A 461,373-nucleotide genomic window follows, 5' to 3' on the forward strand; every position below is an offset into this window, starting at 1 on the left:
GCGCAGGCCGAGCACGAAATTGTCGCGATCGATGCCTTCGATCGGCGCTTCGCCCGCGGGATAGACGTCGGCGACGATCACCGTGTCAGCGTCGTTGAAGCAGGTGCAGAATTCCTCGAACAGCGACTGCAGGCGGGTGTAGCGATGCGGCTGCACCACGGCGATGACCTTGCCCACGGTGCTTTCACGCGCGGCGCGCAGCACGGCGGAAATCTCCACGGGATGATGGCCGTAGTCGTCGATAATGGTGACGCCGTTCCACTCGCCGGTCTTGGTGAAGCGGCGCTTGACGCCGCCGAAGCCGGCGATGGCCTTGCGGATCGCCTCATCGGACATGCCGAGTTCATGCGCGACGGCAATCGCCGCCGTGGCATTCAGCGCGTTGTGACGACCGGGCATCGGCAGCAGCAGATTGTCGATCTCGTGCGATGTGCCAGCCTTGCGATCGCGGAACGCGACCTTGAAGCTTGAGCCGCCATTGGCCGGCTTGAGGTCAACCAGCCGTGCATCGGCCTGCGGGTTCTGTCCGTAAGTGATGATGCGGCGATCCTCGATCTTGCCGACGATGCTCTGCACCACGGGGTGATCGATGCACATCACGGCGAAGCCGTAGAACGGCACGTTCTCGACAAAGTGGCGGAACGCGTCCTGCACGGCGTCGAAGGTCTTGAAGTGATCGAGATGTTCGGGATCGACATTGGTGACGATGGCGACATCCGCGGGCAGTTTCAGGAAGGTGCCGTCGCTCTCGTCGGCTTCGACGACCATCCATTCACCGGCGCCGAGCCGCGCATTGGTGCCATAGGCATTGATGATGCCGCCATTGATGACGGTCGGATCGAGCTCGCCGGCATCGAGCAGTGCCGCCACCATCGACGTGGTCGTGGTCTTGCCATGGGTGCCGGCGATCGCGACGCAGGACTTGAGGCGCATCAATTCGGCGAGCATCTCGGCGCGGCGCACCACGGGGATGCGCTGGGCGCGCGCAGCCATCAGTTCCGGGTTGTCGCGCTTGATCGCGGTGGAAACGACGAGCACGTCGGCGCCTGATACGTTATCGGCCTTGTGGCCGACATGAATGGTGATGCCCTTCTCGCGCAGACGATTGACGTTGGCGCTTTCGGAGGCGTCGGAGCCCTGCACGGTGTAGCCGAGATTGCACAGCACCTCGGCGATGCCGCTCATGCCGATGCCGCCGATACCGACAAAGTGAATGGGTCCGATTTCGCGCGGCAGTCTCATGGGGTGTCTCTATCGTTCGTCATGCCCGGCGGCGCGCCGGGCATCCAAGCTCGTTGGAGCAGATGACTCCTTCAAACAGACGTGGATGGCCGGGACAAGCCCGGCCATGACGAAAAAGACGGAAATTTGGCTTGCGGATCAGGCGAATCCGCCTCGAGCACCCTATTCCGCCGGTGCTGGAACCACTGCCGGTGCGCGATCCGCGCGATTGGCAATGAGCGCCACGGCAACCCCGGCCAGCGGCGCGAGCGCCGCAACCCATGGCACCGCGTTCAGACCGCCATGCGCGATCACCGCGCCGCCAAGCCAGGCGCCGATGGCATTGCCGAGATTGAACGCGGCAATGTTGAAGCTCGATGCGAGACTCTGGCCGGCGCCCTGGGCCTGACGCAGCACCGCCATCTGCAAGGGCGATGCGGTGGCGAAGGCCGTGGCACCAAGCAGCGCGATAGCGATGATGACGGCGACCTGATTATGCGCGGCGAAGGTGATCAGCACGAGCGTCACGGCCAAGGCCAACAGGCTGCCGAACACGCTGCCCGCGGGCCAGCGATCGGCAAGACGTCCACCGGCGAGATTGCCGACGATGGCGCCGGCGCCGAACACCAGCAGGATCGGCGACACGGCAGCATCCGAGAAGCCGGAAATCTTCGTTAGGATCGGCGCGACATAGGTGAACAGCGCGAAGATGCCGATCCAGCCCAGAATTGTTGTGAGCAGACCGAGCAGCACCTGGGGCCGCGCCAGCACCGCGAGATCGTCGGACAGCTTGCTGTGTTCTTCCGGCGCCTTGACCGGTGGCACCAGCAGCGCCACTGCGGCCATCGCAACCATTCCTACCAGCGTCACCGCGTAGAAGGTCGCGCGCCAGCCGAAGCCCTGCCCGAGCCACGTCCCGAACGGGACACCGAGAATGGTCGCCACCGTCAGGCCGGCGAACATGATGGAGATCGCCGAGGCCTTCTTGTTCTCGGGCACGAGACTGGTTGCGACCACGGAGCCCACGCCGAAAAATGTGCCATGCGCGAAGGCCGTCAACACGCGGGCCGCCATCAGGCTCCAGTAATCCGGCGCCAGTGCGCAAGCGAGATTGCCGATGGTGAAGATTGCCATCAGCACCAGCAGCACGGTTTTGCGCGGCCAGCGGCTGGTGGCGATGGTCATGATCGGCGCGCCGAGCACGACACCCAGCGCATAGCCTGAGATCAGCAGACCCGCGGCCGGGATCGACACGCCGAGGTCGCCGCCGACCTCGATCAGGAGACCCATGATGACGAATTCGGTGACGCCAATTCCGAAGGCGCCGGCGGTAAGCGCGTAGAGTGCGAGAGGCATAATCGTATCCCGTGCGTGAAACGGGCCAGATGCCCGACAACGGGAGATGTGGACCTCCTGACATTGATGAGATAGACGTGGCATAGGCACAATATTTATGAATTGAATTCATTCAATAGATTGAAACCAGATGTCACGACTGGACGTCAACCGCTCCGGCGAGATGGAAGTGTTCACCCGGGTGGTCGAACTCGGCGGCTTCTCCACGGCCGCGCGCGCCTTCCGGATGACGCCGTCCGCCGTGAGCAAACTGGTGGCGCGGCTGGAAGCGCGGCTCGGCGTGCGGCTGATCAACCGCTCGACGCGCAAGCTGCAACTCACGCCGGAAGGCAGCGCGTTTTATGAGCGCGCCTTACGCATTCTCGACGAGATGGGCGCAGCCGAACGTGAAGCCGCCATCGGCGCAACACCATCAGGCCTGCTGCGCGTCAACACCAGCGTGCCGTTCGGCCTGCGTCTGTTGCTGCCGCTGCTACCGGACTTCGCGAAGCGCTATCCCGACATCAAGGTCGAGGTCGTTCTGACCGATCTCGTGGTGGATCTGCTCGAAGAGCGCGCCGATGTCGCCATTCGCGTCGGCTTGATGCGCGAGTCACGACTGCTGGCGCGCAAACTCGGCGAGAGCCGGATGGTCGTGGTCGCCTCGCCCGGCTATCTCGCCGAGCACGGCACACCAAAGACGCCGGACGATCTCGCTGACCATAATCTGCTGCGCTTCGGCTTCGCCAAGTGGGAGAACGGCTGGCCGTTCAAGATCGGCGGCGAGACAATCGCCGTGATGCCGTCAGGCAATGCCCTCGTCAGCGACGGCGAAGCGATGCAGCACCTCGCCGTGGCCGGCATGGGCGTCGCGCGGCTCGCACGTTTTCATGTCGAAGCCGATATCAAGGCCGGTCGGCTGGTGCCGGTGCTCGAAGCATTCAATCCCGGCGACATCGAACCGATCCACGCGGTGTTTGTCGGCCATGGCGGACAGTTGCCGGCGCGCGTGCGGGCGTTTCTGGATTATCTGGTGGAGACGGTGAAGCTGTAGCGTTTCAGCATCTCGTCATCATGCCTCCGCTGTGCCCATCAACTGAAAGGCGCTAATCGGCGGAGGCAGACCCGGCGGTTTCTCGCCCGTGAAAAATGCAGCGAGATACATCTTTCCAAGCAGATGCCTGGTCTCCAACGCGTCGGGCGCCAGCCGCCCGTCGCGTAAGGCTTGCTGGAATTCCGTAAGTGTAGGAGCCGAGAGATCCGTGTCCGGCACCAAGCGCGACGCGGTTGCTACGGCGCTGAACTGGACGCCCGCATAGAACAGACGGGTAAGCGCGCGCATCAGTTTGAGTCGATCGCGCAAGCTGCGATCAGGCGGGTGACCAAGCCATGCCTGCAAAAGCACCTCTTCGAGTTCAGGTGACGGCGCAAAGTTATCGAGCATGGTCGCCATGTCGACGACCGGGTCGTTGCAATAGGCCGACTCCCAGTCGACCAGCCACAGACGCTCGCCATCGAACAGAAGGTTGCGCGGCAGGATATCGTTGTGGCTGGAAACCGCCTCATCGCTATTCCACGTATAGGCGCCGCGGAGGTCTGCCAGACGCTGCGTGTGGGCATCGAGCACACCAGGCGCAAACAGATTTGTGCGGCAGACATGGGCCCACAGCCGGGCGGTGATATCCGGATAATCGACGAAGCGCCCGAACCTCGGCGTCGCCTGCAGGCGACGCAGCATTCCTCCCAGAGCTTGCGCCAAAGCGTGAGGACCGCCGGGATAGGACTGCAGAGGCTGTTCGACGATGAAGTCCATCACCGCCACGCGGGCGACCTCGTCCACATGATAGAGCCGCGGCGCGATTCCTGCCTCTGCAGCGATGCGCATCGACGTATATTGGTGCGGATTACGCAGCGGACTGGCAAGGCCCTCCATCCGCAACACATAACGGCGGCCGCCGGCATCAACGCGATAGACAAAAGCGCCCGAGACGCCACCCGGAATCGGCCGGATGAAATCGATGGTTGCAGAACCGACGGTCGCCCTGAGCGCAGCCTGCGCGATCTCGCGGTGCGTCATCGGAATATTGGAAAGATACTCTCCGCTCATTGTCCCCCCGGCGAACCGCGTGGGGACAACGTGTAGCAGAACCGATGACCTAAATCTTCGCGACCTTGGCCACGAGGTCCGCCAGCCGTTCCGCTGCATCGAGCCGGCCGACCTTGCGCGCACCAGACGCCATTGCAGTCAGCCGCGCCGGTTCGCCGGCCAGTGCCGAGATTTCCGCTGCCAGACGATCCGGCGTGAAATCGGCCTGCGCAATACGAAGCGCACCGCCCGCATCCGCGAGCACGCCGGCATTGGCGAACTGATCCTGATCCAGCGCGCCGGGCAGCGGCACCAGAATGGAGGGCCGGCCGATGGCACCGAGTTCGGCGACGGTGCCCGCACCGGAGCGCGAGATCACCAGTTGGCTTGAGGCGAGACGCGCAGGGAGATCGCCGAAGAACGGCGCGAGCTCGGCCTTGATCTTAAGCTTGTCGTAGACGGCACGCACGCGGCTCATGTCTTCGTCGCGCACCTGTTGTGTGAGCACGAGGCGATTCCACAGCGCGGGCTCGAGACGCTCGATGGCGCCAGGCACGATATCAGCCATGATGCGCGCGCCCTGGCTGCCACCGACCACGAGCAAGCGGAATGGTCCGGTGAGATCCGGCGCCGCGTAGGGGACGGCAGCAGCGGCGAGGATCGCCGGGCGCATCGGCGTGCCTGTTGTGGTGGTCTTCTTCGACAATTCGGGATCGCGGTCGAGCACGCCGGGCAGCGATGTGGCGATGGCGCTGACCTTGCCGGACAGCATGCGATTGGCGCGCCCCATCACCGCATTGGAATCGTGGATCAGGCTGGGGATGCCGAACAGGCGCGCGGCGAACAACGGCGGCACTGTCGGATAGCCGCCGAAACCGATCACAGCCGCGGGCCTCAATGTGCGCATCAGATTCAGCGCCATCACCGTGCCGGCGGCGAGCATGACGCCGGTGCGCGCCAGCGAGATGGGATTGCGGGAGCGCACCGTCTCGCTCGGCACCACATCGATCATCTCGCGCGAGAACAGCCCGCTATATTTCAGCGCCCGCGCATCGGTGACGAGACGCACGCGCAAGCCCCGCTTCATCAGCGCGACGCCGAGCGCTTCCGCCGGAAACAGATGTCCGCCAGTGCCGCCCGCCGCAAGCAATATGAGAGGCGCGGTACTCATCACGCGTAAGTGCGCGCGACATGGGCGTCGATCGCCTCGACTTCAGTGCGCGGACGCATCCGTGTCAAAGCCAGCAGCATTCCGACGCTGTAGGCCAGCGATATCATCGACGAACCACCATAGGAGATGAAGGGCAGCGTCATGCCCTTGGCGGGGATCAGATGCAGATTCACCGCCATGTTGATTGCGGCCTGTACGCCAAACAGGATGGCGAGGCCCGAGGCCGCGAAGCGCGAGAACAGATCTTCGGTAGCATAGGCGCGCGACATCGCGCGGATCACGATGAAGGCGAACAGGCTGAGCACGGCGAGACACAACAGGATGCCGAATTCCTCGGCGCCGACGGCGAAGACGAAGTCGGTGTGGCTGTCCGGCAGGCTGCGCTTGGCGATGCCCTCGCCCGGCCCAAGGCCGAACCAGCCGCCATTGGAAAACGCTTCCATCGCGGTATCGACCTGGAACGTGTCGCCCGAGGCTGGATCCATGAAGCGTTTGATACGGCCGGCGACGTGCGGCACCAGGAAGTAAGCCATCAATAGCCCGCCCGCCGCGGTGGCGCCGAGGCCGAACACCCAGACCATCCGCATGCCGGCAATGAAGAACAGCGAACCCCAGGCCATCAGGATGAGCATGGTCTGACCGAAGTCAGGCTGCATCACCAACAGCGACACCAGCATCATCAGCAGCACGATCGCCATCGAGGTCGCCGGCATCTCCGGCTTGCGCGCGGATTCCGAGAACAGCCAGGCGGCAATGACCACGAAGGCCGGCTTGGCGGATTCCGAGGCCTGGATGTTGATGCCGAGAATGGTGATCCAGCGCTTGGCGCCTTTCACTTCCGGCCCGATCAGCAAGGTCGCCAGGATCAGCACGATGGAGATCGCGAACACGACAAGGGCCGAGCGGCGGATCTGCCGCGGCGTCATGAAGGACACGCCGATCAGCACGATGACCGACGGCACCAGGAACAGGATGTGGCGATTGAAGAAGTGGAACGGATCGAGCCCGATGCGCGTCGCCACCGGCGGCGACGCCGCCAGCGACAGGATCACCCCGGCCAGCATCAGCGCGATGATCGCCGCCAGCAGCAGGCGGTCCACGGTCCACCACCATTCGCTGAGCGGTGTGCGTTGTTCGCGAGAGATCATAAGCGCGTCCTGCGGGTCGATGAACTCCTATCGATGGGCCATCGTGGTTGCCAGACGGTTAATGGATTGTGAAAATTTGGCCCCATTCAGGGCGGCCAGCGACGGGCTGTGACTGCAGGGTGCGTGAAATCGGAATAGTCGATGACGAGATTCGCGCGGTTTTGCGGGTCATTCTCTTGAAGATACAGACGCTGGCCTTCGATATAGCGCCGGTTGGACGCGGCATCCACATCAGCCGATCCGTATCCGGGGCCGCGACCGGCGCCGCGCGGGATGGTGATGGCGAATGGCGCATCCAGAAAAATCGACAGGTCCCAGACGTCCCCGAGTTCCGGGCGGTGCAGAAAAATGCCATCGAAGACGAGGACAGCATCGGGATCGGCAATCGACCAGCAAGCGGCGACCGGGGCGTTCACGGTGTGATCGAAGATAGCAGGGCAATAGACGCGCGAGCCGCCGGGTCCGAGAGGGTCGAGCAGTACTTTCCGCAACTCAACATAATTGTAGGAGTCCGCGTAAAAGCCATGTGGAGAGGTTTTCCCCTGCCGGTATCGGATCTCGCGCCTGTTGTGAAAGCTGTCCACGGAGGCGCGGATAACGGGCCGTCCGAGCGTGCCGATTACACGCGCGAGCGTGTCCGCGAACACCGTCTTTCCTACACCGTCCACGCCATCGATGCCGACGCGGAGGATCGAGCCCGTCGCATGATGCCGAATAAATTCGGCGATCTCTGCGATCAGCGGCGACGTGTCCTTGCGATCATCCGACGGCTCAATCATCAACGCCCCCTGCACGGTGCGATCAAATGACCTCGACTGTTGGCTCCCAACAGCCGCGTGATATTCCCTCGACTGAGCCAGAACACGTCGGCTGATACTGGATCGTGAAGATCGCGCCTTAAACCGCCCTCACCCCATCCAGCGCCAGCACCAGTTCGCGAAACCGGTCGCCGCGGATCTCGAAATTGCGGAACTGGTCGAACGAGGCGCAGGCCGGCGACAGCAGCACGACCGGCTCAGTCAGCCCGGCGTCCGCGGCATCGCGCGCGGCATTGGCAACCGCGACGTCGAGACTGACGCTGATCTCATAGGGCACCTTGCCGTCCAGCGTCTGCGCGAAATCGTTGGCGGCTTCGCCGATCAGATAGGCGCCACGGATACGCGGGAAGAATTCGGCCAGCGAGGTGATGCCGCCTTCCTTCTGCTTGCCGCCGGCGATCCAGAAAATGTCGTTGAACGACGACAGCGCTTTCGCCGCAGCATCCGCATTGGTGCCCTTGGAGTCGTTGACGAACAGCGTCGTGCCCTGGCGCCCGACCTGCTCCATGCGATGCGCGAGGCCCGGAAAGCTGCGGAGGCCCTTTTGCAGTACGGCAGGACTGACGCCCAGCGCCAGTGCCACAGCCGAAGCACAGGCGGCATTCTGCGCATTGTGCAGTCCGCGCAGCGAGCCGATGCCGGCGATATCGACGAGATCGCTCTGCGCGCCGCCGGCATTGCGCACGATGGTGCTGCCACGGATGGTGAGGCCATCGGCCAGCGGATGTTCGACGGAGACGCGAACGACGCGCTTGCCGGATTGCTCGATGCGGTCGGCGGCCTTGCTGCACCAGTCGTCATCGACGCCAATGATCGCCGTGCCACCCGCCTGCACGCCGGCGACGAGACGCTCCTTCACCGCAGCGTAGTGCGCCAATGTGCCGTGACGATCGATATGATCGGGCGTGACATTGAGCAGGATGCCGACGGACGGATCGAGCGAGGGCGTCAGGTCGATCTGATAGGACGACATCTCGATCACATGAACGCGGCCGGCGCGCGGCGGCTCCAGCGACAGGATCGCGGTGCCGATATTGCCGCCCATCTGCGTATCGAAACCGGCCTCACGCATCAGATGCGCGACGAGCGCCGTCGTCGTCGATTTGCCGTTGGTGCCGGTGATGGCGACGAACGGCGCATCGGGCGCATGCAACTTGCGTTCGCGGCAGAATAGTTCGATGTCGCCGATGACCTCGACGCCTGCTGCTTTCGCAGCGACGACTGTCCAATGCGGCGCCGGATGCGTCAACGGCACGCCGGGCGTCAGGATCAATGCGGCAAAGGCACCCCATGCCACCGTGCGCAAATCGGCGGTAATGAAACCGGCCTGCGTGGCCGCGACCATCCTGTCGATGCTGTCGTCACAGGCGATGACTTCGGCGCCGCCCGCCTGCAGCGCGTGGCAGGACGCGAGGCCGGAGCCGCCGAGGCCGAACACGGCGACTGTCTTGCCGGCGAAGGATGTGACCGGGATCACGATCTCACCGCAGCTTCAGCGTGGAGAGGCCGACCAGCGCCAGCATCACCGAGATGATCCAGAAGCGAATGACGATCTGCGGCTCGGTCCAGCCCTTCTGCTCGAAGTGATGATGGATCGGCGCCATGCGAAATACGCGCTTGCCGGTAAGCTTGAAGGAGGTGACCTGCACGATGACCGAGACGGCTTCGAGCACGAACAGACCACCGATCACGGCAAGCACGATCTCATGCTTCACGGCCACCGCGATGGAGCCGAGCATGCCGCCCAATGCCAGCGAGCCGGTATCGCCCATGAAGATCGAGGCCGGGGGCGCGTTGAACCAGAGGAAGCCGAGGCCTGCGCCGAGCACCGCGCCGCAGAGTACAGCGAGTTCGCCGGTGCCCGCGACATAGTTGATCTGCAGGTAGTCGGAGAACACCGCGTTGCCGGCGAGATAGGCAATCATGCCGAACGAGGCCGATGCGATCATGACCGGCACGATGGCGAGACCGTCGAGACCATCGGTGAGGTTCACAGCATTGCCGGCGCCGACCACGATGAAGGCGCCGAACAGCACGAAGAACCAGCCGAAATTCACGATCACGTCCTTGAGGAACGGGATCACCAGCGAGGAGGACAGCGGATCGCGGCCGAGCTTGACGAAGGCGAAACAGGCGGCGCCCGCAATGATGAATTCGATCAGCAGACGCGTGCGACCGGCAAAGCCCTTGTGGCTCTGCTTGGTCACTTTCAGATAGTCGTCATAGAAACCGACAAAGCCGAAGCCGAGCGTCACGGCCAGCACGATCCAGACATAGGGATTGCGCGGATTGGCCCAGAGCAGCGTGGAGACCACGAGGCCGGAGAGGATCATCAGCCCGCCCATGGTCGGCGTGCCCACCTTGACCAGATGCGACTGCGGCCCGTCGGTGCGGATCGGCTGGCCCTTGCCCTGGCGCAGACGCAGATTGTCGATGATCCAGGGTCCGAACAGGAACACGAACAGCGCGCCGGTCACCACCGCGCCGCCGGTGCGGAAGGTGATGTAGCGGAACACGTTGAACACCGGCACGGTGCCCGCGAAGTCGATCAGCCAGTAGAACATTCAGTCCGCCCTATACCGCGGCGTCGTCGAGCGCGGCGTTGCCGGGAAAGCGCTTTTCGAGCGCGGAGACAATCGGTTTCATCTTCGAGCCGAGCGAACCCTTGACCATGATGGCGTCACCGGCGCGGATCACGGCCAGCACCTGCGATTCGAGCGCCGCCGCATCTCCGGCATAGCCGCCCCGCTTGCCCGTGGAAAGAGTGTCCCAAAGATTGCGCATCAGGGGACCACAGCAAAATACCAGATCGATGCCGTTAGACTGGACCGCATCCAGCAGCCCGGCATGAAGTTTCGCGCCATCGGCGCCGAGCTCGAGCATGTCGCCGAGCACAGCGATACGGCGGCCCTTCGGCCCGATGGCTGCTGCGCCCAATACATTGATGGCCGCCGCCATCGAGGCCGGATTGGCATTGTAGCTCTCGTCGATCAGCGTCGCCTCGCCGCCTGACACTTCGAGCACGTGGCGAACGCCCCGGCCCGCAGCGGGCACGACCTGCGACAGCGTCAGCGCGGCATGCGCCAGATCGGCCCCCATCAGCGACGCTGCCGCCAGCACCGCGAGCGAATTCATCGCCATGTGGCGGCCGGGCATACCGAGCTTGTAGGTCACGTCATGGCCGAGGATATTGGCGTGCACCGCCGAACAGGTCGGATGCAATGAGACATCGAGCAGCCGTGCCTCAGCCTTCTCGTCTGCGCCGAACGAGACGATGCGCGAGACACCGGCCTTCTTGGCGCTCTTCTGCAACCGCGCGAATTGCGCATTGTCGCGATTGAGAATCGCGACGCCATCGGGCTCGAGCCCCGAAAAGATTTCGGCTTTCGCATCCGCGATCGCTTCAACACCGGCGAAGAATTCCAGATGCACCGGCTCGACGGTGGTGATGACGGCGTAATGCGGCCGGACCATCTTCACCAGCGCCTCGATTTCGCCGGCATGGTTCATGCCGATCTCGAAGATCGCGAAACGTACATCGGCGGGACAACGCGCCAGCGTCAGCGGCACGCCCCAGTGATTGTTGAACGACGCGACCGAGGCATGTGTCTTGCCCTGCGCTTCCAGCACGCGGCGCAGCGCTTCCTTGGTCGAGGTCTTGCCGACCGAACCGGTGATCGCAATGATCGGCGCTTTCAGACGTGCACGCGAGGCGATGCCGAGTTCGACGAGCGCTGCGAGCACGTCGTCGACCACCAGCAGGCGCGCATCCGCGGGAAACTTGTCACGCTGCGCGGCTTCGACGACAGCAAGACCAGCACCGGCCTTCAGCGCGGCCTCGACGAAGGCGTGGCCGTCATGCACGTCGCCCTTGATCGCAAAGTAAGCCTCGCCGGGCTTGATGGTGCGCGTATCGATCGAAATGCCGGTGATGCCGTCGGGCAACGCGCCCTGTTTTGTGGCGCGCATCGCATCTGCCATCGCGGCCGATGTCCAAAGAAACTCGCTCATGCAGTCCTCTTGGCAAGCGCCGCTGCGGCGGCCTCGTGATCGCTGAAGGGCAGCGTGCGGTCACCGACGATCTGTCCGGTTTCATGGCCCTTGCCGGCGATCAATAGTGCATCGCCGGGCTGCAGACCTTCGACAGCCACGCGGATGGCCTCGGCGCGGTCGCCGATTTCGGTGGCGCCCTTCGCGGCCGCCATGATGGCCGCGCGGATGCTTGCGGGATTCTCGCTGCGCGGATTGTCGTCGGTGACAATCACGCTGTCGGCATTTTCGCTGGCGATCTCGCCCATCAGCGGCCGCTTGCCGGCGTCGCGATCGCCGCCCGCGCCGAACACCACGACGAGCTTGCGCTTGGCATAGGGACGGAGCGCCTGCAGCGCCTTCGCGAGGGCATCCGGCTTATGGGCGTAATCGACGAAGACCGGCGCGCCGTTGTGCGCACCGACCTGCTCGAGACGCCCCTTGGCGCCCTGGAGATGTTCGAGCGCGGCGAATGTCGCATCGACGTCGCCACCGGTGCCGATGACAAGGCCGGCCGCAACGAGCGCGTTCTCGATCTGGAATTCACCGACCAGTGGCAGCTTGATCTGATGGCTCTTGCCGCGATGCTCAAGTGTGAGTTTCTGCGCGAAGCCTTCGACCGTGGCATCGACAAGGCGAATACCCTCGGCTGCACCGTCGCCCTTGCGGCCGACTTTCATCAGGCGCAAGTGGCGCGACTGTGCAGCATGGATCACCTGCGGCGAATGCTCATGATCCGCCGCGATCACGGCGACGCCACCGTCCACGACCAGATTGAGGAACAGCCGCAGCTTGGCACTGAGGTAGTGCGCGACGTCCGGATGGTAGTCCATATGATCGCGCGACAGATTGGTGAAGCCGGCGGCAGACACACGTACGCCATCAAGCCTGAACTGATCGAGGCCGTGCGACGATGCTTCGAGCGCGAGATGCGTCACGCCCTCGCTGGTGATCTCGTCGATCTGCTGGTGCAGCGAGATCGGATCCGGCGTCGTGAGCGAGCCATAGACGGTGCGCTTCGGCGACACGAGACCGATGGTGCCGATGCTTGCTGAGGCATATCCGAGACGGCCCCAGATTTCGCGCGCAAAGGATGCAACCGATGTCTTGCCCGACGTACCCGTGACGGCGGCGATGACCGCGGGCTGGCGCGGATAGAATTTGGCGGCAGCCAGAGCCAGCGCAAGGCGCGGATTGGGCGTGCGCACGAAGGGCACGGACAAACTGTCGGGCTTGTGGGCACCGGCGACGGCGACGGCACCCGACGCCAGTGCCTGCGCGATGAAACGCGAACCGTCGGTCTTCGCACCTGCCAGTGCGAAGAACAGATCGCCCGGTTTCACTGCGCGGCTGTCCACAGCCAGTCCGGTGACGGTGACATCCCTTGCGGACGGCTCCATCACGGCATCAGGGTTGAACAAATCGCGTAGTTTCATGCTGCTCCGGGCAGGCCAGATCGAGTGACACATCGGGTTCCGCAACGCCACGCAAACCGCATTTTGCACCTGCTGTAAAGCGCAGATGCGGCGTTACTGAGTCACCTTGGATGTCGCAAGAATAAGGCGGTCGGACGGCGCCAGATCGAAGCGCGGCTCGAGCCCCAACAGCGGCGCGATACGGGCGATCACGTTGCCGCCCGTCGGCACCGCATTCCAGCCCGAGGTGATGAAACCATGGGTTTCCGGCAGCGCCTTCGGCTCGTCCAGCATCACCAGCACCTGGAATTGCGGATTATCCATCGGCAGCACGGCGGTAAAGGAATTCAGCACCTGCTTCTTGGAATAGCGGCCGTTGACGACCTTTTCGGCCGTGCCGGTCTTGCCGCCGAGATAGTACCCCTTGGCCCTGGCTTCTGCCTGCCGCGCCGAACCGACCTCGGCATTCAGGCGCATCATGTAGCGCACCTTGTCGCTGGTCTCTTTCTTGATGACGCGCTTGCCGATCTCCCGCGCTTCCTCTTCGGTGCGCTTCAGGAAGGTCGGCGGGATCAGCAACCCGCCATTGATCATCGCATTGACGCCCATCACCGCCTGCAGCGGCGCCACGGCCATGCCGTGACCGAATGCGATGGTGATGGTGTTCAGTTCACCCCAGCGTTTCGGCACGATCGGCATCGCGCTTTCCGGCAGTTCGGTGCGCAGGCGATCGAGCTGGCCGACTTTCTTCAGGAAGGCCTTGTGCGCTTCGACGCCCTGCCCGAGCGCGATCTTCGCAGCACCGACGTTTGACGAGAAAGTGAAGACTTCGGCGAGCGAGATCGGACGCGGCACCGGATGGGTGTCGTGGATCTTGAACTTGCCGTAGCTCAGCGGATAGCGCGCGTCATACATCGTATTCAGATTGGCCTTGCCGCTGTCGAGCGCCATCGCCAGCGTCAGCGTCTTGAAGGTCGAGCCCATTTCATAGACGCCGGTGGTCAGGCGATTGATGCGGTCCGGATCGTGCGCTTCCTTCGGATTGTTCGGATCGAAGTCGGGCAGCGAGACCATGGCGACGATCTCGCCGGTCTTCACGTTCGACACCAGACCCGACGCCGCCTTGGCGCTGTATTTCGCCTTGGCCTTGAGCAGTTCATCGCGCAGCGCGTGTTCGACGCGCAGATCGACGGCGAGCTCGACCGGCTTCTGCAGACGATCCGAAGCAAAGCCCGCGCGATGCAGATCGGCAAGGCCATTGCTGTCGAGCCATTTCTCGATGCCGGCAATGCCCTGGTTGTCGATATTGGTCAGGCCGATCAGATGCGAGACCGCCGCACCGCTCGGATAGACGCGCTTGTTCTCGCGCAGGAAGCCGATGCCCGGAATGCCGAGGCGATGAATGTCGCGCTGCTGCTGCGGCGTGATCTCGCGCTTCAGCCAGGCAAAGCCCTTCTTGCTCATGATCCGCTCGCGCACTTCGGCGCCGTCGAGATCGGGCAATGCGCCAGTGAGCAATTCGACCGCTTCGTCCTTGTCGATGATACGGCGTGGCTCCGAGAACAGCGATGGTGACTTGACGTCGGTCGCAAGGATCGCGCCATTGCGGTCGACGATATCGGGACGCGCGGTGGCGATAGCGTCACGCGTGGCGCGGCGTTCGGCATGGGTATCGCCGTTGACGGCAAACATGATCAGACGCACGGCAATGATGCCGTAGACGCCGCCGAACGCGATCATCGCAAGACCAACGCGCGCGCGTGCCTTCGCCGCACGGTCGACGTTGCGCCCGTAGAGCAGGCTGCGGATCAGACGTTGGCGCCAGGGCTCCGGCGGCCGGGTGATCGGTTTGTTCGCGTCGAGTTGCGGACCTGTCACTGCGGATCCTCCGGCGCCGGCAGCGAGCCGGTCACGATATCCGGATCGATGGTGTGGATCATCGCGCCGATCGGATCGGGCTCACCGGGCTTGGCAAAGTTCGGCGGCCGATCCGGCAGATTCTTCAACGTGTCGAATTGCTGCGCCGTCACCGGCTGCAGCTTGAGATGACGTTCGGCCAGCCCCTGCAGCCGCATCGGCGCATCCAGCTTGGCCCATTCGGCACGCAGCGACGCAATTGCGTCGCGCTGTTCTCGAATATCGGCGTGCAGGCGCAGCACTTTCTCGGTGCGCACGGTGGATTCCATCTTGATGCGATAGACATAGGCGGCGGCGAAGACGAGAACGGCGATCACGAGAAGGTGGATGATCCGCATAGTCAGCCTCCCCTCAACACGGAGGCGAGCGTCGGCCAGCCCGGCAACGGGCCGGCATCCTGCGCCGGCGCATCGGTGCGTTCGGCGCCGCGCAGCTTCGCGGACCGCGCGCGCGGATTGGCCTTGAGTTCTTCGTCGCCAGCGGTAATCGGGCGCTTGTTGACGAGCGAGAAGCGCGGCTTCGATTGCGCGACCTCGGGCAGATGCCGCGATCCGCCGCCGGTCTTGCTGCGCTCGGTGATGAAATTCTTGACGATGCGGTCTTCCAGCGAATGGAACGAGACCACCGACAGTCGACCACCCGGCTTCAGCACGCGCTCGGCAGCGGCGAGCGCGGTATGGAGTTCGTCGAGCTCCGCATTGACGAAGATGCGCAGCGCCTGGAACGTGCGCGTCGCCGGATGGATCTCGCCGGGCTTGGCCCACACGACTTTCTGCACGATATCGACGAGCTGCTTCGTCGTCTCGATCGGCGCTTCCTTGCGCGCCGCAATGATCGCGCGCGCGACGGAGCGGGAGTGCCGCTCCTCGCCGAAGATATAGATGATATTGGCAAGATCGGCTTCGGAGGCTTTCGCCACCACATCGGCCGCGGTCGGCCCGTGCTGGCTCATGCGCATGTCGAGCGGTCCGTCGAAACGGAACGAGAAGCCGCGTTCAGCCTGATCGATCTGCATCGACGAGACGCCGACATCCATCACGACGCCATCGACGAGCGGCTCGCCCTGGGCAGCACACACATCGGCGAGATTGGAGAAGCGATCCTCGACCAGCGTGAGACGGCCGTCAGACGCGTCGACCAGATCGAAACCACCGGCGATGGCCGTCTGGTCGCGATCAATGGCGATGACGCGGGTTCCCTCGGTCGCCAGGATCGCGCGGGAGTAGCCGCCGGCGCCGAATGTGGCATCGACATAAATACCACCGGCGCGCGGGCTCAGCATGTCGACGGCTTCCACGCCGAGAACGGAGATATGTCTTGTATCGGGCGTGCTCATGCGCGCGCCTGCCGGAAGCGCGCAAACAGCGCGTTCCGTTCCTTCGCATCGAGGCGCAAAATCAAACTGGACACGAACAGGCCCATGTCGCCTCAATTGTCGGCGCGGCGCCCGGCTTTTCTGACCAAAAAGCCCGATCGCCGCACGATTGCGGGTTCCATTCGACGCGCCGCCCGCGTTTTGCGCGAGGCAGGCCTGATGTCCGCATGGATTCTTCGGGATTGCCATGGGATCAGAACGCCGGGATCTGAGCGTCAAAATGGAACTTTGGCCGCCCTTTTCAGGTTGGCTCTTCACCACTCAGTAACGGCACTTAGCGTTAAGAAAGCGTTGATGGGTTGGAGAGCAGTCGATCAATTACAAGTGCCGGTTTCATCGTAGTGCTGATGCTTTAAGCCCACAGTGGATAAAAATGGGGCAAAACTGTCATGCAGTCGTTGCATAGCAAGGTGCCGGTCGAGGATAGTACGCGCCTGCGGCGCAACCGATATGTGCTGCTGTTCTCGTGACTGATTTGAGTTTTCTGATGGCTTCACCTTCGTCCGCACCCGCTGGATCCGACTCCAAGCGTCAACGCGCCCTCCCGATGCCCAAGGGCGCCGCGGACATGCCGACCTTTACCCCGGATTCATCCGTCGTTTCCGATGTGATCCCGTCGCCGAATTTCGGTGACCGCAACAAGGGCCTCGTGCCCGACATGATCGTGCTGCACTATACCGGCATGCCCGATCCGGAAGGCGCGATCACGCGCCTGTGCAGCGCGGGCACCGATGTCTCCGCGCATTACATTGTGCTCGAGGATGGCCGCATCGTGCAGACGGTGCCGGAAGCCAAGCGGGCCTGGCACGCCGGCGTCGGTTTCTGGGCCGGCGAAGAGGATATCAATTCCTGCTCGATCGGCATCGAGATCATCAATCGCGGTCATGACTGGGGCTATCCGGATTTTCCAAGCCGGCAGATCGCCGCCGTCACCGCGCTGTGCCGCGGCATCATGCTGCGTCATGACCTGCAGCCGCATCGCGTGCTCGGTCATTCCGACGTCTCGCCCTCGCGCAAGAAGGATCCCGGCGAAAAATTCCCGTGGCACTCGCTGGCCAATTCCGGCGTGGGCCACTGGGTGATGCCGGCGCCGATCGTGCGCGGCGAAACCATGAAACTCGGCGCTGCGGGCGACGACGTACTGGCGCTGCAACATGCAATGGCGCGCTATGGCTACGGCATCGAGACCGATGGCCAGTACAATGCCCCGACCATGGAAGTGGTCACCGCCTTCCAGCGCCATTTCCGTCCCGAGCGCGTCGATGGCCTCGTCGATCATTCGACGCTGACCACGCTGCAGGCCCTGCTCTCCAGCCTGCCCAGCGAAGCGACAGCCTAGATCTCCGGATCGGTCATCTCGTCCAGCTCAGCCAATCGCCGCGCGTAAAGCCGGCGCAGCGGTGCCAGTTGCGTGGCCGCGCTGGCCCGATAATACGCATCGCGGGCAGCATCGCGCCGGCCGAGACGGCGCAACAGGTCGGCGCGCACCGCCGGCAGCAGATCGTAGCCGTCGAGTCCGCCTCGCGCCTGCAATGCGTCGACCAGATTCAAGGCACGCAGCGGACCATCGACCATCGCCACCGCCGCAGCATGGTTGAGTTCGATCACCGGCGATGGCCTGATCCGCAGCAGGACTTCGTAGAGCCCGGCGATCTGCGGCCAGTCGGTGGCTTGATAGCTTGGCGCCCGCGCATGCAGCGCCGCGATCGCGGCCTGCACTACATAGTCATCGGGTCGGCCCGGAGCGTGCAACGCGTCCTCGACCAGCCGCAATCCCTCGGCAATCTGTTGATGATCCCACAGCGACCGATCCTGCGCTTCCAGCAGCACCATATCGCCATCCGCCGTTGCACGACCGGAGCGGCGCGCGTCGTGCAGCAGCATCAGCGCCAGCAGGCCTTTGATCTCGCGTCGCTGCGGCAGCAGCGTATCAAGCAAACGAGCTAGCCGGATTGCTTCCCGCGCCAAGTCCGGCCGCATCAGATCGTCGCCTGACGTGGCAACGTAGCCTTCGGTGAAAACCAGATAGATCACGGCCAACACGCCGCGCAGGCGCTGTTCGAGCGCATCTCGCACAGGCACTTCATAGGGAATTCCGGCGATGCGGATCTTCTGTTTGGCTCGGACCAGACGCTGCGCCATGGCGTCTTCGCCAATCAGAAACGCCCGTGCCACCTGAGCGGTGCTCAATCCACAGACGGTCCGCAGCGTCAGCGCCACCTGCACCTCCGCGGCGAAAGCCGGATGGCAGCACGTGAAAATCAGCCGCAGCATGTCGTCGTCGAGAACGGCGTCATCACAGCGATCGTCATTTGCGCACGCATTCAGCAACAGCTCATGCGTCACCTGTTCCCGCTTGTCGCGAAACGAGACCAGACGCCTGACACGGTCGATCGCCTTGTTGCGGCCGACATTGACAAGCCACGCACGCGGATTTGCCGGCGGCTCGGCGGCTGGCCATTTTTCAAGCGCAACCGCAAAAGCATCCTGCAACGCATCTTCAGCCAAATCGAAATCGCCGACGAGACGGATCAGCGTCGCCAGCGCGCGACCCGCCTCGTTGCGAAAGATCCTGTCGATTTCGGCTGACGTCATGGCGTCAGTTATAGGCCCAGATCGGCCGCACCTCGATCGAACCGATCCGCGCGCTGGGAATCCGCGCCGCAATCGCCAGTGCGGCATCGAGATCTTTCGCATCGACCAGATAGTAACCAGCGAGCTGTTCGCGCGTCTCGGCGAACGGACCATCGGTGGTGAGCATCTTGCCGTCGCGCACCTGCACCGTGGTCGCAGTGGTCGTCGGCTGCAGCCGGTCAGCTGCCTTGAAATTGCCGCTCTGGACGATGGACTGGGTGAACGCGCCATATTCCTCAAGCATCTTCTTGCCTGTGGCGGCGTCCATTTTCGCGTACTCGGCTTCGTTCTGGTAGATCATCAGCAGATACTGCATTGCGTTCTCTCCTCTTGAGCGGCGCCATTCGCCGTGACATGGGCATGATCGGGTCCGAAAACTGGTTTCCATTTTCCGGGATCATGCCGTCAGTCGAACGAACCGGCAGCAGAACGACATCTTCAGGATAATTTATTTTGGCAAAGACTGCGCGCGTTCCTGGCTTGACGCCACGGCCCTGAGCCTCCATGCCTGTGCCGTCAGTCGGCTGGACGGCCGCTCCCGCTACGGTCGAAAGGCTGCGGGAGAGGAAAGTCCGGGCTCCATCGACATACGGTGCCGGATAACGTCCGGCGGGGGTGACCCCAGGGAAAGTGCCACAGAGAACGAACCGCCTCGCCTCCCTCCGCAAGGAGATGGTGCGGTAAGGGTGAAAAGGTGCGGTAAGAGCGCACCGCGTATCCGGCAACGGAAACGGCATGGCAAACCACACCGGGAGCAAAACCGAATAGGGACGGCAAAGCAGTCAGTTCGCTCACCTTGAGCGATAACACTGCGGGGCAATGTCTTGCTCGCTGTCCGGGTAGGTTGCTTGAGGCCATAGGCAACTATGGTCCCAGAGGAATGGCCGTCACGTATTGCCGGTGCAAATCGGCGATGCCCTACAGAACCCGGCTTACAGGCCGGCTGATAACTTTCTGAACAACGAAGGGCCCGGCGCAACACGCCGGGCCCTTCGCCAGTTTTGGCGCCGATGACCGCACCGAAATCTGCTTCAGTCCCGTCCTGCCTGAATGATCGCCTCTGCGAGGCGTGCAGGATTGCTGAAGAACATTTCATGGCTGCCCGGACATTCGACCAGCCGAAACAGACCAAGACGTTCGGATAGTCGCGGATGCCATGGCAGGCTGTGTGGCAGCGCAATGTCCTGCTGACAATTCACGTAGGATTTCCCGACCGCAAGTTCGGCGAGAGGCTTGCTCAGCGAAATCTTGTCGGTGAATGTCTTGTAGGGATGCGGATTGAGTTGCTCATAGGCTGACTTCGCCAGTCCGAAATCGGCATCGTTGATGAAAGCGTCGCGCCAGATTTCGAACGGCAGCATCACCGCGTTGTTGTTGGCGGCAGCGATGGAATCGAACAGGCCAAGGTAATGCGGCGGCACCATGTCGTTGAGCGACTGTCCGTCCAGCGGAACGAAGGCGTTGACATAGACCAGGCGCTTGATGCGTTCTGCCATACGGTCCGCGACGCCCGAAATCACCATGCCGCCATAGCTGTGTCCGACAAGGCGTATGTCCCGCAGATTTTCTTTCTCCATATAATCAGCGATCGAAGCGATAGCCTGCGCAAGCCCAACTGTGCTGCGGTCGTCATTCGCGTTGTTGCCAGCGACCGTCGGGCAATGAACGACATGCCCGCTCGCCCGCAGATGACCGGCGACCGCGTCCATCTCCTTCCCCGTGTGCCAGGCGCCGTGAACCAGGACGTATAGATCTGCCATGCACTCCTCCCGATGTTCCCCGGACATTCATAAACGCCGACATGCCGGGCAGATGGCCGGATTGCGCCAGCCCAATCGACGATTTGCGTCACAGGCTATCGTCGGCGCCTGAACTCGCCGGGGGTCACACCCAGATATTTGCGCCACTGGCGGATAAAATGTGATGGATCTGTCAGGCCGACCTTCTGGCCGATGCCACCGATACTCACACGGTCGAAGCGCGGCTCGGCCAGCATCTTGCGGGCCATTGACATGCGGCAGTCGGCAAGCAGCCCGCTAAAGGTTACGGACGCACTGGCGAGACCGCGATGCAGCGTGCGCTCCGAGATTTGCAGTTGCGCGGCGATCGACGCTGCAGTGAGGCCGGGCTCGGCATAGCGTTCGCTCAGAGCGCGACGAATCCGATCAATCAGCGCGAGCGTGCCAGACGTCTCTGTCGTCGACCGCGTCACATCGCCTTCCAATGTCAGAGCCAGCAGGGCTCCCAATTGATCGACGAGGAGAGACGCCGGCAGCGGACTGCGAACGGCCAGTTCCGGTGACCATTGCCGGACGAAGCCGCTCAGTGCCAGTCCCCAGCCAGACTGTCCATCAATCACCCGGCCGAGATGCTGCTCGGGCGCGGTAAGCCAGCGCTCGACCCATCCCATCGGCAGCTCCAGCGAAATCGTGTCCGACGTCACCGGAAAATGAAATTCATAGGGGCGCCGCGAATCCACCAGAAGAAGATCATGGGGGCGCAACATCGCCGTTCTCTCGCATTGCGTGGCCGACCAGTTCCGGTCGGTCTTGCAAAGCAGATAGTAAAAATTGGACTGGCCGCGCGAGATGGCGCGTCTGGTGCGATAGACATGCTGGGGATCGCCTCGAACTTGATTGACCCCAATCACATCGAGCTGCCCGCGCTGTAGTTCGGACGCAAAGCTCGCGGACGCCAGGCTGGCGATATCCATCTCCAGAAAGCCTTCGCAGACCGCGGAAATCCAGTAATCCAGCCGTCGTTCCGGCTCGACGAGAGCAGTCGACCATGTCTGAATGTCCGGCGAGCAATCCATCGTCGAGCCCCAATACGGTCTATACTGGTCGCAGGATCGACAGAGTGTTGCGCAAAGCAGGAACTGTCAACGACATCCGATTTTGCGACGACGGGCGCCGCCGTGCGGGTGTCGCCACGATCGGCTCGCCCACGGGGGACGAACGCATTAATGCGAACGAGGGCCAACGGCGGCCCCCGTTCCTTCCTGATATCATTCCGCGGCGGCGGTGCGATCGAGATCCAGTACCTGCCGTTCGAACAGGCCGCGATAGATGCCGTTCGGCCGGGCCGTGAGCGTCGCATGGGTGCCCTCTTCCGCGATGTGCCCGTGATCGAACACCAGAATGCGATCGAGGCTGCGCACCGTCGACAGGCGATGCGCGATAACGATCGAGGTGCGACCTTTCATCAGCCGCTCCATCGCCTCCTGGATCAACGCCTCCGACTCTGAATCGAGGCTCGATGTCGCCTCGTCCAGAATCAGCACCGGTGCGTCCGCCAGGAATGCACGCGCCAGCGCGACACGCTGCCGCTCGCCGCCCGACAGTTTCACACCGCGCTCACCGACCAGCGTGCCGTAACCTTTCGGCAGCCGGGTGATGAAGTCATGCGCATTCGCCAGCCGCGCCGCCTGTTCAATCGCCGCCATGCTGGCGCCGGGCCGGCCATAGGCGATGTTGTCGGCGAGCGAGCGGTGAAACAGGATCGGATCCTGCTGCACGATCGCAATCCGGCTACGCAACGATTCCTGCGTGACATCGGCGATGTTCTGACCGTCGATCATGATCTGGCCACCCGACACATCATAGAGCCGCTGGATCAGCTTCACGAAGGTCGTCTTGCCGGAGCCCGAACGCCCGACCAGACCGACGCGCTCGCCGGCGCGGATGTCCACCGACAGCCCGTCATAGAGCGGCGTGGCATGACCTCCATAGTGGAACGTCACGTCATCGAACAAAATGCGCCCGCCGGTGATCGCAATCGGCTGGGCCTCGGGAGCATCGGCGATGCCGAGCGCGACATCATGAATCGCGACAAGCTCCTCCATGTCGTTCACCGAACGCTGCAGGTTGTTGATGTGCATGCCGACATCGCGCAGATAGCCGTGGATCACGACATAGCTCGTCAGCACATAGGTGACATCGCCCGCCGTGGCCTGACCTTGCAGCCACAGCCACAACGCGCCCCCGATCACCGCCGTACGCACGCAGAGCAGCACTGCGAGCTGCACTGTGCTCGTGGTGTTGTAGCGATACCATGTGCGCGCCACGCGCACGCGCCAGCGGCCGACGACCTGCCCCAGCCGACCGTCTTCACGACTTTCCGCACCGAAGGATTTCACCACGGCGTTACAGGTCAGGGCATCCGCCAGCGTACCGCCGACCTTGGTGTCCCATGCATTCGACACGCGCGCAGCCGGCGCGATGTAGCGCGTGGAGAACCACACGGTCATTGCGATATAGGCGACCGCACCGACGGCGATGACGCCGCCCAGCGCAGGCCAGTGCCAGCCAAGCAACAACATCGAGCCGAGCAGCACCACCAGCGACGGCAGCAGCGCCATCAGCAGCGTGTCATTCAGCAGATCGACCGCCCACATGCCACGCGTGACTTTGCGCACCGTGGAGCCCGCAAAACTGTTGGCGTGCCAGTCGGTAGAGAAGCGCTGCACGCGCGCGAAAGCCTCGCGCGACAGATCGGACATCATGCGCAGCGTGAACGGAACGATGGCGTGGATGCCGAGCAGCCGCAGCAGCATCGACGACGCGCCGAGCGCCACGATGGCGCCGAAGGCGACATAGGCCGCATGCCGCGCCGCCGGATCGGCGCCGCCTTTGGTGACGGCATCGACCAACTGGCCGGAAAACAGCGGCATGAACAGGTCAGCCACCGTCGCGCCGAGCAAACCGGCAGCGGTCACCGCGACACGGCCGGGCTGCCGGAACCAATGCCGGATCACGAAAGGGATCACCACGCGGATAGCGGCGGCGCGGTCTTTGGGCTTCAGAGTCATGACTTCATCCGGCAGCGCCCCTGCGCAGACCGGCTCCATGGTTTGACGCGCAACGGGCAGACCGAGCGCGAGCGTCCTAAAAGTACAGAAACGGGAAAGATCAGGATGATCGGGACATCAGGCCCGACCGGCAGAGGCGGAACCGGGGCTCAACGAGCCCGCATAAACCCGCATGCGTGCACCGAACCGAGAATTCCGGAGAGCAGATCAATCGACTTCATGCAGACTCTCCCTCGGGTTCGAGCAATGGATAATGATTTTATAGATGTGCCGCCGACTTTTGGCAACATGATGGCCGGCAGGAAAGCGTCGGCTGGCGATAGAACCGCTCCAGCCGCGCCTAGTGCCCGCCGCCTGCATTGGCGGGATTGCTGGGCTTGTTCAGCAGCATCACCATGAGGCTGAGACCGACATAGAACACCGACAGCGCGAAGAACGCGTCGCCAAAGCTCATCACCACGGCCTGGCGATGCACAATCTGCGACAGCTGCTTCATCGCCATGCGCGACGCGTCACCCATACCCTGGAACTTCTGGGTGAACATATTGAGCATCTCGACCGCCTGCGCATTGCCCCAGGTGACCTTGTCGTGCAAACGCGTGATGTGGAAATCAGTGCGGTGATCGAGCACAGTATTGATCAGCGCGAGGCCGAGCGCGCCGCCGAGATTGCGCGTCAGATTGAACAGGCCGGAGGCGTTCTTCAGCATCTGCGGCGCCAGCGTGCCGAGCGCAATGTTGTTGATCGGCACCATGGCCATCATCATGCCAATGCCGCGCAGGATTTGCGGCAGCAGCAATTCGTAGAAATCGAAATCGCGCGTCACCCATGTCATTTGCCAGGTGCCGGCAGCGAACAGCACCAATCCCGTCATGATGAGATAGCGCATGTCGATCTTCTGCATCAGACGTGCCACCAGCGGCGCCGTCAGGAACATCGCAACGCCCGAGACGAACATGGTCTCGCCGATCATCAGCGCGCTGTAGCCGCGGATCTCCGCGAGATAACGCGGATAGAGATAGGTCAGGCCGTAGAGCCCGATGCCGACGCAGAATGAGAACAGACAGCCGAGCGCGAAATTGCGATCCGTGAAGGCACGGATGTCAACGATGGGCTCCCGCGCAGTCAGCACGCGCCAGAAAAATGCGATGGCCGACAGCAGGCAGATGACCGCGAAGATCGCAATCGACGTGTCCTGGAACCAGTCGTTACGCGGCCCCTCTTCCAGCACATATTCCAGCGAGCCGAGGAAACCCGCCATGAAGCCGAGGCCCCACCAGTCGAAATGATCGAGCAGTTCGAAATGCGGCTCGTCGAAATCCACCAGCGCGAGCACGCCGATGGTGATGCCGATGCCGGGGACCACGTTGATGAAGAACAGCCAGTGCCATGACAGCGCATCGGTGATGTAGCCGCCCACCGTGGGTCCGATGGTCGGCGCCAGCGTCGCGACGAGACCGATGATCGGGCCGACGATGTGGAATTTGGAGCGCGGAAACACCGTATAGGCCGAGGCGAACACCGTCGGGATCATGCCGGCGCCAAGGAAGCCCTGGATCGCGCGCCACAGGATCATCTGCTCGATCGACGAGGTGAAGCCGCACATCAGGCTGGCGAAAGTGAATCCGGCGGCCGAGATCGCAAACAGCAACCGCGTGCCGAGTGCGCGCGACAAAAAGCCGGACAGCGGAATCGCGATCACTTCCGCAATCAGATAGGCCGTCTGCACCCACGAGACTTCGCTGGACGACGCAGACAATCCGGCCTGGATTTCAGACAGCGAGGCCGAGACGATCTGAATGTCCAGGATCGACATGAACATGCCGAACACCATGATCAGAAACGCGATCAGGCGTTTCGGCGCGACATAGTCCGCAGCCGGAGTGGCCGGCGGTGCGCCTGACACGGTGGTGGTCGTGGACATCTGCTTGTCCTGACTTAGCGCGCGGGTTCTGCACCCGGCTTGGTGTTGACGCGGACATAGACCGACATGCCGGCGCGCAGCAGGTTTTCCTTGGCGACATCAGCCGGCACCCTGAGACGCACAGGCACGCGCTGCACGATCTTGGTGAAGTTGCCGGTGGCGTTATCCGGCGGCAACAGCGTGAACACCGAGCCTGCGGCAGGCGCGAGGCTTTCCACCGTGCCTTCGATGGCGCGGCTGCTATCGGCGTCGAGCTCGATCGAGACCGGCTGGCCCGGCTTCAGGCGGCGCAACTGCGTCTCCTTGAAATTGGCATCGATATAGACGTCGTTCAGCGGCACGACATTGCCGAGACGCTGACCCATCGAAACGAAATCACCGGTCGAGATGAGACGGTTGGAGAAGATGCCATCCACCGGCGACTTCACGGTGGTGAAGTCGAGATCACGCACGGCCTTGTCCAGCGCGCTCTGCAATTCGGCGAGCTGTGCGCGGGCTTCGTTCTGCTGTGCCTTCGTCACTTCGACGCTGCTCTTGGCCGCGTCGACGGATGCCTTCGCGGCCTTGACGGCAGCCGAGGTCTGGTCGCGGTTCGACTGCGAGGTCTCGTAGACCGAGCGCGAAGCAAAACCCTGCTTGCTGAGTGTTTCCTGGCGGTCGAATTCAAGCACGGCGCGATTGGCGGCGGCATCGGCCGATGCGAGCTGGGCCTGCGCCTGCTCGACGGCGCTTTCCTGTGCACCGACCTGACGGCCGATCCGTTCGATGGTGGCCTTCTGGGTGTCGATCTTGCGCTTGGCGGCGTCGACAGCGATGCGATAGTCACCGTCATCGATCCTGAAGATCACCTCGCCGGCCTTCACTGCCACGTTGTCGCCCGGCAGGATCTGCGCGATGTGGCCCGAGACGCGCGCTCCCAGCGTGGTGTTGCTGGCGCGGACATAAGCGTCGTCGGTCGAAACGATGAAGCGGCCGACCAGATAGTAGTTGATGCCGTAATAGACGCCTGCGACGGCGAGCAGCGCGCCAACGCCGAGCAGTACTTTTTTCTTCTTGCCGGATTTTGGCGCAGCAGTCTGCGCGGTTGCGGCTGGTGCTTCCGTGGCGGGTTGTTCAGGTGCGGGCGCATCCGCAGGACCGCGGGCCGCGGGTTCATCCGCGGCGGGCGACACGACGCGTACCGGCGCGCTGTCAGCCTCGCCTTCGGGGCGGATGATACGGGCAGCCTGGTCGCGTGGTCCGGCCATTCCGGCCTCCTCAAACGTGAGAATGCGGAGACCATCGGACAGGCCGGGTTCTCCGCTTGCTGCGGCAATATGTAAATTGACCGAACGGTTCGGTCAAGATATAGTTCGGCCAGTTCATCACGATTTTGCGTTATTCCGGTTTCATCGCGGGCGATATCCCGTTGATTCATCGAACAGGCTGAACGAATGGTTGCCTCCCACCCTGCCCCCCTCTCGCCTGTCGGCGAGGAAGACAGCGCCAAGCGCCGCCAAATTCTCGACGGCGCGCGAAAAGTCTTCCTGGATCTGGGCTTCGACGGCGCCAGCATGGGCGAGATCGCGCGTGCCGCCGGTGTCTCCAAGGGGACGCTTTATGTCTATTTCACCGACAAGAGCGCGCTGTTCGAGTCGATCGTCGAGCAGGAGAAGCTCGAACAGGGCAAAGCTGTCTTCAATCTCGATCCGGAACGCGATGCGGTGACCACGCTCGGCGAGTTCGGCCGCGCCTATATTCAGTTGCTGTGTCGGCCCGGCGGCGGCTCGGCGATCCGTACCGTGATGGCGATCGCGGAGCGCATGCCCGATGTTGGCAAACGCTTTTACGAAGCGGTGCTGGCGCATGCGATCCGGCGCGTCGCGGACTATCTGGATGCCCGCGTGGCGGCGAAGGAGCTCCGGATCAAGGACACCGAGTTGGCGGCAGCGCAGTTCATGATGTCCTGCCAGGCGACGCTGTTTCAGCCCTTCATCTTCCAGGCCAAGCCGACTCCGACGCGCGCGGAAATCGACAAGGTCGTCGACAGCGCGGTGCAGATGTTCCTTGCCGCCTACCGCATCTGACGCGCTCGTCTATTCGTTCTCGTAGAAGTCCTCGTCATCGGGCGATTTACGCGTCGACTTCTTGGCCGTGCGGCCGATCGAGCCGGTCACGCCGCCGTAGTCACTGTTGCGGCTGGCATAGGGGTTGCGGCTTTGCGCGCGTGCGGCAATCTCCTCGCCCGACACGGCAGCCGGCTGGCAGATCACCGGGCGCTTGGGCCGGCGCATCAGATCCACGTGAATGTGATCGTAGTGATAGACGTTGGAGCCCGGCGCCAGCACGGTGTTGAAGACTTGGCACGCGCCGCCCTGGATGTCGCGCAGGAAGCCCTGCTCTTCCGGCATCCCCTTCCAGCCTGCCTTCACCGAGACGCTGCGACCATCGGCGAGCACGAAGGCGGAGATATCGAGCGCGTTGCCGAATGCGTGTTCGGAGATGTGTGCGCGCGAATTGCCGTTCATGCCGCGGCACGAATAAGCGGAGATCTGCTTGATCTCGGCGACACGGGTACCAAACCAGCGCATCGCTGCCGGCTGCACGGACTCCGCGAGCCACTTGTCGAGTGCCGAGACGATCGGACAGGCCAGCGTCGCCGTCGGTTTCACGACGACGGGGCCAACCGAGCCCGTGACATTGCCCTGTCCCGGGCCGAGACGCTGCGGGGCATAATCCTGCGGCGGCTGGCTCTGCTGCACACCTGAACTATAGCGGCCGTAAGGCGCGCGCTGCTGCGGCTGCGGTGCCGGCATCGTTTGCGGCGAACCTTCCGGCGGCAGTTCGATTTCGTCTTCATTGTCCGGCGGCACGCCCGGCGCGTTCAGTGAGATCGGCCCGTTATTGGCAGCGCCGCCATAGGACGAACCGCCATAGGACGGCTGCTGCGGCGCGGCTTGCGGATAGGAATTCGGATAGCTGCTGGCGGGGTGCGCCATGGTCTGTGGCTGCTGCTGGACCGGCCAACGCGGCTGGCCTGCACCGCTGATGCCGCCAGGCGGCCGCAAGGTCTCATCGGCAAAACCATAGCTGCTGCTGGCCTCGCCAAGGGCTGCGACCTTCAAGGGAAATTCAGCGCCGCAAACACCAGGCCCGGAAATCGGGTTGATCCGAACGAGATCAGCGCCCTCTTTCACCGTGCCGGATTTGAGACATGCGACTTCTGCCTCGGCACGCCATGGTTCACGTTCCTGGGTCTGAAACAGACCGCGTCCGCAACCCGCAAGCGAAACAAGGACGACGGAGCCGACGAGATACAAACGAACTCTGCGCGTCATTCGCGCAAGGTGGTCGAAATGTTTTAAAGACTCTTCAACGCATTGAATTCACGTTTGATTTACCATGTTGCCGACGCTCATACGGCTACGGCCGCAGTTGGTCGACTTCCTTCTCTTTTCTGCGGGAACGGACTGCCAGCTTTCGCGTTACTCAGCGCGACAACGTCAAAGGGAGGGTTCCCATGACTATGTTCGGCCAACTCAGCGTTGTGGCCGCCTATGCGGCAATCGCCTTCGTCGGCGCTATCGTATTTGGCGTGCTGTAGAGCCCTAATCCCATAAAGCTTTCTCATCCATGGCGTCCGCTCTCCCGAGCGGGCGCTTTTTGCTGCCGTAACCTGCCAATAGCCGATTGACAGTTTGACGCAGGCCGGGGCCTGATACCCCCGTTGCGAGCGCTTGCGCATCAGCCGGGACGATCGCCCGCGCAGTAGACCAGCGCCGAATTCAGAAGTCAGGAAACGCCTATGCGCAAATTCTTTGCCGCAGCCATTGCGGCTGTATCACTCGCCGCTGCACTTGCAGCCCCTGCTGCGGCGCAAACCCCGATCAAGATCATGGTTGGCGGTATCGACAAGCAGATCTATCTGCCGGCGAAACTCGCGGCGCAGCTCGGCTTCTTCAAGGAACAGGGGCTCGACGTCGAGCTGTTCAACTCCACCTCCGGTTCGCAGGCGGCGACCGCCCTGCTCGCGCGCGAAGTGCAAGGCGTGGTCGGCTTCTACGATCACACCATCGACCTGCAGTCCAAGGGCAAGTTCATCACCTCGGTGGTGCAGTTCGCCGTCGCGCCAGGCGAAGTCGTGCTGGTGAAGGCTGCCGACGCCGACAAGCTGAAGGATCCCGCCAACTGGAAGGGCCAGACGCTCGGCGTCACCGGTCTCGGCTCTGCCACCGACTTCCTGACCCGCGCGCTCGCCGCCAAGGCGGGCCTGAAGATGCAGGACTACACGCTGGTGCCGGTCGGCGCCGGCGATACGTTCCTGGCTTCCATGCAGCAGGGCAAGATCGTGTCCGGCATGACCACCGAGCCGACGGTGGCGCGCGCGGTGAAAAACGGCACGGCTAAAGTCGGCATCGATCTGCGCACACCGGAAAGCACCCGCGCTGCACTTGGCGGCGATTATCCGGCCGCGTGTCTCTATATGGACCGCGCCTGGATGGAAGCGAACAGGGAGACGGCACAGAAGGTCGTCAATGCCTTCGTGAAGACGCTGAAGTGGATGAACAGCCACTCGCCGGAGGAAATCGCCGCGCAGATGCCGAAGGACTATTACGCCGGCGAACTCGATCTCTATGTGCAGGGCCTGAAAGAAGGCAAGCCGCAATACTCCGTAGACGGCATGATGCCGGCGGGTGCGCCGGAATCGGTGCTGAGCGTGCTGAACAGCTTCTCGCCCAACCTCAAGGACAAGACCATCGATCTCGCCAAGACCTACACCACGGATTTCGTGGTCAAAGCCAACGCGACGAACTGAGCATGTCAGCAATTGCATCGCCCTCCGCCGTCGCGCTGAAGAACGTCGCGCGCCGCTTCGTCACGCCTTCGGGTGACGTTCTCTCCGCGCTGGAGGATTTCGACCTCAGCATTGCGCCCGGCGAATTCATGGCCGTGGTGGGCCCGACCGGCTGCGGCAAGTCAACGACGCTCGGGCTGATCGCCGGGCTCGCCCGCCCGCAAGGCGGCGAAGTCACATTGTTCGATGCGCCCGTGACCGGCGTCGATCGCCGCGTCGGCTTCGTGTTCCAGCAGGATGCCGTGTTTCCATGGCGCGACGTGCTCGGCAATGTCATGGCCGGGCCGCTGTTTCGCGGCGTCCCGAAAGACAAGGCGGAAGCCACCGCGCGCGACTGGATCATTCGTGTCGGCCTGAAAGGCTTCGAACATCACCATCCGCATCAGCTCTCCGGCGGCATGCGCAAGCGCGTGGCGCTGGCGCAGACCTTCATCAACAATCCGCAGGTCCTTTTGATGGACGAGCCATTCTCCGCGCTCGACGTGCAGACTAGGGAATTGATGCAGGAGGAACTGCTGCAGCTGTGGGCGCAGGCGAAATCCGCGGTGCTGTTCGTCACCCACGATCTCGACGAAGCCATCCTGCTCGCCGATCGCGTCGCCGTGCTGACCACGCGACCGGCGCGGGTAAAGTCCGTCCACACCATCGACCTTCCGCGTCCACGCGATGTCGCGACGCTGCGCTACGATGAACGTTTCATCGCCATTGCGCGCAAGATCTCTGACGACCTGCGCGAGGAAGTACTGCGCGCACGGGGCGCTGACGCGCGGGGACACTGACATGACCGAGACAACAGTGACCGCCCCCCTCGCCACCGACGGCCGCATCGAGACCGCCGTCCAGCGCCTGCGCCGCCATCAACGCCTGGTGCTGGCGCTGCGGCTTGCCGTTCTCGTATTCCTGATCGGCGGCTGGGAATTCGGCGTCCGCCTCGGCGTGATCGATCCGTTCTTCTTCGGCCAGCCATCCGGCATCGTCACCAAGCTGATCGACTGGACCGAAAACGGCACCTCGATCGGGCCGCTGTGGAAACAGATCTGGGTGACGATCTACGAGGCCGGCGCCGGCTTTCTGATCGGCTCGGCCATGGGCATCCTGTGCGGCATCGCGCTAGGACGTAACCAGCTCCTGTCGGACGTATTCTCGATCTACATCAAGGTCGCGAATTCGATCCCGCGCGTCGTGCTCGGCTCGATCTTCATCGTGGCCCTCGGCCTCGGCGCGGCATCGAAGATCGCGCTGGCCGTCGTGATGGTGTTCTTCGTGGTGTTCGCCAACGCCTTCCAGGGCGTGCGCGAGGCCGACAAGAACCTGATCGCCAATGCGCGCATCCTCGGCGCCAGCAACTGGCAGATGACCCGCGCGGTGGTGCTGCCCTCAGCCCTGTCCTGGATTCTCGCGAGCCTTCATGTGTCGTTCGGCTTCGCGCTGGTCGGCGCCATCGTCGGCGAATTCCTCGGCGCCCGCGAAGGCATGGGGCTGCTGATCGCAACCGCACAGGGCTCGTTCGATTCCAACGGCGTGTTCGCCGCGATGATCGTTATCGCGATCGTGGCACTGCTGGCCGAATGGATCCTGACCATGATCGAGAACCGGCTGCTGACCTGGCGCCCGGATACCACCGTTAACGAGTGACCACCGAAGCCCGGCGCGCTTGATTCAAATCGGCGCGCCGACGGTCATTCCCGATGCAACAATGTTGCCCCTATCCCCTGCGACGACACATTTCCCCGCCGCGACGAAACCGTTTTGCAGAATTGACGCAAATCTCCTGAAACGGCCGCTGGGTACATCTCCTGCCAACGAGGCGCCGAACGGGCGCTCATTCACAGGCGCTCAAACGGAGATTCCCATGATCACCCTCGCTTCTTTCGAACGAAAAATTCGCCGTGCTGCCGTCGCCATCGGCGCGCTCCTTGCCGGCGCATTCTCCTTTGCCCACCCGGCAGCCGCAGCGCCGCTGCCGCTGTTTCCGTTCTTCATGGCGCCGCCGGTCCAGAGCGAGCCTGCGCCCTATATGCAGTCGCCGCAGGTGGATGACGAACGCCAGGCCATCGAACAGCCCGCGCGCTTCAGGCGGCAGATCGTCAACTATCCGACCCGCGAGGCCCCCGGCACGATCATTGTCGATACGCCGAACACCTATCTTTATTACGTACTCGGCAATGGCCAGGCGATCCGCTATGGCATCGGCGTCGGCCGCGATGGTTTCACCTGGTCCGGCGTACAAACCGTGACCCGCAAGGCCGAATGGCCGGCATGGACCCCGCCCGCTGAAATGATCGCACGCCAGCCCTATCTGCCGCGCCACATGGCCGGCGGCCCCGGTAACCCGCTCGGCGCCCGCGCCATGTATCTCGGCGGCACCATCTATCGCATCCACGGCACCAATATGCCGGAGACCATCGGCACGCAGGTCTCGTCGGGCTGCATCCGCCTCACCAATCAGGACGTGTCGGATCTGTATTCCCGCGTCACAGTCGGCACCAAGGTCGTCGTGCTGCCGATGGATCGCCGTGCAGACAGCGCAAGCGGCAAGCGTGGCTAAAGTCGGGCACGGTTCATAACTGGCGCGCATCACCACAGCATTGTAATGTCCCCGCGTTTTCGAGCGGGGACATCATGCGTCTGAAACCAATTCTCATCGGCGCGGTGCTGGTCGCCGTCTTTTTCGTGGTCGCACTCAAGGTGATGGACTATGTGGCTCCGCGCGGCACTGGCCCGGCGCCGGTGCTGGTCGCATTGCCGCCACTGCCGCCCTCACCCGCACGCAGTTCAAGCATCATCGCGCCGGTCGCCATTGCACTCACCGCGATCCGCGATGCCGCCGACCGCGGCGCGCCGCGCAGCTTCAGCGGCACGGCCGACAATCCTGTACAGCAATTGCTACAAGATGCCGATATCAAGTGGACCGCCGCACGCGGCCCGATCGCGGCGACCGGCGCGCAGGACACGCTGACCATGTCCGCGCCCCTGACCGGCGCGCTCAATGTCACCGGCGCGATATCGACGAATGTGCGCGATGCGCTGGGCGGCGCGCTCGGCAACCTGCTCGGCGGCAATGTGGCCAAGCAACTTGGCAACATCAACATCAAGAACGTCAATGCCAATGCGGAAATCCGCGGCAATGTGGTGGTCTCGGCGCAGCCACGGCTAACCCCGAACTGGCGGATCGACCCGAACCTGGCCGCTCAGGTGACGCTCGGCGATACCAATGTCGCGGTCGCCGGTGCCCGCATCAATGTGCCCGCGCAGGTCAAGCCGATGATCGACAATGCGGTGAACGAGCAGATCATCGCCCTGCAGCAGCGCCTGCGCAACGATCCCGCCTTCGAGCAGAATGCCCGGCGTGAATGGGCCAAACTCTGCCGGTCGATCCCGCTGCAAGGTGCGAGCGCATTGCAGAACCTGTTCATCGAACTGAAGCCGACGCGTGCCGTCGCCGCCCAGCCGCGCATCGATGCCAGCAATTTGACGCTGACACTCGGCGTCGAGGCCGAAACACGCGTGACCTCAACACAGACGCAGCCGAATTGTCCGTTCCCTGCCACACTCGCCATCGTGCCGCCCGGCCCCGGCAAACTCAGTATCGGTGTGCCCGTGGACATGCCTTTCACTGAACTGAACAAGATCATCGAGGCGCAGCTCGCCGGCAAGACTTTCCCGGAAGACAATTCCGGCGCGGTCGCAGTGACGGTGAAGAAGGCAACTGTTTCCGCATCCGGCGACCGCCTGCTCATCTCATTGCTGGTGAATGCCAAGGAGAAGCAGAGCTGGTTCGGTCTTGGCGGCGAAGCAACCGTCCATATCTGGGGCAAGCCTGCGCTCGATCAGGCGGCACAGACGCTGCGCTTTACCGATCTGGAACTTGCCGTTGAATCAGAAGCGGCCTTCGGCCTGCTCGGCGCGGCAGCTCGTGCAGCTATGCCATTGCTACAGAATACACTGGCCGAACGTGCGACCATCGATCTGAAGCCCTTTGCCTCGAACGCACAAAAGAAGATCGCCGCCGCTATCGCGGATTTCCAGAAGAACGAAAACGGCATCCGCGTCGGCGCCGAGATCAGCAGCCTCCGCCTTGGCGGGATCGCCTTCGACTCCAAAACGCTGCGGGTGATCGCGGAGGCCGACGGCGCCATCAATGTGAATGTGACGGCCTTACCGGGGCTATAGATTTAACGCGATGACGCGGCGAAGAGCGCACCCGCGAAATGGGCGCGCTCTTATCGTTGACTTGCTGCCTATTAACTCACGTTGTCAAAACGTGACGCAAAAACGGCCTACATCGCATACTTGAACTCAGGTATCGCCTTCAGTTGATCCTTGCTGGCACCGCTGAGCACCGCATGGTCAGGGTACCAAGGATTCGCCTTGGCGGGCGTAGCGGCCGCGGGCGTAGCGGCCGCCGGCGTAGCACCCGTGGTGGCTGCACCCGTGGTCATGCCGCTAGGGGGCGAGGTTGGCTTCATGCCCGACGAACCGCCAGTTGAAGACGCCATTGTTGAGACCGGCTCGTTCACGAATTTGATCTTGTCATAAGGCACGGCGATTAGGTGTTCGCCGACGCCAAGAAAACCACCGACGCCGATCACCACCGCCTTGATGTTCCCCTGCTTGTCGGTCAGGAGATCGTTGATCGAACCGAGGCTCTCATTGGCTTCGTTATACACGCTCAGACCGACCACCTTCGATGTACGCCAGTTGCCATTGAACGTCGTATCAGATGCGGTGACCGGCGCAGCCGCCGGAGTTGTGGTTGTCGTTGTTGCGCTCGGGCTCTGCGCGAAAGCTGCAGTCGCCAACAGCGCCGAACCAACGATACCCGCCGTCATATATTTCTTGAACATATGTTCCTCCTGTCGTTGTGGGTGGTACAAAACCAACGCGGAGATACAATGACTGTTCCGGTTCCAGCCAAAATTGGGCGTTAGAATTCGCCCCAATAGGGTGCGACGCCATAGTGGCGATGCAGCGCCTCTTCCTGCGACCTGTCGCCCCAGTCGAACTCGCGTTTCTCGGTGAACGACGGCGCGCTGCGCAATTCCTCTTCGCTGATATCAAGTTGATAGGCGTCGAGCGTGCGATTGAAGGTCAACCGCACCCAAGGCAGTGGCAGTAGGTTCGAACCGAGGCCGAGAAACCCGCCGAAGCTGAGAATGGCGTAGGACACTTTGCCGCTGATCTTGTCGATCATCAGCCGCTCGATATGACCGATGCGTTCGCCGCTCGGACGCCGCACGGCTGTTCCCTCGATCCGGTCGCTCGCAATCAGGCTATGCGGCTTCGTCATGACGTCGGGAGTCATTGTCGCCTCCATAAATCAATTGAAGGGGTAACAATGCCCGGACGTGTTCCTTGTTCCGGCAATAGCGCGAAAGTGACGTACACAAAAGAAACCACCACCCTTCCCTTGCGGGAAAGATGGTGGCGTCTACCTGGTCGTACGCGTCGCGGTCTTCGTATCAGGTCTGGTAGTCGATCAGCAGCGCGGTGAAGGACGCCTTGCTGCTGGATGCCGTCGTGCTGGTCCCGCTCGCGCTATAGGCACTCGAGGACGAGGCCTCCAGCGATTGCTTCAGCGAGTCCAGGAACTGCTTCATGATATCGGAGATACTGGTCGCACTGTCCGTATCATCGGTGCTGTCGGTGCTATCGGCGCTATCCGACGGCGGACGGCCGCCGGGACCACCGGGAGGTGGACCGCCGGCACCGCGAGCGCCGCCAGCTCCCCCCGGGCCATCGGCAGAGGCTGACTGGAACACGCCCTGCAATTCGGTGGCCTGGTCGGAGGTCAGCTTGCCGCTGGACACCTGGGCACTGATGAGATCGTCGATCTTAGATTTCATATCGTCCGGCGACGGCCGGCTGCCGCTGCTCTGGCTCGAACGGTCGGCCTGCAGCGAGGAGTCGATATCGGTTAAAGCAGAGGACAGCGCATCCTGATCGCCGCTGCTGATCTTTCCGGAGGAAAGCTCGGCCTGCAGCTCCTGCTGCAGTTTTTGAAGGGGGGATTGGTAGGAACTGCTGGACGCAGCCGAGATAGAGGTCATGATCTGCTCCAAGGTGCTTGCTTAGTGCTCGCAACTTGCGGTTAACCTTCTTAACGAGGTCTTGTTATCGCCTTGCTGACATGTTGCGGGTTGTTGCGCCCCAGACACCAGCAATAGTCCGAAACAAAAAACTTCTGCAGCCCGCGCCGATCCCGGCCAAAAGAGTTCGCATGGCAAACGTACCGAACATCCTGGTCGTAGAAGACGACCGCGAAACCCGTACGCTGATCGCGAAGTATCTGCGTACCAATTCCTGCAACGTCACCACAGCTGCCGACGGGCGCGAGATGGAAAAGGTGATGGCCGACACCCGTGTCGACCTGCTGATCCTCGACGTGATGCTGCCCGGCGAAGACGGCCTCAGCCTGTGCCGCAAGGTGCGCGCCGAGTCGCAACTGCCGATCATCATGCTGACCGCGCGCGGCGAAGACGTGGACCGCATTCTCGGCCTCGAAATGGGCGCCGACGACTACCTGCCAAAGCCCTTCAATCCGCGCGAATTGCTGGCACGCATCAATGCGGTGCTCCGCCGACAGGCCACGGCGCTCAATGCGAGCGCTACGCCGAACGCCACGGCGCTGTCATTTGCTGGCTGGCAGATCGATCTGCGCCTGCGCGAATTGCGCAATCCCGAAGGCGCCCGCGTCGCCATGACCTCGGCCGAATTCGATCTGCTGCGCGCCTTTGTCGAGCGCTCCGGCCGCGTGCTGTCGCGCGACAGCCTGCTCGATCTCACGCAGGGCCGCAGCGCCGGATCGTTCGAACGCAGCATCGACGTGCTCGTGAGCCGTATCCGCCGCAAGATCGAGATCGACCCGCAGGACGCGCAAATGATCAAGACCGTGCGTTCGGGCGGCTACATGTTCACGCCGACTGTGGAAGCGGTCGCCACGGCGACGACCAACTAGTTTCATCAGGATGTTCAGCGTCCTCAATCTGCGTCGGATCAGCGGCCAGATCACCGCCCTGGTGGTGATGTCGATCGTAGCTATCCACATCGTTCTCTCGCTGCTGTTCACGCTGATGCGGCCGGACCCGAATGATCAGGAGCGGGATCGTGGCCACGGCGAGTTGATCGCGATCGTTCGCTTGCTGAAGGCGACACCGATCGCCGATCGCCCGGAACTTCTGGTCAATCTGAAAAACGCCTTTCCCAAATTCGATATCCGGCCAGTCCCTCGGGATGCAACGATCACGACCGACAATGGCCCCGACTATCCGCGTCACAGCTTACGCCGGCTGCTTGGTTCCGACGCGCGACTGCTGACGATCGGTGACTCGCCGGACCGGATCGGGATCACCCTCCCGGACGGCGACATGTTCTCCTTCAGTAGTCTGCCGGAGCGACGACCAGGCTTCTTTCTGGGCGGTCCCTGGGTTCTGACGTTTCTGTTCGTGGTAATCAGCCTGACCCTGCTGGGCCTGTGGGCGGCCCGCATGCTGTCCGCGCCGCTTTCGGCCTTTGCCAAGGCAGCGGAAGAGTTCAGCCTGAACGGCTCGGCTGAGCCCCTGCCCGAGCGCGGCCCCGAAGAAATTCGCTCGGTGGCACGCGCGCTGAACCGGATGCGCGAACGCATCGGCACATTGATCGACGACCGCACCAAGATGCTCGCCGCCATCAGCCATGATTTGCGTACGCCGATCACCCGTCTGCGGCTGCGCTCGGAATTCATCGAGGACGACGGCCATCGCCGTCACATGCTGCGTGACCTCGATCAGATGCGCTCGATGCTCGAAGCGGTGCTATCGTTCCTGCGCAACGACCGCCGGCTGGAGGAGATGACGCTGACGGATATCGCCACAACCCTGCAGCTGATCGCCGACCAGTTTGCCGACATCGGCCATATGGTGACCTACCAGGGCCCGTCCCATGCCATGGCGATGGCAAGACCTGACGATCTGCATCGCGCAGTGACCAACCTGGTCGAGAACGCCGTGAAGTTCGGATCGGAAGCGAATATCTCTCTGACGATGTCCGAGGGCGGCGCCATCATCGACGTCGCCGATGATGGTCCTGGCATTTCGGACGCACAAAAGAGCGCGATGCTGCAGCCCTTCGTACGCGGCGACGACGCCCGCAACATGGATCATGAAGCTGCCGGCTTCGGTCTCGGCCTGTCGATCGCCCGCGCCGTAACGCTGGCCCATGGCGGCGAATTGACATTGCTGGATCGCCAGCCGCGTGGCCTGATCGTGCGCATCACGCTGCCGGCACGCGATACGGACAGAGCCGCAGCGTAGCGCTCAGTTCGCCTTCACCGCAGGCGCAACGCTGTGGACCGCACCCGGTTTGCGCAGATGAATCGTGGCGATGTCATCGCTATAGATCTTTTCCCAGCCATCGACGCGATCGAGCAGCTTGGTCGCCGCGCTCTGGGTTCGCAGCAAGGTCGCCTCGATGTCGTAGTCCTTCAGCAGCCGGAAAAGATCATCAGGCTCGATCAGACCGCTGGCATTGTTGTGATCGACCATCAGCTTTGTCCCGAACAATTCGGTACGGCCGTCGATGAAGGTCGGTACGCCACGCGCGATCAGATAGCCGCCGAAGTCGTAGTCGTTGAAGACGCGGCTGAGCTTGAGTTTCTGGAGTTCAGTCACGGCCTTTGCAGGCGCAGCCGCCTCGCGCGGCATGTAGCGCTGCATGGACGCCAACACGAATGTGCCTGCGATCAGACAGATCGTAATCCCAGCGAACAACAGGCCGCGCTGCGGCGATACATGATTGGCCTCTGGCCGCTGCGGTCCGCCGATCTGCAAGCCAAGCGGCGTCGCCAGGACCAGCGGCGCCAGCAACGCCAGCACTTCCGCGTTGCGCACATGGCTGAGCGCCATGAACACGAAGCCGATCACGAGCACGATGCGCATCGGCGGCAGCGTGATGCCGCGCCATAGCGCCAGCGCGAACGCCACCAGCACGGTCAGTTCCAGAGGCCCGGCATGATTGAAATTCGCAGGCCGCCACTCGCCGATCAGCGCCAGCGCTTCACCGAGATTGAGAATGCGACGCGACGCCAGCAGCGAGTCCCAGCCGTAAGGAGTCACGCAACTTGCTGCCAGCGCGGCAATGCCGAACAGCGCCCAGCGCAGCAGCAGCGCGCGCTGCATCGTCTTCGGTGCATGCCAGATCGCATCGATCCCGATCGGACCGATCAGCGCCAATCCGAGAATGAAGCCGCCATGCAGGTTGGCCCATAGCGCCATCAGCGGCAGCAGCCAGAACGATGGCACGCTCCTGCGATCCATCGCATTTACGAGGCCGGCGACCCATGCCACCATCACCGGCATCGCCAGCAGATGCGGCCGCGCGACAACGTGCCCTGCCATCAGCGCCAGCGCCGTGGCAACCAGCACTAGCGTTGCTGTGGTCGGCAGCCGTTTGTCGAGAAACCGTGTCAGCATCGCGATGGTCACGGCGACAGCGACAGCGCCAAGCACCACGGGGCCGGTCCAGCCGGCCACACCATAGACCAGCGCATAGAGCACCTGCGCTAGCCACTGCGTGGAGATCCATGGCTGGCCTCGCATCGTGAAGGAATAGATGTCGGTCTGCGGCACCGCGTGGTGATCGAGAATCCACTGCCCCACTGCGATCTGCCAATAGGTGTCGGGATCGTTGAGCAGCGCCTTGCCCGCCGCCAGCAGCAGCGCATAGACCGCAATCCCTGCCCAGAGCGGGAGCAGCCCGTGCATCGTCTTGCGGGTCACGACGGAATGGGTGGCGGACATCGTCATGCTCGGCATGCCCCTGGAAAACCGCAAGAAAAGCGCTGGAATACCGCAGCAAACCACGACAGGGCATAATTTGGGGTAAATATCGGGCCGAACTGGCGAATCTGGCCTACAGAAAGACTCAATTCGAGCCCTCATCTCGGATAATTGAATCGGATGGTTTAGGCCGTCTGAAAGACTGCCTCCGCTACTGGCGGAGAACGAAGTTTTCGAGACCATTCATGAAACGTATTTCTCTGTCCCTGGCGACGATTCTGGTTGTTGCCGCGCTTCCGCAACTGGCATCCGCGCAGCAGCGTGCCGACTACGACGCCATGGTTGCCACCCATGCCCAGGCCAATGGCGTGCCCGAGGCGCTGGTACATCGTGTGATCGTGCGCGAAAGCAAGTATCACCCCAATCTGATCGGCCGCGGCGGCACCATCGGCCTGATGCAGATCAAGCTCGCGACCGCCCGCGGCGTTGGCTACACCGGCACTGCCGAAGGCCTCCGCGATCCCAACACCAATCTCACTTATGCGGTGAAATATCTCGCTGGCGCCTACCGCGCCGCGGACGGGAATCACAACCGCGCGGTGTCCTACTATGCCGGCGGCTACTACTATGCCGCGAAGCGCCAGCGCCGTGACGTTTCCGCGCCGCCGCATCAGCCGATCTTCGCCAAGGATGCCGAGCGCCTGCACCTGCAGAACACGGCCAATGCCAACGCGCAGGCTCCAAAGCCCTAATTGTGCGTGATCAGGTGGAATCCTGGGGAATTCCTGGGGCGCGTTGACACGCCCATCCATAGGTTTACATTAGAGTCGTTCCGAGGGGGGCTCCGACGAGGAGCTGAGATACCGCAAGCTTGCACTTTTCCGGTTCCGGAAGAGACGCGCGAGACCGCGGTGACCCTTTGAACCTGATCCGGGTCATGCCGGCGAAGGGACAGGGATGTTTCAGACTACGCAATCTCCGCGCGGGGACTCTCCCGTGGCGGGTCAATCGATATCAGTCATTGGCGCTGGCATTGCCGGCGCTTGGCAAGCGTTGATGCTGGCCAAGGCGGGCCACGCCGTGACGCTGCATGAGCGCAGCGACCAGGGTATGCGCGACGCCACCAGCCATTGGGCCGGCGGCATGCTGGCGCCCTGGTGCGAAGCCGAGGTCTCCGAGCCCGTCGTCTCCCGCCTGGGCTTGCGCGCACTCGATCTGTGGCGCGAGGAACTCCCCGACACACCGTTCAATGGCTCGCTGGTCGTTGCGCATGCGCGCGACCGCGCCGATTTCGAGCGCTTCGCGAAAATGACCTCCGGCCATACGCGGCTCGATGCGGCAGGCGTCGCCGAGATCGAGCCCTCGCTCGAAGGCCGGTTTCGTGACGGGCTGTTCTATCCCGGCGAAGGCCATGTGGAGCCGCGCCGCGTGCTCCCGCAACTCCATGCGCGGATCACCACCGCCGGCGGCATCATCAAATACAACAGCGAGCAGCAGCCGAAAGATCTCGACGGCCTGGTAATCGACTGCCGCGGGCTTGCGGCACGTGATGATGCCAGCACGCCGAAGCTGCGCGGCGTCAAAGGCGAAATCATCATCGTCGAGACCGACGAGGTGCAGCTCTCGCGCCCCATCCGCCTGATGCATCCGCGCTGGCCGCTTTACGTGATCCCGCGCGCGAACAATCGCTTCATGCTCGGCGCCACCTCGATCGAGGGCGAAGACACCGGCGTCAGCGTTCGCTCCGCGCTCGAACTGCTCGGCGCCGCCTATGCGGTGCATCCGGCCTTTGCCGAAGCGCGCATTCTCGAATTCGGCTCGGGACTTCGTCCGGCCTTTCCCGACAACCTGCCGCGCATTGCGATCGACAAGAACATGATTGCGGTGAACGGCCTCTATCGCCACGGCTTCCTGCTGGCGCCTGCGCTGGCGGAGCTGACGCTCAACTATATCAAGCGTGGCGAGATCGACAATGAGGTGATGCAATGCAAGTGATCGTCAATGGCGAGCACCGCGAGATCGAGGCGTCGCATGTCGGCGCGCTGCTGCAGGAACTGGACTATGAAGGCACGCATTGCGCCATTGCGCTGAATTTCGACGTGGTGCCACGCAGCGCCTGGGCGCAGACGCCACTGAAGGCCGGCGACGAAATCGAGATCATTACGCCACGGCAGGGAGGCTAATTCCTGATGGTGAGTTTTTACGGCAAGGAATTCAAATCCCGCCTGCTGATCGGCAGCGCGCTCTATCCGTCGCCCGCGATCATGCAGGACGCGATCCGCGCCTCCGGCGCCGGCATCGTCACCGTGTCGCTGCGGCGTGAATCCGCCGGCGGCAAGACTGGTGATGCGTTCTGGTCGCTGATTAGAGAGCTCGACGTTACCGTACTGCCGAACACCGCGGGCTGCCGCAGCGTGCGCGAAGCGGTAACGACCGCAAAGCTCGCGCGCGAATTGTTCGGCACGTCCTGGATCAAGCTTGAAGTGATCGCCGACAACGACACGCTGCAGCCAGATGTGGTCGGCCTCGTCGAAGCTGCCGATATCCTGATCAAGGACGGCTTCGAGGTGTTCCCCTATTGCACCGAGGACTTGAGCGTCGCGATGCGTCTGGTGGATGCCGGCTGCAAGGTGGTGATGCCATGGGCGGCGCCGATCGGCTCGGCGCGCGGCATCATCAATGCCGATGCGTTGAAACTGCTGCGCGACCGCCTGCCTGACATCACACTGGTCGTCGATGCGGGCCTGGGCGCGCCGTCGCACGCCGCCGAAGCCCTCGAACTCGGCTACGACGCCGTGCTGCTCAACACCGCCGTCGCCAAGGCGGCCGATCCCATCGCCATGGCCAATGCCTTCCGCCTCGCCGTCGAGGCCGGCCGCACCGGCTTCGAGGCGGGCCTGATGGGCGCGCGCGACTTCGCTTCTCCTTCCACTCCAGTCATCGGGACACCGTTCTGGCATGCCGTATCCTGACCGTTTCTATCCCGTCGTCGACACCATCGCCTGGGTGAAGCGCCTGACCGCGCTCGGCGTCGGCACCGTGCAACTTCGCGCCAAGGATCTCGACGACACCGCAGCCACCACGCTGTTTCGCGAGGGGCTGGCCCTTACGAATGGCACGAAAACGAAGCTTGTGGTCAACGACTACTGGCGCGTCGCGATCGACCTCAAGGCGCAGCATCTGCATCTTGGCCAGGAAGATCTGGCCGACGCCGACGTGGCCGCGATCCGCAAGGCCGGCATCACGCTGGGCCTCTCGACCCATGACGAGGACGAACTTGAAACCGCCTTGCGCGCGAAGCCGGATTATGTCGCGCTGGGGCCGATCTTCTTCACCACGCTGAAATCCATGCGCTTCGCGCCGCAGGGCATTCCAAAAATCTCGGTCTGGAAGAAGCGCATCGGCACCCTGCCGCTGGTCGCGATCGGCGGCATCAAGTTCGAACAGGCCGAGGAGATCTTTGCCGCCGGCGCGGATTCCATCGCCGTCGTCAGCGACGTCACCCAACACGCAGACCCGGACGCCCGCGTCCATCAATGGCTTGGCGCATCCGCCAAAGCCGCCTGACATTTCAAGAACGACAACGGAGGATTAGTCCATGAACATCCGCTCCAATCCCGACACCACCCTGCCCGCCGTCACCACCGGCAACCTGCCCTCGTCGCGCAAGATCTACGCGATCCCGGAGAGCGCGCCCGACCTGCGCGTGCCGCTGCGTGAGATCATCCTCTCCGAAGGAGCCGGCGAGCCGAACCTGCCCGTGTATGACACGTCGGGTCCCTATACCGATCCGGACGTGCTGATCGACGTCAATAACGGCCTGTCCCGCGCGCGCCTCGATTGGGTGAAGGAGCGCGGCGGCGTGGAGGAATATCAGGGCCGCGAGATCAAGCCGGAAGACAACGGCAATGTCGGCGCAGCGCATGCCGCGAAGTCGTTCAAGGCCTATCACAAGCCGCTGCGCGGCGTCGGCGATGCCATGATCACCCAGTATGAATTCGCCCGCGCAGGGATCATCACCAAGGAAATGATCTACGTGGCCGAGCGCGAAAATCTCGGCCGCAAGGTCCAGCTCGAGCGCGCCGAGGCCGCGCGCGCCGATGGCGAGAGCTTCGGCGCCGAAGTGCCGCTGTTCGTCACCCCGGAATTCGTGCGCTCGGAAATCGCGCGCGGCCGCGCGATCATCCCCTGCAACATCAACCACGCCGAACTCGAGCCGATGATCATCGGCCGCAACTTCCTCACCAAGATCAACGCCAATATCGGCAACTCGGCCGTGACGTCGTCAGTGGAAGAAGAAGTCGACAAGATGGTGTGGGCGATCCGCTGGGGCGCCGACACCGTGATGGACCTCTCGACGGGCCGCAACATCCACACCACCCGTGAATGGATTCTGCGCAACGCGCCGATCCCGATCGGCACCGTGCCTATCTATCAGGCGCTGGAGAAGTGCGACGGCGATCCGGTCAAGCTGACCTGGGAGCTCTACAAGGACACGCTGATCGAGCAGTGCGAACAGGGCGTCGACTATTTCACCATCCATGCCGGCGTGCGCCTTGCTTACATCCACCTCACCGCCAACCGCGTCACCGGCATCGTCTCGCGCGGCGGCTCGATCATGGCCAAGTGGTGCCTGGCGCATCACAAGGAGAGCTTCCTCTACACGCATTTCGAAGAGATCTGCGACATCATGCGCAAGTATGACGTGTCGTTCTCGCTCGGCGACGGCCTGCGCCCCGGCTCGATCGCCGACGCCAATGACCGCGCACAATTCGCCGAACTGGAAACCCTCGGCGAACTCACCAAGGTGGCATGGGCGAAGGGCTGCCAGGTGATGATCGAAGGCCCCGGCCATGTGCCGCTGCACAAGATCAAGATCAACATGGACAAGCAGCTCAAGGAATGCGGCGAAGCGCCGTTCTACACCCTGGGACCACTGACCACCGATATCGCGCCGGGCTACGACCACATCACCTCGGGCATCGGCGCTGCCATGATCGGCTGGTTCGGCTGTTCGATGCTGTGCTACGTGACGCCGAAGGAACATCTCGGCCTGCCCAACCGAGACGACGTCAAGGTCGGCGTCATCACCTACAAGATCGCAGCGCATGCCTCGGATCTCGCCAAGGGCCATCCCGCCGCGCAGCTCCGCGACGACGCGCTGTCACGTGCGCGCTTCGACTTCCGCTGGCAGGACCAGTTCAATCTCGGCCTCGATCCGGAAACCGCCGTCGCCTATCACGACGAGACGCTGCCCAAGGACGCCCACAAGGTCGCACATTTCTGCTCGATGTGCGGACCGAAGTTCTGTTCGATGAAGATCACGCAGGATGTGCGCGACTATGCAGCAACCCTCGGCGACAACGAGAAGGCCGCACTGAACCTCGGCGGCACGGCGACAATGGGCATGAGCATGTCGGGCGTGATCGAAGACGGCATGGCCAGCATGAGCCAGAAGTTCAAGGACATGGGCCAGCAGGTCTATGTGCAGGCGCAGGCGGTGAAGGATAGTAACAAGGCGCTGTAGGCCTTCATTGCGATCAACAATCTTTCGTTGTAGACCCCGGCTTGAGCAGTGCCGGGGTCTTTTTTATGTCGAACACTTCGCCTGAAGATCTTTTGCATCGCATGATGACGATGAGCGAACATGACCTATCCGATCTTACATCGGCTGTGAATGCGGCGAATCTCGGCGCCGCCGTGACCATGGCAACAGCGGCCGGAAGCGCAAAGGATATCCTTTGGCAGCAACTTGTGCGAGCCGGCTGGTTAGTAGCAATAACGGACGTCTGCATTGAACGAACGAACCTGTTCAAGGTGCACCAAACCGGCGTCACCCCTCTGAGACGGTTGACATCGGAATTGTACAGCAGGAGGCAGCAGCAGATTTTGACCGAGATCAATGAGAATCTTCAAATGCAGAGCCCGAGAGAACGTCGCTTTAAACTTCTCGTTCCGTCGAACTCCAGTTACTTGGGAATCTCCGGCAAAGTTGGCTCAACTCCCGACACAGGAATTTTGACCGGAAGCCGTCAAGGATGCGCTCGAAATTGTCTTCCGAGATATATCAACGACCTGACCTTCACAGTTGCAAGACCTGAAGGGTCACGCGAGCAGCTACAAAACTTCTATCTTGTTGAGGAAAGCCCAGGATACTTCTTTATTTTATCCTCAATTCTAGCAGATTTTCTTCGCCAGCAATTTGATCCAAGTGACATTCAGATCGCGCCCGTCCAGCTTAGGCACAGCAATGGAGCAGCGGTAGAGGAACGCTATTTCGCTGTAAAGATTCTTAAAACCGTCGACTGCATCGATCCGGAAAATTCGTTCGGAAGACGAATACCGTGGGGCGATGATCGTCTACCATTTACCGAATGCACCGTCTCTTACGACCTAGAGCAAAGCGTCGCCGCTGATTTTGCCAATGTTGGCAAGGAGCAATACGTATCTTACCCGGATTCAACCGAACAAGTTTTCAATGTCCGCTTGCGCGAAAGCAACATCGCACTGGGGGATCGTCTTTTCTACCCAGCACTATGGCCAGGATTCTTGATTGTGGAAGAGTCCTTTGGACAGGCACTGGCACAGCTCTGCTTCGGCGGAACTCCCGGCTATTATTTTTGGATGTTGGATTTGGAGAATGTTTGCGAAGGGCATCGGCAGCTTCGGATCGCTCTTCGTTAGAGAAAGTGTAAAGGTCGGAGCCCGTGAACCCATCATAACTCCACCGCACCAACGCCATGATGGCGGCATAGCGCCATGCGCGGCCAAGTCTGGCTGCGATCGCGTCGCTCCCTTAATCTTCGCCGCTGTCACGAAGCATGCCACCTTAAGGCGTTGGAGGCCTGATCGATGGTTTCCTTTCGCGCATTCGTTGTTGCTGTCGGTGCGGTGCTCACTCTCACCTCAACCGGCATCGACTGCTGACAAGATGATGATGAATGCCATGGCGGCTGGATGGTCGAGCGGCCCCTCCTCGGCTGCTGCGCGACTACAACCAGCTGATCGAAGCCTATAACCGCGGTGCCAATATCTAGCGCGGCCCCTGTGCGCTTATCGAAACGCCGGGTTTCAAGGCGCCGAGGCAGACAAAGCGATTTTTTGTTGCAAAGTTCCGGCGGTACACCCAATGGTACCCACTCATTAACCTTTCGTTAACCAATCGCGCCCAACCTGCCGCAACGCAACGGCTGGGGGCTGTTCGTTCTCGATGTTGTTGCTTCGCGTAACGAAGCAGGCGTTGATCGGGAGATACCCATGATCCAGGAATCCCTTTACGAGTCCCTTGGTCGCCCGCGTGACGATTCGCCGGCTGAAATGGACATGTTTGCGCCCTCGTCAGATCCCAGCGAGGTCGTGACGATGCTGATCGGCGCGACAGTTCATGAGGTGGAACGCGAGCTGATGCTGCAGACGCTGGCGCGTTGCGACGGCAACCGCACCCACGCCGCCCGCGTGCTTGGCGTCTCCGTCCGGACCATGCGCAACAAGATCAGACAGTATTCGGCCGATGGCGCGGCCGTGCCGGCACATGGATAGCTGATGGCGCTATTGCAGGAGCGTGCTGGCATCCAGCACCCATGTGGAGCCCTGCAGCCGGCCTTCGGTCTGCATCTCGACATCGACCAGATGCGCCTTCGGCTCAAAGCCGCGAATTCTGACAGTGAGCGGCCTGGTGAATTGCCATGCCTCGCGCGCCTGCAGCAGGCCATCCTGATACGACGCCAGAGTTTTTGAATCGCCGGCTTTCTTCAGTGCCTGCCATCGCGCCAGCTTCGCGCGATCCTCGAACCAGATCGAATCCGGTTTTACCTGCATGGACGCCCCTAGGCGTAACTCGCCGGCATGCGTTGCGCTCGTGAGGGCCAACAAAGTCAGCAGCGCCAGATATGATTTCATATGTCGTTACCCGTTGCCCTGATGAGAGCGTAAGTCGCCGCGAATCCCGTTCCGGTTCGACAGGGCTCGGCAATTCGCGGGCGCACCTTGCGTAGACCTGCTACGCTGCCTCGTCACACATGAGCGCGAGGCCTGATCATGCCCATCCAGCACTTCCCGCCCCCTCCCCGAATCAAGGCGCCGCCGCTTTCCTATGCGGCGCGGGTCGGCGATCTCCTGTTCGTCTCCGGCATTCCCGGCTTCGACGCTGATGGCCAGTTGCCGGAACAATTCGAGGCGCAGTTCGGATTTGTGGTGCGCACGATCAAACGGGTGCTGAAGGATGCCGGCACCGACATCTCGCACCTCGTCAAAGTCAACGTGCTGCTGACGCGCGCGACCGACGTGGCTCCCATGAATGCTCTGTATGCCGAAGCCTTCGGACCACCGCCCTATCCGGCGCGCACCACTTGCGTGGTTCAGGCGCTGCCCAATCCGGCGATGCTGATCGAGATCGAGTGTGTGGCTTCGCTACCGTGAGGGCGCTCATCGGCCGGCCATCGCATCCTTCACCGTCTCGCTGACGAAATCGGCGGCGCGGCGGAACGCTGTGTCGGTATCGCCTCGGAAGGTGACGGCGCGACGCATCACCAGCTGCTCGCGCTCGACATCGAACAACTGCACCTCGCCCCATTGCACCAGCGTACTCATCTTGCGGATGCCACCATAGACCAGGTAACGCGCGCCGTCGCGCCGCGCTGCGGCGACGAGATCGTCGGGCGCCATGCTGACGGCAGTGCAGGCGGGCTGCGGACAGGCGGGGCGCACCACGCGGTAGTCGCGCTGCGCCAGTCCGTCGCGCAGCAGTGCAGCAAAGATGGTCATGCGGTCGCGATGCTGCGCGGATTGGTCAGCCTCCTCGCCGGACGTGTCGCTATAGTCGAAATCGGCCACCGCGACGGCGAGCTGTCCGGCAGCCGCGGCCGGCGACGGTGCTCCCAGCAGCGCTACCGCGCCGCACAGCAACCGCAGAACCTGCCCTCTCCGCATGTTCTCCTCCCTGATTTTCTGTTCGCCGCCACGCCAAACTGCGCGGGTGCCAGCAGGTCAAGCGACAGCCGATGCTAGTCCGCATGTGGTGAAGCGCAACCGGCAATGTCTGTGGTGCCATGGCAGCAGCGGCGAATTGAAGCCGTCATCCATCCCCTGTTAAAAGCGGCCGGACAGAATCAATACGGAGTGTGAGGCGTGGCAAAAGATACGATCAGCCAAACCGGATTACGCGGCCCCCGCGGCGAACCGGGGCTTCCCGGCCCGCAAGGCCATCCCGGACGGCCGGGGCCGGAAGGCGCGCAGGGCAAGCCGGGCCTGGCCGGCAAAGCCGGCGCCAATGGCAAGCCGGGGCCGCAGGGCAAGCGCGGTGAAGCAGGCCCTCAGGGCAAGGCTGGCGTCAATGGTAAGGCTGGCGCCGACGGCAAGCCCGGTCCGATCGGACCACAGGGCAAGGCCGGGCCGCAGGGACCACGGGGTGAACAGGGCCTTCAGGGCAAACCCGGCGTGCAGGGTGAAGCCGGGCCGCGCGGCGAACAGGGTCCTCCCGGCACGCTGCCAACCCTCGAGCAGATCATGCCGTGGCTGCACATGGTGTTCGATGCCTGGGAAGACCACCGCCAGATGCGCGCACGCGAAGCGCAGGAGCGCGAGGAAGCCCTGCGGCTTGAGCAGCAGCAGGAAGTCGTCGAGCGTGTCGCTGCGCTGATCGAAGCCGACACCACAGCAACCGACGAGCCGGCTGACGACAATGACGGCGAGAAGAAAAAGAAGAAGCGCAAACACAAGAACAAGGACGACTGACGCATCGTCCCCCAAAGCGGCACGGACATGGTCCGTGCCGTCCTGCCCTCGCCTACATGGTCCGCTGCGGCGCGGTCTGCAGCAACTCCTGCAATTGCTGTTTGTAGAATTTCGCACCGCTCGTGGTGAGATGACCACGGGTCTCGGTGCTCGCCGGGATCAGCAGCAGTTTCGCATGTTTGATCCGCTTCAGCGCGGCATCCATCAACCCGGTCTCCGGCGGATTGCGCTCGTCATCGGCAGCGTTGATCGCGAGCACGACGGATGTGATCTTCTCCAGACCTGCTGATGGATTGTAGTCGCGCGACGATTCCCACTGATAGATGAAATCATTTGCATCGGCGACAAACGGCGCCTTGAGCCGGTCATCGACATTCTTGTCGGCGGCCTCGCTGGTCGACGCCAGCATCTGATAGGCCAGCGTGCCGCCAGCTGTTGCGATGCCATACATCACGCTAGCAAATTTTATCATGCCAGGCTGCGATGTGTGGTTACCGCCCTTGTAATCCGGATCGGCACGCACGGTCTCGATCATCATGCGCCGCATCATCCAGTTTCGCGCGCTCATCTCGGTCGGTTGCGACGCCATCGGCACCAGGATGTCCATCACATCAGGATACTTCGTACCCCAGATCCAGGCATGCATGCCGCCCATGGAATTGCCGATCACCATCCGCACATGCTTGATGCCAAGCCCTTCGATCAGCAGCCGGTGTTGGGCATCGACCATGTCGTCGTAATTGTACTTCGGAAATGCTGTCTTCATCCCGTCAGAGGGCTTCGATGATTTGCCGTGGCCGAGCGCATCGGGAATGATGATGTAGTATTTCGTGGCATCGAGCGGCTGGCCCGCGCCGAACATCTCGCCCGCAAAAGCAGGCGTCAACATGTTGAGCGCCGAACCGCCGGTGCCATGCAGCACCAGCACCGGCTGGCCGTTCGGCTCACCTACTGTCGTGTAATGCAGCTTCAACTCGGGCATCACATGGCCGGTATGAAACTTGAAATCCTTCGCGATCCAGTCGCCCTGTTTTGGCGCAGGATAATCGGCGGCGAACGCGGTCACGGCAGCAAGCGAAGCACATGTCACAACAGCAGCAGCGCACAACGCGCGCATAGAACGGCTGGGCATCGTCATCCTCCCCGGCGCAGCCATTTGATCAGGCCGCTTGACACAGATGCTAGCATGGCACCATGACCCAGCAGACCAACAGATCGATACTGCAGCGCAGCGATCCCCAGTTCGTCGCTCCGGGTATAATTTTTGGGCAGGCATCGCCGCCATAGCTCGGGCTTAATCATCGCAAGAATCCGAGTCGTCCCGTGCGGCACCCGGCGTCCGCGCGTGATGCAACACCGATGTGAGGTTCGCATGCGGGGATTGATTCAAGTGGTGCTGCTGGCAGCCCTCACCGTGATGGCGACGACCGCTCACGCCATCGATCGCGGCCAGTTCAACGATGTGCCCGACGATATCCGGAACTGGTTCAAAAGCGTCATCAGCCCTAATGGCGTGCCGTGTTGCGATATCTCCGACGGCCATCGCACCGAATATGACGTCCGCAACGGCGCCTATTGGGTGCCGATCGAAGGCATATGGACGGAGGTGCCGACGCGCGCCGTGATCCGCGATCGCGGCAACCCCGTCGGCGAAGCCGTCGTCTGGTATGTGCGCCATCGCGGCGAGATCATCATCAGCTGTTTCGTTCCAGCTGACGCCGTGTGATAACGATCACGAAACGGTGCCAGGGTGCGGCCTTGCAATCCACAGGCAATCGGGCCCAATTTGAGGCTAATTCTGCGCGCGGCGCGTTAGGTCATTCTGGCCTCGCCGTCACCTCGCCGCGGGCACTACAGGATGAAGAGAGACTGATATGACGGAAGTGACCTATGTGATCGTCGAGCATGATGGCGGTTGGGCCTATAAGGTTGGCGCCGTCTTCTCCGAGCCGTATGCGACGCACGCACTCGCCAGCGCAGCCGCCAAGCGCGCCGCGGCCGAGCAGAGAGTGCCGGGACGCACCGAGGTGATTGCCTATGAGGACGAAAAAGGGCAGTGGCACGAGGAAACTGCCTCGGGCAGTGATCGTCCCAACACCCACATCATCGACAAGGCCTGATCGCGAAGACAGGTGAATGATCCGACTGACGTCAACGCGTCCAATGGCGCCGGCATTCCGTATCTCGCCATGCCGGAGAAGTTGTTGCTCATCACGCCCGCCTGGGCGCCCTTCGCACGCGAACTCATCATCGCCAGCGGCGTCATTGAAATTGCAGCATCGCTTGCACTCGTGACACGCACGCGGTTGCGTTGGTGGGCCGGCGTCATCGATTGGCCCGAGCCACACAAAGACGCCACAGGCCCATAGCGAACGGGCCAAATCAGCAAGCAGCATACGTTAGGGATTCACATGGTGACTCCGGCGTCGGTTGCGGTGCTGTCTGCGCGACTTTTCCGCGAGGCGCCAGCATGCTAGTTTTGCACCATCAAATTGCATCGGGAGAGCAGACGTGACCGACGTCGCAGCAGACGAACTCCGCACCATTTATCCAACGCCGCATCCGCGCGTGATCGCCAAGGCGCGACCGACGCTCGACATGCATTCCAGCAAGTTCATCTCGCTATCCCCGTTCTGCGTGCTGGCCTCGTCGGGCCCGGACGGCACCGTCGACGCCTCACCGCGCGGTGGCGGCGTCGGCTTCGTTCGGATTGCCTCGCCGACCGAGCTGCAGATGCCGGATCGTCCTGGCAACAATCGCATCGATACGTTCCAGAATCTGATGGCCGGCAGCGGCCATGTGCAGCTGATCTTCTTCGTTCCGGGCATCGACGACACCTTGCGTGTCAGTGGCGTCGCCAGGCTGATTAAAGATCCGGAACTGATGGCGTCGATGGAAGAGTTCGGCAAGCTCCCGCGCGCAGTGTTGAGCATCACCGTGACCGAAGCCTATTTTCATTGCGGCAAGGCACTGATGCGTTCGAAGCTGTGGTCGCCTGAGGTGCAGGTGAAGCGCTCGGTGATGCCGAGCATCTCCGAAATGGTTCACGACCAGACGAAACTCGGTGAACCGATGACCCAGGAACAGATCGACGTCGCCTATCGCCAGCAGTTGTAGCTCGTCAGCCTCGTCCGGATCCAAAAGGAGCGCCGGCAGCCGCGGCCATCCACGCACAACCTCTATTTGAAATTATCACCTAAGGTTGTATAATCACGACGCTTGGGGAGAGCGTTGTGCGTGGCGTTGCGTTGATCCAGTTGATGACGGTCGCGGGCCTCATCCTAGGCGGCTGCGTGCGTGATCCATTCGTGACGGAACGGGACGAAACCTATGCCGGCGAATGGTTGATCCCGCACCAGATCGACCGCATTACCGGGGCCGAACTACCGAGCGCCTATGTCTTTGCCGAAGCATCAAACAGCAATGTGGATTTTCCACGCGTCTCGTCATTGCTGCTGACATGCATCGATGGCGCGCCGCTGATCCGCTTCGCCTTTGATTTCAAGATCGGCAGCAACCGCAACACGGTGCTCGGCTATCGCTTCGATGGAAAACCTGGTCACGACGACGTTGGCTCGCGGGTCGTGCGGGGAAACCAGATCATCGTCATCGAAGACAAGGCGGAAATCGCAACCTTCGTCAGCGAGCTTGCCGGCGCGAAGACACTCTATGTCCGGATCAGGTCGATCAACGGCGGCCGGACAGCCGTCGAATATCCGCTGGAGGGATCGACTGCGGCGATCCGTGCGGCATTCGCGAAATGCGATATGCCGAAACCGCCCCTGCCGGAACAGGGGCGGACGACATTGTCCGGCGTCTATTGAGCCGCCACAAACGATCCAGGCTCAGAACTCGCTCTCAAGGCCACCCATGTGCTTCTGGGTGTAGAGATCGATGCCGATCCGCTCGATCAGATCGAGCTGGGTTTCAAGGAAGTCGATGTGACCTTCCTCGTCCTTCATCAGCTTTTCGAACAGATCGCGCGAGACGTAATCCTTGACGCCATGGCAATAGGTGGCGGCTTCTTCATAAAGCGTGCGGGCGCCAATCTCGGCGGCCAGATCGCATTCGATGATTTCCTTGACCGTCTGGCCGATGCGCAACGGATCGAGAACCTGCATGTTCGGGAAGCCGTCCAGGAAGAGAATGCGATCGGTAAAACGATCCGCATGATTCATCTCTTCAATGGATTCCTTGCGCCACATCTTGGCCATGTCGACCAATCCCCAGTGATTCAGGAGCCGGAAGTGCAGCCAATACTGGCTGATCGCTGTGAGCTCACTGCGCAGGCCCTTGTTGAGGAATTCGATGACCTTCGGGTCGCCCTTCATGATGTTCTCCTGTCTGCCGAACCCGTCCGAAACAGGCCCTCATCTAAATTTAGAATCCTTCTAAATCAGATTCAACAACAGGACAACCCTTCTTTGCCCAATTCGGCAAGGGGCGTGAAAAAGCTGGAAAGCTGTAGAATTTATAAGAGCTTAGGCTGCCGCTTCGATCGAGGCAATATCTGCCAGTTCGATATGCGCATGAGTCTCGGTGTGAGACTGCCCATGAGCCGCCGTATGCGGACAGCCGGCACAGCAGGATTTGGCACAAGCGCCCAGCGCTTCGTCCATGATCTTCTTGATCGTCCGTACGCACCGTCCGCACTGGGCGCTGCAGCCGAGGCATCCATAGACCTGCCCCGGCGTACGCGGCGGACGCGCTCCGGCAACGGCACTACGGACATCATGGTCGGAAAAGACGTTGCAGGAACAAACGATCATGAGATGAAGGCGAACTCGCAGGTCAGGACCCCTCTTGGATATGGAAGAGGCCGACCCGATGCAAAAGGAAAACGCCGACTTTGAAGCTATTCCAAACTACTGATCGCATGGAAGAAATTGGAACGAATCTAAAATTCGTCTGAGCGCTCGCAAGCCCGTGATCAGAAGACGGCTAGCCGACAGAATGCCCCTATCCAGCAACCGCCTGCGCCGCGGCATGCCCTTGGGGAGGGTTACGGACCTCCGTCCGGAATGGCTTTAATATCAAGATGTAACCTGGATCGCGCGGTCCCGTTCATTGATCATTCAAGTGAAGTATGAAACTTTTCGCGTCAGGCAGCGCTATGTGTGAGCGAAGCCCGATTGAGAAAGGGAATGCCATGAAGAAAACTCTGATGGCCATTGCCGCCGTTGCCACCCTGGCCGTTTCCGCCATGGCTCCTACATCGGCAAGCGCGCAGCATTGGCGTGGACATGGCGGCGGTGGCGCGGTGGCTGCAGGTCTGATTGGCGGCGCCCTGCTTGGCGGCGCGATCGCTGCCGGCTCGGGATACTATGGTCCCGGCTATTACGGTCCCGGCTACGGCTATTACGGCCGTCCTGCCTATGTGGCCGGCCCGGGCTATTACGGCGACTGTTTCTGGCAACGTCAGCGTTTCTGGGACGGCTATGGCTGGCGCATTCGCCGCGTCCGCGTGTGCGGCTGAGATCGCGGGATCATGTGATCTCTGAGATCACTGTGATCTCCTGTCACGCATCGGAAACCTACGACATTTCCAGTGCGTGATGCTTGCAATGGCCCGAAAAAACCGCTTTTTCGGATCACTGACTGGCTAACGTTTACATCGAATTGACGGTTGGGCGCTTCTAAGTGAGACCGCCAGTTCGAATCGCAGCGTGAGTAGACCTTTAACCGTGCGTCGCTTGCGGCGCCCTTCTGGAGAGACTTGAGATGAAGAAGACGATTTCCGCCTTGCTCGCCGCCGCGACGGTTGCCGGTTCGCTGGTTGCTGTTGCGCCTGCCGCAAAGGCCGACGGTGGCCGCATCGCCGCTGGCGTTGCCGGTGGCCTGATCGGTGGCGCTCTCCTCGGTGGCGCCATTGCAGCCAGCCGTCCGGCTCCGGCCTATGGCTACGGCTACGCCCCCGCTCCGGTGTATGTCGAACCGGAATGCCGTGTCGTCCGCCAGCGCGTCTGGGACGAATATCGTGGCGTCTGGCGTTCGCGCCCGGTCGAAGTTTGCGATTGATCTGACCTGACGACCGCGCATTCGTGCGCACGATCCAAATTCAAAACCCGGCCGTTTACGCGGCCGGGTTTTTCGTTGGGCGATTGAAGGCCCGACTATCTTGCGTTCATCGCGCGCAACACCGTCTCGCTGGGCCAGCAATCGACCTTGAGGCCCGCTGACTTCTGATAGGCGCCGAGCGCGGCGCGCGTCTTCATGCCGGCCTTGCCGTCCATCTTGTCGGCATAGAGACCAAGCTTCGTCAGGTGCCGCTGCATGGCCTCGACATCGGTGCTGCGCAACTGGTTCGAGGCCGACCACGGCGTCGCAAAGGGCTGCGCATTGGCCATCCGGTCGCTGAGATGGCCGACGAACAGAACATAGAGATCGGAGAAATTGTATTCCTTGATGACGAAATAGTTCTTCGTTGTCAGGAAGGCCGGGCCATAGATGCCCTCCGGCTGCAGCAGCGACGCCGGCTGCGCCTGCTCCGCCGCGCTGAGCTTCTCGCCACGGACCGGAATGAAGCCGGCACGAATCCACTCCCCAATCGGCCGGGTGACTTCTGGCACACCCATCGTACAGTCGGCATTGGCCGGCGCACGCACTTCATAGGCCCAGCGCAGACCGCGCTGCCAACCCTTGTTGGTGAGTTGCTGCGCCGCTGATGCCAGCGCATCCGGCACCGACTTCCAGATATCGACATGGCCGTCGCCGTCGAAATCGACGCCGTGCTTATCCAGTTCCGACGGCAGGAATTGCGTGAGCCCCGTCGCGCCGCCCCAGGACACGCGCAGATCCTTGCGCGATACGTCGCCGCGCTCGATCAGCTTCAATGCCGCGATGAACTCGCCGCGATACTGGTCCTTGCGGCGGCCGACATAGGCTTGCGTCGCCAGCACGCGAATGCCGTCATAGGGCAACGCATACCGACCGTAATCCGTCTCGCGCCCCCAGATCGCCAGAATGATTGTCGCCGGCACGCCGAAGCGCTGCTCGATGGCGGTGAGTGTCGCGCGGTGTTTCTGCAACAGCCGCTGCCCCTCGCCCGCCAGCCGGATGACGCTGGCCTCCTTCACATAATCCGCAGGCACCTGCACGAATTCTGCCTGCGACGGCGCACCGGTGGCAGGACGGCCGGGCAGAATGAGATCCGGAAGCTTGTAGTCCGGCTCCAGCCCGCGTGTGGCCTCATCGAAGGTTTTACGCGAGACGCCAGCCTGTTGGGCTTCGGGCCAGAGCGAAGCAATGAAGGTGGTGAAGCCGGCGTCAGGTGCAGCAAACGAATGAACCGGAATGATCACCAGGCACAGGACAACGACGACTGAGAGCGGTCGCAGTGTCGTCCACATGCCCGGCTTCATCTTCAATGCGCGTGGCCTCCATGGCCGTGCTTGCCGTGACCATTCTCTGGCGGATGCGAAGCAACTCCGTTCGAGAGCTTGTCGACATAGGCAATGCCGACGGCCGAGAGAATGAACACTATGTGGATGATGGTCTGCCACATCACGCCGGTCTCTGTGTAGTTCGTCGTGCGCGCGCTGGTGCTGCCCAGATTGCCGGCCTCGATGAAGGTGCGCAGCAGATGGATCGACGAGATGCCGATGATCGCCATCGCCAGCTTGATCTTCAGCACGCTCGCATTGACGTGGCTGAGCCATTCCGGCTCGTCCGGATGGCCGTTCAGATTAAGCCGCGACACGAAGGTCTCGTAACCGCCGACGATCACCATCACCAGCAGGTTGGAAATCATCACAACGTCGATCAGACCCAGCACGACCAGCATGATCTGCTGTTCGCTGAAGTCGAACGAGTGCGCGATGAGATGCCAGAGCTCCTTGAGGAACAACACGACATAGACGCACTGCGCCACGATCAGGCCGATATAGAGCGGCAGCTGCAGCCAGCGCGAGCCAAAAATCAGCGCAGGAATCGGTCGCATCGCCCCGCCTTTTCCTCTGGGTGGCAATGGCGTTTCTGGCGTCATGGACATGGGGGCTCGCTATGGGTCGAATCGGAATGCAATGGAAGCGCCGATCTTATAGCGGCGCGTACTGGACGCGATGATGTCGTGAATGCGCGGCAACTGGCCGCATCAGCTATTTGACAGCGACGATGAAGATCCGCGGAAATTTCAGCAGAACCTTGCCATCCGCCTGCGGCAAATAGCTCGCGGCGATGCGCGCGGTATACTCAGCGATGTAAGCCTTGCGTTCCGGCGGCTCGAGCGGGTCGACGAACGGACGCAAGCCCGTTCCCTTCACCCATTCCACGATGGCGGCGGCATCGGCGAGCGCATGATTGTAGACGGTGTGCCAGATCTCGACGCGTGAACACAGTGGCTGCAGCGCATCGTAATAGGCCCCGGGTTTCGGCAATGAGTCACGCATCTCCGCAGCCTTCGAGAGCTGCGCGCGCCACGGCTCGAGATAGGCGACCTCGCGCATCAGGATATGCGAGGGCTCGTCGAGATTGTCCGGCATTTGTACGGCCAGCACGCCTCCATCAGGCAAGGCACCGACCAGACGCTTCAGCTGCTTGATGTGATCCGGCACCCACTGAAACACGGCATTGGCAAACAAGACATCGGAGCCGGCCGGCGCTACCCAATGGGCGATATTGGCCTCGATGAACGTCTGCGCGGGCAGACGTTCCCGTGCCTGTCGCAGCATATCGGCCGACGTATCGACACCGATGACCGATGCGTCGGGCCAGCGATTGACCAGAAGCTCCGTCGAGTTGCCAGGCCCGCAGCCGATGTCGACGACCTTGCGGGCATCGAGAAGCGGAATCTGCGCGAGCAGATCCCGTGCCGGCCTGGTTCGCTCATCCTCGAACTTCAGATACTGCTGCGCGCTCCAGTCGGCCATTTTAGAGTTCTCCTCAGCGCGTCAGTTTCTTGTATTTCACGCGATGCGGGATGATCGAATCCTGCCCGAGACGACGCATCTTGTCCTTCTCGTAGTCCTGGAAGTTGCCTTCAAACCATTCGACATGGCTGTCGCCTTCGAAAGCGAGCATATGGGTCGCGATACGGTCGAGGAACCAGCGGTCATGGCTGATGATCACGGCGCAACCGGCGAAGTCTTCCAGCGCCTCTTCCAGCGCACGTAGCGTGTCGACGTCGAGGTCGTTGGTCGGTTCGTCGAGCAGTAACACGTTGGCGCCGGACTTCAGCATCTTGGCGAGATGCACGCGGTTGCGTTCACCGCCGGACAATGCGCCGACCTTCTTCTGCTGATCGCCGCCCTTGAAGTTGAACGACGAGCAGTAGCCGCGCGAATTGACTTCCTTCTTGCCGAGCAGGATCAGTTCGTTATTGCCCGAGATTTCTTCCCAGACAGTCTTCTTGCCATCGAGCGCATCGCGCGACTGATCGACATAACCGAGATGAACGGTCTCACCGACGGTGATCGTGCCGCTGTCCGGCTTCTCCTGGCCGGTGATCATCTTGAACAACGTGGTCTTGCCGGCGCCGTTCGCACCGATCACGCCGACGATACCGCCCGGCGGCAGCTTGAAGGTCAGATCGTCGATCAGCACGCGATCACCATAGGCCTTGGTGAGACCTTCGAAGTCGACGACGTTGTCGCCGAGGCGCTCGGCCACCGGAATGGTGATCTGCGCACCCTGGGTCTGCTTCTCGCTGGCCTTCTTGAGCAGCTCGTCATAACGCTGGTAGCGCGCCTTCGACTTGGCCTGACGTGCCTTGGGCGACGAGGCGATCCACTCCTGCTCGCGTTCCAGAGTCTTCTGATGGGCTGCGTCCTCGCGGCCTTCCTGTGCCAGACGCTTCTGCTTCTGCACTAGCCAGGACGAGTAGTTGCCCTCGTAGGGAATGCCGCGGCCGCGATCGAGTTCGAGAATCCAGGACGTCACATTGTCGAGGAAGTAGCGGTCATGGGTCACGATTAGGATCGCACCCGGATAGTTGCGCAGATGGCCTTCGAGCCACGACACGGATTCGGCGTCGAGATGGTTGGTCGGTTCGTCGAGCAGCAGCAGTTCGGGTGCATCGAGCAGTAGCTTGCAGAGCGCGACGCGACGGCGTTCACCACCGGAGAGCTTGGTTACGTCGGCATCGTCAGGCGGACAACGCAACGCGTCCATCGCCTGGTCGACCTTGCTGTCGAGATCCCAAAGGCCCTGGGCCTCGATCTCATCCTGCAGCTTGGTCATCTCGTCAGCGGTCTCTTCCGAGTAGTTCATCGCCAGCTCGTTGTAGCGATCGAGAACAGCCTTCTGCTTGGCGACGCCAAGCATGACGTTCTCGCGGACGTTCAAAGACGCATCGAGCTGCGGTTCCTGTTCGAGATAACCGACGCGGGCGCCCTGCGCGACCCAGGCCTCGCCGGTGTATTCCTTGTCGAGGCCCGCCATGATCTTGAGCAGCGTCGACTTACCGGCGCCGTTGACGCCGAGCACGCCGATCTTGGCGTCCGGGTAAAATGACAAATGGACGTTATCCAGCACCTTGCGGGTCGGATAGGCCTTGGTCAGACCCTGCATGAAGTAGACGAATTGGCGAGCCATCGTGATCCTTGAAAACCGTCGCGGGCGTGAAAAATGGGTTGTGGCTGATGTAGCGGCGTGGCCCCGAAAGGGCAACCGGGGGTCTTAAGGATTTGGTAACTCTGCACTTCTTCGAGGCAGCCATTGTGACAATTAAAACCGCTTTTTAACGACTTCCGCCAAGAGTGCTGGCAGGGCGATCAATCATGCCCCTCGCGACTGAAGTCGCGGGCAGACAGGCGGAGCCTCGTCATGGCAACCATTACATCAGTCCCCTCTCCCGCCGCCGCCGAAACCCGCGCGGCGCGCCCAGGCCTACTCCACGAAATCCGGACGTTCTGGCAGCTGTTCTTCGTCGCGGCCTTCGATCCTTACCGGCCCGAGCAGCATTACATGCGCGGCCCAGGCCCCGCCTGTCGCGCCAAGGACCCGTCCGCGCCTGTCCCGCCCTCACATTAAGCTGATCGCACTGCCGCCGACGATGCAGACGCTTGCGCGCGCCCGCGAGGCGCGCAATGTGTCCATCCCCTGACGGCCTCACCTGCCGTCATCACCACACCGGATGGACGATCCCATGACGCGGCTGCGCTGTGCAATTCTCGACGACTACCAGAACGTGGCTCTGACGCTTGGTGACTGGAGCGCACTCGCCGACCGCATCGAGATCACCGTCTTCGACAAGCCGTTCGCCTCAGCGGACGAAGCGGCTGCAGCGCTGAAGGATTTCGAAATCATCTGCGCCATGCGCGAGCGTACGCCATTTCCGCGCGCGATGTTCGAGGCGCTGCCGAAACTCAAGCTGCTGATCACTTCCGGCATGCGCAATGCCGCGATCGATTTTGAAGCCGCCAAGGTTCATGACGTCACCGTCTGCGGTACCGCGATGGTGGGCAATCCGACGGCCGGCCTGACGATCGGCCTGATGCTGGAACTGACCCGCAAGATCGGCTTTGAAAACGCACGCATGAAGGCGGGCAAGCCCTGGCAGGTGACGGTCGGCGAGGACATCGAAGGCAAGACGCTCGGGATCATCGGCCTCGGCAAGCTCGGCAGTCAGGTCGCTGGCATCGGCCGCGCGTTGGGCATGAAGACCATTGCCTGGAGCACCAATCTGACGCCCGAGGCCTGCGAAAAAGCCGGCGTGACCTACGCGACCAAGGAAGAACTGTTCGCCCAGGCCGACATCATTACGATCCACCTCGTGCTGAGTGATCGCTCGCGCGGATTGGTGTCACGGGCGGATCTCGCACGCATGAAACCAACCGCCTATCTCATCAACACAGCACGCGGCCCGATCGTGGATGAAGTCGCACTGCTCGAGACCTTGCAGGCCGGGAAAATTGCCGGTGCAGGTGTCGACACCTATTCCCATGAACCACTGCCGCTCGACAGCCCGCTGCGCAAGCTCGACAACGTGGTGATCACGCCGCATCTCGGCTACGTCACCGCCGAAAATTACAAGCGAATCTATGCAGAGATGATCGAGGGCATCGGCGGCTGGTTGAACAGCGCCCCCGTCCGCAAGCTCAACTGACGCAAGCGTTCACTGCATAAAAGAAAATGGGCGCCGTGTGATCACACGGCGCCCGTTTTGTTGAAATCAGCTGAAAGAAATCAGCGAATGCTCACCGGAGCCGGTAGCGGCTGAACCGATGTCGGCTGGGTACCGGGCAGTGGCGCTGGAGCAGCGCTGGCGCTCGGGCCGGGCACCGGCTGCGCGGAGGCGGTCGTTGCCGGAGCCTTGCCCGGCATTACCACCACGCGGGTACCGACCTTGACACGCTCGAACAGATCCGAGACGTCGTCGTTGAGCATGCCGAAGCAGCCCGACGACACCGACTTGCCGATGGTCGACGGCTGGTTGGTGCCGTGAATACGATACACGGTGGAGCCGAGATACATCGCGCGGGCACCGAGCGGATTGCCTTCGCCGCCGGCCATAAAGCGCGGGAGATAGGGCTGACGCTCGATCATCTCGGTCGGCGGATGCCAATCCGGCCACTCCGCCTTGCGAGTGATCTTCTGCACACCGTTCCAGGTGAAACCATCGCGACCGACACGGACGCCATAGCGCATCGCGCGGTTGTTGCCGAGCACATAGTACAAATAGAAGTTCGGCGTATCGACGACGATGGTGCCTGCGGGCTCCTTCGTGACGAAATTGACTTCCTGCCGGCGGAACTGCGGCGGCAACTGCGCCGGACCGGTTTCTGGCTGATCTTCCGGAGGCAATGAAGCCACCATCACGGAGCTGCCATTGGCGCCCAGACCCTGCCCCTGAACGGAGCCGGTCACAGGGGCACCCTGCCCGCCCATGCCTTCAGGCGGACGCACTGCGCCATCACCGTTGCCACGGTTCGAATAGACCACCGCCGGCGGCGCCATCGGGCGACCGTAACGCGGGTCGTCGGGCGACATCACCGGGCCCTGCGGCATGGCGCGATCGGAATAAACCGGGGCAGCACCAGCAGGGCGACCGTAGCGCGGATCATCCGGAGACATCACTGGGCTCTGGGGCGCAATTCCGGGCGCGGACAGCCCCGTCATCGGCCGACCACCGCGAGAGGGCGGCGCGTCATCTTCGTCGAGTGCGTCAAAGTCCGGCATGGCGTCCAGCGCGCGATCGGCGCGCGAATTGGCCGGATAGCCGCCCGAGGGGTAGTTGGGGTCGGCCGGGATCGAATAGCCGCTTGGCGTGCCCACAGGATAGCCCTGCGCCACCGCGAGCGAATGACCCGCGACGCTACCGAGAGCCACGGTCGCCAATGTCGTCAAAACACGCTTGATCATCATTGCCCTTGTATAAGCTCAAGCAAAAACCGGAACATGCTGTGAGATCGCGCAGGATAGCGGCGCATTCAAGACAATTCCGGAAAAAAGCTTCCCATTTCGGTCATATTCGCGAGATCACACGCCGGCGTGGCTATCTTGCCTCACCCCCGCTGAAATCATTGCTCAGGAATGCGTCCTCTGTTGTGCATCTCACTTTTTAACAAACGGTTCCTGAGGCCGTGCGTTATCCTCAAATGGTCCTGATTCGCGACGCTTTGGCGGCAGCCGATTCTGCGGAACGGGCCGCTTCCAGTGTTGTCACCGCGTCCCCGTCGTTCGAAAGCCTTCCACGGTCTGTCCGAAGGCGGAACTGCCATTCATGCTTCCGGGTTTCCGATTTCTGTTCGCAGCCGTCCTGCTCACAGTCTCGTTGGTGGTCTTCGGCCTTGGTGCCGCAGCCCTGCTGCGCTCTGCCCATCAGGAATTCGCGACCATTCCGACCAGGCGCGCGGCGCCGACCGTCTTTGCGCAGCCGCCCGGCGAAGCTCCGCCGACATTGGCCATGCTGCGCGTCGAGGCACCAGCCCCCACCCCTGAGACTGTCGCGCCGCCAGCGGTCTCCGTGACATCGGCGGCAGAACAAGTGCCCCCCATCGCGGCTCCCGCTGAGCCGGAAAACATCACCTTGCCCGAGACCGCCGCGCCCCCGGCGACGCCGGCCGTACCGATTGTCGAGATTACTGCCCCGGTGGCGGCGACGCCGAAGCCTGAGGTTGCAGCGAAGTCGGAAGCAACGAAGATCGAAGAGCGGGAACCTCTAACGACGGTTGCCGTCGCACCAGCGACCTCCGTCGAACCAGTTGCTGCCCCTCCTCCCGAGCCTGCCACCGTTCCAGCACCAGCCGCCGCAGCAGAGGTTGTAGCAACGCCAGCGGGGCCACAGCCAACAGCCACGCTGACCGATGACGACGCAAGACTGTCTTCGACGAAAATCGCGATGCTGGGCGGACCGCCCGTCGATACCGAGTCGGTTCCACTGCCGAAAGCGAAGCCTGCTGCAGAGCCCGCCAAGAAGATCGTGAAGAAGCACATCGTCGTCAAAAAGCGGCGTGTGGCCGCCCGGCCTATGGCGGCCGCTGCACCACAGCCAACCGACCCGTTCGGATTGCCGGTCGCGCGCTGACCTCGACCCCGGTTACGCCGGTCCGGTCGCGACGGGCGGACCGTCGGGCTGCCCCCATTCCGACCACGAGCCGTCATAGAGCGCTGAACCGCGCACGCCGAGACGATAGAGCGCCAGCGTCAACACCGCCGCAGATACGCCCGAGCCACATGTGGTGACGATGGGCTTGTCGAGATCGAGCCCCGTGCCGGTGAAGGCTGCGCGCAACTCTTCAAGCGGCTTCATCGTGCCGGTCGCAGCATCGAACAGCAGGTTGTAAGGCAGGTTTCGGCTGGCGGGGATGTGACCGGAGCGAATGCCCGCACGCGGTTCAGGGACACTTCCCTCGAAGCGATTGGCGGCACGCGCATCGATCAATTGCTCTTTGCGCGAATCCAGATTGGCAACGACCTGCGCCTTGCTGCGGATATACGACTTGTCGAGTGTGGCGCTGAAAGTGCCAAGCTTCGGTGACGCCTTTCCGGTTTCCGTCGCGCGACCTTCGGCTTTCCATTTCTTCAACCCGCCATCGAGCACCTTCACATTGGCGTGGCCGTAAGAGAGGAACATCCACCACGCCCGCGGCGCCGCGACCCAGCCACCCGCATCATAGGCGACGACTGTATCACCAGAGGAAATGCCTAGCGCACCGACATCGCGCGCAAACTGGTCGGCATCCGGATACATATGCGGCAGCGACACAGAGTGATCGGAGACTGCATCGACATCGAAGAACACCGCTCCGGGAATGTGTGCCGCCAGATAATCATCGACCGGCAGCGGCAGCACGCCTGGCATCTTGAACGACGCATCGATGACCTTCACCTTGGGATCGCCGAGATGCGCGGCGAGCCATTCGGTCGAGACGAGAGGATCAGTGCTGGATGTCATAGTCTCGTTCCTGCGTTGCCCATTTCAGGTGTCGTTGCCAGACTTGATCCGGCAATCCATCTCTTCGGAAAGAAAGACGGGCACGCGGGTCCAGCCCGCGTGTGAAGACGGCGTTATGATTTGGCCTTCGGCTCGACCTTCTCGACCACGCCGCCCGCATTGCGCCAGGCGGTGAAGCCACCGCCCAGATGCGCCACTGGCTTCAGGCCCATATCGGCCGCCGTCTTCGCTGCCAGCGCTGAGCGCCAGCCGCTGGCGCAATGGAAAATGAACTTCTTGTCTTCCTGGAAGATCGGCTTGCCATAGGGACTTTCCGGATCGATCCAGAATTCCAGCATGCCGCGGGTGCAGGAGAACGAGCCCGGGATCTTGCCTTCGCGTTCGATCTCGCGGGGATCGCGGATATCGACGATAACGACATCCGGGCTTTCCACCGCTTTCATTACATCCTCGACGCTCATGGTCTCGATCTGCGCGTTGGCTTCGTCGAGCAGCGCCTTGTAGCCGCGGGTAATCGTCTGCGTCATGCTTTCCGCACCAGTTCCTTCATTGCGCCTTCGAGACCTTCAATCGTCAGCGGATACATCCGTTCCGAGAACAGCCGCCGAATGATGGTCGTGGACTCCGAGTAGTCCCAGTGCCGCTTGGCGACAGGATTGAGCCACACCGCATTCGGATAGGTCTGCGTGATGCGCTCCAGCCAGACCGAGCCGGACTCTTCGTTCACATGCTCGACCGAACCGCCGGGCACCATGATCTCGTAAGGCGACATCGAGGCATCGCCGACGAACACGATCTTGTAGTCATGGGCATATTTGTGCAGCACGTCCCAAGTCGGCGTGCGGTCCGTGAAGCGACGTTTGTTCTGCTTCCACACGCCTTCATAGAGGCAGTTGTGGAAGTAGAAATACTCCATGTGCTTGAATTCGCTCTTCGCCGCCGAAAACAGTTCCTCGACTTGCTCGATATGCGAATCCATGGATCCGCCGATGTCGAAGAACACCAGCACCTTGACCGCGTTGCGCCGTTCCGGCCGCATATGGACGTCGAGATAACCGTGATTGGCGGTCTCCCGAATCGTGGTGTCGAGATCGAGCTCATCGGGCGCGCCGGTGCGGGCAAACTTGCGCAGACGGCGCAGCGCCACCTTGATGTTGCGGATGCCAAGCTCGACGTTGCCATCGAGATCCTTGAACTCGCGCTTGTCCCAGACCTTCACCGCGCGCCGGTGGCGGCTCTTTTCCTGGCCGATACGGATGCCTTCGGGATTGTAGCCCTCAGCGCCAAACGGTGAGGTCCCGGCCGTGCCGATCCATTTGTTGCCGCCTTGATGACGTTCCTTCTGCTCTTCAAGGCGCTTCCGCAGGGTTTCCATGAGCTTGTCCCAGCCCATGGCCTCGATCTGCTTCTTCTCTTCCTCGGTGAGATATTTCTCGGCGAGCTTCTTCAGCCACTCGGCCGGAATCTCCGCCTTTTCCATGGCATCGAGCAGGCTTTCCAGCCCCTTGAAGACCGTGCCGAACACCCGATCGAACTTGTCGAGATTGCGCTCGTCCTTCACCAGCGCTGCGCGGGACAAATAATAGAAATTCTCTACCGACTGATCTGCGAGGTCGGCGTCGAGCGCCTCCATCAGCGTGAGATATTCGCGCAGGGTCACCGGGACCTGTGCATCGCGCAGCGATGTGAAGAATTGCAAGAACATGATTGACAGATTGCCCGACCACCCGCGTCCGTCAAGGGCCGGATGTGGTAGAAGCCTACACAGCTCCGTGGCTCGCCATCGCGGCGCACATCCGAAATAAGCGAGATTTGTCAGTCAAACCGGGGCGAATTCCGCTCCGCGGCATGGTGAAGCAATCGCTTTTCAGATTGCAGGTATTTGTTTCAACAATTCCCGCGTCAGTAACCACGCAACGCGGTGTCCCGCCATCGGCGGGCATTCTTAGCTATCGTGAAAGCAACGACGGCCATGGTGATGGCCTGTTTTGCAGTCAACATAGAACCGAATGACCGTGCCCACGACACCGATCAGCAGTTCGCCGAGCCGACTCTCCGCGCCAGGTGTGATCGTCACGCTGTTCGTGCTGGCGATGAGTGCGTGCGTGCTCGGGCTTGTCGTCTGGAAGGCGCTCGATGCCCGCCAAGCCGTGCTGGCGCAAAGCGAGACCGACAGTCGAAACCTCGCACATTCGCTGGTCGAACATGCTTCGCGCTCGATACAGGCCATCGATATCGCCGTGAGCGGGATGGCAGATCTGCTGAAGTACCAAAACCCGCAGCCGGATCGCTTCAACACGTTTCTGGCCAATACGGCGAATGCACTGCCACAGCTCCGCGAAATCGGTGTATTCGATACGCTGGGGAACTGGCGTTATTCCTCGTTGCCGGAAACGCCAACGCACAATAATTCCGACCGCGACTATTTCATCTATCATCGCGATCACACCGACTCCAATATCAGGATCAACGCTCCCATCACGTCGCGGCTAACCGGCCGCTCGTCAATCATCCTGTCGAAGCGGATCGACGGGCCCGACGGCACCTTCAAAGGTGTGCTGACGGGCGCAATCGACAACCAGTACTTCAGCGATTTCTACAAAACATTCCAGATCGGCGAGAGCGGCGGCATCAGCCTGATCCGAAGCGACGGCATACTGCTGATTCACTGGCCATCGATGGAAGTTGGGAAGGACCTCTCCGGAACTCAGCTCATTCAGACCCGTCTGAAACAGAGTCTGGCAGGCTTCTACAAGATCGATTCGCCGTTCGACGGCATCACCAAATATTTCAGCTACGAGCAAACCACGCAGTATCCGCTGATCGTCACAGTCGCGATTCCGGAAGATCAGGTGTTGGCGATATGGAAGAGCAATCTGCTCTCCGACGTTATCGTTGCTTCAGTCCTGCTCTGCACCGTGATCCTGCTCGCCGCCCTGCTATCGACCCAGTTTCGCTTCCGGCTCAACATGGAACACGCGCTCCGCGAGCGCGAGTCCCACTATCGCCTGCTTGCCGACAACATCGCTGATGTCATCATTCTGCTCGATCGCTTCGGGAACATCGTCTTCGTCTCCCACTCGGTCGAACTCGTCCTGGGACACAGTCCGAACGAGTTGCTCGGGCGGTCCTGCTTTGAACTGGTGCATCCGGACGATGTCGAAACCGTGAAGGCTGCCAGCGCGCAGCTTACAGATCTCACCGCAAACCGCACGGTGATCTTCAGGACCTATCGCCACGACAAGTCACTGGCGTGGGTAGAAGTAAACTTCAAGCTGGCCATGCGCGCGACGGATCGCGAAAAGGTCGAGATTGTCGGCGTGCTGCGCGACGTCACCTTGCGCAAGAGGATGCAGGACGAGTTGACCGCGCTGAATTCCAAACTCGCCGAACTCGCGACCACCGACGGGCTGACGGGACTGGCAAACCGGCGCACGCTCGACGGCTTTATGCGCCGCGCCTATGAGCAGCATGAGCAGATGTCGGTGCTGCTGATCGATGTCGACAACTTCAAGGGCTACAATGACAGCAACGGCCACCAAGCCGGCGACGAATGCCTGAAACGCGTCGCATCCGTCATCGCCGACGCCACGATCAATACGCCGGCATTGTCCGCACGCTATGGTGGCGAGGAGTTCGCCATCGTTTTGCCGGACGTATCCGAGGCCGATGCGATCACTATCGCGGAAGCCCTGCGCCTTCGGGTCAGGGCATTGGAGATTCCAAATATAGCATCAACCCGTGGCCACCTGTCGATCAGCGTCGGCGTCGCCAGCCGGAACAGCCTGACCTCGAACGAAGCCGTCCTGGTCGGCGAGGCCGATCTGGCGCTTTACGAGGCCAAACGACGTGGTCGAGATTGCGTTGTCGCCAATTCAGCGCTGCAACGCGAATATTTCAGCGCGGGCTTTTCGCACAACGGCTGATCCGCCAATTGCCGCCAGACCGCCCGGCTTTTCCCCGCCATGATATGTTCTTCGTCATCGCAAAGGGTCCCGCGAAGTGCCCGGAATGGTGGCTGGACCTGACCGATAATTCAATTAAACTTCGCCCGGAAACGTGCCGGCTGGCCAAATTGGCCAACGGCTGATGATCACAACAGGAATGGCGCGTCATTTGATGTCGCCCGCGAAGGATTGATCCATGGGAATTCTCGCAGCATTGCTGATCGGTGCCATTGCCGGCTGGTTGGCCGGGTTGATCGTTCGTGGCGCCGGCTTCGGCCTGCTCGGCAATATCGTGATCGGCATCATCGGCGCACTGGTCGCTGGCTGGCTGCTGCCGCGATTGGGCGTCAGCCTTGGCGTCGGGGCGATCCGCGACATCATCAACGCCACCATCGGCGCGGTGATCGTGCTCGTAATCCTGTCGCTGATCCGGCGCTAACGTCGCATCCCCTCACTCTGCGATCGCCTACCGCGATTCCCATCATTTTCGGCGGCGCGCGTCCGCGCGACAAGAAGAACAAGGCAAAGTCTCCATGAAATTTACCGGCACCGAAAACTATGTCGCGACCGATGATCTCAAGGTCGCGGTCAATGCCGCCATCGTGCTCGAACGCCCGCTGCTGGTGAAGGGCGAGCCGGGCACCGGCAAGACCGTACTGGCCGAAGAAGTCGCCAAGGCGCTGGGCGCACCGCTGCTGACCTGGCACATCAAGTCGACCACAAAGGCGCAGCAGGGCCTGTACGAATACGATGCCGTCTCGCGCCTACGCGACAGCCAGCTCGGCGATCCCCGCGTCTCGGATATCGGCAACTACATCAAGCGCGGCAAGCTGTGGGAAGCTTTCACCCATGCAGAGCGACCCGTGCTGCTGATCGACGAAATCGACAAGGCTGACATCGAATTCCCGAACGACCTTCTGCTCGAGCTCGACCGCATGGAATTCCATGTTTACGAGACCGGCGAGACCATCAAGGCGGCAAAGCGCCCGATCGTGATGATCACATCGAACAACGAGAAGGAATTGCCCGACGCGTTTCTGCGCCGTTGCTTTTTCCACTACATCAAGTTCCCCGACATCGACACCATGAACCAGATCGTCGAGGTCCACTTCCCCGGCATCAAGCATCGCCTCGTCGCCGAAGCGATGCGTATTTTCTTCGAGGTGCGCGACGTGCCCGGCCTCAAGAAGAAGCCATCGACGTCGGAACTACTCGATTGGCTGAAGCTGCTGGTCAATGAGGACATGTCACCCGAAATGCTGCGGGAGCGCGACCCGCGCAAGCTGATCCCGCCGCTGCATGGTGCGCTGTTGAAGAACGAGCAGGACGTGCACCTGTTCGAGCGGCTGGCGTTTTTGAACAGACGGGAAGTCTGATCCAACATCGAGGTATACAGCCTTCACGAAAAACCGCCCTTACGGGCGGTTTTTTAATACCTATTCACAGGTTAACCGATTTCAGTATACATAATCGGTTCTCATCCTCACTTTATCGGAGTATCGTCCCCTTCAAATGCCAATCCTGTATACAGACAGGACTCAGGAATTGCGCCACGGAGGAATACGATGCCCGCTTCATTCCCGCTGAACGCCTGGTACGCCGCCGCCTGGGATGCCGACATCAAGCACCAGCTTTTCCCGCGCATGATCTGCGGCAAGCATGTGGTGATCTACCGACGCTCCGATGGCGGCGTCAGCGCGCTGGAGGATGCCTGCTGGCACCGGCTGGTGCCGCTCTCCAAGGGACGTCTCGAAGGCGACACGGTGGTCTGCGGCTATCACGGCCTGAAATACAACGCGCAAGGCCGCTGCACCTTCATGCCCTCGCAGGAGACCATCAATCCCTCCGCTTGCGTGCGCTCCTATCCCGTGGTCGAGCGGCATCGCTTCATCTGGCTGTGGATGGGCGACCCGGCGCTGGCAGATCCGGCACTCGTTCCGGACATGCACTGGAATGACGATCCGGAATGGGCCGGCGACGGCAAGACGATTCACGCGAAGTGCGACTACCGCCTCGTGGTCGACAATCTGATGGATCTCACCCACGAGACCTTCGTGCACGGCTCCAGCATCGGTCAGGACGACGTCGCTGAATCTCCTTTCGATGTCACCCATGGCGACAAAACCGTCACTGTGACGCGCTGGATGAAGGGCATCGAAGCGCCACCATTCTGGGCCGCGCAGTTGCGCAAGCCCGGTCCCGTCGATCGCTGGCAGATCATCCACTTCCAGGCGCCGAGCACGGTGAATATCGACGTCGGCGTCGCACCGGCGGGAACCGGCGCGCCGGAAGGCGATCGCTCGCAGGGCGTCAATGGCTTCGTGCTCAACACCATGACGCCGGAAACCGAGACCACCTGCCACTATTTCTGGGCCTTTGTGCGCAACCACCGCATCACTGAGCAGAAGATCACCACGGAAATCCGCGAAGGCGTCTCTGCAATCTTCCGCGAGGACGAGATCATTCTCGAAGCGCAGCAGAAGGCGATGAACGAGAATCCCGACCGCGTCTTCTACAATCTCAACATCGATGCCGGCGCGATGTGGTGCCGACGCGTGATCGACCGCATGGTGGCGAAGGAAAGCACGCCACCCAAACTCCAGGCGGCAGAGTAAAATCATGAGCGAACGCGATACCGAACGCTCCGTCTCGCAGACCGTCCGCGCGCAGCTCGCACTGCGCGACATGATCCTGTCCGGTACGCTGCGCCCGGGCGAGCGCATCAGCGAATTGCAGGCTGTGGATATCACCGGCGTGTCGCGCACGCCGGTGCGCCTCGCGCTGGTGCGGCTGGAGGATGAAGGCCTGCTGCAGGCGATCCCGTCCGGCGGCTTCATGGTGAAGGCGTTTTCCGAGCGCGACATTCTCGACTCGATTGAGCTGCGCGGCACGCTGGAAGGCCTCGCCGCCCGCTTCGCTGCGGAGCGCGGCGCCAGCGCGCGCAATCTCGAACCACTGAAGGAATGCCTGTCCGATCTGGATCAGTTGGTGCGGCAGGATCCGATCTCGGTCGAGGCCTTTTCAGCCTATGTCACCATGAACGCCCGCTTCCATGCGCTGCTGACCGATCTCTCCGGCAGCGCGCCGGTGATCCGGCAGATAGATCGTGTGTCGGCGATGCCCTTTGCCTCGCCCAGTGCCTTCGTGATGGCGCAGTCGGCGCTGCCGGAAGCGCACAACATCCTGCTGATCGGCCAAGAACATCACCGCATCGTCGTGGATGCCATCGAAAATCGCGAAGGGGCACGCGCTGAGGCGATCATGCGCGAACACGCGCGGCTCGCCGTGCGCAATCTGCGGCTGGCACTGCGCAATCGCAATCATCTCGATCTGCTGCCTGCACTGGCATTGCTGACCTCGACACCGGCGGATTGACGGAGACCTTTCATGCGTTTTGCAGAACACTGGATGGGATGCCGCGTCGAGGCCACGCGCAATGTGGCGCCGAACATTCGCGAGATCACGCTGAAGCCGGATACACCGCTGCCGTCCTACCCTCTCGGCAGCCACATCAATGTCAGCCTCCTGATCGACGGCCAGCCACAGACGCGATCCTATTCGCTGGTGGGAGAACGCAGCAACGAGTTGCTGCGGATCGCTGTGCGGCTGGCACCGGATAGCCGTGGCGGCTCCAAAGCCATGTGGGCATTGCAGGCCGGCGCGCGGCTGGAGATCTCCAGCCCGTCATCGCTCTACGACATCGACTGGAATCGCGGGACATACTGCCTGATCGCTGGCGGCATCGGCATCACGCCGATCACCGGCATTGCCGCAGCGCTCCACAGCAAAGCCATCGATCTGCAGCTGCATTATGCCGTGAAGGCTCGCAACGAAGCCGCCTACCTCGAAGAACTATCGACGCTGCTCGGCGACCGCCTGACGGTGCACGCCAGCCATGAAGGCGCACGACTGGATTTCGCCGCGACCTTTGGCGCCCTGCCTCCCAATGCGATCGTCATCCTCTGTGGCCCGATGCGGATGCTGGAAGCCGCCCGGCGCGAATGGAACGCCGCCGGGCGCGCCCCGGCTGATCTGCGCTATGAAACCTTCGGCTCCAGCGGTCTCCTGCCAACTACGGAATTCCGCGTTCGACTGAAGGGCAGCGGCGCGGAGATCGTGGTCCCGCAGAGTCGCTCGATGCTGGCAGCGCTCAACGACGCCGGCTTCGAGGTGATGTCGGACTGCGAACGCGGCGAATGCGGGGTCTGCGCGATCGATGTTCTCGCCATCGACGGCGAAATCGATCATCGCGACGTGTTCTTCAGCGATCACCAGAAGAGCGGCAACACGAAGATTTGTCCCTGCGTCTCGCGCGTCGTCGGCACGGTGACGGTGGATACGTTGTATCAGCCGGACGCTGTCTGACCGTCAGCATTCACCGCGCAGCGACGCAATCATCGACATGATCGCGAGCAGGATGACCACGGCGCCATAGACATAGGCCACGACGGCCAGTCCGGCATATGGCACAGCCACGCCTGCAGCGAGTGCCGGCAGGCTGAAGGCCAGATAGGACAACACATAGAACGCCGCCAGCAAACCGGCGCGCTGATGCGCCTCGGCGGTCGGAAGCAGCGTGCTCAGCGAGCCGGCGAATGACGCGCCGAAGCCGAAACCTGCTATCACCGAACCAGCAAACAGCATCGCAACGCTGTGCTGCCAGATGCCGAGCAGCGAGACGAGGACGCCCAGCGACAGTGCGGCCGTGCCAATCACCAGCAACCGCTGCGCCGGAAGCTGCCGAAGGGCGGCCACGGTCAGTGCTGCAGCGAGCATCAGGGTCGCGACCACGACGCCGCCGACCCAAGGCGCGGAGACGCCCATCGTTGTTGCGACCACCGTGGGCATCAAGGACAGGCTGAAGCCGCCCAACGCCCATGTGGCGACGGTGGCCGGCGCAACGCGCAGCAGCGCGGCGCGCGATTGCGCGGGCACGCGCACATGCGGCCGCAGCGAGGCCAGCGCGCCGGATTTGCGCGACACGGTCTCGGGCATCACGAACAGCAGCACAATCATCACGGCCGTCAGCGCGAATAGAACCTCATAGACCAGATGCAGCGGATCGGGCGCGAAGGTGACGAGCGCCGCCGCGCCGAGCGCGCCGACCATCAGGCCAAGAAAGGCGGTAACGCTGTTGAGGAGCGGTCCGCGCTTGCGGTCGGTATCGAGGATCGCAGCGCCCAATGCCGTTGTCGCCGTGCCGACGCACAGGCCCTGCACGGCACGCGCGAGGATCAATTGCTCGACGTCACTGGCATAGGAGAACAGCACCATTGCGATAGCATTGAGCAGCAGACCGCCGAGAATGACCGGACGACGTCCGACATAATCGGACAGGCCGCCGACGGTCAGCAACGCCGCCAGCAGGCTGATCGCATAGACCGCAAACACCAGCGTGATCATCAGCGGCGAGAGGTGCATCGACTGTTGGTAGAGCCGGTACAGCGGCGTCACCGCGCTACTGCTGGCCGCGACCAGTGCGGCCCCGGCAAAACTGAATGCCGTCATGGCCGACGGCTTCAACACCCAACCGGCTCTGGCGGGTGATGCTTGAGCATTGGAAACACACGTCTTTTCGGCGCCACCTTGCATAGCTCATTCCTAAAAGCTAAATAGTTGCATTAGGCATCTAGGTCGCCCGAGACCTTAATGCAAATATTTTGCGTTAAGAATCTCATTTTTTACAGATGGCAAGACTGCCGGAGAACAAAGTGACGGCGAAGGAACGAGTCCGGATCGGTGGACGCAGCGCGCGTATTCAGAACGCCGTGCATGATGCTGTCCGCAAATTGGGCGCTCTTTCCACCCGAAACCAGATCACCGTGCCGCAGATCGCTGCCGAGGCTGGCGTGACGCCGTCAACCATCTATCGACGCTGGGGCGACCTCTCCGCGCTGCTTGCCGACGTCGCCGTGGCGCGGCTGCGGCCGATCACGGATCCCGACGACACCGGCGCGGTCGAAAGCGATCTGCGCGCCTTCATCGAGCAGTATGCCGAAGAGATGTCGTCTCCGGTCGGCCAGGCGCTTATGCGGGACGTGCTCTCGGCCCTCAAGGAAGGACTGCCCAGCGCCTGCGCAGGCTTCACCTGCGATCACCTCACCACCCTTAATGCACGCGCCAAAGCGCGCGGCGAGACGCCGTTCGATATCGACGAGGTGATCGACCATGTGGTGGCGCCGATCATCTATCGCGCGCTGTTCAGCGAACAAATACCGACATCCGATTATTGCAATCGCCTGATTGACCGGATTTATCCGCCTGCCCGCAAGCGACGCACCGCCAGCTGATCGTCAGTGCGGCTTCTCGTCCAGCTGATAGGTCAGATGCGCCTTCACCGTCGGCCATTCGCCGGGCAAGATACTATAGACAACCGTGTCGCGCAGCGTGCCATTCGGCGCGATCTGGTGATTGCGCAGGATGCCGTCCTGCTTGGCGCCGAGTCGCTCGATGGCGCGACGGGACTGATGGTTGAAGAAATGCGTTCGGAATTCCACCGCGATGCAATCCAGCTTCTCGAACGCATGCCCGAGCAACAGCAGCTTGCACTGGGTGTTCAGCGCGGTGCGCTGCACCCACTTGCCGTACCAAGTCGAACCGATCTCGACCCTGCGGTTGGCGGCATCGACATTCATGTAGGTCGTCATGCCGGCGATCTTACCGTCGGCATCCTTCACCGTGAATGGCAGCATCGCGCCTGATGCCTCCAGAGCGAGCCGACGGTCAATCTCGGCGCTCATCTTTTCGGGCGTCGGGATCGCCGTGTACCAGATCTTCGAAAGGTCGCCTGACTTGGCGGCCTCAATCAGACCATCGCAGTGATCTTTGGCAAGAGGTTCGAGCCGGGCGTGAGGGCCAGAGAGCGTTACAGGTTCAAGCCACGGCATCGATCGTTCCTTCGTTCTAGACGCGCGATCGGACGCAAAACCGGCTTCCACTTTTGCTGATCGCGCTCAGGCTACTTGTTCAAGAAATTCAACGGCAAGCCACCGCGCGGCCAATCCATTGCGATCAGCTCGCCCTTGCCTGACAGCGTGATATAGGCCGTCTTCAGCTCGGGGCCGCCGAATGCGATATTCGTGGTGACGCGGTCGCCAGTTTGTATCTGTTCCACCAATTTTCCATCCGGCGCAATCACCGAGATGCAGCCGCTGACCAAAGTTGCAACGCAGACATTGCCGCAGGCTTCAACCGCGAGAGAATCGAACATCTGGTAACCGCCAAGGCCCGCAATGGGACGGCCGCGCTCGCCGCGATAGATCACATCAGCCGGCTTCACCTCACCGGGCGCACCGATGTCATAGGCCCACAGGCGCCCGGTCGGCGTCTCGGCGATATACATGGTCTTCTCGTCGGGCGAGAGGCCGATGCCATTGGCCGGCAGCACGCCGATCACCTGCTCGGTGATCTCCGCCATGCCGGGCTTGATGTAATAGGCGCCCCCGACATCCATGTCCCGCGCGCGCCGCTTGCCGAGTTCGCTGAACCACAGCCCGCCCTGCTTATCGAAGACGAGATCGTTCGGGCCTTTGAGGTTGTGCTCACCGCATTTGGTGAACAGGGTCTCGATCTTGCCACTCACGAGATCGACCCGTTGGATCGAGCCGCCGATATATTCATGCGGTTCCGGCGCATGCGGCATCAGCATGCCGCGCGATGGCACCCAGCTGAACCCGCCATTGTTGGTGATGTACATCTTGCCGTCAGGGCCGAGCGCCGCGCCGTTCGGCCCGCCGGGAATTTTCGCGACCACTTCCTTGCGGCCATCGGGCCAGACCCGCGTCAGTTGCTGCGCACGGATTTCGACCAACACGACAGACCCGTCCGGCATCACTACCGGGCCTTCGGGGAATGCGAGATCGGTGGCGAGGACGCGGATGTTGGGGCTGGACATGGAAACTCCCTGACATTTTCTTGGTTTGCTATGGCGCCTTTGGCGAGTGACGCAACGTGACCGAAGTAGAGCAAACATGTCCGGCGCTGCCAAGCCGCGCAAATGCATGGCCACTTGCGTGGAATTTCCATTCGGCTTTAGCTGCGACCAACGAAAACACAAAAGCCCAGGGAAACCCGATGCCGACCGACACAACAGTTGCGCCTGAAACCGATGACGAAGTGCTCTACTCTGTCGCCGACGGCATCGCGGCCGTCACGCTCAATCGCCCGCAACGGTTGAACACGATCTCACGCGAGATGCTGTCGCAGCTCAGCGATCTATTTCTGAAAGCGGACGCTGATCCCGAAGTCCGCGTGGTGATCCTGACGGCCAACGGCCGCGCCTTCTGCGCCGGGCTGGACATGGCCAGCGCCACCAAGGGCACCGGCATCGGCTCCGCCAATGACGCCAACAACAGCCGCACCACGCTCGATCTCAAGACCGCGCCCCCGATCGTGATGTTCAACATGGAGAAGCCGACCATATGCGCCATGAATGGCGCCGCTGCCGGCTATGGCATGGACGTAGCACTCGGCTGTGACATGCGCATCATGGCGGAGAGTGCCAAATTTGCCGCGGCCTTCGTGAAACGTGGCGTGGTGCCTGAATCCGGCGGCACCTGGTTTCTGCCGAGGATGATTGGCTGGGCCAAGGCAGCCGAGCTGATCTTCACAGGCCGCACACTGTCGGCGCGCGAAAGTCTCGAAATGGGCCTTACCAACGAAGTGGTTGATGATGCAGAGTTGATGACGCGCGCCAATGCAGTGGCGGCCGAGATCGCTGCCAATGCGCCGCTCGCAGTGCAGGCTGCCAAACGCATGATGCGCTCAGGTCTGTCCGAGAGCTTTGGCGACCACGTCCATCACGTGTTCCTGCAATTGCTGCCGCTGTTTCGCACAGCGGATTTCCGCGAAGGCATGGCGTCGTTTCTTGAAAAGCGCCCAGCCAAATTCACCGGCAAGTGAGCGCGACGCACAAACATATCGACGCGGTGTTGTGCGCCGCGTCATGCTTTGCTGATTAAGTCAGCTTTCCAACTTCAAGGCTTGGTGCATACTCCCGGCATTCGAGCCGCATCACAAAAACCTGCGTAGACGGGCTGATGCGGTTGATCGAACCACAGGGAGGACACTTGACCATGCAGCATGACTGGAAAGTTCTGCGAGTGACTTTGCTCGCCGGCGTTGTCGTAGCGCTTACGTCCACCGCAAGCCACGCGCAGAAGAAATACGATACTGGCGCCACCGATACCGAGATCAAGATCGGCAACATCATGCCGTATAGCGGCCCGGCGTCCTCCTACGCGACGATCGGAAAAACCGAGGCCGCCTATTTCAAGATGATCAACGAGAAGGGCGGCATCAATGGCCGCAAGATCACTTTCATCAGCTATGACGACGGCTACAGCCCGCCGAAGACGGTGGAGCAAGCGCGCAAGCTGGTCGAGAATGACGAAGTGCTGTTCATCATGAACCCGCTCGGTACGCCGGGAAATACGGCGATCCAGAAATACATGAACACCAAGAAGGTGCCGCAGCTGTTCGTCTCGACGGGCGCCGCGAAATGGGCCGATCCGAAGAACTTCCCATGGACCATGGGCTGGCAGCCGAGCTACCAGGCCGAGGCGCGCATCTACGCGCAATACGTCATGAAAAATCATCCCGGCAAGAAAGTCGGCGTGCTCTATGCCAATGACGACTTCGGCAAGGATTACATCATCGGACTGCACGAGGGGTTCGGCGATAAGGTCAAAGATTACATCGTCTCTGAGGTGCCTTACGAGACGGCGTCACCAACCGTGGATTCACAGATCGTGCAGATCAAGGCAGCCAATCCGGATGTCTTCATCAACATCGCCACGCCGAAATTCGCTGCACAGGCGATCAAGAAGGTCGGCGAAATGGGCTGGAAGCCCGTTCACATCGTCACCAATGTCTCGGCATCTGTCGGCAGCGTGATGAAGCCCGCGGGCTATGCCAACTCGCAGGACGTGCTCAGCGCGGCCTATATGAAGGATCCAAAGGATCCGACATGGAAGAACGATCCCGGCATGCTGGAATGGTCGGCCTTCATGGACAAGTACTATCCCGAAGGCGACAAGGAAGACGGCGCCACCGTGTTCGGCTACGGCGTCTCACAGGGTATCGTCCAGGTACTCAAGCAATGCGGCGATGACCTCACCCGCGAAAACATCATGAAGCAGGCGGCGAGCCTGAACATGGAGATCGGCATCTATCTGCCGGGTACCAAGATCAAGACCAGCGCGACCGACTTCAGCCCGCTGGAGCAGCTTCAGATGCAGCGGTTCAAGGGCGAAAGCTGGGAGCTGTTCGGACCGCTGATGTCGGGCGAGAAGAACTCGTAAGCGATACGCTCCGGCGTCCCCTCTCCTGAGCCAGAGGGGACGCACGCGTGCTGAGTCACGCGCTCTCGTTGCTGGCTCCCTCTCCTCAATCGTGCATACTCGACGCAAGCTGCAGCGATCGACGGTCCATTCAGATAGACCACACTGCGGAAAAATAACGTCAGAGGAAACGATGCACAGGACACTGGCTCGCGGGATGTCTCTCGCGCTTTCCGCACTCATGTTCGGCGCGCTCGCTACGCCATCTCACGCGCAGAAAAAATACGATCCCGGCGCCAGCGATACCGAGATCAAGGTCGGCAATATCATGCCCTATAGCGGGCCGGCATCCTCCTATGCCTCGATCGGAAAATCCGAAGCGGCGTATTTCAGGATGCTGAACGATCAGGGCGGCATCAACGGCCGCAAGATCAATTTCATCAGCTATGACGATGCCTACTCGCCGCCGAAGACGGTGGAACAGGCGCGCAAGCTGGTCGAGAGCGACGAAGTGTTGCTGCTGTTTAATCCATTGGGCACCGCGACGAACTCCGCAATCCAGAAATACATGAACATCAAGAAGGTGCCGCATCTGTTCGTGTCATCGGGCGCCTCGAAATGGGCCGACCCAAAGCACTTCCCGTGGACCATGGGCTGGTCGCCCAGCTACCACAACGAGGGACGTATCTGGGCCGCGTGGATCCTGAAGAACCATCCCGATGCCAGGATCGGCGTGCTGTTCCAGAACGACGACATGGGGAAGGACTATTTCAGCGGCGTACGCGAAGGGCTCGGCGAGAAGGCGGACAAGATGATTACGGTGCAGGCGAGCTTCGAGACCAGCTCACCGACGGTGGATTCGCAGATCGTCCAGATCAGGACCGCCAATCCCGACGTGTTCCTGAACATCGCCTCGCCCAAGTTTGCCGCGCAGGCGATCAAGAAGGTGGCCGAGCTGAACTGGAAGCCGGTGCAGATGCTGGTCAACGTGTCGCAATCGGTCGGCTCGGTCATCAAGCCCGCCGGCTTCGACAATGCGCAGGGCGTGATCAGCGCGGCCTATATGAAGGATCCCACCGACCCGCAGTGGAAGGACGATCCCACCATCAAGGAATGGCTCGCCTTCATGGACAAGTATTATCCGGACGGCGACAAGAACGACATCTACACGCTGTACGGCTTCGGCATCGCGCGCACGCTGGCGCATATCTTGGAGCGATGCGGCGACACGCTCACGCGGGAGAATGTGATGAAGCAGGCCACAAGCCTCGATTATGAGGTCGGCATCTTCCTGCCCGGTACCCGCGTCAAGACCAGCCCAACCGACTACAGCCCACTGCAGCAGTTGCAGATGATGCGTTTCAAGGGCGAACGCTGGGAACTGTTCGGACCCGTGCTGAGCAGCGAGTAGGACGAGAGCGCCCTACTTCGCTGCATCCTTGGCAGGCGCTGGTGCATCCTTGGCCGCCGGCGCGTCTTTCGCGGCAGCTGGAGCTTCCTTCGCAGCTGGCGCCGGCTTCCTTTGCGCCGCCTGCAGCTCCTCCACCGTTTTCTGCAGAGCGACAACGGTGGCCTTCAGCGCCTCGACCTGACGGTTGGCCGCATCAAGGCGCTGTTGCTGATCAAGCCGCAGCTTGCCCAACGTCTGCTGCAGGAAATTGACGTTGCTTTGCAGGCAGCCGGTGCGGCGCTCCATGGTCTTTTCGACCGTGCAGATCTCGATTCCCGGCACATCCTGCGCCTGCGCCTTGGCGGCGCCCAAAATGGTCAGCAATGTCATCGCAAGGATTGTTCGGCCGCGCATCGTTTTCCCCATCATGTCCGTCATGCCGCCAAGACCAAGCGGTGCTGGCGCCCGGCTGTCAACCAGGTGTGATGGGAACGAAGAAGATGTCCGCCCGTTCCTTGGACCGGAGCACCTCATGGCGACGCGTGAACGACGGCTGGCCGAATTCGATGGCCAGGGTGATCCTGAGCCTGATCAGGCGGTGCAAGTGTTGTGCGAGGACCACAGCGGCACCTATCAGCTGCCCTTCCCTTGCCAGTTCATCGATGGCGAATGGCGCAATGCCGAGACGGGCAGCATGGTCGAGGCACGCGTTGTCGGATGGCGGCTGCCACGTACCGCGTGATGGCCGTGTGCCTGCCTTTAGGAGACGGCGGTGCACTGCGCCGAGCGGCGCTTACGCGTACAGATAGCCGACAGGCTTGCCCTCGGTTCGCAGGGGACGGATGTCCTTCTGTGTAATGATCTTGGCCGCCAGGCCGTCGATTTCATCGCGCTGGGTCGGCGTCCAACTGCGCAGCTGCTCCATGCCCTTCAGAAGGCCGAGCCGAAGGACTTGCGTATTTTCGCCCATCCCGATGAGACTGGTCGAATTCTTGCCCGCCGTCACGACATCACCGGCCGCAAGTTCGAACGTCTTCCCAGCACTATCCACGAATTCGGCCGTGCCGCGAATGACGCGATAGATGACAACCTCACCTCTCGCGAAAGAAGCGGCATCCACGGCCGCCGCGGAACTCTTCGGCAAGAGGGACTTGCCATGCGGATCGGTTGCGATGATGTGACCGGTGACAAGATGACCGCTCGGAGCCTCGATGCCAATATCGCGCACATAGACGGGCGCCGCCGACTTGATGGTGTCATCAGCCAGCAGCTTGAAGAGCGCGTCCAGTGCCAGCGGATCCTGAAGCCAGAAGCCTGCATCGTCCGGGCGATCATGCAGCGCATGGGTCCAGGCCATACGTGGCGTCTCGGCTTCGTTGATCTGATCCGGACCCACGATTGTCGGGTTCGGGAAGGTCGTCGGATCGGTTACGAAGGCTTCGAGAAACTTGCCGGAGTAGCCCATGGAGAGGGGATCGGGCACCACCGTCTGCGGCGTCTTCAGGTTCTCCTCGGTAGACAATCCCGACCAAGTGTAGAACAGCTGACGATGCACGATCGCGCTTTGCAGCATCACTGCGCCAGGGCCGACATTGTAGAAGCGCCCATCGTAATCGAAGGTGAACATGCCCGACGTGACCAACACGAGCTGGAAGCCGCCTGGTGGCAGGTGAAGATGGAAGTCGGTAGGGCCGGTGTCTTCGCGATAGATCGGCAGATTGGTCGCGACCTCATGAAGGAGGAAGGTTTCGTTGTTGGCGTGAAAGCCTTCATTCGCGCGGCTATAGAGTGCCTGCGGGCGATAAGTCGCCTCATATGTCGTGTCTTTGTGCCGATCGATCGCTACGAAATCCCCAGGATTCAGGCGCAGAGGATCGCCGTTCGGGTGCTTAAGCCCAGGCCATTTGAGGTCGATCGCGGCATGTACATTCATGAAGATCCTCCATGTGTCTAAAAAACACCCGGGGACCGAACTGTGATTGGCGTCCAATCGATCGGCAGCCAACGCAATGCGGCTCGCGAGAAATTGTTGCTATGCGAAAATCGCGCCAGCTGGCGTCAAAGGCGTTTTGATACCAATCGCGCTCGTTAGCAGGTGATCTGGCGGCCAAACCGCGCAAATCCCCGGGCGAGCGCTACAAATTCTGGATACAAGTTGAGCACGCCCTGCCCGATCCGTAAGCCGGCACGGCGTTGCCGAACTATCAATCAGTACTCAACCTCGAGCTCTTCGATATCGGTAGGCTCCTGCCTGGCCGCGGCAATCCATTCCTGCATTTCGGGCAGGTTCATCACCATGCTGGCATAGGCTGATAGCTGCGGATCGAGCTTGACGTCATAGGTCGCGAAGCGCGTCACCACCGGCGCATACATGGCGTCCGCCATGCTGCGGGTGCCGAACAGGAACGGCCCGCCGGACTTCGACAGACACTCGCGCCAGATCGTGCAGATCCTATCGATATCGGCTTGCGCGCGCGACCAGACCTTGAAGTTCGGAAAATGCCCCTTGATGTTGACCGGCAGCGACGCCCGCAATGTCGTGAAGCCGGAATGGATTTCGCCCGAAATCGAACGGCAATGCGCCCGCAGGATGCGGTCCGCCGGCAATAGCATTGCTTCCGGCATGATCTCGTTGAGATATTCGGCGATTGCCAGCGTATCCCAGACCACCGCCCCTTCATGGCGCAGGCAGGGCACCAGGATCGATGAGGACAACAACAGAATCTCGGCCCTGGCGGAGGCATCGTCCGGCGCCGTAACGACCTCGTCGAACTCAAGGCCTGAGAATTTTGTCAGCAGCCACCCTCGCAATGACCACGACGAGTAATTCTTGCTGCTGATGGTGAGTGTCGCGTTGGCCATGACTTAATCCCCTTACGCCCGAACCCAGACAGCCCGTCAGCCCTCGGGTAACCGGTTCCCCGCTGCCCTTTGCTTGTGCTGCTTTAATTTTGTTCAGCAAACCACGTGCCAGTTTTCCAGACGAATTGACTCTTCTCTGGCTTCAATATTGCATAGCAACGAAGCAGGGATAGCTCCGGATGATGTCAATGATGTATCAGGCCTACCAGAATCACATGGATCTGACAGCACCTTGGCGTACCGGTGCGGCTGCCGCATTGAAGTACCTCAATCTCGTCCCGGCCGGCACGTCCGAGAAGCTGTTCGGCCGCCTCGCGGCAGCACTTGAGCTGATCTCACGCTCCGCCCTCACCTATCATCGGCCCGAATTCGATATCGGCAAGGTGATGGTCGGCAACAGCGAGCATGAGGTAACGGAAGAAGTCACCTTCAAAACGCCATTCGGATCGCTGCTACACTTCAAGAAAGAGAATGCACCGGAGCAGCCACGCATGCTGCTGGTGGCGCCGATGTCCGGCCACTTCGCGACGCTGCTGCGCGGTACCGTGAAGACCCTGCTGCAGGATCATGACGTCTATATCACAGACTGGCATAACCCGCGCGACATACCGCTGGATCAGGGCAAGTTCGGCCTCGACGAATATACCGAGCACCTGATCACATTCATGAATGAGCTCGGCCCGCGTTCGCACATGGTCGCGATTTGCCAACCATCCGTGTCGGCGCTGGCTGCAGCAGCGATCATGTCGGAGGACAATCACCCTGCGCGCCCGGCAAGCCTGACGCTGATGGCGGGCCCGATCGATACGCGCATTCAGCCGACCAAGGTCAACGAGTTCGCCAAGAGCAAATCGTTGAAGTGGTTCGAAGACAACATGATCAATTACGTGCCATTCCAGTGCAAAGGCGCGTTCCGGCAAGTCTATCCCGGCTTCATTCAGTTGACGGCATTCGTCTCGATGAATCTCGAGCGGCACATCAAGTCACATGTCGATCTCGCCGATCATCTGGCCAAGGGCGAGATCGAGAAGGCGGAAGTCATCAAAACGTTCTACGATGAATATTTCGCCGTGATGGATCTGCCAGGAGAGTTCTATATCGACACCATCCGCGACGTGTTCCAGGAGCATTTGTTGCCGCAGGGCAGGCTGACCTACAAGGGCCGGACCGTGAACTGCGCCTCCATCAAGCGCATGGGGCTGATGACGGTCGAGGGCGAGAAGGATGATATCTGCTCGATCGGCCAGACTCTGGCAGCCCAGGATCTCTGCACCGGCGTGCGAGCCTATCGCAAAGTCCATCACATGCAGGCCGGTGTTGGTCATTACGGTGTATTCAGTGGACGCCGCTGGAACAACGAGATCTACCCGCTGCTGCGGGATTTTGTTCACGTGAATTCCTGAAACCCTGCGTTGTATACAAATAGTCGGGCGCTTCACCCAAATTGGTGACGCGGATGTCGCAGGAATAACCTACGTCGATACCGGGAATCGTTTAGCGGCCGCGTCAGTAACATGACAGCGGTTTCCTATTACCGCTTCGGCGGACCGTGTATTGACGACTGCACGATTTTCTCCGGACATACTTACGCATCAAGGCCGGCCATCGTGCCGGCCTTTTTCGTGGATTTTTCAGGCGTCCCGGTCCGGGATCAATTGAACTCGCGGCTGACCCAGAAGCCGAACCAGGTCCACCTGCCGCTCGACGCCGGTTTTCAAGAAGACGGATTTCAGCTGGGTCCGCACGGTGTTCAGGCTGACGCTCTGCATTTTCGAGATGGCGGTGACTGAATTGCCATCGATCAAAAGGCTGGTGATCCGCGCTTCGGCCGGCGTCAAATCGAACAAAGCCTGCAGAAGCTCCGGACCCGGGCTGCGCTGCTGGGTGATCGGCGTCAGGAGCAGGATAGACACCGCGCCCGCAAAAACATCCAGGCCAGCCAGACGGAGCGGCAACACATGTGCGATCAAGGGTGAGCTGTGCTCAGTCCCAGAAATTGGAATTGAACGGCCCGTCTTCGACAGAGACAAGGGCTTGGCCAGCGCCTCGATAAACATGGCCTGAGCGACCTGCGAGACGAACTGCACCTGATCCTGCGCGCCAGTGCCGACAATCGTCGTGCTGGAACTGAACCCAGGATTGGCCGCGATAACGCGCCCCTCCTGACTGACCGCAGCGGCAGGAAGACCGATCATCTGAAGTGTCGCAACCGCCGTGCGGGCGCGCTCGAAGCCCAGCCGACCGGACAGCACCGCTGCACGGGCCAGATGGGGCCGGAGGCCATCCAGTTGATCCGCTACTGCGCGTTCAATCGGCCCTTTGGCGTAAGCCTTCTCCACCGAAATCACGAGCGTATCACCGGAGGGAGACCGTACCGAGGTACCGGCACACCAGCCGAGGCCCGCCGGCCGGAGAATGTCCCGATAGAAGCTCTCATTGTCGAGTTCTTCCATTGTGAACCGGTCCAGGTCCGTCAGAAACCACGGCTCGTTTTCCACGATTAGTCTGGCGCTTCGCGGATTCTTGGTCGCGTACGGACTCTTGGTCCAACGATCGATCCGCTCGCGAATCTTCTCAGATGACGTCCACCGCGGAACACCCGGCGCGGACGCGAAAATCATGGCGCCTTCGGCATCTGCCAACTCCGCCAAGCGATCAAACACCTGCGGCCAACGCTCCGGCAAAACTCCCGCTTCATAAATCTCGTCAACGAGCGTTTCAAAATTCACGGATGTATCCAGCAAAACGATTCCCGCCGGCTCGCGTCTCGGTCATCACAGTCAGAAAGCAGCGCTCTATCACGCAACACCACAGGCGCTAGACTATTCCCGAGACCATTCGGGAATCTGCGATCGCGATGCTGATGTGCGCGAAATGCCACTTTCGCCACCCCCGTTCGGGAGGCGAATGGCATTGTCTCAGTCTAACTAGACCGGTCCCGCGCTGCTCGCCAGTGTAAAGCGAGAAGTTTTACGCCGCAGGTGCTTTTGCTGGTGGCAACTCCCGCGGCAAAATCAATGCGGCGACGATCACCAGCGCCGACAAGGCGGCAAAGGCGTGCAGCATCATGATGAAGCCACCCTGCTCGTACAACCATGCGACAAGCCCGACCGAGGCTCCCGCTGCGGTAAAGCCAACGAAATAACGCACGGCATAAGCGCGCGACCGCCACTCCTCGCTTGTATACTTGCCGACGATCGCCTCATTGACGGTGATCTGCCCGAACAGACCAACGATGATTCCGATCGCGACGACAATCAGTGAGATGTTCGACTGCGACGCTGCGAAATACAGAAACGGCGCGAGCACTAGCGACAACGGAATGCTCACCGCCCTCAGCGAGTGCTTATCGATCAGCTTGCCGATGTTGTACTGGGTGGCCGCGCCGAAGACATAGACGCAGGCGGCAATGATGCCGAGCAATGCCGGGCTGTCCGTCATATCGGACAGACGCTCGGCAAACAGTTTTGGCAGCGCGACGGTGATGGCGTTGAAGACGGTGGAGATCGCGACCACCGTGACCAACAGTGCAAGGATCACACGCCACATGTCGGACTTCGCGACGCGCGCTTGCGCCGAGGCCTGTTTGAATCCCGAGCGATCTTCATGCGCGACCTCGCGCATGAAGACAACGCCGGCCGCAACGGTGACCAGGCCGGGAATGATGAAGGCCCAGCGCCAGCCGAGAAACTGACCGAGTACGCCGGTGATCAGTGCGGAAGATGCCACGCCGAAATTGCCGAACACGCCGTTGATGCCCATCGCACTGCCAAGCTTGTCGGCATAGGAGACGATCATCGCCGTGCCGACCGGATGATAGATCGACGCGAATAGGCCAACCGAGAACAGCGCCGCACCAAGCTGCAAAGGCGTCTGCACCAGGCCGACAGCCATCATCGACAGACCAATGCCGTAGAAGAAGATCACCATCATATGGCGACGGCTCCAGCGGTCCCCGAGCCAACCGGTCACCAACGAGCCGGCCCCAAACGCCATGAAGCCCGGCGTCGCATAGGGCAGCAGCTCGGTATAGGTCATATTCATGGCCGGACCCATCACGAGCACCGCCGCCGCAAAGATCAGCATCGCGTAGTGATCGATGAAATGGGCGACATTAACGAGGGTGATGACCCGGCTGGGGACGTTCATGAATCGATTCCTTGGCAACCTTGGAATGCCGTTATATGAGCTTGCTCTAACGGGATGTTGCCAATGAATGTCGCAGAACCGCCAATCCTGGACTTATCCGAGCGACGGCGCTCTGCGACCGACGGCGTCCACATCCTGGCGACGCGCTACCGCAAGGGCATCCGGCTGGACACCCATGCCCATCGCGAGGCGCAACTCGTGTTCGCCGCTGCGGGCACTATGCAGGTCACGACTCCGAAGGGCCGTTGGCTGGTGCCACCGGACCGCGCGGTCTGGGTTCCGGCCCACCTGCCCCACGCCATCGATGTGCTGGCCGACATCGAGATGCGTTCGCTGTATTTCAACGTCGATTGGCTGGCGCGGGACCGACGCAATGGCGATCTCGCAGCGGAGTTCGTGGTGCGCGTGTCGCGCCTGTTACACGAGTCGATCCTGGCGCTATTCGATGGGCGCGACGACGTCACGCGCAATCGGCTGTTGATCGAGATTGCCATGCTCGAACTGCACCAAGCCGGCGATCCCGCGACCTTCATGCCGCTGCCGCAAGAGCCGCGCTGCCGACGCGCGGCGGAGATCATGCTGGCCCATCCGACGCAGACTTACGAGATCGAAACACTGGCACGCGCCGTCGGCACGTCCGCACGCACTTTGTCGCGACTTTTTGCGGCAGAGACGCAACTGAGCTTCAAGAGCTGGTGTCAACGCGCCCGGATCGCAGAGGCGATCGAACGACTATCGATGAACCGCAACGCGTCGGTCAAGCAGCTCGCTGCCGATCTCGGCTATGCCAGCTTCTCGGCGTTTTCGCACGCGTTCCGGCAAGTAACAGGCAAGAGCCCGACAGAGTTTATCGAGGCTAAGTAGCGCCGCTTAACGCGGCACCACCGCAGTCGCCTCGATCTCGACGCGCGCAGCGAGTTCGACCAGCCGCACGACCTGCACCAGCGCCATGGCCGGATAGTGCGCACCGAAGATCTCGCGATAGGCCTGACCGAGTGCTTTGAGATTGCCGAGATATTCTTCCATATCGACGACATACCAGGTCAGCCGCACGAGATGCTCGGGCTTCGCGCCACCTTCCGCGAGGATGTCGGAAATGTTCTGCAGTGCCTGACGCACCTGCGATACAAAATCAGGCTTCAGCTTCTCCTCGGCGTCCCAGCCAATCACGCCACCGGTCACGACGATGCGGCCATCTGCCGTCATGCCGTTGGCATAGCCTTTGGGCTTCGGCCAGCCACTCGGCTGCAATGCGCGCGAAACGGATGCTGCAACATCGCCCTTTGCGTTTGGCACCACGGTCAATGTCGGGCCCTTTGGTGCATTCACCGGGCAATCCTCCCTGAAAGAAACGTCTTCAAACTTATGCAGCAACGGTCGGTGACGCGCCCGCCGCGGCCTGCTGGCGAAGCGCAAAGCGCTTCAGCTTGCCGGTCTCGGTCTTGGGCAGTTGCGTCACGAATTCGATGGCGCGCGGATATTTGTAAGGCGCGATCTCGCGCTTCACGTGGTTCTGCAACTCGGTCGCCAGCGCGTCGCTCCCCGCTTGACCGGGAGCCAGAACGACATAAGCCTTCACGATCATGCCGCGGTCGGCATCGGGGCAACCGACAACGCCGCAATCGACCACGGCTTCATGGGTGAGCAAAGCCGCTTCGACATCGGGGCCAGCGATATTGTAACCCGCCGACACGATCATGTCGTCCGAGCGCGACTGGTACCAGAAGTAGCCATCCTCATCCATCAGGAAGGTGTCGCCGGTGATGTTCCAGCCGTTCTGGACAAATTTGAGTTGACGCGGATCGGCGAGATATTTGCAGCCCGTCGGGCCCTTCACGGCGAGACGGCCTAGCGTGCCGGGTGCCACTTCGTTGCCTTCGTCGTCGATGATCTTGGCGACATAGCCGGGCACCGGCTTGCCGGTCGAGCCCGGACGGATTTCTTCCTCAATGGCGCAAATGAAGATGTGCAGCATTTCGGTGCCGCCGATGCCATCCATCAGCTTGATGCCAGTTGCCTTCAGCCATGCATCATAGGTGCCCTTCGGCAGCGTCTCGCCGGCGGAGACGCATTTGCGCAGCGTCGAGAGATCGTACTGGTCGATCTTGCCGAGAATGGCGCGATAGGCGGTGGGCGCGGTGAAGCACACCGTCACCTTGTGCTTGGCAACGGCCAGAGGCAGCTCGTCCGGGCCCGCCTTCTCGAGCACCACAAAGGACGCGCCGATATGCAGCGGGAACAGTACGCCGCCGAAACCAAACGTGAAGGCCAGCGGCGCCGAACCGATGAAGCGATCTTCCGGGCTGGCACGCAGCACATTGCGCGCAAAGCCATCGCACACCGCGAGCATGTCGCGATGGAAATGCATGGTGCCCTTCGGGTCGCCCGTCGTGCCCGAAGTGAAGGCGATCAGGCAGATATCATCCGAAGCTGTATCGACGGCGGTGAATTCCGGGCTCGCCTCGGCGATCATCTTGTCGAGTTCGGCTTCGCCAGTGCCCCAATAGACAACGCGCTTGAGTTCGGGCGAAACCGCCTTGGCCTTCTCCATCTCGTCCGACAGCTTGCTGTCGCACAACGCCAGCGAGATCTTCGCCTTCTGCAGCGGATAGGACAGTTCCTTGGCGCGCAGCAGCGGCATGGTCGACACGCAGACGCCGCCGGCCTTGATGATGGCGAGATAGGTCGCAACCATCATCGGATTGTTGGCGGAACGCAGCAGCACGCGGCCACCGGTGACAAGGCCGAGCTTGCCCACCAGCACGTTGCTGATCTTGTTCACGAGTTCATAGAGCTCGCGATAGGTGTAGCTCTCGTTCAGCCCGATCATGCACGGCGCATCGCCGCGCCCTTCTGCGACCCAGCGATCGAGAAACGGCACCACGCAATTGATGCGCGGCGGATAATGAAATTCGGGCCGCGTGAACAGAAACTCCGGTAGCTGTTCCGGCGGGGGCATATTGTCCCGCGCAAACGTATCAACATGCGCCGTATAAGGCTTTGTCAGCTGAGTATCAGCGGCCATTGCAATGCTCCCGTCACGTCAGATGCCCGGCAACGTCATCCAAATATCATTTTAGACTTAAAACAGTTTTCCGCAACTGCGGAGTCTTGCGGCACGCCGAAATTTTCGGCGGAGGATGCGAATTTGCGCAGTTTGTTTAGGCAACCGCGCCTAAAGCGTGGCCAGCGCCTTCAGCCGCAGCACCATGGCGGACTGCGGATCGGCCAGCGGTGCCACGGCGGTAAAATGATTTGCGCCGGGAAGCGCTTCGAAGCGCGCGGGAATATGGACACCCCAGGCGTCGACGATGCTTTGGCTCTGCCGCAAATATTCGACACCCTCGTCGCCACCAACCACCGCATCGAGAGACCCACGCGAAGGCACCGGCCAGAACAACGGACTGACCTCACGGGCGCCGGCATCGTTCAAATGCAATGCATTGTTAATGGACGTCGGCACCAGCGGCGCCAGATCGAACAGCCCAGAGATCGCATAGGCGCCGACAATCAGGTCCTGCGGCAGCGCGGAATCGAGCGCACACCAGTCCGTCGCCAGCATGCAGGCCGCGAGATGACCGCCCGCCGAATGGCCCGACACGACGAGCCGCCGGCCGAGCTTCGCCAGTTCGCGGGTCGCCGCACGCATCTGCACGATGATATCACCGACCGAGACGTTCGGGCACAAATCGTAGCTGGGGATCGCCACGCTGATGCCATGGCTATTCAGCCCCCGCGCCAGATGGCTGAAGTAAGAGCTGTCCAGTGCCTGCCAGTAGCCACCGTGAATGAAGACGACAATCGGACCTTTGTCGCCGGCGGGGAAGTAGTCGATCGTGTGCCGTGCGCCTGAGCCATATGGAATGGCACGCATCAGCACGCCGCTGTCGCGATAGGCTTTGGCGTCTTGTGCCCAGCCGGCAATCAGCGCAGAGCTTTCCGGGACTTTTGCGCGATTGTTGTATTCGGCTTCGAGATCGATCACTGCACTCACCGCGTCGCGTTTACGGCGCCTTGCCGTTCGCTGCCTTTTGCGCCGCCTTCTGCGCGGAAGCCTTGGTCTTGGCGAGCAGCCGCATCAGTTCGCGAACATCCTTCGGCGCCAGATCCGTGAAGATTTCGGCGATCCAGGTCTCGTGTTCTTCGGCCATCTTGCGGAACTCCGCGCGGCCAAGTTTGGTGAGCCGGATCACCTGCACCCGGCGATCGGTGTCGGAGGTGCGGCGATCGACGTGGCCGGATTCGACAAGACGCTCGACCAGGCCGGTCACATTGCCGTTCGACACCATCATCCGCTTCGAGACATCCGACAGGGTCATACCGTCGGGCACTTTGTCGAGCTGGGCCATCAGATCGAAGCGTGGGAGCGTGACATCGAAGCGTTCGCGCAAGCGGCTGCGGACTTCACCCTCGATCAACGTCGTACAGGTCAGGAGCCGGAGCCACAGGCGCAGCTCATCGCCGTGATCATCGGGAAGTTCGACGGCCTTGGTCTCGGAATCGAGAATCATGATGCAATCTTACCTGCTTGAAGCTCCTGCGGCGGCCGAGAGACCGGCAATCCACAATCTCGTACCGCCCCATACCGATCCTTTGACCTTCAAGGAATTTCCGTCCGACCGCAAGCCAAAACGCCGCAGCCTTGACCGCCGTCGATTTTGAATATTTCTTTAAGGTTCAAATAAATTGGCCTACGGTTTGCATAGCGTATTCGGCTGATTTCTGACGCCTGGAAGTCATTTACATTGCTTGCGGGTGCGCCCGTCGTGAGCATAATCTAGGCAAAAGAACAGAATTCTGGGTTGGCACGTTTTTCGGCTGCCTGTCGCGGCCGAGTGGAGGAGAAGTTAATGAAGCAGTCTCTCAAATTGGCCGGTTTGGCCGCCCTGATGATGAGCGTTTCGGCCATCCCGGCCATGGCGCAGGAAAAGATCAAGGTCGGCGTGATCGTGTCGCTGTCGGGCGCCGGTGCTGTGCTCGGCCAGCAGGCGCGCGACGGCTTCAACCTCGCCGTCAAGGATCTCGGCGGCAAGATGGGCGGCAAGGATGTCGAAGTCATCGTCGTCGATGACGAGCTCAAGCCGGACGTCGCCGTCACCAAGGTCAAGGGTCTGCTGGAGCGCGACAAGGTCGACTTCGTGGTCGGCCCGATCTTCTCGAACATCCTGGGCGCGATCCACAAACCGGTCACCGAGAACAAGACCTTCCTGATCTCACCGAATGCCGGTCCGTCGAGCTACGCGGGCAAGGAGTGCAATCCGTACTTCTATGTGACGTCGTATCAGAACGACCAGATCCACCAGATCCTCGGTAACGTGGCCCAGAAGCGCGGCTACAAGAAGATCTACCTGATGACCCCGAACTATCAGGCCGGCAAGGACTTCGTCGCCGGCGTGAAGATGGACTTCAAGGGCGAGATCCTCGAGGAATCCTTCATCCCGCTCGGCACGCTCGACTTCCAGGCCGAGCTCTCCAAGATCGCATCAATGAAGCCTGATGCCGTGCTCACCTTCATGCCGGGCGGCATGGGCGTGAACCTCGTCAAGCAGTACAAGCAGGCCGGCCTGCTCGACCGCATTCCGTTCTTGTCGACCTTCACCGTCGATGAATCGACGCTGCCGGCTCAGCAGGACGCGGCGATCGGCATGTTCGGTGGTTCGAACTGGGCGCCGACCCTCGACACTCCGCAGAACAAGAAGTTCGTGGCAGAGTACGAGAAAGCTTATAACAGCGTGCCGGCGACCTACGCCTTCCAGTCCTATGACGCGGCCATGCTGATCAATAGCGCAGTCACTGCCGTGAAGGGCGACCTCTCGGACAAGGCCAAGGTGGCTGCAGCCATGAAGAAGGCCGACTTCCCGTCGATTCGTGGCGGCTTCAAGTTCAGCAACAACGGCTATCCCGTTCAGGACTTCTTCCTGACCAAGGTTGCCAAGCGCGCTGACGGCAAGTTCCAGACCGAGATCGTCGAGAAGGTGTTCTCGAACTACGGCGATCGCTACGCCAAGGACTGCGCTGCGCAGTAATCGCCCTGGCGATCGCTCATCACCGGGCCGTTGCCGCGAAGGCGGGACGGCCCGGTGTTTTATCGGCCCGTGTTTATCTCAGTATAGAAACCAAGTTATCTGATGACCCTCACGCTTGCCCTCGTCCAGATCCTGAACGGCCTGCAGTTCGGATTGATCCTGTTCCTGATCGCCGCCGGCCTCACGCTGGTGTTTGGCGTCATGGACTTCATCAATCTTGCACATGGCGTGCAATACATGGTCGGCGCCTATCTGGTTGCCGCCTTCACCACCATGACCGGCAGTTTCGTCGCCGGCCTCGCACTGGCGCTACCTGCTGCACTGATTTTCGGGCTTCTGCTGGAGATCCTGATCTTTCGACATTTGTATGATCGCGACCATCTCGATCAGGTGCTCGCGACGTTTGGGGTCATCATCTTCCTCAATCAGGCCGTCAAATACATCTGGGGCGCAGCGCCGCTAAATGTTGCAATTCCTGACGCGCTGTCGGGCGCGGTCGAAATCACCGACGGCATGCTCTATCCGGTCTGGCGTCTCGTCATCATCGCCGTCGGTCTGGCTGTCGGCCTCGCGCTCTATCTCGTCGTCAACAAGACCAAGCTTGGCATGCTCGTGCGTGCCGGCGCCAGCAACGCTGCCATGGTCTCCGCGCTGGGCGTCAATATCCGCCTGCTGTTCACCATCGTGTTCGGCGTCGGCGCCATGCTCGCGGGCTTCGCCGGCGCCATGGTTGCGCCGATCCTCTCGGTAGAGCCCGGCATGGGCGACAACGTGCTCATTCTTGCTTTCGTGGTGATCGTCATCGGCGGCATCGGCTCGATCCGCGGTGCCTTCATCGCGGCGCTGCTGATCGGTCTCGTCGATACGCTCGGACGTTTCTTTGCGCCCACGCTGCTCAAGCTACTGCTCGATCCCTCGGCGGCCAGCCAGACCGGCCGCGCCATTGCGCCGATGCTGATCTATATCCTGATGGCTGCGGTGCTGTTCTTCCGGCCATCCGGCCTGTTCCCGTCCAAGCAGTAAGGGGAGCAGACCATGAACAATCTCGTCGACCTCGACACCCCCGCTTCGCCTGCCCTCGCAACGCCTCCGCGTGCCAGCCGGGCCTATCTGCTGCCGCTGATCGTGCTTGTGATCTTCGCCCTTGTGCCGCTCTCGGCACTATGGGGATCGCAGAGCTTCATCCTCGCGCTGGTCACGCGCATCATGATCCTGGCGCTCGCCGCCATGTCACTCGATCTGCTGATCGGCTACGGCGCCATGATCTCGTTCGGCCATGCCGCCTATGTCGGCCTTGGCGCCTACAGCGTCGCGATCCTTGCCAGCCACGGAATCACCGACGGCTTCATCCAGCTTGCGGTGGCGCTCGGCGTCTCTCTCCTCTTCGCTCTCTTCACGGGCGCGATCTCGCTGCGGACCAAGGGCGTCTATTTCATCATGATCACGCTGGCTTTTGGCCAGATGCTGTTCTTCCTCGGCACTTCGCTGGCTGCCTATGGCGGTGACGACGGGCTGACGCTGGCATCGCGCAGCATGTTCTTCGGCTCGAAGTTCTTGAAGAACGATGTGGCGATGTATTACGTCGCCTTCGGCGTGCTGCTCGGCGCTTATCTGCTGCTCCGCGCTATCGTCGCGTCCCGCTTCGGTCGGGTGCTGCGCGGCATTCGCGAGAATCCCGTACGTATGGAAGCGATCGGCTTTGCGCCGTATCGTTATCAGCTCACTGCCTACGTCATTGCCGGCATGATTGCCGGCGTGTCGGGCTTTCTGCTTGCCAACCAGACCGAATTCGTCAGCCCGGCCTATACGGCCTGGCAGCGCTCCGGCGACCTGATCTTCGTACTGGTGCTCGGCGGCCTCGGCTCGCTGCATGGCGCAATCATCGGCGCCGCCGTGTTCAGCCTGCTGGCAGATATCCTGTCGCATTACACGGAAAACTGGGCACTGATCTTCGGACCCATCCTCATTCTCGTCGTGCTATACGCCCGCGGCGGCATCACCGGATTGTTCGGGAGCAAATCATGAGTAGCGCTCCGCTTCAGTTGCAGAACATCTGCAAGAACTACGGCGCCCTGCGCGTCACCGACGACGTATCGCTGAACATCGAGGCGGGCGAATTGCACGCCATCATCGGCCCCAACGGCGCCGGCAAGACCACGCTGATCCACCAGATTTCCGGACACGCACAATCGGACTCCGGCCGTATCATATTCGACGGCCAAGACGTGTCGCGGTTACCGATGGCAGAGCGTGCGCGGATGGGCCTGGTGCGCTCGTTCCAGATCACCTCGATCCTGCCGCGCTTCTCCGCACTGGAGAATGTCGCCATCGCCGTTCAGGCACGCAGCGGCTCGAGCTTCAGCTTCTTCGGCAATGCGTCGAAGGAATCAGCGCTGAACGACACCGCCATGGCGCTGCTGTCGCGCTTCGGCCTCGCCGCTCGCGCAAGCGTGCCGGCCGGGCAGATGTCGCATGGCGAGAAACGCCAGCTCGAAATCGCCATTGCACTGGCGGCGCAACCAAAACTGCTGCTGCTCGACGAACCGCTCGCCGGCACCAGCCACGATGAATCACAGCGACTGATCGACACGCTGCAGGAGCTGCGCAAGGAACTTCCCGTCGTGCTGATCGAACACGATATGGACGCCGTCTTCGCACTGGCTGACCGCGTCTCGGTCCTGGTTTATGGCCGCATCATCGCGTCCGGCTCGCCGCAGAGCATCCGCGACAATGCAGAGGTGCGCACCGCCTATCTCGGCGAGGAGGCCGCCTGATGCTTTCAGTTTTAAATCTCCAGGCTGCTTACGGCGCCGCCAAAGTTCTGTTCGATATTTCGTTGAATATCGGCACTGGTGAGGTCGTGACCCTGCTCGGTCGCAACGGCATGGGAAAGACGACCACCATCAACGCCATCATGGGGCTGATTCATCCGACTGGCGGCACCGTCACCTTCGACGACAAACCGATGGCCGGGCTGCCGTCCTATCGCATCGCCCAGGCAGGCATCGGTCTGGTGCCCGAAGGCCGCCAGATATTTCCCACACTGACCGTCGAGGAAAACCTGGTCGCCACCGCCGCCGTGCGGCATCCGCCGGCACGCTGGACGCTGGACAAGATCTACGAGCTGTTTCCGCGCCTCAAGGAACGTCGCAGCAATCTCGGCACGCAGTTGTCGGGCGGCGAGCAGCAGATGCTGGCCGTCGGCCGCGCGCTGATGACCAATCCGAAGCTGCTCATTCTCGATGAAGCCACCGAAGGCCTCGCCCCGCTCATTCGCCTTGAGATCTGGAATTGCCTGAAGAAGCTCAAGGCCGAGCGTCAGTCCATTCTGGTCATCGACAAGAATGTCGATGCGCTCGCCGGCTTCGCCGATCGTCATGTGGTGATCGAAAAAGGCCGTGTGGTGTGGACCGGCACGTCCGAACAACTGAAGAGCGACTCCACCGTGAAGGACCGTTTCCTCCACGTTTGATCAACTGTTTTCGAGTACCACCCGACGCGTCGTAATGCGTGACCCAAGGAAGGACCAACCATGAAAACCGAGATCGCCGGCATCACCCGCGCCAATGAAGGCATGCAGGGCATCACCTGGAACATCCTCGGCCAGACCTATGTGCCGAAGAACTGCACCGAAGATTCGTTCTCGTGGCACGCCACCTTCCCGCCCGGCACCTTCGTGCCGCCGCACATCCATCCCGACCAGGATGAGTATCTCTACATCCTCGAAGGCAAGCTCGACTTCTTCCTCGGCGGCTCCGAAACTTCGGCCACGCCGGGCGATCTGGTGCGCCTGCAGCGCGGCATTCCGCACGGCATCTTCAATAAGTCGGACCAGAACGCCAAGGTGTTGTTCTGGGTGTCGCCGAGCCGACGCCTCTATGACCTGTTCTGGGCGATCCACAACATGAAAGAGCAGAAGCCCGAGGACGTGGTGGCGCTCGCCGCCGAATACAACATCCACTTCCTGCCGCCGCCTCCAGGCGCGTAAGCGCGGCTCTTCGTTCAGGCCACATACCATCATCGACGTCATGGCCGGGCTTGTCCCGGCCATCTACGTCTTAAGCGGCGTCCAAAACGTGGATGCCCGGGACAAGCCCGGGCATGACGAAAGCTAAATTCTCGATTTGCAGCGAGCTAGATCAGCCGTTCACCACGGCAAGCCCGGGCTGCGCCGCGAATCCAGCCTTGTGCGCATAGCCCTTCACGATGGCTTCACGCTGCGCGTAGCTCAACACGTTCTCGACATTGTCGAAGCCGTCCGGCGCGATCTGCTCCACGGCGTCAATGACGCCTTCCGGACCGCCGCGGCGGTTGGAGCGCACGATCTCGGCCGTCATTGGCAGGCGCTTGCGCTCATAGGCCATCAACGCCTGGCGCGGATGCTCGGCATGAGCCAGCGAGTCGGCCAGCGCGCGCGCATCGAGGATCGCCTGTGAGGCGCCGTTGGAGCCGACCGGATACATCGGATGCGCGGCGTCGCCGAGCAGCGTCACGCGTCCGCCCGACCAGTACGGCAGGGGATCGCGGTCGCAGCAGGGATATTCCCAGAACTCCGGGGTCGCCGTGATCAGCGCGGGCACGTCGATGTGCGGCACGTTGAAGCGCGCCACATGCGGCATCAATTCGTCGCGCTTGCCTGGGCGTGACCAGTCCTCGCGACGCGGCGGTAGCGTGCCACCCTCGCCGGTTTTCACCAGTACAGCCCAGTTGGTCAGCCGGTTGCCCGCAGTCTCACCTTCGGCAATCGGATAGACCACGACTTTGGCGTGGAGACCGCCAGCGACGATCATCGAGTTGCCGGTGAGGAAAGCCGGCCAGTCGCGCGCACCACGCCACAGCATCAGACCGTTCCAGACCGGATGTCCTTCATTCGGGAACAGCGTGCTCCGAACCTTGGAGTGGATACCGTCGGCGCCGATCAGGATGTCGCCGCGCGCTGTCTCGACATGATTGTTATTGCGATCGAAGAAATAAGCGGTGACGCCACCTTCGTCCTGCGTGAAGTGACCGAGCCGACGACCTGTGTGAATCGCCTCTGCGCCAAGGCGCTCTTCGACAGCGCGATGGATCACGGTCTGCAGACGTCCGCGGTGGATCGAGAATTGCGGCACGTCATGACCAGCGCCGTAGCCGCGCTGCTCGCGCCAGACTTCCTGGCCGTGACGATTGAGATAGTGCAGCTCGTCGGTGCGGATCGCGACCGCATCGAGCCGATCAAGAAGGCCGAGACCGGTGAGTTCGCGGATCGCGTGCGGCAGCGTGTTGATGCCGACGCCGAGTTCGCGGATGGTGTCAGCCTGTTCGTAGAGCTCGCAATTGATGCCCCGCGCCCGCAGCATCAAGGCGGTGGTCAAACCGCCAACGCCGCCGCCCACGATGATTGCTTTCATCAGCCCAACTCCACTTGACGCAACGCCGAGAATTTAGCCGCTAAACTCGCATGCCCAGTCATTCAGCTGCAAGTGGCTTTGCCGCCTCCGCACGCATCTCGGCGCGGGTCTTCGGCTTAGCCTTAATTTTCAGGTCTTCGAAATCCTGCTTGTCCCTGACGCTGTTGCGGAAAATCTGGTCCTTGCCGGGCATATATTGGGGCGGGCAATAGGCGTCTTTTGCACCATACCAAGCGGCCGCCTTGATGGTGAAGGACGGGTCGGTCAGGTGCGGACGGCCAAGTGCGACGAGGTCCGCACGGCCGGCGGCCAGGATCGTGTTGACCTGATCGGCGGACGTGATGTTGCCGACGCACATGGTGGCGACGCGGGCCTCGTTGCGGACCTGATCCGAGAACGGCGTCTGGAACATGCGGCCGTAGATCGGACGCGACTCCTTGACGGTTTGTCCTGTGGAGATATCGGCGAGGTCGACACCGGCTTCGGCGAAGGCGCGTGCGATCTGCACCGCATCGTCACCGGTGTTACCGCCTTCCGCCCAGTCGGTCGCAGAGAAGCGAACCGACATCGGCTTATGAGCGGGCCATGCCGCACGCATGGCCTCGAACACTTCGAGCGGGAAGCGCAGCCGGTTCTCAAGGGAGCCACCATATTCATCGGTGCGCTTGTTGGTCAGCGGCGACAGGAAGCTCGCCAGCAGATAGCCGTGCGCCGTGTGCATCTCGAGCATGTCGAAGCCACAGCGGTCGCCACGGATCGTGGCGGCCACGAACTCTGCCTTGACGCGGTCCATACCAGCGCGATCGATCTCTGCCGGCACCTGACTATCCGGATAATACGGCAGCGGCGATGCCGACGTGATGTCCCAGGCGCCCTCGGACAATGGCCGGTCCATACCGTCCCACATCAGCTTGGTTGCGCCCTTGCGGCCGGCATGGCCGAGCTGCAGACAGATCTTCGCAGCCGACGTCGAGTGCACAAAATCGACGATACGCTTCCACTGCGCTTCCTGCTCGTCGGTCCACAGACCGGCACAGCCGGGCGTGATGCGCGCGTCGCGGCCGACGCAGACCATTTCAGTGAAGACGAGACCGGCACCGCCAATGGCGCGCGAGCCGTAATGCACCAGATGGAAATCGTTCGGCACGCCCTCTTCCGCCGAATACATGCACATCGGCGACACGACGGCGCGATTGGCAAGCACCATGTCCCGCATCTTGAACGGCTGGAACATCGGCACTTCCGGTTTCTCGACATCGACGTCGAAGCCCTGCGCACGCACTTTCTGCGCAAACGACTTGTCGACTTCCTTGACGAAGTCCGGCGCCCGCAACGTCAGGTTATCGTAGGTAATCGCCTTGGCGCGGGTCATGACGCCGAAGGCGAACTGCACGGGGTCGAAGTCCCAAAAGCGGTCCACGTGCTCGAACCAGACCAGCGACACGTCCGCTGAATGCTGGATCTTCTCGACCTCCTCGCGGCGACCGTGTTCGTAGTCGTGCAACCCAGCCTCGACAGTGGGCGCCTTCGCCATTGCATCATGCAGGGCAATGGCGTCTTCCATCGCCAGCTTGGTGCCGGAGCCGATGGAAAAATGTGCCGTCGCCTTCGCGTCGCCGAGCAGCACCATATTGTCCTTGACCCAGCGCTTGTTGCGGATCATCGGGAAGTTACGCCACATCGAACGGTTGATCAGCAGCTTGTGGTCGCCGAGGAACCACTTGAAGATCTCATGCATCCGATCGGCGGATTCCTGCTCGCCGAGGCCTTCCAGGCCGGCGCGCTTGAAAGTTTCTGGATCGGTCTCGAAGATCCAGGTCGACCGGCCTGCTTCATATTGGTAGGCGTGGGCAATGAACGGACCCCACTCGGTCTCCTGGAACAGGAAGGTGAAGGCATCGAGCGGCTTGGTTGAACCCATCCAGGTGAACTTGTTCGAGCGCAAGTCCACTTCGGGCGCGAAGTGCTCGATATATTTGTTACGGAAGTGGCTGTTGATGCCATCAGCCAGCACGATCAGATCGGCATCGGCGAAACGCGCTTCGTCGGTGATATCGACTTCGAACAGCAGATGGACGCCGAGTTCGCGGGCGCGATCCTGCAGGATCATCAGCAGCGTGCGGCGCGAACAGCCGCAGAAGCCGTTACCGCCGACGCGGTGGACAGTGCCGCGGAAGTGCACGGCGATATCGTCCCAGTAGGCGAATTCCTGGGTGATGCGCTGATAGCTCGGAAGATCGTATTTCTCGAAATTGTCTAGGGTGGCGTCGGAGAACACCACGCCGAAGCCGAAGGTGTCATCGGGACGGTTGCGCTCATAGACCGTGATCTCCGCCTGCGGTCGCTGCTTCTTCAGCAGGATCGCAGAATAGAGACCCGCCGGCCCGCCACCGATAATCGCGATCTTCATGACAGCCTCCGCAGTCGTGCCTGGATGGAGATATTTTAAACCTAAAATAATTCCTGGCAAGCCTGACAAACCGGCAATTCGCCAGCTTTGATGCACATCAAATTATCAATTTCCACTCCGTCATGCCCGGCCTTGTGCCGGGCATCCACGTCTAAGCCGCAAATAAGAAAGACATAGATGGCCGGGACAAGCCCGGCCATGACGGCGCACTTATCGCCTTTAATTACCCTCAAACTTCGGCTTCTGCTTGTTCGCGAAGGCGTGGAACGCCCGGGCAAAATCCTCGGTGGTCATGCACAGAGCCTGCGCCACGGCCTCAGCTTCGATCGCCTCTTCCACCGACATGGCCCATTCCATCGACAGCATGCGCTTGGTCATGGTGTTGGCATAAGTCGGCCCCTCGGAAATCTGCTTGGCCAGCATCTGGGCCTGCGCCAGCACCTCCGCCGGCGCAACGATGCGGCTGAAGAAGCCCCAGCGCTCGCCTTCCTCGGCCGTCATGAAACGGCCGGTATAAAGCAGCTCGGACGCCCGGGACTGGCCAATGATGCGCGGCAGGATCGCGCACGCACCCATGTCGCAGCCGGCCAGACCTACCTTGTTGAACAGGAATCCGACCTTGGTGCCGGTCGCCGCGAGCCGCAAGTCGGACGCCATCGCCATGATCGCGCCGGCACCGGCGCAGATGCCTTCCACCGCCGCAACGATCGGCTGCGGAGCGGCGCGCATCGCCTTGACCAGATCGCCGGTCATGCGCGTGAAGGCCGTGAGATCCTTGGTATTCATCTCGATCAAGGGACCGATGATTTCGAACACGTCGCCCCCCGACGAGAAATTGCCGCCGGCACCGGTGACGACCACAACCTTGACGTCGTCATCCATCGCACAGGCGCGGAAGAAATCCGTCAGCTCACGGTAGCTCTGGAAGGTCAGCGGATTCTTGCGCTCGGGCCGGTTCAGCGTCACCGTGGCGATACCATCTGCCACGGCCAGCAGGAAATGCTCAGGCTTGAACTCGGCCAGCGGCAGCGTGACGGGATTGGCGACCTTGTTCTTGACCATGACTGACATATTGGCTCCCAGTAATTTGTTCGGTTCTTGTTGTTGCGGTTCGATCAGACTTCGCCGCCGGCGACGGCGATGCTTTGGCCGGTGATGGAACTGGCGCCGGCGCCGCACAACCACAGGACCGCATCGGCGACTTCCCCAGGCGTCACCAGACGGCCCTGCGGATTGTGCTTCGCCAATTCGGCAACAGCTTGTTCGCGCGTACGGCCAGTCTTGCTCATGATGTTGTCGATGCTGCCTTCGAGCAGGTCGGTTTCGGTAAAGCCGGGGCACACTGCATTCACAGTGACACCGCTTTTCGCGACTTCCAGCGCCACCGAACGTACCAGACCGACAACGGCGTGCTTCGCAGCGCTATAGGCGCTCACATAACCATAGCCCTTGAGGCCAGCCGTCGAAGCCACCGCAACGATGCGGCCGCTCTTGCGCTTGACCATCTCGGGCAGCACGGCCTGCGTCGCATAGACGACGCCCATGAAATTGACGTCCATCATGCGCTGGAACAGCGCTGCATCCGATTTCACGAATGGCGCAGACTCCGCAGCGCCCGCATTCGCCACCAGAATATCGATCGGCTGGCGTTTCGCGGCATCCGCAATCACGGCGTTCAGCGTGGTCTGATCGGACACATCGGCGGCAACAGCATAATGCGCGTCGCCCGCCGCGACGACCTCATTCAGCACGGTGAGATTACGCCCCATGATGGTCACGGTCGCGCCAGCCCGCACGAGTGAGGCTGCGATGGCGCGGCCGATGCCGCGGCCGCCGCCGGTCACCAGAGCGTGGGAGGAGCGAGACAGTCCGGACATGCATCACCTTCCGCAGGCTCGCCATGAGCCTGCCCGGATATTATTTTATACTTCAAGCTTTTGCAAGAAACGGGCAGGCCATGCTGCTAGCGGCTGCGGCGGAGCGTATCCGACGGGGTCTCGCCGTAACGGGCGCGATAGACGCTGGCCATCCGGCTCGGATGGGTAAAGCCAAGATCGAAGGCCATATCAATAACGCGCTCGCCCGGCGCGGCCCGCAGCAGTCGTGCATTCAAATGCGTTAGCCGGATATCGAGCAACGCATCGGAAATCGACATGCCGAAATGCTTCTGAAAGCCGAGCTGCAGCGAACGTATCCCGATGCCAGCTGCGCGCGCGAGCCGATCGAGATCGAGCGGCTCAGTGGCATGAGCCTCAAGATAGTCCCGTGCCTTTCTCAGCACTGACGGCAGCGGACCAAGGCGCGCCAAAGAGCGGTCGATAGTGGCGGTGAGCGTATGTCTCTGACCGGTCAGCAACAGTCCGATCACGGAGTCACGCAGGGTCGCCGCCATCATGGGCGAGATCTGCTGACCGGGTCCACGGTGCTCCGCTAGATGGACGAGGTATTCGATCTGGGACCGGATTGCGAGACCGAACGGCGTATTGAGATCGACCTCCGGATTGAACTCGATGACCGCTCCGGATTTCTCCGCCAGCGCCGCCGCGCGCTCCTCGACGAGCCGTCGTTCGACCAGCAGGATCAGCTTGGCGCAATCGTCCTGCCAAACCATCTTCGTCGGCATGGTCGGCGACAGCAAGGACGCGGAGCGCCCTGCCGACACCTCAATCGTCCGGCCGCCAGTATTTATCCGGGCACCGCCATGCATCGGGATCTGCAGCAGGAAGAAGCGATCGAGACAGCCGGGATCGATCGCCACCGAGCCACCATAGGAGACGTAGTTCACCGAGAAGCCATCGAACGCCGCACAGTTATGGAGCGCATGAAAATCTGGCCGGGAGCTCTGTAACGGGTCCAGCGCATGCGGACAGAAAATACGCCCGATCGAGTCGGCGGCTTCGTCGATATCCCTGGTGAAAACTCGAGAGAATGCCGCAAGCCTTGCGGCGCGGGTCGGCTGAGCATTCCTCGATACGGCTGCGTCCAACACCATGGTCCGATCGCCTGCGTTATTTGAAACCTAGACTATCCATGTCGCATCACGCCGCATAGTCGGCGCCGCGCTGCAAATATTGCCGTGCTGCACAACGAATGCGCAGGCCAGCACGTGCGAGAGAGGCGTGTGCAGCGCAGCGTGGCCGCCCCTTCTCTGCACCGGTAATTATTTCGTCGTTTGGATAGCGGATTCGTTCAGCGGCTAGAGACAGACCGGCAGGTCACGCAGCATCCTTGCAGACGTGAAACCCAAGGGAGCAATACCATGGCGGCACTTGAAAAAGGCATCACCCAGAACGGCACGGGATATGGCGGCACCACGTGGAACATCCTCGGGCAGGTCTATTTCCCGAAGGCGGTGACCGACTCCACCTTTGCCTTCGAGACCAACAGCGATCCCGGCCAGTTCGTACCGGTGCATATCCATCCGACCCAGGAAGAGTTCATCCTGGTGCAGGAGGGTATTCTCGACCTCAAACTCGACGGCCAGTGGGTCCGCGCCCATGCCGGCGATCTGGTCCGCCTGCCCCGCGGCATTCCGCATGGCTATTTCAACAAATCCGACAAACCTGCCCGGGCCCTGTTCTGGGTCTCGCCGACGCAGAAGCTCGAAGCCCTGTTCAAGCAACTGCACAATATGAGCGACATTGAAGCCATCGTGCGGGTCTCCGCTGAGCATGAAGTGAACTTCCTGCCACCGGAAGCCAACGACTAGGCGTCAACAGCCGACCCCAGCTTTAACGCATCGCGGACGTTCCGCGCAGACACCCGTCTGCGCGCGTGAGCCCGCACGTCCGCCATACAGCGCTGCATTCAGACAGGAGACGAGCCATGGTCAAACAGAAGAGTGTTTGCGTCATCGGCGCCGGCATCGCCGGCCTCGCAGCCGCCAAATCCTTCATGGCGCACGGACACAAGGTCACCGTGCTGGAACGCAGCGCCGATCTTGGCGGCGTCTGGGAGCCCGCGCGATCCTATCCGGAGGTGCAGACCCAGAGTCCCAAGGAACTCTATCGCTTCACCGACAAGCCGATGCCGGCGAGCTATCCGGAATGGCCGAAGGGGCCGCAGGTCCATGCCTATCTAACAGACTATGCACGCGACTATAATCTGATCCCACTGATGCGCTTCAACACCACCGTCATCAGCATGAATCGGCGCGGCGATGGCCTCCCCGGCTGGACGCTTGAGACACGCGATGCGGCTGGCAACACCGCGCAGGAAACATTCGATTTCGTCGCGGTCTGCACCGGACAATTCAACGAGCGCAAGGAACTGCATCATCCCGGCGAAGACAAGTTCAAGGCCGCCGGCGGTGTCATCCTGCATTCGGCGGAGCACACGGATTCATCCATCGTCAAAGGCAAAAAGGTCGTCGTGCTCGGCGGCTCGAAATCGGCCACCGACATCGCCGTGCATTCGGTCAATGCCGGCGCCAGCGCCGTTACCTTTGTCTATCGCGAGCCGGTCTGGCGCATTCCCTATTTTCTCGGCGGCCTGGTCAACTTCAAGCGCATCCTCTATATTCGCGCACAGGAGGAGATGTTTCGGGGCTGGGGCCTGAGTGCGCTCTCCCGGCTCAATCACGCCATTGCCAAACCCTTCATCTGGGCCAACTGGCGCGGACTGGAGGCCATGTTGAAGACCCAGCTGAAGCTGAAGAAGTGCGACATGGTACCGGAAGGCCGCATCGAGGACGGTATCAACTGCTCGGTGCCGATCGCCACGCCGAACTTCTTCCCGATGGTTGCCGACGGCCGCATCAAGGCTATCCGCGGCACCTTCGATCACTACGATGGCAAGACCATCGTGATGTCAGGCGGCCAGCGCGTCGAAGCTGACGTTGCTGTGCTGGCTATTGGTTTCACGCTCGGCGTACCGTTCCTGCCGCAGCAATATCGCGACAAGCTGATCCAGTCCGACGGGCAGTATCGGCTGTATCGCGTGATCGCCAATCCGGATCTGCCGGACATGGGATTTGTCGGCTTCAATTCCAGCTTCTGCTCGGTGCTGACAGCGGAAATGGCCGCCAACTGGTTGGTGCGCTATGCCGACGGCAAGCTGGCGAAGCAGCCGACGGCAGCCGAGATGCACCAGAACATGGACGAGATGCTTCATTTCAAACGCGTCGAACGGCCCGCGGCCGGCGTTTATGGCGGACTTTGCGTGGCACCTTATCACTTCAAGCATTTCGACGAATTGCTGGACGACATGGGCGCCACCAGCAAACGGCGCGGCGCGCTGGTGGAGAAATTCACACCGCCGGACGCCGATGCCTATGCGCGTTTTCTCGCCTCGGCGCCGAGCTACAAGGCGGAAGCGACAGCCGCGTGATCATGAGGCGAGCCGTGATCGACTCGCCTCATCAGCTCACTGTGCCTGGGCAGCCTTGATCAGCTCGCGACCGATGATGACCTTCTGGACTTCGGTTGCGCCTTCATAGATGCGTAGCGCGCGGATCTCGCGATAGAGCTCCTCGACTTTGACACCCGACTGCACGCCGAGACCGCCGAAAATCTGCACAGCACGGTCGATCACTGTCTGTGCCGCTTCGGTCGCGAACATCTTGGCCATGGCGGCTTCGCGTGTGATGCGCGCGGCGCCCTGATCCTTGGTCCAGGCGGAGCGATAGACCAGCAGGGCCGATGCATCGATGGACGTGGCCATCTCGGCAAGACCAGCCTGCGTGAGCTGAAGATCGCCGAGCGTATGGCCGAACATCTTTCGCGTGACCGAGCGATGCAGCGCCTCGTCGAGCGCGCGTCGTGCGAGGCCGAGCGCGGCTGCACCGACCGTAGAACGGAACACGTCGAGTGTCGCCATCGCGACCTTGAAGCCTTCACCGTCCTTACCGATGCGGTTCGCCAGAGGCACGCGGCAATCCTCGAATTTCAGCGTCGCCAGCGGATGTGGCGCGATCACGTTGATACGTTCCGAGATGGTGAAGCCGGGTGTATCCGCGTCGACAACGAATGCGCTGATGCCGCGCGCGCCGGATTCGCCAGTACGCAGGAACACCACATACTGGTCGGCAATGCCGCCATTAGAGATCCAGGTCTTGAGGCCATTGATGCGGACATGATCCGAACCATCAGGCACCGCCGTCGTCGTCATCGCAGCGACATCCGACCCTGCATCGGGCTCTGACAATGCGAAAGCCGCAATAGCCTCGCCACTGCCAACGCGCGGCAGATAGCGCGACTTCAAGGCCTCCGAGCCGAACAGGCTGATCGGGCCGGTGCCCAGTCCCTGCATCGCAAACGCAAAGTCTGCGAGACCAGTCTCGTAGGCCAGCGTTTCGCGGATCAGACACAGCGAGCGCACGTCAAAGGTCGGAAACATTCCGCCGTGACTCGCCGGCACTGCCGCACGCAACCAGCCTCCATCACCAAGCGCCTTCACCAGACGCTTGCAGGAGCCGTCGACGTCATGATGATCGACCAGACCGGGCAGCGTCGCCTTGGCCCAGCGCGACAGGCCCGTGGCGAGTTCGCGATGATGGTCTTCGAAAAACGGCCAGGACAAAAATGACTGATCGGACATGGCTTCCTCCCTGGATGCGTCGGCAATCGACATTGTTTAAACCTAAAGAAATTTCGGACAAGGGCGATTGCCGGGCACCACACCATTGCCAAGCCTGCGATGCATTATCCCTCGATTGGAGGCGTGACCGGAGAAACCGGCCGTGCCTCCGGATGAGGCAATCCACAACCCTTTAAGTCTAAAACTATCGCTTTTCATATATCTCGGACATGCTAGGATCACCTTGTCCGACAGCACAGGAGGCCTATGCGTGCCAAATTCTGCAGCCCTGACGACGAAGGACGGCCGCTTCGGTTTTGAAGCCAAAGGCTCCCCCACGGCGACACCGCTGGTGTTTCTGCACGGGATCGGCGGCGCCGGCCGCGGCTGGCGTAACCAGCTCGAGGCGTTCGGCGACCGCTACCATGCCATCGGCTGGGACATGCCGGGCTATGGCGGTTCGAAGCAACTTGAGACCCCCAGCATCCCAGCCTTCGCCGAGGCGCTGAAGGAGTTTCTCGCGCAGATCGGTGCCGTGAAGCCCGTGCTGGTCGGTCATTCCATCGGCGGCATGATCGTGCAGCGACTGATGGTGGACTATCCACACATCCCCGGCGCCATCGTGTTGGCGCAAACCACTTCCGCCTTCGGCAGCTCCGACGGCGAATGGCAGAAGAACTTCATCGACGCGCGGCTTGGCCCGCTCGACCGCGGCGAGACCATGGTGTCGATGGCACCAAAGCTGGTCGCCGGCCTGATTGGTGACGATCCCGATCCCGCCGGCATTGCGCTGGCGCAGGACTGCATGGCCTCGGTCAAACCCGACACCTATCGCGCCTCGATGAAGGCGATGATCGGCTTCGATCTCCGCAAGAACATCGCGGATATCAAAATACCGACTTTAGTCCTATCTGGATCGAAAGACAACAACGCGCCCGCGAAAACCATGGCCAAGATGGCCACACTCGTGCCGGGCGCGACCTATGTCGAACTTGAAGGCGTCGGGCATCTCGCCAGTTTCGAACGCCCGCGCGAATTCAACGAAGTGCTCGCCGACTTCCTCAAAACCAGCCACAACCTTTCGGGGTCATCCTCATGAACAAGCCTGCCAGCAAGCCCGATCTCAACAGCATCGTTCTCGACAAGCCGATGTTCGATCCGAAGGCTTATCGTCTCGACGACGAACAGGCCGGGCTGATCGCCAAGGCGCGCGAGCTGGCGCAGGCTAATTTCGCCGGTCGCGCGGCGAAGTGGGATACCGAAGCCACCTTCCCGCTGGAGAATTACAAGGACCTGCACAAGGCCGGTCTGCTGGGTATCTCGATCCCGAAAGCCAATGGCGGTTCGGGCGCCGGCTATCAGACCTATTCGCTGGCTGCTGCCGAAATCGGCCGCTATTGCGGCGCGACTGCGCTGACCTGGAACATGCATGTCTGCTCGACGCTGTGGTCCGGCCCGCTGGCCGACGACCTCGACATGGATGACCAGATGCGCGCCGAACAGCACCGCCGCCGCGCCATCCACTACAAGCGCATCGTCGAAGACGGCGCGATCTATTCGCAGCCGTTCTCCGAGGGCGGCGCAGCGGCCGCAGGCGGCGTTGCATTCGGCACCGAAGCCAGGCCCGTCAAGGGCGGCTGGATTGTCAACGGCAAGAAGATCTTCGCCTCGCTGTCGGGCTTCGCCGATTACTACGGCGTGCTTTGCACAGAGGTCGCTGAGGGCGAGAAGGCTTCGCGCCGCAACACGCTGTATCTGGCGATCTCCGCCAAGTCCGAAGGCGTCTCCGTCGTCGGCGACTGGGATCCGCTGGGCATGCGCGGCACGGTGTCGCGCACGCTGATCTTCAAGGACGTGTTCGTTCCGGAAGATGCAGCGCTGATGCCGCGCGGCGTCTACTTCCAGGCCGCGATGCGCTGGCCGCACATGTTCCTGACGCTGTCGCCGACTTATGTTGGTCTCGCGCAGGCATCGTACGATTTCACCGTGAAGTATCTCCGCGGCGAAATCCCGGGCATGCCGCCAGTCAAGCGCCGGATGTACCCGACCAAGCAGATCGCCGTGGCGCAGATGCAGATCAAGCTCGAACAGCTCAAGTCGACCTGGTTCCAGGCCGTGACCGAAGCCTGTGCCAATCCGAGCAAGGAGCAGGTGCTGCGTGCCTACGCCGCCCAGTACACCGTGATGGAAGGCGCCAACGAACTCGCCGCACTGGCGATCCGCACCTGCGGCGGTCAGGCCATGCTGAAAACGCTGCCGCTGGAGCGCATCTATCGCGACAGCCGCTGCGGTGCGCTGATGTTGCCCTGGACAGCCGAACTGTGTCTGGATCGTATCGGCCGAGAAGCACTCTACGAGGCCGGTGAGAAAGACGAGTAATCGTGGATCTCTCCAGCCTCATCGCCCGCAATGCCGCATTCACGCCGGACAGGCCCGCGATTCATTTCGAGGGCAAGACGCTCAGCTATGCCGCGTTCAACGCCCGGATCGAGGCAACGGCGAAAGCGTTGAAGGCAGAATGCGGCGTCGGTCGCGGCGATCGCGTCGCGATCCTGAGCATGAACCGGCCCGATTATCTGGTTCTGCTCTATGCCTGCGCCCGCCTCGGCGCGATCATGGTGCCGCTGAACTGGCGCCTCGCGGTCGCCGAACAATTGTTCATCCTCTCTGACGCCTCCGTGAAGGTGCTGGTGCTGGAAGAAGGCTTTGCGGCGATCCTGCCATCGCTTGCGAAGGACTTGCCGGATACCCGCGTGATCGCGCTCGATTTCGCGCCACCCGCACCCGGCCAGACATTCGACGATCTGCTGTCATGCGCATCCGGTGACGGTCGCAATCCGCATACCGACCTCTCCTGCCCCCTGCTGATCGTCTACACGTCGGGCACCACCGGCCGTCCGAAAGGTGCCGTGCTGCGCCAGGAAGCGCTGCTGTGGAATGGCGTGATGAGCCAGCACATGCACGGCATCACCTCCGACGATCACGTGCTGACCGTGCTGCCGTTCTTCCATGTGGGCGGCCTCAACATCCAGACCACCCCGGCGCTGCATCATGGCGCCACCGTGACGATCCATGCGCGCTTCACGCCGGACTCCACATTGGCCGCGATCGTTCAGGATCGGCCGACACTGACCGTCTGGGTCCCCGCGATCATTCAGGCGATGAGCGAGCATCCCAATTGGGCTGCGACCGACGTGTCCTGTCTCAAGGCCGTCTCCACCGGCTCCAGTATCGTGCCGCCGCATCTGATCGAGCGTCTGACGGCACGCGGCATTCCCGTGCTGCAGGTCTATGGCTCCACCGAGACCTGCCCGATTTCGGTCTATACGCGGCTTGGCGGCGACCTGTCGCGCACGGGATCGACGGGTTTGCCTGGCCTGTGCTGCGAGGCCATGATCATCGACGACGACGGCCATGAACTTCCCGCCAATGCCACCGGCGAGATCGCGGTGCGCGGCCCCAACGTGTTCTACGAATATTGGGGCAACGAGGCCGCGACGCGCGAGGCGCTGCATGACGGCTGGTATCGCACCGGTGATATCGGCACGCGCGACGATGACGGCTACTTCTGGGTCCACGACCGCAAGAAGAACATGATCATTTCCGGCGGCGAGAACGTCTATCCCGCCGAAGTCGAACGCGTGCTGCTCGAACATCCCGATGTCGCCGATTGCGGAGTCGTCGGCGTGCCCGATCCCAAATGGCAGGAAGTGCCCGTTGCCTATGTCCTGCTGCGGCCGAATTGCAGCGTGAGCGCCGAGGCGCTGAAGGCCCATGTTCTGACGCAGCTCGCGCGCTACAAGCAGCCGCGCGACATCGTATTCGTCACAGATTTGCCGCGCACTGCGCTCGGCAAGGTGCAGCATTTCAAACTGAAGCAGGACAATCCTTCGTAGGATGGGTAGAGCGTGTTCGCGAAGCCCATCAACGACACGGCACAGAGCGATGGGTTTCGCTTCGCTCTACCCATCCTACGCTAGAACTTAGAGGACGAAGATGAAGATCGCAGTATTGGGTGGCGGCAACGGTTCCTTCGCAGCCGCTGGTGATTTCGCTCTGCAGGGCCATGACGTCCGCCTCTGGCGCCGCGATGCCGAGGCTGTGGCCGAACACAAGAAGGCCGGCTCGCGTATCAAGGTCAAGAATGCGCAGGGCACGCACGATACGCAATTGACGCTGGTAACGACGGACATTGCGGAAGCGATCAAGGACGTCGAACTGATCCTGTGCCCCGCACCCGCCTTTGCGCAGCCCGATATCGCCTGGCGGATCGCCCCGCACCTCAAGGACGGCCAGGTGGTCTATCTGCCGCCCGCGACCTTCGGCTCGATGATCTTCGCCAAGGCTGCGCATGATGCCGGCAACAAGGCCAAGGTCGCCTTCGCCGAAACCGGAACGCTGCCCTGGCTCGCGCGCAAGCACGGGCCGTTCGAAGTCGCTATCACCATCCGCGCCAAGCGTCTGCCGACCGGCGTATTCCCGCTGTCGATGTCCGACTATGCCTGCAAGGTCATCGACAAGGCCTTCCCCGGTGTCATCGAGCCATGCGGCGATGCGCTGTCCGGCGCACTGATGAATGCCGGCCCGATCATCCATCCGCCGCTGATCGTGATGAATGCCGGGCCGCTGGAGCATTTTCCGACCTGGGACATTCACAAGGAAGGCACGCAGCCGGCGATCCGCCGCGTCACTGATCAGCTCGACGGCGAGCGTATCGCGATCCGAGAGGCCTTTGGCTACAACGGCGCGCATTTCCCGCTGGCGGATCACTATGCCAAGGAAGGCGAAGAGTGGATGTATGGCCGCGGCTCGCATGATCGCCTCACCGACAGCGGTGACTGGCGCGAGCACATCGTTCTCACCGAACATCGCTACATGCGTGAGGATCTGCGCACGGGCCTGTCGTTCTTCCTGTCCTGCGCCACGCTTGCCGGCATCGAGACGCCGCTGGTCAAGGCGTTCCTCGCCATCGGCGGCGCGATCTGCGGCGAGAACTTCCTGCAAGGCGGCCGCACGCTTGAAAGCCTCGGCTTCGGCGACCTCGATCAGGCCGCGCTGCTGAAGGTGCTGCGCGAAGGGTTCGCTGCATGAGCCCCCGTCCCGCCATCGCCTGTCTCGGCGCGGGTCGCATGGGCCGCGGCATCGCCGTCGCCTTTGCCTATGCCGGCCACAATGTCGCGATCGTCGACTTCAAGGCGCGCGACACGGACAAGTTCAGGGCGCTCGAAGCCGAGGCGCTCGGCGAGATCCGCAAGACCTTCGCCAGCATGGCGCGCTTCGGCCTGCTGACAGAAGCCGATATCGAAACACTGGTGTCGCGCGTCAGTGTCGTGCCGGAAGCCGGCGCGGGCGCTGCGCTGAGCAATTCGGCGATCATCTTCGAGGGCGTGCCGGAGGTGCTTGAGCAGAAGCGCGAGGCGCTGGCCCGCGCATCGAAGCTCGCGGGTCCAACGCCGATCATCGCGTCGACGACATCGACCATTCTGGTCGATGACATTTCCAGCGCCGTCGAGCATCCCGAGCGTTTTCTCAACGCGCATTGGCTTAATCCCGCCTATCTCGTGCCGCTGGTCGAAGTCTCACCCGGCGCCAAGACCGATCCGGCGATTACCGCGCGCGTCAAGGAACTGCTCGAAGGCATCGGCAAGGTGCCTGTCGTGTGCTCGGCCTCGCCCGGCTATATCGTGCCGCGCATCCAGGCACTGGCGATGAACGAAGCCGCGCGCATGGTCGAGGAAGGCGTCGCCTCGCCGGAAGATCTCGACAAGGCAATCAAATACGGGTTCGGCTTTCGCTTCGCGGTGCTGGGCCTGCTCGAATTCGTCGACTGGGGTGGTGGCGATATTCTGTATTACGCCAGCAAGTACCTCACCGGCGCGCTGAACAACGATCGCTATGCGTCGCCGGAGATCGTCGGCCGCAACATGGCCGAGGGCAAGATCGGCCTGAAGACCGGCGAAGGCTTTCTCAATTACGAGGGGCTCGATATCGATGCCTATCGCGAGGGACGGCTGTCGGCGTTTGTGGATTTGCTGAAGCACTTTCAGCTGCAGAAGCCGCCGGTGCTTTGAAGATTTAGCTCGTCATTCCGGGGACGGACTGACGCCACAGGCGGCAGGACGGAGCCCGGAATCTCGACATGGGATTCTTCGGGAGCCAAGCCATCCCGAGATTCCGGGTTCGCGTCCGGCAAGTGCCGGTCACGCCCCGGAATGACGACCGAGACGGCGCTATACTTCCGGGAAGCCCCTCAGCAGATAGCTGCGCAGCCAGTGCAGCAGGCTGTTCAGGATCAGGCCGAGCATCGAGATCATGATCAGCGGCACGAACATGTCCACGGTCTGGAACGTACGCGCGGCCTGCACCAACATGTGGCCGAGGCCATCGGTCGAGGTGATCATCTCGGCGAGGAACACCACGATGCAGGAGATCACGAGGCCGATGCGGCAACCGGTGAGGATCGACGGCATGGCGGCCGGCAGCACGACCTTGAACAGGATTTGCCAGCGCGGCGTCCCGGCGGCCATCGCGGACCAGATCAGCTTCTGCTCGACCATCGACGCGCCGTAATAGGTCGAGAGCAGAATCGGGAACAGCGCGTCGGCGGTGACCAGCGTGATCTTCGAGGCATGATCGAAGCCGAGGATCAGCAGCAGCGCGGGATAGAGCGCGATCTTCGGGATCGGCGCCAGCACGCGCACCAGCGGCTTGACCACGGCATTGACCGCCGGGCTCACCGCCGCAGCAAGACCGATGAACACACCGACGACCACGGCGATGCCAAAGCCCGCGAACAGCCGGATCAGTGTCGCGGCGATATCGTGCAGGAAGTCGCCGTTGAAGAAGTCCTTCGCGAGCTTTCCGAACACGGCGCCCGGCGGCGGCAACAAGCTCGTCGGCGCGAAGCCGAACGAGATCAGCGACTGCCACAGCGCGATGAACAGCACGATCGGCGTGATGCCCAGCAGAACCGAATTGACGCGTTCCTGGTTCATGCTGCGCTCACGTAAAGCTGAGAGGCATGTCGTCGCGCGGCTGCGACCAGCGCACCAGCGACAGACGGAGTTTCTCAAAGGCCGCATCGAAGATGATGCCCATGGCACCGATGATCAGGATCATCGCAAACACGGTGTCGTACTGCGCCATGTCGAGCGAGTTGAACAGGATATTGCCGGCACCGGACTGACGCGCGATCATCTCGGAGGTGATCATGGTGATCAACGCCAGCACGAGACCGGTGCGGCAACCCGTGAGAATTTCAGGTAGCGCCGCGGGCAATACGATGCGGAGCATGCGCATTGGCGCGGACATGCCCATCGCCGCGCCGGACCACAGCATCTTTTCTTCGACGGCTTTGGAGCCCTGGAAGGCGTGATAGATGATCGGCAGGCTGACGCCGAGGAAGATGACAAGAATCTTGGAGACATCGCCAACGCCTATCCACAGCATGATGATGGGCATCAGCGCTGCTTTTGGCACCGGATAGATGATCATCATCAGCGGATTAAAGAAGGCCGCGACAGCCTTGATGCGCCCCATCAGCAAACCGAGCGGGATCGCAAACATCACTGCGAGCACGAGGCCGATGGTCATACGGCGGATGGAATCGAGAATGTTCAGCAGCGATCCCTTGTCCCCGAGGATCGAGGGAATGGCCTTGATCGACTCCAGCGCCGTCGGAAAGCTCTCGGTATCCAGCCGCAGCGAGGCGATCTGCCAGACACACAGCAACCCGATGCAGGCGAAGACAGGCGAAAGTGTCTTGAGCACCCCGCGCATCGTTATCGCAGATCGGCCCATCACAGATGGTCCTTGCCGTCGTCGATCATCTTCTCGATATCGACGATGTATTTCTGGAAGCGCGCATCAAGCAGCAGATCGGCACGTTTGCGCGGCCGCGGTAGATCGATATCGACGATCTCCTTGATGCTGCCCGGCGAGCGCGACATCACGATCACCTTGTCGGAGAGATAGACGGCCTCTTCGACCGAGTGGGTGACGAACAACACCGTCTTGCGCTGCGTATCCCAGATGTCGAGCAGATCGTTCTGCAGCCGCGTGCGGGTATGCGCATCGAGCGCGCCGAACGGTTCGTCCATCAGCAGCACGGCAGGATCATAGGCCAGCGTGCGCGCGATCGCGACGCGCTGCTTCATGCCGCCGGAGAGTTCTTTCGGATAGAAATTCTCGTAGCCCTTGAGGCCGACCATTTCGAGCAGCTTGCGGCCGCGCGTTTCGGCCTCAGCCTTCTTCATGCCCTGCTGGCGCATGCCATACATGACATTGCCGAGCACGTTCTTCCACGGAAACAGCGCGAATTCCTGAAACACCGGACCGCGGTCCGGACCCGGTCCCGTGATCGCCTTGCCCTTCACCTTGGCAACGCCATCGGTCGGCTGCACGAAGCCACCGACGATATAGAGCAAGGTCGACTTGCCACAGCCTGAAGGTCCGAGGATCGAGACGAAGGCGCCGTCTTCGATGGTGAGGTTGATATCCGATAGCGCCAGATGGCTTTGCTTGCCGGAGGTCTGGAAGCGCTGCGAGACGTGATCGATCTCGATCATCGCTGAAGCGGGTTTGCGGCCGGATAAAGGTTCCGACTCGGCGTGAGCGTCCGAGCGTAGCGACACCACCTGCATTCCCGGTCCTTCATTTGCCATGCACGCATTGCAATCACGACGGCCCGACTGTGTCCATCATGCTGACGGACGCAGCGTAGCCGGAAACTGCAATTACTTTAAGCTTCAAATTTATGCGGGCAACGCCTTTTTGCTAGTCAGCCCCTGCTGCAAACAGGTCAGCGTCCCGCACCGGGCCTTTCGACGCGTTTTCCGCGTTTAGTCGCGGAAATACGGCTCCACAGGGCCCGACAGCTTGATCAGCAGCGGATTGCCGTACCGGTCCTTTGCCGCGCCGGCGGGCACCTTCACCCAGCCTTCGCTGACGCAATATTCCTCGACATTGGTCTTCTCGGCGCCCTTGAAGCGAATGCCGACATCGCGCTGCAGCACTTCGGCATTGTAGAACGGGCTTCGCGGATCGGTGGACAAGCGATCAGGCAGATCGGCTGATGCATTGGTGTTGTCGGTCATAGCAGCGCCTCGATTTTCTCTCGCAGTGATTCAGGTTTGGCGGTCGGCGCAAAACGCTCGACGACCCGTCCGGAACGGTCGATCAGGAATTTGGTAAAATTCCATTTGATTCCCGAACCCAGCAATCCGGACTTTTCAGATTTCAGGTAATTATACAATGGATGCGCGCGAGCGCCATTCACGTCGATCTTCTCAAACAATGGGAAGGTGACGTGGTAATTGGTCTCACAGAAGCTCTCGATCTGCCGGGCATCGCCGGGCTCCTGCGCACCAAACTGATTGCAGGGAAAGCCCAGCACGGAAAATCCGCGCGGCGCAAAATCCTGCTGCAGTTTCTCCAGCCCCGCATATTGCGGCGTGAATCCGCAGGCGCTGGCGGTATTGACGATCAGCAGCACCTTTCCTTCGAACTGCTTCAGCGCGACCGGTTCACCGGACAGCGCATTCGCAGAGAAATCGGAGATGCCGGTCATCGCACTGATCCCTTCTCAGGCCGGAACAGGATCGCAAGGCATCGGCGGGGTGCCACCGGCCTCGATGGCTTCGCCGGCGAGCAGACACAGATCCTCGCGGTAACGGCCAGCCACGACCTGCACGCCGGTCGGAGCACGGCCGACAAGACCCGTGGCCACGCTCAGCGCCGGCAGGCCCATGAAGGGAATGCCGATCTGCGGCATCTGCGCAGCCCAGACCCGATCAAACGATTCCTGACCCTGCATGTCCAGATGATCCGGGAACGGCAGTTCGCCGGACATCGGCATCAGCACCACGCTGTAGGTCTGCAGGAACAGCTCCCAGTCGCGCACGAAGGTGGAGCGGCGTACCAGCGCCCGTGACAGGCCGCCATTCTCGAAGTCCTTGAGCTTGTCCTTCTGTCCGCGCAAACAGACGAGTGCTGCGGGATCGCCCTCGCGTTCGGCCGCATCCAGCATGCCCTGATAGCCGTCGCCGAACCAGAGCTGCGTCTGCAAGGCGGCGGCCTCGCGCAGCGCCGGCGTGTTCTCGACTTCCTCAACGATCCACCCTGCCCGCTCCAGCCGCCTGCCGGCATCGCGCACGGCGGCTTCGACATCGGCGGTGATAGCAAGCCCGTCAGGCCGCAGGCACATGGCGGCGCGCTTCTCGCGCGTCGGGCCTTCGAGCGGCGCCGGCACCCACCAGGGATCACGCGCATCCGGCTGCGACATCGCGGCGAGGCCAAGCCTGATATCGTTGACGGTGCGTGCCAAAGGACCGGATACCGCGGTGATCTGGCCGGAAATGATGCGCTCGGGTAGCGCCTGATTGTAAGCGGCAATGCGGCCGAGCGTGGGACGCAACCCGTGCACACCACAGGCATAGGCGGGATAGCGGATCGAGCCGGCGATATCCGTGCCGTGCGCGATGTGTCCGATACCGGCCGCGACTGCGCTGCCTGCGCCGCCTGACGATCCGCCCGGCGTCAGCGAGGGATCACGCGGGTTTTTGGTATCGCCATAGAGCTGATTGGTGGTGAACCAGCGATAGGAAAATGCCGGGCAATTGGTGCGGCCGATGATGACGGCGCCGGCCTTCAGCAGATTGTCGATCACCGGGCTGTTGGTCGTCGCGACGATCTCGTTCTGGATATTCACGCCGTTCGAGGTGGGATAGGTCGCGTAGTCGATATTCACTTTGACGGTGATCGGCACGCCGCCGAGCGGACCGACATCCTCTCCATCAGCGATGGCCGCATCGACCGCATCCGCCCGTGCCAGCGCCTCATCGGGCCGATGGTCGACGACGGCATTGATGGCAGGGTTCACAGCATCGAGCCGTGCGAGGCCAGCCACCGTGGCCTCCCTGGCGGACACCTTGCGGGTACGAATGAGTGCGGAGAGGTCAGTTGCCGACAGGCGCCAGAGATCGTTCATGCAGTGCTCCATTGCTTGTCGCTTGTTAACGCAGGCGGCCGGAGATTGCCAATCAGGCGCACTTTCGCCATCTCGCGGCGCCGAAGCGTCCGAGTTTTGCGCATTCCTTCCCGCCCGCTTGTGAGAGGGCGTGCGGAACGCCGGGTGCCCGTTGCACCCTTGGGCCTGATGCGAATGCGGTCTTCCGCAAGTAAGAGTGCATCAGGACTTTCGGACGCGCTGGGCGAAGTGCCCGGCGTTCCGCCTGCGGTGTTTTTTCAGCCTGCTTGCGCTTTGCCTTGGCGAACGATCCGATCACCAAAATGATGGTCCCACGGCGGAGGGACAGGGAGCCTCAAGCGAGTAAGCCGGACGCGTTTTGATTTGGTCGTCCGTCACACTGTCCAGGGGTCTTTCCATCCCAAGGCCGGCCGTCTCCTTGCCAGTGGCAGTGCTGGCGCAGATCCGTCCTGCCCGAAGACAGACGTCACCTCCAAACCGCGTAACGCCGCATCTCCGGCGTCCACCGCATCCCACCCCGCGAACGTGACGATCGCGATCGCCCCTCTCGGTGGGGCAGGACGGAAGAGAATATAAACCTTCTAGGTATTCTGTCAATGGAGAGCAGGAAAAAATGTTTAGGCGCTGTATTGTCCCACGCTCGTCATTCCGGGGCGGCTGCGCGCCTTCGCGCAGGCGAACCCGGAATCCCGACATGTTTTGCGCTGAACACTTCGGGATTCCGGGTTCGCGCTCTGCCGGCTTCGCCGGCGACGCCCGCCCCGGAATGACGAGCGTGGATTACGCCGGAATGACCAGGAGTGGCGTATCCGCCGCTCCTGGTCACTTCACCCTTGCGAGGAAATACGCCAGCTCCACGATCTGCGCTTCGGAAATCGACTGCATCACATCGGCCATCGTCGCGTCATAGCCGTGGCGGGAGTTGTCCTTGTATTCGCGCATGGTCTTGGCGAGGTAGTCCTCGCGCTGGTTCGCAATGCGCGGGATGTTGTCGCGGCCGGAGAAATCCGCGTTGTGGCAGCTATCGCAGCGGAATTGCGAGGTCAGCGCCTTGGCGGCCTGCATCCGCGCGGGATCGCCCGCCTCCAGCGCCGCCGGCTTCGGCAGCGTGGCCAGATAATCCGAGAACAGGCGCAGATCGTCGTCGGTGAAATCCTTCACCATGTCGTTCATCGGCTCCGCGACGCGGAGCTTCTCGCGAAACATGTAGATCTGGATCAGGGAATAAGCCGGCTGCTGCGCACCGAGCGACGGCGTGTTGTCGGTTTCGGAAACGCCCTTCTCGCCATGGCACGCAAGGCACGGCGCGGCGCGCTCGGTGATGGGTTCGGCACTCAGTGACGGCGTGACGATAGCGGATAAACAAAGCGCAGACATGGCAAAGACAGCTAGCAGGCGCATCGGGTTCTTTCTTTATGCCTCTCACTCGTCATTCCGGGGCGCGCTGAAGCGACACCGTCGCGTAAGCGCGAACCCGGAATCTCGACATGGATGAACACTTCTGGATTCCGGGTTCACGCGCGAAGATGCGCGTGCCCCGGAATGACAGTTTGCGGCAGTGAGCGGCGGCGCGCGACAATGACGGCGCCGCCACGCCCGCTATTTCGCCCCCGCCACCTTCTGCTTGCCATAGGTGATGCGATAGATCGCGCCGTTCCAGTCGTCGGACACCAGCAGCGAGCCATCCTTCATCTGCAGCACATCCACCGGGCGGCCGACATATTTGTTGTCCTCAATGAAGCCGGTCAGGAACGGCTCGACGGACTTCACCGTGCCGTCCTTGTTGAGCTTCGCGACAACGACGTCACCGCCGAGCTTCTGCGTCTTGTTCCAGGAACCATGGCGCGCGATGAAGATCGCGTCCTTGTAGGCGGCCGGGAACATCTTGCCGGTGTAGAATCGCATGCCCAATGCCGCCGTATGCGACCCGAGCAAGCCGACCGGCGCGGTGTAGTCGGCGCAGGACTTGCCCCAGCCGAATTCCGGATCGAGGATATTGCCCTGCAGGCAGTAGGGCGCGCCGAAATCCTCACCCGCCTTGGTGACACGGTTGAGTTCATCCTCCGGCACCGCTTCCGACATCCAGTCGCGGCCGTTGTCGGTAAAGTACATCTGCTTGGTGGTCGGATTCCAGTCGAAGCCGACGGTGTTGCGGACGCCCTTCACATAGATTTCGGCGCCGGTGCCATCGAGATTCATGCGGCGGATCTGGCCATGGGCCTCGTCATGCAGCACATTGTTGCCAGGCTGGCCGACCGGCACATAGAGCTTGTTGTCGGGGCCGATGCCGATGAACTTCCAGCCATGGGCTTCGTCCTTCGGCAGATTGTCGTAGATCATCACCGGCTTCGGCGGATTTTCGAGATTGTCTTCCACCTTGTCGATCTTCGAGATCTTCGACAGTTCGGCGATGTAGAGCGTGCCGTCCTTGAAGGCGAGACCGTTCGGACGATAGAGGCCGGAGGCCAGCACCTTCACCTGGCGCTTGCCGTCATTGTTGATGACCGCATAGACCTTGTCGACAAGACGGGAGCCAACAAACACCGTGCCCTTGTCGCCTTCGCGCATCGAGCGCGCATTGGCCATGCCGGCCGCATAAACCTCGATATTGAAGCCCGCGGGCACTTTCAGTTTGGCAGTCGGCAGCTTGTCGGCAGCGGACGGAATCGGCGGCGGCGCGACGGGCGCGAGCTTGGCTGCGGCAGCGCCATCGGGACGACCGATCAGCGGCGAGCCGGGCGGCAGCGCCGGTGCAGCGGCAACGGCCGGTGCTGCGGGCGCCGGAGCGGCAGCCTGTGGTGCGGCCGGCGCCGGTGCAGGAGCCGCTGCGGGAGCAGCAGGCGCTGCACTTGGCGCGGCTGCAGGAGCCGGTGTTGCAGGTGATGTATCGGACTGCTGGGCAAAGGCGCCGCTTGCAAAGACGCCGATGAACGCACCGGCAAGCAATGCCCGGCGCGCGGACGTGTAAACACTCATGGATCTCTCCCCTTTTTACGGAAGCCTTCTCTGCTCGCAGCACATGAGATGCGCCGCCCCCGAGGCTTTCCGGATCGCACTGTTGGATATTTTTATGTCGCCGCGCAATCAAAACATGGCGCGCGAGCAAGTCTGCACGGATTCCCGCGATCGACTAGAGCCTTTTCGGTTCTGATAGAATCAGAACCGAGGCTCTGGCTTTTTGTATTGACGCGTTTTCTTGACGCGAACCGGTGCCCACTTCGCTCGAAAACGCTCTAATGCCGCGTTGCGGACTCATCGGTGGCATCGAGCAGTGCTTCGGTGAACGGAAATTCAAGCACGATCTCGCCGTCCTTGTCCGTGACTTCCAGCACCGCTTTGAGCAGATCGCTCGGCGTGCCCTCGGAGCGCAGCAATTGCAGGATCATCGACCGCGCCACATCCCAGGCATGATCGGGATCCCGCAGCTCCTCGCCTTCGGGATCGACCACCAGCTCGTCGTTGATGCGTGTGTTGAAGAAATAAAGCGGCATGGCAATTCTCTTGGCACTGGGCTTGGGCGCGGACGCAGAAGACCTCAGACCACGCGAATATCCCGGAAGATGCGGCGGGCTGAGTACGAATCGATGCCTTTCAACCAAAGGCCCTCGCTATCTATGGAACGTTCTCGCCTTTGCAATGTTGCACCGCAATTCGATTGTGCATTGCACGCATATTGTACCCCCGTCGCTTCACATTGTGATGACGAAGTTGTTGGCGAACCTTTGAGCAGGGAATAGAGTTATGGTTATGCAGTACCTGACTGCAGAGAAGCGGGAGAGAAATATGGCCTGGAAAGCACCTAAGATCGTCGAAGTTGCAGTCGGCATGGAAATCAACATGTACGCCTGCGCGGCGCGCAAGTAAGACTTGAGCTCAAGCTAAGTTTTGGGGGCGCCTTCGTTGACGACAGGCGCCCCGCGTCTTTTTACGAGACGCTAATTGGCATAAATTACAAATAGCCGGATTCAGGGCGATCTCATGTTGCGTGTTGTCGTTCTTGGAGCCGCGGCCGGCGGCGGTGTTCCGCAATGGAATTGCGGATGCCGGATTTGTCGCGCGGCGCGCAATGAGCGGCCAGACCTGCAGAGCGGTCAGGCCTCGATCGCGGTGTCGGCCGACAATGCCAACTGGTTCCTGATTAATGCCTCGCCCGACCTGCGACAACAGGTCACCGATACGCCCCAGCTTCATCCCCATCCCGATCATGTCAGACACTCGCCGATCGCAGGTGTGATCCTCACCAATGGCGAGGTCGATGCGGTGGCCGGGCTCTTGTCGATGCGGGAAGGTTCGCCATTTACAATCTATGCGCACACACGTGTGCTGGCGATCCTGAAAGCCAACAGCATCTTCAACGTGCTCTCGGACAAGAACGTGCGCCGCGAAGCCATCGGCATCGATACGTATTTTGAACCGAAGTTGCAGGATGGCGCGCCATCCGGCCTGGAGGTGCTGCCCTTCACCGTTCCCGGCAAGAGCGCGTGGTATCTCGAAGGCCAGGCGCATCCGGCGGGCGAAGATGGCGACGGCGATACGCTGGGTCTGCGGATCGCCGAGAAGGCCACCGGCAAGCATTTCTATTTCATCGCCGCCTGCGCGCGGGTGACGCCCGAACTGAAGACGCGCATCTCCGGCGCGCCGCTGGTGTTCTTCGACGGCACCGTATGGCGCGACGACGAACTCATCGCGGCGGGATTGGGCCAGAAGACCGGCCAGAGCATGGGGCATCTGTCGATGTCCGGCGCGGATGGCGCCATCAGTGAACTGGCCGATGCCGGCATCGCCAGAAAGTTTTTTCTACACATCAACAATTCGAACCCAGCGCTGCTGCATGATTCCACCGAGCGCGCCGCATTGACCACCGCCGGCTGGCAAATCCCCGGCAATGGCATGGAGATCACGCTGTGAACGCCCCAAGTGCAAGCATGATCGCTGCAAACACGATCGGCGACAACGCCATTTCCGCCTATTCGATTTCGCCAGGTGTGCCGCTGGACAATACCGCGCAACTCGAAGAGACGCTGCGCCATATCGGCGCGACGCGCTATCACAGCCTGCATCCGTTTCATAAGCTGCTGCATGGCGGCAAACTCAACAAGGGCCAGGTGCAGGCCTGGGCGCTGAACCGCTACTATTACCAGAGCACGATCCCCATCAAGGACGCGGTGGTGATCTCGCGCTTCCGCGACCGTGCGACACGCGTGGAATGGCGGCACCGGATCGAGGATCACGACGGTGATACCGGCGCAGAAGGCGGCATCGAGCGCTGGCTGAAGCTGACCGAAGGGCTCGGCCTCGACTCAGCCTATGTGGAATCCACCGAGGGCATTTTACCGGCGACGCGTTTTGCCGTGGAGGCCTATGTGCATTTCGTCCGCGACAGGACGCCGCTGGAGGCCATCGCCTCGTCGCTGACGGAACTGTTCGCACCCAACCTGCATGAGGAGCGCATCTCTGGCATGCTGAAGCATTATGACTTCGTCAATCCGGACATCATGAGCTATTTCAGCCGCCGCCTGACCCAGGCGCCGCGCGATGCCGGCTTCGCGCTGGATTACGTCAAGCAGCATGCCAACACCCCAGCGGAGCGCCGCGCGGTGTGCAATGCACTGATCTTCAAGACCAATGTGTTGTGGGTGCAGCTCGATGCGCTGTATCATGCCTATGTCGATGGCCATGTGCCGCCGGGCGCGTTCGTCCCGGCCAAGTAAGAAGGCAACGATGACGGAGTTGCGCAGCAATCGCCGGATCAGTGTCAGCGAGGCGAGCAAGCCGATCTTGCCGCGCCACGCCCGGCTGAAGTTCGACGAGACGCGCCAGCGCTGGGTGATCCTGGCGCCGGAGCGCGTGCTGGCGCCGGACGATATTGCCGTCGAAATCCTGCAGCTTTGCGATGGCGAACGCAGCGTCGCCGATATCATCGATCTCCTGGTCGCCAAATATGCCGCGCCGCGCGACGATATCGGCACCGATGTCGTGGCCATGCTGCAGGACCTCGCCGACAAGGGCTTTCTCACGCAAGCGCGGGAGAAGACATCATGAGCCCCACCCTCACCGACGCCAGTCCCGTCTTCACCGATCCCGCCGACAGTCTCGCGATCATGGAGCGCACGCGCTCGACTGCGGAGACATTCGGCATTCCCCTCGCCGTGCTGGCCGAACTCACCCATCGCTGCCCGCTGCAATGCCCATATTGCTCCAATCCGGTGGAACTCGATCGCGGCAGCACCGAGCTGACCACCGACGAATGGAAGAAGGTGCTGTCCGAGCTCGCCGAAATCGGCGTGCTGCAGATCCACTTCTCCGGCGGCGAGCCGACCGCGCGCAAGGACATCGTCGAGCTGGTCCAGCACGCGACGGATGTGGGCCTCTATTCCAATCTCATCACCTCGGCGGTGCTGCTGACGCGCGACAAGCTCTCCGCGCTCGCCGATGCCGGGCTATGCCATGTGCAGATCAGCTTCCAGGGCAATGAGCCCGTGGTGGCCGACCGCGTCGGCGGCTATCGCAATGGCCACGCGAAGAAGCTCGAAGTCGCCAAATGGACGCGCGAGCTCGATCTGCCGCTGACGGTGAACGCCGTGATGCACCGGCAGAACCTGCATCAGCTCGCCGACATCATCCAGATGGCGGTCGATCTCGACGCCGACCGGTTGGAGGTCGCGAATGTGCAGTATTACGGCTGGGCGCTGAAGAACCGCGCCGCCCTAATGCCGACCATCGATCAGATCGACGAGACCAGCCGCATTGTCGAGGATGCGCAAGTGCGCCTGAAAGGCATTCTCGATATCGACTATGTCGTCCCGGACTATTACGCGCTGCGCCCGAAGAAGTGCATGGGCGGCTGGGGCCGGCAGTTCTTCAACATCTCTCCGGCCGGCAAGATCCTGCCGTGCCATGCCGCCGAGACCATCACCGGGATGGAATTTGAATCCGTGCGCTCCAATCATTCGATCGCCTGGATCTGGCAGAACTCCGAAGCCTTCAACCGCTATCGCGGCACCGGCTGGATGCCCGAGCCGTGCCAGAGCTGCGCGTTCAAAGAAATCGACTTCGGCGGCTGCCGCTGCCAGGCCTTCGCGCTGACCGGCGATGCCGGCAATACCGACCCCGCCTGCACGTTGTCGCCTGTTCACGCCGAAATCTTCAAAATGGCAGAGACGGAATCCACTGAGGGCCGCGACCGTTTCATCTATCGCAACTTCAAAGGCGGCACGCTGGAGCCGGACGCGGACGACGTCCATGGCCGCTGATGTCCCTGCCCCGGCGAGCGCGGACCTGTTCGCGCCGCTGACCTCGGAACATCTCGATGTCGGCGACGGCCACGCAATCCATGTGGAGAGCGTCGGCCGCAGGGACGGCATTCCCGCGGTCTATCTGCATGGCGGCCCCGGCTCGGGCTGCCAGCCCGATCATCGCCGGCTGTTCGACCCGCAGCGCTTTCACACCGTTCTGTTCGATCAGCGCGGCGCCGGCCGCAGCAAGCCGAAAGGCAAGCGCGAAGCCAACACGCTGCCGCATCTGATTGCGGATATGGAAACGATCCGACAGACATTCGGCTTCGACAAATGGCTCGTGGTCGGCGGCTCCTGGGGGGCGACGCTGGCACTGGCCTATGCGCAGGCCCATCCGGATCGCGTGACCGGCATCGTGCTGCGCGCAACGTTTCTCGGCACGCGGGAAGAATTGCATGATGTCTTCAACGTCATGCTGCCGCGGCACTATCCCGGCCTGCATGGAGATTTTCTGAGCGTCCTTCCCGAAGCCGAGCGCACCGATCCGCTGCCGAACTTCTATCGCCGCATTCTCGATGCTGATCCGACCGTGCATGTCCCGGCGATCCGCGCCTGGGGCGGCACCGAAGCCATCCTGTCGGAAATCGCGCCGAAGCGCGCGCGGCTCGACCGTGCCGAACTCGGCAACACCACGCGGCCGATGCCGGCCACGCCGGCAATGGAAGCGCATTACTTCAAGCACGACTGCTTCATGCGGCCGCAGCAGCTCATGGAAGACGCCGGCAAACTCACCGGCATTCCCGGCGTCATCATTCAGGGCCGTTACGACTTCCTCTGCCCGCCCGCGACATCGCACGCCCTGGCCAGGCGCTGGACGAATGCCGAGGTGCGCATCGTTGAAAGCGCCGGTCACAGCCTGTATGACCCCGGCATGCGCGACGCGGTGATGAAGGCCATCGCCGATGTGGCGTCGAAATTGAAATAGGACTTCTGGAATGCCGATCAAAGGCACGGGAATGCTGATGACGTCGATGGATATCGACGCCAGCCATGAGCAGGAATTCAACGCGTGGTACGACCGCGAGCATCTCGCCGAGCGCGTCGCCATCGAGGGCTTCAATGAGGCGAGGCGCTATGTGGCCGTGAATGCCAGGCCGAAATATCTCGGCCTGTATTCGACCAGGACATTCGACGTCCTGGACAGCGAGGCCTATCGCACGGCGCTGGCGAACCAGACCAAGTGGTCGCTGACCAATATCGGCCGCTTCCAGAACATGCTGCGTTCGGTGGCGCGGATCACCGTCAGTCGCGGTCAGGGCCGCGGCGCGGCGCTCGGGCTGGTGCGCATCCGGCCACCCGCCGAAGGCGCTGACAAACTGCGCAGCGCCATCGAAGCGCAGCTCGATCCGGGCGATATCAACGGCATCATCTCGATGCATCTGATGGAGAGCGATCCCCGCCTCTCGAAGCCGCTCACCGACGATCCCGCCGCGCCCAATCCTGCGGCGCGCGACTGGTATGTGATGATCGACGGCACGGATGTCGAAGCCGTCGCTGCGACCATGAAGGGCCGCTTCACTGCGGCCATTGCAGCGGCAAAGGCAGAGCTGATTTCCGAGGGGACCTACCGGCTGATGTGGGACCTGGCGAAGAGCGATCTTTGATTCACGGTCGACGCGGCCTTTCTGAACCTCGCCCCGCTTGCGGGGAGAGGTCGGAGTCGGCGCGCAGCGACGGCTCCGGGTGAGGGGGAGTTAGAGGTGAAGCTCAGCAAAAGCCCCTCACCCCACCCTCTCCCCGCAAGTGCGGGGCGAGGGAGTGCATCGACCGCGCCCAGCGTCGATTGAACGCATCCCGCTTCTGACGCGACCAAGGTGAACTGGCCCGCACCGGGCCGCCTCACCTTGCGAGACGTCGATGACCATCCGTGCGCTGTCCCTTGTGGTTCTCACTGCCGCTTTGATCATGAGCGGCCCGCTGGCTCGTGCCGAGGACGAGCCGGCCAAGGTCGATGCGGTGAAGGCAGCCGAATTCAACAAGCGCATGTTTGGCGGCCCGCTGGGTCCGAAGCTGACCTATGCCTGCTTCGTCCGGCGTTACGACGCCGAGCATCTGGCACGGCATCCCAAACAGAAGGTCAGCACCATGAAGCTGCTGGTCGTCGCCGGGCATCCGCCTGAAGAAAGCTACACGCCCTACTCGTTTCGGCTCGGATTCAAATATCACCATCGCAAAGGCGACTGGGATTCCAGCGGCTCCTGCGGCCAGATCCAGGACACCGACAAGGGCCAGGAAGTGAAATTCGCATGTAGTGTCGATTGCGATGGCGGCGGCATTGCGATCGGCCTGGCCAAAGACATCGACGCAACGCTGGTCCGCGTCGAGCGCGTACGCATCTGGCAGAACAGCAAGCCCGATGAAGAACCCGGCACCGACGCGCTCACCGGCGGCGAGGACGACAAGATTTTCCGGCTCGACCGCACGGACCTGAAGGAGTGTGAATCGTTGATCACGGACCGCAAGGAACTCGCGGCGATGCGCAGCAAGTGAGCGTGATTGACGCCAAATCGGAGCGAACCATGAATCGACGCAGCCTATTGTGGACCGCCCTGTCGTCGGTCGGCGCGGGACTATTGGCATCGCGAGCGAATGCCGTGACGGCCGACGAGAAGCCGCCCGCCAAGCTCAAGGTGGTCTATCATCTCGCCGATGCCGACCGGGTGAATTTCGCCCTCGGCAATATCCAGAATCATTTCGACGGCGTCGGCGGCCCCGACAACGTTACCATCGCGCTGGTCGTGCTCGGCCCGGCGCTGAAGTCATTTGCCCGGGCTTCCGCCAATCCCGACATTACCGCGCGGATCGGTAAATTCGCCAAGACCGGCCTGCAACTGGCCGCCTGCAGCAACACCATGAAGGCGCAGGATGTGACGCTGGACGGCCTGCTGCCGGGCTTCACCATCGCCGACCGCGGCGGTGTGGTCAAAATCGCAGAGCTGCAGTCGCAGGGCTATCTGTATATCCGGCCTTAGGCATCGCTTCGGACGAGCATGTTGGAAATTAGAACTCGTCATGCCCGGGCTTGACCCGGGCATCCATCTTTATGTCCGCTGGAGGAAGTTGGATGGCCGGGTCAAGCCCGGCCATGACGCGGAGAGGTTCGCGATCCGTATCTCACTGCACCGCAGTCGCCCGCGCGAATACCCCACAAAACCGACGCACAAAATTTACACAATCGTCATTTCACGCACCGTTCTGGCCAAACACGGAATTGCGATCCGGCTCCCACGACCAGAATGGAACCGTTCGGCTTGCCATGCGTATGGGTTTGGGGCGATCATTGGAACCGGGCCGCGGACGTTTCGCGCGGCGATCGGCCTTTTGATAATTGTAAGCAGAACAAGGCATCATGAATCCCGTCAAAGCACTCGAATCCCATGGTCAGGCCGTCTGGCTGGACTTCCTCGCCCGCGGCTTCGTCGCCAAAGGCGACCTCAAGAAGCTGATCGACACCGACGCCGTGAAAGGCGTGACGTCGAACCCGGCGATCTTCGAGAAGGCGATCGGAAGTTCGGACGAATATGATGCCCCGATTGCCGAGGCGCTGAAGTCAGGCGACAAGTCGCCTGCCGACCTGTTCGAGCACATTGCCGTCGAGGATATCCAGCACGCCGCCGATGTGCTGAAGCCGGTCTATGACAAGATGAAGGGCGACGATGGCTTTGTCAGCCTCGAAGTCTCGCCCTATCTCGCCAATGACACCAAGGGCACGGTCACCGAGGCCGAGCGCCTGTGGGCAAGCGTCAAGCGCCCGAACCTGATGGTGAAGGTGCCGGCGACGCCGGAGGGCCTGCCCGCGATCCAGCAACTGATCGGCGAAGGCATCAGCATCAATGTGACGCTGCTGTTCGCGCAGAAGACCTATGTCGAGGTCGCCGAAGCCTATCTGAGCGGTCTCGAAAAGTATGTCGCCGGGGGCGGCGATCCCTCGCATGTGGCGAGCGTCGCCTCGTTCTTTGTCAGCCGTATCGACGCACAGGTCGACAAGCAGCTCGACGACAGGATCGCCAAGGCCAATGATCCCTCGGAGAAGGCGCGGCTCAAGGACCTCAAGGGCAAAGTCGCCATCGCCAATGCGAAACTCGCCTATCAGGAATACCTGAAACTGTTCGCCGGCCCGCGCTGGGGAAAACTCGAGGCCAAAGGCGCCAAACCGCAGCGCCTGCTCTGGGCCTCCACCGGCGTGAAGAGCAAGGACTATCGCGACACGCTCTATGTGGAAGAGCTGATCGGCAAGAACACCGTCAACACCGTGCCACCCGCCACGCTGGACGCCTTCCGCGACCACGGCGAAGTGCGCGACAGCCTCGAAGAGAATGTCGAGGACGCGAAGAAGGTGCTGGCTGATCTCGCCAAGACCGGCATTTCGCTGGACAAGATCACCACCGAACTGGTGATCGACGGCGTCAAGCTGTTCGCCGATGCGGCCGACAAGCTGTATGGCGCGGTGGCGCACAAGCGCGCGACGTCGCTGGGTAACGGGATCGGATCGCAGAAGCTGGCACTCGGCGACGGCATCACCAAGAAGGTCGCAACCTCCACCGAAGAGTGGCGCGGTTCGGCGAAGATCCGCCGGCTCTGGCACAAGGACAAATCGGTCTGGACCGGCGCCGATGAAGACAAGTGGCTGGGCTGGCTGAACAGCGCTTCTGCCGAGAAGGCCAAGCTCGCTGATTATGCCGACTTCGCCACATGGGTGAAGGCGCAGGGATTCACCGACGCCGTGGTGCTCGGCATGGGCGGCTCGAGCCTCGGGCCGGAAGTGCTGGCGCAGACTTTTGCGAAGGTCTCGGGCTTCCCGAAATTGCATGTGCTGGATTCGACCGATCCCGCACAGGTGGCGGCCATGGGCAAAGCCGTGAAGATCGCCTCGACGCTGTTCATCGTCTCCAGCAAGTCCGGCGGCACCACCGAGCCGAATGTGATGAAGAACTATTTCTTCGACGAGGTGACCAAGGCGGTCGGCGCCGACAAGGCCGGTTCGCACTTTGTCGCCGTCACCGATCCCGGCTCGTCGCTGGAGAAGGTCGCGAAGACGCAAAAGTTTGCCCGCATCTTCCATGGCGATCCGACCATCGGCGGCCGCTACTCGGTGCTGTCGCCGTTCGGCCTCGTGCCGGCCGCTGCGGCGGGTGTCGATCTTACCAAACTGCTGGATCTGACGCTGTCGATGGTCCGCTCCTGCGGACCCGACGTGCCGCCCGCTGAAAATCCCGGCGTGCAGCTCGGCCTCGCCATGGGCAATGCCGGGCTCGATGGCCGCGACAAGGTCACCATCCTCTCATCGAAGAAAATCGCCGATTTCGGCGCATGGGCCGAACAGCTCATCGCCGAATCCACCGGCAAGGATGGCAAGGGGTTGATTCCGATCGATGGCGAAACGCTTGGCGAGCCCTCCGTCTATGGCACGGATCGGTTCTTCATCGACCTGCGCACATCGGGCGAGGACGACAAGGTACATGACGACAAGCTCGCGGCGCTGGAGAAAGCCGGTCATCCCGTTGCGCGCATCGTGATGCCGTCCATCGACCATCTCGGCCAGGAATTCTTCCGCTTCGAGATCGCGACGGCCGTTGCCGGCTCCATACTCGGCATCAATCCGTTCAACCAGCCGGATGTGGAAGCCGCCAAGATCAAGACACGCGAGCTGACACAAGCGTTCGAGAAGACCGGTTCGCTGCCGCCGGAGACGCCGGTGGTGTCGTCGAAAGAGGCCGATCTCTATACGGACGACAGCAATGCCGAACTGCTGAAGAAGGCCGGCGCCGATGGCGATCTGACCTCGTGGCTAAAGGCGCATTTCCGCCGCGTGACGCCCGGCGACTACATCGCCCTGCTCGCTTATGTCGAACGCGACGGCGCGCATATCGACACGCTGCAGCAGATGCGGATGGCGGTGCGTGACAAGAAGAAGGTGGCAACCTGCGCCGAATTCGGACCGCGCTTCCTGCATTCCACCGGCCAGGCCTATAAAGGCGGGCCGGATACCGGTGTATTCCTGCAGATCACCGCGGACGATGCCAAGGATCTCGCCATTCCCGATTACCGCGCCTCGTTCGGTGTCATCAAGGCGGCACAGGCGCGTGGTGACTTCGGCGTGCTGACCGATCGCAACCGCCGCGCCTTGCGCGTCCATCTCAAGGGCGATCTCAAGGCCGGACTTGCTGTTCTCGACAAGGCGATTACTGCCGCATTGAACTAAACGACGACCCGCATGGCCCGGACATTGCTTCGGGTCATGCGCAATTAATAAAGGACATCACACAATGCAGCTCGGCATGATCGGTCTCGGCCGAATGGGCGGAAATATTGTCCGCCGCCTGATGAAGAACGGTCACACCGCCGTCGTCTATGACAAGGACGCCAAAGCCGTCAGAGGCCTCGCCTCCGAAGGCGCCACCGGCGGATCGTCGCTGGAAGATTTCGTCAAGAAGCTCGACAAGCCGCGCGCGGTCTGGGTGATGCTGCCCGCCGGCAAGATCACCGAGACCACCATCGATGCGCTGACCAGGCTGCTGGAGCCCGGCGACACCATCATCGATGGCGGCAACACGTTCTGGCAGGACGATGTCCGCCGCGGCCAGGCGCTGAAGGAAAAGGGCCTGTTCTATATCGACGTCGGCACATCCGGCGGCGTCTGGGGCTTTGAGCGCGGCTATTGCATGATGATCGGCGGCGACAAGGAAGTGGTCGACCGTCTCGATCCGATCTTCAAGACACTGGCGCCGGGGATCGGCGACATCCCGCGCACGCCGGGCCGCGATAACAGCGATCCTCGCGTCGAGAACGGTTACATCCATGCGGGCCCGGTCGGCGCCGGGCATTTCGTCAAGATGGTCCATAACGGCATCGAATACGGATTGATGCAGGCCTATGCCGAAGGCTTCGACATCATGAAGAATGCCAATATCGAGGCGCTGCCGGAAGCGCATCGCTTCGATCTCAATTTGCCTGACATCGCCGAAGTCTGGCGCCGCGGCAGCGTGATCCCGTCATGGCTGCTCGACCTCACCTCCATGGCGCTCGCCAAGAACGAGACGCTCGATACCTATTCCGGCTTCGTCGAGGATTCCGGCGAAGGCCGCTGGACGGTGAATGCCGCCATCGACGAGGCTGTCCCCGCCGAGGTTCTGACTGCTGCGCTGTTTGCGCGGTTTCGCTCCCGCAAGGAGCACACATTTGCAGAGAAGATTCTATCCGCGATGCGCGCCGGTTTCGGCGGCCACAAAGAGCCTGATCAGCATCCGGATCCAAAACGGCAGGACGCGCCTGATATCATCAAACCAAAGGCGTAGCCCGCATGACCGAGATACAAGCTCCAGGCCCTGCCAAATCCAAGAAGAAGCCAGATCCTTGCGCATTCGTGATCTTCGGCGTCACCGGCGATCTCGCCCACCGGCTGGTCATCGCGGCGCTGTATAATCTGCAGGCGGCCGATCTTCTGCCGGAGAAGTTCTGCGTCGTCGGCATCGCCCGCAAGGACATGACTGGCGCGGAACTCCGCGACGACCTGATGAAGGGCCTGAAGCAATATGCGACGCGCCCGGTTGATGACGCCATCGCGCAGAAGCTGCTCAATTGCGTCACCTGCATCGAGGCCGATCCAAGCGAGCCGGAATCCTTCGATCGCATGCGCGAACAGCTCGACAAACTCGAGGAAGCGCGCGGCACCGGGGGCAATCGCCTGTTCTATCTAGCAACGCCGCCGTCCGCCTTCGCGCCGATCGCGCGCCAGCTCGGCCGCACCGGCATGCTGAAGGAGAACGGCTCCTGGCGTCGCCTCGTGGTCGAGAAGCCGTTCGGCACGGACCTCGAATCCGCGAAGAAGCTGAACAACGAACTGCTCGGCCTGATGAACGAGCAGCAGATCTACCGGATCGATCACTATCTCGGCAAGGAGACGGTGCAGAACATCCTGGTGCTGCGCTTTGCAAATGGCATGTTCGAGCCGATCTGGAATCGCAACCATATCGATCACGTGCAAATTACCGTGGACGAGAAACTCGGCGTCGGCCATCGCGGCTCGTTCTACGACGCCACAGGTGCGCTGCGCGACATGGTACCGAACCATCTGTTTCAATTGCTATCGCTGGTCGCGATGGAGCCCCCCGCGCGGTTTGAGGCCAATGCGGTTCGCTCCGAGAAGGCGGAAGTGCTCGCCGCCGTCACCACGCAGACCGAGGCCGAAGCACTGCAGAATTCGGTGCGCGCGCAATATGTCGCCGGCCATGTCGGCGATGCCGACATTGGTGATTATCTGAAGACCAAGGACGTCAAGGAGGGTAGCACCACCGAGACTTATGCAGCGATGAAGCTGTCGATCGACAACTGGCGCTGGGCCGGCGTTCCCTTCTATCTGCGTACCGGCAAGGCACTCGGCATCAAGCGCACCGAAGTCGCGATCAAGTTCAAGCAGGCCCCCTTCGCCATGTTCCGCGATATGTCGGTGGAAAGTCTCGCCGAGAACTTCCTCGTCATCGCCGTGGAGCCGAACGAAGGCATCTCACTGAAGTTCAACACCAAGGTGCCCGGTCCGGCCGTGGAGATCGACGGCGTCGAGATGAAGTTCCGCTACAAGGACTACTTCCAGGCTGCACCAGCCACGGGCTACGAGACGCTGATCTATGACTGCATGATCGGCGACAACATCCTGTTCCAGCGCGCCGACAGCGTGGAAGCCGGCTGGCGCGCCGTGCAGCCGTTCCTCGATGCCTGGAAGAAGGCCGGCAAGGATGGGCTGAAGACCTACAACGCCGGCAGCGAAGGTCCCGAGGAAGCCAACGACCTGCTCAAGCGCGACGGTCGTAGCTGGCGCGTGCTGAGCTGACGCCATGACAGCGCCCAATCGCCATATCGTCGTGGTCGAGGATGCAGTGGCCCTCGCCGAGGCCGCGGCCGAACGTCTCGTCGAGCGCATCGAGGCCAATCCCGGCCGCATCGCCATCTGCATGACCGGCGGATCGAGCCCGAAGCGTCTCTATGAACTTCTCGCCACCGAGCCTTACCGCAGCGAAATCCCCTGGGATCGCGTGCACTGGTTCATCGGCGACGACCGCTTCGTACCGTCAGGCGATCCACTCAACAACATGAGCATGGCGCGCACTGCATTTCTGGATGCATGCGCACCACTTGCGAATGTGCACCCGATCAAGACCCACGCGGCCAATCCGGATGAAGCCGCCGCGCTCTATACGCGCGATCTGCAGTCTTTCTACGGCACCGACAAGCTCAATAAAGCCAAACCGCTGTTCGATCTGGTGTTGCTCGGCGTCGGCCCCGACGGCCACGTGGCGTCGCTATTTCCAAGCTATCCCGCCATCGCGGTGACAGATCGCTGGGTGGTCGGCGTGCCCGAAGCGCATGTGAAGCCGTTCGTGCCGCGCGTCAGCCTGACGTTGCCGGCACTGGCCTCAAGCCGCGAGATGCTGTTCCTGATGAGCGGCGAGGACAAGCGCGCGATCCTGACGCGCGTGCTGAAGGGCGAGGATCTGCCAGCCAATCGCGCGCGGTCGGACGGCGAAACCGTGTGGCTGTGCGACAAGGCCGCCCTCCCGGACGACGCGCGTGGCTGACACCGTGCCCAAAACTATAGTACCCAAGGCTCTGGTGGTGATGGGCGTCTCGAGCTCGGGCAAGAGTTCGATCGGAAAGGCCTTGGCGGATCGTCTCGGTTGGCGTTTCGCTGATGGCGATGATTTTCATCCGCCGGCGAATATCGAGAAGCAGCGTGCCGGCCAGCCGCTCACCGACGACGATCGCTGGCCCTGGCTGCAGAGCATTGCCGACGAAATCGACCGCGTCACCACGTCTGGCGAGAAAATCGTGGTTGCCTGTTCTGCGCTCAAGCGCGCCTATCGTGATCTGCTGTTGCACGGCCGCGACGACATCCGCATCGTCTATCTCGACGGCTCCAGGGAGCTGATCGCCAAGCGCATGGCGGCGCGAAAGAATCATTTCATGCCGCCGACGCTGCTCGACAGCCAGTTCAAGACGCTGGAAGTCCCCGGCCGTGTCGAGCGCCCGATCAAGGTGTCCATCGATGACGATGTCGACGGCATCGTCTCCGCCATCATCAAACAACTGCCGGCCTGAAGGATCAGACCATGACCAAGATCGCTCTCGTGGTGTCCGATGTCGACGGTACACTCGTCACCCACGACAAACGCCTCACCGACACGGCCAAGGCGGCCGTGAAGAAACTGGAAGACGCCGGCATCGGCTTCACGATCACGTCGAGCCGCCCGCCCGTCGGCATGCGCTTCCTGGTGAAGCCGCTGGGGATCACGCTGCCGATCGGCCCGTTCAACGGCAGCTCAATGGTGGACGGCGACCTCAATCCCATCGTGCAGCACCTGATCCCAGAGGCCGCCACCAAGCGCGCCATCGAAGTATTGGAAGACCACGGCGTCGATATCTGGATTTTCACCAATGACGAATGGGTGATCAAACGCGACGACGGCAAATATGTGCCGCATGAGCGCGACACCATCCAGCATGAGGCCGTGATGGTGGATGACTTCTCGCCCTATCTCGCCAAGGCCTGCAAGATCGTCGGTGCGAGCGCCGACTTCCCGCTGCTGGAACGCTGCGAGGGCGTCATGCAGAAGGCGCTGGGCGATACGGCTGTCGCCGTGCGCTCGCAGAACTATTATCTCGATATCACGCCACCTGACCAGAACAAGGGCACCTTCGTGCAGGCAATGGCGCAGCGGCTGGGCATCTCCCTTGAAGCCATCGCCACCATCGGCGACATGCGCAACGACCTGCCGATGTTCAAGGTGTCGGGCATGTCGATCGCCATGGGCAATGCGAGCGACGATGTGAAATCGCAGGCGACGGATGTGACGACATCGAATGAGGAGGAAGGTTTTGCGGGAGCGGTGGAGATGATTTTGAAGAGGAATGCGGGGGGATAAATAAAACGCCGCCGTTAATGGCCTCCCTCCCCCAAGCGTAGCGCAGTGGGGTCTGGCGGACGAATTCGTCCGCCATGGGTCGGCCGATAGGCCGGGGTGGGGTCTATCAGCAGGCGACAGAGTTTTATGGACACACCCCACCCGTCTGGCCTTCGGCCAGCCACCCTCCCCACTGCGCCCGGCTACGCCGCGCTTGAGGGAGGGAAAAGAAAGAGCCCTACTTCGCCCGCTCCACCTTCTTTTCCTGCGGGCGCTTGGCGCTCGCCAGATTATGCGCCACGGCGATCAGCGCGATATGGGTCAGCGCCTGCGGGAAGTTACCGGTCTGGCGTTTGACGCCGCTGTCATATTCCTCCGCCAGCAGGCCGACATCATTGGCGATCGCGACGACGCGATTGAAGAGTTCTTCCGCCTTGGCGATCTCGCCCATCTTGATATAGGCCTCGGCCAGCCACAGGCTGCAGGCGAGAAACGCGCCCTCGGCTGGCTGCGCCTCGCCGGTGACCCCGCGCGGATCGTGGCGCAACACGAAACCGTCGCGTATCAGATATTTCTCGACCGCAGCGATCGTGCCCTTCACGCGAGGATCGTCGGCCGGAAGAAAGCCCAGAGCCGGCAGCAACAGAATGGCGCCGTCGAGCACGTCCGAGCCATAGGATTCCACGAAGGTGTTTTCGCGGGGATCGAACCCCTTCTCGCAGACGTCGCGGTGAATCTCCTTGCGCAGCTCCTTCCATTTGTCGACGGGGCCTTTGAGATTAAAGGTCTCGGCGCTCTTGATGGCGCGGTCGAACGCAACCCAGCAGCCGACTTTCGAGAGCACATAGTGCTTGCCGGGGCCGCGGAGCTCCCAGATGCCGTGATCGGGCTTGTTCCAGACCGAGGCGAGATGTTCGAGAATCGCGCATTCGACCGCCCAGGTGTCGCCATCGAGTTCTAGTTTGGCGACGCGGGTCTGATGGAAGGCATCGATCAGTTCGCCATAGACGTCGAGCTGCAATTGCGCATGCGCGGCATTGCCGACGCGCACCGGCAGCGCGCCGCCATAGCCGGGCAACCAGTCGGCCTCCCATTCGAGCAGGCGGCGCTGGCCCATGATGCCGTACATGATCTGCATCTCGGCCGGTGCGCCGGCGACGGCGCGCAGCAGCCAGCGATGCCAGGCGCGCGCCTCATCCGTGTAGCCGCTGTTCATCAGCACCAGCAGCGTGAGGGTCGCATCGCGCAGCCAGCAGAAGCGATAGTCCCAGTTTCTGGAGCCGCCGAGCTTTTCAGGCAGCGACGTGGTCGGCGCCGCGACGATGCCGCCGGACGGCGCATAGATCAGCGCCTTCAGCGTGATCAGCGAGCGCATCACGAGATCGCGGTGCTCGCCTTTGTAGGTGCAGCGGCTGCTCCATTCCTTCCAGAATTCCTCGGTGTCCTTCAGCGCCTCGTAGACATTGATCGGCGCAGGCACTTTGAGATGCGACGGTCCGTAGGTCAGCACGAACGGGATATTGTCGCCCTGTTTGACTTCGAATTTCGCGACGGTCGTGAGGTTCTCGCCATGGGTCTCGACCGGCGTATGCAGCACGGTCATGTCGGGCCCGCAAATCGCCAGCACTCCGCCATCCTTGTCGCGCTTCACCCACGGGATGGCCGCGCCGAATCCGAAGCGGATAATCAGTTCCATGCGGACCGTCACCGTGCCGCGATCGCCGCGGACGATGCGCACAACGTCGGAGGCGGCGCCGCGCGGCGGCATGAAGTCGATCAACGTGATGGCGCCGCCGTCGGTCTCCAGCGTGGTTTCCAGGATGAGGGAGTCGCCGCGATAGCGCCGTTTGCATGCCGTGATCGGAGCGTCGGGCGTGATTTGCCAGCGGCCGTGATCCTTGGTGCCGAGCAGCGCCGTAAAACAGGCGTCGGAATCGAAGGCCGGCCAGCACAGCCAGTCGATCGATCCGTTGCGGTTGACGAGAGCGGCGGTCTCACAATCGCCGATCAGCGCGTAATCTTCGATATTGCTGTACAATGTCTTTCCGCCACCTGACAAAATTTACGTCAATGCGGACAAACTCCTGTCCGCGGTTGCAATGTGCAGCGCGTCACGATCGATCGACGTGGCCATGGTCTCCACCGTGGCCGGCAGCCTCTGCCGCCAGTTCGGATGTTCATTGATGGTGCCAGGAATATTCGGCTGATCAATCACACCCAACAGGTCTTCCAACGCGACGGCCAGCAAACGGGTCCGCGTGCGCGCGAGAAAGTGAGCGACGGCGTAGAAGTCTTCGGTATTGATGCCCTGCGCCCGCAGCGCCTCGCCGAGCTTCTGCAGCGCATAGCGGCGGGCATCGTCGCTCTCGCCGGGATCAATGCCCAGCGAGCGTTTCAGCTGCAGATCGTGCAGGCTGCGCCAGCCGGCATAGGTCGGCAGATCATGGGTGTTGAAGGTCACCAGCGCATTCGGTGCGTAATAATCAACGCCCCTGAACGCATAGCGTTCGTCGCGTTCGAACATCATCACCAGATACGACCAGATACCCCAGGATGCGAGATGATCGCGGAAGCCGTCCGGCACGGTACCGAGGTCCTCACCGATCACCACGCAGCGATTGGCGACGCTCTCCTGCGCCGTCACGGCGAGCAATGCTTCCAGCGGCATCTTTACATAGGCGCCGTTATCAGCGTCGTAGCCGTGCGGCACGACGTAGAGGCGATTGAGACCGAGCACGTGATCGAGCCTGATGGCGCCGGCATAGCGCATCGAGGCACGCAGCATGTCCTTGAACGGCGCGAAGCCCTGCACTTCGAGGCCTGCGGCGTTGAAGCCCGCGAGACCCCAGTTCTGTCCGGCGGGCTGCAGCCCATCAGGCGGCGCACCGACGGAGAGATGACGCGAGATCGCGATCTGCTCGTTCCAGGCATCGAAGCCGCCGGACTGCACGCCGACGGCGACGTCCAGATAGAGGCCGACGGGCATGCCAAGCTTCGTGGTCAGATCGAAACACGCCTTGAGCTGCAGGTCAGCATTCCACTGCACATATTCGATATAAGCGACTTCCTTGCCGTCCGGCCCGGCGCGGAAAGCCTCGCAGGTCGCATCATCGGGCAACAGCCATTCCGACGGCCAGTCCCACCACGCGGTCTGGTGCTGATGGCGCAGTACTTCGAAACAGGCAAAGCGCGTCAGCAGTGGCGCGCGTTCGGCGCGGAAGGCGGCAAAGGCTTTCTGACGCTCGGAAGTCGGATCGGCACAAAATGTCTCAAAGGCGGCAAGCATCGCTGCCGACTTCGTCGCAGCGATATCGACATAATCGACGAACTTGCTGGCGCGCAGATCGGCAAGCCTGTTGCCGCTGTCACCTGCGGCATATTCGGGCAGCGCCTCGACGTCGATATAAAGCGGGTTAAGAAACAGCCGGCTGTTCGGCGAATAAGGGCTGCATTCGGCCGGCCGGTCATCGAATAGCGCATGCAGCGGATTGAGACCGACGCCGCCGGCGCCGATATCGGCGGCCAGTCTGATCAGGTCCTGCAGGTCGGTGAAATCGCCGATGCCCCAGTTGCGCTCGGAGCGCACGCCGTAGAGCTGCACGGCGAGAATCCAGGAGCGTTCGAAGGTGCCGGGAAAGGCCTTCGACGGTGCCACGATGAAGGGCGCTTCATCCGGGAATTTCCTGGCGTCGACCAGCCTGAGCCTGTGCACACCGACCGGCAGATCGCGCGGCCAAGTGATCTCGCGCCCCTCCGTCGTTCCCTCGGCGATAACCTTAACCCCGTCGAGAATTTTCCAGGTCAGGGGAAACGTGGCAGCCTCATTGAGAACCGTGCGGGCGCCCTCGCCGGCCCGGACCACGACCGGGCTCTCGACGAACCGATGCGGCGTGCGCACCGGCATGGCGTCCAGAATGATCTTCAGGGCGGCTTCGCTGGTCGTATGCCACTGGCCCTGACCGTCATGAAAACCGGTCTGGATTCCGAGTTCGGCAGCTTTGGTGAAAAGGTCCATTCGGCACGCTGTTTGCAGAGCAACAATCGAAAGTTGCTGGGAAATTTCTGAATTTGCGGAAGAGGATAGCCGATTTCAACGCGTCGATCTAAGCTGAGTTCCATGGGGAACCAAACCCCTGTCACGGGGCTTTGTATATGATCGCACCGTCTCTTTTTGAAAAATCGAACAGGGACGACACCTCATGATGGCATCACCGTGAACAGAACATCCCAAATCGTGGACACCGCCGGTATCGGCGGGGCTTTCCATATCGAAAACATCTATCCGATCATCGACGCTGGCCGCTTCCCGGTCAAACGCATCGTGGGCGAACCCGTCTCGGTCTATGCCGACCTGTATCGCGATGGTCACGAGATCATCGCCGCGGCCATCGTCTGGCGCCGTGAGCAGGACCGCGAGTGGAATCGGGTCCCGATGACGCTGGAGGTCAACGACCGCTGGGGCGGCTCGTTCATTCCCGATGGCATTGGACGCTATGTGTATGCCATCGAGGCCTGGACCGACGAATTCGCGACCTGGCGCCACGGCTTCGAACTGAAGCTGAAGGCTGGACAGGATGTCACGCTGGATGCGCTGGAAGGCGCCGGCCTGATGACCAAGGCGCAGAATGGCGGCCCAGAGGCTTCGACGCTCATCGTCAAGCAATGCGAGAATTTTCTGCAGACCGGCGACAATGAGCCGCTGCTGTCACCTGAACTGCGCACCGCCATGGCCGAGGCCCAGTTACGCCCGGACCTGACGCGCTCGCCTTTGCTGCCGCTGATGATCGACCGTGAACGTGCCCGCAACGGCGCGTGGTACGAGATGGTGCCGCGCAGCCAGAGCACGGTGCCCGGCCAGCACGGCACGTTCCGCGATTGCATCGCCCGCCTGCCTGACGTGCAGGCCATGGGCTTCGACGTGCTGTATTTCACGCCGATCCACCCCATCGGCAAGACCAACCGCAAGGGCAAGAACAATTCACTGACCTCCGAGCCGGGCGATGTTGGCAGCCCCTATGCCATTGGCGGGGCCGAGGGCGGCCATGACGCATTGCATCCGCAACTCGGCACCATGGAGGATTTCCATGCGCTGATCGCTGCGTGCAAGGAGCACGGTCTGGAAGTCGCGATCGACGTGGCCGTGCAGTGCTCGCCGGATCATCCGTGGGTCAAGGAGCATCCGGACTGGTTCAAGCGCCGGCCGGACGGGTCGATGAAATATGCGGAGAACCCGCCGAAGAAATACGAAGATATCCATAATCCCGACTTCGATTGCGAGGATGCGGGATCGCTGTGGAACGCGCTCCGCGACATGCTGCTGTTCTGGTGCGATCAGGGCGTCAAGATCTTCCGCATCGACAATCCGCACACCAAGCCGCTGCGGTTCTGGGAATGGGCGATCCATGAGGTGCAGATCAGGCATCCGGACGCGCTGTTTCTGGCGGAGGCCTTTACGCGTCCGAAGCTGATGAAGGGCCTCGCCAAGCTCGGCTTCTCGCAGAGCTACAGCTATTTCACCTGGCGCACCGCGAAGTGGGAGATCGAGCAGTATCTCAACGAGCTATGCGGCTATCCCGAGCGCGAATTCTATCGCCCGAACTTCTTCGTCAACACGCCGGACATCCTGCCCTATCACCTGCAATCCGGCGAAGCCTGGATGTTCAAGGCGCGGGTGGCGCTGGCGGCCGCGTTGTCGTCGACCTACGGCATCTATAACGGCTTCGAACTGCTCGAACACGAGCCGATCCCGGGCAAGGAAGAATATCTGAACTCCGAGAAATACGAGATCAGGACTCGCGACTGGAACGCGCCGGGCAATATCAAACCCTACATAACCGCGCTGAACCATGCGCGCCGCGCCAACACGGCGCTGCAGCAGACGTCAAACCTGCGCTTCATGCCGGTCGACAACGACAACATCATCGGCTTCGTGAAGCAGTCGGTCGACGGCACCAATACGGTCGCCGGCGCCATCGCGCTGTCGCGCGATCCCTATGAATTCTGGCTGCCGATCGACACGCAAGTCACGGTCGATGGCGAGAAACGCAACGTCGCCGCCGTCGAAAACATCATCACCGGCGAGCGCCATGGCGTCGAATGGGGCGGCATCCGCCTGCGTCTCGACCCCCAGCGCGATCCCGCCGTCTTCTTCCGTTGCCTCGCCTGAAAGCGTCACCAATGAACGTCATGACCGAAATCGACGCGAAAACGAAACAGCGCGCAGAGGAGATCGACAAGCTCTGGTACAAGGACGCCATCATCTATCAGCTGCATGTGAAGACCTTCGCTGACAGCAACCATGACGGCATCGGCGACTTTATCGGCCTGACCGAGAAGCTGGACTACCTGCAGGACCTCGGCGTCACCACCATTTGGCTGATGCCGTTCTATCCGTCGCCTGGCCGCGACGACGGCTACGACATAGCCGACTATGGTTCGATCCATCCCGACTTCGGCACGATGAAGGACTTCAAGCGCTTCATCCATGAAGCCAAGCGCCGCGGTTTGCGTGTGATTACCGAACTCGTCATCAATCACACCTCGGACCAGCACGACTGGTTCAAACGCGCCCGCCGCAGCCCGGCAGGCTCATCCGCCCGCAACTGGTATGTCTGGAGCGACACCGACCAGAAATATCAAAGCACCCGGATCATCTTCACCGATACCGAAAAGTCGAACTGGACCTGGGATCCGGAGGCCAAGGCCTATTACTGGCACCGCTTCTTCTCGCATCAGCCGGATCTGAATTTCGACAATCCACGCGTCGTCTCCGCCGTGGTACAGGTAATGAAACGCTGGCTGGATGCCGGCGTCGATGGATTCCGTCTGGACGCGATCCCCTATCTTGTCGAGCGCGACGGCACCAATAACGAGAACCTGCCGGAGACGCACAAGGTCATCAAACATCTGCGCGCCGAGCTCGACGCCTATGCGCCGGGCAAGCTGCTGCTCGCGGAGGCCAATCAGTGGCCGGAGGACGTGCAGGAATATTTCGGCAACAGCGACGAATGCCACATGGCATATCACTTCCCGCTGATGCCGCGCATCTATATGGCGCTGGCGCAGGAGGACCGCTTCCCGATCACCGACATCATGCGGCAGACGCCGGACATTCCGGGCGACTGCCAATGGGCGATGTTCCTGCGCAATCACGACGAGCTGACGCTGGAAATGGTCACCGACGTCGAGCGCGACTATCTGTGGTCGACCTATGCCAACGATCCGCGCGCGCGCATCAATGTCGGCATTCGCCGTCGCCTGGCGCCCTTGATGGACAACGACCGCCGCAAGATCGAGCTGCTGGATTCACTGTTGCTGTCGTTCCCCGGCACGCCGATCATCTATTACGGCGACGAGATCGGCATGGGCGACAATATCTATCTCGGCGACCGCAACGGCGTACGCACACCGATGCAATGGGCACCGGACCGCAATGGCGGCTTCTCGCGCGCCGATCCCGCGCGGCTCTATGCACCGCCGATCATGGATCCGATCTACGGCTACGAGTCCGTGAACGTGGAGGCGCAGTCGCGCAGCCTGTCGTCACTGCTGTCGGCGACCAAGCGGCTCATTGCTGTCAGGAAATCGACGCTGGCTTTCGGCCGCGGCACCATGACCTTCATCCGCCCCGACAACCGCTCCGTTCTCGCTTATGTGCGCCAGCTCGGCGACGAAGCGATCCTCTGTGTCGCCAACCTGTCGCGCGCAGCGCAGGCCACCGAACTCGATCTGTCGCCGTGGAAGGAACGCGTGCCACTGGAAATGCTCGGCCGCACCAAATTTCCGCCGATCGGCGATCTGCCTTACATGATTACGCTGGCGCCTTACGGCTTCTACTGGTTCCAGCTGCAGCTCCGCGATGTCTCCGAACATTCGCAGCCGCCGGTGGTGCCAGAATTCGAAACGCTGGTGGTGCCGCTTGGTTCGACCTGGATGACTCTCGCCCGTACGCGCGGCGTGTTCGAGCGCGACGTGCTGCCTTCCTTCCTGGCACGCAGCCGCTGGTATCCGGAGCGACAGCCAAAGGCGATCCAGCCCGTACTCACCGGCGCGATTCCGTTCTGCGAGATCGGCGACAACCGTCCATGGCTGGTGTTTTTTCAGACCACGCAGCGCAATGTGGCGACGCGCTATCTGCTGCCCATGCAGATCGAGTGGACCCGCTTCGACCGCGAACGCTACAATCCGAAAGCCTTTGCCGCGGTTCGTCAGGGCGCGCGCGAAGGTACCCTGCTCGACGTCGCCACCGACCACATCTTCATTGCGCTGCTGCTGCACAATCTGCGCACATCGCTGACGGTCGAGGAAGAAGGCAATCGCCTTGAGTTCCGGCCGACCACGAAGCTTGCCGAAAAGCCTGCTGCCTCGCTCGAGAATATCCGTGCGGTGGAAACCGAGCAGTCCAACAGCACCGCTCTGGTCGATAACGACTATGTGGTGAAGATCTATCGCAAGCTGCAGGCCGGCATCAATCCGGAGATAGAGGTCAGCCGCTTCCTGACCGACATCGCCGGCTTCACCAACACGCCGGCTCTGCTTGGCAGCGTCGAACTGGTCGAGGGTGATCAACGCAGCGCCGTCGCCATCGTGCATGCCTTCGTCCAGAATCAGGGCGATGCCTGGACGGTGACATCGGCCTATCTCGACCGTTTCGCCGATGAGCAGCGCCTGCTGGCGGTGGATGACCACGCCCCGCACAGTGAAGAGCAGGTGCCGTATCTGCTCTATATGTCGCAGACCGGCCGCCGCGTCGCCGAGATGCAGATGGCGCTGGCCAGCCGCGACGACATCCCGGATTTCAAGCCGGAGCCGACGTCGCCTGACGACATCAAACTGTGGATCAGCGAAATCGTCACGCGCGCCGAGCCGGTATTCAGTGCGCTCGCCCAACGTCGCAATGCTGCAAAGGATTCGGATCGCGCACTGATCGACCAGGTGCTGGAACTGCGCCACGGCTTGCGGGGGTGGCTGACCGAGCTGCTGCCGGAGAATATCGATGGACTGAAGATCCGCCATCACGGAGATTTCCATCTCGGCCAGATGCTGATCGTCAAGGATGATATCTTCATCATCGACTTCGAGGGTGAACCGCGCAGGCCGATCGATGAGCGCCGCCGCAAGGCGCCCGCTGCACGTGATATCGCCGGGCTCATTCGCTCGATCGATTATTCCGCAACGGCAGCGCTGGAACGGGCGCTCAAGGTCACTTCGGACGAAACCGGCAAGCTGGCTGCCGCACTGGACGCCTGGCGGGAACGTGCCACCATGGCATTCGTTGACGCCTATCGCGAGACCATGACGGATGTGCGGCTGTGGCCGGCAGACGCGGGGGCCACCAAAGAAATGCTGAACTTCTTCCTTCTGGAGAAGGCGCTTTATGAAATCGAATACGAACTCGCGCATCGGCCAGATTGGCTGCGGGTGCCACTGACTGGCATTCTGCGCATTCTGAACCAGTATTCTGAGGAAGCCGTATGACCAATTTGCCCGCCGAGGCTTACGCAATCGTCGAAGGCCGCCACTCCGATCCATTTCACTATCTCGGCCCCCACAAGGAAGCCGACAAGACGGTCGTGCGTGCTTTCCTGCCGGAAGCTGTGAAGGTCGATGCCATCGATGATCACGGAGCGACGACCGCATTGGAGCGTGTGCATGATGCCGGGCTGTTCGTCGGCGCGCTGGCCAATGGCTCGACTAAATATCAATTGCGTGCGCGCTATGGCGACAGATCCGTCGATCTTGAGGACCCCTATCGTTTTCCGCCGATCCTGACTGAATTCGATCTCTATCTGCTCGGTGAAGGTACCCATCAGCGGCTCTACGACAAGCTCGGCGCCCATCCGATGGTGCTTGAAGGCGTCAGCGGCGTCGGCTTCGTCGTGCTTGCACCCAATGCAAGGCGTGTCAGCGTGGTCGGTGATTTCAATTTCTGGGACGCGCGGCGTCATCCTATGCGCGTGCGCGGCCCCGGCTACTGGGAGCTGTTCATCCCAGGCGCGACGCCCGGCGATCACTACAAGTTCGATATCATCGGCCCGCATGGACAGTTGACGCAGAAATCCGACCCGATGGCCTTCGCCGCCGAACTGCGGCCCTCCACGGCGTCGATCGTGCTCGACGAAACCAGGATCCCGCAACCGCGCCCTGCCCCAGATCACATCAATGCGCTGAACAAGCCGATGTCGATCTATGAGGTGCATCTGGGCTCGTGGCGCCGCAAGGGTGACAATGAATGGCTGACCTATCGCGACCTCGCGGAGACGCTGCCGCGCTATGCTCGCGATCTCGGATTCACCCATGTGGAGTTCCTGCCCGTCAACGAACATCCGTTTGACGGCTCGTGGGGCTATCAGCCGACCGGCATGTATGCGCCGACCAGCCGCTTCGGTACGCCGGCAGAATTCGCGTTGCTGATCGACGCCTGTCATGCTGAGGGGCTCGGCGTGCTGCTCGACTGGGTGCCCGGGCACTTCCCCGACGATCCGCATGGCCTCGGCAATTTCGACGGCACTGCCCTTTATGAACATGCCAACCCGCTGCAGGGCCGGCACATGGACTGGGGCACGCTGATCTACAACTACGGGCGCACGGAGGTGGTGAACTTCCTGGTGTCCAATGCGCTGTTCTGGCTCGAGCGCTACAATGTGGATGGGCTGCGCGTCGATGCCGTGGCCTCGATGCTGTATCTCGATTACAGCCGCGAAGCCGGCGCCTGGATTCCGAACAAATATGGTGGCCGCGAGAATATCGAGGCCGTCAGCTTCCTGCGCCGCTTCAACACCGAAGTCTTCGCCAAATTTCCAAATGCGACCACTGCAGCGGAGGAATCCACTGCATGGCCGCAAGTATCGCGTCCCGTCGAATTCGGCGGACTGGGATTCGGCTACAAGTGGAACATGGGCTGGATGCATGACACGCTGAATTACATCAGCAAGGATCCGATCTATCGCCGCTTCCAGCACGGCGACATTCTGTTCGGGCTGCAATACGCCTTCTCGGAAAATTTCGTGTTGCCGCTATCGCATGACGAAGTCGTGCACGGCAAAAAATCGATCCTTGGCCGCATGCCCGGCGACGACTGGCAACGGTTCGCCAATCTGCGTGCGTATTACGCCTTCATGTTCGGACATCCCGGCAAGAAGCTGATGTTCATGGGCTGCGAATTTGCCCAAGAGCGTGAATGGAATCACGACACGTCGCTGGACTGGCACCTGCTGGGGCAGGACAAGCATGCCGGAATTCATTCGCTGATCCGCGATCTCAACGAGCTGTATCGCAACCAGCCGGCACTGCATGAACTCGATTGCGATCCCGCCGGCTTCGAATGGATGATCACCGACGATGCCGGCAACAACGTCTTCGCCTGGCTGCGCAAGGGCGCTAACCCGCGGACGCAGTGCCTCGTGGTCGTGAACTTCTCACCGAACGTCTATCGTGATTACCGCGTTCGCGTGCCGTTCACCGGCACCTGGCGCGAGGTTCTGAATTCCGACGCCGCGCATTATGGCGGCAGCAATGTCGGCAATTCGGGCGAAGTCATTGCCAAGGGGCTTGTCCCCGAACTCAGTCTGACCCTTCCACCGCTGGCCGCACTCTTTCTCGTACCGGAATTCTAGAGCATGAGACTATCCGCCGGCACGCCCTCCCGCCTCGGCGCAAGCTGGGACGGACGGGGGACCAACTTCGCCTTGTTCTCTGCGAATGCCACCAAGGTCGAACTGTGTCTGTTCGACAGCCAGGGGCGGCGCGAGCTCGAGCGCATCGAACTGCCGGAATATAACGAGCACGTCTTTCACGGCTATCTCAACGATGTCTCGCCGGGGCAGCTCTATGGCTATCGCGTGCACGGCCCCTATGAGCCGGAGCATGGGCATCGCTTCAATGCGCACAAGCTGCTGCTCGACCCCTATGCCAAGAAACTGGCCGGACGTCTCGTCTGGAGCGATGCACATTTCGGCTATCGCACCGGCTCGTCGCGCGAGGACCTCTCCTTCGACCGCCGCGATAATGCGCGCGGCATGCCCAAGGCCGTGGTGGTCGATGAGACCTTCAACTGGGGTCGCAAGGAAGCGCGCCCGAGCGTGCCGTGGGAAGACACCATCATCTATGAGGCCCATGTGAAGGGCCTGACGCAGACCCGCAAGGACGTGCCGCCTGGGCTGCGCGGGACATATCGCGGACTGTCGTCGCCGTCGATGATCGAGCATCTCAAACGGCTTGGCGTCACCACCATCGAGCTGCTGCCGGTGCACAGCTTTGTCGATGACCGCCGGCTGGTGGAAATGAAGCTGGTGAATTACTGGGGTTACAACACCCTCTCCTTCTTCGCCCCGGAAGCGCGCTACGGCACCGACAATCCGCTCGATGCGTTCCGCACGACGGTCGCGCGGCTGCATGACGCGGGCATCGAGGTGATGCTCGACGTGGTCTATAACCACACCGCCGAAGGCAATCATCTCGGCCCGACGCTGTCCTATCGCGGCATCGACAACGCCTCCTATTACTGGCTAATGCCGGACAATCCACGATTCTATGACGACTTCACGGGCTGTGGCAGCTCGATGAACCTTACGCATCCGCGCGTGTTGCAGATGGTGATGGATTCATTGCGCTACTGGGTCGAGGTGTGTCACGTGGATGGCTTTCGTTTCGACCTTGCGACCACGCTGGCGCGCGGACCGAACGGCTTCGATCGCAATAGCGGCTTCCTCACCGCGATCCGGCAGGACCCTGTTCTCGCGAACGTCAAAATGGTCGCCGAGCCCTGGGATCTCGGCATGGGCGGCTACCAGGTCGGCGCGTTCCCGTCGCAATGGTCGGAATGGAACGACAAATATCGCAGCGCCATGCGCCGCTACTGGAGCGGCGAAGGCTCACTGATTGGCGAAGTGTCCAGCCGCATGACCGGCTCGTCTGATGTGTTCAATCATGACGGACGCAAGCAACGCGCCGGGATCAACCATGTCACCGTGCATGACGGTTTCCCGCTGGCCGACCTCTTTGCCTATAACGAGAAGCACAACGAGGCCAATGGCGAGGACAATCGCGATGGCTCCTCGGATAACCTCAGCAACAATTTCGGCGTCGAAGGCCCGACCGACGATCCCGAGCTGCTGGCGCTGCGTCGACAGCTGCGCAAGAACCAGCTTGCCTGTCTGTTTCTCGCGCAGGGCGTGCCGCTGCTGCTGGCTGGCGACGAGGTCGGCAATACGCAGGGCGGCAACAACAATGCCTATTGCCAGGACAACGAGATCGGCTGGGTGACCTGGGACAATCTCGGCGACAAGGACGACGATCTCACCGACTTCATCGGCCATATGGCGCAGCTACGACAGCGCTTTCCGCAGATCACCACGCAACGCTGGCTCGACGGCCGCCGCGCCGACGGCAGCTATGGCGTGCTGTGGCTGACCCCCTCGGCCGACGAGATGACCGAGACCGACTGGGCGTTTCCCGACGGGCGCTTTCTCTCTTATGTACTCAGCGCTTCCGGTGAAAACACCAACCCGATTTTCATCGTGCTGAATGCGGCGCCCGAGGGCATTCCGTTCAAGCTGCCGAAGATGCTGGAATACAAGAACTGGCGGCAGGTGTTGAACACCGCTGACGAAAAGCTCTCCATCGCTATCCTGCCTCCCGGTAGCGACATCGATGCGCCGCCGCGCTCGGTGCTTGCCTTTGCGGGGACGCCGGCATGAGCGCTCATTTGTTCGGACCACGGCTGACTGAGAAAGGCGCGATCTTCCGCCTCTGGGCACCGGCTGCGCAACGCGTCGACGTGGTGCTTGGCGATCAATCCCATCCCTTGAAGCCCGGCGATGACGGCTGGTTCACCGCGGAGGTCGCAGGTGTCGAGACTGGCGACACCTATCGCTTCAGGATTGACGACAAGACCGACGTGCCCGACCCCGGCTCACGCTTCCAGCCGGATGATATCAATGGCCCGTCGCAAGTCATCGATCACGGGACATATGCGTGGCGCGCAGCGGACTGGCGTGGGCGGCCGTGGGAAGAAACCGTGCTGCTAGAAACCCATGTCGGCACCTACACGCCGGAAGGCACCTATCGCACCATGATCGACAGGCTCGATCATCTCGTCGCCACCGGAATCACCGCGCTTGAGCTGATGCCGCTCGCGGATTTCGCCGGCAAGCGCAATTGGGGCTATGACGGCGTATTGTGGTACGCGCCGGATGCGATGTTCGGCCGCCCCGAGGACCTGAAGGCCTTGATCGACGAAGCGCATCTGCGCGGGCTTATGGTGTTTCTCGACGTCGTCTACAATCACTTCGGACCGGAAGGGAATTATCTCGGCCTCTATGCGCCGAATTTCTTCGGCGGTGCCGATACGCCATGGGGCTCGGCGATCGACTATCGTCTGCCGCAGGTCCGCGCTTATGCCATCGAGAACGCCGTGGCATGGCTGCGCGATTATCGCTTCGATGGGCTCAGACTCGACGCCGTTCATGCCATAGTCGAACAGGGCGAGATCCCGATGCTGCATGAGCTGAGCCGCGAAGTCGGCAAGCTCGTCGCCGATACCGGCCGGCACATCCATCTCGTTCTGGAAAACGACGACAACCGTGCCACCCTGCTCGATCCCGCCACCAACCCGCCGTGCGGCCAATATCGCGCACAGTGGAACGACGACTATCATCACGCCTGGCACGTGCTTCTGACCGGCGAAGATAACGGCTATTACAGCGACTACGCGCAAAAGCCGCTCGATCACATCGTGCAAGCGCTGGGCTCCGGATTCGCCTATCAGGGACAACCCTCAGCGCATCGCGCAGGCGCTGAACGCGGCGAACCATCAGGCGAACTCGCACCGGCGGCCTTCGTGAATTTCCTGCAGAACCACGACCAGATTGGCAACCGCGCGCTTGGCGATCGGCTGGAGACTTTGGCCAAACCCGAGGCCATCGAAGCTGCACTGGCCATCACATTGCTGGCGCCGATGGTGCCGATGCTGTTTCAGGGCGAGGAATGGGGCTCGAAAGCGCCGTTCCCGTTTTTCTGCGATTTCGAAGGCGATCTCGCCGATGCCGTGCGCAATGGCCGCAAGAAGGAATTCGCCAGCGCCTACGAAAAGTATGGCGACGAGATCCCCGATCCGCTGGACGAGAGCTCCTTCTGCTCGGCCTTCATCGATTGGGACAATCGCGAAACGACGGCGGGCAAGAGACGGCTGACGCTGGTTCGCGAGCTGCTCGCGCTGCGCAAGCAGCACATCGTGCCACGCCTCGCCGGCGCACGCTTCGGCAAGGCAGAGGCTGATGACAATGGATTGCTGACCGCGTTCTGGAAGATGGGCGACGGCAGCCGGCTGCATCTTGCGGCCAATCTATCCGGCACAGCGGTGACCGCGACACCGCCGACCGGCGGCACGACGATTTGGGGCAACACCAGCACCGGCGTGGGGACGCCGTGGTCCGTCATATGGCGGATCGGAGACACATAATGGCCCCTGCGATTCCCGTCGCGACCTACCGTATTCAACTCACCAAGGATTTCGATTTCGATGCCGCCGCGGGCATCGTGCCCTATCTGAAAGCGCTCGGCATCACCCATCTCTATGCCTCGCCCTTCATGAAATCACGCGCGGGCTCGACTCATGGCTATGACATTGTCGATCACACCAAGCTCAATCCAGAGCTGGGCGGCGACGAAGGTTTCGAGCGCCTGAGTGCCGCGCTGAAGGCCAACGATATCGGCCTGATCCTCGACTTCGTGCCCAATCATGTGGGCGTGCATTTCGCTGACAATCCGTGGTGGCTCGACGTGCTGGAATGGGGACAGACCTCGCCGCACGCCGTCTCCTTCGACATCGATTGGGACACCCTTCCCTATCGCGCACGCGGCGGCTTGCTGCTGCCGATCATCGGCAGCTCATATGGCCAGGCGCTGGACAATGGTGAGATCGAGCTGAAATACGACGCCGAGGAAGGCAGCTTCTCGGCCTGGTATTTTGAACATCGGCTGCCGATCGCACCGGAGCGCTACAGCGAGATGCTGCGCACCATCGTCAAGGAAGCCGATGCCGGCAACACGCCAGCCGGCCGGGCAATGCTGACACTGGCGGCCAAGCACAAGGGCCTCCGCCATCCCAACCGGCGGGAAGCGCCGGCTTTCAAGCAGCAGCTGGTGTCGATCGACGGCGCTGCCGAGGTTATCACGCGCGGCCTCGACGCCTATCGCGCCGGGCCGGATCGGGCCGCCCAGATTCAAGCCATGCACATGTTGCTGGAGCGCCAGCACTACAAGCTCGGTCAGTGGCGCCTGGCATCGAGCGAGATCAACTACCGCCGCTTCTTCGACGTCAATACGCTGGCTGGTCTGCGTATCGAGGACGCCGATACGTTCGAGGCGATCCATTCGCTCGTCAAACAGCTGATTGCCGAAGACAAGCTGCAGGGGTTGCGGCTGGACCACATCGACGGCCTTCACGATCCCTCGCAATATTTCCAACGGCTGCGCCGGCTGATCCGCGAGGCGCATGGCAACGGTACCAAACCATTCTATGTCGTGGTCGAGAAGATTCTCGGCGAGCACGAGAAGCTGGTGCCCTTCGCCGGTGTGCATGGCACCACCGGCTATGAATGGCTCAATGTGATCACGCAGGTGCTGGTCGAAGAAAAAGGCCTGGAACCACTGGGCGAAACCTGGCGACAGGTAAGCAATGTCTCACCGAAATTCGAACCGCAACTGGTGGAAGCCAAGCGCCGCGTGCTCGATACGCTGCTACTCAGCGAATTCACCGTGCTGACGCGTCTGCTGGCACGGATCGCCAACGGACATTATTCGACACGCGACTTCTCCGCCGACACGCTGCGTCAGGCTTTCGAACTCTACGTGCTGCATTTCCCGGTCTATCGCACCTATCTCTCCGCCGCCGGCCCATCGGCCCTCGATCGGCAACTGATCGCCACGACCATCGAGAAGGCTCGCGCCGAGTGGTTCGGCGCCGATGAAGGCTTGTTTGACTTCCTGCGCGACGCTCTGACGCTGGACCTGCTGAAGCCCGGCCGCCCCGCGCATAGCAAGCCGCGGGTACGACGCTTTGCATTGAAGGTGCAGCAGTTCACCGGGCCGACGATGGCGAAGTCGCTCGAAGATACCGCCTTCTATCGCTATCATCGCCTGCTGGCGTTCAACGAAGTTGGCGGCGAACCGGCAGCGGAAGCGATACCTGTCGCCACGTTCCACGAGATAATGATCACACGCGCGCTCGAGCGGCCGCATGGCATGACCTCGACCGCCACCCACGATACCAAGCGCGGCGAGGATGCCCGCGCGCGTTTGCTGGCGCTGGCCGAAATGCCCGGTGAATGGGCCAGTGCGGTCGGTCGCTGGAAGTTGCTGAACGCGCCGCATCTGGTTGTTGACGGCGAGATGCGCGCGCCCTCCGCAGCGTTCGAGTATATGTTGTACCAGGCGCTTATCGGCGCCTGGCCGCTCGGCGGGCGGGACAATTCCTTCCTCGAGCGGATGCAGGCCTATGCGCTGAAGGCGGCGCGCGAGGGCAAGCAGGAAACGAGTTGGCTCAACCCGAACGACGCCTATGAGAAGGGTCTGCGCACGTTTCTGGAGCGCATTCTCGACCCGGCCCAGTCGCCGGAATTTCTTGCAGCGCTTGAGACCTTTGCCAAACGCACATCGCTGATCGGCGCATTGAATTCACTCAGCCAGATCACGCTGAAAGCGACCATTCCCGGCATGCCAGACTTCTATCAGGGCACCGAATTCTGGGATTTCTCGCTGGTCGATCCCGATAACCGCCGCCCGGTGGATTTCGCCGAACGCGCGAAAGTGCTGAAGGCACTGCACCAACCGGATTGGGCAGCGCTGGCGCAACACTGGGATGATGGCCACATCAAGCTCGCCTGGACGCGCGAGCTGTTGAAACACCGCACCGAGATGGCAGCCGTCTTCACCGATGGCGATTACGAACCACTTGAAGTGACCGGACCTCATGCCGCGCACATCATCGCCTTTGCGCGGCGGCATCAGCGCGACGCGGCGATCGTCGTGATCCCGCGCGTCTTTTTCGAAGCGACGCAGGGCGGGCGGCATTGGCCGGAGACGACGGCGTTCGACGCAACCGTGATCGCGCCCGGCTACCTCGTTGAAGGTTCTCCGCCGAAGAATGGCACGAGCGAGCTTTCCGTTGCCAAACTCTTCAGGCAGCTTCCGATGGCGATCGTGAAGGCACATGCTGCGCCGAAACGCATTCGTTCGACGCGTTTGCGATAGCACACACGACAAGGCCGCCCGGGATCGATGGCCGGACGGCCTGGCGGATGTCGTGCCGACTCGAGAAAGGTCGGTTCCCTTCCTCCGCGTGCTCAAAGCTTTTCATCAAATTGTTTGCGAGTAGTTTACGATCAAACTCGCGTGCGCCGCACTATCGCACGGCATTTTTATGCTGCACAGCAGCAGGCATTGAAGATGCGTGAGATTTTCTGCACGCAGCAATCGCCGGTTCAACTCTTTTTCGTGAGCAGCAGGTTTCCGCGCGATTTGATCGCTGCCTGCGCCACCTCGGCGAAACGCTGCAGCAGCCAGGGCAGCACCACTTCGACGGTGACATGATCCTCGGCCACATCGACATGACCGGACGCCGCCTGGCCCAGGGCATGGACGCGGAAGATCATCCGGTCGCCGTCCCAGCGCTCCTCGTCAACTTTCAACATTGGTACATTAGTTGCTGCGCGTGTCAGTCCTGTCTTGAGCCGGCGCGCAGCTTCCTCGCGGCCGAGGCTGTGAGGGATAGAGACGACGAGCGGTGCAGACATCAAGGGATCCTTTGTTAGTTCATATGTAGGCGCGAATTCGTCCAGCGGTAGTCGCAATGAAGGTTTCAACCCTGGAACCTTGCGGGCGCCTGCGCGTTTTTACCGCATGAAGGCAGCCGGCTCGTCCGTCTGCCAGGCTGAGGAGACATTCATGTCCATTGGTACGATTATTCTGATCATCCTGATTATCGCCTTGCTCGGTGGTTTCAGCGGTATCGGCGGCGGTCCGTTCTACGGCACCGGCTATTACGGCGGCGGCGGTCTCGGCCTCATCGTGGTAATTCTGCTGATCCTCCTGTTGCTTGGTAAGCTGTAAGAGCGGATATTGATTTTAAGGCGCGCGATCCGGAAGGATCGCGCGTTTTTCCATGCGCGTACGCTCTCCCCGTCATTACCCGCGAAAACGAGTAATGACGGGGAGAGTCATTTCATTTTTCCGATCGCAGCCTTGATCGACGACGCAGCATCCTCGTAACCCGTCCACGACTTGCTCTTCGCCAGCAGCGCCGGGACGCTGCGCACAGTGAAATTCTTCGGATCCAAATCTTTACGCAGCTGCGCCCATGTCAGCGGCATCGACACCGTGGCCCCCTTTCGCGCCCGCGGCGACAGCACCGAGACCGCGGTCGACATCCGGTCGTTGCGCAGATAATCGAGGAAAATCTTTCCACCACGCAGCTTCTTCGACATGTTGAGCAGATAGCGCTCTGGGTCGTCACTGGCCATCTGCTGGCATACGGCCTGCGCAAACATCTTCGCCGTCTTCCAGTCAACCTTGTCCTTCGCGCCGTGCAGCAGCGGTGCCACCACATGCAGGCCCTTGCCGCCGGTTGTCTTGCAGAAACTCTCCATGCCGAGACCCGAGAGCCGTTCGCGCATCTCGCGTGCCGCATCCATGACGGCAATGAACTCCACATCAGGCGCCGGATCGAGATCGAACACCAGACGCCCCGGTGTATCCGGCGCATCCGGCGCGCAATTCCAGGGATGCAGTTCGAGCCCGCCGATCTGCGCGACGGCCGCGAGACCCTCGACGCGATCGATCTGCAGGTAAGGCTTGCGGTCACCGGAGACTTTCACGAGTTCGAGCAGGTTCGATGTCCCAGGCATTGCGTGGCGCTGGAAGAACTGCTGCCCATCGATGCCGTCGGGTGCGCGCACGATCGAGCACGGACGGCCCTTGAGATAGTCCATCATCCAGCCACCGACGGCTTCAAAATACGCCGCGAGATCGCGTTTGGTGACCGGCTCGCCATCGCCAGCATCCGGCCATAGCTCCTTGTCAGGCTTAGAGATCGCCACACCCATCACGACCATGGAGCCCGCTGCCGCCTTTGCTGGCACGGCTTTCTTTGTGGAGGTTTTCGCTGGCTGCTTCACACCGCGCTTCGGCTTCGGTTCGGCGAGCGCGGTCTTCTTCGGCGTCTCGGCCTCGACCTCATCGGCCGGCTTGTCCTGCCGCAGCCCCTTGAACGACGCCTGACGCACCATGCCGGCGCCGGTGAAGCCAGCAAACTCGATCTCGGCCACGAGTTCGGGCTTGAGCCAGTGCACGTCCCGGCCACCCGGCGGCGTCTCCTTGCCGCCGAACGGGCTGGTCTTTGCCGCCGCTTTCTTCAATGCGGGCATGATGCGCGTGACTTTGTCCTGGCCGAAGCCGGTACCAACGATCCCGACATAAGCGAGATGGTCGCCTCTGTTGACGCCGACCATCAGCGAGCGGAATTTTCCCACATTGCTCTTCCATGCACCGATCACGACCTCATGGCCCGCGCGGCATTTCGCCTTGGTCCAGTTTTGCGAGCGGCCCGACAGATAGGGCTCCGACAATTTCTTGGAGACGATGCCTTCCAGCGACAGTTTGCAGGCCGACTGCAGGATGGCGTCACCACCGCTCTCGAAATGATCGACATAGCGAATCAGATTTTCCTTGCGACGACCGCGGGCTTTGTCGAGTAGCGCCTTCAATCTCTCCTTGCGATCGCCGAGCGGCAGCTTCCGCAGATCTTCACCTTCGGCGAACAGAAGGTCGAACGCGAAAAAAATGAGGGTATCGGTCTCGCCATCCGACAGCGCCGCCTGCAGCGCCGCGAAGTCCGGGGCACCATTGGCATCGAGGCCGACAATTTCGCCATCGATGATCGCGTCCGGCAGGCCGGTGGCTTCTTTGGCGATGGCCTGAAATTTGTCGGTCCAGTCGAGCCCCTTGCGTGTCTTCAGCGTGGCCTCATCGTCTTCGACGCGGAGTTGCACGCGGTAACCGTCGAACTTGATCTCATGCACCCAGCCATTCTCGGAGGGCGGCCGCTCCACGATGGTGCAAAGTTGAGGTGCGACGAAGCCGGGCATCTTTGCGACCTTGACCGGCTTCGCCGATGGTTTGGCCGCTTTCTTTGTCACGACTTTCTTCGCTTCAGTCTTTTGTGCAGCTTGGCCAACATCAGCCTTGGTCTTGCCGACCTTGCTGGCGCGCGCATCGGCAGCACTGCCCTCGCTGGAATCCCAGATAGCATCGGGTTTGATCTTCGCCGTCCTGGCGATCATGAACGGTTTTGGCGCCTTCCCTTTTCCTGACGCGATGACGCTCATGGTCCGGCCGGACGCAACTGACTTGTCGTTGTCGAGGACAGTGTTGGCCTTGCCCTCCTTCACGAACTCATCGCGATGCTTGATCAGCAGCCAGTTGGTCCGCTTGCCGCCATTGCGGTCATGCTTCATGCGCACCAGCACGAAGCCACCATGCAGCTTCTCGCCATCCAGCGTGAATTTCAGATCGCCCTTCTTGAGGCCCTTGTCCGGGTCGTCGCTCTCCCAATAGCCGCGGTCCCAGAGCTGCACGGTGCCGCCGCCATATTGTCCCTTGGGAATTGTGCCTTCGAAATCGCCGTAATCGAGCGGATGGTCCTCGACCTCGACAGCAAGGCGCTTGTCGGCGGGGTCCATCGATGGCCCGCGCGTGACGGCCCAGGACTTGAACACCCCGTCCATCTCCAGCCGCAGATCGTAATGCAGCCGCGTGGCATCGTGTTTCTGGATCACAAAACGGCGACGCTTCGCCGGCGCGACCACGATCTGCCCGGAGGGCTCCTTCGTCTGCGCGAAATCGCGTTTCCGGCGATAAATCGATAGCTGCTTGTCGGCCAAGGCAAACCTCACTCAACGCGTCATAAGCCGCAGGATCCGGCCCGGAACCAAAACCGGGAACTACCGTTGAAGTTCCTGGAAATCCACGCCAGCGCAATGCTTTGCGGCCTGCGTGCTTCATTTTTGTCGATCGAGTTGGAGGACGAGTATGGCCCCGCCCCGCGCCTATTGGAAAGGCTCTCTCAAGCTGTCGCTCGTCACCTGCCCGGTGGTGCTGTATCCGGCCGCGACCACGATCGAGAAAACCAAATTCCACATGATCAACCGTGAGACCGGCAATCGGCTGAAACAGCAGATGGTGGATGCCGAGACCGGCGACGTCGTGGAGAAAGAGCAGAAGGGCCGCGGCTATGAGATCAGCAAGGGCGAATATGTCGAGATCGAGAAGGAAGAGCTCGAAGCCGTGCAGATCGAAAGCAATCACACCATCGATATCGATAATTTCGTGCCGCGCGACGAGATCGACCGGCGCTATCTGAACAACCCCTATTACATCGCACCCGACGGCAAAGCCGGCGCCGATGCATTCGCCGTGATCCGCGATGCCATGAAGGACAAGGACCGCGTGGCGCTGGCGCGCATCGTGCTCACCAATCGGGAGCACATCATCGCCATCGAGCCGCTCGGCAAGGGCCTGCTCGGCACCACGCTGCGCTTCCCCTATGAAGTGCGCGACGAGGAGGACTATTTCGACGATATCAAGTCGCCGAAGATCTCTAAGGACATGATCGACCTTGCGGTGCATATCCTCGACAGCAAGGCTGCGCATTTCGATCCCAGCAAGTTCAAGGATGAATATGAGACCGCGCTGAAGACGCTGGTGAAGCGCAAGGCCGCGGGCAAGCCGGTGAAGGTCGTCGAGAAGGAGGAGAAGCCGGACAACGTCATCAACCTGATGGATGCGCTGAAGGCGAGCCTCAAGGGTGGCAAGGGCAAGTCGACCAAACGCGCTTCGTCGTCACGACCACATGTGGCGCGCAAGCGTCCGGCCAAGAAGGCCGCGCGGTCATCGGCGCGGCACCGCAAGGCAAGCTGAGCGCATGAAGATTTTTGGAATGATCATAGCCATCGCTCTGATGTCGACCGTCGCAGCGCAGGCGCAGCAGCTGCAGACACGGGAATGCAACGCCTCGAATATCGCCTTCGTCGCCGAAGCCATCGCCAAGATGGCCGATGGCAAGCAAAAGAAGACCGCCTCCGACGAGATCGGCCTGGCCAGCGAAGCAATGGCGGAGGGCAAGGACGATGAATGCAAGGACCACCTGCTGAAGGCGACACTGCAGACCAAGTGAGCAGATACAGTCATGGCCAGGCTTTCCCGGCCATCTACGTCTTTTCTCCCGCCAAGACGTGGATGCCCGGGACAAACCCGGGCATGACGAAGATTGGTTCATATTCGTCGATCAACGTACATCGGCGGAGCCTCAGGCCTTCGTCGACTTTCGGGGTTTTTTGGCCGCTTTCTTTTTCCCCGCCGTCTTCTTGCTGGCTTTCTTCACCGTCTTTTTCTTCGGTGCCTTCGGCACTTTCTTGCCCTCGGCGCGAGCCTCGGACAGGCCGATGGCAATCGCCTGCTTCTTGCTGGTCACCTTCTTGCCCGAGCCCCCGCTTCGCAATGTGCCGGCCTTGCGCTTCTCCATGGCCCGCGCGACCTTTGCGGCGGCCTTCTTGGAATATTTCGCCATTCCATGCTCCCTGTGATCGAAACGATCAATCGCCATCGCGAATGATGGTTCCGCGTGGGTGATGTGCGAACGAACGCACTTATGAAATCCCTATAACGCGGCACCGCCGCTCATCTCGTTTTCAAACGGGCGGCCGATCATCTTGCAGCCATTCGCTCAAGCGAATGAACTGGAGACTGCAAGTGATCACCATCGAACCTCCCTCGTGTAGCTCATCCCTCGTTTTTATAGGCAAGAATGGCCGCGGCCAGTGGGTCGCGCAGGAACAAAACGGTCTATTCGGCGGGTTGTTCGTCAGCCGCGCGAATGCCGTGCGTTATGCTCTGTTCGAGAACGGCCATCGCCCCGAAGCTATCATTGAGACGGCGGGCCTCATCGAACTCGATATGAACGCCCTGCCTTTCACGGCAGCAACCTCTGTCGAACGGTTGCAACAACGGCGCGTCGCCTGAGCTTCCCGCCATGTCCACAGTTGCTCTTCGGGCTCATGCCCTCCCGCAAGCTCATGCCTCCCATCGCGCCAACGACTGGCTGCACGGCATCGTCGCTGACGTGCCGACACCGTTTGACACGCATGGCGCGCTTGATCTCGTCACTTTCGCGCGGTTGTGCGAGCGTCAGGTCTGCGCCGGCGCCAGCGCCATCGTCATCGGCGAGAGCGCTGGCGAAGCCAACACGCTCACCTCGAACGAGCGCGCCACGCTGATCCGGACTGCCGCCGGCATCGCCCGCGGGCGCATCCACATCATTGCCGGCGCGGGATCGAACTGCACCAGCCGCGCCATTGAATCGACGCGGCTGGCATGGGCCGCCGGCGCCGATGCCGTCATGTCGGTCGTGCCGTATTACAACCGCCCGACGGCAAGTGGCATCGCAGCGCATTTCCGTGCGATCCTGGAGGCGACATTGCTGCCGGTCATTGTGCATGACGCACCGTCGCGTTGTGCTCGTGCGCTGACCGACGACACGCTCATCGGTCTCGCCGCCTCGCCACGATTGATAGGCCTGCGCGACGACACCGGCGACGCCGGGCGACTGGCGCGATTGCGGTCGCTGCTGCCAGTGGGTTTCCGGATGCTGACGGGACAGGACACCGCAGCCCTGCCTTATCTGCTGCTCGGCGGCGACGGCGTTGTCTCCGCGATGGCCAATGTGGCGCCGCAGCTCTGCCGCGGCATGTATTACGCGGCCCGCCAGGGATGCCCGCGCTATGCGACGACCATCTCCGACATGCTGGCGCCGCTCGCCACAGCCCTGCCGCCGGAGCGGGTCACATCGGCAGTGAAATATGCATTGACCTTGCGGGGCCTGGGGAGTGCCGTCGTGCGCCTGCCGCTGACCGAGCTGACAGATGCCGAGCAGCAGCAGGTACACACGGCGATGGACGCGATCTGGGCACAACCCGACGACGCGCCGCCCCTGCGCCGCGCCCGCTAGGCTTGCGGGCGCTCGTTCTTCTCACGACATTTCGGGCCGGGTCCGCGCATATAATGCGCGGCCGGCCGATAGACAGCAGGTCCAATGACGAAACGCCATAGCCGGGCGAGAATGCCCGGCATGATGGTCGCATAGGAGGCGATACGCGCGAACAGCGCTGCAGAACGGTCTTCCCTCATGGCACGCTCCGGCGATCCGGAAGCACCGGCGTATCGGCGGCGCGCACACGGACGCGCGCCAGTTCACGCCGCGCGCGGCGCATCTTGTCGGCCACCAAAGCCATATGGATGGCGGCGAAGAAGCCCTTGATGTGGTTACGCGTCAGCCTGATGGCTACGCAGAGCCGCTTCCATTGGATATCACTGGAGTGATGGACGATCGGCGGCTGATTGCGGCTGATGAGGTAGCTGCGGTAGGCGCTGTCGGCCGAGAAATCGTGCAGCTGGGTATCGCGATTGTAGAACATCGTCATGGTCGTTGTCCGTCTTCTCAAATCCCTGGCGCATGAGCGCGTCGGGATGCCTGGAAGATGCGGACATCGCCATATGAAATCGAGACGGGCAGCCGCGCCTGTTCATAGGCGCGGCATAAAGATCAGGCTAATGGCCCGAAGCCCGTAGGATGGATAGAGCGAAGCGAAACCCATCAATACAGTACGCGGATAATGATGGGTTTCGCTCCGGCACTACGCGCCTGCGCTCTACCCATCCTACGACCCGGCTCTTGCTACGGCTCAGCTCTTGGCCATGCAGTCTTCGATGTAGAACCAGCGGTCGTCGCCGGCGAGGCCCTTGACCTTGACATCCTTGCGGCAGGCCTTGAGCTTGCCCTTGTTGGCGCTCCACTTCGCTTTCATGTCCTTCAGACTCTGCTTGTTCAGCTTCATCTTTGCGGGCGCAGGAGTTGCCGGCGTCGCAGGCGCCTGCGCCGAAGCAACGCCCATTGAAGTCACAACGAACAGTGCGGCCACGAGGCCCGTAGTGATGCGTGTCATCGTTATCCCCGAATGTGCTTGTTTTGAAGATTGTTCGTCAGATGTGAAACGGGACCGGAAGCTTTCGCTGCCGGTCCCGCGCAGGTTTTACTGGAAGATACGCGCGGCGCTCTGCAGCGTCAGCCAGACGCCCCAGCACAGCGGGACACCGACAAAGGCCCAGAAGGCAATGGCTGCGCCGTCGAAACCGCCCTTGCCAATGCCATAGGAGCCTCCACCGGCCGACGCCGCCTCGGCGCCCTTGGCCTGCAACTTCGCGACTTCCTCCGGCTTCATAAACCAATGCGGCGCCAGCGGCTTCACCAGCATGTTGCAGATCAGGCCGAGCACCAGCATGCCGGCGAGGATGTACATCGTGAAGTCATAGACCTGCGCCCGCGGCACGCCGGCGGCGATCTGGAATTCACGGATGTAGTTCACCACCACCGGACCGACGATGCCCGCAGTCGCCCAGGCCGTCAGCAACCGGCCGTGGATCGCACCCACGAACTGGGTGCCGAAGATATCGGCGAGATAGGCCGGGATGGTCGCGAAGCCGCCGCCATACATCGAGAGGATGATGCCGAAGGCCAGCACGAACAGGACCTTGCTGCCCATTGCCGCGAAGGTCGGCACCAGTGCATAGAGCACGATGCCGAGAATAAAGAACGTGTAGTAGGTGTTCTTGCGGCCGAGCTTGTCCGACAAAGACGCCCAGAAGAAGCGGCCGCCGATGTTGAACAGCGAGATCAGACCCGCGAAGCCGGCTGCGATGCCGGCAATCGCAGTCTTCTGCGCTGCCGAGAGTTGGCTGAAGGAGAGGTCGGGCGCGCCGATCAGCTTGCCGGCGAAGATTTCCTGCAGCATCGGCGATGCCATGCCGATGACGCCGATGCCGGCGGACACATTCAAGCAAAGCACGCCCCAGATCAGCCAGAACTGCTTGGTCTTGTGCGCATTGTCGAGATGCACGTGACCGGTGGTGATCATCGCATTCGCGGTCGCTGGCGGCGTCCAGCCTTCCGGCTTCCAGTTCGGTGGCGTGATGCGATAAGAGAACGCGCCAATGGTCATGAACACGAAGTAGATGACGCCCATGGCCAGGAAGGTTTGCCAGACACCAACATCGGTCGGGGTCTTGAAATAGTTCATCAAGAGGTTGGCGAGCGGCGAGCCGATCATCGCGCCGCCGCCAAAGCCCATGATGGCCATGCCCGTCGCCATGCCGCGACGATCCGGGAACCACTTCACCAACGTCGATACCGGCGAGATGTAGCCAAGGCCGAGACCGATGCCGCCGATCACGCCAGAGCCGATCCACAGCAGCCAGAGCTGATGCGTGTAGACGCCGATCGAACCGAGCACGAGACCGCCGCACCAGCACATCGCCGAGACGAAGCCGGCCTTGCGCGGACCGACCCGCTCGAGCCAGCCCCCCCAGATCGCGGCGGAGACGCCGAGCAGCACGAAGAACAGCGTGTACATCCAGCCGAGGCTGGCGACCTTCCAGTTACAGGTGGTGGTGAAGAGCTCGGTGGCGAGGCTCATGCCGTCGCACACTTCCTTCGACGCGGGTGTCGTGATCGCCTGAGACAGCGGCAGCCAGAACACACTGAAGCCGTAGGCCATGCCGATACAGAGATGAATACAGAGTGCAGCAGGTGGAACCAGCCACCGGTTGAAGCCGGCGGTCGCAATGATGCGTTCGCGTTCCAGCAATCCTGGCTTGGTGCCAGACAGTGTTCCGGCGTTGCCCACACTTGTCATGAAAGTTCTCCCCTGCAGCCAACCCTTCTGAGCCGGTCTGCGATTTGAAAAAGTCGCTTCGTCAATTCCCCTGCAGCGCGCGGACAAAGATTCACGCGCACTCGCACTTTAGAACAGGGCCAGAAGCGACTGCGGGAGTCGATAGTCCAAAGGTATCAGGAGCGAAAATTTCTCAATGATTTCCACTGCATCGCAGCAATTCAATCGCGATTTGCAATCGCAGCATTTCGTTTTTCGATGAAGAAGATCATCACATCGCCGCTGCGTTCAGAGGTCTCGATCTGATCACCGCTCTGCTGGATCAACGCGGGGATGTCGATCACTGCCAGGGGGTCCGTGCAGTGGACTTCGAGCCGGTCGCCGACCGACAGTGCCTTCATCGCCTTGCGCGTCATCAACGCCGGCAACGGGCATTTCAATCCGGTCAGGTCGAGCTTGGTCACAGGCATCGCGCGGTTCCACTTGGTGCAACTGGTTATATCGGGCTGGCGTCAAATGTCATATGCAGCGGTATGGCGATGACGAACACATATCCGGCCACTCTGGGCGTGCTTCTCGCGGGCGGTCTGGCTCGCCGGATGGGCGGCGGCGACAAGCCGATGCGCGAGATTGGCGGCACGACGATCCTGGCCCGCGTGATCGCGCGCGTCGCACCGCAATGCGACGGACTGGTGCTGAACGCCAACGGGGATCCCGCGCGATTTGCGTCCTTCGGACTGCCCGTGATTGCCGACGACGTCGCGGATTTTCCCGGCCCCCTCGCCGGCATCCTTGCGGGTCTGGAATGGACGGCCGCCAACCGGCCGGACGTCACATGGATGCTCAGCGTCGCCGGCGACTGCCCGTTCCTGCCGCGCGATCTTGTTACCCGTTTGCATCACGCCCGCATCGCGGAGAATGCGCAGCTTGCTGTTGCCTCGTCCGCAAGACAGTCGCACCCCGTCATCGGCTTGTGGGACGTCTCCCTGCGCCGTGAGTTACGGCACGCGCTCGTCAATGACGATATCCGCAAGGTCGGACGCTGGACGGCACGCTATCGTCTCGCCACCGTGGAATGGCCAGCCGATCCCGTCGATCCATTCTTCAATGCCAATACGATGGATGACATCGCGGAAGCCGAGCGGCTTGCATTGCTCGACGACCGGGGCTGACCTAAGCTCACTTCCATCACGCGGCCGAAGTGTCGCGACATATGGGAGAAACTTCATGCGCGGTACTTCGCTGTCCGTGATATCTGGTCTTGCCTTCGCTCTCCTCGCATCAACCGCCTCGGCGCAAATCTCCGACGACGTCGTCAAGATCGGCGTGCTCACCGACATGAACGGCCCGGCCTCGACGCCCTCCGGCCAGGGTTCGGTGACGGCCGCACAGATGGCCGTCGATGATTTCGGCGGCACCGTACTCGGCAAGCCGATCAGCATCATCATCGGCGATCATCAGTTGAAGCCCGATGTCGGCGCATCGCTTGCGCGGCGCTGGTACGATGTCGATCAGGTCGATCTCATCGTCGACGTGCCGGTGTCTGCCGTCGGTCTCGCTGTGCAGAACGTCGCCAACGACCGCAAGCGCCTATTCATCACCCATTCGACGGGCGCTGCGGACTTCCACGGCAAGTTCTGCTCGCCCTATACGATGCAATGGGTATTCGACACCCGCGCGCTCGCCGTCGGCACCGCGCAGGAAGTGGTGAAGCGCGGCGGCGACAGCTGGTTCTTCATCACCGACGATTTCGCCTTCGGCCATGCGCTGGAGCGCGATGCATCTGCCGTCGTCACCAAGACCGGCGGAAAGGTGATCGGCTCGGTGCGTCCGCCCTTCGGCGCGTCGGACCTCTCGTCCTTCGTGCTGCAGGCGCAGGCCTCGAAGGCCAAGATCATCGGCATCGCCGGTGGGCCGCCGAACAACATCAACGAGATCAAGACCGCCGGCGAATTCGGCGTGTTCAAGGGCGGCCAGCAGATGGCCGCGCTGCTGGCGCTGATCACCGACATCGACTCGCTGGGGCTACAGACCGCACAGGGCCTGCTGCTGACCACCGCCTTTTACTGGGACATGGACGACAAGACCCGCGCCTGGTCGAAGCGTTTCTTCGAGAAGACCAAGCGCATGCCCACCATGTGGCAGGCCGGTGTCTATTCGTCGACCATGGTCTATCTCAACGCCATCAAGGAGGCCGGCACAGACGAACCGCTGAAGGTCGCCGCCAAGATGCGCGAGAAGCCGATCGAGGATTTCTTCGCGCGCAACGGCAGGCTGCGCGAGGACGGGTTGATGGTGCACGACCTGATGCTGGTGCAGGTCAAGTCACCCGAAGAGTCCAAGTATCCGTGGGACTACTACAAGATCCTCGCAAAGATTTCCGGCGAGGAGGCATTCGGGCCGCCGGACCCGGCTTGTGTGTTGGGGAAGAAGTAGACGACCAACTACTTCGCCACCCCGATCTCCTTGAAATACTTCAGCACACCCGGATGGATCAGCGCCACATCAGGCGCTGACGCCACCGTGTTACTAGCCGTCGTCTCCTTCGCCTGTGCGAGTCGTGCGCCCAGCGTAGCTTCGGCGCCGTGCAGCGTCTTCGCCAGCCGATAGGCGACATCATCCGGCAGCGTTTCGCGCGCCAGGATGTAGCTCCACGAGCCCACCGATGCGATCGGCGCCGGCTGGTTCGGATAGCTGTTCGCTTCGACCAGCATCGGCTTGAGGAAAGCGTGCTTGGCACGAATCTGCGCGATCTCCGCCGCATCGGGCGCAATGAAGCGGGCGCCGCCGGGGCTTTCGCTCATCGCCTTGAAGCCGGGCCAGCCCAGGCCTGCACCCCATAATGCGGCCACGCGGCCGTCCTGCACCATCGCCGGACCGTCGCCCGCGCGGTCGAGATAGACCGCCTGAAAATCCTTGTCCTGATCGAGGCCGAGTCCGTCCAGCACATAGCGCGACAGGAACACGAGGCCGGAGCCTTTCGCACCGAAGGCGATCGGCTTGCCGACAAGATCGCGGATCGTCTTGTAGGGACTGTCGGCACGCACCACGAACATGCCGGGGTTGGAATACAGCGCCGTAATGATCTTCAGCTTCGTCGGCGCCCGGCCGATGCCCTTGAACGCTTCATAAGCAGGTTCACCGGCCACCAGCGCAAGATCGAGCTGGCCGGCTTCGAGCAACGGGATGTTCTCGGTCGACCCTTTGGTGTTGCGCGTCGCCAGCGTCAGCGACGGATCGGCCTTGTTCATGACCTCGGCAAAGGCATCGCCATAGAGCGGGAAACCGCCGCCGGGCGTCGCCGTACCGAGACTCAAGCTGAGAGGGGTGGTGGTCGGCATCGGTTTGGCTCCCTCCAGCGCAATGGCCGTTGTGACAGTCAGGAATGCTGCGCAAACAAGCGGCATCATTTTCATGGGGTACCTCGACGTCGTTCGGCCTGCATCGTTCGACCAAGCTTGTAGGCAAAATCCGAATTCTATGAAAGCATGGCGGTAACGGGCGGCAAGCCCGATCGAACGACGTCGCGCATCAGCGCTGCGATTTCCATGTCTGGGAGGAACTATGATCGCTTTTCTGCGTGCTGCTGCGCTGTGTCTCGTCGGCTTCGCGAGCCTTACCACGACGACCCTCCCCGCCTCTGCCGCCGGCTATCCCGATCGCCCTGTGCGCTGGCTAATCGGCTTCGCTGCCGGCGGCCCTGTCGATATCGTGGCGCGGATCATGGCACAGTGGCTGTCGGATCATTTCGGCCAGCAATTCGTCGTCGAGAACCGCGCAGGCTCCGGTGGCAACCTCGCCGCTGCCGCGGCCGTGACCTCGGCGCCGGATGGCTACACGTTGCTGTTCGTCGCGCCGAACAACGCAATCTCGGCCTCGCTCTACAAGAAGCTGCCCTATGACTTCATCCGCGATACCGTGCCGGTCGCCAGCATCATGCAGCTCACCAATATGCTGGTGGTGTCGAATGGCATGCCCGTAAAAACGGTCCAGGAGTTCATCGACTACTGCAAGGCCAATCCCGGCAAGATCTCCTATGCGTCATCGGGCAATGGCACCTCGGTGCATATGTCAGCCGAATTGTTCAAGGCGATGACCAAATGCGACATGATCCACGTGCCCTATCGCGGCTCGGCGATCGCCTTTCCTGACATCATCTCCAACAAGGTGCAGTTGATCTTCGACAACCTGCCCACGGCGCTCGAACAGTCGCGGGGCGGCACCGTCCGCGCGCTCGGCGTCACCTCGCCGCAACGCTGGCCCATCGTGCCGGACGTCCCGGCCATTGCCGAGACGGTGCCAGGCTTCGAGTCCATCGGCTTCTACGGCATTTCCGCGCCGAAGGGCACGCCGCCCGAGGTGATTGCCACCCTCAACAAGGCTGTGGGCGAAGCGCTGAAGGATCCGAAGCTGATCGCACGGCTCGCCGAGACCGGCGGCGTGCCGAAGCCGATGACGCCTGAGGAATTCGGCAAGCTGGTTGCCGCCGAAACCGAGAAGTGGCGCAAGGTGGTGGAATTCGCCGGCGTGTCAGTCGACTGAGCCAAGGTCGGTTGATCCCGGGGCGACTGAGCTAGACACTCACGGCGACCATGGCGGGCAGCAGCTCCGAGCTGCTGACCGCCCCGGCGACCAGATAGGCGAAGCCCAGCAAAGCCAGGAAGCCGAGGAAGAACAGCGCAAAGAGGATGATCGAGAGCTTCTTGGCGAAAGCCGAGATGTTGGCGAGGCCGAGGCCGCCGGCAATCAGGGAAATGATCAGACAGATGACAGCCCAGCGAAACACCCGCGCCTCCCAACGTTGAAATTGCGCAGACAAACGCCACCGCCCGGCCAAAGTTCCGCCCCCGGGAACGCGGCATTGCCCACAGGCGATGGCCGATATAAGGAATGCCTGCACCGCCGTCCCCGGTTCTCACGCCCGCTGGACGCCGGCGGGGCCTGTAGCTCAATGGTTAGAGCCGACCGCTCATAACGGTCTGGTTGCAGGTTCGAGTCCTGCCGGGCCCACCAATGATTTCAGATAGTTGGTATCGGTTCACGAAGCACTGAATTTCGGCTGCCAACGAATCCGCCAACGAAACAGTGCGTGTTTTGTCTCCGGTATCCCCCACCTTCGTTCTTGGCTAAATCACCCAGCGAGACATCGACCATGTCAACGTCATTCACGCTTCTTCTTGAACGACACCACATGCCCTGGTTCCGGACGTTGCGGCAGCGCGGGCTGTTTAGGCTTCGGCGGATCGTCAGGAAAGAACCGCTTCCAGCGATAGGCCGCGTATCCGTAGAAATAGTCCCACCAAGTTTCAGTAATGCTGGCGTCACCCCACGGCATAGGATCTGGCTCTCCGCCATCGTCATCCTGAGGGATAGCGATCGGGATCGGTCCACTCGTCAACGATGTCGATGAGCTGAACGATGTTGTCGGCAGAGAAGACCCCGACGAGGTCGCGGGTCTCGATTATTCTAACGAGATAGGTTGGCATGCCATCTTACCGGCCCCGGTAAGGTCTCCCGAAACTTCATGATAACATGAGGGATCGCGCGGGTCACCTCGGCGAAGATGGTAGGATGGAGTATGTTAGCAATCATCTACGCCGGAGCTCTTTTGGCAATCCTCCTCTGGTTCTCATTGCTGGCCTACATTGCACAGCCTCCGCACTCACGAATAGCACCACCTCGATCAAGACGAAAAAAACCCGGACTACGCCGGGTTTTCAGTTTGGTCTTCTGGAAACTAGATAAAGCTTAGTAAGCCCAGTTGCCGAGCTTATAGTTCACGCCAACACGAACGATGTGGTCCTTAAACTCCGAGTTCGAGACCTGGCTCAAGCCAGCAGCACCGGCGACCTGAACAAAATTGGAGGTGCCTTGTGTGCCGAGGTCCATATAAAGATACTCGGCCTTGGCCGTCCAATTGTTATTCCAAATACGGGTTTCGATGCCGCCGCCGACCGTCCAACCACCCTTCACGCTTTTAACAGATGATCCAGCGATAAAGGGAACGCCGTTCTCTGGGATGCTGCTGAAGTTGCGCTGTTCGGTTTCACCGTAAGCATAGCCGCCAGTGACGTAGAGAAGCGTGTCAGGCGTCGCGGTCCAACCAAGGCGTCCGCGGACCGTTCCGAACCAATTCAGGCGTGTCTCAGCTGAAATGGTTGCTGCTGGTGGGCCAAAGAAGGCACCGGAAATAACCGAGCTACCTTTTTGATCGGCTGCCTGAATGTCGGCCTCGATGCCAAACAGCCAATTCGGCGCAAACATCTTGTTCCAACCAATCTGGCCGCCGCCGATGACGCCGTCAGCTGTGAGCCTATCCGACGAAGCCAAAACAGATAACGGAGGCGTAAACGGAGCGACGAGCGAGTTGGTCGACGGCGATCGGCTGATGCCATAACCGACGTTGCCGCCAATATAAAATCCTGACCAGTCCCACATCGGAGCCATGGCGGGCGCCTTGGTGTATGGGCGTGCTGCCATATCAGCGGCAGAGGCCGACACCGTGCCAAGTGCGATAAGTGTGGCCGCAGCCAAAATGCTCTTCATAAGTTCACTCCCAAGATAAAAACTAAAAATCCAGTGATGGAACCGTGGAGGAGTCTGGGGATGTTGGCTGTAGCGGGGCAGCAACACACAGCTTGTTGGTCCGCCAATTACGTCAGTGGACCGTCATTTCAGCGTTATTAATTCTCGCGCGGGCTGCAGTCGGCTGAAATTAGGAGCCGAGCAACTTCTGCCGGTCCAGCAGTACAGTCGCGGCGGCTGTTATGCGGCTAGCCCGGACGGTCGTTAATTTCGCGATCCTAGGAGAACGATGACGCTCTCCCCGCCATCGGGTAAAATGGCGGGATGCCGGAACGTTACGATCTGCAAGCCGTTCGTTCATCCATGACGGCAAGGTGCGGCCACAAGGATGTGTCCGATGCCAGCCGATCAAGAAACAGCCGTCGCCCCTCACGAAACTCCACAGACCGATCACACTCCTGCCCCAGCCAAAATGCTGACAATCGGCCTCGTCGTTTGGCTCCTCGTAGGCGGGTTAGCAGTGTTAGGCGCGTATGCCTTCCTCCTTCGAGGTTGATGAAGCCGCACCTGGACCGATGGCCCTACGACCTCAATCCTTAGGTGGCTCACGGAAGCCGACGCAAAGACTATGCGGCTTTGCGTAAAAATACTGCGCCTCCCGGTGATAGCGCCGGCCATCTCGTCGATTGCCTTGCAATGCGCGAGCAGCAATCGAGTGTGGGTTCGGTATCCACCAAGCACTCGGGATTCTCTTTCCAAGAACGGCTCGGCGTTCACTGGCTGCGAAGTCTACATAACGAGGTCATCTTCGGTGGACAGTATGGAGAGGACGAACCCGCTGGCGTTCACAAGAACCAGCGTCTGCGTCTCTCTCCGGAAAAAACTAGCGCGAATAACAGCGGATTCTCGGTGTCTTGCGAAATCGAGTCGTTCTCAAAGCGAAAAACGGGGGTATCGAGTCGTTCTTAAAGTCAAAATCGAGTCGTTTTCAAAATGCGGGATCGTGGAATCTCAACGAGATAGCCGAGTCGTTCTCAAAGTGGCCACACAGACTGTTGGTATCGGTTCACGAAGCGCTGAATTTCGACCGCCAACGAAACGGTGCGTGTTCTGTCCCCGGAATCCCCGCCTGTCCTCGCCGCAATTATGGGGGCTGCTTTCCTTGCTGTTGTGGCCTGGACAGTGCTGCGACGACACAGACTGCCTATCGGCGCGACTGTTCAAGACATGGTCGACGCCCAACGGCGCAAGAAGTCCTGACGCCAGTGGAACCGGCTCGTGGCCCCGCGGTCATGTAATAAGAATGGTTAGACTTTAAGCAGCATGGCTGAACGCATATTGCGGCCGCAGGGCGGGGCTAAGGGGTCTCAGTGCTCGTTGACCGCAGCGCCGAGCTTGATCAGGCTCAGCGAGCGGTTGGCGGTCTCGCGCAGGCGGCAGTAGCTCGCACTGCCCCGGTACATGCCGGGCTCGACTTTGTCGAAGACCGCGCAGAAGCGATCACGCGACGCGGCGAAAGTTTTCTCCGAGTCCTGGACCGCCTTGATCACGTCGGCGAACCCGCCGGCCTGAACCTTCTTTAGCGTCTCATTGGTTTTCTGCGTCCAAATGGCGAGTTCGCGCGCCGCGCAGGCTTTCCATTTGGCGACGTCGTCATTCGCGCCGTCTGCCGCTTTGATGCAGGGGTCGGCGACGAGCCCGACGCACGCGCCGCCGAAACCGCCGGTTTCCTCCGCGGTCTTCAGGCAGGCATCGATCACTTTAACGTCGGCGGGCGCGGTGCCTTGGGCGAAAGCCATCGATGCGAGCGCGAGGCTTGCGGCGAGCATCGCGGCGGCAAGTTTGAGCTTCATTGGAGATCTCCGTTCGCGACTTTGGTCTTCGAAGGCCCAGCGTTGGTTCAGCTGAATGTGAAATATGACGGCGGCCTCGATTAAATCACGCGCCGGCGCGCCGTCGGCAACGCTGGGTTCATGCGACTTAGAAGTTGAACAAAATCCCCTCCAAGACAGACCAAGGTAGCATGAAGCGCTTTCTGATTTTCGCGGCTCTCTTCCCGCCTCTCGGGATGCTTGTTTTCAACGCCCCTGACGTGGTCTCGAAAGGCATTCCATCGAGCGTAGATCTGTTGGCATGGCTGATTGCGTCGTATCCGATTGCGACTATCCCGGCGTTGTTGATGGCGGGGGTGGACCGGGCACTATCGAAAAAGCCTCTCCACGTTTTGAAAACGACGGCCGTGGGAGGTCTGATGTCCGCGTCAGTCCTGATCTTTCTCTGGAGTGGGTTCGCGGAGTTTTGGTCAGTTGTGATGGCCATTCTTTTAGGAGCAGTTCCAGCCGCGGTGTGTTCTTGGCTGTCAGATAAATCAATAAGAAGCGTAAATGCATGAGCGGCCTGGAGTCACGACCAATCCCAGTGACGCTCTATTCAAAGATTGATGAGCGCCCAACCCCATGCAGTTTTTCTTCTATGAAATTGTCGCCCGCGTTGTTGCAGCTTATTTGTGTTTCGATACCTACCGCACACTTCGCCGCGGGCTTACCGACGGGACATTCGTGCCCTTCGAACCCGATGGGGTGAACTGGATTTTAGACTCGTTTAGGGACCGAGCTGCACTGGCCGTTCATCGCGACGCCACTCCAACGCGGTTTTGGGTATCCATCGGCCTGGAAGTGCTGCTTCTCCTCGCCTGTCTCTACGTCGCTATATTTGGCTGGTCGCAGACAGGCGCCTGATGAGCCGCTGCATCTCCGCGCACACGACCAATGAACAATTGCGCAACCACAACGCGTTCCATGCCGTATGACATAGCCTCGATCAAATGCTGAAATTTACAACCAGGGCCTAGCCGATCTATTTTGAGCGGCCGGCGGCATTTCCGCTGGACATCAAGTAACTGCCCCAAGCGATGCCCGCGCTTGGGGCTTTTTCCCGCATCGACTAAAGTGGCCGGCATGAAAGCAGACAGTCGGCTGGCAGTGTTTTGTCTCGTGTGCTTCGCTATCCTGATAGCGGGCATCATGGTGGAGAAATACTGGGATTGCCGCCTCGGGACGAAGCTCTCCCAAAACGCGTGGGGCTGCATGAAATTTAGATACGGACGGTGCACTCATTTATATCACCTGCAAAACATATCGACTTGAGCAGAGCATGGGCCGGGCTAGGCTTGATTTCGCAACGACGCGCTCAGACCCGGACCATCATGCCTAAGAAGCCAATTCCCGCCGACGAGCTGATCTGGCTCTTTCACGAGAAGCTTGCAGGAACGGCCGTGCCAAGCGCCACGATTGCAATTGTCCCCGGTGGTAATAATTGGACGGCGCTGACTAACGCTGCCGACTGTCGGCGTCACCCTGAACTTGCGACCACCGTGGCGCGCATCCAAAAGCAGCTTCGCTCCCGGTACAGCCTGAAATCGGTTTGATCTGCCTTTGTGAGCAGGAACTAAGCTGGCAACTGCCTGTTCTATGGTCTCACCGACCAAGGCGGCATTTTGACCAATACGAACGGGTTTGACCGACAGAGCGCCCAAACGGGCGACGAACGAAGCCTCATCAAAGGCCGTTACTGTCGATCGATCTTGAAGGTCGCCGCGATCAGCACCGACCATGAAGCCCGCATTCTGCTTAACGGCCTGGCCACCGAGCAACCGACGCCGCACGCGTCTGCTGCGATGACCGACGCCGAACGAGCCGCCTTGGCCGCGATCCGCGAGCTTGCCGGTCATCAGCACGCCAGAAGCGCGCCCGAAGGCTCCAGCGAGTGGATGCGTGCCGCGCGAGCAATCCAGTTGTGGCTGAACGTTCAAGATCAATAGACATCGTGCGCGCGTCATGCGGGGAAATGACAGTATGGCCTAATCAAGCGCCAGACCGGTGCTACTTGCGTGCACTGGCGCGATCCCGCCTGCCCTCTCGACAACAATAATATTGAAGGGCAAATTCTCCCTAGGGCGAGGGCCACGATGTCTGCTATTGGGGCAAACTGAGAAAGGACGTTCGGGCGGCCAAGCGGCGCGCGCCTACGGCGCCGCTCAGCTCACGGCGCTTCGCCGACCAAGTCGTTGATCGCGCGAATGTCGGCTCGTTAGGATTTAACGGACATGTACATTGCGCGCTCGTACGGACGCGAATGACTCCATCCGGATATCGCAAGCTTGCGAAGCACAGCCAAGTCTCGCGCTTTGGCCGGACAGAACACGCTTATCGCGACAGTCCGAGTACCGCCCGCGGCAGAATTACACGTCAAAACGCGCTATGATACTTAGCCTGCAACCTGGGAGGCGGCCGACATCAGCTCTCGGGGGGTCGGAGCTCCAAACATGCGACGGCCATCCTCGGGAACTTCGGTAAAGCTCCAGCGCACGATACCCTCCCGATCAAGCAGGAATTGGCCAAAGAGTTGGCCATGGCCAGTTGCCTTCATGTGCTCGTCGGCCTCGGTCATTTCGTAGCCGTCCTTATTGTTAAGGAGATCAGCCGCGGCCATTGGATTCATCGGCTCGGGCAGCTCGCCCGGCATGTCTATCCGCATGGTCATAACAGCGTCCATCCCTATCTTGTGCGGCCACTCGCTTTCACTCTCCGTAAACTCGAGATTGGGCAAGCCAAACGCGCGGTGCGAAACGCGCTCGGGGTCGGACGCGGCGAGCAGATTGGGCAACGGATGATAACGGAAATAGAGCCGCGCACGCTCGATTGGCGTGTTGACCACCACCAGACTCTCGACGCCTTTCTCGCGCAGGGCTGGGTCAAGTTGCGCTTGGGTCGCGAGATGGCGCCGGCAGAACGGGCAATGCAGGCCTCGGAATAAGCCGACCAATACTGGGCTGTGGCCGCGAAAGTCATCAAGCGCGATCTTGCCGTCGCGTGTGATCGCATCCAGCACAATGTTCGGTGCGCGGTCGCCCGGGTGGAGTGGCCCATCGACATGATGTTCGGACATGGTCAACCTCCTTCGGTTTGCTAATCAAGAAATGGCAGTACGATCAGAGCTTCAGGATCAAGCCCGTGGAGGGCGCAAACATCGTGCGCCAAAGCGAAATACCGCTCGGCCTCAGGCATGTCGCCTCGATCGAGGTTCAGCGTTGCAAGACCATCATAACATGGAAAGAGCTGCTGTGGCTCGCCCGTTTCGCGCGCCACCTCAATTGCCTCATTGTAGCAGCGGGCCGCAAGTTCCGGTTGGCCATGGCATTGATGAATTTGTCCGAGCACAATCAATGGAACAGCGAGATGCTCGCGCTGATCGAGTGCACGGTCGAGTTCGATGGCCTTTTCGGCAGCCGGCACGCCTTCGTCGGCACATCTGTCCGTGAAAGTGCAACAGGCGACAGCGAGATTGGCAAGAAGACGCGCCTGAAAGCCGAGATCTCCGATACGGCGCGCGACATCAAGGCCGCGCCGGCATACCTCCATGGCTTGAGCCGGATCGACCATCGTGTAGAGCACACTAAGATTCGTGTAACCGCGACAGGCTGCGCTGAGGAGGCCAGCGGCTTCGGCGACTGCGACGCTACGCTCCACCTCGCGTACGGCCTCCCGGCTTCGGCCCAGCCGCGCCAGTGCACCCCCTTTGGTATTGAGCGCCTCTGCGGTAGCGCGAGCCGCCTCAAGCCCGGCTTGTATATTTACGTCCGGCGGCACGGATTGAGCGTAACGCAGCGCATCGTCTGCCCATCTCGCAGCCGCGGCGTGATCGCCCGTGCGAAACGCGAGGTGGCCGCGCTCTTGCAAGAGATGCGCCCACTCGATCGGCGCATCCGTTCCCTCAAGCAGCGCAGCCGCCTCGGCGTAATGCGCCTCCGCCTTGGTTCGTTTGCCAGCGTCCCACATCAATCGACCAAGCTTGCGAAGTATTCGCGCCGCGGCGGCGCGGTCCCCGGCCGCGCGGTGGGCCCCCAATGCCGTCTGGTAATGTTCGTCGGCCGTGTCACGCCGGCCTGCCGCTCCACACAGGTCGGCAATTCGTTCGTACAGCACAAGCCGTTCCGGTCCTTGATCGCCAGAGGTCAACAAGACGGCGAGTGCCTGCTGATAAAGGCGGATGGCGTCATCGTTGGCGTAGATCGCGCGCGCTCGATCACCTGCTGCGCTCAGGTAATATGCGCCCTTCGGCTTGCTCGCACTGAGGCTGAAATGATGTCCCAGCAGCGTAAGGTCTTCGAGCCGCTCGGGATCATCCCCGCACACCCGCTCCAGGGCAGTGCCGATCCGCCCATGCATCTCAATACGCCGTTGCAGAAGGAGGTTTTGGTAGATTACATCCTGAAGTAGAGTTTGCGTGAAACGATAGGATTGCAGCGAAATCGAGCTCGCCCCCGCGATCTCCTCGACGATCTCGGCGTCGCACAGCAGCTCAAGCCCTGCCTCTACTTTTACCGGGTCGGTTGCCGTGGCACCGAGAAGAGCAGCATCAAAGCGCGGGCCGATGACCGCTGCCTCCTGAGCCAACCGACGCACGTCGTGTGGCAGTCGGTCCACTCGCGCGAGCAACAAGGCCTGAATGCTCGCCGGGATGTCAGCGGCCGCTTCATCGGACTTGATCTGCCAATGCGAGCCGTCACGCGCTAAAACGCCAGCTTCGATAAGACCGCGTATGATTTCTTCAACGAACAGCGGATTACCGCTCGCGCGTTCAAGAATTCGATTGAATAGATTTCCGGAATATCCATTCCAACCGTGACCGAAGAACGCCGCGAGCAGCTTTTTTCCGTCAGCGACGCAAAGGGGTGCCAGCCGGAGCGTTGTATGGCTAATTCGACTTGACTCGAGCGGATCCATTTCAAGCGTCGGTCGGTGTGTGAACAATAGCATCAGCCGCCTGCGCTCCAGCCGATCCATCACGAACCGCAGCACCTCAAGCGACACGGCATCGGCCCAGTGCAGGTCCTCGACAATAATCAGGAGGGGCGATATGGCCAGACGCCGTTCGAAGACTGTGCGGATCGCGAAAAAAATCTGTCGCCGGAGCTGTTCCGGCTCAACATGCTGCAAAGCGGCATCGGGGTCGCCGAGACCAAGAACATAGAAATAGAGGGGCATCAGCCGCTCGATTTCTTCGGTCGCCAGGCCAAGCTCCGACAGCGCTTCGGCCAGCTTGGCCTGCGCCTCTGCCGCCGAAGCCTTGTGCGCGATGCCGTAGGCACTGCGCAGCACCGCGGCGAGGGTACCGTAGGATTGCTCACCCAGGGGCGAGCAAACGGCCCGTCGGATCGCCACGCTCGCGAAGCGGTCATCATCGCGAGCGCGGGTAACGAACTCATTCATCAGGCGCGTTTTTCCGATGCCGGCTTCGCCGATCAGCCGCACCAGTTGAGCAGCTCCGCCACACGCCAGATTAAGGCACCCCATCATACGGGCGATCTCTGCGTCGCGTCCGATCAGCGGCGCGCTAAGGCCCAGTATTTCGAGTCCTCGTGCCGCACGTGGTGTGTCGAGAGGTCCCCTGAGACGATGTACCAGGACGCTGCCAACCTTGCCGCGAAGCGCAACGTCGCCAAGTGATTCATACGAGAATGCATGCCGCGTGAGGCGGTAGGTGAGCGGCCCCACCAGCACTTCGCCCGGGGCTGCCATCGATTGCAATCGCTGAGCGGTATTCACCGTGTCACCGGTCACTGAATAGGATTTGGCAGCGCCCGCGCCAAGTCCCCCCGCAACCACGTGCCCGGTGTTGATACCGATATGGAGCACGAGCGGCGAACCTGCGTATGCCTTCAAACGTTCTCCCAGGTGCGCCGTTCGCTTGATCATGTCGAGGGCCGCGCGGAGCGCCCGCTCAGGGTCGTCTTCGTGCGCGGCCGGCGCACCAAACAGTGCGAGCAGCGCATCGCCGATGAATTTGTCCACGAAGCCGCCAAAATTTTGCACCGCTGCCGTTAATTCCTCAAACAATTCGTTCTGAAGAGTCTGCATGACTTCCGGGTCGAGCCGCTCGCTCATCGTGGTAAAGCCACTGAGATCCGCAAACAGCACGGTAACGGTGCGGCGGTTCGCTTCGGTATCGACCTTGTGGGGTGTTCGCCGAGATGCTCGCTCGATCTCGACAACCGGGCTCGGCGTGAGCGCTGGTCGATCAGGCCCTACCGGAATCGTCGGTGATGACGCCTCCCGTCGGTCGCCGGCATTATAGGCGTCATCGACGTGGGCGCCACATTTCGGGCAATACGTAAAATCGGGTGCGCATACATAGCCGCAACTGGGGCACGAGTTCGGCTGCTTTGCACCGCACTTCGGGCAGAAAGCAAAGCCGCTCTGAACCTCGAAACCGCAACGAGAGCAGGTCATGGATCAAGACCTCTCGGGAGTCGCGATGGCGCGATCTGATCTTGGACCTCACCGAATGGGCCCTAGATCCTTGGTAAGAATGGCCTCACAGCGTCGGAAGAGCAAGCGGGGGTTCTAGTATGGACGACGAGGATCATAGCGCTGAACTTCGGCCGCCAGATCCGCCAATGAAACGGTGCGTGTTCTGACCCGGGGAATCCCCCACCTTCGTTCTTCGCTCAATCACCCAACGAGACATCGACCATGTCGTTATGCATGATCGTCTGAAGGCCGCGATTGTCCCACTTGATGACGACACAGCTCCAGGTGTTCTCAGTAACGGTGCCGGCGTCGCCTACGTCGTTCTTCCAATGGACGCGATCGCCGATTTTCAGTTTTCTCGATTGATCGCCGGTCATGGACACAGCCTTTTCAGTGCATGTTAATCGAGAGAACAGCCGGATATCGGATTGCCCGCCCAGGCAGCGCCAGCCGTGATGGAGATCAAAGCCGGAGCCACAAGATGGCAGTGCCGTGGGGCGACGAGCGGCACCGTCACGTTCAAGATACGTGTCAGTGTGAGAATGGGTCCAGCAAATCGTCAAGCCCGCTTCTTAAACGGCGCCACATGGTCACTTCTCACCCGCTGAGAAGGTGATGTCGAATTGCAACGGCCCTCGCTGTTCCGCTCGCTGGAACCGAGATGCCGCTTCGTTAATCGGGGTCTGTATGTTTTGTTTAGTACGCCGGAGGGGGTTTTAAGTACCAATCGATTTTGGAATGCTCCGGCAGCCGCCGTGCGAAAATGCCGGCGGTTTTTTATTGCGAACGAGATTTTCAAACAGGCTACTGTGAACGCTGAACCGACCGCGCGTTCGGTTCGACGCGGTCCGTCCGCATGCATGAGCAAGATCGTCCAGGCGAAAAAAGCCACCCACTGAGGCGGCCCTATTTTGCGAACACGAGCGTCGCGACTATCGCAACGGGGATTAGCCCCAACACGATGACGAACACACTAAAGATGCGGTCGAATGCAGAGGACGCGCTTAGGCGCGACGCCTTGCGGGCGATCTATCGGCAGCTCTGCAAGGGTGGCGTATTGGTGTGCAACATCCAACGGAATGCAACCTCACCGATCGGGGTGGTCAGTCGTATCCTGAACTGGGCGTATCCAAGAAGCCCCGAAACACCCTGACTTTGGATCAATTTTCGAGAGTGCTGTCGGATCAGGGATTGAGGTAATTGTGAGCACGTATTCCCGGGTTTTCTCGCGGTCGCGAAAGGCGTAGCGCATCTGGCCCGCCCCATTTATGAGTTCCCGCCAAGGAGCGATGTGTCTTCGCAGCTATCGCTGCCCCGCTGACGAGATCCTCACGCTGTAAAGAGGCTGCTCGCTGGCGTCCAACACTTCAAGCCGCCATTCGTCTCCCGGGCGAAAGCCTCCGTTAAAACCCTTCATGAGCTCGCTACAGGTCATGGTAGCTTCCTCCCAAGCAGCTTCATCGCTTTCGAGCTCAAGGCTGATTGCCGCCATCCGTATTCGGTTGGGCTCAATGATGTTGAACGAATACAACGGCATCCGATTCTCCCCGGCCACCCAGTTATATCAGGTTGCACATCGATAAGTCGTAATTACGACATATAAATTTTCAGCACCTTCTGCGACTTGGCGACTTCCTTGTCCATGAATGTCGTAATCCGGACGGAAGACATGGGTTGATCCGTCTAAAGTGACGGAAGCGGAGGCGGTTCTCGGACGCCGGTATGATGACCCCGCGCCTACGGCCCAGACCGACCGGGCGGGATAGCAAGTGTCCAGAAATCCGCTCGACAACAAATTGCTGGCGAGTCTGCCACGTTTGGACTTCGACGCACTGATTCAGCGCTCAGCAGTGATCGAATTATCGCAAGGAACAATCGTCTGTGAAGCAGGCGATGAAGCGTCCGAAATTCTTTTCCCAATTTCTGGCATGATTTCACTAGTCGTGGTCATGAAGAGCGGCAAAGCCATTGAGACCGCAACAGTCGGTAAAGAAGGCGTCGTGTCTGCAATGGCGGGGCTAGGCATCTATGTATCTCAGGTGAGAGCAGTTGTTCAGATCTCCGGGTCCGCCTTGAGAGTGCATGCAGCGCCATTTCGCAAACTTGTCGCAGCGTCGCCGTCGATTGGTGATCTTTGCATTCGCTACAATGAGACACTTTTAGCACAAGCGCGCATCACCACCGCATGCAACGCACTCCATGCTGTTGAAGCGCGCTTTTGTCGCTGGTTGCTTCAGACCGGCGACAGGGCCGGCCCCGAGAAGATCACGCTTACGCAAGAGTTCTTATCGGAGATTCTTGGTGTACGGCGCACTTCAGTTACCGATGTTGCAAGACGGATTTCTGAAGCCGGCATCATAACCTATTCGCGGGGAGTCATTACGGTTCTAGATCGCAAGCGGCTCAAGGAATTGTCGTGCGAATGTTATGAGACGATGCGAGAGCAGGCACCGGCGTAAGGCCGGAGCACCTCCACAAAAATGATGCGCTCAGGATCGGCCTTCTGGAGCTCAACTGGGTGGTGGACTTGGGCTCCGGGCCTGCGTCACCCGAGACCGTCCTTCGGAAGTGGTGCCCCCTGACGCCATACTGGCTGGCGATGCAGGTTTCCTCATGCCGACGTTGATCGAAACCTCCCAATCGACAAACTTCTGGGCGGATGCCAGCGATATGAAAATGCACACAGCAAAGCGCACGCTCAGAGCAGGCAGATCGTTGAGGTTCCTTGCGTCGTGACGCGAATTATCGATGAAAAGCTTGATGCCCGGAAGCATCGCTTTGGCTCGGCGCTAGAGCGACCTACGCGCTGTAGTTTTTGCTACTTTTGTATCAGGGAACTACACTTATCTTTACAACGTTGGATCAGTGCGACCGTAGCTCTGCTGAATGGCGGAGTGGTTAGTGGCGGGTTGAAACCGAGGACGTCGATGGCTCTGACGAAGCCCCAACGAGAAGCGATCGCCACGGCTGCACGATTGAGATCCATGTCTCGAAGGTGCAAAAAATTTGCTAAGTTTGTCGGATATCGGTCAGTATCAGATCGGCTGAATGCGTTGGCGATGAAATACCAGGAACAAGCTTGGGCAGTTGAGGAACGCGCTGGATTGCACTCGAACGGGAGCGATCCTGTCGGGCCTCTGTGATGATAAGTTCCAAGCCCCCTCGCGCTGTTTGATCAGACACGAGATATCTCGCGTGCCGTCCGGGGAGTAGACCGAGGGCTTGGGATATTTCCGTTGCCGATCGGCTAGCCGGCCTGGCGCGCTAGATCCCCACCCAGCGCCGAGCCGTCGATTTAAGTGTGAGCACCGGAAGGGATTCGGATGAAGCGCACCGTCGCTTCCATATAGCCATACGCTAGCGCAACAGCGTTGATCGCCTGGCTCCAGATTTTCTCCTGGCTTTAAAATCGTATCTCGGAGTTGCCAAAGCCCTATCCAAGACGATGATCGCGCGCTTGATCACGGCCTTCAAGGCAGCGTGCAGTTGCTGCGGGGCATGCCGGCACCCATTGCGTATTGCCGGCTCTGTGGCACGATAAAGCGAATTTCAGCGGTCGGTTTGTGTACAAATGATCTTTGAACCAATTCGATTGATGCCAGAGGCGCCCGGGCAAACCCCGGCGAAGAACCGCACGATCTTTTCTCTCCTGGCGGCGGTCAGATGGGTGCAGCGTTACGTTGACAGCGAAGCCAAGACAACGCCGCGGTGGACGAAGCTGATCGCTGTTCTGAATGACGCGACCGTCGGGACAATTGAGCCACCCGACGTTCGAGCCGCGCTCCATGTCGCTTTGATGGCTGAAGGATGGGCGATGCCGGACGAGCTTGAGCAACCAGATATATTCACGTCCGGCCGAGCGGATTCCCCGTAACATCGGCCGGGATCGCAGATCCACGGTGGAGGCGCCACCTTCAAGTGGAGGCTGGTATCTGCCATAGTGCAAGCTTCACTGCTCGGAGAACGCTCATGTTGTTCCCTGTCGGTAGTCGATGGCTCGCAGCGATTCTTGCGCTGACATTTTGCACCAGCCCGAGCGCCGGCGATGTGCTCTTCGAAAATGTTCGCATCTTCGACGGAAGAAACGCCACTCTTTCCGCCCCATCGCATGTGCTGGTCAAGGGCAATGTCATCGAGCGTATTTCTACGGCACCGATAACGGTCGCAGACGCTCGGCGTGTTGCAGGAAACGGGCATACGCTGATGCCCGGCCTGATCGACAATCATTGGCATGCGATGTTGATAAGAGTGACGCCGGCACAGGCTTTCGGTGACGTCGGCTACAACAATCTACTGGCCGGCAACGAAGCGACTGACACTCTGATGCGCGGCTTCACCACAGTTCGTGATGTTGGCGGGCCGGTGTTCGGCCTCAAGCGTGCCATCGACGAGGGCATCGTCAAGGGCCCGCGCATCTATCCGTCCGGCGCCATGATCACTATCACGAGCGGGCATGGGGATTTCCGGCAGCTGACCGATCTGCCACGCACGATCGGCGGCATGCTCACCCGCATGGAGCAGGTCGGTGGCGCTATAGTTGCGGACAGCCCTGACGAGGTGCGCGTGCGCGCGCGCGAACAACTCATGCAGGGCGCCTCCCAGGTCAAGTTGACGGCGGGCGGCGGCGTGTCGTCCCCCTTCAGTCCGGTCGACGTAACCACTTTCACCGAGGCCGAATTACGCGCCGCCGTTGAAGCGGCCGAGAATTGGGGCACATATGTCGCCGCGCACGCCTTTACTCCGGCCGCGATCCAGAGAGCCGTCGCCGCTGGCGTGAAGTGCATCGAACACGGCATGCTGATGGATGAGGCGACCGCCAGGTTGCTGGCCGAGAAGGACATCTGGTTGAGCTTGCAGCCCCTCCCCGAGGATCTGAGGCTTGGCTTTCCGGAGGGGTCAGTCCAGCGGGCCAAGGCGGATGAGGTCTGGCCCGGCATAGCCAGGTCTTACGAGTTTGCCAGGAAGTACAAGATCAAGACGGCGTGGGGCACCGACGTGCTGTTCTCGCGCGCGCTGGCGCAGCAACAGGGCGCAATTCTGGCCTCGCTCACACGCTGGTACACCCCCGCCGAAGCGCTGGTCATGGCGACATCGACAAATGCCGAACTGCTGGCGCTGTCCGGCAAGCGCAATCCCTATCCCGGCAAGCTCGGCGTCGTGGAACAGGGCGCGCTCGCGGATTTACTGCTTGTCGACGGCAATCCGCTGGACAACATCAACCTGATTGCCGATCCCGCGAATAATTTCAAAATCATCATGAAGGACGGCGTCATCTACAAGAATACTTTGAGCAAGTGAGCCTATGCGCAGCCTCCTCTTTCTTGTCGTCATAGTGATCGGCCTCGCATCGCCTGTCCGTGCTGCGGACGATGTCGCGGCGGCGCAGAAGATCATCCGCTCCCAGGCCGATGCGCTGGTGCGCGACGACGCTGTAGCTGCCTATGGGTTCGCAGCGCCCGACATCCAGAGCATTTTCACCGATCCCGACAGTTTCATGGACATGGTGCGCAACGCCTATGCGCCCATCTATCGCCATCGCAGCTTCGAATTCACCGAGAGCAATATGTCCAGTGGCATCATCGAGCAGAAAGTCCATATCGTCGATACCGATGGCGTGCCGTGGGATGCGCTTTATACGGTGGAGCCGCAACCTGATGGCAGCCTGAAGATCAGCGGCTGCATGTTGCTGAAGGTCGGCCAGGCTGTGTGACACCTCACAGCGGCATTCACATTCGCACCTCACATCATCTATAATAGGTCCTGCACGTCTCTCGTCCTACGGTTGCTTCCCGGGTGAATCTGTTGCGGTACCTGTCCCTCAGCACACTGTCTCCCATTGTCCTGGGCAGCCTGTTGGCGTGCGGGGTGTCGACCATCGCGATGGCCGACGTGCGTCGCCTGTCCCTGATGCCCGATCCGCGTGGTGAATTCATCCGGCTCTGTGCGCCCTTCATGGTGTCGCGCTATGCGCATCCCGAGGCGATCTGCGACTGCGTCCGCACCGCGCTGATCAACGAGATCGGCGATCGCGATATTCTCGACGCGATCCTGTACGGGGTCACCGAGCGCGGCGTCCCCACGCTGAACGAGAACTGGCTGCCGCCGGACAAACGAACCTTGATCCCGCGGACCATGACGGCGATTGCCGAGCCGACGCTTGATTGCATGTTCGGTAACGGCCCGGTCAAACGCGCGCTCGAAAACGTACCGATCGATGGACTTCCGGCGATGCCGCCAGTGCAGGATCTGACGCCTTAAGCGACAGACGCGCCCGGCGCGAAAGCCGTGCGGCGACGCGCGCGCAACATCAGCGCCGTGATGATAGTGACGTTGAGCGCATTCCAGGCGAGGCCGTTCATGAACGCTGCCGCGTAGGAGCCCGTGGCGTCGAAGATGACGCCGGACATCCAGCCACCAAGTGACATGCCACCCACCGTACCCAGGATAACGATGCCGACACGCGTAGCCGCCTGCGAGGCCGGCATCGCCTCGCGGATGATAATGGCATAGGCCGGCACCAGACCGCCCTGGAACAGGCCAAACATCGCCGAGATAATGTAGAGCGAAGCCAGACTGTCGAAGAACAGATAGAACAGCAGCGCAAAGCCCTGCAGCAACGAGCCAATCAACAGTGTGCGAATGCCGCCAATACGATCGGCGAGGAAGCCCGAGCCGACACGGCTGACGATGCCGCAGGCCAGCATCAGCGACAGCATCTCGGCGCCGCGTGTCACGCCGTAGCCGAGATCCCCGCAATAAGCGACGATGTGGACCTGCGGCATCGCCATGGCGACACAGCAGCCAATGCCAGCCACGAAGAGAAGCGTCGTCAGCGTGTTGTTGCTGAGCTGGAGATCGACCTTCGGCGGCGGCGCGTTGACGTGACTGCGTCGTGTGGCCGTGCCCATCTGCACACGCAGAACCGCGAGCATCAGCAGCATCAGGACGGTCGTAACGACCCCGACACTGATATGCGTCGAGCGCCAGCCGAAAGTCAGAATGCCCCAGCTGACAATGGGCGGCCAGAGCGTGCCGCCAATATAGCTGCCGGTTGCAGCGACAGTCACCGCGATGCCGCGCCGGCGCTCGAACCAGTGCGACGCCTCCGCCATCAGCGGTCCGAAGGTTGCCGACGACCCTGCCCCTATTACCACGTGAATAAGATTGAACTGCCAGAGCGCCGTGGACTGCGACGCGAAAAGATAGCCGGCGCCCATCAGCACCGTCGCAAGCGCGATCGTGGCCACGATGCCAAACCGGTCCGTGAGCCTGCCGGCGACCACGCCGCCGAGGCCGAAGCCGACCATGGTCAGGGTAAAGGCCAGCGACGCCGCGCCGCGGCTGGCGGCGAAATCGGCCTGGACGGCCGGGAGCGCCACCACCACCGACCACATGCCGACTGACCCGAGCGAGCCGATGATCAAGGCAAGCGACAGCCTGGTCCAGGCCTGACCGGAGTCAGGCAGGAACGGCGCCGAATCTGAAGTGGGGGTCGCGATGGTCACGGCGGCAACATCCTCGGCGTGTGCCCGCAGGTCAAGCGATCTGCCGAAGGATTAGGCATGCAGAAGCAGCGCAACAGACCCGTTCGGCCAAAACTGGCTCCGGGCTGGTGGCAAAGCCGCGCAGTAACGCCTCGTTAACCCTTTGCTAACCATACACACGGCAAAAATTGCCGAGTGGAGTCGCGTCTCGTCAGCCGACCGGGGGAATGCCCGTGGATGCCAGTGCGGTGCCTCACTTGCGGATCGGCGGCCCTTCGGCCGCTGCGCAGACGTTCGGCAGTCGCGAACGACATTCGCGCGGGGAAGCGGCATCGATGACGGATTTGATCGCGGGTCAGGGTCTGGGGGCACCCAAGAGCGGCGGTTTCGACTTCGCCAGCATCAGGACGAACGTCTTGCGCGGCGATATCGGCCTCGCATTTGGCGTTCTGATCATCCTTGTCGTGCTGATCATGCCGCTGCCGGCGATCGTGATGGATCTGTTCCTCGCGATCTCCATCACCATGTCGGTGCTGATCCTGATGACGGCACTGTTCACCCAGACGCCGCTGGAATTCTCGTCGTTCCCGACCGTGCTGCTGATCTCGACCATGTTGCGGCTGTCGCTGAACCTGGCATCGACCCGCCTGATCCTGTCCCATGGTCACGAAGGCACCGCCGCCGCCGGCCACGTCATCGAGGCGTTCGGCAATTTCGTGATGGGTGGCAACTTCGTCATTGGCATCGTCGTGTTCGCGATCCTGGTGATCGTGAACTTCATCGTCATCACCAAGGGTTCGGGCCGTATCGCCGAAGTCGCGGCACGCTTCCAGTTGGACTCGATGCCCGGCAAGCAGATGGCGATCGACGCCGATCTGTCGGCCGGCCTGATCGACGAGGCCACCGCCAAATCGCGCCGCAAGGACCTTGAAGACGAAAGTGGCTTCTTCGGCGCCATGGACGGTGCTTCCAAGTTCGTCCGCGGCGATGCCATTGCCGGCCTGCTTATCACCGCCATCAACGTCATCGGCGGGATCATCATCGGTGTCGCGCAGCAGGGCCTGTCGTTCTCGGAAGCTGGCCGCACCTATACCTTGCTGACCGTCGGCGACGGCCTGGTCACACAGGTTCCGGCGCTGATCGTCTCCACCGCCGCAGGCCTGCTCGTCTCGAAGGCCGGCATTACCGGCGCCGCCGACAAGACGCTGATCAAGCAATTCTCCGGCTATCCGCAGGCGCTGGGTATGTCGGCCGGCGTCATGCTGACGCTGGCGCTGCTGCCGGGCATTCCGATACTGCCGTTCCTCGCACTCGGCGGCGGCGCAGCCTACCTCGCCGTCACCGCCAACAAGCGCAACAAGGTTGCGCGTGCCGAAGTCGCGCATCAGGCCGCAGCGCCCGCCGCCGCCGCAGCAGCGCAAGCCGCCGCCGCGGACGAGCCGATTTCCGCATCGCTGAAGATCGACGATCTCAAGATCGAACTCGGCTACGCGCTGCTGCCGCTGGTCAATGGCCCGGACGGCACCGATCGCCTCACCGAGCAGATCAAGGCACTGCGCAAGTCGCTCGCCGTCGAAATGGGTTTCGTGATGCCGTCGGTCCGAATTCTGGACAACGTGCAGCTCGAAGCCAACACCTACATCATCAAGATCAAGGAAGTGGACGCCGGCACCGGCCGCATCTGGCCGAACCAGTTCATGGTCATGGATCCCGGCGGCAATCAGGTCAATGTCCCGGGCATTCACACCACCGAGCCGACCTTCGGCCTGCCCGCCACCTGGGTCGATGCCGGCCTGAAGGAAGAAGCCTCGCTCAAGGGCTACACCGTGGTCGATGCCGCCACGGTGCTGTCGACGCATCTGACAGAGCTGCTGAAGGGCAACATGTCGGATCTCCTGTCTTACGGCGAAGTGCAGAAGCTGTTGAAGGACCTGCCGAAGGAACAAGGCGAACTGGTCAAGGACATCGTCCCGTCGCTCATCACCGTGTCGGGCATCCAGCGCGTGCTGCAATTGCTGCTCACCGAACGTATTTCGGTGCGCGATCTCTCGACCATCCTCGAAGGCATTGCCGACGCCCTCGCCTTCTCGCGCAACCCGTCGACCATCGTCGAGCATGTACGTGCGCGCCTCGCGCGACAGATCTGCGCGCAGAACACGTCCTACAACGGCTACCTGCCGCTCATCGCACTGTCGGCGCAGTGGGAGCAGGCCTTCGCGGAATCGATCATCGGCACCGGCGAAGAACGCAGTCTCGCGATGCAGCCATCGAAGCTGTCGGAATTCATGACCACCGTGCGCGATCGTTTCGAACAGGCCGCGCGTGAAGGCGAAGCGCCGGTGCTGGTCACCTCGGCCTCGATCCGGCCGTTCGTGCGGTCGCTGGTGGAACGGTTCCGTGCGCAAACCACCGTGCTGTCCCAGGCGGAAATCCACCCCCGCGCGCGCCTGAAGACCGTCGGAAGCGTCTGATTCGGCGCCAAGAGGCTAGCAACCTTGCCCGAAACCGATGTAAATTCGTCACAGACAAGAGATTTGCCAGAATGTCGCAGCCCGAGGCCATTTCGGGGCGACGATGCAAATCATACCCAACACTCTGATAATAAATAATAATCTGTGAATTTCAGGACCAGGCTGGGTGCTTCAATCGCGCCGGATCACGTCTTATCACTGCCTTGTGATCGACTATTTGGAACGGAACGGCCCAACACCACGTTTCCTATGCGTGATGAGTTGAACCTGCCGACGCGGACACGACACAAACGGTCGTAGGCAGAGTAAGACGGCAGGGAGCGTTTCCAATGAACCACTCGATTTACAGCGCGGATCGCATGACCCACCTCAAGGTGGTGATCGTTGCTCTGGTCGCCGGTATCTTCGTGGCAGGCTTCGGAATCTCGGCCCGCATGAATGCTGACGAAGGCTACAGCCAGACCGCCAGCGCTCGCGTGATCAAAGCAGGCCAGCCGGTTGCTGTCACCAATTCGAACGCCAGCATGGTCCGCTAAGGAATTCAGGAATTCGCGTGGCGATGTCCCCCAAGGTCGTCAGGTGAATACATGAAGCTCCACTTCCCCCCGAGTGGACTTCTGAATGGAAAACGCCCGCTCCCCACGGGCGTTTTTCTTTTGTGGGTAGCTTTGTTTGCGACGTCATCTGCACCGCGATCACGGCGTAACGGATCTGTAAAGCGCCTTCGCGAAAGCCACCCTACGACCTCCCTGAATTTGAATGTCAAACAGCCACTGCCCTTCGGACATGCGACATCGCCCCTGTTGTTTGCGGCGCGGGGGCGCCGTCGTGTCTTGCATTCCCACCCCCTGTTGAGAGGGCATGCGGAACGCCGGGTGCCCGTTGCACCCTTGGGCCTGATGCGAATGCGGTCTTCCGCAATTGTGAGTGCATCAGGACTTTCGGAGGCGCCGAGCGAGTGCCCGACGTTCCGCATACGGTGTTTTTTCGGTTGCCTGCACATCTGCCATGGCGAACGGTCCCATCACCAAAATTAGTGTCCCAGGGCGGAGGGACAGGGAGCCTCAAGCGAGTAAGCCGGACGCGTTTCGAGTTGGTCGTCCGTCACACTGTCCAGAGGGTCTTTCCATCCCAAGGCCGGCCGTCTCCTTGCCAGTGGCAGTGCTGGCGCAGATCCGTCCTGCCCGAAGACAGACGTCACCCCCAAACCGCGTAACGCCGCATCTCCGGCGTCCACCGCATCCAGCCCCGCGAACGTGACGATCGCGCTCGCCCCTCTCATCGGGGCTGGACGAACGAGAATATAATCCATATAGGGATGATGTCAACGGGAAATAGGAAAAAATGTTTGATCGCCGTCTCGCCACCCCACACTGTCATTCCGGGGCGCGGGCGCGCCTTCGCGCGCGCGAACCCGGAATCCCAGCATGGGAATCTCCACACAGCGCAAAACACTCTCAGATTCGGGTTCGCATTGCAGCGGCTGCGCCGCTTTCATGCGCCCCGGAATGACGAGTTCCCTCACCGCGCCGGCGGCACGGTCTCGATCAGCTTGCCGGTGAACACGATCGGGCCGGTGGCTGCACCGGTCGGCGAACCGCCTTCCGGCTCGACGGTCACGGCATAGGTAGCCTGATTGACGACGTCGGGATCATAGGCAGCGAGTGCAGCGCGCGATGTGAATTCATTGCTGCCGATCACGCCGAGCGAGCGCGGGCGCTGCAGCTTGTCGGACACAATCCAGAGCTCGTAGCTTTTGCCGGCCTGCGCTTCAGCCCCAACCTTGCGCACTGTAAAGTTTTTGGTCGCCGCATCGACAGTAAGGATGAATGCGGGCGACGCAGCGTCGGTCTGCAGCAACGCGACGTATTGCGACTGAGCCGCTGCTGGCGGCGCGACCGGCGCGGGCGCCTGCGCAACCTGCTGCACTGCCTTCGGGCGTAAACCTGCCGGCAGCAATTCGGGGCGATAGGCCTGCACGGCGATCAGCGCAACAAGCATGGCGGCAATCGCTGTCATGCCGGTGGCAACACCGCGCCAGCGTTTTGCCTGGACCGAGAAATCAATCACGTTCGAACGATCGAGCGTCGCACTATTAAGATTCGAAGGATCGATCGCAGGCTGCTCAGCAACGGCCGCCGCTGCAGCGACAGGCTGCGGCGCTTCCGGATGCACGATCGCTTCTTGCGTACCGGCCAGACCGATCGCAACGCGGATTTTCTCCCAGACTTCAGGACGCGGCTCGACAAGGCCGACCATCTGATTCAAAACGCCAAGCTTGCGCTCCCACGCCTCGACCACAGCGGCAAAATCCTTGTCGACGGACATCATGGTCTCGACCTGCACGCGCTCTTCGGCACTGAGCGTGCCAAGCGCATATTCCGCGGCAAGCGCGATATGGTCTTCGCTATAGGCCATCATGTCAGTCCCAGACACTCCCGGATGTCCATCATACTGCGGCGCAGCCACGTCTTCACTGTATTGACCGGCGCTTCGAACTTCGTCGCGAGTTGTTCGCGGCTCCAGCCATTGTAGTAAGCAAGCAGCACCAGTTTCTGGCGGTCCGGTTCAAGCCGGCCCACGCACTCCAACAAGCGCTTCAATTCTTCGGTCATTTCCTGACGCGCGAGCGGGTCAGGTGTATCGGCTGCCACTTCCATTGCAGCCGGCTCTTCCTCGATAGACGTTTCGCTTCTCTTGCGAACTACATCGATGGCCCGGTTACGAGCGATCGACGCCATCCACGTGATCGGCGAAGCAACACCGGGATTGAATTGCCCGGCGCTGTTCCAGATCTTGACATAGGCCTCCTGGATGACTTCCTCCGCGAGATCCTGTCTGCGCAAGATACGGAGCACGACACCAAAGAGTTTCGCGCGCGTCGCCGCATAGAGTCGCTCGAAGGCGACTTCATCCCCTTTGGCAACTGCGGCAAGAAGCCAGACCAGTTCAGCCGGCGTCAGCATTACGTCTCCCCAACCTCAATATACCTTTCGCCTTACGGAGGTGCCGCCCGGCGGTATTCCCTGTCGTAACATAGATTATAGCAAGCGGGCCATGTCGCTGTTTATGCTGTGGATAGACCACAAACAGCAAACCCGGACCTCGCGGCCCGGGCTTGATGACTTCAATCTTTGAGGCTCGTTGGCTCGCCGCTTCTGCGGATCAGGCCACTGCGCCGATGCGGGCACGCATCAGGCCAATGCTGTCGAGGTCGGCCTGTTCGCGTGCGTTCTCTTCGTCGCGTGCACGGGCCTGGTCGCGCTCGTCGAGCAGTTCGACCTTCTTGAGTTCTTCGAAAGCTTCACTCAGCAATGCCTTCGCGTCTTCGAGCTGCACGCGCAGCTCATCGGCCGACCGTGTCAGGTTCTCGCGACGTTGAATCGCAGCCTTGGCGTAGGTCGGATAGGCAAAGTGAGTGGGATCCTGAATACCGGCGCGATCCTGCTCGGTCTGGATCTCGCGCTCGAGATCGACCGACATGCGCTGGAAATCCGCAATCATGCCTTCGATCTGATTGACCCGTCGGCGCTTCTCATCGACCTGGAACTTTTTCAGGCGGATCAGTGTGTCACGTGACTTCATCGACTCATACTCCCCAGAAGTCCCAGTCTCAACGCGGGACACAACCGGACAACCGCAAGGGGCTGACCGGCCGAAATTCTTCTCTGAGGGTCATGATGGCCTGACAAAGTTAGCGTTCCGTTTCCAAACCACCAACGATTTGTTGCAGTTGCTGATAGCCTTGGGCCAGTCCGCAGACTTCGTCCTTGCGTTGCCGCAGGAATGCCTCAAGCGGCTCATGGAGCCGGATCGCCTCGTCCACTTCCGGACTGGAACCGGCGCGATAGGCGCCGAGCCGGATCAGCTCCTCCATATCGGAATAGGTCGCCATGATCTGCCGGGCCCGCGTGATCGTCGGCAAATAAGCCGGGTCGCAGGACCGCGGCATGGTTCGCGACACCGACTTCAGGATATTGATAGCAGGATAGCGGCCTCGCTCGGCGATACCGCGTTGCATCACGATATGGCCATCGAGAATGCCGCGCACGGCGTCAGCAACGGGTTCGTTGTGATCGTCGCCGTCGACCAGCACCGTGAAGATACCGGTGATCGAGCCTTCGTCGGTGCCCGGCCCTGCCCGCTCCAGCAGCTTCGGCAGTTCGGTGAACACCGTCGGCGTATAGCCTTTTGCAGTCGGCGGCTCGCCGACGGACAGGCCGATCTCGCGCTGCGCCATGGCGAAACGCGTGACCGAGTCCATCATGCACATGACGTCCTTGCCCTCATCGCGGAAGAACTCCGAGATCGACAGCGTCAGATAGGCCGCTTGGCGCCGCATCAGTGCAGGCTCGTCCGAAGTCGCCACGACCACGACGGCGCGTGCGAGACCTTCTTCGCCCAAGTCCTCCTGCAAGAACTCCTGCACTTCACGGCCACGTTCGCCGATCAGACCGATGACCGAGACGTCGGCATCGACATTGCGTGCCAACATGGACAGCAAGACCGACTTGCCGACGCCGGAGCCCGCAAAGATGCCCATGCGCTGGCCGCGGCAGCAGGTCAGGAAGGTATTGAGCGAGCGCACCCCGAGATCGAGCGGCGCGCCGACGCGTTTGCGAGAATGGGCGGGCGGCGGAGACGCGCGATACGGCATTGGTGCCGGCCCCTGCAGCAACGGCCCCTTGCCGTCGATCGGCTCGCCCATCGCATTCACGACGCGGCCGAGCCAGGCGATCGAGGGCCGCACCTGGCTGGCAGCATTGGCGATCACCGCCCGGCAGCCGCGGCGTACGCCTTCCAGTCCGGCGAAGGGCATCACCACGGCGTTGTCGCCACTGAAACCGATCACCTCGGCGGGGATGGAACGGCTTGTGCCGGTCTCGATGGTAATTCGGGCACCGACCGACATCGCATGGATCGGCCCGGCCACCTCAACCATTAACCCACGAACACCGACCACCCGGCCGTAAATATTGACGCCATCGAGGTCAGTAATCTGTTCCGCAAGGGCTTTCATTGCAAAACCCTTAAGTTTCGCTTCATTGCCGGCTCGGCCTTAACCCCGTGTTTACCCGCATCGTTAATCATTACGTCACTGTCTTGGATGACTGAGAGCATTCGCGCCATCAGAATGAAGGGGCGAGTCGATGGAGTCGGTTAAGTCCGGCTCTTAATGTGGAGCTTGAACGGGTACGGGTACAAAAAGAGTCTTTGCTGCAACATCTTATGGCGATTCGACAAAAATTGCACGATTAGAGCTTGCGCTGAAGAATCAGGTTTTGTTAACCATATCCAGTCAGGATCCGAATCAGTTGTTCGTAGGCGTTTTTTGGTGCCGCAAGTATGGCGGCCGACCTGACGCCCGGAGCGGCGACTAAAGGGGACTGGCATGCGCGTTTTGCTAATTGAAGATGATAGCGCCGTTGCGCAGTCGATTGAGCTGATGCTCAAATCCGAGAGTTTCAACGTCTATACGACGGATCTCGGAGAAGAGGGCGTCGATCTCGGCAAGCTCTACGACTACGATATTATCCTGCTCGATCTTAATCTGCCGGACATGTCCGGTTACGATGTGCTCAAGCAGCTGCGGGTGTCCAAGATCAAGACCCCGATCCTCATTCTCTCGGGCCTCGCCGGCATCGAGGACAAGGTCAAGGGTCTCGGCGTTGGCGCCGACGACTACATGACCAAGCCCTTCCACAAGGACGAGCTGGTTGCCCGCATTCATGCGATCGTGCGCCGCTCCAAGGGCCACGCCCAGTCGGTCATCCAGACCGGCGACCTGGTGGTCAATCTCGATACCAAGACGGTGGAAGTCGGCGGTCAGCGCGTCCATCTGACGGGCAAGGAATACCAGATGCTGGAGCTGCTCTCGCTCCGCAAGGGTACGACCCTCACCAAGGAAATGTTCCTCAACCACCTCTATGGTGGCATGGACGAGCCCGAACTGAAGATCATTGACGTTTTCATCTGCAAGCTGCGCAAGAAGCTGGCGAATGCTTCCGAAGGCCGCAACTTCATCGAAACCGTCTGGGGCCGTGGCTATGTGCTCCGCGAGCCGCACGAAGAAGAGATCCGCATCCCGGCTTGAGTTTCAAGCCGGCTTGAGCGTCACTCCCCGAAAGTTCTCACGAAACCCCGCCCTCACCGGCGGGGTTTTTGTTTGCGTGGATGAACTCTCCCATTGCTCGCCGAGACGAATACAATGAGCGGTATCGAGCGATGTCGCTTGAAGCGCATTCGGGGGCGGAATGGTTCTGCAATCTCTGGTCGGGCTGCCGGCCTTCCTGGTCTATTTCTGCACCGGCATCGTCGCCGTGATGCTGTATCTGTTCGTCTATCTGCGCGTGACCGCACATGACGAGTTCGTACTGATCCGCAAGGATTGCGCGCCGGCAGCGATCGCGCTCGGGCTCAGCCTGCTCGGCTTCGTGCTGCCGGTGGCCAGCGCCATCGTCCATTCCGCCAATGTCATCGACTGCCTGATCTGGGCGATCATCGCGCTGATTGTGCAGATCGCCGTCTATTTCATTCTCCGCATTCCGGTGCCGCAATTGTCGGATCGCATCGCCAATGGCGAGATGGCCTCGGCCCTCTGGCTCGGCCTCGCCTCCCTTGCCGCCGGCGTGCTGAACGCCGCCTCCATGGTGTATTCGCCATGACAAGCGAGCCCGCAAAGAACTTCGGCAAGCGCCGTCCCGTGCAGCCGATGCCTGAGGAAGCCCCGTCGCGCAAACGTTCCAACCATGTGGCGCTCCTGCTCATGGGCACGATGGCCCTGGGCGGCGGCGCCTATGCGCTGATGCCGAGTGAACATTGCGACCCGAACCGCGCTGCCATCGCCGGCCAGCAGCAGGAGTGTCAGCAGCGCAGTTCGTCGTCATCCTCCGGCGGCCATGGCTATTCGGGAAGCAGCAGCTCATCCGGACGCAGCAACTTCGCCAGCACCGGATCGTCATCCAGCAGCGGATATGACGGCTCATCATCCAGCAGCAGCCACGTCACCCATGGTGGCTTCGGCTCCTTCGCCTCGCATTTCTCCGGCGGCGGCTAGTTTCTCATGCAACGCATCGCATGTTCCGAGCGCGACGATTGGCAGGCCACCGCGGCCGCGACGGGCTTCGTATTTCATACCGAGGCCGGCGACCGCTATTGGGATGAGCGCGCCTACTACGCTTTCACGCTGGATGAGATCGAGCGTCAGATCGAAGCCCCGACTGCCGAACTCAACGCGATGTGCCGCGAGCTGGTCAGCCGCGCGGTCAAGGATGAGCGCTATCTACGGCTGCTGAAGATTCCGCAGGCTTACTGGACCTTCATCGCCGCAAGCTGGCAGCGCAACGATCCGAGCCTTTACGGCCGTTTCGATTTCCAGTTCGACGGCAAAGGCCCGGCAAAGCTGCTCGAATACAACGCGGATACGCCAACCTCACTGTTCGAGGCCGCGGTGTTTCAATGGACCTGGCTCGAACAGGCGATCGAGCGCCAGATCATCCCGAAGCGGGCGGATCAATACAACTCGCTGCATGAGCGCCTCATCGGAGCCTGGCGCAAGATCGGCACCGACAAAGCCATTCATCTCGCAGCCACCATGGACAATGCCGAGGACCGCGGCACAGTACAGTATCTCGCCGATGTCGCGCAGCAAGGCGGCCTCACACCGGCGCTGATCGACATCAAGGACATCGGTTATGCCGATAGCGGGCACTTCGTCGATCTCGAGGACCAGCCGATCGACCTGATGTTCAAGCTTTATCCGTGGGAATGGATGTTCCGCGAGGCATTCGGCGGCCGTCTGAAAGGCGCATCGACGCGCTGGATCGAGCCACCGTGGAAAGCCATTCTGTCCAACAAGGGCATCCTGCCGCTGCTATGGGCGATGTTTCCGAACCACCCGAACCTGCTGCCGGCCTATTTCGACGATGATGCTGCAGCCGCTGAGCTCGGCACATCCTATGTGCGCAAGCCGCTCTATTCGCGCGAAGGCGCCAATGTCACGCTGGTGAGCGGCGGCAGCGCCATCGATGCGCAGCCCGGTCCCTATGGCGAAGAAGGTTTCATCCGGCAGACGCTAATGCCGCTGCCGAACTTTGCGGATCAGTATCCGGTGCTGGGCAGCTGGCTGGTCGAAGACGTGCCATGCGGGCTCTCGATCCGCGAGGATGAGAATCCGATCACCGGCAACATGTCACGCTTCATTCCGCACGCGATCCTGTGACGGAGCTCAGCGCGCCGGCGCAGCAGCAGCCTTCAGACCCACAGGCGTCATGCTCGGCACGATCGACGGTGCGGCACGGACGACGTTCGGACGGTACAGGCCACGCTTGTCGGCATGCGGCTTGAACGCGTCGGTCAGACCGACAACGGTCTCTGCGGCGCCCAGCGCCAGGAAGCCATCGGGCTCCGTACACTTGGCCAGACGACCAAAGATCTGCGTCTTCATCTCCTGATCGAAATAGATCAGCACGTTGCGGCAGAAGATGATGTCGAACTTGCCCATGCTGGAGAAGTCCTGCAGCAGATTGAGCGGCTTGTACTGGATCATCGACCGGATCTCCGGATTGATCTGCCACATTTCGCCGGTCTGCTTGAAGTATTTCACCAGCAGCTGGATCGGCAATCCGCGCTGGACTTCGAACTGGGTGTAGATGCCCGACTTCGACTTCTCGAGCACCTGCTGCGAGATGTCGGTACCGATAATCTCGATCCGCCATCCGGCGAGCTGGGCGCTCATTTCCTTGATGGTCATCGCAATCGAATACGGCTCCTGACCGGTCGACGCCGCCGCACACCAGATCCGCAGGCTCTTGCGGGCCGCGCGGGCCTGGATCATCTCCGGCAGCACGACATCGCGCAGATGGTCGAACGGGACCTTATCGCGGAAGAAGAAGGTTTCGTTGGTGGTCATCGCTTCGACCACGTCGGACGCGAGCGTGGCTGCGCCGTTCTTGATCTTCTGCACCAGCTCTTCAAGACCCGACAGGTTGGCCTTGCGTGCGAGCGGCATCAACCGGCTTTCGACCAGATACTGCTTGTCAGCAGACAGATCGAGACCCGAACGCTCCTTCAGAAACTTGCGCAGGAAATCATAGTCTGCCGGTGTCATGACCGATCTCCCGAGAAAAGACGAACCACTTTCGAACCGATCTGATTGAGCGGTAGGATAGCCGAGCAGATGCCCGCATTGGCGGCAGCGCCGGGCATACCCCACACCACGCTCGATGCTTCGTCCTGCGCGATGACGTTGCCGCCGGCCGCAACGATATCCTTGCCGCCGCGCATGCCGTCCGAACCCATGCCTGTCAACACAACGGCGAGAATGGCGCCGTGCCAGACGTCGATGGCAGACGTGAACAGCGGATCGACAGCAGGCTTGCAGAAGTTCACCGGCGGACCGTCATCGAGCGCGATGGCGATGTTGGCGCCCTGCTTGACGGCGCGCATATGCTTGCCGCCCGGCGCGAGATAGATCTGACCGGCCTTGACGAGTTCACCATCGACACCTTCGCGAGCCGGACGCTTGCTGGCCCGGGCGAGATGTTCGGCGAGAATGGTCGTGAAGGTCGGCGGCATGTGCTGCGTGATCAGAACAGGCACCTTGTCGATCACGGCGCCGATTTCGGCAACCAGCGTCATCAGGGCCTGCGGACCACCCGTGGACGAACCGATCAGCAGCGCGCGTGGCATCGTGGCACTGAAGGGACGCTTCACGAGCTGCGCCTGCGCGGCGACTGATGACACGGACTTGAAAGACGGCGCAGCCTCGCGGGCCGCGGGAGCCGGCACGATGGACGGCGTCGTCGCTGACTTCAGGCGCCGAACCTTCGCGCCAAGATGACGGATCTTCTGCAGCAGGTCGTGTTTGAAGACGTCGGCTGCGGAAATCTCCCGGGTGCTCTCCGGTTTCGGAATGTAATCGGCGGCGCCGAGCGACATCGCCTTGAAGCTGATCTCCGCGTTCCGGCGGGTCAGCGTCGACGCCATGATGATAATGAGATTCCGCTTCTTCGCCAGCAGCTGCGGCAGCGCCGAAATGCCGTCGAGCTCCGGCATTTCTATATCGAGAATGGCAACGTCGGGATTGATGCGCTCGATCTGGTTGACAGCATCGAGACCGGTGCGAAGTGAGGCCGCGACCGACATATCCGGCTCGGCTTCGATCCAGCGCGAAATCAGGCCGCGAATGACGACAGAGTCGTCCACCACCATGACTCGCAGTGGTTCATACCGCGAATCGACGACAGGAGGACTTATCACATCAACACTCATGAACTCACCGGACGCAACACAACGCGACAAATGCACTGACAAAACAAATGCACAAACAAAAAGGCAGGCGCCGGAAGTGGAATACGCAATTCCGGCGTAAAAGTTAGATCAGGCCGACTTCCTGAAACTTCGCCGACACGATTTCCTTGTCGAACGGTTTCATGATGTATTCGTTCGCGCCGGCATGCAGAGCGCGCGCGATATGGGCCACGTCGTTCTCGGTCGTGCAGAACACGACCTTCGGAACGTCGCCGCCAGGCATGCGGCGCAGGTTACGCAGGAATTCGTAACCATCCATCACCGGCATGTTCCAATCAAGCAGAACAGCGTCCGGCAAGTTCTGCTTGCAGATTTCGAGCGCTTTCTCGCCGTCTTCAGCTTCGGTGATCTCGAAATCGAGACCTTCGAGAATCCGACGGGCGACCTTACGGATGACACTGGAGTCATCGACAACCAGACATGTCTTCATGTGAGCCTCATTTCCACCGCGGACAAAATTGTCCAAGTGCTGGTCTTAGGCGGCCAGCTTGTCGGGCGAGATTTCAAGAATACGATCGACGTCGAGCACAACCATCAACTGGCCATCGAGACGATGGACACCATCGGCCATCTTGGCCATCCGGGGATCCAGATTGACCGGATTCACTTCACGGCTCTCATCGGCGAGCTTCAGGACTTCGCCGATCGAGTCGATCAGCAAGCCGTAAGATTCACCGCGGAGATCAACGCCCACCGCCATCGGCGGCTTGCCGTCTTCGTTCTTCGGCAGGCCGAGACGCGAGCGCATGTCGATCGCGGTCACAATTCGACCGCGCAGATTAAGCACACCGGCGACATCGCTGGAGGACAGCGGCACGCGGGTCAGGCGCTCCGGCATGAACACGTCCTGGACGCGCGAGATCGGCATGCCGAACAGCTGTCCACCGATCATGGTGGTCACGTATTCGGTGATTGCACCGTCGGCGATCGGAGCCTTGGTCGTCGTGGTGGCAGTAGTGGTGGTGGTCATTGCGATTTCCCTCACGCAGCCTGACGAACTTCAGTGGTCTGTTCTTTGAGCGCCGCGATCAGGCCGGGGCGATCGAACTTGGCGACGTAGTCATGGAAGCCTGCGAGGCGACCGCGCTCGATGGCAGCCGGAGAGATCATCGCCGAGAGAGCGATGATCGGTGTGTGGCTGAGTTTCTGATCGGCACGGATGGTCTCGGCGAATTCGAAGCCGTTCATGTCCGGCATTTCGATGTCGGTAAGGATCACGTCGACCTCCTGCCCCGAGCGCAGGAATGACAAGCCTTCCTGGGCGTTGGTGGCGACGCGTACCTTGTAGCCGGCAGCCTTGAGCACGGGCGAAAGCATGTTGCGGAAGAACGCGGAGTCGTCGACCAGCAGCACCGATTGGGCGGTTGCCGAGACGCGCATTTCCTTGCGGCTGAACCAATCGGCGAAAGCCATCGGCAGGAAGTGACCGACGTCGATCACTTCGGTCGCGAGACCCTTGATCACAGCGGAGCCGAGGATACCTTCGCGACCGCTGGCCACTTCGATATGCAGGCGCTCTTCGACGATATCGACGATTTCGTCGACGACGAGACCCATCGAGCGACCGTCGTCCGCGAAAACGAGGATCGGCTGGGTGCCCGACGTACGGACGGTCACGCCTTCCATCTGCACCAGCGGCATCAGCTGATCGCGGTACTGGACCATGTAGCGGCCGTTCGACAATTCGACCTTGTCGACGCCCACTTCTTCCAGACGCGTGACGAGACCGAGCGGCACGGCCTTCGGTTGTGCCGAGCCGGCGCGGAACACGAGCAACGATGTCAGCTGTTCTGCATTCATCGCGCGCATCGCGGCATTCTCGTCGGCGATCTCGTGGGCGTTCGACGCCAGAGCACCAAGCTCCTGCGCGATACCGTTCGGATCGACGATCATGATCACCGCGCCATCGCCAAGGATGGTGTTGCCGGAGAACATTCCGATGTGACGCAGCTTGGTGGACATCGGCTTGACGACGATTTCTTCGGTGTGGAAGACGCCATCGACAACGATGCCGAAGGTCTGGTTGCCCACCTGGGTCACAACGATGAAGCCGTTCTCCGGATCGGCCGATGAGCCGTCATCGATCTGCAGCAGCTTTTTCAGATGCATCAGCGGCAGCAGCTTGTTGCGCAGACGGAGCACCGGGGTGTCCTTGATGCGCTCGATGCGATGTTCGGAATTGGCGCGCGCACGCACCAGTTCGACGACCGCGAGCTGCGGGATCGCGAAGCGATCACCACCGGCTTCGACGATCAGCGCGGACACGATGGCCAGCGTGAGCGGGATCTTGATGGTGACGCTGGAGCCCTCGCCGGCCACTGACTTGATGTCGATGGTGCCGCCGATCTGATCGATATTGGTGCGCACCACGTCCATGCCGACGCCGCGACCGGAGACGCTGGTGACGGCGGCCGCAGTCGAGAAGCCCGGTGCGAAGATGAACTTATGAATCTGCGCTTCCGACATCTTCTCGATATCGGCTTCGGTGGCCAGACCATTCTGGATGGCCTTCGCCTTGATCCGCTCGGTGTTGAGGCCACGGCCGTTGTCGGCGATGCAGATCAGAATGTGGCCGCCTTCATGATAGGCGGACAGACGGATCGTGCCCTGCTCCGGCTTGCCGTCGGCAGCGCGCTCAGCCGGCGTTTCGAGACCATGATCCGCGGAGTTGCGCACCATGTGGGTGAGCGGATCCTTGATCAGGTCCAGCACCTGGCGATCGAGTTCGGTATCGGCGCCGTGCATCTCGAGTTCGATCTGCTTGCCGAGTTCGCCGGCCAGATCGCGCACGATACGCGGCAGCTTCTGCCAGGCATTGCCGATCGGCTGCATACGGGTCTTCATGACGCCGTCCTGCAGTTCGGCCGTCACGGTGGACAGGCGCTGCAGCGGCACCTTGAATTCGGTGTCTTCATGACGACGGCTGATTTCCAGCAGCTGGTTGCGGGTCAGCACCAGCTCGGAGACCATGGTCATCAGATGTTCGAGCGTGTCGACGTTCACGCGGATCGACTGGTTAGCAACCTTGTCGGCTTCCGGCTGGTCGACTTCGACAGCGGTCTTTTTGGCAGCGGGCTTCGGCGCGGCGGCCTTGGGAGCTGCAGGCTTCTCGGCAACCGGAGCCGGCGGGGCAACGGGCGCTGCTGGCGCAGGCGCGGCAGCTGCCGGCGGTGCGACTTCGATGGCGGTTTCCTGGAAGGCGCGCTCAAGCTCTTCGAGCGAGACTTCACCGGGGCGCAGCTCACGCTCGAGGGTCGGAACGATCAGCGGGGCCGACTCGGCCACGACAGGCGCTTCCGGTGCGATCGGAGGTGCGGACTCAGTCATCGATTCCATGCCTTTTTCGACCATGTGATGCAGTTCGCCGATTAGATCTTCGTCGACGCCTTCAGGCTCCACTTCCGTGGCTTCGAGCTGACTGAGAATTTCCTTGATGCGATCGATCGTGGTCAGGATCAGCGTAACCGCTTCTCCGGTGACCGGCATTCCATCGCGGAATTTGCCCATGAGTGTCTCGGCGGCGTGGGCCAGGGCTTCGAGACGGGGCAGTCCGAGAAATCCGCACGTGCCCTTGATGGTGTGAACCAGGCGAAAAATATTATCGAGAATTTTCGCGTTATTCGGATCCTGCTCGAAGCGGACCAGCTGATTGTCAACCGTATCCAGGCTCTCGTTGGTTTCCGTCAAAAACTCGCGGAGAAGATCATCCATGAAAATAGGCCTTCACACTCCAGGCTCGCGACTTTCGCTACGCCTTTCGAAGTCTGGCTACTTTCCCCGCAAAGCGTTTAATATTAGTTGAGCATTCCCAAAAACAATGAATGCGACATTTAGCTATATGCTCGCACGCGTACGAGCCCGCCAAACGGCGGACTCGTAAAGAGTTCATTAAGAGTTGAATGAGTTTGCGATCAGATCGCGGTGACGACGATGGCGTCGCCTTCGGGCACCAAGGTCACCTTGAGGCCGCAAGCCTGCGCCAGCAGCCGCGTGTAGTAAGGCTGCACGGCATGGGCATCGATGCTGCCAACTTGTTCCGAGGCCAGCATATCGACGATGGCCTGCGGCAGGCGTGCGTTGAGGCCTGCAGCGGTGATCTTGAAACCCTGCGGCTCACCTTCGCCGATGCCATCGATCTTGAGTACGCCGCCGCGCGGGATCGTCTGCTGTGCGATGACCAGCATGTTGAGCAGCAGCTTGACCTTGTTCTTCGGCAGCAGAAGCCGCGGCAGATTCCATTCGATCTTGGTCTTGGCGTCTTCAAGATGACCGCGCGACATGGTCTGCGCGTCGCCGAGATCGATCTGCGCGCCGGCCGAACCGGCGGCGCCGAAGGCGAGCCGGCAGAACTGCAGGCGGGCCGATGCGGTCTTGGCGCTCTTGCGGATCAGATCGAGCGCGAATTCCTTGTCTTCCGGCTTGGGATTGTCGTCGAGCACTTCGAGCCCGTTGACGATGGCGCCCACGGGGCTGATCAGGTCGTGGCAGACCCGCGAACAGAGCAATGCCGCGAGTTCGAGGGCATCGGGGGCCGGACCTGGCGTTGGAGTGTCGGACATGAAATGCGCTCCTGGGGCCACACAGAATGAACGGCGAATCAAGCATTTGCTTTACGGTTAGATACACCGCAGATGGTGGCGCGACCACAACAAGGCTGGCACAGTCCACCGGTGCAACGCCCACGCGTAGAAATGAACGGGGATGACATGCAGGGGATGAAGGCTAGTCGATGACGGATGATTCGCGACCTCGCATGGATGCCGCGCGGGCTGCCACCCTGATGGAGCCGCTGACCGAGCTCGCCGCACAGGCCGGCGCCGCCATCCTCAAGGTCAACCGCAATGTCATGACGGTCGACGGCAAGGCCGACGGCTCGCCCGTGACCGAAGCCGATCTCGCAGCCGACCATGTGATCGGCGAAGGACTGGCGCGGCTGTTTCCGGGAATCCCGTCGCTGTCCGAAGAGCGCCTCCACCTCGCCACGCCCCCCTATGCCGGCACCCTGTTCCTGATCGACCCGCTCGACGGCACCAAGGAATTCGTCGCCGGCCGTCAGGAGTTCACCGTCAATATTGCATTGATCGTCGATGGCGCACCATTGCTCGGCATCGTCGGTGCCCCCGCCCTCGGGCTGATCTGGCGCGGGCTGGTCGGCCGCGGTGCCGAACGTGTCGAACTCGCACCAGACCTGTCCATCCGCAAGGTCACACCGATCCAGACCCGCGCTGCGCCTGCTCCGGGCGCAGCATGGACCGCTGCGGTCAGCCGTTCCCATGGCGACCAGCGAACCGAGGCTTTCATCGCCAGCCGCCCCGGTGCTGTCAGACAGGAGTTCGGCTCAGCGCTGAAATTCTGCCGCGTGGCGGAGGGCCAGGCCGACGTCTATCCGCGGCTGGCGCCGACTTGTGAGTGGGATGTGGCCGCCGGCCATGCCGTGGTGGTGGCTGCGGGTGGCAAGGTGACGGACACCTTTGGCAAGGCGGTTCGCTTCGGCGGCAACCGGGAAGACTTCATTGTGCCGGAATTCATCGCCTGGGGTGACCCCACCGCGAGCACGCGCGGCTGAACCCGCATTATTTCGCCAGGATATCCTGCACGCCCGGCCAGCGCTTGCGCGCGCCGGGCAGATATTTGGCCGGTGCCGCAGCAAAGGCGTCGCGGGTTTCCTCCCGGCCGAACAGATAAAGGCGTTCGCCCGTAATGAGCCACAAACGCGGATTGCCGGCGAAGGCGACCCCGCGGGCGACATCGACCGGATCATAGCCACCGAATTGCGGACCGTAGATGTCCGGATGCGCGGCGAAGGAGGCGCGGTTGCCCTCATTGCGGAAGCGCCAGACGGTGCCCTCTTCCGACATTTCGAAATCCGGCTGCCCCAGCGTCGGGCGGCCTTCGGTGAAATAGGCCACCGGATCGAAACCGCTGATTGCGAGACCCGTATACCGGTCAGTGACCACGCGTTCACTGGTCGCAGCCTGCGCGCCCGCCGGGACGAGAGCGGCCGCCAGCAGCAGAATCAAGGCAATTCCACGGCTCCAGCCTGACAATTCCCGCCGTTGTGCCGTCATAGTTGATACCGATAGTATAGGGAGTCGGGGACAATGACTGCAGAGTTAAACCGTGCTTCTCAGCATCCGGTTAAAGCCGCGGTCGCAAATTTGAAATACCAGGGGTTCTTTTCATGACCTTCGCATCACGCCTGGCAGCGGTCGCGCTCGCCACGTTCACGCTCGCCTTCTCGCCGGCTTCTGCGCAGCAACCACCGCGCGGCCAGGCCGCACCGGACACCTATCGGTCCGAAGAACTCATGACGGCCGGCCATCGCTTCTTTGGCAATGTCTCGCGCGGCCTTGCTTCGGTGATCGAAAAGGCCGTCAGCCAGTGGGGCCTGCCGAACGGTTATATTCTGGGCGAGGAAGGCAGCGGCGCAATCGTGGCAGGCCTGCGTTATGGCGAAGGCACGCTCTATACTAAGAATGCCGGCGACCTGCGCGTCTACTGGCAGGGTCCCTCGGTCGGCTTCGACTGGGGCGGCGACGGCGCCCGCACCATGACGCTGGTCTATAACCTGCCCGCCACCCAGGCGATCTATCAGCGCTTCGCCGGTATCGACGGTTCCGCCTACATCATCGGCGGCTTCGGCATGACGGCACTGACTGCCAACAACGTCGTGTTGGTGCCAATCCGTTCGGGTCTCGGCCTGCGGCTCGGCGCCAATATCGGGTATCTCAAATATACCCCCAGCGCGACCTGGAACCCATTCTAGGCCCTCGATCGCGCAGTCCTGCGATCAAGCGCTTCTGAACGGCTGAATAAAGGTTAACGAGGCGTTACGCTGTCTTTGCCGGCGGTGCCATGGCATGGTAACCGCTGCATTTTGAGAGCGTGGGAGCATTCGTCATGGTTGAACCGATCATGTATCTGGCGATCGGTTTTCTGATCTCGATGCTCTGCGGCCTCATGATCATGCCGCTGGTGCATAACCGCGCCGTGCGCCTCACCACCCGCCGGCTCGAAGCCGCGACACCGCTGTCGATGGCGGAAATCCAGGCCGACAAGGACCAGCTGCGCGCGGAATTCGCGATGGCGGCGCGCCGGCTGGAAATGAGCGTCGACCAGCTCAAGAACAAGACCACCAGCCAGCTCGCCGAACTCGGCAAGAAGTCCGACGCCATCAACCGCATGAAGCTTGAGCTCGGCGAAAAGAACGCCACGATCTTCGCGCTGGAAGCCCGTGAAGCCGCCGTGAAGGAAAAGCTCGGCCTCACCGAGGCCGACTTCACCAGCAAGACGGAAGCGTTGCGCGCCGCCGAACAGGCCTTGAGAGACAAGCAGAGCGAACTCGCCAAGCTGAACCACGACCTCTCGGACCGCTCCATGGTGGCCGACACCCGCCAGGTCGAACTCATTGCTGTGCGCGCGCAGGTCGAGGAATTGAAGGGCCGCGTCGGCGATGCCGAAAAGGAATTCGCCAATACGCAGCACCGGCTGGAACTGCAGCGCGGCGAATCCGACACCGCGACGCGCGAACTCACCGAGGCGCGCGCGCGCGTCGAGAATCTCAGCCAGCGCGTGACTGATCTCGATCAGCAGCTCACCATTCAGGTGCGCGAAGCCGAACAGCTCGGCGCCCGTGTCACCGATCTCGAGAGCCAGCTCTCGACCCAGAGCAAAATCCTGGCCGAGCGCGATTTCGAAAACAGCCAGCTCCGCCAGGCCTATGAAGCCGCCGAACAGATCGCGCGCGACCTGCGCGTCGAGCTCGCCGCCATGAACGGCGCCAAGGGATCCCCTGTCCTCGAGAAGCTGCGCGCCGAGAAGGCCGCCGTGGAGACCGAGCTCGCCGCCGCCCGCGAGGAGCGCGCCAAGCTGCAGCGCGACCTCAACGGCGTCCATCAGCAGGCCGAGAGCGCATGGGCCACCGAGCGCATGGAAAACGCCCTGCTGCGCGAGCGCATCAACGACATCGCCGCCGAAGTGGCCAAGATGGCGATGACGCTGGAAGGGCCGAATTCCCCCATCGAGGCGATCCTGGCCGCCGAACCGGCCCCGACAGCCCAGCCGCGCCCGGCCAATGATGCAGGTTTCCCCCCCAACAGCACCCTCGCCGACCGGATCCGGGCGCTGCAGTCCCACGCCTCCCGCGCCACGCAGCCGGGCTAAATCGCGGGCCGGGAACCCGGATCGGCCGCCCGGCCGGACGGGGAGCCCCATTGTGCGGACTTATTGTTAGAACTTGCGGCAGGGTTTGCTTGACACCCCCGCCCCCTATTCCCTAAATCGCGCCACTGACGTCAGTCCCCGCCGGGCCATTACCGCCCGGCCTTTTGGTCTGTACGGCATCCCGGGCGCATAGCTCAGCGGGAGAGCGTTCCCTTCACACGGGAGAGGTCCAAGGTTCGATCCCTTGTGCGCCCACCATTTAAGCCAATGATATTAAACGAATAATCCGACGCCGACTGGCATACCAACGGTCGCGTATCAGCACTAATTGGCAGAACGAAGCATGATTTGGCGTGCAAATCCGTGCAAATCCGTGCAGTGCGTTCTTGGGTCGTTCCCAGCTTCAGTGGCCCGCAAAACCTTCCGCGCCTCACCTGTTTAGGTGACGGCCAAGCAGTCGCCCCCATGACATGGTCGGTTTTTTGATCGGGGTTCGGGTGGCTTATTTTTCGGTATTGGTCTGGGGCGTGCCGTGCGAAGTCGTCACCGATCAGAAGTCGAAAAGCGTCTGGATTGCCAGCGGCACCTACGTCAAAGCGTCCCACACCCTCAAAGCTCGAACTGAAAGTGCTGCCGTGACGCGCTGGACCGAATGGGCAAGCTCCTACAGGGACGAAGGTCACTATTAGCAGTCACGACAGATGCCATCAAAGGCACTCGGTCAGTCCGGCCTATCGACCGGCCGTGCTGTCTTCTTACCCAGTCGTAGGAAGTTCACACCAAGCTGGTCGCCGTTCACCCAAGCCAATTCGCAACGACGAAACGCGAGGCCCGTGGTGGAAAGAAGCATGAAGAACTCTTTTAGGTTCAACCCGCTAATTGGCGATTTGGTTATGAGTTGAGCGCCGATCTCGGAAACATCTTTCAAGATGCACTCCCGTCGCCACGTGCCATCAATCGCCATGATGTGGACGTCGAAGCCGCGCGCAAAAGTAACGCGATGCGCTTTGCGATTTTCTACTTCCACCATGGCTAGCACCAGTCCTCGAATAAAATCGAGAGTTGACCCAGCGCGGTCCGAGGTTCGGTCCAAGTCGGCAAAACGCCGGACGTCGCCATTCGCGGCTCGGTCTAATATCAAAATAAATTCTCATAATCCTGCGGCACGCAGAACGAGCCGCAGCGTCATGTAAATACCACCGCCTCGTTAAAGAACATTGAACTCAGTCCACCCGACGCCAGCACGGGCTTTTTTCTGCTGGCCACACTGCCGGAATTTTCCGGCCAACCAAAAGTCAAACATGAACGACCAAAAATCTGAATGCACCGACGACCTCATTACGCGGTTAAAGGCCTCGGGCCGCTTTCGCCGTGACAAGCACGCCGCCTTCCCTCTCGACTCGAGAAATCTACCTGCCGCAGAGATGCTGGAGAAATTGGCGAGTGAAATGACACTCAGCGATGAAGACTGGGCGCTGCTAGAGCCGCATCATCTGTCAGACGCTTGGCCACGAGCGATCAATCTCGCGGCTCGTCAGGTCAATTTCAGCCGTTAGGTTCGACGGCACGCCTCACACCATCGATCAATAGCTTCAACAGAGCATCTTGTGGAATGGTGACGGCGTTATAGGTCGCGTTCCTCACTGTGCGGAACGTGCCTGTATCTTCGTAGAAATAAATGAGGCCGCAACCCTTGGGGACGTCTTCCTTTTCAATGAGCCCTCTCGGGGTGCAAAAGATTACAGCTCCTGCATACTGTAAGTATTTCTGCCACTTCCCGCTGGTCACATCCGAACGAAAGTCAGCGGCCGAAATCTTGCACTCGTAGGCCGTAGGCAGCGGTCGGCTGTAGCTTTTCAAGATTGTGTAGACGTCAGGACGCGGCGAACCAGATGGCCCAAGCTGCATATCCTCCCAAATCATCCGGTCAGAATTGACGCTCAGATGTTTGGCGAGAGCGGTCATAAGACCGTCGTGGGTTATCGATGGAGGTGTGATTGCATCCATGCACCTTCTTTCTGTTGTTTGGCCTATGCACCGAAGAGATAGGCCGGACGGCAGGTTTCTTATGCTTACCGTCCTGGGCCGATGAGGTGCATGTCACCGGCCTTACCAGGATGCTGAGTCCAGACGTTGTATACGTCAATTAGAAAGTTTCGCCGCCCGCCGCGATGCGGTTAGTTCGACTGCAATTTTATCGAGACCATTCAAAAATACGAACGCGAGGAACATCAGAGGGAGGCCGATGTAATCGTCATATGCGACGCCCAGCCGATGGCCTTGGATGAAGAAGTAAATCTCTTTGAGCGCGAGAAACGCCATCGCACTCACGCCTATCACCGCACCCATTCTATAGGCGAAAACGAGCTGTTGAACGCATAGGTTTTCAGCGAGGGCCATTGCGGACAATTGCTCGGGTCTCCGCAACAGGGCATAGAAATAATGAACTGTACAAAGGGCGGCATATACCGAAGTTGCGACTTGGATGGTCATTTTCCGTGAGAGACTTTGGAACGATTGATGGCCGTGATTAATGCGAAGGCGCCTGCCCCGTAGACGGCCGCGTTCGCTACCCACGCTACAGCGACACCCCAAAGAGATTCCTCTCCCAGGATTTTCCAGAAAACGACCGCTGCGGCCAAGCCTGGGGCTCCCGGGCCAAACCATCCGAGACTACTTGGTGTCACCAGAAGTATAGCCGAGATAATCATCCCGACCGCCGATGCGATGATAAGGGCTTTTCTGTTTGTCATGCCCTTTAGTCATTTCCAGCCTCAAATGGTTCATAAGGCCCCGCCACGCACCCTAAAATCACGTGCGGTATACTCGATTTTGAATCATGCTTGTCCCTACTCCTCACATCAGGGACATCATCATGCTTGAGCGCATCAGCTTTCAGCTTGCGAATAACCGTGGGCGATACACCCACTTCGTCCACGACGACGGCACCGTTGCCAGCCTCTACCCGCTCGAAACTATCTGTGAAGCTCGCGTCGGCCTCATATGCGAGAAGGAGTTTCCCAGCGAGGCGCAGTACGACGCGGCGGAAGAACTTGCCAGCTTCGCGGTTGGCATTGACACAGAACGAGTCGGCCTCTGCCGCGTTGCTGTGACGAAGAGATCACACGCCATCCGATGACTTGACGGATTCCCGCGACGCAGATTCTATCGCCTTCAACGATTGGGGGCGAACATGCGCGATGACCGGCTTTTGCTGGATTACTTCAGCAACACGAATACCAATCCGATTGCGCATCAGGAGAAGTGGTGGGTGACGGGAGCCGTCATTCTTATTGTCGGGCAGCTTGCCTTTTGCGCCGCCGCCATCTGGTTTCCGTAAACCCCTCCGTTTCGGCTGGAGCCCGGCCCCATCTTGCAGTCAGACCGCGCGCGCCTATTTAGGAATCTCTGACGGTCGAGCCTTCCAGGGCTCCCGGCGCGAAAGGCCTTGCTGTCCCCCTCAGCGAGGCCTTTTGCCTGTCCGTCAACGTTCAGACTTTACTAACCATGATTTTAGTCCCCGCGGTTGCAGCGGAACGGAACCATTTGCCTCAAATTGTATTGGCGATTGGGGGACACCAATGACCGATATTAAAAATCTGCGCGATAAGGCCGATAGAGCCGAGCGCCTCGCTCGTACAGTTGGAGACAGCCTGACCATCGACAGGCTGATGAGCCTGTCTGCCGAATATCGGCAAAGGGCAGATCATCTTTCAATCACGCCTGCGACGGCGCTCGCCATCGAGCCGGTTCTCGGCAAAGCCAACTGATTTACTGGACGCCCGTCCGCCTTCGGCGAACCTCCCCACGGCCACCCGCCCAAAGGCGTCAGCAGGCCGCTTGGAGACACTTTGGCATCGTCGAGAGTTGGGAGATTGGATGGGCACCCGTCGCCCAGCCATAAGGCCATTTCGTCGCAGGGCTGAACCTTTCCCGCCACAGGACGTCTACCTAGCGTGGGTGGTCCCCCAAGCGCCCACATCCCCAAGACAGTAGAGAGCCCCGTTTCCCCGGCGGGGCTTTCGTCTTTTCAACTGGCGCGCACCCTGCGCATTCTGGTGCCCCTCAGTGGCCTTTGCCGCCTACTGCGCGCCAGCTATGGCCTTGTATTCTCTCATTGTTCTTCGGAGCTAGTACCTTCGCACGGGAGAGGTCCAAGGTTCGATCTCTTGTGCGCCCACCATTATTCCAGAAAATTCAAATACTTAGCGGCCTTATTCCCTCGAAGTGTGCCCCGGAAAAGCTGGGGCACAGCAGGGGCACACTCGTTTCGGCGCTTGATCATCGTGGATTGGCCGGCGCAGCTCTCTAGCCACCAAGTTAGACTTTCGTGAAATCGGGCTTTCGCTTCTCTGCAAAGGCAGAGAAGGCCTCGCGAGCTTCCGCGCTCTGAAGCCGCTCTTTGAAAAGAGCGCTCTCTTCAGCGATCCTTTCAACCATTTCCTGCTGCTCCCGCATCAAAAGCTTTGTATGGCGAAGTGCGCCTGTCGGACGCTGCGTCAAAGTCAGGGCGGCGGTCGCCGCCCTCGCACGAACATCGCCGATAGGGACAACGGCATTGGCAAGTCCGCATTGAAGTGCGGTTACCGCATCCATCGGCTCTCCCAACGCGAACATGGCATACGCCCTCACGTGCCCGATCCGCGAAGGGAGCAACCAACTCGACGCGGCTTCGGGCACCAGCGCCAGGTTGACGAAAGGCGTGATCAGGCGCGCATTCTCCGCCAGGTAGACCAGATCGCAATGCAGGAGCATCGTGGTTCCGACACCAACGGCGTTTCCCTGGACGGCCGCGACGAGCGGCTTGGTCGCCTTTGCTAAATCGCCGATAAAGCGAAACGCGGGACTGTCAGTGGTTTCGTTTGCCGTGGACTGGGCGGCAAAGTCCGCCAAGTCGTTGCCGGAGGTGAAGCTGTCGCCGTCGCCCTGAAACAGAACGACCTTGACGGCAGGATCCCTTTCGGCGCGTTCGAGGCCTTCCGACATCGCGTCGTACATCGCTCCGGTCAGCGCGTTCTTCTTCTCGGGACGCGAGATCGTGAGCGTCATCACGCCATCGACGACATCCGTCTTCAAATGATCCGTCATGCCATCGTCCTCAGCTTGCGGCGCGCAGGGGTTCGCAGGCAGAGGCGTTAAGAAAACCGGTCAAGCGCTGGCGGATGATGCTTTCGGCGTCCGCCATGATGCGATCGATCAGTTCCTTGACGGTCGGGATGTCGTTGATGAGGCCCGCAACCATGCCGCAGCTCCAGGCACCGGCGTCCATGTCACCGTCGACCATGACTTTCGGATATACGCCTGCCACTTCGTTAATGATGTCGCCGATGACCAATGAGTCGCCCTTAGCGCGTTCGGTTGCGATCAACCGCTCGACGCCGGCGTTGTTGAGAACGCGCTCGGTGTTCCTCAACGAGCGCATCACTAGACGCGTATCGAGTTCCGACGCCTTCACAATCGCATCCTTGACGTTCTGATGGACGGGCGCCTCTTTGGTTGCCACGAACCGGGTGCCCATGTTCATGCCCGCAGCGCCCATCGCGAGCGCCGCAACCAGACTACGCGCGTCGGCCATCCCTCCCGATGCAACGAACGGGATCTTCAGTTCTTCGGCAGCGCGCGGCAGCAGAATCATGTTTGGCATGTCGTCTTCGCCGGGATGGCCGCCGCATTCGAAGCCGTCGACGCTGACGGCGTCGCAACCGATCTTCTCTGCCTTTAACGAATGGCGGACGGATGTGCATTTGTGGATGACTTTGATGTCCGCCTCCTTCAGGGCCGACATGTACTGCTCAGGACTTCGGCCCGCGGTTTCGACGGCCTTGATGCCACCTTCCTTGATCGCGGCGATGTATTCCGGATATGGCGGGGCGTCGAACGTCGGCAGAAACGTGAGGTTCACGCCGAACGGTTTGTCGGTCATGTCGTGACAGCGCGCGATTTCCTTCGCGAGGTTCTCGGGCGTCCGCTGGGTCAATCCAGTGATGATGCCGAGGCCACCGGCGTTCGAGACGGCCGCGGCGAGTTCGGCAAAGCCCACATAGTGCATGCCGCCTTGAATGATGGGATGTTCGATCCCGAACAGGTCTGTGATCGCGGTTCTCATGATCGTCTCCGACTCTCGCTGTTTAGGTTTCTTATTATCAGTGAACGATTTCGAGCAAACCCGCGGCGCCCATCCCGCCACCGACGCACATCGTGACCACCGCGTACTTCGCCTTGCGACGACGCCCCTCGATCAACGCATGACCCGTCAGTCGCGCGCCGGTCATGCCATAGGGGTGACCGACCGCGATGGAACCGCCGTTGACGTTGAGCTTCTCGGGATCAATGCCGAGCTTGTCGCGGCAGTAGATAACCTGGACCGCAAATGCCTCGTTCAATTCCCAAAGGTCAATGTCGTCGATCGTGAGACCATGACGTTTGAGGAGACGCGGAACGGCGAAGATCGGCCCGATGCCCATCTCGTCGGGCTCGCAACCCACCGAGACGAATCCACGGAAGATTCCGAGCGGCTTTAGGCCCTTTTGGGCGGCGAGCTTGTCGCTCATGACCACGGTGGCGCTGGCACCGTCCGATAGCTGGCTCGCGTTGCCGCCGGTGATCGTGTAACCGGGGCCCTTCGCGGGCTTGACCTTGGCCAACCCCTCGGCGGTCGTGTCGGGACGCGGGCCCTCGTCCGCCGAGAGCGTGATCTCGTTGTAGGAGATGGCGCCGGTCTCCTTGTTAGTCACGACCATCGTCGTCTTGATCGGCGCCAGTTCGTCATTGAAGCGGCCGGCCTGCTGCGCGGCCGCGGTGCGGCGCTGACTTTCGAGACTGTATTCGTCCTGCGCGTCCCGAGAGATGTTGTAGCGTTTTGCGACGTTTTCGGCCGTATCTAGCATGGCGATGTAAGCGTCGCCTTTGATCGCCAGAAGCTCCGGATCGACCGCGTGCCACTGGTTCATGTGCTCGTTCTGGACCAGGCTGATGGATTCACCGCCTCCGCCGACCGCGACCTCCACGCCATCGAAGATCACCGACCGAGCGGCAAGCGCGATCGCCTGAAGCCCCGACGCGCACTGTCTGTCGATGGTGGTGCCGGCGACCGTGACGGGAAGACCGGCGCGAAGCAGAGCCTTACGCGCGATGTTCGACCCCGTCGTACCCTGCTGCATGGCGCATCCCATCACGACGTCCTCGACTTCTCCACCGACGATGTTCGCACGTGCGAGCGCAGCCGAAATGGCGTGTCCCATCATGGTCGCACCTTCGGTATTGTTGAGCGCGCCCTTATAGGCCTTTCCGATCGGGGTGCGGGCGGTCGATACGATTACGGCTTCGGTCATTTATTATTTCCTTGGCTGGATGGGACGGGCGTGACCGCGCGTCATGCGGCGCGGGCGAATCGCATCAGATGGAAAGCGGGGTCGCCGAACTGGATGTCGATGGCGCCGATGCGCTTGAAATAATGACCGACCTTGAGCTCGTCGCTCATGCCCATGCCACCGTGCAGTTGGATCGCCTGTTCGCCGATGAAGCGCGCAGCATATCCGACCTTTGTCTTCGCACCGGAGGCGAGCTTCGTGACATGGGCGTCGTTGGACGCCAGCGTCAGGGTCAGATGCTGCATCAACGAGACGGCTTCCTGCAGCGCGATAAACATGTCGACCATTCTGTGCTGCAGCACCTGAAACGATCCGAGGGTCACGCCGAATTGCTTGCGGGTCTTGCTGTAGTCTAGCGTCGCCGCATTCAGCTCGGTCATTGCGCCTATAGCCTCGGCACACAGTCCGCCGATGCCGCGGTCGCGGCAGCTCTCGAGCGCGACGACTCCCTGGCCTTCGCGTCCGAGCAGGTTGACCGCCGGGATGCGAACATCCTTCAGCGTGACCTCGGCGGCGCGCCTGCCGTCGACCGTCCGGTAGCTTTGCATGTGTAGACCGGCCGCCCGGCTGTCGACGATGAACAGGGACACGCCGTCACGATCGCCATCTCGGCCGGACGTTCTCGCGGAGACGATCAGACGGTCGGCCCACGGAGCACCGATCACGGCGGCTTTCGTTCCCGACAGGACGTAGTCATCACCACTTCGGTCCGCAGACACCGATACCTTGTTGAGGTTGTACCGAGATCCCGGTTCGGCCCAGGCCAACGCCCACGTCGCCTCGCCCGCTGCGATCTCGGCGAGCAATTCCCCGCGTTGGTCGTCGGTCCCCAATGCCTCGATTAGCCCTCCTGCCAGCACGACCGTCTCGAAATATGGCTCGACGACGAGGCTGCGGCCGAACTCCTGCATAACGATCATGGTCGTCAGCGGGCCGTTCCCGAGGCCGCCATATTCCTCCGCGAACGGTGCCGCCAGAAGACCGAGGTCGGCGAACTTTGCCCACACCGCGCGACTCCAACCATCTTCGCCCGCGACGATCTTCGCTCGGTCATCGAAGCCGTATTCATCCTTCAGGAAACGTTGCACGCTGTTGCGGAGCAATTCCTGGTCTTCGGTCAGTTCGATGTCCATGGGCGCCTCTCCTGGTGCGGGTCAAAGACCGAGCACGGCTTTCGCGATGATGTTGCGTTGAATCTCGTTGGATCCGCCGTAGATGCTGAGCTTGCGCGAGTTGAGGTATTTTTCCGCCGACGTATGCCCATAGTCAGGCCCGGGCATGAAACGGTTACCGCTGACGGAATGCTCCCGAAGAGCGACGCCGTAGTTGCCCATCGCGCGGTGCGTGAGGTCGGTAATGCGCTGGAATATCTCGGTGCCTCTGATCTTGAAGAGCGATGCGGCCGGGCCGGGATCGATACCGCGCGACATCTGCGCGACGACCCTCAATTCCGTCGCTTCGAGGGCCAGCACATCCAATTCGACACGGGCGATCTCACGGATGAACTCCGCGAAACTCGGATCGTCCTCGGGAATTTCAGCCCTAACGATGTCCTTGAGTCGCCGCAGGTACCGGGTCGAACGACCGATACCCGCCATACTGGTGCGTTCGTTGCCGAGGAGGAATTTTGCGTAGGTCCAGCCCTTGTTCTCCTCGCCGATCAGATTCTCGATCGGCACCCGCACGTCCTCAAGGAAGACGTCGTTGACCTCGTGCGAGCCGTCGATGGTGATGATCGGGCGCACGGTGACGCCGGGCGTCTTCATGTCGATCAACAGGAAGGAGATGCCCGCCTGGGGCTTTGCGGACGGATCGGTGCGGACGAGACAGAAGATCCAGTCCGCGTGCTGCGCGAGAGTAGTCCATGTCTTGTGCCCGTTGACGACGTAGTGATCGCCGTCGCGAACCGCCTTGGTCCTGACGGAAGCTAGATCCGACCCCGAACCCGGCTCCGAGTAACCTTGGCACCACCAGTCCTCGCCCGACAATATGCGCGGCAGGAACCTCGCCTTCTGCGCCTCCGTCCCGAAGGTGTAGATGACCGGGCCGACCATGGTCACGCTGAAGGCGAGCGGCGGAAGCGTTCCCGCACGCGAGGTCTCCTGCTCCCAGATGAAGCGCTGGGTCAGCGACCAACCGGGGCCGCCATATTTCTTCGGCCAGAGCGGCGCGATCCAGCCCTTCTGATGGAGGATCCTGTGCCAAAGGAGCGATTGCTCTTTTGCGAGATCCGTCTCGGGATTCGCGACACGCATTTCCTTCGGGTAGTTTTCCGAGATGAAGGACCGAGCCTCGTTACGGAATGCCGCATCTTCGGCCGAAAGGTTGAGCTCCATGGCGAGCTACCATTTCTCGCCGAATGGACGAATCTCATGCTCGAAGGTCCATGCGTCGCGCGGTTGCTGGTAGAGGGACCAATATGCCTCGGCGACCGCAGCCGGCCGCATGAGCCGGTTCGGATCGAGGTTTTCCATTGCCTGCGGCCCTTCGCGGCTGGTGATCAGCTGCCGCACCCATTCCGTGTCCACGCTGGAGTCGATGATCAGGTGCGCGACATGAATGTTCTTGGGCCCGAGTTCCCGGGCCATCGATTGCGCGACGGCTCGGAGACCGAACTTGGCGCTCGCGAAGGCTGCGAAACCGTTGCCGCCGCGCAGGCTTGCCGTCGCTCCGGTGAAGAAGATGTTCCCCTTGCCGCGTGCCAGCATTGCCCGCGCTGCCTCGCGCCCAGCGAGGAATCCCGAATAGCACGCCATTTCCCAGACCTTGCGGAACACCCGCTCCGTGGTCTCGACGATCGGAAAATTGACGTTGGCGCCGATATTGAAGACGCACACCTCCAAAGGAGCATGAGCGTCGGCATCGGAGATGAATTTCACCATCTCGTCTTCCTTGCGCGCATCGAGAGCCCGTCCGAACACGGTCCCACCGGCAGCCTCAATCTCCTTGATCAGCGGCTCCAGCTTCTCACCCTGGCGCCGGCCTACGAATACCGTGAAGCCTTCGGCAGCGAATTTCTTGGCGATCTCGCCGCCGATGAAGTCACCTGCGCCGACGACAGCCACCGTTGCATTGCGTTTTTTCACCTGAATCTCCTGGATACGAGTATGTCGCGACGAATGCCGCCTCAATCTGCTTGGCTGCGCAGCGATTCCGCCAGCTTGTGCTTGAGAATCTTGCCCGTGGATGTGGCCGGCAGCGCCGGCAGAACGATGATTTCCGATGGGCGCTTGTAGGATGTGAGCTGAGGCCCGACATGCGCCATCAAGTCGGAGGCCGTTGTCCCGGTCCCCTGAAGAAGCTGCACGAAGGCAACGACCTCTTCGTTACCATCCACCTGACGGCCCACCACCGCGCACTGCACGACCGAGGCATGCGTACTCAACACCGCTTCGATCTCGGCGGGGTAGACGTTGAAGCCCGAGCGAATGATCATTTCCTTGGTGCGGCCGACAATGAAGAGACAATCCCCCTCGAAGCGGGCCAGATCGCCGGTGTTGAACCAGCCATCCGGATCGATCGCCTTCGCGGTCAGATCCGGCGCCCGATAATAGCCGCGCATCACATTCCGCCCGCGGACATGGAGCTCGCCGACCTCGCCGGCAGTCTTGTGCGATCCGTCGAGACCCACAATCCTGGCCTCGACACCAGGCAGCAGCGGGCCAACCGCCTGATCGTCGCGCGGCGCATCAATACGCACGCCGGATAATCCGGGTGAGCACTCGGTGATGCCATAGCCGTTCAACAGTGAGAGCCCGAGTTCGCGCTCGACGCGCGACTTCAGGTCCAGGTCGAGCGGCGCACCTGCGACCGCAATAAGACGCAAGGAGCCTCGATCGAGCTTGGTCAAACCGGTAACCGATTTGTATTCCAGCAATCGCTGATAGGTCGCCGGCACGCCATTCAGGATCGTGATGCCTTCGTCCGAGATCGCCTTTGCCAGTGCGGCCGGATCATACTTGCTTGCCAACCGGACGGGCGCACCCGTCATCAAGGTCATCACCAGCAACGAAATGCCGACGATGTGCGAGATCGGGAGAACGATGTACTGCTTGTCGTCTGGCGTCATGCGACGGATGTCGGCCGTGGTCTTGGCGCTGAACAGCAGATTCTCGTGCGTCAGCATCACGCCTTTGGGCGTGCCGGTCGTACCCGACGTATAAATGAGAACGGCCACCTGATCTTTCGGGCTGTCCTCCACTCGCTCGGGTGACGTGCCCTCGTTGAGAGCGGTAACGGCCACCTCCGATAGCGAGCCGATCCGATGCGTTTGGGCTTCATACCGCGCGGCATGGCTCGCAGCTTCCTTGGACACGCCGACCGTCAGAAGCACACGGCGTGCGCCGCTGTGATCCCTGATCTGATCCAGCTCACGAGCGGACAGCCGTGGATTGACGACGATCGCCCAGACATCGAGGCGACTTGCCGCGAGCAGCAGACCTGCGAGCGGAATGCTGTTTTCGCTGACGATCATCAGGCGGTCGCCGGGCCTGATGCCGAGCTTGGTGAGGTCAAAGGCAATATCCGCGACGGCCTTATGCAACTGACCATAGGTCATGCTGTCCCCGTCGTCGATCAACGCTATTCGATCGGGTGTTTCGACAGCATGGCAATCAATGACCTGGTCGATGCGGCGCGGCAACGCGGAAAGTATGCGCGCTGCCTCATCGGTTTCCACCGTCTTCAACATCTTCGTCCTCCCGGAAATGAGCTGCTTCATCGCAGCTTCTAGATCGTATGGTCGGGTAACCTAGGCCGTCCTCGTTTTCAGGACAGAAGCCTGCTCCACGATCGCCTCTTCCACATCCCTGAGACTGTCCTTGCCAAAGAACATCTCGTTGCCGACGAAGAAGGTCGGCGACCCGAACGATCCGCGGGCTACCGCGTCATTCGTGTCCTTGATCAGTTTCTGCTTGACGTCGTCCTGCTGCGCACGCGCGATCAGCCTGTCGATGTCGATGCCCGACTCCTTGAAAGCCGCCACGAATACCGCCGGATCGTCCATCTTCTTCGGCTCTTCCCACATGTGACGATAGGCAGCCCTGAAATACGGATCGAACAGACCTTCGAACTTTGCCGCAACGGCGCCGCGCATGAGCATGAGCGTGTTGACCGGGAAGAACGGATTGTTCTTGAACTTCGTAATGCCGTGCCGCCGGATGAAGCGCTCGGATTCGAGCCTCTGATATTCAGGTTTGTTCTTGATCCCGCGCAACGACTCGGCTGGCGACATGTTGCCGGTGGCTTTGTAGATCCCGCCCAACAACACCGGGATATATTCGAATTTGACGCCGGTGCGCTGCTCGATTCCCGAAAGGGCAGCTTCCGCGAGATATGCGTTCGGGCTGCCGAAATCGAAATGGAATTCCGGCTGTGGTCGATCGGTCAACGGCGCCTCCTCTTTGATCTTGGCGGGCGGGATCAAACTTCCACCGCGACGTGGACGCTAAAGTTCTATTTTAGAACTGTCAACGCAAAAACGGGCTTTGGAAACTGGAATCCCGAGATGCGTATTGTTTTGAGGTACGTACCAAAATAGAATGGGATGAATACCCAGGTCCGGAGACGCTGAATGAAATGGGATGCACTTGAGGAGGAGCCGTGCTCGCTGGCCCGCACCGTCGCGGTGATTGGCGACCGCTGGACCTTGATGATCTTGCGCGAATGCTTCCTGCGCAAGCGCCGGTTTGACGCCTTCCAGACTTCGCTGGGAATTACACGGCACCTTCTGGCCGACAGGCTCAAGAAACTCGTACGCTTTGGCGTGCTCCGGCGTATTCCCTACATGGATGCACCCAAGCGGTACGAATATATCCTGACGCAAAAGGGACTGGACCTCTATCCGATCATCATGTCGGTCGTTCATTGGGGTAATGTGCACATGGTCGACTCCCGCGGCCGGCCGATGCTTCATGAGCACAAGTTGTGCGGCAAGCACTTCGATCCGCTCATGATCTGTTCCGAATGCGGCGAGCCGGTGCTTGCCAAGGAGGTCCACGTCCATCCAGGACCTGGCGCTCGCGAAGCTGTAGCCCCCAAGCCCCACATTTCAAAGGCCCGCACAACCAAAGCCAATACGAGCAAGGCCAGTCGCGCGTAAAGTACCAGGTCCGTGCCGAAGTCGGCGCGGACCTCGTGGCGACCTCATCATTCCGAAGTCGCATCAAGAAGACCGCCGAACTGCTCCCAGGAAGTTCCACTCCAGCGCTGCAACTGAAGCTGGGTATAGGCCATGCTGTTCTGTGGTCCGGTATTGATGGTAATTCCCGGCATCAAGGTCGGCAGGGATAGATCTCGAATATTGCGCGCCTGCTTTACAATATTCTCGCGGGAATAATCGCCAGCGCACTGTTTGAGAATCTGCTCCAATATCTGGCCCTGCTCCGTGCCGTACACATAATTTGCATCACCGATGTCGGCGCCGGGCAGATATTGCGCGAAGTGAGACTTGTACCATTGGATGTCGGCATCATTCTCCCATTTCTTGTCGCTTGGGTCCTTTGCGATGGTCGCCGCGACAATGCCGATTGCCTTTTCGGGCCCCGCCGGCACGATTGTCGAAGCGACCGAGCTCGAAACATAGTTGATCAGGAACAGCGGCTTCCAGCCAATGTCGAACGCTTTCTTGATAGCCTGCGCGGCGAATTTCGGCGTGCCGGCAACAAGGAATGCTCCGGCGCCTGATGCTTTCAGATTCACGACATGCGTATCGACGGTCGGCTCGCTCAGTTCGTAGGCGGACGCCACGACTTTCTTGTCGAAGCTGTCCTTCAAATATCCCTTGAACGCAGCGAGGAAGTCCTTCCCCAAATCGTCATTCTGGTAGAGCAGCGCGATCTTCGCATCCGGCAGCGTCTTCGTGATGTATTTCGCGTAAATCTTCCCCTCGGTGTCGTAGCTCGGCAGGCCGGTCGTCGTCATCGGGAATTCTTTGAAATTCGTGAACTTGTTGACACCGCTCACCACAAACAAATGGGGCACTTTCTTCAAGTTTACGTATTTGATGGTGGCCGCGATTCCCGGAGTGCCCAGCGGACTGAACATGAAGGCAACTTCATCGCTTTCCACCAGCTTACGCGTCTGCTCGACCGTTTTTGGCGGGCTATAGGCGTCATCATAGGTAATGAGATTGATCTTCTTGCCGCCAATGCCACCGCGATCGTTGATCGAGTTGACATAGGCAATGAGCCCCTTGCCGGTATTGCTCAGCGGCGACGCCGGGCCGCTGAACGGAAAGGTGGCACCGATCTTGATTTCGGTATCCGTGACACCGACAGTCTCGGCTCGCGCCTGCAGTCCGAACAGCATCACTGCCATTGCAACGCCAACAAACATTCTTCTCATCATTGTCTGCTCCCTCCTGTACCGCAAGCTTGACTGCCTGCCATTTGAAATTCTCGAATGAGGAGTTCCCCCGGCGCTGCTGCACGAGAAACAGCACTGCTGCGCAGGAATCTGTCGATGACCGCGAGCTGACGTCCCGATCGACGGCCATCTCCGCCGCGCTGTAGCTCGTCAGGGCAGAGACCGGCCAACCCCGGCGCCGCTGCGTCGTTCAAACCGGGCGGCCCTCGAAATGAATTTGGCTGAATCGATCTATCCGATGGGCCGTTGACGCACGATCCCATCGGGACCGATCATCGCGCCACGCCGCGCCGCGCGCGGCATGCGCCGCCATCGGCATCACAGCCGACCTTCGCAGCCTTGCGAGCAATCCAGACCGTCAACGCTGTCGTGATCCGACGCATCATACCCTCCCCTTGCTCACCGCGATTTTAGCGGCGGCATGCAATCATTTGATCGCAATTATTGGTCAGCGACCTTGGTGATCAAGGTCAGTTCTTTTAAAGAACTTGTCAATCGCAAAATGACCGCCGCGCAAGTGGCGAGCTGACGCGACGTGGCCGCTAGGTTTTTCGATCTGCAATCGCATGCCTTGCAAGCTCGATCCAGACTGGCGCTTCCCGCGCATAGAGCTCGCGCGTCGCCTGCATCGACATCGGTCCTTCATCGATTCCAAACGTCTGGAACATCGTCCTGACCTTTTCGGTCTGCGCCGCCCGCATGATGAGATCCGACAGGCGTTCGACAATGGCCGTTGGCGTACCGGTGGGCACCGCGCAGCATTGATAGGTCAGCAGTCCGAACAGCGGCGAATCCGCCCCCTGCTCGGCAAACGTCCTGACTTCCGGAAAGGTCGTGAGCCGCTTGCGCGGCACAGCGACGACTGCACCCGACCCGCTCTGCAGGACCGGCTGCGCGCCGACGATCGTACCGACACCGCCGTCGACCGTCTGTGCCAGCATATCGGTGAACATCGGTGCCTCACCACGGTAGTGGATCGGCTCGATGTTCAGGCCATATTGCTTGTTGAGCGCGAGGATCGTGAGGTGCGGAGGTGAGCCGACCCCGAACGTTCCGAGCGTCATGCGCCCCGTCGCGCGTGCATGACGAACGACGCCGTCGAGGTCGGTGATGCCCAGCTGCTTGCGCATGATGAGCGGCAGTCCACCCGTCGGCATCGCCGAAACCAGCTGAAAATCCTTATCCGTGTCGTAGGCAAGATCTTTGACCAGCACGCGGTTCACGGTCATCGCGCCTGACGTATTGAACAGGATGGTATAGCCGTCCGGCGCTGCCCGCTTGACCTCGGCCCCGGCAATCGAACCGAGCGCGCCGGTCTTGTTCTCGACGATCACCGGCACGCCGGTCTGGCTTCCGATGAACTCGGCATACATCCGCGCATAGACGTCGGTCTGTCCGCCCGGGGCGAAGCCAACTACGATCCTGATCGGTCGCTGCGGCCAGGCGTCCGCCGCCGATCGTGCGATCGACGGGACTGCAACCGTGGACGCCGTTGCGGCCAAGAAAGACCGGCGCGTTATTTTCATCCTTCATCCTCCCTCTGATAGGCGTCGTCATTTTTCGGTCCGCGTCATTGAGGCCTGTTCGGATGCGGATCGTCGTCTTGAGACCGGCGTAATTTCGCTTATGCGCGGCCAGTGTCGCCGGTGTTACGGCTGCAACGCCGCCCGGTCTTGTCGGAGCGATTAGCCCGGCTTGTTGGCCGCCGAGGCATCCCGATAGGCGGGGCGATTCAGCACACGGTCGAGATAGGGCGTCGCGCTGTCGCAGATCGCCACCTGATATTCGATGGCCCAGGTCAGACACGTGGTCAGCAGGATGTCTGCGGTGGTGAACTGTTCGCCCAGGAGATATTCCCGCCCGTCGGACAGCGCGGCATCGACGTGCTTCAACTGCTTCCTGAAATACTCCGCAGCCTGGGCGACAACGCCCGGTGCATCACCATAGATGTGAGACAGTCCCTTGATCTGCCCATGCCGCCTCATGACGTACAGGCTCGTGGAATCCAGCTCGGTGACGATGAAGAAACACCATTCGAGCCACTTCGCGTAAGTCTCGGAGTCTTTCGGAATGAGGGAGGCGGCCTGGTCGGGATAGGTCTTGGCTAGATAGGCGATGATCGCAGCGCTCTCGCCGATGACGAGCGTGTGGTCCTGCAACAGCGGCACCTTTTGCCGGGGATTGAGGGCCGTATATTCCGGCGTTTCGGTCTCCCCCGTCCGCGGCAGGATCGGCTTTCGGGTATAGGGAAGCTTCAATTCATGAAGCGCCCAGTGAGGTCGGATGGTCCGGCTGGTGCCAACGCCCCACAACACGAGTTCCGGGTTCATCACCATTTCTCCGCAGCCGGCCGAAGATCGAGCTCATGCGTCCATCCGTCTCGCTTCTGCGCATGGGCGAACCAATAGGCTTCCGCAATCGACGCCGTTGTGGTGAGGCTGTCGGGCTGACGGGCGGCAGGATCCAGGCCACGGCTCCTCATCCGCTCATGGATCGCCTCACTGTCGACGCCGGCATCGATCAGCAGGTGCACGACGTGGATGTTCTTCGGTCCGAGCTCTCGCGCCATGGCCTGCGCAACGGCCCGCAGACCGAATTTCGCTGCCGAGAAAGCGGCAAAGCCGCTGCCGCCGCGCATGCTGGCCGTCGCGCCGGTGAACAGCATCGTGCCGGCGCCGCGCGGCACCATATGCTTCGCTGCCTCACGTCCCACCAGGAAGCCGGCATAGCAGGCTAGTTCCCAGGCCTTGAAGAACAGCTTCCCGGTCGTTTCGAGCAGTGGCTTCTGCACATTGGATCCGGCATTGAACAGGCACACCGCGATGGAGCCCATCTCATCTTCCACCGTCTGGAACAGCCGCTGCACCTCCTCCTCGTTTCGGGCGTCGATCGATCTGGCGTGGACATCGTGGCCCTGCGCGCGCAGCTCCTCGACCAGGCCCGCAGACTTTTCAGCATCGCGCCGCGCGATACAGATCGCGTATCCCCCCTGTGCAAATCGCCGCGCGACGGCCGCACCAATTGCATCCCCCGCTCCCACCAGGAGCGCCACCTGCTTCTTGTCAGTCATGTCAACGTCCCTCGCCTTCAATTCGGACGACCTTCGACAGGGTCATCTCGGTGATTGCCGCATCGTCGAATCCAAGATCACGCAGAATCTCCCGACTATGCTCGCCAATGCGTGGTGCCGGCCCGCCGATGGCCGCCGGGCGCTCTTCGAACCGGGCCGCCGGTTTCGGCTGACGGACGCGGCCGACGGACGGCTGCTCCAACTCTTGGATGATGCCGCGCGCCACCACCTGCTCGTTGGCGACGATCTCGCTACGGCGCAGCACCGGTGCACATGGCACGTCCGCGGCGTCCAGCCTGGCAAGCCATTCGGCCGTGGTCCGGGTGGCGATGTATTCCTGCATCTTGTTGATGCGCGCGGTGGCATTGACCGAGCGCCCCGCAGGCGTCGCGAACCTCTCGTCCTTGACGAGCTCAGGGTCGTCGGTGGCGCGGCAGAAGCCCTGCCACTCGGAATCCGAGATCGTGCCTGCGGTGATATAGCCGTCCACGGTCTTGAAGATCAGATCGGGGCGATCATTAGGATCCGGCGACGAGGCCTCCGCGCCGACGACGGTGTGTTGCATCATGCCTTCGGGCCACAAGAACGACAGCATGGCGTCCAGCATCGCGACCCGAATGTGATCGCCGCGTCCAGTCTTCTCGCGCGCATAGAGCGCCGAGGACACGGCCTGTGCCGTCAGCACAGCCGTCGTCTTGTCTGCGACGATGGTCCGTATCATCTGAGGTCGGTTGGTGCCGGCCTGCGACTGGATGTCGGCGAAACCCGACAGCCCCTGGACGATCGGATCGTAGACGCGTTTCTTGGCGTATGGCCCGGTTTCACCGACCCCGCTGATCGATACGTAGATGAGGCGCGGAAATTGGGCCCGGAGTTCGTCGGCTCCCAACCCGAGACGCTCCATCGTCCCCGGGCGAAAGTTCTGCACGAGGACATCGGACTGGGCGACGAGCTTCTTGACGATCCGCGCACCGGCTTCGCTTTTAATATCGAGCGAGATCGAGCGCTTGCCGCGGTTGGACGAGATGAACAGCGCCGAGAACTGCCCGGCCTTGTCGATGGCAGCCCGGCTGCGGCGCGTGATGTCACCGCCCAGCGGCTCGATCTTGATGACCTCAGCGCCTTGGTCCGCCAAGAACATGGTTGCAAATGGACCCGACACGACGCTGGTCAGATCGAGTACGCGAACTCCCAAAAGAGGCCCTGGCATGCGTTCCATTCCCACTGCATTCGGCGCACGACGCACCGTTGAGTGGATCTGTTAGAAGAACGCGGGCGACCAGGCTTGCCAGATAGTGCCGGATCTACGTGAAAGCGACATTGCTTTCCCACTTTGCTAATGACGCGCCGCGGCGCGAAAGCTCGACGGACAAAGACCTGTGTGCTGTTTGAATTTCGTCGTGAAATGCTGCGAATGGCTGAAGCCAACCGCAAGGCCAATTTCCGTCAGCGAACACTTCTCACTAATAAGAAGGTGTTTGGCGCGCTCAATGCGCCGACCGATGACATACTGATGCGGGGTATCGCCGGTGCTTTCGGAAAATGCCCTAATGAAATGTCGAGTGCTCAATCCGACCAGCGATGCCATCTCCATCAATCCGATCGACCGACCGAGGTTTTCCTCGACGAACTCGGAGATCCTTTTAAGATTGCACTGGGTGAGACCGCCTCGGTCGCCAAGCGGCGTCTCGGTGCCGCTCATCCGCTTTAGAACAGCGAGTGTCTGGATTGCCCACCCCTCTGCCATCATCGCATAGACATCGTCGTCATGATGCGGCTCGCTGCACAGTTCTTCCAGTCCGAAGGCGATTGCGGGATTATCGAACCCCAGTCTCGGCGCCGCCGCAAAGCTCGGAAGTCGTTCCGATATGAACGTCCGGTCGAAGAACACGACTGTATAATCCGACCTTGCCGATGTGACGGTGAATTCGCCGTCGATCTCCAAGCCAGCCGGATAGACGGCCAAGTTGCCGGCAAGTTGCTGGTCGAACGACTTACCATCCATCTTGCCGCGCAGCTTCCGCGCACCCCTCCTATAGAAGAAGAGCGCTAGTTCTGGCTGCTTGAAATGCCATTGAACCTGCTTCGACACGTCCCTGCGGAAGCTTTCAATCCGGATTACGGGCGTGCGGACGACGGTGTTAGACAGCACGCGACCGCCGACGATCCTGATGAATTCTCCATTCTCGGATACATTGCTCATGCGACTGTCTCCCCTGCGCGTCGATGCACAACTCGCTCGGCAACCGCAACGCCTGGATGGCTCGAGATGAGGATGCTGTTTCCACGCGACCGGGCACAACATCGCTCCGTTGGAAGTCCATCGGACTTCGCGGACAGACCGCGCATCTATTTCCTCCCGACGGTCATTCAGGTGACCGTCTTTGACAATCGGCTCAAGCGGAGACGATCCTGCTTTGCAACCTCTTGCTCGAAGATTATAGTTCTATTTTAGAACTGTCAATTTTCGAACAGTGCGCGACGGGGGGAGACTCTTCATGACGATCTTAACGCCGGTTTCGGTCGAAACGGGAACGGATGAATTGCTTTGTCATATCGACCGTCGGGTCGCCGTGATCACGCTCAATCGCCCGGCGGCCCGCAATGCGCTGTCGGACAAACTCACACCTGCCCTGCGCCGGATGATCGCATACTGCTCGACCGACAATGGCGTACGCGCGGTGCTGATCACTGGCGCCGGCGAGGCTTTCTGCGCGGGTGGCGATGTGAAAGGCATGGGCGACCGCAGCAGCACAGGCGAACTGACCTTTGGTCAGAAAGTAACGCGTCTGATCGAACGTCAACGCACTTTGACCGGCGCGCTGTTCGAGATGCGGAAGCCGACGGTCGCGGCCCTTCCCGGTGCGGCTGCAGGCGCAGGCCTCTCGCTCGCATTGGCCTGCGATATCCGCATCGCAGCGGAGCAAGCATTCGTCAGTACGGCCTACGCTAGAATCGGGCTGAGCGGCGATTACGGCATCGCCTGGCTGCTCACGCGAACCGTGGGAGCCACCCGCGCAAGAGAACTGATGTTGTTGTCCGACAGAGTCGATGCACAGCGCTGCGAAACTATCGGATTATTCAATCGGATCGTAGCGGCCGATAGGCTTGCCGAAGAGGCATTCATGATCGCGTTGAAATTGGCGGATGGACCCACTGAAGCCTACAGTGCCATGAAAGACAACCTGGACGAGGTGCAACACCTCGGCTTCGCCGCATCTTTAGACAAGGAGGCCGAGCGGCTGGTCCGCTCCGCGCAGACCGAGGAGCACCGCGAAGCCGTCAGAGCGTTCGTCGAAAAGCGTCCAGCGGTGTTTCGGTGAGCGCAGATGGCAGACAATACGCGTTGCCTGAGATGCCGTTTCCAGATGTCTTTAGATCGACACTGCAAATACGACGACGGGGTCGAGGTGAGAGTCTACTTATGCAAGATCTGCACGTATATTCACGTCGAGACCGCAAAACTCGACGACCCTCATAACTGGCACGGCGTGCACTATGTCATTTGACGCCGACCACTTTTCGTTCGCCTATTCACCGCTCTTCCACATCTAACTGTACACCACCGCGAGTTCGACACTGATACCGAGGACTTGCGACGATGTAGACCTACACCAGAGCCACGACCGACGTCGCGAGCAATGAAGTATGGGTCCAGCTTACAATCGCCAAGAATTAATCGCACGGCAGGCTATCGCTAGTTGAAACCAACGTGTTGATGCTGTGCGGCTATCCGAGCGGCAACGATGCTACGACGGTGATTTCGTGGGTCAACGATGTCCGCTTTGCGCCAGTACCGGACATTGCTCGCTGTGAATCAGGCAGCCGCCGCGGGTCAGACGCAAGGTGGGAACTTTAGTCCAGTGGCTGAAGGGCCAGATCGGAGCTTCCATCACCTTAACGGCCTAGAAAATCCGAAGGCAAACAAGCATCTTTCCTGACCAACTAGGAGTCGGGGCGTCGGTCGCGCTTTGATGATAGCCGTTGCCATTATCCTTTGGGCGCGAAACGCCCAGATAACATGCACCTTATCCAGATCGCGATTGCTCGCGAAACTGCCGCGGCGTCACGCCGGAAATTCGGCGGAAGGCGCGGCTGAAATGTGCCGGATCCGTGTAGCCGGACGAAAATGCGATATCGATAATCCTGGAATCCGTTTCGCGCAGAAGCTTGCTCGCATTTTCATATCTGACGGTATCAAGCAGATCTGAATAGCTCAGGCCGACATGCGCAAGTTTGCGCTGAAAGCTGCGAGTGCTGACGCCCGCCATTTCAGCGACTTCAGCAAGAGCCGGAATTCCGTCGTCCAGATAGGACGGCAGCATCAGCTTGAGCAGCTCAACGATGTCATAGCCGGACGGGCCGTCCTCGTAAGCTTGCGGCGCAGGGCTCACGTCTTTCCGACGGTTGGTGAGACTGAGATACGAGATCGGCACGTCGATCCACGCGGCATGCTGGCCTGACAGGAACCGCACATTGGGCCACAAGGATTGCGTTGCGGGCCGCGGCGTGTAGCGCGCTTCAAAGGCGATCGTCGCCGGCATCCAGTCCCGCCCTGCGAACTGCCGGACGATGTGTATGGAGAAAATGTTCTGGATCCATTGCAGATGCTCCATATGCAGGAGCCCGTTTGTCCCCGCGAGCGTGGTGCAAATCCGCGCGTGATCGTCATCGTGCTCGATCCACATGCTCAGGATTGTATCCTCCCGCGGCGCCCATGTGCAGGCATGCCGCAGCGCAACGAGCAGTGTCGGAGAGTGAGCGATCAGGGCCCGCGTTTTCTCGCGCATATGGGAGAAATGCAGCCGCTGGCTGGCCAGGAAGCCGAATTCTTCAATGCCCTGGCTTCTCCGGGCGGTTTCCATGAAGCGGATGGCCGGCATCAGTGGGACATAGAGATCGCTCTTGTCGACCAGAGACGACGGAAGCCGAAACTTTGTCAGAAGCGAACTCGTCGGCGCACCGGTCTCATCGAGAATCCCGACGAAGGGCAGAAGAAACTGGCAGCGCGTCAAAGGGATGTTGGCCATTGGGTCTCGTCGCGATCATCAGTCGTCACTCGTCATCAGCCACAATTTCATGGGAATCGCTACTGGCGAGCCCGGAGAATATCACCGTTCCCTTGCCGGCACCTGTCGGTGTCGACTTGCAGTGGCCGTCGCGTCGTGTGCATTGCGACAAGAAGTCACCTGCCAATGACATGACCGATCGCGATTGGCGCGAAGTGGCAAGACGGCCGGCCGTCGTCTGCACGAAATGACCCGGACAGGGTGCACCTGTCGATCGGAAGGCAACCGGGCCGGCCGCAGGCGTCGGCTTCCCCGAAGAGTCCGCCCCACGGAACGTCAGCACTGGCCCGGCTTTGCTTTCACCTTCCCAATGAATCCGACAAGTAAACTGGAACCACCATATTGAGAACGCTGACCTGCGCCGAAACAGCTCAGACGGATTTGCGATCGGAACGTGTGCGAGACGGCATGGTCTTCGTGAGTGCCGGAACGTTCTGGATGGGTTCGGATCGGCACTACCCCGAAGAGAGACCGGCTCACCGCGTCAGTGTCGATGGGTTCTTCATTGACGAGACTCCCGTCACCAATACTCAGTTTGCCGAGTTCGTGGCTGCAACCGGATATCGTACGGTTGCCGAATCCGTGCCCGATCCAAAAGACTATCCCGGCATACTGTCGGAGATGTTGTATGCGGGCTCGCTGGTTTTTCGTGAGCCGACCGGGCGTGTCGGTCTTGATGACTGGTCGCAGTGGTGGTCGTTTCTTGAGGGTGCCAACTGGCGCCGTCCCTATGGTCCGGTTAGCAGCATCGAAGGACGAGATGATCATCCCGTCGTCCACGTCACCCACCAGGACGCGCTGGCGTATGCACGATGGAAGGGCAAGAATCTTCCTACAGAAGCCGAGTGGGAGTTCGCCGCCAGAGGAGGCCTCGAACAGGCCGAATTCGCATGGGGAGCGGAGCTGATCCCCGATGGCCGGCATATGGCCAATACCTGGCAAGGATCGTTTCCGACAGTCAATCTTGAGCAGGACGGATACTCCCGCACGTCGCCCGTGAAAGCCTTTCCGCCTAACGGATACGGCCTCTACGACATGATCGGAAACGTCTGGGAGTGGACGTCCGACTGGTACTCCGCGCAGCACGAAACAGACACGACGAAAGCCTGCTGCGTGCCCAGCAATCCTCGCGGCGGGCATGAGTCTGCCAGCTACGATCCATGTCTTCCCGAAATAAAAATCCCGCGGAAGGTCCTCAAAGGCGGCTCGCATCTGTGCGCTCCGAATTATTGCCGCCGCTATCGGCCTGCAGCCCGCCATCCGGAAGCAATCGATACTTCGACAAGTCATGTCGGGTTCAGATGCGTTGTTCGAAACGGAGAATCGAATGAATAAGCCTCTTAATAACCATCTCAGGGCACGCTGGTTGGGCGTGAGTACGACTCTCCTGCTGTTGGGAACACCTGCTGTCGCCCAGGAATCGTTGCCGTTCCCGCCCACGCCGTCAGGAAGCAAGGCTGGTCCGACGATCGCGCAGTCGACCTACAACCCCGTGCCGGAGAAATCGCGCCTTCCGGCCAATGCACCGAACATCGTCGTGATCATGCTCGACGACGTTGGTCCGGCGCTCCCCAGCACCTATGGTGGCGTGATCAAGACAGACACGTTGAGCCGTGTTGCCGAAGGCGGCGTATCGTACAATCGCTTCCACAATGCCGCGATGTGCTCCCCAACGCGAGCAGCGTTGCTGACCGGACGTAATCATCACCGTGTCGGGTTTGGCCAGATCGCAGAACTGGCAAATGACTGGGATGGCTACTCCGGCCATATCCCGGCTACATCCGCGGCCGCGCCGAAAGTGCTTGGCTATTACGGCTATGCGACGGGCGCTTTCGGAAAGTGGCACAACACGCCGGCTAACGAGACCACAGCCGTCGGTCCCTATACGAACTGGCCAGCAGGGCGGGGAGTCGGTTTCGACTACTTCTACGGTTTCCTTGCCGGGGAATCCTCGCAATGGGAGCCCGCAGTCGTCGAAAATACGGTTCGCCTGGATCCATCCGCGGGCAAGAAAGAATATCACTTCACCGAGGACATGACCGACAAGGCTGTCTCATGGATCAAGCAGGTCCATGCGCTGACGCCGGATCGTCCGTTCTTCATGTACTGGACCCCTGGCGCCTCCCATGGTCCGCATCACATTTTCAAGAACTGGGCGGACAAATATAAGGGCAAGTTCGACGAGGGCTGGGATGTCATGCGCGAGCGCGTCTTCGCCCGTCAGAAAGAACTCGGATGGATTCCGAAAGACACCGAGCTGACGCCGCGGCCGAAAACGCTTGCCGCGTGGGCCGATATCCCCGAGGACGAAAAGCCATTCCAGCGTCGGCTCATGGAAGTGTTCGCCGGATACACGGAGCACGCGGATGCCCAGGCCGGCCGGCTGATCGATACGCTCGACGAACTCGGCATTCGTGACAACACCCTCATCTTCTACGTCTGGGGCGACAATGGCTCGAGCGCCGAAGGTCAGAACGGGACTATCAGCGAACTGCTGGCGCAGAATGGCATTGCTTCCGAGATCAAGGATCATCTCCGCACCCTGAACGAACTGGGCGGCCTGGATGTGCTCGGATCGCCCAAGGTCGACAACATGTACCATGCCGGCTGGGCGTGGGCTGGCTCTACGCCTTATCAGTCCACAAAGCTGATTGCGGCGCATTTCGGCGGGACGCGCACGCCGATGGCAGTTTCCTGGCCGACCAGGATCAAGCCGGACAAGACGCCGCATCCGCAGTTTCATCATGTCAACGATATCGTGCCGACGATTTATGACATCCTGAAAATCACTCCGCCGAAGCTTGTCGATGGCGTCACCCAGGATCCGCTCGACGGCATCAGCATGGTCTATTCCTTCGGGGCGCCAACCGCGCCTGGACAGAAGAAGGAACAGTATTTCGAGGTGATGGGCAGCCGCGCGATCTATAAGGACGAGTGGATTGCGTCCGTGTTCGGACCGCGCATCCCCTGGCAGGCAGGTGTCGATCCAGCGATCGTGAAATGGACGCCTGAGAACGACGTGTGGGAACTCTACGATCTCCGAAAGGACTTTTCGCAGGCGAAGGATATCGCGTCTGCCAATCCCAAAAAAGTCGAGGAGATGAAGAAGACGTTCGATGCGAACGCCAAGGCGAACAAGGTCTATCCCGTCGGCGGCGGCCTGTGGTCCGTTGTCTTCCATCCCGAAGACGCGCCAGCCAATCCGGCCAAGTCGTTCGACTACACGCAGGAAGTCGTTGCCGTTCCGGAGTTCACCGCACCGAAGCTCGGATCACGAAGCAGCCTTGTCAGCATCGACGCAGAACTGAAGCCGGACTCGAAGGGCGTGCTCTACGCACTGGGCGCGATCTCGGGCGGGCTTTCGCTGTGGGTCGAAGACGGCAAGCTCAGCTTTGAGTACAATCTGTACGAGATCGAACGGACGAGGCTCGATACGACCGCTCCGCTCCCGACCGGAAAGGTCAAGATCGAAGTCGAAACACGCGTGGCCAGCAGCGTACACGCTGGTCCTCTCGACATCGTCATCCGCGTGGACGGCAAGGAAGTGGCCAAGGGCCGGGTGCCTCGCTCAACCTCGCTCGGGTTTACTGCCAATGACGCTTTCGACGTCGGCCGTGACAGTTATTCGCCGGTCTCGTTCGCGTATTATGACCGCAAGCCATTCGCGTTCAACGGAAAGATCAACCGTCTACGGGTTGAGTATCTGAACTGAGTGGTTTGATCCCATCAAGTCATCGTCGGCCGGGAGCGGAGATCGAAGGTGTTCGCCGTTCGCGGTCGAGAACGAACGTCACTACCCCTGCAGATAACGCCTGCTGAATCACGAAGGAAAACTCAATGATGAAGAAACTTGCACTTGCGTTGGCGTTTGCGTGCGCAGCACCGCTGGGCTCGGCTCAAGCCCAAACCGAATTGAAGGCCTATGCCGATGCGGATGGTTACATCAACGTGCAGAAGCTGACTTGCGCGCAACTCGCCGGAACGTATCAGGAAGACGCGAACTTTCTCGGCGTCTGGTACAGCGGTTGGTACAATGGCCTCGGAAAGAAGTCGTCCATCAACTTGCCCAGAGTTCGAGAAGGCATTCACGAATTGATCGTCTACTGCAAGGCCAATCAGGGCACGACGATCATCAAGGCCATCGACGTTCTTCTGAAGGCTGAAAAGGTCCGCACTGCCAAATGAATGGTGGTCTCCCCATCATTCCGGCTTGCCGGCCCAGCTAACTCACAAGTAACAGGAATCATCTCTTGAAAAGCCAATCCAGAACGCCCTTGAATGCGGCGCGCCGTTCGATCCGCTCTGTTGCCGCACTCCTGATCGCGTCGGGTTTATCTGCGACATGCATCGGAGCTGGCGCTGCCCACGCGGATGATGCTGCATCCATCCTGCGCGCAATGTCCGACTACATCGCGAATCAAAAGAATGTTTCGATATCGTATGATTCCGATATCGAGATCATGACCCCGGACATGCAGAAGATTCAGTTTGCCAGTTCCGGGCAACTCACCCTCCATCGGCCGGACAAACTCCGCGTGACACGGACCGGCGGCTACGCCGACGTTGAGCTCGTATACGATGGCACCAATTTCACCGTTTCCGATCGTGCCCGCAAAATCTACGGGCAGATGCCAGCCCCCGGCACGATCGACCAGCTCGTCGACCGCATTCGTGACAAATCCGGCATCGAGGCGCCGGGTGCCGATCTTCTTCTCGCCAATTCCTATGCAGCCTTGATGGATGGAGTCTATGACGCCAAGCATATCGGCAGGGGCATCATCGACGGCCATGAGTGTGAACACCTGGCTTTCCGTACGCCGGATGTCGACTGGCAGATCTGGATAGAACCAGGCGCGACGCCGATTCCGCGCAAATACATCATCACCACCAAAACGGTGACAGGCGCGCCTCAGTACACGCTCCGAATTGGCAGCTGGAAAACGAGCCCCGACACCACTGCCGATGCATTCGCTTTCAAGCCGAACGCAGACATGAAGAAGCGCGAGATTCAGAATCTCGGCCATATCGATGAGATTCCCCCAGGAATCAGCCCCAGCGGAGAGAAGAAATGACTGGATTGAAAAGCAAGCTGCTGAAAATCGCTCTCGGAACGAGCGTGGCCATCCTGTGTCTGTCGGTCAGCGAACAGGCATCGTTCACGCGTGGCGGTACCTTCATGACCTCGGCTGAGGCACTCATCGGAGCTCCGCTGACACCCTTGAGTTACGCCGGCGTCGCACGGCGAACGACGCGCCGAGCCATCGTTGGTGGAGCCATCGTGGGCGGAGCAGTCGCGGGTGCGGCCATCGCAGCTGCGCCACCCGCTTGCGTTCAGGCGGTCGATGTCTACGGCCGAATCTATAACCGGTGCTACTGATCGCACGCTGACCGAGGGCTATTTCAGCAGGTTGTTGCTGTCGATCCACGTCGAACAGTGACTGCTGCGGTGTTCTCAACGTTACTGAAATAGCTGGAGCGCGCTTGCATCGGAAAGCGCTCCAGCTTTTTTGACGCATCCTGTCTCAGAGCGAATGCGTTTGCGCTGGAATGGCCCCATTCAAGATCGGGTCCCTTAGCGTGGTGTAGCTTTTCGATGTAAACGCAACACCATGCGAATAATGTAAGTAGCGCGGGGATTCGGTGTGACGAATATCGATTTGCGCGTATGTTGATCCGGTTTTGATTTGTGCTGGTTTGCCACGCGGAGTTTGTTGATGCGCTTCTCTTTGACGATGACGGTCGCTGCCAGCGCCATGCTGTGCTGGTCACACACGCCAGTCATAGCAGCCGAAGGCGGCGTAAGTGTCTTCCTGCTCGGGTCACACGCAACCGGCGCAGGCATTACGCCGCCGCCCGGCGTCTTCTTTCAGAACGACTTCTATTATTACGACGGCAAACTCGGCGGCGGTCGAACTCTGCCGACCGGTGGTCTTCTCGTTGCAGACGTCTCGGCCCAGAGCTGGATCGAATTGCCAACAACACTCTGGGTTACACCTGCCAAGATTCTCGGCGGCAATCTCGCATTCTCATTGACGGTGCCCGTTGGTGAGCCACGCGTGAATGCAAATCTGCTGGTGAACTCGCCTCGCTTCGGGCCGATCGGTGTCGGCGTGACGGACAAGAATGCTAACCTCAGCGACTTCTTTCTCCAGTCATTTGTCGGGTGGCAGTCGGGCAATTTTCACTGGCAGCTCGGCGTCGGCGGTGTGATCCCGTCCGGAACATATGTCGCCGGTCAACTGTCGAACGCCTCGCTGAACAGACCCGCGCTCGACGTCTTCGGCACTTTCACATGGCTAGATTCTGCCATCGGCTGGGATCTCTCCGCCGCGGTGGGCGTCACCTTCAACCAGACCAACACGGCGACCGACTACAAGAGTGGCGATGAATTCCACCTCGAATGGGCAGCAACCAAATACATCACCAAGGAATTCACGCTCGGGCTCGTCGGTTACTATTACCAGCAACTGACGGCGGACTCCGGAACAGGCGCGAGGCTGGGCGCCTTTGAAGGTCGTGTCATCGCACTCGGCGGCTCGATTGGGTACACGTTCGAGGTCGGGAAGCTCCCGATTTCAACGCGCCTGAAAATCTATCGTGAATTCGATGCCGTGAACCGCATGGAAGGCACTGCCGGATATTTTACCGTGTCTGTGCCCGTCGCGTTGGATACCAATGTAATGGCGCTCGCCGATGGGCGCTCGATAAAAACCAAATTCTAGCTCCTTCAACTGGGAAGCCTCCAGGCTTGTTCTTTGTCGATGTTCTGAGGAACGATGGATAGGATTGATGACGGGCATATCAGCCAGGACACACCGGCTCACAAATTTCGAAGAACTCAATGCCGCCGTTTATGGAGCACGCATCAGCGGGACGTAGAGATCGCTAAATGGCTTGACCGGTCACGATTGGCGCGAAGTGGCAAGACGGTTGGCATTCGTCTGCACGAAATGACCGGGTAGGATTCGCCTGTCGATCAGAGGCAATCGGGCCGGACGCAGGCATCGGCGTCCGCGAACAATCCGCTCCACGGAATGTCGGCACCGGCCCGGCTTTGCTTCTGCCTTCTCAAGGAATCCGACAATTAGACTGGAACCACAATCTTTACCGCCTCGGCTTCGATTGCTTTTTCACGGGGCAACTGGTTGTGCCGAAAAGTCAGGTGGCAACCATGTTCAGAGCACTGAACATTGCAGCAACCTACCGTTTTTGATCGGCGGCTCTGACTTACCTTCTAAGGGGCGGCTCGGTCAGATGGCGGGGACCCGCATTCGGGGAAACTCAGTCGCCTGACGATCCCGGCACTCTTGAAATGAATAGGGACTATCCATGACCGCAAACCTGGTTCGATCCGCAGGCGCATCCATCTTCGTGCTGCTTATGATTTGCGGGCAGGCCGTCGCGCAATCGAACGAAGCCCAACCGAAGGTCACCGATCCCCATTTCAAGATAGCGCCCGGTTATCTGAAGCCGGCCGACCTGCCGAACAGCCTGGTCCTGCTCGGTCCGCCCCCCGAGCAGGATTCGGCCGCGCTTGCCAGGGACGAAGAAGCACGCAAGGCAACGCTCCTCCTGCGCGGCACCGACCGCTGGAAGCAGGCCTCCACCGACGCCGATCTCGCCTTCCCGCAGGCCGCCGATAATTTTTCCTGCGCGATGGGCATCAAGATCGACAAGGAACAGACCCCTCGCCTCTATGCCATGATGCAGAAGATGCTGTCCGACTTCGGGCTGTCGACCTATGGCGTGAAGAACAAGTACAACCGCACCCGCCCCTTCGTCGTTCACAACGAAGCCACATGCCGGGCGGATCAGGAAGCGATCCTGCGGACAGACGGCTCCTATCCGTCGGGCCATACCGCTGCCGGCTGGGGATGGGCCCTCGTCTTCGCGCAGATCAATCCCGAACGTTCCAACGAGTTGTTCACCCGCGGCATCGCTTTCGGCCAGAGCCGCGTGATCTGCGATGCGCATTGGCAGAGCGACGTCGATGCGGGCCGCATCATGGGGGCAGCGACCTTTGCGCGCTTGCAGACCAACGCGACCTTCGTTGCCGACCTCAAAGCTGCGAAGGCCGAAGTAGAGGCAGCGAAGACAAAGCATGCTATGCCAGCACAGGTTTGTGCGGCCGAGACAACGGCCTTGTCCACGCAATAAGCGGATCTCAGTTTTGAGCAGCGGGCGTCTTCGACTGATCCATGGATGGCTTCTGGTTTGCGCCCTCGGCTTGGGCGCGACCAATGCTGCCTTCGGCAAAGACGACACCGATCAAGCGGCTGAATTCACCGCGCCAAGCGTCTATCTGGATCTCCGGACCACCTATGCGACAGCCCCCGGCGGCGCGATCGGAATCGGCTTCGGCAACACGTCGCTGTTTTCGGTTCTGGGGGCGATCGCCCTTGCGGCCGGTCACACGCCATCGACCGTGCCGACCCATATCAAATTGCCGACGGTGCACGCGGTCACGGTTGATATCCCGCTGACCGTCGACTTGAACGATCGGGTGTCGGTTTATGGCGGTGTTTCCGTGAACGCCAACACGATGCCGCTCGGCGGCTGGACGGATATCGACATCGCGAGCTGGAACGTCGGCTTCCAGGCCGATCTCTACAAACAAAATGGCGGCGCGCTCCCCAGCGTCACCGTGCAATCGACCATCACGCAATCGCTGCCGGTCGGCCCGTTCGCGACGACGAATTTCAATAACGTCATCGAGTTCGACTATGCATTGGACGAGGATCAAACGAGGGGATTTCTCGTTGGCATCCAGGACACCCGCGTCGTGGTGCAAAGCGCATCAGCGGAGGTCCATCCGAGTATGATCGGATATGCCGGTGGCTACTACCAATGGCCCAGCAACTGGAAAATTTCCGCGCGCGTCGGCGTGCAATCATTCGGCGGCGTCGAGCTCTTGAACAGAACGCTGATCCAGCCCTTTACCCAACCCGTCATCCGCCTTGACCTCGACCGAATGGACGACAACGACAATCGCGTGTTCGGTGTGATGGTGCAGATTCAATGGATCCCGCAGCCGTCCTATCAACTGACGTTCAGGACGCCGCTCTATCTGGCGGGTAACTAGCCAGTGCCGAGACCTCCCGCATGCGGTTCCGGATGTCTATTGGCGCGAAATGGCAAGACAAGTGATCCGAGATGCTCGAAACGCTTCGGAGGAATTTGCCTGCCGATTGTGCGTTGATCGTTTAGATCGCATTTGAGCTTCACCGTGCCGCGCCTGTGGAATGCCCCCTGCGTCGCCAGTCAGATAGAATGAAGGGGTATGTCGATGTTTCGCTCGGTTGGGATCGGTTTCGCATTGGCTTCGGTTGCACTGGCCGGAGGAGCGTTCGCCCAGGCTCCGGACGGCAAACTGCCTGTCACCGTCGATAATTTTGCCCGCGCGGAGACCGACCGCTACCTCGCGGTGAATGCAACGGCCATCGGCGGGCTGGGCAAATTTCAACACTCGCGGGAGCCCGTATCCATCGATAAACAAGCGGTCATCCGAATGAACCGGGATACGCTGTACTCGTTTGCGGTGTTTGATCTTGCTGGCGGGCCCGTAACGCTCTCGCTGCCCGGCACGGGCAAGCGCTATATGTCGATGATGGTGGTCGATCAGGACCACTACCTGCCAATCGTCGCCTATGGCACGAAGCCGGTGACGCTGACGCAGAAATCAGTTGGTACGCGATACGCCTTTGTCGCTGTCCGAACGCTGGTTGATCCCAACGATCCCAAGGATCTCGCCGAGGTCCACAAACTTCAGGATGCCATCAAGGTCAGCCAGAAGAAGACAGGCACGCTGGACCTTCCAAACTGGGATCAGGAGAAGCTAACCGACATCCGCAATGCGCTGCTCGCGCTGGCAAAATATCAGACGTCGTATCACGGTTCCTTTGGAGCCCGTGGCCAGGTCGATCCGATCCAGCACTTGATTGGCACGGCCTCCGGTTGGGGTGGCATTCCGGAAAAGGACGCCATGTACCCGAGTTTCACTCCCGCGAAAAACGACGGCAAAACGGTCTACACCCTCGATGTGCCAAAGACCGTGCCGGTGAAGGCTTTCTGGTCGATCAGCGTCTACAACGCAAAAGGCTTCTTCGAGAAAAACGCCTACAATGCCTATTCGATCAACGACATCACCGCGAAGAAGAATGCGGACGGCTCGGTCAAAGTCCAGTTCGGCGGCTGTGACGGCAAGATCCCAAACTGCTTGCCGATCGTTGAGGGCTGGAACTACACCATACGGCTTTATCGCCCTGAACAGCCCATCGTCAGCGGCAAGTGGAAACTTCCGGAAGCCCAGCCTTTAAACTGAGACTTATCGGGCATGCGGCGACCTCGCGAGGGCGCGCGGACAAAGCGATAGACAAATCCGACTGTAACGGGACAATCGATCCGTCTTAGAGAACTGGTTCGCTACATCCAGACTGACACGGGGCGCCTCGCGCGGCGACTTTTCCCCGCACGCACACCACGCCGTTATGAATTTGAATCGGTTCGGAAGCGTCCGCACCTTGACGGAACGATGTCCGCTTTGCGCCAAAAGCGGTCATTAGCGGCGGACGCGACGAATGGAAGACGATGACTTGCTCATGAACTCAAGCGGAAACCTGGAGCATCAGCCTATTCTATCTGTTCAGCCGGAATTCCTCGGCCGTAACGACGGCATCTCGGGCATCCCGCCACTCTCGATCGGCACGTGGAAGATGCTGGGGCACCAATCGACGTGGTCTATGTCGACAGGATCGTTGACTATCTGACAAAGCACTAGTGACGAACAGCGTAGGACGATATGGGAGACCCCCGTCGGGGCGGTAGGCAAACGCCGCGTCATATGCGCCTAAATCATGGATGCCGAAGCTCCGCGTGAAAAACAACGGCAGAGTAAGCCGAGGTTACAAGCCAGCTTGAGAGGTTCCCGCCCGTCAACTTCTCACCGGGATCCTAGCGCCTTTAGTTTACTTGCATTTCTAGCACCCCTCTTCTTCCACCACACATACAGCCCGGTATAAGCACTAATAGCGAGCACGAGGCCGATCACGGCGACGAAGATGCGAAACGGCAGGCCGAAGACCTTTGCCATATGTAGCGACTGCAGCCATCGGCTCACCGTGTCGCCCGAATATTCGCCGGTGGGAATGCGCGTGCCGAGCAGGGCGCCTGTCCGTGCGTCGATGAACACGCCGGTCTGACCGCGATCGTTCTGCACGTCCCGCGAGGTATTCGCATAGTAGATGAATGCGTCCAAGCCGCGATTGTAGAACATCTGACTACGAAAATTGACGGTGAAGCCTTCCTTCGCCGCGACGTCATCCATGGTCCGGACGGCGATGTCATAGGCCTGTTGCCAACCGAGCAGTAATTTGCTCACATCCGCCTTACGGCGCTCCGGCGCCTTCCTGAATTCGAGGAAGGTGGCCATCACCGGCGTATAGACCTCTTGCCGCAGATTGAGCATCACGCTCGACCAGGCAAACAGGAACAGCACGCCCCATAGCCACAGGCCGGAGGCGCGATGGATGTCGTAATGCAGGCGATAAGTGCTGGCATTGCGCTTGATCAGCCAGGCCGGCTGCCAGCGCCGCCAGAACGGCGAAATCCGCGGAAATGTCGACACGATTCCGACCATGCAATTCACCGTCCACACCAGCGCGACGATGCCGAACAACCATTCGCCGTAAGGCTTCGGCAGCGCCAGCGCATAATGGAGCCGATAGATGAAGCCGATCAGCGTGGTGCGGTCGAACGGTGTCGCGCCGTATTTGCGGATGCCGAGCAGGCGTCCGTCATAGGGATCGAAAAACGCCTGATCTACATCGGCCAGCTTCGGATCGCTGCGCGTGAGGTTGAAGCGGACCGAACGATCGGCCTCGCGCAGAAACGGAAAGCCGAAGATCTGATAGCCCGGCAGCGCCGCGACGGCCTGCGCATGCAGCTCGAACGGACCCAGCATGGCAGCGGGCTGCCCCTGCGCATCGACGCGCGGCTGCACCACATATTGCTCTGGATTGACGAGGGCCTCGAGCTCCTTCTCGAAGGCAAGCAGGCTCCCTGTCACGCCGGCGATGATGAGAAACACCGCCGTGAACAGGCCCGTCCACTTGTGGATGAAGACCGAGAACGAGATCATGCGCGCCATGCCTCAAGCCGCGCGCAGGCCGGGCGTCGAAGTGATCCGGTCATGCATGCGTTCTTCGTCGTGCCTGTCACGTTCCCGGCATGCCTCGCATCAGAAGCGGAACGTGGTCGATGCGAGATAGGTACGCGGTGCGCCGAGATAAATCTGTCTATCCGATGAACTGGTCATCCAGAAGGCGCTGTTGGCGACGTTTTCCACCGCGAAGCGCAGCGTAATCGGCTTACCGTTCCAGGGCGATGCGAATGTGTAGCGTGCGCCAAGATCGAACCGCGTCCAGTTGGGAATCAGGAAGCGGTTAGCGGCATCCGCATAGGCATCGCCGAAATGGATGGCGCGACCTGTGAGAGTCAGGCCGTTCACGAATGGCGTATCCCATTCGGTGCCGAGGCTGACCTGCACATCGGGGATGCCGAGCGCCCGCTTGCCGTCATTGGTGCCGTTCTGGGTTCGCTCCTGACGGGCATCCATGAAGGAGGCGCCGCCGAGCAAACGCCAGCCGGGTGTCAGTTCGCCGAAGGTGTTGATCTCGACGCCGCGATTGCGGTTCAGGCCGTCGATGGAGAAAATCGGCAGCGGCGTGTTCGGGAGCGAAATCTGTGCCGGCTGGGAGATGTCATAGGCAGCCACCGTGGTGGTGAAACGGCCCCAATCCACCTTTACGCCCATTTCGTGCTGCACGGATTTGTAGGGTGGGAACACCTGCCCCGAATTCTGGAACGTGGTGTCCACGATCGTGCCCATTTGCAGGCCTTCGATATAGTTTGCGTAGACCGACACATTCTCCAGTGGCTTGATGATCAGCGTGTAGGCCGGCGACCAGGCGGCCGAATCGTAGCCCGACGCGGCGGCGCCGGTGACCGCACTGAAGGCTTCCGACGCGACCTCCTGCCGACGGATGCCCATGGTGAACTGGATGCGCTTGTTCCATACCGACATGGTGTCGGCTATGCCATAGCTGTTCAGCGAGCTGGTGTTGGCTTTGACCACCGCCGCTAGCGGGATCGCTTGGAAGGGGGAAGGCGTGGGATTATAGATGTTCGACGTTACCGGCGTGCCATTGGTGCGCGAGCCGTCGATCTGGTTGCTCCACATCGTGGTGTTGAAATTGATCTCGTGCAGCACCGGACCTGTCTCCACCGTGGCGCGGAAGCCGGCCTGTTCGGTGTGGTTGTGGCGGTCCTGCCGGTTCACGAAGGGCGATGCCGTGGTGTCGCCGCGGGCATTGATGATGGTTGGATTGGAGATGATCGGCGTGATCGCATTGTCGAAGAAGCCGCCGCCGCCATAGATGGTCAGCCAGTCGGTGACGTCGACTTCCGCCTGGAACAGCGCCGCCGTGTTCTCGCCCTTGATGCCGGTCCAGGACGGATTCCAGAAATTGGTCGGCGAGGGCGCGGCCGGCACGCCGGGCAGCGTGGTCGCCAGCGTGTTGCGCGCGCTCAGCCCGCTGCCCTCGAACTGATTGTAGAGAATGTCGGCGGAAACGCGCACGCGCTCGCCGCGATAGTCCAGCGCCAGTGCGTGGGATTCATCGCGCAGGCTTTGATTGTCCACCTCGGTCTTGCCGTCGCGATAGCTGCCGTTGTAGCGGATGCCGTATTCATTGTGCTCGCCATAGCGCTGGCCGACATCGAGATGCACGCCGCCTTGGCCGCGCGAGGCGAAGGAGGTGGTGAGTTCCGCGATCGGCTCGTTGCGTGCGCGCTTCATCACGAGATTGATGGCGCCGCTGACGGAGTCGTCCGGCGACTGGCCATTGAGCAGGCCATTGAGGCCCTTGATGACCTCGACGCGCTCGACGGCATCGAGGACGTTGAAGTTGTTGTTGCCGATCAGGCCGAAATAACCGTTGAAGCCGACGCTGGAATTGCCGAGCAGAAAGCCGCGGATCACCGGCTGCTCTCGGCCGATATTGCGCGGCAGCGCAGAGCCCACCGCGGGATCGCTGACTAGAACATCGGCCAGCGTGCGCGCCTGCGTATTCTCGACGAACTCCCGCGTATAGGTAGTCTGGTTGAATGGCGTATCGAGGACACCGCGATTTCCGAGCAGGCCGAGCTGACCGCCGCTCGCCACCTGACCGCCTGCATAAGAGGGCGTGAGTGCACCGACAGTGCCGCGTCCAGGCACGATATAAGGCACGGGCGTAGTCGGCTGCAGCGGTGCCGCCGCACGGCGTGGTGCACGGTTAGCCGATGCGCGGCGTGATGGCGTGACGCGGCGCGTGCTTTGACGCGACGGAGAATCAACCGTGACGGCCGGGAGCACGGTGGACTGGGCAAGAGCCGGGCTCGCCAGATCAATCGACAATGCGAGATAACTCACCGCGCCGAGGCAGACGGTCCGAGCCAGATTATTCACGTTCACGTTCAGGCACCCCAAGTCATCGCCAGCTTCTGCGGCGTTTCCAGAGTGCGGTCTAACCTATTGGAACTTTCGTCATAGAAGATGGAAGGTACAAGCAGTCTAAACATCCGATTGGGTTTCCGTTTGTTGCCGCCACGACACGACGAAACCCGCGTGGGTTGCAGCAGGTCGCGTGATCTGATGTGTTTCTCGAACCGTTAAAAAGTTGCGGCACCGATAGTCCTGTTCATTGACCGCCGGTCGACGCGCCCAGGCCTCTCGCTCGCATTGGCCTGCGATATCCGTATCGCAGCGGAGCAGGCATTCGTCAGTACGGCCCATGCCAGAATCGGACTGAGCGGCGACTACGGCATCGCCTGGCTACTCACGCGTACCGTAGGAGCCGCCCGCGCAAGAGAATTGATGTTGTTGTCCGACAGAGTCGACGCACAACGCTGCGAAACGATCGGACTATTCAATCGGATCGTACCGGCCGACAGGCTTGCCGAAGAGGCATTCACGATCGCGCTGAAATTGGCCGATGGCCCCGCTGAAGCCTATAGCGCCATGAAAGATAACCTGGACGAGCTGCAACAGCTCGGCTTCGCCGCATCTTTGGACAAGGAGGCCGAGCGGATGGTCCGCTCTGCGCAGATCGAGGAACACCGCGAAGCCGTCAGGGCGTTCGTCGAAAAGCGTCCACCTGTATTTCTGTGAGCGCAGATGGCAGCTAGCGTGCGCTGCATGAAATGCCGATCCCCGATGATTTTGGATCGGTACTGCAATTACGACGATGGTGTCGTCGTGAGGGTCTACCTGTGCAGCGCCTGCATATACATCCATATCGATGCCGAAAAGCATGACGAACGCTGCAACTGGCACCAAATGCACCACCTCATTTGAAGCCGACCACGTCGTTCATTTTGTTAGTAGCTTCCCTCCGGTCGTCAACTAAAGTTGGCCAAGGCCCCGCAGCCATACGGCAATCCGGTCAAATGCGGAACTGATCACGCTCAGATTGCCGCGACTCATAACCGCTGGTGGTCGGCACCTGCGCCACGACCGCACGGAGGCGCCGATCGGTAGCGTTTCCAGAAACGAAATTGCCCGCCGCCAATCGGCGATCTGCCGCCAGGGGTCGACGTCCTGACGCGGTTCTCCGCCGCTGCGCCCGAAGCCACGGTGGTCATGCAGCAGGACGACGAAGTCCTGCCTCCGCGAATGAGACGGCGAACGGCTCAAGCCCGTGGTGGATCGAGCCGCCAAGACCATGCGCCATTGTCACAGCCGGGAAGAGCCCCTTCCCGTCGGGCACGAACAGCCATCCATGCAGAAATGCCGCTTTCGGCCGGGATCGAGACATCGAGCTTGCTGGTCATGAGACGGCACTCATCCAAGGAGGTTGCGAAATCGAAGTCCGGCGGCTTCGCTGCCCCCGAACTGGCAGAGCTCGGACTACTTCCGAAACTTCGAGATGTTTTCGCTCAGCCAACCGGCGACGGACCGAGGTTCGTGGCCCGTCAATGCCTTAAACGTTGTTGTCGTTTCAGCAATTACCGACTGGTAAAAGAGGCGGTCCAATCCGAGCAGCACGTCAGCGACAAACTCGCTCAGTCCTGAGGCAAGGAGCTTCTCGCGCTGCTCTGCAGGGCTTCGCTGCTGATATGTGACGGTCCGACCAATCAGTTTTGATATTTCTTCGGCGACCTCGGGCATGCTCACGGCCCGCGGACCGGTCAGGTGGTAGACGCGCTGAGAAGTGGGGTGGGCGTCGTCCAGAAGCGCGACGCGCGCGGCATCGGCGACATCGCGTGTATCGATCAGGTTGACCACTCCGGCGCCCGCCGCGCCGCCCCATGCATCATTCGCAATTGGAGTGCCTGCGCGCGCCAGGATGTCGACGAACGTCGACGGCCGCAAAACCGTGTAGCCGATGTCGACGGTCGCAAGATGCGCCTCGATCTGCATGTGCCAATCCATCGGATGCAGCCGCGAGGGCGGACCCATCGTGGACAATTTCACGATTTGACCCACGCCTGCAGCGACCGCCGCATCGATCAGGGCGATCTCGTTGGCAACCTGCCGGGGGGACGTGCCATGAGCCAAAAACAGCCTGTCGGCGCCACGCAGAGCTTCGTCGAGGGTCGATGGCGCATCGAAATCCACTGCCGCGATGGTAGCGCCAGCGGGTAAGCCTTCCGCATTCGGATTTCTCGTTAGCGCCACTAAATCGAGAGGTTCTGACGCCAGGCTTGCGATCAGCGCGGATCCGACGCGACCCGTGGCGCCGGCGACGGCAATGCGGGGGCGGCGGTCGTTGGGCTGAGAGTGCTTGAACATGGGAGCATCCTTATGTATCTTGGAATGATCGGTCCAACATTCTTGGAACGACCATTCCAAGATGTCAAGCGAGTACCTGATGAGCGGAAAGCCCCAGTTCGATGACAGTGCAGTGATCAACTCCGCGATGGAGGTGTTCTGGCGGCACGGCTACGCAGCGTCGTCGATCGACCAACTGACGACGGCGATGGGTCTGTCGCGATCCAGCATGTACAAGCGCTTTCAGGACAAGGACGGACTGTTCCAAGAAGTGCTTTCGAACTACGCGCAGCGCGTCCTAAAGCGCATGAACGCGATTCAAGCCGGCACGAAGCGCCAACAGCTGGAGGCGCTGCTCCACGAATTCTTGCCCACAGCCGGCAAGACGGCCCGCCCAGCCGGCTGCATGCTCGCGCGTTCCTGCTCGGAGATGGCCGATCTTCCGCCGGCGAGCCAGGCGGTGGCGCGGGAGGGACTCACGGGCCAGCGCACCATCCTCAGCGGAATTTTGCGGGAAGCGGTCGCAAACGGAGAATTGGCCCCGGGATCCGACATCGACGGTCTGTCGTGGCACTTCCTCGGTGTCCTGCACGCTTCGATGAACTTCCCGCAGGCTGGCGCCACGCCTGGAGAGCTCCGCCGAGTCGTCGACCTCGCCATGTTGGCATGGCCGTTGATAGAAGACGCCACGATGAACCCACGCCGACGGCGTACTAACAACTAGTCTCCTAGCTATAAAATAGTTTTTATAAGAAATCGGGAACGAGGCCATCAGACCAAAGCTGTGATCAAGTCTTGGCGAGCGACGCATTTTTAATAGCTGAGCAACGGCGCCAACCTTTGGAGATGTCCGCTTTGCGCCATAAGCGGACGTCGCGTATGCAGAACACCCCAACGGGAATCTGAACGAAGTGATGACGATAGACACGCTAGTGTGCGGTCGGCTGTTCTCGATCCGGTTCGACGTCCGAGGAGTTTCGAAGCAATATGGCTCAGGGGCCGGCGACTGACATTTCGTCCTTTGCCAGATGGGGTATGCAGCCCCTGCTCAAATATATCGTTGCTTAAACTGGCTGCTAATTCACTGTTGCCAAGTACAAACTGGAATCAAAATAGTCCGCGGCCCGAATCGCCGTTGTGACGCCAGCTTCCGCCACGAAGAAATCGCTGACTTGCTGCAGCCATTTTGTAACCGTTCCGTCGGCATAAAGCCGTTTCCACTCCCGTGACGAGAACATCTTTTGCGCCTTAAGCGCCTCTGCTATGTCGGCAATCGAGGCGTTCTGATAGTGCCGCTGGTGAAGAGACTCCGCTGCGGCCTTGGGATTCCGCAACATGTGGTCGTTGGCGGTCGCCCAGCCTCGGATGATTCGCTGCAAGACGTCCTTGTTCGCGGCATAATACTCGTGCCGCGCGACCCAGCCGCCGACTACCGCCGACTGCGGATAGAAGGCGGACGCATCCACCAGCTTGATGGCATCCGGCAGCTTGTCGCGGACGCTGAGGTTAAACGGCACCCACAACGCGACGACAGGCACCTCTCCGGCAATGAACGCGCCCACGGCTTGCGACATGCTGCTATTGATCACTTGAACATCGGCGAGGCCAAGCCCGTTGGCGCGCAAGGCGCGGTCGAGAAAGATATGCGCCGTGGTCCTCGTTGTTGTCGCGATGCGCTTGCCGCGGAGGTCGGCGAAGGATTTGACCCCGCGGTCCGGGCGCACCCAGAGCTGCGCGGTCGCGATCTCGATATCGTTGATCAGAAAGCCGCGGCCGGCGCCGAGCGCGAGATAGTTTGAAATCACTCCGCCTGCCGACAGCACGTCCACCTCTCCCCGCGCCATGGCCTCGAACACTTCCGGCCCCGTATTGCGCTCGACGAGCTCAAAATCGATACCCTGCTTGTCGAACGAACCAAGATCGAGGCCGGTGAAGATCTGGCCGTCGACGGCGACGACATGGAGGTATCCCAGCCGAACGCGTGTTCGCGCTTGCGCGACCGCAGGAGCGGCAAAGGCGGCGCCTGCCGCAAACCCACCGGCCAGAACCTGGCGCCTGTTGAAAGGACGGAGCAGGCGCGTCATTGCATCGCCCCGCTCGCAACGCGGCGCGGCGCTTGCAATTCCACGCGAAGCCGTTCCGCATGGTATTGCGCAACGCCGTCGCCGGGATACTGGGCAAGAAAGTCGGTGACCCCCACGAGTGCCACGGCCGGCTGATCCTGCCGGATCGCGGCATAGACGGTTTCCCAGCGCTGGCAGAAGGCATGCTCCGAAGCTCCATCCGCCTCGCAACGTAGTTCAAAGATCCGCACGGCCTCCGCAAAGCCCTTCGGTTTGATCTCGTCGATGCTGCGGAAAGCAAAGCGTCCTTCGACGCGCTCCTTCACGGCGGCGCTGACCAGCACCTGTGTCCCATAATTTTTGTTGAGCCCTTCCAGACGCGCGGCGAGGTTAACGGTCGCGCCGAGCGCAGTGTAATTCATGCGGTCGGAGGAACCGACATTGCCGACGACCGCATCGCCCGCATGCAGACCGAAGCGGGTGCCATAGGTGGGCCACCCGGCGTCGCGGAACTGCTCGTTCAGCTCGTTATTGCGTTTCACACAGGCGAGTACGGCCTCGCAGGCATGGACGACGTGGTGGGGATCATCGTCTGGCGCGTTCCAGAACGCCATCACGGCATCGCCAATGAATTTATCGATCGTGCCGTGATATTTCATGATAACCTCGGACAGCGCCGCGAAATAGCGCGACGTGAAGATCATGACTTCCGACGGATCGGCCCTTTCCGTCTTGGCCGTGAAATCAGCGACATCGGTGAAGAGCACGGTGACTTCCCGCCGCGTTCCCCCGAGCTCGATCGACGCTCCGGACTCGATGAGTTGCCGCACGATCGGCCTCGGCACAAAACTGGCGAAGTTTCGTATCACAGTCCGCGTCGCAAAGACCGAGCGGCCGAGCTCGTTGATCTCGTCGATGACCGAATGCAGGCGCGGGCGATCCGCGAGCATGAAATGCTGGATCTCGTCGGTCTGTTGGGCGAGGCTTCGCAGCGACCGCGCGAGCATGGAGCCAAGCCAGATCGCCAGTGGTAGCATGCCGAGCACAAAACCGAGAGCCAGCGCAAACAGGCCGCGGCGCTCTGAAATGATCTTTGCGAAAAATTCGTCGAGCGGCGCGATCACAGCGAGCTTGATACCGGCATTGCCCCCTGTCTCGATGCCGTGGAAGGCGGCGACATAGGTTCGTCCGGCATCGTCCGCAAAAAACTGCTGAGACACACCGCCCTTTCGCCACGTCTCAACCGCCTGCGAAAGACCGGGCAGCCTGATCGCACTCATTGACGGCAGCTCGTTGCCGCGCTCGGGAATTTCCTCCATCAGCCGGCTCATCTCGGGATGCGCAACGATCCGCGCCGAATCATTGAATAGAAAGGCAACCCCGGAGTGGCCGAGCCTTTGCTCGTCCAGCATCACCTCAAGGCGATTGAGCAGGAGATCGGCGGCCACCACGCCGCGGCGGCCCTCCTTCAGCGCTGTGCGTAAAGTATAGCCGGGCTGGCCGGTCGCAAAGAACACATACGGCCCGGTCAGCAGTGTTTTCTCATCCTTGAAGGCCTCGACGTACCAGGGCCGCTGACGAGGATCATAGGTCGTGGGGCCCTTGGTTTCGGCAACCTGGATCAGGTTATCCGATAGGAAGATAGTGGCGGGCGATGGTGATGCGTTGCCGGTGCGTGAAATGATGACCACGCAGAAGGCGGCATCCTCATCCACGCCGAGGCCTGCACGGAAAGCCGGCTTGGCGCGGTCGATCACATCCATTTCAAGAAATGAGCCATCCTCATAGCCGACATAGAGATTGAAGATCTGTGGATTGTTGCGCAGCATCGAGGCCATCAGACTGTAGAGTCGCGAATTGTCGTCGATCTCCGCCGATTGGATCGACGGAAGGCCGGCGAGAATTTCGAGGCTGTCGCGCACGTTGCGGAATTTCGAATCGATCCGATCGGCGCCGAGCTGCGCCACCTTGTCGATAAAGGTGCTCGCCGCCGTCAGCGTGATCAGCGACACACGGCTGAAGCTGAGATAGACCAGCGTCAATCCGACCAACAGCACCACCGCCACGAACAGCGTGACGATGGATGTGCGAAACCCGATACGAAGTGGGCGCCGCTCTGCTGAACGCTTGATGGTCATCTCAGGACTCAAAACGGATTGACATAGTTCAGGATCGCTATCTGTCTCAACAGCACCTTGCGGATGATATGCGTCGCCTTGACGTGGTCGGTGAAGATCGCGGCCTCCCCGGCGCTTCCCGCCGGCAACTGCGCCGCAATCCCGGCGTCATCGAGCTTCACGCGCGCGACGAACGGCGCGGACTGGATTGCTTTCGGCATCACGGCAACACCCGACGTCTGGGTCTGGCCCGTGGCGACAGCCTGCAGAATACTTTCCACCCGACCCGTATAGATCTTGCCTGGGAGGAACTTGAACGTGACCTCGACCGGCTGGCCGCTTCGCAGATATCGCGCATCGTTCTGCGCGATTTCGACGCCGATAATCGTATCCGACGTATCGATGAAGGCCATCACCGGCGTCAGCGGCAGGTTTGCCACCCGCGCACCCTTGCGCAGCGCGAGATTGGTCACATAGCCATCGGCCGGCGCGCGCACGATGGTCTTGTCCAGATTCCATCGCGCGCTGTCGCGCTGTGCACTCAGCTGATCGACCTCCGATTGCCGCTGCTCAACATCGAAGCCGCGCCCGGCATCGCGCTCAAACAATTGCGTCATCTGGGCGAGGCGCATGTCCGATAATTTCAGTTGCGCTTCGATCCCCCTGACCTGGGCCTCAAAGGGCACCGGATCGATCCTGAACAGCACATCACCTGCCTTGAGCGGGGTGTTCGCGGCGACCGGAACATCGATCACCTCGCCTGCGACGTCCGGGACGATGGAGACCGAGTGGCGGACCACCAAAGCAGGCCCCTGCGGCGCACCCCATCCCATCGGAATGAACAGCAACAGGTTCAAAAGCAGGAGGACAATGAAAGGAGAGCATTTCCAGAAAAGGTTGAAGCGAACCATGCCGGTTCGCACAAGAACGAACAGCAGCACCAGATAAACCGCCATGATTGCGATCATCATGACTGCAACTCCCTCTTGCTGGAGGCAGGCACGTCAACATAGGCCCAGATCAAGGCGACCGGCCAAAGCGCGAAGCCGCAGATCAGCGTGACCCAGCCCGCAACCGTCACTGCCTCCGCCTGCGGATGACCGCGGGCCTTCGCGATGTGTCCGGGCAGCCAGCCGGCGATGCAGAACACACCGATAACGCAGACGGCCAGAATGATTAGAACGATCCAGGCGAAGATGTCGTAGCCGCTCATCCAGGCCTCCTTAATTGACGGCTTGCGCCTCCGGGAATTTCCATTTCCCGCTGAGGATTTCGGCGCGCGGACGATAGAGTCGCACGGTGTAGTTCCAGCCCTTCATGATGGGCAGGCAGTTCGGGATTTTTCCGTCACAGCCGCCGAACTGGATGCTCACCGAACCATCGGCATTCTTTTTTGAGGTAATGTTGTTGAGCGAATAGGCGTTGTACTGGTTCTTCTCGTAGTAGCCGGCGGCATTGTAGAGACTGACGGACCAGAACGCATCGACCGGCACATCCTTGACGTTGAGCTTGTAGATTGTGCTGCCGTCATTCTTCGATGGCGAGAAGCTGAGATAGGTCGCGTCCTTATCGGGATTGCCTCCCCAGCCCGCGGACGTACCGATCAAATGCCTGATAGGGTCGACCTGCCCTTTGGTACCGAAGGCATGCGAGAAGCCGCCTGCATATTTCGCCAGCACCAGAAGCGCGTCGTGGATCTCTTTCCGGGCGGCCTGATCCCAATTCGGCAGGTCGAGCTTCCCTTCACTTTTCTGGCTTGCCTTGATCGCGTCTTGCAGATCGTGAACCTGCTTGAGGTCTTCGGGATTGTTTGGATCGACGAGCGTACGGACGCCAGCCACGGCGTACCGCGTGCCCACATTCTCCTTTGTCAATTTGTGCGATCCGGCACCGTAATAAACGGCCGGAACATAATGGTCCTCGTTAATAATTTGCAGCGACATAAAGCGCTTGCCCGCGTTCGGCATCGTGACGGTCGCAGGCCCCGCGTCGAGGTCAAACACAGCAAAAGAATAGAGCGTATCGCGATTCAGGCGAATGACCGTCTGATTATCTATGCTTGCAGGCTCACGGTTATGCTTGAACTTTCCCAAACTTCCTTCTTTGAGAAGATTATCGATATAGGCGTCGGACTCAGCACGGGAAAAATTATCCAGCGTGACAGGCACGGTGCTACCCGCTGGGGATTGAGCCTGCGCGGCAACGACTTCGGCGCACACCAATCCTGAAACAAAAAAGGTGATAAGTATCTTCATGACAAAAATTCCTTTCGTGTTCAGTTCACAGCCTGCAACAGCGAAGTCGCCTGCAATTACCGCCTTCTCTCACATCACCGCTTCACCAGTGGCGGCGGATAATAGGTGCCGTTCGCCACGCCTTCAGTCGGGCGATAGAACCGGAATGTGAGGCGGTACTTCTGCCCTTTCGGCGTCGGCAGCCAGTTGCCGTCAGGCGCATCGGCAGGCTTCTGATCGGCAAAATAGAGCGTCAGCGAACCGTCCGCGCCGTATTGCAGCTTCGACTGGTTGTTGATCAGAAACCGGTTGATTGGATTCGGCAGCACGCGGAAACGGTGACCGTCCACGGCGATCACCGACCAGAAGAACGTCGCATACTGAGCCGGCAGCCCATCCTTCGGAAAGGTCAGTGTATAGACGTTGTCACCGCTGATCTCGGCTCCGGCCTGATCGAGGCTTCCTCGATAGTAGAGAACTTCCGGCTTGATATTGGCCCAGATGCCGCCGTTGTTGACCAACGTTCGCGCCAGATAATCGAGGCCATATTCTCCAACAACACCGGGACGTGCCCAGCCGTTCTGCACCGTGCCGTGGCCGATGATGGCCCCGGCCTTACCCAAGTCGGCGAATGCACGGGTACGGATCACCTGATCCACGCGCGCGCGTTCGGCAGGGTCCTTGATGGCCTTGGCGATGGCGCGAGCCTTCTGGCCCAACGCTTCCAGCCCGACGCTGAGATCAACCTCGCTGTCGAGTGCAATATCGGCTGCCTCGAAAGCTTCGACGCCCGGCAATGTCTCAAGCTCGAATATCGGCGTCTTGGGAATGTCCGGAAGTTTCGGCGCGCCTGTTGCCTGGAACTTGAACTGATGTTGCAAGGCGATTGCCGCCTCCGGATCGGAGCCAAGCTCGACCCGGGCAAGCACGCGAGAATATTTCACCGGCAGATCGATGCGCGTCGCTCCCGCAGGGATCGCAACGTTCGCGCCCCTGAGGCACATGGCAAACTCCCCGAACGGCCGCTTGGGAAAGAGGCGCTCATTGATGTTGGCTATTGTCTCGCCCCAGCCATTGAGGAAGTGGACCGTGTAGTAGCGTCCCTCGACCTTCGGCACGCTGACGATGGTGCAACTGCTGTCGTCGACAGCGACCCAGGCTTCGGAGTAGGCAACATCAAGATTGGGGTTGGGCCAATCCACGGCGCCGGGCTTGCGATGCACCAGCTCGTTCCATTTAAACCCTTCCTGGAAATCAAGTTGCTGCTGACGCGTGACCAACAGCCGGCCGAGAAGATAGATATACGCGTCACTGATATCCTGATCCGTGATGCGGGCGGGTTGCGGTTGGGCGTTCGCCGCCCATGCCGTCGTCAAAAGCAGAGCGAATGCTGCGCAAACAAATCTGTTCATGACCCACTCTCATCCATGCCTATAAAAACCGTCACGGCTCGAAGGCAAAAACCTTCTTCCAGTCCTGCTTCATGTCCACGACGGTCCAGCCTTTTGCCTTCGCCTCCTCCCATGCCTTGTCGAGTTGTCCGATCTTCGACGGGCGGTCGTAGGCATATTCGCGCGCGGCATCGGTGTGATGCACGATGCCGGCGAACCGCGGACCGCTTCCCGCCATGGTCCATTGCAGCATCTGATGGTCGCCGTCGGAATTGCCGAAGGCGAAGATCGGACGGCGGCCGATTGTCATGTTGATGCCGGCAGGTTTCCCCGGCCCATCGTCGATGAACTGCATCTTCGCCGTCTTCAGCAGCGATGGCCTGCCCGCGGCATCGAGCTGATATTTCGTGACGCCGGTTGAGCCGACCACCTGCTCGGGCGGAATGCCGTAAGCCTTTTCGGCCCATACCCGCATGAACTCGACGCCGCCGCCGGACACGATGAACGTCTTGAAGCCGTTGGCGCGCAGGTAGGCCAGCAATTCGACCATTGGCTGATAGATCAGCTCGTTATACGGCCGGTTGAAACGCGGATGTTTTGCGGTTGCGAGCCAGTCGGCGACGGACTTTGCGAAATCATCCGTGGTCATGCTACTATGCGCCGCGGCCACCAGCGTCAGCAGGCCCTTCTCGCCCTGTTCCGCCAGCGCCTTCCTATCGCCGGCAAGAAACGCCATGAACGGCTGCTGCCGCTTCCATTCGGGATGCTGCGCCGCCATCGCCTTGACGCGGTCGAGCGCAAATGCGGCCTGGAAATAGACCGGCTGCTCGCACCACAGCGTGCCGTCATTGTCGAACACGGCGATGCGCTCGGCGGATTGCACGAAATCCGCGCCGCCCTGCGTGGTCACTTTTGCGACAAAATCGGTGATAGATTTCTTCGCGGCGGCATCGTTCCACGAGGGCAGCGGATCGCTTTGTGAAACAGCGCGCTGGCTCAAGAACACGCAAAGCAAACTGGCGATAAACGAAGCCGAGACGCAGCGGCGAAAGAAAAAATCTATTTTCCCGGTCATCGATAGACCTCACTCGATCGAAAGTTGTCAAAGCAGGGAGCCAGCTGGTACGACACCAACTGGCCCCCACAATTGCTGCATCTACTTCTCGATGCCGCGAGCCTTGAACGATTGGTCGATCGCCTTGTTGACCTCCTTGCGCACCCCCTCAACATTAAAGCTCGCTGGACGTTGGCTCGGCGGGTACTCGGCGAACGTCTGCAGGAAGGCAGCGGCCTTCAGCTGCCCCTTGACCATGAGGTAATCGTTCTTCGCGAGCCAGTCATAGTATTGATCCGATACCACGTCGGCGCGTTCATAAGGATCCATCCGAAGATTGTAGAGCTTTGGCACACGCAAGGTCGCGAAGGGGTTCGCCCAGACTACGAAGCCGCCCGGCATACGCTGCTCGGAGAAAACCACCTTCCAGTCGTCATAACGCATCGCGACGAGATCGCCGTCGTCGTTGAAGTAATAGAACTCGGTACGCGCGCTCTTGGGCGATTTCCCTGTCAGGTAATCGAGCTGGTTGAAGCCATCGAGGTAGTTCTTGAAGGTGGTGGGATTGCTAGCCGGCTGCCATCCCTTGAGCAGCCGGTCCTTGACGTCGGTGTCGCCGGCGGCCGCGAGCAGTGTCGGGAACCAATCCAGACCGGAGACTATCCCGGTGGAAATCTCACCGGCCTTGATTTTCCCAGGCCAGCGAACCATCGCCGGGACGCGGAACGCACCTTCCCAGTTGGTATCTTTTTCGCTGCGAAACGGCGTCGTAGCAGCATCGGGCCACGACCATTGATTAGGGCCATTATCGGTCGTGTAGATGACGATGGTATTGTCGGCGATGCCGAGATCGTCGATGGCCTTCAGGAGTTTTCCGACATCGCCGTCATGTTCGACCATGCCGTCAGCGTACTCATTCCCGACCATTCCGCTCTGTCCACGCATCGAATCGCGCACATGTGTGAAGGCATGCATTCGTGTTGCATTCATCCAGGTGAAGAACGGCTTGTTGGCCTTCACTTGTCGCGTCATGAAATCGACTGCGGCATCCGACGTCTCGTCGTCGATCGTTTCCATCCGCTTCCGGGTCAGCGGCCCTGTATCCTCGATCTTGCCATCGGCATAGCTGCGGATCACGCCGCGTGGATGATATGCCTTGAGGAAAGCCGGATCGTCTTTTGGCCAATAAGGTTGCTCCGGCTCCTCCTCGGCATTGAGATGATACAAGTTGCCGAAGAACTCATCGAAACCGTGATTGGTCGGGAGGTATTCATCGCGGTCGCCGAGGTGATTCTTGCCGAATTGTCCCGTCGCATAACCCAGCGGCTTGAGCGCCTGGGCAATCGTGATATCCCCCTTCTGGAGGCCAACAGGAGCACCGGGTGCGCCGACCTTGGAGAGGCCGGTACGGAGGCAGGATTGCCCCGTGATGAAGGTCGACCGGCCCGCCGTGCAGCTGTTCTCCGCATAGTAATCGGTGAACATCATGCCTTCCCTGGCAAGGCGATCGATATTCGGCGTCTTGTAGCCCACCACTCCGAACGAATAAGCACTGATGTTGGTCTGGCCTACGTCGTCGCCGAAGATGACGAGGATGTTCGGCTTGCGTCCGGACGGCGTGGCGGGTGCTGGCGCCGGTCCTGGTGTCGGCGCAGCCTTTTGCGTCTGGGCCTCTGCGGCCGTCGTCATCGCCGCCATGGCCACCAGCGCCGATGAGCCCAGCAGAATATTCCGGCGGCTGAGAGCGTGATTGTCGGCCTCGTTCGATGGCGCTTCGAGTTGTTCCCGGTCTTTCGCACTGCTCGTCATTGCACTCTCCGTTCTTCCCAAAGAAGTTGAAGGTCATTGCGTAGCGAGTTTCCTTGTCACACAGCGGAATCCGACATGACTGGTCGAGGTGTCGACCGGTTCGGCGTGGCGCGCGGCCGGCCGATAGCGGCGGCAATAATTTGGCGCACACAGATGCGAACCGCCCTTGAGTACCTTGCGGGGAATTCTGATGTTCGGCTGACAGGCGTCGTAACTTTGATCTTCGCGGCCGCCACGCGGATTTTCAGGAATGCAGCACGCCTTCGGCGCGTCGGCTTCGTGTTTCGGTGAGTACCAATCGCTGGTCCATTCCCAGACATTGCCGATCATGTCGTGAACGCCATACCCGTTCGGCGGAAAAGCCGTCACAGGCGAGGTGCGCTCAAAGCCATCCTGACCAAGATTCTCCCGCGGGAATTCGCCCTGCCAGGTATTGGCCATATGCGCACCACCCGGCGCGAACTCGTCGCCCCATGCGAACTCTGCGCCGTCGAGGCCACCACGCGCGGCGAACTCCCATTCTGCTTCGGTCGGCAATTCCTTGCCGGCCCATTTTGCGTAAGCGAGCGCATCCGAATACGAAACGTGCACGACAGGGTGATTGTCGTGCACGTTGATATTGGTCTTGGGTCCGTAAGGATGGCGCCAGTCGGCGCCTTTCATGAAGGACCACCACTCGGCCCAATTGCGCAGATCGACCGGCTGACGCGGCGGGGTAAACACCAGCGAACCTGCATAGAGCATGTGAGGCAGTGCGCCGGGATAGTCCTTCGGATCTGGCGGAACCTCGGCGAGCGTCACATGCCCCGTGGCTTTGATGAACTGCTTGAACTGCCGGTTGGTGACAGGCGTTTGGTCGATCCAGAAGCCATCAACGGTCGCGCGATGACTTGGCGCTTCCTCTGGATAATGATGATCCGATCCGATGCGGAAGGTTCCGCCCGGAATCCACATCATGCCGTCCATTCGCAGATCGTCCGCTGATTGATCGCTTCGCTCGTTATCAGCCCGCAACATCGTCATGCATTCCCAACAACCATCGACTATCGGCAAACATCCCAGAATCCCTGTCTCCCGCTAGGATAGGTGTAGTACCAGCAAATAGCCGGACCCTGGCGGGGACACCGCCCACGCGGCCGCCGTCGCTGCTGTCACGAAACCGATGGCAGCACCTGCCGCGATCGCACCGCCGGGCGGCCACCTGTACCACCCGGGGCGCACCCAGCGACCAGTCCGAACGGCCGGGCGAACGACCGTTGATCGGCGCACAACAGCACCGCCGCGCGGCCCGACGACGGCTCGGCCTCTGTGCACAACCACGACCGGGACAACCACTGACGTGTCGTTGACTTGTAGTTTGTGCAATGCGCCATGACCGGGCATGGCGGCGGTCGCTGGCGCAAGTTGAACCACGACGAAGAGTTCCGCCACGAAGAAAATCGCAGCATTCCGGCGAAGCCTTGAATCGTCGAAGGTCATGGTGTCTGTCCCTTCTTGTTTCAACGCAAAGAAATTTTAGCAAAGAAAACCCTGGCCGCGTCAATGCTGCTCACTTGATGGCCAGCGAGGAGCACACTATGCGCAGGATCTGAAATTGGGATGTGCAGTTTGTGCCAAAGTTCTCGATCGTGCCGTCAAGGATTAAGGGGACACTCGTCACGGCTCGCAATTTTGCTAAAAGTCAGCACGAGTTTTCACGCCAGACTTTGGAGGTTGTTGTTCCGCAGAAATTCCGTTTAGATTGCAATCGGCCATATGCGCGGTCGCACGCAGATTCCTTTGGGCGGAGGTATGATGCGATATAGTTCTCGTATGATTTTTGGCTTCGGTACGATGCTGCTTGTTGCTGCTGCCGCCGAGAATGCAAAAGCGGCAGAAGGCGCGGTCGGTGTCTATCTGCTCGGTGCTCGCGGCCCGATGGCCGGCTTTACACCGCCCCCGGGATTATACTTCCAGGACGACACGTATTTTTATGACGGCAAGATCGGCGGTGGGCGAACGCTCCCGTTCGGAGGCTTGCTGGTTGCGAACGTTAGCGCCACGACCTGGATGAATCTTCCAACCACGATCTGGGTGACGCCCGCGAAAATATTCGGCGGCGATCTGGCTTTCTCCGCCACCGTGCCGACATTTGGCGAACCGCGGGTGAACGCGGGCCTGCTGGTGAATTCACCGCGCCTGGGGCCGATCGGCGCGAACGTTAGTGACTCAGAGCTTAATGTCAGCGACTTCCTCGTAAGCTCTTTTGTCGGATGGCATTCGGGAAATTTCCACTGGCAGCTTGGCGTGAGCGGAATCATCCCTTCCGGAAGCTACGTTGCGGGCCAGTTGTCCAATGCGTCGCTGAATAGGCCCGGGGTAGATATCTACGGCGCGCTGACATGGCTCGACCCGACAATCGGTGTTGATTTATCCATGGCGATGGGCGCCACGTTCAATCAAACCAACCGGGCGACGGACTACAAGACCGGCGACGAGTTCCATCTGGAATGGGCCGCCTCGAAGTACATCACCAAGGAATTCACTGTCGGCCTCGTAGGCTATTACTATCAGCAATTCACCGGTGACAGCGGCAGCGGCGCGAGACTTGGATCGTTCGAGGGCCGTGTCATCGCGCTCGGCGGAACTGTCGGATATACATTTGAAGTTGGGAAGTTGCCGATTTCTACGCGCATCAAAGTCTATCGTGAGTTTGATGCGCAAAATCGCATGGAGGGCACATCGGGTTTTTTCACCGTCTCGCTGCCCCTGGCCGCCGATTCCTCGGTGAAGCCGATGTCATCAGCGATCAAGGCCAAGTTCTAGATGGATCTTGGGTGCTTCACCCCTGTTGGTGTCCTATTGAAAGGGACGACACAATGAGTGAGCTTTCGGTGACAACCGCCCGCGTGAGTGACTTCGAGGGTTTTCGCGAGGCAGTTCACGGCTCCCACGTGGACGTGATGCAACTTGAGCGCGGCAAGCTACGAGGTTCTCTGACCCACGTCGGAATTGGAAATTTCTCTCTCAGCATTGGATCATTCTCAGCCGGAATTCGAACGCAGCGAACGTCGAATGAGCAAAAGCTCATCATCGGAATGCTGCTGGGATCCAGCAATCGTGTAACGCACTGGTCGTACGACATGCAGCCCGGCGACGTTCTGGTTATTCCGCCGAGCATCGACCATGACGGCAGGTTTTTTGGCGCCTCCTCTTACGCCGCCATTCGTCTGGATTTGACGGACGTCGCCAGCATCTTCGGCGGCGCAACAGATTTGGCCGATCCCGCGACATGGAGTGTAAAGAACCACTACACGGCCGATCCACGCATCGGCGCAATTGCGATTTATAGATTGCGCAAGATCGCTTCGCGCCTCGCGGATTCGACTGGCGACTTTCCTGATCAGTCGGCCGATTTCTGGAGACGGTCAATCACGGATGCCATGATGGCAACTGTCCTGCATTCACTGCCGTCGGACACCGCGAGGCTACACACATCCGCCACCGCGCTGGTCCGGAACGTCGAACATTACATCGATACGGCGGGCACGAGGCCAGTCCATATCTCGGAGATTTGCACCGAGTTCGCCGTATCTCGTCGAAGCCTTCATCGAGCATTTGACGAGGTTCTGGGTATGGGACCGGTGACGTTCCTGCGCCACAAGCGCTTGTGCAACATTCATTCCATCCTGCGCGAACGCGATCCGACGCAAACCACAGTGGCCAAAGTCGCAATCGAACATGGATTCATCGAATTGGGGCGTTTCGCCTATTACTACCACACGCTTTTCGGAGAGCATCCGTCGAAGACGCTCGGCGCTCGTCGCACTACGCGATCACTCGCCGTTGCATGATATTACCAGCTTTGATGCGCTCCATAAGTTCGAGAGTTTTCTTCACAACAGTATCGGCAGCGTAGAGCAACCGCGTCCGCGCTCTGAACATGGCGAGACGTCATCGATTCTCCGCTATGACCTTTTGCGTTCCTATCGCAGGCTCCGAAAAACCAGGAATGTTCGCCGCGAGGCTCAAGCTGTTCGCTTATGGGTTAAAGCTCACACCAAGGCCTTGCTGGAGTCTCCATCGCTAGCGATGCCGGCGCGCAATGTCCCAGCCTCCGCTTTGCGCCGAGAGCCGCCCTCAGGTCACCTCTAGTCTTTTAGGCCGTATGACCTGACCCGGCCAATTTGCGGGGCACGGGCTCAAGTCGAAGCCCAAATTTCCCCGCGGGAAGAAATGTGCGGCCGCGCGCCAACTTGGAGGAAGCGCGCGACCGCGGCGCCGCGAGAGCTACGACAGCCTCGTGGCGGACTACTTGCGGCGAACCGCTATCGTGTTTTGGGGCGAAGCCGGATTCGCTACCCAATGATCGCTTTGACCTCCAGATATTCTTCGAAGCCGAAAACCCCGAACTCGCGCCCATTGCCGGACTGCTTGTATCCTCCGAACGGAAGGCTGCGGTCGAATGCAGCGCCGTTGAGGTAAACACGTCCCGCGCGGATGCGATTGGCGACGGTGCGCGCTCGGTTGCGATCACGCGATTGCACGAAGCCCGCTAGTCCGAACGGCGTATCATTGGCAATCTCGATGGCCTCGTCCTCGCTATCATAGCTCATGATGGACAGCACAGGACCGAACACCTCCTCGCGCGCAATTCTCATCGACGTCACGTCGCCGAACACGGTAGGGCGAACGTAGTATCCGCGATTGAGCCCCGCCGGCCGACCCGTTCCGCCCGCTACCAGGGTCGCGCCCTCGTCGATGCCGGACTGGATCAGGTCTTGCACTTTCTGGAATTGTGACTGGCTCACCAAAGGCCCCATGGTGGACGCCGGATCGAGCGGATCGCCGAGGCGGATGCTGCCGACGGCTTCACTTGCCGCGGCGAAGGTTGCGTCGCGCTGTGCGCGCGGAATCAGCATGCGCGTGGGCGACTGGCAGTTCTGGCCAGCATTTGTGTAGCAGGCGTGAACGCCCTGTATCACGGCAGCTTTCAGATCGGCATCCGGAAGGATGATATTGGCGGACTTTCCGCCCAGTTCCTGCGCGACACGCTTGACCGTATCCGCCGCCAGCTTGGCCACCCTGACACCGGCGGCTGTCGATCCGGTGAATGACACCATGTCGATCTCGAGATGGGCGGCGATTGCCTCGCCCACCATCGGACCATCGCCGTTCACCACATTGAACACACCCGCTGGAATGCCGGCGTCGTGCACGATCTCGGCGAACAGCATGGAGCTCAGCGGTGCGATCTCACTCGGCTTGAGAATGACCGTGCAGCCGGCGGCCAGCGCTGGCGCGACCTTCGAAGCCACCTGGTTCAACGGCCAGTTCCACGGCGTGATCAGGCCGCATACACCGATCGGCTCGCGACGAACGACCCCGCCTCCCATCGGTTCTTCGAACCTGTAGTCCGCAAGCACGCGCGCAGCTTCCTCGAAATGAAACAGCGCAACGGTCGCCTGGCGCTCCGTCGCAAAGGTGATCGGCGATCCCATTTCCAGCGTCATCATCCGCGCCAGTTCCGGCAGACGTGCCCTGAATCCCTCGATGATCTTCTGAAGATAGACGAGGCGATCTTTCACGCTCACGTCGGAATATGTCGCGAAGGCGCGGCGGGCGGCCTCCGCGGCCCGGTCCACATCCCGGCGGGAGCCCAGGCTGATCCGCGCGAAGGCCTCCTCCGTCGCAGGATTGAAAACTTCAAGAGTTGACGGTGTGACGGGATCCACCCAGGCGCCGTCGATATAGAACTTCAGCTTGTCCATCTTCTCCATCCGTAGTGCCTACATAGCCATTGTGTTTGGAGCTCGCGGCCCCGCCGTCGCTATCTCGCCGCAACTCCCGCCGCCGAGTGCTTTAGAGGTGCCTGCCCTCGTCCACGGGCACGACGATCCCCGTCGAGCTCGTCAGGCTGACGATGCAGGCCATCACCGCTCTTGCGACATCATCGGGCGTCGTGATGCGGGCAAGCGGGAGTTTTTCGGCGACCCGCTGCAACTGTTCCCGCGTCCGGCCGGCGACGAAATCCGTATCCACGCCGGCCGGCGAAATGGAAAACACCCGGATTTTGGGTGCGAGCACTTTCGCGAGCGCGATCGTCAACGCGTCGACGCCCGCCTTGGCGGAGAGATAAGCGAGGCTGCTTCCCAGCCCGGTGCGGGCGGCAATGGACGAAATGTTCACAATGGCAGCGCCGCTGCCGCGTTCCAGCAACGGACGGAAAGCGCGCACCATGGCGAAAGGCCCCCGCAGGTTGACGGTCACGGTCCGGTCGAAGATCTCGTCGGTCAGTGCGTCAAGATCTTGGGCGGGTACTGGCGTCGTGGCGCCTCCACAATTGACCAGCACATCGAGCCGGCCATACGCCTTCTCAACCCGCGCCGCCGCTTCGGCGATGGAGGATGGATCGTCGATCGCGATGCACAGAGCGAGATGCCCGGTGCCCTGCAGCCCGCTTACGACATCTTCTGCCAGTTCCTTGCGGCTCTTGTAGCCGACCACGACAGCCGATCCGCTGGCCGCGAGGCGTGCCGCTGTCGCCTTGCCGATCCCGCTGCTGCCGCCTGTGACGAGCGCCACTGTGGGAGTCGATAGCGCGGGAACATCGATGTGGATCACGTCAGTCACTTCATCACTCCCGATCGTCAGGCGGCGTGCCTGCACTCAGCGCAAGCAGGACAACGTTACACTGCGCCATGCCTGCCTCGTTCTTGCTACATTGCAATTTTTGCCGCCTCGATCACCGGCCGCCACTTGGCGAGCTCGGCCGCGACGAATGCCTTGAGATCGTCGGGTGATCCGCCGACGCCCAGCAATGCATTCTGCCCGAGAATAGCCTTCCCCTTTTCACTCTGGAGAAAGCTGTTCACGATGCTGTTCAACTTGGTGACGATCTCCGGCGACGTCCCGGTCGGCGCGACCATGGCGTACCACGCTGATGCCTCGAAGCCCTTGAAGCCCGTCTCCTGCACCGTCGGCACGGCCGGCAGTTGCGCGGCCCGCTGGCTGGTCGTGACGGCAAGCGCCTGAACTTTTCCCGAAGTGACCAGCGGCACATAGGTCGGCATGAAGTCGATGACGATGTCGATCTGACCGCCGAGCAAATCCGTCATCAGCGGTGATGTGCCGCGATACGGCACGTTGGTCATCTTGACGCCGACGGACCTCTGCACCAGTTCCGACGTGATGTGCCCGAGTGTGCCGTTGCCGGGATGTCCCACATTGACCTTGTCAGGGTTCTGTTTCGCATAAGTAATCAACTCTTCGAATGTCTTCGCTGGAAAGTCGGCGCGCGCCGTTACAATGAGCGGGGACTTGGCGACGAGAACGACCGGCGTGAAATCCTTTTCGGAATCATAGGCCAGCCCCTTATACATCAGCTTGTTGAGCGCAATCGGCGCAGGCGTGCCGAACAGGAGCGTGTAGCCGTCAGCGCTCGCCTTGGCCACGGCCGCACCGCCAATGCTGCCGCCTGCCCCCGCTCTATTGTCGACGATGAATTGCTTGCCGAGCGCCTCGCTCAGCGCCTGGCCAACGGCGCGCGCGAGCGTGTCGACGGCGGATCCTGCGGGAAACGGCACGATCATGGTGACCATCCGCTCCGGCCATCCTTGCGCGACAGCACTATGGATGGGCGTCAGGGCGAACACGAGACCGCATAGGCCAGCTAACAATGCACGCATGTTTCCTCCGATTTATACAGAGCGGGCTGTGCCCGCTTGTTCGGCGCCGTCTTCCGCAGCGCTTTCCCTGTTCGATGTCCTACAATCAAACCGCTATCGAAGTTGCGGAATGTGCCGCCGTTCCGCTGTACGGCACGGCTTGCTCACGCGCTTGCGTGAACAGCCCCCCCGGCACATCTGCCGGGGGCTCTTGTTTTCACACCGACCCGGTGGTCGATCAGGCTCAGAACGACCGCAGGATCTGAACCGCGCCGTTGTAGAGGTTCTGATCGCGTATGGCGTAAGATGTGCCGGCAGGCTTGCCGACGACGTTGCCGGTGTAGGTGCCACCCAGGCTCTGATCCAGGCGGCTGTAGATGAATTCCGCCGAGAGCGTCAGATTTTGAACGGGCGTCCAGGCTGTTCTCGTGCCGACCTGCGTGGTGGCAAAGTCGAAGTTGTTGGTGGTCCCGGACAGAACGCCGGCGGACGAAGCCGCTGCCGAGGACGAACTGGTGCCGAAGCCCCGCGTGGTCGAGGCGAATGCCCCTGCCAGCAGAGCGTTGCCCGCATCACCGTAGGAGATGTGGCTGTAGTTGGCGAACAGCGAGGTGCGCCACGCCGGGTTCCAGTAATGCTCGAAGAAGCCGCTGACTTCCCAGGCCGAGCTCTGCACGATCTGGCCGCCAGGTGCATAGACGCCATCGAGAACGTAGCCGAAGCCGACCGTGTTGCCATCGAACTTGGCGAACCGGCCGCCGCCCAGCGTATCGACGGTGCCCGCGAAGACGTATTTCGCGGCGCCCTTGGCGTAGGAGGCTTCCAGCTTGAGGCTGTCGCCCGCGCCAGTTGGCAGGTTCTTGAACTCGACAGCGCCGCTTACGGCGAAGCCGTAGGCATCGTCAGGGTGGCCGGAGGGTTCATTGGTGTAGTATTGAGCCGTCGCCTGATGAAGGGCTGCAGCGAAATGCAGCGTGCCCCATGCCTGATCGAGACGCAGATTGCCGACAACGTCCGGCATATGGTTGCCGCCGGCGGCATTACCGAGGAACGTATTGGATGACGAACCGTAGAATGCACCGGTGAACTGCGAGGCACCGGGCGCCACGATGAACGTGTTCACATTCCACAAGCCGGCATTGCGATAGGGCGACGCATTCTCGAGCGAGATGGTGCCGGAGACGCCGTTGCCGAACGACGCCGTATAGGCCAGCTGCGGGATGCCGGTCGCATTGTTGGAGCCCGCGAAGAAGCCGGAGGCAATGGTCGGCTTGGCGAGCGCCCATTGCGGGTCGAACTGCGAGACGGCCTTACCGAAGGTGAAACCTGCGAACTGGATGAACGCGAAATCCACCTCGACGAAGCCGCCGGCGATGCTTTCACGTCCCTGCGCGAAGTCGAAATGAATGTTAGAGAATGTGCGAAGCAGACCATATTCGGTCGCCGTGCGCGTATCCGTGGTCAGCGTCAGGCGCGGCTTGGTGTTGAAGTAATCTTTTGTGTAGAGATTGTTGCCGCCAGCGCCACCGAACCAGTACGGCACGTCATAGTTGCTCGCGGCATTGAACGCGGTATCGATGCGAAGTGCACCGCCGATCTTGATGCAGGTGTCGGTGCCCGGGATGTAATAGAAGCCCGCGCCGTAAAGCGAGCAGATCTTCACATATTCGACCGCCTTGGCCTTCACAGGAAGATCGGCTGCGTGTGCACCGCCGATTGCGAGAATCCCTGCCGCCGAGCCGAGAACAAGAGTCTTGATAGTCGTCGTCATTATAGCCCTCCGAATTGCCTTCGTTCCCTCAGTTAAATCTTACTTCGCCGTGCATCGCCGCTCGCGCTCTTTGTTCGCGAGGGCGTAACACCGTTTTGATGTAAGATATTGATGGGGTGATCAGTCTGTCAACGACGGCAGCGAATTTCGGGCCAATGATGAACGGAGTGTGTCATTCGCGTTGCATTGACGCACAAATGAAGGGCGCCGTTTCGTCATCGCGAACAACTATCAAAACTCATGCGTGCCGCGCGTCGAGAACGATGATCGCTATCCCGCCAAATGGAGTTCGTATCGCCTCGCTGCGACATTGCCGGCGATCGCTTTAGTGAGTCGCTTCGCAAAATGGAGCGGGTGCTGCGGCTCACGCGCGTAGCGATATCATTAGGGGTGCAGGACAGCGCATCCGACATGGTCGGCGTATGAATGTCGTCGTTATTGTCGAGCCTGCGTCATTTGGTCCCGCACCGGATGCGAACTGCTGTTCGACGCCCCCTGTCAGCTCACCCCGCCATCGGCGATGATCGTCCGCCCGGTAAGCCATTTCGCCTCCGGCGATGCCAGAAACAGCGCGACACCGGCAATGTCATCGGTTTGCCCGATGCGCCCGAGCGGCGTCATCGCCGCGATCCCCGCGCCGCGCTCGGCCAGTATCTGCGTCGTCATGTCGGTCTCGATCACACCAGGAGCGATCGTGTTGACTGTGATCCCGCGGGGGCCGAGTTCCTTGGCAAGCGCATGCGACAGCGCGGCCACCGCCGCCTTGGAGGCCGCATAGATCAAGGTGGTCGGGATCGGCCGGGTCGCGAGTGCGGAGGAGAAATTGATGATCCGTCCTCCCGGCGCGGTCAGATGCGGGAGTGCCGCCTGAATAACAGCGATCGTGCCGAGGACATTGGTATCGAAGGTAACGCGAAACAGTTCGGAGTCGATCGCCTCGAACGGTCGATATTCCGCGATGCCGGCGCAATTCACCAGAATGTCGAGATGCCCGAACCGCGCAATGACCTGCGCGACCATCGCCCTCGCATCGTCCGGATTGGAAATGTCACCGGTAACGCCGATGCCTTGCGCTCCCAACGCGGCGATATCACCGAGTACCGCATCCGCCGCCGCGGATTCATTGCGGTAGCCGATCGCCACGCGACTGCCCGCGCTGGCAAAACGCCGTGCGATCGCAGCTCCCATGCCGCGCGAGCCGCCCGTGACCAGTACGACCTTGCCGCTCAACGAATCCCGGTCGGTCCGCCCTTGATTGCTGATGCTCATGACCTGCCTTTTGCGGTGGGAGTGACTGCTGCGGTGCTGGCGTGCGACGCCATGTCTTCGACGGCCTGCTGCAGTCGCTTGCTCCATTGCAGCAGATACACTTCGCGGCCGTCGGCATCGACACGCGGTGCTGCGTAAGCGACGAACGGTTCAAGAGCTGTCATGCCGAGATACTCGATCATCAGGCGCTGCGCTGGCCACAGCACGGTCCGGATGTCGCCATAAGCGTCGCCAGCCGAGAACCGTTGCCGAGTGCCGCCGGTGCTGAGGCACAGCAGCCCGTACTTGTCGGGAAAGAAACCGCTGGCAAAGCGGCGACCATCGGCATAGGCGAAGCCATAAGCGAGAACGCGATCGAACCAGCCTTTCAGAATGGCCGGCATGCCGCCCCACCAGATCGGGTAGAGCCAGACAACGAGATCGGCGTCGCGAAAGCGCTGCTGCTCACGCGCGAGGTCGGTCGCAAAACCGCCCGTGCCGTACGCATGGGCCTGTTCGGTCTGGTAGTGAAACCGCTCCGCATCCGCCACTGCATTGAAATCGTGCCGCCCGGCAACCGGGTCGAATTGCTCGGCATACAGATCAGATACCACCACGGTGTGGCCGGCCTGACGCAGCGCCGCGACACCGGCATCCTTCAGGGCGCCAGTGAACGACGTCGGCTCGGGATGTGCGTAGACCATCAAGACATTCATCGCGATACTCTCACCGGCATTTGCCTCGGATCAGGCGCTCTTCGCCCTGCCGGCGAACAATCCGCTCGGGAAGAACAGGAGGACGATGAGTAGCACTGTCAGCGCCACGATGTTCTTGAAACCGGCGCCGAAGAACACGATGGCGCCGGACTGGATGACACCGAGAAAGATGCCGCCGACCAGCGCCGCCGGCGCGCTCCCGAAGCCACCGATGATCGCCGCGATGAAACCATTGATGCCGAACGGACCGCCGACGCTGTAGGCCGTATATTGCGTCGGCGTGATGAGAATGCCGGCGGCGGCGCCCAGCGCGGCGCTGAGTGCAAAGGAGACAATCAACATGCGCTCGACAGGAATGCCCAGCAGCGCCGCCGCCTCGCGATTCTGCGAACAGGCTCGCAACGCCCGCCCCATCCGCGTGCGGTTGAAGAACTGCGTCAGTGCGAACACCATCAAGGCACCGCATCCGAGCACCCAGAACAGCTGATAGCCGATCGCGATCGGCCCGATCTTTAGCGGCCCGCCGGAGGTGAATTCCGGATAGGTCCGCGGCTGATCGCCCAGAGTGAGAATGACGACCTGTTCGATCAGAAGCTGGATGGCCAGCGTCGCAAGAATGATCGCGAACAACGGCGCCTTGCGACGCCACATCGGATTGATGATGGCGATCTGAACGAGAACGCCGATGCCCGCGACCAGGATCGTGGACAGTACCGCCGAAACATAGATCGGCAGGCCGAATTGCGTCAGCAGCGTATGTGCGAACATGCCGCCGAGCATGACGAACACGCCCTGCGCGAAATTGACGATGCCGCTGGCATTGTAGATGACGCAAAATCCGATCGCGACCAGTCCGTAGATCAGTCCGATACCGACGCCGTTGACGAGGCTCTGGACGAGTTCGACTGCGCTAGGCATGTGCTGCCTCCTCTACGCCGAGATAAGCGGCAATGACTTCGGGATGAACCTTGATTTCGTCCGGCGTGCCTTCGGCAATCTTCCGGCCGAAATCGAGCACAGCGATCCGGTGTGCGATTCGCGTAACCAGACCGACGTCGTGCTCGATCAACAGCACCGTGGTGCCCTGGCGGTTGATCTTCTGGATGATATGCGCGAGCCCATCGGTCTCCTGCGTATTGAGACCGGCGGCCGGCTCGTCGAGCAGCAGAAGTCGCGGCCTGGATGCCAACGCGCGCGCGACCTCGAGCAGACGTTGCTGGCCATAGGGCAGCAACTCGGCATCGAGATCAGCGTGCGCGCCAAGCCCGACGAAATCGAGCAATTCGCGCGCCCGTTCGTGAACCTCGGCTTCCTGCCGGCGAAACCAGGACGGCCGCAGCAGCGCAGCGGCGACGCCGCCCCGGGTGGCGAGGTGGCAACCGACCTCGACATTCTCGGCGACGGACATGCCCTTGAACAGTTGCACGAGCTGAAACGTCCGGATCAGCCCCATGGCGGCGATCTGATCCTGGCGCATGCGCGTGGTGTCGCGGCCATCGAAGGCGATGCTTCCCGAGGTCGAATTGAGGAATCCGGAGATCATGCTGAAGAATGTGGTCTTGCCCGCGCCGTTCGGACCGATGACCGCGAACAGGCTGCCCTGAGGGACTTCGAGATCGATCTCGTTATTGGCGAGCAACCCGCCGAAACGCTTGGTCAGACCTTTGACCTTGAGGAGAGCCATCGTCACGCCTCCCCTTTGTCTTTGCGCTGGCGAAACAGTCCGCCGAGCGCAGAGAGGCCCTTGGGCGCATAGATCAGCATCAGCAGCAGCACCAGCGCATAGGCGATGTCCTGGAAGCGGCCGGTGCTGCGGAAGATTTCCGGCAGGAGGGACGCAACGATGGCGCCGACGACCGGACCGATCAGCGTGCCGACGCCACCGACATAGAGCATCGTGAAGGTCACGATGACCATCTGCGGGCCGAACACTTCGGGACTGATGAAGCCGACCGTATGCGCGAACAGCGATCCGGCCGCCGACGCGTACAGTCCGGCGATGACGAAGGCGATGAGCTTGAAGCGCGAGATGCGAATGCCGAGCGCAGCGGCGCCGTTCTCGCTTCCTGAAATGGCGCGCAGTCCGCGGCCAAAGCGGGAATCGCGCAAACGCTGCGATATCCAGAAGCCGACCAGCAGCAGCCCGCCGAGACAGAGCAGCTTCAGCCTTTCGTCCTCAACGGTCAGGCTGCCGATGCCGAGCGGTGGAATGCCGGCATAGCCCATATAGCCCTGGGTCAGGCTGGTCCACTGGACCGAGATGTCATAGGTGATGAGGCCCAGCGCGAAGGTCGCCATCGCGAGATAGTGGCCACGCAGACGCAGGGTGGGATAGCCGATCACGAGCGCAGCTATTCCCGCAACGCCCATCGAAGCGATGAGGGCGAGCGCAGGCTCCCAATTGTACTGCACGCAGAGAATGGCGCTGCCGTAGCCGCCGATACAGGCAAAGGCGTTCTGGCCGAAGGATGCCTGGCCCGTATAGCCCATGAAGAAATTCAATCCGAGGCAAAAGATGCCGTAGATCATCGCGAGCTGCATCACCGTCAGCAGGTAGCCGCCATAAACGAGGACGGCGACGAACAGCAGCGCTCCGGCCCCGAGCAGGCCAAGGGAGAAACGATCCAGACGTGCAACCGGCTTAGGTGAAGTAATAGCGAGCGAGGTCATGATGCGATTCAATCTCCTGTGTCGGCAACTCGGCCCGAACGCTTCCAGAGGCAAGAATATAAACACGCTGGGCGAGCTTGAGCGCCAGCGGCGCTTTCTGCTCGACCAGCAAGATGCCGAGGCCCTCCTTGTTGAGAGCACCGAGTGTCGACAGAATTTCAGAGGCGACGCGCGGCGCGAGGCCAAGCGACGGCTCGTCGAGAATGAGCAGCTTCGGATCAGCCATCAATGCACGGCCGACGGCCAGCATCTGCTGCTCGCCGCCGGACATGGACGACGCGGTCTGGTCGATGCGTTCGCGCAGCCGCGGAAACAGGGAAAACACCTTCTCCAGCTGCCGCTCGCTGTGGGCCTGCGGTCCGGACAGTTTGTAAGCGCCGAGTTGCAGGTTCTCCCGCACGCTCATGTCGCCGAACAGGCCGCGCCCTTCCTGCACCATGATGATTCCGAGCCCAGCCAGTTCATGGGTGCGCAGATGGGTGACGTCCCGACCGTTGAAGATAATCTGACCGGTGCTGGCGATCAGCCGCGTGATGGCGCGAAGCAAGGTGGTCTTGCCCGCTCCGTTCGGCCCCAGAATGGTGACGAACTCGCCCGGCGCGACATGGAGCGCAGTCGACCGCAGCGCTTCGATATGACCGTAGCGCGCCGTCAGATCGCGCACGGCGATCAGCGGGGTGATGTCCGCTGTCGCCGTCATTTCTTGAGAACCAGAACGCCGTCCTTCACGGACGCGATCACATAGGGATTCCTGGTGATGCCGATGTGGTTCTCGGCGCTGAAGTCGTAGGACGCGCCTGCACCGTCGTAATGGCCGAGTTTCTCGAAGGCATCGCGCACGGCCGTCCCGTCGGTCGAGTTCGCCTTCTTCATGGCGGCGGCCATCATCATGATGGAGTCCCAGGCACGCGAAGCCTGCGCGTTGTCGGACTTGCCGAATTTTGCCTTCATCGCCTTGACGAACGGCTCGGCGGCCGCGCGTGCAGCGGGGTCCGTGATGACGCTGATGTCATCGGCCGCCACCTGGATGAGCGGCGACGGAACCAGATACTGGTCGCCAAGCACCTTGCCGGCCGAGAGCAAGATATCGAGCTCGTTGATGCTGCCCAGCATCAGCATCTTGGTCAGGCCGAGGCTGCGGATGTTGTTGGCGACGGTGACCACCGCATTGCCCTGCCCCAGCATGATAATCGCGCCGGCGCCGGCCGCATTGATGCGCCCGATCTGGACGCTGAAGTCAGCGTCATCCTGCTGGTAGGACTCGTTGGCCACGACAGTCAGTCCGAATTCCTCGGCACCCTTTTCCGCCAGACCGCGCATCAGCAGGCTGTAGGGGCTCGGATCGGAGAGGATTCCGACCTTACGGATATCGGTCTTGTCCTTGAGATACTGGTAGCGCGCATCCACCTCGAATTTGGGCGGCGGCAGAAACTGGAAGGCCCACTTCTGCTCATCGGGCTGGCGCGGCAGAATGGAGCAGAGAAACATCGGCAGCTTGGCTCTGGAGACGAAGCTCGCGGCGGCAAAGTTTCCGGCCGAAATGCAGCCGCTGTCGAAGGCAGCGACCTTGTCGTCTGTCATCATCTTGCGATAGACGACCACCGCCTGCTGCGGCGTCGACTTGTTGTCCTCGATCACCAGTTCAAGCTTCTTGCCGAGGACACCGCCCTGCGCATTGACCGCCTCAATGGCGATCTGCATCCCGTCGCGCCAGTGACCGTCGGTCGCCGAGCCGTATCCCGTCAACCCTAGCGACGATCCGATCTTGATCGTCTGCTGCGCTGACGCTGGCAGTGCCAGCGTGAGCGCGAACAGCGTGGCGCAAATCGACGCCTTGCGTGGTCTCATGTTTCCGTCCCTGTCTGTTTTTCTCAGCTTGAATGCTGATTGCAGATTGATTGGTCTAGCGCGTGCTCATCCAACCTTGTCCCGGACATCGCGCAGGCCGGCGGTCGCCGCCTGGCGCAGGAAGCCCTGGTCCGACGAGAGCACGAAGACGCTGGCGCCAAGCGAATTCAGCCAGGCGGCCTCGCTCGCATTGCCGACATAGACGCTGATCGGCTTATTGGCCTTGCGTGCGGCCTCCGAGATCCGCTCGACCGCGCGCAACACATCGGGCGGGTCCTTCGATTCATCGCCGAAGGCGGCCGTCAGGTCGCCCCGCCCGATAAACAGCGAGTCGACGCCATCGACGGCAGCGATGGCATCGATCTCGTCCAGCGCCACCGGATCCTCGATCTGGGCCACGAACACCATCCGGGCATCCGAATCCGCAATGTGCCGCCACATCGGTATGCCGGAATAGCGACCCGCGCGCGTGCTGGTCGCAAAGCCGCGGCTGCCGCCGCGATAGCGCAACATCGCCGCAACTTCGCGCGCATAGGCCGCGCTCTTGACATGAGGGACCAGGACCCCGGTCGCGCCGCAATCGAGCACCGAGAGAATGGCCTCGGGTCCCGGCACCCGAACCAGCGCCGGCGTGTCGGTTGCCCGTGCAGCCATCAGCGCGGTGTCGCTGCTGGTACGATCGAACGGCCCGTGCTCCTGATCGATCACGACGAAGTCGTAACCGATCTCACCGAGGATTTCGGTGCCATGACCGGTCGGTGTCTTCAAAAACGTGCCGACAAGTTTCTGACCGCCAAGCAGGCGCTGCCGGAATGTGGAAGCAGTTATCATCTTTGATAATCCTGTTGCCGTTGCTGGGTGGGCTGCCGATTACAGCATCGGATATTCGTCGGCGTTCAGGATCCAGCCGGGCTTCTGCGAGAAGTCGAGCCGCGGCGGACAGAAGATGTCGACAAGCTGGTTGAAGTCACTTCCACAGGCCTCAGTGGTGTGAATCGAGGGCGGCGGGATGACGGCGATGGACGGCGTCTTGCACAGTTCGTGATCGTCCTTGCGCCAGTTCTTCTTGTTGATCGTCCAGGGCCAGCGCAGATGGTGAATGAACTCCCCCTCCACCGCGAGCGAGCACTGCTCGAAGTCGTCGTGATGGTGCGGCGACAGTTTGCTGGGATCGCGGGGGCCGTTATAGCCGTCGAGATAGTTCACCATGATGGTCGTACAGCGCCAGATACGACCGAAGCGGCCCGGCTCCGGCGGCACGTCGAGACTGTAGACGCGCAGACGAAAGCCGTCTTTCGGCGCCGGCCACGGCTCCAGCGGTGCGACGTAAGGCTTGGCCGTCGCATAGGAAGCCGCATTGGCGCATTTCGCCGCGAGATCCTCCGACCGCGTGGTGAAGATGCGAACGATCTTGCCGGCTTCGATGATCTTGATGCTGGAGTGTCCAGGCGGCACAAACGCCAAGGACCGCCCATTGACGCGCTGCGTGCCGTCCGCCGTGGTAATCTCCACGACCACCCTGGGATCGGACAACAGGACGGCATATTCGTCCGGCTGCTCCTCGCGCGCCAGCACGCCGCCCGCCTTTCCTTCCGTATGCACGAGCAAGAAGTTCTGACCGCGCCCATACCAACTCTTGCCTGACGGCCCATCTTCCTGCGGCGGCTCGTCATAGAAGCGGAGATATTCCGCCTGGCCGAAAGGCCCCGCAGGCGCTGCGCTTGCAGCTGCGGGCGCAAGCTTGGCCCTCGGATCGGTCGTGTCGTACATATGGGATCTCCCTTGATGTCAATTCTGGGAGCCGGCGTTTCACGATGTGCCGGCCTGAGATTGTGCCTTGTCCGGAAAGCTAACTGGCCCTCGCCGCGGCGACGTCCGCTTCGATACCGAGCGCGCGCGCGGTGTTGCTGGAGACCATCTTGCGGATCTGATCGTCGTCGTAGCCCAGATCCATGCAGAGCCTGATGCCGCGGCGGAAGCCATCGAGCGGACTGAACGTTCCGGTCTGGCCGAGGTCGGAGCACAGCATCGTCTGCTCCACGCCCGCGGCCTCGATCTGGTCGCGCAGACCCTCGGCCTCACGGCTCTTGAACTTGCAGCCGTCGAGGAACATGCAGAGCGAGTGCTCAACGAAGGCCCCCATCGCCGCGATGCCTTTGACGTCATTCAACGACGCATCGACGATATCCTCGGGATGGGTGAACACCAGACGCTTGACGCCCCGGCGCTGCGCCTCTTCGAAGATCACCCAGGTCTCGCTGACATGCAGGTGGCCACTCGCGAGCACCATGTCGTTGCGCGCCACGATGTCGATAATTTCCTTCATGTCGTCGCGCACCGACTTGTCGTCGTTCAATACCGGAATCGCAGTGACCGGTCGCATCCGCTCGGTGGAGGCCGGATGCACCCATTGAGCAGACGCCTGCCATCGCAGATGGTTTGCGGCGGCCAGCGTGGGAAGCCAGACGATCCTGCCGCCCAGCGCGGCGGTGTGTTCAACCGCATAGGGGTTGAGACCGCCCACCACATTGTTGAGCACGATACTGGAATAGATCTTCGTCTTCAGCTCGGGAAAGTGCTGCCGGATCAATTCGGCCGTCATGACGCCGCTGTAGTCGTGATCCTTGGTGACGACGGCGGCGAAACCCGCCTGCGAAGCCTGCTGAAGCAACGTGACGTGGTCGATGCCACGCGGCGCGATAGACGGCCCGCTATGCACATGCGGATCAATCGCACCTTTCAGCAGCGCGTCGATGCGCGCCTCGACCTTGGGGTCAGCTTTCTCTGTCATTCCCTCACCGCATTTTGTCCGACCGCCCGCAAAGACCGTCGATTTCGTTGATGTTCGCGAGAGCAGAACATCGTTTCATTTTAAGATACTGGCCGACGCGACGTCGTGTCAATAGTTTCCGGGACTGCGATCGCGAACCTCCACGCATCAATCACATTGCACTTGCAATCCACTCCGCTACGTTGTTCAGCACTCGGGAACATGAAGTTGAGAAACGATGAGCGATTCAGGATCAAGCGGCGTCCACTCCGTGCAGTTGGCTATCGACGTGCTGGAGGCCGTTGCATTCTCGGACGATGAACTGGGCGTGACGCAGATCGCCGACCGTCTGGGCATGACGAAGGGATCGGTGCATCGGCATCTGCAGACGCTGGTCGACCGCGGCTATCTCGCGCAGAATTCCAGCACCTCGCGTTACAGCATCGGTCCGAAAGGCCGGCTGCTCGCCCGGCATGCGCCGGATGCGGATCTCATCCAGCTCGCGGAAGGACCGATGCGGCAGTTGCGTGATGCCCTCGGTCATTTCGTCGTGCTCTCCGAGATGACGCCGCGCGGCGCGTTGATCCTGCACAAGCTGTCGGGCACGGCGGCGATTGAACTTGGCGTCCGGCCGGGCAGCGAATTGACCTTCCATGCGTCGGCGCAGGGAAAGGTTCTGCTCGCTTTCGCCCCCAGCCCCATGAGAGCACGCGTCCTCGCGCAGCCGCTGCAGCGCTTCACCGACAAGACCATCGTGTCGGTCCGCAAGCTCGAGCAGGAATATCTGGATATCGTGCGTCTTGGATTTGCCTCGGCACCCGAGCAAAGCTTGATCGGAATGAATGCGATAGCCGCACCAATCTTCGACGCGCAGGACGCCTGCATCGCTTCGATCGCCATCGTGGCATCGATCCAGGTCCTGCCGGAGAAGACACGGCCGTCCGACGTCGCCCAGCTCATCGAGGCTGCGCGCCAGATCTCGCACAAGCTCGGCCATGGCCGCGGCGCGCATCAGCCACCGCCCGTCAAGCGCAGCGCGCGGACGGCGCGCCCGCGTTAAAGCTGATCGGCAATGTATTTTCTCCAGTTGTCGGTGCGCAGCGGCATGTCGGCGAAGGTCTTACGCTGGTCTGCCGCCTTGCCGATCAGTTCGGCAGCGGTCATGCCCTTGCCGCGCAAGTAAGCGTCGAGTTCATCCAGCGCGGATGACAGCACGGCAGCGCCGCGCAGCATCACGACCGATGCCATCTCCACCGCGCTGGCGCCGGCGAGCATCATGCGCGCCACATCAAGACCCGTGCGTGCACCGTTGGTCGCGATCAGGGGCTTGTCGCCGCCAAGTTGTTGCCGCGACACGGTCAGCCAGTGACATGTCAGCGGCAGATTCCAGTATCCACCGACGCCCAGCGTCGTTCCCAGAAACGGCTGCATCGTCTCGACATCCGGTATGAAGCCGAGCAGCCGCCCGGCCATGACCACGGTTTCGCCGCCTGCGCGAAATGCGGCATCGGCCAAGTCCGGCACGCGCTCGCTCTGTCCGGTGATCTTGACCCACAGCGGGATGCCGATCGCCTGCTGTACCGCCGACACGATCATGGACACTCGCTCGGGATCGAGCTCGGTGGACACCACGCCTTTGGCCTGGCTGGCATAGGGTGTGCCGATATTGAGCTCGAGAACGCGCACGCCGGCCTGTTCGACCTGCCTGGCCATTTCGACCGTCCGCGCGACATCCGCAACGATCAGGCTCGCGACCGCATAGGCGTCCACTAGTCTGGATTCGCGATCGAGCCGAGCCGTTTGATCGAGCCATGCATCGAAGCTCTGCGGCGTCAGGCCGGAGCGACAGGCGATGAATGCCGTGTCAGGCGCATTCGGCGTCCACGCCATTTCGCGCCACTCGCTGTCGAGCAACATATATTCCGCCCGCTGCAGCTGATCACGACCACGCTCGGATTCGTTGACGGACTTGACCACCACCGCGCCGACACCGGCGCGCAGCGCGCGACGGACACCTTCGGGGTCGATATGGTGCTCGGCTGATCCCGCGATCAGCGGATTCTTGAGGGCCGTACGACCGACGGCCACGTTAAGACGCGTCATCCCGCCAGTCCTCTCAGTGTTCCGCAAGGCGGGTGGGAAGGCCAATGATCTCGCGCGCCTCGCGGGGTGATGCGATCGCTCCGCCGAGCTCCTCGACGATGCGACGGGCCTTCTCCACCATGGCCGCATTCGATGGCGCGAGCTGTCCGCGCGACAAATAGACGGCGTCTTCCAGACCGACACGAACGTGTCCGCCGCACAGATAGGATTGCGCGACATTGTGGAACGACGTCTTGCCGATGCCGATTGCGGTGAACTGGGCATCCGGCGGCAACATGTTGCGGGCGTAGATGACCGTCTCGGGACTTGGCTGAAAACCATAGCGAACACCCATGACAAACGAGCAGAGTACGGGCCCGTCGAGTGTGTTGTCCTTCAACAGATCATGCATCAGTGCGATATCGCCGGAATCGAACAGTTCGATCTCCGGCTTGACCCCGGCTTCGCGGATCACCTTCGCCATCCGCCTGACATTACCGGGCGTATTGATAACGACTTCCCTGCCCGAATTCATGGTGTTGAGATCGAGGGTACAGATATCCGGGCGAAGCGCGGCAATGTGCTCGACGCGTTTTTCAGGCGCGATCAACGTCGTTCCCGGCGCTGCGACGCGCGGCTGGTCCGTGGATGGAACGAAACGGCCGCCGGGCCCCGTAGTGATGTTGAGGATCAACTGGATGTTTTTCGCGCGTATCCGTTCAACGACATCCCGGTAATAAGCGAGCTCCATCGAAGGCTTCCCGGTGGAGGGGTCTCTTACATGGATATGCACGATCGCGGCGCCGGCCTCGGCCGCCCCGAGACAGGCCTCGGCGATCTCCGCCGGCGTGATCGGCAGATGCGGTGTCTGTTTCGGCGTGGTCAGATTGCCGGTGACGGCACAAGTGATGAATATCTTTTGACGCGGCGCCTGCATCGCCCGTGCTCCTGTTCGTTCTGCGACCGTCGACATGACGGCCGATCTCATTTCAATTTATGCGGTGATGCTTTTTGGCAGCGCCGTACCGTTAAGACGGCAGACGCTCCGGCGATCCCATTTCCTCTGCGAGCGCGTTCAACGTCGCGGACAATGCGCGTGGAATAGTGATCCGGCCGCCATCGTTCTGGCGCTTGGTCCAGCTGCGTTCACCCGGCGTACGTGGCGGCACCTGCGCACGCGACCCGCGAATTTTCGCAAGCTCGGCGGACGCTTCATTGCGGAAGCTTTCTGCCGGCCGGAAGTGTTCGATATCGATCGCCAGAAACAGCAGCGAGCACAAAAACGGCTTCGCGAGATCGCCATAGAGCGGCGCAACCTCGTCGCCGCCCGGCCCCTGTGACAGCAGGCTGCACATCAGATTGATCGCCAGCGACAGGCCGAAGCCCTTCGCGCCGCCCGACGGCAACAACATGCCGTCGATCGCGGCCTTGGCATCCGTCGTGGGCTGGCCGTTGCGGTCGACGGCCCATGTCGGCGGAAGCAGCTTCCCTTCGCGCTCATACACGCGGATCTTGCCGAGCGCCGCTTCACTCAGCGCCATGTCCAGCACGAATTCGGGCCCGTCGGACACCGGAAGAGCGATCGAGAGCGGATTGTTGCCGACCAGTTTCTCGAGGCCGCCCGGTGCCGGCATCATCGGCTTTGTGTTGCACATGGCGATGCCGACGCAATCCCGCGCACTTGCCTGGCGTGTGTACCGGGCCGCCGCGCCGAAGTGAAAACTGTTGCGAACCGCTACGACGCCGACACCCGTTTCTTTACTACGCTCTATGGCCATCTGCATGGCCGCGTCACCCGCCAGATGGCCGAACATGCCCTGCGCATCCAGCACAGCCATTGCCACGCGGCTCTCAACCACGATCGGCTTCACAGCGGACGACACGCTCCCGAGGCGAAGCCTACGAATATACATGTCGGCCTGCGACAGACCGTGCGACGGGAGACCTGCGACATCGGCATCGACCAGCGCGCACGCCATCTGACCGGATGCCAGCAATGGGAGACCGGCGCGCTCGAACAGATCCGCGAGAAACTCCTCGGTCGCCGCGACCGACATTGACAGGACATCACTCATCACGTCGTCTTTCGTGCTCTAGTTCGATCGGTCATCCGGCACCACATAGGCAAGCGCCGGATCGACAATCAGCACGACCTTGCCGATCTGCTCATTGGCATCCATCAGCGCATGCGCCTTGGCCATGTCCTCCAGCGGAAATGCGGCGCAGATGTTGAGCCGCATCCGCCGATCCTCGAGCAATGGCCAGACCTCGCGCATCAGGGCCTTGGCAATCCAGCCTTTGTATTCCGGCGGACGCGGCCGGATCGTGGACCCCGTCAGCGTCAGCCGGCGGCGCACGATCTGCCGGACATTGATATCGGCGCGTTCGCCGAGATGACTCGCGATCAGGACAAGACGGCCATCGAAGGCCAGCAGTTCCAGCTCCAGATTGGTGTAAGGACCAGCCTGCGAGTCGAGGATGACGTTGATGCCCTGCCCCTTGGTCGCCTCCACCAGGGGCTTGACCCAATCGCAGCGATAGTCGAGCGCGATCTCCGCGCCGAGATCGCGACAGATCTGACGCTTCGTTTCCGACCCGGCCGTGGCGAAGACACGCGCGGATCGCAGCAGCTTTGCGATCTGGATGGTCGCCATGCCGACACCGCTGGTACCGCCCTGCACGAGGATGCTCTCACCCTCCGCCAGCTTGCCGAGCAGAATGACGTTATTCCAGCAGGTGAACAGCACCTCGGGGAGCACCGCAGCTTGCGCGAAGTCGTATCCCTGAGGGATCGACATGCATTGCACGGCAGGCACGCTGCAATACTCCGCATAACCGCCACCTGTGACCAAAGCGCAGACTGCACTGCCGACCCGCGGCCAATTCACATCCGGCGCTGTCGCGACCACAGTACCGGCGATATCGAGGCCTGGAATCTCCGTTGCACCGGGCGGCGGCGGATAGAGTCCGCGGCGCTGCTGGATGTCCGGCCGGTTCACGCCAGCCGCCACCACACGCACCAGCACTTCGCCGCGCGCCAAAGTCGGCAAAGCCTCTTCGCCAAGCGCCAACACTTCGGGACCGCCAAAGCGGGTGATCCTGACCGCCCGCATGTCCGACGGAAGCGCCGTCATGACACGGCCTGCCGGCGAGCGGCAGCAGCCGCAACAGTGACCTCGCTCTCGCCGTCCGTCTTCGGCAGGACGCGCCATGTCAGCAACATCGCGAACGCGCTGACGGCCAGCAGACCCAGGCTGAGGGCGGGCACCGACATCGCAGCCAGCGCGCTACCTGACAAGCTCGCGACCCACGGCATGAGATTCTGCGCGGCAAAGCCGCCGAGGCTGCCGATCGTGCTGATGGCTGCAATCGCGGCCGCCGCATGCGCCCCCTTGAAGATCTGCGACGGCAAATACCAGAAGCATGGAAACATCAGCGAGACGCACGGCGTGCCGACCGCGAGCGCCACATAACGCATCCAGTTCTCGGTCAGCAGGGTCGAGGTGAAGAACGCTCCCATCCCGCACAGGGCGATCACCGCCATGCCGATCAGGACTGTGCGGTGCTCGCGCAGATGGCGCGGGAGCCAGACGAGAACCGCGGCAGCCACAGCCCAGGGCAGTGCATTCAGCACACCGTTCTGCGTGCCGGTCGTGCCGAATCCTTTGACGACCGTTGGCAACCAATAGATGATTCCGTAAAGCGACAGCGTGATCAGCGTGTAGACGAACGAAAACCACCACACCCTTGCATCGATCAGGACGCGGAGCGGATTGGTATGCATGGTGGTGGCAATTTCATCGCGGCTGAGCGCGTCTGCCAGCCGCGCCTTCTCCTCGGAGGACAGGAAACCGGCCGTCTGCGGATTATCGGGGAGATAGCGCATCACCAGAACGAACAGCAGGGCCGCAGGCGCACCGGTAGCGATAAAGACCCATTGCCAACCGGCGAGACCAAGCATGCCGTCGAAATCCAGCAGGATACCGCCAAACAGCGAGCCGAACATGTTGCCGAGTGGACTGCCGATGGTGAGAAGCGCCACGGCCTGCACGCGGTAACGCTTGGGGAACCAGAGCGTGAGGTAGAAGATGATGCCCGGATACGCCCCCGCCTCGGCCACGCCGACCAGGAAGCGTACCGCCGCAAACATCGAGCCGGTCATGCTGAAACCCAGCAGTACCGTCAGCATGCCCCATGTCAGCAGGATGCGCGCAAACCAGATCCGCGCACCGAACCTGTGCGCGGCCAGCGCGCTCGGGATTTCAAAGAACGAATAGCCGATAAAGAACAGCGAGGACGCCAGCCCGTACACGGTCTCGGACATGCCCAGGCTGCTGGCCATCTGCAGTTTGGCGTAGCCGACATTCGACCGATCGATCACGGCCAGCATCATCATCGCCATCACAAGCGGCATGACCCGCCACATGATGCGATTCATCAGGGCTTCTTCGCTTTCGCGATCCACGTTCATGATTTCCTCGTCGATCTTGTTTGCCGACCTTCGTTGGTCGTTCTTGTCGGTCAGGATTCTATTGAGCGGCGCGCTTCGCCGGCAGATCGAGAAATGCCGCCGCGTTCTCGCTGATCAGTTTCTTGATCGAGGCATGCGGCATCTGCAGATCGAGCAGCATCTGCGTGATACTGCGGAAACCATCCACCGGACGCTGCGAACCGAGCAGGCCGAGATCGGACGACAGAATAGTATGTTCCACGCCGGCGATCTCGATGAGGTGGGCCAGATCGTCCGCGCTGAACTTCTTGGACTTTCCTTCGATGAACATGCAGATGGAATGTTCCATCGTGACGCCGAGCGCGACCAACTGGCGAATATCGCTATCGGCGAAGCCGACCACATAGGTCGGATGATTGACCATCATCTTCTTGACGCCGCGGTGCTTGGCCTCCTCGAACAGGACGTGCTGCTCCGAGACGTGGAGATGGCCGCCCGCCAGGATGATGTTGGCCTCCGCGATCAGGTCGATGACCTTCCTGGTGTCATCGGTGAGCTTGCCATTGGCGTCCAGCGCCGTGAGCGGGATCGGATCCAGCATCTTCTGGGATGTCTTCGGGAAGTTCTTGGCCTGACCGCTGGCCTGAACGTTGATGTGGTTCGCCGCCGAAAGCGTCGGCATCCAGACGATCTTGCCGCCGAGCTTGATCGCATGATCGACCGCGTGCGGATTGATGCCGCCAGACGCATTGTTCAGCGCCACGCCCGAATACAGGTGAACACCGAGCTGCGGAAACAGCTTTTCCAGAATGATGGCGTGCGCCATCCCGGGATAGAAGTGATCCTTGTACAGCACCGCGCGAAACCCAGCGGCGGCAGCGTCCTGCATCTCCTCATAGTGATCGAGTATCCGCGGCATCGCGGCGGGCCCGCTGTGGCAATGCAGATCGATCGCATCGACCAGCAGCTCCTCGACCTCCTTCGGACGCGAGAGCGGCGGGAGCGCGACAGTGTCAGGATATGAAACGGAATTCTCGGCCATGATGGCTGCCCTTCAGTGGATGCTGGTTCTGAGAAAATGGCGATCTGCCGGTGGATGGCGGGGCCGCAACCGACGCCTCATCGCGCGACACGTCCGGGTCGGCCCGCGCACGACAGATCGCGACAACGCCTGACGTTTTCCGGACATGGCAGGTGAACTGACAGCCGCGCGATATTAGTGCGGCGCGACGACGCCATTGGCGCCCTGACCTCTCCGCAAGACACGGCACTTCCTCCCACGACACGGTTGCGCTTCGGTGGCCTGAGCGGACACCGGCGCATTCTGTTGGGCGGATATTGCAACCAGCCGGGCCATTTGCCATATCTATTCGCCACCGTTCCGCAGAGTGGAATCTTGGTATGGCCCCACGTTCGCCGAAAGTTGAAGCAGCAGCACGCACGCTCATCCTGTTGGAGGAGCTGAATCGGCATCGCGTTGCCTCGATCCAGATGCTTCATCTCGCGACAGGTCTGCCGAAATCGACCATCGTGCGGCTGATGAAATCGCTTTGCGCGATGGGCTATGTCGCTAACGACCGCAGACAAGGTGGCTACGCTGTCACCTCACGCGTTAAATCTTTGAGCAACGGCTTTCACGGCGACCCGCTGGTGGTCGAAGCCGCGCGACCGTGGGCACTGTCCTTTACGTCACAGCATCAGTGGCCGTTGGCGATCGGCGTTCTCGACCACACATCCGTGGTCGTGCGCTTCAGCACCATTGCGGACAGTCCGGTGTCGCCGTTCCACGGAACGATCAACATGCATCTCAGCCTGCTGCGCCGCGCATTGGGCCGTGCCTATCTCGCCTTCTGTCCCCCTGCGGAGCGCACGATGTTGCTCGACCTTCTTTCACGATCGACGGATGATGAAGATCAACTCATCGGCGATCGTGCTCAGACATTGTCGATGCTGCGATCAATCCGGAAGCAGGGCTACGCCGAGCGGGATCGCGCCGTCGACCCTCGCTCATCCGGGACGATCGCCATCCCGATCATGAGTGGAGACAAGGTGCTTGCGACCGTTGGCATGACTTATTTCATGTCTGCAATCGATCGACGTGAATTGCTCAAAACCTTCCTGCCCAGCCTTAAGACCTTGGCAGAGAACATCTCTCGAAGCGCTGCTGCCCTCAAGTGAATACGATCAATAACAACCGCGATTTCCACGAAGGTCGCTGGACCCGATGATCGTGACGCCACGTCAAATACGTGTCAGATCAAATAGGTCAAATTTGCATCTCGACGTCAGCTCTGCGCCACAAGCGGACATGGTCGATATGTTAGCCCCACGAGATCATCGCAGCATGTCTCTACGCGCCAAACCGCCCCGCATAAGCCGGCTAACTCAAGGTCTTGAAAGGCACCCTGATCGCATACAGGCCATCGGTCCTTAACAATTAGTGCGCCTTGCTAGCAGGCTTCTTCTCCCACCGCTTTCCTTCCTTGATTGCGACATCTTGCGATAAAGGAATTTCGGAAGAACGGCGCTTATTGCTCCGCAAGAAGACGAACACGGAAGCCAATAGAAACGCGGCTTGCCCGGTGAACATGCAAAGAAGCGTCTTCCAAACAATCTGGCCTTCGACATTAGCTGAGAGTACAATTGCTGAGAAAAGCATCGAGCCTAGTAGCGCAAAAATTGCGATGCCGCTCCGTCCAAGCAGACCGAGCGCAAAGCCAGCCAGCCCGTTGATTATAATCAGCATCATGATGACGCTCATGTCAGCTCTCGCCGCCTAAGCAGAACATTAATGCGTCCCAAGCTAAATTTTGTGAGGCAACTATCGAACTAACGGAACTACACCCAGAGTCCAGAATATTCGATTCCGCGGCGCAAAATCTTGTTAGCATTCGCGGTAGGCGCCCATGTTTTGGACACATGGGGCGAGCGTGCATCTGATGCGCGTGATTTCAAGGAATCAGAAGCGAGCTTCCGCAGCCACCCTGTAGTCGGATACGGTCTGCGGGACCGATCGGATAAGAGTGATAAACTTCAGGAAATCAACAGAGGGCGCGTTCGAGACGTAGATCATATCCCGATCCCGCATGATAAAATCTGAGATGAGAAAGTAACCGGATGGATCTTCGAGGTCTGCCCGATACACTGTCGGGACAAGCGGGCCGGGATGCAGGCTGACGTCTACGCCCATGCGCTCAAGCGCTTGGCGCGACTCAAATCGATAGAGAAATACCGCTGCCGCTTGCGCGCGGTCATCTTGAAGACCGCCGGCCTTGGCGAGAGCATCTCCGAGAGACATACGGTACGAGTCGAACGGGAAGCGACGATCCAGGGGCCCAAGAGTCGTTGTCTGACCAGTCGCACCGAAAGCCAGGAAGTAGCGCGGACGACGGGTAACAGTCACGACGTCACCGGGACGAAGCTGAATATTGTTATCCGGGCGCTCGTTCACAGCAACGAGCAACGCGCTATCGATCTTCCCATCTCTTTGAATCGAGATGATGCTTTCAAACGCCGGTGCCTTTGTGCCGCCCGCCCGGGCAAGCGCTGGCAGCAGCTGGATGCCACCAGGTTCGATCGGAATACGAGCAGGGGTATTCACCTCGCCAAGCACGCTGATGCTGTTGGAGATTCGATCCGCGACCGAAACAAGGACCTGAGGATCAATCGCACGGCCGCTTAGCTTACTCTTGATCTCAAGCTGCACATCCTGCGGCGACCGGCCCGCAGCCTTGATGGCGCCAGCATAAGGCACAGTGATGTTGCCGGCCAGGTCGACCTGCTGACGTGGCAGCTCCACAGCGTTGCCAGGCGCGGCATTGCCTTCGGTCGACGTGAACAAACCGCCCCGCTGGGCCTCATAAATTGTGATGCTGACGACATCGCCGATTCCGAGCGCAACACTCGTCTTTGCGCGTCCCCGCATGTTGCTAAAGAGCCGCCCGCCATCTTCGGAATTCAAATGCGTAACCACCTCGGGGCGGAGGTTAACTACAACATAGCCGACGGTCGAATTGGGGTTACCAACGGTGTCGACCGACTCCTTGAAGACCCTAGCTGACGGAGGACCACTGGACGGAAGCACTCCGCCCGCACAGCCTCCCAACAGTAACGAGACAAATGCCAGCCCTGCCAACACAGGCCGAGGCCGCGCGCAATTCGAGGAAAGCGTGATCCGTAAACCGCCCTTAGAATTGATTGGCGTAGACGTATTCATTAAAGGGGCAGCCTTATTGGCAAGAACGCAAACGCATTTCTGAACAATAGCCTGCAGATGCCGTACCAAGGCAGGTCAGACTCGTCCAACCCCTTTGAACTACCAGTGCTTTTTTATTGGGAATGGAGGATTTCAGGCAACATCGGTTAATCGATGATGACCAAAGACGATTAACGAACGCTTATGGCTGAAAACTAAAAATAACATACTGATATCATTGGGAGTCTTGAGAGCAGAGGTGAGAGACGCCAATGAGCCAGCCAGCGCCGCGGATTCATGCCAATCGAATAAGCACAGTTCACCCGACGAGCTCTCAAATGATACTTTCAGGATGCCGCTTTATTAAGCACAACGCCTAGCATTTTCTCATAGACCATTGGCGCCGTAGACAGGGCACCAATGACTTCGTCGTACGAGGTCTTTCTCCACTCCACAACGAAGACGAATTTTTCGATCAGAGGGCTGATGGCCCTGGCATCCACCGCTTTGGTTAGCGGCGGCAAATCGATGATAATGTAATCGAAGTTCTCCTTGGCCTTCTTCAGCAACAAATCCATCCCGACCGACGAGAGTTTCTCCGCCGTGTGAATCGGTCTTTCCTGCGTTATCGCTGGCAGGAATTTCAATCCCGTTTCACCATCTTGCCAGAAAAATTCATTGGTATCTTCAGGACGTCCGATCGCATCGAGTAATCCGGTTGCCGCCGTTGGAGCCAGCGCACGCGTCAGGCCGGCATCCCTCAGACCGCCGTCTATTAGCAACACATGATTGCCGGCATGCGCCACCAGATGAGCGAGATTAGCAGCAATTGTGGTTGCCCCCTCTTCAGGCATTGCTGAAACAACGCCAATGACCTTCGACTTCCCGATCAATCCGGCGTGATCAGCAGCGACCCTGATCGTGCGAAGAGTTTCAGCAAAGCGCGAGAATGGATCATTAATGACGTAGCGCGCAATTGACTCGCCTGGGTCGAGGTCGCGGGCCGGAGCATCGGTCTTAGGCTCTCCCAAACCTAGTATCTTCGGTCCCGACCTGCGCAATTTCCTCCCCGCTACGAACGGCAACGCTCCGAAACAAGAAACGCGTAGCGTCGACTCGACACTCTCAGTCGAGCGGAACGTCCGATCGAGTGCCTCGCGTCCAAACGCAGCGGCCGCGCCGGCCATCAAGCCAAGCGCGCTTGCGATACCAAGAATGATGCCGCCCTTTGGATTGCTCTTCTTTTCTGGCGGCGTCGCAATCGTGATAACGCGCGCTTCCGTGGAAGGAACCGAAGTTTGCTGATTCGACTGCACATACTTTTGAAGAAACGAGTCAAAAATCGCGCGATAGCTCAGCGCTGTGCTTTCAAGTTGGCGTAGGGTCACCTGCGCCTTGCGCGTCAGCGCTTCGCCTTTGATCAAGGTATTTACGTTTGCAGTGATCGCTTGCTGACGTAGCAGGGCAATTTGGTAATCGCTTTTGTTCGCCTCGGCAACGCGGCTTACTTCGTCGGCCATCGACCGCTCGAGGCCAATCATCACGTTTCGCAGGTTGACGGCGGCTCCGTGTTCGCGCCCGTACTTTCTCGACAGTTGTGCTTCTTGCTGCTGCATATCGAGATATTGTTGGCGCATTCGGTTGATAACTTCACTTTTCAACGTATCCGCGACCGCAGCGTTAGTGACACCTTCGGTCATGACCACGTTCACACGATCCAGTCGTGCCTTGGCCTCCGCAACCTGCCCTTGAACGAGCACCAGTTGCGTGTTCAGTTCGCCTAACTGCTGTTCACTAATGAGGCCCTGCTTGGTATCGACGATATTGTTCTGCGATTTGAAATCCTGCACGGCGCTTTCAGCAACGAACGACTCTTGCCGAAGTTCAGCAATTCGTTCACGCAGCCAGTCGGCAGCTCTCTTCGCCTCGCTATACTTTGCTTCTAATTGACCTGCGATATATGCATCCGAAAACGCATTAGCGATGACGGCAGCCTTCTTCGGATCGCGGGCGCGAAAGCTGATCTCGATGACGTAGGTCAATCCAACCCGAGTGACTGTCAGATTCTCGAGCAGATTATCGACCGCAGCACGCGAAACCCGGCTTTCGCTCGGATCGGACGATTCCGTGAAGAGGCCAACAACAAACCGGATAACAGTCGCCACTGGAGAGCCGCCTGGCGAAGTAAAGTCAGGATCGTTGGCAAGATCCAATTTCTTGGCGACAGCAATCGCAACGCCTTCCGATCGCACCACCTCGACCTGGCTCTCGACGGTCATGGCATCCAGAACCCCGTCGGACGCGCTGGCTTGCTGCGACGACAGGAACTTTGACCTCGTCGCGTCCAGCATCATGCGCGCCTTAGACGTGTATAGCTTGGGAGACGTCATATAGACGGTCGCACCAATGCCCCAGGCGAGGGCGAGGCAGCCTATGACCAACCAACGGTTTCGGCGGAAAATTGCCAGGAAGCCGGACAGGCTCAGACTTCGATCGCCAAAAGGCGGCGCCTGATTGATCTCTTGGTCAACACGAAACGAATTTCGATGCAATTCGAGCACGGCATGCTCCCTTACTCTGACACTACTTCACATACTGCGCGTCGTAGAAAGCATAGAAAGGCAGTTGGACTCGAAATCTTCTGAGCCGAACCAAATAGTAAGCAAGGACGGTGCCAGATATCGGCCACGACCTCACTCAGATATCTCCACCCTCGTTCCTTCTTAGATATCCATGGATTTAAACATACGTTCCGGGATCGCCCGGATAATGAACATGATGCCTCGCCAGACACCCAGTACGTAGAGTACGTCCTTCTTCTTGCGGTGGGCACTGATAATGGAACTGGCAACCTGCTGCGGACTCGCCGTCAGAAGCGCCGGAAGCGCCATTCCCTCAGTCATTCGGGTGGCGACAAATCCAGGCTTGACCGTGAGCACATGAAGTCCGCTCGATCCGAAGCGATTACGCAGACCAGATAAGAAAGCCGTAAAACCAGCCTTGGCGGAACCATATGTATAATTCTTCTTGCGTCCCCGGTCTCCCGCGACCGAGCTAATTCCAATGATGCACGCGCCTGGCCGGTCCGCCATGAGATTGGCGAACGCCCCGAGCAATAGGGACGGAGCAACATAATTTACTTGCATGATGTGGTTAGCAGCAGCCGCACTGCTCCATGCGGCCGCTTCATCGCCGAGAACGCCGGCAACGGAAATGACGGTACCGGGAACCTCCGTTAATTTTCCAAGCAGTGCTTCGCGCTGCCCCTCGTCAAGAATATCAAGCTCCATGAGCTGCGCGTCTGCCTTATATCGATAGAACAGATCCTTCACGTCGGGCTCTAGCCTGCTGACATCTCGCGCGGCGAGAATGAGCGAAGCGCCCGCCTTGGCATACTCCGCCGCAATCGCGCGTCCGATATCGGACGCGGCACCCACGATCAAAACAGGCGAAGCGATCATCATTAGATGCCCAGTCGGTCAGAGAGTAAGGAACGCATTTTGCGATCTGGATCGAACCGTTGCCGTACAGCCGCAAATTCAGCGATCCGCGGATATCCACGCTCCAGCATGCGGGCTCCCATCCTGGCATCCTTCGCCAGATAGATCCGCCCCCCGTGATCATCGACGATGCGATCAAGTTCCAGGAGCATGCTGAAAGTTCTTGCTCTAATGGGATAATCGAGAGTCAGCGTGTAGCCCTCCCGTGGAAACGAGAGTGGACTATTCCGTTGTCTACCACAGAGCTTCAATACGGAGAGAAATGACCCCAGCCCGTAGTCAGAGGCGGTCCGAAGGATCGCGCTTATCCCTTCGAAACTGCTCTCGCGTGGAAATGCCACCTGATACTGAACGAAGCCCGCACGCCCGTAGATCCGATTCCATTCCGCGATACTATCGAGAGGGTAGAAGTAAGGCTGGAAATTGATCAACGAGCGCCCGAATTTGCGCGATCCGACATAGAGTGCATTGAAGGCCGATACGCTAAATCTGTTCAGAGTCATTCCGGGAAGGTCGAATGGTACTTTTCGCCCGTTCGGAAGCTTGGCGGAAAATGGCACAGATGCCCGATCCTTCGGCAATTCCGCCGCCGCCAGATGCTCTCCCGTGAACACAACCGAACGGCCAAGCTTGTCACCCTTTGCCAAGCTATCGATCCATGCGACCGAATACGTTGCCGAAAGCGAGTTCTCCAGGACGTCGAAGGCTTCTCTCAGGTTGTTTGCACGGATCGTTTCTTGAACGATCAGGTCCGTCTCGATGCGCAGCATGCGGAAGGTCGCGCGCAGGATGACGCCGGTCAGTCCCATGCCGCCGATCGTGGCATTGAACAGGTCGGCATTCTCATCATCCGCACAGCGCAACGTCCGTCCATCGCTAACCGCGAGTTCAAGAGACTCGACATACTCGCCAAAACTTCCCGCACCATGATGATTCTTTCCATGGACGTCCGACGCGATCATGCCTCCCACGCTCACGTATTGCGTGCCCGGCGTAACGGGCGGAAACCAGCCCTGCGGCACGAAGACGTTCAGGATGTCGGCGAGAAGCACTCCCGCCTCGCATGTCAGGCGCCCCGTCGCGTCGTCGAAAAAAAGAATGCGGTTGCTGCCCTCCATCAGCAGCGTCATCTGCGAATTCAATGCCGCGTCGCCATAGGCGCGCCCGGCTCCGCGAGCGATCAGGCTTGTTGTTGAAGCCATCAACTTTATGACATCAGCTTCGCCGCGCGCCTTCCGGGCTGTGCATGGCAGCACAGGATATCGTCCCCATCCTGAAAGCATCATACCGCCGCCTCAAAGACAAATCGCCGATCGAGGTGGTACTTGATGACATAGCCGATCGTGAGTCCGATCGTGCCGCCGATCATCAGTCCCGCTGTCGTCGGCACGATGAAGAACGCCACAGCTTCAAATATCCAAAAGATGGCCGTCGTCACTAGTCCCATCGCCGTATACATCGAGAACTTGCGCGCATGAGAGTTAAGGTCGCGGCTGCGGTCCTCGAAGATATAGCGCTTGTCCAGCACGTACTTAATCAGAAGGCCCGCCAGTGTACCGCCGGCGAGTACGACAAGCAGCCGAAGCTGGTCAGCGACTCCCTGCTTTACCAACAGCCAGTTTAATGCGTTCTGCGTCCCGAGGTTGGTCGCCATTGCTATGATGCAAAAGACGACATAAGTCGCGATCAAGCTATGAGTGGATGACTTCATAGGCTGATATACACGACGCCGAGGCATACCGCTCCGACGCCCAGACTGACCCGGTCCCGCGCAGCGAAGACGATGGGATCATCATCCATCTGTCCGCGATGAGCCTTGAGCAACATCCGGCTCGTCCAGAACAGCAACGCCACGCAGATCAGCAGAAGTCGATGCGGCTTGTTATAGAGGTTTACGACGGCCTCGCTGTTCAGGTAGAGCGCCATCACCAACGCCGACAAATAGCCGCTGGCAGCGGCCATGGACTCGATCACCGGCAGATCGTCGAGCCGATACCCTCGTCCGCCCGGATCGCCACGTCCACTTTTAACGCGATCGACTAGTTCACCGGAACGCTTCACGAGGGCGAGGCTGAGGAACAGGAAAATAGAGAACGCTTCCAGCCACTGTGAGATCAGCACGCCGGTCGCCACCGATCCGCCGATCACCCTCGCGGCATACAGGCACGCAAGCGCGATGACGTCCACCAACACTTTGCGCTTGAGCCAAAAGGAATAAAGCGTTGTCAAAACCAGGTAGCCGGCCAGGACAATCGCAAAGACCTTCGGCAAAAACAATGTGAGGGAGAACGCCGCAAGCAGCAGGCTCGGCGCCATCACCGCCCCATGGATGATGGGAACGCGCCCTGAGGCGAACGGACGATGGCGCTTGCGCGGGTGCTGCCGGTCGGCTCGCAGATCGAGCAGATCGTTGAGTATATAGACTGCGGACGCGCACAGACAAAAACTGATGAAGGCGAGGATCGACCCGAACCAGGTCGTCAACAGGACGTGCCCAGCGATAGCGGGAACAAACACGAGCGCATTCTTCAGCCATTGATGCGGGCGCAGCGCCGAGATGTAATCGCGAAGGCCCGGCTGGGACCCGACAATCTCCACCACGCCGGGCTGGCAGCCCGAAATCCCGGAACGCCACGCGCCACGACCGCCCGCGACGATCGCAACGTTGCAGGTGCTCCAGACCTTGAGGTCCGCCCGGCTGTCGCCAACATAGTCGAACTGAGCCTTGCCAAATCGCTCGCACAAGGCATCCGCCTTGGCCGCACCAGACAGGTTGATCGTGCCGTCCGATCCAAGCACACCGTCGAACAGGCCGAGGTGATCGGACAATGCGGATACGAGCTGCGCATCTGCCGCAGACGCGAGATAAATCTTCCGCCCTCGAGCCTTTTCACCGTGAAGGAAGGTGATGACCTCTTCCCGCACGGGCATCAGCGAGATATCGATCTCGGCTTCGCTCGCCAGCCGTGCCTTGAAGGCAGCCTTGCCCTTCCGCAACTCCGCCAGTGCCAGCAGCGCTCTCCATGGCTTGCGTGAAAGCAACGCAAGAAATGTCTCGACGAGCAAATCTGTCTTCAGGAGCGTTCCGTCGACATCGACAATGAGCGGAACCGACATACCGGACAACGACGCTTCTGCTAAGCCCATACGCCCTACTCCAGCTCGCCTCACAGTATTTCAGGTCGTCTCACATCAATTCGTCTGCATCTCGTCTCGCGTTGCGCTAGCCCATCGAGGCCCCACCTGCCGCCGCCTTGGACTTCAGAGCGCATCCCGCAGGCCACACGGAATCGGCTTCTCTGCATTCCCCGCAGGTGCGACCGGAAACATGTTGGCGGCCACATTGTTGAAAAAATCCCGAGCCGGGACTTCAATTAGATTGTACGTATGACGCGACACGAAGATCACGATGACGAGATAGCCAACCGCTACGAGATCCAGAAACCAGGGACCGCCCACCGTGAGAACATCGAACGGCGCTCCGTCATGAACGAACTGCGCGCGCAGCGGCATATGCAATTTTTGCTCCAGCGCCCGCGTCAGCGCATTGAAAACGGTCAGGACAACAAAATGAACCAAGTAAATCGAATACGAAATCTCTCCCATGCTCTGAAGCGGCCGCCACATGAGCCCGCGCGACACGATCCCGCCCCCGCCCGCGAAGACAAAGACAACCGCTCCAAAAAGGATTGGGCTCACGAGCGCCAGCTGACTGCGGGATGACACCGAAACCAGAATGACCATCACGACAACGATTGGGATCTCGAACCACGACACTACACGTATCCCCAACGGCGGCATCATGCGAAAGAGCCGGTAAACGAAAACGCCGACGAAGAATTCGCACATACATCGCGGAACAGCAGTATAGAGCGGCGGCGGCCCGGCACGCTGACCGATCAAGATGTAGAAGACGGCAGCAGCCAGCGCAGCCGCTACCCCCGCAATCACCACCGATGGCCGTCCGAACGCCACGCAAATACTTGCGAATGCTGCATAGACGTAGAATTCAGTACTGATGCTCCAACTCGGCAGGTTCCAGGTGAAGTCCGGGAAGAAGCCAAGACCATGCAGCAAGAATACATTATAGATGAGCGCCTCCACGCTCGTCCGCCCGGCAAATGCAGGCGCGCCCGCACCGAGGCCAGCAAACTTCATCGTCGCGTACTTCAGGACCTCGCTTGCGACCAGAACAAGCGTCGTGACGATATGCAACGGCCACAGCCGGCCGAAGCGACGAATAGCGAAACGAAAAAATTCGTCTTTGTTCGAGAGGCGATTGCCATAAGCGTGAGTAAGAACAAAACCGCTCAGGACAAAGAAGAAATCGACGAATACGTCCGCCTTTCGGACAAAGGGAATATCAAAAAAATGACCTAAAACACTGAGATGGAAAACTGCAACCCCGATGGCTGCTATACCACGCCAGCCGTCTAAAGCTGCGAAACGCAATGGATCCTCCTAAAGGAAAATTCCACTTCGAGTAGGCTATCGAACGCGTACAATTTTCGGCAAGTACATATTATATGCAGGAAACGCCTTCATTTACGACATCTCCAGAAACTACACTTCCGAGTTTGTTCGGATGGAACCGAGACACTTTTCCTGCAAAATTAGCCTTCCGCAGGTTTTTCTTCGGAAGCGCGCGATGTCCTATAGCGCATCGCTCGCACTGCGGACCGCGCCCGCGTCGCGCGCGGTGCCTATGTTCGCGGCGATTTGAGGCGAGCCAATCCACCGAACGATGCCAATACCAGCACAATAACGAACTGGCGCTCCACCGCCTGGGTGACAATCATGGGAGCGAGCAACGCGACGCATGCGATTGCAAATGAGAATGATGAAACTCGAATTCGTTCACTTCGTGCCGCATAAATCAAACCGATGAGTGCCATTAGCTCGAGGCCGTAGAATGCCATCAGGTCGAGCTTTGGGCTGACATTACAGCCATAACGCTGGCCCGGGACACAGCCCTCTCCGCCAATCAGGCCGGTGGCGCGCTGCATCGCCCGGATCGCTACGCCCGCCGGATCGGCGCGGACCTCCTCCATGGCCATTTCCTTGAATATGCGGCGCTTGTTTTCGTCATGGAGCCACTGCTCGTATCTTCCCTGGGGCAACAACATGGGGCGCGGGTATGTCACCTTGTCACCCGCTTTATACCGCCGCTCCATTTCCGCGAAGAGCAGTTCATCCGCCTGCGGTCGCTCATGATTCCGAAGGAACACATTGTTGTTCCGTGCAAGATTTTCCTCGGCCGTGGTCGCGAACAGCACCACGCCGTTATGGATCATCGCCTGCGCAGCAACGTAGGGCCCGGCGATCAGGGCAAATGCCACCACAAAATGGAACCGATACCGGATCCTGAGCAGAGCGAGTATCACAAGATAAATGGCCAGCACCGCAACGAAAGCGTGTGTCAGACAAGCCATCGCGAACAATGCCCCGCAAAGCACATATCGGCTGGGCTGTCCCTGCGTGCCAACGGAGAACAGGCGATACTTCACGATCAGAAATATCGCTGCGCCAAGCAACAGGAGTACCAGGCTTTCAGGACGAATTTGAAAGTAATAATGTGTTCCGACAACGAACAGGGCGACAACGGCGATACCGATATAGCGGCCCCATGGCTGCGCTATCGCGGCGATCAGAAACCCAAAGCCACCATAGGTCAGCAATACATTAATTCCCCGAAGAAACCCCACACCGCAGTTCGTTAGTGCCTGAATGCCGCCCATCAGCATCGGATAGAGCGGTGGCCAGATTCCCCCCGCATAGAATGTGCCGATGGTCTCGAGATTTGCATTTCCGCGGACAATGCTGGCGAACGTCATTGACCGCTTGAAATGGTCATGCTCGTCCGAGAACGTCTCGACAACGCCGAAAATGCCGTTATGCGCAAGCATCGCAAGCGTCAGGACAAAGGCAATGCCAAGCAGGACGAATGAGCCTCCCGGCTTGATATAAAGAGCTGCGGCGCGAGCCATCTCTTTGACGGCGCTTGCGTCATTCGAAGAACTCGTCTCGGCCTGCATGATTGCCTCAATCTGCCCTGTTTACCTTGAACTTGCCCATTCGCCGGCTCCGCCAGGCCAGGTTTCTCACTGCTGCAGGTGTGGACTCCACAAGCGACCGAAGGATCCAACACCGGCCGGAAACAGGAGCCTGTGCACTGGCGGCACGCTGCGAATGGCGACAGCAACACCCACAGCGATTGCAATCGTCAAAGCGAGTGTCACAGCGCCTGTCACCCAAGGTCCCCAACTGGTGACCAGCACCGCCGGCGAGATCGCGCGGATCCCGATATAGATCGGCTGGTGAAGCACAAAGAGCTCGAAGGACATCCTGCCAAGCCCGCCGAACAACCTTTGCACCGGCAATAACCGGCTGACGGCCATGAGGGTAACAAAGGCCCATATCTGGATGAGGTCGAGTGCAATCAATTTCAACGGCGTTGCGATTGAGGGCACAAAGATCATTCCGACATTGAGCGGATGACCACGATTGATCAGCCCCGTCGCGAGCATGAGCGTCAATGCAATCGCGCCAAGGCCGATGAGCATCCACACTGGTATTCGGCGTCGCCCAAGATCAAGGAGCGCAATTACCATTCCCGGAAACAGCAGCAACGCCGCAATCGGCCACCCGAATGGCGTGACGTATTTCAGACTCTCCGGCAACAGACCTACCAGACTGTGTGCAAAAGCCGCGACGGCCAGAACAGGCCATAGTTGCGCGCCTGCGATCGGTGCCACGAGCATCATCGCGAAACGGATACCGATCAGCGCTGGCAAGAACCAGAGCAGCTGAAGGCCCGTCGCGTGATCGAAGCCGCGCGCGCTCATGGCAAGCACGGCTTCGGCGACCAGCATGGGTACTTCGGTCAATGAGCGACCGGAGAATTTTACAAAGATAACTGAGTAGACGAGTGTGAACACCACACATGGCCAGCCGTAGCGGATGATCAGGTCGAGTGGTTTTGCCCGCCCCCACGCCTGCCACGGCCTCAGGAACGGCAAGTACAAGAACATCGCGACGTGAAACAAATACAGAAAAGCCCGGAACTCCGGGCTCGCGTATTCCAGGCTTTTGTTATGTCCGAAGATGATAAGGAAGATGCAGATACCTTTGAACGCATCAGTCGACGCCGATTCCAGCCTTCCAGCACGCGGCTCCTGCTGCGACTTCTGCTCATCAATGACTTCCGGCGTCGGATGAGTTGCGGAATAGGTCATAGGTCCTTTGCTCCGTCGAAATCGGTCGCCGACCCAGGGCATGACGCCCACGACGCAATACATCCGGTGTCAAGCAATCGACATGCCAGAGCTGGCCTCACTATTGCATGAGTAGTTCATCTCGAGCTTGAGAGGTGCGTATGCCGGACCGTAGCTGGGAGAAGGAATCTCGTTCGTCGGGTTGGCGCGAATTCCACTGCGCTGCGTGCGGGAGCCCATCCATCCGAATTCCCAAGCTTCTCCGGGAAGATCAGGAAGTGAGATGTCAGCGCTGCGATTTCGTGGTGTCGACGTGGGGCCGCTTTCGAACGTCGATCGAGAACAATATTAATTGATGCGAGACCGTTACCGACGACGCTGCCTGGCTCCCGTCGGAGCCACGCGGCACTCTTCTTGCAACGCTATCCCCGGGGCGATCCTTCCATTCTCCTTAATCCATCGCATCGCGCTTGAGCCGTGCGACCGACTGCGGATGAGCGAATGTCTATTCGAGACCTCCGCGTTGAAGAGAATGACGAGGCGAAGTTCGCGCAGATATGCGTCATTGGAGCTGGCTTTGCCGGTCTCGTCGCATCACTACGTCTCGCAAAACAGGGCTATTCGGTTGTCCTGCTTGAAAGCGGCTATCAGACGCTCGAACCCGACATCGACGAATTGAATCGCGCAGACACCTCATCGACGTCATATGCTGGCGCCATGACGGGGCGGCTTCGCGGTCTCGGAGGTACATCACGTCGATGGGGTGGGCGCCTTCTTCCTCTAACGCCGCACGACACTGGCCCGCGTCCACACCTGTCGCTGGACGGCTGGCCGTTCCCGATTCATGAGCTCGACATCTATACACCAGAAATCGAAGACCTATTTGGCCTGGACAATAGTGCGTTCGAGGGAGACGTCCTTGATGGGATAGATCCTAACTCTGTCATTCCACGATGCGACCCGGACATTCACATCCGGCTACCGAAATGGCCAAATTTTCGGCGCCGCAATATTGGTCAGCGGCTGCAACGGCAGATCACACGCAGCTCCGCACTTCAGCTTTATCTTGGAGCAACAGTCTGCGGTCTGGGGGTCGATCCAGCAACGGGCCGGCTAACGTCAGTCGAAGCCCGCTCCCTCAGCGGTCGCAAACTCACAGTCAACGCGGATCAGTTCCTCATCTCGGCGGGCACGATCGAGACGACGCGGCTTCTTCTGATTCTAGATCAGCAGTCGCAAAATCGCGCGTTCGAGAGATGCAACGCGTTAGGCCACTATTTTCAAGATCATATCCGGCTCGAAGTTGCCCGGCTTCTGCCGACCGACGATGACCGGGTGACCCGCCTGTTCGGCTATGATTATTGGGGAAGCACCCGTCGGAAGCTCTACTTCCAGCTCAGCGATCAGGCTCAGGATGCGAACGCCGTCGCCAGCGCCTATGCCGAAGTCCGGTTACACATCTCCGACGGCACACCTCTGGATCGGCTGAGAGCACTCGTTCGCGATTTCCAGCGGCACGAGATCCAGCATTCGCTGCGTAAACTCCTTTATCTCTTGGTCGACCGCGATCTGCTTACAAACCTTGGCCTATGGCGCGCATTGACACAGCAGACATTTCTGCCGCCCGCCGCTGAACTGCGTCTGGATGTCCGGATTGAGCAAATCCCCGTCTACGACAATCAAATCACACTATCCCAGAAACGTGACAGGTTCGGCGTTCCGCTTCCCAAATTGGAATGGGCACCCGGTGAGACCGAGCTCCGGACGTTTCTGCGCACAGTGCAATGTCTGAGCAATTTCTGGATTCGTGCGGGAATCGAGCCCCTGTGTCCGGTGATCTGGAATCCGGGTGTTTTAGAGGGAACCCTGTCGCTCTCGGACTCCGTCGACACCTCTCATCCGTCAGGTACGACGCGCATGGGCACGATGCCAGCGGAGTCCGTGGTCAATGCAGATCTACAATGCCATGCAATCCCCAACATCTGGATCGCCAGCGCATCGGCATTCCCAACTTCTGGCAGCGCCAATCCAACTTTCACAATCATACAGCTGGCGCTCCGGGCCGCCGATGGAATCGTAAGGACAATGCTATCGGGAGGCTGACGCTGGCCATCCGCGCCTGCTTACGAAAGGAAGCCGATAGTGCGTTTTCTTGTCAGGGGTATAGCCGGCTTCATCGGCTTTCGCGTTGCACGTGAACTCATCAAGCTGCGTCATACCGTCCACCGGTCCCGCGAATTGGCAGGGATTCTGCATATCAGGCTATGAGGTGCCGTTCGCGCGTCGCTTCAAATATGTTCAATTGCCGGATTTTTCGTTTTCTCGAGTAAAAGAGGTTTGAACGATGGATATTACGGTAGTCGGCGCTGGATATGTCGGACTTGTTTCGGCAGCTTGTTTTGCAGATTTTGGCCACTCGGTAACTTGCGTGGATACCGACGCCACGAAGATTGAGAACCTCAGGGTCGGCACCATTCCAATCTTTGAACCCGGACTGGACGATCTCGTCACCCGCAACGTTGCCGCGGATCGACTGCACTTTACGACGAATCTCAAAGACGCTATCCAAGGAGCAGCCGTCATCTTCATCGCCGTCGGCACGCCATCAAGACGCGGCGACGGCCATGCGGACCTGAGCTATGTCTATCAGGCAGCGCGCGATATCGCGGGAACCGCCAGTCGCTATACGATCGTTGTGCTGAAATCGACGGTACCGGTTGGAACCGGCGATGAAGTCGAGAGCATAATCCGGTCGGCACGTCCGGACCTCAAATTCTCGGTCGTTTCCAATCCCGAATTCCTGCGTGAAGGTGCTGCGATCGGCGACTTCAAGCGGCCGGATCGCATCGTGATCGGCACCGAGGACGAGCGTGCGCGCGACGTCATGAGTGAGGTATATCGCCCTCTTTTTCTCAATCAGTCGCCTATCTTCTTCACGGAGCGACGCACTTCCGAGTTGATCAAATACGCATCAAACGCTTTTCTGGCGGTCAAGATCACATTCATCAACGAGATCGCAGACCTTTGCGAGCTGGCCGACGCCAATGTCCAGGACGTCGCGCGTGGCATGGGCCTGGACAACCGGATCGGCCAGAAATTCCTGCACGCCGGTCCCGGCTATGGCGGATCATGCTTTCCAAAGGATACGGCGGCGCTCGTCAAGACGGCGCAGGACTACGGCGGATCGCTACGTATTGTCGAGACCGCTGCCGCCGTAAACGACCAGCGGAAGCGCGCCATGGCCCGGAAGGTCATCGCCGCCTGTGGCGGCTCCGTCAAAGGCAAGACGATCGGATTGCTGGGACTGACTTTCAAACCCAATACCGACGACATGCGCGATGCTCCATCCATCGCGATCGTTCAAGCGTTGCTCGATGCTGGCGCGACGGTCAATGTTACAGATCCCGTGGGAATGACGCAGGCCCAGGGGGTCATCAGCGGAGTGACGTTCTACCCGGATGCCTACACTTGCGCCGACAACGCCTCCGCCCTTGTTTTGGTGACGGAGTGGGACGCCTATCGTGCACTGGATTTTCCACGCCTTCGCGAGCTTATGCATCTGCCTATTCTGATTGACCTCCGGAATGTCTACCGGGCGGCCGAGATCGAACGCCACGGTTTCATTTACAATAGCGTCGGTCACAAGCCTGCGCGGCCCAAGTCTTTGCTTCGCGCCGTCGGCTAGACAGCACTACGGGCGCCTGGGCTGTCAGTCAGCCTCAGTCGACCGACACAACGGGCAGGCCGACCACGGGCCTGCCCGCCCGGATCTTGATCAGTGAGAATATTCTACGCCGAGCCCAAACCAGATCCTCGCCGAGAATCCGATCCGGCAATAGCGACATCGTCACCGCAAGCACGATGACGAATGCCATTGCCCCCGCGCCATGCGACAGAAGCCAGCCAAACCGAGAGAAGGACCATATCGCCGCGATATCAGCGAATGCGCCGACGCCAGCGATCCCAACGGCGCGCAGGTGCACGAAGGCGATGCTTGCCCAGCTGAGGTCAACAAGACGCCGAGCCTGCAGAACACTCACCACGTAGAATATCCAGATCGCAACAGTAAAGCCGCTTGCGACTCCGACCAGCCCGTGCCGAGATCCGACCAGCAAGCCCACGCTCACAAGCACAAGATAGAGCAATTGACGAAAGGCAACGCTGTTGAAACGCCCCTTACTGAGCGCTAGCGACTCCGAGATTTTGTAGCTGGCGCGGCCTGAAAATGCCAGGAACAACACACTGGTCACGGGGATCGCGGCCACCCATTGAGAACCGAACAGGATACGAATGATCGGCTCGGCATGGATGGCAAGCCCAACGCCAATCGTGACGTAAATAGGCAGCAGCACGGACAGCATGCGTCGAAAGAGCAACGTTACACGCTCGCTATCCTCCTGAACTCCCGACAGACCCGAGAACATGACCCGCTCAACCGTCGTGGAGAACAATTGCGTTGCCATGGAGAATAGACTGCCGGCACGTGAGTAAAGCCCCAGTCCATCCGCCCCGAAAAGTCGTCCGACGATGACATTCGGGCTCGAAAGCGCGCCCCAGTTCAAAAGCCCGCTGGAGACGGAGGCGCGCCAGTCCCTGATGAAATTCCGATCTGTGATGCGCCAAACGAATTTTCGAGGCGGGCCGGCTGCGCGGCCAACCAGGACCAGCTCGGTCAACGCGGCGAGAATGCTCGGGATCACCAAAGCCCAAATCCCGAATCCCAGCGCGGCAAGCAAGATGGCTACGACGGAGTAAGCGAATATGTTCGATAACAGCGCGGCAACCGTGACCTCCCGATAGCGATGATCCCGCATCAGCAACCCGATGGCAGGCGCCGCCATCGCCTTGATCGGAATGATGACAACCGCAGCTAACAGTGGCCATTCAAGCCCTTCTATCCTGAAAAACCCGGCCACCCACGGCGACGCAACGGCTGCCAAAGCACCGAGCACGAGGCCGAATATTGCAGACAGACTGAAAACTGCATTTCTGAGATCAGCATCGACCTGTGTCCTTTGAATGATGGGAGAGACAAACCCGCCCTCGGTCAGCGCATTGCCGAGAAACAGAACGACCGTAATCGCGGCCATCATGCCAAATTCACGCGGTGACATCAGTCGTGCCAGTGCCACTGACGACGCAAGCCCGGAGAATGCCAACCCGAGGCGCCCGATCATCAGCCAGCCAACGCCGGTACCGAGCCTTCGTGTGAGGCTGCCGCCGGAGGATTCCCCACGCACGTCCATCAGCGAAACGTCCCTCCAGTATCAACTGTGTTACGGTTCACGACGCCACCTCGCTAGCCCAGATAGATATCCGCTGGATGCAGTCGCGGCCGGACATTCCCCGAAAATTTAACGCCGAAAAAGAATGAGCCATTTGCACCGTCGATCCGCCGCTGCTCGGGGATAAATCGATCCAGCATGACGAAGGCCAGTCCTGGAGCTGCCAACAAATTGCCTAGCGTCTTTGATCGCGTGACCGCCCTCCAGAACTGACGAACCGCCCAGTAGAGCGAAAGACCGGGCCCACCGAGAGTGCCGCGATCGATTGCCTCGAACTCGCGGAAGAGCAGCCGATGCCCGCTTTCGCTAAAACGCCAGAAATCATAGGCACCCTCGTGAACATGCTGCAGGAATGGTGTTTCCGCATAGACGAACCCGCCGGGCTTCAGCACGCGAACGATCTCGGAGACCACCCGGACAGGATCCACGACATGTTCTAGCACGGCCTGAATGCAAACCAGGTCGACACAGCCCGATATCAATGGGATCGAGTGAGCGTCGGCGACGAAGAGCGTATTGTCGCTCGGATAGATGTCGAATGAGACGACGCGCAATTCGGTGTCACTATAAAGCGCGTCCGCTCCCTCTCCCCTGGTTCCGCCACCAATCACCAGAACGACCGGCTTGGCGACACGCGCCTTGATCTCCGCCGCTACCCGCTTGTAGTTCCGCGCGCTTGTCGCCGTGGACACATAGAGACTTTTCGCGAACCGTCTGAAAAGGGAGTGTCGCTTCCGGTCCAGAAGCGGGCGAAATCCCTCATTGAAGTCTTCCGGGCGCGCCACACTGGTGTTGAAATCAATTAGTATCGGCTGCCCATGAATGCGGCGGACGGCTTCTTCCGTTTGGATCGCGTCGCCGCCACTAGTGCCAATAGCTTCCTTCAGGAACAGCGGCGTCTCCAGAGATTCAGGACGCCTGAGCAAATGAGCGATCTCGGTGAGGCTAGCCAGCACGGTCACGTCCCCTTTTTCTGAGGGTTGAAAGATCACTAGGCTTCATTGACCTGAGATGTCTCGCGAGTGGTCCTTAGTCCGACAGACGCGCCTGGCTCGGACAGGGCACGATAGAGTTCAACGTAGCGCATCGCGACTGACTCAAGATCGAACGTTCTCTCCGCGTGCTGGGACAGCCGCCGCGACCACTCCAGCCAGATTTCCGGGTCGAGTGCGTAGGCCTTGCGAACAGCAACCGCAATGTCGACCTCGCTACCGCTCACCGAAAACAGCGGATAGTTCTCGAACGGAATCACGTCGCGCGCACCGCTCATATCCGTAATGATTGGCACGACGCCGGCCGCGAGCGCCTCCAGCAGCGCGTTAGAGAGGCCTTCAGAGCTTGAGAGCAGCAGCAGAAAATGCGAGCGGTGAAGAAGTCCGCTAACGTCCGTAATGGCACCGAGCAGCCGTACATCTAGCGGATTTCTCGCACTTTTCAATCTGGCTTCGATCGCTCCCTGTAAAGGTCCCTCACCGGCCAGCATCACCGATGTCCCCTTCGGCGCCGGTACGGACTGGAGGCCCGCAATCATCGGCAACACATTCTTCTCGGGAGACAACCGCCCAACGAAGCTGAATACTGCCGCGTCCTTGATACTTTCGGCCCGCGCTGCCTGCGTCTCCTCAATGCGCGCTGCGAAACGAGTGAGATCGACACCGTTCGGGATCGACGCGATTGCAAATGGGGATACGCCATGTGCCTTCAGATCGTCTTCGATCTGCTTACTGATCGCAATAAACCGACTCGCATGCCTAACCACAAAATCGACACCAGCCTTCCCGAACAGATACTTCCTCCGTCCGATCACCACGAGATCGTTTTCTTCTCCGCCAACGCCCAACTTCAAGACCGATGGCAGCTTCAGGAACTTGCTTGCGACCGCGGCAACATAGGCGTTGATCCGGAGCTGGTGCGCGTGAACGACTTTAATGTGCTGGCGATGCCAGAATAGCCAAAACAGTGCCTGAACCGCCCAGAGCAATGACGACAACAAATGGCGACCGGCGAGCTGCGGCGGCGACGGACACCAGAACCGGATCACTCGGATACCGATAGCACCATCATCGAGAGCGACACCAGGTACGCGGCTCGACAAGACGACGACATTCTCTCCACGACCTTCCAGCGCCCGAGATAGGCTCAAGCACTGCTTTTCCGCGCCGCCCATGATCTCCACGAACTGACACGTGAGCATAACAACAAGGGACTGGCGATCGTCCTGCTTATGCCGCAACCACATAATGGAGTACTCCGACTCAAAGCAGTCGTTCAAAAACAAGCATACGCTATGCCAACTAATATCGACGCGAGAGCAAGCAAACCGCCGCACGAAAGACTGCGCAATACTTCATATCCCGCCGCCATGACAGTTAATGGTGGAACTCAAGACGATGCCTGCAGAGCAATCGCAACGTCCACATCTTCGGCGGCGACTGCCGCGAAATCTCGCAAAGCATCCATAGCTTCTTCGTCACAGGTCATGTCATGCCGACGAACCTACGCTTTTGAAAGCAAACACCGCTAAACTTTTAGTCTTGACGTTAAGCGCCTTCACAACCCTGAATAGGGCCGCGATATTTTCTTCCGAACTACCAATTTCTGACTATCAAGAATTACGCTCAGCGACCTCGACTGCAGAACGATACAAAGCGACGCCCCATGCGGGGCTTCCACTTTCTATCTTTTTCAATGCAACGCGTCGGTAGCAACTATGGCATCGGTATCAGAGTTCCACGGGCCACAGCTCCTCTTCAAGCCGAGCTATCGACTTCCGCTATCGTATGAAGCATGGGGCTACGCGCTCGCAATAAGCGACGCCTGCGCCATCGTCCTGACCGGCTGTATCTCCGTACTGACATATGCATACTTCTATTCTCACGCCCAAATTCCAGTTTTCAGCGAATTGAGCGCTCCGCTCGGCGCGAGCTTCATACTTGGCGGTTTGTATCTCGCCTCGGCACAAGCACGAGGGATATATCGCCCGTCATCGTTGCTGCGAAACGGAACCACGCTAACCAAAATACTGACGAACTGGGTCGGCGTCTTTCTCTTTGGCTCTCTGGCGGCGTTTCTGCTGAAAATCGGCGATCAATTCTCGCGAGGCGCTCTTATTCTTTACTTCGTGACCGGCGCCGCAGCGCTCGGAGTCGTAAGGTATTCCGCTGGACGTCTTCTAACGAACGCGCTCCGCCACGGCGGCCTCAAGCGCAAGCGGATCGCCCTCATCCAGGATTCCGACCTCCACGTTCCGCTATCGACAACCAATGATATCATTCACTCTCTGTCGCAGCATGGTTATGAGATTGTTAGAACTTATCCGGCCAATGATCTCGCGGACACCTTGGGCCAGAAAAGCGCGCTAGCCCGCGAAGACCTCCTCGATCTTAACCGCGACGGAAAACTCAACGAGATTGTCATTTGCACCGGCGCTATAAATTCGAAGCAGCTTACAACACTGATGCATCAACTGCGTCGCATCCCCGTTTCCGTGAAATTGATCCCGCATAGTGAGCTACATTCCCTTCTGCAACGGCCATTGGTCGACATTGGAGCCGGTGTTGCTGTCGAGTTGCAGCGCCGACCATGCTCAACGTTCGAACAGACCATAAAGCGCCTGATTGACGTTACTTTGGCCGGAGCCGGGCTACTCGCTCTGTGCCCAATGATGCTGATGATCGCGGCACTGATCCGCCTGGATAGCCCGGGACCCGTATTCTTCGCACAAAGGCGCACTGGCTTTAACGGCTGCGTGTTTCGGATTCTCAAGTTCCGCTCAATGACCACCGCAGATGACGGTAACGTTATCCGTCAAGCATCGCGCGGCGACGCACGCATCACAAGGATGGGTGGCTGGCTCAGATCGACGAGCATCGACGAGTTGCCTCAGCTCATCAACGTTCTCCGCGGGGAGATGTCGATCGTCGGACCTCGCCCGCATGCCGTTGCGCATGACACGATCTACAGCAATTTGCTCGATAACTATGCGCTTCGCTACCGGATGCCGCCGGGCATTACGGGATGGGCGCAAGTCACCGGCTATCGCGGGGAGACGGCCACTACGGACCTTATGGCCAAGCGCGTGGAGCAAGATCTCTGGTACATCGAAAATTGGAGTCTGGCTCTCGATATCAAGATTATCTTTCGAACTATCTACTCGGTTATGAAAATTCGCGATGTCTACTGATCTACGGGGACGTCATTTAGCGTTCCCTGACTCGTTTGCCATTTTACGTTTTCTCTTCCGGAGAAATCGACATGTACAATACGAATCCGCATCATGTTCTTCACATCATCACTCGCCTCGTTGCGGGAGGAGCTGATGAAAATACAGTCCTCAGCTGCAACCATTTTGCTCAACTGGGGCATCCCGTCACAATCATCTATGGTCACGACTTCGATCCGAAGATGATTGCCCGGTTGCATCCGGCGGTGAAAGCCATTCAAGTCAAGTCCCTCACCAGAAGCATCAGCCCGATGCGTGATCTGCGTGCCATGCGCACGATCAGGCGCCTGCTGTGGTGGCTCCGTCCGGACGTCGTACATACGCATACCAGCAAGGCTGGCGTCATCGGACGCATGGCGGCAATGAATATCCCAAGCCTCGCCGTCGTTCACGGAATCCATATCCTCGCTTTCATCAATGTCGGCTGGTTGCAGCGCCAGGTCTATGTTGCTCTGGAGCGTGTCACCGCATCATGCACCCATGCTTTCGTCGATGTGAGCCCCGGCATGATGGAACTAGCGCTCGCGCATGGCGTCGGCACCCCCGATTTGCATTATATCGTGCCCAGCGGCATGGACATTGACGCCTTCCGGAGCCGGCAAGCGCAGCACGTGCGCATCGAAACTCCGACGAGCCGTCCGCGCCGACGAGTTGTCTATCTCGCCAATTACGAACGGCGTAAGGCTCATCGCGAGTTGATCGACGGTGTCAGTGAGCGAAGGGCACAGTTTAGCGACACGACATTCGTGCTGGCCGGTACGGGCGCACTTGAGGCTCCGTTGAAGGAACACGTGTCCAATCTTGGTCTTCAGGAGATCATTGATGTATGCGGATACGTTTCGGATGCACCGGCACTGCTCGAGACGGCAGATCTGTGCATCTATTGCTCCGGTAGAGAGGGCCTGCCGCGGGCCGTCGTTCAGTACTGTGCCAGCGGAAAACCTGCCGTTACTTTCGACCTGCCGGGCATCGAGGTGATTGTGAAGTCGGATTATAACGGCATGGTCTGCAAGCAGGGAGACTTTGATTCAATGCTGTCAGCCGTCCGCAGCCTGCTCGATGACCCGCTTCTTCTTGCCAGCATGAGTTCAAATGCAAAATCCATCGATCTCGAAAAGTGGTCGACTGCCAGTATGGGTGTGTCTCTAGAGACGATTTACCAAACTGCCATCATGCGAGCGCGAGCCATTGTACAATAACTCCTTCAGAGGCCGATTTGAGATTACACCGCGAAGCATCGTCACGGTCGGCATTGTCTGTTCGCTCGGCGCACTTTTCATGGGGCTGGAGCTGCGAACCCCGGTCGGCACGCTGAAACCCATCGACATTGTCACCTTGGGTCTTACTGCACTGTATCTATGCACGACGCATCCACGTCACATCAGAACCAGTGCAGGCATGCTCCTTCTCGTCATGTTTTATCTGGTTTCGACGGTTCCGGCACTCTGGACTGGTGAACTGGTCTACATCAGCAAGCGATTCTTACAGATCACGATTCTCATCTCTCTTGGAATTCTCATCTGCAATATCGACACGTCCGGCCTGCGACGTTGGCACTACCAGCTACTTCTCGGGCTTCTGGCCGCGACGATTGCATTCAACGTCATTTGGCATGTCTCGCATGGCCATATCATCGTTTGGAAGCAGCTGGGCGATCCGAAATCGGCCTTTCTGTTTCTCCCGATGTGCATTGCGATCGGCCTCGTGATCGGGGCACTGCCGACCAACCGCTTCTGGCTCTCGATCTGGGCTCTGCTTTTTGTCTTGATTCTGATGTCGGCCGAGCGAAAGGCGCTGGTGCCGTTTCTGGCCGTCACACTCGCGATTTTCCTCAATGTCCGGAACTTGGGCGCTCTCGTTCTGGCTGCGGCCGCGGGTGCTCTGGCCATGGCCTTTACGGACATTCTGACCGACGGACAGATATCACAGCGTGTCGGCAGTATATTTGTCGAGCAGGACCGAAATGAGATCTGGTACGCGATAGAAGGCGGCTTACCTTCCTCCATTAGCGATACCGCTCGCAAGCTTGGCACCGAAGTCGCGTGGGCGATGTTTTCCCAGAACCCGTTCCTGGGCGCAGGTACTGACGCAACCGGCAATTTCGCACGAACATATTTCGCAAACTACCCCCCGTATTTGCGGGCAGCCGTGCACAATGAATTTCTGCGCATGCTGGCCGAGAACGGGATCCTCGGTACGGGGATCGTACTCGCTGCGCTTGGCCGTTCGATGGTCCTTGGTATTCGTGATGCCGTCTGGATGAGGCGCCGCTTCGGCGACTATGCCTATATTCGAATCCTGTTCATCATCTTCATCCCGGTGCTGACCTACATGTGGTATGAAGGGTCCGGCACCGAGATGTTCGTGATTATCGTCTTGATTACCCTGATGCCGGACTTGCTGCCCAATATTGTCATGCGCGCGCGGGTTTACGCGGAGCAATGCGCCGCAGCCGCCCGCGCGCAGCATACGATCGAACCCGGAAAACAGTATCGGTATATCATGGAGAACGGCGCCACTTGAGTTGGTGGCGACATGCAAGCACGAGGCCTGACGCAGATAATCCGGTTAGAACGTAGTAGTGAGTAGTCGTATGAGTGTTTCCGTTATCGTTACCTGCTTTGACGAGGGACCTTTTCTGCATGCAGCCATTGCCAGCGTGCTCGAGCAAAGTCGCGCTGACCTGATCGACCACATCGTTATCTGCGACGACGGGTCGGACGCAGAGACCCAGGCGATCCTGCAGGAGCTCCCCGCGCGCGATCCCCGCATATTGATCTTGCCGGTCGCCACAGACAAGATCCAGGGCACACGCGGCGTGTCGCTCAACCGCAATCGTGGCGTCGCGGTCACCGATAGCGACTATATCGCCTTCCTGGATGCCGACGATCTCTGGCGATTGGACAAACTCGAACGGCAGCTTTCCATCTTCGACGCCATGCCGGAGACCGCGCTCGTCTATACTGCATTCTCATTATTCTGGTCGGACAATCGCAAGCCGCCCGAAGTCGCTCCGCTCGTTGACCTTACCCTTCAGTCCGATCAGAGCCTGGCATATTTCATGGACGACCCCCCTATCGTCCCGTCTACGGTTCTGATGCGGCGATCATTATGGGACAAGCTTGGCGGCTTTGACGCAGCACTGGAAGTATTCGAGGACACTGAGTTCTTCTTCCGTGCAACGAGGCTGGGTCGGGTTGCAGGGGTGAAGATCCCTCTGGTCGACAAGCGACTTCACGAATCGGCCATGACCTCCAAACGTAACCAGTTGATGAAGCATCACGCTTACGTAGCGTTTCATATCGCCGCTCAGGATCCACGGCTACTTCGCTACGCAGCCAAGCGACTATCCGAACGTGCGCGAAAGCTCGGCAATCTGGAGGCGCTGGACGGCCGCAGCGAGAGCGCCGTGAATCTTCTGACGTCGGCGATCTATTTCAACCCGTTCAATCTGCGAGCCTTGCTCACCCTCGCATTGCACTATTTAGGCGGTGAATCGGCCATGAGAGCCGTAAAATTAACGCTGTCACGCGCGAGCCGATCATGACCGAGCAACGCCGCGTTATCTACTTCATCAATGGCCTCACGCGAGGTGGCGCCGAGATCGGGTTGCGCAGCCTGTTGGAGAACGGCCTTTTCGAAGGTTACGACTTCCGGGTCATCATTCTGCATAGAGGCTCCGCCGAGCTCAGGCGTGAAGTCGGGGCTTTAGCGGGCGAAGACCGAATTATCGAAGCCAGCACGTCGCCGAAGCTGACAATCCGCGGCTGCGTCATCGGAATGTATCTGCTGTTCCGGACCATCGTCACCTTCCGCCCGGACTCCGTCATCTTGTCACTTAAACAGGCAAACATCATCGGCCGGTTCGTTCTATATGCATTTCCCAAGGTCAAATGCATCGCCTTCGAGCACATTGCTGAGCTGGAGCGCGGACGCGCGGTCGCGTTGTATAGCAAGCTTCTGAGATTGACTTCCGGTCGCGTCGACAGCGTTTGGGCAGATTGCACCACGACATTGAATGCAACGCGCGTTTATTTCAAACCGCGACCGCGTGAGGAAAAAGTCGTCCCGCTGTTCCTTGCCAGTGATGAAGCACCGCTGAAGAGCTGCTACGAACTCTCTGGCCCCGCGCGGATCGTAACCGCTGGTCGCCTGGTCAGTCGAAAACGCGTCGATCTCCTGCTCAAGGCAATTCGGATTCTCGCCGATCGTGGTCGTATCGTCGTTCTGACCATCTATGGCGAAGGCCCCATGAAATCCGCATTTCAACAATTGGCGAACGAGCTTGGCATTGGCCAACAGGTCGAGTTCGCCGGTTTCAAGCATAAATGGTACGCCGATGCGGCTGAGCACGATCTCTTTATCCATATGAGCGACGAGGAAGGATTCTGTATCGTCGTCGCCGAAGCCATGATGGTGGGCTTGCCCGTTATCGCAAATGCCGTGGGCGGGATACGCGACTACTCTTGCGACGGGAGGACGGCGGTTCACCTGGCATCGATGGATCCGCGGTATGTGGCCGATATTATTGGGAGACATCTCGACTGCGAGAATCATCGGCAATATTTGGGCAATTGTGCCGCCGGCTGGATCAAATCAACATACCAGCGGGAGCGAGTGAAGGAGCTGTACAGGAGCGTTGAATTCTGAATCTCCTCCCGCGGATTGTTCCTGGGTTGACCGACCACGGTCGATTCATCAATCGGCGGCAGGGCCCAGAGACAACTACGCGGTTCAATCTATTTTCTAATGTTGGATTTTCCAGTTTCTGTTTTTTACGAGGCACGTCTTCTAATGACAGCGGCTCAAGTTTTTGTTCTTGAGATCGACGGCAAGCCGACGCTTGTATTTGACGCACCTGATGCGGATATCGCTGGTGCAATGTGCGCCGACGATCTGCTTAGAACAGATCTCGAGTCGATGACCACCAATGGCGAGGCGATTTGCGCCCCTCATTCCCGCCTCGCATACCGCCCTGCCTCTCCACGGGAGATCTCGGCCTTTGAGCACGCGCATCTTCGTGCTCCCGCGTCTGATGAACCGACTATGGTATTCCTTATCAATGTCGATGGGATCGTCATGATATCCGTCGACCCTTCCGCTTGAGTCCAATGATCACCGATCCGATTTCTCCAACGGGCGTCTACTCATTGGAAATGCCTTTCGCGAACATGGGGGCAACGTGACGGATCCATCGAATAATGCTTGGTCGGTTGAGGACGATCAGAGATTGAGGGAACTCGCTATAGCGGGCCGATCCAATCTCGAGATCGCGCAAGACCTGGACCGCACCCTGGCCGCCGTCAAACGACGGGCCAGTTCTTTGGGTGTTCCGTTGGGCAGGGCCGGACGCGCGCGCCCCGGCATCTCGCGGTTTGGATAAAGCGAGCGCGCTTTAGCTCAAAATCGGGAGAACGCGCGCGGCCGTCAATATGACGCGGCACGAATGCGCATTAATGTTTCAGGGTAGACAGCGACGATAAGTCGATCGATGCGCGACAACATACTGACGCAACGATTGGCCGAGACGACAAATTACGTGCCTCATCACGCCGCTTCAGGATCGCCTGCTGCGCATTTATGGCCATCCTCAAAGTGGCACTGATAACTTCACCCGAGGGCGTCGCGCATTGCCCAACGGGTCGATCAATGTCACGATGACAGCTTTATGGCGGTCTGCGTTTAACGGCCTAGCCGAGAACCGAACTCTTCGTCCAACCCTTGCTTAGGCGCTCCGCGCTTGGTCGTCTTAGGGACAGATGTAACTCATGGGCTTTGATCGTCGTGGCAGCTCGGGTGCGTCCAATTTCTTTCGCTATTTCCTCCGGCGGCATGGTTCCCGCCAAGTGGTGAAGCATTGCAATTTCGTCGGCAGTCCAAGGCCGGTGTAACATGGCCATCTTTACCTCCTAATACTCAACTCAACCCAATGCCTAATACGCTGCAAATTTCATTCCAGACTTCGGAATTGAACCGTAAGCAACCATGCGTAATCATGGTTGATGGGCAAATCTCAGCGGAGATCTGGTGGACTTTTCAAGGTAACAAAATACAGAACATCGCATCCGCCTGATCGGATGTTACTACTCGTCTATGAATTTTAGACGAAATCCGCCTCGCACCGTTGGTACTGTCTCGCCAACGAACATATGGCTGCTCGCGACAGAACTGCCCACTCGCTCGTGTGAGCGCAAATCCAACGCAAGCTGGTATCCTCAGGACAATCGCGACATTTGATCAGAAGCGGCGTCGCCGCTACGAGGCACGTCGCCCATGCTCGCCGATGCGCCCAAGGTCCATAACAATTTTCACGGCACGGTTGGGGAAGCTCAATAAGCTATTTTATCTTGGCACATACCTGACACCCGCGTATCGGCAGATGTTCGCTTTGCAATAGCATCACCCATTCGCTAATCGACGAACCCAGTATCTCTGGCCGCCCCTTCTGCGTTTTCGGACTTTGGGAAATTCCGAGGCGATCTTCGCTGCGCTCGATCACCGTGCGTGCTGCGCCAACCTTGGCCTATCGAATCGTACGCCCAGCGCATCGAGGCGTTCGCGAACTGATCCGCGATATGGACGAACGCTTTCCATGGTGAAAGCTTTCACACCAACCTTCGTCAGTAGCTCTTTGCGGCCCAGCGACATCGTCATCATGGACAACCTGGGACACCACAAATCCGCGGCCACCCGGCAGGCCGTCAACGCCGCCAAATCAAGGCTTTTATTCCCCTCCGCCAGCCGAGCAGCCGACGCACGACCTCATAAGGCCAAATGGCAACCGGGATGCACGTCGGAAAAGTGCGCTGACGCGACTCATTCAAGTCTGGATGGCCGCAATTGCCGTGCGTGTCGCGTTGCAGCTTCATGCTAAAATATCAGCGTGGATTCGCGATGCAGCCTTTCACCTTGCCCCTATGAACGCTTAAGCAGACCAGCTCATGGACCCGCTCGACAGCCCCAATTCCAGGCCAGCGCGTCTGGCAGCGCATTCATCACCGCAAGGAATTGCGGCTGATCTTGTTGCAGTGCTGGTAGCCGTGACCTCGGGCGAGCCTCGTGTTCTAACGATCCAGGATCAGCGCGCCCTGCCCTCCGGGCCTTTCGAACTCGCCCATCGTTCGCTGCAATCGGGACTCCGTGCCTGGGTCGAACGGCAGACACGGTTGCCGCTCGGTTATGTCGAACAGCTCTACACCTTTGCCGATCGCGATCGCGCTGGCGCCATTGGGCAGCATGTCATCTCGATCAGCTATCTTGGCCTGACCCGAGAACAACCGGCATTCGGCGAACACGAGGCCAGATGGCGCGGCTGGTATGATTATTTCCCCTGGGAGGATCATCGTGACGGCCCACCGCCGCTGATGGAGAAAGCTCTGCAGCCAGGGCTCAAAGCCTGGGCTTCTGCAGCATCCGACCGGGCGGCGCAGCGCGCTCGTCGGCAGCGTGCGGCAATGCTCTTCGGTTTCGAAGAGCACAGCTGGAACGAGGAACTGGTTCTGCAGCGATACGAACTATTATACGAGGCGAGACTGATCCCCGAGGCGACACGCGGCAATTCCTCGACATCCACGTCTACCCGTGAGGGTCTATCGAACACGCCGGGTCACCCCATGATCCTGGACCATCGCCGGATTCTGGCCACCGGAATTGCAAGACTCAGGGCCAAGATCAAATACCATCCTGTCGTGTTTGAATTGATGCCGGAGACATTCACGCTGCTGCAATTGCAACGCTGTGTTGAGGCGCTGGCCGGACGGCAAGTGCACAAGCCGAATTTCCGCCGCCTGATAGAGCAGCAGGAACTCGTTGAGGAAACTGGCGAAACCAGCCAGGACACCGGCGGACGTCCTGCAAAACTCTTCCGCTTTCGCCGTGCCGTCCTTGCGGAACGCGCCGTCGCCGGGACCAAACTTCCCGTCTCGGGGGCTTGACAAGACTTATACTCCATTACAGTATAACATATGCTCAACGAGAGTATATGCCATGCTGTCGATACCCGAACTACGTCCTTCGGAACATCTCTATGCGAAAGTGCGCCACGCGATCCCCGCGATCGAATGGTCGATGCTGTCAGAAGATATCGACGCGATCATCGCGTTGAAGCAAAGCCGCAACGCGGTCATCCTTGCCCACAATTATCAGACACCGGACATCTTCTACTGCGTCGCGGACATTGTCGGCGACAGCCTCGCGCTGGCGCGTGAAGCAATGCACGTGGAGGCCGACGTCATCGTTCTCGCCGGCGTTCACTTCATGGCTGAGACGGCCAAATTACTCAATCCGTCGAAGACCGTGCTGATTCCCGATCGCGGTGCCGGCTGCTCGCTTGCCGACTCCATCACGCCCGAGGACGTGAGGCTGCTGCGGCAAAACTATCCCGGCGTCCCGATCGTGACTTACGTGAACACTTCAGCTGCGGTGAAGGCCGAGTCGGATATCTGCTGCACCTCGGGCAATGCCAAGGCGGTGATCGAGTCGCTTGGCGTTGAACGCGTGATCATGCTGCCGGACGAATATCTGGCCAGGAACATCGCTGCCGAGACAGCCGTGAAAGTTATTACCTGGACCGGTCATTGCGAGGTGCACGAGCGCTTCAGCGCCGAAGAGGTGCGCCAATTGCGCGAGAACCACCCTGGTATCGTCGTACTCGCGCACCCCGAATGCCCGCCGGACGTCTTGGCGGAGGCCGATTTCGCCGGCTCGACGGCCGCCATGTCGTCCTACGTCGCAAGCAAACGACCACCGCGGGTCGTGCTTCTGACGGAATGCTCGATGAGCGACAATGTCGCCATCCAGTATCCGGACCTCGAATTCATCCGTCCGTGCAATCTTTGTCCGCACATGAAGACAATCACGCTCGGTAACATCCGTCACGCGTTGGAGACGATGCAGCACAAAGTCACGATCGACGACAGTGTCGCAGCGCGCGCACGCCTCGCGGTCGAACGAATGCTGGCCGTCACATGACAGCGTTGCACGATACGGACGGCGCTCCCCTCATCATCGGCGGCGGCATTGCCGGACTCATGACCGCCCTGGCGCTGGCGCCGCGGCCAGTATTGCTCCTGACCGGCGCACCGCTGGGCTCGGAATCGTCGAGCGCACTCGCACAAGGCGGTATCGCTGCCGGTATCGGGGCGGATGATAGTGCTTCGCTGCATCTGGCAGACACACTCGCCGCCGGTGACGGCTTGTGCGACGAGACCATCGCGGCCTCAATCCTCGCCGCAGCGCCCGCCGCAATCGAACAATTGGCGCGGCTCGGCGTCATTTTCGATCGGGATGCCAGCGGCAAGATAGTCCTCGGCCTCGAGGCCGCGCATTCGCGCCGCCGGATCATCCATGCCGGGGGTGACGCAACAGGCCGGGACGTTATTCGAGCCCTAGTCCGCAAGGTCCGCGAGACGCCTGCGATCACGGTGATCGAGGGGGCTACGGCACAGCGCCTGGTCGTCGAAGACAACGCAGTGGTAGGTCTTCTTGGCCATACCGGTCGAGGACCCGTGCTCTTTGCCACCGATCGTGTCGTCATCGCGACCGGTGGCATCGGAGGTCTGTTTCTGCATGGGACGAATCCGGCTGGATCCTTTGGCCAGGGCCTCGCGCTCGCAGCCCGCGCCGGCGCCGTCATGGCCGATCTTGAATTTATCCAATTCCATCCGACGGCGCTCGACAGCAAGTCCTCTCCACTGAAGCTCATCAGTGAGGCCGTACGCGGAGAAGGCGCGATCCTCATCGATGGGAATGGCGATCGCTTCATGGCCGGTGCCCCCGGTGCCGAGCTTGCGTCCCGCGATATCGTTGCACGTGCGGTCTGGCGGCACATCGCGGCGGGGCATCGGGTTTTTCTCGACGCAAGGGCCGTGAAGGGCCTCGACTTTGCGCGGCGTTTCCCGGCGATTACAGCGCTGTGTCGCGACGCAGGAATCGATCCTGTTACGCAGCCGATCCCAGTCCGTCCCGCTGCGCACTACCACATGGGCGGCATACGGGTTGACCAGAACGGGCGGACCTCCGTCGACGGCCTGTGGGCCTGCGGCGAAGCTGCCTGCACTGGCCTGCATGGTGCAAACCGGCTTGCCAGTAATTCACTCCTCGAGGCGGCCGTGTGTGGCGGCTGGGTTGCCCAGAATATTGCCGCAACGACCTCCACCCGGCGGCGCCAGCCAATGTTGCCCGATGGAGTAACAGACAGCGACCCAAGTTTGGTGCGCCCTATTCTGTCGCGTGCCGCAGGCGTGTTGCGCGATGACGAAGGCCTGCGTGCCGCCGCTCGCGCGCTCTATTCCCTCGCAATCTCGCAGCAAGCTGCAAGCGATCCCGCAATTGTCGGCCTGATGATCGTGATCGCTGCCTTGCGCCGCCAGGAAAGCCGTGGCGCGCATGCACGCACCGACTTCCCGAAGCACACGGGTCTGGCACAGCGTTCGACGCTGCGCCTTGATGACGCGCTTCAAACCGCGCGAGAGGACATCCCGGAACTCGTCGCCTAACCCAAAGGATCGCCATGACGCCCTCGCCGCTCCCCCATGTCATGATCGAGCCATTGGTTCGCATGGCGTTGCTTGAAGATCTCGGACGAGCTGGAGATCTCACGACCGATGCGATCGTGCCAGCCGACAGACGCGCCACGACACTTCTTGTTGCGCGCCAGCCCGGCGTGGTGGCCGGGCTCGACCTGGCTCGACTCGCCTTTCAACTGATCGATCCCGCGATCAAGATGCATATCGAGCGCAACGACGGCGCAGTCCTGGCGCCCGGCGACGTGATCGCCACGATCACCGGCCCCGCGCGAGGTATTCTCACCGCTGAACGGGTTGCATTGAATTTCCTGTGCCGCCTGAGCGGCATTGCGACGGCAACGGCGTCCGTGGTTGCTGCGGTCCGAGACTACCAGACGAAAATTGTCTGCACGCGCAAGACAACGCCCGGGCTGCGCGCCATCGAAAAATATGCGATCCGCGTTGGCGGTGGCAGCAATCACCGGTTCGGCCTCGACGATGCTGTGCTCATCAAGGACAATCACGTCGCCATCGCCGGCAGCGTAACCGAGGCGTTGAAGCGGGCGAACACCGGTGTCGGCCACCTGGTCAAGATCGAACTCGAAGTCGATACGCTCGATCAGCTGCGCGAGGCGCTCGATCACGGTGTAGACGCCGTTCTTCTCGACAATATGGACCCGGCGACGCTCACGAAAGCCGTCGCAATGGTCGCAGGTCGGGCGGTCACCGAAGCCTCTGGCCGCATCACACCCACGACAGCGCCACACATCGCTGCGACCGGCGTCGATCTGATCTCAATCGGCTGGCTCACCCATAGCGTCAGCGTTCTCGACATCGGGCTGGATTTCAAACGAGACGATTTGAAGATGTGAGTGAGGTTATTGATGTTGTTGCGGTCGAACTCAATATCAACAGAAAGCCTCAGCAACTATCCCGATTGCAACTTTGTACCAGTAGCTTCGTCGATCCCGCGCTGCGCGGCCTTCGTCCTCTAGCCCGCTTCTCTCGGGAGATCGAAAGCATCGGGTCTTTTCACTGCTCCGCAGTAAAATGCGCGCCCGATCAGTAAAGGCATCGTCAGGTTCTAACTTCGCGTGGCGACGTTCTTCAACGCCTGAGCATCGAGAAGGACAAGTGTACGATTCTTGACCAGAACCCAGCCGCACTCAGCCCAAGCGGATATGATTTTATTTGCGCGCTCCCGCGAAATGCCCACCATCTCGCTGACGCTCTGTTGCGTCATATTCACCACAAGGGATCCATCCATTTGCACATTCGGCTCCGCAAACTTTATGACGATATGGGCAAGACGAGCCTCCAGGCCGTGAAGGATCACCTCTTCCAGATGCTCGCTCGTCCATCTCAGGCGGGCACATAACAAATCAATGAACTTGGCAGCCAAAGCCGGCTCGGTTCTAACCAGGGGGATCAGATCGCGCCGCGCAATTCCCCAGATTTCACAATCGCTGTTCGCGATTGCATCGGTTGTTCGGTCGAGGCCATCCAGAACGGCAATCTCGCCAAATGTCTGACCGGCACCGATCAGATTTAACACCGCGCTCTTACCGTCAGGAGAGGATGCACACATCCGCACCGAGCCTTCCACAACTCCGAACAGGCATGTCCCAGGGTCTCCGCGTCGAAAAATGTAGTCTCCCCGTTCGAAGGTCTGGAAAGACGCGCGATGAAACAGCTGGGCAACCGTCTCGGGCGCGAGGTCGCTGAACATCGCGTTCATACGTATGGCCGCCTGACGGCCCGCTGATCTCGCTGCCTTCGCTTTCGACACCGCGATGTTCCCTGTGCTCCGCACCGGTCCCAAATCAAGGTCTGTTTGGACGTCCGCACCGATCCAGCCGGCCAGCCCCGATCCGCACAGCCAATGGTGAGCCGGGACCTGGCGCCTTTGTGTCTCCTGTTTTCGCGATGCGCTGTACGTCCGGACGATCGCAAGCAAGCTGCGAGATCATCAATCCCGAGATCAATCGTGTCACCTGCGGAGCCGCGACACTTGTCCCATTCATCGTCACAACGGAACCGCTGCGCGTACCGGCGGCAAGCAGATTCCTGTGTACTGGCGACTCGTCTCCAACTGCCGACACATCGGGGCTTCGAACGGAGGATGCGCCATCTGATGTCGCACGCCCTCCGGCCCCCGAATACTCACTGACGGCCTTGTCACTGCGACGATATGCACCCACGACGATCGCGTGCGTCCCTGTTGCCAATGCGTTGATCGTACTTTCCCTCCGTACCGGGCTGGAGCCCTTGTCATCTTGGTCTGGTCGCCCGGCAAGATCGAAGCGCACGTAATTCTCGTCTTCAAGCCGAGATTGCCGCCCTGACAACGGATAGCCAAATGGCGTGTCGCCGCGCTGAACCCAGACATCGACTGTCGTGGCTACGCCCTTGTTTTTGAGTTCGATCAGCCACGTCCCGGACGGCGCGGTCAGCGGGGGCATTGCGAGATCAGCCGTGGGGGCCACAGCAAGGAATATCTGCGATCGCTCCCCGACTGCAGTATAGTATTTCGCGAAAAATCGGAGCTGGCCTGATATGCGCCACTGCCAGTCCTGGTTAGCCCCAATCCAAGGACTGCGCTGGTTGGTCGGAGTGGTAATCCTGATGGCGATTTCGGGTTGGGACTTCTCTGTTGCCTGTTTGGGCAGCCACAGCTCCATAAAGCTGTTGGCCTTATTGTCGGGCTGCACGCGCCACTGCAAGCGTTTGTGCGACTGGCCAGGGACCGATGCCTGAGGCAGTTCGACCAAGGCATGACATCGCGCCAGATAGTGATTTCCGGCTGGCAGAACGACCCTGAGCGGTGCGGTGCGTGACGCTATCAACTCATCGATCGCAGCTTCGAGCTGCGACGTGCCGTCGTGCGGGCCTGCAATGGTTCCATAACTCAAATTGATGACCACAGGGATTGGCTCCGTTCCTTCGGCCGCCGAAATCTGATCCGCACGACTGAGTACATAGGAGATGGCGGCGTAGACATTCGGAGTCAGGAATGCGCCCGACGTCTCCTCTGTCACCCACTTCGGCAATTGAACGCCGATGATATAGGGAAGCTTGGGATCTTCGGGAACCGCATCCTTCGGATCGAGCCCGCAAGCAATGTCCATGACGTGCGTACCGTGCTTGGCGCGGCGAGCAACCAGCTTCTGGCCGGCCAACCGATAGAACTCCTCCTCATCCAGCAATCCAGCATGCGTGCAGGAAGTCAGCAGCCGATTGATCTCGTTCTCCTGCAGCTCGCGCCCCCAGCCGAAGCCCGTCGGCATGCCTGTATTTGTGTGATCATCCTGGTTCCAGAAGTACTTCACCCGCGATCGGCCATTCCGAAAGCGGAATCTCTCATGCGCGAATGCCAATCCGTCATCGATAATCGCAACAATTGCCCGCCGCGACGGCCTTGTGGCAAGCAACGGCTGCTCGATCGGGTCCGTCTTCTCGAACAGATGTGTCGTCGGCGTTCCAAGCTCGATTCGATTGATCGAGGGCAGCAGGGGCGCAAACCGTTTGGCCTCTCCGCGCGATACGTTGCCGCCAACAATTGCGGAAAGAGCTTCGCGCCTTGCGATCGCCATACAGCATGTTAGATCGGCACCTCTCAGCGAGGGCGGCGCCCCCTGATAGACCGCAGGAATTCGAATGAACTGATCCAGCCCCGAGCGCACGACGGAACGGGCAAGGGCTTCTGCTGGTCCATCAAGCTCCAGCAAGACCCAGAACCACTCACCCGGGAGATAAGCGAACTCCGTCAGCACTGCCCATTCGAGATAAGGTGAAACCCGCTTCCGTTGTTCTGCCATAACGCACACCTCGCGAATGCTATCGCCCTACCGCCATTTCCCAGCAACTACTTCACCTCTGCAAGCGCCGCGTCCCACAGCCACTTCATAATCGGTGATACAGCTGGCGGCGTGGAGGCGAGCAGATCGACATAGGGCGGATCAATCAGGGGGCTCAGCTTTTCCTGTCCGTTTGCTGGATTATAGAAATCATGGAAATTGAAGTCCTGAGTAGCTCCGTATCGCCCGCCGTCAAAACGCCAGGCGTTGAACCTCGGCCCACCTTTCGCCCGCAGAATGAAATAGCGGGCAAGCGACAGTCCAAGCACCTGACCGGCCGCAGTGTCGACCGGGAAATGGACACCGGCCACTGTGCGGTTGACCGCGATGCGTGCTGCCTGTCGCATCAACTGCTCACCTAGTCTCGGTTCGCGCCCGTACAGCTCCCACAGGATGCGCGCAATCATGTGATTTTCGGTTGAATGGCCGCTCGGAAATGTCCCGTGGCCCGGCGTCAGAATGATCGGTTGAACCTGAGACGACAGCTCATACGGTCGCCAGCACGCCAGAGCATGCTTGATGCGCATTTCCACCGCGGTCGCAAACCGAAGCGCAGCATCGAGCAGCTCTATCGTCTTCTTGGTGCGATCCGGATGTAAGTTCACCACCGAACTCCAGAACGCATATTGAGGGCCGAGCTGGGTCACGATTTCCGAAACACGATCCTCGCGAAGATCGGAATATTGATCCAGAAACTCCAGCTGGCCTTTGAAAGTGTCGACGGACGGGCGAATCAAAGTCGCGATCCGGCTCGATTTCGCTTTGGGGGACGGATCTGTCGCTGTGGTTTGAACATGGAACTGCCAGACCGTGACCGACTTCTCGCTCGGTGTCCGGGAGACGTTCTTGCCCTGATGCTTGTAGCTGAATCTCTCTGAGTGAGTTGTAAAATGGAGGTGCGACAGCAGTTCGAAGTCGATGACCGACGCCCGCACCCACGGCTCCCAGAGCGCGAGGTTCTTCTTGTCGTCCAGCGCACGCGGCGACCGATTGACGGTCTGACCGAGCCAGCTTCCGACGATACCGTCGCGGTGCTTGACGAGTGCATCGGCAACCAGCGGCGACCCATAACTGCCGTAGGGCCCGGCTCCAGCACCGCCTGCGCCGCCTGCCCCTCCGGCACCGCCCGCTCCCCCAGCACCACCGGCGCCGCCTGCGCCCCCCGCACCTCCTGCGCCGCCTTCAGGACCCATCGTGCACATGTTTTCGCTCCCGTTTTGCTAATTCGGTACACCAGCTCCCTGCAATGCGCTCGACCAGATGCGGCCGGTTTCATATCCCCCACTGGGGTGACGCTCGCGATATTTCGCGACGGTCAAGCCCGGCTCTAGTTTCATCAGTTCGGTCACCGTCTTCCGCGCCTCTTGCTGAAGGCCGAGCTGCCATTGCGCGATCGCCAGCGCGCGAAACGTGGATGTATGCGTGCGATTTGCGCGCAACGAACGGTTCGCAAGATCGATGGCGCGCTTGTATTGCCCGGCGGAGAGAGCAGCCGTTGCGGCTAGGGAATCGTAGAAGTATCTGTGAGGGTCGAGCGGCGACAGTTTCAGCGCGTGCTCGGTGTGTTCGACGGCCGACTTTCCTGCATCCTTGAAGGCGAGAAGCGTTCCCTTTAGCAGCCACGCCATCCCATCGTTGGGATTGACGCGCAGCGCGAGGTCATATTGCTCCTGCGCGACGTCAAACTGTTTCAGCAGATTGGTATGAGCAAAGCCCATAACCACCAGCGCGAGGGAACAGCGCGGATCGGCACTCAGCGCTCGCCGCCCGCAATCGAGCGCCAGTTGCGTATCCGCACTCCAGTCATCAGTCCATCCCTGCTGGACCCGCAATATGTGCCACTTCGCCATCCATGCCCATGGTACGGCCTGCCGGGGCATACGCTCGGTCAGGACCTGGAGCATCTGACGCGACCTGTGAAAATCCTGCACCGAAAGGCGATGCATGAGCGCGATCGCCCCCATCAACAACGTGTAGCTCTCGACGGTCGGGAGTGATTGCGACTGTGCACGTTCAAGCTCGCGCGCCATGATCGCCAAGCTGACCGCCGTCACAATGCCCGCGACAGCACCGTCCTTTCCGCTGATCAAAGCTGTCGCGCTACAAACGAACGAGTCAGACCAAACGATTGTCAGATTCGACGACGATGCCAGTTCGAGGTTCACCCGCAGCTTACTTCCGGCCTTGCGGTAAGAGCCCGACAGAACGTAGTTCGCCGTCAAATAGCTACTGATCTCCTCGACTGAACTATCCCGCCCGCGAAAAACAGAAGTCGACAGGCGCGAGATGACGTTCAGCTCCGATGAACGCGAAAGCGCGGATATGACTTCGTCGGCGAGCACTTCGCCAATGACCCGATGTTCCGGACCATCATCCAGCCCGGTAAAAGGCACGACCGCGACAGTGGCGCGCAACTTCGGCATTGATACAGCACCTGGCTCGATCACGGGTCGCGGCCCCGGCGGGCCGATACGATACGCTCGAACGGGTTCATGCACATGTTTAAGGTAACAAGCTCCCAAATCCTCGACGTCGGCATCCAATACAGGCACGAGTTGGTCGCGAACATCGGCCGATACAACAATTTCCCCCGGCCCCGCTAAACTTGTGAGTCGGGCTGCAAGGTTAACGTCAGCCCCGTAAACATCGTGCTCGTCAGCAAGAAGATGACCGACGTGAGCTCCTTCACGGACGAGGATATACTGATCTTGCGGAACGCCTTCATTGATAACCGCACACGCATTCTGGACGGCAAAGGCAGCTTTCACTGCGAGGGGAGATTGAGGGAATTCCATCAGGAGCCCATCCCCAAGGCTCTTTACAAGCCGCCCCTCGAACCGCGGCAGGATATCTTCATCTACCGTTTTAACGAGTTTACGCCATCGCTGTACGGTGCTGGCCTCGTTCTCTTCCATCAATCGCACGGACTCGACCACGTCCACGAAGAGCAGTGTGCGCACCACCCATTCCGGATTCTCGAACGCGAGTGAAGCGCTTGATCTAGCCATCAGCCTCGCTGGTCACTGTTCTGATCCGCACTCTTGTGCACTAATGCGCACAAACTCAGTATCACAGGCGGATCGCACTCAATTTTTCTCGCCAAGAACTTGTTAGCTTGAACAACGGCGATTTCAGGACGCCGCATCTGACAACTAGATTGCACTCACGTCGCGACGTGAGTTGACTTCGATACGCCAGCCGTCGTCTTCAATACGTGCCGCCGGACCGAATGGTGCTATCCCGATCATAGACCAGGAGTTCTTCAGCCGGCAACTGCGACCTGCGCGTAGCGATGGCGCCTCCGACCCTGACGACGGATGCTTATCGTTAAAGCCTGAAACGATCTGCTTCACGATGGCGGGGACTGCGGCGGTCTGCCCAACCACGATCGCACACATGAGGACGACGCAAATCACTCCGGCCCTAATCATCAAGCGGTGGTATAATCGACGATAGGATTGCTCCAGTTCATCTTCCAATGCACTCATGATTGCCTCCAGATAAGGCACATAGCCTTACTGCGTCCCGCTGGAGGTGGATGTGACGAGCGTCACATCTCGGGATGATTTTGTCTGATTGCCGATCCTCTTGTCCCGGCCTCGCCGCCCGTTGAACCAAAAGATGGCGTATCAGGCTACGCGTGGCTTCGAGGAAGCGCAGCGTACTCTTGGTCGTAGCTGGCGTAGGATTCCTTGAGCGTCGCCAGATTGAGCAGCATCGTCGCGACCAGCGCGTTTAAGCTGTCGAAGACTTCGGTGCGCACCCACAGGCTCTCGGTGCGCTTGCTGCCGGACATCGCGACGACCTTGCGGTCTAAGCGGTAGTCTTCTCCAACGAACAGCGGACCTAGCCGCAGCCGAATTTCCTGATCGGCGAACAGGCCGACTGCCGGCCCCTTGACCGGTAGCCGATCCTTCTTGCTGCCGTGCTGAAACAACACGCTGAGCATTTCCATCGGAATGATCGCGCGTCCCCATGGCGAGTTGCCTGCGCTCTCGGGCGCGTAATATGGCGACGGCTCGGTGATCACCTTGAGCTTCTGTTCCAGCGAGAATGGATAGAGCTCGCCCATGTTCTGATCGAAATCCATCCGAACCGTCTGCGATGCCGTGGTCATGCCAAGCTTGATGTCGCGCAGGATTACGGCATCACTCAGCGGCTTCAGCTCGGTGAGTCGGATATCCAGGGCGGAGGGCGGCGCGTCACTGCCGATCGATGCACTGCCGCGCAACACCTCGGTGCCATCCCGCTTCACCATCCTGATCGTGCAATAATGCCCGCCATCGATCGGCTTTTCGACAATGGCCTGCACCTCCTCGCCCTCAAAGGCGGCAGCACGATAATGCGCCGAGATACAGCCCGTCTCGAACCAGTCCTTGCCCCACAGTCGTTCGCAGAGCGGTGCAAACTGGCTGAAATGGGTCGGCCCCTCGATGGTGCCGCCCTTGAAGCCGAGCTTCTGCGCGGTGGCATCGTCATGGATGGATGCGTGAGAGTCGTAAGTCTGCGCATGGAGCATCTGTCGGGGTTGTCGCCACGGGCCGATCAGTGCATTTCCGGCATCCTCAATTACCGTATCGAATGCTTTTGATATCATCGGAAACTCCTCCGAGAATGTGAGCCGTCGGTTCGTTGTGGCTACCAGGTATCGACACAGGGGCGCTTGCGACCCTCGCGTTGCGGCGGCTTCGGCACCGAACGCAGGCCGGCCATCACCCAGCGCCGCGTCTCGGCGGGGTCGATGACATTGTCGATCTCGAACACCGAGGCGATTGAGGTCGCCTTGCCGTTGGCATAGAGCTCGGCGACTTTGTTCTTGTAATAGGTCTCGCGCTCCACCGGGTCTGAGATCGCCTCCATCTCCTTGCGGAAACCGAGCCGCACGTAGCCTTCCAGCCCCATGCCGCCGAATTCGCCGGTCGGCCACGCCGCCGTGAAGAACGAGGCGTGGAAACCACCGCCGATCATCGACTGCGCGCCGAGCCCATAGCCCTTGCGCAGCACGATGCCAAACAACGGCACCGTAATGCTCGCGCCGGTGACGAACATGCGCGCGACATGACGTACGATCGCGGTTTTCTCTGCCTCCGGTCCGACCATGAACCCCGGCGTATCGCAAAGCGACACGATCGGAATGTCAAACGCATCACAGAGCTGCAGAAACCGTGCGGCCTTGTCGCCAGCCGCCGCATCGATGGCGCCGCCGAGATGTTTCGGATTATTGGCGATCAGACCGAATGGCTTGCCCTCGATACGAATGAACGCCGTGATCATGCCGACGCCGAAATCGCGCCGGATTTCGAGCACCGAGTCCTCATCAGCGATCAGATCGATCACCGCGCGAATGTCATAGACGCGCAACCGGTTCTCCGGGATCGCACGGCGCAGCAGCCGCTGATCGGGCGCACGCCATTCTGTCACAGCGCCCTGGAAGTAAGACAGATATTTCTGGGCAGCCCGTGTCGCTTCCTCCTCGTCCTCGACCAGAATATCGACGACGCCGTTCGGCGACTGGAACGACACCGGCCCGACTTCGGCCGGATGATAGACGCCAAGGCCCCCGCCTTCGATCATCGCAGGACCGCCCATGCCGATCGAGGCGTTCTTCGTGGCGATGATAACATCACAACAACCGAGCATCGCGGCATTGCCCGCAAAGCAATAGCCAGACACCACGCCTATCACCGGGACGAGACCCGACAGCTTGGCAAACTGCACGAAGGACGGGCCATCGAGGCCCGTCATGCCGAGCCGGTCGGTATCGCCGGGGCGACCGCCGCCGCCTTCGGCGTAGAACACCAGCGGCATCCGCCATTGTTCAACCAGCGACAGCATGCGGTCGATCTTCTTGTGGTTCATATGGCCCTGGGTGCCCGCCAGCACCGTGTAATCATAAGAGATCACCATGCAGCGAGCCTCATGCTCGCCGAATTTGGCGGCATTGACCGTGGCCGTGCCGGCGACCAGGCCATCGGCCGGCGTGTTCTTGATGAGATCGTCGACCGCGCGGCGCCGCCGCTGGCCGGCGATCGCGAGGCTGCCATATTCCATGAAGGAGCCGTCATCGACCAGTTGCGCAATATTCTCGCGCGCGGTGCGCTGATTGGTCTTGCGGCGGCGCTCGACCGAAGAGGGCCGGTTTTCATCGAGCGTGATCCCCTGGCGAGCAATCAGTTCAGCGAGATCCGGCCGGATGTGGTCGAGATCAATCTCCGCTTCCTCGGTCGCCAGATCGCCGGCAACGTCCTGCGGCTCGATGTAAAGTATGGGCTCGCCCTGCATCAGCGTGACGCCATCGGATGCTGCGATCCGGATGATGCGACCGCCCTGCTCCGCAGTCACCAGATGCTCCATCTTCATAGATTCGATGATGGCAAGTTGCTGGCCGGGCCTGACAACATCGCCTTCGGCCACCGGGATGGACACGACCGTGCCCTGCAGCGGCGCCGCAACCGCGACCGATCCTTCCGGCGCGGGCTGCACGACGCCGGAGGGCGTCCGCACATCAGCGGTTGATCCGCTGGCGCCGAAAAGCGGCTTGCTCGCTGTCTGTGCGGCCCCGACCAGCTCGGCAACATTGCGATCGATGAAGCTGGTGCTGATCCGATTGGCCTGGAAGTCGGCATTGGCCAGGATCGCCTGCATCAGCGGGATATTGGTAGCGACGCCCTCGATGCGAAATTCGCGCAGTGCGCGCGTGCCCTTGGCGACCACATCCATCCACTTCAACGGCGAATGGACGATCACCTTGGCAAGCAGCGAGTCGAATGCCGCACTGGTCTTGTAACCGGCATAACCGAACGTATCGACACGCACGCCCGGGCCTGATGGCAGCTCGAAAATCGCGAGCGTGCCGCCGGTCGGCTTGGTGGCGCCGGTGGCATCCATGGTCTCCATATTGATACGAAGCTGCATGGCGAAACCGCGCGGGCTGGGCACCGACGCCTGGTCGAGGCCGAGCGACGCCAGCGTGGCACCACCGGCGACGGCGAGCTGCGACCGCACCAGATCGACCGATAGCACTTCCTCGGTCACGGTGTGTTCGACCTGCAGCCGCGGATTCGCCTCGATGAAGGCAAAGGCGCCATCGCCCTCGCCGGCTTCGCCATCGACCAGAAATTCGAAGGTGCCGAGGCTGTCATACTTGGCTTCGGCGGCAAGCTGTTTGGCTGCCTCGACGATCCGGCTGCGCAGCTTGTCGGACAGCGACGGGCTCGGCGCGACCTCCACCAGCTTCTGATTGCGGCGCTGGATCGTGCATTCACGCTCCCAGAGCTGGCTGATATCGCCATGGCGGTCGCCGATGATCTGCACTTCGATATGACGGGCATCGCGGATCAGGCGCTCGACATAAACGCCATCGCTGCCAAATGCCGCCTTGGCTTCAGACTGACAGCGCGCATAGGCGTCGTCGAGATCTGCGGCGCGTTCGACCACGCGCATGCCGCGCCCGCCGCCGCCGGCCATCGCCTTGATCATCACGGCGGCATTGCTGCCGAGCGACGCGAAGAACGCCTTGACCTCGTCGAGCGTCGACGGGCCTCTGGTGCCCGCGATGATCGGCACACCACAGCGCTTGGCGAGTTGCTTGGCTGCGACCTTGTCGCCGAACAGCTGCAATGCCGCGGGGGACGGGCCGACAAAGGTAATGCCCTCTTCGGCGCAGCGGCGGGCCAGATCGGCGTTCTCGCTGAGAAAGCCGTAGCCTGGGTGCAGCGCATCACAGCCGGTGGCTTTCGCGGCACCAATCACGCCTTCGATGTCGAGATAAGCACGCGCACCACGGCCGGGGATTTCCGTGGACTCGTCGGCAATCCGTACATGCAGCGACAGCGCGTCATCGGCTGGATATATCGCGACGGTGGCAAGGCCGGCATCCGCCGCGGCGCGCGCGATACGGATGGCGATCTCGCCGCGATTGGCGATCAGTAGCTTGCGAAAGGGCATCAAAACTCTCCGTGAACAACAGACGCGATCCGGGGCGGCATCGACCGCGCCCGGGGTCATGTAATTTTCGATCTACTGCGACGCGTTGGCGTCGAGTTCCTGCTTCTTCACCTTGCCGGTGGCGGTCATCGGCAGCGCGTCGATAATGCGGATCTCAGGCACCTTGTAGACGGCCATCCGTTCGGCACACCACGCCTGCAGTTCGGCTGGCGTGATGGTGCCCCTCTCTTCCGGCTTGAGCTGGATGAAGGCGACCGGCACCTGCCCCTTGCTGGCATCTTCGCGGCCGACAACGCCCGATCCGAGAACCTTCGGATGCTGGCCGAGCAGCGCCTCGATCTCCGGCGGGAATACGCTCATGCCCTTGACCTTCAGCATCTCTTTGCGACGACCGAGGAAATGCAGGAAGCCGTCGGTATCGATAGTGCCGATATCACCCGTCCGTAGCCAGCCATCGATCAGCGACTCCGCGGTCGCCTGTGGCTTGTTCCAGTAGCTCTTGAGCAGCGATGGCGTCCGCACGCGAATCTCGCCCTCGCCTCCAAGCGGCACGAGTTCACCTGTCTCGAAATCGGTGATTTTGAATTCGGCGCCCGGGACGGGAAGACCGACAAAGATCGGCTGCGACAGAAGATCGAAATCATCGTCCTGGAAGCCAGCCGTGAGGGTGTTGGATGTATGCGTCTCCGTCATCCCCCACGAAGCCTCCGTAAGGATCGTTCCAGTGAGATCCTTCCAGCGTTTGCGATAGGCTGGATTGAGCTTCTTCACGAACGAGACGACACGCACCTGATTAAGCGACGACAGGTCGAATTCCTTGAAGTGCGGATGATCCATCAGCTCGACGGCGCCATCGACCGGCATCGCAGTGACATTGACCTTGTAGCGATCGATTGCCGACAGCGCCCCGATCGCGTCCCAGCGGGCCAGCAGGACAAGCGTTGCGCCCGTAAACATCGGGAAGATCAGGCCGAAATTCTCACCGGCAATCCAGAACTCAGGGAAAAACGACAGGAAGACACTGTCCTCGTTGGCGACCACCGAGATGCCATGATTGGCCGCCGCCGTGTAGACCATGTCGCCCTGGGTATGCACACAGCCTTTGGGCATGCCGGTGGTGCCGCCGGTGTAGTTCAGCGCGGCCACATCGTCGAGCGCTGCCGGCGGCAGCGGCTTCGGCGCCGGCAGCACAGCCAGTGCCGGCAACAGATCGGTCGCACCGGCGACAGCAATACGTGGCGCGCGGATCGAGTCAGGAACCGGAATGGTCGGCCTGGCCGGGATGACATCGGCGAAGCTAGTGACGATCACCTCGCGCAGTTTGGTCTCGCCACGCACCTGATCAACCACCGGCACCAGCTGGTCGAGCGCCACGATCACTTCGGCATCGGTGTCGTTGAGCTCATAGGAAAGCTCGAATGCGCGCGACAGCGGGCTAACCGGCACATGGATGGCACCGAGCTTGAGAATGCCGAAGAAGACGATGTGGAACTGCGGGCAATTCGGCAGGAACACGGCGACGCGATCACCCTTGCGCACGCCCTTTTCCATCAGCAATGCGGCAAAGCGATCACTCTGCGCGTCGAGATCGGCATAGGTGGTGACGTGGCCGTAGAAGATCACCGCCGGGTGCTCGGGCCGGCGCTTCGCCCAGGCGCGTAAATATTCGGTCAGCGCGATTTCGCCATGCGGATATTGCGGCTTGTTGGGCGTGCCCTTGGGCCAGGCCTTGGCCCACAGCTCGTGCAGCCTGGCGAGATATTCAGTTTCTTTGGCGCTTGCGGTCATCACCGTCTTCCTTGTTTTTGGTCTTGTGTCAGTTGTGTTTCATTGTCGGATCGAGCGCGACGCGCAGCGATTCACCCAGTGTGTTAAAGGCCAGTGCGGTGAATAAGATCGCTAGGCCGGGCGGATACATCTGCTCGGGCGCGATTTCCATGTTCTGGTAGGCGCGCGCCAGCATCGAACCCCAGCTCGGATCCGGCGGCTGGATGCCAAGGCCGAGAAAGCTGAGACTGGCTTCAGCAAGCAATGCCGCTGCGAGCAGCAGCGTAACCTGAACGATCACGGGCTGAATGGCATTCGGCAGCACGTGGCGCCACAGGATGCGCGGCGTCGATCCGCCGAAGCAACGCGCGGCATCGACATAAAGCTCATTGCGCACCACCAGCGTACGCGCCCGGACCAGTCGCGCCAGTTGCGGCGAAAACACGATCCCCACCGAGATCATGCCATTGGTGAGACCGATGCCGAGCGCCCCCGTGACCGCGATCGCCAGCACGATGGCCGGGAACGACAGGAAGCTGTCGATGACACGGCTGATCACCGTGTCGACCCAGCCGCCGAGATAGCCGGCCAGGATGCCGACCGGTACGCCGATCAGGACGGCGATCGTGACCGCGAGAAAACTCGCATAGAGCGATGCCATGCCGCCATAGATCAGGCGACTGAGCGTATCGCGCCCAAGATCGTCGGCGCCGAGCCAGTGTTCTCGCGACATGGTCGCCAACGCCGCGTCGAGATCCTGTGCGGCCGGCGCGTATGGCGAGATCCACGGGCCGAGGACCGAGATCACGAACAGCGCAACGAGGAAGGTGAGGCTGAGCGCGCCGCGCAGGTCGGAAACGAACCAGCGCAAAAAGCCAGACAGACGTCGCGGCCGACGCTCGTGCGCCATCACAGCATCCGTCATGACGAGATCCTCGGATCGAGGACGCTGTAGAGAATGTCCGTGAGCAGATTGAGCGTGACGACGATCAACACCATGGTGAACACCACGCCCTGCACCACCGGGAAATCGCGGTTCATCGCGCCGTTGACGATCAATCCGCCCATGCCGGGAATCGCGAACACCGCCTCGACCACGACGGTCGCCGCAAGCAGGCGGTTCGCGAGCAGGCTGACGACGGTGAGCAGGTTGACGCTGACATTCTTCAAGCCGTGACGCCACAGGATGGACGATGGCGGCAAGCCCTTGGCGTGCAGTGTGCGAACCTGTTGCGACGACAGTATCTCGACGAGTGACGACCGCAACTGCCGCGCCACCTCGGCAATGCCGCCGGACGCAAGCGCCACCGCCGGCAGGATGGCATGACTGAGCGACGCCCACGGATCTTTCATGAGCGATACTGCACCTGTGGCCGGCAGCCAATTGAACTGCAGCGAGAAGAACGCCACCAGCAGCATGCCGAGCCAAAAATTCGGCACGGCGACACCGAGTGAAGCAATCGCCATGACGAAGCCGTCGATCCACGAGCCGGGCTTGGTTGCCGCGGCAATGCCCAGGGGGATACCGACCAACATCGCCATGAACAGCGCGAGGGCGACGATCAACAGCGTATGCGGCAGGCAGCGCTGGATCGAGGTCAGCACCGCTTCGTTGGAGATCAGCGAGCTGGAGAGATCGCCATGCGCCGCCTTCCAGAGCCATGAGCCATATTGCAGCAGGAACGGCTGGTTCAGGCCGTAGAGCTCGCGGATTTCGGCGATCCGCTGCTCTGACGCATTGTCGCCAGCAAGCGTCACCGCAACATCGCCTGGCACCAGCTTGAGCAGGCCGAACACGATGAAGGTCGACAGCACCACCACCGGGATTGCCTGCAGCAGGCGACGACCGATGATGCGGAGACGTCCGGAATTCAACATGCGCAATTCACACCACTTAAGGACGCCGCGATGATCGCGGCGCCGGTTGCTGTGTCGGGCGGATTAGCCGAGTGAGATGTTTTCGAATTTTGGCTTGCCGAGCAGATTGGGCTTGAAGCCCTTCACCTTGGCGGACAGCGCATCGAGCTCGAACTGGAACGCGAGCGGCGCCGACAATGCGTTCTCCACCGTGAACTTCTGGATCTTCGCAAACACTTCCGCGCGCTTGGCGAGATCTTCGCTGACACGGCTTTCCTGGATCAGCTTCGACAGTTCGGGATCAGCAGTGCGCCCGGCATTGTAATAGGCGCCTTTATCGAATCCGAGCGCATAGGTCATGCTCGGATCGGGACGCCCGGTCCAGGCCGATACCAAGAGATCGAACTTCTTCTCCGTGGCGAAGAACTGCGCACTGATTTCAGCGATGGTGCCGCGGGTGAATTTGAGACGGATTCCGGCCTTACCGAGCTGGTCCTGAATCACCTCGCCGCGCCGCACGGAATCCTGATCCGTATAGCCGCCGATGGTCAGTTCGAGGCCATCCTTGTAACCGGCTTCGGCGAGCAACTGCTTCGCCTTCTCCGTGTTGTACGGATACAGGCCGGCGACGTCCTTGTTGAACGCCCAGTGCGAACTCGGCAGCGTCATGCGTGCCGCCTCGCCCAGACCGTTCAGCGCCGCCTTGACAAAGGCATCGCGATCGAGCGCAAAATTAATCGCCTGACGAACCTTGAGATTGTCTAGCGGCGAACGCGCATAGTTCAGATAGAGCTGAATGCAATACAGCGTCGGTGAACTCACTGTCTCCAGATTCTTGGCACGCTCGATCACCGGCTTCAGACGCGCCGGCAACTGGAATGCCATGTCATTCTGGCCCGCGACAACCGAACGCAAGGCGGTAGCGTTTTCCGGAATGATGTTGAACTCAATGCCATCGAGATAAGGCCGGCCCTGGCGCCAGTACTGATCATGGCGCATGACGACGATGATCTCGTTGTCGTTCCAGCGCACGAATTTCCATGGGCCCGCGCCGACCGGCTTGCGGTCAGTTTCGTTGCCAAGCACCTTGATATTGGTCGGCGACACCATCATGCCGGCGCGATCCGACAGGATGGCTGGCAGCGCCGTATCCGAGTTCTTCAGTTTCAGCGTGACCTGCAGCGGGCCGGTGACCTCGACCGCGTCTACGCTGGAGAGATCGGGCTTGATGTTGGAGCGCTGGTCGGAGCGGTTGCGTTCGAGATTGAACTTCACGGCTTCCGCATCCATTGCCGTACCGTCGTGGAATTTGATGCCGGGGGTGATGTCGAGCACCATGGTCTTCGGATCGGGGAACGACCACTTCGCCATGCCGGGCTTCGGCTTCAGCGTCTCGTAGTCCCACTCCACCAGCGTGTCATACATGGTCCACAGGATGCTGTGATCGGAGCCGGCGCCACCTGTGGCGGGATCCAGCGACGACGGATTGGCCGGTGCAGCGACTTTCAGCACGCCACCTTTCTTGGCTTCCTGCGCCCAGGCAGGCAGGCCGAGCGCGCCGGTGACGACGGCGCCACCCATCAGCGCGAGAATGTCACGACGGCGTAGTGTCCGCGTGCCGAGATCGATGGTGGTCATTCGAAAATCCTCCCGTTGATTATGATGCGCGTTGCGCTTTTTGATTGTCTGGCGGTGGACCGTCTGCCGTGGCGAAATGGCAGGCCACGCGGTGTCCAGGCTTGACGTCGCGCCAGGCTGGCACTTCTTTGGCGCAACGCGGCTGCACCGAAGGGCAGCGCGTGCGGAAGCGGCAGCCGGATGGCGGTGCCACAGGGCTTGGAATTTCACCCTCGAGAATGATGCGGCGATCGACGCGCAGATGCGACGGCAAGGGGACGGGCTCGGCCGAGAGCAGTGCGCGCGTATAAGGATGCAGCGGATGTTCGACGACGTCCTCGGCCGGGCCGAGCTCCATCAGTTTGCCGAGATAGGTAACGGCAATGCGATCCGAAATATGCGAGACCACCGAGATATCATGGGTGATGAACACATAGGTCAGGCCGAATTCCCGCTGCAGGTCGGCAAACAGGTTGAGCACGTCGCCGCGAATGGAGACGTCGAGCGCCGCGACCACTTCGTCACAGACGATGACCTTCGGTCGCAGCGTCAGCACGCGCGCGATGTTGACGCGCTGTTTCTGGCCGCCGGACAGCTGGTGCGGATAACGATCGGCCGCCTCGTCTGCGAGGCCGACACGCTCAAGTACCTCGATGCCGCGGCGGCGGCGCGAGGCGTGATCGCCCTCACCCATGATTTCCAGCGGCTCGACCACGCTATCGATGATGGTCATGCGCGGATTGAGCGCGGCATTCGGATCCTGGAAGATGATCTGGTAATCGCGGCGGTGCTTGCGGAACGCGCTTGTGCCGAGGGCAGCTGGATCGGTGCCGTCATGCAGGATCTGACCATGACTCGGCGGCAGCAGCGACACCAGCGCGCGGCCAAGCGTGGTCTTGCCCGAGCCAGACTCACCGATGATGCCGAAGGTCTCGCCAGCGCGGACCTCGAAATCCATACCGTCGATCGCCTTGACAGTGTTGCGGCCATCGCGGGTCGGAAACAGGATCCGCAAGTCACGCACCGCGAGAATCCCGCCGCTGTCGCGATTGTGGTTCCGCATGCCTGACATCAATTCACCGCTCCCGGCAGCACGAGTTCGGGAGCACGCCAGCAGCGCGCGGCACGACCATTCCCGATCTCGACCATCGGCTGGTTCTGCGCGCAACCCGCAACGGCGTGTGTGCAACGTGATCGGAAGCGGCAGCCGGCCGGCATCGCATTGGGCGACGGTACGCGGCCGGGGATCGAGGCCAGCACACCACGGCGCGGGCTGAGGCTAGGTAGCGAGCGCAGCAGTCCGGATGTATAGGGATGACGCGGCCGCATCAGCACGTCGTCCACCGGGGCATCCTCGACGACTTCGCCCGCATACATAGTGATCATGCGGGTGCAAGTCTCGGCGACGACGCCAAGGTCATGGGTAATGAAGATCAATGCCGTGCCGGTGCGCTCGCTCAACGAACGCAAGAGATCGGTGATCTGCGCCTGCACGGTCACATCGAGTGCCGTGGTGGGCTCGTCGGCCACCAGCAGCTTCGGCTTGCAGATCAACGCCATCGCGATCATCACGCGCTGGCGCATGCCGCCCGAGAGTTGATGCGGATATTCGTCGCAGCGCCGCTCCGGTGCGGGGATGCCGACCTCGCGCAGCGCCGCGATCGCGCGCTCCCGCCCTTCTGCACGGCTGACGGGAAAATGGACGCGATAGGCTTCGCTGATCTGGTCGCCAACCGTGAAGACAGGATCGAGCGCGCTCATAGGCTCCTGGAAGATCATCGCGATCTCACGGCCGCGCACGGCGCGCATGCGTCGCGGCGACAGCGTGGCCAGGTTGGTTCCGTTGAACAGGATATCGCCCTGGATTCGCGCGGATTGCGGCGGAAGCAGCCGCAACAATGAGAGCCCCGTGACCGTCTTGCCGCATCCACTCTCACCGACCAAACCAACGCGCTCGCCCGGCGCGATGGTGAAGTTTACATTGCGAGTGATCGGCAGAGCGCCTTTCGCAGTCGCGAAAGACAACGATAGATTCCGCACTTCCAGCAGCGGCTGCGGCGAAACACCCGCATCGGGCATTCCGGCAACGCCTGCTGCCGTGGGAGCGGAGATGTCGATCGCGCCTGTCATCGCGCTTCGCCAGCCGGAGCACGACCCATGACGCCGCGCATCGTCCACTGCTGCAGGGTTTGCCGGTGCTGCACTTGCATACACGGATGAAAGCCGCAGACGCGTGTCTGTTGGGGTGTTGTCAGTCGGACATGCGCCGACGCGAACAGAGCCGCCATGTTCACCTCCCTTGCCATCCCTGTTCTGCAGATCTTGCATCGGGACGTTCCATCGCGATCCGGCTTGAGCCGGTATGTATTGAAGCGACAGTAACCCAATGAAGGGGCATCGACTGTCAATTGTCAACAATTGACTTCTACAGTAGACAGGACCGTATGACGCGGCAAGCGTGCATCGACAGGAGGCGGCCATGGCAGCGACACTTCGCAGGCCATTCAATAACAACCAGCACGACGTCGAACGGAGATTTGCGCCGCGCACGATCCCCGACCAGGTTGCGGAGGAACTCGGTGCCGAGATCGTCTCCGGCCGTCGCAAAGCGGGCGAGCGTCTTGTCGAACTCGACTTGGCACGCGATTTCGGCGTCAGCCGTGGCCCAATCCGTGAAGCGATCCGCATTCTCGAGCGCCGACGCCTGGTCGACATCTTTCCGCGGCGCGGCGCCTATATCAGGCCGCTGTCACTCAAATCGGTGGCTGACCTGTTTAATGTCCGCACCGCACTGTCGATGCTGGCAGTGCGCACCATGGCGACCACGCCGGTCGAAAGCTTCATCGACACATTGGCGCGCCGCTGCGACGAGTTGAGAGTCGCTGTCGAGATCGATGATCCAATGGCTTTCGCACACACCACGACGCGGGCGGTAAAGACCATTGCGCGCGGCTCGGGCAACGAACTGCTCGTCGAACTGCTCACCGATCTTGCCAATCAAACCGTATGGGAAACCATATGGAAGACGCCGCTGGACTATCAGACCCGCGACATCCGCCGACTCAGCGCTGACCTGATGGCATCGACATTGAAGGCGATCCGGCAGCGCAAGCCGAATGCCGCTGTCACACATCTCGGTCAGCTTCTGGAAAGTGATCGCGACCGCGCCTTGTCCACTCTATCGCGCATTCGCGGAGAGACATTCGACCTGAGTGCGTTAACACATAGCGATGGGCACGATATTATGCCGGCCGAGATTGCGCCTGCTCCGCGCGGGTGAAATTCGACGGGTCGGCAGGCTCAGACCGCAGCGACTCGCAATTCACCAAGGCAAAAACGTAAGGTGCACACGGGGCGTCAGTAACGCCCCGTGTGCCATGTCCACCGCTAGACGAAGCGGAAGTCGTCAGCGGTAAGCGACGCCAAGCTGGTATTGGCGAGCGTAACAGCGTGGTTTTCATCCAGCGTCACCACGATGCTGCTGCCGACTTGGGCGGTGTGAGACATCACATCGGCATAGTCGGAGAACAGATCGCTGGAGAACTGGATGAAGTCCTTGGAAGCTCCACTCGCGGCGAAGTCGGTGATCATATCCTTTCCGAACCCGGCGGCGAACACGAACACGTCGGAGCCAGAACCGCCAGTCAGGATATCGTCGCCGGCTCCACCGTCGATGATGTCGTTGCCGGAGCCGGCATTCACCTTGTCCGCACCCGCACCGGCCACGATGATGTCGTCGCCCGAGCCGGCATCGATGATGTCGTTGCCGGAGCCGCCATCGACGCTGTCATCGCCGGACCCGGCCTTCAGCGTATCGTTGCCAATGCCGCCTGACACCACATCGTCACCGGAACCGCCGTCGATCGCGTCGTCACCCACGCCGCCGCTGAGTGCATCGTCACCCGCACCGCCATTGATGGTGTCGTTGCCGGCACCGCCGTCGAAGGTGTCGTCACCGTTGCCGCCGGTGATCTGATCATTCCCCGTACCGAACAGGATCGACTCGATGCCGGTGAAATGATCGGTTCCGATCCCGGCACCCGTCACCGTTCCGGCCGCGTAGTTGACCGTCAACGCTCCGGTCGCATCCGACAGGTCGAGCACATCATAGCCCGCTCCGCCGTCGATCGTGTCGTTGCCGGCACCGCCGCGCAGGACGTCGTCGCCGTCGCCGCCGTTCAGAACGTCGTTGCCCGCGCCACCGATCAGCGTGTTGGCACCGCTGGTTCCGATCAGAAGATCGTCATAGCCGGTCCCGATCGCATTCTCGATATTGCTGAAGTGATCGGCGCCGGCGAGATAGCCGGGATAGTAAGCGAGCCCGGAGGCAAGATCGACCGTCACCTTGAATGTGATCTGGCTGTAGTCGATCGTGTCGGCGCCGTCGCCGCCGTCATAGGTATCCAGGCCGCCGGTGCCGAGGAAAGTATCATTTCCGCTGCCGCCGAACACGAGATCATTGCCGGCAGAACCGGTGATCGCGTCGTCGCCGTTGGTGCCGACCACTAGCTTCCAGGCCCCATCGACAAAATTGAGCTGCTCGACATTACGCAGCGTGTCGATCCCGTCCGGCGCACCATTGCGCAGGTCGGTGACCTTGATGGAGCCGTCCGCGTTCAACGCGTAGCCGTGGTTGTTGAACGTTCCCGTGTAGAAGACGGTATCTTTCCCTTCACCGCCATCGATGCTGTCATTGCCGCCATCACCGTGAATGGTGTCAGCTCCAATGCCGCCGGCGATATCGTCATTGCCGGATCCGCCCTTGATCAGGTCATCGCCGTCATTGCCATAGAGCGTATCGTCGTCAGCTCCACCATCGACCTGATCGTTGCCTGCGCCGGCATAGATGTAGTCGTTGCCGTTTCCGCCGCTGAGGATGTCGGCACCGCCATATGCGTAGTCCATGGCCATCGTATCGCTGCCGTCGCCGCCATCAATCTCGAAGCCGCCAGCCGAGGTGGAGAGAGCGACGTCGTCGCCGGTCCCGAGCAGGATCTTGCCGGTCACCGTCGCACCGACATAGAGGTTCACCTGGTCGTTGCCGGCGCCCATGTCGATCGCCGATCCACCGGTCGCAACGATCGAACCGGAGTTGTTCAGGGTATCCCTGGCTCCGCCCATCGATACGCCGCCGATGATCCGACCCGTGCTGTTGTTGCCGACGAAATCCTCATAGTCACCAACCAGATTGATCGCCTCATTGCCGCGCAGGTCGAAGCGGGCAGCGTCTTCCGCAGAGACGCCTTCCGGACCGTGACCGTCGCCGCGGATCAGGCCATCATTCACAATCGTGGATACACCCAGGGCGTTGCTGTTGCTGGAATTGTCCACCTGGATGGCGCGACCGTAACCGTAGATCTCGCCCGTGGCGCTGTTGACGACAGAGCCTCCACCCATGGCGATGGCCTCGGAGACGTTCGGCTCGCCGTCATGATGCCCTTCGGCACCGAGACCGGAGATACGGCCGTAATTGAGGACCTGCACCAGACCATCGACATCGATGGCGTCGCCATCGGAGTCGGTGAGTTCGGCAGAGCGGCCTTCCATAATGCCGTGATTGGTGATGAAGACCTTCTCGGCCTCGGAGCCGCCATTGTCGATGTTCACCGCCGAGCCGTTGCGACCGATCATCGTGCCTGAGTTGACAACGGTCACGGCATTGTCGCCGGTCACGACATGGCGCGAGCCCTCCATCAGACCACCGGCATAGTTGTTGACCTTGCCGCCGGTATCGCTCTGGAAGTCGATCAGGTCGCCTCCGCCGACGAAGGTCGGATCGGTCGTGATCGTGCCCCAGTTGTTGACAACCCCGTCATTGCCGGGGCGGATCACATCGGTGTCGCTGCCGTACTGGCGGATGATGCCGCCGGCAAGGTTGTTGATGACCGCCGAGGCTCCGGCGCCATCGAAGTTGCGGAAGTCCAGGACACGACCGCCCGCTTCCATGACGCCGGCATTGTTGATGGTGATGGCCGCATCGGCGTGTCCCGCCTGTTGCGGGTTCAGCGCTCCGCGCACGGTGCCGCCCGTTGCGTTGTTGAAGACCAGCGACCCCGTCGCACCGGACGTGGTGTTGAGCACGCGGCTCGATCCTTCGATCAGGCCGGCGTTATCGACCACGGCGGCGCCACCTCCCGACCAGGTGATGGCGGTGCCGGCGATCAGCTTGCCGCCTGCGGCGATCACCAGCGTGTCGGCACCGTTGCGCGTCACGCCGGATTCCAGCGTCGCTCCGTCTTCCACCGTGACATGGTCGTAACTGACCGTGGAGCCCACGGTCCAGGCGCCACCATGGACCAGCAGATTCTCGACATTGATCACCGTCGAGCCATCCAGCGAACCCGTTCCGCCGCCGACCAGCTTCACCGTGTCGTTGCCTGCACCGCCATCGATCGATGCCGGCGCGTAATCGTCGGTCGAGACTTCGATGACGTCGTCGCCGTCGCCGCCGGACGCGATATCGCCGGCTCCGGCAATCAACCGGTCGTTGCCTGCGCCGCCATCCAGCGTATCGTACCCCTCGCCGCCGTCGAGAACGTCGTCACCGGCGCCACCAGAAAGTGTGTCGTCACCTTCGCCGCCTGCGAGAACATCGTTGCCAGCATCGCCGCTGAGGGCGTCGTCACCCTCGCCACCGGCGAGCGTATCATTCCCCGCACCGCCGAGCAGCGTATCGTCGCCTTCGCCGCCGTCGAGGTTATCATCACCGCCAAGACCTGTCAGCGTGTCATCGCCTTCGCCGCCGGAGATCGTATCGTTGCCGAGTGCGCCGGTGAGGATGTTGTCATCGTTGTCGCCGACCAGCACGATCGGCTGCACGGAGAGCACCGTATCCGACCGATAGTCGAGGTTCTGGATCCGTGTGTCATGCGCGCGGTCGGTATCGAGGACATCGTAGGCCGTTTCGGAATAGTGCGCCGCGAGATATTCGGCGAACGCGTCCTGTTCGGTGCCTTCCGCCGCGAAGTTGGCCACCTGACCGGCATCGGGCACGAGATTCGGAGACAGGTTCACAACATTGGCAAAGGCCGAATTAGCCGCAATGAAGCTCGCGAACGGATAGCCGTCGCCGCCCGTGAGCAGGAAGCTCAGCGTCACGACCCGGATCGCCATATTGGCATCGACAACGAGTTCGCCGTTCTCGACCAGAGCAAGAACGGGATTGCCGTTCTCGTCGATCAGCGCTGCCGACTGAATACGGTTGCCGGCCGGGCTATCCTTGTCGAAGGAGTAAGCGATGCCGCCGACCTGTGCGAACTGACCGGGGGTGGCGCCATTCGCAGTCGCGGCCACCGCATGCTCCAGCACTGTCAGCAACTGCGTTGCCGTCACGGTCACCATGGACAGGGCATTGTTGAACCGCAGCGAGTTGGCGATGTCGAGCTGCGAGATGTCGCCCTCTTCCTTGCCGACACCGGGATTGGCCGATGGTGGGTTCTCCTGGGCGACGCCGCCCACTGCGGAGACGCTGCCGATCGAATCGCGGACACCGCCGCCATTCTTGATCGAGACCATCACCGTCGCATCGGCCTTCTGGGCGTACCAGAGATTGGCGTCGGCCGTGAGGTCGCCCAGATTGGTCTCCTCGGTGCGAACCTCGCCGCGACGGCCTTCCAGATAGACATTGGTGCTGCCGAACAGATTGTCGTCCTGAGCGTCGATCACATTGCCGACGCCCTGGGCGATGTCGTTGACGAGATCACCCTTGCTGCCTTCGGCAAACGGATTGGCATCCGCCGCATCGATATCGCCGTCGCCGTCGACATCGATGACATCGTCATAAAGATCGGCGACCTCTTCGTCGGTGGTCGCATAAGCACCGCTGACATTCGGATCGACGCTGCCCGCGATGACATTGCCATTGGCGTCGAAATCGACCACCAGCCGGCCGACATAGGAGTATTCGCCATCGGTATTGACGATCAGCGTGGTGTTGCCGTCGGCATTGTGGGTCACGATCGGGTAAGTGCCATCGGCGGTGTCGCCTGGACGCAGCGTATCCTGCGCATCGGCAAGCAGCGTGTTCGACCCGCCCGAGATGATGATGTCGACGCCGTGCAGCAACGGTGCAAGCGCCTGCTCGAACGCGATCTGCTGGAGATGGCTGACCAGGATGATCTTGTTGATACCCTGGGCGATCAGGCTGTCGATGGTCGGCTGCAGGATCGCAGCAAGTGCGACCATGTCGTCAACATCGTCGCCGATCACTTCGACGCCGCCCGTCGAGGAAATGCTTTCGACGATCTGGGTGGTGGCACCCACCACGCCGATCTTTTCGCCGCCCTCCTCGATGATGGTTGCAGGCGCGATCTTCTTGCCGATGCCGGCGGCCGGCGGGAAGCCGGTATAGTTTTCAGCATTCTGGATGAGACTGGTGTAGAGGCCGGCGAGATTGGGATCGCCCGAGAAATCCAGATTGGCAGATAGAAACGGGAACTGTGCGCCCGGGAAGCCGGCAGTCTGCCGCATGATCGCTGCGAGCGGGTTGGTGCCGGCGTCGAATTCGTGATTGCCGATCGCCGAGGCCTGCACGCCGATGATGTTCAGCATCGAGATGTCGGCGCTGCCGAAGCCGGGCGTGATGTTCAGCGTGCCGCTGGCAAGACCGTAATAGGTCTCGAGGGCGGTCTCATATACTTCCTTCAGCGAAGCGTCGCTGCCAGCACTGAAGAACGGGCTGGGGATGAAGTTGTCGCCCGACGACAGCGTGATCGAATTCGCCTGTGTCTCTTCGAGGTAATCGACGATGGCGGCAAAATTGCCGGCACGATCGACCGCATCGAGACCGGCCTCGAAATCCGACGCATGCAATATCTGCAGCCTGTAGGTCGACGGCGTCTGGTTCTGGTTCAGATCGAGGCCAACGATGACCGGATCGTGGTCGGAAACGCGGACATTCGTATCGGCATCGAAGATCGCCGGATCGCGCGAAAAGTCGGTGTTATAGTCGAGGGCATCGGCCTCATCGGCATTGATGTGCCAGGTAGTCACGCCAGTAACCTGCGACGACAGGCTGTCATTCGCGAAAGCATAGTCTAGGGTGCCGGTCTGACCGTCGAAGACATAAGAATAAGCATCACCCTCGCGATCATGCAGGTTCTCATAGCCTGCATTCTCGATGATGCCCGTTGCCTGCTCCTTGGCGTAGCTGTTGAAATCGCCGAGCATCAGCACGTCGCTGTCGCCGGAACCGGTCGGGTCGCTATTGGCCCAAGCGGTGAGCGCAGTCGCCGCGAGTTCGCGCTGGTTCTGCCAGTTACCCTGACCGTCACCCTGGTCAGCGTCGAGGCCGGTGCCGGTGCCGCTCTTGGATTTGAGGTGGTTAGCGATTGCGGTGAAAGTTTCTCCGGTGGCGATCTGCTCGAACGTCACCGCAAGCGCATTGCGGCTGGTATTCGCGCCGTCGAAGATATGCCCGACGGAGCTCTGGCTCAGCAGGCCAGAAAGCCCGAGTCCAGGCAAATCGGCATCGTTGAGGATCGCGACCGTCGTCCCGTCCGCGATTTTCACATCCGCGGTCTTGTAGATGAAGCCGACAGCGATGGCATCGCCACCAACAAATTGCTGACCGGGATTGACCCAGGCATAGGTGCCGGGACCCGCAGCGGCATTGAGCTGGCCGACCAGATATTCGATCGCATTGCCAGACGAACCCGGCAGAAAATCGTTCTCAAGCTCGGTCAGCGCCAACACGTCGACATCCATTGCAAGAATGGTATCGACGAGCTTGCCAGTCTGGCGGGAGAATTCGACGGCGTCGTTGGCGCCGCGCGGCTCCTGGCCGATGGCGGTGCTGGCGCCATTATCCAGCGTCTTGAAGAAATTCAGGACGTTGAAGCTTGCGACCTGGAGCGTACCGCCGACGTCATCGGGCGCAGCAGTCCGCGGCGCGGCGCCGTCTTCGAACGTATTAATGCCGTTCTCGACCGAGCGGACCCGCCAGGTCGCGCCCGATGCGGCATTGCCAGCCCACTGATAGTCCAGCACGCCAGTCAGCCCGGTGATCGTGTCTCCCATCCGCGGCGCAGTGGCGGTGTTGTAGGTCGAGCCGAAACCATCGAGATTGCTGATGGCCGCGTTCTGCGCGTTCAGGCCGTCATCGTAGGTGATGGTACGCGAGCCGAGTTCGGCCAGATAGGCCTGGTAGGCTGCAGCGTCCGGCGCATTTTCCTGAGTGAACTGGGCCGGGCGATCGCCTGCTACCAGCTTGATTTCATTGAAGCGATCGAGGTTGAACTGCTCGGTGATCACGAGCGTCTCTGGCAGCGTGACCAGCATACCCTCATAGGCTTCGAGGTTCGGCTGATAGTCGCCGTCCTGGCTCAGCGTGGTGTCGGCACTCGGCAGATCGATCACGGTCGCCATCGTGCTGATATCGGCAACTGCCCCCGCTTCAACCACGGAAATGTTGGTCGCGGTGAGTTCGGTGAGACCGAAATACTCGCTGATCGAGCCGGTGACACGGACACGGTCGCCGACGGCCACGTCACCGTTGCCGCCGAATACGAAGATGGCTTCGGAGGTCAGGACATTACCGTCGGAGTCGGTCACCTCTTCCTGAACATAGAAGCCGTTCAGGTTGCGGCTGTTGTCGCCGTCCCCGTTCTGGAAATCGCCGACGACGATGGCTTCGACGGTGACCGTCTGGCCGACCATTCCGCTGGTGGCGCCCGTGCCCTGGATGGCGCTGATCTTGGTGATAGCGACGTCATCATTGACGATGGTGCCGGTGGCTTGTGCGGTACCGATCGTGGTCGCCACGGCGGCGGAATTGGAAGCGCTCTGAAGCGTCAGCGTGAAATTTTCATTCGGCTCGCTGGTGGTGTCACCGGCGACCATGACGGTTACCGTTGCTGAGCCCTGCCCAGCCGGAATCACGCCGCTAAAGCTGCTCGGCACGCTTCCGACGAAGTCCGATGCGTCGGTCTGCGCAGAGGCAATAGTTCCGGAGAATGAGACATCGCCGTCGGTGCCACCACTGCGCTCCACGGTGAATTGATAGACCGTCGAGCCCCTATTGCCCTCGTCATGCGAGACCGACAGCGTGCCTGCAGAAAAGCCGACAGTCTGGCCTGGGACCGGGGTGCTGGCGTTGCTCGTAACGCGGATATCGTCGATCCCGACCCACTCGTCATTGCCACCGGCATTGGCGGTGAGGATCCGGACCTGCAAGTCCGCGTGCCCATTGACTTCGGACGGCAGCAGCAAATTGAAAGGCGTCACTTGAGTAGCGGCATTCGCGGTAGTCACGTCGGCAGCGTAGCCACCCGGCACATTCGTCCAGGTCCCGGTTGAACCGATCCGGTACTGCACCGCAATTGGCTGGGACGCATCGTCTGCGCTGCCGTCGAGATCCCGCGCATTGAAAGTCAGTCGCACATTATCGCGGCCGCTCGCATCGAGATAAAGCACGAGGCTCGGTGCGTCGGCAGTACCCGAGCCGTTCAGCGCAATGGTCGGATTGGCAACAGCGAATTCCGCAACGCCGCCATTGGTAAGAGAATTCGGGGCGGTCTGATTGGCGATCACATCGACAGCGCCGAGCGCAGCGCCGGTCAATGTCCGCGGATCGGTGCCAGTTGGCGAACCAGCGTTGATGTCACCGAGATAGCCGACGATCGATGGAACGGAAGACCAATTGTCATCGGCGCTGATCGCGCCGGCATTGGACCAATCCTGGACGAGATCGCTAACGGCAAGAGCGTGATATGTCGTTGACATGAAATCTGCTTCCATCATTGAGGCGCGCGTCGAACATCGCTCGCTCCGCAAATGCGAAGACGCGCGACCGACCGCCTGTTGGTTAACGAAAAGTTAATGCGACGGATGTAGCCACGTCGATTTAACAGCCGCGTGACTGGTTTCTAACGTCGCAGTGAAGCCCCGCGCCGACAGCCCTTTTTGCTCGACTCTACAAAGGCGACACATAAAATCGCGACATCGTGCCACACCAGCAAAAGTGCAAAGCGTTGCGCGTTGCTCCACCTCGGATTGGTAGCAGCTCGCATCGAAGGACGATGGAACTGATCGAGCGACACTGAATTCGAAATCTCCAACGATCACGCGGCAGACAACGCTCGAAGTTCACGTACACGATGCGCAAGAACAAATGTGTTTGCTGTTGCAGTGTCTTGCCGCGCAACATCGCTCGTAATTCGTGTGGCCGATCGAGCGACTGCATCATTGCACGCGCACGCAGTCCACGCGCTGTCACGTAGTTGACGCTGAAGCCAGATAACGAACTCGATCGGCGCGCATCGCTGTCGCTTACTGGCCCAGGTGAAATATGACCACAGCATTTTCGGCAGACAGAGCAGCCGGATCGAGACACCGAGACCTTCCGGGCGCTGCTCTCGCTTCTTGTCGCAGCGCATTCCTGTCTGTCGGGTTGTTCTCCGCCGTGGTCAACATCCTGATGCTGACCGGATCCATCTACATGCTGCAGGTCTATGACCGCGTCATTCCCTCACGTAGCATTCCTACTCTCGTATCGCTGTCGGTTATCGTAATTGCGATCTACGCCGTGCAGGGCGTATTCGACTGGCTGCGCCAGCGGATCCTCACACGCATCGGAGCTGCACTTGATGGTGCATTGTGGGAGCCAGTGAATTCCGCCATTTTGCGATCACCGTTGAAGTCCAGCCGCGGCGGCGGTGTTCAACTCGCGCATGATCTGGATTCAGTGCGCGGGTTCCTGTCCGGCCTCGGGCCGACAACGCTGTTCGATCTGCCATGGATGCCGCTATATCTCGCCGGGTGCTTCCTACTGCATCCGTATCTTGGATGGACCCTGGTCGGCGGCGCAACCATTCTGTTCGGCATTGCTCTTCTCACGGAAATTCTGACGCGGAAGCCCACGCGAGAAGCATCCCGCAATGCCGCCATACGCAACATCCAGCTGGAGGCCGGACGCCGCAATGCCGAGGTCGTCGCCGCCCTCGGCATGGAGCGACGCGTCATCTCACGCATCGGCGCAGCCAATGCCGATCAGATCGCCGCTCAGCAGAACGGTTCCAACATTGCTGGTGCACTTGGCACGCTGTCGAAGACCCTGCGGTTCATCTTGCAATCGGCATTGCTCGGATTAGGCGCTTGGCTGGTAATCGAAGGACAGGCCAGCAGTGGTGTCATGATTGCCTCCTCGATCATGGGCAGCCGTGCGCTGGCTCCCGTCGAACTGGCGATCTCGGTTTGGCGTCCTTTCGTCGGCGCCCGCCAGGCCTGGCAGCGGCTACGCGAAGCGCTGTCGTCTCAAGACGAGAGCCCTTCTGCCGTTGCGCCGGAACGTGCTCAACACATTCTCACGGTCGATCAGGTTTTCGTCGCCGCGCCGGGTGGCACCAAGGCCATCGTTCAGAATGCCACGTTCCAGCTCAAGGCCGGCCAGGCTGTTGGAATCATCGGACCGTCAGCGTCAGGCAAATCCACGTTGGCGCGTGCGCTGGTCGGGATCTGGCCTGCTGCGCGCGGCGAGATCCGCCTCGATGGCGCAACCCTCGACCAGTGGCCCGCGGAAGTTCGGGGCGGCTTGATGGGCTACTTGCCGCAAGATGTCGAACTGTTCGACGGCACGGTGGCTGAGAACATTGCCCGTTTCGATCCGGAGATGGATGGACCGACTGTCATTGCCGCCGCGAAAGCCGCCGGCGCCTATGACATGATCCTCAACCTGCCAAAGGGCTTCGAAATGCGGATCGGCGAAGCCGGCGCTGCCCTCTCTGGTGGGCAGCGGCAACGGGTAGCGCTTGCACGCGCGCTCTATAGGGACCCGTTCATGGTGGTGCTCGACGAACCGAATGCTAATCTCGACGTCGAAGGCGACGCTGCTTTGACTCAGGCAATCAAGGGCGTACGTGAGCGCGGCGGAATCGCCATCATCGTCGCGCACCGCCCGGCGGCTCTCGCAGGGGTCGATCTCGTGATGACGCTCGCCAATGGCCAGGTCCAGGCATTTGGTCCGAAAGATGAAGTCCTGCGCAAGGCGCTTGCTTCGCAACACCCTGCAAACCAGGTGGCGCCACAGCCGGTGCACGAAGTTCGCATGACCGCTGACGGCCGAAGCTGAGGAAACCTGATGCCAAATTCTGCAGCGTCCAACCCAAGCCGCCCTGATCCCTTCCGCGATATCCAGCGCACTACATATGCGGGGCTGGCTATACTCGCCGTGGCGATCTCCACCGCTGGCGTCTGGGCGGCAACCGCGCCACTCGCGAGCGCGGTGATAGCGCCCGCACAGATCGTCGTCGATAGCAACGTGCGCAGGATTCAGCATCCGACCGGCGGGGTGGTCGCCGAAATTCTTGTCAATGACGGGGACCGCGTGCGCGCAGGCGACGTTCTGGTCCGGCTTGACGAGACCATGACGCGAGCCAACCTGGCGCTGATCGAAAACCAGCTCAACCAGTTCTGGACGCGCCGAGCGCGGCTGCGCGCGGAACAGGATGGCCGCGACGCTTTCGTGATACCGGGCGAGCTTGCGGACCGTATCGAGTTGCCTGCGATCGCCGAGATCGTCGCCGGTGAGACAAGCCTGTTGCTCAGACGACGCGAAGCCGTCAGCGGCCAACAGTCGCAACTGCGCGAGCGCACGTCGCAGATCGGTGAGGAGATCCATGGCCTTGCCGCTCAGATCGAGTCGAAGCGCGAACAGATCCGGCTGATCCAACGCGAACTCGAAGGGGTTCGCCAGCTCTTCGAGAAAAATCTAATTCCCTACGCACGGCTGACCACACTCGAACGCGAGGCTGCGCGATTGATCGGCGAGGAAGGGCAATTGATCGCCGAAACGGCGCGGGCCAAAGGCCGCATCACCGAGACAGAACTACAGACCTTGCAGGTCGTGCAGGATCAGCGACGCGAGATCGCGACCGAGCTACGCGAGGTGGAGATCAAGATAGCCGATCTCTCCGAGCGCCGGATCGCGGCGGTCGATCAACTCGCGCGCGTGATGCTGCGGGCGCCACAGGACGGGATGGTTCACCAGAAGACGATTCATACGGTGGGCGGCGTTATTACCGCGGGCGAGCAGTTGATGCTCATCGTTCCGGAGAAAGATTCTCTCGTGGTCGAGGCGCGGGTCGATCCGCAAATGATTGACCGCCTCCGATTAGGTCAATCCGCGAAGCTGCGTTTCACCGCATTCGATTCCGCTGTCACGCCGGATCTCAACGGAAGACTTACCCGCATAGCGGCCGATCTCACAAAAGACCCGCAGTCCGGTGTGTCCTATTATGTCGCGCGTATTGCCCTCGTCGACGGAGAACTCGCCAAGCTCGGCCAGAAGGCACTTGTCCCGGGTATGCCGGTCGAAGCCTATATTCAGAATGGCTCCCGTACGGCATTCTCCTATCTCCGCAAGCCAATCGAGGACCAACTGGCTCGCTCGTTCCGTCACGACTAAATCGAATCGCATCGGCCTCAACGCGGAAGCATCGAAGAACTGGCGAATGGTTGGCGGACTTGCTCTCGTTTTCATCGTCGCGACCGCATTCCTTCTCATTCGCTGACGCCCGCTTTGGCGAAGACAAGCTGAAGTCGCCGCTTTCGCCGGCGATCGTCGCCGCGGCCAGGTATTTGCGGGGATATCACGAGGGACCGAGGCCGATGCAGATCGAGGAGCTGCGCACTGTCGTCGAAGTGTTCGGCGAGATGCAGTCCGCCCTGCGTCGCAGGCAACTGGTGACGATCAGATCGCCACCGACTGCACAACTGGCAACGACAAGCCAAGAATGATGAAGGCCGCCTGACAGCCTAATCCACCGCTCTTGCTGCTCTACTGAACCCAAGCCGCGCTATCTGCGACTAATCGGCATGCCACATGCCCTGACGCGCGCCTGGACGAGATTGATGGACTGGATCGAAAATGCCGTCCACTTCGTGGACTGGCTGACGGACGACCCATCCCCGACCAACAAATTTCTGGAAGAGCCGCCAATCAAGGAACGAGCCACCCTCGACAAACGCTCGACGCGCTAGCGCGCGATGTCACACGGATTTCAGTTGACCGAGACCGATCGCCGGCCACGGGAGCCGCGCCAGCTTGCTGGCGCATAGGGTAGCGCCGTGTATGACGATAAGCGCCTCACCGCTGCGGCACCACGCGACACGCGGTTCTTCGGCGCAAACATCCATCCGATCAGGCCAAGCGTCGTTTTGCACGCCGCAGGCGCGGACGCTGCCATCGGTGTCGCCTTCAGTCCAAATTGTCTGGGCATTCAAACCTCCATCCCTGGATTCCGATTACGCCAAAAGGGCGTTCCGAATCCCAGCCGAGATTGAATTTATACACCGCGAATCTTGTGGCGCACTTGCGCTGCATCAAGTCACCAATCAGTGCAGAACGGCGTGCACCATCTGGTCATCGGACGGACGTGCGGCCATCTGCGCGCGCAGCTCGGCCAGTTCGGTCTCGAGCTGCTGGTTGACGAGAATGAGCGCAGCAACGGTGCCACGGGTGTCGCCGTGGCAGGCGGCGATGAGATCGTCGACTTCTGCGTCCAGCTTGGTCATTGAAAAAATCTCCTGCCGCGCTTTCGGTTGCCTTCAATAATCGGCTAAGCGTTGCGTCAATATTAAACGATACCGGAGTCCTCGGCGTCATCGCCAACGTGCATGAGTACCGGTTAAGAGCGCCTTTCCGGGCTCAAAGAATCCACAGGCGACTTTCTGCAATCGGTTTCAGCGATCCGCTTCAATCACCGCGCTGCAACCGCGCGTTGATCGCAAAATCACCTGTTTCTGATTAGTCATAGTCCGCCGAAGCGGCTACCGCCGTCAGGCCGATCACGATGCAAATTCAAGGACATGCCAATGATGAACGATGGTCGCCCGTTCGGGCTTTATATCGATGGCCGGTTTCAACCAGCTTCGACCGGCCGCACCATCAGGATCGAGAACCCGAAGGACCGCAGCCATCTGGCCGATGTCGCCGAGGGCCACGAGAAGGATATCGACCTGGCCATCGACGCCGCCGAACGCGCCGGCAAAATCTGGGCGGCGACGCCTGGCGCAGTCCGCGGCGACATCATGCACCGGGCCGGCGAGCTGCTGGCCAAGAAGCTCCCTGAACTGGTGACCATCGAGGTCGACCAGATCGGCCGCGCCCGCCGCGAGATGAGCGCGCAACTTGGCCGGCTGCCGGAATGGTTTCGCTATTTCGGCGCGCTGGCGCGCACCCATGAGGACACCGTCCCGCCCTTCGGCGGCAACTTCCTGAACTATACCCGCCGTGTCCCGCTGGGCGTCGTCGGCCATGTGACGCCATGGAATCATCCGCTCCTGATCCTCACCAAGAAGATCGCGCCGTCGATGGCAGCCGGCAATACGATGGTGGTGAAGCCGAGCGAACTGGCACCGATCACGCCTCTGCTGCTGGGCGACATCTTCAAGGAAGCCGGCGTGCCCGACGGCGTCTATAATGTCGTGCCCGGCTACGGCGCCACCGCCGGCAAGGCGCTGACCACCAGCAAACGCATCAAGAAGATCGACCTCACCGGCGGCACCGAGACCGGCAAGATGGTGGCATCACTGGCCGGCGCCAACCTCACCAAGGTGGCGGCCGAGCTCGGCGGCAAGGCCGCGGTCATCCTGTTCGACGATACGCCCATCGAGCGCGGCGTCGCGGCTGCACTGTTCGCGTCCTTCATCGCAACCGGCCAGACCTGCGTGCAGGGTGCTCGGCTGTTGGTGCAACGCTCCGTGCATGACGCCGTCGTCGCCGAACTGGTGAAGCGCACCAATGCGATCCGGATCGGCGATCCGCAGGACATGGCGACGCAGATGGGCCCCCTCGTCTCGGCCAAACAGCGCGAACTCACCGAGCGCTACGTCAAAATCGGTCTGGAAGAAGGCGCGACGCTTGCCGCCGGCGGCAAGCGCCCGGACGGCAAGCTGTTCGAGAACGGCTACTATCACCAGCCGACCATTTTCACGAATGTGGCGGGCAATATGCGGATCGCACAGGAAGAGATCTTCGGACCGGTGGTCGTAGTGATCCCGTTCGACACCGAAGAGGAAGCGATCGCGCTGTCCAACGGCACCGAATTCGGTTTGGCCACCTCGATCTGGACCCGCGACGTCACCCGCGCCCACCGTGTGGCGCATCAGCTCGAGAGTGGCATCGTCTGGATCAACGACCACCACCGCATCGACCCCTGCTCGCCCTGGGGCGGCTTCAAGATGAGCGGCATCGGCCGCGAGAACGGCATCGTCGCCTATGAGGAATACACCCAGATCCAGAACGTCATCGTCAATCTCTCGGATGAACCATTCGACTGGTACGCCGAGGACGGCAAGGAGAAGCGGTATAGCTAGGGGCTTGGCCTCCTCACTCTAGATCGTCATACGCGGGCTTGACCCGCGTATCCATCTTTGCCCCACGCGCCGAAAGTTAGATCGCCGGGTCAAGCCCGGCAATGACGTGGGGAGAGATCCGTGAAAACCTCTCGTTCCGCAGCTGTCTAACCAAACCCCGCCACCGCATGCGGCACATACGGCGCTTCAAGGGCAGAAATCTCCTCACTCGTCAGCTTCAACGACAGCGCCGCCACCGCATCTGTCAGATGCGCAGGCTTCGATGCGCCGATGATCGGTGACGTGATGCCCTTCTTCTGCAACAGCCAAGCCATCGCGACCTGTGCCTGCGGCACGCCGCGCACCTTGGCGACGCCAGCAACCTGCTCGACGATCTTGCGATCGGAAGCCTCGGACTGCACGTAGAGCGTCTTGCCGAATTCATCACTCTGCTGGCGCTCGCTCACCTCATCCCATGCACGCGTCAGGCGCCCGCGCGCGAGCGGGCTCCACGGCATCACGGCGATCTTTTGATCGGCGCAGAGCGGCAACATCTCGCGCTCTTCCTCGCGGTTCAGCAGATTGACATGATTCTGCATGCTGACGAATTCGGTCCAACCGTTCAGCCGCGACGTATAGAGCGCCTTGGAGAATTGCCACGCATACATGCTGGACGCACCGATATAGCGGACCTTGCCGGCTTTCACGACGTCGTGCAGCGCCTCCAGCGTCTCCTCGATCGGCGTGTTCTTGTCGAGACGGTGGATCTGGTAGAGATCGATATAATCAGTGCCGAGCCGGCGTAAGCTATGATCGATCTCGGTCATGATCGCCTTGCGCGACAGGCCCATGCCATTCGGCCCCGGTCGCATGCGATTGAACACCTTGGTGGCCAGCACCACGTCATCACGCCGTACGAAATCCTTCAGCGCGCGGCCGACGATTTCCTCCGACGTGCCATCCGAATAGACATTCGCCGTGTCGAAGAAATTGATGCCGAGCTCGATGGCCTGCTTGATCAGCGGCCGGCTGTTCTCTTCATCCAGCGTCCACGCATGCGCGCCGCGATCGGAGACGCCATAGGTCATGCACCCCAGACACAGACGCGAGACATCGAGGCCGGTATTTCCAAATTTGACGTAGTCCACGGCGTTTCTCCCTCGTTGTTTTATTTGCGTTTGACGAATTCTGCGAAGGCATCGGCATAATCGGGATGCCAGCGCGACAGCGCCGGGCGATTCTCGACGACGTCCCCAATGGCCCACAACATGCGGCGCTCGTCGAGCGCGCGCGGCACGTCGTTGTCCGGGCACAGGATATAGAAGTCGTCGGCTTCGAGCCGTTGCATCATGAAGTCCACCGTCTGTTCGGCTGTCCACGCCGCATCCGGCTTCTCAGTGCGCCCGCCGGCCGCGAGCGGCGTGAAGACAAAGCCGGGGATCAAAAGATGCGCGGAGACCTGACAGCCATCGGTATTGCGGAGCTCATGCGCCAGCGCCTCGGTATAGGCCTTCACGCCGGCCTTGGAGACATTGTAGGCGGGATTGCCCGGCGGCGTGGTGATCCCCTGCTTCGAGCCGGTATTGATGATCAGGCTCGGCCGCTTGCGCGCAATCATCTCCGCCGCGAAGGCCTGACAGCCATTGACGACGCCCCACAGATTGACGCCGATGAGCCGCTCCCAATTGTCGCGCGGGCCGAGCGCCGAGGTCGGCACCTGGATGCCGGCATTGTTCATCAACACGTCGCAGCCACCGAAGCGCGCCTGAACATCGGCGGCTAGTCTGGTCATCGCGCCGACGTCACTGACATCGACAGCGGCCGTCATCACATCGTCACGCCCGCCGCGCGCCACACCGGCGATCTTGCCAGCCGCATCAACCAGACGATCTTCGCCCAAATCTATGATGCAGATGCGCAGGCCGAGCCGCGCAAACGCAATTGCTGCGGCAAGGCCGATGCCGGAGGCGCCTCCCGTAATGACGGCAACAGAACCGGGGGACAGAGCAGCGTGGGGCATGGTGCACTCCAGCAATTCGGGATTTTAGAAGGCGTCCAATCGATCGGGATCGTGATCGGGACAAATGAGCGTGGCGCTCTCAATATCACGCACGACACTAATCCGCATTCACGACACCGCGAACGAATTCACGATCATGAATTGGTCGCGAAGACCTCCCATGCAAGTCGTTTCGGGTTCCCCGCCTTTACCCGTTTCGCGAAAACGATATATTCCACGCGCTACAACGGCACTTCAAACAAACGTCCGGGAGGATCACATTATGGGCTTGATGCAGCCAATCTCTGCCACCGCGCACCCCTACGCGAACGGCTCCTACAAGCAGATGCTGATCGACGGCAAATGGCAGGACGCCCAATCCGGCAAGAAGTTCGAAACGCATAATCCAGCCACCGGTGAACTGCTGGCCACCGTCGCCGAAGGCGATGCTGGGGATATCGACCTTGCGGTCGCCGCCGCCCGCCGCGCCTTCGAAGGCCCATGGAGCAAGGCCAAACCCTACGAGCGCCAGGCGCTGCTGCTGAAATTCGCCGACCTTGTCGAGAAGCATTTCGATGAACTCGCTCTGCTCGATACGCTCGATATGGGCGCGCCGGTCATGCGCACTTTCGCTGGCAAGCAGCGCATCCTCGGCATGCTCCGCTTCTATGCCGGCCAGGCCACGCTGATCTACGGCGAGACCATCGAAAACTCACTGCCAGGCGAGATCTTCTCCTACACGCTGAAAGAGCCCGTCGGCGTCGTCGGCGCAATCATTCCGTGGAACTCGCCGCTGTCAGCCAGCATCTGGAAGATCGGCCCTGCCATTGCCACCGGCTGCACCATTGTGCTGAAGCCAGCGGAAGAAGCACCGCTGACCTCGCTACGCCTCGGTGAGCTGGCATTGGAAGCCGGCTTCCCGGCCGGCGTCATCAACGTCGTGCCAGGCTATGGCGAAACCGCCGGTGCCGCGCTGGCCTCGCATATGGACGTCAACAAGGTCGCCTTCACCGGTTCCCACTTCACGGGCCAGTCGATCATCCGCGCCTCGGCCGGCAACCTCAAGCGCGTGTCGCTCGAGCTCGGCGGCAAGTCCCCGAACATCGTGTTTTCGGATGCCGACCTCGATGCCGCCGTTCCCGGCGCCGCCATGGCGGTGTTCGCGAATTCCGGCCAGATCTGCAGCGCCGGTACGCGCTTATTCGTCGAAAAGAAGATCTATGACGAATTCGTCGGCCGCGTCGCCGAATTCGCTGGGAAGTTGAAGGTCGGTAATGGTGCCAATCCCGACACTCAGCTCGGGCCATTGGTCTCCAAGGAACAGCTCGATCGCGTCACCGGTTATCTCACCACCGGAAGCGGCGAAGGCGCCAAGGCGCTGTCCGGCGGTGGCCGCCTGATGGACGGCGAACTTTCGAAGGGCTTCTTCGTGCAGCCGACCGTGTTCGCCAACGTCCAGGACACCATGAAGATCGCGCAGGAAGAGATCTTCGGGCCGGTGATTTCGGCGATCTCCTTCACCGACATGGACGAACTGGTGCAGCGCGCCAACAACACGACATTCGGTCTCGGCAGCGGCGTCTGGACGAGGGATGTCAGCAAGGCGCATCGCCTCGCGAAATCCCTGCAGGCAGGCTCGGTCTGGATCAATTGCTATCAGGCGATGGATCCCGCGGTGCCGTTCGGCGGCTACAAGATGAGCGGCTATGGCCGCGAGTCCGGCGTCCATCACATCGACGAATATCTCAACATCAAGGCGGTCTGGATCAACACCTGATCGCCGCTGTCCTCGAAAGAGAAAAGGCGCCGAGCAACGAGTTCGGCGCCTTTTTTGCGCCGTCATTGCAAGGAGCCCTTGCGACGACAATTGGCGATTAAGCAGCCGGCGCGGCACCGTATCGATCGCGCAGCTTGCGCTTGAAGATCTTACCGGTCGACTCGCGCGGCAATGCCGCGTGGAAGTGGATTTCCTTCGGCACCTTGAAGTTGGCAAGCCGCTGCTTGAGATAGGCCTGGATCTCGGACGAGGAGAGCTGCGCATCATCTTCGAGTTCGACGCAGCCGACCAGCCGTTCGCCGAACTCGTCATCCGGCACGCCGAAGACTGCGCAGTCGCGCACGCCGTCCATACCGATCAGCGCATTCTCGATCTCGGCGGGATAAATGTTCACACCGCCAGAGATGACCATGTCGCGCTTGCGATCGCACATGAAAAGATAGCCATCCTCATCGAGATAGCCGACGTCGCCGACGCTAATCAGGCCCTCACGACCGGCTTCCGCCCGCGCGTCGGGGCGGCCCTGATAGTCGAAATCCGGCACCGAGGTCTGCCGCATGAAGATTTCGCCGGGCACGTTGACCGGACATTCCTTGCCATCGGCGTCGAAGATCTTGACCACGCCGCCCTCGATGGTGCGGCCGACCGTGCCCGGCTTCCTCAGAGCTTCTTCCGACGAATGCCAGATCGGCACGCCGGTCTCGGTAGAGCCGAGATATTCGTTGATCACCGGTCCCCACCAGGTGATCATCGCCTGTTTCACATGGATAGGACACGGCGCTGCGCCATGGATGATGAAACGCAACGATGACAGGTCATAGCGCGACTTCACCTCGTCCGGCAGCCGCAGTAGCCGCACGAACATGGTCGGCACCATATGCATATTGGTGATGCGATGCTTTTCCGTGAGCTGCAGCAAATCCTCGGGTTCGAAGCGCGGTTCAAGGACGATCGTGCTGCCGTGGCGGAATGCCATCAATCCGTAGGAGCTCGGCGCCGAATGATACATCGGCCCGTTCATCAGGATGATCTGATCTTCATTCGGCTTCAGCCCATAGGCGATGCCGCCGACGCGCTCGGATGCCGCTGCCTGTTCAGGCGTCATCGGCGCACGCGTCACGCCTTTCGGACGGCCGGTGGTGCCGGATGTGTAGAACATGGTCAGCGCGCGCTTGGGAGCGTTCTCCATCGGCGCCTGCTGCTCGCGCCAGATATCGAAGTCGGTGCAGCCGGCAGGCACTTCGGTCGCGGCCTCGGGAATGCCATAGGCGGCGGAGATTTCCGGCGGCGTGCGCACGACCAGAAGCGGCAACCCCTTTGGCAGGCTTTCCGCGATCTGCGGCAACAGGTCGGCGTGGCAAACCAGCAGCTTCGCGCCGCTGTCAGCAAGAATATAGCTGACCTCTTCACCTTTCAGATGCCAGTTGATCGGCACCACACGTGCGCCGAGGGCGCCAGCGCCGAAAGCCGTCTCGAACAGGGCGAAATCGTTACGCAGCATCATGCCAACCGGCGCATCGGCGCCCGCACCGAGGCTCTTGAATCCGGTCGCCACCCTGGCGATGCGCTGCATGATGTCCGGATAGCCGATCGCCCGGTCGCCGCTGATAATCATAGTCCGCCCTTACTCTGTTCTTCGACGAAGCCATTGCCGGCTTCGATCTCTTTTCTGTCTATGTGATGGCACAGTCGCTCACTGATCGTCGAGCAATTCGCCAAAGCCTTCCCAGTTCTTGCCGTTGAAACGGCGCAGCCGCAGCTGCTGGAACGAAAGATAGTCGTCCTTGTCAGTATTGACTGTGACACCTGACAACAGCAGCGGCAGCTTGACGTTCTTCATTGATGTCGCCTGACGCAGAATGTTCTCCCGGCTGACATCGTCGCCACACGCCTTGAGGATGTGCGTGATAAGGTGCGCGTTCAGGAACCCCGTCGCATAGTTGGTATTGCGCGGGTCAGCCGACGGCAGGCTTTCCTTCATGAAGGCGAAATAGGCCTTCACGTCCTCGTCGTTGGCCCATGAAGCGTCGTTGATGTCTTTCTGATAACTCGACGTGATCAGGCCGGTGGCGTTGTCCAGACCTGCCGGTTCCAGAAAGGTGATCGACGAAGCGGACGTGGGGACGAACATCAGGTCAGGCTTCCAGCCGATCTCGGCGACGCCCTTGATCATCTGCGACGAGAATTTTCCGACGACCGCGCCGAACAGGACATTCGCCCCTGACGACTTGAGCGCCGCGAGCTGCGATGAGATCGTCGGAGCGCTGGTCTCGTAGGTCGCCTCGGACACGATCATATTCGCGGCCTTGTCGCCCAAGGCCCGCTTGAAGCCGGCCACATAGTCTTTTCCGAGATCGTCGTTCTGCGCCAGAATGGCGATCTTCGCATCCGGCTTGGTCTTCAGGATGTGCTTGGCATAGACGACGCCTTCCGATTCATATGCGGCCATGCCCGGCATGGTCCACGGGAATGCCTTCGGGTCGGCCCATTTTGTCGCGCCTGATAGCACGAACAGTTGCGGAATCTTCTTGCTGTTCAGGTAGCGATGCACCGCGTTGTTGGTCGCGGTACCGAGTGTCCCGAACATCATCAGGACCTCGTCCTGCTCGACCAGCTTACGGGTCTGTTCCACGGTCTTCGGCGGCGAATAGGCGTCATCGAGGCTGATGAACTTGATCTTGCGCCCGTTGATGCCCCCGTCGGCATTAAGCTTGGCGAAATAGGCTTCCTGCGCGCGGCCGATCACGCCGAAGCCCGACAGCGGGCCACTATAGGGCAGCGTCTGCCCGATTTTTATTTCTTCCTTGGTGTTGGCGGTCGCCTGCGTCGTTGCATGCAGACCTACGGCAAGAGCAAACAGCCCAAGCGTCTTCAGCATCACTGATGCCATGATTGTCCACTCCCGTTTTGTTTTTATCGGGCCGCGCTTATGCGCGTGCCCGTCTCGCAAAGTCCGAGGTCGCCTCCGCATATTCGTTCTTCAGACGGTCGACGAGTTCAGCCACCGACGGTGCATCGGTAATCTGGCCGATGCCCTGGCCACAGCCCCAGATATCCTTCCAGGCCTTGACCTTCATGTTGCCGCCGGAACCGAAATTCATCTTGGTCTTGTCGGCCACCGGTAGATTATCGGGATCGAGACCGGCGGCTGCGATGGACGGGCCGAGATAGTTGCCGTGAATGCCAGTGAACAGGTTGGTGTAGACCGTGTCATGCGCGGCGAATTCGGTCAGCGCCTTCTTGTAGGCCGGGTCGGCATTGGCTTCTTCGGTCGCAATGAAGCGCGTACCCATATATGCGAGGTCTGCGCCGAGCGCGAGCGCCGATGCAATCCCGTAACCGTCCGAGATTGCACCAGATACCAGCACAGTCCCCTTGAACCACTGCTTCACTTCGCGCACCAGCGCAAAGGGCGACAGCGTGCCGGCATGGCCACCCGCACCGGCGCAGACCAGGATCAGTCCATCGACGCCCTGCTCGGCTGCCTTGCGCGCATGCTTGACGTTGATAACGTCATGAAACACGACGCCGCCATAGGAATGCGCGGCTTCGACGATTTCTGACGGCGGACGCAACGAGGTGATAATGATCGGAACCTTGTGCTTCACACAGGTCTCCATGTCCTTCATCAGCCGATCGTTGGACGCGTGGCAGATCTGGTTCACCGCATAGGGCGCAACCTTCTTGCCGGGATTCTTCGCCTTGTATTCGCCGAGCTCATCCTCGATGCGCGTCAGCCACTGATCGAGCACTTCCACCGGCCGCGCATTCAGCGCTGGAAACGAACCGACGATACCGGCCTTGCATTGCGCAATGACGAGTTCAGGACCGGAGACGATGAACAGCGGGGAACCGAGCACGGGCAGCTCGAGGGTGCCATCGAGAGCTTTGGGGAGCGACATAGGCGTTTCCTTATATTTTTATAATCGAACTATAGGGGTTGACCGCCCGCGCGTGTTGTTCGAACTTGAACAATTAGCCTTCCGGATTTGATCACATGGACTGGGATCTCTGTCGCACCTTCAATGCCGTGGTCGACGCCGGAAGCTATCTCGGCGCGTCCAGGCAGTTGCGCACCAGCCACCCGACCGTCAGCCGCGAGGTCGCGGCGCTGGAGAAGCAACTTGGCACCAAGCTGTTCGTGCGCTCCGACGAAGGGCTGGTGCTGACTGCCCGCGGGCGACGGTTTCACGAGAACACCAAGGCGATGGCCGAGGCCGCGCTGAAGGCGGAAGCCGTGGCCGGCGCGTCGGGCCAGAGCGCACGTGGCGTGGTCAAGGTGTCGATCGGACCGACGCTGGCGAATTTCTGGTTGATGCCGCATATCGGTGCTTTCATCCGCCAGCATCCGCATGTCGAGATCCAGCTGGTGACGCATCCCTTCCCGGTCAGCGTGCGCAAGCGCGAAGCCGACATCGTGCTGCGGCTGTATCAGACTGGTGAAGAAAATCTCACCGGACGGAAAATCGCCAAGCTCGGCGTCGGCTTCTATGCGTCACGTGACTATGCGGCGAGATACCCGCTGCCGGAGCAACGCGGTGCGTGGAAAGATCACACGGTCATCGGCTTCGCGGACAAATCCTCGAACTCGGAACTGGGGCGCTGGAGCGACCACGTCACCAAGGACGCCACTGTCGCCATCCGCTGCTCGTCGCAAGCGGATATGCTCGCAGCGGTCCGCGCAGGAATCGGCATCTGCGTACTGTCATGCATTGTCGGCGACGCCCATGCGGATCTGATCCGCGTGGCGCCGCAGAAGCTGGCCAGCCTGTCCGACATCTGGCTGTTGGCCCATCCGGACCTCGTCGATCAGCCGTCGGTGCGCGCCGTGCTGGAATTCATCACTGCCTGCGCGCGCGACGACCGCGCGCTGTTACGCGGCCGATGATGTCGCGCCCTTGCCGGGAAATGGCGCCGTACGGCTGACATAGCGTCCTTCGCCTTTTCCGCCGATGAGCTTGCCGTCGCGCGTAATGAATTTCCCGCGCAGCATCGTTGCCACCGGCCAGCCCGTAATCTGCAGACCTTCATAAGGTGTGTAATCGGCGCCGTGATGCAGGTTCGCCTGGGTAAGCGTTGCTTGGCGCTTCGGATCCCACAGCGCGATATCGGCATCGTAGCCGATGGCGATGGAGCCCTTGCCGGTGAGGCCATAGGTCTTCGCATGATTGGTCGATGTCAGCGCCACGAACTGGTTGAGCGTGATGCGGCCCTTGCTGACACCTTCCGAGAACAGGATCGGAAGGCGCGTCTCGACACCGGGAATGCCGTTCGGAATCCAGCGGAAGCTGGTACGCGCGTTGGGTGGTTGCTTGCCCTGCACGTCGTCATAGCGAAACGGGCAATGATCCGACGAGAACAGTGTGAATACGCCCTGCTGCAGACCTTCCCAGCACGCCTGCTGGCTGGCGAGATCGCGCGGTGGCGGCGAGCAGACATATTTCGCCCCCTCCATACCCAGATCCTTCAGATCCTCCTCGGTCAGCACGAGATATTGCGGACAGGTCTCGCCATGGATCGTCAACCCGCGCATCTGAGCGCGGCGGATCTCTTCCATGGACTCCCGATTGGAGACATGAACCACCACCATCGACACGTCGACCAGTTCTGCCAGCGAGATGGCCCGGTGCGTGGCTTCGCGCTCAACGACGATAGGCCGCGACTTGGCGTGAAAATACGGGCCGACATTGCCGTCGCGTTCGAGCTTGTCGACCAGAAAACGGATGGCGTCGTAATTCTCCGCATGAACCTGAACTAGTGCACCGGCTTCACGCGCCACGGCCAGTACCTGCAAGATCTGCAGATCGCTCAGCGCGAGGTCTTCATAGGTCATGAAGACCTTGAGCGAGGTGTAGCCGTCGGCGATCAAGGCTGGCAGCTCCTGCCCGAGTACCGCTTCACTGGGATCGGCGATGATCAGGTGAAAGGAATGATCGATATGGCAATTCTGATCGGCAAGCGTGTGATAATTCTTCAACGCCTCTCGGATCGGTTGGCCCTTCGCCTGCAGACAGTAAGGCATCACGAAGGTGTTGCCACCGAAGGCCGCCGCGCGCGTCGCGCTCTCGAAATCATCGGCCATGACAATGCCCGGACCGGACGGCTGCGCAATATGAACGTGGCTGTCGATACCGCCGGGCAGCACCAGCAGACCGGTTGCATCAACCGTCTCGTTCGCCTCGGTCAGCGCTTCGCCGATGGCAACGATGCGGCCGTTCCTGATGCCTACATCGGCTTTGTAGGTTTCGCTCGCGGTTGCAATGGTGCCATGACGAATGACGATATCGAAAGCGGTCATGAGCAAAACCTCATCACTTCAGCAACGCAGGGTGCATACAGACAAGTATTAGACTTTCTGAAACAGCGATCCCCATTGGGTGACGCGTTTGGTATCGACGCCAGCCATCTTCAGGCATTTCCAGACCACGGTGGCGATGGTGTCATAGACCGGAATGCCCGTTTCCCTTTCCAGTTTCGCCGTGGATGGTGCAACTCTCAAATTGGTGCAGATGATCGTGATAGCGTCTGGCTTTTCCTTGGCCACGTCCCGCGTCATATCCTCGAGTTGCACAACGGGCACTTCGGAGAACGAGAAGTTATCCTGCAGGCCGAGATGGCGTTCACCCTGGCACGCAAAGCCCAGCTTTTCATAATTCTCCAGAATCTTGGCCTGAACGTCGTCCAGATATGGCGTCACGTAACCCAGACGCTTCACCTTTTGATGCTCAAGAATCTCATTGAGAGCCAACATCGACGTCGTCGCAGGAATCCCGGTCGCTGAGGTGATCTGCTCACACAGGCGGACATCCGCCTCAAAGCCGAGCCAACCAGAGGATGTTCCATTCCAGCCGATGACATCGACCTTCGCATGAGCCAGCAATTCTGCGGCCCGCAGGATTTCCGAATTGTCGAATTGGGCGAGCGCCTTGTTCGACAGCGCGATCTCCGTGACCTTGAAACGCGAGAAATGCGCCGAGACCTCGGGCAATTCGCCAAGCATGGCAGTCGTGATCGGCTCCAGCGCCGTGTTCGACGAAGGCGTCAGCATTCCGAGAAGCACACGTTTGGTCATGGATGATCCAGAGTTTCGAGGGATGGTTTCGTCCGTTCAGATCGAAGCAGATCGAGAACGTGACGTTTGATTTCGTTGAACTGCGGGCTGGTGATGTCGCGTGGCCGCGGCAGGTCCAACGGGATGATTTCGCGGATACGCCCCGGGCGGGCGCTCATCACGGCAACATGCGTGCCCAGCGTCAGTGCTTCGTCGATGCCGTGCGTTACGAAAACGATCGTGCCCTGGTGTTCCTGCCAGATCCGGACGAGTTCATTCTGCATATCCATCCGGGTCTGCTCATCGAGCGCGCCGAACGGCTCATCCATCAGGATGACCTGCGGATTCATCAGCAATGCACGGGCGATGCCGACACGCTGATTCATGCCGCCTGACAGTTCGGACGGATAATGATTTTCAAATCCCGTGAGCCCGACCATGTCGATATAGCGCTGTGCTGTTTCGCGGCGCACCGCCTTCTGGCCGCCGCGCAGCAGCAGGTGGAAGCCGACATTCTCCCAGACCGGGAGCCACGGCATCAGGTTGGCCTGCTGAAACACCACGCCGCGCTCCGAACCGGGCGCCGTGATCAATTGGCCATCGACGGTGACGGTGCCGGATGACGGCTTCTCGAAGCCTGCGATCATATTGAGAAGCGTGGACTTGCCGCATCCGCTGGGGCCGAGCAGACAGAGAAACTGGTTCTTCTCCACCTTGATATTGATGTCGTCGAGAGCCGTGACATCGGCCTTGCGTTTCGCGTCCTTGAAGACCTTGGAGACACCGGAGATTTCGATCGTCGCCATGACCTAGCTCTCCCCGCTCTGGATCGTCGTGTTGCGCTGCCAGTGCAGGACGCGCGCCATCACGAGACGGATGCCGAAATCGCTGAGAAAACCGAGCAGGCCGATACTGGCCATCGCAGCCAGCACAAGGTCGTAGCGTAGGAAATAATAGGAATCCCACAGCACATAGCCGAGACCGCTTTTCACAGCGACCATCTCCGCCGTCACTGTCAGCATCCAGGCCGAGCCGATGCCGATCCGCAGACCGGCAAAGATGCTGGGTAGTGCGGCCGGCAGCACGATGAAGCGCAGCAATTGCCGATTGCCGCCACCCACCATCGCGCCGGCGCGGATCAGATTGCGATCGCAGGTCTTCACGCCGTGAATCGTATTGAGCAGGATCGGAAAGAACGCACCGAGGAACACCAGGAAAATCGCCGGCTTGTTGGCGATGCCGAACCAGATAATGGCGAGCGGAATCCACGACACCGGCGGGATCGGCCGCAGCGTCTGCAGCGTCGGCTCGAGGATCACCTCGACAGTGCGGGACCATCCGATGGCGACCCCGACCGATACGGCCAGCGCCGTAGCAATGGCGAAACCCGCAAGAACGCGCGACAGGCTGGCGAGCATGTCGAACAACCAGTTGCCGCTATAGGTCTGGGTATTGCCGTCGGTGCCGAATACCCAATCCGCCCAGGCCCACGCCACGGTCGACGGGGCCGGCAGCAGTGCTGCTGGCAGCGCACCCGATCGGGAAAACGCTTCCCAGCCGGCGAGGATCAGAACCGGCACGATGTACCGATCCAGTCGTCTGAACATTACGAGGGCCTGGTACATGACCGGGCTCAGTAGCCGAGTTCGGATTTCGGCTTGCCCGTGGCGGCCTCCAGGAAGCGGTAGTCCATGTTCTTCTCGACAGCCGCCGAAACGTCGGAATTGATGTATTTCAGGTCGCGCATCATCGCCGCGATGGCGAGCGCCGATACGCGGTACATCTTCGGATCCGGATCGAGGTTTTCGACAGCGCCAGTGGCGATAGCCTTGTCGAGGCCGGTGATCTTGGAGATCACTTCGATTAGGGCACCCTTGTCCGCCGCGACGAATTCATCGACTTTCACAACCGCACGCACGGTCTCTTCGAGCTGTTTCGGTTTGTCCTTGACGACATCCGACCGCGTCAGAATCAGGTTGGTGAGCTTTCCCGCCGCTTGATCATAGGGAAGGCCGAACATCTTGGCGGCCTTGGCCTGAAGGATCTGGGTGGCGAAGGGCTCCACGGTGCAGATCAGCTCGATTTCACCGCGACGCAGCGCCTGAAGGTGATCGGAGGGATTGGGAATGTTGACGAACTGCACATCCTTGTTGATGTCGATGCCCTGCTTGGCAAAGGCGCCGCGCATATGAATGTCCTGCGCGTTGCCGCGGGACGCCGCGACGCGGAATGGCTTTCCCGCTGTCTTGTAGTCAGCGATGACTTTCTTGAGCGAAGCCCAGTCATTCGGAACGATCGACAGATCATTACCGACCAACATTGCCGAACCGCCATTGACCTGCCCGGAAATAGCGACCACGTCGAAACCCTTGTCGAGCGCGATCGCATAATGAAGATAGGTCACCTGCGCGACGTCGATGTTCTTCGAGACAAGCGCAGTCAGCGCATCCGTGCCTGTGTTAAATCCAACCGCATCGATCTGAACGCCCTTGGCATATTGCGGGGTGAGTGACATCGGTGTGCAATGCGCACATTTCGCATAGCCGAGCTTGATCACCGACTCGGACTGGGCCACCGAGGCCGGGGCAATCGATGCCAAACAAAGCGCAATCAGAATGCCGAGCAGATTTTTCTTCATCGTCGCAATCTCCGGAGCGGGTGGCGGTGAATTCACGATACGTCCACCACTCAGCAAGCCTCATGCCAATCCGGATACGATATCCAATCGTAAAATTATGTAGTAATATCAAATACTATGAATTATTATTATCTCGACTTCGATGCTGCATTTTTGGGCGAAGGATGTCGTTTGGAGGCAGCCTCGCCACCCGAGAGACTGAACCATGAGTGAGATTGCCCCACGCGCGAAGCTTCGGACGCGCTTCAAGCCGACACGGCTGAAGCTCTCCTCGGATCATTCGAAACGGCCGCTGGACCGTATGTCGCTGCACGATCAACTCGTCGCGAAGGTGCGCGAAATGATTGTCGATGGCGAACTCCAGGCCGGAGCCCCTTTGCCAGAAAAGATGTTGTGCGAAACGTTCGGCGTATCGCGCACACCCTTGCGCGAAGCATTCAAGATACTGGCCTCCGAAGGGCTGATCGAACTGCGCCCTCACCGCACCCCTGTCGTCACCCCGGTCGACAGGGAAGAAATCGCAAACAGCTTTGCAATCATGGTCGCACTGGACGGCGTTGCAGGCGCCGACGCCGCAATGCGCGCGACGGATGAAGATATTGCCCGGCTCAGTGCGATGCACGACCAGCTTGTTACCCTTCATCGCGAAGCATCGCGCCCGGCCTATTTCAGGCTGAACCAGGACATCCATATCGAGATTACCAGGCTCGCCAAAAATCCCGTGCTCCTCAATATCTGGACGACGTTGAACGCGAATATCTATCGGGCACGGGCCACCGCCAATTATGATGCGGCACGGTGGACGGAATCCGTAAGGGAACACGAGGCTTTCATGGCTCTGCTTCGCGCGCGCGACGCGCAAGGATTTGCGGCCTCCCTCAGTGCGCATACGCGCAAGACAGGCGATGCCGTTCTTGCGACATTGAAGATTGCAACCGACGCGAAGACCTAGCAGGCCTCTATCACGACGAATAAAGCCTGAGCCCGTATCGCTGCACACCGCATAATCGCCAAGCGCCTGCAAAACGTGCTTTGGGCATGGAGCGCGATGGTCCAAACAGGGGCGAAGGACCGCCCCGCGGTTCATAGGCTGATCGATGAAGATTCTCGTTTTTGGCGGCACCGGCTTTGTCGGATTGAATATCGCGGAAGCTCTGTTGAAGCGCGGCCATGTGGTGACACTATTCGACCGTTCGGGCCTGCCACCGGCGGCGCAGCCTGCCTTCGCTGACTATGGCGACAGGCTTTCGGTGATCGTCGGCGATGTGCTTGACCGAACGCTGGTCGACCGTGTCATCGCAACCGGCTTCGATGCGATTGTTCTCGGCGCTGCGATCACCGCGGGTACGGAGCGCGATGCCGCCGATCCCGAAAGCATCCTGCAGGTCAATCTGATGGCGCAGACGCCGATCCTGATCACCGCGCGCCGCCATGGCGTCAAGCGCGTGATCAATCTGTCGTCCGCTGGAGCATACGGCACCTCCGCGTTCAAATATCCTGTTCTTGACGAGGAACTGCCCTGCGATCCCGTCTCGCTCTACGCCATCACCAAATTCGCATCCGAGAAGGTCGCGGCCCGCCTCGCCGCGCTCTGGCAAACCGATTTCATCAGCGTGCGGCTCAGCGCCGTGTTCGGACCATGGGAGCGCGCAACGGGCGTGCGCGATACACTCAGCCCGCTGATGCAGATTTTCACGGCGCAGGCGAAGCAGAGCGCCGCCATTCTGGTCCGTTCCGGCGTGCGGGACTGGATCTATGCGCCCGATGTCGCCGATGCCATGACGTTGCTGATCGAGGCGCCGAAAACGCAGTATCGCCTCTACAACATCTCAACCGCCACCCCGTGGTCGGCGCTGGAATGGGGCCAACAATTGGCCGAATCCAATCCGGGCTTTGTTTGCCGCCTGGCGAGCACCGGCGAAACTCCAACCATCGATCTGCACAGTGACAGCGACAGGGCACCGCTATCGGTCGTGCGATTGGAGCAGGAATTCGGGTGGCGCGCCAAATTCGGCTGCGCCGACTCAGCCGCGGATCTGATCGACTGGTCGGCGCGGCACAGCATAGGGTAACGACATGAGGCTTCAGGGACGTACAGCAATCATCACCGGCGGAGGCTCCGGCATCGGTCAGGCCAGTGCCAGGCTGTTCGCGCAGGAAGGCGCGTTCGTCGCGCTGGTGGATCGCGATGAGGCCGCATTGAAAGAAACGCTGGCGACGCTGCCCAATGCAACCGAGGCGTCGATGCATCTCGGCGATGTCGGCGACGGCGATTTTGCGCAGGCCGTGGTCGGGGAGATCGTCGCGCGGCGCGGTCAGCTCGACGTGTTGATGACCTCAGCCGGCTTTTCCTGCGGCGGCACCGTGGTGACCACGGCTCCCGAGGACTGGGACGCCGTGTTTCGCACCAATGTCGGCGGCACCTGGCTGTGGGCGCGTGCAGCCGTCCCGCAAATGCAGAAGCAAGGCAAGGGCTCGATCATTACGCTGGCTTCGCAGCTTGCGATCGCCGGCGGCAAGGGCAACAGCGCCTATATCGCGGCGAAAGGCGCTATTATCAGCCTGACGCGTACCATGGCGGTGGATTTCGCCACGGACGGCATACGCGTCAATGCCATCGCGCCGGGTGCCATCGACACGCCATTGCTGCGCCGCAGCTTTGCGCGCCATGCCGATCCGGAGCCCGTGCGCGACGCTTCGCGCAACCGTCATGCCATGAAGCGCTTTGGGCTCGCCGAGGAAGTCGCGCAAACTGCGCTGCATTTAGCCAGCGACGCATCCTCCTTCACGACCGGCACCGTGCTGCCGGTCGATGGCGGATGGCTCGCGGCATGAATGACGCGCTCAAGGCGCTGGAAGCGCAGGTCCGCGACGATCTCCACAAGATCGCCCATCCGAACATGCCATGGCTGCAGCCGAAATCCGCGCCGGATGGCACGCCCGCGCTGGACGTCCTCATCGTTGGCGCCGGCCAGGGCGGCGTCACGGCGGCCTTCGGCCTGCTGCGGTCGCAGGTCACCAACATACTCGTTGTCGACAAAAGCGCCGAAGGCCGCGAAGGCCCCTGGCTCACCTACGCCCGCATGCCGACGCTGCGCAGCCCCAAGCACTTCACCGGCCCTGATCTGGATATCCCCGCCCTCACCTATCAGTCATGGCACGAAGCCATGTTCGGGAAGGATCACTGGCAGGCGCTCGATCGCATCCCACGCGGACACTGGGCGGACTATCTGCTGTGGTTCAGGCGCATTACCGGCGTGCCTGTACGCAATGGCTGCGAAATCCTGGACATTGGGCCTGCCGCGAACGGCTTGCTTGCAGCGACCGTACAGAGCGCCGACGGTATTGAAGTCATTCATGCGCGCAAGATCGTTCTGGCCACTGGCCAGGAAGGCATGGGCGACTGGATGATTCCGGAGCAGCTCCGGCACCTGCCATCGTCGCTTTGCGTGAATGCATCCGCGGATATCGATTTCGAAGCCCTGCGCGGCAAGACCATTGCCGTGATCGGCGCCGGCGCATCCGCCTTCGACAATGCGGCAACCGCGCTCGAAGCCGGCGCTGAGGTGCACCTGTTGTGCCGTCGCGCGGAAATCCAGATCGTGCAGCCCTACCACTGGCTAACCTTCCGCGGGCTGCTCCGTCACTTTAGCGAGCTCGACGATGTCTGGCGCTGGCGCTTCATGCGCCGGCTGATGGACTTGCGCGAAGGCTTCCCGCAGCCGACCTGGGATCGCTGTGCGCGACATGCAGGCTTTCACCTGCATGAGAACGCGCCCGTTCAGTCGGCACAAAAAATAGGCAACCAAGTTACATTGCAGACGCCACAGGGTACCTTCACGGCGGACTTCGTGATCTGCGGAACCGGCATCGACATGGATTTTGCGACTCGCCAAGAATTGCAGAACTGCGCGGGCAATATCGCGATCTGGTCTGATCGCTTCCAGCCGCCGGACACCGAGCTCAGCCCACGCCTCGGTCGTTTCCCCTATCTCGGCGACGATTACGCGCTGATGGAACGTGTTCCCGGCACCACGCCGTGGATCGCCGACATTCATCTTTTCGCAATTGCGTCCACCATGAGCTTCGGCCCGTCGGGGTCATCGATCAATGCGATGACCACCGCGATTCCGAAACTGGTGCATGGTCTGACGCGCGGCTTGTTCCGCACGGATATCGAGCGATACTGGACCGCGTTCGAGGCCTATGACGTTCCACAAGTGACCATTGCGAGGCAGCCGGAAGCTGCGGCGAAAAGCTAAAGGACCAAATTATCCCGGGCGGGGAAAGTCCTCCGCTTGGCACCTATCGACTGTCATTTGGCGCGTTCCTTGCTTCAGTGGATGGGTCGCTCGGCAGGTCAGGCACTGACGAGTCCGTTCAGAGTTTCCGTCGAATTCAGAGGATAGGGTTATGGGACTGATCTATTCCAAGCAGATGCTCGGCGCCGCCGCAGCGCTGGCATTTTTCACCGCCGCCATTCCTGCCAAGGCGCAAACCCGTGCAGAAACCCTGCGCTACGTGACCGGCGCCGCCGTCAACACGCTCGATCCCAACATTCCCGGCTCGACCCGCGAAGCCTTCGCTGTCAGCCTCTCAACCTATGATCGTCTGGTGTCGTTCGGCCGCAAGCAGCTCAATGGCAAATGGGTGTTCGATCTCGACACCATCCGCGGCGAGCTCGCGGAGTCCTACACCGTCAGCCCGGATGGTCTGAAGATCACCTTCAAGCTGCGCAGCGATGCAAAATTCCAGGACGGCTCGCCGGTCACCGCCGAAGACGTGAAGTGGTCGCTCGACCGCACCGTCACCGCCAAGATCCTAGGCAAGGCGCAGCTGCTCACCGGGTCGCTCACAGATGCCAGCCAGTTCAAGGTGATCGATCCACTGACGTTCGAAGTGACATTGCCGCAGCCGGACAAACTGGCGCTGCCGAACCTCGCCACGGTCTATCCGATCATCATCAATTCGAAACTCGCCAAGGCCCATGCCACCGAGGAAGATCCGTGGGCACAGGCGTGGCTGAAGGAAAACACCGCCGGATCCGGTGCCTATATCGTCGAGACCTTCAAGCCCGGCGAGCAGGTCATTCTCAAGCGCAACGACGCCTGGAATCGTGCCGCCGGCGACAAGCAGGCCTTCTTCAAGCGCCTGATCATCCAGTCGGTGCCGGAGCCCGCAACGCGCGCCAACCTGGTTGAGAAGGGCGATGCCGATATCGTCATCGATCTGCAGGCCAGCGATGCGCAGGCGCTCGAGGCCAAGGGCAAGCTGCAGGTGATCTCGACGCCGCAATACAACGCCATCACCTTCATCTCGATGAACAACCAGATGCCGCCCTTCGACAAGCCGGACGTGCGTCGTGCCGTGGCCTATGCGCTGCCCTATGATGACATGTTCAAGGCGGCACTCTTCGGCCGTGGTGATTTGCTGGCCGGCGCGACCTGGGCCGACGGCAAACCGCCATCAGGCGCATTTCCGATCAAGCAGCCGATCAAGCTCGACCTCGAAAAAGCCAAAGCTTATCTGAAGGCCGCAGGCTATCCGGACGGTTTCTCGACCACGTTCAGCTTCAATGTGGGCCAGTCGGCAACGGCTGAGCCGATGGCTGCGCTGCTGAAGGAATCCCTCGCCAAGATCGGTATCAAGGTCGATATCCAGAAGCTGCCGGATGCGCAGATGTCGACGCAGATCACCGAGAAGAAGCTGCCCTTCTTCACCGAGGGCATCGTTGCCTGGCTGCCGTCGACCGACTACTTCTACCGCAACTTCTACACCGGCAATCAGCGTTGGAACTACTCTTCGATCGACAATGCCGAGCTGACTGCAGTCGCACAGAAAGCGCGTTTCGAGGCCGACAAGGCCAAGTACGAAGCCGACGGCAAGGTGCTGAACGCCATGAACTTCGACCTGATGCCACAGATTCCGCTGTGGCAGCCGAGCCAGGACGCAGTAATGGCGTCGAACATCACGGGCTACACCTATCAGTTCCACCGTCAGGTCGATTACCGCGACCTTAGCCGGAAGTGATCGTCCGAGCACCATGCGAGCAAATCCCGGAGCGCCATTCTGTGGCGCTTCGGATCTACGCAGCTTGCGAACTTAGCCGTAGCGAGCTGCCTATGACTACGAGTAACCGATCATGACGACACTGGGCGCAACAGCCATCCGTGCAGCGCGACGCTTCGCATCCTCCTTGCCCGCGTTGTTCGGCGTGCTGATCTTCACCTTCCTGCTGATGCGCGTGTTGCCCGGCGATCCCGCTGTGTTTTTTGCCTCCGGACCGAACTCCGGCAAGGAGGAGATCGAGACCATCCGCAAGCAGATGGGTCTCGACAAGCCGGTGCCCCAGCAGCTGTTCCTGTATCTCTACGACGTCGGCCGCGGCAATCTTGGCCGTTCGCTGATGACAGGCCAGAACGTCACCAAGGACTTGCGTGAGCGCCTGCCCGCCTCCCTCGAACTGACCTTCTCGGCACTTCTGATCGCACTTGTTCTCGCAATCCCGCTGGGTGTCCTTGCAGCGCTTAAACCAGGATCGCTGGTCGATCACGGCGTGAGGCTATTCTGCGCGCTCGGGGTCTGTGTCCCGACCTTCGTGTCGGGCCTGCTGCTGATCTATATCTTCTATTATCTGTTCGGCGTGGCGCCCGACCCGACCGGGCGCGTCGATATTTTCACTACGTTGCCGCCAGCACATACCGGCTTCCTGTTGATCGACTTTGCGCTCGCCGGCGACTTCGATGGCTGGTGGGCCGCATTCAAGCAATTGATCTTGCCGGCCTGCACCATGGCGCTGTTCGTTATCGCGCCGTTGGCGCGTATCACCCGCGCCTCGATGCTGGCCTCGCTCGGCAGCGACTTCGTCCGCACTGCCCGTTCCGTCGGCCTGTCGTGGTGGCGGATCATCGTCACCTATGCGCTGCGCAACGCCATCCTGCCGGTCATCACCATTGCCGGCATCGTGTTTTCGACCATGCTCGGCGCCAATGTGCTGGTGGAGAAAGTGTTCTCCTGGCCCGGCGTCGCCTCCTACGCGCTCGACGCACTACTGTCGTCGGACTATGCCCCGGTGCAAGGCTTCGTGCTGTTGATGGCCTCGGTTTTCGTTATCGTCAATCTCGTCGTCGATGTGCTCTATGGCATCGCCGATCCCAGGATTTCCATCGGATGAGCAGCGCAACACTTCAACACGCCGCCTTCATCCTGCGCGGCAATCCCATCACCGGCATCGCAGCCGTCGGCGCGTCTCTGCTGATCTTTGTCGGTATCTTCGGCCCGTGGATCGTGCCCTATGATCCCATCGCATCGAACGTTCAGAATGCGCTGATGCCGCCGAGTGCTGCGCATTGGGCTGGCACGGACCAGCTTGGCCGCGATGTGTTCAGCCGCATCATCGTCGCCGCGCAGCTCGATCTTGCCATCGCCGTCTCCGCCGTCGGCATCTCCTTCGCGCTCGGCGCCGTCATCGGTGCCCTCTGCGGCTATTCGGGCGGCAAGCTGGATCGCGCTGTTGGCCGCTTCGTCGATGTGCTGATGGCGTTCCCGCTGTTCGTGCTGGCCATGGCCATGGTCGCCGCCCTCGGCAACCGCGTCGAGAACATCGTCATCGCCACCGCCATCATCAACCTGCCGTTCTACATCCGCTTCGCACGTGCTGAAGTGAACGTCCGCCGCAACCTGGGCTGGGTCGAGGCTGCCCGCGCCTGCGGCGACAGCCATGTCTCCGTGGTGTTGCGCTTCCTGTTGCCGAACGTCCTGCCCGCGATGGTGGTGCAGATGTCGCTCAATCTCGGCTGGGCCATCATCAATGCTGCCGGTCTCTCCTTCATTGGTCTTGGCGTGAAACCGCCGACGCCGGAATGGGGCATCATGGTTGCCGAAGGCGCGCGCTTCATCTCCACCGGCAAATGGTGGCTGGTCGCCTTCCCTGGCCTGGCGCTGATGCTCGCCGTGCTGTGCTTCAATCTGCTCGGCGACGGGTTGCGTGATATTCTTGATCCGAGACAGCGAACGTGATGACGACACCAAAACCGCTGCTCGATATCGAAAACCTTCAGGTCACCTTCTCGACACGCCGCGGCCCGGTCGAGGCCGTGCGCGGAATCTCGCTCTCGCTTGCCGAGGGCGAGACGCTCGGCATCGTCGGCGAGAGCGGCTCTGGTAAATCCGTCACCGGTTTTGCGATGACGCGCCTGCTGGACGCGTCTGGCAAGATCTCCGGCGGCCGTATCTCGTTCCGCGATCGGGACATCACGAAGATGAGCAGCGCCAGCCTGCGCGAGATGCACGGCGCCGCCATGGCGATGATCTTCCAGAATCCGCGCGGCGCGCTCAATCCGATCCGCGCCATCGGCCAGCAGATCGCCGATGCCATTCTGGCGCATCGCAAGATCTCCGCCTCCGAAGCACGCGCGCAATCCCTCGAATTGCTGCGTGCGGTGAAGATCCGCGATCCCGAAAAGCGCATGAACGCCTATCCGCACGAACTCTCTGGCGGCATGTGCCAGCGCGTCATGATCGCCATGGCAATCTCCAGCAATCCGGCGCTGCTGATTGCCGACGAGCCGACCACCGGCCTCGACGTCACCACGCAGAAAGTGGTGATGGATCTCCTCGCCAGCATCGCCGCTGAGCGGGGCATGGCGACGATCCTGATCACCCACGATCTCGGCCTCGCCGCCCGCTATTGTCGCCGCGTCGTCGTGATGGAACAGGGCAGACTGGTCGAGGAGGCCGACGCCTTGACGCTGTTCCGGTCGCCGCAGCATCCCTACACCCAGCGGCTCGTCGCAGCATCGCCGACAGCAACGTCGCGGGTCGAGGATCTCGTGACCGATGACGAGAAGCTGCTGGTACCGGCGGTGCCCGTCCCACTGCCGCCGAAGCCGGTGCATGGCACCCCGCCACTGCTGGAAGTTCTCGATCTCGTGAAGCGTTTCGACGACGGCACCGTCGGCGTTGCGAATTTCTCGATGGCCATCGCGCCCGGCGAAAGCGTGGGCCTTGTCGGCGAATCCGGCTCCGGCAAGAGCACGACCTCGCGCATGATCTGTCGTTTGCTCGATCAGAGCGAAGGCATCATCAATTTCAACGGCCAGTCGATCAGCCATATTCCAGCACGCGACTTTCACCGCGCGCCTCAACGTCGCGAAATCCAGATCGTGTTCCAGGACCCGAACGACAGCCTCAATCCGCGTTTCAACGCCTTCGACTGTATCGCGCATCCGCTGATCCGTCTGCTTGGCATGAGCAACGGCGCGGCGCTCAAGCAGCGTGTCGCTGAATGTGCCCATCGCGTCGGTCTGCCCGCAGACCTACTGGAGCGTTTTCCACATCAGTTGTCGGGCGGCCAGAAAGCCCGTATCGGCATCGCTCGGGCGATTGCCTGCCGGCCGAAGCTTCTGGTGCTAGACGAGCCGACGGCCGCGCTCGACGTCTCCGTTCAGGCCGTGGTGCTGCAGCTTCTCGACCGTTTGCGGCGCGAAGACAACCTCGCCTTCCTGTTCGTCAGCCACGACCTCAACGTCGTGCGCATGATGTGTCAGCGGACCATCGTGCTGCGCAACGGCGCCATCGTCGAAGAAGGCGAGAGCCATCAGTTGTTCGACAGCCCGAAGACCGACTATACCCGCGAGCTCGTTGATGCAGTTCCGCATATCGAGATGATCGCCGCGGAAAAAATGGCCGCCGGCGCCTAGCCGCGGGTGCCAGCGGCTAAACGCCTCAACGGACGGCCTTGTCCGGTTCCATTGGCGTAACCATACCGACTATAGTGTGAGTTGTACCGGCGCCGGATACCTTGCATCCGCGCCTTATCTCGCAGAACATAAGACCAAGCGTCCCCAATGACGCAATAAAATCGGGAGGATTCCGTGCGGATCAAAGCCGTTCACGTTGCCTTGCTTGCCGTCATGGCGAGCTGTTCTGGGGTCACAACCGGCGCGCACGCCCAGTGGCCGCAGAAACAAGTCACCTTCATCGTTCCCTTCGCCGCCGGCGGCGGCACCGACGCCTTTGCGCGGCCACTGGCGGCGCAACTCGACACCCAACTCGGCAAGCGCGTCATCATCGAAAACCGCGCCGGTGCGGGCGGCACGGTCGGCGCCTCGGCAGCGGCCAAGGCGGCGCCCGACGGTTACACCTTCTTCATGGGCGCCGCGCATCACGCGATCGCACCGTCGCTCTATCCCACCCTCGATTACGACATCGAGAAAGACTTCATCCCGGTCGCTTTGATCGCACGGCCACCGCAGGTCATTGTGGTCAATCCCGACAAGGTCGCCGCCAAGACGCTCGGTGAATTCGTCGCCTATGCGAAGGCCAATCCGGACAAGCTCTCCTATGGTTCGGCCGGCGCCGGCACCACGCATCATCTGGCCGGCGAGCTGTTCAAGATCCTGACCCAGACCAAGATCCAGCACGTGCCCTATCGCGGTGCGGGCCCGGCGATGCAGGACCTCATCGCCGGTCATGTGCCGGTGGTGTTCGACGGTCTCGGCTCATCGGCTGCGCCGATCCGCGCGGGACAACTCCGCGCGCTGGCGATTGCCGCCCCGAAGCGCGTAGCGGCATTCCCCGATCTGCCGACCGCGGCGGAAGCCGGCTTGCCGAATTATGAAGTCGCCACCTGGTACGGGCTGTTTGCGCCCAAGGGCACACCGCCCGACGTGGTCGAACGCATGGCCAAGGAGCTGAAGGCTGCGCTGCAAGTCCCTGCGATCAAGGAAGCCTGGGAGCGCAACGGCTCCGATGTGCCGGATGTAGCCGGCGCTGAGTTCGGCAAGATGGTGTCGACCGAAGTCGCGCGTTGGCGCAAGGTCGTGACCGAGGCCAATGTGAAGCTGGACTGAATCGGCAGAATGACGAAGCCCGCCAGGCGTAAAGTCTGGCGGGCTTTTTTATGCGGAAGCGACTTCCGCCTGCCTGGCGCCTGGACCAGCAAACATCGCACGGCCCGGAATGGCATCCAGCAGCGCACGCGTATAGGCATCGCTCGGATTCTGGAAGATCTTCTGCGTTTCACCCTGCTCGACAATCTCGCCGCGCCGCATCACCACGATGCGGTCGGCGATTTCAGCGGCGACGCGCAAGTCATGAGTGATGAAGATCATCGCCAGGTTCATTTCCTCGCGCAGTTCGGCGAGCAGCTGCAGCACCTGCGCCTGCACCGACACGTCGAGCGCCGAGACGGCTTCGTCAGCCACAAGCACCGACGGCTTCAGAGCCAGCGCACGCGCGATACAGATGCGCTGTCGCTGACCGCCGGAGAATTCGTGCGGATAGCGGTTGGCTGCGCTCTCCTGTAGGCCAACGCGGGCCAGCAGGCGCTTGGCATCGGCCATGGCTTCCTTGGAGGGCGTGCCATAGGCAATCGGGCCGCCGGCAATCGCGTCGCCGACCTTCTGCCGCGGATCGAGAGCCGCGAAGGGATCCTGGAACACGATCTGGATCTTGCGGCGCATCTGACGCAGCCGCTCGCCGCGCTGTGATAGCAGATCTTTGCCGTCGAAATGCACTGAGCCGGTATCAGGCTCGATCAGCCGCATGATCAACCGACCCAGCGTGGACTTGCCCGACCCGGACTCGCCGACGATCGCCACGGTCTCGCGCGCCTTCAGACCAAGCGAGATATTCTGCACCGCATCGGTCCGGCGCGGCGGCAGGAACATGCCCTGTTTGGTGATGAAGGTCTTGTTCAGGCCAACTGCATCGAGCAGCGGCTCACCCGTGATCTTGCGATCGGTCCTGGTCAGCGAGCGCGCACCCGGAACGGCGGCGATCAAGCTCTTGGTGTAGTCGTCCTTCGGATTGCGCAGCACCTCATCGACGGTGCCCTGCTCGACGACACGGCCGTTGCGCATGACCACGACGCGATCGGCGACGTCGGCAACGACGCCGAAATCATGGGTGATCAGCAGCACGCCCATACCGCGCTCCGACTGCAGCTTCTTCACCAACGCGAGAATCTGCTTTTGCGTAGTGACGTCGAGCGCCGTGGTCGGTTCGTCGGCCAGGAGCAGCGCTGGATTGTTGGCCATCGCCATCGCGATCATGATGCGCTGACGCTGGCCGCCCGAGAGCTGGAACGGAAAGCTGCGCGCGAGCGCTACCGGATCCGGCAGGCCGACGTCGCGGATCAGTTCCTGCACGCGTGCATCCACCGCCTCCTTGGACGGCATCGGCTTGGTGTGCGTGATGATCGATTCCGCAATCTGCTGGCCGACACGGGCCAGCGGATTGAGCGCGCTGAGTGGCTCCTGAAAAATCATCGAGATGGCGCCGCCACGCAGCTTGCGCATCGTGGGCTCGTCCGCCTTGGCGATGTCATTGCCATTGAAGCTGATGCTGCCCTGCGCAACGCCGGTTCGGTCGGGCAGCAGTCGCAGGATCGCATGCGCAGTCATCGACTTGCCGGAGCCGGACTCACCGACCAGACACACGATCTCGTTGCGGTTGACGGTGAGCGACACGTCTTCGATTGCGAAAGGACGATCAGCGCCCGGCGGCAAGCTGATGGAGACGTTCTCAATGGCAAGCAGTGTTTTGTCGGTCATGAATACTATCGCTTGCGTGAGATACGGGGGTTTAACGTGTCATTGAGACCTTCGCCCACCAGATTGATGGCGAGCACGGTGAGCAGGATGGCGAGACCAGGAAACACGCTCATCCACCAGGCCTGACGGATCACGGTGCGCGCAGCACCGATCATGAAGCCCCACGACATCAGATTGGGATCGCCGAGACCCATGAAGCTCAATGAGCTCTCGATCAGGATGGCGCTGGCGACCGCAAGCGATCCGGTGACGATGATCGGAGAGATCGCATTGGGCAGGATACGGCGCAGCACTACGGTCAGCGGACGCTGGCCCTGGCAGACCGCAGCTTGAACGAATTCGCGCCCGCGCAGCCGCATGAACTCCGCACGCGTCAAGCGTGCCAGCGGCGGCCAGCTGACAATGCCGATGGCGAAGATGATGTTGGAGATCTTCGGCCCGATGGTCGCGACCAGCAAGATGGCGAGAATGAAGCCCGGGATGGTCTGGAACAGCTCGGTGATACGCATCATCACCTCATCGACCTTGCCGCCGAAATAGCCGGCGGTTGCGCCGATGGTGACGCCGATGACCAGCGAGGTTAGCGTCGAGATGACGCCGATGATCAGCGAAATCCGCGCGCCATGCGCGATGCCAGCGGCCACGTCACGGCCGAGCATATCGGAGCCGAGCCAGAGCCCTTCGCTGAACGGCGGCTGGAACGGCGCGCCGACCATGTCCCAGGGGTCGTCAGGAAACAGCCACGGCGCCGATACCGCGAGGAGGACCACCGCGAAGAGGACGAACAGACCAATCATCCCGGTGGGATGGCGGAGAAACGATTTGAGCGTAGACATCATATAATCCCGTTCACGATGCCGCACGCACGGAGACGCGCGGATCGATCACCCGGTAGATCGCATCAGTGAGAAGATTGAGCGCAATCACGATCACCGACATCACCAGGAACACACCCAGCAACACCGGATAATCGCGCTGCAACAGCGCGTCATAGATGAGACGGCCGAGACCCGGCCAGGCGAACACGGTCTCGATCACCACCGCACCACCCACCAGCGCACCAGCCTGCATGCCGGCAACGGTGACGATGGGCAGCATCGCATTGCGCAGGATATGTCGAATGATGATGCGGCCCTGCTTCAGGCCCTTGGCCTTGGCGGTCTTGATGAAATCCTGATGGGTTACGTCCAGCACCGACGAGCGCATCAGGCGGGTGTAGATCGCGAGATAGACGGCCGCGAGTGACACCGCCGGCAGGATCAAATGCCAACCGATGTCGACCATGCGCTGCAGTGCGGTCATCGGCACACCGATGGTCACGTAACCAAACGCCGGCAGCCAATCGAGTTGCACCGAAAACAGCAAAACTAGCATCAGGCCAAGCCAAAACACCGGCGTTGCATAAAGCAGCAACGACACGACAGTCAGCACCGTGTCGGACCACTTGCCGGCGCGGACACCGGCCAGCGTGCCGAGAATGATGCCTGACAGAAGCGCGAGAGTGAAAGCCGTCGCCGTCAGCAGCAGTGTCGCCGGCAGACGTTCCAGAATGAGCGACGCCACGGTCCGCTGCTGGCGATAGGAATAGCCGAGGTCCAGCGTCACGACGCGCTTCAGATAGGTGGCGAGCTGAATCGGATAGGGCTTGTCGAGCCCGTATTCAGCGCGCAGCTGCGCCAGAAGCTTTTCGTCGGATGCGCCGCTCTGGCCGGCGATCACCTGCGCGGGATCGCCGGGTGCGGCGTGCACCAGAATGAAGTTGAAGGTCGCAATGACCAGAACGACCGCGACGAATTTGACAATCCATCCCGCGAGCGCGAGGGCGACCGCGAAAACGCGACCGCCTTTTGCATCGACCGATACCGCCGTCATCCGAAGCTCACGTCGTCGAACGATTCATGCACGCCGATCGCTGTTGTAGTCACGTTCTTGAGGCGCTTGTCGATGAAGGTGGGATAGGCCTGCTCGAACATCCAGACCACCGGCACGTCCTCGACCAGGATCTTCTGCACCTGGCTGTAGAGTTCCTGACGCTTGGCCTCGGATGTAGAGGTTGCGGCTTCCTCGAACAGACGGTCGACTTCCGGATTGGAATAGCCTGCGGTGTTCGAGAACAGGATGCCCTTCTTGATGTTCGACGAAATATAGGTGCGCGATACGCCGAGCGCGGGATCGCCGAACTGATAGACCAGGTTGCCGGTCATCTCGTAGTCCCAGTTGCTGAACTTCTCGGCCCAGCCACCGACATCGGTATTCTCGATCTGCACATCGATGCCGACGCGGCCGAGCGACTGACGAATGAATTCGGCAGCGCGCTGATAGATTTCGCCGTATGGCGGGGTCAAATACTTGATCGTCACCCGCTTGCCGCCGGCACCCGGCTTCAGACCCATCTCGTCGAGCAGCGCCTTCGCCTTATCGAGCGAGTAGTCGTAACGCTTGACGTCCTTCTCGTAGAACCTGGTCGCCGATGACACCGGACCGGTCGCAACCTTGGGCAGACCGAAGTAAACGCGCTGTGCCATCGATTTCAAATCGAGCGCATAGGCAATGGCCTGACGGAAACGCTTGTCGTCCATCGGCTTGATGCGGTTGTTGAGCTCGAGCCACTGATGCGGTGCGAAATATTCGTAGCCCTTGGTGGTCATCTCGAAATTCGGCAGCTTCGACAGCCGTGCCACATCGAACATTTCGATGTCGTTCCACTGCGTCAGCTGGATCTTGCCCTGCTCCAGCGCGACGGCGCGCGATGCCGAGTCGGGAATGATGCGGTAGATGATTTCGTCGAGATACGGCTGATCCTTGCGGTAGTAGCCTTCGTGTTTGACGAGATGAACATGCGAGCCCTTCACCCATTCCTTGAGCTTGAACGGGCCTGAGCCGATCGCCTGCGCATTCGCCGGGTTCTTGCGATATTCGGTGCCGTCATAGATATGCTTGGGCACGATTGGACCGGTGGTGCAGTCGAGCGCCGTCAGGAACGGGGCAAAGGTCGACTTCAGCTTGAATACCACGGTGAGCGGATCCGGCGCGTCTGCTTTTTCGATACGCGAGTAGATCCCGCGCGCACGCGCATGGGTCTCCGGCAGCAGCTTGGTCATCGAGAAGATGACGTCGTCAGCCGTCAGCGGCTTGCCGTCATGAAAGGTAATGCCGGGGAACAGTTTGAACGTATAGGTCAGGCCGTCCGGCGAGACTTCCCACGACTGTGCGAGGCCCGGCATCGGCTTGAGGTCAGGGCTGTAGCGCAGCAGGCTCTCATAAATCTTGCCGCCCAGTGTCAGCGTCGGCTGCTGCTGGTTCAGCGCCGTGACGAGAATCGGAGGCTCAGGCTGAATGATCGTGTTCAGCGTGCCGCCCTTGGTTTGGCCAGCGGCACGGGTGATGCCAAGGGGGATACCCGAGAGCGCAACCGCGCTCACGCCCATCAGCTTCGCGAATTCACGTCTATTCATAGCCTCTTCCTTTAACATTGACACCTGACAGTGGCGGTGGCCGGACGCTTGCACGTCCGGCTACCGCCAAGCCATCAAGTGACTTTCAGTAACTTCGACTTCAACCGAGCGTCACGGCTCCAAAAGTCTCGTGCACACCGATGCCGGTGGTGATGACGTTCTTCAACCGCTTGTCGATGAAGTTGGGGAAGTCTTGCTCGACCATCCATGCGATCGGGACTTCTTCTACGACGATTTTCTGCACGGCCGTGTAGAGTTCCTGACGTTTTGCGTCAGAGGTCGCCACGGCGGCTTCCTCGAATAGCCGGTCTACTTCCGGATTGGAATAGCCCGCGATATTTGAGAACAGAATACCCTTGCGGATATTCGCCGTGATGTAACTACGCGACACGCCTAGCGCCGGATCGCCGAACTGGTACAGCAGATTACAGGTCATCTCGTAATTCCAGTTGCTGGTGCGCTCAGCCCAGCCGGCAAGATCGAGATTTTCCAGTTGCAGATCGATGCCGACGCGGCCGAGCGACTGCTTGAAGAATTCGGCCGAGCGCTGCCAGATTTCGCCATAGGGCGGAACCAGGAATTTGATGCTGACGCGCTTGCCGTCGGCGCCGGGCTTCAAGCCCATTTCGTCGAGCAGAGCTTTCGCCTTGTCCAGTGAGTAATCGTACTGCTTGACATCCTTTTCGTAGAACCGCGTCTTCGACGAAACCGGTCCGGTCGCGACCTTGCCGAGATTGAAGAACACGCGCTGCAGCAGCGCCTTGCGATCGACCGCAAACATGACGGCCTGACGGAAACGCTTGTCGTCCATCGGCTTGACGCGAAGATTGAACTCCAGCCAGAAATGCGGCGCGAAGAACTCGTAGCCCTTGGTGGTCATTTCGACATTGGGCAGCTTCGAGAGACGCGCCACGTCGAACAGCTCGACGTCGGTCCACTGCGTCAATTGGACCTTGCCCTGTTCGAGCGCGACAGCGCGCGACGCGCCGTCCGGAATGACGCGGTAGATGATCTCGTCGAGATGCGGCTCGCCCTTGCGGTAATAGCCTTCATGCTTGACGAGATGAACGTGCGAGCCCTTGACCCATTCCTTGAGCTTGAACGGGCCCGAACCGATCGCCTGCGCGTTGGCAGGGTTTTTGCGGAAATCGGTGCCGTCATAGATGTGCTTCGGCACGATCGGCGCGGTGGTGCAATCGAATGAATTGAGGAACGGCGCGAACGGCGCCTTCAGCGTGAACACCACCGTGAGTGGATCGGGCGCTTCGGCCTTGTCGATGCGCAGGAAGGTGCCGCGCGCACGCGCGTGGGTTTCGACGAGGACCTTGGTAACGGAGAACACCACGTCTTCCGACGTCAACGGCTTGCCGTCATGGAAGGTGATGCCTGGAAACAGCTTGAACGTATAGACGAGGCCATCGGGTGAAACGGTCCAGGACTCAGCGAGACCGGGCAGCGGCTTGAGATCGGCGCCGTAACGCAGCAGGCTCTCATAGATCTTGCCGCCAAGGGTCAGCGTCGGCTGCTGCTGGTTGAGCGCGGTCACCAGGATCGGCGGCTCGGGCTGGATGATCGTGTTGAGCGTACCACCCTTGGTCTGACCGACGGCGCGGGTGACGCCGAGGGGAATTCCCGAAAGCGCAGTCGCACTCAAACCCAATAGCTTCGCGAATTCACGTCTGTTCATCTTAATTCCTTTGTAGCAAAGATATTTGAAACGTTCAACGTCATCCGAAGCTCACCGCCCCGAACGTCTCGTGCACCCCGATCGCCGTCGACAACACGTTCTTCAGCCGCTTGTCGATGAAGTTCGGATAGTCCTGCTCGAACGTCCAGACCACTGGAACGTCCTCAACGAGAATTCTCTGGACCTGGCTATAGAGCTCCTGCCGCTTGTCATCGGACGTCGCCACGGCTGCTTCTTCGAACAGGCGATCAACCTCCGGATTAGAATAGCCGGCGGTGTTCGAGAACAGGATGCCCTTCTTGATATTCGACGAGATGTAGGTGCGCGCCACACCGAGCGCGGGATCGCCGAACTGGTAGACCAGGTTGGCGGTCATATCGTAATCCCAATCGGCGAACTTTTGCGCCCAGCCGGCGATATCGGTGGTCTGCAATTGCAGATCGATACCGACGCGCCCGAGCGACTGGCGCAGGAATTCGGCGGCCCGCGTATTGGCCTCGCTGACCGGCGAGATCAGATAGCGCAGCGTGACGCGCTTGCCATCCGGACCCGGCTTCAGCCCCATCTCGTCGAGCAGCGCTTTCGCCTTGTCAACGGAGTAGTCATAGGTCTTGACGTTCTTGTCGTAGAACCGTGTCTTCGACGAGATCGGGCCGGTCGCCAGCTTGCCGAGCCCGAAATAGATTCGCTGCAGCATCGCCTTGCGGTCGATCGCATGCATCACGGCCTGACGAAAACGCTTGTCGTCCATCGGCTTGATGCGATTATTGAGTTCGATCCATTGATGCGGCGCAAAGAACTCGTAGCCCTTGGTGGACACCTCGTAATTCGGCAGTTTCGATAGCCGCGGCACCTCGAAGAATTCGATATCGCCCCACTGCGTCAGCTGCACCTTGCCCTGCTCGACCGCCACGGTACGCGACGCACCATCGGGGATCGCGCGGTAGATGATCTCGTCGAGATAGGGTTCGCCGGGCCGATGATAACCTTCGTGCCGGACAAAATGGATGTGCGATCCCTTGACCCATTCCTTGAGCTTGAACGGACCGCAGCCGATTGCCTGCGCGTTGGCGGGATTCTTGCGATAGTCGGTCCCCTCATAGATGTGCTTCGGCAGGATCGGCGCCGTGGTGCAATCCAGCGACGTCAGGAACGGCGCGAAGGGCGACTTCAGCGTGAAGATCACCGTCAGCGGATCGGGCGCTTCCGCCTTCGCGATGCGCGCAAATGTCACGCGACCGCGCGCATGGGTTTCCATCAGCACCTTGGTCATGGTGAAGATCACGTCTTCCGACGTCAGCGGCTTGCCGTCGTGAAACGTGATGTTCGGGAACAGCTTGAACGTGTAGGTCAGCCCGTCCGGCGAAACCTCCCAGGATTTGGCGAGGCCGGGAATCGGCTTGAGATCGAAATCGTAGCGCAGCAGGCTCTCATAGAGTTTGCCGCCGACGGTGAGGGTCGGCTGTTGCTGATTGATCGCCGTGACCAGAATCGGCGGTTCAGGCTGGATGATCGTATTGAGCGTACCGCCTCTGGTCTGCCCCGTAGCGCGGGTGATGCCGAGCGGGATGCCCGACAGCGCCGTAGCGCTCAGACCCAGCAATTTCGCAAACTCACGTCGATTCATTCAGCTCTCCCGATGGACACAGAGGGTTGAACGTCAGAGTTGCACTGACGCGCAAGGATGAGCTTGCAAAATTCAAGCCGCCGCCGTCGCCGGGCCGATCATCATCGCGATCGGGCCGGCCTTGCCTGAGAACCGAGCTTGTTCCGCGAATGAGCAGGCATTCAGTATCCCAGTGCCGGATCGACGCGGTTGAGTAGAATCTCTCCAGCCTTGAGACGGCGGATATTCTCGGCAATCTGCTCGGCAATGACGCGCGGTTTGGCCAATCCGGCCATATGCGGCGTCACCAGAATGCCCGGTTCCGTCCACAGCGGATTGTCCGGTTGCAGCGGCTCCTTGTCGAACACATCAAGAATTGCGCCGCGCAGATGGCCCGATCGCAATGAGGCAACGAGGTCTGGAACGTTCAGATGCTCGCCGCGGCTGCAGAGAATAAGTGCCGCCCCTTTCGGCAGGCGGGCGAAGCGGTCAGCATTCAAGATTCCCAACGTGCTTGGCGTCAGCGGCAGCAAGCAGACCAGAATGTCGGTCTGCGCCAGGAAATCGTCGAGCGCGGCGTCGCCGGCGAAGACGTCCACACCCTCGACCAGCTTCGCGGAGCGCGACCAACCGGAGACCTTGTAGCCGACCGATTTCAGCAGAGTGGCAGCCTGGATTCCGAGGGTGCCGAGACCGAGGATACCGACGCGCTTGTCGGCGGCAGCGACCTGGTCGTAGCGATGCCAATGACCATTGCGGGCATTGGCGGAGACGCGATCAAATTCGCGGTGAAAATACAGCGTGCCCCACAGCACATATTCAGCCATCGCCTTGCCCAGCAGCGGATCGACGATCCGGCAGAGCGGCAGGTCAGGCAGCGCCGTATCGGACAGCACATTGTCCACACCGGCGGCGATGGAATGGATCAGCCGCAAATTCGGCATCGTCGCCATCACGCCCACGGGTGGCTTCCAGCAGACCACAACCTCCCCGTCCAGCGCCCCCTCTTCCGGCCAAGTGGTCACGATGGCGCCGGGAACCACCCGCTTCAGGTGGTCCTCCAGAAAGCCCATGGTGTTGGAGAGGGTTGTCATGAGGGTAATGCGGGTCATCGAATTCCTGCGTGTGTTTCTGCCATTGGCATGAAGCCTGCTTTGAGAATGGCAACGTCCGGAACGATGCGCTCAAAACCTCTATCCCAAGGTACGATGTCGGCGCATCATCTCCGTCTTCACAGGGTCAGGATTTGTCGCGTATGGGCCATATCTCTTCAATTTCATGCGCCACGCCGCGCCAGCGTGTCGCGCCGCCGGCCATGGTGAGTTTTTCCGGCTTCGAGGCCAGCGGCCGCCGCGCCGATGCACTGCAGGGCGCACAACGCCCGGTCGTTGCGATGGCTGCCGAATTCTCCTCGGGCGGCGTTGGTGTGCGGCACAGCCACCGCCGCGCGCAGTTCCTGCACGGCCTGACCGGGGTCATGACCGTGATCACCGAGACCGGTAGCTGGACCGTATCGCCGCAGCACGCGCTGTGGATCCCGCCCGGCGTCGTCCATCAAAGCCGCTGCTGGGGCACCGTGCAGCTCCGCACCCTCTATGTCGAACCCGAAGCAGCCAACGGCCTGCCGACCTCGTGTCAGTTGATGGAAGTCTCCTCGCTGGTGCGCGCATTGCTCAACGAGGCCGTCACCTTCCCGACCGAATACGACATGGCGGGCCGCGAAGGGCAGATCATGAATTTGATGCTCGCGGAAATCGGCCGCATGCCCGCGGTGCCGCTGCGCGCGCCGATGCCGCAGGACCGCCGCCTCGCGCGAATCTGTGAAGCGATCCTGCGCGAGCCCGGCAACAATCAGGATCTGGAATCCTGGTCGCAGATCGGCGGCCTCGGCCGACGGACGCTGACACGGCTGTTTCGCCGCGAGACCGGCATGAGCTTCGCCGAATGGCGCCAGCAGGTGCGATTGATGGAAGCGCTGTCGCGTCTGACCATGCGTGAGCCGGTGACCAATGTCGCGCTCGATCTCGGCTATGATAGTCCGAGTGCCTTCAGCGCCATGTTCCGCCGCTCCATGGGAATTTCACCGCGCGACTATCTGCGCTGGAGCGAACAGACGGCGGACTTGGCAACGTAACCGACGCGCACCACCTCAGGATTCGACCGCTGGCCGCGCTTCCATCGTAGCGCGCAATCGGCGAATGCCGGCTTCGATCTCGCGGATGTCGTCGTCGAGTTGCCCGAGCAGCACGCCGAAATTGAAGTCGATTCTGTTGCGGACCGATGCTGCCAGCGTTTCGCGGTGCACCTTGAGATCTTGCAACGCACTCAACTGGTTTGTGTCGACATAGCCGGCAACGACCAGCTCAATCGCGCTTTTCACTGCGACGCTTTCTTCTCGGCTTCATCGAACTGGGCCTTCAACCGCGCTTTAGTCGCTCGAACACCGGGGAACGGTGCTCCAAGTCGGCGCGCCTGGATCTGTACGGAACTCTGCGGTCGTTTCATAATCACCGCAGCTCTCGCCAGCGATATTTTACGAGCGATAAGCCCTTTCAGAATTTCAATTTGTTCGTCGTCCCAACGATTTTTCGCCATGTCGTCTTATGAGTGTCGCTACAATAATTTGTCTGCACAGTCGCTGACCTTAGCAACGCAAGCTCACAAATTTTGTTCCCGACACAGGCCTCACCTCGGGTGACGGCGGCGGAAACCAAGTCTGACTCTTAGGGGTTGCTCGTCAGTCCCTGATGAAAAGGCTCCGGAGTACTCCGGAGCCTTTTTGGGTCTGGCGGCTACCTATTCGGTAGCAAGGTATTTGTCAGCTGCGGTGATACCCGCTGCTTACATCACCACTTCGATCAGCTTCGGCCCCTTCGCAGCGATCGCGTTGGCGAGCGCCTTGTTGAAGTCGTCGACATTGGACACCGAAACGCCGGGGACGCCCATGCCCTTGGCGAGCGACACCCAGTCGAGCGCCGGGCGGTCGAGGTTGAGCATGTCGAGGGCGCGTTGGCCGGGTTCGCCAGCGTCGACGCCGGCGAATTCGCCAAGCAGGATTTGATACTTGCGATTGGCGAACACGATGGTGGTGATGTCGAGCTCTTCGCGGGCCTGAGTCCACAGCGACTGCAGCGTGTACATCGCGCTGCCGTCACCGACCATGCAGATCACCTTGCGGTCCGGGCAGGCCACGGCGGCGCCGGTGGCGACCGGGGTCGAGAAGCCGATCGAGCCGCCCATGTTCTGCAGCCAGTCATGCGGCGCCGCAGCAGCGGTCGGCGGGAAGAAGCCGCGGCCGGTGGTCAGCGACTCGTCGACCATGATGGCGTTTTCCGGAATCGCATAGGCAATCGCCTGCGCAATCGTTGTGTGGTTCAGCGCGCCGGTCGGCTTCACCAGTTCGGCGAGCTTCTGCGGCTTCACGTCCGATGGCTTGGCGCCGAGCGCGCCGGCCAGCGCTTCGAGCGCAGCGATCGAGTTCTCGCCGCCTGCGGTTATGCGATGCACTTCGCAGCCTTCCGGCTTCAGCATGCTCGGCTTGTTCGGATAGGCGAAGAAGGCCACGGGATCGTTGGCTTCCACCAGCACGATGTTCTTGAAGTCCTTCAGCAGCGGAAGTGCGGCTTCGATCACATAGGGAATGCGATCGATGGAGAAGCGGCCGCGGCCGCGCGCCATGCGCGGATTGTAGGTCTGGCCCATCACCTTGCAGCCGGTCTTGCCGGCGATCTGCTCGGCCAGCGCCAGGCCCTTTTCGGTCAGCCCCTGGCCGGTCATCAGCAGCAGCGTCGAGGCGCCACCGTCTTTCATGATCCTGGCGGCGGTCTCGACGGCCTGTGCCGAATAGCCGGCGCTCTGCTTCTCGGCCGGCACCGGGGCCACGCCGTCGGCCGCGCCCCATGCAGTGTCAGCGGGCAGGATCAGCGTGGCAATCTGGCGATCCTTGGCGGCGGCAATTGCTGCGGCGCCGTCCTTGGCCACCGACTTGGAATCCGGCGAGGTGTGCACCCACTGCGACATCGGACGGGCGAGGCCCTCGATGTCCGAGGTCAGCGGCGCGTTGTATTCGATGTGATAGACGGCGTGCTGGCCGACGATGTTGACGATGCCCGAATTGGCCTTCTTGGCGTTGTGCAGGTTGGCAAGGCCATTGGCGAGGCCGGGGCCGAGATGCAGCAGCGTCGAGGCCGGGGTGCCCTTCATGCGGAAGTAGCCGTCCGCCGCGCCGGTAACGACGCCTTCGAACAGGCCGAGCACGCAGCGCATGCCTTCGACGCGGTCGAGCGCCGCGACGAAATGCATTTCCGACGTTCCCGGATTGGCAAAGCAGACATCCACATTGCCCGCCACCAATGTCCGCACCAGGCTTTCCGCACCGTTCATCGTCTCACTCCGTTTGATTCAGGGTCGTATCTCGGTTTCTTGATCTCGGGGGCTGATGAACCATTGTTCGGAGGGCCCGTCAAAGGGTCCGAACGCAAGGCTTCGTTGTGAACGCCGCGGGGCGGGCTGAACGCCAGTTATTATCGCTCCATCCGGGCTGCCCTCACACGGCCGTGGCTTGCGGATCGGGGCGATTTATGGCCTGTCTTGGGCCTCAATTTTTTCTGGCGAGGATCATGATGAAGCGCCTTTTTGCTCTCTTTTTTGCCGCAGCCGCGTTCACCACAATTGCGTTTCCTGCCGATGCACGCGTCCGCAACCAGCCGCCGGCACAGGACTTCGAGGTCGACGACGGCCCGTCGCTCTCCAACTTCTTCTCCAATTTCGGCAATGGCGGCGGCAACAGCTCCGGCCCGATCCAGCGCCAGACCGTGGGCTTCCACAGCAATTACGCCCCGGGGACCATCGTCGTGAACACCGCCGAGCGCCGGCTCTATCTGGTGCAGCCGGGCGGCCAGGCGCTGCGCTACGGCATCGGCGTCGGCCGCGACGGCTTCCGCTGGGGCGGCGTCCACCGCGTCACCGCCAAGAAGGAATGGCCGAGCTGGACCCCGCCGGCCCAGATGCTCGCCCGCCGGCCCGACCTCCCCCGCCACATGCCCGGCGGCATCGACAACCCGCTCGGCGCCCGCGCCATGTATCTCGGCTCGACGCTGTATCGCATCCACGGCTCCAACGAGCCGGAGACCATCGGCCAGGCCGTGTCCTCGGGCTGCTTCCGCATGACCAATGACGATGTGACCGACCTCTATAACCGCGTCTCGGTCGGCGCGACGGTCATCGTCAAGAACTGAGCTTGACCTGAGAACGAAGGCTTCCTGCGGGAAGCCTTCGAATTGTCCGCGGGGGCGGCACTGAACGCTTGCGCAAATACGCGCATTGCGAGAACTTGAGTAATAATGCCCGCCCCGACACCAGATCGATTCATCGTCCGGACGATTGCCGCGCTGCTGGCGCTAGCGTCTTTGACGACCTTCGTGCCACAGCCGTCTTATGCCGGTGCGAATGAACCGCCCGCCGTTACGGCGCGCCAGCGCACCGAGAAGAAGATCTTTACCGACAGCGAGATCATCGACGGTTTTTTCAAGACCGCCTTTGGCGCCGAATATCACCTCGCCGGCCGCGTCGACCGCATCCGAAAATATGAGCTTCCGGTGCGGGTCTTCGCCGAGGGCCGTGCCGACCGCAAGGCTCAAATCGCCAAGGTCGTGACCGACATCGCGCGCCGGGTGCAGCATCTCAACATCGCCATGGCGGACAATCGCGACGACGCCAATGTGCTGGTGAAGCTGGTGCGCGACCGCGATCTCTATCGCACCATCTCGACCTTCTACGGCACCGACCGGGCCAACGAGATCCGCGACTCGCTGGACCCGCAATGCCTGTCCGGCTTCCGCAAGAACGAGGCCTTCGAGATCGAGCGCTCCGACGTGATCCTCACTGTCGACAATGGCGACTTCGTCTTTCTCGATTGCGCCTATGAGGAATTGCTGCAGTCACTGGGCCCGATCAACGATACTAATTCGGTGCCGTGGACGATGTTCAACGACAACGTCCAGATGGGCTTCTTCGACGTCTACGATCAGTACATCCTCAACATCCTCTACGACCCCCGCATCAAGGCCGGCATGACCGTGCAGGAGGTCAAGGACGTGCTGCCGCAGGTGCTCACCGATGTGCGGATCTGGGTAAGCAAGGTGAACGAGCTGCAGGATTAGCGGCGCTTCTCTTATCCCTCCCCCCGCGCGAAGCGAAGCTTCGCTAGGCGGGGAGGAATTCCACAAACGCCTGCGCGCCATCGCAGATTCAACTGTCAAACAGCCACTGTGCTTCAGACATGCGTCATCACCCCCATTGTTTGCGGCGCGGGGGCGCCGTCGTCGCTTGCATTCCCGCCCCCTGTGAGAGGGTGTGCGGAACGCCAGGTGCCCGTTGCACCCTTGGGCCTGATGCGAATGCGGTCTTCCGCAAGGGTAATGCATCAGGACTTTCGGACGCGCCGAGCAAGTGCCCGACGTTCCGCCTGCGGTGTTTTTTCAGCCTGCTTGCACTTTGCCTTGGCGAACGGTCCGATCACCAAAATGATGGTCCCACGGCGGAGGGACAGGGAGCCTCAAGCGAGTAAGCCGGACGCGTTTTGACTTGGTCGTCCGTCACACTGTCCAGAGGGTCTTTCCATCCCAAGGTCGGTCGTCTCCTTGCCAGTGGCAGTGCTGGCGCAGATCCGTCCTGCCCGAAGACAGACGTCACCCCCAAACCGCGTAACGCCGCATCTCCGGCGTCCACCGCATCCTGCCCCGCGAACGTGACGATCGCGATCGCCCCTCTCGGTGGGGCAGGACGGAGGGGAATATAAACCTGATGGAGATGCTGTCAACGGGAGGTAGGAAAAAATGTTTAAGCACTGTCCTGCCGCCCCATACCCGTCATTCCGGGGCGCGAGGAGGCGCCGAAGGCGGCGTATCGCGAACCCGGAATCTCAGCATGGGAGTCTTCAACCGCCCAAACATGTCGGGATTCCGGGTTCGCGCCGGCCCGCTTCGCGGTCCTTTGCGCCCCGGAATGACGAGAGAGAGAGAGAGAGAGAGCCCCCTCACCCCCGCGGCTTCGGCGTGAACGGTCCCTTCGGCGCATTGCCGATCAACGACACGACGATCAGCGCCGCCATCGCGAACCAGAAGGTGAGCCAGAAGCCGTCGATATAGGCCAGCGTATTGGCTTCGCGCTGCACGAGGCTTGCGAGCGTGCCAATGCCGCGCGCTTGTGCGAGACCCTCACCATGGCTGGCGAAACGCCCGGTGAGTTTGGCAAGAATGCCAACGACATCGGCATCGCCGCTGGCGACATGCTGGCCAAGCAGATTCGAATGGATCTGCTCGCGCACGCGCAGCCAGGTGCCCATCAGCGCAATGCCGATCTCGGCGCCGCCGAGCCGCATCACCTGGATATAGGCTGCAAAGGCCGTGGCACGCGAGGGATCGGAATTCGACAATGCGATAATGATGATGGGGAGCAGCGTGAAGCTCTGCCCGAGCGATTGCAGCAACACCATCGGGATGAAATCGCCAAGCGCCCATTCATGGGTGAGTTGCGTGCCCAGCAAGGCCGCGCCGGCGAATGCAGCGAGCCCGATGATCAGCGTCAATTTTACATCGTAGTAGCGAATGAGCCAGATCGAGAGCGGCACCAGCACGATCATCGGCACGACGGCGTAGAGCAGAAACAACATGCCGGACTGTTCAGGCCGGAGTTGCGCGATGTTGGTCAAGAAATTCGGCGCCAGCGACGAATTGGACAGGCTGGTCAAGGTGTAGAGAATGATCGTCAACAGCGCGAGGCCGATATTGCGCGACAGCAGCACTTCGGCATGGGCCCATGGCCGCTTGACCAGCGACTCATTAATGAAGAAGCCGACGGTCAGGACCGTCCCGCCTGACAGCAGCGCCACCACGGTGCCCGAGCCGAGCCAGTCCAGCCGATTGCCCTGATCCAGCCCGGCATAGATCATCGCCATGCCAGTGCCGAGCAAGAGCATGCCGCCCCAATCGGCCTCGCATAGAACGAACCGGTTGACCGGCTCGCGCGGTGTGCCGAGCCAGACGAACAGCGCGAGCAGCGGCGCGATGATGACGTCCTGCCAGAACATCCACTGCCAGCCGAGGTGATCGACATAGAAGCCGACCAGCGCGGTGCCGGAATTGAGCGAGAAGCCGACGCGGATGGCATAGATCGCAATGGCCGGCAGCCACCATTGCATCGGCAGATTGCGAAAGATGATCAGCAGCGTTGCCGGCACAAAGGTGCCGAGCAGCATGCCGTGCACGATGTTCAGCACCAGCAGCAGATTGTAGTCGCGCACCAGCGGGATCACCAGCGAGATCGCCGCATAGACCAGAGCGGGAACGCCAAGCACGCGGCGCAGCCCGAATACGGTAGCCATCCAGGCCACCGCCGGCGCGATGAAGATCTGCGACGCGGTGCCCGCCGTGGACAGCCACGCGCCTTCATCGAAACTCAGCCCCAGCGCCCCGCGCAGATCGGCGAGGCCGATGGAGAAGATACGTGTATCGAAATTGGCGAGGAACGCGCCAAGCAGCACCGCGCCGACCGCAAAGATCGGATGGTGCGAAACGCCCCCGGTCGAGACCGGGCCGCTTTCGATGACCTTACTTTCCGCCATTGCCGGCCGCCGGCGCGTCGGTGTTGATGCTGGCGGTCACCGACATGCCCGGCAGCAACCGGTCGAGCAGCGGCTGCCCCTTGTCGAGCGTGATGCGGACCGGCACGCGCTGCACGATCTTGGTGAAATTGCCGGTGGCGTTATCCGGCGGCAGCAATGCGAATTGTGATCCCGATGCCGGCGAGACCCGCTCGACGCGGCCGCGCAAGGTCTCCGCCGAGAACGTATCGACCACGATATCGACGGGCTGACCGGGCTTGACGCGCGTGAGCTGCGTTTCCTTGAAATTGGCGATCACATAGACGTCGGGCAGCGGCACGATGCTGATCAGGCTGGAGCCGATATTGACGTAATCGCCCGGCTGCACCTGACGCTCGCTCACCACGCCATCGAAGGGCGCGACGATCTTCGTGTAACCGAGGCGCAGCTTCGCGGCGTCCAGCGTCGCCTTGGCGCCGAGCAGATCGGCGGCGCGCTGCTTGCGCGTGCCCGCGAGCACTTCGAGCTGATGCTTCTGGGCGGCGATGACCGCCCCGCTCGCCTTCACATCGGCCTGCGCCTTGGCGTAGGCGGCGGTCGCCTGTTCGAAGCGCTGCCGCGTGCCGGCCTCGGTCTGCGTCAGCGAAGCCTGACGTTCCTTCTCCTGCTGCGCCTGCACTTCGAGCGCCTGCGCAGACACGCGCTGCGCTTCGGCCTGCGCGATGGTGGCATATTGCAGCTCGACCTGATTGGCGAGATTGTCCAGCGCCGCCTGCGCACCGGCGACGCCGGCTTCGGCCTGCGCCACCTGCGCCTCATAATCCGCGGGATCGATCTGGATCAGGAGATCGCCGGCCTTGACGTGCTGGAAGTCGTTCACCGGCACGGCTTTCACGGCACCGGCCACGCGGCTCGACAGCCGCGTCGTCTGCGCGCGGATATAGGCATCGTTGGTGGTCTGCACCGCGCGGTTGCCCATCCAGATGTCCCAGCGTGTGGTGGCCAGAACGATGAAGACAAGCGCAGCAGCAACGGCCAGCAACGGAATCGCCAGACGACGCCACGCTAGCTGCGCGGGCGTCAGCGCAGCAGGCTGCGCGGGTGTCGGCGCCGCAGGCTGTGCGGGCGGTTGCGCAGCCGGTTGCACCGGTGGCGGCGCAACAGGTTGTGACGGCGCCGGTTGCGGCGTTGGGGATGCATCAAGCTGGGACATGTCTTCCTCGCAGCGACCTGAGTGACATTATGTCTCATGTCGTCGCACCCGATTCAATCGCCCGATATCGGCAATCCATACCGGTGCCGCAGCATTCGGGTTCGATTCGTACCAAAGACCGCAGGTTTATATCTTTTTGCGGCGTGGCGGCCTGTCGTCGCCACGCGATGGTGCCGGAGTATCCGTACCACGCGGCTGCAGATAGCGTTGCAGCGCAATGGCGCGCTCGCTGGATTCGACCAGGCGTTCGACGCTCCCCAGCAATTGATGAAATTCGTCCGCATTGAGACAATCGAACTGCACGTCGTTGACCTGACGCTGCGTCGGATTGAGGCTTGCGAGCAGTGCGTCGCCGGCCTGCGTCACCATGAGACGCAGGCGCCTGCGATCGGCGGGATCCACCAGCTTGTCGAGCAAGCCCATCTGCTGCAGCTTGTTGGACACCGTGGTGACGAAAGCGCCGCTGAGATGCAGATGCGCTGCGAGCTCGCGCACGCTGACATCGCCTTCAGCGCCCAGATATTTGACCGAGATCAGCACGGTGTATTCGATCCCAGCCAGGCCGATCGCGGCGGCGTGCCCCTCACGCACGGTCTCGTGTCGCGCGAGGAACGCCAGCAATGTGTGCACGAGTTGCCGGAATGCATGATCGGAGCCATCGACCAGCAGCGCCTTGCGCGATGTGGTCAGCGCCGGCGCCGGAAGCTTTGCCTTGAGTGCGGTTTTGGCGCCCATCTTCACCGCGGCCTTTTCGGATTTGCGCAGTGCCGGCGTCTTGGAGAGCGGCGCAACCTTGGAACGAGACATACCGCTTCCCAGTGAACGATCCGCTACAGGATTGGCTGGCGCCCCCTGCTTCGTCAAGCGATTATGCATACCTTCTGAACGAAGCTATTGATCAAATGCATTTACTGCGTCAGGATCGGTGCCAAATCTGACGGGAGAACATCATGAAACTCGATATCAGGCGCCTGCTCTCTTTCACCGACCACAAGGAGGTCGAGGCCGGCCACCGGCACGAGCAGCCGCTGCGCCGCGTCACCGCCGTGGCCATCGTCGCCAACCCCTATGCCGGGCGCTATGTCGAGGATCTCTCCGAAGCGACCGCCGCCAGCGTCGAGGTCGGCGCCGTGCTGGCGAAGCTCGCCGTCGAGGCGATGGGGTCATACAAGGTCGAAAGCTACGGCAAAGGCGGCGTCGTTGGCCTCGGCGGCGAACTCGAACATGCCAATGCGATGCTGACCACAACTTTCGCCACGCCGCTGCGCGAGGCCGTGGGCGGCGCCGAAGCCTGGATCCCCTCTTTCACCAAGCTCGCGGCCCCCGGCTGCCTGATCGATGTTCCCCTGGCGCATAAGGACGCGCTCTATGTCCGCTCGCATTACGACGGCGTCTCGGTGACACTGCCACCCGACGCGCCGACCGCCGATGAAGTTGCGCTGATCGTCTGTCTCGCCAATCGCGGGCGGCTCAATGCGCGGGTCGGCGGATTGAATGCGAGGGATATCGGCGGCAAGGACGGCTTGCGCTAGGCTGCAGCTTCGTGCGGCCTTGGACGGCCTTGAGATTGCGGAGACGGGTATGAAAACGGCCATCGTCAATATCGGCACCATCGTCACCGGCAATCTCAAGACGCCGTTCGCCGACGGCGATGGCATCCTGATGCAGGACGGGCGCATCAGCGCGATCGGCACGTTGTCATCGGACCAGGTGTCATCGGCCGATGTGGTGATCGATGCTGCCGGCACCACAGCGATTCCCGGCCTGATCGACAGCCATGTGCACATCGCCTTCGGCGATTACACGCCGCGGCAGCGCGTCGTCGGTTATCTCGAAAGCTACGTGCATGGCGGCACCACGACGTCGATCACCGCGTCCGAAGTGCATGTGCCCGGACGCCCCAAGGATCCCGCGGGCGTGAAGGCGCTGGCACTGGCGGCGCGCGCCTGTTTTCTCGACTATCGCCCCGGCGGCATGCGCGTGCATGCCGGCTCGATCATCCTCGAGCCGGGACTCACAGAGGCCGATCTGGAAGAACTGGTCAAAGCGGGCCTGTGGCTCGCCAAGGCCGGCTTCGGCGCGTTCGAGACGCCATTCGACTATGCGCCGTTGATGCTCGCCGCACGCAAGCTCGGCATGGTCACCACCATGCATACCGGCGGCTCATCGATCCCCGGCTCATCGGGTATCTGGGCCGAACATGTGCTGAAGTCCAATCCGAGCGTGTCGTTTCACGTCAATGGCGGACCGGTGGCGATGCCGGAAGCCGGCTTTGCGCGGCTCGTGAACGAGAGTGACATCGCGCTGCAGCTCTGCACCGCCGGCAATCTGCGCACCGCGCTGCTGACGGCGAAGCTGCTCGACGAGGCCAAACAGCCGGAGCGCCTGCTGATCGCGACCGACACGCCGACCGGCAGCGGGATCATGCCGCTCGGCATGTTCTACACCATCAGCCATCTCGCCAGCCTGGGCGGCATGCCGCCCGAACAGGCGATCGCGGCGGCGACGGGCAACAATGCAACGGTCTATCGGCTCAACAACGGATTTCTGAAGACCGGCAAGGATGCCGACGTGGTGCTGATCGACGCCTGCGCCGGCGGCTCGCAGGACGATGCACTCTCGGCGCTCCGCAATGGCGACGTGCCGGCGGTGAGCGCCGTGATCACCGACGGCGTGCCGCGCTTTGTCGGCCGCAGTCGTAACACACCGGCGGGGATGCGGAATGTCCGCGTGGCGGAGACGAAGCTGCCGCGGGATTTCTCAGGAGCTGCGGCGCATTGATCGGGATTGCAGGGAAGCAGCGGCACGCACCGTAGGCTCCCTCTCCCCGTACTGCACGGGGAGAGGGGTGGGGTGAGGGGCGAAGCACAAGACCCGCCGCGTTTGATCCCTCGCAGATCGGCACGTTCTCCGAACTGCACACACTGCGCTTGCATTGAACGCCGAGAATGGCCCCTCACCCGCCGCGAAGACGCGGCGACCTCTCCCCGCACCCAGCGAAGCGTCGCTTCGCTGGGTGCGGGGAGAGGTTAAGGAAGCGACTGCGCTTTAGTTGCTGCCCTTGAAATCCGGCAGATCATATTTCGCCGTCATATTCTCGGCCATGCCGCCCGCCCGCTCCCAGTCATAGGTGCGATAGCTGTGGCCGCGGGTGACGAACTGGGCGCCGGCATAGAACATCTCGTATTGCAGATGGCGCGAGGCGAATTCGGAGCCGACGGCGTCCCAGGTCAGCTTCAGCAGCTTGACGCGGTCCTGGCCCGACATCGCCGGCGAGATCTGGGTCAGCCCGATAATATCAGCGATTTCCGGATTGCTGAAATCATCTACCGAGGACGGCAGCATCAAGAGCGCGCCGCCAGCGAGTTCGCGGATGGTCGAGATGATCTGCGGATACATCTCCTGCGATTGCACCTGCGCTGCATAGAGCAGATGCTTGTTCGGCAGATAGTAGTCGCCGCGCATCGCGCCGCCGGCTTCCATGCCGAGCACCATGCCCTCGATCAGCGCTGCCTGCGAGGCCAGCTTGCCGAGCGTATCGACCACGGGCGGGAAATTGATCGTGCCAATGGTCTTGGCGATGCCGCGCGCAAGGCCGACCAGGAAACGCAGCTTCACCGACAGACGGATCTGCGCCTGATAGTTCTGATAGACATGGGCTGGCGTATCATGGAGCTGGGCGCGGCACATATCGGTGTTGCGGAGCAGGAACACGCGCTCCCATGGCACCTTCACGTCGTCGAAGAACACCAGCGCGTCGTTCTCGTCATAGCGATAGGCCAGCGGATTGTCGTACTCGTTCGGCGCATGGGCCTCGAAGCTCTTGCGCGACAGCATCTTGAGGCCCTTGGTCCCCATCGGCAGCGCGCAGGAGAACGCCAGATGCTCCTCGCCCGGCCGCAGCGGCTGGCCGGAACCGACGAAGATCTCGTTGGCCATGATGGCTGACGTGGCGAACAGTTTGGCGCCGCGGATGGTGATGCCCGATGTATCCTCGTCGACGATGTGCGCGACCATGTCCTGGGCATTCTTGCCCTGATCGCCGAACGCCTTGGAGCGGTCGCCCTGCACGTTGTTGATCACATAGGTCAGGAACAGGTCGCTCTTGCGGGCGTAGTCGTACCAGTCGCGGAACGCCTGCGCGCGTTTCGGATCGTAATTGTCGAACACCTCGATGCCCATCATCATGCCGGACATGGATGACGCCACGTGATCGGGCGAGCGGCCGAGGAAACCGCCGGACAGTTCGGCCCACTCCACCAGCGCCTTGCGGCGCTCGACCAGTTCCGCGTAGTTCGTCGGCAGTTGCCAGGCGCGATTGACGCGGCGACCGCCGCCGATATCGAAGGTCATGCGTTCGATATTGGCGGGATCGGCCTGATAGTCGTACAGCGCGCCGGCCGAGGCGACCGCATGGCGATAGGCCGGATGGGTCGAGACGTCGTCGACCTTCTTGCCGTCGAGATAGACCGCACGACCGTCGCGCACAGCGGCGACATGCTCGGCGCCATTCTTGACGCCGGCAACTGCCGCCCCGGATCCAAATGCCTTGTTCATCACTTTTCTCCGTCACCTGCTGCCGGCGGCGCGCCGGTCATCTTCATTAATAGCTATCATCCGAAGCTATTTCAAATCCGTTGTCAAGCGGGCCTGTGGCGTTCGCACCTTGCATCGTTCGTCGTGATTGCAATTACCGCACGAAGCCGCCAAGCTCGGGCAAGTTTTGATACATGGGATCATCACGTGGCCAAATCCGCAGCGCGCTCCACTTCGATCGGCAAATCAGTGATCGGCAAGTCCGTTGGCAAGGAGATCAGCAAGAAGCCTGCCACGGGCCGGCCGGCCTCCCGCGCTGCACTCACGGTGTCCCGTCCGGAGCTACTGGTGGACGGTTCGGATGCCCAGTTCCGCCGCCTCGTTCACAGCCTGTTCGGCTTCCTGGTCCGCCACCAGACATTGCGTGAAGGCCATGCCGCCGTCATCGGCCTCGCCGGCATTGAATACACGACCCTGATTTCGATCCGGCACCTGTCGGCGCAAGGCGACGTCCACGTGCGCGCCGTCGCCGATCACCTGCATCTGAGTGGAGCCTTCGTCACCACCGTGACCAACAAGCTCGAAACCAAAGGGCTGATCACCAAGACCTCGCACACCGGCGACCGCCGCCGTATCAGCCTCGTGGTGACACCGCATGGCGCCGAATTGCTGGAACGCCTCGCCCCCACCCAGGCCCAGGTCAACGATGTCCAGTTCGGTTGCCTCGGCACCCGGGAATTCCACCAGTTGCTGGACATGGTGCAGCGGCTCGTCGATTCCAGCGACCGCGCCATTGCGCTGCAGCGTTATCTGGCCGACACCAATGTGAAGCAGCTCTCGCCCGAGGCGCATTCAATCGCCGTCGCCAAGCGCGGCAAGCCGCGCAAGGGCTGAATCCGGGCTAGAATCTGTACACGCGTCAGGACCGGCTGTTGCGCCCGGCCAAGGCCCCGGGATAGCCACAGCCCGGGTCGCCATTGCTGCGACAAAACGGCGCCCGTGCGCGCAGTCCCTGCCCGGCCACCGGCGACACGGGAGTCAGCCTCGGCTTGCCCGCAACATTCAAACACCCGTGAAACAGGCAGTTGCGCGCAATCCCGCCCGCCACAGATTGCTGCATTTCCGGGCTGCACTGCCGCATAAAATAGCTTCTTAAGAGAACTATTTTATAAAGATACTCAGAATGACGATTGTCAAAGCCTGAAATTTATTGGACGATCCGACCAACGCTGTCATTCCGCTGTCACAGCTGGCGATGGCACATGGCGTGCATAGAAATCTTTATCTGGATTATGCTGCGGATCACCGCAGCAAAAGCATCAGCAGAAGAGGACGATCGTCGATGTCACGGATCAAATCGAATTTGCCGCGCGTATTGGGCACAGTTGCCGCCGTCACGCTCTCCGCCATGGTTGGCGGTCAGGCATGGGCGCAGGAAATCGCCATCGGTGCGGTGGTGCCAAGCTCCGGTCCGTTCGCCGAGTGGGGCCGCAGCAACACCGTGACGCTGAAGATGCTGGAACAGCAGACCAACGATGCCGGCGGCATCAATGGCGCCAAGCTGAAGATCACCATTCTCGACGACGCCGCCAAGCCGGCCCAGGCCGCAAGCTCGCTGCGCAAGCTGGCCGGCGACGAAAAGGTTCTCGCCGTGGCCGGTCCGCTGACCTCGAGCGCCGCCGAAGTGACCTTCCCGGTGGCCAATGAAATGAAGGTGGTCTCCACCTCGCAGGCCTCCTCGAAGCCGGGCGTGGCGAAGCTCAACCGTCCGTGGGCGTTCCGTAACACCATCGACGAAGGCGTGCTCGCCAAGACCACCGTGCCTTTCTACAAGAAGGCCTTCAATATCAAGACCGTCGCCGTGATCTTCGACGCCAAGGACGCCACGGCTTCCACCGTGGGCAAAGTGATCATGCCGGCTGTGCTGAAGGCCAATGACATCATCGTCGCCAACGAGAACGATCTGCTGTCGTTCAACACCGGCGACCTCGACGTCTCCGCACAGGTCACCAAGCTGAAGGCCCTGAATCCCGACGGCGTCGTTGTCAGCGCCGATTACAGCCAGGCCATCACCGTGCTGCGCGAAATGAAGCGCCAGGGTCTGATCAAGCCGGTCGTCGGCGCCACCCAGTTGATCTCTTCGGCTATTCTCAAGGCTGCGCCGGAAATCCCGGTGATCGCGCCGGCAACCTTCTACGCCACCATGACAGGCCCGGCACCGGAGAAGTTCACGGCAACCCTGACGCCGCTGCTGCGCAAGGAATCCGGCCTGCCGAAGGACATCGAGCCCTCGATGTATGACGCCAACATCTACGAGATCGTCTCGATGTATATCGACGCGATCAAGAAGACTGGCGTCACCGGCAAGCCGGCCGATCTCGAAGCCGACCGCACCAAGATCCGCGATCACCTCGCCAAGCTCGAAGGTTTCGCCGGTCTCGGCGGCCCGATCGGCTTCAATGACGACGGCGACGCGATCAAGGCCTTCTACGTGCTGCAGGGTCAGAACGGCGCCTGGGACACCAAGGTCAAGGGCTGCAGCTCGGCGCCCGGCCACCCAGCCTGCTGATCTCTCACATTATCCACGCCGCTGCGGCCGGGAAGTCCTCCCGGCCGCAGTCATGATGACGACCACCTGATTTAACGATTGCGATTCCCATGCTGATACAGCAACTCGTCAACGGACTGACGCTCGGAGCGGTCTATACGCTTCTGGCGCTGTCGTTCTCGCTCGTGATGGGCATTCTCGGCATTCTCAATCTCGCGATTGCCGAACTCTTCATGATCGGCGGCTATCTCGGCTTCACGCTGATTACCGCAGGCTTCCCGCTTCCGGTCGCCGTACTCGGCGGCATGCTCGGCGCAGCCGTGATCGCCATCGCCATCGAGAAGATCGGCTACCAGCCGTTGCGCGACGCGCCGCTGGTGACGCCGATGCTGTCAACGCTGGGTTTCTCGATCATCCTGCAGAATGTCGCCACCAACATCTGGGGCTCGGATCCAGCCCAGCTCCCCGACGAATATTTCGGCAAGCAATATGCGCTCGGCCCGGTCAATATCGGCGAGATGCAACTGATCGTGCTCGTCGCCACCGTCGTGCTGGTCGCGCTGGTTGCCTATATCGTGCAGAAGACCCCGATGGGCCGCGCGCTGCGCGCCGTCGCCGAGAATCGCGAAGTCGCACGAATCCTGGGAGTCTCCGCTGACCGCCTGACCATGCTGGCCTTCATCCTGTCGGGCTCGCTCGCCGGCGTCGCCGGCGTGCTGATCGCGCTGCATTACGGCACCATCACGCCCTATCTCGGCGTCGAGATCGGCCTCAAGGCGATCGCCGTGATGGTGATCGGCGGCACCCGCCAGATCTGGGGCGCGCTGGTCGCGGGTCCCTTGATCGGCATCGCCGAAGTGCTGACCGTCGCTTATGGCGGCTCGCAGGTCCGCGACTTCGTCGTCTACGGCTTCATGATTTTGATTTTGTTGCTGCGTCCGCAGGGCCTGCTTGGCGGCGCGCGATCCGATCAGGGGCAGCGCGTCTGATGTCGACCTATTACGCAAGCCTGCTCGCCGAGTCCGGCATTCTCCTGCTCGGCGCGCTCAGCGTCTATATCATCCTCGCCACCGGCCAGCTCTCGCTCGGCAATGGCGCCTTCATGGGAATCGGCGCGTATCTGTCGTCGTATCTCACCGTCGCGCTGAACGTGCCGCTGACGCTGGCCCTGGTGATCTCGGCGATCGCCGCCGGCATCATCGGCGCGATCGTTGCCTTCCCCGCGCTGCGGCTGAAGGGCATCTATCTCGCCATGGCCACCGTCGGCTTCGGCGAAATGGTGCGCAGCTTCTTCCTCAATTTCGACGCGATGGGCGGCTCCGGCGGCTATCGCGGCATGCAGCACATCTCCGTCGGCTATGTCTGGCTGTGGGCCGGCGGCATCCTCATCGCGGTGATGTTGCTGGAGCGTTCGCGCGTCTGGCTGGAAATGCAGGCGGTCCATGACGACGAGACGGCCGCGGGCCTGATCGGCCTCAACACCACGGTGACGAAGATCGGCGCCTTCGGTGTCGGCGCCGCGGTGGCCGCGATCTCCGGCGGATTGTTCGCGCATCACAACGTCTATATCGAGCCGGCGAATTTCGGCTTCGACCGCTCGATCGAATTCGTGCTGGCCGTGATCCTCGGCGGCTCCACCGTCGGACCGGGCTCGCTGGTCGGCTCGTTGCTGCTGGTGTTCCTGCCTGAATTCCTGCGCCCGATCGCCGACTGGCGCCTCGCCGCCTTCGGCACGCTGCTGATCGTCGTGCTGCTGGTACGGCGTCAGGGCATTCTCGATCGTTCGCTGATCCGTACAATCACCTTCCGGAGGGCTGCGGCATGAGCGACGCGCTGCTTCAACTCACCGGCGTCACCAAGACGTTCGGCGGCATCCATGCGCTGTCCGGCATGGTTTGCGAAGTGCCGGAAGGCAAGATCGTCGGCGTAATCGGTCCGAACGGGGCCGGCAAGACGACCTTGTTCAACACCATCACCGGCGCCTATCGCGCCGATGCCGGCGAAGTCAAACTCAAGGGCGTCGACGTCACGCAGTGGCCGTCCTATCGTATCGTGCGCGAGGGCATTGCCCGCACCTTCCAGAACATCCGGCTGTTCGGCAGCATGACGGTTTGGGAACATCTACTGGTGGCGCAGCCGCACAGCGAGAGCGCGTGGCGACGTCTGCTGCCGATCTCCTGGGCCAATCCGGCGGCGCAGGAGCGCGCCGAGGAAGTGATGGAGTTCTTCGGCCTCACCGAACTGCGCGACCGCCCGGCCAAGTCGCTGCCCTACGGCATCCAGCGCAAGGTGGAGATGGCGCGCGCCGTCACCGCCAGGCCGAAGCTGCTGCTGCTCGATGAGCCCGTCGCCGGTATGAACCATGACGAGGCCGAGGAAATCCGCTCGCTGATGATCCGGCTGCGCGACACCGGCCTCACCATTCTCCTGATCGAACACGACATGAATTTCGTGATGCGGCTCTGCGATTATCTCTATGTCCTCGATTTCGGCGTGCTGATCGCCGAAGGCAGGCCCGAGGACGTGCGCGCCAACCCGGTCGTCCTCGACGCCTATCTCGGAAAGGACGACTGATGCTCACGATCAAGGGCCTGGAAGTCCGCTACGGCGCCATCACCGCGGTGCGCGGCGTCGATCTGGAGATCAGGAAAGGCGAGATCGTTGCGCTGCTCGGCGCCAATGGCGCCGGCAAGAGCACGATTGCGCGGTCCATTGCGGGACTGCTGCCGTTCCAGGGCGAGATCGCCTTCGAAGGCGAGAGACTGACGCCGGGAACCGCCGAGAAGAATCTGCGCCGCGGCATCGCGCTGGTGCCGGAAGGCCGCGGCATTCTTGCGCGCATGACGGTGCATGAGAATCTGCTGATGGGCATCTACACCCGCAGCGACAAGTCTGCCGCGATGGCCGATGTGGACAAGATGCTGGAGCGCTTCCCGATTCTCGGCAAGCGCCGCGACGGTCTCGCCAGTCTGCTCTCCGGCGGCGAACAGCAGATGCTGGCCATCGGGCGTGCGCTGCTGTCGAAGCCGAAGCTGCTGCTGCTCGACGAGCCGTCGCTCGGCCTGGCCCCGCTGATGACGGCGAGCCTGTTCAGCATGATCGCGCAATTCCGCGATGAAGGCCTGACGGTATTGCTGGTGGAGCAGAAGGCCCGGCAGACGCTGAAGATCGTGGACCGGGCCTATCTGCTGGAGACCGGACGCGTGGTGACGTCAGGTTCGGCGGAAGCGCTGATCAACGATCCGACATTGTCGGAGGCGTTTCTGGGCGGGACGCATTAGATCCCTGCGCCACACTCGTCATTCCGGGGCGTGACCGGCCTTGCCGGACACGAACCCGGAATCTTGAGATCGGTGAAACTCCGAAGAGCCAAACACTCCGGGATTCCGGGTTCGGCACGTCGCCTGCGGCGCCGAGCCGCCCCGGAATGACGAGTGTGGGGTGATGACGCGTCTGGGGCGCTACGCCCCATACCGCGCCAGCACCGGCCAAGTCTCGACGCCATTGTTGTGTCCGACAACCTGATAGCCCGCGTGCAAATTCACCGTGGGATCGCAATGCGTAGTCAGCAGCAACACGCGGCTGCCGAGCTTCGGCGCGGCGCTGCCCGCCGGCATGGGCATGGTGATCATGCCGTGCTCGTCGCCGCCAAAACGATAGGTCGAACCTTCCGGGGCGCCGATCATCAGTGACGGCACCGGGCCATTGAATGCCATCGCCTTGACGCCGGCATCGACGGTGAATTCGCCGGCGCGATTGACCGACGTGACCGTCGCGAGAATGAACAGACTTGGATCGTAAGGCAGCGCACCGCCCTCGTGCTCCAGCTTGCCGTAGTCGGAATCCATGAAGACATAGGAGCCGACCTGCAACTCGGTGAAAGTGCCCGTTGCATCATAGGCGCAAGCTCCCGTGCCACTGCCGGTGACGATCTCCGCCTTGATGCCGGCTTCCACCAACACGTGCAGATGCTCGTCGAGCATGGCGCGCACGCGCGCAGCGCCTGCCCTGCGCTCCTGCGAGTCGATCATGTGCTGGACGTGACCGGCAAAGCCCTGAATGCCGCCGAATGTCATGCCCGGCGTGGCTTCAATCAATTGCGCCAGCGCGAGTGTCGATGCTGTGTCAACAACACCGGTGCGGCGCTGGCCGACATCGATATCGATCAGCACCTGCAGCGGACGGCTGCCGGCATCGAGCAATTCGTGCAGCACGTGAATCTGGTCGGCATGATCGACGACGATGCTGATGTCGCTGTGATCCGCGACAGCGGCCAGACGCGCGAGCTTCGGCCGGTCTGCGACCGGCGAGGTGAGCAGCAGACCTGTGATGCCAGCCTGCGCAAAGGCTTCGATCTCGGCGACCGTCGCGCAGGAGATACCCACCGCTCCGGCTTCGATCTGCAACTGTGCGATGCGCGTCGACTTGTGGGTCTTGGCATGCGGGCGAAGCGCAACGCCATTCGCTTTGGCAAACTCCGCCATGGCCGTGATGTTGCGCTGAAGCGCCGACGCATCCAGCACCAGCGCAGGCGTCTGAATATCGGCGAAGGCCGGCAGATTGGGATCGAGCATGTTTGGCATCACAGCAGCTTCGCGCCGAAGTTCTTCGCGGGGTCCATCTCGGCAGCGAGCCTGCCTGACGGCGTCGCGGCCTTGCCGCCCTCGCGCTGCATCAGGCGTCCCTCGCCCGGCTTGCTGGTGAACCTGTCGCCATCGACCAGCACGCGGCCGCGCAGCAGCACCTTCTCGGGCCAGCCGGTGACCGTGCGGCCGGAGAACGGCGAGAAGCCGGTGAGATCGTGCATCATCTCGTCCGTCAGCGTCACCTTGCGGCCGGGATCCCAGATCGCGATGTCGGCATCGTTGCCAATGGCGATCGAACCCTTCTTCGGCAGATTGTAGATCTGCGCCGGGGCGGTGGATGTGAGCTCGACGAATTTCGACAGGCCGAGGCGCCCTTTCGACACCATCGCGTCGAACAGCAGCGGCAGGCGCACTTCGAGACCAGGCAGACCGTTGGCGACCTGCTTGAATGTCGGGTTCGGCCCGGCGCGCAGCTTGCCGGTCTCGTCATAGCGATAGGGCGCGTGATCCGACGAGATCAGTTGCAGATCGCCGAGCGACAGCGCCTGCCACAGCGCATCCTGATCGTCCGTGGTGCGCGCCGGCGGGCTGCACATCCACTTCGCGCCCTCGGCGCCCGGCTTGTCGAGATCATCAGCGGTGAGAAACAGATATTGCGGGCAGGTCTCGGCGAAAATCTTGACGCCGCGGCCCCGCGCCTCGCGAATCACCGCGGCGCCTTCGCGCGTCGAGACGTGGAAGATCATCACCGGCTGATCGAGCAATTCGCTGAACGCGATCAGCCGCGTGAAAGCTTCGGATTCCGACACGCGCGCGTGGCTGACGGCGTGATATTTCGGCGCGGTGTAGCCCTTGTCGATCAGCCGCTTCACCATCCAGGCGATGACACCGTGGTTCTCTGCATGGACGCAGACCAGCGCCTTCGCCTCGCGCGCGGCGGCGAGGATATCCAGCAGCTTCTCGTCGTCGACCTTGAGCCGGTCATAGGTCATGAAAATCTTGATCGAGGAATGGCCTTGACTCACCAGTGCCGGAATATCCTCGGCGATGACCTTGTCGGTGACGTCAGAGACGATGATGTGAAAGGCATAGTCGATCATCGCGCCCTTCTTTGCGAGCGCCGTATAATCGCTGACGACTTCCTGCACATCCATGCCTACATGCTGGGCCGCAAAGGAGATCACGCTGGTGGTGCCACCGAAGGCCGCGGACCGCGTCGCGCTCTCGAAGGTGTCCGCATTCATGATGCCGGCAGCGGAGAGCTGTTCGATATGGGCGTGGGCATCGACCCCACCGGGCAGCACCAGCCTGCCTGTTGCATCGATCTCTTTACGGCCCGCTGCAAGTCCGCTGCCCAGCGCCACAATGGTCTCACCGGTAATACCGACATCGGCGGCAAACACATCGCTCGATGTGGCGACGGTGCCACCGCGGATTACGAGGTCGTAGACGGGATCGGACAAGGGCAGAACTCCAGGATTAGATCGGCTATGCGAACATTTTACAGGCTTTGACGGTCGGCACTTTCCGGTAATACTGCTGTCCTGACAAGGAGCCGAATATGCAGCGCCGCAAGAAGATTCTGGTGGTCAATCCGAACAGCAATCCGCAGGTGACGCGCAACCTCGCCGAAGCACTGCAACCGGTGATGTTCGAGGCCGGGCCCGAGATTGAATGCATCACGCTGGCGGAAGGACCATTGGGCGTGCAGACGCAGGCCGATCTCGAAAGCGTCACGATACCGCTGAGCCGGCTGGTGGCCGCCGACAATTCCGCCGATGCCTTCGTCATTGCCTGCTATTCAGATCCCGGCCTGCATGTGTGCCGTGAGGCGACGGAGCGGCCGGTATTCGGCATCGCCGAATCCGGCGTGCTGACTGCGCTGTCACGCGGCGACCGCTTTGGCGTCATCGCGGTGGCGCAGGGCTCGATCGGCCGGCACATGCGTTATCTCCGCCAGATGTGCCTGATGGATCGCTTCGCCGGCGAACGACCGCTCAACATGACCGTGGCGGAAGCGGCTTCCGGCGACGACACGCTGGCGCGCATGATCAAGGTCGGCCGCCAGTTGAAGGACGAGGACGGCGCCAATGCCGTCGTCATGGGCTGCGCCGGCATGTCGCGTCATCGCAGCGCGCTCGAGGATGCGCTGGGCATTCCGGTGATCGATCCGACCCAGGCCGCCGTGAGTATGGCGATCGGCACGGTGATGTTTCAGTAGAATTTGCGCGTCCCGACCGCGCGCAAAGCCCTCTCAGCCGTCATGGCCGGGCTTGTCCCGGCCATCCACGTCTTCGCTTGGAGCCAAGACGTGGATACCCGGCATACGCCGGGCATGACGGAGTTTAGACGAGCAGCTGCAAGGAGTGGGTAAGCAAGCGCGTACGTCACTTACTCCGGCGGCAGAACCACGCCGGTCTGGCTGGTGATCCGGCCATAATGCTCGATGCGCCGATGGCGCTTGAAGTCGAAGATGGTGTCCTTGCCGAACTTGGTGTCGTCGAGATCGATGGCGCAAACCAGCAGCTCATCGCCTTCGGTCTTGGCTTCGGCGAGAATAACGCCATTGGGATCGACGATCAGTGAACCGCCGATCAGGGGATGACCGTCTTCGTCGCCGGCCTTGGCGACAGCGACAACGAAGGTCGAGTTCTGATAGGCGCCGGCCTGCACCGACAGGCGATTGTGGAACAGGCGCTGCTCCGGACCCTCGACCGACTTCTGCGAATTCACCGATGGTGTGTTGTAGCCGAGCACAATCATCTCGACGCCCTGCAGGCCCATCACGCGGTAGGATTCCGGCCAGCGTCGATCGTTGCACACCATCATGCCGAAGATGCCGCCCAAAGCGCGGAAGACGGGAAAGCCGAGATCGCCCGGTTCGAAATAGCGCTTTTCCAGATGCTGGAAGGCACGCTCGGTATCGAATTCCACATGGCCGGGCAGATGCACCTTGCGATATTTACCGACGATCTTGCCGGTCTTGTCGGTGAGGATCTGGGTGTTGAAGTGATGGCCGTCGGGCGTCAGCTCGGCGTAACCGATGGACAGCGCGATACCAGCCTTGGCGGCGGCATCGAACAGCGGCTGGGTCGCAGCGTTCGGCATTTCGGACTCGAACCAGGTATCGACCTCCTTCTGGTCAGTCATGTACCAGCGCGGAAAAAATGTCGTCAGCGCCAACTCGGGATAGACGACGAGGTCGGCGCCCTTCCCCCTGGCTTCGTCCAGCAGCACCAGCATGCGCTTGACCACAGCCTCGCGGCTTTCGGCTTTCTGGATCGGGCCCAATTGGGCGGCGGCGACGGTGAGCTTACGCATAAAATTATCCGGGTTCGGGTTGCGTTCGGTTTGTACCAGAACCGAAAGCAATGATCGAGCCAACACGAGGCCCTTCCGCACAGATGGGACCGGGGCGGCCCAGCCAAGCCTGATCCGGGCCTTCGCACCCATGACTCATTTGGCCCGGAACACAACACGATTGATCCGGTTGTGCTGACACCCGATGCCCTCGTCCAAACATTGGAAGAATCATGAAACGCAGCACCCTTATTGCCGCGAGCCTGTTGCTCGTGTCCTCCGCCCTCGCCCCAGCCGTTTACGCGCAGTCCGTCGGCGAAAAGACGGGAGTCAATTCCGTTCTCGGTGTCAGCCCGAGCACCCCTGATTTCGTCAAGCAGGTCGCGATCAGCGACATGTTCGAGATCCAGTCCAACACACTGGCAGAAAGCAAGGGAAATGCCGCCGAGAAATCCTTTGCAGCCATGATGGTGAAAGATCACACCAAGACCAGCACCGAGCTGAAGGCGATGGTCGGCAGCGGCAAGGTGAAGGCCGAACTTCCGGCAGCGCTCGACAGCGCGCATCAGAGCAAGCTCGACAAGTTGAAGGAACAAAGCGGCGCTGACTTCAGCAAGAACTTCAATTCGGTCCAGGTCGACGCCCACAAGGACGCGGTTGATCTGTTCGAACGCTACGCCAAAAGCGGCGACAACGCCGAATTGAAGGACTGGGCCGGAAAGACACTGCCGGCGCTGAAGCATCATTTGGAAATGGCACAGAACCTCGGCAAGTGACGCCTGCCCAACGCCGAACTCCCTGAGGCCCGTCAATACAATCGCCGCCCCTTTTCCCGGAAACTTCTGCGAGACATCCCATGGCCAAATCATCGACGCCCAAGAGCGGCACCACCAATGCAACGATTCACGATCAGACACTCGTTCGCGGTGAAGGCGGCGAACTCCATCAGATCGCCGGACCGGACGACGCCTTGCTGACGACGGCCCAGGGCGGCCCGGTCTTCGACGATCAAAACTCACTCAAGGCCGGATCGCGCGGACCGACATTGCTCGAGGATTTTCACTTTCGCGAGAAGATCTTCCATTTCGATCACGAACGGATTCCCGAACGCGTGGTCCATGCACGCGGTTACGCGGCGCATGGCTTCTTCGAAAATTACGGTTCACTGGCCAAGCATACGCGCGCCGATCTGTTTCAGCGCGCAGGCGAGCGAACCCCGGCCTTCGTTCGGTTCTCGACGGTCGCGGGCAGCAAAGGGTCGTTCGACCTCGCACGCGACGTGCGCGGCTTTGCCGTTAAAATCTATACCCAAGAGGGCAACTGGGACCTGGTCGGTAACAACATCCCGGTGTTCTTCATCCAGGATGCCATCAAGTTTCCCGATCTGGTCCATGCCGTGAAGGAAGAGCCCGACAGTGCTTTCCCGCAGGCGCAGTCGGCGCATGATAACTTCTGGGATTTCATTTCGCTGACGCCCGAAAGCATGCACATGGTCATGTGGCAGATGTCGGACCGCACCATTCCCCGCTCTTTCCGTTTCATGGAGGGGTTCGGCGTCCATACGTTCCGCTTCGTGAACGCCAAGGACGAATCGACCTTCGTCAAATTCCACTGGAAGCCGAAGCTGGGTCTGCAATCGGTGCTGTGGAACGAGGCCGTCAAGATCAACGGTGCCGATCCGGATTTTCATCGCCGCGACCTGTGGAGCGCGATCCAGTCCGGAAATTACCCGGAATGGGAGTTGCAGGTGCAGCTGTTCAACAGCGAATTCGCCGACCAGTTCGATTTCGATGTTCTCGATCCGACCAAGCTCATTCCGGAAGAACTCGTGCCACCGATTGCCATCGGCCGTCTTGTGCTGGACCGTATGCCGGATAATTTCTTTGCCGAAACCGAACAGGTCGCGTTCATGACGCAGAATGTTCCGCCCGGCATCGACTTCACCAATGACCCGCTGCTGCAAGGCCGCAATTTCTCCTATCTGGATACACAGCTGAAGCGGCTGGGAAGCCCGAACTTCACCCATATCCCGATCAATGCTCCGAAATGTCCGTTCGGACATTTCCAGCAGGACGGGCACATGGCGATGCACAACCCGGTCGGTCGCGTCAACTACCAGCCAAATTCGTTCGGCGTAGGCCCACGCGAGTCAACCGCCAAAGGCTTCAAGACGTTTGCTGACATAGAGCAAGGCGCGAAGCGCCGGCTGCGCGCGGAAAGCTTTGCGGATCACTACAGCCAGGCACGGCAGTTCTTCATCAGCCAGACTAGGGGCGAACAGCACCATATTGCCGCGGCCCTGACTTTCGAATTGAGCAAAGTGAAGACGCCGGTGATCCGCGAGCGCATGGTCTCGCATCTCCTGAACATCGACGAAGGCTTGGCCAACAAGGTCGGCACCATGCTGGGTCTTCCGACAATGCCGAAGCCCGCCGATGCAGCGATGCCAACGCGGCAGGATCTGGCGGAGTCGCCGTCACTCAGCATCGTCCTGAAAGGCCCGCAGCGTTTCGAGGGCCGCAAGCTCGGCATCCTCGTCACCGACGGGGTCGATGCCAAGCTCCTCGCCGCGCTGCAAGGCGCGGTGACGGAGGCCGGCGCGACATGCGAGATCATTGCGCCGAAGGTGACCGGCGTTGAAGCCAGCGATGGCAGCTTCATCGCTGCCGACCAGATGATCGATGGTGGCCCTTCTGTTCTTTATGACGCAGTCGCCTTGCTCCCGGCGGAGGCCGGCATCGACGACCTCCTGCAGGAGTCGACGGCCCGCGACTTCGTCACCGACGCCTTTGCCCACTGCAAGTTTATCGGACATTCCGAGGCAGCCGAGCGGTTGTTTGCGAGGGTGGGAATCTCGGACGACCTCGATGAAGGCGTGGTTGCGCTGGGCAGCGCCGACGACGTGGCGGGCTTCATGGACAAGCTGGCCAAGCTGCGGCTCTGGAGCCGCGAACCGAGCGTCAAGATGCGCTGAAGCGTGCGGTTGCCCGCCCCGTGTGCGGGCTGGCATAACTTTTGAGCAAAGCTTTCAGGTCGAAGCAATGGCGCGGCATTTATGCTGCGCCATTGCTATGTCTTGCAAGAATTCTCTGAGGCGCCGTAGCATTAGGGAATGACTTGGCCGCCGGTTATGCCCTAGGTTGCGCGGGCTATGCGCTGGTTCCATCTGCGCAGGCACGACGCAGGAGACTTCGACACCATGACCCGCCTGGAAATGACCCGCCGCACGGCGCTGCTGACATCAGCCGCCATTGCCGCCAATGTCGCGAACCCGCTACGCGCCTTCGCGCAGGAAACGCCCCGCAAGGGCGGCGTGTTCAATGTCCATTACGGTGCAGAACAGCGTCAGCTCAACCCCAGCATTCAAGCATCCACCGGCGTCTACATCATCGGCGGCAAGATACAGGAAGCACTGGTCGATCTCGACGGCAATGGCCAGCCGGTCGGTGTGCTCGCGGAGAGCTGGGAATCCACACCGGACGGCAAGACGATCACCTTCAAGTTGCGCAAGGGCGTGACCTGGCACGACGGCAAGCCGTTCACCTCGGCCGACGTCCAATTCACCGCCATGAACATGTGGAAGAAGATCCTCAATTATGGATCGACCCTGCAGCTGTTCCTCACCGCTGTCGAAACGCCCGACGCGCAGACCGCGATCTTCAAATATGAGCGGCCGATGCCGCTCGGCCTGCTGCTGCGCGCGCTGCCGGACCTGGGCTACATCTCCGCCAAGCACCTCTATGAGGGCAGCAGCGACATCCGCCAGAACCCCACCAACCTCGCCCCCGTCGGCACCGGCCCCTTCAAGTTCGTCAAATACGAGCGCGGCCAATACATCATCGCCGAGCGTAACGAGAACTACTGGCGCCCGAACGCCCCCTATCTCGATCGCATCGTCTGGAAGGTCGTGACCGATCGCGCCGCGGCCGCCGCCCAGATGGAAGCCGGCGACATCCAGTACAGCCCGTTCACGGGTCTCACGATTTCGGACACGGCACGGCTCAGCAAGGACAAGCGCTTCATCGTCTCTACCAAGGGCAATGAAGGCAACGCGCGCACCAACACCATCGAGTTCAATTTCCGCCGCAAGGAGCTTGCGGATATCCGCGTTCGCCGCGCCATCGCGCATGCGATCAATGTGCCGTTCTTCATCGAGAATTTCCTCGGCGACTTCGCCAAGCTCGGCACCGGCCCGATCCCCTCGGTCTCCACCGACTTCTATCCGGGTCCGGACACGCCGCAATATCCCTACGACAAGAAGAAGGCGATCGCGCTGCTCGACGAGGCCGGCTTCAAGCCAGGCGCCGGCGGCACCCGCTTCTCGCTGCGCCTGCTGCCCGCCCCATGGGGCGAGGACATCTCGCTGTGGGCGACCTTCATCCAGCAGTCGCTCGGCGAAGTCGGCATTCCCGTCGAGATCGTCCGCAACGATGGCGGCGGCTTCCTGAAGCAGGTCTATGACGATCACGCCTTCGACCTCTCAACCGGCTGGCACCAGTATCGCAACGATCCGGCGGTCTCGACCACGGTCTGGTACCGCTCCGGCCAGCCGAAGGGCGCACCCTGGACCAACCAGTGGGACTGGAAGAACGACGCCATCGACAAGGTCATCGACGACGCGGCCACCGAAATCGACCCGGTCAAGCGCAAGGCGCTCTATGCGACCTTCGTCAAGGAAGCCAACACCGAACTGCCGGTGTGGATGCCGATCGAACAGATATTCGTCACGGTGATCACCGCAAAGGCGCGTAACCATTCCAACACGCCGCGCTGGGGATCGTCGAGCTGGCACGATCTTTGGCTTTCCGCCTGAGCCAAACTTCGCCACAATAGCCAGATGCGCATCCTGAGCCTTGCGGGGCGGCGGCTCGCCGCCTCGATACCCACACTATTCCTGATCCTGATCGGCGTGTTCCTGCTGCTGCAATTCGCACCGGGAGACACCGTCGATGCCATGATGGCGCAGATGGGCGGCGGCGATGCCGCGACCGCCCGCGAGCTGCGCAAGTTCTACGGGCTCGATCTCTCAATCCCGATGCAGCTCGGCAACTATCTGTGGCGGCTGATCCGCCTCGATCTCGGCTTCTCCTCGATCTATGGCAAGCCGGTGGCGACCGTGATCCTCGAACGGCTGCCGCCGACGATCCTCTTGATGACCGCGTCGCTGTCCTTTGCGTTTTTCTTCGGCCTGCTGCTCGGCGTCATCGCCGCACGCGGCGTCAACAAATGGCCGGACACACTGATCTCCACCCTCGGCCTCGTCTTCTACGCCACGCCGTCGTTCTGGTTCGGCCTGATGGCCATCGTGGTGTTCTCGATCTATCTGCAGTGGCTCCCGGCCGGCGGCTTCGAGGATATCGGTGCCGTACAAACCGGATTTGGCCGCACCGTCGATATCGCGCTGCATCTGATCCTGCCGACGCTGACGCTGGGGCTAATCTTCCTCGCGATCTATCTGCGCATCATGCGCGCCTCGATGCTGGAAGTGCTCAATCTCGATTTCGTGCGCACCGCGCGCGCCAAGGGACTCGACGAGACCCGCGTGGTGGCGAAGCATGTGCTGCGCAATGCATTGCTGCCGATGGTGACGCTGATCGGTCTGCAGGCCGGCACCATGCTCGGCGGGTCGGTCGTGGTGGAGAGCGTGTTCTCCCTGCCGGGCCTCGGACGTCTCGCCTACGAATCCGTCGTGCAGCGCGATCTCAACACGCTGCTCGGCATCGTCTTCGTCTCGGCGCTGCTCGTGATCCTGGTGAACTTCCTCGTCGACCTTCTCTATGCGCGGCTCGATCCGCGCATCCAGGCGGAGGCGTGAGATGATGGACGCGATCAAGCGCTATTTCCGCAGCCCGGCCGCCGTGGTCGGCCTTCTGCTGTTGCTGGTGGTCATCGTGATGGCCATCACCGCGAGCTGGATCTATCCGCGCGATCCGCTGGCGCTGGCTGGCCGGCCGCTGATCTGGCCGTTCTCCAATCCGCGCTTCCTGCTAGGTACCGACAATTCCGGCCGCGATATCGCCGCGCAAATCTTCTACGGCGCGCGCATCTCGCTGCTGATCGGCGGCGTGGCGACTGTCATCGCCGTGGTCATCGGCGTGCTGATCGGCGCCTTTGCCGGCTACTATGGCGGCTGGGTCGATACGGTGCTGATGCGCATCACCGAAGCGTTCCAGACGCTGCCGAACTTCGTGCTGCTGCTGGTGCTGGTCGCCGTATTCGGCTCCACCATCACCACCGTGACAATCGCCGTCGGCATCGTGTCATGGCCGGCACCGGCGCGATTGACGCGCGCGGAATTCATGTCGCTGCGCAGCCGTGAATTCGTGCAGGCCGGACGCACGCTCGGCATGAAGGACATTCAACTGATCCTCGGCGAGATCCTGCCCAATGCGCTGCCGCCTGTCATCGTCTATGCCAGCGTGGTGATGGCGCTATCGATCCTGCTGGAAAGCGCACTCGCCTTCCTGCGCCTGTCCGATCCCAATGTGGCATCATGGGGCAACCTCATTGGTCTCGGCCGCGACGTGCTGCGCGTGCAGTGGTACGTCTCCGCGATCCCCGGCATCGCCATTCTGCTCACGGTGCTCGCGGTGTCGCTGGTCGGTCAGGGCCTCAATGACGCGCTCAATCCGAGACTGAAAAGCCGATGAGCGCCGTGGACAATCCGATCCTCACCATCGACGGGCTCAGCGTGAAGCTGCCCAAAGGCGCCGACCGCTCCCACGCGCTGGACGGCGTCTCGATGGCGATTTCTGCCAACGAGATCGTCTGCGTGGTTGGCGAGTCCGGCTCCGGCAAGTCTGTCATGGCCAATGCCATCATGCGGCTGCTCCCCGGCGAAGTCGCCATCGATGGCGGCCGTGTGCTGTTCGAGGGCAAGGATCTTGCCAGCGCCAGCAATGCCGAGATGCGCAAGGTGCGCGGCGCCGGTATCGCGATGATCTTCCAGGAGCCGATGACCGCGCTTAATCCGCTGCGCACCATCGACGACCAGATCGGCGAGATGTTCGAGATCCATACCGAGCTCTCGAAGGCCGACATTAAGGCGCGCGTGCTGGCGCTGCTGCAGGATGTGCACATTCCCGATCCCGCGCAGGCGGCGCGTGCCTATCCGCACGAACTCTCCGGCGGACAGCGCCAGCGCGCCATGATCGCCATGGCGCTCGCGCTCGATCCGCGTCTCCTGATCGCCGACGAGCCGACCACCGCACTCGACGTCACCACACAGGCGCAGATCCTGAAGCTGATCAAGGAATTGCAGACCCGCAGGAATACCGCGGTGCTGTTCATCACCCACGATTTCGGCGTGGTCGCCGAGATCGCCGACAGGGTCGTGGTGATGCAACACGGCAAGGTGGTCGAACAAGGCGCTGTGAAAGATGTGCTGACCAATCCGCAGCATCCCTATACGCAGCAACTGATCGCGGCGGTGCCACCGCTGACGGCGCCACCGCCGCGCGCACTGTCCGACGACATCATCCTGACGCTCGACAACGTGTCGAAGACCTATCGCAATGGCGGCTTTCTCGGCCGCGGCGTGCGCGTGACCCATGCGGTGAAGTCCGTCTCCCTGAAACTGCCGCGTGGTGCGACGCTGGGCATTGTCGGCGAGTCAGGTTCGGGCAAATCGACGCTGGCGCGCTGCATCATCAGGCTGATCGATCCCGATGGGGGATCGATCGTGTTGGAAGGCAAGGACTGGGCGAAGCTCACGCGCGACGAGGTGCGCCGCGAGACCAAGCACATTCAGATGGTGTTTCAGGACCCGTTCGCCTCGCTGAACCCGCGCCGCAAGGCCGGCGATCTCGTGGCCCAAGGCCCGATCGTTCACGGCACACCGCGCGCTGAAGCGATGGCGAATGCGAAGGAACTGTTCAGGCTGGTGGGCCTCGATCCCTCAGCCATCGATCGTTTTCCTCACGAATTCTCCGGCGGCCAGCGCCAGCGTATCGGCCTTGCCCGTGCGCTCGCGCTGAAGCCGGACGTGCTGGTGGCCGATGAGGCCGTCTCCGCGCTCGATGTGTCCGTGCAGGCGCAGGTGCTGAAGATGCTGCATGAATTGCGCGAGCGGCTTGGGCTCTCGATCGTCTTCATCACCCATGACCTGCGCGTCGCCGCGCAGATCTGCGATCTCGTCGCGGTCATGAAAGACGGCGAAGTCGTCGAGCATGGATTAGCCGGCGAGGTGTTCGGCAATCCGCAGCACGCCTATACACAGGCGCTGCTGGCCTCGATCCCCGGCGGCGATTTCGCGCGCAGCCGGAAGCCAGTGACGGTGTGACTTCCCCCGCCCCGCAAGCGGGGCGAGGTTAGAAAGGCGCCTATGCCATCTCCTTCGCATCACGTCGCCGGTAGACCAGCAGCATGAAGGGCGCGAGCAACCGCATCAGGCCGTGCGCTGCGATCGGCACCGGCTCGGAGAATGGCAGCGCCAATTCGCTTTCCGGCACACCGCGCACCACCTTCGAGAATTCATCGCCGAGCGCCACCGACAGCGCGACACCGCGGCCATTGCAGCCGGTCCAGCCATAGGCATTGGGCCCGAGTCTGTGCATGCGCGGCAGGAAGTCCGTGGTCATGCCGACATAACCGTTCCAGACATAATCGAACTGGACATCGCCGATCTGTGGCCATAGCCGTTTCAACCGTTCGGCCACCATGACTTTCAGCCGCTCCGTCTTGTCGCCGAGCCCGACCACATTGCCGCCGGTGACCAGACGATTGCGCGCGTCGTAGCGCGCGAAATAGAGTTCGCCATGGGTATCGGACATCGACTGCCGACCGGGGATGATGGTCTTGCGTGCCTCGTCGGACAGCGGCTGTGTCGCCATCTGCCATGACAGCACCGGCATCACCTCGCTGGCGATGTCTGGCGAAAGCTGTTTGGAGAACTCGCCAGTATAGGCATTGGTGGCGACGATCAGGCTGCGCGCGCGGACCTCGCCGTTCTTCGTCTTGACGATCCAGCGATCGCCCTTGCGCTCATAAGTCTCCACCGGCGAGCGCGCATAGATGCGGCCGCCCTGCTCCAGCACCACGCGCGCAAGGCCGCGCGCCAGCGCCAGCGGATTGATATGGCCACCGGTCTTATTCCAGAAGCCGCCGAACCACGCGTCTGAGCCGAGCATCGTGCGCATCTGCTCGCGCGACAGCAGCTCCACCGGCGCGCCATGTTTGGACCACTGCCGCACGCGGCGCTCGGCGATCTTGATGCGGCCCGGCGAATGCACCGGCTGGATCCAGCCATTCTGTTCGGCCTCGGCCTGGATCTGATAGCGGCGCGTGAGATCGAACAGGATCGAGGCGCTGTCGCGGATCAGACCGACGAGACGCTCGCCGGCCGCGCCATAGCGCTTGATGATGTCTTCGGGATCGGGCCGCGACAGCGTCGGGATCACCTGACCGTTGTTGCGCCCGGACGCGCCCCAGCCCGGCTCCATGGCCTCGACAACCGCGACATCCACACCGGCCTCGCGCAGATGCAGCGCCGTCGAGAGCCCCGTGAAACCACCGCCGATGACGACCACATCGGCTTCGACAGTGCCCTTCAGCTCCGGCAAGTCCGGACCCGGAGGCGTGACGCCGGCCCACAGCGACTTCGGCCAGGGCACATTTGCGGTATCCATCATCACGCCTTTCTGCAGCATCAATCATGCATTGCGCCGCGCAACCGAACATAACCGTTCTCTTGCGGCGCTGTAGCATTCTGCATAGTTTACGCGCCTGATCCATTGCAAGGTAGTGAGCACGTGACGCTGAAAAACATCGCTGGAATCGACCACGCCGTGGTCGTCGTGAAAGACCTCGACGCCGCCGCCGCGAACTGGAAGAGCCTCGGCTTTACGGTATCGCCGCGCGGCACCCACAGCGCCAAGATGGGCTCCGGCAATTACACCATGATGCTCGGCCCGGACTATGTGGAGCTCTTGGGTGTGCTGAACGAGACCGAGCACAATGCGCCGACGCGGGCGTTTCTCGCCAAGCGCGGCGACGGCATCGAGCGCATCGCCTTCACCACCACCGATGCGGCCGTGGGCGCTGAGGAAATCCGCGCGCGCGGCTACACGCCGATCGGCCCGACCGATTTCGAACGCCCGGTGACGATGCCCGACGGCACGCTGAGCGCGGCGAAATTCGCCACCTATCAGTGGCCCTATGAGGAAGCCCCCGGCGGCCTCCGCATCTTCGCCTGCCAGCACAAGACCCGCGAGACCGTCTGGATCCCCGAGCTGCAGGTGCATGCCAACACGGCCAAGCGCCTGAAGAAAGTGTTCATCGTCACGCCGGAGCCGGAGAAAGACGCGCAGCATATGGCGAAGCTGATCGACGGCGCTGCGCGCACGGAAGCCGATGGCGCTGTCATCGTGCCGTCGGGCGGTGATCGCGCGGACTTCGTATTCGTCACCAAGGATGTGCTCGCGAAACACTTCCCTGGCACATCGCTCGCGGGCATTCCGGAGCGCGGCGGCATTGCGCTGGTGTTCGGCGTGGCTGATGTTGCAGCGGCTGAGACGGCTGTCGGGTCAGCGGGTGCACACAGCGATGTCGGCGTCGTCGTGCCGCCGAGCAAGGGCAATGGCGTGCTGCTGGCGTTTGTGAAGGATTGAGAGGGCGCGCTGCCCCCTCCTCGTCATCCCCGGGCTTGACCCGGGGATCCATCTTTTTGAAGACGACGGATGCGAAAGATGGATGGCCGGGTCAAGCCCGGCCATGACAGCGTAAAGCACGATCGCCATTGCTCATCGTTACTATAGCAACGATTAGGCCCGCACGGGCGCTTCACCCAGATCCCAGAACAACCCGGCCATGATGTTCAGCGCTTCTTCCGTCACCGGCAGGAGAATGTGCTCATCGGGCGCGTGCTGCGAGCAGCCGGGATAGGAATGCGGTACCCACACGGTGGGAAGCCCCAGAATATCCGTGAACACGTCATTGGGCAGCGAGCCGCCGAAATTCGGCAGCAGCGCCGGCGCGCTGCCCGTGGTCTTGCGCACGGACTCAACGGCCCAGCCGACCCAGGGATTGTCGATGTCGGTACGTGACGCCGAAAAATATTGCGACTGGCTCACCTTGATATCAGCGAAGCCGTTTTCAGCGAGATGCTTCTGAATGGCCGGCACGACATTCTCGATATCGGTGCCGACGACGAAGCGCAACTGCAGCACCGCGCTCGCCTTGCCGGGAATGGCATTGGCGGGATTGCCGATATTGCCGGCATTGATCGCCAGCACTTCCAGCGTGTTCCAGGCATAGAGCCGTTCCGCCGGCGACAGACCGTCCTCGCCCCAGTTCTGGGAGAGTGCCGGTTCATCGGCGGATGGCGCGACGATCACATCAGCCAGCGCCGTGCGCACCTGATTGGAAATGCGCGGCGGCTTCAATGCATCGAGCAGGATACGACCGTTTTTGTCGACCAGCGTTGCAATCGCTGAAGCGAGAATCGTCGCGGGATTGGCGAGCAGCCCGCCCCAGTTGCCGGAATGATGCGCGCCGTCACGCAATTCAATATCAAGATGGATGCGGCGGCCGCCACGGCAGCCAAGGAAAATCGTGGGCCGCTCGGCCGAGAGACGCGGCCCGTCGGAGGCGAGAAACAGATCGGCCTTCAGCGCGTCGCGATTGCTCTCGCAGACTTTCGGCAGATCGGGTGAGCCGATCTCCTCACCCATCTCGATGATGAACTTGGCATTAAAGCCGAGCTTGCCACCGCGCGCTTCATGCACAGCCCGGAGGGCCGCGATGTTGATCGCATGCTGCCCTTTATTATCGGCGGTGCCGCGGCCATAGACGCGTTCTCCCACCGTCGTGCAGCGCCACGGATCGAGCCCGTCGCGCCATTCGCCTTCCATGCCGGGGACCACATCGCCATGGCCATACATCAGCACGGTCGGCAGGTCGTCGCTCTCATGATAGGTCGCGAGCAGATGGGGTCCGCGCCCCGATGGCGACGGGATGATGTCAGTCGTAAAGCCGAGCGCCGTGAAAGTCGGCGTCAGCTCCTGTTCGAGATAGGCCCGCAGATCATCGGCGCGCTTGTCGCTTTGGCTTTCGGTCTTGTAGCCCACCATGCGATCGAGCGTGGCGAGAAAATCACCCGACGTGAACTGCGCGTTGACCCGCGCGATGGCATCCGCCCGTGTCATATCAGAGCGACGCCATCACGGCTTCAGCCTCGGTCAGCAGCCGATCGGCGTTCGCTTCGGTGAAGACCAGCGGCGGACGAACCTTCAGCACATTGGCATGAGGGCCTGTCGCCGAGATCAGCACGCGACGCGCGCGCAGACCATTGACCACGGCCGATGCAGCCGCAGCATCCGGATCCTTGGTGCTGCGATCCTTCACGAGTTCAACGCCCACATAGAGGCCCGAACCACGGACATCGCCTATCTGCTGATATTTCTTCGCGAGCGCGTGGAAGCCGTCGCGCAGGATCTTGCCGACCCGGAGCGAATTCTCGACCAACTTCTCGTCGCGAATGACATTCAGCACGGCCTGTGCGGCCGCCATCGCGACGGTGTTGCCACCGAACGTGTTGAAGTAGCGGTTGTCGCGGCCGAATTTCTCGACGATCTCCGGCAGCATCACGGCAGCAGCAACCGGATAGCCGTTGCCCATCGGCTTGCCCATGGTGATGATGTCAGGCGTGATGCCGTGGCGCTGATAGCCCCACAGCTTCTCGCCGCTGCGGCCGAAGCCGGATTGCACTTCATCGGCGATGAACACGCCGCCGGCCTTGTGCACGACATCGAGCACCGGCTTCAGCACATCGGTCGGATGCGAGAAGATGCCGTCGGACGAGAACATCGAATCCGCGATGAAGGCGGCAACACCGGCACCGCGGCGCTGCAGGTCGACGATCTGCTCGGAAATCTTCTCGGCCATCCAGGCGCCAATCTTCTCCGGCGCGATGCGATAGGAATCCGGTGCCGGGACGCGGCGCACGAAGGTGCCGAGCGGCGAACATGGCCCGAGCGACGGCGAGAAGCCCGCGGTCAGCTCCGAATTGCCGTGATAGGCCTCCTCGGTGATGATGATGCCCTGATTGCCGGTATGATGCTTGGCCATGCGGACGGCGAGATCGTTAGCTTCCGAGCCGGTACAGGTGAACATCGCATGGCGCTTCGGCCCCTCGAAAGTGCCGAGCAGGTCTTCGGCGTAATCGAGGATGCCTTTCTGGATGTAGCGCGTGTGGGTGCAGATGGTCTGCGCCTGCTGGGTGATCGCATCGACCACGCGCGGGTGGCAGTGGCCGACCGAGACCACGTTATTATAGGCGTCGAGATATTCGTTGCCCTCTGAATCATAGAGCAGCACGCCCTTGGCGCGCGCGACCTCGACGGGGTTGCTGTAGAACAACCGATAGGCCGGGCCGAGCAGATCGCTGCGTCGCGCGACGAGCTTGCGGCTCTCTTCGGTGAGGCCGGTTGCCGTGGCGGGGTCGAAGCCGTTGACCATCTTGCCGCGCGGGGCGCTGGTGGTGGCGGTCATGTTGTTGTTTCCTCTGGAAGCAGGGTCGGATGTGGCGGAGATTATCTGGCGAAGTCCATCAACTGATCGGAGATCTCGTCCATCGAGCGGGCGATGAACCAGTCCATCTGCACCCAGGTCTGCTCATTGTTGCGCAGGACATAGGCGGCGACGGATGGCACCCGGTTGGCCATTGCGTTCGACAGCAGCAGGCGCGTCGCCAGTCGGGAGAAGATCAGATGCGGAATGAGGCTGAGTTCTTCCGCGGTCAGATCGGCGACGGAGAGATAGCCTTTGAGGAGATCGCGGCCGTCCGCAAAGACATCGCCGTCCATCGCGACGGGCAACTGATTGAGCATCGCCGTCGAGGCGTCGATGGCAATCGCAGTGCGGACCGTATCGCCGAAATCGATGATGCCGCTGACGAAACCCGGCAGCGACGCATCGACGACGACGTTGGAGCGGGTGAAATCATTATGCAGCACCTGGGTGCGGCATTGTTTAAGTCGGGTTTCGATGGCGGCGAAGCGCTCCAGCGCAGCCTCGACCTTACGGCGCTGGCCCACCTCAGTGATTTCCGCGAGCAGATCGCGCAGCGTCAGCAGGTTCTTCACGTCCCATGCGACAACCCGGGAATCCGACGGATGGCTGAAATCCGCCAGTGCGAGGCGGAGCCGCGCCAGCAATTTGCCGATCTCGGCCCTGCCCGACGCAGTGGACGGCACCTCACTCAAAGGCTGGCCTTCGAGATAGGACATCATCCGCACCTGCCGGTTCTGACCGGCGCGATCCAGATAATTGAAATGCCGCTCGCCCTTGTCGTTGGGAATGACACGCGGCACCGGCAGATCGGGCGCGCGTGCCGCGACGTGATCGAGAACCTGCACCTGCAGATCAATCTCGGGAATATCCTCGATGGGGTTCGCAACCTTCAGGATAAAGCGCGGCCCACTTGCCGGCGCGATCCTGAACGTATCGTCCTTCTCGGTGGCAAAGCGTGTCGGCCGGCCTTCGATGCCAAACCGCTCGCGGGCGAGGTCGACGGCCTCAGCATCCGTCATATTTATATACGATGCCGCGAGTCCGCCCTGCATTGCACCCGGACGCGCGGAAGACTCAACTGTCACCTGAACTGATCCATCTCGATTCGGAACCCGGTACGTCGCGACCGGTACGTGCGACCATAGCAACGCTGTTCCCGCTTGTCAGGGTGTCCACGCGGATGCGAGCATTTTCGATGAATTAAGCCCGTATTTTCTGCCTTTGCTGCCCATTTGGGCACGGATTCCACAGAAGCCACTTGGCATACACGCCGCATCGATCAACGCCTATGGCGCTGGCTGGCCGGTGATACAGCGGACAACGGCGTAAGCGCCGTTGGGGGCGGCCTTGGCTATTTGCCCCTGACGGCACCAGGCCGCACATCGCTGATTGGCACACAGCTCTTCTTGCGACGCTGGTTGTTCGGCGCACCTTGTACCTTCAGCACCTTGCCCGCCGAACACGAACCGTTGTCGACGAACACGGTCGCATACGGATCCATCATCAGAGGTTCGAAGGAGAGAAATTTTTGCGCGAAACACGGCTGGGCGACGGCCGTCAGGAACAGTCCAAGTAGAATAGTACGCACGACGATTATCTCACATAGATGACGAGACCGCCGATTATCACCAGGGCCGCGATCGCAAGAATATGGGCGCATGCAATCGAAACCGCCTCGATGGCGGAACCGACCTTCTGCCTGAGCTTCGACTCCTTGAATCGGAGCATAGGCATGCGAGACGCCACTTGCGCCTTGAAACGAGAGTCAGTCAATGAGCAGTCCCCAAATGCCGGCGCAAGATGTGTCCCACTTTGCCAGCAAGCAAAGACTTGCGGTCAAATGAGGCGACAGTGAGTCAGGGTAACAGCCGACAATGATCGCCGGGATTCGCGGGTCAGTTGGATTCCATGATCCATGCCCTACCCGCCTGCGCGACGGACGGCGCCACGTCGCGGCCGCAAAACTCCGCAGCGCGCTCGAATTGTTCCTGAATTTCCGATGTTACCACCCCATTTGCGGCATCGAGTTCCCGCAGCGAGATGGTCGATGTGAAGGTTCCGGCAAAACAGCTGCAGAACTTTTTGGAATCGCTCGAAGGTTTGTTCGGCCGCTTGCGAAAGTGGTTCGAACAGCTTGTTTCCAGATTGTTCGCCATCTGATCGATTTCGTTCGCATAGATCGGCGAGGCGATCACGGTGGCAAGTGCCAGTATAAATGTAGTTTGTCTCATAGTGCGATCATAACCTCGGTACTCCAGCAACGCATCGTCACTCTCGCGTCATCCTCAGGTTCCACGGGAGAAAGCTCGTGCTCACGCGCCTGTGTTCGGTATTCCGACATTCTGGGTTGAATTGTTGCAATTGTGACGGTTGAACGAATGAGCCGCATTGGCGATGTTCGCAAATGGGGCGGATGCCGAAACTGATTGTGATTCTGGCGATCTGCGGTCTGAGCGCCGCATTATTCGCATATTCAATCGGTTCTCTGCTACGCGACGATCTCGGCATTTTCAGCAGACATGTCAGGTCGATAACGCTACACTGTCCGGGATTGATTGCGCTGTTGCTTGCGCTCGAATTCCTGAGCACCAACTGGACCACGCCGTTGCAGGATAGCGGCATGCCCCATAGGGACGCCTTCATGGACAAGATCGCTCCGCATAAAGTCACGAAGGCCGATATCGTCTTCTCGGTCGGCCGCGGCCTCGTGATGGCTGCAGCCATCATCGGCGCCACATATTTCCTTGGAAGCTGGTATCTCGGCGGCAGCGACCTGGAATCGATCTACCAGACTGAAAGCTATAACGACGCCTCCACGACACCGCGAAGCGAACATGCGACTGCGCCCGGCACGACGGAAGAAGCGACGCAGTAAGACACTGCGCGCCTCCCCGTATCTGCGCAGATGCGCGAGCTAGTAAGCCACTGCTTGCGGCCGCCCGATGCCGCTGTAAAGAAATCCGTTCCGCGTCACTTCATCCGGCGAATAGATGTTGCGGAGATCGATGATCACCGGACAGGCCATGATCGCCGCCATCTCCTTGAGATCGAGCGCGCGGAACTGCTCCCATTCGGTGACAATGACCATGGCGTGACAGCCGCGGGCACATTCATATGGGCCTTCGCAAAAGGTGACGTTTTCAAACACCTTCTTCGCCTGCTCCATCCCGACAGGATCATAGACCCGCACTTCCGCGCCCATATCCTGCAGCGCCGTGATCAACGGGATCGACGGCGCGTCGCGCATGTCGTCGGTGTTGGGCTTGAAGGTCACGCCGAGAATGGCGATGGACTTGCCGCGCAGATTGCCGCCGAAGGCATGCGCGACCTTGCGCGCCATCGCGCGTTTGCGCTGGTCGTTGACGGCAACCACGGTCTCGACGATGCGCAGCGGCGCTTCGTAATCCTGGCCCGTCTTGATCAGTGCCAGCGTGTCCTTCGGAAAACACGAGCCGCCATAGCCCGGTCCGGCGTGGAGGAACTTCAGGCCGATCCGGTTGTCGAGGCCGATGCCCCGCGCGACTTCCTGCACATTGGCACCGACCTTCTCGGCGAGATCGGCGATCTCGTTGATGAAGGCGACCTTGGTCGCCAGGAACGAGTTGGCGGCGTATTTGGTCAGTTCGGCCGTGCGGCGATCCGTATACATGATCGGCGACGAGTTGAGATGCAGCGGCCGGTAGACTTCCGCCATGACGTCCTTTGCACGCTGGTCGCTGGAGCCAATGACGATACGGTCGGGATGTTTGAAGTCTCTGATAGCCGCGCCTTCGCGCAGGAATTCCGGATTCGAGACCACGGCGAATTCGGCCTCCGGGTTTTCCTCGCGAATGATGCGCTCGACCTCGTCGCCGGAACCGACGGGCACCGTCGACTTGTTGACCACCACGGTGAACTTCTTGATGGCCTTCGCGATCTCGCGCGCCGCTGCATAGACATAGGACAGGTCCGCATGACCGTCACCGCGCCGCGACGGCGTGCCGACGGCGATGAACACCACCTCGGCCGCACCGACAGCAGATGTGACATCGGTAACGAATTTCAGCCGCCCCTGCTTGGCATTGCTCGCAACCAGCGCATCGAGGCCAGGCTCATGGATCGGAATCTCACCGTTGTTCAGCGCATCGATCTTTCCCTGATCCGTATCGACGCAGGTGACGTGATGGCCGAAGTCCGAAAAGCACGCCCCCGACACGAGCCCCACATAGCCAGCGCCAATCATGGCAATTCGCATTGCATGTCCTGTCTTGTAAACAGTCCGCGGTCAGAACGACCCGGACATCCCCCGAGAATTCCGCATGCGCCTCAGCTGTTGAGGATCAACTCGCCGTCGAGATGCTGCGGAAAGAAAAAGAAGTTGTTGACGTAAGCTTGCCCGGGTTTACGGCCACCATTGGGCAGCAGCGCATCGGCGTCCTGCATTTCCCCGGCGTTGAAATGATCGATGGAGATCACCTCGTCGTCCTGAAGGAAGAAGCCGCGATAGGATTTGTCGCGAAAGAAATCGAACACCGAGCGCGTCGCCTCGGCACGGTGACGATCCTCTGCCTCGACAAGGAAGACCGGCTGGCACCGGTCGATCAGGCCGACGGCACCATGCAAGACGCTCAACTCGTGCCCCTCGACGTCCACCTTCACGAAGGACACGTCCTCGCGCACGACACCATCGAGGCGCGCCAATGGAACATGCGTGGTGATCAGTTGCTTCACCGACGGCTCATACTGCTGTTCAAGCGATGCCCGCCCGTAAACAAGGCCATCCTCGCCTTGCGGCGTATAGAGCTCGGCATCACCTTCATGATCCGAGAGAGCCACTTCATGAATGCGGACATTGGACGCGGAGGTGCGCCGGAGCAGATCGGCCATCTCGTGCGACGGCTCGAACGCATGGACCTGACCCGACAGCCGCGCCAGTTGCTGGGTATAGAGACCGCAATTGGCGCCGACATCCACCGTGACAGCACCCTGCGGCACGATCTTGTCGAGATAGGCCAGTTCACGCTCCGCCGATTTGGGACGCTTCATGAAGCGCCAGCGCAGATACATCGACGGGAAAGCGTCTTTCAGGAGTTGCTTGGTCCGTTGCGTCGCCGTCATGGCTGTCACCCTTCGTTCGAGGCTGGTTTCAAGGCAAAAAAATTCCGGGCGCCGGACGGGGGTCCGCCAGCGCAATGCCTGCGATGTGTGGTGTGATCGATGCCGCCGCTCAATCGGTCGTGGGCATCAGAAGGCATTACCGGAGAGGAATTCGCGCCGAACAGTCTGCACGATGATCATGATGTCCATACGCATCGACCATTTCTCGATATATTCGAGGTCGTAATCGATGCGCGAGATCGCCCGGGGCGCCTCGACAGTGCTGCCGCGGCAGCCGCTCACCTGGGCCAGACCGGTGATGCCGGGCCGTGCGCTGTGACGCGTAAAGTAATACGGCACGAGATCTTCATAGAGCACGTTGGCGGCCAGCATGCCCGGTACATGGGGCCGCGGCCCAACCAGAGACATATCGCCCTTGAGCACATTGATAAGCTGCGGAATTTCGTCGAGGCTGGTCTTGCGCAGCAGCTTGCCGATCCGCGTCACCCGGGCGTCGCCTTCGACCGTCTGCTGAATGCCGCGCTTATCGCCGGCATCGGTGCGCATCGAGCGGAACTTGTAGATCTTGAAGAAGCGGTTGCGGTAGCCGTAGCGATACTGGGTAAAGAACACCGGTCCCGGCGAGGTCGCCTTGATGATGATTGCAATCGTGATCAGCAGCGGCGCAAGAAACAGCAAGGCCGAGCCCGCGGCCACAATGTCGAACAATCGCTTGGCAATCGACTCCGACGGCTCGCACCGGGCAACCTGGTTCGTCCGGCGGCTGCGATAGGCGCTGTTGCGATAGGACCCGTGGCCGGCAAACTCGACCGGCCGCACAGAAATGAACTGCCGCTCCTTCCAGAGCGGTGTCACCTTGTTGCGATCAAAACCAACTGAAACTGTAGAGGCCATGCTCTCGCTCCCTGCTGGAACTTTGGTGCGCGATAATCGAACAGAAACATGCCTATGTGGCAGGCATGCGAATTCAGAACCCTTCCCTTCGACGAACATTCGCAATTGCGAAACCATCTTCGTCGATCAGCAAGAACCTTCATCACTGAAGATTTCTTAACTGTGCGAACGAATTAGGGCGGCAAAACGGTATTGGCGTGTAACATTACGCAGTCGCAATATTGATATAATTGTGCGGCGCGCAAAATTCGTTGTGCACGGAAGCGCTTAGATCGTTTTGTCCGTCTGTTGCGCTGCATCACGCTCACAGCAGCCATGCAAAATAATTACACGACGCAGATCGATGAATTGCATCGCGTCGCTGCGAGATCGGGTGCATGATCTTCGCAATTAACAAATCGCCACCAAGCGGCAATCGATTCGAGCTTGATTTTTCACTCGATACTAAAGCGCGCCCATTATGTTGCGCACTGAGACTGCTCACTCCGCCAGATATTTCGGCATCGCCATGGTCGCTCGACGAACACCTCAGATGACTACAGGGGACATTTCATTTCCCCCGCGCGCGATCGCCGTGGATAAGGCGGCGATCTCGAGCCCTGTGGATAGTTCTGCCAGCGATGTGCGTAACGCATCTGGCCGCAAACTGCGAAACAGACTTCTTCTTATCAACGCGGCCGTCTGGGTCGTTGTGATCGTCGCGGTTCGCATCATTTTCTTCTGAGCTCATCGCTATCCCCAAAGCTTTATGAGTCCCAAGGCGTTGCGCGGCCGATTGAATTTGACCGCGACGGTTCCCTGATCGTAGCTTGCGCGAAATGTCGCGCTCCCTCTCCAGGTCAGATTCGAACAAGGCGGCACTGCCGCCCGATACGCGTATCTATGCCATCGGTGATATTCACGGCCGCGCCGACCTGCTGCAGGAAACCATCGCGCGCATCGATGAGGACATCCGACGTCGCCCGATCACCTATGCGGCGGAAGTCTATATCGGCGATTACATCGATCGTGGCGCAGATTCGAAAGGTGTGATCGATTTGCTGGCAGTCCGCATGGTGCACAACCATGCAATCTGCCTACGCGGCAATCACGAAGCCATCATGGAAGACTTCCTGGAGGATGCCAGCGTGCTTGAGCACTGGCGCCAACTGGGCGGACTTCAGACTCTCGCGTCCTATGGCGTTTCTCCATCGCGCACGGCAACGGCGCGCGACGTGCAGAAAGCCTTTCACGCCGCATTCCCTCCGGCGCATGACGCTTTCCTGCGTTGCCTGCGGAACAATATCAGATGCGGCGACTTCCTGTTCGTTCACGCGGGCATTCGTCCCAATGTACCGCTCTCGTCTCAAGATCCGCATGATCTGATGTGGATCAGGGACGAGTTTCTGGATTCCAAGCGCGATCATGGCGTCTATGTGGTGCACGGACACACGCCGGTTCCCCATGCAGATATTAGAGATAACCGTGTGAATATTGACACAGGTGCGTGGCGCAGCGGCATCCTCACGTGCATTGCCATCGAAGGCACAGAAATTCTGGTTCTCTAAGAAGACATTAGTACGCAATCTGCGCACTCTCTGAGTACGCCACATTCTTTCGCCGTTTTTTGCCGGACACTCTCGCGCAATTGTCGTCTGCATCAATTGTCATCGAATTGATGCAGATGATCACATTGATGTTGTGTTGGGGGTCTACCATGTTGCGAACGAACCGATGCGCCGGCATTTTGATAGTACCGGTGCTTTCATTTTTCCTTGCTGGCGTCGCTCCGTCGATCGCGCTCGCACAGGACCAGCGGGTTTCTGCGGCTTCGCCGTCAGGCTCCTATCTTCTTGGACCAACTGACAGGATTCGTCTGAAGGTCTATGGCGAAGCTGATATCACCGGTGAATATGAAGTCGACAGCAACGGATTTGTATCGATTCCCCTTGCGGGCCACGTGAAGGCCGCTGGACTGACCACACGGCAATTAGAGAAGGGCATCTCCTCCGCGTTGGCCAAGGGAATCGTGCGAGACCCACGCGTGAATGTGGAAATCGCGCTGTATCGACCCTTCTATATCCTCGGCGAAGTGAAGAAGAGTGGCGAGTATCCTTATCGCATGGGCCTGACCGTGATGGATGCCGTCGCGACCGCAGGCGGGTTCACCTACCGTGCCAATGAGAACAAAGTGTATTTGCGGCGGTCGGGCTCAACCGTCGAAGAGATCTATGCGCTCGATTCGCCAGTCTTGGTATTTCCCGGCGACAATGTGCGTGTCCCAGAACGATACTTCTGAACTCATCATTTTTGATTTTGTCTGATGTGTAGTGACCGATGCGCGCCTTCATGTCGCGCGTCGCCATAGTCTCGACTTTTTGCGGTGCGTATTCTTGTGCAGTGCGACGAACTTTACTTCGTACTTCGCATTGTGGGCAGCAAAGAGAAGGGCGTTTCATCAGACGAGTGTTGAGTGCGCTAGTGGGGGCGCGACATTCATCACGGGCTTGCTGAGTTTGTAAGCGCCGGGATGAATTTCTAAGCGGCAATCAAGTCTCGACGACAATTCGATAGCGGAGGAATGCATGTCCTTCGCAAGGGATGAGTGATGAAATGTACGTTTGTATCAGCAGGATCGGATGCGATCGGCGAAGGACCGGAGGGGCTGCGGCCGATTCCCGTCACGCGCCGCGCTCTCCGTATCGCGCCATGGCCGGTCACGGCGATTCTGCTTGGTATTGCATCACCCGCCAATGCCCAGGCGATCCCGGCAACTAGCGACGAGCTCGCGCCGCCCTGGAATGCGCAACGGATTTTCGAACCGTCCGCGCTGCCCGATCTGGTCGACCGGGATAACCGCGAAGCAGTAGCGCCAGAGGACATGCCAGTAAAAAAGCGACAGCAACCTGGTTATGAACCCGTCGGCATCCGCCAGGGATCCTGGATGTTCAACCCGTCGCTGATGACGGGCGCGCTCTATGACAGCAATGTGTTTGCCTCGAACACCCAGAAGCGTGGCGACGTCGCGGCAGTGATCGAACCCAGCCTGCGTGCGCACACGCTGTGGGAGCGACATGGCATCGACATCAAGCTCAATTCACGAACCACGGCCTATAATGAAAATTCGAGTCTCGACCAGACCGATGTGAGCCTGAAGGGCGCCGGCTGGATCGATATCGCCAACGACATGGTCGTGCTGGGCAGTTTCCAGATCGCGCACCTCAATGAGGGCGTGGGTTCGCTGAGCTCGCCCTCCAATGCCGTGACACCGACGCCTTATAATCTGATGTCCGGCGACCTGACCGTTCGCAAGGAATTCAACCGGCTGGCGACATCGATCGGCGCACGCGTCGACTCCTACGATTACGGCACAGCGCGTGCGCAGGATGGCAGTCTGATTGACCAGAGCAGCCGCGATGGCCAGATCTATGCACTTCACGGTCGCGTCGATTATGCGTTCTCGCCTGTGCTCGGCTGGTTCGGCGGCGTCGAAGGCAACCAGCGCAACATCCGCGGCGTGCCCGGCCAGACGCTCGACTCCACCGGTTATCGCGCTCTATCCGGCTTGACCGTCGGTTTCGGCAATCTGCTCCGCGGCGAATTCGGCGGCGGCTATGTCGAGCAGCGGTTCGACAATCCTCTGATCGGCACCGTCGACGGACCGTCCTATCGCGCCAAGCTCACATGGAGCCCGACGCGATTGATGGACATCCACGTCAAGGCAGAGCAACTGGTCACGCAGACATCCGATACCAGCTCGACCGGCGTGCTGGCCAATGCCGTGCAGGTCGGCGTCGACTACGAACTGCGTCGCAACGTCATCCTGTCGCTGGCGGGCGCCTATGAGATCGATCGCTTCTTCGGCCAGGCCCGCAAGGATCGCGTGACCACGACCAATGCCAGCGTGAAGTATCTGATGAACCGCTTCAGCGCGATCTCGGCCTATCACCGCTACACATCGCGCGACAGCGATATACCCACCTTCAGTTACGACAAACATCAGGTAGGGCTCAATGTTACAGCGCAATTTTGACCAGCCTTATCCGGCGGCACCGGAACCGGTTCCGACCGCCGTTGCCGGTTGGCAGGCGCCGACCGTCGATCTCCGGGAAATGGCGCGCATCCTGCGCCGGCGCTGGCGCGCGGTCCTGCTGCCCGCCGCCGTGCTCGGCGGCATCGCCCTCGCTTATGTGGCGACGGCAACCACACTCTATACTGCGAACTCCACCGTGCTGGTCGATCCCCGACGCGCCAATGTGGTCGAAACCAATCAATCGGTGCTGACCAATTTCGGCACGGACGATGCGACCATCGAGAGCCAGACGCTGCTGATCCAGTCGCTCTCGATCCTGCAGCGCGTGGTCGACAAGTTGAAGCTGACGCAGGATCTCGAGTTCATGCCAAAGCCCGGCCTGCTCGACCCGATCCGCAATCTGTTTCGCAGCGACAGCCCCGTCGATGGCGTGAGCCCCGAAGACGCCGCGCGTGCATACTCTATATATCTGCTCCAGCGCCGCATGAAGGTGACACGACAAGGCACGACATTCCTGGTCGATATCGCCGTCAGCTCGGAATCGCCGCAGAAAGCCGCGACCATCGCCAATGCGGTAGCTGACGCCTATTTCGAGGAACAGGTCCGCGCCAAATTCGACGCGACGCGCATCGCAGCCAAATGGCTCGGCGGCCAGATCGATGCGCTGAAGAATCGCGTCGTCACCTCCGAACAGGCCGTCGCGGATTATCGTTCCGCCAATAACCTCGCGGTCTCGCAGGGCGTGACCGTCAATGACCAGCAAATCACCGATCTCAACAGCAAGCTGATTGCTGCCCGGGTGCAGACCGCCGAGGCGCGTGCCAAGTTCGATCAGGTGCAGCAATTGGCGAAAACCGGCGGCGATGCCGGCGGGCTCAATGCCGCCGTCTCCTCGGAGATGGTGAGCAAGCTGCGCGCGCAATATGCCGATATCGCCAAGAACGAAGCCGACCTGACCAGCAAATATGGTCCGCGGCATCCGCAGGTGGCCAATGTGCGGGCACAGCTCAAGGACACGCAGCGGCTGATCAACGAGGAAATCGGGCGAATCGTGCAGGGCACGGCGCATGATTATGACGTTGCGAAATCGCGCGAGGCGTCGCTGCAGGACAGTTTCGACAAGTTGCAGGGCGTCTCCAGCACGTCCGGTCAGGCCGTGGTCCGGTTGCATGAGCTGCAGCGCGAGGCCGAGGCCAACCGCACGCTCTATGAGTCATATTTGGCGCGCTCGAAGGAGACGACGGCGCAGGAAAGCCTGGAGATGCCGGACTCCCGCATCGTCAGCTTTGCCAGCATCCCGCTCAAGCCCTCAGCGCCGAAGACGATGCTTATTCTCGGCTTTGCCATTCTGCTCGGCCTCGGCGGCGGCACCGTGCTGGCATTCCTGACCGACTATCTCGACGGACGGATCAAGACGCTGGAACAAGCCGAAGAGATTTCGGGCGTTCCCGCCCTCGCAGCCTTGCCGTCAATCAGCAGCCGCGAACTCGCCGGGCGTGCCAAACGCGGCCGCACCGAACTCGGCAATTACGATCCACGCACCATGCGGCTGCTGCCGGCTGCATTGCAGCCACCACTGATGCGCTATGCCATTGAGGAGCCCGGCACATTCTTCGCCGAAGCGATTCGTGCCGTGCGTCTGGCGATCCAGCGTGCGCGCAAGATCGACACGGTCAAGGTCGTGCTGGTGACATCGGGCCTCGAAAGTGAAGGCAAGACGACCTTCGCCGGCAATCTGGCACTGTCCTTCGCCACGCTGGGCATCAAGACGCTTCTGATCGACGGCGATCTGCGCAATCCCGGCCTGACACGTGCTGTCAGCCCCAATGCCGATGCCGGCCTCCTGCAGGTGGCGACTGGCGAAGTGCCGCTGGAGCGCGCCATCCTGCTCGATCGCAGCACCGGCCTCTCGATTCTGCCTTCCCCCGCGATCAAGGATGTCGATGCCATCACCGAGTTGATGTTCTCCGAGCAGATCGTCGAAATCCTCGACCGCCTGAAGTCGCATTATGAATTGATCATCATCGACTCGCCGCCGTTGATCCCGCTGGTCGACGGCCGCGCGCTGGCCGAACTGGCCGACCGCATCCTGCTGGCCATGGCCTGGAATCAGACACCGCGCGAGGTCGTCGCCCACACGATGGAGCTGCTGGCTCCGGTGCATGATCGCATCCTCGGTACCGTGCTGACCCAGGTCGATCTCAGCAAGATCCGCTTCTACGACTATTATCGCAGCTCGGCCTATCTGAAGCCCTATGGTGTCGCCGCCGCCAGTGCGGGGGCCGCGCGTTGACATTGACCCGAACCGCACCGCTCAGGCTGCATCGCAACGGCGCCCTCGCCGCGGCGGGTCCGCGTGCGCGCGTTCCGCAACGACGTCAGATCGTCAATACGGCCCAGCTCATCAATTTCATGATCATGTGCGTCCTGCTGGGCGCCATCGTCGCAATCTTCACACTGTCCGGCGGCGTTCTGACCAATCTCAAGATCCACTACCTGACACCCGGCGGCAATTTTCTCGAGAAATTGCATCCCGGCACCTATGCGACATTCATCGCGACGCTTCTGCTGCTGATGCGCGACGGTGACCCGATCGGCGAGATCAACCGTGCCTTCACGGACGCCAAGCTTTTGCTGGTGCATCTGTTCTGCTGGTTCGTCCTGCTGATCCAGATGTTCGTGCTGGAACGCCCGTTCACGGTCATCATCGACACGTTCCTGCTGCCGGTCCTGCTGTGCCTGCTGATCTGGCGGCTGACGCCGGCGCAGCGGCGGCCGCTGGTCTGGGCCATCCATGCGACGCTGCTGCTCAACATCCTGATTGGCTATTACGAATATTTTTCCGGCCATCGCATCATTCCGCTGACACTCGGCAGCGTGCTGGTGGTCGGTGAATGGCGCTCGGCTGCGCTCCTCGGCCATCCGCTGACGGCCTCGGGCATCGTCGGCGCCTATATCATGGCGCTGGTGCTGCGACCGGCCATCTGCCCGCCGATCATGATCCGCGTGCCACTGATCGCCTTCAGTCTGGGCTCACTGATGGCCTTCGGCGGCCGTACCGCGCTGATGACGGTATTGCTCGTGTTGGCCTGCCTCGGTCTGCTTGAGACGATCCGGCTGATCCGCGGCAAGCGCGTGCCGCTGTTGTTCGCTGTCGGCGCAATCTGCTTTCTTTTTGCGGCGGCAGGCGTCGTGTTTGCTGCGCTCTATCTCGGCATCTTCGACAAGATGCTGTTGCGCTTCTCGTCGGACAAAGGCAGCGCCCTGGCGCGCTTTGCGACCTTCGACATGCTCAATCATTTCCAGTGGAGCGAACTGATCCTCGGACCCAATCCGGTTCGCGTGAACGCGCTGCAGTCGCAGCTCGGTCTGAATTATGGCATCGAGAATTTCTGGGTGTCCTGCATCGTGCAATTCGGCCTGATCCACACCATCCTGATCACGCTGGGTCTGACCTGCTTCTTCATCGAACTGCTGCGCCGGTCGGACCGCGCAGCCTTCGCCATCTTGCTGCTGATCCTGATGATTGCAGCAAGCTCGGTGAGCTTCTCGTCTAAGAACATCCAGCTCGCGCAGCTCGTTCTTCTCATCGCGCTGCTGTTGCCGCGCGAACGCGCGCCGGCCGTTGCGCCACCCCGCTATGTCCATCAGCGGCCGCCGATGGCGGCCCCGCATGTCCGCGCCGTCCCCCGGGATCAGGAGTTTGCATGACTATCTATGTCGATCACACCCATCTCGGACGCCATGTGACCGGGCTCGAACGGATTACGCTGGAGCTGTTCTCGGAACAGGCGCTGGCGCCGCTCGATGTCGTGCCCGTCACCTCGCGCGGCACCGGTCAGATGGTGGCGACGCAGACTTTCGGTCTGCCGATGCGCCTGACGTCTCCCTCGTCATTCCTACTGTGCCCCGGCTTTCCGCCAAGCCCGCTGCTGCGGATGTTTTCATCACGTGTGCTGCCCTATATGCACGACGACTTCCTGCTGACGCGACAGGCCGATCTCAATGCCCGCGCGCGACTCTATATGGCGACACCCTTCAAGATCGCGCTGAAGAACTATCCGCGCTTCCTGACCAATTCGCGCGACACCCAGCGCAAGCTCGCCGAGCATTGTCGCCCGGACGCCGAGATCACGCTGTATCGCCCGCCGGTGCGCAACGTGTTCAAGCTGGAATCCGCCGAGCGCACCGAGCGCGAGCCCGAGACGTCGCCGCTGCGCGTCGTGGCGCTCGGCACCGTGGAGCCACGCAAGAACTTCATCGCTGCGGCCAATATCGTCCGTGAATTACGCCAGCACGGTTTTCCCGGCGCCACCCTCGACATCGTTGGTCGCAAGGGCTGGGGCGATGACTGGAAGACGCTGGAACGCATGTCCTGCGTCACCTTGCATGGCTATCAGTCGTCCGAGAACGTAACGCGCATTCTCAATGAGGCCGATGTTTTCCTTTGCACCTCGCATGATGAAGGTCTCGGGTTGCCGCTGCTCGAAGCCCAATATGCCGGCCTGCCGATCGTGGCGCCGAATGCGCCCGTCTTCCATGAAGTACTGGGCACATCCGGCGTCTTCATCGATCCGTCGGACCACGGCACCGCAGCGTCACAGATCGGCGGGGCTATCGCGGCTTCGCAGTGGCGCAGGCAGTATGTTGCGGCGGCTACCGAGAACCTCGCGCGCTGGAACGCGCTGGCGGCGAGCGACCACGACGTTGTCATCGACCTGATCGCCGAACTCGCTGGCGGGCAGTTGGCCGGCCGTCGTCCAGCGGCGAAGCCCAACGTCGCGCATTAGGATCGACGCCGGCGTCCATGCCGGATCGGGGCACGCTCGGTCCGTTCAACAGGGGATATTGCTTCTTGCAGGATATCGACACCAGCACACGACATCTGGACGGGCTGCGCATCGTTGCGGCCAGCGCCGTCGTGATCCTGCACTATTCGGATTACATCAAGGAATTGCCAATCGGTCGCTTCATGGTGGACCACACCTGGCACTTCAATCTGTTTGTCGATCTGTTCTTCGTCATCTCCGGCTTCGTCATTGCCAGCCAGTATCTGGCGAAAGTCGGCTCACCCACCGCGGTGGGCCGCTTCCTGTGGCGGCGCCTCGCGCGGATCTATCCACTGCATCTGGCAACGCTGGCTTTCTACATAACGATCGCACTAGCGCTTCATGCCGGCATCGCCAAGACCGACAACCCGGCACGTTATCCATTCTCCGATCTGCCGGCGCAATTCCTGCTACTGCACGCCATCGATGGCGACCGGCTGACCTTCAATTTTCCGAGCTGGTCGCTGTCGGCCGAGTTCTTCTGCTACGTGCTGTTTCCGCTGATGGTGCTGACGATCGCGCGGAGCAGGACGGTGATTGTGGCCCTCGTCGTGCTGCCGCTGCTGGCCAACAGCATCTATGCCGTTGCCATGAGCACCGAGCCCTGGCCGGACTGGATCAACAAAGGAGGCGCGTTTCGCGCTTTGCCTGCCTTCAATCTCGGCATTGCCTGTTGGCTGTTTCGCGACCGGATTGCGCGGCTTCCGGCGCTACCGGGCCTGCTGACCACGGCCCTCGTCTTGTTCCTGATCTTCGGCGCGCAGCTTCCGATCATGGCAGCGCTGGCAGTCATCTATCTCATCGCCGTACTCGCCATCCATCACGATCTTTCCAGCCAGACCACCCTGTTCTCGCGCCTTGGTTTTGAGCGCTGGTCGTCGCTGACCTATTCCTCCTACATGCTGCATATTCCGGTCGCGACCGTCGTTCTCACGCTGGCGGCACGCTTCCTTGCCCCCGTCATTCCCGGCGGCAAGCTGACGCTGGTGCCGCTCGCCATTGCCGTTCTTGCCGCTGCTAGCATTCTGTCCCTGCGCTATTTCGAGACGCCGATGCGGCGCGCTCTCAATGAGGCTTACGATCGCCATTTCAGCACGCGAATTGCCGCGGCGACGGTGCCAAGGCAGACGTGACTGATGGTGGATGCAACGCAGACAATGTCCGGGACGGCGCGGCCGCTGGCTCAAGCGAGGGCGGCCAGCCGGGATATGGCCATCGACAGCATGCGCGGCCTCGCCATTCTGATGGTGATCGGTATCCATTCGCTGCAGCAACCGCTCGATGCATCGTGGAAAACCATGCTCGACGCGGCGCTGCGGCCCTGTGTGCCGATCTTTCTGTTCGCATCCGGCTATCTGACCGCGCTGTCGGGCCGCGTCCCGCTCAGCAAGCGCGTCATGGCCGCATTGATCCCCTACGCAATCGCTTTCGCTGCGGCCTATCTCTACATGGCGCTGCAGAATCCGGCGATGGATCACCGCCCAACGACAACGGCTGCCCGCTTCGTGCTCGCTTACGTGTTCGTGTATTATTATGTCTTCGTCTATCTCGGTTGTACGCTCATGCTCTGGCTGACCCTGTGGTTCGCCCATCGTGTGCCGTCCCAAGCCGATGAGCGACTGCGCGTCGTCCTGATGCTCGCCCTCGTCTTCGGACTGATCATCGGCAGCTATGTCGATCCCTTGCTGATCCAACGCGGGCTTTCCGAAGGACTGATCGAGGAAGTGCGCATGCGCGATATCCCGTTCTGGTTCAGCTTCGTGGCCCTGGGAATGCTGGTCGCCGGATCGATGGCGCGGCTGGCCCTTCCGCGGACGCGCCTGACGCTGACCGCTGCGGTACTGCTGGCCTATGTGATCTATGCGGCAGCGAGACTGCTCAAGATCGGCGACGCTGCCGATTATGATTCGATGGCGTTCTTCGGCTATGCCGCGGCGCTCTGCGTGCTATTGCTCGCACTCGGCTTCCGTGCGCCGGTCCTGGCCATGCTCGGATCCGGCAGCTACTTCATCTATCTCTGGCATATTTTCATTGTCATGGCCTTGCGCGATCATGGCGGGCTGCGCCAGTTCGGCCCGGTTGCGGGGACATTTCTGATGTATGCAATCACCGTCGCCTTGAGCCTTGTCGCGTTGCTCGCCGTGCAACGATGGGCGCCGCCGCGCGCGGCCCGCTGGCTCGGAGCCTGACCATGCTGCTGAAACGCACGATCCTTTATCTTCCCGCCCAGATCGTCGGCCCGTTGTTCCAGCTGGTCGCGATGATCGTGTGGACCCATGTGGTCAACGAGCATACGCTGGGTGTGATAACGCTGATTACGGCGACGCATGAACTACTGCAGATCGCGTTCCTGGCCTGGTGGTCGCAATATGCGCTGCGCTTCTTCGGCCGCTATCAGGACGGCGAACAGGCCGAACGCTTCTACCGCACCGAGAATGTCGTCATTCTTGTTTCGCTGGTGCTGCAGAGCGCCGCCGTCATCGGCGTGCTCTATACAGTCATTGCCACGGACACCAATCCAGCGCTGCTCGGCGCCACCGTCGCTTACGTCATCAGCCGCTCTCTCAATCTCTATATCGCCGAACGCGCCCGGGTCCGGCACCAGATCGGCGTCTACTCGATCCAGCAGATCGTCGGGCCGTCGATCGGCTTCATTCTCGGCCTGGTACTCATCAAGTTGATCGGCCCATCGCCGGAATGGCCGCTGCTAGGCTATGCCGCCGCGCAGCTCTTTGCCGCTTTGGTCGTCCTGCCCCATATCGGCTACAGCCGCCGCCTGTGGCCGATCGACCGCGAGATCATTCGCCATGCGGTGAGCTATGGCATCCCCCTGATTATCGGCGGCGCGCTAGGCTGGGTCGGCCTCAATGCATCGCGCTTTATCGTCAACGACATGCTCGGCGTCGCCGCCGCCGGTCTCTTTGCCGTTGGTTATGGTCTGGGCCAGCGCGCCGCGGCAGTGGCTGCGATGCTGGTGACGGCAGCGGCGTTCCCGCTGGCGGTCAAGAGCATGGAGCAAGGCGGCAGCAAGGCCGCAATGCGCCAGCTTGCCGACAACAGTGCACTGCTCATCGGCATTCTGGCGCCGAGCATTGCGGGCATCTTCCTGCTACGGGCCGAGATCGTGCACCTGCTGATCGCCACGCCGTTTCAACAGGTGACGCTGGCAATTCTGCCTCTCTCGGCCCTGGCCGGTTCGATCCGCAACATCCGCGCCCATTTCGGTGATCAGGTGTTTCTCCTGCACAGCAGGACCCAGCTCATGATCGTCGTCTCAAGCATCGACGCACTGGTGACGATTGTGGCGAGCTTCATCTGTATCCACTATTGGGGGCTCGTTGGCGCAGCCGGCGCGACAGTGCTGTCCGCCATCGCTGCGGCATTGACCAGCTTCATCATCGGCTTTTCGAAATTCGGCCTGACGCTGCCCTGGGCGCATCTCGCCCGCATCGTCCTCGCAACCGGGGCCATGGCGGCGCTCCTGACGCAACTGCCGGAAGCGCCAAACCATGTCTTGTTGGCGGCACATGTCGCCGCAGGCGCGGCGATCTATGTGTTGGTCCTTGCCATCCTTTACGGACCGACGTTGCTTCGAATGCTGCGCCGTCAGCCGCAACTCTCCGAGCTCTGATGTCTTGAAACCGTCACGACCGTTTGGCGGTCTCCAGGGCACGGGCCATTGCGTACCACAGCGGCTTTTTCTGCATGTTCTCATCAAACGGCAGCGGCCGTGGCAGTCGTTCTGCGAGAGGATTCTTCTTTCTCGCGGCATCCGTATAGAATGAATAGTGATCGGACAGCTGCCACGCGATCACGGCCTTGACCGCGGGAACCTGCAGCACAGTTTCGAGGAATTTCCCGCCGGTCTCCGCGATCATCTTGTCCCGCGTGGCCACGTCATCGGGGAACGTGTCGTCACGGACATCGAACTCGGTGATATAAATGTCGACCTTGCGTTCGGCGAGCGCGTGGACGAATTCCAGAAATCGCTGGGGATCGTGCGGATAGCGCGGCTGCAAGTGGCCCTGCAGGCCGACGACATCGAGCCGGACGCCGGCATGCTGCAATTCATCGACCAGACGCAACAGTCCGGTGCGCACCGCGAGACCGACATCGTCATCGCGTTCCGCCTGTGCCTCATTGAGCACAAGTTTAGTCTTCTTATCCACAGCACCGGCCCGCGCGAAGGCGCGCCTGATATAATCAGTGCCAAAGGCATCGTACCACGGGCCAAGGCGATAACCGCCGGGGGCCTTGTGACCGGGCCAGAACGGCTCATTCACGACGTCCCACGACTGCAATTGGCCGGCATAACGTCCAGCGACTTCATCGATATAACTATCGAAGAAGGCCTGACGCTCAGTATTGCTCATGGACTTGATCCATTGCGGAACCCATTCGTTCCAGATCAGACAATGACCGCGCATGGGAATGCGATTGCTCGCACAAAATTGTAGCAATCGATCAGCGCTCTCGAATCGTTTCGGACCCGCCATCGGCGCAAGCGTGCCCATTTTCAGAGCGATATCCGTCGTTATAATTTTCGTTTGTGTTGTGTAAAGCTCACGATATCCCACATCCTTGTCGATCACCGGCCCCGCAGCAGCGCCGAACATCAAACCATTTTTCGCCGCAATTGTACCAAGGCTCTGCGTTTGAGTCGCGCCGACTGCATGTCCTTGCATAGCAACTGTCGCGCCAGCGATGACTGCGAGCGACTTTCTCCTTGAACATTCGAACATATCCACTCTCCATCGATTCAAAATCGTGACTGCTATCTTTTCCATGTTGCGCGACAGCATCGCCATCGTTGCGTCGCAATAGTTCGTTTTGATGTCCATGATGTCGAGGAGATGATTTTCGACTCACTTTTCTTTGCTGCATCGGCAGCAAGCAGGTGTGCACTTCGTTCAAGCGTACCTCGGCTACATCGTCATCAGGGGACCGACATGTCGAAGACGCAGGCGCCACACGCCAAAAATCTCACCGTTGACGGAGTCACCGTGAACGTTTCATCGCTCGACGAAGCCGTTTTATCGATCGTAGAAGCGGCCGAACGCGGCGATAACTTCAGTGTATGCACGCTCAATCTCGATCATGTCGTACATCTGCAACAAAAGCCCGATTTTCGCGCAGCCTATCGGCGTGCACGCTTCGTGACTGCGGATGGCTTTCCGATCGTCGTTCTCAGTCATCTGCTCGGCAAACCTATTTCGCGAACAACCGGCGCTGATCTTGCCGCTCCCTTGTGTGAAGCTGCAGGCAAGAAGGGACTTCCCATCTTTCTGTTCGGTTCCGACAGGTCAACGCTGGACAAGACTGCAGCGGAATTACGCAAACGATATGAAGGCTTGCAGATCGTCGGCACCTTCGCGCCTGGCCGCAACTTTGAGGCCTATTCAGCCGAGGCCGATACAGCAATTGCACAGATCCGTGCATCCGGCGCAAAGCTTTGCTTCCTCGCGCTGGGCGCACCCCGACAGGAAGTGTTTGCGTCGCGCTGTATCGACGAGCTGGACGGCACCGGCTGCCTGTGTTTCGGCGCGGCGCTCGACTTCATCGCGGGTACACAGGTTCGTGCACCGATGTTCACCCAGCGCACCGGTCTCGAATGGGCCTGGCGCATGTTGCGGGATCCGCGCCGCCTTGCGCCCCGTTACGCACGCTGCGCTGCCGCCGTGCCGCGTTTGATCGCCAGTACGCTTCCACAAATCCTGAATGCTCGCATGAGGAAAGCCGCATGACCTCGACACTCACTCTGGGTCTTCGCGCCCGGAACGCCGCGCCGGCCAAGCAACGCTATCAGATCTGCCTCATCCACCCGTTCGATCCGCGCGGCCAGAAGGTGGGTGGGTTGGAGACCTATATCCGCGACTTCATCACATTCCATCCCACGGACACGGACATCCTGTTCGTTGGCGTGGATTCGATCGGCGATCTCAAGCTCGGCGAAGTGCGACGTCTGACTTTCCGCGGGCGCGACTTCGACTTTCTCCCGATCCTGCACTATTCCGACCAGCAGGCCCGAGAGGCCGCGCGCACCATCCGCTCGTCGCTGACCGGCCAGTTCTTCATGGCCTTGCTGCGCTATTTCGGCCCGGTCTCGCGGCTGATCCGGGAACGCGGCTGCACAGTCGATCTTCGCCGTGTTGAATTCTCTTGGCTGCCGACGCTGCTGCGGCGCCCCTTCATCCAGATGCTGCATGGCGAGGGCGCGCCGAAGCTGCAAATGGATTCGCTCCTGAAGAAATATTCGTTCGTGCACAATATCGGGGAGCGTTTCGCGGTCACGACCAGCGCAAAATTTCTGTGCGTGAACCCGTTCATCACCGAACGGCTGCAAAAGACCTATCCCGGCCAGAGTGGCAAGATCGATACGCTATGGACCTGGGTCAACACCGACATCTTCAAGCCACAGCCGTTTCCGGCGATGACCGAGCCGTTCCGAATCATCTTCGCGGGGCGCCTTGACGAGTTCAAGGATCCGCCGTTGATGTTCAGCACCATCGCCCGCCTGCGCGAGCGGCTGCATGGTCATCTCGAATTCCATTATATAGGGACCAGCGATCCGCATCGCTTTGCCGAATTCGCCGCTATCGAAGACATCACGATCCGGCATGGCTTCAAGGACGCCGTCGGCATGGCCGCAACACTGGCCAATGCCCATGCAGGCATCCTGACGTCGGAATTCGAGGGCATGCCACGCTGCGTGCTCGAGACGCTTGCGGTCGGCCGCCCGGTCGTCGCCGTGCACCTGCCGCAGCTGGAATCGGTGATCCATGATGGCGAGAGCGGCTACCTGATTTCCCGCAGCTCATCCCGCGACGAGATGATCGAGAACCTAGCCCAACGTTTCCTCGATACCCGCGATGCGATCGGCACCGGCGAGATCAACCCGGCGCAGGTTGCCAGCGCGATCGATAATTTCACACCAGCGACACAGCTGGCGCGCGTCTTTACCTATCACCAGGACATCCAGAATGCGCGCAACATGACCATGACGCCCTCCGCGGCACACTGAGGTTATTTGTGAATATCCTGTTGCTATCGAGCGAATATGCTCCCGCACGCGGCGGGATAGGCACCTACGCCCACGAGATCGCATTGGCCGCAACGCAGCTCGGCGCGCGGGTGACGCTGGTCGCTCCCGATTACGCACAGGATATGTCAGCCGACGATCGCACCATGCCCTTCGCAATCCACCGCTTCAGCGGCGGATTGCATTCGGCGCGCGATCTGCCCGCCAAGATCATGCTGGCGCGCAGCCGCATCGGTACGGCTCCGTTCGATGTGGTGCATGCCGCCGACTGGCCCTTCTTCATTCCGGTCGCACTCGCGCGCGGCCGCACGCCGGCGCGGATGCTGATGACGGTGCACGGTACAGAGATCAACGAGACGCAGACGCCACTGAAGCGACTGGCGATCCGCTTCAGTGGTGTGTTCGGGCCACGCACCGAGGTCGCTGCCAACAGCAACTTTACACGCGAGCTGTTCCGCAAGAGATTCACGATCGACGAACGCCGCATCCATGCCATTCGCCTTGGCGTCTCCGATTTCTGGTCCGGCCGGCGCAGCGACCGCGCTGCCACACGCGCGATCTATGACATTGCGCCAGACCGGGTCGTCATAGTCACCGTGGCGCGGCTCACGCGGCGCAAGGGACATCACCTCACGCTCGCCGCACTGGCGCAGCTTCCTGACGAATTACGTCAGCGCATCACCTGGCTGGTCATCGGTCCGCAGGGAGAGGCTGACTATGTCGATGAGCTTCGCGGCATGATCACGGCGTCGGACTGCGACATCAGGCTGCTCGGCGCACTATCGAATGAAGAAATCCGCGATATCTACGGTGCGGCGGACTTCTTTTGTCTGACCGGTGTGCCGGATTCGTCCGGCCGCGTCGAAGGCTTCGGTCTCGTCTATCTCGAGGCTGGTGCCACAGGCTTGCCGAGCGTCGCGAGCAATATCGGCGGCGTACCCGATGCCGTGCTCGCCGGCCAGTCCGGCCTTCTGGTCGCCCCCCGCGTCGACATGATCACCCATGTGATCCGGCAACTGGCCGAAAACGATGAGCTGCGGGCGCGCCTCGGCGCTGGCGCCACCGCACATGCGCGAGATCTGTCCTGGGAACGCTGTGCCGCGGAAACTTATGGTTTGAAGCGGCCATCACCATCGGAGGATGCCTTGCAGACCGGATCGGAGCTGAGGGCATCGGCATGAAAAAATTTGCTGCCATTGTCACTTTGCTCGTGCTCGCCGCAGGTACTGCGCAGGCCGACAACTGCAACAAGAGCCGGGAATATCTGCTCGGCGGTCTTGCAGGCGATCTGACCATGCCGCCCCAGGCCTATGAAGGCCTGTTCAAGGTCTGCACCGCGACGGCGACGATGCCGAACGTCAAGGATGCCTACATCCTGAAGGATGGGGCCATCGCGGTGATTCCGAAACAGGACACGGTGGCCGCCACCGCGGCGACGCTGTCGCGATTCTGCGATGCCAACCCCAGAGCCACGCTACGCTTCATCTCCGCCAAGGAGCTGGTGCTAACAAAATCGACATCGGGCATTGTGCAGATGTCGTCAGGCTCCGCAACATCGTGCAAGAAGATCAAGGGTCTCACCTGAGCCAGAGGGAAATGCCGCCATGCTGAAGCGCATCTTTCGCTCCTCGTCCGAGACATTCCGGACACGCTCCCCGGAACGCGATCGCATCACCGATGAACGGCTGGTTCTTGCCATTGCGGCGACCATCGACTCCGGCCTGCGCAGTGCAGAATACGAGCATGACGGCCTGAAGCGGCGACTGGAAGACGTCATCTCCATCGCCGCAATTGTCGGCGGTAACGAGATCGAGGACGTCAACAGTCAGTCGGATCCGCGGGCGGAACTTCTGCAAAAATCGGACGACGAGATCCGCATCGGCGAAGCACGGCTGCGGACGCTCGAAAACAACATCGAGCATTTCAGATCGCTGAAGCGGGACCTGAGACGGCGTTTCCCAGGCATCAATCTCGATGCGGCCGAGCCGGCGCCAAAATAGCGGTTTTCCACCGATCAAGATTCGGCGGATCAGCACGCCACGCGCCGATCAGCGACACCACCACACCCTTCAGGGTGATCGATGCCTCGTAGCCGAGTTCGGTGCGATCGGGCATACTGACTGTGTAAATGTTATCCCTCACCTCGCTGCTGGTCGCCACCCGTACCGTGATCGGCCGCGCATGCCTCAATCCTGCCCCAGGGCTTCGCCCAAGGGGACCGACCGGAGTATCCGCTTCCATGACCGATCGCGCCGACGCCATTGCCGCCAAGATCGAGACCTTCATCCGCACCGAGGTCGTTCCCTATGAGAAAGACCCACGAACAGGCGCGCACGGCCCGAGCGACGAACTGGTGCAGGAGCTGCGCGACAAGGCGCGCAAGGCCGGCGTTCTGACCCCGCACATTCTTGCGGATGGATCACATCTGACGCAGCGCGAAACGGCTATAGCCCTGATCAAATCCGGCCTTTCGCCGCTAGGCCCGCTTGCTTGCAACACGATGGCGCCCGATGAGGGCAATATGTATCTGCTCGGCAAGGTCGGCACCGCCGAGCAGAAGACGCGTTTTCTGGAACCGCTGGTGTCGGGCAAAGCACGTTCGGCATTCTTCATGACCGAGCCGGCAGACGAAGGCGGCGCAGGCTCCGATCCGTCGATGATGCAGACCACCTGCAGGCTCGATGGCAATCACTGGGTGATCAACGGGCGGAAGAAGTTCATCACCGGTGCGGAAGGCGCCAAGGTCGGCATCGTCATGGCGAAGTCCGACGACGGCGCGTGCATGTTCCTCGTCGATCTGCCCGATCCCGCAATCCGCACCCTGCGCGTGCTGGATACGATCGACAACTCGATGCCCGGCGGCCATGCGGAGATCGAGATCGAAAACCTGCGCGTCCCCGCAGACCAGATGCTTGGCGCCTCGGGCGACGGATTCAAATACGCGCAAATCCGCCTCAGCCCGGCGCGCCTGTCACATTGCATGCGTTGGCTGGGTCTTGCGATCCGCGCCAACGAGATCGCGACCGACTATGCCTGTCGTCGCCATGCGTTCGGAAAGCCCCTAATCGATCACGAAGGCGTCGGCTTCATGCTGGCGGAAAACCTGATCGACATCAAACAGTCGGAACTGATGATCGACTGGTGCGCCGATGTGCTCGACACCGGCTCGCTCGGCACGGCCGAAAGTTCGATGGCCAAGGTGGCCGTGTCGGAAGCGCTGATGCGGATCGCCGATCGCTGCGTTCAGGTGATGGGCGGCACCGGTGTGTCCGGCGAAACCATCGTCGAACAGGCCTTCCGCGAGATCCGCGCGTTCCGCATCTATGACGGTCCGACCGAAGTCCACAAATGGTCGCTCGCCAAGAAGATCAAGCGCGACTGGAAGGCGGATCAGCAATGACGCGCACGGCGAAAGCCGTTGCTGTTTGATCGAGTGCTGCGACCATTTAGGGATGGCGTCAGGAGGTCGATGGCCATCCTGAGGCGGCGCGCGGGTGCCGAAATTGCCAGACGTCTCGCTTGAGACAGCCCCCCAATCAGCAACCCCGCCCCGAACCTGCTGACCGGCAGGTCAATGACGTTCTCTCGTACAATCAATTCCGAGAAAACTCTCCTACATTCACCGCCGTGCCAGCAGGCTTCTTCCGAACATGGTGCCATCGCATCTGCGTGCTGGACCATTTTGCTGATTTCCTGAAGTGTAATTGCGAATTGTTGAAACCGCGACACTTGGCTCGCACAAGCCGGCATTGAAGAAACACACCATGAAGACAGCAAGATTTTTGCACGTCGGCGCGCTCGCGTTGGGCTTTGTCGCGGCGACTATGCAAGGCGTTCGAGCCGAGACGGCCCAACTCCGTATCGCGCAGCAGTTCGGGATCGCCTATCTCCCGCTCATCGTCGCGAGCGAACGAGGCTTGATCGAGGACGAAGCCAAGGCGCTTGGCATCACGCCGCCGAAGATCGAATGGCTGCGGCTCTCGGGCGCCGCATCGATGAATGAAGCACTGATTTCCGGCGGACTGGATTTCGCGACCGCCGGCATCACGCCGATGATCCTGACCTGGGACAAGACGCGGACCACCGCCAAGATCATCGGCGTCGCCGCCTTGGGATCAATGGCCAATATCCTGACCACCAACAATCCGAACATCAAGACACTGGCCGACTTCACCGAGAAGGACCGCATCGCGCTGCCGTCGGTCAAGGTCGGCTTCCAGCCGATCGTACTGCAGATGGCGGCCGACAAGGCGTTCGGCAAATACGACAAGCTCGACGAACTCACCGTCAGCATGCCGCATCCGGACGCAACGGCGCAGATCCTGTCGGGTCGCTCCGAGATCACGGCACATTTCACGTCGCCACCGTTCTCGCAGCAGCAACTCGCCAGCGGAAAAGTGCACCAGGTGCTGAACAGCTACGACGTGCTCGGCGGCCCGCATACGTTCAACGTGGTCTATGCCACCACCAAATTCGTCAATGACAATCCGAAGACGATCCAGGCCTTCGTGCGCGGCCTCGACCGCGCCAATGACTGGATCAAGGCCAATCCGAAGGAGGCCACCGCGCTATACATCAAGGCGGAAAACTCGAAGCTTGCGCCGGATTTCGTCGAGGGCATCATCCGCGACAAGAACATCAACTTCACGACAATTCCCGAAGGCGCGCAGAAATTCGCCGACTTCGAGGCCAAGGTCGGCCTGATCAAGCAGGCGCCGGCGTCGTGGCGGGATCTGTTCTGGTCCGGCCTCGGGGAAAAGCCGGGAAGCTGACGTGAACGTCGCGCCGCGATCGGCTGACTTCGTCGGCGACGCCGTAACGGCGCCGCTGCTGGCGCTCGACCATGTCAGCATCAGCTATCCCACCCGCGACGGCATCCTCACGGCCGTCGAGGATGTCAGCTTCACACTGTCGGCCGGCGAGCGGCTGGTGCTGCTCGGCCCGTCCGGCTGCGGCAAGTCCACGCTGCTGCGCGCAGTCGGCGGTTTTCTGAAGCCAAGCACCGGCGAGATCCGGCTACACGGGCGGCCCATCGATGCGCCCGGCCCTGACCGCATGACGGTGTTTCAGGAATTCGACCAGTTACTGCCGTGGCGCACGGTGCTCGGCAATGTCCGCTACGCACTGCAACGCGGCAAGTCGCTGCCGCGCTCGCAGGCGGAAGAGGTGGCGCGCCACTGGCTCAGCCGCGTCGGGCTGAAGAATTTCGTCGATACCTATCCGCATACGCTGTCCGGCGGCATGAAGCAGCGCGTCGCCATCGCCCGTGCCTTCGCGCTCGAGCCGGCATTGCTGCTGATGGACGAGCCGTTTGCGGCACTGGATGCGCTGACGCGCCGGCAAATGCAGGACGAACTGCTGAAGCTGTGCGAGGAGACCGGCAGCACGACCCTGTTCGTCACTCATGGCATCGACGAGGCAATCCGCGTCGGCACCCGCATCCTCGCACTGACGCCACATCCCGGCCGGCTGGCCGCGACATTCGACGTGCCGCCCGACACTCGCATCCGCGGCACCGCGCGCTTCGCCGAGTTGGAACGACAGATCCAGCAGAGCGTTTTCGCCGACCCGGAAACCGAACATGTCTGATATTGCTGCGCCGAAACTGGTGCGCGCGCCCGCTTTGCGGCGCGTGTTCGATGGTACGCCGTGGCGCCGCGCCGTGATCCTCGCGGGCTTTGCGCTGATCTGGGAGCTTTATGCGCGCTGGCTCGACAACGCGTTGCTGCTGCCGACCATGGGCGCGACTTTGTCGGCGCTGTGGGCGGCGATCGTCTCCGGTGAACTGCCGGACCGCACCCTGACGTCGCTGCGCGTCCTGATCACCGGCTATGCGCTGGGCGTCGCCGTCGCCGCGGTCCTCACCACCCTCGCCGCACTGTCACGCTGGGGCAACGAAGCGCTCGGGCTGCTGACATCCATGTTCAATCCGCTTCCCGCCATCGCGCTGCTGCCCGTTGCATTGCTGTGGTTCGGCATCGGCACGCCGAGCCTGATCTTCGTCATCGTCCATTCCGTGCTGTGGCCGGTGGCGCTGGCCTGCTATGGCGGCTTCCTTGCCGTGCCGCCGACGCTGCGGATGGCTGGCCGCAATCTCGGCCTGTCCGGCGGCCGCTTTGTCGTGGAGATTCTGGTGCCCGCGGCATTTCCGCAGATCCTGTCGGGCCTGCGGATCGGCTGGGCCTTCGCATGGCGGACCCTGATCGCGGCCGAACTGGTGTTCGGCGTCAGTGCCCGTTCTGGCGGTCTCGGCTGGTTCATCTACACCAGCCGTGCACAGTTGGAGACGGCCAGCGTGTTCGCGGGACTGCTGACGGTGATCCTGATCGGCCTCGTCGTCGAAGGGGTTATCTTTCGCACATTGACGCGGATCACGGTGCAGCGCTGGGGCCAGGAGCAGGCCTGAGCGAGCAATCTGCGGCGGCAATACCGGAAGCACAACGTTCTCCGGATGGCGGCATTGTGCAGAGCGATCAACCCATGATCGTCCCGGTTTTTGGAATTCCCCAGATCGCCTGCTTGGGACTCTAATGCGTCATCGGTGATGGCGCCTTTCACGCCCCAATGCAGGACAACGACAATGCATGCCAGACGAATGATCTTGAAAGCCGCCATCGCCATGGGTCTCGGCGTGGCTGTCGTCTCCGCTCCCACGCTGATCGGTTCCGGATCAGCGCACGCGCAAGAGAAGACCGTCCGGATTGGCTTCCAGAAATACGGCAAGCTGGTTCTGCTGAAGAGCAAAGGCAGCCTTGAGCCACGCCTGAAGGCGCTTGGCTGGTCCATCAAGTGGACGGAGTTTTCGGCAGGCCCCGCGCTGCTGGAAGCCATCAATGTTGGTGCGCTCGATTTCGGTAACACCGGCGAGGCGCCGCCGATCTTCGCGCAGGCCGCCGGCGCACCGATCCGCTATGTCGCCTACGAGCCGCCAGCGCCCAAGGGCGAAGCGATCCTGGTGCCGAAAGGCAGTCCGATCAAATCGGTCGCCGAGCTGAAGGGCAAGAAGGTCGCACTCAACAAGGGCTCCAACGTTCACTATCTCCTCGTCAAGGCGCTGGAGAAAGCCAACGTCAAATATTCCGACATCACTCCGGTGTTCCTGGCGCCGGCTGACGCGCGGGCGGCGTTCGAGCGCGGTGCCGTGGATGCCTGGGTGATCTGGGATCCGTTCCAGGCGGCCGCTGAAGCCGCGATCGAGGCGACAGTTCTCGCCGACGGCACCGATACCGTGTCGAACTACCAGTTCTATCTGTCATCGCAGAAATTCCTGGAATCCGATCCAAAGGTGGTCGATGCGATTCTCGAAGGCCTGCGGGAAGTCGACGACTGGGCCAAGACAGACATCAAGGCCGTGGCCGAGCAGTTGAGCCCGTCGGTCGGCCTGCCGGTTCCCGTCCTGGAGGTCGCGCTCAAGCGGCAGGCCTACGGGATCAAACCGATTGATCGCAAGGTCATCACCGAGCAGCAGCAACTGGCCGATACGTTTCTCGCACTCGGACTGATCCCGAAAGCCATTGCCGTAGCCGACGCCGCCGGGACACCCGCACCATGACCGCTGCCGACGACGCTCTCAAGATTCTCTGGTTCCTGCCGACCAGTGGCGACGGCCACTATCTCGGAACCACGGCCGGCGCGCGCGAGGTCGATTTCGACTATCTGCGGCAGATTGCGCGTGCCGCGGACAAGCTCGGCTATTACGGGGCCCTGCTCCCCACCGGGCGCAATTGCGAAGACTCCTGGGTCATCGCATCGGCCATCGCGCCGTGGACGGAACGATTGCGCTATCTCGTCGCGGTGCGACCCGGACTGCAGTCGCCCACGGTAGCGGCGCGCATGACTGCCACGCTGGATCGCCTGACCAACGGACGGTTGCTCATCAACATCGTGACGGGCGGCGATGCCGTCGAGAACAAGGGCGATGGCGTCTTCCTCGATCACGACGAACGCTATGAGGTCACCCGTGAGTTTCTGAATGTTTACGCGCGGGAGCTCGCCGGCGAAGCCGTCACTGTCGCGGGCAAGCACATCACGGTCGAAGACGGCCGCATCCTCTACCCGCCGATCCAGACGCCCCACCCGCCGTTCTATTTTGGCGGATCGTCGGATGCCGGGATCGATGTCGCCGTCGATACCGTCGACAAATACCTGACCTGGGGCGAGCCCCCGGCGCAAGTCGCGGAGAAGATCGCACGCGTGCGCGGGATCGCCGAGCAGCGCGGCCGCAAGATCACGTTCGGCATTCGGCTGCATGTCATCGTCCGCCATACCAACGAGGCGGCATGGAAGGCCGCCGACGAACTGATCGAGCATCTCACCGACGACACGATCGCATCCGCGCAGCAAATTCTCGGGCGAATGGATTCCGTCGGCCAGCAGCGCATGTCGCAATTGCACGGCGGCCGGCGCGACCGGCTCGAGGTCAGCCCGAATCTGTGGGCCGGTGTAGGCCTGGTGCGCGGCGGCGCTGGCACGGCGCTGGTCGGCGATCCCGCCACGGTCGCCGCACGCATCCGCGAATATCAGGACTTCGGCATCGATACGTTCATCCTGTCTGGCTATCCGCACCTCGAAGAGGCCTATCGGTTTGCCGAACTGGTATTCCCGCTGCTGTCGCTGCAACGGACCGACAATGTCCGGCAGTTCCGTGCCAATACCGGCCCGTTCGGAGAGCCACTCGCCGATCACCGCCGGGCGATTGCAAAAGTTTGACGCGCCACCGGTCTTGATCTCAGCGGCGCAACGACGCCGCGGCATCTGGAGGACACCACGTGACGAAACAGATTCGCCTCAACGCATTTGCCATGAACTGCGTGGCGCACCAGTCGCCCGGCCTGTGGACGCATCCCGACGATCGCTCCGGCGACTATAATCGCCTGCCCTACTGGCTCGATCTCGCGCAAACGCTGGAACGCGGACGGTTCGACGGACTGTTCCTTGCAGATGTGCTCGGCGTCTACGACGTGTTCGGCGGCAATCCGGACGCGGCATTGCGCAATGCCGCGCAGGTGCCGGTGAACGACCCGCTGCTGCTGGTGTCAGCGATGGCTGCCGTCACTGAGAATCTCGGTTTCGGCGTGACCTGTACGCTGTCTTACGAGCCGCCCTATCCATTCGCCCGCCGGATGTCGACCCTGGATCACCTCACCGATGGCCGCATCGGCTGGAACATCGTCACCGGCTATCTCGACAGCGCCGCCAAGGGCATGGGCAAGGCCAGCCAGAACGCCCATGACGACCGCTACAATGTCGCCGAAGAGTATATGGAGGTCGTCTACAAGCTGTGGGAGGGCAGCTGGGAAGACGACGCCGTGCAGCGCGACAAGGCGCGCGGCATCTTCACCGAGCCGTCGCGTGTTCACCGCGTCCAGCATTACGGCGAGAACTACACGCTCGACGCCATCCACCTCTCCGAGCCGTCACCGCAACGAACGCCGGTGCTGTATCAGGCCGGAACGTCGCTGCGCGGAAAACTGTTCGCCGCGCAACACGCCGAATGCGTGTTCATGTCCGGTCCGTCCGCAAAGGTGATCGCGCCGCGCGTCGCTGCGATCCGCGCGCTTACGGCAGAGACAGGGCGCGACCCGTCTGAAATCCTGATGTTCAGCATGATGACGGTGATCCTCGGCCGCACCGAGGAGGAAGCCGCCGCGAAGCATGCGGAGTATCGTCGCTACATCAACCATGAGGGCGCCCTGACGCTGATGTCCGGCTGGACCGGCGTCGATTTCTCGACCTATGACCTCGACCAGAAGGTGGAGCACGTCCACAACGAGGCCGGCCGCACGGCGATGGACAATATCACCCGCGCCGATCCCGATCGCACCTGGACGGTGCGCGAGGTTGCCGAGCATGTCGGCATCGGCGGCATCGGGCCAATCGTGGTCGGAACGCCGGAGCAGGTGGCGGACGCCATCGAGGACTGGGTCGCGCAGACCGACGTCGATGGCCTGAACCTCGCCTTCGCGATCTCGCCAGGAAGCTTCGAGGACATCGTCGATCTCCTGGTTCCGGAACTGACCCGGCGCGGCATCTACAAGAGTGCCTATACGCCCGGCACGCTTCGCGAAAAACTGTTCGGTGCGGGTCGCGCACGGCTGCAGGTGCCGCATCCAGCCTCCTCGTTCCGCCCCGCGCTGCCATCCGCTATCGCCGCGGAGTAACGGCCCGAACGACTCGACGTCGGCCTTCCGCCCGGGCTGGCACCAAAACAGCAGAAGGATCGACGCATGCGGGGCGCTCTGATCATTCCGGGCCTTCACGGCTCGCCGGACGGCCACTGGCAGACCCTGTTGCAGAGCCATACGCCGTTTGCGCGCCGCGTCGAGCAGGACGACTGGGACGCACCTGTGCTCGATCGCTGGGTGGAGCGACTTCTGTCGAGCGCAGATGCCAATCCCGGCGCGATCGCAGTCGCCCACAGTCTCGGCTGTATCCTCATTGCCCATGCAGCACTGCGGGTGCCGGACATCAAAATCGGCGGCGCACTTCTGGTCGCACCGGCCGATGTGGAAACGAACACCGACGCATTCCCGCAATTGCGCAACTTTGCACCGATGCCGACGACATCCCTGCCGTTTCCGAGCATCGTCGTCGCCAGCAGCAACGATCCCTTCATGTCGCTGCAGCGAGCGCGCATGCTGGCCGAGAGCTGGGGCTCGGACTTCGTCAATATGGGCGATGCCGGCCACATCAATATCGCGTCGGGCTTTGGCTGGTGGCCAGCCGCGCATGGCATGGTGGACGCTCTCGTTGTGACAGCCGACGCGGCACAACAGCGAAAGACCCGGCTGTTCAGGGACATGCCAGGCAAACGAATTCCGGCGGCTTAGGCGTCATTTGCGTCGTCATTGCGAGAAGCGTTTGCGACGAAGCAATCCAGTCTTCCTTTGTAGCTTTCTGGATTGCTTCGCTGCGCTCGCAATGACGAACTCCTGGACTAGTTTCAATCAATCATGCTCTGGAAAGGTCAGCTATCGCCGCATTTGCAGACGAACGCACGAAAGCACTCTCGATGGCGGGGATCGATGACAACAAGGCCCTGGTGTAATCATCGGCCGGGTTGGAAAACACCTGATCGACCGGTCCGGATTCGACGATCCGCCCGCGGTGAAACACCAGCACACGATCGGCGATATGCTGGACGACGCCCAAATCGTGAGAAATGAAAAGCAGCGCCGTGCCGAGGCGCGCCTGCAGCTCGCTCAGGAGGTCCAGCACCTGCGCCTGGATCGAAACGTCGAGCGCCGACACCGGTTCGTCGCAAACGATGATGTCCGGCTCCGCCGCCAGCGCACGTGCAATGGAGACACGCTGCCGCTGGCCGCCCGACAGCGACCGCGGGTAACGACCGAGATGCCCCGCGTTCAGACCGACCTGCTCGAGCAGCGCGACGATGCGGTCGCGCTTTGTGCGCGCATCGCCGGTCAGGTTTTCGGCAATCACATCGGCGACCCGGTAGCGCGGATCGAAACTGCTGAGGGCATCCTGCGGGATATATTGCAGCCTTGCGCGCAGCGCGCGCCGCTCGGCCTCCGCCACCCCGGACCAGCGCTGCCCGAGCAGGCGCACCTCGCCCTCGTCCGGCGCAAGCAGGCCGAGCACGATCTTGGCGCATGTCGACTTGCCCGAACCGGACTCGCCGACAATGCCTACGACCTCACCGGCCTTTACAGCAAAGCTGACCTGGTCCAATGCCGGAAGAGACGGTTCGCGGCCCGCGGTCCGCCGCGATACGTATCGCTTCGATATGCCGTCCACCTGCAGCACCACGGCGTCATCCGATGGCTTGCGGGCCGGAAGCGGCTTACGGACGATGATCGACCCGTTTGCGCTGCCGCCTTCGGCGCCGGCGACGTCAAACCGCGCGGAGGCGAGCAGATGTCCCTTTGAAGCAGCGGATGGAATCGCAGCAAGAAGCTGGCGCGTATAGGGATGGCGCGGACGGCGCAAGACATCCGCCGTAGCTCCGCTGTCCACGATGCGGCCGTCGCGCATCACGATCACCCGATCGGCGATTCCGGCCACGACAGCGAGATCATGGCTAATCAACAGCAGCCCGGCGCCTTCCCGCACGCGCTCGGCCAATACGGCAAGCACCTGCGCCTGGACGGTGACGTCCAGCGATGTGGTCGGTTCGTCTGCGATGATGAGATCCGGGTCGGCCGCAATGGCCGACGCAATCAATGCGCGCTGGCGCAAACCGCCGGAGAGCTGATGCGCATATTGTGCAGCTCTATGTTCGGGATCGGGAATGCCGACCTTGCGGAGCACATCGGTGACACGTGCGGCAACTGTTTGTCGCCCACGTAATGTCCGATGCGCGGAGAGCGCCTCGCCGACTTCCTGGCCGATAGTGCGCAGCGGATCCAGCGACACCAGCGCGTCCTGCATGACAAGGCCGGTGACCGTGCCGCGCAGCTTGCGCCAGTCGGCTTCGCGAAACTGCAACGCATTACGGCCCTTGATCTGGAAACGGTCAGCGTCGATCTCGGCCCCATCGCCGGACAGGTTTAGCAGGCTGCGTGCGGTAATGCTCTTGCCCGATCCGGACTCGCCGACCAGCGCCACGCATTCGCCGCGGCGGATCGTCAGGTCGAAGTTCCGGACGATAGGCGCGCCGCCATTGGCGCCAGCAAAACCAATCGAGAGCCCCTCGATGTCGATCAGCAGATCATCGGGCTGCGGAACGACCAGATATGGTTTGTCGGTCATGCCAGCCGTCCCTCGAACCGTTTCTGGATGGCATTGCCGACCAGCGTGAAGGCGATCACGGTCAGTGTGATGGCGAGGCCGGGAAATACGCCGGGCCACCACGCCACGCGCAGCACGTCGCGACTCTCCGCCAGCATCACGCCCCATTCCGGCGTCGGAGGCTGCGGGCCGAGCCCCAGAAAGCTGAGGCCCGACACCGCGAGGATCGTATTGCCGATATAGACCGTCGCGATCACCGGCACGGCGACCAAGACATTCGGCAGCACGTGGCGGATGAAGATCTGCCAGCGGCCGAGGCCATAGACGACCGCATGCGTCACGTAATCGGCATCGCGCACCAATTGCGTTTGGGCACGGATGACGCGACCGAATTTCGGAATGCCGGCAATGCCGACCGCGATGGCGATGTTGAGCATACCCTGCCCCAGAAACGTGACCACCAACATCGCCAGCAGCACGCCGGGGAACGACGACAGCACGTCGAACACGCGCGACGTGGCCTCATCGAGAAAGCGGTTACGCTGTCCGGCGAGAATGCCGAGCACGATGCCGAAGGCCAGGCTGATCGCCATGCCGCCGAGCCCGATCAGGAGCGAATAACGCGTGCCGTGGATGGTCCGCGCGAACACGTCGCGGCCGAGCCGGTCGGTGCCGAACAGATGCTCCCAGCTCGGCGGCTTCAGCCCCAGCACGTAATCGCCGATCAGCGGATCGAACTGGGTGAAGGCGCGTGGGAATGCTGCGGCCAGAAGCAGCACGAACAGGAACGCCAGCGAGATCGCAAGGCCTGGCGACAGCAATCGCGGCGCGATCACGGCCGCCGTCGTCACCGGTTCCACCGCACCGGGCGGGTTAACCTGCGGGTCGAGCGCGACGGACAAGTCCGCGAGCGGACGCGTTTGAATGTTCATTGCGCCCTCAGTCTCGGGTCGATCAGCAGATACAGGATGTCGAGCACAGTCGACGCAGCGACATGGATGAAAGCGGCCAGCAGCACCACGGCCAGCACCACCGGTACGTCATGGGTCAGCACGGCGCCGAGCGTCACGGTGCCGAGACCAGGGCGTCCGAAAACTTTCTCGGTGATCACGGCGCCGCCGAGCAGTCCGCCGATCAGCCAGCCGCCGAGCGTCACCGCCGGCAACAAGGCGTGCCGCAACACATGGCGCGCGCGGATCATGAGCTCG

At 60.9% G+C, this 461,373-nt stretch carries 411 protein-coding genes, 2 tRNA genes, 1 other RNA gene, 1 pseudogene and 1 riboswitch (2 of these 416 only partly in view); of the genes and pseudogenes, 198 read left to right on the forward strand and 217 right to left on the reverse strand.

Annotated features, from left to right (window positions below; all coding sequences use genetic code 11):
• Positions 1 to 1,242, reverse strand: partial view of a UDP-N-acetylmuramate--L-alanine ligase gene (gene murC, locus AB8A38_RS09830; protein ID WP_439085839.1) — the 5' portion only. It extends 162 nt beyond the left edge of the window; 1,242 of the gene's 1,404 nt are visible here — the first part of the coding sequence; it begins with the start codon at positions 1,240 to 1,242; its stop codon lies beyond the left edge, outside the window.
• Positions 1,243 to 1,404: 162 nt separating this feature from the next.
• Positions 1,405 to 2,577, reverse strand: coding sequence for an MFS transporter (locus AB8A38_RS09835; protein ID WP_439085840.1), 1,173 nt, complete (start codon positions 2,575 to 2,577; stop codon positions 1,405 to 1,407).
• A gap of 130 nt (positions 2,578 to 2,707) precedes the next feature.
• Here AB8A38_RS09835 and AB8A38_RS09840 point away from each other — a divergent pair, with 130 nt between their 5' ends.
• Positions 2,708 to 3,610 (forward strand): LysR family transcriptional regulator, encoded by a 903-nt coding sequence (locus AB8A38_RS09840; protein WP_439085841.1) that lies wholly within the window; start codon positions 2,708 to 2,710, stop codon positions 3,608 to 3,610.
• 18 nt (positions 3,611 to 3,628) lie between these two features.
• Here the strand turns inward: AB8A38_RS09840 and AB8A38_RS09845 are convergent, their stop codons facing one another.
• From AB8A38_RS09845 to rsmH, 11 genes are all read right to left on the reverse strand, one after another.
• Entirely contained in the window at positions 3,629 to 4,663 is a 1,035-nt protein-coding gene (locus tag AB8A38_RS09845; RefSeq protein ID WP_439085842.1) for a phosphotransferase, read from the reverse strand.
• 49 nt (positions 4,664 to 4,712) lie between these two features.
• Complete coding sequence (gene murG, locus AB8A38_RS09850; RefSeq protein WP_439085843.1) at positions 4,713 to 5,816, reverse strand: undecaprenyldiphospho-muramoylpentapeptide beta-N-acetylglucosaminyltransferase; 1,104 nt, start codon at positions 5,814 to 5,816, stop codon at positions 4,713 to 4,715.
• Positions 5,813 to 6,961 carry a putative lipid II flippase FtsW gene (gene ftsW, locus AB8A38_RS09855; RefSeq protein ID WP_116660795.1) on the reverse strand — a complete coding sequence of 383 codons (1,149 nt, stop codon included), beginning with the start codon at positions 6,959 to 6,961 and terminating at the stop codon, positions 5,813 to 5,815. The genes murG and ftsW overlap by 4 nt, the downstream gene beginning before the upstream one ends.
• 86 nt (positions 6,962 to 7,047) lie before the next feature.
• A complete protein-coding gene (locus tag AB8A38_RS09860) occupies positions 7,048 to 7,740 on the reverse strand; it encodes a uridine kinase (RefSeq protein ID WP_439085844.1) in 693 nt (230 codons plus the stop codon).
• 118 nt (positions 7,741 to 7,858) lie between these two features.
• Positions 7,859 to 9,256, reverse strand: a complete 1,398-nt coding sequence (murD, locus tag AB8A38_RS09865) for a UDP-N-acetylmuramoyl-L-alanine--D-glutamate ligase (RefSeq protein ID WP_439085845.1) — start codon at positions 9,254 to 9,256, stop codon at positions 7,859 to 7,861.
• Between the two features lie 4 nt (positions 9,257 to 9,260).
• Positions 9,261 to 10,343 carry a phospho-N-acetylmuramoyl-pentapeptide-transferase gene (gene mraY / locus AB8A38_RS09870; protein ID WP_068732324.1) on the reverse strand — a complete coding sequence of 361 codons (1,083 nt, stop codon included), beginning with the start codon at positions 10,341 to 10,343 and terminating at the stop codon, positions 9,261 to 9,263.
• Between the two features lie 10 nt (positions 10,344 to 10,353).
• A complete protein-coding gene (locus AB8A38_RS09875) occupies positions 10,354 to 11,790 on the reverse strand; it encodes a UDP-N-acetylmuramoylalanyl-D-glutamyl-2,6-diaminopimelate--D-alanyl-D-alanine ligase (RefSeq protein WP_439085846.1) in 1,437 nt (478 codons plus the stop codon).
• The gene (locus tag AB8A38_RS09880) at positions 11,787 to 13,244 is read right to left on the reverse strand and encodes a UDP-N-acetylmuramoyl-L-alanyl-D-glutamate--2,6-diaminopimelate ligase (protein WP_439085847.1); all 1,458 of its coding nucleotides are present in this window, start codon (positions 13,242 to 13,244) and stop codon (positions 11,787 to 11,789) included. Before AB8A38_RS09880 ends, AB8A38_RS09875 begins: the two co-directional genes overlap by 4 nt.
• Positions 13,245 to 13,337: 93 nt before the next feature.
• Positions 13,338 to 15,101 (reverse strand): peptidoglycan D,D-transpeptidase FtsI family protein, encoded by a 1,764-nt coding sequence (locus AB8A38_RS09885; RefSeq protein ID WP_439085848.1) that lies wholly within the window; start codon positions 15,099 to 15,101, stop codon positions 13,338 to 13,340.
• Positions 15,098 to 15,478, reverse strand: coding sequence for a cell division protein FtsL (gene ftsL / locus AB8A38_RS09890; protein WP_439085849.1), 381 nt, complete (start codon positions 15,476 to 15,478; stop codon positions 15,098 to 15,100). Before ftsL ends, AB8A38_RS09885 begins: the two co-directional genes overlap by 4 nt.
• Before the next feature lie 2 nt (positions 15,479 to 15,480).
• Positions 15,481 to 16,476, reverse strand: coding sequence for a 16S rRNA (cytosine(1402)-N(4))-methyltransferase RsmH (gene rsmH, locus AB8A38_RS09895; RefSeq protein ID WP_439085850.1), 996 nt, complete (start codon positions 16,474 to 16,476; stop codon positions 15,481 to 15,483).
• Between the two features lie 526 nt (positions 16,477 to 17,002).
• Here rsmH and AB8A38_RS09900 point away from each other — a divergent pair.
• Complete coding sequence (locus tag AB8A38_RS09900; RefSeq protein WP_439085851.1) at positions 17,003 to 17,854, forward strand: peptidoglycan recognition protein family protein; 852 nt, start codon at positions 17,003 to 17,005, stop codon at positions 17,852 to 17,854.
• On the opposite strand, the gene AB8A38_RS09905 is transcribed toward AB8A38_RS09900, so the two are convergent.
• The gene (locus AB8A38_RS09905; RefSeq protein ID WP_439085852.1) at positions 17,851 to 19,110 is read right to left on the reverse strand and encodes an RNA polymerase sigma factor; all 1,260 of its coding nucleotides are present in this window, start codon (positions 19,108 to 19,110) and stop codon (positions 17,851 to 17,853) included. The two genes, AB8A38_RS09900 and AB8A38_RS09905, sit on opposite strands and share 4 nt — an antisense overlap.
• A 4-nt stretch (positions 19,111 to 19,114) precedes the next feature.
• Complete coding sequence (locus AB8A38_RS09910; protein ID WP_439085853.1) at positions 19,115 to 19,465, reverse strand: YciI family protein; 351 nt, start codon at positions 19,463 to 19,465, stop codon at positions 19,115 to 19,117.
• A gap of 200 nt (positions 19,466 to 19,665) precedes the next feature.
• Here AB8A38_RS09910 and rnpB point away from each other — a divergent pair.
• An RNA gene (gene rnpB / locus AB8A38_RS09915) (RNase P RNA component class A) lies at positions 19,666 to 20,100 on the forward strand.
• An 80-nt stretch (positions 20,101 to 20,180) separates the two neighbouring features.
• On the opposite strand, the gene AB8A38_RS09920 is transcribed toward rnpB, so the two are convergent.
• From AB8A38_RS09920 to AB8A38_RS09940, 5 genes are all read right to left on the reverse strand, one after another.
• Entirely contained in the window at positions 20,181 to 20,909 is a 729-nt protein-coding gene (locus AB8A38_RS09920; RefSeq protein WP_439085854.1) for an alpha/beta hydrolase, read from the reverse strand.
• A gap of 95 nt (positions 20,910 to 21,004) precedes the next feature.
• Positions 21,005 to 21,964, reverse strand: coding sequence for a helix-turn-helix domain-containing protein (locus tag AB8A38_RS09925; RefSeq protein ID WP_439085855.1), 960 nt, complete (start codon positions 21,962 to 21,964; stop codon positions 21,005 to 21,007).
• A 192-nt stretch (positions 21,965 to 22,156) separates the two neighbouring features.
• On the reverse strand, positions 22,157 to 23,959 hold the full coding sequence (locus AB8A38_RS09930; RefSeq protein WP_439085856.1) for an ABC transporter ATP-binding protein: 1,803 nt from the start codon (positions 23,957 to 23,959) through the stop codon (positions 22,157 to 22,159).
• A 340-nt stretch (positions 23,960 to 24,299) separates the two neighbouring features.
• Positions 24,300 to 25,883 carry a DHA2 family efflux MFS transporter permease subunit gene (locus tag AB8A38_RS09935; RefSeq protein WP_439085857.1) on the reverse strand — a complete coding sequence of 528 codons (1,584 nt, stop codon included), beginning with the start codon at positions 25,881 to 25,883 and terminating at the stop codon, positions 24,300 to 24,302.
• A gap of 14 nt (positions 25,884 to 25,897) precedes the next feature.
• Positions 25,898 to 27,130 (reverse strand): HlyD family secretion protein, encoded by a 1,233-nt coding sequence (locus AB8A38_RS09940; protein ID WP_439085858.1) that lies wholly within the window; start codon positions 27,128 to 27,130, stop codon positions 25,898 to 25,900.
• Positions 27,131 to 27,316: 186 nt separating this feature from the next.
• Here AB8A38_RS09940 and AB8A38_RS09945 point away from each other — a divergent pair, with 186 nt between their 5' ends.
• On the forward strand, positions 27,317 to 27,949 hold the full coding sequence (locus AB8A38_RS09945; RefSeq protein WP_439085859.1) for a TetR/AcrR family transcriptional regulator: 633 nt from the start codon (positions 27,317 to 27,319) through the stop codon (positions 27,947 to 27,949).
• A gap of 9 nt (positions 27,950 to 27,958) precedes the next feature.
• On the opposite strand, the gene AB8A38_RS09950 is transcribed toward AB8A38_RS09945, so the two are convergent.
• The gene (locus tag AB8A38_RS09950) at positions 27,959 to 29,200 is read right to left on the reverse strand and encodes an extensin family protein (RefSeq protein WP_439085860.1); all 1,242 of its coding nucleotides are present in this window, start codon (positions 29,198 to 29,200) and stop codon (positions 27,959 to 27,961) included.
• A gap of 467 nt (positions 29,201 to 29,667) precedes the next feature.
• Between AB8A38_RS09950 and AB8A38_RS09955 the strand changes: the two genes are divergently transcribed.
• The 5 genes from AB8A38_RS09955 to AB8A38_RS09975 all read left to right on the forward strand — a co-directional run bounded on the left by AB8A38_RS09955 (position 29,668) and on the right by AB8A38_RS09975 (position 34,890).
• Positions 29,668 to 30,678 (forward strand): ABC transporter substrate-binding protein, encoded by a 1,011-nt coding sequence (locus tag AB8A38_RS09955; protein ID WP_439085861.1) that lies wholly within the window; start codon positions 29,668 to 29,670, stop codon positions 30,676 to 30,678.
• A gap of 2 nt (positions 30,679 to 30,680) precedes the next feature.
• Positions 30,681 to 31,496 carry an ABC transporter ATP-binding protein gene (locus AB8A38_RS09960; protein ID WP_439085862.1) on the forward strand — a complete coding sequence of 272 codons (816 nt, stop codon included), beginning with the start codon at positions 30,681 to 30,683 and terminating at the stop codon, positions 31,494 to 31,496.
• A 1-nt stretch (position 31,497) separates the two neighbouring features.
• Entirely contained in the window at positions 31,498 to 32,352 is an 855-nt protein-coding gene (locus tag AB8A38_RS09965) for an ABC transporter permease (protein ID WP_231077590.1), read from the forward strand.
• A 217-nt stretch (positions 32,353 to 32,569) separates the two neighbouring features.
• Positions 32,570 to 33,265, forward strand: coding sequence for a L,D-transpeptidase (locus tag AB8A38_RS09970; protein WP_315841305.1), 696 nt, complete (start codon positions 32,570 to 32,572; stop codon positions 33,263 to 33,265).
• 74 nt (positions 33,266 to 33,339) lie between these two features.
• Positions 33,340 to 34,890 (forward strand): DUF4403 family protein, encoded by a 1,551-nt coding sequence (locus tag AB8A38_RS09975; protein ID WP_439085863.1) that lies wholly within the window; start codon positions 33,340 to 33,342, stop codon positions 34,888 to 34,890.
• 107 nt (positions 34,891 to 34,997) lie between these two features.
• On the opposite strand, the gene AB8A38_RS09980 is transcribed toward AB8A38_RS09975, so the two are convergent.
• The 3 genes from AB8A38_RS09980 to AB8A38_RS09990 form a co-directional block, all read right to left on the reverse strand.
• Positions 34,998 to 35,564 carry a PRC-barrel domain-containing protein gene (locus AB8A38_RS09980; protein WP_439085864.1) on the reverse strand — a complete coding sequence of 189 codons (567 nt, stop codon included), beginning with the start codon at positions 35,562 to 35,564 and terminating at the stop codon, positions 34,998 to 35,000.
• 80 nt (positions 35,565 to 35,644) lie between these two features.
• Positions 35,645 to 36,022 (reverse strand): PRC-barrel domain-containing protein, encoded by a 378-nt coding sequence (locus AB8A38_RS09985; protein ID WP_439085865.1) that lies wholly within the window; start codon positions 36,020 to 36,022, stop codon positions 35,645 to 35,647.
• Positions 36,023 to 36,179: 157 nt separating this feature from the next.
• Entirely contained in the window at positions 36,180 to 36,767 is a 588-nt protein-coding gene (locus AB8A38_RS09990) for a hypothetical protein (protein ID WP_439085866.1), read from the reverse strand.
• A gap of 170 nt (positions 36,768 to 36,937) precedes the next feature.
• Between AB8A38_RS09990 and AB8A38_RS09995 the strand changes: the two genes are divergently transcribed.
• Both AB8A38_RS09995 and AB8A38_RS10000 read left to right on the forward strand, forming a co-directional pair.
• Entirely contained in the window at positions 36,938 to 37,675 is a 738-nt protein-coding gene (locus AB8A38_RS09995) for a response regulator (RefSeq protein WP_089267366.1), read from the forward strand.
• Positions 37,676 to 37,679: 4 nt separating this feature from the next.
• A complete protein-coding gene (locus AB8A38_RS10000) occupies positions 37,680 to 39,008 on the forward strand; it encodes an ATP-binding protein (RefSeq protein ID WP_439088487.1) in 1,329 nt (442 codons plus the stop codon).
• Between the two features lie 3 nt (positions 39,009 to 39,011).
• Here AB8A38_RS10000 and AB8A38_RS10005 read toward each other — a convergent pair whose 3' ends face one another.
• The gene (locus AB8A38_RS10005) at positions 39,012 to 40,499 is read right to left on the reverse strand and encodes a hypothetical protein (protein ID WP_439085867.1); all 1,488 of its coding nucleotides are present in this window, start codon (positions 40,497 to 40,499) and stop codon (positions 39,012 to 39,014) included.
• A 218-nt stretch (positions 40,500 to 40,717) separates the two neighbouring features.
• Between AB8A38_RS10005 and AB8A38_RS10010 the strand changes: the two genes are divergently transcribed.
• From AB8A38_RS10010 to AB8A38_RS10045, 8 genes are all read left to right on the forward strand, one after another.
• A complete protein-coding gene (locus AB8A38_RS10010) occupies positions 40,718 to 41,224 on the forward strand; it encodes a transglycosylase SLT domain-containing protein (protein WP_439085868.1) in 507 nt (168 codons plus the stop codon).
• Between the two features lie 73 nt (positions 41,225 to 41,297).
• Positions 41,298 to 41,442, forward strand: a riboswitch (TPP riboswitch).
• Positions 41,430 to 42,467 carry an FAD-dependent oxidoreductase gene (locus AB8A38_RS10015; RefSeq protein WP_315841297.1) on the forward strand — a complete coding sequence of 346 codons (1,038 nt, stop codon included), beginning with the start codon at positions 41,430 to 41,432 and terminating at the stop codon, positions 42,465 to 42,467. Its footprint overlaps the riboswitch before it by 13 nt.
• Positions 42,458 to 42,655: a sulfur carrier protein ThiS gene (thiS, locus tag AB8A38_RS10020; RefSeq protein WP_068732274.1), complete on the forward strand. Its 198-nt coding sequence runs from the start codon at positions 42,458 to 42,460 to the stop codon at positions 42,653 to 42,655. Before AB8A38_RS10015 ends, thiS begins: the two co-directional genes overlap by 10 nt.
• A 6-nt stretch (positions 42,656 to 42,661) precedes the next feature.
• Positions 42,662 to 43,444, forward strand: a complete 783-nt coding sequence (locus AB8A38_RS10025; RefSeq protein WP_439085869.1) for a thiazole synthase — start codon at positions 42,662 to 42,664, stop codon at positions 43,442 to 43,444.
• Positions 43,431 to 44,039 (forward strand): thiamine phosphate synthase, encoded by a 609-nt coding sequence (locus AB8A38_RS10030; RefSeq protein ID WP_439085870.1) that lies wholly within the window; start codon positions 43,431 to 43,433, stop codon positions 44,037 to 44,039. The genes AB8A38_RS10025 and AB8A38_RS10030 overlap by 14 nt, the downstream gene beginning before the upstream one ends.
• Before the next feature lie 31 nt (positions 44,040 to 44,070).
• The gene (gene thiC, locus AB8A38_RS10035; protein WP_439085871.1) at positions 44,071 to 45,999 is read left to right on the forward strand and encodes a phosphomethylpyrimidine synthase ThiC; all 1,929 of its coding nucleotides are present in this window, start codon (positions 44,071 to 44,073) and stop codon (positions 45,997 to 45,999) included.
• Positions 46,000 to 46,064: 65 nt separating this feature from the next.
• On the forward strand, positions 46,065 to 47,156 hold the full coding sequence (locus AB8A38_RS10040; protein WP_439085872.1) for an imm11 family protein: 1,092 nt from the start codon (positions 46,065 to 46,067) through the stop codon (positions 47,154 to 47,156).
• A gap of 633 nt (positions 47,157 to 47,789) precedes the next feature.
• Positions 47,790 to 48,011 (forward strand): helix-turn-helix domain-containing protein, encoded by a 222-nt coding sequence (locus AB8A38_RS10045; RefSeq protein ID WP_439088488.1) that lies wholly within the window; start codon positions 47,790 to 47,792, stop codon positions 48,009 to 48,011.
• Positions 48,012 to 48,020: 9 nt separating this feature from the next.
• Here AB8A38_RS10045 and AB8A38_RS10050 read toward each other — a convergent pair whose 3' ends face one another.
• On the reverse strand, positions 48,021 to 48,290 hold the full coding sequence (locus tag AB8A38_RS10050) for a hypothetical protein (protein WP_439085873.1): 270 nt from the start codon (positions 48,288 to 48,290) through the stop codon (positions 48,021 to 48,023).
• A 219-nt stretch (positions 48,291 to 48,509) separates the two neighbouring features.
• On the opposite strand from AB8A38_RS10050, the gene AB8A38_RS10055 reads away from it, so the two are divergent.
• Complete coding sequence (locus AB8A38_RS10055) at positions 48,510 to 48,890, forward strand: RidA family protein (RefSeq protein ID WP_439085874.1); 381 nt, start codon at positions 48,510 to 48,512, stop codon at positions 48,888 to 48,890.
• A 6-nt stretch (positions 48,891 to 48,896) separates the two neighbouring features.
• Here AB8A38_RS10055 and AB8A38_RS10060 read toward each other — a convergent pair whose 3' ends face one another.
• Complete coding sequence (locus AB8A38_RS10060; RefSeq protein ID WP_439070782.1) at positions 48,897 to 49,400, reverse strand: DUF2380 domain-containing protein; 504 nt, start codon at positions 49,398 to 49,400, stop codon at positions 48,897 to 48,899.
• Positions 49,401 to 49,598: 198 nt separating this feature from the next.
• Here AB8A38_RS10060 and AB8A38_RS10065 point away from each other — a divergent pair, with 198 nt between their 5' ends.
• On the forward strand, positions 49,599 to 50,204 hold the full coding sequence (locus tag AB8A38_RS10065) for a collagen-like protein (protein ID WP_439085875.1): 606 nt from the start codon (positions 49,599 to 49,601) through the stop codon (positions 50,202 to 50,204).
• Between the two features lie 52 nt (positions 50,205 to 50,256).
• Here AB8A38_RS10065 and AB8A38_RS10070 read toward each other — a convergent pair whose 3' ends face one another.
• Positions 50,257 to 51,321, reverse strand: coding sequence for an alpha/beta fold hydrolase (locus AB8A38_RS10070; protein ID WP_439088489.1), 1,065 nt, complete (start codon positions 51,319 to 51,321; stop codon positions 50,257 to 50,259).
• 255 nt (positions 51,322 to 51,576) lie between these two features.
• Between AB8A38_RS10070 and AB8A38_RS10075 the strand changes: the two genes are divergently transcribed.
• The 5 genes from AB8A38_RS10075 (at position 51,577) to AB8A38_RS10095 (ending at position 54,028) form a co-directional block, all read left to right on the forward strand.
• On the forward strand, positions 51,577 to 51,930 hold the full coding sequence (locus AB8A38_RS10075) for a hypothetical protein (protein ID WP_439085876.1): 354 nt from the start codon (positions 51,577 to 51,579) through the stop codon (positions 51,928 to 51,930).
• 148 nt (positions 51,931 to 52,078) lie between these two features.
• A complete protein-coding gene (locus tag AB8A38_RS10080; RefSeq protein WP_439085877.1) occupies positions 52,079 to 52,324 on the forward strand; it encodes a DUF2188 domain-containing protein in 246 nt (81 codons plus the stop codon).
• A 12-nt stretch (positions 52,325 to 52,336) separates the two neighbouring features.
• On the forward strand, positions 52,337 to 52,573 hold the full coding sequence (locus tag AB8A38_RS10085) for a hypothetical protein (RefSeq protein WP_439085878.1): 237 nt from the start codon (positions 52,337 to 52,339) through the stop codon (positions 52,571 to 52,573).
• 142 nt (positions 52,574 to 52,715) lie between these two features.
• Positions 52,716 to 53,321: an MSMEG_1061 family FMN-dependent PPOX-type flavoprotein gene (locus tag AB8A38_RS10090; RefSeq protein ID WP_068732246.1), complete on the forward strand. Its 606-nt coding sequence runs from the start codon at positions 52,716 to 52,718 to the stop codon at positions 53,319 to 53,321.
• 116 nt (positions 53,322 to 53,437) lie between these two features.
• Positions 53,438 to 54,028 (forward strand): hypothetical protein, encoded by a 591-nt coding sequence (locus AB8A38_RS10095; protein ID WP_315841283.1) that lies wholly within the window; start codon positions 53,438 to 53,440, stop codon positions 54,026 to 54,028.
• 21 nt (positions 54,029 to 54,049) lie between these two features.
• Here the strand turns inward: AB8A38_RS10095 and bfr are convergent, their stop codons facing one another.
• The gene (gene bfr, locus AB8A38_RS10100) at positions 54,050 to 54,535 is read right to left on the reverse strand and encodes a bacterioferritin (protein ID WP_068732242.1); all 486 of its coding nucleotides are present in this window, start codon (positions 54,533 to 54,535) and stop codon (positions 54,050 to 54,052) included.
• A gap of 150 nt (positions 54,536 to 54,685) precedes the next feature.
• The gene (locus AB8A38_RS10105) at positions 54,686 to 54,973 is read right to left on the reverse strand and encodes a (2Fe-2S)-binding protein (protein WP_068732239.1); all 288 of its coding nucleotides are present in this window, start codon (positions 54,971 to 54,973) and stop codon (positions 54,686 to 54,688) included.
• A 380-nt stretch (positions 54,974 to 55,353) separates the two neighbouring features.
• Here AB8A38_RS10105 and AB8A38_RS10110 point away from each other — a divergent pair, with 380 nt between their 5' ends.
• On the forward strand, positions 55,354 to 55,680 hold the full coding sequence (locus tag AB8A38_RS10110) for a hypothetical protein (protein WP_093760596.1): 327 nt from the start codon (positions 55,354 to 55,356) through the stop codon (positions 55,678 to 55,680).
• A gap of 245 nt (positions 55,681 to 55,925) precedes the next feature.
• Positions 55,926 to 56,222 (forward strand): hypothetical protein, encoded by a 297-nt coding sequence (locus tag AB8A38_RS10115; protein ID WP_068732235.1) that lies wholly within the window; start codon positions 55,926 to 55,928, stop codon positions 56,220 to 56,222.
• 95 nt (positions 56,223 to 56,317) lie between these two features.
• Here AB8A38_RS10115 and AB8A38_RS10120 read toward each other — a convergent pair whose 3' ends face one another.
• From AB8A38_RS10120 to ettA, 4 genes are all read right to left on the reverse strand, one after another.
• Positions 56,318 to 57,553, reverse strand: a complete 1,236-nt coding sequence (locus AB8A38_RS10120; protein WP_439088490.1) for a lytic murein transglycosylase — start codon at positions 57,551 to 57,553, stop codon at positions 56,318 to 56,320.
• A gap of 14 nt (positions 57,554 to 57,567) precedes the next feature.
• Positions 57,568 to 58,194 (reverse strand): TIGR00645 family protein, encoded by a 627-nt coding sequence (locus tag AB8A38_RS10125; protein ID WP_315841281.1) that lies wholly within the window; start codon positions 58,192 to 58,194, stop codon positions 57,568 to 57,570.
• Positions 58,195 to 58,300: 106 nt separating this feature from the next.
• Positions 58,301 to 59,071 carry a trans-aconitate 2-methyltransferase gene (gene tam / locus AB8A38_RS10130; RefSeq protein WP_439085879.1) on the reverse strand — a complete coding sequence of 257 codons (771 nt, stop codon included), beginning with the start codon at positions 59,069 to 59,071 and terminating at the stop codon, positions 58,301 to 58,303.
• Positions 59,072 to 59,084: 13 nt separating this feature from the next.
• Positions 59,085 to 60,734: an energy-dependent translational throttle protein EttA gene (ettA, locus tag AB8A38_RS10135; protein WP_089267386.1), complete on the reverse strand. Its 1,650-nt coding sequence runs from the start codon at positions 60,732 to 60,734 to the stop codon at positions 59,085 to 59,087.
• 231 nt (positions 60,735 to 60,965) lie between these two features.
• On the opposite strand from ettA, the gene AB8A38_RS10140 reads away from it, so the two are divergent.
• The gene (locus AB8A38_RS10140) at positions 60,966 to 61,172 is read left to right on the forward strand and encodes a hypothetical protein (protein WP_439085880.1); all 207 of its coding nucleotides are present in this window, start codon (positions 60,966 to 60,968) and stop codon (positions 61,170 to 61,172) included.
• 115 nt (positions 61,173 to 61,287) lie between these two features.
• A complete protein-coding gene (locus tag AB8A38_RS10145; RefSeq protein WP_315841278.1) occupies positions 61,288 to 62,247 on the forward strand; it encodes a D-2-hydroxyacid dehydrogenase family protein in 960 nt (319 codons plus the stop codon).
• A gap of 80 nt (positions 62,248 to 62,327) precedes the next feature.
• Here AB8A38_RS10145 and AB8A38_RS10150 read toward each other — a convergent pair whose 3' ends face one another.
• On the reverse strand, positions 62,328 to 63,506 hold the full coding sequence (locus tag AB8A38_RS10150) for a L,D-transpeptidase family protein (protein WP_439085881.1): 1,179 nt from the start codon (positions 63,504 to 63,506) through the stop codon (positions 62,328 to 62,330).
• Between the two features lie 358 nt (positions 63,507 to 63,864).
• On the opposite strand from AB8A38_RS10150, the gene AB8A38_RS10155 reads away from it, so the two are divergent.
• On the forward strand, positions 63,865 to 64,668 hold the full coding sequence (locus tag AB8A38_RS10155) for a hypothetical protein (protein ID WP_439085882.1): 804 nt from the start codon (positions 63,865 to 63,867) through the stop codon (positions 64,666 to 64,668).
• Positions 64,669 to 64,680: 12 nt separating this feature from the next.
• On the opposite strand, the gene sseA is transcribed toward AB8A38_RS10155, so the two are convergent.
• The 3 genes from sseA to AB8A38_RS10170 form a co-directional block, all read right to left on the reverse strand.
• Positions 64,681 to 65,538: a 3-mercaptopyruvate sulfurtransferase gene (gene sseA / locus AB8A38_RS10160; RefSeq protein WP_439085883.1), complete on the reverse strand. Its 858-nt coding sequence runs from the start codon at positions 65,536 to 65,538 to the stop codon at positions 64,681 to 64,683.
• 113 nt (positions 65,539 to 65,651) lie between these two features.
• Positions 65,652 to 66,065: a rhodanese-like domain-containing protein gene (locus tag AB8A38_RS10165; protein WP_439085884.1), complete on the reverse strand. Its 414-nt coding sequence runs from the start codon at positions 66,063 to 66,065 to the stop codon at positions 65,652 to 65,654.
• Complete coding sequence (locus AB8A38_RS10170; RefSeq protein ID WP_068732219.1) at positions 66,062 to 67,243, reverse strand: vWA domain-containing protein; 1,182 nt, start codon at positions 67,241 to 67,243, stop codon at positions 66,062 to 66,064. Before AB8A38_RS10170 ends, AB8A38_RS10165 begins: the two co-directional genes overlap by 4 nt.
• 304 nt (positions 67,244 to 67,547) lie before the next feature.
• Here AB8A38_RS10170 and AB8A38_RS10175 point away from each other — a divergent pair, with 304 nt between their 5' ends.
• The 6 genes from AB8A38_RS10175 to AB8A38_RS10200 all read left to right on the forward strand — a co-directional run bounded on the left by AB8A38_RS10175 (position 67,548) and on the right by AB8A38_RS10200 (position 73,850).
• On the forward strand, positions 67,548 to 69,464 hold the full coding sequence (locus AB8A38_RS10175) for a diguanylate cyclase (RefSeq protein ID WP_439085885.1): 1,917 nt from the start codon (positions 67,548 to 67,550) through the stop codon (positions 69,462 to 69,464).
• 217 nt (positions 69,465 to 69,681) lie between these two features.
• Entirely contained in the window at positions 69,682 to 69,924 is a 243-nt protein-coding gene (locus tag AB8A38_RS10180) for a GlsB/YeaQ/YmgE family stress response membrane protein (RefSeq protein WP_068732215.1), read from the forward strand.
• Positions 69,925 to 70,018: 94 nt separating this feature from the next.
• Entirely contained in the window at positions 70,019 to 70,861 is an 843-nt protein-coding gene (locus AB8A38_RS10185) for an AAA family ATPase (protein ID WP_068732213.1), read from the forward strand.
• Between the two features lie 189 nt (positions 70,862 to 71,050).
• The gene (locus AB8A38_RS10190) at positions 71,051 to 72,100 is read left to right on the forward strand and encodes an aromatic ring-hydroxylating dioxygenase subunit alpha (protein ID WP_439085886.1); all 1,050 of its coding nucleotides are present in this window, start codon (positions 71,051 to 71,053) and stop codon (positions 72,098 to 72,100) included.
• A 4-nt stretch (positions 72,101 to 72,104) separates the two neighbouring features.
• Positions 72,105 to 72,860: a GntR family transcriptional regulator gene (locus AB8A38_RS10195; RefSeq protein ID WP_315841272.1), complete on the forward strand. Its 756-nt coding sequence runs from the start codon at positions 72,105 to 72,107 to the stop codon at positions 72,858 to 72,860.
• 12 nt (positions 72,861 to 72,872) lie between these two features.
• The gene (locus tag AB8A38_RS10200) at positions 72,873 to 73,850 is read left to right on the forward strand and encodes a PDR/VanB family oxidoreductase (RefSeq protein ID WP_439085887.1); all 978 of its coding nucleotides are present in this window, start codon (positions 72,873 to 72,875) and stop codon (positions 73,848 to 73,850) included.
• 3 nt (positions 73,851 to 73,853) lie between these two features.
• On the opposite strand, the gene AB8A38_RS10205 is transcribed toward AB8A38_RS10200, so the two are convergent.
• Positions 73,854 to 74,993 carry an MFS transporter gene (locus AB8A38_RS10205; RefSeq protein WP_439085888.1) on the reverse strand — a complete coding sequence of 380 codons (1,140 nt, stop codon included), beginning with the start codon at positions 74,991 to 74,993 and terminating at the stop codon, positions 73,854 to 73,856.
• A 203-nt stretch (positions 74,994 to 75,196) separates the two neighbouring features.
• On the opposite strand from AB8A38_RS10205, the gene AB8A38_RS10210 reads away from it, so the two are divergent.
• A complete protein-coding gene (locus tag AB8A38_RS10210; RefSeq protein ID WP_439085889.1) occupies positions 75,197 to 75,775 on the forward strand; it encodes a TetR/AcrR family transcriptional regulator in 579 nt (192 codons plus the stop codon).
• 3 nt (positions 75,776 to 75,778) lie between these two features.
• Here AB8A38_RS10210 and AB8A38_RS10215 read toward each other — a convergent pair whose 3' ends face one another.
• A complete protein-coding gene (locus AB8A38_RS10215) occupies positions 75,779 to 76,372 on the reverse strand; it encodes a GNAT family N-acetyltransferase (protein ID WP_439085890.1) in 594 nt (197 codons plus the stop codon).
• 71 nt (positions 76,373 to 76,443) lie between these two features.
• On the reverse strand, positions 76,444 to 77,379 hold the full coding sequence (locus tag AB8A38_RS10220; RefSeq protein ID WP_439085891.1) for an SMP-30/gluconolactonase/LRE family protein: 936 nt from the start codon (positions 77,377 to 77,379) through the stop codon (positions 76,444 to 76,446).
• A gap of 179 nt (positions 77,380 to 77,558) precedes the next feature.
• Here AB8A38_RS10220 and AB8A38_RS10225 point away from each other — a divergent pair, with 179 nt between their 5' ends.
• The 3 genes from AB8A38_RS10225 (at position 77,559) to AB8A38_RS10235 (ending at position 81,176) form a co-directional block, all read left to right on the forward strand.
• The gene (locus AB8A38_RS10225; RefSeq protein ID WP_439085892.1) at positions 77,559 to 78,386 is read left to right on the forward strand and encodes an enoyl-CoA hydratase/isomerase family protein; all 828 of its coding nucleotides are present in this window, start codon (positions 77,559 to 77,561) and stop codon (positions 78,384 to 78,386) included.
• Between the two features lie 173 nt (positions 78,387 to 78,559).
• On the forward strand, positions 78,560 to 79,786 hold the full coding sequence (locus tag AB8A38_RS10230; protein WP_439088491.1) for an ABC transporter substrate-binding protein: 1,227 nt from the start codon (positions 78,560 to 78,562) through the stop codon (positions 79,784 to 79,786).
• Between the two features lie 196 nt (positions 79,787 to 79,982).
• Entirely contained in the window at positions 79,983 to 81,176 is a 1,194-nt protein-coding gene (locus AB8A38_RS10235) for an ABC transporter substrate-binding protein (protein ID WP_439085893.1), read from the forward strand.
• A gap of 12 nt (positions 81,177 to 81,188) precedes the next feature.
• On the opposite strand, the gene AB8A38_RS10240 is transcribed toward AB8A38_RS10235, so the two are convergent.
• Entirely contained in the window at positions 81,189 to 81,569 is a 381-nt protein-coding gene (locus AB8A38_RS10240; protein ID WP_439085894.1) for a hypothetical protein, read from the reverse strand.
• A 118-nt stretch (positions 81,570 to 81,687) separates the two neighbouring features.
• Here AB8A38_RS10240 and AB8A38_RS10245 point away from each other — a divergent pair, with 118 nt between their 5' ends.
• The gene (locus AB8A38_RS10245) at positions 81,688 to 81,897 is read left to right on the forward strand and encodes a hypothetical protein (protein WP_120288992.1); all 210 of its coding nucleotides are present in this window, start codon (positions 81,688 to 81,690) and stop codon (positions 81,895 to 81,897) included.
• Positions 81,898 to 81,948: 51 nt separating this feature from the next.
• Here AB8A38_RS10245 and AB8A38_RS10250 read toward each other — a convergent pair whose 3' ends face one another.
• Positions 81,949 to 83,088 (reverse strand): hypothetical protein, encoded by a 1,140-nt coding sequence (locus tag AB8A38_RS10250; RefSeq protein ID WP_439085895.1) that lies wholly within the window; start codon positions 83,086 to 83,088, stop codon positions 81,949 to 81,951.
• 275 nt (positions 83,089 to 83,363) lie between these two features.
• Positions 83,364 to 84,017, reverse strand: a complete 654-nt coding sequence (locus tag AB8A38_RS10255; RefSeq protein ID WP_439085896.1) for a glutathione S-transferase family protein — start codon at positions 84,015 to 84,017, stop codon at positions 83,364 to 83,366.
• A gap of 179 nt (positions 84,018 to 84,196) precedes the next feature.
• On the opposite strand from AB8A38_RS10255, the gene AB8A38_RS10260 reads away from it, so the two are divergent.
• Positions 84,197 to 85,420 (forward strand): polyhydroxyalkanoate depolymerase, encoded by a 1,224-nt coding sequence (locus AB8A38_RS10260; protein WP_439085897.1) that lies wholly within the window; start codon positions 84,197 to 84,199, stop codon positions 85,418 to 85,420.
• Positions 85,421 to 85,648: 228 nt separating this feature from the next.
• Here the strand turns inward: AB8A38_RS10260 and AB8A38_RS10265 are convergent, their stop codons facing one another.
• Complete coding sequence (locus AB8A38_RS10265; RefSeq protein WP_439085898.1) at positions 85,649 to 86,746, reverse strand: helix-turn-helix transcriptional regulator; 1,098 nt, start codon at positions 86,744 to 86,746, stop codon at positions 85,649 to 85,651.
• 241 nt (positions 86,747 to 86,987) lie between these two features.
• Positions 86,988 to 88,166, reverse strand: coding sequence for an MFS transporter (locus tag AB8A38_RS10270; protein ID WP_439085899.1), 1,179 nt, complete (start codon positions 88,164 to 88,166; stop codon positions 86,988 to 86,990).
• Between the two features lie 63 nt (positions 88,167 to 88,229).
• On the opposite strand from AB8A38_RS10270, the gene AB8A38_RS10275 reads away from it, so the two are divergent.
• Positions 88,230 to 89,030, forward strand: coding sequence for an AraC family transcriptional regulator (locus AB8A38_RS10275; RefSeq protein WP_439085900.1), 801 nt, complete (start codon positions 88,230 to 88,232; stop codon positions 89,028 to 89,030).
• A 6-nt stretch (positions 89,031 to 89,036) separates the two neighbouring features.
• On the opposite strand, the gene AB8A38_RS10280 is transcribed toward AB8A38_RS10275, so the two are convergent.
• The 4 genes from AB8A38_RS10280 to AB8A38_RS10295 form a co-directional block, all read right to left on the reverse strand.
• On the reverse strand, positions 89,037 to 89,495 hold the full coding sequence (locus tag AB8A38_RS10280) for a RidA family protein (RefSeq protein WP_089267412.1): 459 nt from the start codon (positions 89,493 to 89,495) through the stop codon (positions 89,037 to 89,039).
• A gap of 34 nt (positions 89,496 to 89,529) precedes the next feature.
• Positions 89,530 to 91,197 carry an AMP-binding protein gene (locus AB8A38_RS10285; RefSeq protein WP_439088492.1) on the reverse strand — a complete coding sequence of 556 codons (1,668 nt, stop codon included), beginning with the start codon at positions 91,195 to 91,197 and terminating at the stop codon, positions 89,530 to 89,532.
• A gap of 144 nt (positions 91,198 to 91,341) precedes the next feature.
• The gene (locus AB8A38_RS10290; protein WP_439085901.1) at positions 91,342 to 92,151 is read right to left on the reverse strand and encodes an alpha/beta hydrolase; all 810 of its coding nucleotides are present in this window, start codon (positions 92,149 to 92,151) and stop codon (positions 91,342 to 91,344) included.
• 19 nt (positions 92,152 to 92,170) lie between these two features.
• On the reverse strand, positions 92,171 to 92,677 hold the full coding sequence (locus AB8A38_RS10295) for a MarR family winged helix-turn-helix transcriptional regulator (protein ID WP_184514565.1): 507 nt from the start codon (positions 92,675 to 92,677) through the stop codon (positions 92,171 to 92,173).
• A 339-nt stretch (positions 92,678 to 93,016) separates the two neighbouring features.
• Here AB8A38_RS10295 and AB8A38_RS10300 point away from each other — a divergent pair, with 339 nt between their 5' ends.
• The 6 genes from AB8A38_RS10300 to AB8A38_RS10325 all read left to right on the forward strand — a co-directional run bounded on the left by AB8A38_RS10300 (position 93,017) and on the right by AB8A38_RS10325 (position 98,180).
• Positions 93,017 to 94,192, forward strand: coding sequence for an ABC transporter substrate-binding protein (locus AB8A38_RS10300; RefSeq protein WP_439085902.1), 1,176 nt, complete (start codon positions 93,017 to 93,019; stop codon positions 94,190 to 94,192).
• A gap of 102 nt (positions 94,193 to 94,294) precedes the next feature.
• The gene (locus tag AB8A38_RS10305; RefSeq protein ID WP_439085903.1) at positions 94,295 to 95,215 is read left to right on the forward strand and encodes a branched-chain amino acid ABC transporter permease; all 921 of its coding nucleotides are present in this window, start codon (positions 94,295 to 94,297) and stop codon (positions 95,213 to 95,215) included.
• A 12-nt stretch (positions 95,216 to 95,227) separates the two neighbouring features.
• Entirely contained in the window at positions 95,228 to 96,217 is a 990-nt protein-coding gene (locus AB8A38_RS10310) for a branched-chain amino acid ABC transporter permease (RefSeq protein WP_439085904.1), read from the forward strand.
• Complete coding sequence (locus AB8A38_RS10315; protein WP_439085905.1) at positions 96,214 to 96,966, forward strand: ABC transporter ATP-binding protein; 753 nt, start codon at positions 96,214 to 96,216, stop codon at positions 96,964 to 96,966. Before AB8A38_RS10310 ends, AB8A38_RS10315 begins: the two co-directional genes overlap by 4 nt.
• Positions 96,966 to 97,664 (forward strand): ABC transporter ATP-binding protein, encoded by a 699-nt coding sequence (locus AB8A38_RS10320; RefSeq protein WP_439085906.1) that lies wholly within the window; start codon positions 96,966 to 96,968, stop codon positions 97,662 to 97,664. Before AB8A38_RS10315 ends, AB8A38_RS10320 begins: the two co-directional genes overlap by 1 nt.
• 60 nt (positions 97,665 to 97,724) lie before the next feature.
• Entirely contained in the window at positions 97,725 to 98,180 is a 456-nt protein-coding gene (locus AB8A38_RS10325; RefSeq protein ID WP_089267419.1) for a cupin domain-containing protein, read from the forward strand.
• Between the two features lie 151 nt (positions 98,181 to 98,331).
• Here the strand turns inward: AB8A38_RS10325 and AB8A38_RS10330 are convergent, their stop codons facing one another.
• The 5 genes from AB8A38_RS10330 to AB8A38_RS10350 all read right to left on the reverse strand — a co-directional run bounded on the left by AB8A38_RS10330 (position 98,332) and on the right by AB8A38_RS10350 (position 104,984).
• Positions 98,332 to 99,582, reverse strand: a complete 1,251-nt coding sequence (locus AB8A38_RS10330) for a flavin-dependent oxidoreductase (RefSeq protein WP_439085907.1) — start codon at positions 99,580 to 99,582, stop codon at positions 98,332 to 98,334.
• Between the two features lie 58 nt (positions 99,583 to 99,640).
• The gene (locus tag AB8A38_RS10335) at positions 99,641 to 101,992 is read right to left on the reverse strand and encodes a bifunctional salicylyl-CoA 5-hydroxylase/oxidoreductase (RefSeq protein WP_439085908.1); all 2,352 of its coding nucleotides are present in this window, start codon (positions 101,990 to 101,992) and stop codon (positions 99,641 to 99,643) included.
• A 219-nt stretch (positions 101,993 to 102,211) separates the two neighbouring features.
• The gene (locus tag AB8A38_RS10340; protein WP_439088493.1) at positions 102,212 to 103,054 is read right to left on the reverse strand and encodes an enoyl-CoA hydratase family protein; all 843 of its coding nucleotides are present in this window, start codon (positions 103,052 to 103,054) and stop codon (positions 102,212 to 102,214) included.
• Between the two features lie 53 nt (positions 103,055 to 103,107).
• On the reverse strand, positions 103,108 to 103,869 hold the full coding sequence (locus tag AB8A38_RS10345; protein WP_439085909.1) for an SDR family NAD(P)-dependent oxidoreductase: 762 nt from the start codon (positions 103,867 to 103,869) through the stop codon (positions 103,108 to 103,110).
• 86 nt (positions 103,870 to 103,955) lie between these two features.
• Positions 103,956 to 104,984, reverse strand: a complete 1,029-nt coding sequence (locus tag AB8A38_RS10350; RefSeq protein WP_439085910.1) for an AraC family transcriptional regulator — start codon at positions 104,982 to 104,984, stop codon at positions 103,956 to 103,958.
• Between the two features lie 267 nt (positions 104,985 to 105,251).
• Here AB8A38_RS10350 and AB8A38_RS10355 point away from each other — a divergent pair, with 267 nt between their 5' ends.
• Both AB8A38_RS10355 and AB8A38_RS10360 read left to right on the forward strand, forming a co-directional pair.
• Positions 105,252 to 105,701 (forward strand): cupin domain-containing protein, encoded by a 450-nt coding sequence (locus AB8A38_RS10355; protein WP_315841244.1) that lies wholly within the window; start codon positions 105,252 to 105,254, stop codon positions 105,699 to 105,701.
• A 116-nt stretch (positions 105,702 to 105,817) separates the two neighbouring features.
• Complete coding sequence (locus AB8A38_RS10360) at positions 105,818 to 107,320, forward strand: flavin-containing monooxygenase (protein WP_439085911.1); 1,503 nt, start codon at positions 105,818 to 105,820, stop codon at positions 107,318 to 107,320.
• A 36-nt stretch (positions 107,321 to 107,356) separates the two neighbouring features.
• Here the strand turns inward: AB8A38_RS10360 and AB8A38_RS10365 are convergent, their stop codons facing one another.
• Positions 107,357 to 108,529 carry an acyl-CoA dehydrogenase family protein gene (locus AB8A38_RS10365; RefSeq protein ID WP_439085912.1) on the reverse strand — a complete coding sequence of 391 codons (1,173 nt, stop codon included), beginning with the start codon at positions 108,527 to 108,529 and terminating at the stop codon, positions 107,357 to 107,359.
• A gap of 250 nt (positions 108,530 to 108,779) precedes the next feature.
• On the opposite strand from AB8A38_RS10365, the gene AB8A38_RS10370 reads away from it, so the two are divergent.
• The 5 genes from AB8A38_RS10370 (at position 108,780) to AB8A38_RS10390 (ending at position 114,579) form a co-directional block, all read left to right on the forward strand.
• Entirely contained in the window at positions 108,780 to 109,607 is an 828-nt protein-coding gene (locus AB8A38_RS10370; RefSeq protein ID WP_439085913.1) for an alpha/beta fold hydrolase, read from the forward strand.
• Positions 109,604 to 110,887, forward strand: a complete 1,284-nt coding sequence (locus tag AB8A38_RS10375) for an acyl-CoA dehydrogenase family protein (RefSeq protein WP_439085914.1) — start codon at positions 109,604 to 109,606, stop codon at positions 110,885 to 110,887. Before AB8A38_RS10370 ends, AB8A38_RS10375 begins: the two co-directional genes overlap by 4 nt.
• Positions 110,888 to 110,889: 2 nt before the next feature.
• Positions 110,890 to 112,404, forward strand: coding sequence for a class I adenylate-forming enzyme family protein (locus AB8A38_RS10380; RefSeq protein WP_439085915.1), 1,515 nt, complete (start codon positions 110,890 to 110,892; stop codon positions 112,402 to 112,404).
• A 100-nt stretch (positions 112,405 to 112,504) separates the two neighbouring features.
• Positions 112,505 to 113,599 (forward strand): NAD/NADP octopine/nopaline dehydrogenase family protein, encoded by a 1,095-nt coding sequence (locus AB8A38_RS10385; RefSeq protein ID WP_439085916.1) that lies wholly within the window; start codon positions 112,505 to 112,507, stop codon positions 113,597 to 113,599.
• Positions 113,596 to 114,579: a 3-hydroxybutyryl-CoA dehydrogenase gene (locus AB8A38_RS10390; protein WP_439085917.1), complete on the forward strand. Its 984-nt coding sequence runs from the start codon at positions 113,596 to 113,598 to the stop codon at positions 114,577 to 114,579. The genes AB8A38_RS10385 and AB8A38_RS10390 overlap by 4 nt, the downstream gene beginning before the upstream one ends.
• Positions 114,580 to 114,738: 159 nt before the next feature.
• Here AB8A38_RS10390 and AB8A38_RS10395 read toward each other — a convergent pair whose 3' ends face one another.
• From AB8A38_RS10395 to AB8A38_RS10435, 9 genes are all read right to left on the reverse strand, one after another.
• A complete protein-coding gene (locus AB8A38_RS10395; RefSeq protein ID WP_439085918.1) occupies positions 114,739 to 115,503 on the reverse strand; it encodes an ABC transporter permease in 765 nt (254 codons plus the stop codon).
• Between the two features lie 7 nt (positions 115,504 to 115,510).
• A complete protein-coding gene (locus tag AB8A38_RS10400) occupies positions 115,511 to 116,287 on the reverse strand; it encodes an ABC transporter permease (RefSeq protein ID WP_439085919.1) in 777 nt (258 codons plus the stop codon).
• Positions 116,288 to 116,307: 20 nt separating this feature from the next.
• Positions 116,308 to 117,150: an ABC transporter ATP-binding protein gene (locus tag AB8A38_RS10405; RefSeq protein ID WP_231081171.1), complete on the reverse strand. Its 843-nt coding sequence runs from the start codon at positions 117,148 to 117,150 to the stop codon at positions 116,308 to 116,310.
• 198 nt (positions 117,151 to 117,348) lie between these two features.
• A complete protein-coding gene (locus AB8A38_RS10410) occupies positions 117,349 to 117,603 on the reverse strand; it encodes a DUF3297 family protein (protein WP_068732134.1) in 255 nt (84 codons plus the stop codon).
• On the reverse strand, positions 117,600 to 118,076 hold the full coding sequence (locus AB8A38_RS10415; protein ID WP_439085920.1) for a glutathione peroxidase: 477 nt from the start codon (positions 118,074 to 118,076) through the stop codon (positions 117,600 to 117,602). Before AB8A38_RS10415 ends, AB8A38_RS10410 begins: the two co-directional genes overlap by 4 nt.
• 15 nt (positions 118,077 to 118,091) lie before the next feature.
• Complete coding sequence (locus tag AB8A38_RS10420; RefSeq protein ID WP_439085921.1) at positions 118,092 to 119,495, reverse strand: amidase family protein; 1,404 nt, start codon at positions 119,493 to 119,495, stop codon at positions 118,092 to 118,094.
• An 822-nt stretch (positions 119,496 to 120,317) separates the two neighbouring features.
• Positions 120,318 to 120,896: a c-type cytochrome gene (locus AB8A38_RS10425; protein ID WP_439085922.1), complete on the reverse strand. Its 579-nt coding sequence runs from the start codon at positions 120,894 to 120,896 to the stop codon at positions 120,318 to 120,320.
• Positions 120,897 to 121,094: 198 nt separating this feature from the next.
• Complete coding sequence (locus AB8A38_RS10430) at positions 121,095 to 122,471, reverse strand: PQQ-dependent sugar dehydrogenase (RefSeq protein WP_439085923.1); 1,377 nt, start codon at positions 122,469 to 122,471, stop codon at positions 121,095 to 121,097.
• Between the two features lie 257 nt (positions 122,472 to 122,728).
• On the reverse strand, positions 122,729 to 122,986 hold the full coding sequence (locus AB8A38_RS10435; protein WP_089267437.1) for a DUF6894 family protein: 258 nt from the start codon (positions 122,984 to 122,986) through the stop codon (positions 122,729 to 122,731).
• Between the two features lie 292 nt (positions 122,987 to 123,278).
• Here AB8A38_RS10435 and pqqA point away from each other — a divergent pair, with 292 nt between their 5' ends.
• From pqqA to AB8A38_RS10510, 15 genes are all read left to right on the forward strand, one after another.
• A complete protein-coding gene (pqqA, locus tag AB8A38_RS10440; protein ID WP_089267584.1) occupies positions 123,279 to 123,359 on the forward strand; it encodes a pyrroloquinoline quinone precursor peptide PqqA in 81 nt (26 codons plus the stop codon).
• Positions 123,360 to 123,473: 114 nt separating this feature from the next.
• Complete coding sequence (gene pqqB / locus AB8A38_RS10445; protein ID WP_439085924.1) at positions 123,474 to 124,403, forward strand: pyrroloquinoline quinone biosynthesis protein PqqB; 930 nt, start codon at positions 123,474 to 123,476, stop codon at positions 124,401 to 124,403.
• Between the two features lie 17 nt (positions 124,404 to 124,420).
• Entirely contained in the window at positions 124,421 to 125,206 is a 786-nt protein-coding gene (gene pqqC, locus AB8A38_RS10450) for a pyrroloquinoline-quinone synthase PqqC (protein WP_439085925.1), read from the forward strand.
• A 10-nt stretch (positions 125,207 to 125,216) separates the two neighbouring features.
• Positions 125,217 to 125,537 (forward strand): pyrroloquinoline quinone biosynthesis peptide chaperone PqqD, encoded by a 321-nt coding sequence (gene pqqD, locus AB8A38_RS10455; RefSeq protein ID WP_315841231.1) that lies wholly within the window; start codon positions 125,217 to 125,219, stop codon positions 125,535 to 125,537.
• A complete protein-coding gene (gene pqqE, locus AB8A38_RS10460; RefSeq protein WP_439085926.1) occupies positions 125,534 to 126,748 on the forward strand; it encodes a pyrroloquinoline quinone biosynthesis protein PqqE in 1,215 nt (404 codons plus the stop codon). The genes pqqD and pqqE overlap by 4 nt, the downstream gene beginning before the upstream one ends.
• Positions 126,738 to 127,715, forward strand: coding sequence for a prolyl aminopeptidase (gene pip, locus AB8A38_RS10465; protein WP_439085927.1), 978 nt, complete (start codon positions 126,738 to 126,740; stop codon positions 127,713 to 127,715). Before pqqE ends, pip begins: the two co-directional genes overlap by 11 nt.
• A gap of 10 nt (positions 127,716 to 127,725) precedes the next feature.
• Positions 127,726 to 128,394 carry a hypothetical protein gene (locus AB8A38_RS10470; protein WP_439085928.1) on the forward strand — a complete coding sequence of 223 codons (669 nt, stop codon included), beginning with the start codon at positions 127,726 to 127,728 and terminating at the stop codon, positions 128,392 to 128,394.
• A 253-nt stretch (positions 128,395 to 128,647) separates the two neighbouring features.
• Entirely contained in the window at positions 128,648 to 129,280 is a 633-nt protein-coding gene (locus tag AB8A38_RS10475) for a hypothetical protein (protein ID WP_439085929.1), read from the forward strand.
• Between the two features lie 29 nt (positions 129,281 to 129,309).
• Positions 129,310 to 129,762: a DsrE family protein gene (locus AB8A38_RS10480; protein ID WP_439085930.1), complete on the forward strand. Its 453-nt coding sequence runs from the start codon at positions 129,310 to 129,312 to the stop codon at positions 129,760 to 129,762.
• A 377-nt stretch (positions 129,763 to 130,139) separates the two neighbouring features.
• Positions 130,140 to 132,992: a bifunctional transaldolase/phosoglucose isomerase gene (locus AB8A38_RS10485; RefSeq protein WP_439085931.1), complete on the forward strand. Its 2,853-nt coding sequence runs from the start codon at positions 130,140 to 130,142 to the stop codon at positions 132,990 to 132,992.
• Between the two features lie 64 nt (positions 132,993 to 133,056).
• Entirely contained in the window at positions 133,057 to 134,085 is a 1,029-nt protein-coding gene (gene gnd, locus AB8A38_RS10490; RefSeq protein ID WP_439085932.1) for a phosphogluconate dehydrogenase (NAD(+)-dependent, decarboxylating), read from the forward strand.
• A gap of 5 nt (positions 134,086 to 134,090) precedes the next feature.
• A complete protein-coding gene (gene zwf, locus AB8A38_RS10495) occupies positions 134,091 to 135,617 on the forward strand; it encodes a glucose-6-phosphate dehydrogenase (protein WP_439085933.1) in 1,527 nt (508 codons plus the stop codon).
• 4 nt (positions 135,618 to 135,621) lie between these two features.
• On the forward strand, positions 135,622 to 136,362 hold the full coding sequence (pgl, locus tag AB8A38_RS10500) for a 6-phosphogluconolactonase (protein WP_439085934.1): 741 nt from the start codon (positions 135,622 to 135,624) through the stop codon (positions 136,360 to 136,362).
• Positions 136,363 to 136,402: 40 nt separating this feature from the next.
• Positions 136,403 to 136,882, forward strand: a complete 480-nt coding sequence (locus AB8A38_RS10505) for a gluconokinase (protein WP_439088494.1) — start codon at positions 136,403 to 136,405, stop codon at positions 136,880 to 136,882.
• An 11-nt stretch (positions 136,883 to 136,893) separates the two neighbouring features.
• Entirely contained in the window at positions 136,894 to 137,706 is an 813-nt protein-coding gene (locus tag AB8A38_RS10510; protein WP_439085935.1) for an HAD family hydrolase, read from the forward strand.
• A gap of 217 nt (positions 137,707 to 137,923) precedes the next feature.
• Here AB8A38_RS10510 and AB8A38_RS10515 read toward each other — a convergent pair whose 3' ends face one another.
• Positions 137,924 to 139,723 carry a glycoside hydrolase family 15 protein gene (locus tag AB8A38_RS10515; RefSeq protein WP_439085936.1) on the reverse strand — a complete coding sequence of 600 codons (1,800 nt, stop codon included), beginning with the start codon at positions 139,721 to 139,723 and terminating at the stop codon, positions 137,924 to 137,926.
• A gap of 24 nt (positions 139,724 to 139,747) precedes the next feature.
• Positions 139,748 to 141,700, reverse strand: a complete 1,953-nt coding sequence (malQ, locus tag AB8A38_RS10520; RefSeq protein WP_439085937.1) for a 4-alpha-glucanotransferase — start codon at positions 141,698 to 141,700, stop codon at positions 139,748 to 139,750.
• A 198-nt stretch (positions 141,701 to 141,898) separates the two neighbouring features.
• On the opposite strand from malQ, the gene AB8A38_RS10525 reads away from it, so the two are divergent.
• From AB8A38_RS10525 to treY, 6 genes are read left to right on the forward strand one after another with little or no spacing between them, the layout of a single operon-like run.
• On the forward strand, positions 141,899 to 143,851 hold the full coding sequence (locus AB8A38_RS10525; RefSeq protein ID WP_439085938.1) for an alpha-1,4-glucan--maltose-1-phosphate maltosyltransferase: 1,953 nt from the start codon (positions 141,899 to 141,901) through the stop codon (positions 143,849 to 143,851).
• 11 nt (positions 143,852 to 143,862) lie between these two features.
• Complete coding sequence (treS, locus tag AB8A38_RS10530; RefSeq protein ID WP_439085939.1) at positions 143,863 to 147,162, forward strand: maltose alpha-D-glucosyltransferase; 3,300 nt, start codon at positions 143,863 to 143,865, stop codon at positions 147,160 to 147,162.
• Complete coding sequence (gene glgB / locus AB8A38_RS10535) at positions 147,159 to 149,300, forward strand: 1,4-alpha-glucan branching protein GlgB (protein ID WP_439085940.1); 2,142 nt, start codon at positions 147,159 to 147,161, stop codon at positions 149,298 to 149,300. Before treS ends, glgB begins: the two co-directional genes overlap by 4 nt.
• Before the next feature lie 3 nt (positions 149,301 to 149,303).
• Positions 149,304 to 151,382, forward strand: coding sequence for a glycogen debranching protein GlgX (gene glgX, locus AB8A38_RS10540; RefSeq protein WP_439085941.1), 2,079 nt, complete (start codon positions 149,304 to 149,306; stop codon positions 151,380 to 151,382).
• The gene (gene treZ, locus AB8A38_RS10545; RefSeq protein WP_439085942.1) at positions 151,379 to 153,145 is read left to right on the forward strand and encodes a malto-oligosyltrehalose trehalohydrolase; all 1,767 of its coding nucleotides are present in this window, start codon (positions 151,379 to 151,381) and stop codon (positions 153,143 to 153,145) included. The genes glgX and treZ overlap by 4 nt, the downstream gene beginning before the upstream one ends.
• Complete coding sequence (gene treY / locus AB8A38_RS10550; RefSeq protein ID WP_439085943.1) at positions 153,145 to 155,937, forward strand: malto-oligosyltrehalose synthase; 2,793 nt, start codon at positions 153,145 to 153,147, stop codon at positions 155,935 to 155,937. The genes treZ and treY overlap by 1 nt, the downstream gene beginning before the upstream one ends.
• A gap of 230 nt (positions 155,938 to 156,167) precedes the next feature.
• On the opposite strand, the gene AB8A38_RS10555 is transcribed toward treY, so the two are convergent.
• Positions 156,168 to 156,479: a polyhydroxyalkanoic acid system family protein gene (locus tag AB8A38_RS10555; RefSeq protein WP_439085944.1), complete on the reverse strand. Its 312-nt coding sequence runs from the start codon at positions 156,477 to 156,479 to the stop codon at positions 156,168 to 156,170.
• A 151-nt stretch (positions 156,480 to 156,630) separates the two neighbouring features.
• On the opposite strand from AB8A38_RS10555, the gene AB8A38_RS10560 reads away from it, so the two are divergent.
• Positions 156,631 to 156,795: a DUF3309 family protein gene (locus AB8A38_RS10560; protein ID WP_081422059.1), complete on the forward strand. Its 165-nt coding sequence runs from the start codon at positions 156,631 to 156,633 to the stop codon at positions 156,793 to 156,795.
• Positions 156,796 to 156,902: 107 nt separating this feature from the next.
• Here the strand turns inward: AB8A38_RS10560 and ligD are convergent, their stop codons facing one another.
• Positions 156,903 to 159,623 carry a DNA ligase D gene (gene ligD, locus AB8A38_RS10565; RefSeq protein WP_439085945.1) on the reverse strand — a complete coding sequence of 907 codons (2,721 nt, stop codon included), beginning with the start codon at positions 159,621 to 159,623 and terminating at the stop codon, positions 156,903 to 156,905.
• A 148-nt stretch (positions 159,624 to 159,771) separates the two neighbouring features.
• Here ligD and AB8A38_RS10570 point away from each other — a divergent pair, with 148 nt between their 5' ends.
• Both AB8A38_RS10570 and AB8A38_RS10575 read left to right on the forward strand, forming a co-directional pair.
• Positions 159,772 to 160,659, forward strand: a complete 888-nt coding sequence (locus tag AB8A38_RS10570; RefSeq protein ID WP_315841210.1) for a non-homologous end joining protein Ku — start codon at positions 159,772 to 159,774, stop codon at positions 160,657 to 160,659.
• 19 nt (positions 160,660 to 160,678) lie between these two features.
• The gene (locus tag AB8A38_RS10575) at positions 160,679 to 160,915 is read left to right on the forward strand and encodes a hypothetical protein (protein ID WP_439085946.1); all 237 of its coding nucleotides are present in this window, start codon (positions 160,679 to 160,681) and stop codon (positions 160,913 to 160,915) included.
• Positions 160,916 to 161,047: 132 nt separating this feature from the next.
• Here the strand turns inward: AB8A38_RS10575 and AB8A38_RS10580 are convergent, their stop codons facing one another.
• On the reverse strand, positions 161,048 to 161,308 hold the full coding sequence (locus tag AB8A38_RS10580) for a DUF6496 domain-containing protein (protein WP_439085947.1): 261 nt from the start codon (positions 161,306 to 161,308) through the stop codon (positions 161,048 to 161,050).
• A gap of 182 nt (positions 161,309 to 161,490) precedes the next feature.
• Here AB8A38_RS10580 and AB8A38_RS10585 point away from each other — a divergent pair, with 182 nt between their 5' ends.
• Together AB8A38_RS10585 and dapA are read left to right on the forward strand one after the other, a co-directional pair.
• Positions 161,491 to 161,760: a hypothetical protein gene (locus AB8A38_RS10585; protein WP_120289267.1), complete on the forward strand. Its 270-nt coding sequence runs from the start codon at positions 161,491 to 161,493 to the stop codon at positions 161,758 to 161,760.
• A gap of 10 nt (positions 161,761 to 161,770) precedes the next feature.
• Complete coding sequence (gene dapA / locus AB8A38_RS10590) at positions 161,771 to 162,745, forward strand: 4-hydroxy-tetrahydrodipicolinate synthase (RefSeq protein WP_315841207.1); 975 nt, start codon at positions 161,771 to 161,773, stop codon at positions 162,743 to 162,745.
• Here the strand turns inward: dapA and AB8A38_RS10595 are convergent.
• From AB8A38_RS10595 to AB8A38_RS10615, 5 genes are all read right to left on the reverse strand, one after another.
• On the reverse strand, positions 162,742 to 162,924 hold the full coding sequence (locus AB8A38_RS10595; RefSeq protein WP_231077673.1) for a hypothetical protein: 183 nt from the start codon (positions 162,922 to 162,924) through the stop codon (positions 162,742 to 162,744). The genes dapA and AB8A38_RS10595 overlap by 4 nt on opposite strands.
• Positions 162,921 to 163,217, reverse strand: coding sequence for a hypothetical protein (locus tag AB8A38_RS10600; RefSeq protein ID WP_175367284.1), 297 nt, complete (start codon positions 163,215 to 163,217; stop codon positions 162,921 to 162,923). The genes AB8A38_RS10595 and AB8A38_RS10600 overlap by 4 nt, the downstream gene beginning before the upstream one ends.
• Positions 163,218 to 163,478: 261 nt before the next feature.
• On the reverse strand, positions 163,479 to 163,739 hold the full coding sequence (locus tag AB8A38_RS10605) for a hypothetical protein (RefSeq protein WP_315841206.1): 261 nt from the start codon (positions 163,737 to 163,739) through the stop codon (positions 163,479 to 163,481).
• Between the two features lie 87 nt (positions 163,740 to 163,826).
• Positions 163,827 to 165,485 carry an OFA family MFS transporter gene (locus AB8A38_RS10610; protein WP_315841205.1) on the reverse strand — a complete coding sequence of 553 codons (1,659 nt, stop codon included), beginning with the start codon at positions 165,483 to 165,485 and terminating at the stop codon, positions 163,827 to 163,829.
• A 200-nt stretch (positions 165,486 to 165,685) separates the two neighbouring features.
• The gene (locus AB8A38_RS10615) at positions 165,686 to 165,934 is read right to left on the reverse strand and encodes a sulfurtransferase TusA family protein (RefSeq protein WP_089267468.1); all 249 of its coding nucleotides are present in this window, start codon (positions 165,932 to 165,934) and stop codon (positions 165,686 to 165,688) included.
• Between the two features lie 69 nt (positions 165,935 to 166,003).
• Here AB8A38_RS10615 and mobA point away from each other — a divergent pair, with 69 nt between their 5' ends.
• Both mobA and AB8A38_RS10625 read left to right on the forward strand, forming a co-directional pair.
• Positions 166,004 to 166,636, forward strand: coding sequence for a molybdenum cofactor guanylyltransferase MobA (gene mobA, locus AB8A38_RS10620; protein WP_439085948.1), 633 nt, complete (start codon positions 166,004 to 166,006; stop codon positions 166,634 to 166,636).
• 55 nt (positions 166,637 to 166,691) lie between these two features.
• Positions 166,692 to 167,900 (forward strand): ABC transporter substrate-binding protein, encoded by a 1,209-nt coding sequence (locus tag AB8A38_RS10625; RefSeq protein WP_439085949.1) that lies wholly within the window; start codon positions 166,692 to 166,694, stop codon positions 167,898 to 167,900.
• An 8-nt stretch (positions 167,901 to 167,908) separates the two neighbouring features.
• Here AB8A38_RS10625 and AB8A38_RS10630 read toward each other — a convergent pair whose 3' ends face one another.
• The gene (locus AB8A38_RS10630; RefSeq protein ID WP_439088495.1) at positions 167,909 to 168,874 is read right to left on the reverse strand and encodes a TAXI family TRAP transporter solute-binding subunit; all 966 of its coding nucleotides are present in this window, start codon (positions 168,872 to 168,874) and stop codon (positions 167,909 to 167,911) included.
• Positions 168,875 to 169,028: 154 nt separating this feature from the next.
• Here AB8A38_RS10630 and AB8A38_RS10635 point away from each other — a divergent pair, with 154 nt between their 5' ends.
• Positions 169,029 to 170,006 carry a Bug family tripartite tricarboxylate transporter substrate binding protein gene (locus tag AB8A38_RS10635; protein ID WP_439085950.1) on the forward strand — a complete coding sequence of 326 codons (978 nt, stop codon included), beginning with the start codon at positions 169,029 to 169,031 and terminating at the stop codon, positions 170,004 to 170,006.
• 31 nt (positions 170,007 to 170,037) lie between these two features.
• Here AB8A38_RS10635 and AB8A38_RS10640 read toward each other — a convergent pair whose 3' ends face one another.
• The gene (locus AB8A38_RS10640) at positions 170,038 to 170,250 is read right to left on the reverse strand and encodes a DUF1328 domain-containing protein (RefSeq protein ID WP_439085951.1); all 213 of its coding nucleotides are present in this window, start codon (positions 170,248 to 170,250) and stop codon (positions 170,038 to 170,040) included.
• Between the two features lie 151 nt (positions 170,251 to 170,401).
• Between AB8A38_RS10640 and AB8A38_RS10645 the strand changes: the two genes are divergently transcribed.
• Positions 170,402 to 170,477: transfer RNA gene (locus tag AB8A38_RS10645), tRNA-Ile, on the forward strand.
• 148 nt (positions 170,478 to 170,625) lie between these two features.
• On the opposite strand, the gene AB8A38_RS10650 is transcribed toward AB8A38_RS10645, so the two are convergent.
• From AB8A38_RS10650 to AB8A38_RS10665, 4 genes are all read right to left on the reverse strand, one after another.
• Complete coding sequence (locus AB8A38_RS10650; protein WP_439085952.1) at positions 170,626 to 170,799, reverse strand: hypothetical protein; 174 nt, start codon at positions 170,797 to 170,799, stop codon at positions 170,626 to 170,628.
• A 22-nt stretch (positions 170,800 to 170,821) separates the two neighbouring features.
• Entirely contained in the window at positions 170,822 to 170,950 is a 129-nt protein-coding gene (locus AB8A38_RS10655) for a hypothetical protein (RefSeq protein ID WP_439085953.1), read from the reverse strand.
• Between the two features lie 262 nt (positions 170,951 to 171,212).
• Positions 171,213 to 172,010, reverse strand: coding sequence for an outer membrane protein (locus AB8A38_RS10660; protein WP_439085954.1), 798 nt, complete (start codon positions 172,008 to 172,010; stop codon positions 171,213 to 171,215).
• A gap of 1,346 nt (positions 172,011 to 173,356) precedes the next feature.
• Positions 173,357 to 173,842, reverse strand: a complete 486-nt coding sequence (locus AB8A38_RS10665) for a lysozyme inhibitor LprI family protein (RefSeq protein ID WP_439085955.1) — start codon at positions 173,840 to 173,842, stop codon at positions 173,357 to 173,359.
• Positions 173,843 to 174,012: 170 nt separating this feature from the next.
• Here AB8A38_RS10665 and AB8A38_RS10670 point away from each other — a divergent pair, with 170 nt between their 5' ends.
• Complete coding sequence (locus AB8A38_RS10670) at positions 174,013 to 174,381, forward strand: hypothetical protein (RefSeq protein ID WP_439085956.1); 369 nt, start codon at positions 174,013 to 174,015, stop codon at positions 174,379 to 174,381.
• A 64-nt stretch (positions 174,382 to 174,445) separates the two neighbouring features.
• Positions 174,446 to 174,727 (forward strand): hypothetical protein, encoded by a 282-nt coding sequence (locus tag AB8A38_RS10675; protein WP_439085957.1) that lies wholly within the window; start codon positions 174,446 to 174,448, stop codon positions 174,725 to 174,727.
• A 425-nt stretch (positions 174,728 to 175,152) separates the two neighbouring features.
• Here AB8A38_RS10675 and AB8A38_RS10680 read toward each other — a convergent pair whose 3' ends face one another.
• The 5 genes from AB8A38_RS10680 to AB8A38_RS10700 all read right to left on the reverse strand — a co-directional run bounded on the left by AB8A38_RS10680 (position 175,153) and on the right by AB8A38_RS10700 (position 181,838).
• A complete protein-coding gene (locus AB8A38_RS10680; protein WP_439085958.1) occupies positions 175,153 to 175,719 on the reverse strand; it encodes a hypothetical protein in 567 nt (188 codons plus the stop codon).
• 536 nt (positions 175,720 to 176,255) lie between these two features.
• The gene (locus AB8A38_RS10685; RefSeq protein ID WP_315841192.1) at positions 176,256 to 176,936 is read right to left on the reverse strand and encodes a peroxiredoxin-like family protein; all 681 of its coding nucleotides are present in this window, start codon (positions 176,934 to 176,936) and stop codon (positions 176,256 to 176,258) included.
• A gap of 20 nt (positions 176,937 to 176,956) precedes the next feature.
• On the reverse strand, positions 176,957 to 180,280 hold the full coding sequence (locus tag AB8A38_RS10690) for an adenylate/guanylate cyclase domain-containing protein (RefSeq protein ID WP_439085959.1): 3,324 nt from the start codon (positions 180,278 to 180,280) through the stop codon (positions 176,957 to 176,959).
• A 218-nt stretch (positions 180,281 to 180,498) separates the two neighbouring features.
• Complete coding sequence (locus AB8A38_RS10695) at positions 180,499 to 180,678, reverse strand: hypothetical protein (protein WP_315841190.1); 180 nt, start codon at positions 180,676 to 180,678, stop codon at positions 180,499 to 180,501.
• 926 nt (positions 180,679 to 181,604) lie between these two features.
• Positions 181,605 to 181,838 (reverse strand): DUF6894 family protein, encoded by a 234-nt coding sequence (locus tag AB8A38_RS10700; protein WP_315841189.1) that lies wholly within the window; start codon positions 181,836 to 181,838, stop codon positions 181,605 to 181,607.
• A gap of 232 nt (positions 181,839 to 182,070) precedes the next feature.
• Here AB8A38_RS10700 and AB8A38_RS10705 point away from each other — a divergent pair, with 232 nt between their 5' ends.
• From AB8A38_RS10705 to AB8A38_RS10725, 5 genes are all read left to right on the forward strand, one after another.
• Complete coding sequence (locus AB8A38_RS10705) at positions 182,071 to 182,760, forward strand: Crp/Fnr family transcriptional regulator (RefSeq protein ID WP_439085960.1); 690 nt, start codon at positions 182,071 to 182,073, stop codon at positions 182,758 to 182,760.
• A 1,112-nt stretch (positions 182,761 to 183,872) separates the two neighbouring features.
• Entirely contained in the window at positions 183,873 to 184,175 is a 303-nt protein-coding gene (locus tag AB8A38_RS10710) for a hypothetical protein (protein WP_439085961.1), read from the forward strand.
• Between the two features lie 95 nt (positions 184,176 to 184,270).
• Positions 184,271 to 185,599, forward strand: a complete 1,329-nt coding sequence (locus tag AB8A38_RS10715) for an amidohydrolase family protein (RefSeq protein ID WP_439088496.1) — start codon at positions 184,271 to 184,273, stop codon at positions 185,597 to 185,599.
• 4 nt (positions 185,600 to 185,603) lie between these two features.
• Positions 185,604 to 186,011: a DUF4864 domain-containing protein gene (locus AB8A38_RS10720; RefSeq protein WP_439085962.1), complete on the forward strand. Its 408-nt coding sequence runs from the start codon at positions 185,604 to 185,606 to the stop codon at positions 186,009 to 186,011.
• 155 nt (positions 186,012 to 186,166) lie between these two features.
• Positions 186,167 to 186,559 (forward strand): hypothetical protein, encoded by a 393-nt coding sequence (locus AB8A38_RS10725; protein WP_315841184.1) that lies wholly within the window; start codon positions 186,167 to 186,169, stop codon positions 186,557 to 186,559.
• On the opposite strand, the gene AB8A38_RS10730 is transcribed toward AB8A38_RS10725, so the two are convergent.
• The gene (locus AB8A38_RS10730; RefSeq protein WP_439088497.1) at positions 186,556 to 187,800 is read right to left on the reverse strand and encodes an MFS transporter; all 1,245 of its coding nucleotides are present in this window, start codon (positions 187,798 to 187,800) and stop codon (positions 186,556 to 186,558) included. The genes AB8A38_RS10725 and AB8A38_RS10730 overlap by 4 nt on opposite strands.
• A gap of 218 nt (positions 187,801 to 188,018) precedes the next feature.
• On the opposite strand from AB8A38_RS10730, the gene flhA reads away from it, so the two are divergent.
• Together flhA and AB8A38_RS10740 are read left to right on the forward strand one after the other, a co-directional pair.
• Positions 188,019 to 190,256, forward strand: a complete 2,238-nt coding sequence (gene flhA, locus AB8A38_RS10735; protein ID WP_439085963.1) for a flagellar biosynthesis protein FlhA — start codon at positions 188,019 to 188,021, stop codon at positions 190,254 to 190,256.
• A 329-nt stretch (positions 190,257 to 190,585) separates the two neighbouring features.
• A complete protein-coding gene (locus AB8A38_RS10740; protein WP_315841181.1) occupies positions 190,586 to 190,792 on the forward strand; it encodes a hypothetical protein in 207 nt (68 codons plus the stop codon).
• A 985-nt stretch (positions 190,793 to 191,777) separates the two neighbouring features.
• Here the strand turns inward: AB8A38_RS10740 and AB8A38_RS10745 are convergent.
• The 4 genes from AB8A38_RS10745 to fliI form a co-directional block, all read right to left on the reverse strand.
• Positions 191,778 to 192,674, reverse strand: coding sequence for an anti-sigma factor (locus AB8A38_RS10745; protein ID WP_439088498.1), 897 nt, complete (start codon positions 192,672 to 192,674; stop codon positions 191,778 to 191,780).
• The gene (locus AB8A38_RS10750) at positions 192,674 to 193,222 is read right to left on the reverse strand and encodes a sigma-70 family RNA polymerase sigma factor (protein ID WP_439085964.1); all 549 of its coding nucleotides are present in this window, start codon (positions 193,220 to 193,222) and stop codon (positions 192,674 to 192,676) included. The genes AB8A38_RS10745 and AB8A38_RS10750 overlap by 1 nt, the downstream gene beginning before the upstream one ends.
• A 199-nt stretch (positions 193,223 to 193,421) precedes the next feature.
• A complete protein-coding gene (gene fliJ, locus AB8A38_RS10755; protein ID WP_068737112.1) occupies positions 193,422 to 193,841 on the reverse strand; it encodes a flagellar export protein FliJ in 420 nt (139 codons plus the stop codon).
• Between the two features lie 109 nt (positions 193,842 to 193,950).
• Positions 193,951 to 195,276 carry a flagellar protein export ATPase FliI gene (gene fliI, locus AB8A38_RS10760; RefSeq protein WP_089267515.1) on the reverse strand — a complete coding sequence of 442 codons (1,326 nt, stop codon included), beginning with the start codon at positions 195,274 to 195,276 and terminating at the stop codon, positions 193,951 to 193,953.
• A gap of 372 nt (positions 195,277 to 195,648) precedes the next feature.
• Here fliI and ctrA point away from each other — a divergent pair, with 372 nt between their 5' ends.
• From ctrA to AB8A38_RS10780, 4 genes are all read left to right on the forward strand, one after another.
• Positions 195,649 to 196,350, forward strand: coding sequence for a response regulator transcription factor CtrA (ctrA, locus tag AB8A38_RS10765; RefSeq protein WP_068737116.1), 702 nt, complete (start codon positions 195,649 to 195,651; stop codon positions 196,348 to 196,350).
• 160 nt (positions 196,351 to 196,510) lie between these two features.
• Positions 196,511 to 196,921: a DUF350 domain-containing protein gene (locus AB8A38_RS10770; RefSeq protein ID WP_439085965.1), complete on the forward strand. Its 411-nt coding sequence runs from the start codon at positions 196,511 to 196,513 to the stop codon at positions 196,919 to 196,921.
• Positions 196,918 to 197,313 (forward strand): hypothetical protein, encoded by a 396-nt coding sequence (locus AB8A38_RS10775; protein WP_439085966.1) that lies wholly within the window; start codon positions 196,918 to 196,920, stop codon positions 197,311 to 197,313. Before AB8A38_RS10770 ends, AB8A38_RS10775 begins: the two co-directional genes overlap by 4 nt.
• A gap of 6 nt (positions 197,314 to 197,319) precedes the next feature.
• Positions 197,320 to 198,477, forward strand: coding sequence for a glutathionylspermidine synthase family protein (locus AB8A38_RS10780; RefSeq protein WP_439085967.1), 1,158 nt, complete (start codon positions 197,320 to 197,322; stop codon positions 198,475 to 198,477).
• 6 nt (positions 198,478 to 198,483) lie between these two features.
• Here AB8A38_RS10780 and AB8A38_RS10785 read toward each other — a convergent pair whose 3' ends face one another.
• From AB8A38_RS10785 to chpT, 6 genes are all read right to left on the reverse strand, one after another.
• Positions 198,484 to 199,365, reverse strand: coding sequence for a CheR family methyltransferase (locus AB8A38_RS10785; RefSeq protein ID WP_315841177.1), 882 nt, complete (start codon positions 199,363 to 199,365; stop codon positions 198,484 to 198,486).
• Positions 199,362 to 200,528, reverse strand: a complete 1,167-nt coding sequence (locus AB8A38_RS10790; protein WP_439085968.1) for a protein-glutamate methylesterase/protein-glutamine glutaminase — start codon at positions 200,526 to 200,528, stop codon at positions 199,362 to 199,364. The genes AB8A38_RS10785 and AB8A38_RS10790 overlap by 4 nt, the downstream gene beginning before the upstream one ends.
• Before the next feature lie 103 nt (positions 200,529 to 200,631).
• Positions 200,632 to 200,997 carry a response regulator gene (locus AB8A38_RS10795; protein ID WP_068737128.1) on the reverse strand — a complete coding sequence of 122 codons (366 nt, stop codon included), beginning with the start codon at positions 200,995 to 200,997 and terminating at the stop codon, positions 200,632 to 200,634.
• 45 nt (positions 200,998 to 201,042) lie between these two features.
• Positions 201,043 to 201,537, reverse strand: a complete 495-nt coding sequence (locus AB8A38_RS10800) for a chemotaxis protein CheW (RefSeq protein ID WP_315841175.1) — start codon at positions 201,535 to 201,537, stop codon at positions 201,043 to 201,045.
• An 11-nt stretch (positions 201,538 to 201,548) separates the two neighbouring features.
• On the reverse strand, positions 201,549 to 204,278 hold the full coding sequence (locus AB8A38_RS10805; protein WP_439085969.1) for a hybrid sensor histidine kinase/response regulator: 2,730 nt from the start codon (positions 204,276 to 204,278) through the stop codon (positions 201,549 to 201,551).
• A gap of 200 nt (positions 204,279 to 204,478) precedes the next feature.
• Positions 204,479 to 205,126 (reverse strand): histidine phosphotransferase ChpT, encoded by a 648-nt coding sequence (chpT, locus tag AB8A38_RS10810; RefSeq protein WP_068737134.1) that lies wholly within the window; start codon positions 205,124 to 205,126, stop codon positions 204,479 to 204,481.
• Positions 205,127 to 205,296: 170 nt separating this feature from the next.
• Between chpT and cysQ the strand changes: the two genes are divergently transcribed.
• Complete coding sequence (cysQ, locus tag AB8A38_RS10815; protein ID WP_439085970.1) at positions 205,297 to 206,133, forward strand: 3'(2'),5'-bisphosphate nucleotidase CysQ; 837 nt, start codon at positions 205,297 to 205,299, stop codon at positions 206,131 to 206,133.
• A gap of 7 nt (positions 206,134 to 206,140) precedes the next feature.
• On the opposite strand, the gene AB8A38_RS10820 is transcribed toward cysQ, so the two are convergent.
• Entirely contained in the window at positions 206,141 to 206,635 is a 495-nt protein-coding gene (locus tag AB8A38_RS10820; protein ID WP_176454721.1) for a YHS domain-containing (seleno)protein, read from the reverse strand.
• A 113-nt stretch (positions 206,636 to 206,748) separates the two neighbouring features.
• On the opposite strand from AB8A38_RS10820, the gene AB8A38_RS10825 reads away from it, so the two are divergent.
• From AB8A38_RS10825 to AB8A38_RS10835, 3 genes are all read left to right on the forward strand, one after another.
• Positions 206,749 to 207,333, forward strand: coding sequence for a DUF1134 domain-containing protein (locus AB8A38_RS10825; protein WP_089267524.1), 585 nt, complete (start codon positions 206,749 to 206,751; stop codon positions 207,331 to 207,333).
• Between the two features lie 134 nt (positions 207,334 to 207,467).
• The gene (locus tag AB8A38_RS10830; RefSeq protein ID WP_439085971.1) at positions 207,468 to 208,730 is read left to right on the forward strand and encodes a hypothetical protein; all 1,263 of its coding nucleotides are present in this window, start codon (positions 207,468 to 207,470) and stop codon (positions 208,728 to 208,730) included.
• Between the two features lie 183 nt (positions 208,731 to 208,913).
• Positions 208,914 to 208,988: transfer RNA gene (locus tag AB8A38_RS10835), tRNA-Val, on the forward strand.
• Positions 208,989 to 209,451: 463 nt separating this feature from the next.
• Here AB8A38_RS10835 and AB8A38_RS10840 read toward each other — a convergent pair.
• Positions 209,452 to 209,757: a PilZ domain-containing protein gene (locus tag AB8A38_RS10840; protein ID WP_439088499.1), complete on the reverse strand. Its 306-nt coding sequence runs from the start codon at positions 209,755 to 209,757 to the stop codon at positions 209,452 to 209,454.
• A 274-nt stretch (positions 209,758 to 210,031) separates the two neighbouring features.
• On the opposite strand from AB8A38_RS10840, the gene AB8A38_RS10845 reads away from it, so the two are divergent.
• Positions 210,032 to 210,286, forward strand: a complete 255-nt coding sequence (locus tag AB8A38_RS10845; protein ID WP_439085972.1) for a hypothetical protein — start codon at positions 210,032 to 210,034, stop codon at positions 210,284 to 210,286.
• On the opposite strand, the gene AB8A38_RS10850 is transcribed toward AB8A38_RS10845, so the two are convergent.
• Entirely contained in the window at positions 210,276 to 210,695 is a 420-nt protein-coding gene (locus AB8A38_RS10850) for a hypothetical protein (protein ID WP_439085973.1), read from the reverse strand. The genes AB8A38_RS10845 and AB8A38_RS10850 overlap by 11 nt on opposite strands.
• 177 nt (positions 210,696 to 210,872) lie before the next feature.
• Positions 210,873 to 211,223 (reverse strand): hypothetical protein, encoded by a 351-nt coding sequence (locus tag AB8A38_RS10855; RefSeq protein WP_439085974.1) that lies wholly within the window; start codon positions 211,221 to 211,223, stop codon positions 210,873 to 210,875.
• Between the two features lie 382 nt (positions 211,224 to 211,605).
• Here AB8A38_RS10855 and AB8A38_RS10860 point away from each other — a divergent pair, with 382 nt between their 5' ends.
• From AB8A38_RS10860 to AB8A38_RS10870, 3 genes are all read left to right on the forward strand, one after another.
• Positions 211,606 to 211,869, forward strand: coding sequence for a hypothetical protein (locus AB8A38_RS10860; RefSeq protein WP_439085975.1), 264 nt, complete (start codon positions 211,606 to 211,608; stop codon positions 211,867 to 211,869).
• A 54-nt stretch (positions 211,870 to 211,923) separates the two neighbouring features.
• Positions 211,924 to 212,070 (forward strand): hypothetical protein, encoded by a 147-nt coding sequence (locus AB8A38_RS10865; RefSeq protein ID WP_439085976.1) that lies wholly within the window; start codon positions 211,924 to 211,926, stop codon positions 212,068 to 212,070.
• 241 nt (positions 212,071 to 212,311) lie between these two features.
• Positions 212,312 to 212,500, forward strand: a complete 189-nt coding sequence (locus AB8A38_RS10870) for a hypothetical protein (RefSeq protein ID WP_439085977.1) — start codon at positions 212,312 to 212,314, stop codon at positions 212,498 to 212,500.
• A 550-nt stretch (positions 212,501 to 213,050) separates the two neighbouring features.
• Here the strand turns inward: AB8A38_RS10870 and AB8A38_RS10875 are convergent.
• From AB8A38_RS10875 to AB8A38_RS10910, 8 genes are read right to left on the reverse strand one after another with little or no spacing between them, the layout of a single operon-like run.
• Entirely contained in the window at positions 213,051 to 213,818 is a 768-nt protein-coding gene (locus AB8A38_RS10875; protein WP_439085978.1) for an enoyl-CoA hydratase, read from the reverse strand.
• Positions 213,819 to 213,828: 10 nt separating this feature from the next.
• Positions 213,829 to 214,836, reverse strand: a complete 1,008-nt coding sequence (locus AB8A38_RS10880) for an NAD(P)H-dependent flavin oxidoreductase (protein WP_116660941.1) — start codon at positions 214,834 to 214,836, stop codon at positions 213,829 to 213,831.
• A 37-nt stretch (positions 214,837 to 214,873) separates the two neighbouring features.
• On the reverse strand, positions 214,874 to 216,061 hold the full coding sequence (locus tag AB8A38_RS10885; RefSeq protein WP_116660942.1) for an acetyl-CoA C-acyltransferase: 1,188 nt from the start codon (positions 216,059 to 216,061) through the stop codon (positions 214,874 to 214,876).
• Between the two features lie 41 nt (positions 216,062 to 216,102).
• Positions 216,103 to 217,233: an acyl-CoA dehydrogenase family protein gene (locus AB8A38_RS10890; RefSeq protein WP_116660943.1), complete on the reverse strand. Its 1,131-nt coding sequence runs from the start codon at positions 217,231 to 217,233 to the stop codon at positions 216,103 to 216,105.
• Positions 217,234 to 217,254: 21 nt separating this feature from the next.
• Positions 217,255 to 218,436: an acyl-CoA dehydrogenase family protein gene (locus tag AB8A38_RS10895; RefSeq protein ID WP_439085979.1), complete on the reverse strand. Its 1,182-nt coding sequence runs from the start codon at positions 218,434 to 218,436 to the stop codon at positions 217,255 to 217,257.
• Positions 218,437 to 218,442: 6 nt separating this feature from the next.
• Complete coding sequence (locus AB8A38_RS10900; protein ID WP_116660945.1) at positions 218,443 to 219,186, reverse strand: SDR family NAD(P)-dependent oxidoreductase; 744 nt, start codon at positions 219,184 to 219,186, stop codon at positions 218,443 to 218,445.
• A 41-nt stretch (positions 219,187 to 219,227) separates the two neighbouring features.
• Complete coding sequence (locus tag AB8A38_RS10905; protein WP_439085980.1) at positions 219,228 to 220,790, reverse strand: class I adenylate-forming enzyme family protein; 1,563 nt, start codon at positions 220,788 to 220,790, stop codon at positions 219,228 to 219,230.
• Between the two features lie 60 nt (positions 220,791 to 220,850).
• On the reverse strand, positions 220,851 to 221,489 hold the full coding sequence (locus AB8A38_RS10910) for a 2-hydroxychromene-2-carboxylate isomerase (RefSeq protein ID WP_089267591.1): 639 nt from the start codon (positions 221,487 to 221,489) through the stop codon (positions 220,851 to 220,853).
• A 183-nt stretch (positions 221,490 to 221,672) separates the two neighbouring features.
• On the opposite strand from AB8A38_RS10910, the gene AB8A38_RS10915 reads away from it, so the two are divergent.
• Entirely contained in the window at positions 221,673 to 222,200 is a 528-nt protein-coding gene (locus tag AB8A38_RS10915) for a winged helix-turn-helix transcriptional regulator (protein ID WP_231077700.1), read from the forward strand.
• A gap of 47 nt (positions 222,201 to 222,247) precedes the next feature.
• Here AB8A38_RS10915 and AB8A38_RS10920 read toward each other — a convergent pair whose 3' ends face one another.
• From AB8A38_RS10920 to AB8A38_RS10945, 6 genes are all read right to left on the reverse strand, one after another.
• Positions 222,248 to 223,447, reverse strand: coding sequence for an ABC transporter substrate-binding protein (locus AB8A38_RS10920; RefSeq protein ID WP_439088500.1), 1,200 nt, complete (start codon positions 223,445 to 223,447; stop codon positions 222,248 to 222,250).
• Between the two features lie 560 nt (positions 223,448 to 224,007).
• A complete protein-coding gene (locus AB8A38_RS10925) occupies positions 224,008 to 224,991 on the reverse strand; it encodes a Bug family tripartite tricarboxylate transporter substrate binding protein (RefSeq protein WP_439085981.1) in 984 nt (327 codons plus the stop codon).
• Between the two features lie 159 nt (positions 224,992 to 225,150).
• Positions 225,151 to 225,795: a glutathione S-transferase family protein gene (locus AB8A38_RS10930; RefSeq protein WP_439085982.1), complete on the reverse strand. Its 645-nt coding sequence runs from the start codon at positions 225,793 to 225,795 to the stop codon at positions 225,151 to 225,153.
• A complete protein-coding gene (locus tag AB8A38_RS10935; protein ID WP_439085983.1) occupies positions 225,795 to 226,535 on the reverse strand; it encodes an SDR family NAD(P)-dependent oxidoreductase in 741 nt (246 codons plus the stop codon). Before AB8A38_RS10935 ends, AB8A38_RS10930 begins: the two co-directional genes overlap by 1 nt.
• A 1-nt stretch (position 226,536) precedes the next feature.
• Positions 226,537 to 227,745 carry a CaiB/BaiF CoA transferase family protein gene (locus AB8A38_RS10940; RefSeq protein WP_089267593.1) on the reverse strand — a complete coding sequence of 403 codons (1,209 nt, stop codon included), beginning with the start codon at positions 227,743 to 227,745 and terminating at the stop codon, positions 226,537 to 226,539.
• A gap of 126 nt (positions 227,746 to 227,871) precedes the next feature.
• A complete protein-coding gene (locus AB8A38_RS10945) occupies positions 227,872 to 228,738 on the reverse strand; it encodes a helix-turn-helix domain-containing protein (protein ID WP_439085984.1) in 867 nt (288 codons plus the stop codon).
• Between the two features lie 301 nt (positions 228,739 to 229,039).
• Between AB8A38_RS10945 and AB8A38_RS10950 the strand changes: the two genes are divergently transcribed.
• Entirely contained in the window at positions 229,040 to 229,858 is an 819-nt protein-coding gene (locus AB8A38_RS10950; protein ID WP_439088501.1) for an enoyl-CoA hydratase-related protein, read from the forward strand.
• A 705-nt stretch (positions 229,859 to 230,563) separates the two neighbouring features.
• On the opposite strand, the gene AB8A38_RS10955 is transcribed toward AB8A38_RS10950, so the two are convergent.
• Positions 230,564 to 231,565 (reverse strand): helix-turn-helix domain-containing protein, encoded by a 1,002-nt coding sequence (locus AB8A38_RS10955; RefSeq protein WP_439085985.1) that lies wholly within the window; start codon positions 231,563 to 231,565, stop codon positions 230,564 to 230,566.
• 447 nt (positions 231,566 to 232,012) lie between these two features.
• Here AB8A38_RS10955 and AB8A38_RS10960 point away from each other — a divergent pair, with 447 nt between their 5' ends.
• From AB8A38_RS10960 to AB8A38_RS11005, 10 genes are all read left to right on the forward strand, one after another.
• Positions 232,013 to 232,939: a formylglycine-generating enzyme family protein gene (locus AB8A38_RS10960; RefSeq protein WP_439085986.1), complete on the forward strand. Its 927-nt coding sequence runs from the start codon at positions 232,013 to 232,015 to the stop codon at positions 232,937 to 232,939.
• Positions 232,932 to 235,316, forward strand: coding sequence for an arylsulfatase (locus AB8A38_RS10965; protein ID WP_439085987.1), 2,385 nt, complete (start codon positions 232,932 to 232,934; stop codon positions 235,314 to 235,316). Before AB8A38_RS10960 ends, AB8A38_RS10965 begins: the two co-directional genes overlap by 8 nt.
• 125 nt (positions 235,317 to 235,441) lie before the next feature.
• Positions 235,442 to 235,789, forward strand: coding sequence for an HdeA/HdeB family chaperone (locus tag AB8A38_RS10970; protein WP_439085988.1), 348 nt, complete (start codon positions 235,442 to 235,444; stop codon positions 235,787 to 235,789).
• 65 nt (positions 235,790 to 235,854) lie between these two features.
• Positions 235,855 to 236,676, forward strand: coding sequence for a DUF2092 domain-containing protein (locus AB8A38_RS10975; RefSeq protein ID WP_439085989.1), 822 nt, complete (start codon positions 235,855 to 235,857; stop codon positions 236,674 to 236,676).
• Positions 236,673 to 236,981: a hypothetical protein gene (locus AB8A38_RS10980; protein ID WP_439085990.1), complete on the forward strand. Its 309-nt coding sequence runs from the start codon at positions 236,673 to 236,675 to the stop codon at positions 236,979 to 236,981. The genes AB8A38_RS10975 and AB8A38_RS10980 overlap by 4 nt, the downstream gene beginning before the upstream one ends.
• A 337-nt stretch (positions 236,982 to 237,318) precedes the next feature.
• Positions 237,319 to 238,326 carry a SphA family protein gene (locus AB8A38_RS10985; protein WP_439085991.1) on the forward strand — a complete coding sequence of 336 codons (1,008 nt, stop codon included), beginning with the start codon at positions 237,319 to 237,321 and terminating at the stop codon, positions 238,324 to 238,326.
• A gap of 607 nt (positions 238,327 to 238,933) precedes the next feature.
• The gene (locus AB8A38_RS10990; RefSeq protein ID WP_439085992.1) at positions 238,934 to 239,761 is read left to right on the forward strand and encodes an acid phosphatase; all 828 of its coding nucleotides are present in this window, start codon (positions 238,934 to 238,936) and stop codon (positions 239,759 to 239,761) included.
• A gap of 13 nt (positions 239,762 to 239,774) precedes the next feature.
• Positions 239,775 to 240,686, forward strand: a complete 912-nt coding sequence (locus AB8A38_RS10995; protein WP_439085993.1) for a hypothetical protein — start codon at positions 239,775 to 239,777, stop codon at positions 240,684 to 240,686.
• A gap of 198 nt (positions 240,687 to 240,884) precedes the next feature.
• On the forward strand, positions 240,885 to 241,925 hold the full coding sequence (locus AB8A38_RS11000; protein WP_439085994.1) for a DUF1254 domain-containing protein: 1,041 nt from the start codon (positions 240,885 to 240,887) through the stop codon (positions 241,923 to 241,925).
• 256 nt (positions 241,926 to 242,181) lie between these two features.
• Complete coding sequence (locus AB8A38_RS11005; RefSeq protein WP_439088632.1) at positions 242,182 to 242,370, forward strand: hypothetical protein; 189 nt, start codon at positions 242,182 to 242,184, stop codon at positions 242,368 to 242,370.
• A 173-nt stretch (positions 242,371 to 242,543) separates the two neighbouring features.
• Here the strand turns inward: AB8A38_RS11005 and AB8A38_RS11010 are convergent, their stop codons facing one another.
• On the reverse strand, positions 242,544 to 243,749 hold the full coding sequence (locus tag AB8A38_RS11010) for a PepSY-associated TM helix domain-containing protein (RefSeq protein ID WP_439085995.1): 1,206 nt from the start codon (positions 243,747 to 243,749) through the stop codon (positions 242,544 to 242,546).
• Positions 243,750 to 243,839: 90 nt separating this feature from the next.
• Positions 243,840 to 246,116 (reverse strand): TonB-dependent receptor, encoded by a 2,277-nt coding sequence (locus tag AB8A38_RS11015; protein WP_439085996.1) that lies wholly within the window; start codon positions 246,114 to 246,116, stop codon positions 243,840 to 243,842.
• Between the two features lie 228 nt (positions 246,117 to 246,344).
• On the opposite strand from AB8A38_RS11015, the gene AB8A38_RS11020 reads away from it, so the two are divergent.
• Positions 246,345 to 246,812: an enoyl-CoA hydratase-related protein gene (locus AB8A38_RS11020; RefSeq protein ID WP_439088502.1), complete on the forward strand. Its 468-nt coding sequence runs from the start codon at positions 246,345 to 246,347 to the stop codon at positions 246,810 to 246,812.
• A 738-nt stretch (positions 246,813 to 247,550) separates the two neighbouring features.
• Here AB8A38_RS11020 and AB8A38_RS11025 read toward each other — a convergent pair.
• Complete coding sequence (locus AB8A38_RS11025) at positions 247,551 to 248,435, reverse strand: SDR family oxidoreductase (RefSeq protein WP_439085997.1); 885 nt, start codon at positions 248,433 to 248,435, stop codon at positions 247,551 to 247,553.
• A gap of 79 nt (positions 248,436 to 248,514) precedes the next feature.
• Here AB8A38_RS11025 and AB8A38_RS11030 point away from each other — a divergent pair, with 79 nt between their 5' ends.
• On the forward strand, positions 248,515 to 249,138 hold the full coding sequence (locus tag AB8A38_RS11030) for a TetR/AcrR family transcriptional regulator (RefSeq protein WP_439085998.1): 624 nt from the start codon (positions 248,515 to 248,517) through the stop codon (positions 249,136 to 249,138).
• Between the two features lie 352 nt (positions 249,139 to 249,490).
• Here AB8A38_RS11030 and AB8A38_RS11035 read toward each other — a convergent pair whose 3' ends face one another.
• The 9 genes from AB8A38_RS11035 to AB8A38_RS11075 form a co-directional block, all read right to left on the reverse strand.
• Positions 249,491 to 250,489, reverse strand: coding sequence for an ABC transporter substrate-binding protein (locus AB8A38_RS11035; RefSeq protein WP_439088503.1), 999 nt, complete (start codon positions 250,487 to 250,489; stop codon positions 249,491 to 249,493).
• 5 nt (positions 250,490 to 250,494) lie between these two features.
• Complete coding sequence (locus AB8A38_RS11040; protein WP_439085999.1) at positions 250,495 to 252,615, reverse strand: adenylate/guanylate cyclase domain-containing protein; 2,121 nt, start codon at positions 252,613 to 252,615, stop codon at positions 250,495 to 250,497.
• 8 nt (positions 252,616 to 252,623) lie between these two features.
• On the reverse strand, positions 252,624 to 253,565 hold the full coding sequence (locus AB8A38_RS11045) for an HlyD family secretion protein (RefSeq protein ID WP_439086000.1): 942 nt from the start codon (positions 253,563 to 253,565) through the stop codon (positions 252,624 to 252,626).
• Positions 253,562 to 253,807: a DUF3302 domain-containing protein gene (locus tag AB8A38_RS11050; RefSeq protein WP_439086001.1), complete on the reverse strand. Its 246-nt coding sequence runs from the start codon at positions 253,805 to 253,807 to the stop codon at positions 253,562 to 253,564. The genes AB8A38_RS11045 and AB8A38_RS11050 overlap by 4 nt, the downstream gene beginning before the upstream one ends.
• A 10-nt stretch (positions 253,808 to 253,817) precedes the next feature.
• The gene (locus AB8A38_RS11055) at positions 253,818 to 254,849 is read right to left on the reverse strand and encodes a DUF1254 domain-containing protein (RefSeq protein WP_439086002.1); all 1,032 of its coding nucleotides are present in this window, start codon (positions 254,847 to 254,849) and stop codon (positions 253,818 to 253,820) included.
• 74 nt (positions 254,850 to 254,923) lie between these two features.
• Positions 254,924 to 256,240 (reverse strand): DUF1214 domain-containing protein, encoded by a 1,317-nt coding sequence (locus tag AB8A38_RS11060; RefSeq protein ID WP_439086003.1) that lies wholly within the window; start codon positions 256,238 to 256,240, stop codon positions 254,924 to 254,926.
• Positions 256,241 to 256,271: 31 nt separating this feature from the next.
• Positions 256,272 to 257,294 (reverse strand): HAD family hydrolase, encoded by a 1,023-nt coding sequence (locus AB8A38_RS11065; protein ID WP_439086004.1) that lies wholly within the window; start codon positions 257,292 to 257,294, stop codon positions 256,272 to 256,274.
• An 81-nt stretch (positions 257,295 to 257,375) separates the two neighbouring features.
• The gene (locus AB8A38_RS11070) at positions 257,376 to 258,971 is read right to left on the reverse strand and encodes an arylsulfatase (RefSeq protein WP_439086005.1); all 1,596 of its coding nucleotides are present in this window, start codon (positions 258,969 to 258,971) and stop codon (positions 257,376 to 257,378) included.
• 144 nt (positions 258,972 to 259,115) lie between these two features.
• Positions 259,116 to 260,099 (reverse strand): formylglycine-generating enzyme family protein, encoded by a 984-nt coding sequence (locus tag AB8A38_RS11075; RefSeq protein WP_439086006.1) that lies wholly within the window; start codon positions 260,097 to 260,099, stop codon positions 259,116 to 259,118.
• Between the two features lie 795 nt (positions 260,100 to 260,894).
• Here AB8A38_RS11075 and AB8A38_RS11080 point away from each other — a divergent pair.
• Together AB8A38_RS11080 and AB8A38_RS11085 are read left to right on the forward strand one after the other, a co-directional pair.
• Positions 260,895 to 261,887, forward strand: coding sequence for a SphA family protein (locus AB8A38_RS11080; protein ID WP_439086007.1), 993 nt, complete (start codon positions 260,895 to 260,897; stop codon positions 261,885 to 261,887).
• A gap of 53 nt (positions 261,888 to 261,940) precedes the next feature.
• Positions 261,941 to 262,915 (forward strand): helix-turn-helix domain-containing protein, encoded by a 975-nt coding sequence (locus AB8A38_RS11085; protein WP_439086008.1) that lies wholly within the window; start codon positions 261,941 to 261,943, stop codon positions 262,913 to 262,915.
• Positions 262,916 to 263,419: 504 nt separating this feature from the next.
• Here the strand turns inward: AB8A38_RS11085 and AB8A38_RS11090 are convergent.
• The 14 genes from AB8A38_RS11090 to AB8A38_RS11155 form a co-directional block, all read right to left on the reverse strand.
• A complete protein-coding gene (locus tag AB8A38_RS11090) occupies positions 263,420 to 264,832 on the reverse strand; it encodes an aldehyde dehydrogenase family protein (RefSeq protein ID WP_439086009.1) in 1,413 nt (470 codons plus the stop codon).
• Between the two features lie 91 nt (positions 264,833 to 264,923).
• Positions 264,924 to 265,694: an SDR family NAD(P)-dependent oxidoreductase gene (locus tag AB8A38_RS11095; RefSeq protein WP_439086010.1), complete on the reverse strand. Its 771-nt coding sequence runs from the start codon at positions 265,692 to 265,694 to the stop codon at positions 264,924 to 264,926.
• 86 nt (positions 265,695 to 265,780) lie between these two features.
• Entirely contained in the window at positions 265,781 to 266,749 is a 969-nt protein-coding gene (locus tag AB8A38_RS11100) for a Bug family tripartite tricarboxylate transporter substrate binding protein (protein WP_439086011.1), read from the reverse strand.
• 223 nt (positions 266,750 to 266,972) lie between these two features.
• Positions 266,973 to 268,499: a porin gene (locus AB8A38_RS11105; protein WP_439086012.1), complete on the reverse strand. Its 1,527-nt coding sequence runs from the start codon at positions 268,497 to 268,499 to the stop codon at positions 266,973 to 266,975.
• A 498-nt stretch (positions 268,500 to 268,997) separates the two neighbouring features.
• Entirely contained in the window at positions 268,998 to 269,768 is a 771-nt protein-coding gene (locus tag AB8A38_RS11110; protein WP_439086013.1) for an SDR family NAD(P)-dependent oxidoreductase, read from the reverse strand.
• Positions 269,765 to 270,463 (reverse strand): NAD(P)H-dependent oxidoreductase, encoded by a 699-nt coding sequence (locus AB8A38_RS11115; RefSeq protein ID WP_315841145.1) that lies wholly within the window; start codon positions 270,461 to 270,463, stop codon positions 269,765 to 269,767. Before AB8A38_RS11115 ends, AB8A38_RS11110 begins: the two co-directional genes overlap by 4 nt.
• Before the next feature lie 30 nt (positions 270,464 to 270,493).
• Positions 270,494 to 271,381, reverse strand: coding sequence for a branched-chain amino acid ABC transporter permease (locus AB8A38_RS11120; protein ID WP_092139405.1), 888 nt, complete (start codon positions 271,379 to 271,381; stop codon positions 270,494 to 270,496).
• Entirely contained in the window at positions 271,374 to 272,147 is a 774-nt protein-coding gene (locus tag AB8A38_RS11125) for an ABC transporter ATP-binding protein (protein WP_315841144.1), read from the reverse strand. Before AB8A38_RS11125 ends, AB8A38_RS11120 begins: the two co-directional genes overlap by 8 nt.
• Before the next feature lie 2 nt (positions 272,148 to 272,149).
• On the reverse strand, positions 272,150 to 273,133 hold the full coding sequence (locus AB8A38_RS11130) for a branched-chain amino acid ABC transporter permease (protein WP_439086014.1): 984 nt from the start codon (positions 273,131 to 273,133) through the stop codon (positions 272,150 to 272,152).
• Entirely contained in the window at positions 273,105 to 273,833 is a 729-nt protein-coding gene (locus AB8A38_RS11135; protein ID WP_439086015.1) for an ABC transporter ATP-binding protein, read from the reverse strand. Before AB8A38_RS11135 ends, AB8A38_RS11130 begins: the two co-directional genes overlap by 29 nt.
• Positions 273,830 to 274,981 (reverse strand): ABC transporter substrate-binding protein, encoded by a 1,152-nt coding sequence (locus AB8A38_RS11140; RefSeq protein ID WP_439086016.1) that lies wholly within the window; start codon positions 274,979 to 274,981, stop codon positions 273,830 to 273,832. The genes AB8A38_RS11135 and AB8A38_RS11140 overlap by 4 nt, the downstream gene beginning before the upstream one ends.
• A 66-nt stretch (positions 274,982 to 275,047) precedes the next feature.
• Positions 275,048 to 275,812, reverse strand: a complete 765-nt coding sequence (locus AB8A38_RS11145) for an HpcH/HpaI aldolase family protein (RefSeq protein ID WP_439086017.1) — start codon at positions 275,810 to 275,812, stop codon at positions 275,048 to 275,050.
• A 39-nt stretch (positions 275,813 to 275,851) separates the two neighbouring features.
• The gene (locus AB8A38_RS11150) at positions 275,852 to 276,751 is read right to left on the reverse strand and encodes a hypothetical protein (protein WP_439086018.1); all 900 of its coding nucleotides are present in this window, start codon (positions 276,749 to 276,751) and stop codon (positions 275,852 to 275,854) included.
• A gap of 79 nt (positions 276,752 to 276,830) precedes the next feature.
• Positions 276,831 to 277,772, reverse strand: a complete 942-nt coding sequence (locus AB8A38_RS11155; RefSeq protein ID WP_439086019.1) for a DUF6282 family protein — start codon at positions 277,770 to 277,772, stop codon at positions 276,831 to 276,833.
• 217 nt (positions 277,773 to 277,989) lie between these two features.
• On the opposite strand from AB8A38_RS11155, the gene AB8A38_RS11160 reads away from it, so the two are divergent.
• Positions 277,990 to 278,811, forward strand: coding sequence for an IclR family transcriptional regulator (locus tag AB8A38_RS11160; protein WP_439086020.1), 822 nt, complete (start codon positions 277,990 to 277,992; stop codon positions 278,809 to 278,811).
• Here the strand turns inward: AB8A38_RS11160 and AB8A38_RS11165 are convergent.
• From AB8A38_RS11165 to AB8A38_RS11190, 6 genes are all read right to left on the reverse strand, one after another.
• Positions 278,808 to 279,854 carry a tRNA-dihydrouridine synthase gene (locus tag AB8A38_RS11165; protein ID WP_439086021.1) on the reverse strand — a complete coding sequence of 349 codons (1,047 nt, stop codon included), beginning with the start codon at positions 279,852 to 279,854 and terminating at the stop codon, positions 278,808 to 278,810. The genes AB8A38_RS11160 and AB8A38_RS11165 overlap by 4 nt on opposite strands.
• A gap of 13 nt (positions 279,855 to 279,867) precedes the next feature.
• Positions 279,868 to 280,770 (reverse strand): 3-keto-5-aminohexanoate cleavage protein, encoded by a 903-nt coding sequence (locus tag AB8A38_RS11170; RefSeq protein ID WP_439086022.1) that lies wholly within the window; start codon positions 280,768 to 280,770, stop codon positions 279,868 to 279,870.
• Between the two features lie 91 nt (positions 280,771 to 280,861).
• A complete protein-coding gene (locus AB8A38_RS11175; RefSeq protein WP_439086023.1) occupies positions 280,862 to 281,908 on the reverse strand; it encodes an Ldh family oxidoreductase in 1,047 nt (348 codons plus the stop codon).
• Between the two features lie 18 nt (positions 281,909 to 281,926).
• The gene (locus AB8A38_RS11180; RefSeq protein ID WP_439086024.1) at positions 281,927 to 282,967 is read right to left on the reverse strand and encodes an NAD(P)H-quinone oxidoreductase; all 1,041 of its coding nucleotides are present in this window, start codon (positions 282,965 to 282,967) and stop codon (positions 281,927 to 281,929) included.
• Positions 282,964 to 284,304 carry an MFS transporter gene (locus tag AB8A38_RS11185; protein WP_439086025.1) on the reverse strand — a complete coding sequence of 447 codons (1,341 nt, stop codon included), beginning with the start codon at positions 284,302 to 284,304 and terminating at the stop codon, positions 282,964 to 282,966. The genes AB8A38_RS11180 and AB8A38_RS11185 overlap by 4 nt, the downstream gene beginning before the upstream one ends.
• 58 nt (positions 284,305 to 284,362) lie before the next feature.
• Positions 284,363 to 285,325, reverse strand: a complete 963-nt coding sequence (locus tag AB8A38_RS11190; protein ID WP_439086026.1) for a DUF6282 family protein — start codon at positions 285,323 to 285,325, stop codon at positions 284,363 to 284,365.
• Positions 285,326 to 285,621: 296 nt separating this feature from the next.
• On the opposite strand from AB8A38_RS11190, the gene AB8A38_RS11195 reads away from it, so the two are divergent.
• Entirely contained in the window at positions 285,622 to 286,461 is an 840-nt protein-coding gene (locus AB8A38_RS11195; protein WP_439086027.1) for a DNA-binding transcriptional regulator, read from the forward strand.
• A gap of 259 nt (positions 286,462 to 286,720) precedes the next feature.
• On the opposite strand, the gene AB8A38_RS11200 is transcribed toward AB8A38_RS11195, so the two are convergent.
• The 10 genes from AB8A38_RS11200 to AB8A38_RS11245 all read right to left on the reverse strand — a co-directional run bounded on the left by AB8A38_RS11200 (position 286,721) and on the right by AB8A38_RS11245 (position 299,213).
• Positions 286,721 to 287,044, reverse strand: coding sequence for a hypothetical protein (locus tag AB8A38_RS11200; protein ID WP_439086028.1), 324 nt, complete (start codon positions 287,042 to 287,044; stop codon positions 286,721 to 286,723).
• A gap of 198 nt (positions 287,045 to 287,242) precedes the next feature.
• Positions 287,243 to 288,244, reverse strand: a complete 1,002-nt coding sequence (locus AB8A38_RS11205) for a polysaccharide biosynthesis/export family protein (RefSeq protein WP_439086029.1) — start codon at positions 288,242 to 288,244, stop codon at positions 287,243 to 287,245.
• Positions 288,245 to 288,825: 581 nt separating this feature from the next.
• Positions 288,826 to 291,039, reverse strand: a complete 2,214-nt coding sequence (locus AB8A38_RS11210) for an AAA family ATPase (RefSeq protein ID WP_439086030.1) — start codon at positions 291,037 to 291,039, stop codon at positions 288,826 to 288,828.
• Positions 291,040 to 291,201: 162 nt separating this feature from the next.
• Positions 291,202 to 291,942: an SDR family oxidoreductase gene (locus AB8A38_RS11215; RefSeq protein ID WP_439086031.1), complete on the reverse strand. Its 741-nt coding sequence runs from the start codon at positions 291,940 to 291,942 to the stop codon at positions 291,202 to 291,204.
• Positions 291,942 to 293,180 carry an FAD-binding protein gene (locus AB8A38_RS11220; RefSeq protein ID WP_439086032.1) on the reverse strand — a complete coding sequence of 413 codons (1,239 nt, stop codon included), beginning with the start codon at positions 293,178 to 293,180 and terminating at the stop codon, positions 291,942 to 291,944. The genes AB8A38_RS11215 and AB8A38_RS11220 overlap by 1 nt, the downstream gene beginning before the upstream one ends.
• 80 nt (positions 293,181 to 293,260) lie before the next feature.
• Entirely contained in the window at positions 293,261 to 293,716 is a 456-nt protein-coding gene (locus tag AB8A38_RS11225; RefSeq protein ID WP_439086033.1) for a GtrA family protein, read from the reverse strand.
• Positions 293,686 to 295,125, reverse strand: a complete 1,440-nt coding sequence (locus AB8A38_RS11230; RefSeq protein WP_439086034.1) for a UbiA family prenyltransferase — start codon at positions 295,123 to 295,125, stop codon at positions 293,686 to 293,688. The genes AB8A38_RS11225 and AB8A38_RS11230 overlap by 31 nt, the downstream gene beginning before the upstream one ends.
• A gap of 114 nt (positions 295,126 to 295,239) precedes the next feature.
• Positions 295,240 to 296,430 (reverse strand): acyltransferase family protein, encoded by a 1,191-nt coding sequence (locus AB8A38_RS11235; protein WP_439086035.1) that lies wholly within the window; start codon positions 296,428 to 296,430, stop codon positions 295,240 to 295,242.
• Between the two features lie 251 nt (positions 296,431 to 296,681).
• Positions 296,682 to 298,013, reverse strand: a complete 1,332-nt coding sequence (locus AB8A38_RS11240) for a hypothetical protein (protein WP_439086036.1) — start codon at positions 298,011 to 298,013, stop codon at positions 296,682 to 296,684.
• Between the two features lie 66 nt (positions 298,014 to 298,079).
• A complete protein-coding gene (locus AB8A38_RS11245; protein WP_439086037.1) occupies positions 298,080 to 299,213 on the reverse strand; it encodes an acyltransferase family protein in 1,134 nt (377 codons plus the stop codon).
• 480 nt (positions 299,214 to 299,693) lie between these two features.
• Between AB8A38_RS11245 and AB8A38_RS11250 the strand changes: the two genes are divergently transcribed.
• Together AB8A38_RS11250 and AB8A38_RS11255 are read left to right on the forward strand one after the other, a co-directional pair.
• Positions 299,694 to 301,295 (forward strand): GMC oxidoreductase, encoded by a 1,602-nt coding sequence (locus AB8A38_RS11250; RefSeq protein WP_439086038.1) that lies wholly within the window; start codon positions 299,694 to 299,696, stop codon positions 301,293 to 301,295.
• Between the two features lie 241 nt (positions 301,296 to 301,536).
• A complete protein-coding gene (locus AB8A38_RS11255) occupies positions 301,537 to 302,877 on the forward strand; it encodes a UDP-glucose dehydrogenase family protein (RefSeq protein ID WP_439086039.1) in 1,341 nt (446 codons plus the stop codon).
• A gap of 34 nt (positions 302,878 to 302,911) precedes the next feature.
• On the opposite strand, the gene AB8A38_RS11260 is transcribed toward AB8A38_RS11255, so the two are convergent.
• The 3 genes from AB8A38_RS11260 to AB8A38_RS11270 are packed head-to-tail and all read right to left on the reverse strand — an operon-like array spanning position 302,912 to position 306,716.
• Positions 302,912 to 304,438 carry an oligosaccharide flippase family protein gene (locus AB8A38_RS11260; RefSeq protein WP_439086040.1) on the reverse strand — a complete coding sequence of 509 codons (1,527 nt, stop codon included), beginning with the start codon at positions 304,436 to 304,438 and terminating at the stop codon, positions 302,912 to 302,914.
• Positions 304,439 to 304,491: 53 nt separating this feature from the next.
• On the reverse strand, positions 304,492 to 305,439 hold the full coding sequence (locus tag AB8A38_RS11265) for a class I SAM-dependent methyltransferase (RefSeq protein ID WP_439086041.1): 948 nt from the start codon (positions 305,437 to 305,439) through the stop codon (positions 304,492 to 304,494).
• Positions 305,440 to 305,468: 29 nt separating this feature from the next.
• The gene (locus tag AB8A38_RS11270; protein ID WP_439086042.1) at positions 305,469 to 306,716 is read right to left on the reverse strand and encodes a glycosyltransferase family 4 protein; all 1,248 of its coding nucleotides are present in this window, start codon (positions 306,714 to 306,716) and stop codon (positions 305,469 to 305,471) included.
• A gap of 471 nt (positions 306,717 to 307,187) precedes the next feature.
• On the opposite strand from AB8A38_RS11270, the gene AB8A38_RS11275 reads away from it, so the two are divergent.
• The 11 genes and pseudogenes from AB8A38_RS11275 to nadC all read left to right on the forward strand — a co-directional run bounded on the left by AB8A38_RS11275 (position 307,188) and on the right by nadC (position 320,076).
• A complete protein-coding gene (locus tag AB8A38_RS11275; protein ID WP_439086043.1) occupies positions 307,188 to 308,660 on the forward strand; it encodes an undecaprenyl-phosphate glucose phosphotransferase in 1,473 nt (490 codons plus the stop codon).
• 71 nt (positions 308,661 to 308,731) lie between these two features.
• The gene (locus tag AB8A38_RS11280) at positions 308,732 to 309,898 is read left to right on the forward strand and encodes a glycosyltransferase (protein WP_439086044.1); all 1,167 of its coding nucleotides are present in this window, start codon (positions 308,732 to 308,734) and stop codon (positions 309,896 to 309,898) included.
• Between the two features lie 79 nt (positions 309,899 to 309,977).
• Positions 309,978 to 311,222 (forward strand): O-antigen ligase family protein, encoded by a 1,245-nt coding sequence (locus tag AB8A38_RS11285; RefSeq protein WP_439086045.1) that lies wholly within the window; start codon positions 309,978 to 309,980, stop codon positions 311,220 to 311,222.
• A 70-nt stretch (positions 311,223 to 311,292) separates the two neighbouring features.
• A complete protein-coding gene (locus AB8A38_RS11290; RefSeq protein WP_439086046.1) occupies positions 311,293 to 312,246 on the forward strand; it encodes a glycosyltransferase in 954 nt (317 codons plus the stop codon).
• Positions 312,243 to 313,349 (forward strand): glycosyltransferase, encoded by a 1,107-nt coding sequence (locus AB8A38_RS11295; protein WP_439086047.1) that lies wholly within the window; start codon positions 312,243 to 312,245, stop codon positions 313,347 to 313,349. The genes AB8A38_RS11290 and AB8A38_RS11295 overlap by 4 nt, the downstream gene beginning before the upstream one ends.
• 144 nt (positions 313,350 to 313,493) lie before the next feature.
• Complete coding sequence (locus tag AB8A38_RS11300; RefSeq protein WP_439086048.1) at positions 313,494 to 313,805, forward strand: hypothetical protein; 312 nt, start codon at positions 313,494 to 313,496, stop codon at positions 313,803 to 313,805.
• Positions 313,806 to 315,330: 1,525 nt separating this feature from the next.
• Positions 315,331 to 315,429: pseudogene (locus AB8A38_RS11305) on the forward strand (IS630 family transposase); the annotation flags it as partial.
• Between the two features lie 211 nt (positions 315,430 to 315,640).
• On the forward strand, positions 315,641 to 316,633 hold the full coding sequence (locus tag AB8A38_RS11310) for an NUDIX hydrolase (protein WP_439086049.1): 993 nt from the start codon (positions 315,641 to 315,643) through the stop codon (positions 316,631 to 316,633).
• A 52-nt stretch (positions 316,634 to 316,685) separates the two neighbouring features.
• Positions 316,686 to 317,669 carry a quinolinate synthase NadA gene (gene nadA / locus AB8A38_RS11315; RefSeq protein WP_439086050.1) on the forward strand — a complete coding sequence of 328 codons (984 nt, stop codon included), beginning with the start codon at positions 316,686 to 316,688 and terminating at the stop codon, positions 317,667 to 317,669.
• Positions 317,666 to 319,195: an L-aspartate oxidase gene (locus AB8A38_RS11320; RefSeq protein WP_439086051.1), complete on the forward strand. Its 1,530-nt coding sequence runs from the start codon at positions 317,666 to 317,668 to the stop codon at positions 319,193 to 319,195. Before nadA ends, AB8A38_RS11320 begins: the two co-directional genes overlap by 4 nt.
• A 14-nt stretch (positions 319,196 to 319,209) precedes the next feature.
• The gene (nadC, locus tag AB8A38_RS11325) at positions 319,210 to 320,076 is read left to right on the forward strand and encodes a carboxylating nicotinate-nucleotide diphosphorylase (protein ID WP_439086052.1); all 867 of its coding nucleotides are present in this window, start codon (positions 319,210 to 319,212) and stop codon (positions 320,074 to 320,076) included.
• Positions 320,077 to 320,288: 212 nt separating this feature from the next.
• On the opposite strand, the gene AB8A38_RS11330 is transcribed toward nadC, so the two are convergent.
• The 13 genes from AB8A38_RS11330 to AB8A38_RS11390 form a co-directional block, all read right to left on the reverse strand.
• Complete coding sequence (locus tag AB8A38_RS11330) at positions 320,289 to 320,993, reverse strand: Crp/Fnr family transcriptional regulator (protein WP_439086053.1); 705 nt, start codon at positions 320,991 to 320,993, stop codon at positions 320,289 to 320,291.
• 34 nt (positions 320,994 to 321,027) lie between these two features.
• A complete protein-coding gene (locus tag AB8A38_RS11335; protein ID WP_439086054.1) occupies positions 321,028 to 323,022 on the reverse strand; it encodes a S8 family serine peptidase in 1,995 nt (664 codons plus the stop codon).
• 47 nt (positions 323,023 to 323,069) lie between these two features.
• Positions 323,070 to 324,263, reverse strand: a complete 1,194-nt coding sequence (locus AB8A38_RS11340; RefSeq protein WP_439086055.1) for a phosphatase PAP2 family protein — start codon at positions 324,261 to 324,263, stop codon at positions 323,070 to 323,072.
• A gap of 18 nt (positions 324,264 to 324,281) precedes the next feature.
• Entirely contained in the window at positions 324,282 to 326,021 is a 1,740-nt protein-coding gene (locus AB8A38_RS11345; protein WP_439086056.1) for an adenylate/guanylate cyclase domain-containing protein, read from the reverse strand.
• Positions 326,022 to 326,213: 192 nt separating this feature from the next.
• Positions 326,214 to 326,549 (reverse strand): hypothetical protein, encoded by a 336-nt coding sequence (locus AB8A38_RS11350; protein ID WP_439086057.1) that lies wholly within the window; start codon positions 326,547 to 326,549, stop codon positions 326,214 to 326,216.
• A gap of 146 nt (positions 326,550 to 326,695) precedes the next feature.
• The gene (locus AB8A38_RS11355; protein WP_315841099.1) at positions 326,696 to 327,658 is read right to left on the reverse strand and encodes a hypothetical protein; all 963 of its coding nucleotides are present in this window, start codon (positions 327,656 to 327,658) and stop codon (positions 326,696 to 326,698) included.
• Between the two features lie 41 nt (positions 327,659 to 327,699).
• Positions 327,700 to 331,008 (reverse strand): carboxyl transferase domain-containing protein, encoded by a 3,309-nt coding sequence (locus AB8A38_RS11360; protein ID WP_439086058.1) that lies wholly within the window; start codon positions 331,006 to 331,008, stop codon positions 327,700 to 327,702.
• Positions 331,009 to 331,080: 72 nt separating this feature from the next.
• Complete coding sequence (locus AB8A38_RS11365) at positions 331,081 to 332,796, reverse strand: AMP-binding protein (protein ID WP_439086059.1); 1,716 nt, start codon at positions 332,794 to 332,796, stop codon at positions 331,081 to 331,083.
• A gap of 28 nt (positions 332,797 to 332,824) precedes the next feature.
• Positions 332,825 to 333,700, reverse strand: a complete 876-nt coding sequence (locus AB8A38_RS11370) for an ABC transporter permease (protein ID WP_439086060.1) — start codon at positions 333,698 to 333,700, stop codon at positions 332,825 to 332,827.
• Positions 333,697 to 334,653 carry an ABC transporter permease gene (locus AB8A38_RS11375; protein ID WP_439086061.1) on the reverse strand — a complete coding sequence of 319 codons (957 nt, stop codon included), beginning with the start codon at positions 334,651 to 334,653 and terminating at the stop codon, positions 333,697 to 333,699. The genes AB8A38_RS11370 and AB8A38_RS11375 overlap by 4 nt, the downstream gene beginning before the upstream one ends.
• A 63-nt stretch (positions 334,654 to 334,716) precedes the next feature.
• Entirely contained in the window at positions 334,717 to 336,270 is a 1,554-nt protein-coding gene (locus tag AB8A38_RS11380; RefSeq protein WP_439086062.1) for an ABC transporter substrate-binding protein, read from the reverse strand.
• Positions 336,271 to 336,289: 19 nt separating this feature from the next.
• Positions 336,290 to 337,312, reverse strand: a complete 1,023-nt coding sequence (locus AB8A38_RS11385; protein ID WP_439086063.1) for an ABC transporter ATP-binding protein — start codon at positions 337,310 to 337,312, stop codon at positions 336,290 to 336,292.
• Between the two features lie 8 nt (positions 337,313 to 337,320).
• The gene (locus AB8A38_RS11390; protein WP_439086064.1) at positions 337,321 to 338,379 is read right to left on the reverse strand and encodes an ABC transporter ATP-binding protein; all 1,059 of its coding nucleotides are present in this window, start codon (positions 338,377 to 338,379) and stop codon (positions 337,321 to 337,323) included.
• A gap of 349 nt (positions 338,380 to 338,728) precedes the next feature.
• Between AB8A38_RS11390 and AB8A38_RS11395 the strand changes: the two genes are divergently transcribed.
• On the forward strand, positions 338,729 to 339,529 hold the full coding sequence (locus tag AB8A38_RS11395) for a GntR family transcriptional regulator (RefSeq protein ID WP_439086065.1): 801 nt from the start codon (positions 338,729 to 338,731) through the stop codon (positions 339,527 to 339,529).
• A gap of 107 nt (positions 339,530 to 339,636) precedes the next feature.
• Here the strand turns inward: AB8A38_RS11395 and AB8A38_RS11400 are convergent, their stop codons facing one another.
• Positions 339,637 to 347,970, reverse strand: a complete 8,334-nt coding sequence (locus AB8A38_RS11400; protein WP_439086066.1) for an ExeM/NucH family extracellular endonuclease — start codon at positions 347,968 to 347,970, stop codon at positions 339,637 to 339,639.
• A gap of 565 nt (positions 347,971 to 348,535) precedes the next feature.
• Between AB8A38_RS11400 and AB8A38_RS11405 the strand changes: the two genes are divergently transcribed.
• The 4 genes from AB8A38_RS11405 to AB8A38_RS11420 all read left to right on the forward strand — a co-directional run bounded on the left by AB8A38_RS11405 (position 348,536) and on the right by AB8A38_RS11420 (position 352,224).
• Positions 348,536 to 350,314, forward strand: coding sequence for a type I secretion system permease/ATPase (locus tag AB8A38_RS11405; RefSeq protein ID WP_439086067.1), 1,779 nt, complete (start codon positions 348,536 to 348,538; stop codon positions 350,312 to 350,314).
• A 9-nt stretch (positions 350,315 to 350,323) separates the two neighbouring features.
• Positions 350,324 to 351,649, forward strand: a complete 1,326-nt coding sequence (locus AB8A38_RS11410) for an HlyD family type I secretion periplasmic adaptor subunit (protein WP_439086068.1) — start codon at positions 350,324 to 350,326, stop codon at positions 351,647 to 351,649.
• Positions 351,650 to 351,852: 203 nt separating this feature from the next.
• On the forward strand, positions 351,853 to 351,981 hold the full coding sequence (locus AB8A38_RS11415) for a hypothetical protein (protein WP_439086069.1): 129 nt from the start codon (positions 351,853 to 351,855) through the stop codon (positions 351,979 to 351,981).
• 114 nt (positions 351,982 to 352,095) lie between these two features.
• On the forward strand, positions 352,096 to 352,224 hold the full coding sequence (locus AB8A38_RS11420; protein ID WP_315841087.1) for a hypothetical protein: 129 nt from the start codon (positions 352,096 to 352,098) through the stop codon (positions 352,222 to 352,224).
• Positions 352,225 to 352,244: 20 nt separating this feature from the next.
• Here the strand turns inward: AB8A38_RS11420 and AB8A38_RS11425 are convergent, their stop codons facing one another.
• Positions 352,245 to 352,463, reverse strand: a complete 219-nt coding sequence (locus AB8A38_RS11425) for a hypothetical protein (protein ID WP_439086070.1) — start codon at positions 352,461 to 352,463, stop codon at positions 352,245 to 352,247.
• A 115-nt stretch (positions 352,464 to 352,578) separates the two neighbouring features.
• On the reverse strand, positions 352,579 to 352,758 hold the full coding sequence (locus AB8A38_RS11430) for a hypothetical protein (protein ID WP_315841085.1): 180 nt from the start codon (positions 352,756 to 352,758) through the stop codon (positions 352,579 to 352,581).
• Between the two features lie 300 nt (positions 352,759 to 353,058).
• On the opposite strand from AB8A38_RS11430, the gene AB8A38_RS11435 reads away from it, so the two are divergent.
• The gene (locus AB8A38_RS11435; protein WP_439086071.1) at positions 353,059 to 354,561 is read left to right on the forward strand and encodes an aldehyde dehydrogenase; all 1,503 of its coding nucleotides are present in this window, start codon (positions 353,059 to 353,061) and stop codon (positions 354,559 to 354,561) included.
• 146 nt (positions 354,562 to 354,707) lie between these two features.
• Here AB8A38_RS11435 and AB8A38_RS11440 read toward each other — a convergent pair whose 3' ends face one another.
• Together AB8A38_RS11440 and AB8A38_RS11445 are read right to left on the reverse strand one after the other, a co-directional pair.
• Positions 354,708 to 355,688 (reverse strand): aldo/keto reductase, encoded by a 981-nt coding sequence (locus tag AB8A38_RS11440; RefSeq protein ID WP_439086072.1) that lies wholly within the window; start codon positions 355,686 to 355,688, stop codon positions 354,708 to 354,710.
• Between the two features lie 20 nt (positions 355,689 to 355,708).
• Complete coding sequence (locus AB8A38_RS11445; protein WP_439086073.1) at positions 355,709 to 356,560, reverse strand: SDR family NAD(P)-dependent oxidoreductase; 852 nt, start codon at positions 356,558 to 356,560, stop codon at positions 355,709 to 355,711.
• Between the two features lie 262 nt (positions 356,561 to 356,822).
• Here AB8A38_RS11445 and AB8A38_RS11450 point away from each other — a divergent pair, with 262 nt between their 5' ends.
• Positions 356,823 to 358,316, forward strand: coding sequence for an aldehyde dehydrogenase family protein (locus tag AB8A38_RS11450; RefSeq protein WP_439086074.1), 1,494 nt, complete (start codon positions 356,823 to 356,825; stop codon positions 358,314 to 358,316).
• Between the two features lie 97 nt (positions 358,317 to 358,413).
• Here the strand turns inward: AB8A38_RS11450 and AB8A38_RS11455 are convergent, their stop codons facing one another.
• The 3 genes from AB8A38_RS11455 to AB8A38_RS11465 form a co-directional block, all read right to left on the reverse strand.
• Positions 358,414 to 359,931, reverse strand: coding sequence for an acyl-CoA synthetase (locus tag AB8A38_RS11455; RefSeq protein ID WP_439086075.1), 1,518 nt, complete (start codon positions 359,929 to 359,931; stop codon positions 358,414 to 358,416).
• Positions 359,932 to 360,009: 78 nt separating this feature from the next.
• Positions 360,010 to 361,194, reverse strand: coding sequence for an ABC transporter substrate-binding protein (locus AB8A38_RS11460; RefSeq protein ID WP_439088504.1), 1,185 nt, complete (start codon positions 361,192 to 361,194; stop codon positions 360,010 to 360,012).
• Between the two features lie 49 nt (positions 361,195 to 361,243).
• Positions 361,244 to 362,218: an NAD(P)H-dependent flavin oxidoreductase gene (locus AB8A38_RS11465; protein WP_439086076.1), complete on the reverse strand. Its 975-nt coding sequence runs from the start codon at positions 362,216 to 362,218 to the stop codon at positions 361,244 to 361,246.
• Positions 362,219 to 362,313: 95 nt separating this feature from the next.
• On the opposite strand from AB8A38_RS11465, the gene AB8A38_RS11470 reads away from it, so the two are divergent.
• On the forward strand, positions 362,314 to 363,204 hold the full coding sequence (locus AB8A38_RS11470; protein ID WP_439086077.1) for a LysR family transcriptional regulator: 891 nt from the start codon (positions 362,314 to 362,316) through the stop codon (positions 363,202 to 363,204).
• Here the strand turns inward: AB8A38_RS11470 and hydA (AB8A38_RS11475) are convergent.
• The 5 genes from hydA (AB8A38_RS11475) to AB8A38_RS11495 are packed head-to-tail and all read right to left on the reverse strand — an operon-like array spanning position 363,190 to position 368,005.
• Positions 363,190 to 364,614, reverse strand: a complete 1,425-nt coding sequence (hydA, locus tag AB8A38_RS11475) for a dihydropyrimidinase (protein ID WP_439086078.1) — start codon at positions 364,612 to 364,614, stop codon at positions 363,190 to 363,192. The two genes, AB8A38_RS11470 and hydA (AB8A38_RS11475), sit on opposite strands and share 15 nt — an antisense overlap.
• Positions 364,615 to 364,662: 48 nt before the next feature.
• Positions 364,663 to 365,388, reverse strand: coding sequence for a maleate cis-trans isomerase family protein (locus tag AB8A38_RS11480; protein WP_439086079.1), 726 nt, complete (start codon positions 365,386 to 365,388; stop codon positions 364,663 to 364,665).
• Positions 365,385 to 366,173, reverse strand: a complete 789-nt coding sequence (locus AB8A38_RS11485; RefSeq protein WP_320447310.1) for an ABC transporter ATP-binding protein — start codon at positions 366,171 to 366,173, stop codon at positions 365,385 to 365,387. The genes AB8A38_RS11480 and AB8A38_RS11485 overlap by 4 nt, the downstream gene beginning before the upstream one ends.
• 3 nt (positions 366,174 to 366,176) lie before the next feature.
• Positions 366,177 to 366,974 carry an ABC transporter permease gene (locus tag AB8A38_RS11490; protein WP_439086080.1) on the reverse strand — a complete coding sequence of 266 codons (798 nt, stop codon included), beginning with the start codon at positions 366,972 to 366,974 and terminating at the stop codon, positions 366,177 to 366,179.
• Positions 366,975 to 367,000: 26 nt separating this feature from the next.
• Positions 367,001 to 368,005 carry an ABC transporter substrate-binding protein gene (locus AB8A38_RS11495; RefSeq protein WP_439086081.1) on the reverse strand — a complete coding sequence of 335 codons (1,005 nt, stop codon included), beginning with the start codon at positions 368,003 to 368,005 and terminating at the stop codon, positions 367,001 to 367,003.
• A 205-nt stretch (positions 368,006 to 368,210) separates the two neighbouring features.
• Between AB8A38_RS11495 and AB8A38_RS11500 the strand changes: the two genes are divergently transcribed.
• The 9 genes from AB8A38_RS11500 to AB8A38_RS11540 all read left to right on the forward strand — a co-directional run bounded on the left by AB8A38_RS11500 (position 368,211) and on the right by AB8A38_RS11540 (position 378,858).
• On the forward strand, positions 368,211 to 368,957 hold the full coding sequence (locus AB8A38_RS11500) for a GntR family transcriptional regulator (protein ID WP_315841072.1): 747 nt from the start codon (positions 368,211 to 368,213) through the stop codon (positions 368,955 to 368,957).
• A 145-nt stretch (positions 368,958 to 369,102) separates the two neighbouring features.
• Positions 369,103 to 370,077 (forward strand): NAD-dependent epimerase/dehydratase family protein, encoded by a 975-nt coding sequence (locus AB8A38_RS11505; protein ID WP_439086082.1) that lies wholly within the window; start codon positions 369,103 to 369,105, stop codon positions 370,075 to 370,077.
• A gap of 4 nt (positions 370,078 to 370,081) precedes the next feature.
• Positions 370,082 to 370,840: an SDR family oxidoreductase gene (locus AB8A38_RS11510; protein WP_439086083.1), complete on the forward strand. Its 759-nt coding sequence runs from the start codon at positions 370,082 to 370,084 to the stop codon at positions 370,838 to 370,840.
• Positions 370,837 to 372,267, forward strand: a complete 1,431-nt coding sequence (locus tag AB8A38_RS11515; RefSeq protein ID WP_439086084.1) for an NAD(P)-binding domain-containing protein — start codon at positions 370,837 to 370,839, stop codon at positions 372,265 to 372,267. The genes AB8A38_RS11510 and AB8A38_RS11515 overlap by 4 nt, the downstream gene beginning before the upstream one ends.
• Before the next feature lie 175 nt (positions 372,268 to 372,442).
• Positions 372,443 to 374,035, forward strand: coding sequence for an ABC transporter substrate-binding protein (locus AB8A38_RS11520; RefSeq protein WP_439088505.1), 1,593 nt, complete (start codon positions 372,443 to 372,445; stop codon positions 374,033 to 374,035).
• Between the two features lie 112 nt (positions 374,036 to 374,147).
• Positions 374,148 to 375,179, forward strand: a complete 1,032-nt coding sequence (locus AB8A38_RS11525; RefSeq protein WP_439086085.1) for an ABC transporter permease — start codon at positions 374,148 to 374,150, stop codon at positions 375,177 to 375,179.
• Positions 375,176 to 376,024: an ABC transporter permease gene (locus AB8A38_RS11530; protein ID WP_315841066.1), complete on the forward strand. Its 849-nt coding sequence runs from the start codon at positions 375,176 to 375,178 to the stop codon at positions 376,022 to 376,024. Before AB8A38_RS11525 ends, AB8A38_RS11530 begins: the two co-directional genes overlap by 4 nt.
• Positions 376,024 to 377,706 carry a nickel ABC transporter ATP-binding protein NikE gene (gene nikE, locus AB8A38_RS11535; protein WP_439086086.1) on the forward strand — a complete coding sequence of 561 codons (1,683 nt, stop codon included), beginning with the start codon at positions 376,024 to 376,026 and terminating at the stop codon, positions 377,704 to 377,706. Before AB8A38_RS11530 ends, nikE begins: the two co-directional genes overlap by 1 nt.
• A gap of 174 nt (positions 377,707 to 377,880) precedes the next feature.
• The gene (locus AB8A38_RS11540; protein WP_439086087.1) at positions 377,881 to 378,858 is read left to right on the forward strand and encodes a Bug family tripartite tricarboxylate transporter substrate binding protein; all 978 of its coding nucleotides are present in this window, start codon (positions 377,881 to 377,883) and stop codon (positions 378,856 to 378,858) included.
• 48 nt (positions 378,859 to 378,906) lie between these two features.
• On the opposite strand, the gene AB8A38_RS11545 is transcribed toward AB8A38_RS11540, so the two are convergent.
• From AB8A38_RS11545 to AB8A38_RS11575, 7 genes are all read right to left on the reverse strand, one after another.
• The gene (locus tag AB8A38_RS11545) at positions 378,907 to 380,562 is read right to left on the reverse strand and encodes a dipeptide ABC transporter ATP-binding protein (RefSeq protein WP_439086088.1); all 1,656 of its coding nucleotides are present in this window, start codon (positions 380,560 to 380,562) and stop codon (positions 378,907 to 378,909) included.
• Positions 380,563 to 380,567: 5 nt separating this feature from the next.
• A complete protein-coding gene (locus AB8A38_RS11550) occupies positions 380,568 to 381,398 on the reverse strand; it encodes an ABC transporter permease (protein ID WP_439086089.1) in 831 nt (276 codons plus the stop codon).
• Positions 381,399 to 381,411: 13 nt separating this feature from the next.
• A complete protein-coding gene (locus AB8A38_RS11555) occupies positions 381,412 to 382,434 on the reverse strand; it encodes an ABC transporter permease (protein WP_439086090.1) in 1,023 nt (340 codons plus the stop codon).
• Entirely contained in the window at positions 382,431 to 384,017 is a 1,587-nt protein-coding gene (locus AB8A38_RS11560; RefSeq protein ID WP_439086091.1) for an ABC transporter substrate-binding protein, read from the reverse strand. The genes AB8A38_RS11555 and AB8A38_RS11560 overlap by 4 nt, the downstream gene beginning before the upstream one ends.
• Before the next feature lie 100 nt (positions 384,018 to 384,117).
• Positions 384,118 to 385,704 carry an ABC transporter substrate-binding protein gene (locus AB8A38_RS11565; RefSeq protein ID WP_439057542.1) on the reverse strand — a complete coding sequence of 529 codons (1,587 nt, stop codon included), beginning with the start codon at positions 385,702 to 385,704 and terminating at the stop codon, positions 384,118 to 384,120.
• Between the two features lie 40 nt (positions 385,705 to 385,744).
• Positions 385,745 to 387,331: an ABC transporter substrate-binding protein gene (locus tag AB8A38_RS11570; protein ID WP_439086092.1), complete on the reverse strand. Its 1,587-nt coding sequence runs from the start codon at positions 387,329 to 387,331 to the stop codon at positions 385,745 to 385,747.
• A 161-nt stretch (positions 387,332 to 387,492) separates the two neighbouring features.
• Positions 387,493 to 388,422: a 2-hydroxyacid dehydrogenase gene (locus tag AB8A38_RS11575; protein WP_439086093.1), complete on the reverse strand. Its 930-nt coding sequence runs from the start codon at positions 388,420 to 388,422 to the stop codon at positions 387,493 to 387,495.
• Between the two features lie 143 nt (positions 388,423 to 388,565).
• On the opposite strand from AB8A38_RS11575, the gene AB8A38_RS11580 reads away from it, so the two are divergent.
• The gene (locus AB8A38_RS11580) at positions 388,566 to 389,444 is read left to right on the forward strand and encodes an AraC family transcriptional regulator (RefSeq protein WP_439086094.1); all 879 of its coding nucleotides are present in this window, start codon (positions 388,566 to 388,568) and stop codon (positions 389,442 to 389,444) included.
• Positions 389,445 to 389,459: 15 nt separating this feature from the next.
• On the opposite strand, the gene AB8A38_RS11585 is transcribed toward AB8A38_RS11580, so the two are convergent.
• The 3 genes from AB8A38_RS11585 to AB8A38_RS11595 all read right to left on the reverse strand — a co-directional run bounded on the left by AB8A38_RS11585 (position 389,460) and on the right by AB8A38_RS11595 (position 391,693).
• On the reverse strand, positions 389,460 to 389,690 hold the full coding sequence (locus AB8A38_RS11585; RefSeq protein WP_315841055.1) for a hypothetical protein: 231 nt from the start codon (positions 389,688 to 389,690) through the stop codon (positions 389,460 to 389,462).
• Positions 389,687 to 389,905, reverse strand: a complete 219-nt coding sequence (locus tag AB8A38_RS11590) for a hypothetical protein (RefSeq protein ID WP_315841054.1) — start codon at positions 389,903 to 389,905, stop codon at positions 389,687 to 389,689. The genes AB8A38_RS11585 and AB8A38_RS11590 overlap by 4 nt, the downstream gene beginning before the upstream one ends.
• Before the next feature lie 246 nt (positions 389,906 to 390,151).
• Complete coding sequence (locus AB8A38_RS11595; protein ID WP_093761088.1) at positions 390,152 to 391,693, reverse strand: acetolactate synthase large subunit; 1,542 nt, start codon at positions 391,691 to 391,693, stop codon at positions 390,152 to 390,154.
• A gap of 239 nt (positions 391,694 to 391,932) precedes the next feature.
• Between AB8A38_RS11595 and AB8A38_RS11600 the strand changes: the two genes are divergently transcribed.
• Positions 391,933 to 392,547, forward strand: coding sequence for a L,D-transpeptidase (locus AB8A38_RS11600; RefSeq protein ID WP_081422064.1), 615 nt, complete (start codon positions 391,933 to 391,935; stop codon positions 392,545 to 392,547).
• Positions 392,548 to 392,652: 105 nt separating this feature from the next.
• Positions 392,653 to 393,471 (forward strand): DUF2927 domain-containing protein, encoded by an 819-nt coding sequence (locus AB8A38_RS11605; protein ID WP_315841053.1) that lies wholly within the window; start codon positions 392,653 to 392,655, stop codon positions 393,469 to 393,471.
• 875 nt (positions 393,472 to 394,346) lie between these two features.
• Here AB8A38_RS11605 and AB8A38_RS11610 read toward each other — a convergent pair.
• From AB8A38_RS11610 to AB8A38_RS11620, 3 genes are all read right to left on the reverse strand, one after another.
• Positions 394,347 to 395,933 (reverse strand): MFS transporter, encoded by a 1,587-nt coding sequence (locus tag AB8A38_RS11610; protein WP_315841052.1) that lies wholly within the window; start codon positions 395,931 to 395,933, stop codon positions 394,347 to 394,349.
• Positions 395,920 to 397,125 (reverse strand): HlyD family secretion protein, encoded by a 1,206-nt coding sequence (locus AB8A38_RS11615; RefSeq protein ID WP_439086095.1) that lies wholly within the window; start codon positions 397,123 to 397,125, stop codon positions 395,920 to 395,922. Before AB8A38_RS11615 ends, AB8A38_RS11610 begins: the two co-directional genes overlap by 14 nt.
• 126 nt (positions 397,126 to 397,251) lie before the next feature.
• Positions 397,252 to 397,932, reverse strand: coding sequence for a MarR family winged helix-turn-helix transcriptional regulator (locus AB8A38_RS11620; protein WP_439086096.1), 681 nt, complete (start codon positions 397,930 to 397,932; stop codon positions 397,252 to 397,254).
• Positions 397,933 to 398,075: 143 nt separating this feature from the next.
• Between AB8A38_RS11620 and AB8A38_RS11625 the strand changes: the two genes are divergently transcribed.
• A complete protein-coding gene (locus tag AB8A38_RS11625) occupies positions 398,076 to 398,657 on the forward strand; it encodes an amino acid synthesis family protein (protein ID WP_439086097.1) in 582 nt (193 codons plus the stop codon).
• A gap of 49 nt (positions 398,658 to 398,706) precedes the next feature.
• Positions 398,707 to 399,906 (forward strand): amidohydrolase family protein, encoded by a 1,200-nt coding sequence (locus AB8A38_RS11630; RefSeq protein WP_439086098.1) that lies wholly within the window; start codon positions 398,707 to 398,709, stop codon positions 399,904 to 399,906.
• 267 nt (positions 399,907 to 400,173) lie between these two features.
• Here AB8A38_RS11630 and AB8A38_RS11635 read toward each other — a convergent pair whose 3' ends face one another.
• Positions 400,174 to 401,682, reverse strand: a complete 1,509-nt coding sequence (locus AB8A38_RS11635; protein ID WP_439086099.1) for a 4-hydroxyphenylacetate 3-hydroxylase family protein — start codon at positions 401,680 to 401,682, stop codon at positions 400,174 to 400,176.
• A gap of 186 nt (positions 401,683 to 401,868) precedes the next feature.
• On the opposite strand from AB8A38_RS11635, the gene AB8A38_RS11640 reads away from it, so the two are divergent.
• From AB8A38_RS11640 to AB8A38_RS11665, 6 genes are all read left to right on the forward strand, one after another.
• Positions 401,869 to 402,555 carry a MarR family winged helix-turn-helix transcriptional regulator gene (locus AB8A38_RS11640; protein WP_315841046.1) on the forward strand — a complete coding sequence of 229 codons (687 nt, stop codon included), beginning with the start codon at positions 401,869 to 401,871 and terminating at the stop codon, positions 402,553 to 402,555.
• Positions 402,556 to 403,003: 448 nt separating this feature from the next.
• Positions 403,004 to 404,230, forward strand: coding sequence for an ABC transporter substrate-binding protein (locus tag AB8A38_RS11645; RefSeq protein WP_170849727.1), 1,227 nt, complete (start codon positions 403,004 to 403,006; stop codon positions 404,228 to 404,230).
• A gap of 89 nt (positions 404,231 to 404,319) precedes the next feature.
• The gene (locus tag AB8A38_RS11650; protein ID WP_068738539.1) at positions 404,320 to 405,198 is read left to right on the forward strand and encodes a branched-chain amino acid ABC transporter permease; all 879 of its coding nucleotides are present in this window, start codon (positions 404,320 to 404,322) and stop codon (positions 405,196 to 405,198) included.
• Complete coding sequence (locus AB8A38_RS11655) at positions 405,198 to 406,034, forward strand: branched-chain amino acid ABC transporter permease (protein ID WP_439086100.1); 837 nt, start codon at positions 405,198 to 405,200, stop codon at positions 406,032 to 406,034. Before AB8A38_RS11650 ends, AB8A38_RS11655 begins: the two co-directional genes overlap by 1 nt.
• Complete coding sequence (locus tag AB8A38_RS11660) at positions 406,031 to 406,783, forward strand: ABC transporter ATP-binding protein (RefSeq protein WP_439086101.1); 753 nt, start codon at positions 406,031 to 406,033, stop codon at positions 406,781 to 406,783. Before AB8A38_RS11655 ends, AB8A38_RS11660 begins: the two co-directional genes overlap by 4 nt.
• Positions 406,783 to 407,490 carry an ABC transporter ATP-binding protein gene (locus AB8A38_RS11665; protein ID WP_092149372.1) on the forward strand — a complete coding sequence of 236 codons (708 nt, stop codon included), beginning with the start codon at positions 406,783 to 406,785 and terminating at the stop codon, positions 407,488 to 407,490. The genes AB8A38_RS11660 and AB8A38_RS11665 overlap by 1 nt, the downstream gene beginning before the upstream one ends.
• A gap of 180 nt (positions 407,491 to 407,670) precedes the next feature.
• On the opposite strand, the gene AB8A38_RS11670 is transcribed toward AB8A38_RS11665, so the two are convergent.
• On the reverse strand, positions 407,671 to 408,792 hold the full coding sequence (locus AB8A38_RS11670; protein WP_439086102.1) for a DSD1 family PLP-dependent enzyme: 1,122 nt from the start codon (positions 408,790 to 408,792) through the stop codon (positions 407,671 to 407,673).
• Complete coding sequence (gene hydA, locus AB8A38_RS11675; RefSeq protein ID WP_439086103.1) at positions 408,792 to 410,258, reverse strand: dihydropyrimidinase; 1,467 nt, start codon at positions 410,256 to 410,258, stop codon at positions 408,792 to 408,794. Before hydA (AB8A38_RS11675) ends, AB8A38_RS11670 begins: the two co-directional genes overlap by 1 nt.
• Before the next feature lie 98 nt (positions 410,259 to 410,356).
• Between hydA (AB8A38_RS11675) and AB8A38_RS11680 the strand changes: the two genes are divergently transcribed.
• Positions 410,357 to 411,016, forward strand: a complete 660-nt coding sequence (locus AB8A38_RS11680; RefSeq protein WP_315841039.1) for an aspartate/glutamate racemase family protein — start codon at positions 410,357 to 410,359, stop codon at positions 411,014 to 411,016.
• Positions 411,017 to 411,186: 170 nt separating this feature from the next.
• On the opposite strand, the gene AB8A38_RS11685 is transcribed toward AB8A38_RS11680, so the two are convergent.
• Complete coding sequence (locus AB8A38_RS11685) at positions 411,187 to 412,116, reverse strand: N-carbamoyl-D-amino-acid hydrolase (protein ID WP_439086104.1); 930 nt, start codon at positions 412,114 to 412,116, stop codon at positions 411,187 to 411,189.
• A gap of 212 nt (positions 412,117 to 412,328) precedes the next feature.
• On the opposite strand from AB8A38_RS11685, the gene AB8A38_RS11690 reads away from it, so the two are divergent.
• From AB8A38_RS11690 to AB8A38_RS11715, 6 genes are all read left to right on the forward strand, one after another.
• Positions 412,329 to 412,871, forward strand: a complete 543-nt coding sequence (locus AB8A38_RS11690; protein WP_315841037.1) for a DUF4142 domain-containing protein — start codon at positions 412,329 to 412,331, stop codon at positions 412,869 to 412,871.
• A gap of 80 nt (positions 412,872 to 412,951) precedes the next feature.
• The gene (locus AB8A38_RS11695; RefSeq protein WP_439086105.1) at positions 412,952 to 415,069 is read left to right on the forward strand and encodes a catalase; all 2,118 of its coding nucleotides are present in this window, start codon (positions 412,952 to 412,954) and stop codon (positions 415,067 to 415,069) included.
• A 225-nt stretch (positions 415,070 to 415,294) separates the two neighbouring features.
• A complete protein-coding gene (locus tag AB8A38_RS11700; protein WP_439086106.1) occupies positions 415,295 to 416,908 on the forward strand; it encodes an ABC transporter substrate-binding protein in 1,614 nt (537 codons plus the stop codon).
• Positions 416,909 to 416,932: 24 nt separating this feature from the next.
• Positions 416,933 to 417,910 (forward strand): ABC transporter permease, encoded by a 978-nt coding sequence (locus tag AB8A38_RS11705; protein ID WP_439086107.1) that lies wholly within the window; start codon positions 416,933 to 416,935, stop codon positions 417,908 to 417,910.
• A gap of 4 nt (positions 417,911 to 417,914) precedes the next feature.
• Positions 417,915 to 418,745 carry an ABC transporter permease gene (locus AB8A38_RS11710; protein ID WP_120289215.1) on the forward strand — a complete coding sequence of 277 codons (831 nt, stop codon included), beginning with the start codon at positions 417,915 to 417,917 and terminating at the stop codon, positions 418,743 to 418,745.
• Positions 418,742 to 420,376, forward strand: coding sequence for an ABC transporter ATP-binding protein (locus tag AB8A38_RS11715; RefSeq protein ID WP_439086108.1), 1,635 nt, complete (start codon positions 418,742 to 418,744; stop codon positions 420,374 to 420,376). Before AB8A38_RS11710 ends, AB8A38_RS11715 begins: the two co-directional genes overlap by 4 nt.
• Positions 420,377 to 420,416: 40 nt before the next feature.
• On the opposite strand, the gene AB8A38_RS11720 is transcribed toward AB8A38_RS11715, so the two are convergent.
• Positions 420,417 to 421,721, reverse strand: coding sequence for an NAD(P)/FAD-dependent oxidoreductase (locus AB8A38_RS11720; protein ID WP_439088506.1), 1,305 nt, complete (start codon positions 421,719 to 421,721; stop codon positions 420,417 to 420,419).
• A 123-nt stretch (positions 421,722 to 421,844) separates the two neighbouring features.
• Here AB8A38_RS11720 and AB8A38_RS11725 point away from each other — a divergent pair, with 123 nt between their 5' ends.
• Positions 421,845 to 422,702: a VOC family protein gene (locus tag AB8A38_RS11725; RefSeq protein ID WP_439086109.1), complete on the forward strand. Its 858-nt coding sequence runs from the start codon at positions 421,845 to 421,847 to the stop codon at positions 422,700 to 422,702.
• 153 nt (positions 422,703 to 422,855) lie between these two features.
• Here AB8A38_RS11725 and AB8A38_RS11730 read toward each other — a convergent pair whose 3' ends face one another.
• The 5 genes from AB8A38_RS11730 to AB8A38_RS11750 all read right to left on the reverse strand — a co-directional run bounded on the left by AB8A38_RS11730 (position 422,856) and on the right by AB8A38_RS11750 (position 427,799).
• Positions 422,856 to 424,238 carry a M20 family metallopeptidase gene (locus AB8A38_RS11730; RefSeq protein ID WP_439086110.1) on the reverse strand — a complete coding sequence of 461 codons (1,383 nt, stop codon included), beginning with the start codon at positions 424,236 to 424,238 and terminating at the stop codon, positions 422,856 to 422,858.
• Between the two features lies 1 nt (position 424,239).
• Positions 424,240 to 425,583, reverse strand: a complete 1,344-nt coding sequence (locus tag AB8A38_RS11735) for an aspartate aminotransferase family protein (protein WP_439086111.1) — start codon at positions 425,581 to 425,583, stop codon at positions 424,240 to 424,242.
• A gap of 41 nt (positions 425,584 to 425,624) precedes the next feature.
• The gene (locus AB8A38_RS11740; RefSeq protein ID WP_439086112.1) at positions 425,625 to 426,623 is read right to left on the reverse strand and encodes a phosphotransferase; all 999 of its coding nucleotides are present in this window, start codon (positions 426,621 to 426,623) and stop codon (positions 425,625 to 425,627) included.
• Between the two features lie 332 nt (positions 426,624 to 426,955).
• Positions 426,956 to 427,192, reverse strand: coding sequence for a DUF6719 family protein (locus tag AB8A38_RS11745; protein ID WP_315841029.1), 237 nt, complete (start codon positions 427,190 to 427,192; stop codon positions 426,956 to 426,958).
• A gap of 307 nt (positions 427,193 to 427,499) precedes the next feature.
• Positions 427,500 to 427,799 carry a hypothetical protein gene (locus AB8A38_RS11750; RefSeq protein WP_089268055.1) on the reverse strand — a complete coding sequence of 100 codons (300 nt, stop codon included), beginning with the start codon at positions 427,797 to 427,799 and terminating at the stop codon, positions 427,500 to 427,502.
• A 218-nt stretch (positions 427,800 to 428,017) separates the two neighbouring features.
• Between AB8A38_RS11750 and AB8A38_RS11755 the strand changes: the two genes are divergently transcribed.
• Entirely contained in the window at positions 428,018 to 428,479 is a 462-nt protein-coding gene (locus tag AB8A38_RS11755; protein ID WP_439086113.1) for a hypothetical protein, read from the forward strand.
• A 39-nt stretch (positions 428,480 to 428,518) separates the two neighbouring features.
• Here AB8A38_RS11755 and AB8A38_RS11760 read toward each other — a convergent pair whose 3' ends face one another.
• The 3 genes from AB8A38_RS11760 to AB8A38_RS11770 all read right to left on the reverse strand — a co-directional run bounded on the left by AB8A38_RS11760 (position 428,519) and on the right by AB8A38_RS11770 (position 431,595).
• A complete protein-coding gene (locus AB8A38_RS11760; RefSeq protein ID WP_315841026.1) occupies positions 428,519 to 429,838 on the reverse strand; it encodes a UDP-glucose dehydrogenase family protein in 1,320 nt (439 codons plus the stop codon).
• Positions 429,839 to 429,909: 71 nt separating this feature from the next.
• A complete protein-coding gene (locus AB8A38_RS11765; RefSeq protein ID WP_092149417.1) occupies positions 429,910 to 430,701 on the reverse strand; it encodes an FkbM family methyltransferase in 792 nt (263 codons plus the stop codon).
• 126 nt (positions 430,702 to 430,827) lie between these two features.
• The gene (locus AB8A38_RS11770) at positions 430,828 to 431,595 is read right to left on the reverse strand and encodes an exopolysaccharide biosynthesis polyprenyl glycosylphosphotransferase (protein ID WP_315841025.1); all 768 of its coding nucleotides are present in this window, start codon (positions 431,593 to 431,595) and stop codon (positions 430,828 to 430,830) included.
• 818 nt (positions 431,596 to 432,413) lie between these two features.
• Between AB8A38_RS11770 and AB8A38_RS11775 the strand changes: the two genes are divergently transcribed.
• The 9 genes from AB8A38_RS11775 to AB8A38_RS11815 all read left to right on the forward strand — a co-directional run bounded on the left by AB8A38_RS11775 (position 432,414) and on the right by AB8A38_RS11815 (position 444,067).
• Positions 432,414 to 433,142: a metallophosphoesterase family protein gene (locus AB8A38_RS11775; RefSeq protein WP_439086114.1), complete on the forward strand. Its 729-nt coding sequence runs from the start codon at positions 432,414 to 432,416 to the stop codon at positions 433,140 to 433,142.
• A gap of 149 nt (positions 433,143 to 433,291) precedes the next feature.
• Positions 433,292 to 433,873: a polysaccharide biosynthesis/export family protein gene (locus tag AB8A38_RS11780; protein ID WP_439086115.1), complete on the forward strand. Its 582-nt coding sequence runs from the start codon at positions 433,292 to 433,294 to the stop codon at positions 433,871 to 433,873.
• Positions 433,874 to 434,182: 309 nt separating this feature from the next.
• Positions 434,183 to 435,607 carry an outer membrane beta-barrel protein gene (locus AB8A38_RS11785; protein WP_175366891.1) on the forward strand — a complete coding sequence of 475 codons (1,425 nt, stop codon included), beginning with the start codon at positions 434,183 to 434,185 and terminating at the stop codon, positions 435,605 to 435,607.
• Positions 435,588 to 437,900 carry a GumC family protein gene (locus tag AB8A38_RS11790; RefSeq protein ID WP_439086116.1) on the forward strand — a complete coding sequence of 771 codons (2,313 nt, stop codon included), beginning with the start codon at positions 435,588 to 435,590 and terminating at the stop codon, positions 437,898 to 437,900. The genes AB8A38_RS11785 and AB8A38_RS11790 overlap by 20 nt, the downstream gene beginning before the upstream one ends.
• Positions 437,897 to 439,318, forward strand: a complete 1,422-nt coding sequence (locus tag AB8A38_RS11795; protein ID WP_315841022.1) for a VpsF family polysaccharide biosynthesis protein — start codon at positions 437,897 to 437,899, stop codon at positions 439,316 to 439,318. Before AB8A38_RS11790 ends, AB8A38_RS11795 begins: the two co-directional genes overlap by 4 nt.
• Entirely contained in the window at positions 439,315 to 440,397 is a 1,083-nt protein-coding gene (locus AB8A38_RS11800; RefSeq protein ID WP_439086117.1) for a glycosyltransferase family 4 protein, read from the forward strand. The genes AB8A38_RS11795 and AB8A38_RS11800 overlap by 4 nt, the downstream gene beginning before the upstream one ends.
• A gap of 65 nt (positions 440,398 to 440,462) precedes the next feature.
• A complete protein-coding gene (locus AB8A38_RS11805) occupies positions 440,463 to 441,569 on the forward strand; it encodes an acyltransferase family protein (protein WP_439086118.1) in 1,107 nt (368 codons plus the stop codon).
• Between the two features lie 3 nt (positions 441,570 to 441,572).
• Positions 441,573 to 442,625 (forward strand): acyltransferase family protein, encoded by a 1,053-nt coding sequence (locus AB8A38_RS11810; protein ID WP_439086119.1) that lies wholly within the window; start codon positions 441,573 to 441,575, stop codon positions 442,623 to 442,625.
• 2 nt (positions 442,626 to 442,627) lie between these two features.
• Complete coding sequence (locus AB8A38_RS11815; RefSeq protein ID WP_439086120.1) at positions 442,628 to 444,067, forward strand: oligosaccharide flippase family protein; 1,440 nt, start codon at positions 442,628 to 442,630, stop codon at positions 444,065 to 444,067.
• A gap of 13 nt (positions 444,068 to 444,080) precedes the next feature.
• Here the strand turns inward: AB8A38_RS11815 and AB8A38_RS11820 are convergent, their stop codons facing one another.
• Positions 444,081 to 445,277 carry an endo-1,4-beta-xylanase gene (locus AB8A38_RS11820; protein ID WP_315841017.1) on the reverse strand — a complete coding sequence of 399 codons (1,197 nt, stop codon included), beginning with the start codon at positions 445,275 to 445,277 and terminating at the stop codon, positions 444,081 to 444,083.
• 12 nt (positions 445,278 to 445,289) lie between these two features.
• On the opposite strand from AB8A38_RS11820, the gene AB8A38_RS11825 reads away from it, so the two are divergent.
• The 13 genes from AB8A38_RS11825 (at position 445,290) to AB8A38_RS11885 (ending at position 458,304) form a co-directional block, all read left to right on the forward strand.
• Positions 445,290 to 446,180 (forward strand): WecB/TagA/CpsF family glycosyltransferase, encoded by an 891-nt coding sequence (locus AB8A38_RS11825; protein ID WP_439086121.1) that lies wholly within the window; start codon positions 445,290 to 445,292, stop codon positions 446,178 to 446,180.
• A complete protein-coding gene (locus AB8A38_RS11830; RefSeq protein WP_439086122.1) occupies positions 446,177 to 447,457 on the forward strand; it encodes a glycosyltransferase in 1,281 nt (426 codons plus the stop codon). Before AB8A38_RS11825 ends, AB8A38_RS11830 begins: the two co-directional genes overlap by 4 nt.
• Positions 447,458 to 447,465: 8 nt before the next feature.
• On the forward strand, positions 447,466 to 448,656 hold the full coding sequence (locus tag AB8A38_RS11835) for a glycosyltransferase family 4 protein (RefSeq protein WP_439086123.1): 1,191 nt from the start codon (positions 447,466 to 447,468) through the stop codon (positions 448,654 to 448,656).
• On the forward strand, positions 448,653 to 449,060 hold the full coding sequence (locus tag AB8A38_RS11840) for a hypothetical protein (RefSeq protein WP_439086124.1): 408 nt from the start codon (positions 448,653 to 448,655) through the stop codon (positions 449,058 to 449,060). The genes AB8A38_RS11835 and AB8A38_RS11840 overlap by 4 nt, the downstream gene beginning before the upstream one ends.
• Before the next feature lie 19 nt (positions 449,061 to 449,079).
• Entirely contained in the window at positions 449,080 to 449,475 is a 396-nt protein-coding gene (locus AB8A38_RS11845) for a hypothetical protein (RefSeq protein WP_116664041.1), read from the forward strand.
• A gap of 239 nt (positions 449,476 to 449,714) precedes the next feature.
• Positions 449,715 to 450,875, forward strand: coding sequence for an acyl-CoA dehydrogenase family protein (locus AB8A38_RS11850; RefSeq protein ID WP_439086125.1), 1,161 nt, complete (start codon positions 449,715 to 449,717; stop codon positions 450,873 to 450,875).
• Between the two features lie 364 nt (positions 450,876 to 451,239).
• Positions 451,240 to 452,247, forward strand: a complete 1,008-nt coding sequence (locus AB8A38_RS11855) for an ABC transporter substrate-binding protein (RefSeq protein ID WP_439086126.1) — start codon at positions 451,240 to 451,242, stop codon at positions 452,245 to 452,247.
• A gap of 1 nt (position 452,248) precedes the next feature.
• Positions 452,249 to 453,064 (forward strand): ABC transporter ATP-binding protein, encoded by an 816-nt coding sequence (locus tag AB8A38_RS11860; protein ID WP_439086127.1) that lies wholly within the window; start codon positions 452,249 to 452,251, stop codon positions 453,062 to 453,064.
• Positions 453,057 to 453,881, forward strand: a complete 825-nt coding sequence (locus AB8A38_RS11865; RefSeq protein WP_439086128.1) for an ABC transporter permease — start codon at positions 453,057 to 453,059, stop codon at positions 453,879 to 453,881. The genes AB8A38_RS11860 and AB8A38_RS11865 overlap by 8 nt, the downstream gene beginning before the upstream one ends.
• Before the next feature lie 213 nt (positions 453,882 to 454,094).
• Positions 454,095 to 455,027 carry a sulfonate ABC transporter substrate-binding protein gene (locus tag AB8A38_RS11870; protein ID WP_439088507.1) on the forward strand — a complete coding sequence of 311 codons (933 nt, stop codon included), beginning with the start codon at positions 454,095 to 454,097 and terminating at the stop codon, positions 455,025 to 455,027.
• Positions 455,024 to 456,184: an FMNH2-dependent alkanesulfonate monooxygenase gene (gene ssuD / locus AB8A38_RS11875; RefSeq protein WP_439086129.1), complete on the forward strand. Its 1,161-nt coding sequence runs from the start codon at positions 455,024 to 455,026 to the stop codon at positions 456,182 to 456,184. The genes AB8A38_RS11870 and ssuD overlap by 4 nt, the downstream gene beginning before the upstream one ends.
• A gap of 59 nt (positions 456,185 to 456,243) precedes the next feature.
• Positions 456,244 to 457,635, forward strand: a complete 1,392-nt coding sequence (locus AB8A38_RS11880; protein ID WP_439086130.1) for an LLM class flavin-dependent oxidoreductase — start codon at positions 456,244 to 456,246, stop codon at positions 457,633 to 457,635.
• Between the two features lie 66 nt (positions 457,636 to 457,701).
• Positions 457,702 to 458,304, forward strand: coding sequence for an RBBP9/YdeN family alpha/beta hydrolase (locus tag AB8A38_RS11885; protein WP_439086131.1), 603 nt, complete (start codon positions 457,702 to 457,704; stop codon positions 458,302 to 458,304).
• Between the two features lie 121 nt (positions 458,305 to 458,425).
• On the opposite strand, the gene AB8A38_RS11890 is transcribed toward AB8A38_RS11885, so the two are convergent.
• The 3 genes in view from AB8A38_RS11890 to AB8A38_RS11900 are tightly spaced (each overlapping or abutting the next) and all read right to left on the reverse strand, a layout consistent with a single transcriptional unit that may run on beyond the window.
• Entirely contained in the window at positions 458,426 to 460,186 is a 1,761-nt protein-coding gene (locus AB8A38_RS11890; RefSeq protein WP_439086132.1) for a dipeptide ABC transporter ATP-binding protein, read from the reverse strand.
• The gene (locus AB8A38_RS11895; protein WP_439086133.1) at positions 460,183 to 461,097 is read right to left on the reverse strand and encodes an ABC transporter permease; all 915 of its coding nucleotides are present in this window, start codon (positions 461,095 to 461,097) and stop codon (positions 460,183 to 460,185) included. The genes AB8A38_RS11890 and AB8A38_RS11895 overlap by 4 nt, the downstream gene beginning before the upstream one ends.
• Positions 461,094 to 461,373, reverse strand: partial view of an ABC transporter permease gene (locus AB8A38_RS11900; protein WP_439086134.1) — the end only. It continues 638 nt past the right edge of the window; only the last 280 of its 918 coding nucleotides appear in the window; its start codon lies off the right edge, out of view; it ends in the stop codon at positions 461,094 to 461,096. The genes AB8A38_RS11895 and AB8A38_RS11900 overlap by 4 nt, the downstream gene beginning before the upstream one ends.

Origin of the sequence: Tardiphaga sp. 839_C3_N1_4, assembly GCF_051811045.1 — a bacterium.
Taxonomy (GTDB): domain Bacteria; phylum Pseudomonadota; class Alphaproteobacteria; order Rhizobiales; family Xanthobacteraceae; genus Tardiphaga.

What these genes read in the sequence shown, in the direction of transcription:
- AB8A38_RS09835 (WP_439085840.1), bottom strand. Translation starts at nt 2,577, where the DNA reads ATGCCTCTCGCACTCTACGCGCTTACCGCCGGCGCCTTCGGAATTGGC.
- AB8A38_RS09840 (WP_439085841.1), top strand. Translation starts at nt 2,708, where the DNA reads ATGTCACGACTGGACGTCAACCGCTCCGGCGAGATGGAAGTGTTCACC.
- AB8A38_RS09845 (WP_439085842.1), bottom strand. Translation starts at nt 4,663, where the DNA reads ATGAGCGGAGAGTATCTTTCCAATATTCCGATGACGCACCGCGAGATC.
- ftsW (WP_116660795.1), bottom strand. Translation starts at nt 6,961, where the DNA reads ATGATCTCTCGCGAACAACGCACACCGCTCAGCGAATGGTGGTGGACC.
- AB8A38_RS09860 (WP_439085844.1), bottom strand. Translation starts at nt 7,740, where the DNA reads ATGATTGAGCCGTCGGATGATCGCAAGGACACGTCGCCGCTGATCGCA.
- mraY (WP_068732324.1), bottom strand. Translation starts at nt 10,343, where the DNA reads ATGTTCTACTGGCTGATCGACTTCGCGGGCACCGTGCCGGTGTTCAAC.
- AB8A38_RS09875 (WP_439085846.1), bottom strand. Translation starts at nt 11,790, where the DNA reads ATGAGCGAGTTTCTTTGGACATCGGCCGCGATGGCAGATGCGATGCGC.
- AB8A38_RS09880 (WP_439085847.1), bottom strand. Translation starts at nt 13,244, where the DNA reads ATGAAACTACGCGATTTGTTCAACCCTGATGCCGTGATGGAGCCGTCC.
- ftsL (WP_439085849.1), bottom strand. Translation starts at nt 15,478, where the DNA reads ATGCGGATCATCCACCTTCTCGTGATCGCCGTTCTCGTCTTCGCCGCC.
- rsmH (WP_439085850.1), bottom strand. Translation starts at nt 16,476, where the DNA reads ATGAGCACGCCCGATACAAGACATATCTCCGTTCTCGGCGTGGAAGCC.
- AB8A38_RS09900 (WP_439085851.1), top strand. Translation starts at nt 17,003, where the DNA reads ATGGCTTCACCTTCGTCCGCACCCGCTGGATCCGACTCCAAGCGTCAA.
- AB8A38_RS09905 (WP_439085852.1), bottom strand. Translation starts at nt 19,110, where the DNA reads ATGACGTCAGCCGAAATCGACAGGATCTTTCGCAACGAGGCGGGTCGC.
- AB8A38_RS09910 (WP_439085853.1), bottom strand. Translation starts at nt 19,465, where the DNA reads ATGCAGTATCTGCTGATGATCTACCAGAACGAAGCCGAGTACGCGAAA.
- AB8A38_RS09920 (WP_439085854.1), bottom strand. Translation starts at nt 20,909, where the DNA reads ATGGCAGATCTATACGTCCTGGTTCACGGCGCCTGGCACACGGGGAAG.
- AB8A38_RS09925 (WP_439085855.1), bottom strand. Translation starts at nt 21,964, where the DNA reads ATGGATTGCTCGCCGGACATTCAGACATGGTCGACTGCTCTCGTCGAG.
- AB8A38_RS09930 (WP_439085856.1), bottom strand. Translation starts at nt 23,959, where the DNA reads ATGACTCTGAAGCCCAAAGACCGCGCCGCCGCTATCCGCGTGGTGATC.
- AB8A38_RS09935 (WP_439085857.1), bottom strand. Translation starts at nt 25,883, where the DNA reads ATGTCCACGACCACCACCGTGTCAGGCGCACCGCCGGCCACTCCGGCT.
- AB8A38_RS09940 (WP_439085858.1), bottom strand. Translation starts at nt 27,130, where the DNA reads ATGGCCGGACCACGCGACCAGGCTGCCCGTATCATCCGCCCCGAAGGC.
- AB8A38_RS09945 (WP_439085859.1), top strand. Translation starts at nt 27,317, where the DNA reads ATGGTTGCCTCCCACCCTGCCCCCCTCTCGCCTGTCGGCGAGGAAGAC.
- AB8A38_RS09950 (WP_439085860.1), bottom strand. Translation starts at nt 29,200, where the DNA reads ATGACGCGCAGAGTTCGTTTGTATCTCGTCGGCTCCGTCGTCCTTGTT.
- AB8A38_RS09955 (WP_439085861.1), top strand. Translation starts at nt 29,668, where the DNA reads ATGCGCAAATTCTTTGCCGCAGCCATTGCGGCTGTATCACTCGCCGCT.
- AB8A38_RS09960 (WP_439085862.1), top strand. Translation starts at nt 30,681, where the DNA reads ATGTCAGCAATTGCATCGCCCTCCGCCGTCGCGCTGAAGAACGTCGCG.
- AB8A38_RS09965 (WP_231077590.1), top strand. Translation starts at nt 31,498, where the DNA reads ATGACCGAGACAACAGTGACCGCCCCCCTCGCCACCGACGGCCGCATC.
- AB8A38_RS09970 (WP_315841305.1), top strand. Translation starts at nt 32,570, where the DNA reads ATGATCACCCTCGCTTCTTTCGAACGAAAAATTCGCCGTGCTGCCGTC.
- AB8A38_RS09975 (WP_439085863.1), top strand. Translation starts at nt 33,340, where the DNA reads ATGCGTCTGAAACCAATTCTCATCGGCGCGGTGCTGGTCGCCGTCTTT.
- AB8A38_RS09980 (WP_439085864.1), bottom strand. Translation starts at nt 35,564, where the DNA reads ATGTTCAAGAAATATATGACGGCGGGTATCGTTGGTTCGGCGCTGTTG.
- AB8A38_RS09985 (WP_439085865.1), bottom strand. Translation starts at nt 36,022, where the DNA reads ATGACTCCCGACGTCATGACGAAGCCGCATAGCCTGATTGCGAGCGAC.
- AB8A38_RS09990 (WP_439085866.1), bottom strand. Translation starts at nt 36,767, where the DNA reads ATGACCTCTATCTCGGCTGCGTCCAGCAGTTCCTACCAATCCCCCCTT.
- AB8A38_RS09995 (WP_089267366.1), top strand. Translation starts at nt 36,938, where the DNA reads ATGGCAAACGTACCGAACATCCTGGTCGTAGAAGACGACCGCGAAACC.
- AB8A38_RS10005 (WP_439085867.1), bottom strand. Translation starts at nt 40,499, where the DNA reads ATGACGATGTCCGCCACCCATTCCGTCGTGACCCGCAAGACGATGCAC.
- AB8A38_RS10010 (WP_439085868.1), top strand. Translation starts at nt 40,718, where the DNA reads ATGAAACGTATTTCTCTGTCCCTGGCGACGATTCTGGTTGTTGCCGCG.
- AB8A38_RS10015 (WP_315841297.1), top strand. Translation starts at nt 41,430, where the DNA reads ATGTTTCAGACTACGCAATCTCCGCGCGGGGACTCTCCCGTGGCGGGT.
- thiS (WP_068732274.1), top strand. Translation starts at nt 42,458, where the DNA reads ATGCAAGTGATCGTCAATGGCGAGCACCGCGAGATCGAGGCGTCGCAT.
- AB8A38_RS10025 (WP_439085869.1), top strand. Translation starts at nt 42,662, where the DNA reads ATGGTGAGTTTTTACGGCAAGGAATTCAAATCCCGCCTGCTGATCGGC.
- AB8A38_RS10030 (WP_439085870.1), top strand. Translation starts at nt 43,431, where the DNA reads ATGCCGTATCCTGACCGTTTCTATCCCGTCGTCGACACCATCGCCTGG.
- thiC (WP_439085871.1), top strand. Translation starts at nt 44,071, where the DNA reads ATGAACATCCGCTCCAATCCCGACACCACCCTGCCCGCCGTCACCACC.
- AB8A38_RS10040 (WP_439085872.1), top strand. Translation starts at nt 46,065, where the DNA reads ATGTCGAACACTTCGCCTGAAGATCTTTTGCATCGCATGATGACGATG.
- AB8A38_RS10045 (WP_439088488.1), top strand. Translation starts at nt 47,790, where the DNA reads ATGGACATGTTTGCGCCCTCGTCAGATCCCAGCGAGGTCGTGACGATG.
- AB8A38_RS10050 (WP_439085873.1), bottom strand. Translation starts at nt 48,290, where the DNA reads ATGCAGGTAAAACCGGATTCGATCTGGTTCGAGGATCGCGCGAAGCTG.
- AB8A38_RS10055 (WP_439085874.1), top strand. Translation starts at nt 48,510, where the DNA reads ATGCCCATCCAGCACTTCCCGCCCCCTCCCCGAATCAAGGCGCCGCCG.
- AB8A38_RS10060 (WP_439070782.1), bottom strand. Translation starts at nt 49,400, where the DNA reads ATGCGGAGAGGGCAGGTTCTGCGGTTGCTGTGCGGCGCGGTAGCGCTG.
- AB8A38_RS10070 (WP_439088489.1), bottom strand. Translation starts at nt 51,321, where the DNA reads ATGCGCGCGTTGTGCGCTGCTGCTGTTGTGACATGTGCTTCGCTTGCT.
- AB8A38_RS10075 (WP_439085876.1), top strand. Translation starts at nt 51,577, where the DNA reads ATGCGGGGATTGATTCAAGTGGTGCTGCTGGCAGCCCTCACCGTGATG.
- AB8A38_RS10080 (WP_439085877.1), top strand. Translation starts at nt 52,079, where the DNA reads ATGACGGAAGTGACCTATGTGATCGTCGAGCATGATGGCGGTTGGGCC.
- bfr (WP_068732242.1), bottom strand. Translation starts at nt 54,535, where the DNA reads ATGAAGGGCGACCCGAAGGTCATCGAATTCCTCAACAAGGGCCTGCGC.
- AB8A38_RS10105 (WP_068732239.1), bottom strand. Translation starts at nt 54,973, where the DNA reads ATGATCGTTTGTTCCTGCAACGTCTTTTCCGACCATGATGTCCGTAGT.
- AB8A38_RS10110 (WP_093760596.1), top strand. Translation starts at nt 55,354, where the DNA reads ATGAAGAAAACTCTGATGGCCATTGCCGCCGTTGCCACCCTGGCCGTT.
- AB8A38_RS10115 (WP_068732235.1), top strand. Translation starts at nt 55,926, where the DNA reads ATGAAGAAGACGATTTCCGCCTTGCTCGCCGCCGCGACGGTTGCCGGT.
- AB8A38_RS10120 (WP_439088490.1), bottom strand. Translation starts at nt 57,553, where the DNA reads ATGTGGACGACACTGCGACCGCTCTCAGTCGTCGTTGTCCTGTGCCTG.
- AB8A38_RS10125 (WP_315841281.1), bottom strand. Translation starts at nt 58,194, where the DNA reads ATGTCCATGACGCCAGAAACGCCATTGCCACCCAGAGGAAAAGGCGGG.
- tam (WP_439085879.1), bottom strand. Translation starts at nt 59,071, where the DNA reads ATGGCCGACTGGAGCGCGCAGCAGTATCTGAAGTTCGAGGATGAGCGA.
- ettA (WP_089267386.1), bottom strand. Translation starts at nt 60,734, where the DNA reads ATGGCTCGCCAATTCGTCTACTTCATGCAGGGTCTGACCAAGGCCTAT.
- AB8A38_RS10140 (WP_439085880.1), top strand. Translation starts at nt 60,966, where the DNA reads ATGGCAACCATTACATCAGTCCCCTCTCCCGCCGCCGCCGAAACCCGC.
- AB8A38_RS10145 (WP_315841278.1), top strand. Translation starts at nt 61,288, where the DNA reads ATGACGCGGCTGCGCTGTGCAATTCTCGACGACTACCAGAACGTGGCT.
- AB8A38_RS10150 (WP_439085881.1), bottom strand. Translation starts at nt 63,506, where the DNA reads ATGATGATCAAGCGTGTTTTGACGACATTGGCGACCGTGGCTCTCGGT.
- AB8A38_RS10155 (WP_439085882.1), top strand. Translation starts at nt 63,865, where the DNA reads ATGCTTCCGGGTTTCCGATTTCTGTTCGCAGCCGTCCTGCTCACAGTC.
- sseA (WP_439085883.1), bottom strand. Translation starts at nt 65,538, where the DNA reads ATGACATCCAGCACTGATCCTCTCGTCTCGACCGAATGGCTCGCCGCG.
- AB8A38_RS10165 (WP_439085884.1), bottom strand. Translation starts at nt 66,065, where the DNA reads ATGACGCAGACGATTACCCGCGGCTACAAGGCGCTGCTCGACGAAGCC.
- AB8A38_RS10170 (WP_068732219.1), bottom strand. Translation starts at nt 67,243, where the DNA reads ATGTTCTTGCAATTCTTCACATCGCTGCGCGATGCACAGGTCCCGGTG.
- AB8A38_RS10175 (WP_439085885.1), top strand. Translation starts at nt 67,548, where the DNA reads ATGACCGTGCCCACGACACCGATCAGCAGTTCGCCGAGCCGACTCTCC.
- AB8A38_RS10180 (WP_068732215.1), top strand. Translation starts at nt 69,682, where the DNA reads ATGGGAATTCTCGCAGCATTGCTGATCGGTGCCATTGCCGGCTGGTTG.
- AB8A38_RS10185 (WP_068732213.1), top strand. Translation starts at nt 70,019, where the DNA reads ATGAAATTTACCGGCACCGAAAACTATGTCGCGACCGATGATCTCAAG.
- AB8A38_RS10190 (WP_439085886.1), top strand. Translation starts at nt 71,051, where the DNA reads ATGCCCGCTTCATTCCCGCTGAACGCCTGGTACGCCGCCGCCTGGGAT.
- AB8A38_RS10195 (WP_315841272.1), top strand. Translation starts at nt 72,105, where the DNA reads ATGAGCGAACGCGATACCGAACGCTCCGTCTCGCAGACCGTCCGCGCG.
- AB8A38_RS10200 (WP_439085887.1), top strand. Translation starts at nt 72,873, where the DNA reads ATGCGTTTTGCAGAACACTGGATGGGATGCCGCGTCGAGGCCACGCGC.
- AB8A38_RS10205 (WP_439085888.1), bottom strand. Translation starts at nt 74,993, where the DNA reads ATGACGGCATTCAGTTTTGCCGGGGCCGCACTGGTCGCGGCCAGCAGT.
- AB8A38_RS10215 (WP_439085890.1), bottom strand. Translation starts at nt 76,372, where the DNA reads ATGCCGTGGCTTGAACCTGTAACGCTCTCTGGCCCTCACGCCCGGCTC.
- AB8A38_RS10220 (WP_439085891.1), bottom strand. Translation starts at nt 77,379, where the DNA reads ATGTCCAGCCCCAACATCCGCGTCCTCGCCACCGATCTCGCATTCCCC.
- AB8A38_RS10225 (WP_439085892.1), top strand. Translation starts at nt 77,559, where the DNA reads ATGCCGACCGACACAACAGTTGCGCCTGAAACCGATGACGAAGTGCTC.
- AB8A38_RS10230 (WP_439088491.1), top strand. Translation starts at nt 78,560, where the DNA reads ATGCAGCATGACTGGAAAGTTCTGCGAGTGACTTTGCTCGCCGGCGTT.
- AB8A38_RS10235 (WP_439085893.1), top strand. Translation starts at nt 79,983, where the DNA reads ATGTCTCTCGCGCTTTCCGCACTCATGTTCGGCGCGCTCGCTACGCCA.
- AB8A38_RS10240 (WP_439085894.1), bottom strand. Translation starts at nt 81,569, where the DNA reads ATGCGCGGCCGAACAATCCTTGCGATGACATTGCTGACCATTTTGGGC.
- AB8A38_RS10245 (WP_120288992.1), top strand. Translation starts at nt 81,688, where the DNA reads ATGGCGACGCGTGAACGACGGCTGGCCGAATTCGATGGCCAGGGTGAT.
- AB8A38_RS10250 (WP_439085895.1), bottom strand. Translation starts at nt 83,088, where the DNA reads ATGAATGTACATGCCGCGATCGACCTCAAATGGCCTGGGCTTAAGCAC.
- AB8A38_RS10255 (WP_439085896.1), bottom strand. Translation starts at nt 84,017, where the DNA reads ATGGCCAACGCGACACTCACCATCAGCAGCAAGAATTACTCGTCGTGG.
- AB8A38_RS10260 (WP_439085897.1), top strand. Translation starts at nt 84,197, where the DNA reads ATGATGTCAATGATGTATCAGGCCTACCAGAATCACATGGATCTGACA.
- AB8A38_RS10270 (WP_439085899.1), bottom strand. Translation starts at nt 88,166, where the DNA reads ATGAACGTCCCCAGCCGGGTCATCACCCTCGTTAATGTCGCCCATTTC.
- AB8A38_RS10275 (WP_439085900.1), top strand. Translation starts at nt 88,230, where the DNA reads ATGAATGTCGCAGAACCGCCAATCCTGGACTTATCCGAGCGACGGCGC.
- AB8A38_RS10295 (WP_184514565.1), bottom strand. Translation starts at nt 92,677, where the DNA reads ATGATTCTCGATTCCGAGACCAAGGCCGTCGAACTTCCCGATGATCAC.
- AB8A38_RS10300 (WP_439085902.1), top strand. Translation starts at nt 93,017, where the DNA reads ATGAAGCAGTCTCTCAAATTGGCCGGTTTGGCCGCCCTGATGATGAGC.
- AB8A38_RS10305 (WP_439085903.1), top strand. Translation starts at nt 94,295, where the DNA reads ATGACCCTCACGCTTGCCCTCGTCCAGATCCTGAACGGCCTGCAGTTC.
- AB8A38_RS10310 (WP_439085904.1), top strand. Translation starts at nt 95,228, where the DNA reads ATGAACAATCTCGTCGACCTCGACACCCCCGCTTCGCCTGCCCTCGCA.
- AB8A38_RS10315 (WP_439085905.1), top strand. Translation starts at nt 96,214, where the DNA reads ATGAGTAGCGCTCCGCTTCAGTTGCAGAACATCTGCAAGAACTACGGC.
- AB8A38_RS10320 (WP_439085906.1), top strand. Translation starts at nt 96,966, where the DNA reads ATGCTTTCAGTTTTAAATCTCCAGGCTGCTTACGGCGCCGCCAAAGTT.
- AB8A38_RS10325 (WP_089267419.1), top strand. Translation starts at nt 97,725, where the DNA reads ATGAAAACCGAGATCGCCGGCATCACCCGCGCCAATGAAGGCATGCAG.
- AB8A38_RS10330 (WP_439085907.1), bottom strand. Translation starts at nt 99,582, where the DNA reads ATGAAAGCAATCATCGTGGGCGGCGGCGTTGGCGGTTTGACCACCGCC.
- AB8A38_RS10335 (WP_439085908.1), bottom strand. Translation starts at nt 101,992, where the DNA reads ATGAAGATCGCGATTATCGGTGGCGGGCCGGCGGGTCTCTATTCTGCG.
- AB8A38_RS10340 (WP_439088493.1), bottom strand. Translation starts at nt 103,054, where the DNA reads ATGGTCAAGAACAAGGTCGCCAATCCCGTCACGCTGCCGCTGGCCGAG.
- AB8A38_RS10345 (WP_439085909.1), bottom strand. Translation starts at nt 103,869, where the DNA reads ATGTCCGGACTGTCTCGCTCCTCCCACGCTCTGGTGACCGGCGGCGGC.
- AB8A38_RS10350 (WP_439085910.1), bottom strand. Translation starts at nt 104,984, where the DNA reads ATGGTGTTGGACGCAGCCGTATCGAGGAATGCTCAGCCGACCCGCGCC.
- AB8A38_RS10355 (WP_315841244.1), top strand. Translation starts at nt 105,252, where the DNA reads ATGGCGGCACTTGAAAAAGGCATCACCCAGAACGGCACGGGATATGGC.
- AB8A38_RS10360 (WP_439085911.1), top strand. Translation starts at nt 105,818, where the DNA reads ATGGTCAAACAGAAGAGTGTTTGCGTCATCGGCGCCGGCATCGCCGGC.
- AB8A38_RS10365 (WP_439085912.1), bottom strand. Translation starts at nt 108,529, where the DNA reads ATGTCCGATCAGTCATTTTTGTCCTGGCCGTTTTTCGAAGACCATCAT.
- AB8A38_RS10375 (WP_439085914.1), top strand. Translation starts at nt 109,604, where the DNA reads ATGAACAAGCCTGCCAGCAAGCCCGATCTCAACAGCATCGTTCTCGAC.
- AB8A38_RS10385 (WP_439085916.1), top strand. Translation starts at nt 112,505, where the DNA reads ATGAAGATCGCAGTATTGGGTGGCGGCAACGGTTCCTTCGCAGCCGCT.
- AB8A38_RS10390 (WP_439085917.1), top strand. Translation starts at nt 113,596, where the DNA reads ATGAGCCCCCGTCCCGCCATCGCCTGTCTCGGCGCGGGTCGCATGGGC.
- AB8A38_RS10395 (WP_439085918.1), bottom strand. Translation starts at nt 115,503, where the DNA reads ATGAACCAGGAACGCGTCAATTCGGTTCTGCTGGGCATCACGCCGATC.
- AB8A38_RS10400 (WP_439085919.1), bottom strand. Translation starts at nt 116,287, where the DNA reads ATGCGCGGGGTGCTCAAGACACTTTCGCCTGTCTTCGCCTGCATCGGG.
- AB8A38_RS10405 (WP_231081171.1), bottom strand. Translation starts at nt 117,150, where the DNA reads ATGCAGGTGGTGTCGCTACGCTCGGACGCTCACGCCGAGTCGGAACCT.
- AB8A38_RS10410 (WP_068732134.1), bottom strand. Translation starts at nt 117,603, where the DNA reads ATGACCGACAACACCAATGCATCAGCCGATCTGCCTGATCGCTTGTCC.
- AB8A38_RS10415 (WP_439085920.1), bottom strand. Translation starts at nt 118,076, where the DNA reads ATGACCGGCATCTCCGATTTCTCTGCGAATGCGCTGTCCGGTGAACCG.
- AB8A38_RS10420 (WP_439085921.1), bottom strand. Translation starts at nt 119,495, where the DNA reads ATGAACGATCTCTGGCGCCTGTCGGCAACTGACCTCTCCGCACTCATT.
- AB8A38_RS10425 (WP_439085922.1), bottom strand. Translation starts at nt 120,896, where the DNA reads ATGCGCCTGCTAGCTGTCTTTGCCATGTCTGCGCTTTGTTTATCCGCT.
- AB8A38_RS10430 (WP_439085923.1), bottom strand. Translation starts at nt 122,471, where the DNA reads ATGAGTGTTTACACGTCCGCGCGCCGGGCATTGCTTGCCGGTGCGTTC.
- AB8A38_RS10435 (WP_089267437.1), bottom strand. Translation starts at nt 122,986, where the DNA reads ATGCCGCTTTATTTCTTCAACACACGCATCAACGACGAGCTGGTGGTC.
- pqqA (WP_089267584.1), top strand. Translation starts at nt 123,279, where the DNA reads ATGGCCTGGAAAGCACCTAAGATCGTCGAAGTTGCAGTCGGCATGGAA.
- pqqB (WP_439085924.1), top strand. Translation starts at nt 123,474, where the DNA reads ATGTTGCGTGTTGTCGTTCTTGGAGCCGCGGCCGGCGGCGGTGTTCCG.
- pqqC (WP_439085925.1), top strand. Translation starts at nt 124,421, where the DNA reads ATGATCGCTGCAAACACGATCGGCGACAACGCCATTTCCGCCTATTCG.
- pqqD (WP_315841231.1), top strand. Translation starts at nt 125,217, where the DNA reads ATGACGGAGTTGCGCAGCAATCGCCGGATCAGTGTCAGCGAGGCGAGC.
- pqqE (WP_439085926.1), top strand. Translation starts at nt 125,534, where the DNA reads ATGAGCCCCACCCTCACCGACGCCAGTCCCGTCTTCACCGATCCCGCC.
- pip (WP_439085927.1), top strand. Translation starts at nt 126,738, where the DNA reads ATGGCCGCTGATGTCCCTGCCCCGGCGAGCGCGGACCTGTTCGCGCCG.
- AB8A38_RS10470 (WP_439085928.1), top strand. Translation starts at nt 127,726, where the DNA reads ATGCCGATCAAAGGCACGGGAATGCTGATGACGTCGATGGATATCGAC.
- AB8A38_RS10475 (WP_439085929.1), top strand. Translation starts at nt 128,648, where the DNA reads ATGACCATCCGTGCGCTGTCCCTTGTGGTTCTCACTGCCGCTTTGATC.
- AB8A38_RS10480 (WP_439085930.1), top strand. Translation starts at nt 129,310, where the DNA reads ATGAATCGACGCAGCCTATTGTGGACCGCCCTGTCGTCGGTCGGCGCG.
- AB8A38_RS10485 (WP_439085931.1), top strand. Translation starts at nt 130,140, where the DNA reads ATGAATCCCGTCAAAGCACTCGAATCCCATGGTCAGGCCGTCTGGCTG.
- gnd (WP_439085932.1), top strand. Translation starts at nt 133,057, where the DNA reads ATGCAGCTCGGCATGATCGGTCTCGGCCGAATGGGCGGAAATATTGTC.
- zwf (WP_439085933.1), top strand. Translation starts at nt 134,091, where the DNA reads ATGACCGAGATACAAGCTCCAGGCCCTGCCAAATCCAAGAAGAAGCCA.
- pgl (WP_439085934.1), top strand. Translation starts at nt 135,622, where the DNA reads ATGACAGCGCCCAATCGCCATATCGTCGTGGTCGAGGATGCAGTGGCC.
- AB8A38_RS10505 (WP_439088494.1), top strand. Translation starts at nt 136,403, where the DNA reads ATGGGCGTCTCGAGCTCGGGCAAGAGTTCGATCGGAAAGGCCTTGGCG.
- AB8A38_RS10510 (WP_439085935.1), top strand. Translation starts at nt 136,894, where the DNA reads ATGACCAAGATCGCTCTCGTGGTGTCCGATGTCGACGGTACACTCGTC.
- malQ (WP_439085937.1), bottom strand. Translation starts at nt 141,700, where the DNA reads ATGGACCTTTTCACCAAAGCTGCCGAACTCGGAATCCAGACCGGTTTT.
- treS (WP_439085939.1), top strand. Translation starts at nt 143,863, where the DNA reads ATGAACGTCATGACCGAAATCGACGCGAAAACGAAACAGCGCGCAGAG.
- glgB (WP_439085940.1), top strand. Translation starts at nt 147,159, where the DNA reads ATGACCAATTTGCCCGCCGAGGCTTACGCAATCGTCGAAGGCCGCCAC.
- glgX (WP_439085941.1), top strand. Translation starts at nt 149,304, where the DNA reads ATGAGACTATCCGCCGGCACGCCCTCCCGCCTCGGCGCAAGCTGGGAC.
- treZ (WP_439085942.1), top strand. Translation starts at nt 151,379, where the DNA reads ATGAGCGCTCATTTGTTCGGACCACGGCTGACTGAGAAAGGCGCGATC.
- treY (WP_439085943.1), top strand. Translation starts at nt 153,145, where the DNA reads ATGGCCCCTGCGATTCCCGTCGCGACCTACCGTATTCAACTCACCAAG.
- AB8A38_RS10555 (WP_439085944.1), bottom strand. Translation starts at nt 156,479, where the DNA reads ATGTCTGCACCGCTCGTCGTCTCTATCCCTCACAGCCTCGGCCGCGAG.
- AB8A38_RS10560 (WP_081422059.1), top strand. Translation starts at nt 156,631, where the DNA reads ATGTCCATTGGTACGATTATTCTGATCATCCTGATTATCGCCTTGCTC.
- AB8A38_RS10570 (WP_315841210.1), top strand. Translation starts at nt 159,772, where the DNA reads ATGGCCCCGCCCCGCGCCTATTGGAAAGGCTCTCTCAAGCTGTCGCTC.
- AB8A38_RS10575 (WP_439085946.1), top strand. Translation starts at nt 160,679, where the DNA reads ATGATCATAGCCATCGCTCTGATGTCGACCGTCGCAGCGCAGGCGCAG.
- AB8A38_RS10580 (WP_439085947.1), bottom strand. Translation starts at nt 161,308, where the DNA reads ATGGCGAAATATTCCAAGAAGGCCGCCGCAAAGGTCGCGCGGGCCATG.
- dapA (WP_315841207.1), top strand. Translation starts at nt 161,771, where the DNA reads ATGTCCACAGTTGCTCTTCGGGCTCATGCCCTCCCGCAAGCTCATGCC.
- AB8A38_RS10595 (WP_231077673.1), bottom strand. Translation starts at nt 162,924, where the DNA reads ATGAGGGAAGACCGTTCTGCAGCGCTGTTCGCGCGTATCGCCTCCTAT.
- AB8A38_RS10600 (WP_175367284.1), bottom strand. Translation starts at nt 163,217, where the DNA reads ATGACGATGTTCTACAATCGCGATACCCAGCTGCACGATTTCTCGGCC.
- AB8A38_RS10605 (WP_315841206.1), bottom strand. Translation starts at nt 163,739, where the DNA reads ATGACACGCATCACTACGGGCCTCGTGGCCGCACTGTTCGTTGTGACT.
- AB8A38_RS10610 (WP_315841205.1), bottom strand. Translation starts at nt 165,485, where the DNA reads ATGACAAGTGTGGGCAACGCCGGAACACTGTCTGGCACCAAGCCAGGA.
- AB8A38_RS10615 (WP_089267468.1), bottom strand. Translation starts at nt 165,934, where the DNA reads ATGCCTGTGACCAAGCTCGACCTGACCGGATTGAAATGCCCGTTGCCG.
- mobA (WP_439085948.1), top strand. Translation starts at nt 166,004, where the DNA reads ATGACGAACACATATCCGGCCACTCTGGGCGTGCTTCTCGCGGGCGGT.
- AB8A38_RS10625 (WP_439085949.1), top strand. Translation starts at nt 166,692, where the DNA reads ATGCGCGGTACTTCGCTGTCCGTGATATCTGGTCTTGCCTTCGCTCTC.
- AB8A38_RS10630 (WP_439088495.1), bottom strand. Translation starts at nt 168,874, where the DNA reads ATGATGCCGCTTGTTTGCGCAGCATTCCTGACTGTCACAACGGCCATT.
- AB8A38_RS10635 (WP_439085950.1), top strand. Translation starts at nt 169,029, where the DNA reads ATGATCGCTTTTCTGCGTGCTGCTGCGCTGTGTCTCGTCGGCTTCGCG.
- AB8A38_RS10650 (WP_439085952.1), bottom strand. Translation starts at nt 170,799, where the DNA reads ATGCCGTGGGGTGACGCCAGCATTACTGAAACTTGGTGGGACTATTTC.
- AB8A38_RS10655 (WP_439085953.1), bottom strand. Translation starts at nt 170,950, where the DNA reads ATGCCAACCTATCTCGTTAGAATAATCGAGACCCGCGACCTCGTCGGG.
- AB8A38_RS10660 (WP_439085954.1), bottom strand. Translation starts at nt 172,010, where the DNA reads ATGAAGAGCATTTTGGCTGCGGCCACACTTATCGCACTTGGCACGGTG.
- AB8A38_RS10665 (WP_439085955.1), bottom strand. Translation starts at nt 173,842, where the DNA reads ATGAAGCTCAAACTTGCCGCCGCGATGCTCGCCGCAAGCCTCGCGCTC.
- AB8A38_RS10670 (WP_439085956.1), top strand. Translation starts at nt 174,013, where the DNA reads ATGAAGCGCTTTCTGATTTTCGCGGCTCTCTTCCCGCCTCTCGGGATG.
- AB8A38_RS10675 (WP_439085957.1), top strand. Translation starts at nt 174,446, where the DNA reads ATGCAGTTTTTCTTCTATGAAATTGTCGCCCGCGTTGTTGCAGCTTAT.
- AB8A38_RS10680 (WP_439085958.1), bottom strand. Translation starts at nt 175,719, where the DNA reads ATGACCGGCAAGCTCGCGGATCGCGGCCAAGGCGGCTCGTTCGGCGTC.
- AB8A38_RS10685 (WP_315841192.1), bottom strand. Translation starts at nt 176,936, where the DNA reads ATGTCCGAACATCATGTCGATGGGCCACTCCACCCGGGCGACCGCGCA.
- AB8A38_RS10690 (WP_439085959.1), bottom strand. Translation starts at nt 180,280, where the DNA reads ATGACCTGCTCTCGTTGCGGTTTCGAGGTTCAGAGCGGCTTTGCTTTC.
- AB8A38_RS10695 (WP_315841190.1), bottom strand. Translation starts at nt 180,678, where the DNA reads ATGACCGGCGATCAATCGAGAAAACTGAAAATCGGCGATCGCGTCCAT.
- AB8A38_RS10700 (WP_315841189.1), bottom strand. Translation starts at nt 181,838, where the DNA reads ATGCCGTTGTATTCGTTCAACATCATTGAGCCCAACCGAATACGGATG.
- AB8A38_RS10710 (WP_439085961.1), top strand. Translation starts at nt 183,873, where the DNA reads ATGATCTTTGAACCAATTCGATTGATGCCAGAGGCGCCCGGGCAAACC.
- AB8A38_RS10715 (WP_439088496.1), top strand. Translation starts at nt 184,271, where the DNA reads ATGTTGTTCCCTGTCGGTAGTCGATGGCTCGCAGCGATTCTTGCGCTG.
- AB8A38_RS10720 (WP_439085962.1), top strand. Translation starts at nt 185,604, where the DNA reads ATGCGCAGCCTCCTCTTTCTTGTCGTCATAGTGATCGGCCTCGCATCG.
- AB8A38_RS10740 (WP_315841181.1), top strand. Translation starts at nt 190,586, where the DNA reads ATGAACCACTCGATTTACAGCGCGGATCGCATGACCCACCTCAAGGTG.
- AB8A38_RS10745 (WP_439088498.1), bottom strand. Translation starts at nt 192,674, where the DNA reads ATGGCCTATAGCGAAGACCATATCGCGCTTGCCGCGGAATATGCGCTT.
- AB8A38_RS10750 (WP_439085964.1), bottom strand. Translation starts at nt 193,222, where the DNA reads ATGCTGACGCCGGCTGAACTGGTCTGGCTTCTTGCCGCAGTTGCCAAA.
- fliJ (WP_068737112.1), bottom strand. Translation starts at nt 193,841, where the DNA reads ATGAAGTCACGTGACACACTGATCCGCCTGAAAAAGTTCCAGGTCGAT.
- fliI (WP_089267515.1), bottom strand. Translation starts at nt 195,276, where the DNA reads ATGAAAGCCCTTGCGGAACAGATTACTGACCTCGATGGCGTCAATATT.
- ctrA (WP_068737116.1), top strand. Translation starts at nt 195,649, where the DNA reads ATGCGCGTTTTGCTAATTGAAGATGATAGCGCCGTTGCGCAGTCGATT.
- AB8A38_RS10770 (WP_439085965.1), top strand. Translation starts at nt 196,511, where the DNA reads ATGGTTCTGCAATCTCTGGTCGGGCTGCCGGCCTTCCTGGTCTATTTC.
- AB8A38_RS10775 (WP_439085966.1), top strand. Translation starts at nt 196,918, where the DNA reads ATGACAAGCGAGCCCGCAAAGAACTTCGGCAAGCGCCGTCCCGTGCAG.
- AB8A38_RS10780 (WP_439085967.1), top strand. Translation starts at nt 197,320, where the DNA reads ATGCAACGCATCGCATGTTCCGAGCGCGACGATTGGCAGGCCACCGCG.
- AB8A38_RS10785 (WP_315841177.1), bottom strand. Translation starts at nt 199,365, where the DNA reads ATGACACCGGCAGACTATGATTTCCTGCGCAAGTTTCTGAAGGAGCGT.
- AB8A38_RS10790 (WP_439085968.1), bottom strand. Translation starts at nt 200,528, where the DNA reads ATGAGTGTTGATGTGATAAGTCCTCCTGTCGTCGATTCGCGGTATGAA.
- AB8A38_RS10795 (WP_068737128.1), bottom strand. Translation starts at nt 200,997, where the DNA reads ATGAAGACATGTCTGGTTGTCGATGACTCCAGTGTCATCCGTAAGGTC.
- AB8A38_RS10800 (WP_315841175.1), bottom strand. Translation starts at nt 201,537, where the DNA reads ATGACCACCACCACTACTGCCACCACGACGACCAAGGCTCCGATCGCC.
- AB8A38_RS10805 (WP_439085969.1), bottom strand. Translation starts at nt 204,278, where the DNA reads ATGGATGATCTTCTCCGCGAGTTTTTGACGGAAACCAACGAGAGCCTG.
- chpT (WP_068737134.1), bottom strand. Translation starts at nt 205,126, where the DNA reads ATGTCCGACACTCCAACGCCAGGTCCGGCCCCCGATGCCCTCGAACTC.
- cysQ (WP_439085970.1), top strand. Translation starts at nt 205,297, where the DNA reads ATGACGGATGATTCGCGACCTCGCATGGATGCCGCGCGGGCTGCCACC.
- AB8A38_RS10820 (WP_176454721.1), bottom strand. Translation starts at nt 206,635, where the DNA reads ATGACGGCACAACGGCGGGAATTGTCAGGCTGGAGCCGTGGAATTGCC.
- AB8A38_RS10825 (WP_089267524.1), top strand. Translation starts at nt 206,749, where the DNA reads ATGACCTTCGCATCACGCCTGGCAGCGGTCGCGCTCGCCACGTTCACG.
- AB8A38_RS10830 (WP_439085971.1), top strand. Translation starts at nt 207,468, where the DNA reads ATGGTTGAACCGATCATGTATCTGGCGATCGGTTTTCTGATCTCGATG.
- AB8A38_RS10845 (WP_439085972.1), top strand. Translation starts at nt 210,032, where the DNA reads ATGAACGACCAAAAATCTGAATGCACCGACGACCTCATTACGCGGTTA.
- AB8A38_RS10850 (WP_439085973.1), bottom strand. Translation starts at nt 210,695, where the DNA reads ATGACCGCTCTCGCCAAACATCTGAGCGTCAATTCTGACCGGATGATT.
- AB8A38_RS10855 (WP_439085974.1), bottom strand. Translation starts at nt 211,223, where the DNA reads ATGACCATCCAAGTCGCAACTTCGGTATATGCCGCCCTTTGTACAGTT.
- AB8A38_RS10860 (WP_439085975.1), top strand. Translation starts at nt 211,606, where the DNA reads ATGCTTGAGCGCATCAGCTTTCAGCTTGCGAATAACCGTGGGCGATAC.
- AB8A38_RS10865 (WP_439085976.1), top strand. Translation starts at nt 211,924, where the DNA reads ATGCGCGATGACCGGCTTTTGCTGGATTACTTCAGCAACACGAATACC.
- AB8A38_RS10870 (WP_439085977.1), top strand. Translation starts at nt 212,312, where the DNA reads ATGACCGATATTAAAAATCTGCGCGATAAGGCCGATAGAGCCGAGCGC.
- AB8A38_RS10875 (WP_439085978.1), bottom strand. Translation starts at nt 213,818, where the DNA reads ATGACGGATCATTTGAAGACGGATGTCGTCGATGGCGTGATGACGCTC.
- AB8A38_RS10880 (WP_116660941.1), bottom strand. Translation starts at nt 214,836, where the DNA reads ATGAGAACCGCGATCACAGACCTGTTCGGGATCGAACATCCCATCATT.
- AB8A38_RS10885 (WP_116660942.1), bottom strand. Translation starts at nt 216,061, where the DNA reads ATGACCGAAGCCGTAATCGTATCGACCGCCCGCACCCCGATCGGAAAG.
- AB8A38_RS10890 (WP_116660943.1), bottom strand. Translation starts at nt 217,233, where the DNA reads ATGGACATCGAACTGACCGAAGACCAGGAATTGCTCCGCAACAGCGTG.
- AB8A38_RS10895 (WP_439085979.1), bottom strand. Translation starts at nt 218,436, where the DNA reads ATGGAGCTCAACCTTTCGGCCGAAGATGCGGCATTCCGTAACGAGGCT.
- AB8A38_RS10905 (WP_439085980.1), bottom strand. Translation starts at nt 220,790, where the DNA reads ATGTTGAAGACGGTGGAAACCGATGAGGCAGCGCGCATACTTTCCGCG.
- AB8A38_RS10915 (WP_231077700.1), top strand. Translation starts at nt 221,673, where the DNA reads ATGAAATGGGATGCACTTGAGGAGGAGCCGTGCTCGCTGGCCCGCACC.
- AB8A38_RS10920 (WP_439088500.1), bottom strand. Translation starts at nt 223,447, where the DNA reads ATGATGAGAAGAATGTTTGTTGGCGTTGCAATGGCAGTGATGCTGTTC.
- AB8A38_RS10925 (WP_439085981.1), bottom strand. Translation starts at nt 224,991, where the DNA reads ATGAAAATAACGCGCCGGTCTTTCTTGGCCGCAACGGCGTCCACGGTT.
- AB8A38_RS10930 (WP_439085982.1), bottom strand. Translation starts at nt 225,795, where the DNA reads ATGAACCCGGAACTCGTGTTGTGGGGCGTTGGCACCAGCCGGACCATC.
- AB8A38_RS10935 (WP_439085983.1), bottom strand. Translation starts at nt 226,535, where the DNA reads ATGACTGACAAGAAGCAGGTGGCGCTCCTGGTGGGAGCGGGGGATGCA.
- AB8A38_RS10940 (WP_089267593.1), bottom strand. Translation starts at nt 227,745, where the DNA reads ATGCCAGGGCCTCTTTTGGGAGTTCGCGTACTCGATCTGACCAGCGTC.
- AB8A38_RS10945 (WP_439085984.1), bottom strand. Translation starts at nt 228,738, where the DNA reads ATGAGCAATGTATCCGAGAATGGAGAATTCATCAGGATCGTCGGCGGT.
- AB8A38_RS10955 (WP_439085985.1), bottom strand. Translation starts at nt 231,565, where the DNA reads ATGGCCAACATCCCTTTGACGCGCTGCCAGTTTCTTCTGCCCTTCGTC.
- AB8A38_RS10960 (WP_439085986.1), top strand. Translation starts at nt 232,013, where the DNA reads ATGGTCTTCGTGAGTGCCGGAACGTTCTGGATGGGTTCGGATCGGCAC.
- AB8A38_RS10965 (WP_439085987.1), top strand. Translation starts at nt 232,932, where the DNA reads ATGAATAAGCCTCTTAATAACCATCTCAGGGCACGCTGGTTGGGCGTG.
- AB8A38_RS10970 (WP_439085988.1), top strand. Translation starts at nt 235,442, where the DNA reads ATGATGAAGAAACTTGCACTTGCGTTGGCGTTTGCGTGCGCAGCACCG.
- AB8A38_RS10980 (WP_439085990.1), top strand. Translation starts at nt 236,673, where the DNA reads ATGACTGGATTGAAAAGCAAGCTGCTGAAAATCGCTCTCGGAACGAGC.
- AB8A38_RS10985 (WP_439085991.1), top strand. Translation starts at nt 237,319, where the DNA reads ATGCGCTTCTCTTTGACGATGACGGTCGCTGCCAGCGCCATGCTGTGC.
- AB8A38_RS10990 (WP_439085992.1), top strand. Translation starts at nt 238,934, where the DNA reads ATGACCGCAAACCTGGTTCGATCCGCAGGCGCATCCATCTTCGTGCTG.
- AB8A38_RS11000 (WP_439085994.1), top strand. Translation starts at nt 240,885, where the DNA reads ATGTCGATGTTTCGCTCGGTTGGGATCGGTTTCGCATTGGCTTCGGTT.
- AB8A38_RS11005 (WP_439088632.1), top strand. Translation starts at nt 242,182, where the DNA reads ATGGAAGACGATGACTTGCTCATGAACTCAAGCGGAAACCTGGAGCAT.
- AB8A38_RS11010 (WP_439085995.1), bottom strand. Translation starts at nt 243,749, where the DNA reads ATGGCGCGCATGATCTCGTTCTCGGTCTTCATCCACAAGTGGACGGGC.
- AB8A38_RS11025 (WP_439085997.1), bottom strand. Translation starts at nt 248,435, where the DNA reads ATGTTCAAGCACTCTCAGCCCAACGACCGCCGCCCCCGCATTGCCGTC.
- AB8A38_RS11030 (WP_439085998.1), top strand. Translation starts at nt 248,515, where the DNA reads ATGAGCGGAAAGCCCCAGTTCGATGACAGTGCAGTGATCAACTCCGCG.
- AB8A38_RS11040 (WP_439085999.1), bottom strand. Translation starts at nt 252,615, where the DNA reads ATGACCATCAAGCGTTCAGCAGAGCGGCGCCCACTTCGTATCGGGTTT.
- AB8A38_RS11045 (WP_439086000.1), bottom strand. Translation starts at nt 253,565, where the DNA reads ATGATGATCGCAATCATGGCGGTTTATCTGGTGCTGCTGTTCGTTCTT.
- AB8A38_RS11050 (WP_439086001.1), bottom strand. Translation starts at nt 253,807, where the DNA reads ATGAGCGGCTACGACATCTTCGCCTGGATCGTTCTAATCATTCTGGCC.
- AB8A38_RS11055 (WP_439086002.1), bottom strand. Translation starts at nt 254,849, where the DNA reads ATGAAGATACTTATCACCTTTTTTGTTTCAGGATTGGTGTGCGCCGAA.
- AB8A38_RS11060 (WP_439086003.1), bottom strand. Translation starts at nt 256,240, where the DNA reads ATGAACAGATTTGTTTGCGCAGCATTCGCTCTGCTTTTGACGACGGCA.
- AB8A38_RS11065 (WP_439086004.1), bottom strand. Translation starts at nt 257,294, where the DNA reads ATGACCGGGAAAATAGATTTTTTCTTTCGCCGCTGCGTCTCGGCTTCG.
- AB8A38_RS11070 (WP_439086005.1), bottom strand. Translation starts at nt 258,971, where the DNA reads ATGGCGGCGATGACGACGGCCGCAGAGGCCCAGACGCAAAAGGCTGCG.
- AB8A38_RS11075 (WP_439086006.1), bottom strand. Translation starts at nt 260,099, where the DNA reads ATGTTGCGGGCTGATAACGAGCGAAGCGATCAATCAGCGGACGATCTG.
- AB8A38_RS11080 (WP_439086007.1), top strand. Translation starts at nt 260,895, where the DNA reads ATGATTTTTGGCTTCGGTACGATGCTGCTTGTTGCTGCTGCCGCCGAG.
- AB8A38_RS11085 (WP_439086008.1), top strand. Translation starts at nt 261,941, where the DNA reads ATGAGTGAGCTTTCGGTGACAACCGCCCGCGTGAGTGACTTCGAGGGT.
- AB8A38_RS11090 (WP_439086009.1), bottom strand. Translation starts at nt 264,832, where the DNA reads ATGGACAAGCTGAAGTTCTATATCGACGGCGCCTGGGTGGATCCCGTC.
- AB8A38_RS11100 (WP_439086011.1), bottom strand. Translation starts at nt 266,749, where the DNA reads ATGCGTGCATTGTTAGCTGGCCTATGCGGTCTCGTGTTCGCCCTGACG.
- AB8A38_RS11105 (WP_439086012.1), bottom strand. Translation starts at nt 268,499, where the DNA reads ATGACGACGACTATCAAGACTCTTGTTCTCGGCTCGGCGGCAGGGATT.
- AB8A38_RS11110 (WP_439086013.1), bottom strand. Translation starts at nt 269,768, where the DNA reads ATGAGCATCAGCAATCAAGGGCGGACCGACCGGGATTCGTTGAGCGGC.
- AB8A38_RS11115 (WP_315841145.1), bottom strand. Translation starts at nt 270,463, where the DNA reads ATGAATGTCTTGATGGTCTACGCACATCCCGAGCCGACGTCGTTCACT.
- AB8A38_RS11120 (WP_092139405.1), bottom strand. Translation starts at nt 271,381, where the DNA reads ATGCCTAGCGCAGTCGAACTCGTCCAGAGCCTCGTCAACGGCGTCGGT.
- AB8A38_RS11125 (WP_315841144.1), bottom strand. Translation starts at nt 272,147, where the DNA reads ATGGCTCTCCTCAAGGTCAAAGGTCTGACCAAGCGTTTCGGCGGGTTG.
- AB8A38_RS11130 (WP_439086014.1), bottom strand. Translation starts at nt 273,133, where the DNA reads ATGACCTCGCTCGCTATTACTTCACCTAAGCCGGTTGCACGTCTGGAT.
- AB8A38_RS11135 (WP_439086015.1), bottom strand. Translation starts at nt 273,833, where the DNA reads ATGACGGCGACAGCGGACATCACCCCGCTGATCGCCGTGCGCGATCTG.
- AB8A38_RS11140 (WP_439086016.1), bottom strand. Translation starts at nt 274,981, where the DNA reads ATGAGACCACGCAAGGCGTCGATTTGCGCCACGCTGTTCGCGCTCACG.
- AB8A38_RS11145 (WP_439086017.1), bottom strand. Translation starts at nt 275,812, where the DNA reads ATGATAACTGCTTCCACATTCCGGCAGCGCCTGCTTGGCGGTCAGAAA.
- AB8A38_RS11150 (WP_439086018.1), bottom strand. Translation starts at nt 276,751, where the DNA reads ATGTACGACACGACCGATCCGAGGGCCAAGCTTGCGCCCGCAGCTGCA.
- AB8A38_RS11155 (WP_439086019.1), bottom strand. Translation starts at nt 277,772, where the DNA reads ATGACAGAGAAAGCTGACCCCAAGGTCGAGGCGCGCATCGACGCGCTG.
- AB8A38_RS11160 (WP_439086020.1), top strand. Translation starts at nt 277,990, where the DNA reads ATGAGCGATTCAGGATCAAGCGGCGTCCACTCCGTGCAGTTGGCTATC.
- AB8A38_RS11165 (WP_439086021.1), bottom strand. Translation starts at nt 279,854, where the DNA reads ATGACGCGTCTTAACGTGGCCGTCGGTCGTACGGCCCTCAAGAATCCG.
- AB8A38_RS11170 (WP_439086022.1), bottom strand. Translation starts at nt 280,770, where the DNA reads ATGCAGGCGCCGCGTCAAAAGATATTCATCACTTGTGCCGTCACCGGC.
- AB8A38_RS11175 (WP_439086023.1), bottom strand. Translation starts at nt 281,908, where the DNA reads ATGAGTGATGTCCTGTCAATGTCGGTCGCGGCGACCGAGGAGTTTCTC.
- AB8A38_RS11180 (WP_439086024.1), bottom strand. Translation starts at nt 282,967, where the DNA reads ATGACGGCGCTTCCGTCGGACATGCGGGCGGTCAGGATCACCCGCTTT.
- AB8A38_RS11185 (WP_439086025.1), bottom strand. Translation starts at nt 284,304, where the DNA reads ATGAACGTGGATCGCGAAAGCGAAGAAGCCCTGATGAATCGCATCATG.
- AB8A38_RS11190 (WP_439086026.1), bottom strand. Translation starts at nt 285,325, where the DNA reads ATGGCCGAGAATTCCGTTTCATATCCTGACACTGTCGCGCTCCCGCCG.
- AB8A38_RS11200 (WP_439086028.1), bottom strand. Translation starts at nt 287,044, where the DNA reads ATGAGCGTCATCATGATGCTGATTATAATCAACGGGCTGGCTGGCTTT.
- AB8A38_RS11215 (WP_439086031.1), bottom strand. Translation starts at nt 291,942, where the DNA reads ATGATGATCGCTTCGCCTGTTTTGATCGTGGGTGCCGCGTCCGATATC.
- AB8A38_RS11220 (WP_439086032.1), bottom strand. Translation starts at nt 293,180, where the DNA reads ATGGCTTCAACAACAAGCCTGATCGCTCGCGGAGCCGGGCGCGCCTAT.
- AB8A38_RS11225 (WP_439086033.1), bottom strand. Translation starts at nt 293,716, where the DNA reads ATGCCTCGGCGTCGTGTATATCAGCCTATGAAGTCATCCACTCATAGC.
- AB8A38_RS11230 (WP_439086034.1), bottom strand. Translation starts at nt 295,125, where the DNA reads ATGGGCTTAGCAGAAGCGTCGTTGTCCGGTATGTCGGTTCCGCTCATT.
- AB8A38_RS11240 (WP_439086036.1), bottom strand. Translation starts at nt 298,013, where the DNA reads ATGCAGGCCGAGACGAGTTCTTCGAATGACGCAAGCGCCGTCAAAGAG.
- AB8A38_RS11245 (WP_439086037.1), bottom strand. Translation starts at nt 299,213, where the DNA reads ATGACCTATTCCGCAACTCATCCGACGCCGGAAGTCATTGATGAGCAG.
- AB8A38_RS11250 (WP_439086038.1), top strand. Translation starts at nt 299,694, where the DNA reads ATGTCTATTCGAGACCTCCGCGTTGAAGAGAATGACGAGGCGAAGTTC.
- AB8A38_RS11255 (WP_439086039.1), top strand. Translation starts at nt 301,537, where the DNA reads ATGGATATTACGGTAGTCGGCGCTGGATATGTCGGACTTGTTTCGGCA.
- AB8A38_RS11260 (WP_439086040.1), bottom strand. Translation starts at nt 304,438, where the DNA reads ATGGACGTGCGTGGGGAATCCTCCGGCGGCAGCCTCACACGAAGGCTC.
- AB8A38_RS11270 (WP_439086042.1), bottom strand. Translation starts at nt 306,716, where the DNA reads ATGTGGTTGCGGCATAAGCAGGACGATCGCCAGTCCCTTGTTGTTATG.
- AB8A38_RS11275 (WP_439086043.1), top strand. Translation starts at nt 307,188, where the DNA reads ATGGCATCGGTATCAGAGTTCCACGGGCCACAGCTCCTCTTCAAGCCG.
- AB8A38_RS11280 (WP_439086044.1), top strand. Translation starts at nt 308,732, where the DNA reads ATGTACAATACGAATCCGCATCATGTTCTTCACATCATCACTCGCCTC.
- AB8A38_RS11285 (WP_439086045.1), top strand. Translation starts at nt 309,978, where the DNA reads ATGGGGCTGGAGCTGCGAACCCCGGTCGGCACGCTGAAACCCATCGAC.
- AB8A38_RS11290 (WP_439086046.1), top strand. Translation starts at nt 311,293, where the DNA reads ATGAGTGTTTCCGTTATCGTTACCTGCTTTGACGAGGGACCTTTTCTG.
- AB8A38_RS11295 (WP_439086047.1), top strand. Translation starts at nt 312,243, where the DNA reads ATGACCGAGCAACGCCGCGTTATCTACTTCATCAATGGCCTCACGCGA.
- AB8A38_RS11300 (WP_439086048.1), top strand. Translation starts at nt 313,494, where the DNA reads ATGACAGCGGCTCAAGTTTTTGTTCTTGAGATCGACGGCAAGCCGACG.
- AB8A38_RS11310 (WP_439086049.1), top strand. Translation starts at nt 315,641, where the DNA reads ATGGACCCGCTCGACAGCCCCAATTCCAGGCCAGCGCGTCTGGCAGCG.
- nadA (WP_439086050.1), top strand. Translation starts at nt 316,686, where the DNA reads ATGCTGTCGATACCCGAACTACGTCCTTCGGAACATCTCTATGCGAAA.
- AB8A38_RS11320 (WP_439086051.1), top strand. Translation starts at nt 317,666, where the DNA reads ATGACAGCGTTGCACGATACGGACGGCGCTCCCCTCATCATCGGCGGC.
- nadC (WP_439086052.1), top strand. Translation starts at nt 319,210, where the DNA reads ATGACGCCCTCGCCGCTCCCCCATGTCATGATCGAGCCATTGGTTCGC.
- AB8A38_RS11335 (WP_439086054.1), bottom strand. Translation starts at nt 323,022, where the DNA reads ATGGCAGAACAACGGAAGCGGGTTTCACCTTATCTCGAATGGGCAGTG.
- AB8A38_RS11340 (WP_439086055.1), bottom strand. Translation starts at nt 324,263, where the DNA reads ATGTGCACGATGGGTCCTGAAGGCGGCGCAGGAGGTGCGGGGGGCGCA.
- AB8A38_RS11350 (WP_439086057.1), bottom strand. Translation starts at nt 326,549, where the DNA reads ATGAGTGCATTGGAAGATGAACTGGAGCAATCCTATCGTCGATTATAC.
- AB8A38_RS11355 (WP_315841099.1), bottom strand. Translation starts at nt 327,658, where the DNA reads ATGATATCAAAAGCATTCGATACGGTAATTGAGGATGCCGGAAATGCA.
- AB8A38_RS11360 (WP_439086058.1), bottom strand. Translation starts at nt 331,008, where the DNA reads ATGCCCTTTCGCAAGCTACTGATCGCCAATCGCGGCGAGATCGCCATC.
- AB8A38_RS11365 (WP_439086059.1), bottom strand. Translation starts at nt 332,796, where the DNA reads ATGACCGCAAGCGCCAAAGAAACTGAATATCTCGCCAGGCTGCACGAG.
- AB8A38_RS11370 (WP_439086060.1), bottom strand. Translation starts at nt 333,700, where the DNA reads ATGACGGATGCTGTGATGGCGCACGAGCGTCGGCCGCGACGTCTGTCT.
- AB8A38_RS11375 (WP_439086061.1), bottom strand. Translation starts at nt 334,653, where the DNA reads ATGTTGAATTCCGGACGTCTCCGCATCATCGGTCGTCGCCTGCTGCAG.
- AB8A38_RS11380 (WP_439086062.1), bottom strand. Translation starts at nt 336,270, where the DNA reads ATGACCACCATCGATCTCGGCACGCGGACACTACGCCGTCGTGACATT.
- AB8A38_RS11385 (WP_439086063.1), bottom strand. Translation starts at nt 337,312, where the DNA reads ATGCGGAACCACAATCGCGACAGCGGCGGGATTCTCGCGGTGCGTGAC.
- AB8A38_RS11390 (WP_439086064.1), bottom strand. Translation starts at nt 338,379, where the DNA reads ATGACAGGCGCGATCGACATCTCCGCTCCCACGGCAGCAGGCGTTGCC.
- AB8A38_RS11395 (WP_439086065.1), top strand. Translation starts at nt 338,729, where the DNA reads ATGGCAGCGACACTTCGCAGGCCATTCAATAACAACCAGCACGACGTC.
- AB8A38_RS11400 (WP_439086066.1), bottom strand. Translation starts at nt 347,970, where the DNA reads ATGTCAACGACATATCACGCTCTTGCCGTTAGCGATCTCGTCCAGGAT.
- AB8A38_RS11405 (WP_439086067.1), top strand. Translation starts at nt 348,536, where the DNA reads ATGACCACAGCATTTTCGGCAGACAGAGCAGCCGGATCGAGACACCGA.
- AB8A38_RS11410 (WP_439086068.1), top strand. Translation starts at nt 350,324, where the DNA reads ATGCCAAATTCTGCAGCGTCCAACCCAAGCCGCCCTGATCCCTTCCGC.
- AB8A38_RS11415 (WP_439086069.1), top strand. Translation starts at nt 351,853, where the DNA reads ATGCAGATCGAGGAGCTGCGCACTGTCGTCGAAGTGTTCGGCGAGATG.
- AB8A38_RS11420 (WP_315841087.1), top strand. Translation starts at nt 352,096, where the DNA reads ATGGACTGGATCGAAAATGCCGTCCACTTCGTGGACTGGCTGACGGAC.
- AB8A38_RS11425 (WP_439086070.1), bottom strand. Translation starts at nt 352,463, where the DNA reads ATGCCCAGACAATTTGGACTGAAGGCGACACCGATGGCAGCGTCCGCG.
- AB8A38_RS11430 (WP_315841085.1), bottom strand. Translation starts at nt 352,758, where the DNA reads ATGACCAAGCTGGACGCAGAAGTCGACGATCTCATCGCCGCCTGCCAC.
- AB8A38_RS11435 (WP_439086071.1), top strand. Translation starts at nt 353,059, where the DNA reads ATGATGAACGATGGTCGCCCGTTCGGGCTTTATATCGATGGCCGGTTT.
- AB8A38_RS11445 (WP_439086073.1), bottom strand. Translation starts at nt 356,560, where the DNA reads ATGCCCCACGCTGCTCTGTCCCCCGGTTCTGTTGCCGTCATTACGGGA.
- AB8A38_RS11450 (WP_439086074.1), top strand. Translation starts at nt 356,823, where the DNA reads ATGGGCTTGATGCAGCCAATCTCTGCCACCGCGCACCCCTACGCGAAC.
- AB8A38_RS11455 (WP_439086075.1), bottom strand. Translation starts at nt 359,931, where the DNA reads ATGATTATCAGCGGCGACCGGGCGATCGGCTATCCGGACATCATGCAG.
- AB8A38_RS11460 (WP_439088504.1), bottom strand. Translation starts at nt 361,194, where the DNA reads ATGCTGAAGACGCTTGGGCTGTTTGCTCTTGCCGTAGGTCTGCATGCA.
- AB8A38_RS11465 (WP_439086076.1), bottom strand. Translation starts at nt 362,218, where the DNA reads ATGTCGCTCCCCAAAGCTCTCGATGGCACCCTCGAGCTGCCCGTGCTC.
- AB8A38_RS11470 (WP_439086077.1), top strand. Translation starts at nt 362,314, where the DNA reads ATGGACTGGGATCTCTGTCGCACCTTCAATGCCGTGGTCGACGCCGGA.
- hydA (WP_439086078.1), bottom strand. Translation starts at nt 364,614, where the DNA reads ATGACCGCTTTCGATATCGTCATTCGTCATGGCACCATTGCAACCGCG.
- AB8A38_RS11480 (WP_439086079.1), bottom strand. Translation starts at nt 365,388, where the DNA reads ATGACCAAACGTGTGCTTCTCGGAATGCTGACGCCTTCGTCGAACACG.
- AB8A38_RS11485 (WP_320447310.1), bottom strand. Translation starts at nt 366,173, where the DNA reads ATGGCGACGATCGAAATCTCCGGTGTCTCCAAGGTCTTCAAGGACGCG.
- AB8A38_RS11490 (WP_439086080.1), bottom strand. Translation starts at nt 366,974, where the DNA reads ATGTTCAGACGACTGGATCGGTACATCGTGCCGGTTCTGATCCTCGCC.
- AB8A38_RS11495 (WP_439086081.1), bottom strand. Translation starts at nt 368,005, where the DNA reads ATGAAGAAAAATCTGCTCGGCATTCTGATTGCGCTTTGTTTGGCATCG.
- AB8A38_RS11500 (WP_315841072.1), top strand. Translation starts at nt 368,211, where the DNA reads ATGAGTGAGATTGCCCCACGCGCGAAGCTTCGGACGCGCTTCAAGCCG.
- AB8A38_RS11505 (WP_439086082.1), top strand. Translation starts at nt 369,103, where the DNA reads ATGAAGATTCTCGTTTTTGGCGGCACCGGCTTTGTCGGATTGAATATC.
- AB8A38_RS11510 (WP_439086083.1), top strand. Translation starts at nt 370,082, where the DNA reads ATGAGGCTTCAGGGACGTACAGCAATCATCACCGGCGGAGGCTCCGGC.
- AB8A38_RS11515 (WP_439086084.1), top strand. Translation starts at nt 370,837, where the DNA reads ATGAATGACGCGCTCAAGGCGCTGGAAGCGCAGGTCCGCGACGATCTC.
- AB8A38_RS11520 (WP_439088505.1), top strand. Translation starts at nt 372,443, where the DNA reads ATGCTCGGCGCCGCCGCAGCGCTGGCATTTTTCACCGCCGCCATTCCT.
- AB8A38_RS11525 (WP_439086085.1), top strand. Translation starts at nt 374,148, where the DNA reads ATGACGACACTGGGCGCAACAGCCATCCGTGCAGCGCGACGCTTCGCA.
- AB8A38_RS11530 (WP_315841066.1), top strand. Translation starts at nt 375,176, where the DNA reads ATGAGCAGCGCAACACTTCAACACGCCGCCTTCATCCTGCGCGGCAAT.
- nikE (WP_439086086.1), top strand. Translation starts at nt 376,024, where the DNA reads ATGACGACACCAAAACCGCTGCTCGATATCGAAAACCTTCAGGTCACC.
- AB8A38_RS11545 (WP_439086088.1), bottom strand. Translation starts at nt 380,562, where the DNA reads ATGACCGACAAAACACTGCTTGCCATTGAGAACGTCTCCATCAGCTTG.
- AB8A38_RS11550 (WP_439086089.1), bottom strand. Translation starts at nt 381,398, where the DNA reads ATGTCTACGCTCAAATCGTTTCTCCGCCATCCCACCGGGATGATTGGT.
- AB8A38_RS11555 (WP_439086090.1), bottom strand. Translation starts at nt 382,434, where the DNA reads ATGACGGCGGTATCGGTCGATGCAAAAGGCGGTCGCGTTTTCGCGGTC.
- AB8A38_RS11560 (WP_439086091.1), bottom strand. Translation starts at nt 384,017, where the DNA reads ATGAATAGACGTGAATTCGCGAAGCTGATGGGCGTGAGCGCGGTTGCG.
- AB8A38_RS11565 (WP_439057542.1), bottom strand. Translation starts at nt 385,704, where the DNA reads ATGAACAGACGTGAATTCGCGAAGCTATTGGGTTTGAGTGCGACTGCG.
- AB8A38_RS11570 (WP_439086092.1), bottom strand. Translation starts at nt 387,331, where the DNA reads ATGAATCGACGTGAGTTTGCGAAATTGCTGGGTCTGAGCGCTACGGCG.
- AB8A38_RS11575 (WP_439086093.1), bottom strand. Translation starts at nt 388,422, where the DNA reads ATGACCCGCATTACCCTCATGACAACCCTCTCCAACACCATGGGCTTT.
- AB8A38_RS11580 (WP_439086094.1), top strand. Translation starts at nt 388,566, where the DNA reads ATGGGCCATATCTCTTCAATTTCATGCGCCACGCCGCGCCAGCGTGTC.
- AB8A38_RS11590 (WP_315841054.1), bottom strand. Translation starts at nt 389,905, where the DNA reads ATGGCGAAAAATCGTTGGGACGACGAACAAATTGAAATTCTGAAAGGG.
- AB8A38_RS11595 (WP_093761088.1), bottom strand. Translation starts at nt 391,693, where the DNA reads ATGAACGGTGCGGAAAGCCTGGTGCGGACATTGGTGGCGGGCAATGTG.
- AB8A38_RS11600 (WP_081422064.1), top strand. Translation starts at nt 391,933, where the DNA reads ATGAAGCGCCTTTTTGCTCTCTTTTTTGCCGCAGCCGCGTTCACCACA.
- AB8A38_RS11605 (WP_315841053.1), top strand. Translation starts at nt 392,653, where the DNA reads ATGCCCGCCCCGACACCAGATCGATTCATCGTCCGGACGATTGCCGCG.
- AB8A38_RS11610 (WP_315841052.1), bottom strand. Translation starts at nt 395,933, where the DNA reads ATGGCGGAAAGTAAGGTCATCGAAAGCGGCCCGGTCTCGACCGGGGGC.
- AB8A38_RS11615 (WP_439086095.1), bottom strand. Translation starts at nt 397,125, where the DNA reads ATGTCCCAGCTTGATGCATCCCCAACGCCGCAACCGGCGCCGTCACAA.
- AB8A38_RS11620 (WP_439086096.1), bottom strand. Translation starts at nt 397,932, where the DNA reads ATGTCTCGTTCCAAGGTTGCGCCGCTCTCCAAGACGCCGGCACTGCGC.
- AB8A38_RS11625 (WP_439086097.1), top strand. Translation starts at nt 398,076, where the DNA reads ATGAAACTCGATATCAGGCGCCTGCTCTCTTTCACCGACCACAAGGAG.
- AB8A38_RS11630 (WP_439086098.1), top strand. Translation starts at nt 398,707, where the DNA reads ATGAAAACGGCCATCGTCAATATCGGCACCATCGTCACCGGCAATCTC.
- AB8A38_RS11635 (WP_439086099.1), bottom strand. Translation starts at nt 401,682, where the DNA reads ATGAACAAGGCATTTGGATCCGGGGCGGCAGTTGCCGGCGTCAAGAAT.
- AB8A38_RS11645 (WP_170849727.1), top strand. Translation starts at nt 403,004, where the DNA reads ATGTCACGGATCAAATCGAATTTGCCGCGCGTATTGGGCACAGTTGCC.
- AB8A38_RS11650 (WP_068738539.1), top strand. Translation starts at nt 404,320, where the DNA reads ATGCTGATACAGCAACTCGTCAACGGACTGACGCTCGGAGCGGTCTAT.
- AB8A38_RS11655 (WP_439086100.1), top strand. Translation starts at nt 405,198, where the DNA reads ATGTCGACCTATTACGCAAGCCTGCTCGCCGAGTCCGGCATTCTCCTG.
- AB8A38_RS11660 (WP_439086101.1), top strand. Translation starts at nt 406,031, where the DNA reads ATGAGCGACGCGCTGCTTCAACTCACCGGCGTCACCAAGACGTTCGGC.
- AB8A38_RS11665 (WP_092149372.1), top strand. Translation starts at nt 406,783, where the DNA reads ATGCTCACGATCAAGGGCCTGGAAGTCCGCTACGGCGCCATCACCGCG.
- AB8A38_RS11670 (WP_439086102.1), bottom strand. Translation starts at nt 408,792, where the DNA reads ATGCCAAACATGCTCGATCCCAATCTGCCGGCCTTCGCCGATATTCAG.
- AB8A38_RS11680 (WP_315841039.1), top strand. Translation starts at nt 410,357, where the DNA reads ATGCAGCGCCGCAAGAAGATTCTGGTGGTCAATCCGAACAGCAATCCG.
- AB8A38_RS11685 (WP_439086104.1), bottom strand. Translation starts at nt 412,116, where the DNA reads ATGCGTAAGCTCACCGTCGCCGCCGCCCAATTGGGCCCGATCCAGAAA.
- AB8A38_RS11690 (WP_315841037.1), top strand. Translation starts at nt 412,329, where the DNA reads ATGAAACGCAGCACCCTTATTGCCGCGAGCCTGTTGCTCGTGTCCTCC.
- AB8A38_RS11695 (WP_439086105.1), top strand. Translation starts at nt 412,952, where the DNA reads ATGGCCAAATCATCGACGCCCAAGAGCGGCACCACCAATGCAACGATT.
- AB8A38_RS11700 (WP_439086106.1), top strand. Translation starts at nt 415,295, where the DNA reads ATGACCCGCCTGGAAATGACCCGCCGCACGGCGCTGCTGACATCAGCC.
- AB8A38_RS11705 (WP_439086107.1), top strand. Translation starts at nt 416,933, where the DNA reads ATGCGCATCCTGAGCCTTGCGGGGCGGCGGCTCGCCGCCTCGATACCC.
- AB8A38_RS11710 (WP_120289215.1), top strand. Translation starts at nt 417,915, where the DNA reads ATGGACGCGATCAAGCGCTATTTCCGCAGCCCGGCCGCCGTGGTCGGC.
- AB8A38_RS11715 (WP_439086108.1), top strand. Translation starts at nt 418,742, where the DNA reads ATGAGCGCCGTGGACAATCCGATCCTCACCATCGACGGGCTCAGCGTG.
- AB8A38_RS11720 (WP_439088506.1), bottom strand. Translation starts at nt 421,721, where the DNA reads ATGGATACCGCAAATGTGCCCTGGCCGAAGTCGCTGTGGGCCGGCGTC.
- AB8A38_RS11730 (WP_439086110.1), bottom strand. Translation starts at nt 424,238, where the DNA reads ATGACACGGGCGGATGCCATCGCGCGGGTCAACGCGCAGTTCACGTCG.
- AB8A38_RS11735 (WP_439086111.1), bottom strand. Translation starts at nt 425,583, where the DNA reads ATGACCGCCACCACCAGCGCCCCGCGCGGCAAGATGGTCAACGGCTTC.
- AB8A38_RS11740 (WP_439086112.1), bottom strand. Translation starts at nt 426,623, where the DNA reads ATGACGGATGCTGAGGCCGTCGACCTCGCCCGCGAGCGGTTTGGCATC.
- AB8A38_RS11755 (WP_439086113.1), top strand. Translation starts at nt 428,018, where the DNA reads ATGCCGAAACTGATTGTGATTCTGGCGATCTGCGGTCTGAGCGCCGCA.
- AB8A38_RS11760 (WP_315841026.1), bottom strand. Translation starts at nt 429,838, where the DNA reads ATGCGAATTGCCATGATTGGCGCTGGCTATGTGGGGCTCGTGTCGGGG.
- AB8A38_RS11765 (WP_092149417.1), bottom strand. Translation starts at nt 430,701, where the DNA reads ATGACGGCGACGCAACGGACCAAGCAACTCCTGAAAGACGCTTTCCCG.
- AB8A38_RS11770 (WP_315841025.1), bottom strand. Translation starts at nt 431,595, where the DNA reads ATGGCCTCTACAGTTTCAGTTGGTTTTGATCGCAACAAGGTGACACCG.
- AB8A38_RS11775 (WP_439086114.1), top strand. Translation starts at nt 432,414, where the DNA reads ATGTCGCGCTCCCTCTCCAGGTCAGATTCGAACAAGGCGGCACTGCCG.
- AB8A38_RS11780 (WP_439086115.1), top strand. Translation starts at nt 433,292, where the DNA reads ATGTTGCGAACGAACCGATGCGCCGGCATTTTGATAGTACCGGTGCTT.
- AB8A38_RS11785 (WP_175366891.1), top strand. Translation starts at nt 434,183, where the DNA reads ATGAAATGTACGTTTGTATCAGCAGGATCGGATGCGATCGGCGAAGGA.
- AB8A38_RS11790 (WP_439086116.1), top strand. Translation starts at nt 435,588, where the DNA reads ATGTTACAGCGCAATTTTGACCAGCCTTATCCGGCGGCACCGGAACCG.
- AB8A38_RS11800 (WP_439086117.1), top strand. Translation starts at nt 439,315, where the DNA reads ATGACTATCTATGTCGATCACACCCATCTCGGACGCCATGTGACCGGG.
- AB8A38_RS11810 (WP_439086119.1), top strand. Translation starts at nt 441,573, where the DNA reads ATGGTGGATGCAACGCAGACAATGTCCGGGACGGCGCGGCCGCTGGCT.
- AB8A38_RS11815 (WP_439086120.1), top strand. Translation starts at nt 442,628, where the DNA reads ATGCTGCTGAAACGCACGATCCTTTATCTTCCCGCCCAGATCGTCGGC.
- AB8A38_RS11820 (WP_315841017.1), bottom strand. Translation starts at nt 445,277, where the DNA reads ATGGACATCAAAACGAACTATTGCGACGCAACGATGGCGATGCTGTCG.
- AB8A38_RS11825 (WP_439086121.1), top strand. Translation starts at nt 445,290, where the DNA reads ATGATTTTCGACTCACTTTTCTTTGCTGCATCGGCAGCAAGCAGGTGT.
- AB8A38_RS11830 (WP_439086122.1), top strand. Translation starts at nt 446,177, where the DNA reads ATGACCTCGACACTCACTCTGGGTCTTCGCGCCCGGAACGCCGCGCCG.
- AB8A38_RS11840 (WP_439086124.1), top strand. Translation starts at nt 448,653, where the DNA reads ATGAAAAAATTTGCTGCCATTGTCACTTTGCTCGTGCTCGCCGCAGGT.
- AB8A38_RS11845 (WP_116664041.1), top strand. Translation starts at nt 449,080, where the DNA reads ATGCTGAAGCGCATCTTTCGCTCCTCGTCCGAGACATTCCGGACACGC.
- AB8A38_RS11850 (WP_439086125.1), top strand. Translation starts at nt 449,715, where the DNA reads ATGACCGATCGCGCCGACGCCATTGCCGCCAAGATCGAGACCTTCATC.
- AB8A38_RS11855 (WP_439086126.1), top strand. Translation starts at nt 451,240, where the DNA reads ATGAAGACAGCAAGATTTTTGCACGTCGGCGCGCTCGCGTTGGGCTTT.
- AB8A38_RS11865 (WP_439086128.1), top strand. Translation starts at nt 453,057, where the DNA reads ATGTCTGATATTGCTGCGCCGAAACTGGTGCGCGCGCCCGCTTTGCGG.
- AB8A38_RS11870 (WP_439088507.1), top strand. Translation starts at nt 454,095, where the DNA reads ATGGGTCTCGGCGTGGCTGTCGTCTCCGCTCCCACGCTGATCGGTTCC.
- ssuD (WP_439086129.1), top strand. Translation starts at nt 455,024, where the DNA reads ATGACCGCTGCCGACGACGCTCTCAAGATTCTCTGGTTCCTGCCGACC.
- AB8A38_RS11885 (WP_439086131.1), top strand. Translation starts at nt 457,702, where the DNA reads ATGCGGGGCGCTCTGATCATTCCGGGCCTTCACGGCTCGCCGGACGGC.
- AB8A38_RS11890 (WP_439086132.1), bottom strand. Translation starts at nt 460,186, where the DNA reads ATGACCGACAAACCATATCTGGTCGTTCCGCAGCCCGATGATCTGCTG.
- AB8A38_RS11895 (WP_439086133.1), bottom strand. Translation starts at nt 461,097, where the DNA reads ATGAACATTCAAACGCGTCCGCTCGCGGACTTGTCCGTCGCGCTCGAC.